The sequence below is a fragment of the Micromonospora sp. MGP-C2 genome (assembly GCF_057766525.1).
The window spans coordinates 5,162,569-5,620,526 of sequence record NZ_JBYMEN010000002.1; the positions used below are offsets into that span (position 1 = coordinate 5,162,569).

406 protein-coding genes, 9 tRNA genes, 1 other RNA gene and 4 pseudogenes (2 of these 420 only partly in view) are annotated in these 457,958 nt (G+C 71.2%); 256 read left to right on the forward strand and 164 right to left on the reverse strand.

All coding sequences use genetic code 11. The features are described 5' to 3' along the window. On the forward strand, window positions 1–25 hold the end of the coding sequence (locus AC3CF1_RS23810) for a nucleoside triphosphate pyrophosphohydrolase (RefSeq protein WP_488451288.1). The gene continues 953 nt to the left of window position 1, outside the view; the window shows 25 of its 978 coding nt (coding positions 954–978); its start codon lies beyond the left edge, outside the window; it ends in the stop codon at window positions 23–25. 147 nt (window positions 26–172) lie between these two features. Then, the gene (locus AC3CF1_RS23815; RefSeq protein ID WP_328532900.1) at window positions 173–1,792 is read left to right on the forward strand and encodes a DUF885 domain-containing protein; all 1,620 of its coding nucleotides are present in this window, start codon (window positions 173–175) and stop codon (window positions 1,790–1,792) included. Window positions 1,793–1,928: 136 nt separating this feature from the next. Here the strand turns inward: AC3CF1_RS23815 and AC3CF1_RS23820 are convergent, their stop codons facing one another. Beyond that, the gene (locus AC3CF1_RS23820) at window positions 1,929–2,621 is read right to left on the reverse strand and encodes a hypothetical protein (RefSeq protein WP_488451289.1); all 693 of its coding nucleotides are present in this window, start codon (window positions 2,619–2,621) and stop codon (window positions 1,929–1,931) included. Window positions 2,622–2,834: 213 nt separating this feature from the next. On the opposite strand from AC3CF1_RS23820, the gene eno reads away from it, so the two are divergent. From eno to AC3CF1_RS23840, 4 genes are read left to right on the forward strand one after another with little or no spacing between them, the layout of a single operon-like run. Beyond that, window positions 2,835–4,118 (forward strand): phosphopyruvate hydratase, encoded by a 1,284-nt coding sequence (gene eno, locus AC3CF1_RS23825; RefSeq protein WP_088946234.1) that lies wholly within the window; start codon window positions 2,835–2,837, stop codon window positions 4,116–4,118. A gap of 32 nt (window positions 4,119–4,150) precedes the next feature. After that, a complete protein-coding gene (locus AC3CF1_RS23830) occupies window positions 4,151–4,789 on the forward strand; it encodes an FtsB family cell division protein (RefSeq protein WP_354983480.1) in 639 nt (212 codons plus the stop codon). Between the two features lie 28 nt (window positions 4,790–4,817). Then, window positions 4,818–5,375 (forward strand): DUF501 domain-containing protein, encoded by a 558-nt coding sequence (locus tag AC3CF1_RS23835; RefSeq protein WP_354983481.1) that lies wholly within the window; start codon window positions 4,818–4,820, stop codon window positions 5,373–5,375. Then, window positions 5,372–5,908, forward strand: a complete 537-nt coding sequence (locus AC3CF1_RS23840; protein ID WP_354983482.1) for an amino-acid N-acetyltransferase — start codon at window positions 5,372–5,374, stop codon at window positions 5,906–5,908. Before AC3CF1_RS23835 ends, AC3CF1_RS23840 begins: the two co-directional genes overlap by 4 nt. A 1-nt stretch (window position 5,909) precedes the next feature. Here the strand turns inward: AC3CF1_RS23840 and AC3CF1_RS23845 are convergent, their stop codons facing one another. Continuing rightward, window positions 5,910–6,800, reverse strand: a complete 891-nt coding sequence (locus tag AC3CF1_RS23845) for a CE1 family esterase (protein ID WP_355160257.1) — start codon at window positions 6,798–6,800, stop codon at window positions 5,910–5,912. Window positions 6,801–7,149: 349 nt separating this feature from the next. Between AC3CF1_RS23845 and AC3CF1_RS23850 the strand changes: the two genes are divergently transcribed. The 13 genes from AC3CF1_RS23850 (at window position 7,150) to AC3CF1_RS23910 (ending at window position 18,797) form a co-directional block, all read left to right on the forward strand. After that, a complete protein-coding gene (locus tag AC3CF1_RS23850) occupies window positions 7,150–7,938 on the forward strand; it encodes an ArsR/SmtB family transcription factor (RefSeq protein WP_488451290.1) in 789 nt (262 codons plus the stop codon). A 22-nt stretch (window positions 7,939–7,960) separates the two neighbouring features. Then, window positions 7,961–8,893, forward strand: a complete 933-nt coding sequence (locus AC3CF1_RS23855; RefSeq protein ID WP_354983510.1) for a Ppx/GppA phosphatase family protein — start codon at window positions 7,961–7,963, stop codon at window positions 8,891–8,893. A 160-nt stretch (window positions 8,894–9,053) separates the two neighbouring features. Then, complete coding sequence (locus tag AC3CF1_RS23860; RefSeq protein WP_074316865.1) at window positions 9,054–9,386, forward strand: PadR family transcriptional regulator; 333 nt, start codon at window positions 9,054–9,056, stop codon at window positions 9,384–9,386. After that, window positions 9,383–10,420, forward strand: a complete 1,038-nt coding sequence (locus AC3CF1_RS23865) for an HAAS signaling domain-containing protein (protein WP_488451291.1) — start codon at window positions 9,383–9,385, stop codon at window positions 10,418–10,420. Before AC3CF1_RS23860 ends, AC3CF1_RS23865 begins: the two co-directional genes overlap by 4 nt. Window positions 10,421–10,550: 130 nt before the next feature. Then, complete coding sequence (locus AC3CF1_RS23870) at window positions 10,551–11,249, forward strand: LppU/SCO3897 family protein (RefSeq protein ID WP_488451292.1); 699 nt, start codon at window positions 10,551–10,553, stop codon at window positions 11,247–11,249. Between the two features lie 199 nt (window positions 11,250–11,448). Continuing rightward, window positions 11,449–12,135 (forward strand): dienelactone hydrolase family protein, encoded by a 687-nt coding sequence (locus tag AC3CF1_RS23875; protein ID WP_354983486.1) that lies wholly within the window; start codon window positions 11,449–11,451, stop codon window positions 12,133–12,135. After that, window positions 12,128–12,868, forward strand: coding sequence for a uracil-DNA glycosylase (locus tag AC3CF1_RS23880; protein WP_355161100.1), 741 nt, complete (start codon window positions 12,128–12,130; stop codon window positions 12,866–12,868). Before AC3CF1_RS23875 ends, AC3CF1_RS23880 begins: the two co-directional genes overlap by 8 nt. A 19-nt stretch (window positions 12,869–12,887) precedes the next feature. Continuing rightward, the gene (locus AC3CF1_RS23885; RefSeq protein ID WP_355161102.1) at window positions 12,888–13,673 is read left to right on the forward strand and encodes a DUF4129 domain-containing protein; all 786 of its coding nucleotides are present in this window, start codon (window positions 12,888–12,890) and stop codon (window positions 13,671–13,673) included. A 49-nt stretch (window positions 13,674–13,722) separates the two neighbouring features. Then, complete coding sequence (locus AC3CF1_RS23890) at window positions 13,723–14,307, forward strand: hypothetical protein (RefSeq protein ID WP_330464217.1); 585 nt, start codon at window positions 13,723–13,725, stop codon at window positions 14,305–14,307. Further along, window positions 14,307–15,314 (forward strand): AAA family ATPase, encoded by a 1,008-nt coding sequence (locus AC3CF1_RS23895; protein ID WP_354983489.1) that lies wholly within the window; start codon window positions 14,307–14,309, stop codon window positions 15,312–15,314. Before AC3CF1_RS23890 ends, AC3CF1_RS23895 begins: the two co-directional genes overlap by 1 nt. Then, window positions 15,314–16,756, forward strand: a complete 1,443-nt coding sequence (locus tag AC3CF1_RS23900; protein WP_354983490.1) for a DUF58 domain-containing protein — start codon at window positions 15,314–15,316, stop codon at window positions 16,754–16,756. Before AC3CF1_RS23895 ends, AC3CF1_RS23900 begins: the two co-directional genes overlap by 1 nt. 46 nt (window positions 16,757–16,802) lie before the next feature. Next, window positions 16,803–17,363, forward strand: coding sequence for a hypothetical protein (locus AC3CF1_RS23905; RefSeq protein WP_374223639.1), 561 nt, complete (start codon window positions 16,803–16,805; stop codon window positions 17,361–17,363). Between the two features lie 102 nt (window positions 17,364–17,465). Continuing rightward, window positions 17,466–18,797, forward strand: a complete 1,332-nt coding sequence (locus tag AC3CF1_RS23910; RefSeq protein WP_088946248.1) for an NAD(P)/FAD-dependent oxidoreductase — start codon at window positions 17,466–17,468, stop codon at window positions 18,795–18,797. A gap of 128 nt (window positions 18,798–18,925) precedes the next feature. Here the strand turns inward: AC3CF1_RS23910 and AC3CF1_RS23915 are convergent, their stop codons facing one another. Then, window positions 18,926–20,785, reverse strand: coding sequence for a hypothetical protein (locus AC3CF1_RS23915; RefSeq protein ID WP_488451293.1), 1,860 nt, complete (start codon window positions 20,783–20,785; stop codon window positions 18,926–18,928). 101 nt (window positions 20,786–20,886) lie between these two features. On the opposite strand from AC3CF1_RS23915, the gene AC3CF1_RS23920 reads away from it, so the two are divergent. From AC3CF1_RS23920 to AC3CF1_RS23935, 4 genes are all read left to right on the forward strand, one after another. Continuing rightward, window positions 20,887–20,967: transfer RNA gene (locus AC3CF1_RS23920), tRNA-Leu, on the forward strand. A 108-nt stretch (window positions 20,968–21,075) separates the two neighbouring features. Continuing rightward, window positions 21,076–21,891: a Bax inhibitor-1/YccA family protein gene (locus tag AC3CF1_RS23925; RefSeq protein ID WP_141907921.1), complete on the forward strand. Its 816-nt coding sequence runs from the start codon at window positions 21,076–21,078 to the stop codon at window positions 21,889–21,891. Window positions 21,892–22,201: 310 nt separating this feature from the next. Then, window positions 22,202–22,960 carry a Bax inhibitor-1/YccA family protein gene (locus AC3CF1_RS23930; protein ID WP_355161107.1) on the forward strand — a complete coding sequence of 253 codons (759 nt, stop codon included), beginning with the start codon at window positions 22,202–22,204 and terminating at the stop codon, window positions 22,958–22,960. A 46-nt stretch (window positions 22,961–23,006) separates the two neighbouring features. Continuing rightward, on the forward strand, window positions 23,007–23,327 hold the full coding sequence (locus AC3CF1_RS23935) for a hypothetical protein (RefSeq protein WP_488451294.1): 321 nt from the start codon (window positions 23,007–23,009) through the stop codon (window positions 23,325–23,327). 2 nt (window positions 23,328–23,329) lie between these two features. On the opposite strand, the gene AC3CF1_RS23940 is transcribed toward AC3CF1_RS23935, so the two are convergent. The 3 genes and pseudogenes from AC3CF1_RS23940 to AC3CF1_RS23950 form a co-directional block, all read right to left on the reverse strand. Next, a complete protein-coding gene (locus AC3CF1_RS23940) occupies window positions 23,330–24,592 on the reverse strand; it encodes an acetyl-CoA C-acetyltransferase (RefSeq protein WP_088946252.1) in 1,263 nt (420 codons plus the stop codon). A gap of 77 nt (window positions 24,593–24,669) precedes the next feature. Then, window positions 24,670–25,458, reverse strand: a complete 789-nt coding sequence (locus AC3CF1_RS23945) for an SGNH/GDSL hydrolase family protein (protein ID WP_370453071.1) — start codon at window positions 25,456–25,458, stop codon at window positions 24,670–24,672. Next, window positions 25,450–26,528, reverse strand: a pseudogene (locus tag AC3CF1_RS23950) (SGNH/GDSL hydrolase family protein); the annotation flags it as partial. The pseudogene AC3CF1_RS23950 and the gene AC3CF1_RS23945, both read right to left, overlap by 9 nt. Window positions 26,529–26,678: 150 nt before the next feature. On the opposite strand from AC3CF1_RS23950, the gene AC3CF1_RS23955 reads away from it, so the two are divergent. Both AC3CF1_RS23955 and AC3CF1_RS23960 read left to right on the forward strand, forming a co-directional pair. Continuing rightward, complete coding sequence (locus AC3CF1_RS23955; RefSeq protein WP_088946255.1) at window positions 26,679–27,035, forward strand: YkvA family protein; 357 nt, start codon at window positions 26,679–26,681, stop codon at window positions 27,033–27,035. A 71-nt stretch (window positions 27,036–27,106) separates the two neighbouring features. Further along, entirely contained in the window at window positions 27,107–28,477 is a 1,371-nt protein-coding gene (locus AC3CF1_RS23960; RefSeq protein WP_088946256.1) for a cystathionine beta-synthase, read from the forward strand. 150 nt (window positions 28,478–28,627) lie between these two features. Here AC3CF1_RS23960 and AC3CF1_RS23965 read toward each other — a convergent pair whose 3' ends face one another. The 4 genes from AC3CF1_RS23965 to AC3CF1_RS23980 form a co-directional block, all read right to left on the reverse strand. Further along, window positions 28,628–29,137 carry a GNAT family N-acetyltransferase gene (locus tag AC3CF1_RS23965; protein WP_488451295.1) on the reverse strand — a complete coding sequence of 170 codons (510 nt, stop codon included), beginning with the start codon at window positions 29,135–29,137 and terminating at the stop codon, window positions 28,628–28,630. Continuing rightward, window positions 29,134–30,063 (reverse strand): ribonuclease Z, encoded by a 930-nt coding sequence (locus AC3CF1_RS23970; RefSeq protein ID WP_354983496.1) that lies wholly within the window; start codon window positions 30,061–30,063, stop codon window positions 29,134–29,136. The genes AC3CF1_RS23965 and AC3CF1_RS23970 overlap by 4 nt, the downstream gene beginning before the upstream one ends. 386 nt (window positions 30,064–30,449) lie before the next feature. Beyond that, a complete protein-coding gene (gene msrA / locus AC3CF1_RS23975; protein ID WP_488451296.1) occupies window positions 30,450–31,112 on the reverse strand; it encodes a peptide-methionine (S)-S-oxide reductase MsrA in 663 nt (220 codons plus the stop codon). 75 nt (window positions 31,113–31,187) lie between these two features. After that, window positions 31,188–31,610, reverse strand: a complete 423-nt coding sequence (locus AC3CF1_RS23980) for an HIT family protein (protein ID WP_354983497.1) — start codon at window positions 31,608–31,610, stop codon at window positions 31,188–31,190. 119 nt (window positions 31,611–31,729) lie between these two features. Between AC3CF1_RS23980 and AC3CF1_RS23985 the strand changes: the two genes are divergently transcribed. The 4 genes from AC3CF1_RS23985 to ilvA all read left to right on the forward strand — a co-directional run bounded on the left by AC3CF1_RS23985 (window position 31,730) and on the right by ilvA (window position 36,895). After that, window positions 31,730–32,776 carry a YncE family protein gene (locus AC3CF1_RS23985; RefSeq protein ID WP_488451297.1) on the forward strand — a complete coding sequence of 349 codons (1,047 nt, stop codon included), beginning with the start codon at window positions 31,730–31,732 and terminating at the stop codon, window positions 32,774–32,776. Between the two features lie 102 nt (window positions 32,777–32,878). Continuing rightward, window positions 32,879–34,021 carry a cystathionine gamma-synthase gene (locus AC3CF1_RS23990; protein WP_099850618.1) on the forward strand — a complete coding sequence of 381 codons (1,143 nt, stop codon included), beginning with the start codon at window positions 32,879–32,881 and terminating at the stop codon, window positions 34,019–34,021. 12 nt (window positions 34,022–34,033) lie between these two features. After that, the gene (locus tag AC3CF1_RS23995) at window positions 34,034–35,443 is read left to right on the forward strand and encodes an amidase (protein WP_355160748.1); all 1,410 of its coding nucleotides are present in this window, start codon (window positions 34,034–34,036) and stop codon (window positions 35,441–35,443) included. 231 nt (window positions 35,444–35,674) lie between these two features. Further along, the gene (gene ilvA, locus AC3CF1_RS24000) at window positions 35,675–36,895 is read left to right on the forward strand and encodes a threonine ammonia-lyase (RefSeq protein ID WP_354983499.1); all 1,221 of its coding nucleotides are present in this window, start codon (window positions 35,675–35,677) and stop codon (window positions 36,893–36,895) included. A gap of 61 nt (window positions 36,896–36,956) precedes the next feature. On the opposite strand, the gene greA is transcribed toward ilvA, so the two are convergent. After that, a complete protein-coding gene (greA, locus tag AC3CF1_RS24005; protein WP_099850624.1) occupies window positions 36,957–37,454 on the reverse strand; it encodes a transcription elongation factor GreA in 498 nt (165 codons plus the stop codon). Window positions 37,455–37,611: 157 nt separating this feature from the next. Next, window positions 37,612–38,052, reverse strand: a complete 441-nt coding sequence (locus AC3CF1_RS24010; protein ID WP_088946267.1) for a DUF4307 domain-containing protein — start codon at window positions 38,050–38,052, stop codon at window positions 37,612–37,614. Window positions 38,053–38,255: 203 nt separating this feature from the next. Between AC3CF1_RS24010 and mca the strand changes: the two genes are divergently transcribed. From mca to purE, 6 genes are all read left to right on the forward strand, one after another. Further along, complete coding sequence (gene mca / locus AC3CF1_RS24015) at window positions 38,256–39,137, forward strand: mycothiol conjugate amidase Mca (RefSeq protein ID WP_141907931.1); 882 nt, start codon at window positions 38,256–38,258, stop codon at window positions 39,135–39,137. A 48-nt stretch (window positions 39,138–39,185) separates the two neighbouring features. Continuing rightward, window positions 39,186–39,479 (forward strand): hypothetical protein, encoded by a 294-nt coding sequence (locus AC3CF1_RS24020; RefSeq protein WP_354983500.1) that lies wholly within the window; start codon window positions 39,186–39,188, stop codon window positions 39,477–39,479. 179 nt (window positions 39,480–39,658) lie between these two features. Beyond that, on the forward strand, window positions 39,659–42,190 hold the full coding sequence (locus AC3CF1_RS24025) for a putative bifunctional diguanylate cyclase/phosphodiesterase (RefSeq protein WP_354983501.1): 2,532 nt from the start codon (window positions 39,659–39,661) through the stop codon (window positions 42,188–42,190). 167 nt (window positions 42,191–42,357) lie between these two features. Next, window positions 42,358–44,451 (forward strand): thioredoxin domain-containing protein, encoded by a 2,094-nt coding sequence (locus tag AC3CF1_RS24030; protein ID WP_355160747.1) that lies wholly within the window; start codon window positions 42,358–42,360, stop codon window positions 44,449–44,451. 122 nt (window positions 44,452–44,573) lie between these two features. Further along, window positions 44,574–45,749 (forward strand): 5-(carboxyamino)imidazole ribonucleotide synthase, encoded by a 1,176-nt coding sequence (locus tag AC3CF1_RS24035; RefSeq protein ID WP_355160746.1) that lies wholly within the window; start codon window positions 44,574–44,576, stop codon window positions 45,747–45,749. Between the two features lie 26 nt (window positions 45,750–45,775). Continuing rightward, window positions 45,776–46,267: a 5-(carboxyamino)imidazole ribonucleotide mutase gene (gene purE, locus AC3CF1_RS24040; RefSeq protein WP_488451298.1), complete on the forward strand. Its 492-nt coding sequence runs from the start codon at window positions 45,776–45,778 to the stop codon at window positions 46,265–46,267. Between the two features lie 74 nt (window positions 46,268–46,341). Here purE and AC3CF1_RS24045 read toward each other — a convergent pair whose 3' ends face one another. Both AC3CF1_RS24045 and AC3CF1_RS24050 read right to left on the reverse strand, forming a co-directional pair. Continuing rightward, window positions 46,342–51,237, reverse strand: a complete 4,896-nt coding sequence (locus tag AC3CF1_RS24045; protein ID WP_488451299.1) for an SCO7613 C-terminal domain-containing membrane protein — start codon at window positions 51,235–51,237, stop codon at window positions 46,342–46,344. A gap of 150 nt (window positions 51,238–51,387) precedes the next feature. Continuing rightward, window positions 51,388–52,815, reverse strand: coding sequence for a UDP-glucose dehydrogenase family protein (locus AC3CF1_RS24050; RefSeq protein ID WP_354983505.1), 1,428 nt, complete (start codon window positions 52,813–52,815; stop codon window positions 51,388–51,390). Between the two features lie 250 nt (window positions 52,816–53,065). On the opposite strand from AC3CF1_RS24050, the gene AC3CF1_RS24055 reads away from it, so the two are divergent. Then, window positions 53,066–54,235: an acyl-CoA dehydrogenase family protein gene (locus AC3CF1_RS24055; RefSeq protein WP_088946274.1), complete on the forward strand. Its 1,170-nt coding sequence runs from the start codon at window positions 53,066–53,068 to the stop codon at window positions 54,233–54,235. 88 nt (window positions 54,236–54,323) lie between these two features. Here the strand turns inward: AC3CF1_RS24055 and AC3CF1_RS24060 are convergent, their stop codons facing one another. Both AC3CF1_RS24060 and AC3CF1_RS24065 read right to left on the reverse strand, forming a co-directional pair. After that, entirely contained in the window at window positions 54,324–54,917 is a 594-nt protein-coding gene (locus AC3CF1_RS24060) for a DoxX family membrane protein (protein ID WP_088946275.1), read from the reverse strand. A 161-nt stretch (window positions 54,918–55,078) separates the two neighbouring features. Next, window positions 55,079–56,047 (reverse strand): Acg family FMN-binding oxidoreductase, encoded by a 969-nt coding sequence (locus AC3CF1_RS24065; protein WP_435794558.1) that lies wholly within the window; start codon window positions 56,045–56,047, stop codon window positions 55,079–55,081. A gap of 201 nt (window positions 56,048–56,248) precedes the next feature. Here AC3CF1_RS24065 and AC3CF1_RS24070 point away from each other — a divergent pair, with 201 nt between their 5' ends. After that, window positions 56,249–56,887: a response regulator gene (locus tag AC3CF1_RS24070; RefSeq protein ID WP_088946276.1), complete on the forward strand. Its 639-nt coding sequence runs from the start codon at window positions 56,249–56,251 to the stop codon at window positions 56,885–56,887. Between the two features lie 3 nt (window positions 56,888–56,890). On the opposite strand, the gene AC3CF1_RS24075 is transcribed toward AC3CF1_RS24070, so the two are convergent. The 6 genes from AC3CF1_RS24075 to AC3CF1_RS24100 form a co-directional block, all read right to left on the reverse strand. Beyond that, a complete protein-coding gene (locus AC3CF1_RS24075; RefSeq protein ID WP_354983512.1) occupies window positions 56,891–58,519 on the reverse strand; it encodes a GAF domain-containing sensor histidine kinase in 1,629 nt (542 codons plus the stop codon). A gap of 234 nt (window positions 58,520–58,753) precedes the next feature. After that, complete coding sequence (locus AC3CF1_RS24080; protein WP_488451300.1) at window positions 58,754–59,368, reverse strand: hypothetical protein; 615 nt, start codon at window positions 59,366–59,368, stop codon at window positions 58,754–58,756. Next, on the reverse strand, window positions 59,365–60,750 hold the full coding sequence (locus tag AC3CF1_RS24085) for a hypothetical protein (RefSeq protein WP_354981416.1): 1,386 nt from the start codon (window positions 60,748–60,750) through the stop codon (window positions 59,365–59,367). The genes AC3CF1_RS24080 and AC3CF1_RS24085 overlap by 4 nt, the downstream gene beginning before the upstream one ends. Next, window positions 60,747–61,547, reverse strand: a complete 801-nt coding sequence (locus tag AC3CF1_RS24090; protein WP_354981434.1) for an ABC transporter ATP-binding protein — start codon at window positions 61,545–61,547, stop codon at window positions 60,747–60,749. The genes AC3CF1_RS24085 and AC3CF1_RS24090 overlap by 4 nt, the downstream gene beginning before the upstream one ends. 34 nt (window positions 61,548–61,581) lie before the next feature. After that, on the reverse strand, window positions 61,582–62,379 hold the full coding sequence (locus tag AC3CF1_RS24095; protein WP_354981415.1) for a zf-HC2 domain-containing protein: 798 nt from the start codon (window positions 62,377–62,379) through the stop codon (window positions 61,582–61,584). Then, entirely contained in the window at window positions 62,376–62,930 is a 555-nt protein-coding gene (locus AC3CF1_RS24100; RefSeq protein WP_197699583.1) for an RNA polymerase sigma factor, read from the reverse strand. Before AC3CF1_RS24100 ends, AC3CF1_RS24095 begins: the two co-directional genes overlap by 4 nt. Window positions 62,931–63,251: 321 nt before the next feature. Here AC3CF1_RS24100 and AC3CF1_RS24105 point away from each other — a divergent pair, with 321 nt between their 5' ends. After that, complete coding sequence (locus AC3CF1_RS24105) at window positions 63,252–64,550, forward strand: multidrug effflux MFS transporter (protein ID WP_370453072.1); 1,299 nt, start codon at window positions 63,252–63,254, stop codon at window positions 64,548–64,550. A 42-nt stretch (window positions 64,551–64,592) separates the two neighbouring features. On the opposite strand, the gene AC3CF1_RS24110 is transcribed toward AC3CF1_RS24105, so the two are convergent. Next, entirely contained in the window at window positions 64,593–65,264 is a 672-nt protein-coding gene (locus AC3CF1_RS24110) for a hypothetical protein (RefSeq protein WP_488451301.1), read from the reverse strand. 23 nt (window positions 65,265–65,287) lie between these two features. Here AC3CF1_RS24110 and AC3CF1_RS24115 point away from each other — a divergent pair, with 23 nt between their 5' ends. Together AC3CF1_RS24115 and AC3CF1_RS24120 are read left to right on the forward strand one after the other, a co-directional pair. Beyond that, on the forward strand, window positions 65,288–65,806 hold the full coding sequence (locus tag AC3CF1_RS24115) for an acyl-CoA thioesterase (protein WP_088946282.1): 519 nt from the start codon (window positions 65,288–65,290) through the stop codon (window positions 65,804–65,806). 142 nt (window positions 65,807–65,948) lie between these two features. Next, complete coding sequence (locus AC3CF1_RS24120; protein WP_488451302.1) at window positions 65,949–67,958, forward strand: acetoacetate--CoA ligase; 2,010 nt, start codon at window positions 65,949–65,951, stop codon at window positions 67,956–67,958. A 144-nt stretch (window positions 67,959–68,102) separates the two neighbouring features. On the opposite strand, the gene AC3CF1_RS24125 is transcribed toward AC3CF1_RS24120, so the two are convergent. Continuing rightward, window positions 68,103–68,792, reverse strand: coding sequence for a TIGR03089 family protein (locus AC3CF1_RS24125; RefSeq protein ID WP_210793215.1), 690 nt, complete (start codon window positions 68,790–68,792; stop codon window positions 68,103–68,105). A gap of 152 nt (window positions 68,793–68,944) precedes the next feature. Between AC3CF1_RS24125 and AC3CF1_RS24130 the strand changes: the two genes are divergently transcribed. Then, complete coding sequence (locus AC3CF1_RS24130) at window positions 68,945–70,090, forward strand: glycosyltransferase family 4 protein (RefSeq protein WP_328532887.1); 1,146 nt, start codon at window positions 68,945–68,947, stop codon at window positions 70,088–70,090. Window positions 70,091–70,153: 63 nt separating this feature from the next. Further along, window positions 70,154–71,245: a mannose-1-phosphate guanylyltransferase gene (locus tag AC3CF1_RS24135; RefSeq protein WP_355162311.1), complete on the forward strand. Its 1,092-nt coding sequence runs from the start codon at window positions 70,154–70,156 to the stop codon at window positions 71,243–71,245. On the opposite strand, the gene AC3CF1_RS24140 is transcribed toward AC3CF1_RS24135, so the two are convergent. After that, window positions 71,214–71,816: an NUDIX hydrolase gene (locus AC3CF1_RS24140; protein WP_488452124.1), complete on the reverse strand. Its 603-nt coding sequence runs from the start codon at window positions 71,814–71,816 to the stop codon at window positions 71,214–71,216. The genes AC3CF1_RS24135 and AC3CF1_RS24140 overlap by 32 nt on opposite strands. Before the next feature lie 54 nt (window positions 71,817–71,870). Between AC3CF1_RS24140 and AC3CF1_RS24145 the strand changes: the two genes are divergently transcribed. Both AC3CF1_RS24145 and AC3CF1_RS24150 read left to right on the forward strand, forming a co-directional pair. Continuing rightward, window positions 71,871–72,917, forward strand: a complete 1,047-nt coding sequence (locus AC3CF1_RS24145; protein ID WP_355162310.1) for a hypothetical protein — start codon at window positions 71,871–71,873, stop codon at window positions 72,915–72,917. 271 nt (window positions 72,918–73,188) lie between these two features. Then, complete coding sequence (locus AC3CF1_RS24150) at window positions 73,189–74,187, forward strand: ArsR/SmtB family transcription factor (RefSeq protein WP_354981409.1); 999 nt, start codon at window positions 73,189–73,191, stop codon at window positions 74,185–74,187. Window positions 74,188–74,199: 12 nt separating this feature from the next. Here AC3CF1_RS24150 and AC3CF1_RS24155 read toward each other — a convergent pair whose 3' ends face one another. Further along, entirely contained in the window at window positions 74,200–75,285 is a 1,086-nt protein-coding gene (locus tag AC3CF1_RS24155; RefSeq protein WP_488451303.1) for a coenzyme F420-0:L-glutamate ligase, read from the reverse strand. Beyond that, window positions 75,282–76,229 (reverse strand): 2-phospho-L-lactate transferase, encoded by a 948-nt coding sequence (gene cofD / locus AC3CF1_RS24160; RefSeq protein ID WP_088951473.1) that lies wholly within the window; start codon window positions 76,227–76,229, stop codon window positions 75,282–75,284. Before cofD ends, AC3CF1_RS24155 begins: the two co-directional genes overlap by 4 nt. Window positions 76,230–76,327: 98 nt before the next feature. On the opposite strand from cofD, the gene AC3CF1_RS24165 reads away from it, so the two are divergent. The 6 genes from AC3CF1_RS24165 to AC3CF1_RS24190 all read left to right on the forward strand — a co-directional run bounded on the left by AC3CF1_RS24165 (window position 76,328) and on the right by AC3CF1_RS24190 (window position 82,881). Continuing rightward, window positions 76,328–77,254, forward strand: coding sequence for a hypothetical protein (locus AC3CF1_RS24165; RefSeq protein WP_488451304.1), 927 nt, complete (start codon window positions 76,328–76,330; stop codon window positions 77,252–77,254). A gap of 161 nt (window positions 77,255–77,415) precedes the next feature. After that, complete coding sequence (locus AC3CF1_RS24170) at window positions 77,416–79,926, forward strand: bifunctional FO biosynthesis protein CofGH (RefSeq protein ID WP_488451305.1); 2,511 nt, start codon at window positions 77,416–77,418, stop codon at window positions 79,924–79,926. A gap of 161 nt (window positions 79,927–80,087) precedes the next feature. Continuing rightward, on the forward strand, window positions 80,088–80,366 hold the full coding sequence (locus tag AC3CF1_RS24175) for a hypothetical protein (protein ID WP_099850668.1): 279 nt from the start codon (window positions 80,088–80,090) through the stop codon (window positions 80,364–80,366). A 51-nt stretch (window positions 80,367–80,417) separates the two neighbouring features. Beyond that, window positions 80,418–81,815 carry a DUF4331 domain-containing protein gene (locus AC3CF1_RS24180; protein WP_396689504.1) on the forward strand — a complete coding sequence of 466 codons (1,398 nt, stop codon included), beginning with the start codon at window positions 80,418–80,420 and terminating at the stop codon, window positions 81,813–81,815. A 20-nt stretch (window positions 81,816–81,835) separates the two neighbouring features. Next, window positions 81,836–82,165, forward strand: coding sequence for a phospholipase (locus tag AC3CF1_RS24185; RefSeq protein WP_488451306.1), 330 nt, complete (start codon window positions 81,836–81,838; stop codon window positions 82,163–82,165). Window positions 82,166–82,623: 458 nt separating this feature from the next. Then, window positions 82,624–82,881: a WhiB family transcriptional regulator gene (locus AC3CF1_RS24190; RefSeq protein ID WP_007455784.1), complete on the forward strand. Its 258-nt coding sequence runs from the start codon at window positions 82,624–82,626 to the stop codon at window positions 82,879–82,881. A 158-nt stretch (window positions 82,882–83,039) separates the two neighbouring features. Here AC3CF1_RS24190 and AC3CF1_RS24195 read toward each other — a convergent pair whose 3' ends face one another. Then, window positions 83,040–83,489: a metallopeptidase family protein gene (locus AC3CF1_RS24195; RefSeq protein ID WP_074316962.1), complete on the reverse strand. Its 450-nt coding sequence runs from the start codon at window positions 83,487–83,489 to the stop codon at window positions 83,040–83,042. 153 nt (window positions 83,490–83,642) lie between these two features. Here AC3CF1_RS24195 and AC3CF1_RS24200 point away from each other — a divergent pair, with 153 nt between their 5' ends. From AC3CF1_RS24200 to AC3CF1_RS24235, 8 genes are all read left to right on the forward strand, one after another. After that, window positions 83,643–84,014, forward strand: a complete 372-nt coding sequence (locus AC3CF1_RS24200; protein WP_088946295.1) for a DUF3499 domain-containing protein — start codon at window positions 83,643–83,645, stop codon at window positions 84,012–84,014. 350 nt (window positions 84,015–84,364) lie between these two features. Beyond that, window positions 84,365–85,108, forward strand: coding sequence for a Scr1 family TA system antitoxin-like transcriptional regulator (locus tag AC3CF1_RS24205; protein ID WP_488452125.1), 744 nt, complete (start codon window positions 84,365–84,367; stop codon window positions 85,106–85,108). Next, window positions 85,099–85,293 carry a DUF397 domain-containing protein gene (locus AC3CF1_RS24210; protein ID WP_358195537.1) on the forward strand — a complete coding sequence of 65 codons (195 nt, stop codon included), beginning with the start codon at window positions 85,099–85,101 and terminating at the stop codon, window positions 85,291–85,293. Before AC3CF1_RS24205 ends, AC3CF1_RS24210 begins: the two co-directional genes overlap by 10 nt. Before the next feature lie 231 nt (window positions 85,294–85,524). Continuing rightward, window positions 85,525–86,709 (forward strand): polyamine ABC transporter substrate-binding protein, encoded by a 1,185-nt coding sequence (locus tag AC3CF1_RS24215; RefSeq protein ID WP_354981403.1) that lies wholly within the window; start codon window positions 85,525–85,527, stop codon window positions 86,707–86,709. 5 nt (window positions 86,710–86,714) lie between these two features. Continuing rightward, window positions 86,715–87,869, forward strand: coding sequence for an ABC transporter ATP-binding protein (locus AC3CF1_RS24220; RefSeq protein WP_488451307.1), 1,155 nt, complete (start codon window positions 86,715–86,717; stop codon window positions 87,867–87,869). After that, window positions 87,866–88,774 (forward strand): ABC transporter permease, encoded by a 909-nt coding sequence (locus AC3CF1_RS24225; RefSeq protein WP_088946299.1) that lies wholly within the window; start codon window positions 87,866–87,868, stop codon window positions 88,772–88,774. Before AC3CF1_RS24220 ends, AC3CF1_RS24225 begins: the two co-directional genes overlap by 4 nt. Beyond that, window positions 88,771–89,580 carry an ABC transporter permease gene (locus AC3CF1_RS24230; protein WP_488451308.1) on the forward strand — a complete coding sequence of 270 codons (810 nt, stop codon included), beginning with the start codon at window positions 88,771–88,773 and terminating at the stop codon, window positions 89,578–89,580. The genes AC3CF1_RS24225 and AC3CF1_RS24230 overlap by 4 nt, the downstream gene beginning before the upstream one ends. A gap of 257 nt (window positions 89,581–89,837) precedes the next feature. Next, a complete protein-coding gene (locus AC3CF1_RS24235) occupies window positions 89,838–90,629 on the forward strand; it encodes a G5 domain-containing protein (protein WP_488452126.1) in 792 nt (263 codons plus the stop codon). Between the two features lie 161 nt (window positions 90,630–90,790). Here the strand turns inward: AC3CF1_RS24235 and AC3CF1_RS24240 are convergent, their stop codons facing one another. The 3 genes from AC3CF1_RS24240 to AC3CF1_RS24250 are packed head-to-tail and all read right to left on the reverse strand — an operon-like array spanning window position 90,791 to window position 93,963. Next, complete coding sequence (locus tag AC3CF1_RS24240; protein WP_374223637.1) at window positions 90,791–91,135, reverse strand: DUF779 domain-containing protein; 345 nt, start codon at window positions 91,133–91,135, stop codon at window positions 90,791–90,793. Then, entirely contained in the window at window positions 91,135–92,640 is a 1,506-nt protein-coding gene (gene adh, locus AC3CF1_RS24245) for an aldehyde dehydrogenase (RefSeq protein WP_488451309.1), read from the reverse strand. Before adh ends, AC3CF1_RS24240 begins: the two co-directional genes overlap by 1 nt. 39 nt (window positions 92,641–92,679) lie before the next feature. Next, window positions 92,680–93,963: a GAF domain-containing protein gene (locus tag AC3CF1_RS24250; RefSeq protein WP_488451310.1), complete on the reverse strand. Its 1,284-nt coding sequence runs from the start codon at window positions 93,961–93,963 to the stop codon at window positions 92,680–92,682. Between the two features lie 236 nt (window positions 93,964–94,199). Between AC3CF1_RS24250 and AC3CF1_RS24255 the strand changes: the two genes are divergently transcribed. The 6 genes from AC3CF1_RS24255 (at window position 94,200) to AC3CF1_RS24280 (ending at window position 99,555) form a co-directional block, all read left to right on the forward strand. After that, the gene (locus AC3CF1_RS24255; RefSeq protein ID WP_088946301.1) at window positions 94,200–94,865 is read left to right on the forward strand and encodes a response regulator transcription factor; all 666 of its coding nucleotides are present in this window, start codon (window positions 94,200–94,202) and stop codon (window positions 94,863–94,865) included. Then, window positions 94,862–95,926: a sensor histidine kinase gene (locus tag AC3CF1_RS24260; RefSeq protein WP_488451311.1), complete on the forward strand. Its 1,065-nt coding sequence runs from the start codon at window positions 94,862–94,864 to the stop codon at window positions 95,924–95,926. Before AC3CF1_RS24255 ends, AC3CF1_RS24260 begins: the two co-directional genes overlap by 4 nt. A 72-nt stretch (window positions 95,927–95,998) precedes the next feature. After that, window positions 95,999–97,024, forward strand: a complete 1,026-nt coding sequence (locus AC3CF1_RS24265; protein ID WP_488451312.1) for a threonine ammonia-lyase — start codon at window positions 95,999–96,001, stop codon at window positions 97,022–97,024. After that, window positions 97,021–98,151: a D-alanine--D-alanine ligase family protein gene (locus AC3CF1_RS24270; protein ID WP_355161052.1), complete on the forward strand. Its 1,131-nt coding sequence runs from the start codon at window positions 97,021–97,023 to the stop codon at window positions 98,149–98,151. The genes AC3CF1_RS24265 and AC3CF1_RS24270 overlap by 4 nt, the downstream gene beginning before the upstream one ends. Further along, on the forward strand, window positions 98,148–98,825 hold the full coding sequence (locus AC3CF1_RS24275; protein WP_354981394.1) for a M15 family metallopeptidase: 678 nt from the start codon (window positions 98,148–98,150) through the stop codon (window positions 98,823–98,825). The genes AC3CF1_RS24270 and AC3CF1_RS24275 overlap by 4 nt, the downstream gene beginning before the upstream one ends. Before the next feature lie 58 nt (window positions 98,826–98,883). Beyond that, entirely contained in the window at window positions 98,884–99,555 is a 672-nt protein-coding gene (locus AC3CF1_RS24280; protein WP_488451313.1) for an RlpA-like double-psi beta-barrel domain-containing protein, read from the forward strand. A 10-nt stretch (window positions 99,556–99,565) separates the two neighbouring features. Here AC3CF1_RS24280 and AC3CF1_RS24285 read toward each other — a convergent pair whose 3' ends face one another. Further along, complete coding sequence (locus AC3CF1_RS24285) at window positions 99,566–100,807, reverse strand: SUKH-3 domain-containing protein (protein WP_488451314.1); 1,242 nt, start codon at window positions 100,805–100,807, stop codon at window positions 99,566–99,568. Between the two features lie 79 nt (window positions 100,808–100,886). Between AC3CF1_RS24285 and AC3CF1_RS24290 the strand changes: the two genes are divergently transcribed. From AC3CF1_RS24290 to ahcY, 14 genes are all read left to right on the forward strand, one after another. Next, window positions 100,887–101,309 carry a YbaB/EbfC family nucleoid-associated protein gene (locus tag AC3CF1_RS24290; RefSeq protein ID WP_488451315.1) on the forward strand — a complete coding sequence of 141 codons (423 nt, stop codon included), beginning with the start codon at window positions 100,887–100,889 and terminating at the stop codon, window positions 101,307–101,309. Beyond that, window positions 101,306–101,638 carry a hypothetical protein gene (locus AC3CF1_RS24295; RefSeq protein ID WP_354981390.1) on the forward strand — a complete coding sequence of 111 codons (333 nt, stop codon included), beginning with the start codon at window positions 101,306–101,308 and terminating at the stop codon, window positions 101,636–101,638. Before AC3CF1_RS24290 ends, AC3CF1_RS24295 begins: the two co-directional genes overlap by 4 nt. Before the next feature lie 15 nt (window positions 101,639–101,653). Beyond that, window positions 101,654–105,751, forward strand: a complete 4,098-nt coding sequence (locus AC3CF1_RS24300) for a toxin glutamine deamidase domain-containing protein (protein ID WP_488451316.1) — start codon at window positions 101,654–101,656, stop codon at window positions 105,749–105,751. Beyond that, window positions 105,720–106,013 (forward strand): hypothetical protein, encoded by a 294-nt coding sequence (locus AC3CF1_RS24305; RefSeq protein ID WP_355161966.1) that lies wholly within the window; start codon window positions 105,720–105,722, stop codon window positions 106,011–106,013. Before AC3CF1_RS24300 ends, AC3CF1_RS24305 begins: the two co-directional genes overlap by 32 nt. A 59-nt stretch (window positions 106,014–106,072) precedes the next feature. After that, complete coding sequence (locus AC3CF1_RS24310; protein ID WP_354981387.1) at window positions 106,073–106,732, forward strand: tetratricopeptide repeat protein; 660 nt, start codon at window positions 106,073–106,075, stop codon at window positions 106,730–106,732. A gap of 76 nt (window positions 106,733–106,808) precedes the next feature. After that, complete coding sequence (locus AC3CF1_RS24315) at window positions 106,809–107,102, forward strand: hypothetical protein (protein WP_355161970.1); 294 nt, start codon at window positions 106,809–106,811, stop codon at window positions 107,100–107,102. A 137-nt stretch (window positions 107,103–107,239) separates the two neighbouring features. Further along, entirely contained in the window at window positions 107,240–107,905 is a 666-nt protein-coding gene (nfi, locus tag AC3CF1_RS24320) for a deoxyribonuclease V (protein ID WP_354981430.1), read from the forward strand. A gap of 276 nt (window positions 107,906–108,181) precedes the next feature. Then, window positions 108,182–109,240, forward strand: coding sequence for a hypothetical protein (locus AC3CF1_RS24325; RefSeq protein ID WP_488451317.1), 1,059 nt, complete (start codon window positions 108,182–108,184; stop codon window positions 109,238–109,240). A 70-nt stretch (window positions 109,241–109,310) separates the two neighbouring features. Beyond that, on the forward strand, window positions 109,311–110,696 hold the full coding sequence (locus AC3CF1_RS24330) for a phosphomannomutase/phosphoglucomutase (RefSeq protein WP_354981384.1): 1,386 nt from the start codon (window positions 109,311–109,313) through the stop codon (window positions 110,694–110,696). Window positions 110,697–110,757: 61 nt separating this feature from the next. Continuing rightward, on the forward strand, window positions 110,758–110,943 hold the full coding sequence (locus tag AC3CF1_RS24335; protein WP_030490836.1) for a Trm112 family protein: 186 nt from the start codon (window positions 110,758–110,760) through the stop codon (window positions 110,941–110,943). Beyond that, window positions 110,940–112,136: an SIS domain-containing protein gene (locus AC3CF1_RS24340; RefSeq protein WP_088946313.1), complete on the forward strand. Its 1,197-nt coding sequence runs from the start codon at window positions 110,940–110,942 to the stop codon at window positions 112,134–112,136. The genes AC3CF1_RS24335 and AC3CF1_RS24340 overlap by 4 nt, the downstream gene beginning before the upstream one ends. A gap of 67 nt (window positions 112,137–112,203) precedes the next feature. Then, a complete protein-coding gene (locus AC3CF1_RS24345; protein ID WP_355162066.1) occupies window positions 112,204–113,193 on the forward strand; it encodes a cation diffusion facilitator family transporter in 990 nt (329 codons plus the stop codon). 3 nt (window positions 113,194–113,196) lie between these two features. Further along, the gene (gene manA / locus AC3CF1_RS24350) at window positions 113,197–114,360 is read left to right on the forward strand and encodes a mannose-6-phosphate isomerase, class I (protein ID WP_488451318.1); all 1,164 of its coding nucleotides are present in this window, start codon (window positions 113,197–113,199) and stop codon (window positions 114,358–114,360) included. A 278-nt stretch (window positions 114,361–114,638) separates the two neighbouring features. Next, entirely contained in the window at window positions 114,639–116,138 is a 1,500-nt protein-coding gene (gene ahcY / locus AC3CF1_RS24355; RefSeq protein ID WP_488451319.1) for an adenosylhomocysteinase, read from the forward strand. Between the two features lie 74 nt (window positions 116,139–116,212). Here the strand turns inward: ahcY and AC3CF1_RS24360 are convergent, their stop codons facing one another. Further along, on the reverse strand, window positions 116,213–116,371 hold the full coding sequence (locus AC3CF1_RS24360; protein WP_172861943.1) for a hypothetical protein: 159 nt from the start codon (window positions 116,369–116,371) through the stop codon (window positions 116,213–116,215). Between the two features lie 170 nt (window positions 116,372–116,541). Here AC3CF1_RS24360 and efeU point away from each other — a divergent pair, with 170 nt between their 5' ends. From efeU to hpf, 8 genes and pseudogenes are all read left to right on the forward strand, one after another. Then, window positions 116,542–117,450, forward strand: a complete 909-nt coding sequence (gene efeU / locus AC3CF1_RS24365) for an iron uptake transporter permease EfeU (RefSeq protein ID WP_358195555.1) — start codon at window positions 116,542–116,544, stop codon at window positions 117,448–117,450. Between the two features lie 23 nt (window positions 117,451–117,473). After that, entirely contained in the window at window positions 117,474–118,607 is a 1,134-nt protein-coding gene (gene efeO, locus AC3CF1_RS24370; RefSeq protein ID WP_488451320.1) for an iron uptake system protein EfeO, read from the forward strand. Between the two features lie 25 nt (window positions 118,608–118,632). Next, on the forward strand, window positions 118,633–119,910 hold the full coding sequence (gene efeB, locus AC3CF1_RS24375) for an iron uptake transporter deferrochelatase/peroxidase subunit (protein WP_210793185.1): 1,278 nt from the start codon (window positions 118,633–118,635) through the stop codon (window positions 119,908–119,910). A gap of 183 nt (window positions 119,911–120,093) precedes the next feature. Continuing rightward, a complete protein-coding gene (gene mtrA, locus AC3CF1_RS24380; protein ID WP_030331519.1) occupies window positions 120,094–120,783 on the forward strand; it encodes an MtrAB system response regulator MtrA in 690 nt (229 codons plus the stop codon). An 87-nt stretch (window positions 120,784–120,870) separates the two neighbouring features. After that, window positions 120,871–122,692, forward strand: a pseudogene (mtrB, locus tag AC3CF1_RS24385) (MtrAB system histidine kinase MtrB). Next, entirely contained in the window at window positions 122,586–124,364 is a 1,779-nt protein-coding gene (locus tag AC3CF1_RS24390) for an LpqB family beta-propeller domain-containing protein (RefSeq protein WP_488451321.1), read from the forward strand. The pseudogene mtrB and the gene AC3CF1_RS24390 overlap by 107 nt, the downstream one beginning before the upstream one ends. A gap of 36 nt (window positions 124,365–124,400) precedes the next feature. Further along, window positions 124,401–125,075 carry a ComF family protein gene (locus AC3CF1_RS24395; protein ID WP_488452127.1) on the forward strand — a complete coding sequence of 225 codons (675 nt, stop codon included), beginning with the start codon at window positions 124,401–124,403 and terminating at the stop codon, window positions 125,073–125,075. Between the two features lie 247 nt (window positions 125,076–125,322). Beyond that, window positions 125,323–125,967 (forward strand): ribosome hibernation-promoting factor, HPF/YfiA family, encoded by a 645-nt coding sequence (gene hpf / locus AC3CF1_RS24400; RefSeq protein WP_354981378.1) that lies wholly within the window; start codon window positions 125,323–125,325, stop codon window positions 125,965–125,967. A 58-nt stretch (window positions 125,968–126,025) separates the two neighbouring features. On the opposite strand, the pseudogene AC3CF1_RS24405 reads toward hpf, so the two are convergent. Both AC3CF1_RS24405 and AC3CF1_RS24410 read right to left on the reverse strand, forming a co-directional pair. After that, window positions 126,026–127,137, reverse strand: a pseudogene (locus AC3CF1_RS24405) (GNAT family N-acetyltransferase). Continuing rightward, window positions 127,134–128,285, reverse strand: a complete 1,152-nt coding sequence (locus tag AC3CF1_RS24410) for a GNAT family N-acetyltransferase (RefSeq protein ID WP_488451322.1) — start codon at window positions 128,283–128,285, stop codon at window positions 127,134–127,136. Before AC3CF1_RS24410 ends, AC3CF1_RS24405 begins: the two are co-directional and overlap by 4 nt. 168 nt (window positions 128,286–128,453) lie before the next feature. Between AC3CF1_RS24410 and secA the strand changes: the two genes are divergently transcribed. Beyond that, the gene (gene secA / locus AC3CF1_RS24415; protein WP_354981375.1) at window positions 128,454–131,381 is read left to right on the forward strand and encodes a preprotein translocase subunit SecA; all 2,928 of its coding nucleotides are present in this window, start codon (window positions 128,454–128,456) and stop codon (window positions 131,379–131,381) included. 241 nt (window positions 131,382–131,622) lie between these two features. On the opposite strand, the gene AC3CF1_RS24420 is transcribed toward secA, so the two are convergent. Together AC3CF1_RS24420 and AC3CF1_RS24425 are read right to left on the reverse strand one after the other, a co-directional pair. Then, on the reverse strand, window positions 131,623–132,216 hold the full coding sequence (locus AC3CF1_RS24420) for an Rv3235 family protein (RefSeq protein WP_488451323.1): 594 nt from the start codon (window positions 132,214–132,216) through the stop codon (window positions 131,623–131,625). Between the two features lie 235 nt (window positions 132,217–132,451). Beyond that, window positions 132,452–132,679 carry a helix-turn-helix domain-containing protein gene (locus AC3CF1_RS24425; protein ID WP_099850727.1) on the reverse strand — a complete coding sequence of 76 codons (228 nt, stop codon included), beginning with the start codon at window positions 132,677–132,679 and terminating at the stop codon, window positions 132,452–132,454. Between the two features lie 206 nt (window positions 132,680–132,885). On the opposite strand from AC3CF1_RS24425, the gene AC3CF1_RS24430 reads away from it, so the two are divergent. Continuing rightward, complete coding sequence (locus AC3CF1_RS24430; RefSeq protein ID WP_088946327.1) at window positions 132,886–133,395, forward strand: DUF6912 family protein; 510 nt, start codon at window positions 132,886–132,888, stop codon at window positions 133,393–133,395. Between the two features lie 18 nt (window positions 133,396–133,413). Here the strand turns inward: AC3CF1_RS24430 and AC3CF1_RS24435 are convergent, their stop codons facing one another. After that, entirely contained in the window at window positions 133,414–134,505 is a 1,092-nt protein-coding gene (locus tag AC3CF1_RS24435) for a hypothetical protein (RefSeq protein WP_354981373.1), read from the reverse strand. Window positions 134,506–134,888: 383 nt separating this feature from the next. Here AC3CF1_RS24435 and pruA point away from each other — a divergent pair, with 383 nt between their 5' ends. The 10 genes from pruA to AC3CF1_RS24485 all read left to right on the forward strand — a co-directional run bounded on the left by pruA (window position 134,889) and on the right by AC3CF1_RS24485 (window position 143,772). Then, a complete protein-coding gene (gene pruA / locus AC3CF1_RS24440) occupies window positions 134,889–136,517 on the forward strand; it encodes an L-glutamate gamma-semialdehyde dehydrogenase (protein ID WP_210793176.1) in 1,629 nt (542 codons plus the stop codon). 177 nt (window positions 136,518–136,694) lie between these two features. Further along, entirely contained in the window at window positions 136,695–137,210 is a 516-nt protein-coding gene (locus tag AC3CF1_RS24445; RefSeq protein ID WP_099850731.1) for a PadR family transcriptional regulator, read from the forward strand. A gap of 121 nt (window positions 137,211–137,331) precedes the next feature. Continuing rightward, window positions 137,332–138,453 carry a peptide chain release factor 2 gene (gene prfB, locus AC3CF1_RS24450; protein ID WP_099850733.1) on the forward strand — a complete coding sequence of 374 codons (1,122 nt, stop codon included), beginning with the start codon at window positions 137,332–137,334 and terminating at the stop codon, window positions 138,451–138,453. A gap of 118 nt (window positions 138,454–138,571) precedes the next feature. Beyond that, the gene (gene ftsE / locus AC3CF1_RS24455) at window positions 138,572–139,252 is read left to right on the forward strand and encodes a cell division ATP-binding protein FtsE (RefSeq protein WP_030331491.1); all 681 of its coding nucleotides are present in this window, start codon (window positions 138,572–138,574) and stop codon (window positions 139,250–139,252) included. A gap of 67 nt (window positions 139,253–139,319) precedes the next feature. Continuing rightward, the gene (gene ftsX, locus AC3CF1_RS24460) at window positions 139,320–140,195 is read left to right on the forward strand and encodes a permease-like cell division protein FtsX (protein ID WP_099850736.1); all 876 of its coding nucleotides are present in this window, start codon (window positions 139,320–139,322) and stop codon (window positions 140,193–140,195) included. A 151-nt stretch (window positions 140,196–140,346) separates the two neighbouring features. Next, window positions 140,347–140,826: an SsrA-binding protein SmpB gene (gene smpB, locus AC3CF1_RS24465; RefSeq protein ID WP_007455863.1), complete on the forward strand. Its 480-nt coding sequence runs from the start codon at window positions 140,347–140,349 to the stop codon at window positions 140,824–140,826. A gap of 104 nt (window positions 140,827–140,930) precedes the next feature. Next, window positions 140,931–141,306, forward strand: a transfer-messenger RNA (tmRNA) gene (gene ssrA / locus AC3CF1_RS24470). A gap of 73 nt (window positions 141,307–141,379) precedes the next feature. Next, window positions 141,380–142,057, forward strand: coding sequence for a hypothetical protein (locus AC3CF1_RS24475; protein WP_488451324.1), 678 nt, complete (start codon window positions 141,380–141,382; stop codon window positions 142,055–142,057). Between the two features lie 173 nt (window positions 142,058–142,230). After that, the gene (locus tag AC3CF1_RS24480) at window positions 142,231–142,776 is read left to right on the forward strand and encodes a hypothetical protein (RefSeq protein WP_488451325.1); all 546 of its coding nucleotides are present in this window, start codon (window positions 142,231–142,233) and stop codon (window positions 142,774–142,776) included. Between the two features lie 39 nt (window positions 142,777–142,815). Next, a complete protein-coding gene (locus tag AC3CF1_RS24485) occupies window positions 142,816–143,772 on the forward strand; it encodes a hypothetical protein (protein ID WP_488451326.1) in 957 nt (318 codons plus the stop codon). A 9-nt stretch (window positions 143,773–143,781) separates the two neighbouring features. Here AC3CF1_RS24485 and mdlC read toward each other — a convergent pair whose 3' ends face one another. Continuing rightward, window positions 143,782–145,377: a benzoylformate decarboxylase gene (mdlC, locus tag AC3CF1_RS24490; protein ID WP_354981369.1), complete on the reverse strand. Its 1,596-nt coding sequence runs from the start codon at window positions 145,375–145,377 to the stop codon at window positions 143,782–143,784. Between the two features lie 321 nt (window positions 145,378–145,698). Between mdlC and AC3CF1_RS24495 the strand changes: the two genes are divergently transcribed. Further along, window positions 145,699–146,289 (forward strand): YqgE/AlgH family protein, encoded by a 591-nt coding sequence (locus AC3CF1_RS24495; protein ID WP_088946335.1) that lies wholly within the window; start codon window positions 145,699–145,701, stop codon window positions 146,287–146,289. An 86-nt stretch (window positions 146,290–146,375) separates the two neighbouring features. Further along, window positions 146,376–146,448 (forward strand) — tRNA-Ala (locus AC3CF1_RS24500). Between the two features lie 73 nt (window positions 146,449–146,521). On the opposite strand, the gene AC3CF1_RS24505 is transcribed toward AC3CF1_RS24500, so the two are convergent. Beyond that, the gene (locus AC3CF1_RS24505; protein ID WP_488451327.1) at window positions 146,522–146,782 is read right to left on the reverse strand and encodes a YciI family protein; all 261 of its coding nucleotides are present in this window, start codon (window positions 146,780–146,782) and stop codon (window positions 146,522–146,524) included. Between the two features lie 134 nt (window positions 146,783–146,916). After that, window positions 146,917–147,039: a 50S ribosomal protein L36 gene (locus AC3CF1_RS24510; protein WP_030490864.1), complete on the reverse strand. Its 123-nt coding sequence runs from the start codon at window positions 147,037–147,039 to the stop codon at window positions 146,917–146,919. Between the two features lie 124 nt (window positions 147,040–147,163). Here AC3CF1_RS24510 and AC3CF1_RS24515 point away from each other — a divergent pair, with 124 nt between their 5' ends. Further along, a complete protein-coding gene (locus AC3CF1_RS24515; RefSeq protein ID WP_488451328.1) occupies window positions 147,164–148,087 on the forward strand; it encodes a lytic polysaccharide monooxygenase auxiliary activity family 9 protein in 924 nt (307 codons plus the stop codon). Between the two features lie 63 nt (window positions 148,088–148,150). On the opposite strand, the gene AC3CF1_RS24520 is transcribed toward AC3CF1_RS24515, so the two are convergent. Together AC3CF1_RS24520 and AC3CF1_RS24525 are read right to left on the reverse strand one after the other, a co-directional pair. Beyond that, entirely contained in the window at window positions 148,151–149,062 is a 912-nt protein-coding gene (locus AC3CF1_RS24520; RefSeq protein WP_488451329.1) for a Kelch repeat-containing protein, read from the reverse strand. 194 nt (window positions 149,063–149,256) lie between these two features. After that, window positions 149,257–149,685: a DoxX family protein gene (locus tag AC3CF1_RS24525; RefSeq protein ID WP_141907984.1), complete on the reverse strand. Its 429-nt coding sequence runs from the start codon at window positions 149,683–149,685 to the stop codon at window positions 149,257–149,259. A 111-nt stretch (window positions 149,686–149,796) separates the two neighbouring features. Here AC3CF1_RS24525 and AC3CF1_RS24530 point away from each other — a divergent pair, with 111 nt between their 5' ends. Then, a complete protein-coding gene (locus AC3CF1_RS24530; protein ID WP_488451330.1) occupies window positions 149,797–150,372 on the forward strand; it encodes a TetR/AcrR family transcriptional regulator in 576 nt (191 codons plus the stop codon). A 96-nt stretch (window positions 150,373–150,468) separates the two neighbouring features. On the opposite strand, the gene mgrA is transcribed toward AC3CF1_RS24530, so the two are convergent. After that, the gene (gene mgrA, locus AC3CF1_RS24535) at window positions 150,469–151,464 is read right to left on the reverse strand and encodes an L-glyceraldehyde 3-phosphate reductase (protein WP_488451331.1); all 996 of its coding nucleotides are present in this window, start codon (window positions 151,462–151,464) and stop codon (window positions 150,469–150,471) included. A 70-nt stretch (window positions 151,465–151,534) separates the two neighbouring features. On the opposite strand from mgrA, the gene AC3CF1_RS24540 reads away from it, so the two are divergent. From AC3CF1_RS24540 to AC3CF1_RS24575, 8 genes are all read left to right on the forward strand, one after another. Next, window positions 151,535–152,515 (forward strand): aldo/keto reductase, encoded by a 981-nt coding sequence (locus AC3CF1_RS24540; RefSeq protein WP_099850749.1) that lies wholly within the window; start codon window positions 151,535–151,537, stop codon window positions 152,513–152,515. Beyond that, complete coding sequence (locus tag AC3CF1_RS24545) at window positions 152,512–153,018, forward strand: hemerythrin domain-containing protein (RefSeq protein ID WP_088946339.1); 507 nt, start codon at window positions 152,512–152,514, stop codon at window positions 153,016–153,018. The genes AC3CF1_RS24540 and AC3CF1_RS24545 overlap by 4 nt, the downstream gene beginning before the upstream one ends. 55 nt (window positions 153,019–153,073) lie before the next feature. Next, window positions 153,074–154,321 carry a histidine kinase gene (locus AC3CF1_RS24550; RefSeq protein ID WP_488451332.1) on the forward strand — a complete coding sequence of 416 codons (1,248 nt, stop codon included), beginning with the start codon at window positions 153,074–153,076 and terminating at the stop codon, window positions 154,319–154,321. Continuing rightward, window positions 154,318–154,968, forward strand: coding sequence for a response regulator transcription factor (locus tag AC3CF1_RS24555; protein ID WP_355160408.1), 651 nt, complete (start codon window positions 154,318–154,320; stop codon window positions 154,966–154,968). Before AC3CF1_RS24550 ends, AC3CF1_RS24555 begins: the two co-directional genes overlap by 4 nt. A 97-nt stretch (window positions 154,969–155,065) precedes the next feature. Further along, a complete protein-coding gene (locus tag AC3CF1_RS24560; protein ID WP_488451333.1) occupies window positions 155,066–156,142 on the forward strand; it encodes a hypothetical protein in 1,077 nt (358 codons plus the stop codon). Between the two features lie 274 nt (window positions 156,143–156,416). After that, the gene (fxsA, locus tag AC3CF1_RS24565) at window positions 156,417–156,590 is read left to right on the forward strand and encodes an FxSxx-COOH cyclophane-containing RiPP peptide (RefSeq protein WP_088946343.1); all 174 of its coding nucleotides are present in this window, start codon (window positions 156,417–156,419) and stop codon (window positions 156,588–156,590) included. Between the two features lie 23 nt (window positions 156,591–156,613). Further along, window positions 156,614–157,789: an FxsB family cyclophane-forming radical SAM/SPASM peptide maturase gene (locus tag AC3CF1_RS24570; protein WP_488451334.1), complete on the forward strand. Its 1,176-nt coding sequence runs from the start codon at window positions 156,614–156,616 to the stop codon at window positions 157,787–157,789. Next, window positions 157,786–159,696: an HEXXH motif domain-containing protein gene (locus AC3CF1_RS24575; protein ID WP_488451335.1), complete on the forward strand. Its 1,911-nt coding sequence runs from the start codon at window positions 157,786–157,788 to the stop codon at window positions 159,694–159,696. The genes AC3CF1_RS24570 and AC3CF1_RS24575 overlap by 4 nt, the downstream gene beginning before the upstream one ends. On the opposite strand, the gene fxsT is transcribed toward AC3CF1_RS24575, so the two are convergent. Continuing rightward, entirely contained in the window at window positions 159,665–163,717 is a 4,053-nt protein-coding gene (gene fxsT / locus AC3CF1_RS24580; protein ID WP_488451336.1) for an FxSxx-COOH system tetratricopeptide repeat protein, read from the reverse strand. The genes AC3CF1_RS24575 and fxsT overlap by 32 nt on opposite strands. Next, window positions 163,701–164,975, reverse strand: a complete 1,275-nt coding sequence (locus tag AC3CF1_RS24585; protein WP_488451337.1) for a TIR-like protein FxsC — start codon at window positions 164,973–164,975, stop codon at window positions 163,701–163,703. Before AC3CF1_RS24585 ends, fxsT begins: the two co-directional genes overlap by 17 nt. Before the next feature lie 209 nt (window positions 164,976–165,184). Here AC3CF1_RS24585 and AC3CF1_RS24590 point away from each other — a divergent pair, with 209 nt between their 5' ends. From AC3CF1_RS24590 to AC3CF1_RS24600, 3 genes are read left to right on the forward strand one after another with little or no spacing between them, the layout of a single operon-like run. After that, complete coding sequence (locus AC3CF1_RS24590; RefSeq protein WP_488451338.1) at window positions 165,185–166,645, forward strand: magnesium chelatase ATPase subunit I; 1,461 nt, start codon at window positions 165,185–165,187, stop codon at window positions 166,643–166,645. A 2-nt stretch (window positions 166,646–166,647) separates the two neighbouring features. After that, complete coding sequence (locus AC3CF1_RS24595) at window positions 166,648–168,600, forward strand: vWA domain-containing protein (protein ID WP_488451339.1); 1,953 nt, start codon at window positions 166,648–166,650, stop codon at window positions 168,598–168,600. Window positions 168,601–168,628: 28 nt separating this feature from the next. Next, the gene (locus tag AC3CF1_RS24600) at window positions 168,629–169,096 is read left to right on the forward strand and encodes a hypothetical protein (protein WP_488451340.1); all 468 of its coding nucleotides are present in this window, start codon (window positions 168,629–168,631) and stop codon (window positions 169,094–169,096) included. Window positions 169,097–169,347: 251 nt separating this feature from the next. Here the strand turns inward: AC3CF1_RS24600 and AC3CF1_RS24605 are convergent, their stop codons facing one another. Then, window positions 169,348–170,355 carry a GlxA family transcriptional regulator gene (locus AC3CF1_RS24605; RefSeq protein WP_354981356.1) on the reverse strand — a complete coding sequence of 336 codons (1,008 nt, stop codon included), beginning with the start codon at window positions 170,353–170,355 and terminating at the stop codon, window positions 169,348–169,350. A gap of 1 nt (window position 170,356) precedes the next feature. Between AC3CF1_RS24605 and AC3CF1_RS24610 the strand changes: the two genes are divergently transcribed. Then, window positions 170,357–171,712, forward strand: a complete 1,356-nt coding sequence (locus AC3CF1_RS24610; RefSeq protein ID WP_488451341.1) for an MFS transporter — start codon at window positions 170,357–170,359, stop codon at window positions 171,710–171,712. Window positions 171,713–171,746: 34 nt separating this feature from the next. On the opposite strand, the gene AC3CF1_RS24615 is transcribed toward AC3CF1_RS24610, so the two are convergent. The 3 genes from AC3CF1_RS24615 to AC3CF1_RS24625 are packed head-to-tail and all read right to left on the reverse strand — an operon-like array spanning window position 171,747 to window position 173,292. After that, the gene (locus AC3CF1_RS24615; protein ID WP_488451342.1) at window positions 171,747–172,451 is read right to left on the reverse strand and encodes an RICIN domain-containing protein; all 705 of its coding nucleotides are present in this window, start codon (window positions 172,449–172,451) and stop codon (window positions 171,747–171,749) included. A 46-nt stretch (window positions 172,452–172,497) separates the two neighbouring features. After that, window positions 172,498–172,782 (reverse strand): DUF427 domain-containing protein, encoded by a 285-nt coding sequence (locus AC3CF1_RS24620; RefSeq protein WP_074317101.1) that lies wholly within the window; start codon window positions 172,780–172,782, stop codon window positions 172,498–172,500. Between the two features lie 39 nt (window positions 172,783–172,821). Next, complete coding sequence (locus tag AC3CF1_RS24625) at window positions 172,822–173,292, reverse strand: aminoacyl-tRNA deacylase (protein ID WP_088946353.1); 471 nt, start codon at window positions 173,290–173,292, stop codon at window positions 172,822–172,824. Between the two features lie 93 nt (window positions 173,293–173,385). Between AC3CF1_RS24625 and AC3CF1_RS24630 the strand changes: the two genes are divergently transcribed. The 6 genes from AC3CF1_RS24630 (at window position 173,386) to AC3CF1_RS24655 (ending at window position 180,489) form a co-directional block, all read left to right on the forward strand. Next, window positions 173,386–174,783: an FAD-binding oxidoreductase gene (locus AC3CF1_RS24630; RefSeq protein WP_488451343.1), complete on the forward strand. Its 1,398-nt coding sequence runs from the start codon at window positions 173,386–173,388 to the stop codon at window positions 174,781–174,783. Continuing rightward, on the forward strand, window positions 174,780–176,123 hold the full coding sequence (locus AC3CF1_RS24635) for a class I SAM-dependent methyltransferase (RefSeq protein WP_488451344.1): 1,344 nt from the start codon (window positions 174,780–174,782) through the stop codon (window positions 176,121–176,123). The genes AC3CF1_RS24630 and AC3CF1_RS24635 overlap by 4 nt, the downstream gene beginning before the upstream one ends. 100 nt (window positions 176,124–176,223) lie before the next feature. After that, entirely contained in the window at window positions 176,224–176,781 is a 558-nt protein-coding gene (locus AC3CF1_RS24640) for a winged helix-turn-helix domain-containing protein (protein WP_141907998.1), read from the forward strand. Continuing rightward, the gene (locus AC3CF1_RS24645) at window positions 176,774–177,643 is read left to right on the forward strand and encodes an SRPBCC domain-containing protein (RefSeq protein WP_488451345.1); all 870 of its coding nucleotides are present in this window, start codon (window positions 176,774–176,776) and stop codon (window positions 177,641–177,643) included. The genes AC3CF1_RS24640 and AC3CF1_RS24645 overlap by 8 nt, the downstream gene beginning before the upstream one ends. Window positions 177,644–177,687: 44 nt before the next feature. Beyond that, a complete protein-coding gene (locus AC3CF1_RS24650) occupies window positions 177,688–177,993 on the forward strand; it encodes a zinc-ribbon domain-containing protein (protein ID WP_354981352.1) in 306 nt (101 codons plus the stop codon). Between the two features lie 282 nt (window positions 177,994–178,275). Next, window positions 178,276–180,489 carry a S1 family peptidase gene (locus tag AC3CF1_RS24655; protein ID WP_488451346.1) on the forward strand — a complete coding sequence of 738 codons (2,214 nt, stop codon included), beginning with the start codon at window positions 178,276–178,278 and terminating at the stop codon, window positions 180,487–180,489. Between the two features lie 983 nt (window positions 180,490–181,472). On the opposite strand, the gene AC3CF1_RS24660 is transcribed toward AC3CF1_RS24655, so the two are convergent. Further along, window positions 181,473–182,654, reverse strand: coding sequence for a zinc metalloprotease (locus AC3CF1_RS24660; protein WP_488451347.1), 1,182 nt, complete (start codon window positions 182,652–182,654; stop codon window positions 181,473–181,475). A 175-nt stretch (window positions 182,655–182,829) separates the two neighbouring features. On the opposite strand from AC3CF1_RS24660, the gene AC3CF1_RS24665 reads away from it, so the two are divergent. From AC3CF1_RS24665 to AC3CF1_RS24675, 3 genes are all read left to right on the forward strand, one after another. Further along, window positions 182,830–185,085, forward strand: a complete 2,256-nt coding sequence (locus AC3CF1_RS24665) for a putative bifunctional diguanylate cyclase/phosphodiesterase (protein WP_488451348.1) — start codon at window positions 182,830–182,832, stop codon at window positions 185,083–185,085. A gap of 50 nt (window positions 185,086–185,135) precedes the next feature. Then, on the forward strand, window positions 185,136–185,894 hold the full coding sequence (locus AC3CF1_RS24670; RefSeq protein WP_088946361.1) for a MerR family transcriptional regulator: 759 nt from the start codon (window positions 185,136–185,138) through the stop codon (window positions 185,892–185,894). Between the two features lie 91 nt (window positions 185,895–185,985). Then, window positions 185,986–186,756 carry a hypothetical protein gene (locus tag AC3CF1_RS24675; protein WP_488451349.1) on the forward strand — a complete coding sequence of 257 codons (771 nt, stop codon included), beginning with the start codon at window positions 185,986–185,988 and terminating at the stop codon, window positions 186,754–186,756. A 4-nt stretch (window positions 186,757–186,760) separates the two neighbouring features. Here the strand turns inward: AC3CF1_RS24675 and AC3CF1_RS24680 are convergent, their stop codons facing one another. Continuing rightward, the gene (locus tag AC3CF1_RS24680; protein WP_488451350.1) at window positions 186,761–187,873 is read right to left on the reverse strand and encodes a serine hydrolase; all 1,113 of its coding nucleotides are present in this window, start codon (window positions 187,871–187,873) and stop codon (window positions 186,761–186,763) included. Between the two features lie 153 nt (window positions 187,874–188,026). Between AC3CF1_RS24680 and AC3CF1_RS24685 the strand changes: the two genes are divergently transcribed. Beyond that, window positions 188,027–188,311, forward strand: coding sequence for a putative quinol monooxygenase (locus tag AC3CF1_RS24685; RefSeq protein ID WP_488451351.1), 285 nt, complete (start codon window positions 188,027–188,029; stop codon window positions 188,309–188,311). A 24-nt stretch (window positions 188,312–188,335) separates the two neighbouring features. Here AC3CF1_RS24685 and AC3CF1_RS24690 read toward each other — a convergent pair whose 3' ends face one another. Beyond that, complete coding sequence (locus AC3CF1_RS24690) at window positions 188,336–189,922, reverse strand: gluconokinase (RefSeq protein WP_488451352.1); 1,587 nt, start codon at window positions 189,920–189,922, stop codon at window positions 188,336–188,338. A gap of 133 nt (window positions 189,923–190,055) precedes the next feature. Between AC3CF1_RS24690 and AC3CF1_RS24695 the strand changes: the two genes are divergently transcribed. From AC3CF1_RS24695 to AC3CF1_RS24705, 3 genes are all read left to right on the forward strand, one after another. After that, on the forward strand, window positions 190,056–191,198 hold the full coding sequence (locus AC3CF1_RS24695; protein ID WP_488451353.1) for a hypothetical protein: 1,143 nt from the start codon (window positions 190,056–190,058) through the stop codon (window positions 191,196–191,198). A 45-nt stretch (window positions 191,199–191,243) separates the two neighbouring features. Beyond that, window positions 191,244–191,771 carry a WapI family immunity protein gene (locus AC3CF1_RS24700; RefSeq protein WP_488451354.1) on the forward strand — a complete coding sequence of 176 codons (528 nt, stop codon included), beginning with the start codon at window positions 191,244–191,246 and terminating at the stop codon, window positions 191,769–191,771. Between the two features lie 129 nt (window positions 191,772–191,900). Next, window positions 191,901–193,031: an epoxide hydrolase family protein gene (locus tag AC3CF1_RS24705; protein ID WP_488451355.1), complete on the forward strand. Its 1,131-nt coding sequence runs from the start codon at window positions 191,901–191,903 to the stop codon at window positions 193,029–193,031. Between the two features lie 83 nt (window positions 193,032–193,114). On the opposite strand, the gene AC3CF1_RS24710 is transcribed toward AC3CF1_RS24705, so the two are convergent. Together AC3CF1_RS24710 and AC3CF1_RS24715 are read right to left on the reverse strand one after the other, a co-directional pair. Next, window positions 193,115–193,807, reverse strand: coding sequence for a hypothetical protein (locus AC3CF1_RS24710; RefSeq protein WP_099850802.1), 693 nt, complete (start codon window positions 193,805–193,807; stop codon window positions 193,115–193,117). Between the two features lie 15 nt (window positions 193,808–193,822). Further along, complete coding sequence (locus AC3CF1_RS24715) at window positions 193,823–196,186, reverse strand: fibronectin type III domain-containing protein (protein WP_488451356.1); 2,364 nt, start codon at window positions 196,184–196,186, stop codon at window positions 193,823–193,825. Between the two features lie 219 nt (window positions 196,187–196,405). Between AC3CF1_RS24715 and AC3CF1_RS24720 the strand changes: the two genes are divergently transcribed. Continuing rightward, window positions 196,406–197,638: a hypothetical protein gene (locus AC3CF1_RS24720; RefSeq protein WP_488451357.1), complete on the forward strand. Its 1,233-nt coding sequence runs from the start codon at window positions 196,406–196,408 to the stop codon at window positions 197,636–197,638. Between the two features lie 35 nt (window positions 197,639–197,673). Here the strand turns inward: AC3CF1_RS24720 and AC3CF1_RS24725 are convergent, their stop codons facing one another. The 9 genes from AC3CF1_RS24725 to AC3CF1_RS24765 all read right to left on the reverse strand — a co-directional run bounded on the left by AC3CF1_RS24725 (window position 197,674) and on the right by AC3CF1_RS24765 (window position 213,086). Continuing rightward, complete coding sequence (locus tag AC3CF1_RS24725) at window positions 197,674–198,102, reverse strand: VOC family protein (protein WP_488451358.1); 429 nt, start codon at window positions 198,100–198,102, stop codon at window positions 197,674–197,676. A 29-nt stretch (window positions 198,103–198,131) separates the two neighbouring features. Beyond that, entirely contained in the window at window positions 198,132–198,470 is a 339-nt protein-coding gene (locus AC3CF1_RS24730; protein ID WP_488451359.1) for an HNH endonuclease, read from the reverse strand. Then, a complete protein-coding gene (locus tag AC3CF1_RS24735) occupies window positions 198,448–199,149 on the reverse strand; it encodes a hypothetical protein (RefSeq protein ID WP_488451360.1) in 702 nt (233 codons plus the stop codon). Before AC3CF1_RS24735 ends, AC3CF1_RS24730 begins: the two co-directional genes overlap by 23 nt. Window positions 199,150–199,472: 323 nt before the next feature. Next, complete coding sequence (locus AC3CF1_RS24740; protein ID WP_488451361.1) at window positions 199,473–200,375, reverse strand: protein NO VEIN domain-containing protein; 903 nt, start codon at window positions 200,373–200,375, stop codon at window positions 199,473–199,475. After that, entirely contained in the window at window positions 200,365–202,254 is a 1,890-nt protein-coding gene (locus tag AC3CF1_RS24745) for a DEAD/DEAH box helicase (RefSeq protein ID WP_488451362.1), read from the reverse strand. The genes AC3CF1_RS24740 and AC3CF1_RS24745 overlap by 11 nt, the downstream gene beginning before the upstream one ends. Beyond that, window positions 202,251–203,540: a hypothetical protein gene (locus AC3CF1_RS24750; protein WP_488451363.1), complete on the reverse strand. Its 1,290-nt coding sequence runs from the start codon at window positions 203,538–203,540 to the stop codon at window positions 202,251–202,253. Before AC3CF1_RS24750 ends, AC3CF1_RS24745 begins: the two co-directional genes overlap by 4 nt. Window positions 203,541–203,575: 35 nt before the next feature. Beyond that, window positions 203,576–204,361, reverse strand: coding sequence for a hypothetical protein (locus AC3CF1_RS24755; RefSeq protein ID WP_488451364.1), 786 nt, complete (start codon window positions 204,359–204,361; stop codon window positions 203,576–203,578). Window positions 204,362–204,450: 89 nt separating this feature from the next. Next, complete coding sequence (locus AC3CF1_RS24760; RefSeq protein WP_488451365.1) at window positions 204,451–209,919, reverse strand: DEAD/DEAH box helicase; 5,469 nt, start codon at window positions 209,917–209,919, stop codon at window positions 204,451–204,453. A 32-nt stretch (window positions 209,920–209,951) separates the two neighbouring features. Continuing rightward, window positions 209,952–213,086, reverse strand: coding sequence for a hypothetical protein (locus AC3CF1_RS24765; RefSeq protein ID WP_488451366.1), 3,135 nt, complete (start codon window positions 213,084–213,086; stop codon window positions 209,952–209,954). Between the two features lie 312 nt (window positions 213,087–213,398). On the opposite strand from AC3CF1_RS24765, the gene AC3CF1_RS24770 reads away from it, so the two are divergent. Together AC3CF1_RS24770 and AC3CF1_RS24775 are read left to right on the forward strand one after the other, a co-directional pair. Then, on the forward strand, window positions 213,399–214,529 hold the full coding sequence (locus AC3CF1_RS24770; RefSeq protein ID WP_488451367.1) for a DNA cytosine methyltransferase: 1,131 nt from the start codon (window positions 213,399–213,401) through the stop codon (window positions 214,527–214,529). 52 nt (window positions 214,530–214,581) lie between these two features. After that, the gene (locus AC3CF1_RS24775; RefSeq protein ID WP_488451368.1) at window positions 214,582–214,965 is read left to right on the forward strand and encodes a very short patch repair endonuclease; all 384 of its coding nucleotides are present in this window, start codon (window positions 214,582–214,584) and stop codon (window positions 214,963–214,965) included. Window positions 214,966–215,052: 87 nt separating this feature from the next. Here the strand turns inward: AC3CF1_RS24775 and AC3CF1_RS24780 are convergent, their stop codons facing one another. Both AC3CF1_RS24780 and AC3CF1_RS24785 read right to left on the reverse strand, forming a co-directional pair. Then, window positions 215,053–215,994: a phosphotransferase gene (locus AC3CF1_RS24780; RefSeq protein WP_488451369.1), complete on the reverse strand. Its 942-nt coding sequence runs from the start codon at window positions 215,992–215,994 to the stop codon at window positions 215,053–215,055. Between the two features lie 149 nt (window positions 215,995–216,143). Further along, on the reverse strand, window positions 216,144–216,662 hold the full coding sequence (locus AC3CF1_RS24785; protein ID WP_210922698.1) for a flavoprotein: 519 nt from the start codon (window positions 216,660–216,662) through the stop codon (window positions 216,144–216,146). Between the two features lie 219 nt (window positions 216,663–216,881). Between AC3CF1_RS24785 and AC3CF1_RS24790 the strand changes: the two genes are divergently transcribed. Then, the gene (locus tag AC3CF1_RS24790; protein WP_488451370.1) at window positions 216,882–217,988 is read left to right on the forward strand and encodes an FAD-binding oxidoreductase; all 1,107 of its coding nucleotides are present in this window, start codon (window positions 216,882–216,884) and stop codon (window positions 217,986–217,988) included. Window positions 217,989–218,084: 96 nt separating this feature from the next. Further along, complete coding sequence (locus AC3CF1_RS24795) at window positions 218,085–218,729, forward strand: hypothetical protein (protein ID WP_210922699.1); 645 nt, start codon at window positions 218,085–218,087, stop codon at window positions 218,727–218,729. 154 nt (window positions 218,730–218,883) lie between these two features. Here AC3CF1_RS24795 and AC3CF1_RS24800 read toward each other — a convergent pair whose 3' ends face one another. Next, a complete protein-coding gene (locus AC3CF1_RS24800) occupies window positions 218,884–219,765 on the reverse strand; it encodes a cellulose binding domain-containing protein (protein WP_488451371.1) in 882 nt (293 codons plus the stop codon). Window positions 219,766–220,168: 403 nt separating this feature from the next. Further along, window positions 220,169–221,029, reverse strand: a complete 861-nt coding sequence (locus tag AC3CF1_RS24805; protein ID WP_488451372.1) for a YwqG family protein — start codon at window positions 221,027–221,029, stop codon at window positions 220,169–220,171. 404 nt (window positions 221,030–221,433) lie between these two features. On the opposite strand from AC3CF1_RS24805, the gene AC3CF1_RS24810 reads away from it, so the two are divergent. Then, complete coding sequence (locus AC3CF1_RS24810; RefSeq protein WP_488451373.1) at window positions 221,434–222,057, forward strand: 8-oxoguanine DNA glycosylase OGG fold protein; 624 nt, start codon at window positions 221,434–221,436, stop codon at window positions 222,055–222,057. A 6-nt stretch (window positions 222,058–222,063) separates the two neighbouring features. Here AC3CF1_RS24810 and AC3CF1_RS24815 read toward each other — a convergent pair whose 3' ends face one another. Together AC3CF1_RS24815 and AC3CF1_RS24820 are read right to left on the reverse strand one after the other, a co-directional pair. After that, window positions 222,064–222,432 carry a DUF4180 domain-containing protein gene (locus tag AC3CF1_RS24815; protein ID WP_099850832.1) on the reverse strand — a complete coding sequence of 123 codons (369 nt, stop codon included), beginning with the start codon at window positions 222,430–222,432 and terminating at the stop codon, window positions 222,064–222,066. After that, window positions 222,425–222,877, reverse strand: coding sequence for a helix-turn-helix domain-containing protein (locus AC3CF1_RS24820; protein WP_355163028.1), 453 nt, complete (start codon window positions 222,875–222,877; stop codon window positions 222,425–222,427). The genes AC3CF1_RS24815 and AC3CF1_RS24820 overlap by 8 nt, the downstream gene beginning before the upstream one ends. Before the next feature lie 123 nt (window positions 222,878–223,000). Here AC3CF1_RS24820 and AC3CF1_RS24825 point away from each other — a divergent pair. Continuing rightward, window positions 223,001–226,374 (forward strand): annotated as a pseudogene (locus tag AC3CF1_RS24825) (ATP-binding protein). A 50-nt stretch (window positions 226,375–226,424) separates the two neighbouring features. On the opposite strand, the gene AC3CF1_RS24830 reads toward AC3CF1_RS24825, so the two are convergent. Both AC3CF1_RS24830 and AC3CF1_RS24835 read right to left on the reverse strand, forming a co-directional pair. Further along, window positions 226,425–227,393, reverse strand: coding sequence for an alpha/beta hydrolase (locus tag AC3CF1_RS24830; RefSeq protein ID WP_488451374.1), 969 nt, complete (start codon window positions 227,391–227,393; stop codon window positions 226,425–226,427). Between the two features lie 50 nt (window positions 227,394–227,443). Further along, window positions 227,444–227,749, reverse strand: a complete 306-nt coding sequence (locus AC3CF1_RS24835) for a putative quinol monooxygenase (protein WP_141908034.1) — start codon at window positions 227,747–227,749, stop codon at window positions 227,444–227,446. A 157-nt stretch (window positions 227,750–227,906) separates the two neighbouring features. On the opposite strand from AC3CF1_RS24835, the gene AC3CF1_RS24840 reads away from it, so the two are divergent. Then, window positions 227,907–228,812 carry an AraC family transcriptional regulator gene (locus tag AC3CF1_RS24840; RefSeq protein ID WP_488451375.1) on the forward strand — a complete coding sequence of 302 codons (906 nt, stop codon included), beginning with the start codon at window positions 227,907–227,909 and terminating at the stop codon, window positions 228,810–228,812. A gap of 87 nt (window positions 228,813–228,899) precedes the next feature. Here the strand turns inward: AC3CF1_RS24840 and AC3CF1_RS24845 are convergent, their stop codons facing one another. From AC3CF1_RS24845 to AC3CF1_RS24855, 3 genes are read right to left on the reverse strand one after another with little or no spacing between them, the layout of a single operon-like run. After that, a complete protein-coding gene (locus tag AC3CF1_RS24845) occupies window positions 228,900–229,757 on the reverse strand; it encodes an ABC transporter permease (protein ID WP_328366888.1) in 858 nt (285 codons plus the stop codon). Further along, window positions 229,754–230,767 carry an ATP-binding cassette domain-containing protein gene (locus AC3CF1_RS24850; protein WP_357856660.1) on the reverse strand — a complete coding sequence of 338 codons (1,014 nt, stop codon included), beginning with the start codon at window positions 230,765–230,767 and terminating at the stop codon, window positions 229,754–229,756. The genes AC3CF1_RS24845 and AC3CF1_RS24850 overlap by 4 nt, the downstream gene beginning before the upstream one ends. Window positions 230,768–230,811: 44 nt before the next feature. After that, window positions 230,812–231,369, reverse strand: a complete 558-nt coding sequence (locus AC3CF1_RS24855) for an NADPH-dependent FMN reductase (protein WP_488451376.1) — start codon at window positions 231,367–231,369, stop codon at window positions 230,812–230,814. 142 nt (window positions 231,370–231,511) lie between these two features. Here AC3CF1_RS24855 and AC3CF1_RS24860 point away from each other — a divergent pair, with 142 nt between their 5' ends. Next, window positions 231,512–232,027, forward strand: a complete 516-nt coding sequence (locus AC3CF1_RS24860; RefSeq protein WP_088946390.1) for a GNAT family N-acetyltransferase — start codon at window positions 231,512–231,514, stop codon at window positions 232,025–232,027. A gap of 25 nt (window positions 232,028–232,052) precedes the next feature. On the opposite strand, the gene AC3CF1_RS24865 is transcribed toward AC3CF1_RS24860, so the two are convergent. Both AC3CF1_RS24865 and AC3CF1_RS24870 read right to left on the reverse strand, forming a co-directional pair. Next, complete coding sequence (locus tag AC3CF1_RS24865) at window positions 232,053–233,039, reverse strand: aldo/keto reductase (RefSeq protein ID WP_354981320.1); 987 nt, start codon at window positions 233,037–233,039, stop codon at window positions 232,053–232,055. A gap of 83 nt (window positions 233,040–233,122) precedes the next feature. Beyond that, the gene (locus AC3CF1_RS24870; RefSeq protein ID WP_488451377.1) at window positions 233,123–233,875 is read right to left on the reverse strand and encodes an SDR family oxidoreductase; all 753 of its coding nucleotides are present in this window, start codon (window positions 233,873–233,875) and stop codon (window positions 233,123–233,125) included. 102 nt (window positions 233,876–233,977) lie between these two features. Here AC3CF1_RS24870 and AC3CF1_RS24875 point away from each other — a divergent pair, with 102 nt between their 5' ends. Continuing rightward, complete coding sequence (locus tag AC3CF1_RS24875) at window positions 233,978–234,820, forward strand: helix-turn-helix transcriptional regulator (protein ID WP_488451378.1); 843 nt, start codon at window positions 233,978–233,980, stop codon at window positions 234,818–234,820. 115 nt (window positions 234,821–234,935) lie between these two features. Here AC3CF1_RS24875 and AC3CF1_RS24880 read toward each other — a convergent pair whose 3' ends face one another. Together AC3CF1_RS24880 and AC3CF1_RS24885 are read right to left on the reverse strand one after the other, a co-directional pair. Next, entirely contained in the window at window positions 234,936–235,787 is an 852-nt protein-coding gene (locus AC3CF1_RS24880; RefSeq protein ID WP_488451379.1) for an aldo/keto reductase, read from the reverse strand. A gap of 100 nt (window positions 235,788–235,887) precedes the next feature. Next, on the reverse strand, window positions 235,888–236,853 hold the full coding sequence (locus AC3CF1_RS24885) for a LysR family transcriptional regulator (RefSeq protein WP_488451380.1): 966 nt from the start codon (window positions 236,851–236,853) through the stop codon (window positions 235,888–235,890). 51 nt (window positions 236,854–236,904) lie between these two features. Here AC3CF1_RS24885 and AC3CF1_RS24890 point away from each other — a divergent pair, with 51 nt between their 5' ends. Both AC3CF1_RS24890 and AC3CF1_RS24895 read left to right on the forward strand, forming a co-directional pair. Continuing rightward, complete coding sequence (locus AC3CF1_RS24890; RefSeq protein WP_488451381.1) at window positions 236,905–237,819, forward strand: serine hydrolase; 915 nt, start codon at window positions 236,905–236,907, stop codon at window positions 237,817–237,819. Between the two features lie 154 nt (window positions 237,820–237,973). Continuing rightward, the gene (locus AC3CF1_RS24895; RefSeq protein ID WP_488451382.1) at window positions 237,974–238,951 is read left to right on the forward strand and encodes an MBL fold metallo-hydrolase; all 978 of its coding nucleotides are present in this window, start codon (window positions 237,974–237,976) and stop codon (window positions 238,949–238,951) included. A gap of 42 nt (window positions 238,952–238,993) precedes the next feature. Here the strand turns inward: AC3CF1_RS24895 and AC3CF1_RS24900 are convergent, their stop codons facing one another. Then, window positions 238,994–239,533: a DUF1697 domain-containing protein gene (locus AC3CF1_RS24900; RefSeq protein ID WP_488451383.1), complete on the reverse strand. Its 540-nt coding sequence runs from the start codon at window positions 239,531–239,533 to the stop codon at window positions 238,994–238,996. Window positions 239,534–239,623: 90 nt separating this feature from the next. On the opposite strand from AC3CF1_RS24900, the gene AC3CF1_RS24905 reads away from it, so the two are divergent. Both AC3CF1_RS24905 and AC3CF1_RS24910 read left to right on the forward strand, forming a co-directional pair. Beyond that, window positions 239,624–239,755, forward strand: coding sequence for a hypothetical protein (locus AC3CF1_RS24905; RefSeq protein ID WP_354981313.1), 132 nt, complete (start codon window positions 239,624–239,626; stop codon window positions 239,753–239,755). Between the two features lie 42 nt (window positions 239,756–239,797). Then, on the forward strand, window positions 239,798–240,808 hold the full coding sequence (locus tag AC3CF1_RS24910) for a hypothetical protein (RefSeq protein WP_488451384.1): 1,011 nt from the start codon (window positions 239,798–239,800) through the stop codon (window positions 240,806–240,808). Window position 240,809: 1 nt separating this feature from the next. Here the strand turns inward: AC3CF1_RS24910 and AC3CF1_RS24915 are convergent, their stop codons facing one another. The 4 genes from AC3CF1_RS24915 to AC3CF1_RS24930 are packed head-to-tail and all read right to left on the reverse strand — an operon-like array spanning window position 240,810 to window position 243,845. After that, window positions 240,810–241,373, reverse strand: coding sequence for an SOUL family heme-binding protein (locus tag AC3CF1_RS24915; RefSeq protein ID WP_488451385.1), 564 nt, complete (start codon window positions 241,371–241,373; stop codon window positions 240,810–240,812). A gap of 32 nt (window positions 241,374–241,405) precedes the next feature. Beyond that, window positions 241,406–242,155 (reverse strand): YqeB family protein, encoded by a 750-nt coding sequence (locus tag AC3CF1_RS24920; protein ID WP_488451386.1) that lies wholly within the window; start codon window positions 242,153–242,155, stop codon window positions 241,406–241,408. Between the two features lie 2 nt (window positions 242,156–242,157). Next, window positions 242,158–242,952 carry an ABC-2 transporter permease gene (locus AC3CF1_RS24925; RefSeq protein ID WP_354981309.1) on the reverse strand — a complete coding sequence of 265 codons (795 nt, stop codon included), beginning with the start codon at window positions 242,950–242,952 and terminating at the stop codon, window positions 242,158–242,160. Beyond that, window positions 242,949–243,845, reverse strand: coding sequence for an ABC transporter ATP-binding protein (locus AC3CF1_RS24930; protein WP_355161833.1), 897 nt, complete (start codon window positions 243,843–243,845; stop codon window positions 242,949–242,951). The genes AC3CF1_RS24925 and AC3CF1_RS24930 overlap by 4 nt, the downstream gene beginning before the upstream one ends. A gap of 132 nt (window positions 243,846–243,977) precedes the next feature. Between AC3CF1_RS24930 and AC3CF1_RS24935 the strand changes: the two genes are divergently transcribed. From AC3CF1_RS24935 to AC3CF1_RS24950, 4 genes are all read left to right on the forward strand, one after another. Then, a complete protein-coding gene (locus tag AC3CF1_RS24935; RefSeq protein ID WP_488451387.1) occupies window positions 243,978–245,234 on the forward strand; it encodes a sensor histidine kinase in 1,257 nt (418 codons plus the stop codon). Continuing rightward, the gene (locus AC3CF1_RS24940) at window positions 245,213–245,995 is read left to right on the forward strand and encodes a response regulator (RefSeq protein ID WP_488452128.1); all 783 of its coding nucleotides are present in this window, start codon (window positions 245,213–245,215) and stop codon (window positions 245,993–245,995) included. Before AC3CF1_RS24935 ends, AC3CF1_RS24940 begins: the two co-directional genes overlap by 22 nt. A gap of 200 nt (window positions 245,996–246,195) precedes the next feature. Further along, entirely contained in the window at window positions 246,196–247,515 is a 1,320-nt protein-coding gene (locus tag AC3CF1_RS24945) for an ATP-binding protein (protein WP_354981306.1), read from the forward strand. A gap of 145 nt (window positions 247,516–247,660) precedes the next feature. Further along, a complete protein-coding gene (locus tag AC3CF1_RS24950) occupies window positions 247,661–248,092 on the forward strand; it encodes a hypothetical protein (protein ID WP_231927230.1) in 432 nt (143 codons plus the stop codon). A gap of 112 nt (window positions 248,093–248,204) precedes the next feature. Here the strand turns inward: AC3CF1_RS24950 and AC3CF1_RS24955 are convergent, their stop codons facing one another. Further along, entirely contained in the window at window positions 248,205–248,978 is a 774-nt protein-coding gene (locus AC3CF1_RS24955; protein ID WP_488451388.1) for a D-Ala-D-Ala carboxypeptidase family metallohydrolase, read from the reverse strand. Window positions 248,979–249,282: 304 nt separating this feature from the next. Here AC3CF1_RS24955 and AC3CF1_RS24960 point away from each other — a divergent pair, with 304 nt between their 5' ends. Together AC3CF1_RS24960 and AC3CF1_RS24965 are read left to right on the forward strand one after the other, a co-directional pair. Further along, complete coding sequence (locus AC3CF1_RS24960) at window positions 249,283–249,921, forward strand: DUF6642 family protein (protein WP_088951490.1); 639 nt, start codon at window positions 249,283–249,285, stop codon at window positions 249,919–249,921. A 42-nt stretch (window positions 249,922–249,963) separates the two neighbouring features. Beyond that, entirely contained in the window at window positions 249,964–250,428 is a 465-nt protein-coding gene (locus tag AC3CF1_RS24965; RefSeq protein ID WP_488451389.1) for a PPOX class F420-dependent oxidoreductase, read from the forward strand. 334 nt (window positions 250,429–250,762) lie between these two features. Here AC3CF1_RS24965 and AC3CF1_RS24970 read toward each other — a convergent pair whose 3' ends face one another. Next, window positions 250,763–251,995 (reverse strand): serine hydrolase domain-containing protein, encoded by a 1,233-nt coding sequence (locus tag AC3CF1_RS24970; protein WP_488451390.1) that lies wholly within the window; start codon window positions 251,993–251,995, stop codon window positions 250,763–250,765. 98 nt (window positions 251,996–252,093) lie between these two features. Here AC3CF1_RS24970 and AC3CF1_RS24975 point away from each other — a divergent pair, with 98 nt between their 5' ends. From AC3CF1_RS24975 to AC3CF1_RS24985, 3 genes are all read left to right on the forward strand, one after another. Beyond that, window positions 252,094–252,687: a pentapeptide repeat-containing protein gene (locus AC3CF1_RS24975; protein ID WP_088946411.1), complete on the forward strand. Its 594-nt coding sequence runs from the start codon at window positions 252,094–252,096 to the stop codon at window positions 252,685–252,687. 998 nt (window positions 252,688–253,685) lie between these two features. Continuing rightward, a complete protein-coding gene (locus AC3CF1_RS24980; RefSeq protein ID WP_488451391.1) occupies window positions 253,686–253,838 on the forward strand; it encodes a hypothetical protein in 153 nt (50 codons plus the stop codon). Window positions 253,839–253,951: 113 nt separating this feature from the next. Further along, window positions 253,952–254,281 (forward strand): hypothetical protein, encoded by a 330-nt coding sequence (locus AC3CF1_RS24985; RefSeq protein WP_172861950.1) that lies wholly within the window; start codon window positions 253,952–253,954, stop codon window positions 254,279–254,281. Window positions 254,282–254,326: 45 nt separating this feature from the next. On the opposite strand, the gene dacB is transcribed toward AC3CF1_RS24985, so the two are convergent. Next, window positions 254,327–255,910, reverse strand: coding sequence for a D-alanyl-D-alanine carboxypeptidase/D-alanyl-D-alanine endopeptidase (gene dacB, locus AC3CF1_RS24990; RefSeq protein ID WP_488451392.1), 1,584 nt, complete (start codon window positions 255,908–255,910; stop codon window positions 254,327–254,329). Between the two features lie 66 nt (window positions 255,911–255,976). Then, window positions 255,977–256,693 carry an MIP/aquaporin family protein gene (locus tag AC3CF1_RS24995; RefSeq protein WP_088946413.1) on the reverse strand — a complete coding sequence of 239 codons (717 nt, stop codon included), beginning with the start codon at window positions 256,691–256,693 and terminating at the stop codon, window positions 255,977–255,979. A gap of 109 nt (window positions 256,694–256,802) precedes the next feature. On the opposite strand from AC3CF1_RS24995, the gene AC3CF1_RS25000 reads away from it, so the two are divergent. Together AC3CF1_RS25000 and AC3CF1_RS25005 are read left to right on the forward strand one after the other, a co-directional pair. After that, entirely contained in the window at window positions 256,803–257,876 is a 1,074-nt protein-coding gene (locus tag AC3CF1_RS25000; RefSeq protein WP_488451393.1) for an NAD(P)-binding domain-containing protein, read from the forward strand. 193 nt (window positions 257,877–258,069) lie between these two features. Next, window positions 258,070–258,351, forward strand: a complete 282-nt coding sequence (locus AC3CF1_RS25005) for an adhesin (RefSeq protein ID WP_088946415.1) — start codon at window positions 258,070–258,072, stop codon at window positions 258,349–258,351. Window positions 258,352–258,359: 8 nt separating this feature from the next. Here AC3CF1_RS25005 and AC3CF1_RS25010 read toward each other — a convergent pair whose 3' ends face one another. Then, window positions 258,360–259,475 carry a beta family protein gene (locus tag AC3CF1_RS25010; protein WP_488451394.1) on the reverse strand — a complete coding sequence of 372 codons (1,116 nt, stop codon included), beginning with the start codon at window positions 259,473–259,475 and terminating at the stop codon, window positions 258,360–258,362. A gap of 91 nt (window positions 259,476–259,566) precedes the next feature. Here AC3CF1_RS25010 and AC3CF1_RS25015 point away from each other — a divergent pair, with 91 nt between their 5' ends. The 4 genes from AC3CF1_RS25015 to AC3CF1_RS25030 all read left to right on the forward strand — a co-directional run bounded on the left by AC3CF1_RS25015 (window position 259,567) and on the right by AC3CF1_RS25030 (window position 264,564). Further along, window positions 259,567–260,454, forward strand: coding sequence for a sulfotransferase domain-containing protein (locus tag AC3CF1_RS25015; RefSeq protein WP_488451395.1), 888 nt, complete (start codon window positions 259,567–259,569; stop codon window positions 260,452–260,454). A gap of 276 nt (window positions 260,455–260,730) precedes the next feature. Then, on the forward strand, window positions 260,731–261,123 hold the full coding sequence (locus tag AC3CF1_RS25020) for a cupin domain-containing protein (RefSeq protein WP_099850894.1): 393 nt from the start codon (window positions 260,731–260,733) through the stop codon (window positions 261,121–261,123). A 48-nt stretch (window positions 261,124–261,171) separates the two neighbouring features. Continuing rightward, window positions 261,172–262,971 (forward strand): glycoside hydrolase family 15 protein, encoded by a 1,800-nt coding sequence (locus tag AC3CF1_RS25025; RefSeq protein ID WP_488451396.1) that lies wholly within the window; start codon window positions 261,172–261,174, stop codon window positions 262,969–262,971. A gap of 240 nt (window positions 262,972–263,211) precedes the next feature. Then, the gene (locus AC3CF1_RS25030) at window positions 263,212–264,564 is read left to right on the forward strand and encodes a pectate lyase (RefSeq protein WP_488451397.1); all 1,353 of its coding nucleotides are present in this window, start codon (window positions 263,212–263,214) and stop codon (window positions 264,562–264,564) included. 52 nt (window positions 264,565–264,616) lie between these two features. On the opposite strand, the gene AC3CF1_RS25035 is transcribed toward AC3CF1_RS25030, so the two are convergent. Further along, window positions 264,617–265,807, reverse strand: a complete 1,191-nt coding sequence (locus AC3CF1_RS25035) for a threonine synthase (RefSeq protein ID WP_488451398.1) — start codon at window positions 265,805–265,807, stop codon at window positions 264,617–264,619. Window positions 265,808–265,821: 14 nt separating this feature from the next. Then, window positions 265,822–266,871, reverse strand: a complete 1,050-nt coding sequence (locus AC3CF1_RS25040) for a DNA polymerase ligase N-terminal domain-containing protein (RefSeq protein ID WP_354981296.1) — start codon at window positions 266,869–266,871, stop codon at window positions 265,822–265,824. Between the two features lie 94 nt (window positions 266,872–266,965). On the opposite strand from AC3CF1_RS25040, the gene AC3CF1_RS25045 reads away from it, so the two are divergent. From AC3CF1_RS25045 to AC3CF1_RS25060, 4 genes are all read left to right on the forward strand, one after another. Next, window positions 266,966–267,754, forward strand: coding sequence for an aldo/keto reductase (locus AC3CF1_RS25045; protein WP_488451399.1), 789 nt, complete (start codon window positions 266,966–266,968; stop codon window positions 267,752–267,754). Between the two features lie 126 nt (window positions 267,755–267,880). Further along, window positions 267,881–268,033 (forward strand): hypothetical protein, encoded by a 153-nt coding sequence (locus tag AC3CF1_RS25050; protein ID WP_172861953.1) that lies wholly within the window; start codon window positions 267,881–267,883, stop codon window positions 268,031–268,033. Continuing rightward, window positions 268,033–269,004, forward strand: coding sequence for a golvesin C-terminal-like domain-containing protein (locus tag AC3CF1_RS25055; RefSeq protein ID WP_088946423.1), 972 nt, complete (start codon window positions 268,033–268,035; stop codon window positions 269,002–269,004). The genes AC3CF1_RS25050 and AC3CF1_RS25055 overlap by 1 nt, the downstream gene beginning before the upstream one ends. A gap of 159 nt (window positions 269,005–269,163) precedes the next feature. Continuing rightward, complete coding sequence (locus tag AC3CF1_RS25060) at window positions 269,164–269,757, forward strand: hypothetical protein (RefSeq protein WP_488451401.1); 594 nt, start codon at window positions 269,164–269,166, stop codon at window positions 269,755–269,757. 73 nt (window positions 269,758–269,830) lie between these two features. Here AC3CF1_RS25060 and AC3CF1_RS25065 read toward each other — a convergent pair whose 3' ends face one another. Next, entirely contained in the window at window positions 269,831–270,952 is a 1,122-nt protein-coding gene (locus AC3CF1_RS25065; RefSeq protein WP_488451403.1) for a glycoside hydrolase family 12 protein, read from the reverse strand. A gap of 300 nt (window positions 270,953–271,252) precedes the next feature. Between AC3CF1_RS25065 and AC3CF1_RS25070 the strand changes: the two genes are divergently transcribed. Both AC3CF1_RS25070 and ctaD read left to right on the forward strand, forming a co-directional pair. Continuing rightward, window positions 271,253–272,359, forward strand: a complete 1,107-nt coding sequence (locus tag AC3CF1_RS25070) for an FAD-dependent monooxygenase (protein ID WP_488451404.1) — start codon at window positions 271,253–271,255, stop codon at window positions 272,357–272,359. A 130-nt stretch (window positions 272,360–272,489) separates the two neighbouring features. Further along, window positions 272,490–274,250 (forward strand): aa3-type cytochrome oxidase subunit I, encoded by a 1,761-nt coding sequence (ctaD, locus tag AC3CF1_RS25075; RefSeq protein ID WP_088946427.1) that lies wholly within the window; start codon window positions 272,490–272,492, stop codon window positions 274,248–274,250. 286 nt (window positions 274,251–274,536) lie between these two features. Here ctaD and AC3CF1_RS25080 read toward each other — a convergent pair whose 3' ends face one another. The 4 genes from AC3CF1_RS25080 to AC3CF1_RS25095 are packed head-to-tail and all read right to left on the reverse strand — an operon-like array spanning window position 274,537 to window position 280,440. Further along, window positions 274,537–275,787: an MFS transporter gene (locus AC3CF1_RS25080; RefSeq protein WP_355162306.1), complete on the reverse strand. Its 1,251-nt coding sequence runs from the start codon at window positions 275,785–275,787 to the stop codon at window positions 274,537–274,539. Window positions 275,788–275,827: 40 nt separating this feature from the next. Beyond that, the gene (locus AC3CF1_RS25085; RefSeq protein ID WP_088946429.1) at window positions 275,828–276,409 is read right to left on the reverse strand and encodes an isochorismatase family protein; all 582 of its coding nucleotides are present in this window, start codon (window positions 276,407–276,409) and stop codon (window positions 275,828–275,830) included. A gap of 49 nt (window positions 276,410–276,458) precedes the next feature. After that, on the reverse strand, window positions 276,459–277,745 hold the full coding sequence (locus AC3CF1_RS25090; protein WP_088946430.1) for a nicotinate phosphoribosyltransferase: 1,287 nt from the start codon (window positions 277,743–277,745) through the stop codon (window positions 276,459–276,461). A 16-nt stretch (window positions 277,746–277,761) separates the two neighbouring features. Further along, entirely contained in the window at window positions 277,762–280,440 is a 2,679-nt protein-coding gene (locus tag AC3CF1_RS25095) for a LuxR C-terminal-related transcriptional regulator (RefSeq protein ID WP_488451405.1), read from the reverse strand. 196 nt (window positions 280,441–280,636) lie between these two features. Between AC3CF1_RS25095 and AC3CF1_RS25100 the strand changes: the two genes are divergently transcribed. From AC3CF1_RS25100 to rdgB, 9 genes are all read left to right on the forward strand, one after another. Beyond that, entirely contained in the window at window positions 280,637–282,187 is a 1,551-nt protein-coding gene (locus AC3CF1_RS25100) for a P-loop NTPase family protein (RefSeq protein ID WP_354981288.1), read from the forward strand. Between the two features lie 148 nt (window positions 282,188–282,335). Next, complete coding sequence (gene clpS, locus AC3CF1_RS25105; RefSeq protein WP_088946433.1) at window positions 282,336–282,626, forward strand: ATP-dependent Clp protease adapter ClpS; 291 nt, start codon at window positions 282,336–282,338, stop codon at window positions 282,624–282,626. After that, window positions 282,623–283,123: a DUF2017 domain-containing protein gene (locus AC3CF1_RS25110; protein WP_354981287.1), complete on the forward strand. Its 501-nt coding sequence runs from the start codon at window positions 282,623–282,625 to the stop codon at window positions 283,121–283,123. Before clpS ends, AC3CF1_RS25110 begins: the two co-directional genes overlap by 4 nt. 52 nt (window positions 283,124–283,175) lie before the next feature. Further along, on the forward strand, window positions 283,176–283,664 hold the full coding sequence (locus tag AC3CF1_RS25115) for a M67 family metallopeptidase (protein ID WP_088951494.1): 489 nt from the start codon (window positions 283,176–283,178) through the stop codon (window positions 283,662–283,664). Between the two features lie 65 nt (window positions 283,665–283,729). Beyond that, window positions 283,730–284,092, forward strand: coding sequence for a MoaD family protein (locus AC3CF1_RS25120; protein WP_354981286.1), 363 nt, complete (start codon window positions 283,730–283,732; stop codon window positions 284,090–284,092). 11 nt (window positions 284,093–284,103) lie between these two features. Further along, window positions 284,104–285,069 (forward strand): PLP-dependent cysteine synthase family protein, encoded by a 966-nt coding sequence (locus tag AC3CF1_RS25125; protein WP_488451406.1) that lies wholly within the window; start codon window positions 284,104–284,106, stop codon window positions 285,067–285,069. Between the two features lie 224 nt (window positions 285,070–285,293). Then, complete coding sequence (locus tag AC3CF1_RS25130) at window positions 285,294–286,037, forward strand: MBL fold metallo-hydrolase (RefSeq protein WP_488451407.1); 744 nt, start codon at window positions 285,294–285,296, stop codon at window positions 286,035–286,037. Window positions 286,038–286,103: 66 nt separating this feature from the next. Beyond that, window positions 286,104–286,829: a ribonuclease PH gene (gene rph, locus AC3CF1_RS25135; RefSeq protein ID WP_099850933.1), complete on the forward strand. Its 726-nt coding sequence runs from the start codon at window positions 286,104–286,106 to the stop codon at window positions 286,827–286,829. 52 nt (window positions 286,830–286,881) lie between these two features. Next, window positions 286,882–287,499, forward strand: a complete 618-nt coding sequence (gene rdgB / locus AC3CF1_RS25140) for an RdgB/HAM1 family non-canonical purine NTP pyrophosphatase (RefSeq protein WP_088946439.1) — start codon at window positions 286,882–286,884, stop codon at window positions 287,497–287,499. Window positions 287,500–287,592: 93 nt separating this feature from the next. Here rdgB and hutH read toward each other — a convergent pair whose 3' ends face one another. Genes hutH through AC3CF1_RS25170 form a run of 6 tightly spaced genes read right to left on the reverse strand, consistent with a single transcriptional unit; the run spans window position 287,593 to window position 295,401 of the window. Beyond that, window positions 287,593–289,131, reverse strand: a complete 1,539-nt coding sequence (hutH, locus tag AC3CF1_RS25145; RefSeq protein WP_354981285.1) for a histidine ammonia-lyase — start codon at window positions 289,129–289,131, stop codon at window positions 287,593–287,595. Continuing rightward, complete coding sequence (hutI, locus tag AC3CF1_RS25150) at window positions 289,128–290,324, reverse strand: imidazolonepropionase (RefSeq protein WP_488451408.1); 1,197 nt, start codon at window positions 290,322–290,324, stop codon at window positions 289,128–289,130. Before hutI ends, hutH begins: the two co-directional genes overlap by 4 nt. Then, window positions 290,321–291,688, reverse strand: coding sequence for a formimidoylglutamate deiminase (locus AC3CF1_RS25155; RefSeq protein ID WP_488451409.1), 1,368 nt, complete (start codon window positions 291,686–291,688; stop codon window positions 290,321–290,323). The genes hutI and AC3CF1_RS25155 overlap by 4 nt, the downstream gene beginning before the upstream one ends. After that, the gene (locus AC3CF1_RS25160; RefSeq protein ID WP_354981282.1) at window positions 291,679–292,881 is read right to left on the reverse strand and encodes an allantoate amidohydrolase; all 1,203 of its coding nucleotides are present in this window, start codon (window positions 292,879–292,881) and stop codon (window positions 291,679–291,681) included. Before AC3CF1_RS25160 ends, AC3CF1_RS25155 begins: the two co-directional genes overlap by 10 nt. Further along, entirely contained in the window at window positions 292,878–294,536 is a 1,659-nt protein-coding gene (hutU, locus tag AC3CF1_RS25165; protein ID WP_488451410.1) for a urocanate hydratase, read from the reverse strand. The genes AC3CF1_RS25160 and hutU overlap by 4 nt, the downstream gene beginning before the upstream one ends. A gap of 16 nt (window positions 294,537–294,552) precedes the next feature. Further along, the gene (locus AC3CF1_RS25170) at window positions 294,553–295,401 is read right to left on the reverse strand and encodes a MurR/RpiR family transcriptional regulator (RefSeq protein ID WP_488451411.1); all 849 of its coding nucleotides are present in this window, start codon (window positions 295,399–295,401) and stop codon (window positions 294,553–294,555) included. A 122-nt stretch (window positions 295,402–295,523) separates the two neighbouring features. Here AC3CF1_RS25170 and AC3CF1_RS25175 point away from each other — a divergent pair, with 122 nt between their 5' ends. Then, window positions 295,524–296,993, forward strand: a complete 1,470-nt coding sequence (locus tag AC3CF1_RS25175) for a hypothetical protein (protein WP_355160717.1) — start codon at window positions 295,524–295,526, stop codon at window positions 296,991–296,993. A gap of 233 nt (window positions 296,994–297,226) precedes the next feature. Beyond that, window positions 297,227–298,381: a hypothetical protein gene (locus AC3CF1_RS25180; RefSeq protein WP_488451412.1), complete on the forward strand. Its 1,155-nt coding sequence runs from the start codon at window positions 297,227–297,229 to the stop codon at window positions 298,379–298,381. A gap of 98 nt (window positions 298,382–298,479) precedes the next feature. On the opposite strand, the gene AC3CF1_RS25185 is transcribed toward AC3CF1_RS25180, so the two are convergent. The 9 genes from AC3CF1_RS25185 to AC3CF1_RS25225 form a co-directional block, all read right to left on the reverse strand. Continuing rightward, a complete protein-coding gene (locus tag AC3CF1_RS25185) occupies window positions 298,480–300,447 on the reverse strand; it encodes a hypothetical protein (protein ID WP_355160718.1) in 1,968 nt (655 codons plus the stop codon). 100 nt (window positions 300,448–300,547) lie between these two features. Next, complete coding sequence (locus AC3CF1_RS25190) at window positions 300,548–302,161, reverse strand: hypothetical protein (protein ID WP_355160719.1); 1,614 nt, start codon at window positions 302,159–302,161, stop codon at window positions 300,548–300,550. A 37-nt stretch (window positions 302,162–302,198) separates the two neighbouring features. Further along, complete coding sequence (locus AC3CF1_RS25195; protein WP_355160720.1) at window positions 302,199–303,413, reverse strand: acyltransferase family protein; 1,215 nt, start codon at window positions 303,411–303,413, stop codon at window positions 302,199–302,201. A 51-nt stretch (window positions 303,414–303,464) separates the two neighbouring features. Next, window positions 303,465–304,331 (reverse strand): glycosyltransferase family 2 protein, encoded by an 867-nt coding sequence (locus tag AC3CF1_RS25200; RefSeq protein WP_355160721.1) that lies wholly within the window; start codon window positions 304,329–304,331, stop codon window positions 303,465–303,467. Continuing rightward, window positions 304,328–305,245 (reverse strand): glycosyltransferase family 2 protein, encoded by a 918-nt coding sequence (locus AC3CF1_RS25205; protein ID WP_355160722.1) that lies wholly within the window; start codon window positions 305,243–305,245, stop codon window positions 304,328–304,330. The genes AC3CF1_RS25200 and AC3CF1_RS25205 overlap by 4 nt, the downstream gene beginning before the upstream one ends. Further along, window positions 305,230–306,693: a hypothetical protein gene (locus AC3CF1_RS25210; RefSeq protein ID WP_488451413.1), complete on the reverse strand. Its 1,464-nt coding sequence runs from the start codon at window positions 306,691–306,693 to the stop codon at window positions 305,230–305,232. The genes AC3CF1_RS25205 and AC3CF1_RS25210 overlap by 16 nt, the downstream gene beginning before the upstream one ends. Window positions 306,694–306,704: 11 nt before the next feature. Then, entirely contained in the window at window positions 306,705–307,781 is a 1,077-nt protein-coding gene (locus tag AC3CF1_RS25215) for a glycosyltransferase family 4 protein (RefSeq protein WP_355160724.1), read from the reverse strand. Beyond that, window positions 307,781–308,629: a glycosyltransferase gene (locus AC3CF1_RS25220; protein ID WP_488451414.1), complete on the reverse strand. Its 849-nt coding sequence runs from the start codon at window positions 308,627–308,629 to the stop codon at window positions 307,781–307,783. The genes AC3CF1_RS25215 and AC3CF1_RS25220 overlap by 1 nt, the downstream gene beginning before the upstream one ends. A gap of 1 nt (window position 308,630) precedes the next feature. Beyond that, on the reverse strand, window positions 308,631–309,779 hold the full coding sequence (locus tag AC3CF1_RS25225; RefSeq protein ID WP_355160726.1) for a polysaccharide biosynthesis protein: 1,149 nt from the start codon (window positions 309,777–309,779) through the stop codon (window positions 308,631–308,633). A 277-nt stretch (window positions 309,780–310,056) separates the two neighbouring features. On the opposite strand from AC3CF1_RS25225, the gene rfbB reads away from it, so the two are divergent. Further along, window positions 310,057–311,058, forward strand: coding sequence for a dTDP-glucose 4,6-dehydratase (rfbB, locus tag AC3CF1_RS25230; protein ID WP_355163811.1), 1,002 nt, complete (start codon window positions 310,057–310,059; stop codon window positions 311,056–311,058). A gap of 75 nt (window positions 311,059–311,133) precedes the next feature. On the opposite strand, the gene AC3CF1_RS25235 is transcribed toward rfbB, so the two are convergent. Both AC3CF1_RS25235 and AC3CF1_RS25240 read right to left on the reverse strand, forming a co-directional pair. Further along, window positions 311,134–312,519, reverse strand: coding sequence for a sugar transferase (locus AC3CF1_RS25235; protein WP_488452129.1), 1,386 nt, complete (start codon window positions 312,517–312,519; stop codon window positions 311,134–311,136). A gap of 260 nt (window positions 312,520–312,779) precedes the next feature. Further along, entirely contained in the window at window positions 312,780–313,847 is a 1,068-nt protein-coding gene (locus AC3CF1_RS25240) for an LCP family protein (protein WP_355159524.1), read from the reverse strand. Window positions 313,848–313,966: 119 nt separating this feature from the next. Between AC3CF1_RS25240 and AC3CF1_RS25245 the strand changes: the two genes are divergently transcribed. The 3 genes from AC3CF1_RS25245 to AC3CF1_RS25255 all read left to right on the forward strand — a co-directional run bounded on the left by AC3CF1_RS25245 (window position 313,967) and on the right by AC3CF1_RS25255 (window position 316,724). Further along, entirely contained in the window at window positions 313,967–314,800 is an 834-nt protein-coding gene (locus AC3CF1_RS25245; protein ID WP_355159526.1) for a class I SAM-dependent methyltransferase, read from the forward strand. A 4-nt stretch (window positions 314,801–314,804) separates the two neighbouring features. Continuing rightward, entirely contained in the window at window positions 314,805–315,623 is an 819-nt protein-coding gene (locus AC3CF1_RS25250; protein WP_354981266.1) for an MOSC domain-containing protein, read from the forward strand. Window positions 315,624–315,734: 111 nt separating this feature from the next. After that, window positions 315,735–316,724 carry an expansin EXLX1 family cellulose-binding protein gene (locus AC3CF1_RS25255; RefSeq protein WP_488451415.1) on the forward strand — a complete coding sequence of 330 codons (990 nt, stop codon included), beginning with the start codon at window positions 315,735–315,737 and terminating at the stop codon, window positions 316,722–316,724. Window positions 316,725–316,728: 4 nt separating this feature from the next. Here AC3CF1_RS25255 and AC3CF1_RS25260 read toward each other — a convergent pair whose 3' ends face one another. From AC3CF1_RS25260 to bcp, 4 genes are all read right to left on the reverse strand, one after another. Next, window positions 316,729–317,256: a GNAT family N-acetyltransferase gene (locus tag AC3CF1_RS25260; protein ID WP_088951496.1), complete on the reverse strand. Its 528-nt coding sequence runs from the start codon at window positions 317,254–317,256 to the stop codon at window positions 316,729–316,731. Between the two features lie 103 nt (window positions 317,257–317,359). Then, a tRNA-Leu gene (locus AC3CF1_RS25265) sits at window positions 317,360–317,433 on the reverse strand. Further along, a complete protein-coding gene (locus AC3CF1_RS25270; protein ID WP_354981264.1) occupies window positions 317,424–318,020 on the reverse strand; it encodes an HNH endonuclease signature motif containing protein in 597 nt (198 codons plus the stop codon). Before AC3CF1_RS25270 ends, AC3CF1_RS25265 begins: the two co-directional genes overlap by 10 nt. Window positions 318,021–318,050: 30 nt before the next feature. Beyond that, complete coding sequence (bcp, locus tag AC3CF1_RS25275) at window positions 318,051–318,527, reverse strand: thioredoxin-dependent thiol peroxidase (protein WP_088946464.1); 477 nt, start codon at window positions 318,525–318,527, stop codon at window positions 318,051–318,053. 326 nt (window positions 318,528–318,853) lie between these two features. Here bcp and AC3CF1_RS25280 point away from each other — a divergent pair, with 326 nt between their 5' ends. Genes AC3CF1_RS25280 through AC3CF1_RS25295 form a run of 4 tightly spaced genes read left to right on the forward strand, consistent with a single transcriptional unit; the run spans window position 318,854 to window position 321,591 of the window. Further along, complete coding sequence (locus AC3CF1_RS25280; protein WP_099850968.1) at window positions 318,854–319,579, forward strand: energy-coupling factor ABC transporter permease; 726 nt, start codon at window positions 318,854–318,856, stop codon at window positions 319,577–319,579. Then, a complete protein-coding gene (locus tag AC3CF1_RS25285) occupies window positions 319,576–320,049 on the forward strand; it encodes a PDGLE domain-containing protein (protein WP_488451416.1) in 474 nt (157 codons plus the stop codon). The genes AC3CF1_RS25280 and AC3CF1_RS25285 overlap by 4 nt, the downstream gene beginning before the upstream one ends. 16 nt (window positions 320,050–320,065) lie before the next feature. Continuing rightward, window positions 320,066–320,836, forward strand: coding sequence for a cobalt ECF transporter T component CbiQ (cbiQ, locus tag AC3CF1_RS25290; protein ID WP_088951497.1), 771 nt, complete (start codon window positions 320,066–320,068; stop codon window positions 320,834–320,836). Continuing rightward, the gene (locus AC3CF1_RS25295) at window positions 320,833–321,591 is read left to right on the forward strand and encodes an energy-coupling factor ABC transporter ATP-binding protein (RefSeq protein ID WP_210922961.1); all 759 of its coding nucleotides are present in this window, start codon (window positions 320,833–320,835) and stop codon (window positions 321,589–321,591) included. The genes cbiQ and AC3CF1_RS25295 overlap by 4 nt, the downstream gene beginning before the upstream one ends. Here the strand turns inward: AC3CF1_RS25295 and AC3CF1_RS25300 are convergent. The 4 genes from AC3CF1_RS25300 to AC3CF1_RS25315 are packed head-to-tail and all read right to left on the reverse strand — an operon-like array spanning window position 321,575 to window position 324,540. After that, window positions 321,575–322,687: a hypothetical protein gene (locus AC3CF1_RS25300; protein ID WP_488451417.1), complete on the reverse strand. Its 1,113-nt coding sequence runs from the start codon at window positions 322,685–322,687 to the stop codon at window positions 321,575–321,577. The two genes, AC3CF1_RS25295 and AC3CF1_RS25300, sit on opposite strands and share 17 nt — an antisense overlap. Then, window positions 322,684–323,400 (reverse strand): DsbA family protein, encoded by a 717-nt coding sequence (locus AC3CF1_RS25305; protein ID WP_088946468.1) that lies wholly within the window; start codon window positions 323,398–323,400, stop codon window positions 322,684–322,686. Before AC3CF1_RS25305 ends, AC3CF1_RS25300 begins: the two co-directional genes overlap by 4 nt. Beyond that, window positions 323,393–323,917: a MauE/DoxX family redox-associated membrane protein gene (locus tag AC3CF1_RS25310; protein ID WP_425738169.1), complete on the reverse strand. Its 525-nt coding sequence runs from the start codon at window positions 323,915–323,917 to the stop codon at window positions 323,393–323,395. The genes AC3CF1_RS25305 and AC3CF1_RS25310 overlap by 8 nt, the downstream gene beginning before the upstream one ends. A 32-nt stretch (window positions 323,918–323,949) precedes the next feature. After that, a complete protein-coding gene (locus tag AC3CF1_RS25315; protein WP_488451418.1) occupies window positions 323,950–324,540 on the reverse strand; it encodes a sigma-70 family RNA polymerase sigma factor in 591 nt (196 codons plus the stop codon). Between the two features lie 202 nt (window positions 324,541–324,742). Here AC3CF1_RS25315 and AC3CF1_RS25320 point away from each other — a divergent pair, with 202 nt between their 5' ends. From AC3CF1_RS25320 to AC3CF1_RS25330, 3 genes are all read left to right on the forward strand, one after another. Further along, on the forward strand, window positions 324,743–326,407 hold the full coding sequence (locus tag AC3CF1_RS25320) for a copper resistance CopC/CopD family protein (RefSeq protein WP_354981261.1): 1,665 nt from the start codon (window positions 324,743–324,745) through the stop codon (window positions 326,405–326,407). 17 nt (window positions 326,408–326,424) lie between these two features. After that, window positions 326,425–327,165, forward strand: a complete 741-nt coding sequence (locus tag AC3CF1_RS25325) for a YcnI family copper-binding membrane protein (protein ID WP_488451419.1) — start codon at window positions 326,425–326,427, stop codon at window positions 327,163–327,165. 149 nt (window positions 327,166–327,314) lie between these two features. Continuing rightward, on the forward strand, window positions 327,315–328,340 hold the full coding sequence (locus tag AC3CF1_RS25330) for a hypothetical protein (RefSeq protein WP_488452130.1): 1,026 nt from the start codon (window positions 327,315–327,317) through the stop codon (window positions 328,338–328,340). A 161-nt stretch (window positions 328,341–328,501) separates the two neighbouring features. Here AC3CF1_RS25330 and AC3CF1_RS25335 read toward each other — a convergent pair whose 3' ends face one another. Further along, entirely contained in the window at window positions 328,502–329,791 is a 1,290-nt protein-coding gene (locus AC3CF1_RS25335; protein WP_488451420.1) for a glycosyltransferase 87 family protein, read from the reverse strand. A 72-nt stretch (window positions 329,792–329,863) separates the two neighbouring features. On the opposite strand from AC3CF1_RS25335, the gene orn reads away from it, so the two are divergent. Both orn and AC3CF1_RS25345 read left to right on the forward strand, forming a co-directional pair. Then, the gene (orn, locus tag AC3CF1_RS25340; protein ID WP_088946475.1) at window positions 329,864–330,454 is read left to right on the forward strand and encodes an oligoribonuclease; all 591 of its coding nucleotides are present in this window, start codon (window positions 329,864–329,866) and stop codon (window positions 330,452–330,454) included. A gap of 112 nt (window positions 330,455–330,566) precedes the next feature. After that, window positions 330,567–330,639: transfer RNA gene (locus AC3CF1_RS25345), tRNA-His, on the forward strand. A gap of 118 nt (window positions 330,640–330,757) precedes the next feature. Here AC3CF1_RS25345 and AC3CF1_RS25350 read toward each other — a convergent pair. Both AC3CF1_RS25350 and AC3CF1_RS25355 read right to left on the reverse strand, forming a co-directional pair. Then, window positions 330,758–332,047, reverse strand: a complete 1,290-nt coding sequence (locus tag AC3CF1_RS25350) for a L,D-transpeptidase (RefSeq protein WP_488451421.1) — start codon at window positions 332,045–332,047, stop codon at window positions 330,758–330,760. A 250-nt stretch (window positions 332,048–332,297) separates the two neighbouring features. Continuing rightward, entirely contained in the window at window positions 332,298–333,569 is a 1,272-nt protein-coding gene (locus tag AC3CF1_RS25355) for a L,D-transpeptidase (protein ID WP_488451422.1), read from the reverse strand. A 188-nt stretch (window positions 333,570–333,757) separates the two neighbouring features. Between AC3CF1_RS25355 and AC3CF1_RS25360 the strand changes: the two genes are divergently transcribed. After that, a tRNA-Lys gene (locus tag AC3CF1_RS25360) sits at window positions 333,758–333,833 on the forward strand. Window positions 333,834–333,917: 84 nt separating this feature from the next. Here the strand turns inward: AC3CF1_RS25360 and AC3CF1_RS25365 are convergent. Next, on the reverse strand, window positions 333,918–334,766 hold the full coding sequence (locus AC3CF1_RS25365) for a LysR family transcriptional regulator (protein WP_355159545.1): 849 nt from the start codon (window positions 334,764–334,766) through the stop codon (window positions 333,918–333,920). 103 nt (window positions 334,767–334,869) lie between these two features. Here AC3CF1_RS25365 and AC3CF1_RS25370 point away from each other — a divergent pair, with 103 nt between their 5' ends. After that, window positions 334,870–335,601: an SDR family oxidoreductase gene (locus AC3CF1_RS25370; protein WP_488451423.1), complete on the forward strand. Its 732-nt coding sequence runs from the start codon at window positions 334,870–334,872 to the stop codon at window positions 335,599–335,601. Between the two features lie 90 nt (window positions 335,602–335,691). On the opposite strand, the gene AC3CF1_RS25375 is transcribed toward AC3CF1_RS25370, so the two are convergent. Then, window positions 335,692–337,290, reverse strand: coding sequence for a sigma-70 family RNA polymerase sigma factor (locus AC3CF1_RS25375; RefSeq protein ID WP_488451424.1), 1,599 nt, complete (start codon window positions 337,288–337,290; stop codon window positions 335,692–335,694). Window positions 337,291–337,499: 209 nt separating this feature from the next. Between AC3CF1_RS25375 and AC3CF1_RS25380 the strand changes: the two genes are divergently transcribed. Continuing rightward, entirely contained in the window at window positions 337,500–337,808 is a 309-nt protein-coding gene (locus tag AC3CF1_RS25380; protein WP_199177216.1) for a hypothetical protein, read from the forward strand. Beyond that, entirely contained in the window at window positions 337,808–340,471 is a 2,664-nt protein-coding gene (locus AC3CF1_RS25385) for a DUF4132 domain-containing protein (RefSeq protein WP_488451425.1), read from the forward strand. Before AC3CF1_RS25380 ends, AC3CF1_RS25385 begins: the two co-directional genes overlap by 1 nt. Window positions 340,472–340,521: 50 nt before the next feature. Here AC3CF1_RS25385 and AC3CF1_RS25390 read toward each other — a convergent pair whose 3' ends face one another. Further along, window positions 340,522–342,183, reverse strand: coding sequence for a Na+/H+ antiporter (locus tag AC3CF1_RS25390; protein WP_488452131.1), 1,662 nt, complete (start codon window positions 342,181–342,183; stop codon window positions 340,522–340,524). Between the two features lie 700 nt (window positions 342,184–342,883). Here AC3CF1_RS25390 and AC3CF1_RS25395 point away from each other — a divergent pair. The 7 genes from AC3CF1_RS25395 to AC3CF1_RS25425 all read left to right on the forward strand — a co-directional run bounded on the left by AC3CF1_RS25395 (window position 342,884) and on the right by AC3CF1_RS25425 (window position 349,983). Continuing rightward, complete coding sequence (locus AC3CF1_RS25395) at window positions 342,884–345,523, forward strand: VWD domain-containing protein (RefSeq protein ID WP_488451426.1); 2,640 nt, start codon at window positions 342,884–342,886, stop codon at window positions 345,521–345,523. Window positions 345,524–345,588: 65 nt separating this feature from the next. After that, window positions 345,589–345,664, forward strand: a tRNA-Lys gene (locus tag AC3CF1_RS25400). A gap of 90 nt (window positions 345,665–345,754) precedes the next feature. After that, window positions 345,755–346,135 carry a hypothetical protein gene (locus AC3CF1_RS25405; protein WP_488451427.1) on the forward strand — a complete coding sequence of 127 codons (381 nt, stop codon included), beginning with the start codon at window positions 345,755–345,757 and terminating at the stop codon, window positions 346,133–346,135. 176 nt (window positions 346,136–346,311) lie between these two features. Then, window positions 346,312–346,773: a helix-turn-helix transcriptional regulator gene (locus AC3CF1_RS25410; protein WP_488451428.1), complete on the forward strand. Its 462-nt coding sequence runs from the start codon at window positions 346,312–346,314 to the stop codon at window positions 346,771–346,773. Window positions 346,774–346,955: 182 nt separating this feature from the next. Further along, window positions 346,956–348,221, forward strand: a complete 1,266-nt coding sequence (locus tag AC3CF1_RS25415; protein ID WP_488451429.1) for a serine hydrolase domain-containing protein — start codon at window positions 346,956–346,958, stop codon at window positions 348,219–348,221. Window positions 348,222–348,288: 67 nt separating this feature from the next. After that, on the forward strand, window positions 348,289–349,200 hold the full coding sequence (locus AC3CF1_RS25420) for a GAF and ANTAR domain-containing protein (RefSeq protein ID WP_488451430.1): 912 nt from the start codon (window positions 348,289–348,291) through the stop codon (window positions 349,198–349,200). Window positions 349,201–349,413: 213 nt separating this feature from the next. After that, window positions 349,414–349,983: a kinase gene (locus AC3CF1_RS25425; protein WP_488451431.1), complete on the forward strand. Its 570-nt coding sequence runs from the start codon at window positions 349,414–349,416 to the stop codon at window positions 349,981–349,983. A gap of 72 nt (window positions 349,984–350,055) precedes the next feature. Here AC3CF1_RS25425 and AC3CF1_RS25430 read toward each other — a convergent pair whose 3' ends face one another. After that, window positions 350,056–353,175: a hypothetical protein gene (locus AC3CF1_RS25430; RefSeq protein ID WP_488451432.1), complete on the reverse strand. Its 3,120-nt coding sequence runs from the start codon at window positions 353,173–353,175 to the stop codon at window positions 350,056–350,058. Between the two features lie 302 nt (window positions 353,176–353,477). Between AC3CF1_RS25430 and AC3CF1_RS25435 the strand changes: the two genes are divergently transcribed. The 4 genes from AC3CF1_RS25435 to AC3CF1_RS25450 all read left to right on the forward strand — a co-directional run bounded on the left by AC3CF1_RS25435 (window position 353,478) and on the right by AC3CF1_RS25450 (window position 361,232). Next, window positions 353,478–356,462 carry a glycoside hydrolase family 3 protein gene (locus tag AC3CF1_RS25435; RefSeq protein ID WP_488451433.1) on the forward strand — a complete coding sequence of 995 codons (2,985 nt, stop codon included), beginning with the start codon at window positions 353,478–353,480 and terminating at the stop codon, window positions 356,460–356,462. Between the two features lie 364 nt (window positions 356,463–356,826). Then, on the forward strand, window positions 356,827–359,529 hold the full coding sequence (locus tag AC3CF1_RS25440) for an RICIN domain-containing protein (protein WP_488451434.1): 2,703 nt from the start codon (window positions 356,827–356,829) through the stop codon (window positions 359,527–359,529). Between the two features lie 124 nt (window positions 359,530–359,653). Beyond that, window positions 359,654–359,950 carry a DUF6582 domain-containing protein gene (locus tag AC3CF1_RS25445; RefSeq protein WP_088946488.1) on the forward strand — a complete coding sequence of 99 codons (297 nt, stop codon included), beginning with the start codon at window positions 359,654–359,656 and terminating at the stop codon, window positions 359,948–359,950. Between the two features lie 64 nt (window positions 359,951–360,014). Next, window positions 360,015–361,232 (forward strand): FUSC family protein, encoded by a 1,218-nt coding sequence (locus tag AC3CF1_RS25450; RefSeq protein WP_488451435.1) that lies wholly within the window; start codon window positions 360,015–360,017, stop codon window positions 361,230–361,232. Window positions 361,233–361,284: 52 nt separating this feature from the next. Here AC3CF1_RS25450 and AC3CF1_RS25455 read toward each other — a convergent pair whose 3' ends face one another. Further along, a complete protein-coding gene (locus AC3CF1_RS25455) occupies window positions 361,285–361,710 on the reverse strand; it encodes a VOC family protein (protein ID WP_488451436.1) in 426 nt (141 codons plus the stop codon). Window positions 361,711–361,867: 157 nt separating this feature from the next. Between AC3CF1_RS25455 and AC3CF1_RS25460 the strand changes: the two genes are divergently transcribed. Further along, window positions 361,868–363,703, forward strand: a complete 1,836-nt coding sequence (locus tag AC3CF1_RS25460) for a glycoside hydrolase family 15 protein (RefSeq protein WP_488451437.1) — start codon at window positions 361,868–361,870, stop codon at window positions 363,701–363,703. 9 nt (window positions 363,704–363,712) lie between these two features. Here AC3CF1_RS25460 and AC3CF1_RS25465 read toward each other — a convergent pair whose 3' ends face one another. Further along, the gene (locus AC3CF1_RS25465) at window positions 363,713–364,552 is read right to left on the reverse strand and encodes a DUF72 domain-containing protein (protein ID WP_488451438.1); all 840 of its coding nucleotides are present in this window, start codon (window positions 364,550–364,552) and stop codon (window positions 363,713–363,715) included. A 93-nt stretch (window positions 364,553–364,645) separates the two neighbouring features. Here AC3CF1_RS25465 and AC3CF1_RS25470 point away from each other — a divergent pair, with 93 nt between their 5' ends. The 3 genes from AC3CF1_RS25470 (at window position 364,646) to AC3CF1_RS25480 (ending at window position 367,341) form a co-directional block, all read left to right on the forward strand. Beyond that, window positions 364,646–365,665 (forward strand): glycosyltransferase, encoded by a 1,020-nt coding sequence (locus AC3CF1_RS25470; RefSeq protein ID WP_488451439.1) that lies wholly within the window; start codon window positions 364,646–364,648, stop codon window positions 365,663–365,665. 63 nt (window positions 365,666–365,728) lie between these two features. After that, a complete protein-coding gene (locus tag AC3CF1_RS25475; protein WP_210922921.1) occupies window positions 365,729–366,478 on the forward strand; it encodes a Clp protease N-terminal domain-containing protein in 750 nt (249 codons plus the stop codon). A gap of 401 nt (window positions 366,479–366,879) precedes the next feature. Next, window positions 366,880–367,341, forward strand: a complete 462-nt coding sequence (locus tag AC3CF1_RS25480) for a hypothetical protein (protein ID WP_488451440.1) — start codon at window positions 366,880–366,882, stop codon at window positions 367,339–367,341. A gap of 9 nt (window positions 367,342–367,350) precedes the next feature. On the opposite strand, the gene AC3CF1_RS25485 is transcribed toward AC3CF1_RS25480, so the two are convergent. Both AC3CF1_RS25485 and AC3CF1_RS25490 read right to left on the reverse strand, forming a co-directional pair. Further along, a complete protein-coding gene (locus tag AC3CF1_RS25485) occupies window positions 367,351–367,869 on the reverse strand; it encodes a hypothetical protein (protein ID WP_488451441.1) in 519 nt (172 codons plus the stop codon). Between the two features lie 133 nt (window positions 367,870–368,002). After that, a complete protein-coding gene (locus AC3CF1_RS25490) occupies window positions 368,003–368,197 on the reverse strand; it encodes a DNA repair protein (protein ID WP_330464079.1) in 195 nt (64 codons plus the stop codon). 171 nt (window positions 368,198–368,368) lie between these two features. On the opposite strand from AC3CF1_RS25490, the gene AC3CF1_RS25495 reads away from it, so the two are divergent. After that, a complete protein-coding gene (locus tag AC3CF1_RS25495) occupies window positions 368,369–369,031 on the forward strand; it encodes a GNAT family N-acetyltransferase (protein WP_354981233.1) in 663 nt (220 codons plus the stop codon). A gap of 220 nt (window positions 369,032–369,251) precedes the next feature. Here the strand turns inward: AC3CF1_RS25495 and AC3CF1_RS25500 are convergent, their stop codons facing one another. The 4 genes from AC3CF1_RS25500 to AC3CF1_RS25515 form a co-directional block, all read right to left on the reverse strand. Further along, the gene (locus AC3CF1_RS25500) at window positions 369,252–369,950 is read right to left on the reverse strand and encodes a TetR family transcriptional regulator (RefSeq protein WP_210792086.1); all 699 of its coding nucleotides are present in this window, start codon (window positions 369,948–369,950) and stop codon (window positions 369,252–369,254) included. Further along, a complete protein-coding gene (locus AC3CF1_RS25505) occupies window positions 369,913–370,407 on the reverse strand; it encodes a thiol-disulfide oxidoreductase DCC family protein (RefSeq protein ID WP_488451442.1) in 495 nt (164 codons plus the stop codon). The genes AC3CF1_RS25500 and AC3CF1_RS25505 overlap by 38 nt, the downstream gene beginning before the upstream one ends. Continuing rightward, window positions 370,404–371,003, reverse strand: coding sequence for a hypothetical protein (locus tag AC3CF1_RS25510; RefSeq protein WP_354981230.1), 600 nt, complete (start codon window positions 371,001–371,003; stop codon window positions 370,404–370,406). Before AC3CF1_RS25510 ends, AC3CF1_RS25505 begins: the two co-directional genes overlap by 4 nt. A 134-nt stretch (window positions 371,004–371,137) precedes the next feature. Then, window positions 371,138–372,592, reverse strand: coding sequence for a glycoside hydrolase family 3 N-terminal domain-containing protein (locus AC3CF1_RS25515; protein ID WP_488451443.1), 1,455 nt, complete (start codon window positions 372,590–372,592; stop codon window positions 371,138–371,140). A 169-nt stretch (window positions 372,593–372,761) separates the two neighbouring features. Between AC3CF1_RS25515 and AC3CF1_RS25520 the strand changes: the two genes are divergently transcribed. Beyond that, complete coding sequence (locus AC3CF1_RS25520) at window positions 372,762–373,937, forward strand: ROK family transcriptional regulator (protein WP_088946501.1); 1,176 nt, start codon at window positions 372,762–372,764, stop codon at window positions 373,935–373,937. 121 nt (window positions 373,938–374,058) lie between these two features. Here the strand turns inward: AC3CF1_RS25520 and AC3CF1_RS25525 are convergent, their stop codons facing one another. Together AC3CF1_RS25525 and AC3CF1_RS25530 are read right to left on the reverse strand one after the other, a co-directional pair. Continuing rightward, a complete protein-coding gene (locus AC3CF1_RS25525; protein ID WP_354981228.1) occupies window positions 374,059–375,072 on the reverse strand; it encodes an ABC transporter permease subunit in 1,014 nt (337 codons plus the stop codon). After that, window positions 375,069–376,070, reverse strand: coding sequence for an ABC transporter ATP-binding protein (locus AC3CF1_RS25530; RefSeq protein WP_488451444.1), 1,002 nt, complete (start codon window positions 376,068–376,070; stop codon window positions 375,069–375,071). Before AC3CF1_RS25530 ends, AC3CF1_RS25525 begins: the two co-directional genes overlap by 4 nt. A 131-nt stretch (window positions 376,071–376,201) precedes the next feature. Between AC3CF1_RS25530 and AC3CF1_RS25535 the strand changes: the two genes are divergently transcribed. Beyond that, on the forward strand, window positions 376,202–377,041 hold the full coding sequence (locus AC3CF1_RS25535; protein WP_488451445.1) for an ABC transporter ATP-binding protein: 840 nt from the start codon (window positions 376,202–376,204) through the stop codon (window positions 377,039–377,041). A 24-nt stretch (window positions 377,042–377,065) separates the two neighbouring features. Then, window positions 377,066–377,962, forward strand: a complete 897-nt coding sequence (locus tag AC3CF1_RS25540) for a ribokinase (RefSeq protein ID WP_488451446.1) — start codon at window positions 377,066–377,068, stop codon at window positions 377,960–377,962. A gap of 10 nt (window positions 377,963–377,972) precedes the next feature. Here AC3CF1_RS25540 and ftrA read toward each other — a convergent pair whose 3' ends face one another. Continuing rightward, on the reverse strand, window positions 377,973–378,998 hold the full coding sequence (gene ftrA / locus AC3CF1_RS25545; RefSeq protein ID WP_488452132.1) for a transcriptional regulator FtrA: 1,026 nt from the start codon (window positions 378,996–378,998) through the stop codon (window positions 377,973–377,975). A 76-nt stretch (window positions 378,999–379,074) separates the two neighbouring features. On the opposite strand from ftrA, the gene AC3CF1_RS25550 reads away from it, so the two are divergent. Continuing rightward, the gene (locus AC3CF1_RS25550; RefSeq protein ID WP_488451447.1) at window positions 379,075–379,533 is read left to right on the forward strand and encodes a rhodanese-like domain-containing protein; all 459 of its coding nucleotides are present in this window, start codon (window positions 379,075–379,077) and stop codon (window positions 379,531–379,533) included. Window positions 379,534–379,557: 24 nt separating this feature from the next. On the opposite strand, the gene AC3CF1_RS25555 is transcribed toward AC3CF1_RS25550, so the two are convergent. Continuing rightward, complete coding sequence (locus tag AC3CF1_RS25555) at window positions 379,558–380,286, reverse strand: hypothetical protein (protein ID WP_088946507.1); 729 nt, start codon at window positions 380,284–380,286, stop codon at window positions 379,558–379,560. A 90-nt stretch (window positions 380,287–380,376) separates the two neighbouring features. Between AC3CF1_RS25555 and AC3CF1_RS25560 the strand changes: the two genes are divergently transcribed. Continuing rightward, window positions 380,377–381,975: a dienelactone hydrolase family protein gene (locus tag AC3CF1_RS25560; RefSeq protein ID WP_488451448.1), complete on the forward strand. Its 1,599-nt coding sequence runs from the start codon at window positions 380,377–380,379 to the stop codon at window positions 381,973–381,975. A 32-nt stretch (window positions 381,976–382,007) separates the two neighbouring features. On the opposite strand, the gene AC3CF1_RS25565 is transcribed toward AC3CF1_RS25560, so the two are convergent. From AC3CF1_RS25565 to AC3CF1_RS25575, 3 genes are read right to left on the reverse strand one after another with little or no spacing between them, the layout of a single operon-like run. Continuing rightward, window positions 382,008–382,376 (reverse strand): DoxX family protein, encoded by a 369-nt coding sequence (locus tag AC3CF1_RS25565; protein ID WP_488451449.1) that lies wholly within the window; start codon window positions 382,374–382,376, stop codon window positions 382,008–382,010. Next, window positions 382,376–382,855, reverse strand: a complete 480-nt coding sequence (locus AC3CF1_RS25570; protein WP_088946510.1) for a DUF6232 family protein — start codon at window positions 382,853–382,855, stop codon at window positions 382,376–382,378. Before AC3CF1_RS25570 ends, AC3CF1_RS25565 begins: the two co-directional genes overlap by 1 nt. A gap of 8 nt (window positions 382,856–382,863) precedes the next feature. After that, the gene (locus tag AC3CF1_RS25575; protein WP_488451450.1) at window positions 382,864–383,454 is read right to left on the reverse strand and encodes a DUF6232 family protein; all 591 of its coding nucleotides are present in this window, start codon (window positions 383,452–383,454) and stop codon (window positions 382,864–382,866) included. 98 nt (window positions 383,455–383,552) lie between these two features. Between AC3CF1_RS25575 and AC3CF1_RS25580 the strand changes: the two genes are divergently transcribed. Both AC3CF1_RS25580 and AC3CF1_RS25585 read left to right on the forward strand, forming a co-directional pair. Further along, window positions 383,553–384,326: an enoyl-CoA hydratase/isomerase family protein gene (locus AC3CF1_RS25580; protein WP_088946512.1), complete on the forward strand. Its 774-nt coding sequence runs from the start codon at window positions 383,553–383,555 to the stop codon at window positions 384,324–384,326. Window positions 384,327–384,443: 117 nt separating this feature from the next. Further along, window positions 384,444–386,066, forward strand: coding sequence for an acetolactate synthase (locus AC3CF1_RS25585; RefSeq protein ID WP_488451451.1), 1,623 nt, complete (start codon window positions 384,444–384,446; stop codon window positions 386,064–386,066). A 45-nt stretch (window positions 386,067–386,111) separates the two neighbouring features. On the opposite strand, the gene AC3CF1_RS25590 is transcribed toward AC3CF1_RS25585, so the two are convergent. The 3 genes from AC3CF1_RS25590 to AC3CF1_RS25600 are packed head-to-tail and all read right to left on the reverse strand — an operon-like array spanning window position 386,112 to window position 387,250. Continuing rightward, entirely contained in the window at window positions 386,112–386,528 is a 417-nt protein-coding gene (locus AC3CF1_RS25590; protein WP_210922889.1) for a PLD nuclease N-terminal domain-containing protein, read from the reverse strand. Between the two features lie 27 nt (window positions 386,529–386,555). Continuing rightward, complete coding sequence (locus AC3CF1_RS25595; RefSeq protein ID WP_328380834.1) at window positions 386,556–386,861, reverse strand: DUF202 domain-containing protein; 306 nt, start codon at window positions 386,859–386,861, stop codon at window positions 386,556–386,558. After that, on the reverse strand, window positions 386,858–387,250 hold the full coding sequence (locus AC3CF1_RS25600) for a YidH family protein (RefSeq protein WP_210792103.1): 393 nt from the start codon (window positions 387,248–387,250) through the stop codon (window positions 386,858–386,860). The genes AC3CF1_RS25595 and AC3CF1_RS25600 overlap by 4 nt, the downstream gene beginning before the upstream one ends. Before the next feature lie 41 nt (window positions 387,251–387,291). On the opposite strand from AC3CF1_RS25600, the gene AC3CF1_RS25605 reads away from it, so the two are divergent. The 4 genes from AC3CF1_RS25605 to AC3CF1_RS25620 all read left to right on the forward strand — a co-directional run bounded on the left by AC3CF1_RS25605 (window position 387,292) and on the right by AC3CF1_RS25620 (window position 390,441). Beyond that, window positions 387,292–388,089, forward strand: coding sequence for a GNAT family N-acetyltransferase (locus AC3CF1_RS25605; protein WP_354981222.1), 798 nt, complete (start codon window positions 387,292–387,294; stop codon window positions 388,087–388,089). Window positions 388,090–388,091: 2 nt separating this feature from the next. Then, the gene (locus AC3CF1_RS25610; RefSeq protein WP_088951504.1) at window positions 388,092–388,499 is read left to right on the forward strand and encodes a hypothetical protein; all 408 of its coding nucleotides are present in this window, start codon (window positions 388,092–388,094) and stop codon (window positions 388,497–388,499) included. Window positions 388,500–388,686: 187 nt separating this feature from the next. Beyond that, entirely contained in the window at window positions 388,687–389,466 is a 780-nt protein-coding gene (locus tag AC3CF1_RS25615; protein WP_088946518.1) for an electron transfer flavoprotein subunit beta/FixA family protein, read from the forward strand. 15 nt (window positions 389,467–389,481) lie between these two features. Further along, a complete protein-coding gene (locus AC3CF1_RS25620) occupies window positions 389,482–390,441 on the forward strand; it encodes an electron transfer flavoprotein subunit alpha/FixB family protein (protein ID WP_088946519.1) in 960 nt (319 codons plus the stop codon). 95 nt (window positions 390,442–390,536) lie between these two features. Here AC3CF1_RS25620 and AC3CF1_RS25625 read toward each other — a convergent pair whose 3' ends face one another. Both AC3CF1_RS25625 and AC3CF1_RS25630 read right to left on the reverse strand, forming a co-directional pair. Next, window positions 390,537–391,442 carry an anti-sigma factor gene (locus tag AC3CF1_RS25625; protein ID WP_488451452.1) on the reverse strand — a complete coding sequence of 302 codons (906 nt, stop codon included), beginning with the start codon at window positions 391,440–391,442 and terminating at the stop codon, window positions 390,537–390,539. Next, window positions 391,396–391,998 carry an RNA polymerase sigma factor gene (locus tag AC3CF1_RS25630; protein WP_088946521.1) on the reverse strand — a complete coding sequence of 201 codons (603 nt, stop codon included), beginning with the start codon at window positions 391,996–391,998 and terminating at the stop codon, window positions 391,396–391,398. Before AC3CF1_RS25630 ends, AC3CF1_RS25625 begins: the two co-directional genes overlap by 47 nt. A gap of 230 nt (window positions 391,999–392,228) precedes the next feature. Between AC3CF1_RS25630 and AC3CF1_RS25635 the strand changes: the two genes are divergently transcribed. The 7 genes from AC3CF1_RS25635 to AC3CF1_RS25665 all read left to right on the forward strand — a co-directional run bounded on the left by AC3CF1_RS25635 (window position 392,229) and on the right by AC3CF1_RS25665 (window position 398,613). Further along, the gene (locus AC3CF1_RS25635; protein ID WP_488451453.1) at window positions 392,229–393,059 is read left to right on the forward strand and encodes a DUF4397 domain-containing protein; all 831 of its coding nucleotides are present in this window, start codon (window positions 392,229–392,231) and stop codon (window positions 393,057–393,059) included. Beyond that, complete coding sequence (locus tag AC3CF1_RS25640; RefSeq protein WP_088946523.1) at window positions 393,056–393,709, forward strand: class F sortase; 654 nt, start codon at window positions 393,056–393,058, stop codon at window positions 393,707–393,709. Before AC3CF1_RS25635 ends, AC3CF1_RS25640 begins: the two co-directional genes overlap by 4 nt. Before the next feature lie 101 nt (window positions 393,710–393,810). Next, on the forward strand, window positions 393,811–394,986 hold the full coding sequence (locus AC3CF1_RS25645; RefSeq protein WP_488451454.1) for a cysteine desulfurase family protein: 1,176 nt from the start codon (window positions 393,811–393,813) through the stop codon (window positions 394,984–394,986). A gap of 68 nt (window positions 394,987–395,054) precedes the next feature. Further along, window positions 395,055–396,128: a tRNA 2-thiouridine(34) synthase MnmA gene (mnmA, locus tag AC3CF1_RS25650; protein WP_354981217.1), complete on the forward strand. Its 1,074-nt coding sequence runs from the start codon at window positions 395,055–395,057 to the stop codon at window positions 396,126–396,128. A gap of 37 nt (window positions 396,129–396,165) precedes the next feature. Next, on the forward strand, window positions 396,166–397,170 hold the full coding sequence (locus AC3CF1_RS25655; protein WP_330464062.1) for a methionine synthase: 1,005 nt from the start codon (window positions 396,166–396,168) through the stop codon (window positions 397,168–397,170). Between the two features lie 36 nt (window positions 397,171–397,206). Continuing rightward, the gene (locus AC3CF1_RS25660) at window positions 397,207–397,572 is read left to right on the forward strand and encodes a VOC family protein (RefSeq protein ID WP_172861962.1); all 366 of its coding nucleotides are present in this window, start codon (window positions 397,207–397,209) and stop codon (window positions 397,570–397,572) included. 30 nt (window positions 397,573–397,602) lie between these two features. Then, complete coding sequence (locus AC3CF1_RS25665; protein ID WP_488451455.1) at window positions 397,603–398,613, forward strand: ADP-ribosylglycohydrolase family protein; 1,011 nt, start codon at window positions 397,603–397,605, stop codon at window positions 398,611–398,613. Window positions 398,614–398,771: 158 nt separating this feature from the next. Here the strand turns inward: AC3CF1_RS25665 and AC3CF1_RS25670 are convergent, their stop codons facing one another. Continuing rightward, the gene (locus AC3CF1_RS25670; RefSeq protein ID WP_231927239.1) at window positions 398,772–399,335 is read right to left on the reverse strand and encodes a type II toxin-antitoxin system PemK/MazF family toxin; all 564 of its coding nucleotides are present in this window, start codon (window positions 399,333–399,335) and stop codon (window positions 398,772–398,774) included. 148 nt (window positions 399,336–399,483) lie between these two features. Here AC3CF1_RS25670 and ligA point away from each other — a divergent pair, with 148 nt between their 5' ends. From ligA to AC3CF1_RS25700, 6 genes are all read left to right on the forward strand, one after another. Further along, window positions 399,484–401,619 carry an NAD-dependent DNA ligase LigA gene (gene ligA, locus AC3CF1_RS25675; protein ID WP_488451456.1) on the forward strand — a complete coding sequence of 712 codons (2,136 nt, stop codon included), beginning with the start codon at window positions 399,484–399,486 and terminating at the stop codon, window positions 401,617–401,619. 158 nt (window positions 401,620–401,777) lie between these two features. Next, the gene (locus AC3CF1_RS25680) at window positions 401,778–404,360 is read left to right on the forward strand and encodes a putative bifunctional diguanylate cyclase/phosphodiesterase (protein WP_488451457.1); all 2,583 of its coding nucleotides are present in this window, start codon (window positions 401,778–401,780) and stop codon (window positions 404,358–404,360) included. A gap of 157 nt (window positions 404,361–404,517) precedes the next feature. Continuing rightward, complete coding sequence (gene gatC / locus AC3CF1_RS25685) at window positions 404,518–404,823, forward strand: Asp-tRNA(Asn)/Glu-tRNA(Gln) amidotransferase subunit GatC (RefSeq protein WP_099851058.1); 306 nt, start codon at window positions 404,518–404,520, stop codon at window positions 404,821–404,823. Window positions 404,824–404,899: 76 nt separating this feature from the next. After that, window positions 404,900–406,375: an Asp-tRNA(Asn)/Glu-tRNA(Gln) amidotransferase subunit GatA gene (gene gatA / locus AC3CF1_RS25690; protein WP_088946530.1), complete on the forward strand. Its 1,476-nt coding sequence runs from the start codon at window positions 404,900–404,902 to the stop codon at window positions 406,373–406,375. 13 nt (window positions 406,376–406,388) lie between these two features. Then, on the forward strand, window positions 406,389–407,888 hold the full coding sequence (gatB, locus tag AC3CF1_RS25695; protein ID WP_354981210.1) for an Asp-tRNA(Asn)/Glu-tRNA(Gln) amidotransferase subunit GatB: 1,500 nt from the start codon (window positions 406,389–406,391) through the stop codon (window positions 407,886–407,888). An 85-nt stretch (window positions 407,889–407,973) separates the two neighbouring features. After that, window positions 407,974–410,331: a transketolase-like TK C-terminal-containing protein gene (locus tag AC3CF1_RS25700; protein WP_088946532.1), complete on the forward strand. Its 2,358-nt coding sequence runs from the start codon at window positions 407,974–407,976 to the stop codon at window positions 410,329–410,331. Between the two features lie 312 nt (window positions 410,332–410,643). Here the strand turns inward: AC3CF1_RS25700 and AC3CF1_RS25705 are convergent, their stop codons facing one another. The 3 genes from AC3CF1_RS25705 to AC3CF1_RS25715 all read right to left on the reverse strand — a co-directional run bounded on the left by AC3CF1_RS25705 (window position 410,644) and on the right by AC3CF1_RS25715 (window position 415,353). After that, the gene (locus AC3CF1_RS25705) at window positions 410,644–412,209 is read right to left on the reverse strand and encodes a metallophosphoesterase (protein WP_354981209.1); all 1,566 of its coding nucleotides are present in this window, start codon (window positions 412,207–412,209) and stop codon (window positions 410,644–410,646) included. Window positions 412,210–412,270: 61 nt separating this feature from the next. Then, window positions 412,271–413,443 carry a PQQ-dependent sugar dehydrogenase gene (locus tag AC3CF1_RS25710; protein WP_488451458.1) on the reverse strand — a complete coding sequence of 391 codons (1,173 nt, stop codon included), beginning with the start codon at window positions 413,441–413,443 and terminating at the stop codon, window positions 412,271–412,273. 92 nt (window positions 413,444–413,535) lie between these two features. Beyond that, on the reverse strand, window positions 413,536–415,353 hold the full coding sequence (locus tag AC3CF1_RS25715; RefSeq protein ID WP_488451459.1) for a SpoIIE family protein phosphatase: 1,818 nt from the start codon (window positions 415,351–415,353) through the stop codon (window positions 413,536–413,538). 186 nt (window positions 415,354–415,539) lie between these two features. Here AC3CF1_RS25715 and AC3CF1_RS25720 point away from each other — a divergent pair, with 186 nt between their 5' ends. Next, on the forward strand, window positions 415,540–416,466 hold the full coding sequence (locus AC3CF1_RS25720) for a 2-hydroxyacid dehydrogenase (RefSeq protein ID WP_210792120.1): 927 nt from the start codon (window positions 415,540–415,542) through the stop codon (window positions 416,464–416,466). Here the strand turns inward: AC3CF1_RS25720 and AC3CF1_RS25725 are convergent. Next, window positions 416,460–416,852, reverse strand: coding sequence for a PH domain-containing protein (locus AC3CF1_RS25725; protein ID WP_210792121.1), 393 nt, complete (start codon window positions 416,850–416,852; stop codon window positions 416,460–416,462). The two genes, AC3CF1_RS25720 and AC3CF1_RS25725, sit on opposite strands and share 7 nt — an antisense overlap. 218 nt (window positions 416,853–417,070) lie before the next feature. Between AC3CF1_RS25725 and AC3CF1_RS25730 the strand changes: the two genes are divergently transcribed. Then, the gene (locus tag AC3CF1_RS25730) at window positions 417,071–419,461 is read left to right on the forward strand and encodes an EAL domain-containing protein (RefSeq protein WP_488451460.1); all 2,391 of its coding nucleotides are present in this window, start codon (window positions 417,071–417,073) and stop codon (window positions 419,459–419,461) included. 20 nt (window positions 419,462–419,481) lie between these two features. Here the strand turns inward: AC3CF1_RS25730 and AC3CF1_RS25735 are convergent, their stop codons facing one another. After that, window positions 419,482–420,501 carry a LacI family DNA-binding transcriptional regulator gene (locus AC3CF1_RS25735; protein WP_354981206.1) on the reverse strand — a complete coding sequence of 340 codons (1,020 nt, stop codon included), beginning with the start codon at window positions 420,499–420,501 and terminating at the stop codon, window positions 419,482–419,484. Window positions 420,502–420,620: 119 nt separating this feature from the next. Between AC3CF1_RS25735 and AC3CF1_RS25740 the strand changes: the two genes are divergently transcribed. Continuing rightward, window positions 420,621–423,074, forward strand: a complete 2,454-nt coding sequence (locus AC3CF1_RS25740) for a glycoside hydrolase family 2 protein (protein ID WP_488451461.1) — start codon at window positions 420,621–420,623, stop codon at window positions 423,072–423,074. Window positions 423,075–423,221: 147 nt separating this feature from the next. Here the strand turns inward: AC3CF1_RS25740 and AC3CF1_RS25745 are convergent, their stop codons facing one another. Both AC3CF1_RS25745 and ilvD read right to left on the reverse strand, forming a co-directional pair. Further along, entirely contained in the window at window positions 423,222–424,064 is an 843-nt protein-coding gene (locus tag AC3CF1_RS25745) for an SCO4651 family lipoprotein (RefSeq protein WP_488451462.1), read from the reverse strand. 163 nt (window positions 424,065–424,227) lie between these two features. Continuing rightward, window positions 424,228–426,075, reverse strand: coding sequence for a dihydroxy-acid dehydratase (gene ilvD, locus AC3CF1_RS25750; RefSeq protein ID WP_141908172.1), 1,848 nt, complete (start codon window positions 426,073–426,075; stop codon window positions 424,228–424,230). 129 nt (window positions 426,076–426,204) lie between these two features. On the opposite strand from ilvD, the gene AC3CF1_RS25755 reads away from it, so the two are divergent. The 5 genes from AC3CF1_RS25755 to serA all read left to right on the forward strand — a co-directional run bounded on the left by AC3CF1_RS25755 (window position 426,205) and on the right by serA (window position 434,398). After that, the gene (locus tag AC3CF1_RS25755) at window positions 426,205–428,559 is read left to right on the forward strand and encodes a putative bifunctional diguanylate cyclase/phosphodiesterase (protein ID WP_435794559.1); all 2,355 of its coding nucleotides are present in this window, start codon (window positions 426,205–426,207) and stop codon (window positions 428,557–428,559) included. A 187-nt stretch (window positions 428,560–428,746) separates the two neighbouring features. Continuing rightward, entirely contained in the window at window positions 428,747–430,630 is a 1,884-nt protein-coding gene (locus AC3CF1_RS25760; protein WP_141908174.1) for an acetolactate synthase large subunit, read from the forward strand. Between the two features lie 82 nt (window positions 430,631–430,712). Continuing rightward, window positions 430,713–431,228: an acetolactate synthase small subunit gene (ilvN, locus tag AC3CF1_RS25765; protein WP_354981191.1), complete on the forward strand. Its 516-nt coding sequence runs from the start codon at window positions 430,713–430,715 to the stop codon at window positions 431,226–431,228. Window positions 431,229–431,321: 93 nt separating this feature from the next. Beyond that, window positions 431,322–432,335 carry a ketol-acid reductoisomerase gene (ilvC, locus tag AC3CF1_RS25770; RefSeq protein ID WP_088946550.1) on the forward strand — a complete coding sequence of 338 codons (1,014 nt, stop codon included), beginning with the start codon at window positions 431,322–431,324 and terminating at the stop codon, window positions 432,333–432,335. Between the two features lie 464 nt (window positions 432,336–432,799). Beyond that, complete coding sequence (gene serA, locus AC3CF1_RS25775) at window positions 432,800–434,398, forward strand: phosphoglycerate dehydrogenase (protein WP_488451463.1); 1,599 nt, start codon at window positions 432,800–432,802, stop codon at window positions 434,396–434,398. Between the two features lie 75 nt (window positions 434,399–434,473). On the opposite strand, the gene AC3CF1_RS25780 is transcribed toward serA, so the two are convergent. Beyond that, the gene (locus AC3CF1_RS25780) at window positions 434,474–434,830 is read right to left on the reverse strand and encodes a hypothetical protein (RefSeq protein ID WP_141908177.1); all 357 of its coding nucleotides are present in this window, start codon (window positions 434,828–434,830) and stop codon (window positions 434,474–434,476) included. Window positions 434,831–435,244: 414 nt separating this feature from the next. Further along, entirely contained in the window at window positions 435,245–436,087 is an 843-nt protein-coding gene (locus AC3CF1_RS25785; RefSeq protein ID WP_328849466.1) for an FAD:protein FMN transferase, read from the reverse strand. A gap of 231 nt (window positions 436,088–436,318) precedes the next feature. Here AC3CF1_RS25785 and AC3CF1_RS25790 point away from each other — a divergent pair, with 231 nt between their 5' ends. Both AC3CF1_RS25790 and AC3CF1_RS25795 read left to right on the forward strand, forming a co-directional pair. After that, the gene (locus AC3CF1_RS25790) at window positions 436,319–437,350 is read left to right on the forward strand and encodes a 3-isopropylmalate dehydrogenase (RefSeq protein ID WP_088946554.1); all 1,032 of its coding nucleotides are present in this window, start codon (window positions 436,319–436,321) and stop codon (window positions 437,348–437,350) included. Window positions 437,351–437,513: 163 nt separating this feature from the next. Next, the gene (locus AC3CF1_RS25795; RefSeq protein WP_088946555.1) at window positions 437,514–438,611 is read left to right on the forward strand and encodes a branched-chain amino acid aminotransferase; all 1,098 of its coding nucleotides are present in this window, start codon (window positions 437,514–437,516) and stop codon (window positions 438,609–438,611) included. A gap of 80 nt (window positions 438,612–438,691) precedes the next feature. Here the strand turns inward: AC3CF1_RS25795 and AC3CF1_RS25800 are convergent, their stop codons facing one another. Together AC3CF1_RS25800 and AC3CF1_RS25805 are read right to left on the reverse strand one after the other, a co-directional pair. Next, window positions 438,692–439,447 carry a tyrosine-protein phosphatase gene (locus tag AC3CF1_RS25800; protein ID WP_328849467.1) on the reverse strand — a complete coding sequence of 252 codons (756 nt, stop codon included), beginning with the start codon at window positions 439,445–439,447 and terminating at the stop codon, window positions 438,692–438,694. Between the two features lie 56 nt (window positions 439,448–439,503). Then, on the reverse strand, window positions 439,504–439,962 hold the full coding sequence (locus AC3CF1_RS25805) for a PRC-barrel domain containing protein (RefSeq protein ID WP_141908179.1): 459 nt from the start codon (window positions 439,960–439,962) through the stop codon (window positions 439,504–439,506). A gap of 367 nt (window positions 439,963–440,329) precedes the next feature. On the opposite strand from AC3CF1_RS25805, the gene cimA reads away from it, so the two are divergent. Further along, entirely contained in the window at window positions 440,330–441,913 is a 1,584-nt protein-coding gene (gene cimA, locus AC3CF1_RS25810) for a citramalate synthase (RefSeq protein WP_328849468.1), read from the forward strand. Window positions 441,914–442,053: 140 nt separating this feature from the next. Here the strand turns inward: cimA and AC3CF1_RS25815 are convergent, their stop codons facing one another. Next, window positions 442,054–443,061, reverse strand: a complete 1,008-nt coding sequence (locus AC3CF1_RS25815) for an endonuclease/exonuclease/phosphatase family protein (RefSeq protein WP_488451464.1) — start codon at window positions 443,059–443,061, stop codon at window positions 442,054–442,056. A 340-nt stretch (window positions 443,062–443,401) separates the two neighbouring features. Between AC3CF1_RS25815 and AC3CF1_RS25820 the strand changes: the two genes are divergently transcribed. From AC3CF1_RS25820 to arfB, 7 genes are all read left to right on the forward strand, one after another. Next, window positions 443,402–443,911, forward strand: a complete 510-nt coding sequence (locus AC3CF1_RS25820) for a hypothetical protein (protein WP_088946561.1) — start codon at window positions 443,402–443,404, stop codon at window positions 443,909–443,911. Window positions 443,912–444,187: 276 nt separating this feature from the next. Beyond that, entirely contained in the window at window positions 444,188–445,231 is a 1,044-nt protein-coding gene (locus tag AC3CF1_RS25825) for an AAA family ATPase (protein ID WP_088946562.1), read from the forward strand. Further along, window positions 445,228–446,247 (forward strand): DUF58 domain-containing protein, encoded by a 1,020-nt coding sequence (locus tag AC3CF1_RS25830; RefSeq protein WP_354981186.1) that lies wholly within the window; start codon window positions 445,228–445,230, stop codon window positions 446,245–446,247. The genes AC3CF1_RS25825 and AC3CF1_RS25830 overlap by 4 nt, the downstream gene beginning before the upstream one ends. Then, entirely contained in the window at window positions 446,244–447,203 is a 960-nt protein-coding gene (locus AC3CF1_RS25835; RefSeq protein WP_088946564.1) for a VWA domain-containing protein, read from the forward strand. The genes AC3CF1_RS25830 and AC3CF1_RS25835 overlap by 4 nt, the downstream gene beginning before the upstream one ends. A 38-nt stretch (window positions 447,204–447,241) precedes the next feature. Beyond that, a complete protein-coding gene (locus AC3CF1_RS25840; protein ID WP_354981185.1) occupies window positions 447,242–448,114 on the forward strand; it encodes a S1C family serine protease in 873 nt (290 codons plus the stop codon). Between the two features lie 110 nt (window positions 448,115–448,224). Continuing rightward, entirely contained in the window at window positions 448,225–448,521 is a 297-nt protein-coding gene (locus tag AC3CF1_RS25845) for a hypothetical protein (protein ID WP_088946566.1), read from the forward strand. A gap of 34 nt (window positions 448,522–448,555) precedes the next feature. Next, window positions 448,556–448,981, forward strand: coding sequence for an alternative ribosome rescue aminoacyl-tRNA hydrolase ArfB (gene arfB, locus AC3CF1_RS25850; protein WP_099851126.1), 426 nt, complete (start codon window positions 448,556–448,558; stop codon window positions 448,979–448,981). Window positions 448,982–448,994: 13 nt separating this feature from the next. On the opposite strand, the gene AC3CF1_RS25855 is transcribed toward arfB, so the two are convergent. After that, window positions 448,995–449,861 carry a 3-methyladenine DNA glycosylase gene (locus AC3CF1_RS25855; RefSeq protein ID WP_488451465.1) on the reverse strand — a complete coding sequence of 289 codons (867 nt, stop codon included), beginning with the start codon at window positions 449,859–449,861 and terminating at the stop codon, window positions 448,995–448,997. A 33-nt stretch (window positions 449,862–449,894) separates the two neighbouring features. Further along, a complete protein-coding gene (locus tag AC3CF1_RS25860; protein ID WP_488451466.1) occupies window positions 449,895–451,370 on the reverse strand; it encodes a hypothetical protein in 1,476 nt (491 codons plus the stop codon). Window positions 451,371–451,542: 172 nt separating this feature from the next. On the opposite strand from AC3CF1_RS25860, the gene AC3CF1_RS25865 reads away from it, so the two are divergent. The 4 genes from AC3CF1_RS25865 (at window position 451,543) to AC3CF1_RS25880 (ending at window position 452,993) form a co-directional block, all read left to right on the forward strand. Then, window positions 451,543–452,346 (forward strand): fumarylacetoacetate hydrolase family protein, encoded by an 804-nt coding sequence (locus tag AC3CF1_RS25865; RefSeq protein ID WP_488451467.1) that lies wholly within the window; start codon window positions 451,543–451,545, stop codon window positions 452,344–452,346. A 108-nt stretch (window positions 452,347–452,454) separates the two neighbouring features. After that, window positions 452,455–452,526: transfer RNA gene (locus AC3CF1_RS25870), tRNA-Gln, on the forward strand. 136 nt (window positions 452,527–452,662) lie between these two features. After that, a tRNA-Glu gene (locus AC3CF1_RS25875) sits at window positions 452,663–452,735 on the forward strand. Between the two features lie 185 nt (window positions 452,736–452,920). Next, window positions 452,921–452,993: transfer RNA gene (locus tag AC3CF1_RS25880), tRNA-Glu, on the forward strand. Between the two features lie 169 nt (window positions 452,994–453,162). Here AC3CF1_RS25880 and AC3CF1_RS25885 read toward each other — a convergent pair. Beyond that, on the reverse strand, window positions 453,163–453,849 hold the full coding sequence (locus tag AC3CF1_RS25885) for an IclR family transcriptional regulator (RefSeq protein WP_007456408.1): 687 nt from the start codon (window positions 453,847–453,849) through the stop codon (window positions 453,163–453,165). Between the two features lie 49 nt (window positions 453,850–453,898). Between AC3CF1_RS25885 and leuC the strand changes: the two genes are divergently transcribed. The 4 genes from leuC to AC3CF1_RS25905 all read left to right on the forward strand — a co-directional run. Continuing rightward, entirely contained in the window at window positions 453,899–455,344 is a 1,446-nt protein-coding gene (gene leuC / locus AC3CF1_RS25890; protein WP_210922837.1) for a 3-isopropylmalate dehydratase large subunit, read from the forward strand. A 14-nt stretch (window positions 455,345–455,358) separates the two neighbouring features. After that, entirely contained in the window at window positions 455,359–455,946 is a 588-nt protein-coding gene (gene leuD, locus AC3CF1_RS25895) for a 3-isopropylmalate dehydratase small subunit (protein ID WP_088946572.1), read from the forward strand. A 172-nt stretch (window positions 455,947–456,118) separates the two neighbouring features. Further along, window positions 456,119–456,823 (forward strand): HU family DNA-binding protein, encoded by a 705-nt coding sequence (locus tag AC3CF1_RS25900; protein ID WP_488451468.1) that lies wholly within the window; start codon window positions 456,119–456,121, stop codon window positions 456,821–456,823. Between the two features lie 141 nt (window positions 456,824–456,964). Beyond that, a protein-coding gene (locus AC3CF1_RS25905; RefSeq protein ID WP_488451469.1) for an endonuclease/exonuclease/phosphatase family protein crosses the window boundary here: on the forward strand, window positions 456,965–457,958 show its 5' portion. Its footprint extends 935 nt past the window's final position; only the first 994 of its 1,929 coding nucleotides appear in the window; it begins with the start codon at window positions 456,965–456,967; its stop codon lies off the right edge, out of view.

The following is a 457,958-nucleotide window of genomic DNA, read 5'->3' on the forward strand; positions in this document are numbered from 1 at the left end:
AACCGCCGAAAGCCCACCCGCCTAAACCCCCACCCCCGAACCCCCCACCCACGAACCCCCAGACCCGCGTTGATCATGAAGTTGTTGCCACGACACGCCGAGGTCGACGGCAATAACTTCATGATCGACGTAACAGGTGGCAGTGGGTGGGCCGGTCGGTAGGGTGGGCCGGGTGGAGGCGTTTGGGGTACTAGCTGAGCGGGTTGTCGAGGCACTGCTGGAGTCACGGCCGGGGGTTGCCACCGCTGCCGGGGACCACCGGTTCGACGACCGGCTGCCGGACCTGTCCGTCGACGCGCTGGCCGCCGACCGGGCGATGCTCTCCGACGCGGCCAACGCCCTGTCCGAACTGGACCCGGACTCGCTCGACGTGGAAGAGCAGGTCGACCACGCGCTGCTCAGCTCATTCGTGGACCGGGAGCTGTTCGAGCTGACCGAGATCCGGTCGCACGAGTGGGATCCGCTGCGCCACAACCCCGGCGCGCTCCTGCACCCGCTGCTGGCCCGCCCGTACGCCCCGGCGGAGGTGCGGCTGACCCAGCTGGCCGGCCGGCTCGCCGCCGTACCGGACGCCCTCGCCACCGCCCGCGCGACGCTGCGGGACATGCCCCGGATCCACGCGGAGACGGCGGTCGGCCAGTTTGCCGGTACGGCCGCGCTGATCCGCGACGAGCTGCCGCCGCTGCTCGCCCAGGCCCCGAGCGCCCTCGACCGGGTCGAGCCGGCGGCCACGGCGGCGATCGCCGCGCTGGAGGAGTTCGTCGCGTGGCTGCGCGCCGGCCTGGCCGCCGACGCCGGCCCGGGGCGGGACCCTCGGCTGGGCCGCCGCCGCTGGGAGGCCCGGCTCTGGCACACCCTCGACACCGAGCTGGGCGCCGCCGAGATCCAGCGCCGCGCCTGGGCCAATCTGGACCGGGTCACCGCGGAGATCCGCGAGGCGGCCGTCGAGCTGGTCGGCGGCCCGGCCGACGACGCGGCCGTCCGCCGGGCGCTGGACGTGCTCGCCGCCGAACACCCGGACGACGCGACGATCGTCGACCTGGCTGGGGTGACCCTGGACGAGGCGACCGACTTCGTCCGCGCGCACGACCTGGTCACCCTGGTCGACGACCGGTGCGTGATCCAGGAGATGCCGGAGTTCGCCAGGGGTGTCGCGGTGGCCTACTGCGACGCGCCCGGCCCGTTGGAGACCGCGGCCGTGCCCACCTTCTACTGCATCGCGCCCACCCCGTCGGACTGGCCGGCGCAGCGGGTGGAGTCGTTCTACCGCGAGTACAACGACCACATGATCCGCAACCTGACCGTGCACGAGGCGATGCCGGGGCACTTCCTCCAGCTCGCCCACGCCCGCCGCTACGTCGGTGGCACCCGCGTCCGGGCGCTGGCCGAGTCCGGCCCGTTCATCGAGGGCTGGGCGGTTTACACCGAGGAGCTGATGACCGGCCTCGGCTACGGGGGTCTGCCGGTGCGGTTGCAGCAGCTCAAGATGCAGCTCCGGATGACCATCAACGCCCTGCTCGACCAGTTGGTGCACGCCGACGACCTGCCAGAGGCCGAGGCGATGGCGTTGATGACCGGGCGCGGCTTCCAGGAGGAGGGCGAGGCGGCCGGCAAGTGGCGCCGGTCGTTGCTCACCTCCACCCAGCTCTCCACCTACTTCGTCGGGTACAGCGAGATGGCCGAGATCGCCGCCGCCCGCCCGGACGGCGTGTCGGTGCGCGACTGGCACGACGCGATGCTCGCCCACGACTGCCCGCCCCCGCGCCACCTGCGCACCCTGCTCGGGGTCTGAGCAACACCGGCGCCCGCGCCGGTCACCGCGTCCCGCCTCAAGATCCGCACAACTTCTCGGGTGTTGCTGCCTCCAGCGCCCCGGAGGCAGCAACTTCCCCGAAACTTGTGCGGACCCTGAGAGCTGCGGACCGCTGTCACGATCCGGCTGGGCGGCGGTCCACGACGCCGGCGCCGGCCGGCGGGTCGAACGCGCCCTTGTCCACGGTCGCGGAGTAGCGGCTCAGCGCCAGCTCCATCGGCTTGCCGTCGACCGGCCCGGTGAAGCTGCCCAGCACGCCCTCCGTGGTCACGCAGGCGGTGAAGTCGCCGGACGAGCCCTGCACCTCGACGCAGGCAGCGTGGTGCCCGGCGACGGTGGTGTCGCTCTGCTTGATGACCGCCTGCGGGTCCAGCGCGGCGGCGGTCAGCAGCCCGATCACCACCGGCGGCGTGACCAGACCCTGCTGGTTGGCCTCACCGAAGAGGGTCACTGTGGGTTTGCCACCCGGGGTGGGCGGGGCGACAAGCGTGCACTGCGGGCGGGCGCCGGTCGTCGTACACCGGGTGACGGCCTCGGGGGTGACGGTGAGTCGCCCTCCGGGGTAGGTGTACGCGGAGCGGGCCGGGTCCTGCGCCTGCACGATCGCGGCGCTCTGGCCGCCGGGCAACTGGTAGTCGGCCGAGTAGGTCAGCTCCAGCGCGCGGTCGAGGCGGGCGGCGAGGTCGTTGACGAGTTCCGAGCGGCCCATGGCGACTCCGGCGTCCTCGAATGTCTGACAGCCGGTGACCGTGAGCGACGCGATGACCGACACGGCGAGCATGCGGAGGGTGGTCGAGGCGGCGGACATGGCGACCAGCCTGGTGGATACGGTCCGCGCAGCGCAAACCCGTTGCCGGTTGACGCCCGGAAATCCGGGAATGTCCGTCAGTGCGGGCCGACTCGGGTGCGCGGGCGACGCCGTGCCCGTTCGCGCCGCCCGATACGCTGCGTTCAACACCTGCCTCAGCCGCACCGTCGCGGCCCACCCACGGACCGGATCACAACAACGAGGAGCGACTCAGTGGCAACCATCGAGGGAATCGTCGCCCGGGAGATTCTCGACTCGCGGGGCAACCCGACGGTCGAGGTCGAGGTCGGCCTGGACGACGGCACGGTGGCCCGCGCGGCCGTGCCCTCCGGCGCCTCCACCGGCGCCTTCGAGGCGATCGAGCTGCGCGACGGTGACGCCGACCGCTACCAGGGCAAGGGCGTGGAGAAGGCGGTCTCCAACGTCGAGGACAAGATCGTCGACCAGATCATCGGGTACGAGGCCAGCGAGCAGCGGCTCATCGACCAGAAGATGCTCGACATCGACGGCACCGACAGCAAGTCGGAGCTGGGCGCGAACGCCATCCTCGGGGTTTCCCTCGCGGTGGCGAAGGCCGCTGCCGGCAGCGCCGAGCTGAGCCTCTTCCGTTACCTGGGCGGCCCGAACGCGCACCTCCTGCCGGTGCCGATGATGAACATCCTCAACGGTGGCGCGCACGCCGACTCGAACGTCGACATCCAGGAATTCATGGTCGCCCCGATCGGCGCCCCGACCTTCCGTGAGGCGCTGCGCTCCGGCGCGGAGGTCTACCACGCCCTCAAGTCGGTGCTGAAGAAGAAGGGCCTGTCCACCGGGCTCGGCGACGAGGGTGGCTTCGCCCCGAACCTGCCGACCAACGCGGCTGCCCTGGACCTGATCGCCGAGGCGGTCGAGAAGGCCGGTTACCGGCTGGGCACCGACATCGTGTTCGCGCTCGACGTGGCAGCCACGGAGTTCTTCGACAACGGCACCTACACCTTCGAGGGTTCCGCGAAGTCCGCCGAGGAGATGAGCAACTACTACACCAAGCTGGCCGGTGACTACCCGATCGTGTCGATCGAGGACCCGCTGGCCGAGGACGACTGGAGCGGCTGGCAGACGCTGACCGCCTCGATCGGCGACCGGGTGCAGATCGTCGGCGACGACCTGTTCGTGACCAACCCGCAGCGCATCGCCCGCGGCATCGCGGAGAAGTCGGCGAACGCGGTCCTGGTCAAGGTCAACCAGATCGGCTCGCTGACCGAGACGCTGGACGCGGTGGACCTGGCCCACCGGGCCGGCTTCAAGTGCATGATGAGCCACCGTTCCGGCGAGACCGAGGACACCACCATCGCCGACCTGGCGGTGGCCACCGGCTGCGGCCAGATCAAGACCGGCGCGCCGGCCCGCTCGGACCGCGTCGCGAAGTACAACCAGCTGCTCCGGATCGAGGAGGAGTTGGCCGACGCGGCGCGCTACGCCGGCGCCGGCGCCTTCCCGCGCTACCGTTCGGCCTGAGACGCGCGAAGCCTCGGGGGAGGGGTGTGACGATGCAGCAGCGCCGCACACCGGGTGGTCAGCGTCCCGCCCGCCGACCGGGTCAGTCCGGTCGGCCGGGTGGTGGCCGCGCCACGCGGGGATCGGTCCGGGAGGCCGGCGTACGCGCCGACCCCCGCGCCGCTGGTCGGGCGCCGGGTGCTGCCCGGGGCGCCGAGGGCGTTCGCTCGGCGAATCGTCCGGCCGCCGCTCGGCGTACCGGCGCCGGCGCAGGCGTGAAGCGGCTCGCCGCGCCCCACCCCCGTCGCTTCACCGGCCGGGCCACAGTGCTGTTCGCGGTCCTGATCGCGCTCGCGCTGGCCTACACGTACCCGGTCCGGGTCTACCTGGACCAGCAGGCCGACATCGAGCGGATGGAGGCGGCCCAGGCGGTGCAGGCGGCGGAGATCGCCAAGCTCGAGGCCGAGGCTGCCAACTGGAACGACCCGGCGTACATCAAGACGCAGGCTCGGGAGCGGTTCTTCATGGGCGAGCCGGGCGAGAAGATGATGGTGGTGCTGCACGACCCGGAGGGCGCCGCCCGGGACGCCGGGAAGTCGGCCGGTTCGGCCGCCCCGGCGGGGCCGTCGACCTGGTACGACACGCTCTGGTCGAGCGTGCAGGCAGCCGACAGCCAGCAGCCCGGCAAGTGATCCACCGATCGACGCACCAGGAGAGACCGTGACTGTCGTACCACCGTCGGAGCCGGCGGCGGATTCCGTACCTCTGCCGCAGCGGGAGCCGGCCACGGAGGCCGACCTGGCCGCGGTGGCCGCGCAGCTCGGCCGGACGCCCCGGGGCACCCAGGCGGTCGCCCACCGATGCCCCTGCGGCCTCCCGGACGTGGTGGAGACGACCCCCCGCCTCGCCGACGGCACCCCGTTTCCGACGCTTTTCTACCTGACCTGCCCCCGAGCCACGGCGGCGTGCAGCCGGCTGGAGTCGGCGGGGCTGATGAAGGAGATGGCGGACCGCCTGACGACGGATCCCGAGCTGGCCGCGCACTACCGTGCCGCGCACGAGGACTACCTCGCCCGCCGGGAGGCGGTCGGTGAGGTGCCGGAGATCGCCGGAATCTCGGCCGGTGGGATGCCGGGCCGGGTGAAGTGCCTGCACGTGCACCTGGGGCACGCCCTGGGCGCCGGCCCGGGCGTGAACCCGTTCGGCGACGAGACGTTGGCGCTGGTCGAGCCGTGGTGGTCGGCCGGTCCTTGCGTGGACGTCCCGGCGGGCGAATGAGCGCGCCGGCCGGGTCCTCGGCGTCCGAGAGCCAGATCGTGGTGCGGCGGGCCCGCACCGGGGACGTACGGGGCATCCGGCGGCTGGTGGACACCTACACCGACGACCGTCGGCTGCTGAGCAAGGCCACCGTCACCCTCTATGAGGACGTGCAGGAGTTCCGGGTGGCGGTCCGCGCCGACGACGGCGTCGTGGTGGGCTGCGGCGCGCTGCACGTGATGTGGGAGGACCTGGCCGAGATCCGCACGGTCGCTGTGGACCCGTCCTGCCGGGGCCAGCGGATCGGGCACCGGCTGGTGGGAGAGCTGATCGACGCGGCCCGGGAGCTGGGCGTGGCCCGGATCTTCGCGCTCACCTTCGAGACGCGGTTCTTCGGCGCGTTCGGCTTCCAGGAAATCGACGGCGCACCGGTGCCCCGCCAGGTGTACGAGCAGTTGCTGCGCTCGTACGACGAGGGTGTCGCGCAGTTCCTGGACCTGGAGCGGGTCAAGCCGAACACGCTGGGCAACACCCGGATGCTGCTGCGCCTGTAGGTCAGGCCTTGCGGGGGTGCGTCGCGAAGAACTCCCACATCAGGTCGGTGGCCGACAGCCCGGCGGAGGACGCGGCGAGCTGACCGGCTGTCGCCCCCGGCCAACTGTGACCCATCTCGGGCAGGGTCCAGACGCTGACCTCGCTGCCGTCCGCGCAGCTCGCCACCGTGTGCGTCACACCCGGCACCCCGGACGCCTTCGGGCTCGGCCGGCAGGAGAGCCGCTGCTGCCAGGTCTGCATGCCGGTCTGGAAGGTCGACGCGTACCGGTCCTGGCCGCCGATGAAGGTGATCACGGAGACGGGGCTCTTCGGCACGTAGCTGTCGGCCGTGGTCAGCTTCCCGCTGTAACCGCCGCTGACCACCCCGATCGCGGCGTACGTGCCGGTGCTCTCCACCGCCGCCCGGAAGCTCATGTCGCCGCCGTTGGAGATGCCGGTGAGGAAGACCTGGTTCGGGTCCGCGTGCCAGGTCTGCACCAGGTGACCGGTGAGAGCGGTGAGGAACCCGACGTCGTCCTGGTTGCCGCAGCAGACCAGCGCGTTGAAGCCTCCGCCCACGCCGTCGGGGTACGCGACCAGCACGTTGTCCTTGTCAGCCTTGGCCTCCAGGCCCGCCAGCTCCCGCATCGCAGAGCCGGTCCCGGGATAGAAGTGCAGCGCGATGACCAGCGCGGGCGGCCTGCCCGGGTCGTAGCCGGGCGGTGCGTGCAGCAGGTAGGTGCGCTCGACCCCGTTGTGCGTCAGGGTGAGCTCGTGGTCGCCCGCCGCCGGGCGTTCGGTCGACGCGGAGGGAGCGGCGGTCGGGGCCGACGAGGGTTGCCCCCGCTCACCACAAGCCGCGGCCACGACCACGAGGCAGAGCCCCGTCAACACTGCCACCGTCCGCCGCACGCCGGCCACCCCCCGTCGACCCCGGCGTCCACCCTGGAGGGCGTCGGATTGTGGATCAACCCTTTCGGTCCTGGGCGAAGGACGGCAGGCTGTTTCCCATGCTTCGCCTCCATCTCGGGCCGGCGGATCTCTGCCGGGTGCGGTTCGGTGCCCGGCTGCACCCGGTTGGCACCGCGCTGCTGGCCGGCCAGTGGCTGCGGGATCCGACGGTGGCGGCGATGGCCCCGACGCTGGCCGAGCGGGCGGCAGCGCTGGAGAGCACGGGAGCCGCCCAGGCCGCCACCGCGGTCCTGCGGCACCTGCTGCCGGCACGGGGCGCCTGCCGGACTTCGTCACCCCCTTCGCCGGTGTGGAGTCGGTCGCCGCCGGTCTGGAGGCGATTCAGGCGACCCCGGCACGACGGGTACGCGCCGAGGTCGGCGCGGCGTACGCGGATGTGGCCGCCACCCCGCTGCGGCGACGGTTCGCCGCGGCCGATCCGGAGATGCTCGACCTGTTCGGCGGGGCCGTCCGCACCTGGTTCGACGCCGTCCTCGCGCCGCACTGGCCCGATCTGGTGTCCGCGTACCGCCAGCAGGTGACCTGCGCGAGTCAACGGCTGGCGCAGCACGGCCTGGCCAGCCTCTTCGCGGGCCTGCACCCGGCCATCCGGTGGCGGGAGCCGGTGCTGGAGGTGCGGACGTGGTGGGACGGCGAACTGCCCGGCACCGGCCACGGGCTCATCCTGCTGCCCTCCCCGCTGGCCGGCCCCCGGCCCCGGGTGCTGGTCGAGCCGGATCGCCCGATCCTGCTCGTCTACCCGGTGCTGATGCCTCCGCGCGCGGCCACCGCCGAGGGCGATCCTCTCGGCCGGTTGCTCGGCGCCACCCGGGCGCTGGTCCTGCGCCAACTCGCGGCCGACGGCGGGATGACCACCACGGTGCTGGCGCGGGCCGTCGGGATCAGCCTCTCCTCGGCCTCGGAGCACGCCACCGCGCTGAGGGCGACCGGCCTGGTGGCCAGCGAGCGGGAGGGCGGGTCCGTGCGACACCACCTGACGGCGCTCGGCGCGAACCTGCTGCGAGGGCTGCCGGGCGACTCGTCCGAGGCGGGTCCGTCGGCCGCCCAGGCAGCCGGGTGGTCGCCCGCCCTGCCGTAAGGTTGCTGCCGTGACGACGCGAGTGGCGGCCATCGACTGCGGGACCAACTCGATCCGACTGCTGGTCGCCGACCTGCCCGGGGAGTCGGCCGGGCCGCAGGCGCCGCTGGTCGACCTGACCCGCCGGATGGAGATCGTCCGGCTCGGCCAGGGTGTGGACCGCACCGGTCGGCTGGCACCGGAGGCGATCGAACGGACCCGGGTGGCGCTCGCGTCGTACGCCGCCGACATCGAGAAGTTGGGCGCCGAGCGGGTCCGCATGTGTGCCACCTCCGCCTCCCGCGACGCCGCCAACGCCGCCGACTTCACCGGGATGGTGCAGCGCACCCTCGGCGTCGCGCCCGAGGTGGTCACCGGCGACGAGGAGGCCCGACTGTCGTTCACCGGCGCGGTGCGCGGGCTCCCGGCCGACGCGAAGGCGCCGTTCCTGGTCGTCGACATCGGCGGAGGCTCCACCGAGTTCGTGGTCGGTGACCGGGCCGCCGGCGTGCACGCGGCCATCTCGGTGGACATCGGCTGCGTCCGGATGACCGAGCGGCACCTGCCCGGTGACCCGCCGACGCCCGAGCAGGTCGCCGCCGCGCAGGCCGACATCGCGGCCGCCGTCGACCGGGCGCTCGCCGTGGTGCCCGGCCGCGAGGCGGCAACCCTGGTCGGTCTCGCCGGGTCGGTCACCACAGTGGTCGCCCTCGCGCAGGGCCTGCGGGAGTACGACCCGGAGCGCATCCACCACGCCCGGGTGTCGTACGAGGCGGTCACCCAGGTGACAGCGGACCTGCTGAGTCAGACCCGTGAGCAGCGGTTGGCGAACCCGGTGATGCACCCGGGCCGGGCCGACGTGATCGGCGCCGGCGCGCTGGTGCTTCGCGTGATCATGGAGCGGGCCGGGATGCCGTCGGTGGTCGCCTCCGAGCACGACATCCTCGACGGCATCGCCTGGAGCCTGGCCATTTGATCGACTCGGTTCCCTGAAAGTCGCGGTGTCCCAGCAGGGCGGATACCCCGATTTCCAGGAAGTCCAGTCGATCAAGGTTTCGGTAGGGCCGTGCCCCCTCGCCTGCGTGTCGGGGCGGAATCGTTGACGCTACTCCGCATTGCGCACTAGTCTGCAATGCGTGGACACCACACAGTTGCTGAAGGGCGTGCTCGATCTGGCCGTCCTGGCCGTGCTCCGAGAGGAGGACGGCTACGGTTACGACATTCTGCGCCGGTTGCGCGAGGCCGGCCTGGAGGAGGTCGGCGACGCCTCGGTCTACGGGACGCTGCGCCGCCTCTTCGCCGCAGGCCTGCTCACCACGTACGTCGTGCCGAGCGAATCCGGGCCGCACCGCAAGTACTACTCACTCAACGCCGCGGGGCGTGACCAGTTGACCCGCTCCGGCAAGCTCTGGCGCTCGTTCGCCACCACCATGGACAGTCTGCTCGACGATCGGGGGATGGCGGCATGACCGTCACGGAGCAGGAGATCACCGACTACGTGGCGCGGGTCCGGGCCGCTCTGGCCGACCTGCCACCCACCCAACGCGACGAGCTGACCGAGGATCTCGCCGACCACCTCACCGAGGTCGCGGCCGAGGCGGAGGGCACTCTCGTCGAGCGGCTGGGCGAGCCCGAGACGTACGCTGCCGAGCTGCGCGCCGCGGCCGGCGCCGCCGCCGGGGGCGGTGGGCGCAATCTCGACCAGCGGGTCGCCGCCGCGCTGGTCGGGGTCCGCAGCCGCCTGCGCGCTGTCGACACCCGACTGGGCCCACCCCTGGGGTACGACACGGCGAGCGACTTCCTCCGGTTGTTGCGCCCGGGCTGGTGGGTGCTGCGCGGCTACCTGGCGGCGATGCTGGTCACGGTCATCTCCAACGGCGGCAACTATTACAACCTGTTGCCCCGGTTCGGTGGGGAGTTGCTCGCCGGCCTGATCATGCTGGTCGGCTTCGTGCTCGCCTCCATCTGGATTGGCCGCCGCTCCGCCCGGCTGACGCGTTGGCCGCGCTCGGCGGTGCAGGTCGGCAGCGCGGTGCTGGCGGTCTTCGCGTTGGCCGCACTGGTCAACACCGAGGACCGGCTCGGCCGTGACTACTACTACGACCAGACCTCGGTCGACAGCCAGTACGGCCAGATCCGGGACGTCTTCGTCTACGACAGCGAGGGCCGGCTGGTGGAGAACGCCCGGCTCTTCGACCAGAACGGCAACCCGATCAGGCTGGGCTACCCGGACTGCGGCGGCCGCATCGACGAGTACGGCAACCCGCTGCTGCGGCCGTACCCGTACTGCCCGGAGCAGGCGCCGTTCGGGCCCCGGGCCCCGGGCGCGCCCCTCGCTCCCACGCCGCCCACCACCACGCCGGACCCCAGCAGCCCGCCGGACCCGAGCAGCACGCCCGGTCCGACCGGGACGCCGACGGCGACCGGTACGCCCACCGGCCAGCCCACGGCCGGCAGAATCGTGACGCCGAGCGACGCACCGACTCCGACTCCGACGAACTGAGTCGCGGTGTGAACTGGATCATGCTGCCGAAGCTGGGAAATAACTGAACGGACGAGGCGAGCGGGACGGCACCGTAAATCAATGATCGTTACGGTGTCGTCTGCTCATCAACCCCTCGGAAGGACCCCCCGTGCCAGACCAGGTCGCACCGCCCTCCGCGCCCGACGCCGCAGCACCCCAGCCGGCCGTCGAGACGCCGCAGCCGACGCCGGCCCAGCCGCAGGCGGCCACGTCAGATGCGGCCGATCCGCTGGCGGCGAAGCCGGGAACCGCCGACCCGCAGTCCGCCAAGCCGGAGGCAGTGGACCCGCAGGCGGCCACGTCGGGTGCGGCGGACCCGCAGGCCGCCAAGCCGGAGGCAGCCGACCCGCAGGCGGCCACGTCGGATGCGGCCGTGCCGCCCGCGACCGCCACGGCGACGGCCGAGCCGGAGGCGAAGAAGTCCGGTGCGAAGAAGGCTCTGGGCATCGTCGGCGCGATCCTCGCGATCGTCGTCGTCGCCGGCCTGAAGTTCGGCCTCGCGTCGGCGATTGGCGGCTACTTCAACAAGGACGAGACCGCCGACGCCAAGGCCGGCGACTGCATCGCCGAGCTGCCGGAGATCACGGGGACCGGGCAGGAGGAGGTCGACGGCGCCAAGGTCGTCGAGTGCACCTCGACCGACGCGGCGTACACCGTGGTTGGTCGGGTGAACGACCAGAGCGAGGCCCAGGCCAAGGCCGGCACCTCCTGCGACCAGTTCTTCCAGAATGACCAGGAGGGCTACATCTTCTCCAGCATCGAGCCGGGCAAGTCGGGCTACGTGCTCTGTCTGACCAAGAAGGCCTGACCGGCGCGCCAGGCCAGCATCGACGGCGGCGGGAGGAGACCCCGCCGCCGTCGGCGTACCCGCAGTCACCGGCCGGCCAACAGGAGGTGAATGCCACTGTTCCGGCGTCTTCCGGACGGCCGCGTGGCGTGGCAGGCTACCGGCACGTAGGACCACTGGGCGACCAGCCAACGATGACTGACCGCTAGGAGGACGGCCCATGGGCGAAATGGTGAGCTACCGCAGCAACGGGGGCATGAGCGAGGGGTATCTCGCGATACCCGCCAGCGGCATGGCCAGCCCTGCCGTCATCGTCATCCAGGAGTGGTGGGGCCTCGTCCCGCACATCCGGTCGGTGGCGGACCGGTTCGCCGAGGCTGGTTTCGTCGCCCTCGCGCCCGACTTCTACCACGGTGAGACGACCAGCGAGCCGGACGAGGCGCAGCGGTTGCTGATGGCGATGCGGATGGACGAGGCGGCGAAGGACATCGCCGGTGCGGCCGACTATCTCGCGGGGCGTCCGGAGGTGACCGGTAAGGTCGGTGCCGTGGGCTTCTGCGCCGGTGGCAGCCTCGCCCTCTGGTCAGCCACCATCTCCGAGCGGATCGTCGCGACCGCCGGCTTCTATCCCGTGCTGCCGTGGGAGTCGATGCGCCCCGACTGGGCCGACTATGCCGGCAAGGCCGCGGTCATCCACTGCTCCGAAGAGGACGGCACCTCGTCCGCCGAAGGCGTACAGACCGCCCGTCGGGCCATCGAGGAGGCCGGCGGTGACTGCCACCTCTACGACTACCCGGGCACCTCGCACGCCTTCTTCAACGACGACCGGCCGGAGGCGTTCGACCAGCGCGCCGCAGCCAGCGCCTTCGCCCGCACCCTGGAACTCTTCCGGGCCAAGCTTGGCTGAGTCGCGTACCCCCGAGGAGGTGGTCGCCCGCGCAGCGCGGGCGACCGACCTGGCGGACCTCGACGCGGGTGTCAGCGACTGTTTTGCCTGCCCCCGGCTGGTCCGGTGGCGGGAGGAGGTGGCCCGCACCCGCCGGGCCGCCTTCCGCGACCAGGAATACTGGGGCCGGCCGGTGCCGGGTTTCGGCACCGCCGACGCGCGGATCGCCATCCTCGGGCTGGCGCCCGCCGCGCACGGCGGCAACCGCACCGGCCGGATCTTCACCGGTGACCGGTCCGGCGACGTGCTGTTCGCCGCGCTGCACCGGGCCGGGCTGGCCAACCAGCCGACCAGCGTCGCCGCCGACGACGGGCTCGCCCTGCGGGACATCCGGATCTTCTCGGCCGTCCGATGTGCGCCGCCGGACAACAAGCCGACACCGCAGGAGCGGGACACCTGCGCACCCTGGCTGCACCGGGAGGTCACGCTCATCCGGCCCACGCTGCGCGTCGTGGTTGCGCTCGGCGCGTTCGCCTGGGCCGCGTGGTGGCCGGTGCTCCGTCAGGTGTACGGGCTGCGCCCGCCCAGCCCGCGACCGGCGTTCGGTCATGGGGCACACTGGTCCGGCACGGACGCGCCGGACCTGTTGGGCTGCTACCACGTCAGCCAGCAGAACACCTTCACCGGGCGGCTGACACCAGAGATGCTGGACGATGTCTTCGGCCAGGCTAAACAGCTGGCCGGGGTGGACTGAGACGCGTGGGGCGGTGGCGATGACAGACGGAACACGCCCGCCCACGCCGTCCCCTGCCGCCGAGCAGGGGGTGTTGCGCCCGGCCCTCGGGTTGCTTCGCCGGTGGTGGCCGGTCGGCGCGGTCGCCGCGTTGCTCGTCGGTGCGGCGCTGGCGTCCGCCAACTCGTCGATCGGGGCCAGTCGGATCCCGCCAGCCGCGGAGAACGTCCCCTGGGTGCCCGAGTACCCGACCGCCGAGCCGCCGCCGTCGATTCCGGTCGAGCCGCGCGACGCCGGTGAGGCCACCCAGGCGCACATACCGCAGTGGATCGCCACCGTCGCGATGGTCCTGCTCGGGCTGGCCATCTTCGCCGCCCTCGGTTACCTGACCTGGATCCTGATCCGGGGTGCGTTGCGCCGCACCACCCGGACGCTGCCCACGCAGCGGGCCCGGCGTAGCGCGGAGGGCACCGCCCGGGAGGTGGTCGCGGCCCTCGACGCCGGCCTGGTGGAACTCGACGACCGCGACACCGACCCCCGGGTGGCGGTGATCGCCTGCTGGGTACGCCTGGAGGAGGCCGCCGCCGCGGCCGGTGTGCCACGGCTCGCCGGGGACACCCCCACCGACCTGGTCAGCCGGCTGCTGCACGGTGACCCGGCGGCCGGCGTGCCGGCGATCGTCAGCACCGATGTGCTGAACGAGTTGGCACACGTCTACCGGGAGGCCCGGTACGCGACCCGTCCGGTCGACGAACGCACCCGCGACCAGGCGCGCGCCGCGCTGCGCCGACTGCGCGGCGAACTCACCGCGGTGGTGACCCCGTGAGCGCGAGGAGTGAGCTGGGTCTGCGAGCCCCTCACCGCGGTGGTGGCGCATGAGTAGCACCAGCATCGACGACCTGCTCGCGTTCGAGGAGGAGGCGGCGCCGGCGGGCCCCCAGGCGCGCCGTTCCCGGATCCGCCCGGTGCTGCGCTCGCTCGCGTGGGCCGCCGCGGTGGTCGCGGTGCTGCTCGTCGGCCTGCGAGCTGTCGGCCTCCAGGTCTCGCTGCCCGTGCTGATCGCCGGGGTGCTGGCCGTGCTGGCCGTCCGCCGGGTCACCGCCCTGCTCGCGCCGCCACCCCCGCCGCCAGCCGGTTCCCGGAACGTCTCGGGTGAGGAGGACGGCAGTTACAACTGGGGTGCCCGGGACGCGCTGCGCAGCGCGATCAATCGCTGGGAATGGCCGTTGGACTGGTCCAACACCCGACCCGAACGTTTCAGCGAGGTGGTCCTGCCCCGCATCGGTGAACTGGCCGACGAGCGGATGCGCCTGAAGCACGGCGTCACCCGCGAGTCGGATCCGGCCCGCGCCCGCGCCCTGCTGGGCGACCGGCTCTGGACGTTCCTGGAGACCCCGCCTCGCCGCACTCCGTCGCCGCGCGACCTCGCGGTGATCGTCGCCGAACTGGAGAAGATCTGATGAACGACGTGGACCGGACCATTGCCCCCGCCGAGGTCGGCCATCTGGCTCGGGCGGTCCTGGACGCGGTCGGCACCGTCGTGGTCGGTAAGCGGGACGCGTTGGAGCTGGTCCTCGCCGGCATCCTCGCGGGCGGGCACGTGCTCCTGGAAGACCTGCCGGGGCTGGGCAAGACGCTGACCGCGCGCTCGTTCGCCCAGGCGCTCGGGTTGGACTTCCGCCGGTTGCAGTTCACCCCCGACCTGCTGCCCGCCGACGTCACCGGCTCGTTCCTGTACGACCAGCGCAACGGGGACTTCACCTTCCGGGCCGGCCCGGTCTTCACCAACCTGCTCCTCGCCGACGAGATCAACCGGACGCCGCCGAAGACGCAGTCCGCGCTGCTGGAGGCGATGCAGGAGAAGCAGGTCTCGGTGGAAGGTGTGACCTACAAGCTGGACGAACCGTTCCACGTGCTGGCCACGGCCAACCCGATCGAGTACGAGGGCACGTACCCGCTGCCCGAGGCCCAGCTCGACCGGTTCCTGCTGCGGGTCTCCTTCGGTTACCCCCAGCACGAAGAGGAGTGGGAGGTGCTGCGCCGTCGGATGAGCCGTCGCCGCGAGGAGGCGGACATCAAGGCGGTCGTCGACGCGGCAACGCTGCGGGCCATGCAGGCCGCCCTGGAGGACGTGGTGGTGGAGGACTCCATCGGCCACTACATCGTGGCCCTCACCGCAGCGACCCGGGAGCACCCGTCGGTGCTGGTCGGCGCCTCGCCTCGCGGATCGTTGGCGCTGCTGCTGCTGGCCCGGGTTCGCGCGGTGTTCGGCGGACGCGACTACGTGGTGCCGGAGGACGTCAAGGATGTCGCGGCACCCGCCCTGGCCCACCGGATCACCCTGCGCCCGGAGATGTGGTTGCGCCGGGTCGACCCGGCGTTCGTGGTCGGCGAGGTGCTGGAAGCGACCCCCGCCCCGGCCAGCGGCGCCCTGCCCAGCTACGCCGCCGGCGGGCCCCGGAACTGATGACCGGACCGACCGTGCCGAGATCCACCGAGCCGGAACCGGCTGCCGGCTGGGCACCCACCCCGGCGCTCGGCCGGGCGGTCCTGCTCGCCGGCCTGCTGCTTGTGGCGGGGGTGCTGCTGGGGCGGGTCGACCTGATCGTGCTGGCTGCCCCGTTCGCGCTGGGCACCGCGTACGCGCTGCGCCGACGCCCCACGGCGCTGCCGCAGGTGTGGATCACCCCGGGCGACGACGGGCCGCTGGTCGAGGGCGGCGACGTGACGGCGGCGGTGAGCGTCGGCAACCCGGACACTGTCGACTACGACCTGGTCGTGCTGCGTACCCGCGTGTCGCCGTGGCTGCGGATCTTCCGGGCCGGTTTCGCCCGGGACGGGGACACCGCCGACGTGCCACCTGCGGCGACGACGCCGACCGGCAGCCAGGGTCCGGCCAGCGGCGCGAGTCGTTCCGCCGCCGATCGGCCGTTCGTCACGTCGGTGCCCACCGGGTCGGCGGTGGACCTGGAACTGGTCGGCCGTGCCCTGCGGTGGGGCCGGCATCCGGTCGGCCCGGCCGGTGCCCGGGTCGCGACGGCGGGCGGGCTGCTGGTCTCCCGCGCGGTGATCATCGAGCCGGTCCGCGTGCGGGTGTACCCGCGTACCGAACCGTTCGAGGCGGTGGAGGCGATGCCCCGCGCCGCCGGACTCGTCGGGGCGCACCACTCGCGGCGGCCGGGTGAGGGCGGCGAGCTGGCCGGCGTACGCAGATTCGCTCCCGGGGACCGGTTGCGCCGTATCGACTGGCGGGTGTCGTTGCGGGCTCGGCAGTTGCACGTGGCGGCCACCCTCTCCGACCGTGACGCGGAGGTGGTGGTGCTGCTCGACGTGCTCGCCGAGGCCGGCCGTTCCGGTGGGGTGGACGGCGCCGCCTCGGTGCTGGACACAACCGTCCGCGCCACCGCCGCGATCGCCGAGCACTACCTGCACCGTGGCGACCGGGTCTCCCTGCTGGAGTACGGCCCGTCAGCCCGTCGGCTGCGACCGGCAGCCGGGCGACGGCAGTACCTGACCGTGCTGGAGTGGCTGCTCGACGTACGCGTGACGTCGTCCTCCCATGAGCCGTACGACCAGGTGTTCGGCCCGCAACTGCTCTCCTCGGACGCGTTGGTGGTGGTGCTCACCCCGCTGCTGGACGAACGGTCGGCGCAGATGCTCGCCCGGCTGACTCGGGCCGGCCGGTTCGTGGTGGCGGTCGACACGTTGCCGACCGACCTGTCGTCACCGAAGGACCGGGGCTGGGCCGAGGTGGCGTACCGGCTGTGGCGTCTGGACCGGGAGATCATGATCGGGCAGCTCCGGGAGCACGGCGTCCCCGTGGTGCGCTGGGCCGGTGCCGGCAGCCTGGACCAGGTGCTGCGGGACGTGGCCCGGCTGGCGACGGCCCCGAGGGTGGGTAACCGGTGAGTGAGCTTGCGAGCCCCGCGGTCGCGAGCGAGCGGAGGCGCAGATGATCGACGGTGTCGCCGGGCGGGTCCGGTCCTTTCAGAATGCGGTCAGCCGGATCAGCGCCGCTCCACTGCTGGTTCGGGCGGCGATCTTCGTCACCGTGCTTGCCGGGTTCGTCCTCGCCTTCCCCGCTGAGGTGTTGTCCGGTCGGCCGATCCTGTTCCTGACGGTCGCCGCACTGTTGCCGGCTTTCGGCCCGCGCCGGGTCTGGGCGACGTTCACGGCGTTGGTCACGATTGGTGGCTGGTTGGTCGCCACCGACGGGTACGGCCGCCCGGTCGCCCTCTGGCGTCTTCTCGCCCTCGCGGCCCTGCTCTATCTGGCGCACACCCTCTGCGCGCTGGCCGCGCTGTTGCCCTACGACGCGGTGGTGGACCCGGAGATGATCACCCGTTGGTTGCTGCGGACGGCGGCCGTCCTGCTGGGCACCGCCGTGCTGGGGGTGCTGTTGTTGCAGGCCGGGGACACCGGTGGGGAGGCCGGATACCAGTGGGTCACGGTGCTGGGCCTGCTGCTGGCGGTGGGTACGGCAGCGTTGCTGGGCTGGCTCCTGCGACGGCGGTGACCGCTGCGACCTGAGGGTTACGCAGGTCACATGGGTTGTGCTCCGTCACAGATGGGGGCCGCGAGCGGGATTACCTGAGCCGGCCGGGGAAAGATAGACAACGTGAATCCGAAGCGGATCCTTGTGGTGGGTGCCGGGCACGTCGGTCTGTACGCGGCGCTGCGCCTGTCGAAGAAGCTCAGCTCCCGTGAGGCTGAGGTCATGGTGGTGGATCCCCAGCCGCACATGACCTACCAGCCGTTCCTGCCGGAGGCGGCGGCGGGCAACATCTCCCCGCGGCACTCAGTGGTGCCCCTGCGGCGGGAGTTGCGTCGCTGCAAGATGGTGGCCGGCACTGTCACGCGGATCGAGCACGGCCGCAAGGTGGCCACCGTGCAGCCGATCAGCGGCCCGGCCCGGGAGATCACCTACGACCACGTGATCGTGGCGCCGGGTTCGGTCTCCCGCACTCTGCCGATCCCCGGCCTGCACGAGCAGGGCATCGGATTCAAGACCATCGGCGAGGCGATCTACCTGCGCAACCACGTCCTGGACCGGCTCGACGTGGCTGCGGCCACGCCGGATCCGGACGTCCGTCGTGCGGCGCTGACCTTCACCTTCGTGGGCGGTGGGTACGCCGGCATCGAGGCGCTCGCCGAGATGGAGGACATGGCTCGCGACGCCCTGCGTTACTACCCGGAGCTCAAGCAGGACGAGGTTCGCTGGGTGCTGGTCGAGGCCACCCAGCGGGTGCTGCCCGAGGTCGACCGGGACATGGGCGCCTACACCGTCCAGCAGTTGATGAAGCGGAACATGGACATCCGGCTGGACACCCGGCTCGAGTCCTGCGTCGACGGGGTGGTCAAGCTCTCCGACGGTGACAGCTTCCGGTCCGACACGATCGTGTGGACGGCCGGCGTGAAGCCGTCGCCGATGCTGGACTCGACCGACTTCCCGCGCGACGACCGTCGGCGGATCACCTGCCTGCCCACTCTCCAGGTGGTCGACGGCGACCAGGTGGTCGAGGGCGCGTGGAGCGCCGGCGACTGCGCCGCCGTGCCGGACCTCACCAAGGAGCCGGGCAACTTCTGCTCGCCGAGCGCCCAGCACGCGGTGCGCCAGGCCGCCCGGATGGCCGACAACATCACGGCCGTGATCCGGGGCCGCGAGCCGGTCAACTACAAGCACAAGCACGTCGGCAGCGTCGCGAGCCTCGGCCTGCACAAGGGCGTCGCCCAGGTGTACGGGATCAAGATGACCGGCTGGCCGGCGTGGGTCATGCACCGGACGTACCACATGAGCCGGATCCCGTCGTTCAACCGCAAGGTCCGGGTGGTCGTGGACTGGTCGTTGGCGTTCTTCCTCAAGCGTGAGGTGGTGGCCCTCGGGCAGCTGCACGACCCGCGCGAGGAGTTCGTCGAGGCGTCCCAGCCGGTCGGCGCGCCGCGCGTCTGATCTCAGGTCTCCGAAAGGGCCCCTCCCGGTCGGGAGGGGCCCTTTCGGACGTCCGGCCGCAGCACGTCCGGCCGCAGCACGTCCGGCCGCAGCACGTCCGGCCGCAGCACGTCCGGCCGCGGGTGGCGTCAGACGCGCCAGATCCAGGCGTCGGCGATCCGGGTGGCGGGGCCGTACAGCTGCTCCAGGGTCGCGCGCAGACTCTCGGCGTGCGGGGCGTCGTCGGCCAGCGCGATGCAGGAGGCACCCCAGAACTGGGCGTCCCGTGCGGCCTGGCGGCGCTGCTCGTCGCCGATGGCCGGTTGGTCACCGCGCCGCGCGACGTCCGCCAGCAGCGCGGAGGTGGGTTGCTTGAAGGTGCCCATCGCCGCGGTGCCGCCCCGCCCGTACGGGCCGATGAAGAACCCTTCCGGCAGACCGAAGGCGGCGTCGGCAGCGGTCGCCCAGCGCATCGGCCAGGGCTCCTTCGGCGTCGGAAGCGGCACCGGGACGAGCACCCCGCCGGGGCGTACGCACTGCCGCCAGTGGCCGCCGCTGACGAATTCCGGCACGGCGGGCCGCTCGGCGGTCGGCAGCGGGGTCGGGAAGATCGGCAGCAGTGCCGCGCCGACGGCCAGGGGCACGAGCCGTCGTGCCCGGCCGGTGCCGCGTAGAGCCCGGTCGACCGCCAGCACCACCAGCGTCGCGATGATCGGCAGCAACGCCAGCGCGAACCGCATCGGCAACGCGCCGTCCACCACCGGCAGCCCGCCAATCAGGGCGTACGGGCCGGGCAGCGCTGTCCTGGTGCCGCCGAGCACCACCTCCGGGCCGAGCGAGAGTGCACCCATCACGAGGCCCGCCACCACGCAGGCGAGGACCAGTCGGCGTCGCCCGGCCCAGATCGCGCAGACCGCGGCGACCAGCAGCAGGGGCCAGCCGAGGAAGGTGTTGTACTCGGCCGGGCCGGTGGTCAGCCGGGCGGACTGGTCGCTGCCGGCCACCGACAGGGGGGAGATCGTCCACCAGCTGCTCAGGTCGGCGGAGAAGTAGGCCGGCGTGAACATCCCGTCGGCGACCCCCTGGGGGCCGGCGAACTGGAACCACAGCGGGTAGCCGAGCACCAGCAGGGCGAGCCCGGCGGCGACCGCCAGCCCGCCGGCGAAGCCGGGCAGCGCCCGCCGGGCCAGGTCCCGGTCCGCCACGGCGTAGCTGATGGCCATCACCAGCAGCGTGACGGCGGCGAGGAAGAGCACCTCCTCGCCGATGAAGACCTGCGCGGTGACCGCGGCGGCCAGTCCCGCCGCCGAGGTGAACATCCGCCGGCGATCCGGCCCGGGGAGCCGGTCGCGACCGGTCCCGTCGAGAGTCGTGGGCCCCGGGTCGGACGCCCGCAGCAGTCGGGCCACCAGCCAGACGATCACCGGCACCAGCCACTGGGCGGTCATGTGCAGGTGGCTGTTGGTCTGCGAGATCATGCCCGGGCCGAACCCGCAGAGCCCTCCGCCGAGCGCGGCCGCGAGCCGGCGGGCGCGCAGCGTCCGGTGGAACAGCAGGTACCAGGCGAAGGCCGTACCAGCGAGGTTGGCGGCGGCGAGCAGCGCGAAGGTGACCGGCGCGCCCAGCAGCAGGGTGACCGGCGCGAAGACGATGCCCAGCGCGATCACCGTGGTGTTGGCCATCAGGTTGACGCCGTCGGGGGCGTTGAGACGGTCGGTGAGCAGGCCGAAGTCGCCGAGCAGCGCGCGGGCGTCGACGGCCAGGAACCACTCGTAGAGGGCCTGGTCCTCCGGATTGAGGGCCAGCGTGCGGCCAGCCGGGTCGGGCCACAACCCGTGGGTGACCCAGCCGGCCAGCACCGCGCAGACCAGAGCGGCCAGCAGATCCAGCCGGTGCCGACGGACGGCGGCCAGGAGCCGAACGGCCCGGGGCCGGCGGTTGACCTGATCGGCGAGGCGGAAGGCCTGCTCAGGGGCGGCGTCGGGGGCCGTGGGGGCTGCGCTGCTCACGGCATCGACCCTAATGTGACCGGCCCCACGGGGTACGTCGGGTCGCCGCAGACCCGCTACGGTGACATTGCATCGTGCGTGTCGGCGCGCCGGTGCCACCCGCCCGGGTGGTGGAAAGGCAGACACGGCCGCCTTAAAAGCGGCTGCCGAAAGGCGTGCGGGTTCGACCCCCGCCCCGGGCACCGGTCGGCTCCCACGCATTCTCATTCGTGATCACCAGGACTTGGCTGCGCCGTTTACTCTTGGAGGGCACGTTCACGTGCAAACGACCCCCTGAGGGAGGCCAGACAGTGAAGACCTCGAACCCGGTGCTCGCCCGGCTCGGCCAAGCGGCCGAGCGGGAGCGCTCCGCCGGGTACGCCCCGGCCGGGCCGTACGGACAGCCCGGCATTCCCCAGCAGTACCCGTCCCAGGCCGGTTACCCGGCTGCGCCGCCCACCGTGGCGCCCATGACCGTCGACGACGTGGTCGTCAAGACGGTCGCTCTGCTCGGCATCCTCGGCATCACCGCCGCGGCCGCCTGGGTGCTCGTGCCCGACTCGCTGGTCAGCACCGCCTGGATCGGCGCGGCGGTGGTCGGCCTGGTCCTTGGCCTGATCATCTCGTTCTCCCGGATGGCCAACCCGGCACTCGTCATCGCGTACGCGCTCGTCGAGGGCGTTTTCGTCGGCATGGTGAGCAAGGCGTTCGAGACGCGCTACGACGGCATCGTGCTCCAGGCCGCGGTGGCCAGCTTCGGCATCTTCTTCCTGATGGCGATGCTCTACAAGGCGAAGGTCATCCGGGCCACCCCGGCCTTCGTCAAGGGCATGATCGCGGTGATGGTCGGCCTCTTCGCCGTCATGCTGATCAACTTTGTGCTGGCCATGTTCGACGTCAACACGGGCCTGCGTGACGGCAGCCCGCTGGCGATCGGTTTCAGCCTGGTCTGCATCGTGGTCGCCTCGTTGAGCTTCGTGCTCAGCTTCAAGGAGATCGAGGACGGCGTCCGGATGGGCCTGCCGCAGCGCTACTCCTGGGTGGCCGCGTTCGGCATCCTGGTCAGCCTGGTCTGGCTCTACATCGAGATCCTGCGCCTGCTGAGCTACTTCCAGGGCGACGACTGATCTCGTCTGCTCTGCCGAACGGCGCCCGCTCCCGCTCTGGCGGGGGCGGGCGCCGTCGTTCGCACCGGGCACGCCGTTTCGCCGCCAGCGCCGGGCCGCCCGGGGCAGAGTGACTGCAAGGGCGTGTGTCAAAGCCTCGGTCGAGCCGAGGCGGAGTCCAGGCGGCGGTCCGGCAAAGCGGGAATTGGCCCGGATACCGGTGTTGTATCCGGGCCAATTCCCAACGCGGCCGGTCGTCGTCTGGGCCCGTCGCAGGCCGGCCAGGGGCTTTGACACACGCCCTGGGGGTACGCGGGCGAAGGAGGCGGCGGTGCGCAGCAACAACCCGGTGCTCAACCGACTGGACGAGACCGGCCGGGTGGAGACCCGGGTGCTCGGCTCCCGCGACGTCGAGCCGATGACTGTCGACGACGTGGTGGTCCGTACCGTCGGGCTGCTGGTCGTCACCGGCGCGACCGCGGCGGTGTCCTGGGTGGTGATCCCCGACGTGACCTGGTTGGGTGCCGCACTGGCCGGCAGCGCCCTCGCCTCGATCGCGCTGGTCCTGGTCATCTCGCTGCGGGGGATCACCAACCCGGTGCCGATCGTCGGCTACGCCCTGCTCCAGGGCCTGCTGCTGGGGGTGGCGAGCCGCGCGTTCGAGCAGGTCTATCCGGGCATCGTGGTGCAGGCGGTGGCCGGCACCTTCGGCGTCTTCCTCGGCATGGCGGCGCTCTACCGGGCCCGGGTGATCCGGGCGACGCCCCGGCTGGCCCGCCTGGTGATCGGCACGTTGCTCGGCATCGCCGTGCTCAGTGTCGTCAACCTGGTGTCGTACCTGATCTCCGGGCGACCGGGGCTGGAGGTCTACAGCGTCAGCGGGGAGGTCGGCTGGCTGCCGTACGCCTTCTCGGTGGTGGCCATCATCGCCGGGGCGTTCAGCTTCATCCTCGACTTCGACCTCGTCGAGCGTTCGGTGCGCGACGGTCGACCCCGCCGGTACGCGTGGCTGAGCGCGTTCGGCCTGCTCACCGGGTTGGTGTTTCTCTACTGGCAGCTGCTGCGGCTGCTCAGTTACCTGCGCCGTTGACCGGCCCGAACAGGCGCGGCAGGTGTCGGCCGTAGACTCGGCGGCGATGAGCGCAGCGGAGTTGGACAAGGCCATGCAGTTGCTGGTCCGTCAGATTGTGCACTGGCAGCAGCCGCGCTGGTCGGCCATCGCGACCGCCGGCAACGTGTCCCGCGCCGACCTGGTGCACCGTCTGGTGCAGGAGATCGCCAACCTGGCCGCCGACGCCGAGGGAGAGCCGCGTCGGGTCGTGCCCCGGCTCGACAACGACCTTGCCCTGCCCGATCAGCTACGGGTGGTGACAGCGGACCTGCTGGCCGCCGACCCGGGGGCCGAGGCGTTGGCCCGGGCCTCCGCCGAGGTGGCGGCGACCCGCAGCGCGCTCTGAGGTCAGTTCAACCGTTCGAGCACCATGGCCATGCCCTGGCCGCCGCCGACGCACATGGTCTCCAGACCGATGGTCTTGTCGTGCCACTCGAGGGCGTTGAGCAGGGTGCCGGTGATCCGTGCGCCGGTCATGCCGAACGGGTGACCGACCGCGATCGCGCCGCCCATCACGTTCAGCTTCTCCTCCGGGATGCCCAACTGGCGGTAGGAGGGGATGACCTGCGCGGCGAACGCTTCGTTGATCTCCACGAGGTCGACGTCGTCGATGGTCATGCCGGCCCGCTTCAGGGCCTGCCGGGACGCCTCGACGGGGCCGAGGCCCATGATCTCCGGCGACAGGGCGGTCACACCGGTGGAGACGATCCGGGCCAGCGGAGTGAGCCCGAGCTCCTCGGCCCGCTGGGCGCTCATCACCACCACGGCGGCCGCGCCGTCGTTGAGCGGGCAGCAGTTGCCCGCGGTGATCCGGCCGTCCGGGCGGAACACCGGCTTGAGACCGGAGACCGCGTCGAGCGTGACGCCGGCACGGGGACCGTCGTCGGTGCTCACCACGGTGCCGTTCGGCGTGGTGACCGGGGTGATCTCCCGGGCCCAGAAGCCGTCGGCGATGGCCTTCTCGGCGAGGTTCTGGCTGCGTACGCCGAACTCGTCCATGTCGGCGCGGCTCACGTCGTGCACCTGGGCCAGGTTTTCCGCGGTCTGCCCCATGGTCAGGTAGATGTCGGGCAGCTCACCGGCCTCACGCGGGTCGGTCCACACCTCGGCGCCGCCCTGTGCGCGGCGCTTCGAGCGCTCGGCCGCCGCGCCGAAGCGCGGGTTTTCCCAGCCGCCGCCGACGAGGGCCTGCGCCTCGGGAGGCAGCCCGTCGGAGCTGCCCCGGGCGTAGCTGGAGACCATCTCCACGCCGGCGGAAACGAACACGTCGCCCTCGCCGGCCCGGATCGCGTGCATCGCCATCCGGGTGGTCTGCAACGACGAGGCGCAGTAGCGGGTCAGTGTGGCGCCGGGCACAGTGTCCAGACCGAGCAGTGTGGACACCACCCGGGCCATGTTGAAGCCCTGCTCGCCACCGGGCAGGCCACACCCGAGGTAGAGGTCGTCGATCGTGGTCGGGTCGAGCTGGGGGATCTTGTCCAGGGCGGCCTGGACGATGGTCGCGGCGAGGTCGTCGGAACGGACGTCGCGCAGGGACCCCTTGTGCGCCCGGCCGATGGGGGAGCGGGCGGTGGCGACGATGACGGCGTCGCGGGACGACTCAATCGGCATGGACCAACGTTAACCCGCCGGTAACATGCGCGGAAGAAGCCGACGCGGCGGGAAATGTCACCCTGACCGGGAACGATCTAGCGCCGGGTGGCGACCGTCGCGGCGGCGGCGACGGCGGGCAGCAGCGCGTGCGCCCACACCCGGTAACCGTCGGCGGAGGGGTGGAAGCCGTCGTGGCAGAGCGTCCCCGCATCGGCCCGGAACACCGGCCCGGTCTCGGTGCCCAGGTCGACCACCGAGCCGCCAGCGTCCAGCACGGCCGTGGTCTGCGCACGGGCCATCCGCCGCCCGGACCAGCCGACCACCTGGCGCAGCGGAGGCGCGATGGCACGCACCGCGCCGAGATCGGGGCACGTGCCCACCACCACCTCGACCCGCGCCTCCCGCAGGCGGTGCACCGCGGCAGCGAGATAGGCCGCGGAGTCGACCGGCCGGCGCAGCCCGGTGGCGTCGTTCGCGCCGATCAGGATCAGCGCCACGTCGGGCCGCTCACCGAGCAGGGCCCGGGCCACCTGGGTGGCCAGGTCGGTCGAGCGGGACCCGGAGACGCCGACGCTGGACAGGTGCACCCGCCGGCCCGTCGGGCCCTCGGCGAGCAGGTTGGCCAGCTGCCCGCCGATGGTGTCCTCAAGCCGGTCGACGCCCACGCCCAGCGCTGACGAGTCACCGAGCAGCACCAGCCGCAACGGCGGAGCGCCAGCCCGGCCGATCGTGGCCCGCAGGGCCAGGCCCAGCTCTGGTTGGGCGTACCGCCGGTGTCGGGCCACGAACGCCTCGCCGGCCAGGACGGCGGCACCGCCCACGGTGCCGGTGAGCAGCGAGAACGCCGCCGCCCGACCCAGTCGGCCGGCGAGGCCGGAGATCACGCCCCGCTCGCTGCGCTCGTTCATGCCAGTCCCTCCACTGTCGAGGTGTCCGAGGCGGACCCGTGCGGCACCGCACCGACACCGAAGAACGCCCGCCGGCGCAACTGCGCCCACCGGCCCGCCGGCCCTCGGTCGCGGCCCCGGACCTGGGTGCCGCTGACCTCCGTGCCGGCGTGCCGGGCCGCCTGCTGCGCGGCCTCCGGCAGCGACCGTACGCCCTCGCCCCGGGTCGGTGTGGCCCGTCGTTCCTGCCCAGCGCCGAGCGCGGAGAGCATCGTCGGCAGGAGCGCGGCAGCGGCCATCGCGTACCCCTCGGCGGAGGGATGGAACCGGTCCCAGGCGAACATCCGGGTCGGCTCGGCGGTGAACCGGGGGCCGAGCAGGTCACCGAGGGAGACCGTCCAACCGCCGGCCTCGACCACCGCGACCGTCTGGGCCGCGGCGAGTTGGCGGCTCCACCGGTGCGCCAGCCACCGCAGCGGCGGTTGGATCGGGCGGATCGCGCCCAGGTCGGGGCAGGTGCCGACGACCACCTCGCAGCCGGCGTCGCGCAGCGTGTGCACCGCCTCGACGAGGTAGCGCACCGCCAGCCCACGGGGGGTGCGGTTGGTGATGTCGTTGCCGCCGATGAGGATCACCGCGATGTCGGGCCGGCACTCCAGCGCCGCCTCCACCTGGTGCCGCAGCGCCGAGGAGATGGCACCGACCACCGCGAAGCGGTGCAGTCGCACCGGTCGGTGCAGCCGACGGGACAGGCCGGTGGCGAGCAGTGCGCCAGGCGTCTCCCGGCGACGGTGCACCCCGTAGCCGGCCGCCGAGGAGTCACCGAGCACGACCATGGTGAGCGCAGGGCCAGGGAACTTCGCGCCGTACGTCCCGTCGCAGCGTGGCGGCGGTGCCTCGGCCATGGGGATGGTGCGTCGGGCCTGCCGGGCCTGGCCGAGCAGCACGCCGCCGGTCGCCACCGCGGCCGCCGCGGTGGCGCCCGTCCCGATGGCCGCCAGGCGGGCGAACCGCCGGGCCTGCCGCCAGTGCTCTCCGCCGGGTACGACGGAATCAGCCACCCCCATACCACGACATTATCGCGCCGGTCCGACACGCCGCTGTCGTCGCGACGCCACTCAGGTGCCTGGAAACCGACCCGACGGGGTATCTGTCCAGGAGAGGCCGGCCGACTTGCGCCGACCCGCCACGCTGATCCGGCGGAGAGGAGTGCGACGATGGGGAAGACACTGAAGCGCAGCGCGGCGTTCACGGCCCTCGCGCGGGCACTGGCGGCTGGGGCCCGTGGTGGGCCGTCATTGGGCACGCGGTTGGCCGCGCTGCCCCGGATGATCCGGGCCACCACCAAGGGGGAGTACGACGGCGGCCTGCGACTGGCCCTGATGACCGCCGCCACGGCGTACATCGTCTCGCCGATCGACCTGCTGCCGGAGATCCCGCTGGCGATCTTCGGGCTCGCCGACGACGCGGTCATGATCACCTGGCTGGCTGGCAGCGTGCTCGCCGAGACCGATCGCTTCCTGGAGTGGGAAGCCCGCCGCAGCTCGGTCATCCCCGGGGGGCTGGTGCCCTGACGGCACGTACGCTGGACGCGAGGAAACGTCTGCCCGGCCGCGGTCGCCGGCGCCGCAACGAAGGGCACACCGTGCAGTACTACGACAACGTCGTCGACATGATCGGCAACACCCCGCTGGTACGTCTGCGTAACGTCACCGAGGGCATCCAGGCCACCGTGCTGGCCAAGGTGGAGTACGTCAACCCGGGCGGCTCGGTGAAGGACCGGATCGCGCTGCGGATGGTGGAGGATGCCGAGGCCGCCGGCCTGCTCAAGCCCGGCGGCACCATCGTCGAGCCGACCAGCGGCAACACCGGCGTCGGGCTGGCCCTGGTGGCCCAGCTCAAGGGCTACAAGTGCGTCTTCGTCTGCCCCGACAAGGTCAGCCAGGACAAGCAGGACGTGCTCCGGGCATACGGCGCCGAGGTGGTGGTCTGCCCGACCGCTGTCGCTCCGGAGGACCCGCGCTCGTACTACAACGTCTCCGACCGGCTGACCCGGGAGATCCCCGGCGCCTGGAAGCCCAACCAGTACAGCAACCCGGCCAACCCGCGCTCGCACTACGAGACCACCGGCCCGGAGCTGTGGAAGCAGACCGAGGGCGGGCTCACCCACTTCGTGACCGGCGTGGGCACCGGCGGCACGATCTCCGGCATCGGGCGCTACCTCAAGGAGGCCTCCGAGGGTCGGGTGCGCATCATCGGAGCCGATCCGGAAGGTTCGGTCTACTCCGGGGGCACCGGCCGTCCGTACCTGGTGGAGGGCGTCGGCGAGGACTTCTGGCCGGAGACGTACGACCAGGGTGTCGCCGACGAGATCGTCGAGGTGTCCGACAAGGCGTCCTTCGAGATGACCCGGCGGTTGGCCCGCGAGGAAGGGCTGCTGGTCGGTGGCTCCTGCGGGATGGCGGTGGTCGCCGCGCTGGAGGTCGCCCGCAAGGCCGGCCCGGACGACGTGGTGGTGGTGCTGCTGCCGGACGGCGGCCGGGGCTACCTCTCGAAGATCTTCAACGACTCGTGGATGGCCCGGTACGGCTTCCTCGACAACTCCGGCGCCGAGCCGACAGTGGCCGACGCGCTGGCCAGCAAGCCGGGCGGGCTGCCCGAGCTGGTGCACGTGCACCCGACCGAGACGGTCCGTGACGCGATCGACTACATGCGGGAGTACGGCGTCTCGCAGCTGCCGGTGCTCAAGGCCGAGCCGCCGGTGGTGACCGGTGAGGTCGCCGGCTCGATCGCCGAGCGGGACCTGCTCGACGCGCTCTTCACCGGCCAGGCCCACCTGCACGACACCATCGAACGGCACATGGGCGACCCGCTGCCGATGATCGGTGGCGGTCAGCCGGTCAGCGAGGCCGTCGGCCTGCTGGAGAAGTCCGACGCCGCGCTGGTCCTGGTGGACGGCAAGCCCAAGGGCGTCCTCACCCGCCAGGACCTCCTGGCCCACCTCGGCGCCCACTGAGTCCCGTCCCGGTGCCCCGCCTGCGGGCGGGGCGCCGGGCACCCTGTCGCGCCCTTTGCTCTGCATACGCATATGCACCACCCACGGCCACGGCCACGGTCACCGCTGGTGCTTATTGGTAAGCAGAGCAAAGGCGCGGGCGAGGACTGCTCAGAGAGGGCGGGCGTAGCGCAGTTGGAGTGTGGGGGCAAGGCCGATCTGCTCCTCACGCTCCGCTCCGGTCGGGGTCCAGCCGCCGCGCTCGTAGAAGGCGCGGGCGTGGGCGTTGTCCCGGAGCACCCAGAGCACCGCCCGCTGCCATCCTCGCGCCCGCATGGCGTCCAGGGCGTCCATCATCAGCGCGCGGCCGACGCCCCGGCCCTGCTCGCCCGGGTCGAGATGGATCGCGTTGAGCAGCCCGGTGGCCGGGTCGTCCTCGTCGTCCGGGCCCAGGTAGCTGAACCCGGCCAGCGTCCCGGCCCGTTCGGCCACGAACATCCGGTGGGTGTCCCGCTCCCATTGCCACCGCTCGACCCAGTAGCGCCCCATCGCCTCCGGCGTCGGGTCGGCCAGCGCCTCGGCCGGCAGGAACGAGGAGTACGTGGCGACCCGGGAGCGTTGGTGCAGGGCGCCCACCGCCATCAGGTCGTCACCGGTTGCTGGGCGGAGCGTGACGGTCATCCGGCCGAGGCTACCCGGCGGGGTGGGAGCTGCACCACGGTCAGGTCCTCGGCGATGATCAGGTCACCGTCGAAGTGCGCGCGTGCCTCGTCGTGGAACCGGCGCGGGTCGGAGTAGCGCTGGGAGAAGTGGGTGAGCACGAGCCGGCGTACACCGGACTCGGTCGCCACCTGGGCGGCCTGCGCCGCGGTCAGGTGGCCGACCTCGGCGGCGAGCGCGGCCTCCGACTCCAGGAAGGTCGACTCGATGACCAGCAGGTCGGCGTGCTCGGCGAGGGCGTACACCCCGTCGCAGAGGCCGGTGTCCATCACGAACGCGAACCGCTGCCCCGGCCGGGGCTCGCTCACCTCGTCGCGGGTGACGCGACGTCCGTCGAGGTCCAGGTGCCCGACGCGGATCAGCTCGCCGACAGCCGGCCCGGCGATGCCGTACGCGGTCAGCTTCTCCGGCAGCATCCGGTGGCCGTCCGGCTCGACCAGCCGGTAGCCGTACGTCTCGATGGGGTGCCGCAGTCGGCGTGCCTCCAACGTGCCGCAGCTCAGCGCGATCCGTTGCCCGTCCGTCTCGATCGGGGTGACCTGGAGTTCGGCGGTCTCGTAGAAGGAGGTCGCGTGCCGGAGACGGGCGAAGTATTCGGCCCCGCCGGCCGGGAAGTGCACGGCGACCGGGTGTGGCACCCGGTCCAGGGAGAGTCGCTGGATGGTGCCGGGCAGGCCGAGGCAGTGGTCGCCGTGGAAGTGGGTGACGCAGATCCGGGTCAGGTCGGTGGCGGTGACACTGGTGTGCAGGAGCTGACGCTGGCTGCCCTCACCCGGGTCGAAGAGGATCACCTCGTCGTCCCAGCGCAACACGTACCCGTTGTGGTTGCGCTGACGGGTCGGCGCCTGGCTGGCCGTCCCGAGCACCACCAGCTCGCGCATGGACATCGCCGGTCCTCCGGATATATCGCCGGTCCTCCGGATATGGAGCGACCCCCGGGGCGCTCCGCGCTGTTGCGCGGGCCGGCTGGACTTGGCCGGCACCCCGGGGGTCGGGTGGCTGTCGTGGATTCGCCGCACCGCTGCCACACGGTCTCGACGATGGTGCTGTTGCCCACCTTGCGGCGGGCCGATCACTGTCGAGGACAGCGGCTAGCTGACAGCCACCTCACGAGTCCGATTGCTATACAAGTCTGGACCACCTCCCTTCACGTGTACGGCCACGTTATCGAGTTCCCGGCGGGCTCGGCAACGGATTTCGATCACACGGTCGGATGGGAATGCCCGGCCGCCTCATCGGCGGCCGGGCATCACGCTGGTGCGGGTGGCGGTGGTCAGCCGGCGACTCGGGCTACGCCGACCGGGCAGCTCAGCCCGTTCGGGCCGTGGTTGCAGTAGCCGTTCGGGTTCTTGGTCGGCGCCAGATACTGCTGGTGGTAGTCCTCGGCGAAGTAGTAGCTGCCGAGCGGGGCGACCTCGGTGGTGATCTCACCCTTGCCGGCGCGCGTCACGATCGGCTGGAACGCGTCCCGGGACGACTCCGCGATGGCCCGCTGCTCGTCGGTGGTCGTGTAGATCGCCGACCGGTACTGGGTGCCCACGTCGTTGCCCTGGCGCATGCCCTGGGTCGGGTCGTGGTTCTCCCAGAAGACCTTCAGCAGGTCCTCATAAGTGATCTTGCTGGGGTCGTACACCACCTGGACGACCTCGGCGTGCCCGGTCCGGCCGGAACACGTCTCCTCGTACGTCGGGTTCTTGGTGACGCCACCCGCGTAGCCGGCGGAGGTGGTGTAGACACCGGGCAGCGTCCAGAACAGCCGCTCGGCGCCCCAGAAACAGCCCATGCCGAAGACCGCGACCTGCAGGCCCTCCGGGAACGGGCCCTTCAGTGGGGTGCCCAGCACCTCGTGGCGGTCGGCGACCGGCATGGCGATCGGACGGCCCGGCAGGGCCTGGTCGGGCGAAACCATCTCGGCGTTCATACGGCGCAAAAACACGTGGGGATCTCCTCTCGTACCTCTCCCAGCGTGTAACACCGGTGGGTCCACCTTCCTTACCCGCGCCGGTGTGAGTCAGGCCCCGCCCGGGAGTGCGGCGGCGACCCGGTCCGCGTGCGTCCGGGCGTCGGCGTCGTCCTCGTAGCGGGTACGCGGCCAGAAGAAGCCCCGCAGCCCATCGCCCTTGGTCCGTGGAACCACGTGGGTGTGCAGGTGTGGGACGGACTGGGACACCTTGTTGTTCATTGCCACGAACGTCCCACCGGCCCCCAGACCGGTCTCCACTGCCACCGCCAGGCGCTGGACCAGCGCGAAGTAGCCGGGCAGCAGGTCGAACGGCAACTCGGCCAGGGTCACCAGGTGAACCCGGGGCACCACCAGCACATGCCCCTTGAACACCGGTCGAGTGTCCAGGAACGCCACCCCGTCCGGGGTGTCGGCGACCTTGAAGGCCGGCACCTCACCCGCCACGATCCCGCAGAACACGCACCCGCTCATCCGCCCAGGCTAGGCGGCGGCCCGGAGGGACGCGGGCCCCCCACGCCCGCACCGACTGTGATACTCATCTACCGATATGAATCAGTGCAGGTGTGGCCTGTGCTCCGAAAGGACGAATCTTGCAGATCAGAAGAGGCGCCACCGTGGCCCTGGCGGCACTGACCGCCGGGCTGCTCACCGGCGCGTTCCCGGGCCCCGCCGTGGCGGCTGCCACGCAGACCGCCACCCCGCTGCCGCTGACCCAGGTGGCCGACGTGGTGTCGGCCGGTGACCGGGTCTTCGTCAGCGGTGGCCGATCCTCCACCGACGTCGTGGTGACCGGCGCGACCGGCGCTCTCGTCGGCACCCTGGCCAACCTGCCCGGCCCCACCGACCTGCTGCTCAGCGCCGACCGGCAGACCCTCTACGTGGCGCTGCCCAGCGCCAACGCCATCGCCGCCTTCGACACCGGCTCGCTGATCGAGTCGGCCCGCTACGACACCGGCGTGGGCGAGTGCCCGTCGTCGCTGGCGTTGACCGGCCGGTACCTGTGGTTCGGCTACGGCTGCGACCAGTGGGGTGGCAACATCGGCCGGATCGACCTGGGTCGCCAGCCGGCCCGGCTCAGCACCGGCGCGGCCAGCGAGGACTTCTACTACGCTCCGCTGCTGGCCGCCGCCAGTCAGAACCGGACGGTGCTGCTCGCCGGGCAGCCGGGCTTGAGCCCCGCCTCGGTGTACGCCTACGGGATCGGCGCCGGGGGAATGCTGACCACGCTGCGAACCAACGAGTTCTCGGCCGTCGGCAGCAACCTCCGTGACGTCGCCCTCGACCCGACCGGCACCACCCTCTACACGGCCGCCGGTTCACCGCCCCTGGTGCAGGCGTTCCCGTTCGCCGACATCTCCACCCCCAGCGCGACGTACGCCACCGGTCCGTACCCGCGCGCCGTCGAGTTGTCGCGTACCGGCACCCGGATCGCCGCCGGCGCTGACGCCGCCTACAACCCGGACGTCTTCGTGTTCGCCGCGGATGGCAGCGAGCAGGCCCGCTTCGAACTGGGCGACGAGCTCAGCCCCGGAGGACTGGCCTGGTCACCGAACGAAGCCCGGGTCTACGCGGTCACCTCGGACTGGACCGGCGCCCGTCCGGCAACCCTGCACGTCCTGCCCGTCCCGGCCACCTGACCGGGCCTCGGAAGCACGGGGGCCGGGCCGGTTGGTCCGGCCCCCGGCCTGGGAGCGCGGGTTCCGTTCCAGTCCTCGGGACGGGGGATTAGCCTCACCAGCATGAACCACGGCTTCGAGACGCTCGCCATCCATGCCGGCCAGGACCCTGAGGCCCGTACCGGCGCGGTGATCCCACCGATCTACCAGACCAGCACGTACGCGCAGGACGCCGTCGGCGCGCCCCGGCTCGGCTACGAGTACAGCCGCTCGGGCAACCCGACCCGCGACGCGCTCCAGGAGTGCCTGGCAGCGCTGGAGGGCGGACCGGTCGGCCTCGCCTTCGCCAGCGGCCTGGCTGCGGAGGACACCCTGCTGCGCGCCGTGTGCCAGCCGGGCGACCACGTGGTGATCCCGGACGACGCGTACGGCGGCACGTACCGGCTCTTCGCCCGGGTCGCCCAGCGCTGGGGCCTGGAGTTCACCCCGGCCAAGGTCTCCGACCCGGACGCGATCCGGGCGGCGGTGCAACCCGGCCGCACGAAGATCGTCTGGCTGGAGACGCCGACCAACCCGCTGCTCGGCATCGCCGACATCGCCGCCCTGGCCGGTGTCGCGCACGACGCGGGTGCGCTGCTGGTGGTCGACAACACCTTCGCCTCGCCGTACCTCCAGCAGCCGATCGCGCACGGCGCGGACGTGGTGGTGCACTCCACCACCAAATACATCGGCGGGCACTCCGACGTCGTCGGTGGCGCGCTCGTCGTCGCCGACGCCGCACTCGGTGAGGAGCTGCGCTACCACCAGAACGCGATGGGCGCGATCAATGGCCCGTTCGACGCCTGGCTCACGCTGCGCGGCATCAAGACCCTCGGGGTACGGATGGACCGGCACTGCGACAACGCCGAGCGGCTCGCCGCGTACCTCGACGGGCACGCCAAGGTGGCCCAGGTGATCTACCCGGGGCTGCCCTCGCACCCTGGTCACGAGGTGGCCGCGAAGCAGATGCGCCGGTTCGGCGGCATGATCTCGTTCCGCGCCGCCGGCGGTGAGGACCACGCCGTCGAGATCTGCAACCGCACCAAGCTCTTCGTGCTCGCCGAGTCGCTGGGCGGCGTGGAGTCCCTGATCGAGCACCCGGGTCGGATGACACACGCAAGTGCTGCCGGCTCGCCGCTTGAAGTTCCCGGCGATCTCGTGCGACTGTCTGTCGGCATCGAGACGGTCGACGACCTGCTCGCCGATCTGGAGCAGGCGCTGGGCTGACCGCTGGGGAGGATGGCCGTGCAGGACATCAAGGCGACCTGGGTCGGGACGACCGCCAAGCAGATCGCCCGGGGCGTACGCCGGGGTGACGTCTCTGCCACCCAGGTCGTCGCCGACCACCTCGAGTACATCTCCCGAGCCGACCGCGAACTGGCCGCGTTCCGCGCCGTTCGCGGCGGCGAGGCGATCACCGAGGCGGAGAAGGTCGACGAGCAGGAGGACCTGGCCAACCTGCCGCTGGCCGGGGTGCCGGTGGCGGTCAAGGAGAACACTCCGGTCGCCGGCCTGCCCACCTGGAACGGGTCGGCGGCTGCCCGCAGCGATGTCGCCGAGGCCGACCACGAGGTGGTGCGTCGGCTGCGTGGGGCCGGCGCGGTCATCCTCGGCGTGACCCGCATGCCGGAGCTGGGGCTGTGGGCACTCACCGACGACGACAGCGCGGTGACCCGTAACCCGTGGGACAGCACGCGTACCCCCGGCGGGTCCTCCGGTGGCGCGGCCGCCGCGGTGGCGGCCGGGCTGGTGCCGATCGCGCACGGCAACGACGGCCTCGGTTCGATCCGGATCCCCGCGGCCTGTTGCGGCCTGGTCGGGCTCAAGCCCGGTCGCGGCGTGGTCCCCTGCCAGCTCGGCGCGGACGACTGGTTCGGTCTCACCGAGCACGGCATGCTGACCAGCACCGTCGCCGACGCGGCGGTCGGCTTCTCGGTGCTCGCCGGCCGGCGTCCCGAGAAGCTGGTCCCGCCGCAGCGGCTGCGGGTGGGCGTCTCGCTGCGCTCACCGGTGCGCGGTGTCGCACCCGACGCGCCGAACCGGGACGCGGTCGCCGCCGCCGGCCGGCTTCTCGCCGCCGCCGGGCACGACACGGTCCCCGCCGACCCGGTCTACCCCACCGCGCTCGGCCTTCAGGGCATCGCCACCTGGTTCGCCGCCGCCGCCACCGACGTCCGGGCCTCCGGGCTGGACCGGCGTGGCCTGCAACGGCGTACCCGGAGGCACGTCGCCCTGGGTGAGTGGGCGCAGCGCCGCGGCTACGTGCGGGAGGCCGACCGTGCCGCGTGGCGGCAACGGTCGGTCGACTTCTTCACCGACCACTCGGTCGACCTGCTGCTCACCCCGGCGCTGGCCACCGCGCCGCCCGAGGCGGCCCGCTGGTCGGAGAGGTCCTGGCGGGCGAACATGACAGCCAACATCCGGTACGCCCCGTACGCCGCTCCGTGGAACATCGCCGGCCTGCCGGCGGTCGTGGTGCCGGTGGGTCGGCGCCCGGACGGCCTGCCGGTCGCTGTGCAACTGGTCGGTCCGCCCGGCTCGGAGCTGCTGCTGCTCGGTGTGGCCGGCCAGTTCGAGATGGCCGCCCCGTGGGCGCGCCACGCCCCCGGCTATCCCCGCGTCGGAACGGGGACGCCGGCCACCGCATGATCGTCTGCGGCGTGCGCGCATCAACGCGCGGACCCGGGGGCCCGGGGACGGGGCCGGGGGCACAGGCCGGGACATGATCCACTCGGGCTTCCGGATATCGCGCCATCACGGCGTGGTTGATACCGCGATATCAGGGATGTCGAGTGGATCAGCGCGCCGGGCCGGGGCGGGGCACCAGTCGAGGCCGGTGTCGCCGCAAAGGACTCCGGAGGCGGGTGGCACGATCGGGGCATGACGGAACTGGTCAGTCTCGACGACGTGCGGGCCGCACGGGAGTTGCTCGCCGGCGTCATCCGGACCACTCCGCTGGAGCCCTCCCGTCCGCTCAGCGCGGCGCTGGGCGGGCCGACCTGGCTCAAGTGCGAGAACGTGCAGCGTGCCGGCTCGTACAAGGTGCGGGGCGCGTACGTGCGGATCTCCCGGCTGTCGGCCGAGGAGCGGGAGCGGGGCGTGGTCGCGGCGAGCGCTGGCAACCACGCGCAGGGCGTGGCCCTCGCCGCCGGCCTGGTCGGCACGCACGCCACCGTCTTCATGCCGGTCAACGCGCCGCTGCCGAAGGTGGCGGCCACCAAGGGGTACGGCGCGCAGGTCGAGTTGGCCGGCAACACCGTCGACGAGTCGCTGGTCGCCGCGCACACGTACGCCGAGCGCACCGGCGCGGTGCTGATCCACCCGTTCGACCACGTCGACGTGATCGCCGGTCAGGGGACGGTGGCGCTGGAGATCCTCGAACAGTGCCCGGAGGTGAAGACGATCATCACCGGGGTGGGTGGTGGCGGGCTGATCTCGGGCATGGCGGTGGCCGCGAAGGCGTTGCGACCGGACGTCCGGATCATCGGCGTCCAGGCCGCCGGTGCGGCGGCGTTCCCGCCCTCGCTGGTGGCCGGGGAGCCGGTCCGGCTGCCCACCTTCTCCACCATCGCCGACGGCATCGCGGTCGGTCGGCCGGGGGAGATCACCTTCAACCACGTGCGCAAACTGGTCGACGAGATCGTCACGGTCTCCGAGGAGGACATCTCCCGGGCCCTGTTGATGCTGCTGGAGCGCGGTAAGCAGGTCGTCGAGCCGGCCGGGGCGGTCGGCGTCGCCGCGTTGCTGGCGGGCGTGGTCGAGGTGGAGACGCCGGTGGTCGCGGTGCTGTCCGGCGGCAACATCGACCCGTTGCTGATGCTGCGGGTGATCGAGCACGGGTTGGCCGCCGCGGGTCGCTACCTGCGGGTGACAGTGCGCTGCTCGGACCGGCCGGGACAACTCGCGTCGCTGCTCAGCCAGATCGCCGAGCACCGGGCCAACGTCGTGGACGTGGAGCACCAGCGGGCCAACCCACACCTCGGCCTCGGCGAGGTGGAGGTGGCGCTGTCGGTCGAGACCCGGGGCGTGGAGCACTCGGACACGCTGATCAGCGCCCTGCGGGCCAGCGGCTACCAGGTGGTTTTCGCCGCCGAGGCGTGACACCGGTGGGTGCCACGCCTCGGAAGCGGTGCTGGGGAGCGGCTCGTAGGGCCGCCGCCGATCAGCCGGAGAACGGCTCGAAGCTGACCACGGTCACCTTGATGTCGGCGCCGCTCGGCGCCGTGTAGGTGCAGGTCTGCCCGGGCCGACCGCCCAGGATGGCCTTGCCGAGCGCCGACTCAGGGCTGTAGACGGTCAGGTCGGTGGTGGCCGCGATCTCCCGCGAACCGAGCAGGAAGGTCTCGGTGTCGTCGGCGTCGTCATCGAAGTAGATCGTTACGACCATGCCGGGCGAGACCGCGTCCGCCGTCGGCGCCTCGCCGACCTTCGCAGTGCGCAGCAGCTCCTGGAGGTAGCGGATGCGACCTTCGGCCTTGCCCTGCTCCTCGCGGGCGGCGTGGTAGCCGCCGTTCTCCCGCAGGTCGCCCTCCTCGCGTCGAGCGTTGATCTCGGCTGCGATGGCCGGGCGGTTGGCGATGTGCTCGTCGAGCTCGGCCTGGAGGCGGTCGTGCGCGTCCTGCGACAGCCAGGTGGCGGGCGCCTCGTTGCCAGTGGACACAGGCGTTCTCCTCAGTTGTGCGTGGCTGGCTGACAGGTGAACTACCAAGTTACCAGTGCAGTACGACACAGGGTGTCGGCCATCACCGCCGGTGCCCGGATCCGACACCGCGCGTAGGTGCTTCCCGGCCGTCGTGGCCGGGGCTGTTATGGCCAGGTCAGGACACCGGTCGGCAGCGCATGACCTCGCCGATGAACGGTCGTGCGGTGGTGGCCAGGCGGTGCCGGGTCGTCACGTGCCGGCTGCCGGGCTCCGCGGTCACCGTGACCTGTTCGCGAGCCACCTCGGCGCCCGCGCGGTCCCGAGCACGCAGCAGGCAGACCGCCGATCCGCCCGACGGCACTGTCACCCGAAAGTCGACCAGCACCTGATTGTCCGTGATGTCGGTGTAGGTGATCACCTGGGCGTCATAGACCGGGTCACCGTACTGGCGGTAGAGCCGGACGGAGATCACGGTCAGCGTGGCCACGAGTGCCAGCAGCACCACCGCCGCCAGCAACGTGCGTCGCCGCCGTCCGCCCGGTGCGCGGCGGCGGCCGTAGCGCCCGGCCGGGAAAACCGGAGCACCTCGTGAAATTGTGGCGTGCGTCTCGGTCACCGGCGGGTATCTCCTGGCGTTGTTGTCGGCGGCATCAGCAAGAATGACAGAGTCCCATCCTCCCACCCGGTCCAGCGGCAGGAATGGCAGGTCATGCCCGCGCTGCTGACCGACGACTGGGGTGCGGTGAGGAAAGATCCCGGCAGGTCAGCCGGTCGAGCCCGGTCGGGTCCACCGTCCGGCACAGACGAGGAGCGCCGAAGTTGGCAGAGCAACTGCGTCTCATGGCCGTGCACGCGCACCCGGACGACGAGTCGAGCAAGGGCGCAGCGACGATGGCGAAGTACGTCGCAGAGGGGGTGGACGTCCTGGTCGTGACGTGCACGGGCGGCGAGCGCGGGAGTGTGCTCAACCCCAAGCTCGACCGGCCGGACGTGTGGGCCAACATCGCCGAGATCCGGCGTGCCGAGATGGACGCCGCACGGGCGATCCTCGGCGTCGACCAGGCGTGGCTCGGCTTCGTCGACTCCGGCCTGCCCGAGGGTGACCCGCTGCCGCCGCTGCCCGAGGGTTGTTTCGCCCTGCAGGACGTCGAGGTGGCCGCCGGGCCGCTGGTGCGGCTGATGCGCGAGTTCCGTCCGCACGTCGTCACCACGTACGACGAAGAGGGCGGCTACCCGCACCCGGACCACATCATGTGCCACAAGGTGAGCATGGCCGCGTTCGAGGCCGCCGGTGACCCGGAGCGCTACCCGGAGCTGGGCGCGCCCTGGCAGCCGTTGAAGCTCTACTACGACATCGGCTTCTCCAAGGGCAAAATCATGGCCCTGCACGAGGGCATGCTGGCCGCCGGTCTGGAGTCGCCCTACGAGGAGTGGCTCAAGCGGTGGGAGGACCGGCCCGACAAGGGCCCCCGGATCACCACGCGGGTTGAGTGCGCCGACTACTTCACGGTTCGCGCCGATGCGCTGCGCGCCCACGCCACCCAGGTCGACCCGGACGGCTTCTGGTTCCAGGTTCCGATGGAGCTGCAGCAGCGCGCCTGGCCGACCGAGGACTACGAGCTGGCCCGCTCGATGGTCGACAGCCCACTGCCCGAGTCGGATCTCTTCGCCGGGGTGCGGGAGACGGCCCACGCACGCTGATTTCCGTCGGGTCTACCCTGGTTACCAACCGCACATCGGAGGAACGCCATGCTGACCGCTGCCCAGGTGCTCGCGGAGAACAACTTCGGGGACACCCGCACGGGTGGTCTGGCCGGGCCGATGGGCCTGTTCCTCATCCTGCTGCTGGCCACCGCGACCATCCTGCTGATCCGCAACATGAACGCTCGGCTGCGCCGCCTGCCCGACCGGTTTCCGCAACAGGCGGGGCCGACCGACCCGACCAGGGCCGATGCGGCAGTCGTCGATCCGACAGACGGGACCGGGGGGCGTGATTCATCCACGCCCGCTCCCAATGGGCACGAGCAGCAGCGGAACGGGTAGTCCGCGCATGAATCACGCCGAACCGGTTGGTCGCCCCCTGTTGCGGCCACCCGGTTTGGCTTAGCCTTCCGCCGGGGGGACCAAAAGTCCCCGAGCCGTGTGCGGGAGGGGGCGCCGATGACCAGCACAGCAGCGGCCGCCCACCGTAACCTCGGTCGGTCGGCTGACGGGGGAGGTCGATGACCTCCGGTCCAGCCGGTGACTCGTTCGACCGGCTCGGGGTGCGGGGCACACCGGTCCGGTTGCTCGTGCTCACCGCCGCCGTCGCGCTGACCGCCGTGGCCGCCGCCGCAGTCGGGCTGACCCTGCCGGTCAGGCTGCCGGTCGACGACCCCCTCGGCGGTCCGGCCCGGTTCGGCATCGCCGTCGCCGTCCTCGCTCTCGCCCAGCTCGCCCGACTGCGGTTCCGTTCGTCCGCGGGCATGGTCAGCATCACCTGGGGCGAGGCCGCGCTGATCGTCTGCCTCTACCTGGCTCCCGCCGGCTGGCTCCCGTCCGCCACGCTGCTGGGCACCGGGCTGGCCTGGACGATGCTCTCGCTGCACAACGACCGCCGCCCGGCCCTGGAGCTCGTCCGGATCGCCGCGTCGCTGGCCGCCGCGTCGGCACTGGCCGTCTCCGTGACCACCGCACTCGGGCGACCGCTGCTCGCCCCGCCCACCCCGAAGCTCGCGCTGGCCCTGATCGCCGGGTCGGTGACCTATCTCCTGGTGACCGCCTGGCTGGGCGGGGTGACGCTGGGCCTGCGGCACGGCCTGCCGATCGGGCCGCCGCTGCTCGCCGCGCTGCGCGGCAAGCTGTTGATGTTCGTCGGCAACGTGGCGGTCGGCCTCGTCGTGGTCGCCCTCCTGGAACTCGACCCGCGCTGGTTGTTGTTGCTGCCGCCGCTGCTCTGGCTGCTGCAACAGACCTACGGTTACCGGCTGCGCTCCGATCAGGAGCGCCGCACCTGGAGAGCGTTCGCCGAGGCCACCGCGGCCCTCAACCAGCTCGACGAGCGCGGCGTGGCCACCGCGGCGGTCACCGGAGGGCTGACGCTGTTCAACGCCGAGCTGGTGGACGTCGACGTGGCGCGGGCCGACGGCCGGTGGCACCGGTACCGGGGCGACGCCGGCGGTCAACTGGTCGACCGCGAGACGGACCCACCGGACCAGTCGGAGCCCGACGAGCACGAGCTGAGCCGGGCGCTGTCGGTCGGCTCCGCACCGGTCGGTCGGCTGCGGGTGCGGTTCCCCCGCTCGGCCCCACCCACCGCGCGGGAGCGCGACGCGGTGGCCGCGTTCGGCGACGCGCTCGCCGCCGCGCTGCACGACGCCGCGACCCACCGCGAGCTGCGGCTGGTGACCGCCCGTTCGTCGTACGAGGCGGTGCACGACCCGCTCACCGGGCTGGCCAACCGGGCGGCGATGCTCGGCAAGGGCGACCAGTCGCTGCGGCAGCTCGCGCACGATCACCCGGTGGCGCTGCTCCTGCTGGACATCAACCAGTTCAAGGAAGTCAACGACACCCTCGGTCACGCCGCGGGCGACCAGTTGCTGCGGCTGACCGCGAACCGGCTCGACGCGCTGGTCCGCCCCGGTGACCTGCTCGGTCGGCTCGGTGGCGACGAGTTCGCCATGCTGCTCACGGCGGTGCCGGTGCTCGGTGACCGGGCCGCGCCGATGGCCCATGCACTGCGCCAGGCCCGCGAGATCGCCGAACGGCTGGCCGCGCCGACCGAGGTGGCCGGCGTACGGATGTCGATCGAGGTTTCCGTCGGGGTGGTGGTGGCCGACGCCGGCACCGCCGACCTGACCGAGCTGCTGCGTCGGGCCGACATCGCGATGTACCAGGCCAAGGAGGGCGGCGGCAACGTCGCCGTGTACGACGGCACCCGGGACGCGGCCAGCACCGACCAGCTCGCCCTGCTGGCCGAGCTTCGCGAGGCGCTCCTGGTCGACGACCAGCTGGTGTTGGCGTTGCAACCGGCGGTCGACCTGGCCACGGGTGCGCCCACCGGCGTGGAGGCGCTGATCCGCTGGCAGCATCCCCGGCGCGGATGGCTGAGCCCGGCCGACTTCATCCGGCCGGTGGAAAACAGCGAGCAGCTCGGCACCTTCACCCGGTACGTGCTGGACAAGGCGCTCAGCGTGGCCGCCAGTTGGGCGCGTGAGGGGCTGGACGTCCCGATCTCGGTCAACCTGTCGGCCCGCAGCCTGCTCGACCCCCGGCTGCCGGCGGAGATCGCCGACGCGCTGCGCCGCCACCAGGTGCCGCCGCACCGGCTCGTTCTGGAGATCACCGAGACGGTCGTGATGAGTGAGCTGGAGGTCATCGACGAGGTGCTGGCCACGCTCCGGTCGATGGGCGTGCAGCTCGCGGTCGACGACTTCGGCACCGGCTTCTCGTCGCTGACCTTCCTCACCCGGATCGCCGTGGACGAGTTGAAGGTGGACCGCTCGTTTGTGATCCGGATGACGGACTCACCGGAGGCGGCGGCGATCGTACGGACGACAGTGGGGCTCGCCCACGAGTTGGGCCTGCGGGTGGTCGCCGAAGGGGTGGAGACCGCCGAGCAGCGGATGGCCCTGGCCGAGCTGGGATGCACCTCCGCGCAGGGCTACCACTTCTTCAAGCCGATGCCAGCCGACAAGATCGGCGCGGTGCTCGGGTCGTTGCGCGACTCGGCGGAGTCGAACGTGTTCCGGCTGCGCGCCGACGGCGCCTCCTGACCGTCCCGCGCTCGTCGGTCCCGACGCCGACACCGCGGTCGTTCGGTTGAGGAAGGGCTGACCCGCCTCCGGCCCGGGCCGCCGTGGGCCGGGCCGGACGCTCCGGCCGCCGGACCATCCGGGTGGAGCCCGCGCGGTCCGCGCCGGGGCTGGTTATGGTCGTGTGCGTGAACCGACTCGTCGACGCCACCAGCCCGTACCTGCTCCAGCACGCGGACAACCCGGTCGACTGGTGGCCCTGGTCGGACGAGGCGTTCGCCGAGGCGAAACGGCGGGACGTCCCGGTGCTCATCTCGGTCGGCTACGCGGCCTGCCACTGGTGTCACGTCATGGCGCACGAGTCGTTCGAGAACGAGCAGGTCGGCGCCCTGATGAACGACAACTTCGTGTCGATCAAGGTGGATCGTGAGGAGCGCCCGGACGTGGACGCGGTCTACATGACCGCGACGCAGGCGATGACGGGCCAGGGTGGCTGGCCGATGACTGTCTTCGCCACCCCGGACGGCACCCCGTTCTTCTGCGGCACCTACTTCCCGCGGCCCAACTTCGTCCAGTTGCTCCAGTCGGTCACCACCGCCTGGCGGGAGCAGCGCGAGGAGGTCGTGCGCCAGGGCGCCGCGGTCGTCGAGGCGATCGGCGGCGCGCAGGCCGTGGGCGGCCCCACCGCCCCGCTGGACGCGCCGCTGCTCGACGCCGCGGCCGGCAGGCTTGCCAGCGAGTACGACGCCACGAACGGCGGCTTCGGGGGCGCCCCGAAGTTCCCACCGCACATGAACCTGCTCTTCCTGCTGCGCCACCACCAGCGCACCGGCGACCCGCGCAGCCTGGAGATCACCCGGCACACGGCCGAGGCGATGGCCCGTGGCGGCATCTACGACCAGCTCGCCAGCGGCTTCGCCCGATACTCGGTGGACGCGCACTGGACGGTTCCGCACTTCGAGAAGATGCTCTACGACAACGCGTTGCTGCTGCGGCTCTACACCCAGCTGTGGCGGCTCACCGGTGACCCGCTGGCCCGGCGGGTGGCGCGCGACACCGCCCGTTTCCTCGCCGACGAGTTGCACCGGCCGGGCGAGGGCTTCGCGTCCGCGCTGGACGCCGACACCGAGGGCGTCGAGGGGCTCACCTACGCGTGGACACCCGCGCAACTCGTCGAGGCGCTGGGTGAGGAGGACGGCCGCTGGGCCGCCGACCTCTTCGCCGTCACCGACGAGGGGACCTTCGCCCCTCATTCCGCCTCCGCGCCGCAAGACGGCACTCCGGACGGAAAGAAGGGCGTCGAACACGGCATGAGCGTGCTCAAGCTCGCCCGGGACGTCGACGACGCCGCACCCGAGGTGCGGGCCCGCTGGCAGCAGGTCGTCGGGCGGTTGCTCAGTGCCCGGGACACCCGGCCGCAGCCGGCCCGCGACGACAAGGTGGTGGCCGCCTGGAACGGCCTGGCGATCACCGCCATCGTCGAGTTCCTCCAGGTGGCCGCGTTGTACGCGTCTCCGCAGGACGAGGACGCCAACCTGATGGACGGCGTGACGATCGTCGCCGACGGCGCAATGCGCGACGCCGCCGAGCACCTGGCCACCGTGCACCTGGTGGACGGCCGGCTGCGCCGGGTCTCCCGGGACGGCAGGGTCGGCGAGCCGGCCGGCGTCCTGGAGGACTACGGCTGCGTGGCCGAGGCCTTCTGCTCGCTGCACCAGCTCACCGGCGAGGGCCGTTGGCTCACGCTGGCAGGCGAGCTGCTGGACACCGCGTTGGCGCACTTCGCCGCGCCCGGTGGTGCCTTCTACGACACCGCCGACGACGCGGAACGGCTGGTGGCCCGGCCCGCTGACCCGACCGACAACGCCACCCCGTCCGGCCGGTCGGCGTTGATCGCCGGGCTGGTCGCGTACTCGGCGCTGACCGGGGAGACGCGCTACCGGGAGGCCGCCGAGGCGGCGCTCGCCACTGTCGCGCCGATCGTCGGTAAGCACCCCCGATTCACCGGCTACGCCGCCATGGTCGGTGAGGCGTTGCTCTCCGGGCCGTACGAGATCGCCGTGGTGACCGACGACCCGGCTGGCGATCCCCTGGTGGCCGCGGCTCGACGGCACGCCCCGCCCGGGGCCGTGGTGGTCGCCGGGCAACCGGACCAGCCCGGCGTGCCGCTGCTCGCCGACCGTCCGCTGGTCGACGGGCGGTCCGCCGCGTACGTCTGCCGGGGGTTCGTCTGCCAGCGGCCGGTGACCTCGGTCGAGGAGCTGGTCGCCGAGCTCAGCTGAGCGCACCGCCACGCCCTGTAGTGCCCGCGCTCCCGGCACCGCCCGTCCCCGGACCGGGCCGGCGGCGCGGGTGCCGGCCCTCCGGGTGGGCGTGCCGATGGCCCGGATAGGCTGGCCGCGCTATGGATTCCCGTACCGGTCTGCCTGTTGTCGGCATGGTGGGTGGCGGCCAGTTGGCCCGGATGACCCACCAGGCCGCGATCGCCCTCGGCCAGTCACTGCGTGTGCTCGCGGCCGCCCCCGACGACGGCGCGGCGCTGGTCGCCGCCGACGTCCAGTACGGCGACCACACCGACCTGGCCGCCCTGCGCACCTTCGCCAAGGGCTGCGACGTCGTCACCTTCGACCACGAACACGTGCCCTCGGAGCACATCCGCACGCTGGCGGCGGAAGGGGTGACCCTCTACCCGCCGGCGGACGCGCTGCTGCACGCCCAGGACAAGCAGGTCATGCGGGAACGCCTGACCGAGCTGGGCGCCCCCAACCCGCTGTGGCGGCCGGTCGGCGAGCCCGCCGACCTGGTCGACTTCGGTGAGCAGGTCGGCTGGCCGGTGGTGCTCAAGGCGGCGCGCGGCGGCTACGACGGCCGGGGCGTGTGGATGGTCGACGACGCGACCCAGGCCGGCGAGCTGGCAGCAACGCTGCTCGCCGGCGGCACCCGGCTGATCGTCGAGGAGCGGGTGCCGCTGCGTCGGGAGCTGGCCGTGCAGGTCGCCCGGTCGCCGTTCGGTCAGGTGGCCGCGTACCCGGTGGTCGAGACGGTGCAGCGGGACGGCATCAACGTGGAGGTGCTGGCCCCGGCGCCCGGCCTGGACGAGGAGCTGGCGGTCTCCGCCCAGCAGCTCGCCATCGACCTGGCCACCGCGCTCGGCGTGATCGGCCTGCTGGCCGTGGAGCTGTTCGAGGTGCGCGACGAGGCCGGCCGCCCCGCGATCGTGGTCAACGAGCTGGCCATGCGGCCGCACAACTCCGGGCACTGGACCATCGAGGGCTCCCGCACCTCGCAGTTCGAGCAGCACCTGCGGGCGGTGCTGGACTACCCGATGGGCGACACCTCGCTGACCGCGCCGGTCGTGGTGATGGCGAACGTGCTCGGCGGAGAGCCCGGCGGAATGTCGATCGACGAGCGGCTGCACCACCTCTTCGCCGCCGAGCCGGGCGCCAAGGTGCACCTGTACGGCAAGCAGGTGCGACCCGGCCGGAAGGTCGGGCACGTCACGGTGCTCGGCGACGACCTGGATGACGTACGGGCACGCGCGGCGCGGGCCGCGCGCTGGCTGCGTGAGGGGCACGAGTGACCACCTCGGTCGAGAAGGAGACCCCAGTGACCACGGTCGGGCTGATCATGGGCAGCGACTCGGACTGGCCGACCATGCGGGCCGCAGCGGAGGTGCTGGACGACTTCGGCGTGGCGTACGAGGTGCGGGTGATCTCGGCGCACCGGACTCCGGTCGCGATGATCGAGTACGGGCGGGACGCCGCCGGCCGGGGCCTGAAGGTGATCATCGCCGGGGCTGGAGGTGCCGCCGCGCTGCCGGGCATGGTCGCCTCGGTGACGCCACTGCCGGTGATCGGCGTGCCGGTGCCGCTGAAGCACCTGGACGGCATGGACTCGCTGCTGTCCATCGTGCAGATGCCGGCCGGGATCCCGGTGGCCACCGTGTCGATCGGCAATGCCCGCAACGCCGGCCTGCTCGCCGTACGGATCCTCGGCGCGAGCGACGACGGCCTGCGCGCCAGGATGACGACCTACCAGGAGGACCTGGAGAAGCTGGTGGCGACCAAGGAAGCCGCCCTCCAGGCAACCCTCCCGTAGCTCGCGTCAGACACCAGCCGCGAACCCGGCCCACTCACCGCGCCCACTCACCCACGCCGCCGTGGCCCTCCGATTCACCTCATGCCGCGTAGCGCGGTCTGGAGGCGTTCCTGGGCGCGGCGGCGGCGCTCGTTGCTCGCGCCGAGCACGAGCAGCAGGATGCCGACCGGGATGAGCGCGAGCCACGGGCCGAGGCTGAACAGGGCGTGGATCGCGGTGATCGCGGTCACCGACGCGCCGACGATCACCGGTGCCTGCTGTTGGGTGGACGAGCCGAAGATCAGTACCGCGACCGCGCCGAGCAACAACAGCATCTGCCGCAGCGTGCTGGACTCGGTGGCCAGCACGATGGCCAGCGTCGGTACGAAGGCGGCGACCAGCGCCGGCCCGTATGCCACCCAGCTGCTCAGGTCCGCTCGGTGGCGCAGCTCCAACACCCCGACGAGCAGGGCCAGGGCAGCGAACGGCAGCGTGTACGCCTCGGGCAGCGCCACGTCGGCGACCCGCATCAGGATCCACCACGCGGTGATCTCGCAGACCACCACGGCCCAGAACAGGATGCGGCGTTCCACCGGCCGGCGACCGGGTCGGGTCGCCGCCACCCCGAGGACCGCACCCCAGGCCGCCAGCAGGGCGGCGATGTGTCGGGGCGAGTCGAAGGCGAGGGCCAGGGCGATCAGCGCGGCAGCGTAGCCGCTCCATTCGACTGTGGAGGCCTCGCGCTGCGCCTCGGGGCGACGCAGCCGGGGCAGGGTCGCGGCGAGCACCTGCAGGACCGCTCCGACGGCGAGCACCCCGAACGCGGACCAGACCGCGGCCAGCCCGGCGACCAGGCCGGCGGTGAGCACGAAGAGCTGCGCCATGAGTGAGGCGAAGAGCCATCCGAGGATGCGTGCCCGCTGGGTGATGCCGAAGAACGCACCGACCGCGCCCACCCCGACGGCGCTGCCGAGGGTGAACAGGGTCAACTGCCGGTCGGCCAGGCTGCCGGCGAGCCCGGCGCTGCCACCGGCCAGACCGATGGCGAACACCAGCACCCGGGCCAGCCGCAGTGAGCGGGCTCGCTCGACCAGCGGCGGCGGTGGGGTCAGCGCGAGACCGAGCATCGCGATGGTGAAGACGGAGAGCGCGGCGACGCTGCTGGCCGGCCAGCCCCGGCCCAGCGCGGTGGGCGCGATCAGCAGGGTGACGGCTGCTCCGGGCAGCACCACCGGGACGGCCCGGGAACGACGCCCACCGCTGAACCCGGTGGCCGCCAGCGCGGCGGTCGCGGTGAGCAGCAGGGCCGTCAGCACGTGGGTCGGGTTGACCACGTCCGGCGGTGGGGTGAGCAGCTCCGGTGGCGGGCCCTGCCAGATCCTGGTCAATGTGCGGTGCGGCTCGACCAGTGCGGTGACCAGCGCGGGCGTGATCGAGGCGAGTGCCAGGGCGGTCGGAAGGGCCGCAGCGGCCAACGCGCCGGCGGCCGGGTTGAACCGCCACCGCCGTCGCTCCGGGTCGTCCGGCAGTCGACGGAGTGCCCCGTCGAGCCGTACCGCCCAACGCCGGACCGGCTGGGCGGCGCCGGTGGGCGGCACGGTGGCCGCGCGGATCAGCTCGGCCAGCACGCCGAGCAGGGCGGCGGCGGCCGCGTAGACGCCCGCGGCGAGGCCGGTGGGGATGGCGGCGAGGGCGCTGATGCTGGCACCGCCGACCACGGCCGCGCTGACCCAGGGCAGATATTGCGGGACCTCCCGGCGGACCGCGGCCACAGCGGCCAGGCCGAGGCTGGACGCGGCCAGCGCGGCGGTCAGCACCACCTCCGCCGAGTGGTCGAACTCTGCGGCCAGCGCCGCCACCGAGCCGGGGAGGGCCAGCAACGCGGCGCCGATCGCCGCACCGCCGATCTGTGCCAGGTGCGGTGGCATCCCCTCGGTCTCGATGTCGGTCACCTGCGGGCCGGCCAGCACACGGGCCAGCGCGGCCACCACCACGCCGATCAGCGCGATGCTGCCCAGGGCCAACGCTGTGGTCCAGGGTCGGACCAGGCCGGCTCCGGCGGCGTGCAGTGCGACCACCCCGGCGACGGTGGCCCGGGACAGGGCCGCGCGGGCCTCCTCGGTGGCGACCGCGGCGATGCCGTACACGGTGGCGACCATCCCGCCGATCAGGACCGGCGACCACCAGGCCAGGTCGAACGCGGCCGGCGCGCCGATCGTGGCGAGCACCGCCGCCACGCCGGACACGTCCCACCGCCAGGGCGGCGGGAGCAGGATGCCTGCCGCGACGGCCAACAGCGCCAGCGCGACCGGCGCCTGCCAGGTGTGGCCACCGACCGGCGCGGCGGGCCAGTCGATCAGGTCGCCCTTCCAGATCGGGCCGGGTGTGGCGAGCACACCGACGCCACCGCGCACCGCGGACCAGCCGGCGAGTACGCCGATGAGGGCACCGCCGACGGCGAGGCCGAGAATCGGCCCGCGTCGCCACTCCTCCGGCATGGTGCGTGCACCCACGGCGACCACCAGGACCAGCGCGGCGGCCACCGCCAACTGCCCACCCGGGGCGAGCACCGCCCCGATCCGCACCAGGGTGGCGATCAGGGCGGTGGTGACCGCGGCGGCGGCCAGGTCCGAGCCGTCCAGGGTGAGGTCGGCGCGTCGGCCGGCGTCGATCGACGGGGCCAGGAAGAGCAACACCGCCGCGACCAGCAGCAGCGCGCCGACCCAGGCGTCGGCGACGGTCGCACCGGCTGCGCCGAACGCGGCGGCGGTGACCACCAGGGCGCCCAGCCCGGTGCCTACCGAGAGCGGCGCGGGGATGCGGCGCTGGGAGACCTGCACGACGGCGGCGTAGCCGAGGGTCACGCAGACCGCCAGGAAGCTGGCGGCCAGGACGGGGACGGTCACCTCCCGGAGGCTGGCCGGGGTGGGGGTCGGGTCGGTCGGCATGGTGGCGGCCACGAACGCGGCCACGGCCCCGGGTAGCGCGAACGCGGCGCCTCCGGCCGCCCAGGCGGTGACGGTGTCGGAGGCGGCCGAGGCGATCCGGACCCGGGGTGCCAGGGCGACCAGCGTGCCGGCCGCGAACAGGGTGAGCAGGACCGCTGCGGTGAGGGTGGGGCTGGCGAGGCTGGCGCCGGCGCCGAACAGGCCCACCACGGCCGCCCCGACGGCGTGTGCCACCGCGGCTCGGTCGGTGCGGGCGGAAAGCCCGATGACGCCGATGCCGATCGAGGTGATCACCATCGGCCAGGGTGCCGCCGCCCAGCCGAGACCGAACGAGGCGGGAACGGCGAGTGCGGTCAGCGCCGCGCCGGCGACCGCGAACTCGCGGCGGATCTCCGGGGGCAGCGCCAGCACCGCCGCGATGGTGAGCAGGAATGCGGCGCCCGCTAGCTGCCAGGTGTTCGGCCCGACAGCGGCGGCCAGCTCGGCCGGGTATCGGCTGAGGTCGGCGCCCCAGGCGGGCAGCGCCGCCCGGACCGGCGCCACCCCGGCGCGTAGCGCGCCTCCGGCGACCACCACACCGCTGACGGTCAGTGCCACCGCCGAGGCGATCTGTGGGCCACGCCGGGCGGTCTCGGGGACGGCGCGCACCGCCAGCCCGGTCACCGTGATGACCAGCGCGATCAGCAGCAACGCCCGGTCGGGCAGCGCCACCGAGGCGATGCGGCTGAGTGCGCCGATCACGGCCAGGGTGACGATGCCGGCCGCGACGTCGGGCAGCGGTGGTCGACGCAGCACCAGCGCGCCGGCCAGCCCGACCGCGGCGGCCAGCAGCAGCACCATCCCGGCGCCGGTCGCGGTCGGCACGGTCTGCGCCCGCAGCAGGGCGGTGACCGCGTACGCCAGGGCGACGGCAACCGCCACCGCGTGCAGCAACCACGTCAGCTCGCGCAGCCCGGGCACCGGGCGCAGCGGCCGGGTTTCAGTGGAACCCGCGCTGGCGTCGATCAGCTCGCCGGCCTCCTCCGGGTCGCCCTCCGGTCGGCTCTCAGCGCTGCGCTGGCGGGGCGCCGACGGGGTGCCCGGCACCGGCAGGTCCTGCCGGACGGGGCGTTCCAGAGCCACGCCGGAGCGGGCCAGCCAGAGGTCGACGAGGGCGACCAGAGTCAGCACCAGCGCCCAGCCGCCCGGCCCGCTGATCTGGTCGTACGCCAGCAGCGGCAGCACCGGCTGCGCGGCGAGAACGGTGGCGAAACGGGGTGCCCGCAGGCCCGTCAAACGGGCGTAGCCGAATGCGACGGCTGCCGTGACCGCGAAGATCACCCCGCTGAAGACCGTGGCGGAGCCGCCGCCGGTGCCGATCCGGTCCACCGCCCAGAGGGCGTTGCCGGCGAGTGGCACCAGCAGCAGGCCGACCGCGGCGATGGTCTCGGCGGTCGAGGTGAGCCCGCGCCGGGCCAGTGCCGGCGGGGCGAGCAGCATCAGCACGGTGGCCAGGAGCAGGATGCCGAGCCGCGCCACCGCGTCCATCGAGCTGGTCGCCACCGCGGCGAAGACCACCGCGGCCACCCCGAGCAGCAGCGCGCCCAGCCCGAGGGGGATGTTCTGCACCTCGCGCGACGAGGCCTCCGGCGGGTGCTCCGGGTCGTCCGCGTCCAGCCACCTCGCCCGGGGCGGGGGCGGCGGCGGGTCCTCCGGGGTGGGCGGGGTGTTCTGCCGGGGCACCCGGGGTGGCGCTCCGTTGGTGGCGGTCGGTGGCCGCCGGCCGGCACGGCGGCGCAGCACCCGACGTGGCCGGGTGGCCTGCTTGAGTCGCTCCTCGCCGGCGTGGGCGAGGATGTCGCGCTGGAAGAGCGCGGCCTGCATCTTGGCGGCGATCTGCCGTTGCTCGCGGGCGATGGCGGCGTCGCGGGCCTTCATCTCCGCGATCGAACGCTCGATGTCCGCCAGGTGCTCGACCCACTGCGGCTGATCAGCCCCACAGTGCGGGCATCGGACGGCCGGCTTGATCTCCCGGCCGCACGAGGAGCATTGAAAGGTCGCCACGACACACCCCTCCACCCGCACTGTGGACTTCCACTGTCGCAGCATGCCCAAAGCTGGCGCGGATTTCGACTCTTGTCGGCGGGTCCGGGGCAAACAACGACACCGGCCGGCCACCGAATGCTCGGTGGCCGGCCGGTTGGGGTCGTGCGGTCAGGGGCGGCCCATGCCCCGGTACTCCCAGCCGGCCTGGGTCCACAGTGCCGAATCGAGACAGTTCCGGCCGTCGACCACCTTGCGGCCGTTGACCAGCTCGCCAAGGGCGACCGGGTCGGCGTTGCGGAAGTCGGCCCACTCGGTGAGGACGCAGACCAGGTCGGCGCCGGCGACCGCCTCGTTGATGCCGGCCTCGTAGGTCAGCTCGGGGACCGCGCGGCGGGCATTCTCGGTGCCCTGCGGGTCGTACACGTGCACTTCCGCGCCGGCCTTGTGCAGCAGCGCGGCGACGGCGAGCGCCGGGGCGTCCCGGACGTCGTCGGTGTTGGGCTTGAACGTGGCACCGAGCACGGCGATCCGGGTGCCGGAGAAGTCCGGGCCGGCAGGCCCGGAGCGGCGGCCGAGCAGATCGGCGGCGAGGTTGAGCACCCGGGTACGGCGGCGGAGGTTGATCAGGTCGACCTCGTGCAGGAAGCGCAGCGCCTCGCCGGCGCCCAACTCCTGGGCCCGGGCCTGGAAGGCGCGGATGTCCTTGGGCAGGCAGGCGCCGCCGAAGCCGAGGCCGGCCTGGAGGAACCGGTTGCCGATCCGCGGGTCGTACCCGATCGCGCGGGCCAGTTGGGTGACGTCGCCACCGGACGCTTCGCAGACCTCGGCCATCGCGTTGATGAAGGAGATCTTGGTGGCCAGGAAGGCGTTCGCGGCGACCTTGACCAGCTCGGCGGTGGCGAAGTCGGTGACCACCAGGGGCACCTCGCGGTCCTCCGTGGCGGCCAGGTCGAACACGCCCTTGTGCGCGGCGTAGAGCATGCCGTTGGCCCACTCGCTCTTCACGCCGACGACGATGCGGTTGGGGCGCAGGACGTCGTCGACGGCGAAGCCCTCCTGGAGGAACTCGGGGCTCCACGCCACCTCGACGTCAAGGTCGCCGGGGGTGTGCTTGCCGACGAGCTGCTCCACCCAGTCCGCGGTGCCGACCGGCACGGTGGACTTGCCGACGATCAGTGCCTTGCGGGTCAGGTGCTGCGCGAGGCTGGTGACCGACGCCTCGACGTACGACAGGTCGGCGCCCATCCCGTCGGCCCGCTGGGGGGTGCCCACGCAGATGAAGTGCACGTCACCGAACTCGGCGGTCTCGGCGATGTCGGTGCTGAACCGGAGGCGTCCGGCGGCGAGGTTGCGCCGCAGCAGCTCGTCCAGGCCCGGTTCGTGGATGGGCACCTGACCGGCGTTCAACATCGCGATCTTGTCCGCGTCGACGTCGAAACCGAGCACGTCGTAGCCCAGCTCGGCGTAGCAGATGGCGTACGTCGCACCGAGGTAGCCAGTCCCCAGGAACGTCACCCGCGGCCGAGGAGCGCCCGAGGGCGGTGTCACCGCGGCGATGGCGGGGGTCGGCTGGATGGTGGGATAGGGGATCGTCACGCCTGTTTCTCCGCTCGCACTGGCGGCGCGTCGTCGCGTCGCATTCTGCTGGGGCGCCTAAGCGGGGCACCGGAGGGGTGGCTCACTGTCTGTCCTCCATCATCGCCCAGCGGCGTGGGTGCACCCGAATGCCCATGCCTACGCGCCGGTAACATCACCTGAACTGCAGTCGCTAGTCTTCAGTCTGCGCGGTCGGCGGTCAGGAGTCGTCACAGACTGCGCATGATAGCGGTGAAGGGGAGGGGCCGACATGGCCGCAGGCGAGTCGTTCGACGTCTACCGGTTGCCCGAGGAGCACGTGGCGATCCGGGACGCGGTCCGGGAGGTCTGCACGGCGAAGGTGGCGCCGCACGCCGCCGAGGCCGACGAGACCGGAGAGTTCCCCAAGGCGTCCTACGACGCGCTGAGGGGGGCCGACTTCCACGCACCGCACATTCCCGAGGAGTACGGGGGCGCGGGCGCCGACGCGCTGGCCACCGCCATCGTGATCGAGGAGGTCGCCCGGGCGTGCGCGTCCTCCTCGCTGATCCCGGCGGTGAACAAACTTGGCACGATGCCACTGTTGTTGTCCGGTTCCGAGGAGCTCAAGCGCCGCTACCTGACGCCGGTGGCGGCGGGTGAGGCCATGTTCTCGTACTGCCTCTCCGAGCCGGAGGCGGGCAGCGACGCGGTGTCGATGACCACCCGGGCGGTGCGTGACGGGGATCACTGGGTGCTCAACGGGGTGAAGCGCTGGATCACGAACGCCGGCGTGTCGGAGTTCTACACCGTCTTCGCCGTCACCGACCCGTCCGCGCGGTCCCGGGGCATCTCGGCCTTCGTGGTCGAGAAGTCCGATGCCGGGGTGAGCTTCGGCGCGCCGGAGAAGAAGCTCGGCATCAAGGGCTCGCCGACCCGCGAGGTCTACCTCGACAACGTGCGGATCCCCGCCGACCGGATGATCGGCGCGGAGGGCACCGGCTTTGCGACCGCGATGAAGACCCTGGACCACACCCGGGTCACCATCGCCGCGCAGGCCGTCGGGATCGCGCAGGGCGCGCTCGACTACGCCAAGGGGTACGTGGCTGAGCGCCGGCAGTTCGGCAAGGCCGTCGCCGAGTTCCAGGGCATCCAGTTCATGCTCGCCGACATGGGCATGAAGCTGGAGGCTGCCCGGCAGCTCACGTACGCGGCGGCCGGCAAGTCGGAGCGTGGCGACGCGGATCTGACCTACTTCGGCGCGGCAGCCAAGTGCTTCGCCTCGGACGCCGCCATGGAGATCACCACCGACGCGGTGCAACTGCTCGGCGGCTACGGCTACACGCGGGACTACCCGGTCGAGCGGATGATGCGCGACGCCAAGATCACGCAGATCTACGAGGGCACCAACCAGGTGCAGCGCATCGTCATGGCTCGGCAGCTGCTCAACGGTCTCGTCTAGGTTCTTCTCCCGTCTGGCTCCGACCAGACTGACGTGACATGACGAAGGCCGGCACCGCCGTGGCGGTGCCGGCCTTCGTCCGTGGCGACTACGTGAGCCAGGGCAGTCTCCGGACCAGGGGAGTGTTGGCCCACCAGCGGCCGAGGCCGAAGGTGGCACCGGCTCCGGCGGCGGCGATCCCGATGAGCAGGGCGGCCAGGATGAGGTGGTCGTCGATGATCGGGTTGGTCTTGGGAGGCAGCACGACGGTGTACATCATGATGAGCATCAGCGCGCCGGCTCCGGCGGCGATTCGCATCCCGATGCCCAGCAGCAGGGCGACGCCGATGGCGGCCAGGCCGACCATGAAGGCGATGTCGGCGAACGTGGTGCCGGCGAGGTTGTGGTAGAAGCCGGCGAAGGGCCCTTCCGCTCCAGCGAGGAAGCCCTTCGTGGGGTGGCCGCCGTCGACCCAGCCCTTACCGTCCGGGGTCGCGTAGCCCAGGCCGAACAGCTTGTCGACGAATGCCCACAGGAAGGTGAAGCCCATCCCGATCCGGGCGGCGAACCAGGCGTACCTGGCCACTGTCCGGGCGGTGGTGCCGCCACCGGTGGCCGGCGTGTCGGTGGTGCCTGCCGCCGGCTCGGTCCCCGACGCGCTGCGGGGAGTCCGGTCGAGACGCGGGGGGACGATGGCGTTCATGGCATCCTCCATCTTTGCCGCCAGCCTGGTCGGCCGGCGCTCAACTACAGTTCACGGCAACCGGCGCGGTGCCAGTAGGACCACAGGGCATCGATGCGACGGGACCAAATCCCTGTCCGGTGGGACCTCTGTCCTGCTCCCACGAGATCGGGGTCCTGCGGTCAGGCGAGGTCGATCGTCTCGTCGACGTCGCGGCGAGGGGCGGAAGGCCCACCTGGTTGCCCGTACCCGATCCGCATGACCATCTGAGGCGTGCCGTACCTGCCGAGGGCCAGTCGCAGCTGCTCGCGGGCTCGGGGTACCTCGATGGGCTGGGACAGCATGGAGACGGCGAGGCGGCTGTCGGTGGCGGTGAGGAGCACGCGTTGCAGCGCCTGGCCGGCGGTGATCTGGTCGGTTGCGCTGTCGCCCTGGACACCGAGCACAGCGACGAGTGGTTCAGGTTCGAAGTCCCGGCCGGGCGCGCGGGTGCGTACCCCGAAGGCCCGTTGGGGTAGCAGGTCCTGCGGTTCGGGGACCGGCCCGCCGGCCTCGACGGGGATACCGTCGTCGGCGGGCGAGGTGCGGATCCACCGCGTCAGCTCAGCCCGGTAGGCACAGTCGCGTTCCAGCACCCGGTTGGCGCTGCGGGCGATCTCGGCGACCGTCTGGACCGCGCCCGCTCCAATGACCATCTCCAGCCATGCGCCCTCGGCCCGGGCGGCCTCGATCAGACGCCACCGTGCGTCCGCCGCCACCGGGTTCGGCCAGAACGGCCTGCGGTTGCTGTGCCGCCGGGAGATCGCGGAATACAGGTCCTGCTCGGCCGGAGTCGCGGGCCGTGGTCGGGCGGGGACCAGCAGGGCCACGGTATCCAGATCATGTGGATGCGGACGGAGCCGCACCTCAGCCGGAGTGCCCGCGACGGCGAGCGCCAGGCGAAGGTTGAACACGGCGGCGCCGCAACTGAGCCGTGCCGCCCAGCGGTTGGGGTCAGCGACCTGCGGCAGCCGGTCCGGATCGATCCGCACCTCGATGCCATCGTCGGAGAGCCGGAAACGCCAGGGCTGACTGTTGTGCAGCGACGGCGCCCGAATCGCTGCGGCCACCGCAGCGCGAAGCCCGGCAGGTGTGAACGTGGTGCTGATCATCGCGGCACATCCTTCACGGCGCAGAGATGCAGGTCAGCCTGGCCAGGTCCTGGTGTGGACCCAGCCCCCACCATCGCGTCAGCCGGGCCGGACCGGCAGGGCCGGACGTCCCAAGGGTGCGGGCCCCCGGTCCCTGTCCACCCGCGGGTGACGGGACCTTCGGCCCTGTGTCCACCCGAGCCGCACCTGTAGAAAGGGGAGATGATCCGTGTGTTCCTCCTCGACGACCACGAGGTCGTCCGCCGTGGTCTGACCGACCTGCTGCACGCCGCCGGCGACATCGAGGTGGTGGGTGAGTCAGGGTCGGCACGGGAGGCCACGGCGCGCATCCCGGCACTGCGGCCGGACGTGGCGATCCTCGACGCACGCTTGCCCGACGGCAGTGGCATCGACGTGTGCCGGGACGTACGCACCGTCGACTCGTCGATCCGGGGGCTGATCCTCACCTCGTACGAAGACGACGAGGCGCTGTTCGCGGCGATCATGGCGGGAGCTGACGGATATGTGCTCAAGCAGATCCGCGGCACCGACCTCGTCGACGGGGTCCGCCGGGTGGCGGCCGGCCAGTCGCTGCTCGACCCGGCGGTGACCCAGCGGGTGCTGGAGCGCATCCGCAACGGCGTCGAGCAGCCGCGCGAGCTGGAGATGTTGACCGAGCAGGAGCGCCGGATCCTGGGGTACGTCGCCGAGGGGCTGACCAACCGGGAAATCGCCGGAAAGATGTTCCTCGCTGAGAAGACCGTCAAGAACTACGTGTCGAGCCTGCTGGCGAAGCTGGGGCTGGAACGGCGTACGCAGGCTGCGGTGTTGGCCACCCGGCTCCTCCGCCCGCACCCCTGACCGTCAGTCGCCGAGCGGGACGCTCCAACACAGGCGCGTCCCGCGGGGTTCCGCTGGTTCCACAGCGAATTCACCACCCAGGCCGGCGGCACGCTCGCGCAGGTTGACCAGGCCACCGCGAGCGGCGTCGGGGCTCGTGCCGACCCCGTCGTCGTCGACGGTGAGGGTGAGCCGTGGCCCGCTGACCTCGACCAGCACCTTGACCTGGCTCGCGTGCGCGTGTCGGATCGTGTTGGACAACGCTTCCCTCAGCACCGCGAGCAGGTCCGGGCGTACGGCGTCCGGTACGGCACTGTCGATCGGTCCGGAGATCTCGAGTGCCGGGCGGAACCTCAGTGACCTGGCGGCGGTGTCCACGGCGTCGCGGATCTCGGTCCGCAGGGCCGCGCTCATCGGGGTCCGTAGTTCGAAGATGGCTCGCCGGATGTCCCGGATCGTGGAGTCGAGCTCGTCGACTGCGGCGTTGATCCGCTGGCTGACCTCGGGCCGGGCGATCAGCGGCGCGCTGCTCTGCAACTGCAGCCCGGTGGCGAACAGCCGCTGGATCACCACGTCGTGCAGGTCACGGGCGATCCGCTCACGGTCCTCCAGGACGACGAGGAGTTCCCGTTCCTCCTGCGCGCGGGCGCGCTCCATGGCGAGCGCCGCCTGCGCGGCAAAGCTGGCCAGCAGTGGCACGTCGTCGTCGCTCTGTCGCACCTGACCGGCCGGGTACGCCACGACCAGGACGCCGTGCAGGGTCTCGCCCGCCGACAGCGGGGACACGACGGCCGGGCCGTCGGTGACCGGTGCGAGCCAGGGTGCCGCCTTGGCCAGACTCTCGACGACAGTGTGCCGTCGGTCCGTCACCGAGGCGGCGAAGGTGGTCTCGGCGGCCGGCAGCACCGTGCCGACCAGCGGGGGAGCCGCGCCGTCGATCGAGTCGACGACCTCGACGGTGAACTGGCCGACCTCCTCGTCGTAGAGCAGGACCAGCACCAGTTCGGCGTCCGCGACCTCGCGGGCGTGGCGGGCGACGAGGCCCAGCGCGTCGGTGCGGCGGACCTCGCCCAGCAGCACACTGGTGATTTCGGCGGTGGCGGCCAGCCAACGCTCACGACGGTTGGCGACGGCGTACAGCCGGGCGTTCTCGATCGCGACGCCGGCGGCGGCCGCCAACGCGACGGCGATCTCTTCGTCATCCTCGGTGAACTCGGCGGCTCCCCGCTTCTCCGCGAGGTAGAGGTTGCCGAAGACCTGATCCCGGATGCGGATCGGAGCACCGAGGAAACTGTGCATCGGAGGATGGTTCGGTGGAAAACCGTAGGACTGGGGATGCTTCGTGATGTCCGGCATCCGCACCGGCCGCGGGTCGGCGATCAGCAGGCCGAGCACACCCCGACCGTGCGGCAGGTCGCCGATCTGGGCGTGCAGTTCGGCGTCGATGCCGTGCGTGATGAACTCCGTCAGGAGCCGGTCCGGGCCGATCACACCGAGCGCGCCGTAGCGGGCGTCGAGCAGCTCACACGCGGCCTCGACGATGCGGCGCAAGGTGGTGCGAAGATCGAGGTCGGAGCCGATCGCCACCACCGCGTCGAGCAGAGCACGCAGCCGCTCACGACTGGTGACGACCTCGCCGACCCGTACGAGCATCTCCTGCAACAACTCGTCCAGACGCACCCGGGACAGCGGACTCAACCCCAGCAGAGGGACGTCGCGCTGGTCGTCCTCGGACCTGTGGCGCCCGTCGTCAGCAACGTGCGAGGCATCCATCCCCTGATGCTACGGGCAGCCGAGGGACGCGATGTGCCGCAGGTCAGGGGTTCCGTGTCCGCACCGGCCCACAGCCGTCGGTGGTCCGGCGTGCCGGACCACCGACGGCTTCGTTCACCGGTCGGGCGCTGTCTCGGTGACGGGTCGCAGCGGGCCGCCCCGCAGCGCGTACGCCAGCAGGCCCGTCACCGCCAGCACTGTGGCGCAGACGGTGGCGGCGGTGGTGCTGGCGGGCTGGATGAGCCAACTGGCGACCTGCGTCCGCACGTCCCTGCTGGGGCCCATGACGGGCAGGACCGCGATGAGGGTCCAGATCAGCGGGGCGATCCACGACAGCGCCGCACCGACCAGGGCGGCGCCGAGGGCGGTCAGCCCGAGAAGGCCGGCGGTGTTGCGCAGCACGAGGGCGAGCGGCTCGTAACGCGCGTCGGTGAGCGTGCTGAGTGACAGCAGGGCGATGACCGCGGCACCGGCGAGGAACAGGTGAACGGCACGTCGCAGCGGCCAGTTGACCGACGCGGTGTGGTCGAGGGCGTCGTCCGCGCCGCTGAGGGTGGCGCCGAACGCGACCACCGCCAACATGATGGCGAGGCTCGCGGTCCGGGCGTTGATGGTGGTCGAGTCCGTGTAGACCAGCGACAACACCCAGGCCAGCGTGATCAGCGCCGTCGCGCTGCCGAGCGCGAGAGGGACGCGGCGCGACCGCAGGTGGAGCCGGAACCATCTCATGGCTTCTTCTCCGCCAGGATCGCCAGGAGGCCGTCGCTGCGACAGTCCATCGCCGCCGCGCGGGCCGCCGCCATCCGATCTCGCTGCTCGGCCTGCGGCAGGCTCACCAGCGCCTGGTAGGCGCTCCGCACCCGCTCGATGTCCGCCGGTTCCCACCAGCGCTGCGGGGTTGGCGGCTGACCGCTCACCCAGGCCGTGGCGACCGTCCGGGCCAGGGATTCGTCGGTCTCCGGCTGGTCGCCGCAGTCCTGCCGCCAGGCGGCCTCGAGCAGTGACGGCAGGAAGTAGCCGTCGGACAGGTCGGCGCCGCCGGCGGGGTCGATCGCGGGAGTGTCGAAGACGATCGTGTCGTCGGCGTGCCGGGTCGGTGCCGTGCTCACGCCCAGTCGCCCCCAGTAGGCGATCTGTCGGGACTGCACCGCCCGGCCGGGTGCGTTGGGCAGCTTCGCCGCCATCATTCCGAGTGCCTGGCGGGCGGGGCCGACGACGTCGGGCAGCAACGCGGCGTGCGCCCGTGCCACGCAGACCTGCGGGCCGTCGTCGTCACAGACCAGCTCGATGGCGACCGGGTCGACGACCGCCGCCCCGCGGGTTCCGCCGACGGGCAGGAGCGGTACGGCGACCGCGCCGCCGAGCACCGCCGGAAGCACGGCGAACGCGATGGCGCGGCGGCGGACCGCGCCGAGCAGCAGCAGCCCGGTCGCGGCGAGGGACACCAGCCACAGCGTCTGGAGCACGCTGACCCGGGTCGCGATCGTCTGGAAGTCGTCCAGGCCGTTGAAGGTCGGTACGAGCAGCAGCGCCGACGGCTCCGGCCGGACCCTGGTGAAACTCGCGTCGGTGTGGGCCATCGTGACGAGGTCCGGGACCAACCCCACCAGGACGAAGCCGACCACGGCGAGGATGGGTGCGGTGACCACCCGGGGCACGGCGCGGCCGGCGGCCATGCCGAGCCAACCAGCGGCGACCAGCGCCGGGACGCCGACCGCAGCGACGACGATCGCGCTGGCCGGGAAGTATCCCGCCGTCGGCACCACCCATCCGGCCGCGATGAGGAACACCAGGACGTACGCGGTCGCCACCGCGACGGCCAGCGCGCTGGCGGTCGGGACGACGCGCTGCCAGCGCGGCCGGACGGTGCTGGCGAACAACTCGTTGACCCGGTAACGCGCGTCACGCTGACCCAGCCACGCTCCGCCGGCCAGCGCGAAGGGCAGCGACACCATGAGCATCGACCGCGAGAAGATCGCCAGTTGCATCCACCGCCCGACGAAGAACTGGGTGGACGTGAGCAGCAGCACCGTGCCGGCCACCAACGACAGCAGGCCGATGCTCAGCGCCGCCGAACGGCGCAGCTCGATGCGAAGGATGCGCCCGGTCATGCCGACACCCGGCCGCGGTGGGCGCGCAGCAGCGACGAGTAGCCGCGTTCGGTGGCGCTGTCACCGGCGTCGTCGGTGCCGCCCTGCTGGGCCAGTTCGCCGGCGCTGCCCTGCCACACCAGTCGACCCTCGCTGACCAGCACCACGTCGGTGCAGGCCACGGCGACGTCCTCGACCAGGTGGGTGGAGACGAGCACGCAGCTGTCAAGACCGATGTCGCGCAGCAGCTCGCGGAAGTCGAGGCGCTGCTCGGGGTCCAGGCCGACCGTCGGCTCGTCGAGCAGCAGCATCTCCGGGTCGTTGACGATCGCCTGGGCGATGCCGGCGCGGCGCAGCATCCCGCCGGACAGCGTCTTCATCCGGGAATCGGCGCGGTCGGCCAGGCCGACCCGTTCGATGGCCCGCTGCACCGCAGCGGGGATGACCGTCTTCGGCATCTCCTTGAGCCAGGCCAGATATTCGACGAACTCCCGGACCGTGAAGCGCGGGTAGAAACCGAAGTGCTGCGGCAGGTAACCCAGGCCACGTCGGACCCGGCGCAGGTCCGCGCCGGCGGTGACGTCCTCGCCGAGCAGGGTCAGTCGCCCGGCGGACGGTTTGACCACCGTGGCCAGGGCGCGCATCAACGTCGTCTTGCCGGCGCCGTTGGGGCCGAGCAGCCCGTGCACACCGGTGCCCAACGTCAGGTCCAGCTCGTTGACCGCCAGGTGTCGGCCGGCCCGGACCTGCAACTTCTCGGCGTGCACCGCCCACGGATGGGTCGACGGCCTGGTCTCCGCCACGCTGACCGTACGCATCATGAGGTCTCCATTCGGTCCTGGCTCGGTGTCGTCATCGGAAGGTCCTGGTGAGTTCCCGTGGCCGTCGTCGGGCCCGGACGAGCAGCACGGCCGTCAACACCACGGTGGTGACCGCCCACCCAGGCAGGCTGTTGCCCGTGAGGACGGTCGGGAGCTGCCCGCCGGCCAGGCTCGGCGCCACCACACCCGCGGACCAGGTGACCGCCAGCGCGAGCGCGGCCCGGTCGACGCCCACCACGGTGCCCAGGGCCAACGTCCCGGCGGTGAAGCCCAGCGCCGGCAGCAACCAGAGGCCGACGGAGTGCCCGGTGCCCCAGCCGGCCACCGCCAGCACCGGTACGACCGCGATCAAAACCCCCAACGTGCGGCGCATCAGCAGCGGCAGGCCGGTGCGCGGAGTGGTGGCCGTCAGCTCCCAGGCCGGGTCGAGTCGCCGGCTCCAGACGGCGGCCACCGGCACCAGCGGCGCGACCGGCGCGAGCAGCAGCACCAGCGACGGCAGGCTGGCGAAGGTCTTCTCGAACAGCACCGCGGCCAGCATCAGCCCGGCGGCCGTGGCCAGCCAGGGCAGGGCCCGTGCGGCGACCCCGGTACGCCTGCGCCGCCGACGACGCACCGGGCCGGGGCCGGCGGTGATCCCGGCGGCGAGCTCGTCGGCCACCCGGTCCAGCAGGTCCCGGGTGCCCGGGTCGACGGCGCCGGTCAGCACCGTCCGGCACTCGGCGCAGACCTCCAGGTGTGCCTCCACCGCCCAGACGGTCGCCTCGTCGACGCCGACGCCGCCCGACGCGTACCGGGAGATGAGAGCGGGCGTGGGATGAGTGGTCATGACAGCGCCTCCCGGAGTGCGATGCGGGCTCGTCGCGCGCGGGTCTTCACGGTCCCCTCCGGCATGCCGAGCAGCAGCGACGTCTCCCGGGCGGTCAACCCGTCGAGGACCATCGCGCGGAGCACCTGGCGTAGCTCCGGGGGTAGCGCGTGCAGGGCCCGTTCGAGGTTGGCGTCCATCCCGCCGGCCAGTGCCTCGTCCTCGGCGGCCGGGGCCACGGTCTCGAAGGTCTGCACCGACGGGATCCGCTCGCGTCGGGCCCGGTGGCGGAACGCGTCGATCAGCCGGTGTGCGGCGATCGTCCACAGCCAGCCGACGGCGCTGCCGGAGGTGGAGGACGACTGCGCCTGACTGCCGGCCGAGCGCCAGACCGCCAGGTACGTCTCCTGCAACACCTCGGCCACCATGTCCTCGTCCGCGCAGCGCCGACGCAGTCGGGTGGTCAGCCAGGGGGAGGTACGCCGGTACAGGGCGTCGAACGCGCGCCGGTCACCCCGGGCGACCCGGCGGAGCAGCTCGCCCTCGTCGAGTCCGTCCAGACTTCGTCTCACGTCAGGCAAGACGACGCGAACCCTCGCTCCGGTTCTGTCCTGGCTGTGGCCGTCGTCACAGTTCCGCCGTGTCCGTGCCTGACCGGCGCGGCGTGACACCCCACACACCGGGAACGTCGTTCGCCTGCGGGGCGTTGGCGAGCGAGAGAATCACCTTCGGGTGATCGCCGCACCCGGCCACCCCCACCACGACCCCTGCCTCGTCACTTCCTCGCCTCCATGGGCGGGCACACCGCACCGCGCCCGCCGAGATCTGTGGACGCGGTGACGCCCCAGCACCGCACGTGACGACGCACCCGCTTCCGCAGAGAGACCGAGATGATGAAGCAGTTGGTGGACAAGACCGGCCCCGGCACCAAGGTGGGAGACCCCACCGAGGAGGTCCTGCCCGGTGACCTGATGACCAACCGTCAACGGGCACAACTCGTCCTCGTGCTCGGGGCGTTGATCGCGATCGGGCCGTTGACCATCGACATGTACCTGCCCGCGCTGCCCGCCATCACCACCGGGTTGCAGACCACCGAGACCGCTGTGCAGTTGACCCTGACCGGCACGCTGGTCGGCCTCGCGCTGGGCCAGTTGCTGATCGGGCCGCTCTCCGACGTGGTCGGACGACGGGTGCCGCTGCTGGCCGGGCTGGTCGCGCACATCGTGGCCTCCGTGCTGTGCGTCTTCGCGCCCAACATCGAAGTGCTCGGCGCGCTGCGCGTACTCCAGGGTCTTGGCGTGGCGGCCGCCACAGTGGTCGCGACGGCCGTCGTCCGTGACCTGTTCAGCGGAGCCTCCTTCGCCCGGATCTTCTCCCGGCTGATGCTCGTCATGGGTCTGGCGCCCATCCTCGCGCCGACCCTGGGCAGCGGCCTGTTGAGCTGGACCGACTGGCGGGGCGTCTTCGCGGCGCTGGCGGTGCTGGGCGCGTTGCTGATCGTCGTGGCCGCGCTGAAGCTCCCGGAGACCCTTCCGGTGGCGCGTCGGCGACACGGAGGGATCGGTGCCACCATGCGCGACTACCGGGGGCTGCTCAACGACCGGGCGTTCGTCGGCCTGGTGCTGGTCGCCGGGCTGGCGATGGCGGCCCTGTTCGCGTACGTCTCCGGGTCGTCGTTCGTTCTCCAGCGGGAGTACGGCCTCGACGAGCAGGAGTTCGGCCTGGCCTTCGGGGCCGGCGCGGTGGGCCTGATCGCGGCCACCCAGTTCAACGTCCGGCTGCTGCGCCGCTTCACCCCGCAGCAGATCCTGGTCAGCGCCCTGATCGCCGGCACAGCGGCGGGGCTGCTGCTGGTCATGTTCGCCGCGACCGGCTTCGGTGGTCTGGGCACCCTGCTTGCGTCGCTGTGGCTCGTCCTGGCCGCCACCGGCCTGGCAATGCCGAACGCCCCGGCGCTGGCCATGAGCCGGCACAGCGAGGCCGCGGGCACCGCCGCTGCGCTGCTCGGCGCCGTGCAGTTCGGTATCGGTGCGTTGTCGGCGCCACTGGCGGGCCTGTTCGGCACCGGGAGCGTGCCGATGGCGGTCGTCATCGCGGGCGGCATGGCCGCCTCGCTGCTGGTCATGCTTTTCGTCGTGCCCCGCGCCAGCCTGGGCACTGTCGACCCGGACCTCGCGGTCGCGCTGCACTAGGCAGACAGTGGGCGGGCCGGTCACCCGGCCCGCCCGACGATTTCAGCGGATCTCGGTGGTGTCCTCGGGGCGCGACTGACCGCGCGGCGGGGCGGACCAGGGCGACTCGCCGCCCACCCGGCGCGGCAGCGGCTCGGTTGGTGTCGAATCGCCCGGGTAACCGAGAGTGAGGGGCGCGGTGTCGCGCTCAGCGGGCGTGGGAGACGGCCAGTCGGTCAATGTGAAGTCGTCGTTGCGGGGGCCTCCGTCGTGCACGGGGGTCGGCGTCGCGGCCGGCTCGGTCGCCGCGCGTGGCCACTGCCGCCACCGCTGCCCGCTGAAGGTCGCCATCATCAGCAGCAGACCGATCACGAACAGCGTGCCGTTCTCCACCGGCAGCCGCAGCGGCAACGGATCGCCGAGCATCTTCCACTCGTGCGGGATCGCGTCCCGCACCGCGAAGGGTGCCACGAACATTCCGACGTACGGCGTGACCAGCAGCGACCCGGCCGCCAGCGGGCCCAGCGGCGAGAAGCGCAGCGTGCCGACCAGGCCCAGCAGGACTCCGCCGACGGCGAGGTACACGGCCGGCTCGATCAGGTTCGCGGTGTTGAACGTGCCGGTCTCCACCCAGCGGTCGACTGTCCGGCTCGACCCGTCCTGCCCCAGTGTGACCAGCACCCAGGTGATGGGCGCCACCACCAGCCCGGCGAGGAAGCTCCAGAGATGTCGCATCCGCGCACCGTACCGTTTTCGACATGACTGAGCACCTCTCCGCCGCTCCGATCGGCAAGCCGACGTCGTACTCGCGCGTCACGCTGAGCAAGATCATGACTGCCGTGGACGTGAACCTGTACGGCACCGTGCACGGTGGGGTTCTGATGAAGTTCGTCGACGACGTGGCGGGTGCCGCCGCGGCCCGGCACAGCGGCGGAACGGCGGTCACCGCGGCGATCGACGAGATCGTCTTCTCCGAGGCGGTCCGGGTCGGCGACCTCGTGCACGCCCACGCGCAGGTGAACTGGACCGGCCAGACCTCGATGGAGGTGGGCGTACGGGTGGTCGCCGAACGGTGGGACTCGGCCGAGGACGCGGCGGTCCGGGTGGCCACCGCGTACCTGGTGTTCGTCGGTGTGGACGTGGGCGGGGCGCCGCGGGTGGTCCGCCCGGTGCTGCCGGAGACGGCGGAGGACGAGCGCCGGTACAAGGAGGCGGAGATCCGCCGGGCCCACCGCCTCGCCCGCCGTCGCGCCATCCAGGCACACCGGGCGGGCTGACCCACATGAGGTGGGTGGGTGCAGTGTGGGGCGGGCACGCGTCGGTTGGCGCACCCGGTGCGCAGAATGGCGCTTCGAGGTAGGGCAAGATGGCGCCACGGCCCATTCACAATGTCGTGCCGGGCCAGGGGAGGGTGAAGCAGTGGGTGACATGCTGTGGGCGCCGCCGGCGGACGTACGCGAGCATTCCCGGATCGGCGGCTACCTGCGCTGGTTGCGGGAGCACCGCGGGTTGGACTTCGCCGACTACGACGCGTTGTGGCGCTGGTCGACCACCGATCTGGACGCGTTCTGGCGTTCGATCTGGGACCACTTCGAGGTGGTCGCGCACACCCCGCCGACCGCGACCCTGGCCGAGCGGGGGATGCCCGGCGCCCGCTGGTTCCCCGGCGCCACGCTCAACTACGCCGAGAACGTGTTGCGGATGCCGGGGCGGCTCGACGACGACCCGGTGGTGATCGCGCACGGGCAGACCCGAGCGCCCGTCACGCTGACCGCCGGGGAGTTGCGCGAGCAGGTCCGCCGGGTGTCGGCCGGGCTGCGCCGGCTCGGCGTCACCGCCGGTGACCGGGTGGCGGCGTACGCCCCGAACATTCCTGAGACGTACGTCCTGCTGCTGGCCACCGCCAGCCTGGGCGCGATCTTCTCGTCCTGCGCGCCCGAGTTCGGCACCCGCAGTGTCACCGACCGGTGGCAGCAGATCGAGCCGACGGTGCTGGTCGCCGTGGACGGCTACCGCTACGGCGACAAGCCGGTGGACCGTCGCGCAGAGTTCGCCGCGATCCGGGCGGCCCTGCCGTCGCTGCGGCACACCGTCAGCATCGGTTACCTCGACCCGACCAGCCCCGTGCCCGAGGGCGTGCTGGGCTGGGCCGAGCTGGCCGCGCCCACCGACGAGCCGTCGACGTTCACGCCGGTGCCGTTCGACCACCCGCTGTACGTGCTCTACTCCTCGGGCACCACCGGGTTGCCCAAGCCGATCGTGCACGGTCATGGCGGCATCCTGCTGGAACACCTGAAGATGCTCGCCCTGCATCACGACCTGGGCCCGGCCGACCGGTTCTTCTGGTTCACCACCACCGGTTGGATGATGTGGAACTTCCTGGTCTCCGGGCCGGCGGTGGGCGCGACCATCGTGCTCTTCGACGGCAACCCGGCGGTCCGGGCGGAGCCCGGCCGGCCGGCCGAGCCCGACCTGGGTGGGCTGTGGCGGCTGGCGGCGGAGACCGGCACCACGTACTTCGGCACCTCCGCGCCGTTCCTGCTGGCCTGCCGCAAGGCCGGGCTGGTGCCCCGGGACGTCGCCGACCTGTCGGCGCTGCGCGGGGTGGGTTCCACCGGTGCGCCGCTGCCCGCCGAGGGCTTCGAATGGGTGTACGAGACGGTCGGCGACCGCCTCCAGCTCCAGTCGCTCTCCGGCGGCACCGACGTGTGCACCGGCTTCGTCGGCGGTGTGCCGCTGCTGCCGGTCTACGCCGGCGAGATCGCCTGCCGCGCGCTGGGCGCCAAGGTGGAGGCCCGTTCCGCCGACGGCACCCCGGTCATCGGCGAGCTGGGCGAGCTGGTCATCACCGAGCCGATGCCGAGCATGCCGGTGGGCTTCTGGAACGACCCGGACGGCGCCCGCTACCGCGAGGCGTACTTCGACGTCTACCCGGGCGTCTGGCGGCACGGCGACTGGATCACCATCAACGAGCGGGGCGGCTGCGTGATCACCGGCCGCTCCGACGCCACGCTCAACCGCGGTGGGGTGCGGCTGGGCACCGCCGAGTTCTACTCGGTGGTCGAGGGGCTCGACGAGGTGCTCGACTCGGTCGTCGTACACCTGGAGGACGACGAGGGTGGCGCCGGTGAGCTGCTGCTCTTCGTGGTGCTGGCCGAGGGCCTGGAGCTGGACGACCCGATGCGCGCGAGGATCTGCCGCGAACTGCGGACCGCGCTCTCACCCCGGCACGTGCCCGACGAGATCCACCAGGTGCGCTCGGTGCCCCGCACCCTGTCGGCGAAGAAGCTGGAGGTGCCGGTCAAGAAGATCCTCACCGGCGTCCCGGTCGACCAGGCCGCGGCCAAGGGCGCTCTGGCCAACCCCGAGTCCCTGACGGCCTTCGCCGCCCTGGCCCAACGCCGAGCAGTAGACAACACGAACGCCTGACAGCCCCCGGTCCCGTCCGCTCGCGGCCCCCTCCGCTCGCGTCGATCATGGAGTTGTGGTGCACCGTAGAACGGGCATCGGCGCATCATTCGCCCACCACAACTCCATGATCGACCCCAAGTCGACCCGGACGGGGCGGGCTGCTTACGGGAGGGTCTGGGTGACCTTTTCGGTGGCCTCGCGGCTGGTCAGCCGGGCCGGGTCCAGGTTGGCGCAGAGGACCACGGTGGCCGCCCGGGTCAGGGGGGCCAGCAGCCAGTCGACCGGGTCGGGGTGGCGGCTGGCGTCGACCAGGACCCGCGCGCCGGGCTCGATGCCCAACTCCGCGGCACGGGCCTCGGCGCGGGTCAGCAGCCGCGCGTCGGCGGGGCCCGGACCGGGCTGCGGGGTGAAGTGGTCGCCGTGTCGGCGGACCTCCACGACGTAGTCGGCGAACCCGGGCGGCACCTGCCGCAGCGGGGCGGCGAGCGGGGCCAGCGCGAGGGCGTACCGCTCGTCGGCGGACCAGGACTGCGCCTCGTCGAGCTGATCGGCGGCGGCGAAGAGCACGTCCACGTCACCCGGTGTGTCCACCACGTTCAACTTGGCAGACCAGCAACCCAGCAGCACCGCCGCGGTCTGCCAGTGCGGCGGCAGCAGCACGCCGGCCGGGGTGCCCGCAGCGAGGCCGACCTCGTCGACGAGGAGATTGGCGGTCTTCGCCACCCAGTTCGCCAGTGTGGTGCCGGAAAGTTCGGTGCGGTCACCACTGGCATCGTCGTACCAGGTGAGCAGCGGTCTGGTCGGGTCGGTCGCGATCGCGTCGGCGAACACCCGGGCAATGTTGTCGGCCATCGGCGCGAACGATACGCCCCCGCCGGCCGTACTCGTTGACGATGACAAGTCGGCGTACCGTCGGGTCGCAGTCAGCGCCGCTGCCGCGCCCCGGCGTAGGCTTGACCCCCGGAGTGTTGTTCCCCACAGACGCCAGTGCAAGGAGTCGCCCCGTGACCGCCGGTCGCCCGCCCCGCGTGCTCATCGACGCCACGAGTGTCCCCGCCGACCGTGGTGGTGTCGGTCGATACGTCGACGGTCTGCTCGGAGCCCTCGGCAAGGTGTGCGGGTCGGGGGTGGAGCTGGCGGTGGTCAGTCTTCGCACCGACCTGGAGCGTTACACCCGGATGCTGCCCGGCGCGGAGATCATCCCCGCTCCGGCCGCCGTGGCGCACCGCCCGGCCCGGCTCGCGTGGGAGCAGACCGGCCTGCCGCTGCTCGCGCAGCAGGTGGGCGCGCACGTGCTGCACTCGCCCTTCTACACCTGCCCGCTGCGGGCCGGGTGCCCGGTCACGGTCACCGTGCACGACGCGACGTTCTTCACCGAGCCGGAGCATTACGACAAGTCCCGCCGCACGTTCTTCCGCAGTGCCATCAAGACCTCGCTGCGTCGCGCCAACCGGGTGATCGTGCCCAGCAAGGCCACGCGGGACGAGCTGATCCGGCTGCTCGACGCCGACCCGACACGCATCGACGTGGCCTACCACGGTGTCGACCAGGCTGCCTTCCACGCGCCCACCGAGGAGGAGAAGGCCCGTGTGCGGGCCCGGCTGGGGCTGGGCAACAGCAGCTACGTCGCCTTCCTCGGGGCCAAGGAGCCACGGAAGAACGTCCCCAACCTGATCCGTGGTTGGGCGCACGCGGTGGCAGACCGTGTCGACCCACCGGCCCTGGTGATCGCCGGTGGTCAGGGGCACGACGACGACATCGACCGCGCTGTCGCCGAGGTCCCCTCGCACCTGCGCCTGCTGCGCCCCGGCTACCTGCGCTACGGCGACCTGCCCGGCTTCCTCGGTGGCGCGTTGGTCGCCGCCTACCCGTCCTACGGCGAGGGTTTCGGGCTGCCGATCCTGGAGGCGATGGCGTGCGCCGCCCCGGTGCTGACCACGCCTCGGCTCTCGCTGCCCGAGGTGGGTGGCGACGCGGTCGCCTACACCTCCGAGGACCCGGAGCAGATCGCCACCGACCTGGCCGCGCTTCTCGACGACGAGCAGCGGCGGCTGTCGCTGGCGAAGGCGGGGTTCGACCGGGCGAAGGAGTTCACCTGGGAGTCCAGCGCCGAGGTGCACATCGCCGCCTGGAGTCGCGCCAGTTCCTGACCCTCCGGGGCCCGGCTGGTGACCCATGCCACTTCCGGCAGGCACGTCGGGCATGATGTGCGGATGCTTTATGCGGTCATTCCAGCAGGTGGCAGCGGCACGCGGTTGTGGCCGTTGTCTCGCGCCGGCCATCCCAAGTTCCTCCACCCGCTCACCGGCACCAGCGCCTCGCTGCTCCAGGCGACAGTGGAACGGCTCGCCCCGCTGACCACACCGGACCGGACCCTTGTGGTCACCGGTGCCGCGCACGTCGCGGCGGTGGCTCGGCAACTGACCGGTCTGCCGGAGGAGAACATCCTGGTCGAGCCCTCCCCCCGGGATTCCTGCGCGGCGATCGCGTTGGCCGCTGCGGTGATCGCGATACGCGACCCGGACGCGGTGATGGGCAGCTTCGCGGCCGACCACCTGATCCGCGACCCGGAGAGCTGGGTCCGCACGGTCCAGGAGGCGGTTCGCGGGGCCGAACAGGGCATGCTGATGACCGTCGGGATCACCCCCACGCGGGCGGAGACCGGCTACGGCTACCTGGAGACCGGCGACCCGACCGAGGGCACGCCGTGGCGGCCGGTGGCCGAGTTCAAGGAGAAGCCGGGCGCCGAGGTCGCCGAGGCGTACGTCCGTTCGGGCCGGTACCTGTGGAACGCGAGCATGTTCGTGTGGCGGGTGGACGTCTTCCTCGCCGAGCTGGCCCGCCAGCAGCCGGCGCTGCACGCCGGTGTGGCAGCGATCGCCGCCGCCTGGGGCACCCCGGAGCAGGACGAGGTCCTCGGTGCGATCTGGCCGACCCTGCCGAAGATCTCCGTGGACTATGCGGTGATGGAGGGCGCGGCCACGGCGGGTCGCGTCGCGACAGTGCCGGGCGACTTCGGCTGGAACGACGTCGGCGACTTCCACACCCTGGGCGAGGTGCTGCCGACCGACGACGCGGGCAACGTGGTGCTCGGCACCGACGCCAAGCCGGGTGTGCTGCTGCGCGACAGCGCCAACATGGTGGTCGTGCCGCAGTCGGGGCGGTTGGTGGCCGTCCTCGGGTTGCGCGACCTCATCGTCGTGGACACCCCGGACGCGGTCATGGTCTGCCCCCGCGACCGGGCCCAGGACGTCAAGGCCCTGGTCGACGAGCTCAAGGAGCGAGGCGAAGAGGGCTACGTCTGAGGGCTGCGAGGGCCGGCGCGACCATTTGCACGGTCCCGCCGGCCAGTGGCTCGGGCAGCTGGTCCAGCGGGAACCAGCCCAGCTCCTCGGCCTCGTCGCTGACCTGCTCCACCGCGGCGGGCGGGGCCAGCACGGCGAACCGGACGTCGTGGTGCAGTGACCCGCCCTGACACTGCACCTGGTGCACGTCCACGTCGATCGGCACCGGGTCGATGCGCAGGCCGGCGATCCCGGACTCCTCGGTGGCCTCGCGGAGCGCGGCGGCGACCAGGGTCTGGTCGGTCGGCTCACAGTGCCCGCCGAGCTGCACCCAAAGCCCGAACTTGACGTGCAGGCAGAGCAGCACCTGCGAGCCGGTGGCGTCCAGGACCAGGGCGCTCGCGGTGACGTGCCCCGGTCGGTGCTGCCGACTCATTGCGATCGGGCCGGTGCCGAGCAGGCGGAGGGTCCGGTCCCGCGCTACGGCCGCGTCCGGGCTGGTGGGCTGCCAGCCTTCGAGAAGCGCGGTGGCGTCGGCGTGCAGCGTCGCGTACGTCTCGGGGTCGGTCGGGTGGGCGGTCGGTCCGGTGATCGCGGTGTCGGGCACCCCGTCACTGTACGAGCGGGTGCTTCGTACGCTGGCCTGGTGACCCTGCGACTCGTCGAATTCGTGGTGGCCGGCAACGAGGCCAGTGATCTCCTGCCGGTGCGGTCGGCGGCCCTGCTGCGCGCGTACGGCGCCCGGCGGGGCTTCTGGACCGTGCTGGACGAGGGGCCGGTGGAGCGCTGCCTCGCCCTGCTGCTGGAGCTGGACGACGGCGAGTGGACGGCCCGGCACGTGCTGGCGGACGCCGGTGCGGAGAACGGGCGGACCGAGGACGGTGAGGCGCTCGCCCACCACGACGGCTGGGTGTACGTCTTCGGCTCCCACTTCGGCTCGAAGGGTGGCCCGCTGCGCCCCCGACGTGCCTTCGTGGCCCGGTTCCGCGAGGACGACGCTGCGGCCGCGCCGATCCCGGTGCACGTGGTGCGCAACTCGTTCCGGCTGCACCGGGCGGTGAACGACGCCCTGGCCGAGTCGCCGCTGGTCCTGTTGCCTCCGGGAGAACGGGTGCGGGCCCGGTTCATCGTGGAAACCCTGGCCAGGGGGACCGCCCGGGAGAAGAGCTGGGTGAGTCGCGTCACCCCGGACGACCTGCCGTTGAACGTGGAGGCGGCGGCCTTCACCCCGGCCGGCACGGTGCTGCTCGGTCTGCGTTTCCCGGTCACCGAGGACGGTGAGCCGATCCTGGTCGAGGTGGCCGACGTGCCGGGCATGTTCACGACCGAGCCTTCGTGGCCACGGGCGTTGCGCACGTACGTGTTGACCGGGGTCACCCCGACCGGGGAGCTGACCGGCTTCCGGGCGATCACCCCGACGGCGGACGGCGCGTACGCGGCCGTGATCGGCTCGATCGACGCGCTGGGCAAGGGATCGGTGCTGCTCGACGACCACCCTGGTGGGGGTGACGTCACCTCCCGACACGTCCGCTTCCGTCTCCCGGACGGTGGGTCGGACGACGCGTGCCGGCTCGGCGGGGAGCTGGTGGCGGACCTGGCGCCGTTCCACCACGTCGAGGGGGTGGCCGAGCTGGACGGGCGGCCGTTCTACGTCACGGACGAGGACCACCGGGTCGCGCTCTGGGTCGGCTGAGGGGGCGGGATGACCGGACGGCACCTCTGCGGAGCAAGGGCCGCAGACCCTCGTGGTGCCGCCCGATCACCGGGGCCTCCCCATGGCCCGGCGCCCTGGCGCCGGGAGCGTCGAGGACGCGCCGGCACCTGTTCGGGCACTGAGAGCATGCCGAACCCGCCCCGTTGGCGTCGAGGTTTTTCAGCCCAGGCTTAAAGATGGAGATTAGTGCCGTCCAGGTAGAGTCGAACGGTCATCTGGCATCCCCCTGCCGGGGACTCAGGAGTGCTCCATGCTGAAGATCCACTTTTCTGGGGAGGACATCCTCCGGACCCGGTTGGCGCCGGCTGCGGACCCGATCTGGGAGCTGGTCCTCAGCCTGCACGTGCTGCAGGGCCGCAACCGCGACCCGTTGACGGCCAACTGGCGGCGCACCGTGTCCCAGGCGTTGCGTCAGGACGTCGCCTCCGAGCAGCTTCGGTTGCTGTTCGCGCTGAACCCGCCACGCGGCTATTTCCCGGACTTCCTCACCCCGTACGACAGCGTCGACGGCTTCGAGGCCGGGCTGGACGCGCTCCGCCGCACCCCCACCGAGCTGCTGCACCGGGACCTGAGCGTGCTGGCCGCCGAGACCCAGCTGCCCTCCTCTGCCGCCGCGCTGGCCCGGGGCGAGGTGGCGGTGCTGCACCACCTCGCCGAGTCGATGGAGCAGTACCGATCGCTGGCGATCAACCCGTACTGGAGCAGGATCCAGGCCGCAGTGGCGGCGGACCGGGCCCGCCGCGCCCGGGCACTGCTCGACGGCGGCGTCGAGGGCCTGCTCACCAGCCTCCGGCCGGCCATGCGCTGGGAGGACAGGGTGCTCGAGGTCCGCCACTACCCGCACAGCCGGGAGATGCACCTCGACGGCCGAGGGCTTCTGCTGGTGCCGTCGTTCTTCTGCGCGAGCACGCCGGTCGCACTGCTCGACCCGGCGCTGCCACCGGTGCTGGTCTACCCGGTCGACCGGCTGGGCGGGCTGGCACCGGCTGACCGCGTCGCGGCGATCCCGTCGGGTGCTCCCCGCGACTCGCTCGCCGCGCTGCTCGGCCGCACCAGGGCGGCGGTGTTGCAGGCCACCGACGAGGGCTCCACCACCGGCGAGGTCGCCCGTCAGCTCAACATCTCAGCGGCGGCAGCGAGCCAGCACGCCACTGTGCTGCGCAACGCTGGACTGCTGGTCAGTCACCGGGAGCGCAACAGCGTGCTGCACACGCTCACGCCGCTCGGCCGGGCCATGCTGGACGCCTGACCCGGCCGTCTCTCACAGCGCGAGCGCGGCGCTCGCCGGGCTGCCCGGCGGTGGCGGCAACAGGGTCGACCCGACGCCCTCGGCGGCCAGGGCGACGCGCAGTCGGTGCAGGTCGGCGCCGAAGCGGACCAGACCCATCGGCTCGACGGGCGTCGGGGCCGAGCCCAGCACCAGGGCGGCGCCCTCCGGCCAGCCCGGCATCTCGGCGACCAGACCGGCGCGTACCTCCGCCTCGTCGACCAGGGTGAAGACCGTGCCGGGGGCGACGACCTCGGCGACCGCGTCGATCGCCCGCCGCACCGCGGTCAGGTCGGCCTGCGTCGAGCCGAGAGCGTCGGTCAGGGTGGCGGCGTCGGTGAGCCCGGCGGCACGGGCCTCGGCGGTGCCGAGTGAGAAGAGGTCCTGCGCGGCGTCGCGGATCAGCGCCCGCGCACCACCGGCGTCATCCGATCCGGTCGTGGAGAGATAGCCCCGGACCACCGCGACCGGCACCTGGTCACACTTGCCCTTGATCAGCTCGCCGGCGCCCGCCAGCTCGTCCACCACGGCCATCTGGGTCAACTGCAACTCGTTGCCGTACGGGTCCACCTCGCCACGGTGGTCCCGGATGGCCGGCATTCCGGCGACGCCGAGCGCCACGTCGGTGAGCCCGTTGCGCCAGGGCCGGCCCATGGTGTCGCTGATGATCACGGCCAGATCCAGGTCGTAGCGCTCCCGCAGCGCCTCGCGCAGAGCCCGCGCCGACGCGTCCGGATCGACAGGCAGCAGCACCAGTTGGGTCTTGTCCACGTTCGACGCGTCGATCCCCGCGGACGCCATCACGAAGCCGTGATGGGTCTGCACGATCCGGGTCGGCCCCCGGCTGGCGACCACCCGGGCGGTCTCACCGGCCAGGACCTCGTCCCGGGCGGCCAGCCGCTCCGGACCGTCGGCCGGCACGTCCACCAGCCGCCCCTCCGCCTTGGAGACGATCTTGCTGGTCACCACCAGGACGTCGCCGTTGCGCAGCCACGGCGCCGCTGTCGCGATCACCGCCGCCAGATCGTCACCCTCGGTCACGTGGCCGATGCCGAGCACCGGCAGGATTTCCAGCCTCACGTCAACTCCACCGCGGCGCGGACCATGGCCGCAGTCGCCGCCTCGTCGGTCATCCGCAGCGGCACCGCGCGGACCGTCACCCCGGGCACCACCGCGCCGGCGTCCTCCTCGGCCACCAGCCACCCGTCCAGCAGGCCGCCGTCCGGCCGGCCCCCGTACAGGCGGCCCACTCCGGCGGCGCTGCACTCGACGCCGAGGACGGCGAGGCAGCGGTCGGCCATGCCCCGCACCGGAGCGCCGCCGATGATCGGTGAGACACCCACCACCGGCGCCGGGCTGTCGGCCACCGCCGCACGCAGCCCCGGCACGGCCAGCACCGGCGCGACGCTCACCACAGGGTTGCTGGGCGCGACCAGCACCAGATCGGCCGAGCCGATCGCCTCCAACACGCCGGGTGCCGGCTTCGCCGTCTCCGCGCCGACGAACACGAAGCGCTGAGTGTCGATGTCGGCGCGGTACCGCACCCACCACTCCTGGAAGTGGATCGCCCGTTGGCCCTGCTCGTCCTCGACCACCGCGTGGGTCTCCAGACGGTCGTCCGTCGCCGGCAGCAGACGTACGCCCGGCTCCCAACGGGTGGACAGCGCCTCGGTGACCGCGCTCAACGGGTAGCCGCCGTTGAGCATGCTGGAACGCACCAGGTGGGTGGCGATGTCCTTGTCGCCGAGGCCGAACCACGTCGGCTGCGCCCCGTACGCGGCCAGCTCCTCCTTGACCGTCCAGCTCTCGCCGACCCGACCCCAGCCCCGCTCCGGGTCGGCGCCGCCGCCGAGCGTGTACATGACGCTGTCCAGGTCGGGACAGATCTTCAACCCGTGCAGCCACAGGTCGTCGCCGACGTTGACCACGGCGGTCACCTCCGCGCCGACCTCTCGGGCGTACGCCCGGACGCCGAGCAGGAACCGGGCGCCGCCAATGCCGCCGGCCAGAACCACGATGCGCATGTCGACCATCCTCGCGCACGTGACGCCTCCGGTCCGCCGGTGGCCCTAGAGACTAGGCTCACGTGCGCCCTGTCCGTTCATGCCCCGAGGGGGACCTCGTGACCAGCCCCGCCGAGCCCGCGTCCACCGACGCGACGAAGGCCCGTCAGCTGACCAAGCCACTACGCGAACTCGCTGCGCTCGCGTTGCTCGGCGCCAACGCGGTGTTCCTCTTCGTGGGCCTGCTCCGGCTGATCGCCCCGAACGACTACAGCTCCTTCACCGACCGCGCGGGCAGCGCCTTCTACGCGTTCATCGGGGTGGAGGCGGTGGTCCTCCCACTGCTGGCCGTGCTGTTGGCCACGCACGTCTCACCGGTGCTGCCGAAGGCGAAGCTGATCACTCAGGTGGCCCTCGCCGAGTACGCGGTCAGCGCGCTCTTCGGCACGCTGACCATGCTGATCTGGACGGTCGGCCGCCTGGCCGACGCCGAGGTCCTGGACGCGCTCCTCGGTGTGCTCACCCGGTTCGCCTGGATGGTGATCTTCGCGGTCGCCGCGTGGGTGGTCTACACCGTCTGGCGCGCCCACTACTACGTGCCGCGGCCCAAGGCCCAGCCCGGTGTCTACGGCCAGGCGCAGCCAGGTTGGCCGCAGCAGCAGGGTGGTTGGCCGGGCCAGGGGCAGCCCGGTGGCCAGCCGCAGGGCGGTTGGCCCGCCCCCGGCCAGCCGGGTGGCTATCCGCAGCCGGGCCAGCCGGGTGGTTACCCGCAGGCCGGCCAGTACGGTCAGCCGTCGCCGCCGTTCCAGGCACCGCAGTCCGCGCCGTCGTTCCCGCAGTCCGCGCCCCCGGCGAACCCGGCCTCCCAGTCCGCGCCGCCAGCGCCCGCCGCGCCGCCGTTCGGGCAGCCGCCGTCGGCCGACCCCACCCAGACCATCCCGCGCCAGTCCGCCGACCCGACCGAGGCCATCTCCCGCCCCGGCGACACGGACAACGACCGCACCCAGCAGCTGAAGCCAGGCGACAACCCCGACCACCCCCGCTGACCGGGGCCCGGCGGGTTCTTTGATCACTTGATGCTCAGTAGTCGTCAGCGAGTCTGCTGAACTGCTGAGCATCAAGTGATCAAGAGGGCGAACGCGTGCCGTTTCCCACGGTGCGGGCCGGGACTGGTGGGCCGGGCTCGCGCTGCGCATAGGCTGAGCGGATGGTTGATCGCACCCACTCCGGTCCGAGCGACGCGAGCGTGCGGCGGGCCCTGGGCCGGGCCGCGACCGGGCGTGCGCTGGATGTCGACGAGGCGACCGCGCTGCTGTCCGCTCGTGGTGACGCGCTCGACGAGCTGCTCCGGGTCGCCGGGGGGATCCGGGACGCCGGTCTGCGTGAGGCCGGGCGGCCGGGCGTGGTCACGTACTCCAAGAAGGTCTTCATCCCGCTGACCCGGCTCTGCCGGGACCGCTGCCACTACTGCACGTTCGCGACGGTGCCGCACCGGCTGCCGGCGCCGTTCCTGGACCGCGACGAGGTCCTCGCGATCGCACGGGCGGGTGCCGCGCAGGGCTGCAAGGAGGCCCTGTTCACCCTGGGTGACCGGCCGGAGGAGCGCTGGCCGGCGGCCCGCAGCTGGTTGGACGAGCGCGGTTACGACTCCACGGTGGACTACCTGCGTGCCTGCGCGGTCGCCGTGCTGGAGGAGACCGGCCTGCTGCCGCACCTCAACCCCGGGGTGCTGTCCTGGTCGGAGCTGCAACGGCTCAAGCCGGTCGCGCCGAGCATGGGCATGATGCTGGAGACGACCGCGACCCGGCTCTGGTCCGAGCCGGGCGGCCCGCACTTCGGCTCGCCGGACAAGGAGCCCGCGGTCCGGCTGCGGGTGCTCGACGACGCCGGCCGGGTTGGCGTGCCGTTCACCACGGGCATCCTGATCGGCATCGGGGAGACCCCCGCGGAGCGGGTCGACGCGATCTTCGCGATCCGCCGCGCCCACCGGGAGTACGGCCACCTCCAGGAGGTGATCGTGCAGAACTTCCGCGCCAAGCCGGACACGGCGATGCGCGGCATGCCGGACGCGGAGCTGCACGACCTCGCCGCCACGGTGGCGGTGGCCCGGCTGCTGCTCGGCCCGAAGGCCCGGATCCAGGCCCCACCGAACCTCATCGCCGGCGAGTACGACCTGCTGCTGCGCGCCGGCATCGACGACTGGGGTGGCGTCTCCCCGCTCACCCCGGACCACGTCAACCCGGAACGCCCGTGGCCGCAGATCGAGGAGCTGGCCCGGCACACCGAGCTGGCCGGGTTCACGCTGCGGGAGCGGCTGACCATCTACCCGGAGTACGTGCGCGCCGGCGACCCGTGGCTCGACCCTCGGCTGCTGCCGCACCTGAACGCGCTGGCCGATCCGACGTCCGGCATGGCGGTGGAGTCGGCCATGCCGCAGGGCCACCCCTGGCAGGAGCCGGAGGAGGTGTTCGGCGGGCGGACCGACCTGCACACCACCATCGACACCACCGGTCGGACCGACGACCGGCGGGGCGACTTCGACAGCGTCTACGGTGACTGGGCGGAGGTCGCCACCAAGGTGACGGCCGGCCCGGCCGCGGCCGCCGGCGACCACGATCTGCGGGCCGGGCTGCGGCTCGCCGCCGACGACCCCGCCGCGCTGCTGGAGCCCGCGCACACCGACGCCGCTCTGGCGCTGTTCGGCGCGGACGGTCCGGCACTCGACGAGTTGTGTCGGCTCGCCGACGACGTGCGCCGGGACGCGGTCGGCGACGACGTCACCTACGTGGTCAACCGCAACATCAACTTCAGCAACGTCTGCTACGTGGGCTGCCGCTTCTGTGCCTTCGCGCAGCGTGAACGCGACGCCGACGCGTACCGGCTCTCCGTCGACCAGGTCGCCGACCGGGCCGAGGAGGCGTGGACCCTCGGTGCCAGCGAGGTCTGCCTCCAGGGCGGCATCGACCCGAAGATGCCGGTCACCGGGTACGCCGACATCGTGCGCGCGATCAAGGCCCGGGTGCCGGAGATGCACGTGCACGCGTTCTCGCCCATGGAGATCGTCACCGCCGCCGCGAAGGCCGGCGTGCCGGTCCGCGACTGGCTGACCCAGCTGCGCGAGGCCGGGCTGGACACCATCCCGGGCACCGCCGCCGAGATCCTCGACGACGACGTGCGCTGGGTGTTGACCAAGGGCAAACTCCCGGCCGCCGCCTGGGTCGACGTGGTCAGCACCGCCCATGAGCTGGGCATCCGGTCCAGCTCCACAATGATGTACGGCCACGTCGACCATCCCGGGCAGTGGCTGGCGCACTTCCGGGTGCTGGCCGGGGTGCAGGACCGCACCGGTGGCTTCACGGAGTTCGTGGCGCTGCCGTTCGTGCACACCAACGCCCCGATCTACCTGGCGGGGATCGCCCGACCCGGGCCGACCTGGCGGGAGAACCGGGTGGTGCACGCGATGTCCCGGTTGCTGCTGCACGGCCGGATCGACAACATCCAGTGCTCCTGGGTGAAGCTGGGCGACGAGGGCACTGTGGCGATGCTCCAGGGTGGCTGCAACGACCTGGGCGGCACGCTGATGGAGGAGACCATCTCCCGGATGGCCGGTTCCGGCAACGGGTCGGCGCGTACCGAGGAGCAGTTGCGGGCCATCGCGACGGCGGCCGGGCGGCCGGCGCGCAAGCGCTCGACTGCGTACGGTCACGCCCGGCCCTGACGTCGAACCTTTCCCCGCCGCCGGCCGTACCACGCGGTGCCGGCGGCGGTCGCGGCGAGGACCGCCGCCGGTGTCCCCACGGGGCCCGGCGGCGTCGGTAGACGGCACCGGACCCGTCCGTCTCCGCGGGCGCGTTCGCGCCGCCGCCGGAAAGGTTGCCCATGACCAGTGATCAGCGGAAGCGGCAGTGGCCGCGACTGACCCGCCGGCAGACGTTGACCGCCGCGGCCAGCGCCACCCTCGGCGCCGCCGCGCTCACCGTGCCGGGCCTGTCGGCCGCGCAGAACGCTCCCGGCGCTGCCGGGCGAGCCGACGAGCCGATCGTCGTGCACCTGCGGGACGCCGATTCCGGAACGATGGACATCTTCGTCGGCGAGGCCCGGGTCGAGGTACGCGACCGTGGCCTGGCGGACCGGCTGCGGCGCGCCGCCCGGCGCTGACCCGGCACCCCGCCCTGCCACCCTGTCCCCGCCCAGTGAGGTTGGTCCGCCATGTCTTCCCACCGCGAGGCCCCGGAGATAGCCAAGGATCCGGTCGCCGACAGCTCCGACCTGTACGCGTTCGTCAGCCCCGACAAGCGCGACACGGTCACGTTGATCGCCAACTACGTACCGTTGCAGCTCCCCTCCGGGGGCCCGAACTTCTTCGAGTTCGGCGACGACGTGCGCTATGAGATCCATATCGACAACGACGGCGACGGCCGTCCGGATGTCACCTACCGGTTCGAATTCACCACCGAGATCACCAATCCGAACAGTTTTCTCTACAACACCGGTCCGATCGATTCGCTGGACAGCAGGAACTGGAACCGGCGGCAGTTCTACAGCCTGACCCGGGTGGCCGACGGCCGGGAGCACCGGCTGGCCCACAAGCTGCCCTGCCCGCCGTGCAATGTCGGCCCGCTGTCCACCCCGAAGTACGCCGAGCTGGTGCGGCAGGCCACCTACTCGCTCTCCACCGGGGAGCGGGTCTTCGCCGGGCAGCGTGCGGACGGCTTCTTCGTCGACCTGGGGGCGATCTTCGACCTGGGCACGTTGCGGCCGTTCCAGCAGCTGCACGTCGCCGGCAAGAAGATCTTCAAGGCCGAGGGGGAGCCGGTCAACGCCACCGACCGGATGAACGTGCACAGCATCGCCGTGCAGGTGCCGTTGGACCGGGTCCGCCGGAGTGCCAACCGTTACGGCGCGGGTGACCGGGCCTCGGTGATCGGGGTGTGGACGTCGGCGTCGCGCCGGCAGGTGCGGGTGCTCGGCGACCGGGGCGCTGCGGACACCGCCACCGGCCCGTTCACCCAGGTCTCCCGGTTGGGCAATCCACTGTTCAACGAGGTCATCGTGCCGATGTCCAAGAAGGACCTGTGGAACTCGCTGCCGCCGTCGGAGGACAAGCGGTTCGCTCAGTTCGTCGAGCAGCCGGAGCTGGCGGCGTTGCTGCCGGCGCTCTACCCGGACGTCTTCCCCAACCTGGACAAGCTCACCAAGGCCAGGAAGGCGCGCGCCGACCTGGTGGCGATCCTGCTCACCGGCATACCGGCCGGGTTGATCGACGGCTTCACCAACACCACCGGCGACGTGCAGGCCGACATGCTGCGGCTGAACACCGCGATCCCGCCGACCCGGCAGCCGGACCGGTTCGGGGTGCTCGGTGGCGACCTGGCCGGCTTCCCGAACGGTCGGCGTGTCGGCGACGACGTGGTGAGCATCGCGTTGCGGGCGATCGCCGGGGTGACCGTCCCGCTGGTGGACAGGACGTTCCGCCCGGACGCGGCGGCCGCCGCTGTCACCCCGGGGCTGAGCGCCGCCGACGTGACAGCGCCGTTCCTCGGAAACTTCCCCTACCTCGGTACGCCGTACGACGGGTTCAACAACCCGTCGGCGGCGGCGTCCTGACCGGCGTGGGGGAGCGGAGCATGCACGAGCACGCGTACGGGCCGTCGGAGACCGGGAGCGTCGTCCTCGATCTGGGTGGCGACACCGGTGCCCTGATCGTCTACACGAGCCCGGATCTGCACGGTCGGGAGATCGAGATCAGCCGCGAGGGTGAGCGGCGGGTCCACTCGGCGGTGCGTGAGCGCCGGGTGCGGGACGGCTCGTTCCACACAGCGGTCTATCCCGATCTGCCGTCCGGAATTTATACCGTCTGGTGGGACGACAAGACGTCCGCCGGCACGGTTTCTGTCCATGGTGGAGGGATAACCGAGTTCATGTGGCCCAGCAGCGGTTTCGGGGTCGCCAGCTGACCTCGCCGCACCGGTTTTTCCACAGCGCCCCGTCCACATCGTGGACGGGGCGCATGTGCTGCCCGCAGCTCGACGGGCAGTCTGCGCCGTGTCGCGTTAACCTGTCCCCCACCAAGATCAGCTTGGCGGTGATGGCGGCTGGCGCCGTCCTGGCGGTGACTCGTCAGGGAAGCGCCACGGCAGAAAAGTCGGGCAACTCGCCGGAGAGGGCGTTACTCGGCCGGGGTCTGAATCGATAGGGCAGGTTGCGAGGCTGGACGGCCCGAGTGGCCGTCCGGGGGTGTCGGGAGGGCGACTCCATTATCAAGTTTGGCTTGACGGCGCACGCATTACACGCGTGTAATTTGAATGGGGTTGTTCGCACGGAACGCAACAAAACGGGACCGGACGGACAAGCACGCCTTTCGCGTGGGGGGTTGCAGCGGCGATGACGCCGGTGCGCGACAAGGAGGCATTTGATGGACGGCCAGCTTGAGGTGGCCGACCTGCTCGGAAACGCGCCGGAGTGGCAGGAGCGAGCGCTGTGCTCGCAGACCGACCCCGAGGCGTTCTTTCCCGAGAAGGGCGGCTCGACCCGCGAGGCGAAGAGGATCTGTTCGCGCTGCGAGGTCAAGACGGAATGCCTTGAATACGCTCTCGGTCACGACGAGCGGTTCGGCATCTGGGGTGGGCTCTCCGAGCGGGAGCGGCGCAAGTTGAAGCGGCGGGCCGCCTGAGCGGTGCGAGGTCGGGGCGGTGGGGGCCGCCCGACTCGCCCGGCAGGTTGCCTGATCGGGTCACGGTCCGGCGCGCGGGGGCGCGCTCGGCCTGACTCGCGGGGAGCCCCTTGGCCTGACTCGCGGGGAGCGCTCGGCCTGACTCGCGGGGGGACCGCTCAGGCCAGCTCGTCGGGGTCGACCCCGAGAAGGTTCGCCACCTGCTCGATGATCACGTCATGCACGAGATCGGCGAGGTCCTCACGGTCCATCGCCCGGAACTCCAGGGGCCGCCGGTACAGCACGATCCGCGGCGGCACCTCCTGCCGGCCCGGGCGGCCGGGCAGCAGCCGGGCCAGCGGGACCTCGCCGTCCTCCAGCACATCGGAGTCGTACACGTTCAGGTCCGGCGGGACGTCCTCGACGGCGAACTCGACCCCGGCCAGCTCCTTGGCGAACCGACGCTCCAGCGTCTCCACGGTGTCCAGGACCAGGTCGTCGAAGACCTCGGCCTTGGTCCGCGCCAGCGGCACGGTGGCCGGCACCAGCCGCCCGCGCAGGCCGCGCCCGTGCCGGTCACGGTGCGCACGCCGGCCGGAGCCGGGGCGGCGGTGTTCCGGGCTCGTCATGAGGCAAAGGGTAGCGCCCGCGCCGGGCTCGCCAGCGGCAGCGCCGCTCGCCTGGCGCGGCGCGCCCAGGACGGGCAACTGTGATCACCACGACGGGCGTGTCGCAACGCGAAGCGATGCGCCGGACCCGGTAATGGAGATACCCTGCCGCCTGTGAGGTCACCACGGCGCTGCTCCCGTAACGGCTGCCCCCGGCAAGCGGTCGCCACATTGACCTATGTCTACAACGAGTCGACAGCGGTGGTGGGGCCGCTGGCGGCGTTCGCCGAGCCGCACACGTACGACCTGTGTGAGCCGCACGCCCGCAGCCTGACCGCACCGCGTGGCTGGGACGTGGTCCGGCACGAGGGTGAGTTCGAGCCGCCGCCGCCCACCACTGACGATCTGGTGGCGCTGGCCGAGGCGGTCCGCGAAGCCGCCCGCCCGGCCCCCGCCCCTCGCCCCCCGGACCCGGGCCAGCACCACGAGAACCCGAACCAGACCGGCCGGCGAGGCCACCTCCGCGTAATCCCGCCCAACCACTAACTGCCGGGCTCCGCCCGGCCGCCCGCCCGGCCCCGCCACCCTCGTTGATCAAGAGGTTTGCGTCAAAAACGCGCCGTTTGGTGACCGAAACCTCTTGATCAACCAGTGCGGGCGGGGTGGGGTGGGTGGGGGCGTGGGGCGCGGGGTGGGGTGGGACCTTGCGGGACGCCTTGGGGGCGTTCGGGGGCGCCGGGGAAGCGTTCCAACACGTCCGACCGCCACACGCCGGTAGGCCGCAGACATCGGCACTCAGCGTGGTTAGCATGCGCCGCAGCGTGCACCAAGCCAAGTCACCGTGTACGCCTGGCGGGCAGGAGGGTCCGGTGGCGAACGAGGCGTTGCGGGTGGCGATGGCCGAGGCGGGGGAGACTGTCGAATCGCTGGCGGAGAAGGTTCGCGTCGACCCCAAGACGGCCGCGCGGTGGCTTGCCGCAGGGCGCATTCCGCACTCGCGTACCCGGGTCGCGGTGGCCCAGGTGCTGCGTCGGAACGCGGCCGACCTCTGGCCGGAGCCGTTCCGCCGCCGTGACCTGCCGTGGTTTCGACCGTGGGCCGAGCTTGAACAGGACGCCACCGGCATTCGGTGGTACGAGCCGCTGCTCGTGCCGGGCCTGCTCCAGACCGAGGGGTACGCCCGCGCGGTGCTGGGCACCGGTGGCCTGCTCCCACCGTCCGAGGTGGATCTGATCGTGGCGAGCCGCCTCGAACGGCAGGCGGTCCTCGGCCGCGATTCGCCGCCACAGCTCGTGACGGTGATCGACGAGGTGGTGCTGCGCCGGCTGGTCGGCGACCGTGCCGTGATGTCCGGGCAGTTGACCCACCTGGCGGCGGTCGCCGAGTGGGAGCACGTGCAGGTCCGGGTCATCCCGGCCGAGAGCCCGTGGCACACCGGCCTGGCGGGTCCCTTCGTGCTGGGCCGCCTGCCCGACGGGACGGAATTGGCGTATCTCGACAACCAACTCCGCGGTCAGGTCGTGACCGATCCCGTCGACATCGCTAGCCTGGGTCGGAGGTGGGAGAGCGTCACCGGTGAGGCGTTACCCCAACGCCGGTCGATCGAGCTGATCAGGGAAGTGGCCACGACATGGACATGACCGACGCCCGCTGGCGCACGGCGACCCGCAGCAGCAACAACGGCGGTGCCTGCGTCGAGGTGGCCGACAACCTGCCCGGTCGGGTGCTGGTGCGCGACAGCAAGGACCGCGACGGCGGCACCCTGGCCTTCGCGCCGGCCGCCTGGTCGTCCTTCGTCGACGTTGTCCGTCGGTCCGACCGCTGACCCCCTGGCCGCTGATCCCCGACCGCTGACCCCAGCCGCTGATCCACTCGGCTTCTTGGAAAACGCGGTGTCGCGGCGCTGGGACACCCCGACTTCCTGGAACGCGAGTGGATCAAGCTGAGCGTGGCCGACTCCTGCACGGGCAGTCACGCATTGGCCCCGATGCTCTTCCGGTGCTGCCTGTTTGTCATCGTGTCAGTCGTCCACGGCGCCGACCCCTGAGGAAAAGTGATGCGTACTCCCCTCCGGCCCCTCTCCCGGCGTGGACTACTCAGCGGCACTCTCGGTTCGGCTGCCCTGCTGGCCCTGGGCGGCGGCCTTGCCGGCTGCGGCACCAAGGGCGCGCAGCAGACCGATGCCGGCTGCGTCAGCGAGGACCTGTCCGGCACCGAGCGCAAGCTCGTCTTCTCCAACTGGCCGCAGTACCTGGACGTGGATGAGAAGGACGAGTCCAAGCGGCCCAGCCTTGACGAGTTCGTCCGGAAGACCGGCATCACGGTCACCTACACCGAGGACATCAACGACAACAACGAGTTCTTCGGCAAGGTGCAGCACCAGCTCGCCGCCTGCCAGAGCACCGACCGGGACATCATCGTGCTGAGCGACTGGATGGCGGCCCGGATGAGCCGGCTCGGCTGGATCCAGAAGCTCGACCCGGCGAACATCCCGAACGTGCGGGCCAACCTGCTGTCGTCACTGCTCGACCGGTCCTTCGACACCGAGAACCGGCTCTCCATCCCGTGGCAGTCCGGCCTCGCCGGGTTGGCGTACAACGGCAACGTCACCAAAGAGCTGCGGACCGTCGACGAGCTGCTCACCCGCCCCGACCTCAAGGGCCGGGTGACCGCGCTCAGCGAGATGCGCGACACGATGGGCCTGCTGCTCGGTGCGGCGGGGCACGACCCGGCCAACTTCACGAGCGCGCAGTTCGACGACGCGCTCAGCACGCTCAAGAAGGCCGTCGACTCCGGGCAGATCCGCAGGTTCACCGGCAACGACTACGCACCCGACCTGGCCAAGGGCGACATCGCCGCCTGCATCGGCTGGTCCGGCGATGTCGTCCAGCTCTCCGGCGCGGACGAGAAGATCAGGTTCGTCGCGCCCGACTCCGGGGTGATGCTCTACAGCGACAACATGATGGTGCCCAACAAGGCCACCCACAAGGCGAACGCCGAGCAGCTCATCAACTACTACTACGAGCCGGCGGTCGCCGCGAGGCTCGCCGCGTACGTCAACTACATCTGCCCGGTCAAGGGCGCACAGGCCGAGATGGAGAAGATCGACCCCGAGCTGGCGGCCAACCCGCTGATCTTCCCCGACGAGGCCCTGCTGTCGAAGTCCACGCTGTTCATGGCCCTGGACGAGAAGCAGGAGAAGGAGTACGAGGGCAAGTTCCAGCAGGTCATCGGGGCGTGACGAGGATGGCGCGTGAAACACCCGCCGGCGATCTGCGCCTGGCCAACCTGACCAGACGGTTCGGCACCCTCACCGCGGTCGACGACCTCAGCCTGACGATCGCCCAGGGCTCGTTCTTCGCGTTGCTCGGCGCGTCCGGCTGCGGCAAGACCACCACCCTGCGGATGGTCGCCGGTCTGGACGAGCCGACCAGCGGTCAGGTGCTGCTCGGTGACCGGGACATCGGCCGGCTGCGTCCGCACCAGCGACCGGTCAACACCGTCTTCCAGAGCTACGCGCTCTTCCCGCACCTCACCGTCTTCGAGAACGTGGCGTTCGGGCTGCGCCGACGCGGCATCCGCCCGGTCGACGCCGAGGTCAACCGGATGCTGTCGCTGGTGCGGCTCGACGGCTACGGCAGCCGCCGCCCGGCACAGCTCTCCGGCGGCCAGCAGCAACGGGTCGCGCTGATCCGTGCGCTGGTCAACCGGCCGCAGGTGCTGCTGCTCGACGAGCCGTTGGGTGCCCTCGACCTGACGCTGCGCCGACAGATGCAGATCGAGCTGAAGCGCATCCAGACCGAGGTCGGCATCACCTTCGTGCACGTCACGCACGACCAGGAGGAGGCCATGACCATGGCGGACACGGTCGCGGTGATGAACGCCGGCCGGATCGAGCAACTCGGCGCACCCGCCGACATCTACGAGTTTCCCGCCACCGCGTTCGTCGCGAACTTCCTGGGCCGGTCCAACCTGCTGGCCGGCGAGGCCGGCGGTGCCAGCGGCGGCGACGTCGTGGTGACGGCGCACGGCGCGCGCTTCTCGGTGCCCGCCGGCCGGTCCCGGGCCGACCACGGCCCGGTCCACCTGGGGGTACGCCCGGAGAAGCTGCACCTGGTCGGCTCCGCCGACCAGGTGCCAGTGGGTCATCAGCACGTCACCGGTGTGGTCACCGACGCCTCCTATCTGGGGGTCAGCACGCAGTACCTGCTGCGCACCGGCTCGGGCAGCGAGTTGTCGGTGTTCGCGGCCAACACGGGGACGTCGACGCGGATCGCGGTCGGCAGTGCGGCCGTGGCGTGCTGGGATCCACGGCACGCGTTCCTGCTGCCCCGGGACGCCGCCGACACCGAACTGCCGGTCCCGGTGGTGCCGGACCAGCCGGTGGGCGCGTCGTCGTGACCCTGCTGGCTCCCACCGGACCGGGGCAGCCGCCGCCCGCGCCACCGGCAGCCCGGTCCGGGCGGCGCCGGCTCCTGCCGTACCTGCTGGTGTTGCCCGGTGTGGCCTGGCTGTTGATCTTCTTTGGTGTGCCGCTGGGGCAGCTCGCCGCGGCCAGCCTCTACGACCCCGGCGGCTCGCTCTCCACCGGGTATGCGATGACCTGGGCAGTCGGCAACTACCCGGACGTGTTGCAGGCGTACTGGCCGCAGTTCCTGCGCTCGTTCGGCTACGCCGCGCTGGCGTTGCTGCTGGCGCTGCTGCTGGGCTACCCGCTGGCGTACGCGATCGCGCAGAAGGCCGGTCGTTGGAAGAACCTGCTGCTGGTGTGCGTGGTCGCGCCGATGTTCACCAGCTTCCTGGTCCGCACGCTGGCGTGGAAGACGATCCTGTCGGACAACGGGGTGCTCGTCGGCCTGCTGCGCGACGTGCACCTGCTCGCCCCGGACGGTCGGCTGCTGGCCACCCCGTTCGCGGTGGTGCTCGGCCTGACGTACACCTTCCTGCCGTTTCTGGTGCTGCCGCTGTACGCGAGCCTGGAGCGGTTGGACCGTCGGCTGCTGGAGGCGGCCGGCGACCTGTACGCGAGCCCCGTGCAGGCGTTCCGCCGGGTCACCCTGCCGCTGTCCATGCCCGGCCTGGTCGCCGGCGCGCTGCTGTTCTTCATCCCGGCCAGCGGGGACTACATCAACGCGGAGCTGCTCGGCACACCGAACGAGTACATGGTCGGCAACGTCGTCGACTCGGCGTTCCTGGTCCGGCTGGACTACCCGCAGGGTGCCGCGCTGTCGGTCCTGCTGATGGCGGCGATCCTCGCGATGGTCTTCGGGTGGCTGCGCAGGGCCGGCACCGAGGCGGTGCGGTGAGACTCTGGCGATGGCTGGCCGACCGCTGGGTGATGATCGTGGCACTGCTGGTCCTCGGCTACCTGGCGCTGCCGATCCTGGTGGTGGCCGCCCTGTCGTTCAACCGCCCGTCGAGCCGGCTGTCGTACGACTTCAACGAGTTCACAGTGGACAACTGGCGTCGGCCGTGCGCCACCTCGGACATGTGCGACGCGGTGGTCCGCAGCGTGCAGATCGGTTTCCTCGCCACCGTGGTCGCGACAGTGCTCGGCACCCTGATGGCGTTCGCGCTGGTGCGGCACCGCTTCCGGGGCCGGTCCGCGATCAACGTGCTGGTCTTCGTGTCGATGGCCACCCCGGAGTTGGTGATGGGCACGTCGCTGCTCGCCCTCTTCGTGTCCGCCGGGGTGCCGCAGGGCTTCTGGACCGTCGTGGTCTCGCACGTCATGTTCTGTGTGTCGTTCGTGGTGGTCACCGTGAAGGCACGGCTGGCCGGGATGGACCGGCGGTTGGAGGAGGCCGCCATGGACCTCTACGCCAGCGAGTGGCAGACCTTCCGGCGGATCACCCTGCCGCTGGTGCTGCCCGGCATCGTGGCCGCCGCGCTGCTGGCCTTCTCGCTGAGTTTCGACGACTTCATCGTCACGAACTTCAACGCCGGCACCACTGTCACGTTCCCGATGTACGTGTGGGGCGCCGCCCAGCGGGGCATCCCACCACAGGTCAACGTCATCGGTACCGCGATGTTCGCGGTCGCGCTGCTGCTGGTCGGGCTCAGCTCGCTGCGCGGTCGACGGGCCCGTCGCACCTCCGAGCCCGCCCGCTGACGGCATTTCGACACATCCACTGCCGCCCGCCGGTGACCGACCGTGCGACGGCACGGTGGCTGGGGATTTGCGACGTTTGTTGGCAAATGTAGCCGCACGATCGGCCCCGGCCGACAGACCTGGAGGGTTGTCCCAGGTGTCGTCTCGTCGCCCGAGGAAGCGCCCATGGATCACCGGTGCGCGGCGAACGGCGCAGGTGACCAACGCGACGGATGATATTGCGCGCAGTGTTTGCGACGACACTCATCGCCGTGACGATGCAACCACCGCCGAATCCTGGCCCGCCGTACGCGCCGTCGTCCGGTCCGGCGCCCCGACCGAACTGGTTCCGCCGGGCCAGCCCCGCCCGCCGGGCCGCCGTGATCCTCGGCTCGGTGACCCTGTCGGTCCTGCTGCTCTGCTGCACCGGCACCGCCATCATCAGCGCGCTGGCCGGCGAGCCGGAGCCGACCAGGACCGGCACGGCCGCCGAGGCGCAGCAGCCCATCGTGGCGGCGCCCGCCGAGCCGACCGAGGGTGCTGACGCCCAGGCCGCGTCGCCGCTCGCCGCCCCATCCGCCACGCCGGACCCCAGCGACGCGGTGCCGGCCCCGCCGACCCCGGCCGATGCCGTGTCCCCGTCTCGCGCTGCGTCCACGCCGGTCGTCCGGGTGACGACCGAGACGGAGCGAGCCGCCGTGCGCTACACCGAGCGGACCGTCAAGGACGCGACCCTCGCCGAGGGCAAGCGCGTCGTCCGAACCAAGGGCGTGAACGGCGTACGGACCCTGACGTATGAGGTGACCACCACGGACGGGGTGCGCACGGCCAGGAAGCTGGTCAAGTCCACAGTGACGAAGCAGCCGGTCACGCAGGTCGTAGCCGTCGGCACCAAGAAGGCGCAGTCGAAGTGCGACCCGAACTACAGCGGCTGCGTCCCGATCGCTAGCGACGTCGACTGCGCGGGCGGCAGCGGTAACGGCCCCGCCTTCGTCCGCGGGCCCATCAGGGTGACCGGCAGCGACATCTACGACCTGGACCGAGACGGCGACGGCACAGCCTGCGACTGATCCTGCATGGCCTGCGATCACGCATTGTCATCTCGCGCGACCGAGACGCGGTGTGGAGCGTGATGCCTGTGAGTCATCTTGATGCCTCACAGGCATCACGGTCTCCAGTGCGAGCTATCCCCGAAGCTCGTCCCGCCCGGGAACGGCGCTCAGGTCAGGGGTCAGGCGGCCAGGCGGGAGCGGATGAGGAAGCGGACTCCGTCGGGTGCTTCCAGGGAGAAGCCGCTGCCTCTGCCCGGGACCACGTCGACGGTCAGCGTCGTGTGTTTCCACAGCTCCCACTGGGATTTCGACATCCAGAACTCGACCGGTTCCGGCACCCCGTCGACGGCCAGCGAGGCGAGCAGGACGTCGGACGAGCCGGTCCGGAACTCGCCCGCCGGGTAACACATCGGGGCGCTGCCGTCGCAGCAGCCGCCGGACTGGTGGAACATCAGTGGGCCGTGTCGCCCCCGCAGCGACCGGATCAGCTCGGCCGCGGCGGGGGTGACGGAGACGACCGGCATCAGAAGAAGCCGAGCTTCTTGGTGGAGTAACTGACCAGCAGGTTCTTCGTCTGCTGGTAGTGCTCCAGCATCATCTTGTGGTTCTCCCGGCCGATGCCGGACTGCTTGTACCCGCCGAACGCGGCATGCGCCGGGTACGCGTGGTAGCAGTTCGTCCACACCCGGCCGGCCTGGATGGCCCGCCCGGCCCGGTACGCCGTGTTCATGTCCCGGGTCCAGACGCCGGCACCCAACCCGTACAGGGTGTCGTTGGCGATCTTCACGGCGTCGTCGAGGTCGGCGAAGGAGGTCACCGAGACCACCGGGCCGAAGATCTCCTCCTGGAAGATCCGCATCGAGTTGTCGCCCTCGAAGATTGTCGGTTGAACGTAGTACCCGCCCGACAGGTCTCCGCCCAGGTCTGCGCGGGAGCCGCCGGTCAACACGCGAGCACCCTCCTGGCGGCCGATGTCCAGGTAGGACAGGATCTTTTCGAGCTGGTCGTTGGAGGCCTGCGCCCCGATCATCGTGTCGGTGTCCAGGGGGTGCCCCTGCACGATCTGCTCGGTGCGAGAGACCGCCGCCGCGAGGAAGTCGCTGTAGTGGCTCTGCTGGATCAGCGCCCGGGACGGGCAGGTGCAGACCTCACCCTGGTTGAGCGCGAACATGGTGAAGCCTTCCAGGGCCTTGTCCAGGAAGTCGTCGTTTGCGGCGCTGACGTCGTCGAAGAAGATGTTCGGGCTCTTACCGCCCAGCTCCAGGGTGACCGGTTTGATGTTCTCACTGGCGTACTGCATGATCAGCCGCCCGGTGGTGGTCTCACCGGTGAAGGCCACCTTCGCGACCCTGGCCGAGGAGGCCAGCGGCTTACCGGCCTCCACGCCGAAGCCGTTGACGATGTTGAGCACGCCCGGCGGCAGCAGGTCCGCCACCAGCGACAGCCAGTAGTGGATGGACGCCGGGGTCTGCTCGGCCGGCTTGAGCACCACGGCGTTGCCGGCGGCCAGCGCGGGCGCCAGCTTCCACGTCGCCATCAGGATCGGGAAGTTCCACGGGATGATCTGCCCGACCACGCCGAGCGGCTCGTGGAAGTGGTACGCGACGGTGTCGTCGTCGATCTCGCCGAGCGAGCCCTCCTGGGCCCGGATCGCCCCGGCGAAGTAGCGGAAGTGGTCGATGGCGAGCGGGATGTCGGCGGCGAGGGTCTCCCGGACCGGTTTGCCGTTCTCCCAGCTCTCGGCGATGGCCAGCGACTCCAGGTTCTCCTGCATGCGGTCGGCGATCCGGTTGAGGATCAACGCCCGTTCGCCCACCGAGGTGCGCCCCCACGCGTCGGCGGCGCCGTGCGCGGCGTCCAGGGCCCTCTCCACGTCGGGGGCGGTGCCGCGGGCGACCTCGGTGAAGGTCTGCCCGGTGACCGGGGTGGGGTTCTCGAAGTAGGCGCCGCCGTGCGGCTTGACGTACTCGCCGCCGATGTAGTGGTCGTAACGGGACTGCCAGTGGGTGGGCGCGTCGTAGCGCGTCATGGTGACCTCCGCCGTCGATGGGGGATGACGGCGGGAAGGCTAGTTTCGCGGACGTTGCAGGAACGTTGCGCGCTCCAACGCGTACTCCCTGGCGAGCTGGTCGATGCGCGCGAGGGCGAGGGGCCGACGCGGCGCGCCCAGCGGCAAGGCCCGCGCCAGGGCCTGCCACGCGACCAGGTCGTCGGCGCCGGCGGGCGTCGCGGTCCAGGCCGCGAGCAGCGCCGGGTCCGCGGTGGCCAGCACGGCCGCGCGGAGGTGACCGTCGATCAGCCGGCGCAGTCGCGTCACTCCCGGCGCGTCCGAGCCGGGCAGCAACGGCCCGGGGTACGCGTCGAGCGCGCCCGCCGCATCGCCCTGGTTAAGCCGGTGGGCGAGGGTGGTGAAGTCGGCGCGGACGGTGCCGCGTAGCCGGTAGGGGCGGGAGTCGAGCAGCTCGGGGCCGAGCACCCGACGCAACCGGGACAGCTCGGCGCGCAGGGTGACCGGGTGCAGTCGGTCGTCGCCGTACAGGTCGAGGCCGAGCTGAACGCCTGTGCGTCCCTCCGGGTGGTGCAGCAGCAGGACCAGCAACTCGCTGTGCCGGCGACCGAGTCGGATCCGCCGGCCGTCGACCCGCAGTTCCGCCTCGTCGCGACCGAGCGCGGTCACCGTGGCGACGCCGGGCTCCACCGGTTGGCCGGCGGCGAGCTGCGCCTCGGCGGCCCGGGCCGTGGCACGGACGAGGGCCAGACTGTGCGGATTGGCCAGGTGGTCCCCGCCGGTGATGTCGATCGCGCCGAGCAGTCGGCCGGTTGCGGGGTCGTGGATCGGCGCAGCCGCGCACGTCCAGCGTTGCACCGGGCGGCTGAAGTGCTCGGTGGCGAAGATCTGCACGCTGTGGTCGACGGCCAGCGCGGTGCCGGGCGCGTTGGTGCCGGCGTGCGTCTCGTCCCAGCGGGCGCCGGGCACGAAGTTCATCCGCTCCGCGTGCCGGAGCACGCCCGGATGCCCCTCGACCCAGAGCAGCCGCCCGTCCGCGTCGCAGACCGCCATCAGGTGCGCGCCGTCCTGGGCGATGCCGCCGAGCAGGTCCCGGAACAGCGGCAGCACCCGGGCCAACGGGTGAACGGCCCGGTACGCGGCCAGGACGTCGTCGGCCAGGTCGACCGGTGGGGTGGCCTCGGGGTCGAGTCGTGCCGAGCGTTCCCAGGAGCGGCGCACCACGTCCCGCACCCGGTGTGGCGCGGCGCCGGCGGTGAGGAAGGCTTCGTGGGCGGCGCCGACCTGCGCGATCCGTTCCGCCGGATCGACGCCGAACTCCAGGGCGAGCCACGGGTCAGCCATCAGGGCGACCTCCTCGGCCCCCATCGTGACGCAGCTCACCCTCGATCGCCAACCCCCGTGGCCACCGGACCCCTGGGCGCAGACGACGCGGCCCGGGACGAAGCCGGCACGGCGAGGGTTGCAATGGTTTGTCCGCTGGTCGCTGCCGTGGAGGATGGCTTTCGCGGGTCCTTACAGAACCCTTAACCCGGGCCTGCGACGGTATGCCGGGCAAGCGGAACTCGGGGAGCAGACACGTGCGGGTGCTGGTGGCGGACGACGAGCGGTTGTTGGCGGACACGGTGGCCCAAGGGCTGCGCCGCCTCTCGATGGCCGTCGACGTCTGCTACGACGGTGACGGCGCGCTGGAGCGGATCGGGGTCAACCGGTACGACGTCGCGGTGCTCGACCGGGACATGCCGGGACACACCGGTGACGAGGTCTGCCGCAGCATCACCGACTCACAGGTCGGCACCCGGGTGCTGCTGCTCACCGCCGCGGCCGGCATCCGGGACCGGGTGGAGGGTCTCGGTCTCGGCGCCGACGACTACCTGACCAAGCCGTTCGCCTTCGCCGAGCTGGTCGCCCGGGTGCAGGCCCTCGGTCGACGGTCCGCGCCGGCACTGCCACCGGTGCTCGCCCAGGACGGCCTGGTGCTGGACGTGGGCCGACACGTGGCCACCCGGGACGGCCGCCCGCTCGCGCTGAGCCCGAAGGAGTTCGCGGTGCTGCACGTGCTGCTGCGCGCGGACGGGCAGGTGGTCAGCGCCGAGGAGTTGTTAGAGCAGGCCTGGGACGAGTTCGCCGACCCGTTCACCAACGCCGTACGGGTCACCGTGATGACGTTGCGCAGGAAGCTCGGCGACCCGGCGGTCATCCACACCGTGCCGAAGGCCGGCTACCGCATCGGTGGGACGGCGTGACCTGGACGCCCCGACGTCGGGTGCTGCTCGTGGGCCTGCTGGCACTGCTGGCCGGGCCGCTGCTGCCGACCATGGGCAGGTGGGTGTCGGGGGTGACCTGGACCTGGGGACAGCAGTTCTGCGACCTGCCGGTGCCCGGTCTGATCTCGACCTGCGCCGACGTACGCCCGGGGGCGTTCGTGCTGCCCCTGCTGTCCGTGCTGCTCGTCACCGTGACCGCCCTGGTGGCGCTCTGGTTCGGTGCGGCCTGGTGCCTGCGCCCGCTCCGTGACCTCGTCGGCCCGATCGGGCACCTCGGCCCGCAGAACCTCGGTCACCGGATCCGGCCCCGCGGCGGGGACGAGCTGGCCCAGCTCTCCCGCGCGATCGACGAGATGATGGAACGCGTCTCCGCCGGATACGAGGGGCAGCGACGGTTTGCCGCGAACGCCTCGCACGAGCTGCGTACGCCGCTGGCGGTGCAGCGGACGCTGATCGAGGTCGGCATGGCCCAGGCGCTCACCAGTGAGCAGTTGGAGCTGTTGACCAGCCAACTGCTGGAGACCAACGAGCGCAACGAGCGGCTGATCGAGGGACTGCTCGCACTCAGCGAGAGCGACCAGGGCCTGCGCTCGCGGATCCCGCAGCGGCTGGACACGATCGTCGAGGCGGTGCTCGCCGGGTATCAGGACCGCGCCCGGGAGGCCGGCGTCACCATCGACACCCATCTCGCGCCCCGGGTCGTCGTCGGCGAGCGGGTGCTGCTGGAACGCCTGGTCACCAACCTGGTGGAGAACGGGATCAAGTACAACCGGCGCGGCGGCTCGCTGACCGTCGCGGTGAGCGGCGCGCCCGCGCTGACCGTGGTCAACACCGGTCAGCCGGTGCCGGCCGAGGCGGTGGCCGGTCTCTTCGAGCCGTTCCGACGGCTCGCCCGGGACCGCACCTCGCAGGGCGGAGGCGCCGGCCTGGGGCTGGCCATCGCCCGCTCGATCACCCAGGCGCACGACGGCATCATCGCGGCCCGGCCCGCCGAGCACGGCGGTCTGCGGGTCGACGTCCAACTACCCAATGTGACCTAGCGCTCCACCCACCTCCCGGGGTCCCGCGTACCGCTGGATCCCGCCTGTGGTGTGCCCGAAAGGAGAAAGACGATGTCACACACCGTTGGCCAGGTTCGGGCCGATGTCGAGGAGGCCGCCCGGTGGCTGGCCGGCCGGGTGGTCCGCACACCCGTGCTGCGGTCCCCGGTGATCGACGGTCTGGCCGGGGCTCGAATCCTGCTCAAGGCCGAGAACCTCCAGAACGGCGGCTCGTACAAGATGCGGGGCGCGCTGCGGGCGGTCGGCCGGCTCGCCGCCTCCGGCCACACCGGGGTGATCGCGCAGAGCACCGGCAACCACGCGATAGCGGTGGCGTTGGCGGCCCGGAAGCACGGGCTCACGGCGACCGTGGTGCTGCCGGTCGACGCCGCGTCGACGAAGGTCGACCGGGCCCGCGCGGCAGGGGCGCGGGTGGTGCTCGCCGGCACCGACGTCGCGGAGCGGGTGGCGGTGGTCGACGGGCTCAGCGACGAGAGCGGTCACCCGGTCGTCGACGCGTACGACCACCCGGACGTCATCGCCGGGCAGGGCACGGCCAGCCTGGAGCTGATCGAGGAGGCCGAGCGCGCTGGCACACCGCTGGGCGCGCTGGTCGTACCGGTCGGTGGTGGTGGCGGGGTGGCCGGCGCGTGCCTGGCCGCCGCCGGCAGAGGCATCGAGGTCTACGGCGTGGAACCGGTCGGTTGTGACTCGCTCGCCCGCAGCCTGGCGGCAGGTGTTCGCGTCCCGGTCGCGCCGGCGCCCACGATCGCGGACGGGCTGCGGCCGTCCTGTGTGGGTGAGCTGCCGTTCGCCATCGTGCGCGACGTGCTGCGCGGGGTCGTCCGGGTCGACGACGACGAGATCGGGGCGGCATTCCGGCTGATCCTGATGGAGCTCAAGGTGCTCGCCGAGCCGTCCGGTGCGGCCGGCCTGGCCGGCGCGCTCCGGCTGGCCGGTGACGAGCGCGTGGGTCCCGGTCGGCGGCGGACGGTCGGCGTGGTGCTGACCGGCGGGAACGTGGAGGCATCAGTGGTGGCCCGGTTGTCCACCCAGCGGTCCGCCACGGTGACGACTGTCGAGGGGATGGCGGCGTGAGCGCGCCTGTTCGGATCGGAATCCTGTTCGGTGGACCGTCGGCGGAGCACGAGGTGTCCTGCGCGTCCGCGCTCGGCGTGGCCCGGGCGCTCGCCGGCGGCGGGTACCGCACTGTCGCCATCGGTGTCACCCGCAGCGGCGGGTTTCGGCTGCTGCCCGACGCGCTGCTGGCCGAGCTGCGCGACCGGCCGGCCGGTGCGCGGGCCATCGACGACCGCCTGGTGGTGTCCGGACCGTCGGTCGAGCTGCGGGCCGGTCCGCGTCCCGGCGTCGTGCAGGTGTGCGCCGGCAACGCCCCCGGCGCGGTGCACGCCGAGCTGGACGTTGTCTTCCCGGTGCTGCACGGCCCGTTCGGTGAGGACGGTGTGGTGCAGGGGCTGTTGGAGGCGCTGAACGTGCCGTACGTGGGGTGCGGCATCCTCGCCTCGGCAGTCGGCATGAACAAGGTGGCGATGAAGCGGGCGTTGCGCGCCGAGGGCGTTCCGGTCACCCCGTACGTCGCGTTCGACGCGCACACCTACCGGGCCGTCGACGACCCGGAGAAGCTGGTCGTCGGGCTGCGCCGGCCGCTCTTCGTGAAGCCGGCCAGCATGGGTTCGTCGATCGGCATCTCCCGCGTCGGCGAGGGTGACGACCTGGCCGCCGCCGTGGAGGAGGCGCTGCGCCACGACCAGCTCGTCATGGTCGAGCAGGGGGTCACCGGCAGGGAGCTGGAGTGCGCGGTCCTCGGTGGCTGGCGCCCCGAGGCGTCGGCGGTGGGCGAGGTACGCGTCGCCGGCGGATGGTTCGACTACCAGCAGAAGTACTTCGGCGACAGCGATCCGATGATCGTCCCCGCCTCGCTGCCGGACGAGGTGACCGCGCGGGTTCGGGAGCTGTCGCTGCGCGCGTTCGCCGCGATCGGCGGTTGGGGCCTGGCCCGGGTGGACTTCTTCTACGACGAGACGACCGGTGAGGTGTACGTCAACGAACTGAACACCATGCCCGGCTTCACCGCGCACTCGATGTACCCGAAGGTGTGGGCGGCCGTCGGCGTCGCCTACCGGGAGGTGGTGGACCGCCTCGTCGAGCTGGCCCGTGTCCGGCACGCCGAACGGCCGGCGACCCCGGTGGGGAACGCCCGATGATCCTGCTCTCCGATCCCCGGGTGGCGGCCGTGCCCAGCTCCGACGACGGCGACCCGCTGGTGGACCTGCGTGCGATGCCGGAGCTGCGCCTCGACGGCCGCGCGGCCGACCCCGCCGGGGCGTACGCCAGGCTGCGCGCGGGAGTCGTGGACCGCCTGCTGGCCGCGCAGCGTGACCTGCCCGCCGGCATGCGCCTGCTGGTCGTCGAGGGTTACCGCCCGTACCAGACGCAGTTGGCCATCTTCACCGGCTACCGGGACGAGCTGCGCCGACGGCACCCGGACTGGCCCCCGCAGCGACTGCACCGGGAGACCACCAAGTTCGTCTCGCCGGTCGACGTGGCCCCGCACAGCACCGGCGGGGCGGTCGACGTGACACTGTGCACCGACGACGGGGTGGAGCTGGACCTGGGCACGGCCATCGACGCGACCCCGGAGGACAGTGCAGACGCCTGCTTCACCGACGCGCCCACGATCGGTCGCACCGCCCGCCGACACCGGCGGATCCTGGTGGACGCTCTCGGCGGCGCGGGGATGGTGAACTACCCGACCGAGTGGTGGCACTGGTCGTACGGGGACCGTTACTGGGCGCTGGTCGCCGGTGCGCCGCGCACCCGGTACGGGCCGGTGGACCTGACCGCCGCACGATCGATGCCCGTCCCGGCTGAACGGTAGGGCGCTCCCGTCCGTACCAGGTGAGTGAAGGACACCACCGAGGACGGGAGTGACGGCGATGAGGGTGCAGCGCAGGCACGTGCTGGCGGCGACCGTGGCGGTCGTCGCCGCGGCGGGTGTGGCGGTGGGGACCAGCTTCGGGTTCGCCGGCACCACCCCGGCACGGTCGTCCGTCTGCTCCGGCTCGGTCACGTTCTCGGCGGAGGGCGGTGCGCCGGCGGCCACCAGCGACCGTTTCCCGGTGGGTACCCGGTTGCGGGTGACCAACCTGGACAACAACCAGGCTGCCACGGTGACGGTGACCGGCCCGTCGGGTAGCTGTGTGCTGCTCAACGCCGCCGCCATGGAGCTGGTCCGCGAGCCGGGCAAGAACGTGATCCGCCGCAACGTGGTGGAGCGGCTGGACGGAGCGGCGCCGGTCGGGCGGCCACCTGCCGGCACGGTCCGTCCCGGCGTCGCGTCTCCCGGCGCGCCCGGCCCGGCACCCAGCTCGGCCTGCTCGGGGCCGATCACCTTCTTCGCCGAGGTCGGGGCGCCAGCGGCGACCAGTGGACAGTTCCCGGTGGGCACCCGGCTGCGCGTGACCAACCTGGACAACAACCGGGTGACGACGGTGACGGTGACCGGCCCGTCGGGCAGTTGTGTGCTGCTCAACGACGCCGCGATGGCGCAGATCCGTGAGCCGGGCAAGAACCTCATCCGCCGCAACACGGTCGAGGTGGTCCGCTGACGCGCCAGCCTCAGTCGGCCTGCCAGGTGCCGTCGTCGCGGACCCGGGCCGGTGCGCGGCCCAGCAGCAGAGTCGTCAACGCGCTGTCGATGGAGTCGCCGAGAAACCACTCGCCGGCCTGATCGAGCGCGAAGACCCGGCCACGTTCGTCCACCGCGAGGATGCTGTCCTGCTGCTCGGTGCCGATCGGAAAGAGGCGTACGCCGAGGACAGCGCCGAAGTCCGCGAGGGTGTCGGCGGTGTGGGCGATGGTGTGCGGGCGGATGTCGAAACGGGAGATCCACACCTGCTCGCCCCGCCCGCGCCGCGCGCCGACCAGGCTGGGAAACGCGGTCAGCGCCTCCACGGCCGCGGGAAAGACCGTGTGCTGATGGGTCACCCCCGACACGGCGGTGACGTCCCGCACGGCCGCGGCGGCCATGATCTGGTCCCCGATGTGCGGTCGCCACCCGGCCGCGACCAGCGCGTTGGCGACCTCCGCCGGGAAGCGCCCGGGATCGGGGTCGGTTGCCGCCGGCGCACGCCAGGGGTCGGTGTATGCCCGAGCCGACTCCGGCAGGACGTTGGCGCGCACCAGGAAGGTGATGCACGAGTCGCAGGGCAGCTCGGCGGGGCCACCAGCCGGATCACCCGGCTCCCGGATCCGGAAGATCTCGAACCGGGCGCCCTCCAGCAGCGCCGCCGCCTCGGCCCGACCCATCGGCGCGATGCCCTCGGCGGCCCGGCGGTGGTCGTACTCGTGCAGGACGTCGGAGACCACGATCAGCTCGGCGTGCGACTCCCCGCCCCGGACCAGGTCGCCAGGGGGTAGCTGGTCCAGGTAGTCGCGGACCAGCGGGTGATGGTTGAGCGGGACGTCGGCCCTGGTGCCCTGGGCGGTCCAGATCCGCCCGTCGAGCGCCAGATGGGCGGCGGTGTTCGGGGTGGCTGCCCGGTGGATCTCCCGGGCCAGCAGACTCGACGGGTCGACGGTGCGGGGAGAGGCTGGCCCGGTGGGACGGCTGCGTCGGTACAGATCCGCCACCACGTCGCTCGACACCCGCGGCCAGGTGGTGACAGTGCCGGTCTGCTTGTCGATGACCGTCGTCGGCAGGTCCCCCGGGACCGTACGCACCTCGGTGGGCACGACCGACGTGATGACGAAGCCGAGGTCGAACTCGTCGACCATCGCTGTGCACTCGTGCCCGAGGCGCTGCGAGTCGCGGCGGGCCCAGGTGGCCGCGAGCTGCTCGGCCTGTTGACGGTCGATCACGCACTGAAACTACCGGACTACACGGATCGATGGCAGCCGGTATGGTGCTGCTCTACCGACGGTGACGGGAGGGGCGGCGGTGAGCGAACATGTGGACCGGCACGCCAACCGCGAGCTACGGGCCCGGTTCGACGACGTGTACGGGCAATATCAGCAGCTCAGGTCCGGTTTGGACACCCTGCAGGCGAGGCTCGCCGAGCTGCGGGTGACCCGCCGGTCGGCCGACGGGCAGGTCACCGCCACCGTGGGTGCCCGGGGCGAGGTGATCGAGGTCGAGTTGACGCCGGCCGTCTACCGCGAGCGGGACGCCGGGGCGCTCGGCCGAAAAATCACCGAAACGATCCGGGCCGCCGCGACCGCCGCCGCCGACGTCACCCGCGACCTCGTCGCCGAGACCGTGCCGGCCAACTCCGGCTCGATGGACTTTTTGCGCACCGGCGACTACGCGGCCCTGCTCGGCCGGGCCGACGCCGTGCTCGGCAGGCGTGAGGGGACGGCATGACCGACGGGCAGCTCTGGCTCGATCCGTCCCGGGCGCGTCGGGCCGGTGCCGACCTGGCCCTCGCAGGCGAGGCGGTCACGGCCCGTCGAGCAGCGGAAGGCGGTGCGATCGAGGCCGCCAGCGGTGCCCGGCCCTGGGGCCGCGACGACATCGGCGCCGCGTTCGAGCGCAACTACCGCGCGATCGAGCAGACAGTGCTGCGGGCCTGGGCGGGCGTCGGGCATCAGCTCACCGAGTTGGGCGGCGACGTGGTCCGCGCGGTCGACGCGAGCGTCCAGACCGACGGGGCCAGCGCCGCCCGGTTCGGTCGGGTCACCGACCAGCGCTGACGGCCGACGATCCCGATGAGCGTGCTGCCGAGCCCGATCCCGCACCCCCTCGACCACGCACCCTGGGACGTTCCGGGCTGGATCTACGAGGCCCTCGACTGGGTGGTCGGGGTGCAGTGGCCGGAGGGCAACGAGCGGGCCGTCTGGGACGTCGCCGACCAGTGGTACGAGGTCGCCACAGTGCTCGCCGGCCCGCACACCGACGCCGCCACGGCCGCTGCCGAGGTGCACAACGGGTATGGCGGGGTCGGGGCCGTCGACGCGGCGTTCGTGGCGGCCTGGCGGGGGATCGCCGAGGGTGCCGACGCCCCGCTGCCCGTGCTGCTCGCGGTCACCGCCGACCTGGGCCGGCTGGTCGAGGAGTGCGGCTGCGACATCGAGGGCGCCAAGCTGGAAGTCTGGATCGAGCTGGGCATCCTGGTCATCGAGTTGCTCTCGGTGGCGGTCGCGGCGGTGCTGACCGCCGGTGCCGCAACCCCCGCCGCCGGCGCGGCGATGACCGCTACCCGGCTGCTGATCCAGCAGATCTTCAAGCGGCTGATGGGTCAACTGGCCAGCAAGTCCCTCAGACACGGGCTCAAGGAGGCCGGCGAACGGGCCGCCACGGAGATCACCCGGGGTGGCGTGCGAGGGCTCGCCAAGCGGGCCACCCGTGGAGGGTTGGAGGAGGCCGCCGAGGAGAGCGGCGTCACCCTGGCCACCCAGGCGTACCAGAACTCCACCGGGCGGGCGCACGGCCTGGACATGACCGACCTCGGCGCATCGGCGGTCGGCGGGCTCGCCGGCGGGGCCGTGGCTCCGCTTGCCGGCCTGGGCCGGCACGCCACCGGGCGGGCGGCCCGGGTCGGGGAGCACCTGGGGCGGGAGATGACCGGCGAGGTGCTCGCCGACAGCGCTGCCAGCCTGGCCACCGGCCAGGGCCTCACCTCGGTTGAGGACGTGGCACGCGCTGCCGCGTCCGGGGCCACCGGCTCGGCGACCGGCCAGACCGACCACGCGTTACGGGCACGACTCGACGCGCAGACCAACGCCCTCGCCGGGACGTCATTCGCCAGCCCGTCGCTTCCGTCCGTGGGGGTGTCGGGGGATTCGGCTCTCTCGGGGGCGGCGTCTTCTTCGGGCGGGGCTGCTTCTTCAGGTGGGGCGTCTTTCGTGGGTGCGGCGTCTTCTTCGGGCGCGGCCTCGTCTTCAGGCGGGGCGTCTTTCGTTGGTGCGGCGTCTTCCGGGGGCGTGCCTTCTGCGGCGGGTGCTGTGCCTTCGGGGGAGATCTCGTCGCCGGTGGTTCCGGTGCAGGCGACGGCAGTCGCCGCGACGTCGCCTGACCAGCTGACTCCGATACGCGCCGAGATGCCGACGGAGCCGGGCGTTCAGCCGTCGCGGGTGACCGATCTGCCGCCCGTCGCCGCCTCCGACCTGCCCGCGGTTGCCGCCGAGCTGCACGTGTCGTCACCATCCTCGGTGGGCGTGATGTCCGACGTGGACGCCGCCGACCGCTCGCCGCGCCCGTCCGAGCCGACGCCGTCGACGGATGGGCCTCTGTCGAAGGTGGCGGGCGCGGCACACCCCATCGCGGCCGACCCGACGTTCTCGTCGGTGGCTGCTGATCCGACGCTCTCGTCGGTGGGCACCGATTCTCGGCTTTCTTCGGTGGCCGCACCTGCGGCCGGGACCTTTGAGCCGAGCAGCGGACCGGCCACCGGTGTCACGCCCGGCAGTTCGCCGCACACCCCCACCGCTGGCCCGGTCACGTGGTCTCCGTCGACCGGCGCGCCACCACCGACGACCACCGCCGGCCCGACAACGCCGGTCACCCTCGGTGCCCCAAGCACGACGAACCGCCAGTCGGTCACACCGACGGTGGTGGGCCGATCCGCCGTGCCATCGCGCGCCCCGACACGGGAGGCGCGCCCACCCGACCATCCCGCCCGGGGCAGGGCGTCGATCCCCGTCGAGGTGGTGTTCGGCGATCCGGTCGTGCCAGCGATCGACCCCGACGACTGGTACGCGGCGCAGTGGGCCGCCGAGGCGGAAGCCGCCGAGCGGCGGCGCTACCAGGGCCACTACGAGTCGCAACGGACCGGCTTCGAGAACAACCGCCGGCAGTCGGAGGCCACCCGACTGCGCGCCCGGGCCGCGGAGCACGATCGCCGGGCGGTCGAGTACGCCACCTACGCCCGACAGTTGCACCAAGCAGGTCACCGACAGTGGGCCGACGGCTGGCAGCGGGCCGCGAACGACGAGACACGCGCGTACGCCCAATGGCGTGACCTCGCGGATGCGGTGCTGGCCGGCACCACGGCGCCGCCGGTCGTGGATCTCGGCGCCGGCACCTTCGAGCACGCGAACAGGGACGTCGGCGCGCTCGCGCTCGGCGCGGTGGAGACTGCCGGGCCGTCCCGGCTCACCGGCGACGACGTGCCCCCGCCGATCGACGATTCCCGGCCGTACGGGCGGCCCGGGGGGCTGCGCCCACCGCTCGCCCTGCACCAGGTCGACGTCGAACGGCAGATGCCCCGCGAGTGGGACGGCAGCATCACCCGCACCGCCGACCCCCGACGGGGCGGCTGGTTCCGACTGCTGAACGACGGAGGTCCCGCAGCCGACGCCACCCGCGGCATCAACTGCCTGGACTGCACACTGTCGTTGTTCGAGACCTGGGTGCACGGGCGGCCACGAGTGTCGGCGCCGCGTACCTTCGACGGCTACCTGGACGGGGACATCCGGCGCCCGATCCGCGGCGAGGCAGGCGGCCCGGGCCGGGTGGAGGACGTCACCGGCGGGCGCTTCCAGCAACTCCTCGCCCCGCCGTCCGGCCAGCGTCCGTACGCCGAGCAGGCACGGCAGGCCGCCGACCGGGGCTACCGCAACCTGCGCGACCAACTGCTGCTGGGAGGCCACGGCAGCTACGCGTTCCTGGTCACCGAGTGGCCGCACGGCGGTTCCCACGCCTGGGTGGCGCTCAACCAGAACGGCACCGTGCTCTACGTCGACCCGCAGAACGGGGTGGTCCAGGACCATCCCCTGTATCCCGACGTGGTGGGCATCGACGCGCTGGTGCTGAGCGGGGACGGGCGACCGATGCCGCTCGCCGGGCTGCCCCGGGGCCGGTTCAGTGAGCGGCCCGACCTGCCGGACCATCCGTCGACGGACGACGACGGCGGCCACGGTGACCCGTACATCAACCGGATGTACCTGCTGCTGGACGGCCCGGGCTCGGCAGATGTGGGGGACGCCGGGGCGAACGCAGGCGATCCGCGTCCGCCGACTTCCAATCTCACACAGCTAACGAGCTACGAATTGGCCACCCTGGCGGAGGCTCGCGAGCGTGCACTGGATGCCGCTGACCTGGTTGAGGAAGCCTTGACCCAGGTCGGGCAGAGCGTGACCGACGGGCTCGGCCTCAGTGACCCGATCCGGCTACGGGATCGCGAGTTTCGCGTCAAAGGGCTGGAATCGCTGGCCCGGAAGTACCTCGACGAGGTTCGTGTCGCTGAGATCGACGCAGCAGACTTTGTGTCGAGCGTGAACGACGTGCTGAGGTTCTGCTTTGAGATGCCGTCAGGTCAGCACTACGCCAGAGCCGCCGATCTGGTACTTGCTGGCCTGGCCGAAGCGGGCTTCTCCGTGCCGACTTCAACGTGCAAGAACTTCTGGCGGCAGGGCAATCGATTCTACGGATTGAACTGCACCCTCATTTCGCCCGACGGGATGCTGATCGAGCTACAACTGCACACCTCGGCCTCGCGTGAAGCATGGCTGGCCACTCATGAAGAATATGAGGTCGTGCGGCGGCCGACGAACAGTCCTGAACAGCGTGTCGGTGCCTTCATGCGGATGCTTGCCGCAAACCGCGAGCACGGCCTGCCGGAGTCCTTGCCGGGCGGGCTGGATCTCCTTTTCGACCCCAAGGACGCCACCTTCGCCAAGTGGATCAGCCAGAACCCCGACGCGTGGCGGGAGTACCGCGCCTGGTTGGCCCGGCAGGGGACGAGTCTCACGCAAGTTGTGCAGGATCTTGGGCTAGGGTCTCGTGACTTCCCGGTAGCGCCGCAGATCGCCGAAGAGTTGGAGCGGGAGATTGTTGAGCTACTACGTGATCTACCGGACCGATGAGCAGGGCGAGCCGGCGGGGCTCTTTGTCATGGATGCGGGGCTCGGTCAGGCCATTCTTTGGGATCATCGCGCTCGGGCATGGGCTTGTGACCCTGGGCTCGTTGTGCGGTTCCTCGATGACTACCGGAATGTGGACCGCTACAAGAATGTCGGCCGCGCCGCCGCCGAGGCAGTGGCAGAGGCAGTCACCGGTGGTGAGAAATTGCCGGACGAGAGATCGATTCGTGCCATGTTCAAGGCTGACAGCAGCGGCGATAGGTGACGTCCAGCTCTGGCTTCCGTAGCAGTGCGACCAACTGAGGTTGATTGAAGGGTGGGTCGGTGACGACCGTAGGGCTGGACGCTCGGTTGGTGCGGGCGCAGGAACGTTACGAACAGGCGGTGTTCGGTGGCGACCCGAAGCCGCTGGACGAGGCCGAGCGGGATCTCGCGGCGCTGGACGCTGATGTGGCTCTGACCCGTGGCCGGATCCTGCACGCCCGCTTCATCGACACCGGTTCGGAGGACCCTGCGGAGCTGCCGCTCTTCGAACGGGCAGCCGGCATCTACCGCGAGCTGGGCGACGCCCGTGGTGAGGGCGAGTCTCTCTTCTGGGTGGGCGCGGTCCACCAGGTGATCCGGCAGGACCAGGCGACCGCTGCCCCTGCCTTCGCCCGGGCTCGGGAGTTGGCTACCGCGGCGGGGGACGAGCTGACTCTGTCGTACGTGCTGCGGCACCTCTGCTTCGCCGAGCAGGCCGCCGGTCGCGTCGACGCGGCGCGGCAGTTGCTGACGGAGTCGACCCGGCTACGCCGGAAGTTGTCCTTCACTTCGGGGGTGGCGGCGAACCTGATCGGTCTGGCGGACCTGGCGGCGAACGACGGCGATCGGGAAGCCGCCCGTGAGCTGCTCGACGAGGCCGCTGGGCTGGCGGCCGGCAGTGGCGCCCATGGGGTCGGCCGGTGGGTCGAGCAGGCCCGCGACCGGTTGGGCCTTGCCTGACCGAACGTAGGTCGCCGCTGTCGCGGAAGACAGACGACGCGGGCGGGAAAGTGGCAGAGCCGAATAACATCGACGCATGGCGAGACCCGGTACGGAGAACACCAAGTCCAGTCTCTGGGCATGGCCGGTCGGCATCATGATCGGTCTGGCTGTCGGCATTCCCGTTTTCGGTTCGAAGGGCGGGGTGGCCTTCGGTGTCGCCCTCGGGGTTGTCTTCGCGGTCGCCTTCGGTACGACCAGGCGTCGGAGCGGCGGCGACCCCGTCGACGGGGCGGCGGGGCGAGATGTCAGTTCCACGGACGCGGGTCAGGGCAGCATCTCGACTGACGACGCCACCGTGGCTCCCGCCGATGGCTCACGCCGAGGGTGATCGACTCCGGTTTGGTGAAATCGGGGCATCTGGGTCCTTCGGATAGCCCGATTTTCATGAATTCGAGTGGATCACGGCCGGACGCGGCGGCGGGGCGAGCGGCGGCGCCGGGGCTAGCTGCGCTGAGCCGTGTGGTGGTGCCGGGCAGTGTGGCGGAGGCGGTGGCCGTACAGGAGGAGTTGCGGCCATTGGTCGACCTGGTCGGGCCGGGGCCCAGCGCGCCCGCGACGGTGGCCGGCCTGGACGTCGCGTACGGCCAGGGTGGTGACCTCCTGGCGGCGGCCGTGACGGTGCTGGACGCCGCGACGTTGGAGGTGGTGGATTCCGCGGTCAGCGTGGGAGAGCCCGCGTTCGACTACGTGCCGGGGTTGTTCGCCTTTCGTGAGTTGCCCGCGCTGCTCACCGCGTTGGACCGCCTGAGCGTCAGGCCCGACCTGCTGGTCTGCGACGGGCACGGTCTGGCCCATCCGCGACGGTTCGGGCTGGCCTGCCACCTTGGCGTGGTCACCGGCTTGCCGGCGATCGGGGTGGGGAAGACGCCGCTGGTCGGGACGTGGGATCCGCCGGCCGCCGAGCGGGGTGCGTGGTCGCCGCTGCGCGACGGCGGTGATGTCGTCGGCCGGGTGTTGCGCACCCAGGACGGGGTGAAGCCGGTCTTCGTCAGCGTCGGGCATCGGATGAGCCTGGAGAACGCGACAGCGCAGGTGCTCGCGCTGACCCCGCGCTACCGGCTGCCGGAGACCACCCGCACCGCCGACCGACTCAGCCGCGACGCCCTCGCCAGCGCCGAACAGACCGACTGACCGCGCCGAGCGCGCCGACCCGATCCCACCGCGCCCGCCGACCCGACCCCACCGACCGCGCCGACCCGACCCCACCGCGCACGCCGACTGATCGCGCCCGGCGGGCCGGTCCGAACGCGCTCCGGTCGGAGCCCGGCCGGCCTTCTTCGCAGGTCGGCGGGCCGGGCCGTAAACCGTAACGCCGCACACATCCGGGCCGCTCTATGACCGATGGGGTAGGTGGGCCGGTAGTAGCCTGACCCGCGGACCCCACCCGGGGAGAACGGCGAGGTGATCATGACGGTGCGTCGACGCGCGGCACAGCTCGCGGCGGTCTGCGGTCTGGTGGGCGGCCTGGTGATGCTCGGTGCGTCACCGGCGCTGGCCGACGAGGACTCGGTCCGGGTGGGTGCGGCCAGCAGCTTCGCCGCCGGCGGTTCCCCGCAGGGGGTGAACGTCGCGGTGCGCAAGCGCACCAACGGGTGCGTGCTGCTGCGTACCGCGCTGGGTCTGCGTCTTGAGGGTCTTGAGCCAAGCCAGGTGAAGGTCGAGGTCAACGCGGGCGGGCGCTGGTTGCCGGTGGGTGTCTCGGGTGGTGGCGGCACGGTGGCCACCGCGCCGACGTCGCCGACGAAGCCGACCCTGTGCAAGGGCAAGGGCATCACCGTGCGGTACCGGGTGGCGTTCGCCGCGGGTGTCCCGGGTGGTCAACTCGTCGTCAGCGGCGCGGGTGTCAGCGCCATCGGTCAGGAGCTGGGTCGGGGCAGCGACACGGCGAAGGTGACCGGCGCGCGGGTCACTCCGTCGCCGACGCCGTCGAAGAAGCCGACGCCCACCCCGAGCCCGTCCGAGGTCGCGGCCGTCGACGAGGCGGTGAACCCGGCCGCCGCGGGCATTGTGTCGAGTGCCCCGAACACCACGGCCACTGCCGCGGAGTCGTCCGGAGGAGGTTCAAAGGTGATGTTCTTCGGCATCGTGATGGTGGCGGTCGGTCTGCTGCTCATCGTGCTGCTGGTGCGTCGCTCGCGGCAGGACCGCAAGCCGTCCGACCAGTCGCCCGAGATGCTGCCGGGCAACCCCGGTGGCACCACCTACCGCGCCGGCGGTGGGTCGCCGGCCGCGCCCGGTCGCCCCGGCCAGGTGTACGGCCAGCAGCCACCGGCCGCCGGCTGGGGTGCCGTGCCGTCCCCGCGCCCCGCCACCGGTGGGGTCTACGGTGCGCGCCCCGGCGGTGCGGGTGCGGTCCCGGAGGCGACGCAGCCGATGCCGGGGACACCCGGAACTCGACCGCTGCCCGGGGACCCGCCGACGGATGAGGGCGGCCACACCGCTTTCATCCCCCGGCTGCCGGGCTGAGCGGGGCGAGACACGAACCCTCCGTTAGGCTCAGGATCGGTGTCCAACTTGCGGCCAAGGAGCGGAACACGTGTCTGATCTGTCCCAGATTGTGAAGGCGTATGACGTCCGAGGGACGGTGCCGGACCAGTGGGACGAGCGGGCCGCCGAGGCACTGGGCGCCGCATTCACCCAGCTGCTCAAGTCCACCGACGAGCCGGGCGACGCGGTTGTCGTCGGGTACGACATGCGGGCCACCTCGCCCGGGCTGGCCGCCGCGTTCGCCGCCGGCGTACGGGCCGAGGGGCGCTCGGTGATCGAGATCGGGCTCGCCTCCACCGACCTGCTCTACTTCGCCTCCGGCTCGCTCGACCTGCCCGGTGCGATGTTCACCGCCAGTCACAACCCCGCGCAGTACAACGGCATCAAGATGTGCCGCTCCGGTGCCCGGCCGATCGGCCAGGAGAGCGGCCTGACGGAGATCCGGGATCGGGCCCAGGCCCTCCTTGACTCGGGCGAGGCCCGTCCGGCCGGTGAGCCGACCCAGCCGGTCGAGCGACGTGACATGCTCCCCGACTACGCCGCCTACCTGCGCAAGCTGGTCGACCTCTCGGGCATCCGGCCGCTGAAGGTCGTCGTCGACGCCGGTAACGGGATGGGCGGTTTCACCGTCCCCACCGTGCTGGGCGACGCCGCCCTGTCGCCGCTGCCGCTGGAGATCGTGCCGCTCTACTTCGAGCTGGACGGCAGCTTCCCCAACCACGAGGCCAACCCCCTGGACCCGGCCAACCTGGTCGACCTCCAGCGTGCGGTGGTCGAGCACGGTGCCGACATCGGGCTGGCCTTCGACGGTGACGCCGACCGGTGCTTCGTGGTGGACGAGCGCGGCGAGCCGGTCTCGCCGTCGGCGATCACCGCCCTCGTCGCCGTACGTGAGCTGGCCAAGCACCCGGGCTCCACCGTGATCCACGGTCTGATCACCTCCAGCGCGGTCGCGGAGATCATCCGTGAGCACGGGGGGCAGCCGCTCGTCGCCCGGGTCGGGCACTCCTTCATCAAGGCGGAGATGGCCCGCACCAATGCCGTCTTCGGCGGCGAACACTCCGCGCACTACTACTTCCGTGACTTCTGGTTCGCCGACACCGGAATGCTCGCGGCGATGCACACGCTGGCCGCGTTGGGTGAGCAGTCGCTGCCACTGTCCGTGATGGCCGGCGAGTTCGAGCGTTACGTCGCCTCGGGCGAGATCAACTCGACGGTGGCCGACCAGGCGGCGGCGGTGGCCGAGGTGCGGGCCGCGTACCCGGACGCGGTGGCCGACGAGATGGACGGTCTCACCCTGCGATTCCCCGACGGCGCGTGGTTCAACCTGCGCGCCTCCAACACCGAGCCGCTGCTGCGGCTCAACGTCGAGGCGCCCACCCGGGATCGGATGGTCTCGCTCCGGGACGACGTGCTGGACCGCGTTCGCCGATAAGATCGCCTGCGCCGGTCGGCACCGCCGCCGGTGAAGCCGCACACGTGGAAGGAGCCGTGCCATGGCCCTGGATCCGCAGTTGCTCGAGATTCTCGCCTGTCCGGACACGCACCACGCCCCGCTCACCTACGACGCCGAGGCGCAGACGTTGACCTGCACGGAGTGCGGTCGCATCTTCGAGGTCCGCGACGACGTGCCGGTGCTGTTGCTGGACGAGGCGCGCGGCGGCCCCGGGCAGCCGTCGTGATCGACGGTACGGCCGGGGTCAGCGGACGTCGCGATGCCGATGAAGCCCTACTCGACAACCCGGAGGCGCTGGCCGAGCACGACCCGGGCGGCATGCTCCGGCACACGGCGTCGGCCGGTGCGCAGGTCCGCGAGAGCGCTGCACTGGCTGCCGAGGCGAACCTGGCGGTGCTCGCCGACGACGGGCGGCCCCGAGCCGTGGTCATCGCCGGCATCGGCACGGCGGGGCGTACCGGAGACGTGCTGGCCACGGTCGCCGGGCCGCGCTGCCCGGTCCCGATCATCGGGCACCGCAGCGCCGGCGTACCCGGTTGGGTGGGCGCGGCCGACGTGGTGATCGCGGTGAGCGCGTCCGGTCGTAGCCCGGAGGCGCTCGGCGCGGCCGAGGCGGCGCACCGGCGCGGTGCCCGGCTGGTCGCCGTGGGTGCCCCCGACTCGCAGTTGCAGTCGATCGCCGAGCAGGCCCGGGCGCCGTTCATTCCGGTGCCCCGGCGTGCTCCGGCCCGGGCCAGCCTCTGGGCGCTCACCGTGCCGGTGCTGCTCGCGGCCCGTTCCCTCGGGCTCGTGAAGGTCAACGAGGCGGACCTGGCGGAGACCGCGGCCCGGCTCGACGCGGATGCCGACCGCTGCCGGTCCGCCGCCGAGTCCTTCGTCAACCCGGCGAAGTCGCTGGCCCTGGCCCTGGCCGGCTCGATCCCGATCGTCTGGGGCTCGTCCCCACTGGCCACCGTGGCCGCTCGCCGGTTCGGCGACACCCTGTCGGCCAACGCCCGCTACCCGGTGGTCACCGGGGCGCTCGGTGAGGCCGGTCGGGGTCGGGTCGGGCTGCTCGACGGCGTCTTCGGCGGTCTGGCCGAGGGGGAGCGGGACATCTTCGCCGACCCGGCCGAGGACGACGGCGAGGGCACCCGACTGCGGTTGGTGCTGTTGCGCGACGGCGGGCTCAACGCCGAGGACGACACCGACGAGCCCTTCGCCGTCGAGGAGCGCCGCGCGGACGCGGTGCAGACCCTCGCCGAGCGCCGTGGCGTGCGGTGCGACGTGGTGACCGCCGAGGGTGGCTCCGCGCTGGAGCGGCTGGCCTCGCTGATCGCGGTCCCGGATTTTGCCTCGATCTACCTTGCCCTGGCCCATGGGCTGGACCCGATGGCCGTGCCGGCCATCACCGAAATGAAGGAGCTGTCGAACCAGTGAACGAACGCAATGGGCGGCGCATCATGCGCGGACCGGTTGGCTTCGTACGGCGAAGCGGAGCGGTGGCATGAGCGCCAACGGTGGGACGAAGGCGATTGTCGCCGCCCTGCTGGCAAACGTCGGCATCGCCATCACCAAGTTCGTCGCGTTCCTGCTGACCAGCTCGTCGTCGATGTTGGCCGAGTCGGTCCACTCGGTCGCCGACTCCGGCAACCAGGCACTTCTGCTGCTCGGCGGCAAGCGGGCCAAGCGGGCGGCCACCCCGGAGCACCCGTTCGGGTACGGCCGGGAGCGCTACATCTACGCGTTCATCGTGTCCATCGTGCTGTTCAGCATCGGTGGCCTGTTCGCCCTGTACGAGGCGTACCACAAGTGGTCGGATCCGCACGGGATCACCGAGTGGCAATGGGTGCCGATCGTCGTGCTGGTGGCGGCGATCATCATGGAGTCGTTCTCCTTCCGGACCGCCATCAAGGAGTCCAACCACGTCCGGGGCAACCAGTCCTGGGTGCGCTTCATCCGCCGGGCCAAGGCGCCCGAGCTGCCGGTGGTGCTGCTGGAGGACTTCGGTGCCCTGGTCGGTCTGGTGTTCGCGCTCTTCGGCGTGACCATGACGCTGATCACCGGCAACGGTAAGTGGGACGCCGCCGGCACCGCGATGATCGGCGTGCTGCTGGTGCTCATCGCCATCGTGCTGGCAATCGAGACGAAGAGTCTGCTGCTCGGTGAGGGTGCCGAGGCATCCGACGTCGCCGCCATCGAGCGAGCCGTCACCGAAGGCCCCGAGGTGGAGCGGATCATCCACATGAAGACGCTCTACCTGGGCCCGGAAGAGCTGATGGTGGCCGCGAAGATCGGCGTGCCGGCGTGCGAGAGTGCCCAGGACCTGGCCCGTGGCATCAACGCCGTGGAGGCGCGGATCCGCGCCGCGGTGCCGACCGCCCGGGTGATCTACCTGGAGCCGGACATCTACAGCGTCGCCGCCGCCGAAGCCGGCACCGGCACCGCCGCTGACACCGCCGTGCCGCAGCCAGAGGCCGAGCGGTCCGGGGGCTGACTGGTGGAGCCACTGTACGGACCGATCCGCGACTACGCGTGGGGGTCTCGTTCGGCCATCGCTCTCCTCCAGGGGAGGTCGGTGCCGAGCGAGGGTCCGGAGGCGGAGCTGTGGTTGGGCGCCCACCCGGGCGCCCCGGCCAGCGTGGTCCGTTCCGGCCTCCGGGTGAGCCTCTGTGACCTGGTGCGGGACGAGCCGGGGCAGTGGCTCGGCCAGCGGGTGTCCGAGCGGTTCGGCAGTCGCCTGCCGTTCCTGCTCAAGGTCCTCGCGGCTGACGCTCCGCTGAGCCTCCAGGCTCATCCGGACGCCGAGCAGGCCCGGGCTGGCTTCGCGGCGCAGGCCGGACGCCCCGAGGGGGAGCGCAACTACTCCGACCCGCACCACAAACCGGAGTTGCTGGTCGCGCTCACGCCGTTCGAGGCGCTGTGCGGTTTCCGGGACCCAGCGGAGTCGGCGGAGGCGCTCGCCGCGTTCGGCGTACCGGAGTTGGCGCCGGTGGTCGGGGCGTTGCGGGCCGGGCCGGCGGGGCTGCGGACGGCGGTACGAACGCTGCTCGGCTGGCCGGTCGAGCAGCGCGACGAGTTGTTGGGCGCCGTGCTGGCGTCGTCGGCCGACGGCCCGGACGCGGACCTGGTCCGCCGGCTGGCCAAGGCATACCCGGCCGATCCGGGCGCACTGGTGGCACTGCTGCTGCACCACCTACGTCTGGTCGCGGGCGAGGGGATCTGGATGCCGGCCGGCAACCTGCACGCCTACCTGAGCGGCTGCGGGGTGGAGATCATGGCGGCCAGCGACAACGTGCTGCGCGGTGGTCTGACCCCGAAGCGGGTGGACGTCGACGAGTTGCTGCGGGTGCTGCGTTTCGAGGTGCTCGACGATCCGGTGCGGGCCGCCCAGCCGGTGGGCCCGGGTGTGGACTGCTGGCCCGTGCCGGTGGACGACTTCGCGCTGCACCGGGTACGCGTCGGTGCGGAGGTGCCCTCGGTCACGCTGACGCTGCCCGGTCCCCGGGTGGTCCTCTGCGGTGGCGGTTCGATCACCGTGGACGATGGCGCCGGAGCGGTGACGCTCGTGTCCGGCGAGGCGGCGATCGGCACGGCGGCCGGCGAGCCGTTGCGGGTCAGCGGTGCCGGTGAGGCGTACGTGGCGACCTCTGGGTTGCGCTGACAGGCTCGTCCGGCAACGACACAAGTCCGACTTTCCCGGAATAGCTTGACGCCGTCCTGGCTGAGTGTGACTCTATGAGTACGCAGCGTTATCGCGACGACGGTCCGAGAACGTGCGGGGGAACCAAACCGGGGGGATGCACGGGGCGGGCGGGACGTGGGCGGTTATCCGTCCATCACCGACCGCCCCGTGCGCTGTCCGCAGCCCGTCCCCGGATGCCCGTCGCTGGCGCGCGTAAGGTGGAAGGTCGGCGCAGACATCGTTCGACAGGAGCTTTCATGACCAGCACCCTCCCGGCGTCCGCCAGCGGTACGCCGTCCGAGGCCCGGCCGAGCACGCTCGCCGAAGGCGACTTCAAGGTGGCGGATCTGTCGCTCGCCGAGTTCGGGCGTAAGGAGATCCAGCTCGCCGAGCACGAGATGCCCGGCCTGATGGCGATTCGCCGGGAGTTCGCCGAGGCGCAGCCCCTCGCCGGCGCGCGGATCACCGGCTCGCTGCACATGACCATCCAGACCGCCGTCCTGATCGAGACGCTGGTCGCGCTCGGCGCGCAGGTGCGCTGGGCGTCCTGCAACATCTTCTCCACCCAGGACCACGCCGCCGCGGCGATCGTCGTCGGCCCGGAGGGCACCCCTGAGGCTCCGGCCGGCGTGCCGGTGTACGCGTGGAAGGGCGAGACCCTCCCGGAATACTGGTGGTGCACCGAGCAGGTGCTCGCCTGGCCGGACGGTCAGGGCCCGAACATGATCCTCGACGACGGCGGCGACGCCACCCTGCTCGTGCACAAGGGTGCGGAGTTCGAGAAGGCCGGGGCGGTTCCGCCGGTCGAGTCCGCCGACTCCGAGGAGTACGGCGTCATCCTCGAGGTGCTGCACCGCTCGCTCGGCGAGGACAACCAGCGCTGGACCCGGATCTCCGCCGGCATCAAGGGCGTGACCGAGGAGACCACCACCGGCGTGCACCGGCTCTACGAGATGCACCGCGCGGGCACCCTGCTCTTCCCGGCCATCAACGTCAACGACTCGGTGACCAAGAGCAAGTTCGACAACAAGTACGGCTGCCGGCACTCGCTGATCGACGGCCTCAACCGGGCCACCGACGTGCTGATCGGCGGCAAGATGGCCGTGGTGATGGGCTACGGCGACGTGGGCAAGGGGTGTGCCGAGTCGCTGCGCGGCCAGGGCGCCCGGGTCGTGGTGACCGAGGTCGACCCGATCTGCGCGTTGCAGGCCGCGATGGACGGCTACCAGGTCGCCACCCTGGACGACGTGGTCGAGCAGGCGGACATCTTCATCACCGCGACCGGCTGCTTCGACGTCATCACCAACGAGCACATGGCCCGGATGAAGCACCAGGCCATCGTCGGCAACATCGGCCACTTCGACAACGAGATCGACATGGCCGGCCTGGCCAAGCGTTCCGACGTCGAGCGGGTCAACATCAAGCCGCAGGTCGACCTGTGGCGCTTCGCCGACGGGCACGCGATCATCGTGCTCTCCGAGGGCCGCCTGCTGAACCTGGGCAACGCCACCGGTCACCCGAGCTTCGTGATGTCGAACTCGTTCGCGAACCAGACGATCGCCCAGATCGAGCTGTTCACCAAGACCGAGGAATACCCGATCGGCGTCTACGTGCTGCCCAAGCACCTGGACGAGAAGGTGGCCCGGCTGCACCTGGGCGCGCTCGGCGCCAAGCTGAGCACGCTGACCAAGGAGCAGGCCACGTACCTGGGTGTCTCCACGGAGGGTCCGTTCAAGCCGGATCACTACCGCTACTGATCGACGATTCGGGACCGGGTCGGCTGTTCGCAGCCGGCCCGGTTTCGTCGTTTCCGGCATCAGGGCCGGCGGGTTCAGCCTGACCGAGGGCCGCGGCGGGTGGGGCGGAACCACGTCCAGACGCACCAGGCCAGCCAGCCGACCGACACCACGGTGGCCAGGGCCCGCAGGCGCAACGCGCTGAGCAGCAGCACAACGGCCAGCACCGTCAGCCACGGCAGGAATGCCTTCACGGCGGGGATCCTCCCACAGTCGACCGGGGTGGCCCGCCCTCCCGAGGCCGAAGAGGCTGGTCAACAGGGCGAGTGAGCTTGTCGCGATCGACTTGACGCCAGCCCCGAGCGGGAGGAAGGTATGCCTGCCCTAAGTCAGTTGAGCCGTGCCTAACCAACTCGGAGCCCGGATGTTCGCCACCTACCTGATCGGCCTTCGGGAAGGCCTGGAGGCCACCCTGGTGGTCAGCATCCTGGTCGCCTTCCTGGTGAAGTCGCAGCGTCGGGACCGGTTGCCCCAGGTCTGGGCGGGCGTCGGTCTGGCCGTCGTGCTCTCGGTGCTCTTCGGCTGGCTGATCGAGTACACGTCGACCTCGCTGCTGGCCCGTTCCGAGGACCGGGAGCTGTTCGAGGCGATCACCTCCGTCGCCGCCGTCGTCTTCGTCACCTGGATGATCTTCTGGATGCGCCGGGCCGCCCGGACCATCGCCGGCGAGCTGCGGGGCAAGCTCACCGAGGCGCTGGCCGTCGGGTCCCTCGCGGTCGCCGGCATGGCCTTCCTCGCGGTGATCCGCGAGGGCCTGGAGACGGCACTGATCTTCTACTCGGCCGCCCAGGGCGCGGCCGGCGACAGCCGACCGCTGCTCGCGTTGATCGGCGGCATCGTCACCGCCGTGGTGCTCGGCGTGCTGCTCTACGCCAGCGCCCTGCGGATCAACCTCAGCAAGTTCTTCACCTGGACCGGCGCGCTGCTGATCCTGGTCGCCGCCGGCATCCTCAAGTACGGCGTGCACGACTTCCAGGAGGCCGGCGTCCTGCCCGGCCTGAACGACCTGGCCTTCGACATCACCAGCACGCTCGACCCGAGCACCTGGTACGCCGCCCTGCTCGCCGGCATGTTCAACGTGACTCCCGCGCCCACCGTGCTGGAGACCATCGCCTGGGTCGGGTACGCCGTACCGGTTCTCCTGCTCTTCCTGCGGCCTGCCCGGCGTACGCCGGCACCCGCCGCGACCACCACCGTCACCGAGCGCGGGGCCGACACCGGCACCGAGGCCGAGGCCGAGGCCGAGGCGGCGTCCACGCCGCAGCGTGCCTGACTCCACGAGGAGAGACAGCTCAGATGCGTACCACCCAGTTCTTCGCGCTGGCCGCCGCCGGCGTGCTGGCGACGGCCGGTCTGGCCGCCTGCTCCGACTCCGACAAGGGTGACTCGGCCGCGACCGGCGGACCGATCGTGGTCAAGGCCAGCGACACCGCCTGCGAGGTCGGCACGACCGATCTGGGCGCCGGCACCGCCACCTTCAAGATCACCAACTCCGGCGCGAAGGTGACCGAGTTCTACGTGTACGCCGAGGGCGACCGCGTGCTCGGCGAGGTGGAGAACATCGCCCCCGGGCTCAGCCGTGAGCTGCACGTGGAGCTGCCGGCCGGCACGTACCAGACGGCCTGCAAGCCCGGGATGAGCGGCAAGGGCATCCGGGGCGCGCTCAAGGTCAGCGGGTCGGCGCAGCCGCTCACCGCCGACGCCGCGCTGGGCGACGCCACCGAGAACTACCAGCGCTACGTCAAGAGCCAGACCGCCGCGCTCCTCGACAAGACCGAGGAGTTCGTCGGCGCGGTCAAGGCCGGCGACGTCGCGAAGGCCAAGGCGCTCTACCCGGTCGCCCGCACCTACTGGGAGCGGATCGAGCCGGTGGCCGAGATCTTCGGTGACCTCGACCCCAAGATCGACGGCCGCGAGGAGGTCATCGAGGAGGGGATGGAGTTCACCGGCTTCCACCGGATCGAGAAGGACCTCTGGCAGTCCGGCGACATCAGCAAGGACGGCCCGATCGCCGACCGGCTGCTGGTCGACGTCAAGGAGATCGTGGCCAAGGCCAACGCCGAGAAGCTCTCCCCGCTCCAGCTAGCCAACGGCGCGAAGGAACTGCTCGACGAGGTGGCCAGCGGAAAGATCACCGGCGAGGAGGACCGCTACTCGCACACCGACCTGTGGGACTTCGCCGCCAACCTGGAGGGTTCGAAGGCCGCCGTGTCCGCCCTCCGCCCGGCGCTCCAGCAGCGCGCACCGGAGCTGGTCACGCAGCTGGACACCGAGTTCGCCAACGTGGAGGCGCTGCTCGGCAAGCACCGCGACGGCGACGGGTGGAAGCTGCACACCGCGTTGAGCAAGGCCGAGCTCAAGGAGCTCTCCGACGGGATCAACGCGCTCGCCGAGCCGATCAGCAAGGTCGCCGCGGCCGTCGCGAAGTGACCGGATGGCAGAGGGAGTCGAGTCGATGAGCGGAAGCAGGTTCACCCGACGCCGGGCGATCACCCTGGCCGGCGCCGGGGTGGCGGGGGTTGCCGGAGTGGCGGCCGGCGCGGGGGCACTGCTGAACGGCTCCCATGGCCCGGCCGCGGCGAGCGACCACCCGGCCGGGGCGGTGCCGTTCCACGGTGAGCACCAGGCCGGCATCGTCACCCCGGCACAGGACCGGCTGCACTTCGTCGCCTTCGACGTGATCACCAAGGACCGGGCCCGGCTGGTCGAGCTGCTCGAGGAATGGACGGCCGCCGCCGCCCGGATGACTGCGGGGCGGGACGCAGGGATCCTCGGCGCGGTCGGCGGGATGCCGGAGGCCCCACCGGACGACACCGGCGAGGCGCTCGGGCTGCCCCCCTCGCAGCTCACCCTGACGATCGGCTTCGGGCCGACGCTGTTTCGCGACTCCGACGGTCGGGATCGCTTCGGCATCGCCGACCGGCGGCCGGCGGCCCTGGCCGAGCTGCCGAAGTTCCCGGGTGACGCGTTGCAGCCGCAGCTCTCCGGTGGCGACCTCTGCGTGCAGGCGTGCGCCAACGATCCGCAGGTGGCGGTGCACGCGATCCGTAACCTGGCTCGGCTCGGCATGGGCGTGGTGAGCGTCCGCTGGTCGCAGCTCGGCTTCGGGCGTACCTCGTCGACCTCCCGCGACCAGGCCACCGCGCGCAACCTGTTCGGCTTCAAGGACGGCACGGCCAACCTCAAGGCCGAGGACACCGACCTGCTGCGCGACCAGTTGTGGGTGCAGCCGGGCGACGGGCCGGACTGGATGGCCGGGGGCTCGTACCTGGTCACCCGCAAGATCCGGATGCTCGTGGAGACCTGGGACCGCACCTCCCTCGCCGAGCAGGAGGAGATCGTCGGCCGGAGCAAGGGCAGCGGTGCTCCACTCGGTCGGGCCGACGAGTTCGACGAGCCGGACTTCGCGGCGCGCGGCACGGACGGCAAGCCGGTGATCGCCGAGCATGCCCACGTCACGCTGGCCCACCCGAGCCGGAACAGCGGCGCTCAGTTGCTCCGCCGGGGCTACAACTTCGTCGACGGCTCGGACGGCCTCGGCCGGCTCGACGCGGGCCTCTTCTTCATCGCCTACCAGCGCGATCCGCGCCGCCAGTTCGTGCCGATCCAGACCCAGTTGGCCCGGCACGACGTGATGAACGAATACCTGCGGCACGTCTCCAGCGGTGTGTTCGCCTGCCCACCCGGGGTACGCGACGGCGGCGACCACTGGGGGCGCGCCCTCTTCGGGTGACCCTCGTCGAGATGGCGACAGCGGAATCGGTCCGGGCTGCGGTGGCGCCGGGCGGCGCCGAAGGGGGGATCATGGTGGCAGCCAGGCCCGGGACCCACCCGTGCGCCCGGCGCCGCAGCACGTGGCGCATCTACCGGCAGACGCCGGTCCCACCGAACTGAATGAGGATGCAATATTAATCCCATGAGAGCCCGCGTACTGGTGGTCGACGACGACCCCGCGCTCGCCGAGATGCTCGGCATCGTGCTGCGTAGTGAGGGTTTCCTGCCCTCGTTCGTGGCGGACGGCGAGCGGGCGTTGGCCGCATTTCGTGACAGTCGTCCCGACATCGTGCTGCTTGACCTGATGCTTCCCGGCATGAGCGGTATCGACGTCGCCCGGTCCATCCGGGCGGAGTCCGGCGTGCCGATTGTCATGCTGACCGCGAAGAGCGACACCGTGGATGTCGTGCTGGGCCTGGAGTCCGGTGCCGACGACTACGTGGTCAAGCCGTTCAAGCCCAAGGAGCTGGTGGCCCGGATGCGGGCCCGACTGCGCCGAGGCGAGGACGTGGCCCCCGAGATGCTGACCATCGGGCCGCCCGACAACCAGATCACCATCGACGTGCCCGCGCACACCGTCAGTCGTAACGATGAGGAGGTGAAGCTGACTCCGCTGGAGTTCGACCTGCTGGTCGCGCTTGCCCGCAAGCCACGTCAGGTCTTCACCCGTGAGGTGCTGCTGGAGCAGGTCTGGGGTTACCGGCACGCGGCCGACACCCGCCTGGTCAACGTGCACGTCCAGCGGTTGCGGGCCAAGATCGAGCCGGATCCGGAGCGACCGGAAATCATCCTCACCGTGCGGGGCGTGGGTTACAAGGCGGGGACCGGATAGCCTGGTCGCACTGTGTCGACCACGCCCCCACCCTCCCCGAGTACGCCTGCCCGCCGGCCCAGCGCCGGCGGGGAGGTCTGGCGTGCGGTGAGCGGCCGGGTCGCCCGCGTGGTGGCCCGGGTGCACCAGACCTGGCGCCGCTCGCTCCAGGTGCGGGTCGTGACCATCACGCTGGTGGCGTCCAGTCTGCTGGTCGGCGGTTTCGCGTTCCTGATCGCTGACAAGATCACCACCATCCTGCTCGACAGCGCCCGCAGCGACGTCCGGCAGAGGGTGACCAGCGGCGCCAGCTATGCCGCCAAGCAGGTCTCGCTCTACGGCCAGCCGCAGGAGGCGCAGCTCCAGGAGACCATCGACGGCACTGTCAACTACCTCGCCGGTGGCGACCCTCAGCAGACCAGCGGGGTGGTGGTGGCGATCACGGCCAACGACTATCCCAGCGAGATCCAGACGCGCACCGCGCCCTCCGCGAACGTCCAACAGCTGATCAGCCCGGAGCTGCGGGCCGCGGTCGCCGACGGCAAGGTCGCCAGCCAGATCCGCACCGGCCGGCTCACGGGGAAGTCCACCAAATACCTCGTGTACGGGTCTCCGGTGCCCACCAGCTTCGGCCAGATCGAGCTCTACTATCTGGTGCCGCTGACCCGGCAGGACGTCACCGCCGCCGACGCCCGAGCCACAGTGGTGGCCACCGGGGTCGCCCTGGTGATCCTGCTCGGGCTGCTCGCGGCGCTGGTGACCCGCCTGGTGGTCAACCCGGTCCGGGTCGCCGCGCGCACCGCCCAGCGGCTCTCCGCGGGGCTGCTCGACCAGCGGATGGTGGTCAACGGCGAGGACGACCTCGCCCTGCTGGCCGCCTCGTTCAACCAGATGGCCACCAACCTGCAACGGCAGATCCTGCGCCTGGAGGAGATGTCCCGGCTGCAGCGCCGCTTCACCTCGGACGTCTCGCACGAGCTGCGTACCCCGCTGACCACGGTCCGGATGGCCGCTGACCTGATCTTCGCCGAGCGCGACGAGTTCGACCCGGCGGTGGCCCGCAGCGCCGAGCTGCTCCAAGCCGAGCTGGACCGGTTCGAGGAGCTGCTCACCGACCTGTTGGAGATCAGCCGGTTCGATGCCGGTTTCGCCATGCTGGATTCCAGAGCCGACCGACCTGGTGCCGGTGGTGCACCGGGTGGTCGACCGGCTGGCCGGCCTGGCCGAGCGGGTGGGCGTCCCGATCGAGCTCGACCTGCCGGGGGCGCCGGTGATCGCCGAGGTCGACCCACGCCGGGTCGAGCGGATCCTGCGCAACCTGGTCGGCAACGCCGTCGAGCACGGCGAGGCCCGCCCGGTGCTGATCACCCTCGGCGCCGACGAGACCGCAGTGGCGATCACCGTCCGCGACCGGGGTGTGGGGCTCAAGGTGGGCGAGGAGAAGCTGGTGTTCAACCGGTTCTGGCGGGCGGACCCGTCCCGGGCTCGGCAGACCGGTGGCACCGGCCTTGGCCTGTCGATCAGCCTGGAGGACGCCCGTCTGCACGGCGGCTGGCTGGAGGCGTGGGGTGCTCCCGGGCAGGGCGCGCAGTTCCGGCTCACTCTGCCGGCCCGCGCCGGCGATCGGCTGACCACCTCGCCGCTGCGGCTGGTGCCGGCCGACGCCGCGCTGCCCTTCGGTGGCCCTCGCGACGGTGGCCCGCTGGCCATCGGCCCGGGCACCGGCGGGGCGGTGGCGATCGGCCCGGCGCCGACCGGGGACGGACAGCGGGCGGAGGTGCGCTCATCGACGGCCCTCTCTGCTCGGGGCACTCGGTGTGGTGGTGCTGCTCGGTGCCGGCTGCGGCATCCCGGCCGGGTCCGACGTGCGGGTGGACGGCAAGGGCGGGGCTGTGACCGGGGCCGGCGGGTTCGACGTCCGGCGCAGTGAGCCGCCGACGCGGACCGCCGGCGGCAGCGACAACGAGGTGTTCCTGCGCAACTTCCTGTCCGCCGCCGCCGGCGAGCCGGACCGGGCGTACGAGCGGGTCAAGGCGTTCGTCGCCCCGGAGGACAAGTCCCGTCTGCAGGACAAGAAGGGCAGCGAGGTCGCGCTGAACGTGGTCCGGCTGCGCGAGGCGGTCTACACCCTCAACAGCGACTCGACCACCACCGTGAAGATCACGGTGCAGCAGCTCGGTGTGCTGCGGGCCAACGGCACCCTCGCCCCGCCCGTGGCGACCGAGTCGGAATACGAGTTCGGGCTTCGCAGCGCGGCGTTGGACGGCGGCGCCAACGACGAGCGTGCCGGCCTCTACGTCCTCGACCCGCCGAACGTGCTGCTGCTCAGCGACGTCGCCCTCAAGCAGTACTACCAGGAGGAGACGATCTACTTCTGGAGTTCCGACCGCAGCCGGCTGGTGCCCGACCAGCGCTACCGGCCGGTGGCGGTGCCCAACGAGCGCCGGGTCAACGAGGTCGTGAAGTGGCTGGTCGGCGGCCCTTCCGACTGGCTGCGCCCGGGTGTCGTCGGGCTGCCCGACCGCACCGAGCTGATCAACAATGCCACCGGCGCGAACAACCGGTGGGAGGTCAACCTGGACATGTCCGGTGACGACCAGAACGGCATCGACCAGCTGATCACCCAGCTCGCCTGGTCCCTGGGCGACCTGACGGGCGAGCTGGAGTTGAAGATCCGCAACAACTCGCAGCCCGTGCAGGACCTGAACGAACGACGCAACTCCCAGCAGCTCTACCCGAACGCCCAGAGCCCACAGCGGTTCGGCGTGTACGAGGGCGCCATCCACCCGCTCGACTTCGACGGCGAACTCAGCGGAATGGTGCCGCTGGCGCCCGAGGTCAACCGCAACATCGTCTCCGCCGGCCTGGCGTTGGCCCGGGATCAGCGGGTCCTCGCCGGGATGGTGGTCAACGGCAGCAGCAGTGGCCGGTACCGCCTCGCCGTGGGCACGGGTGTCGCGCCGGTGTCGGTCATCAACCGCAGTGGCACCGAATACTCCTCGATGAGCCGACCGGTCTGGCTGCGTACCGTCGACTCCCGTGCCGATCGCGGCCTGGTCGTGGCCGACGGGCAGCTCTACCGGTTCGACGAGGCGGCGCGGATGTACCCGGTGCCGCTCAACCTGCCCACCGCTGACGTCACAGCGGTGGCCGCCGCGCTGGACGGTCAGCGGGTCGCCGTGATCGCCGGTGGAAAGCTCTACGTCGCCGCGGTCAACCTGGACGGCGGCGGGGTCTCCATCGGGCCGCCGAGGCAACTGGCCACCTCGCTGACCGGCCTCACGGCGGTCGACTGGGGCAGGGAGGACCGGCTGGTGGTGGCGGGGTCCGCAGGCCAACAGGCGATCTACGAGATCAGCGTGGACGGCGCCGTGGAGACGCCCCTGCGGACCGACGTGGGCGCCAAGGTCAACCACCTGACGGCGTACCCGACCAACCGCGTCGTGCGGGTCCCCAGCGGGGCCTACATGTACGAGGCGAACGGGGTGGCCTACCGCAGCAGCCCGTTCGAGCGGATCGAGCCGGACCGCGTGCGGGACATCGCCCCGGTGCCGGCCGGCGTCCGACCGAGCAACCCGTCGGCACCGTTCTTCCTCTACTGACACGTGAGCGGGCTCTGGGCGGACCTCACCGACCTGGTGCTGCCCGCCACCTGCGCGGGTTGTCGGGAGCGCCGGGCCGGCCTGCGGCACGGGGTCTGCCCGGCCTGCGTCGAGGCACTGGACGCGCTGCGTCCACGATCGGTCCGCCCGACACCCGCCCCGCCGGGCCTGCCGTCCTGCGTCGCCCTCGGCCCGTACGCGGGCCCGCTGCGCGAGGCGCTGCTGGCGTACAAGGAACACGGCCGGCACGGTCTGGCCCGCCCACTCGGGGCCCTGCTCGCCGAGGTCGTCGCGGCGGCCGTCGGCGTGGCCCGTCCGGTGGCGCTGGTCCCGGTCCCGGACACGGCGGCGGCAGCCCGCTCCCGGTACGGGGATCACCTGGACCGGCTCGCCCGGCACTGCGCGGCCCGGCTCAACCGGGGCGGCTGGGCGGCGCAGGTGCATCGTCCGCTGCGGGCGTTGCCCCGCCCGGACTCGGTGACCCTGGACAGCACCGGGCGGGCGGCCGCGGCCGAGGCCGCGTTCCAGCCCCGCTCCGCCGCGCCTGGCTGGCCCCCTGCCGCAGCCGCGGCCCCGGTCGTGGTGCTGCTCGACGACATCGTCACCACCGGCGTCACACTGGCCGCCGCGACCAGGGTGCTGACCGCGACCGGGTGGGCACCGAGTGTCGCCGCGGTGCTCGCGGCGACCGAGAAAAGACACCAGTCGTAACCGATCGTGTTTCCGTTTCACCCGTTGGTGTATGAGCTGCGAAAAATCCTGGGCCGTCTCGGCAACATGGGGTGACTGTCGAGCGAACAGGAGTTAGCGTTTCGATGTCGGGGGTAGGAGGTTCGTTCCACCCCGCCCCCGGCGGTGAGAGGAGGCGTAGCCGTACCAACCGGTCGACGCCAGCGGGTCTCCCCACGGCGCGCGACCGGGTAACCGGATCGAAGACCGTCCGAACAAGGGAGGTCACGTGGACATCGTGGTCAAGGGCCGAAACGTCGAAGTGCCGGACCATTACCGGGTGCACGTAGCCGAGAAACTCGCAAAGATCGAACGCTACGACCACAAACTTATTCGTGTCGATGTCGAGCTTTTTCACGAGCGCAATCCGCGCCAAGCCGACCACTGCCAGCGGGTGGAGATCACCTGCATTTCCCGGGGCCCCGTCATTCGGGCCGAGGCGTGCACCAACGACTTCTACAGCGCGCTCGACGCGGCCATCGCGAAGCTCGACACCCGGCTGCGCCGCGCGGCCGACCGTCGCCGCGTACACCGGGGTCGGCAGACGCCGATCTCCGTCGCCGAGGCCACCGCGGGCCTGCCGGTCGCGGACCTGGTGGCCCCCGCCCTGAGCGCGCCGGCTGACGGCGCCCGCGCCGGCACCGCCGTCGCGGAGCGGGTCGAGGAGGAGCACGACGACCAGCAGCCGTGGCACATCGCCCGGGAGAAGGTGCACCCGGCGGAGCCGATGACGATCGACGACGCGCTGTTCGAGATGGAACTGGTCGGGCACGACTTCTACCTGTTCCAGGACAAGGAGTCCGGCCGCCCGAGCGTCGTCTACCGGCGCCACGCGTACGACTACGGCATCATCTCCCTCGCCACCGACCGGTAACGAGACGCGTTGATCAGGGAGTTGTGGTGGGGAGGCCCCGCCACAACTCCCTGATCCGTCAACGGAGGTCGGTGGGCAGCAGCGCGAAGGTCAGGTCGTCCAGGCGGGTGCCGGCCAGCCCGGGCAGACGGCCCCGTTGCAGGGCCTCGCGCTCGAACCCGACCCGCTCCAGCACGCGATGCGACGCGGTGTTGTCCGGCACCGTGCCGGCGGTCAGCCGCGCCATCCCGGCCGGGCCGAACGCCCAGCCGGCGAGCAGTCGGATCGCCCGCGTCGCGTACCCCCGGCCGCGCCAGTCCGGCAGCAGCGCATAGCCGACCGACGCCTCGCCACTGGCCACGTCGGTGTACGACAGCCCGCAACTGCCCGCCGGCTCCCCGCTGGCCACGTCCGTGATCAGCAGTCTGGCGATGTCGCCGGTCAGCCATCCGCTCTCCGCGAGACGGCAGCGCCGTTCGATCGCCTCCCGCGTCGGCGGTACGGGCGGCGCCTGGTTCGCCACCACCTCGGGTCGACTGTGCAGCCGGTACATCAGCTCCGCATCGCCGGGCGCGAGCCGGCGCAGCGCCACCACCTGATCGGTGAGCACACCGTCGGGCAGATCGGGCAGCAGTCGGGCGGTCGGGCCGGGCGGATCCCCGGCGAGGCGTACCCAGGCCAGCAGATCGTGCCGCCCCGTGTTCCGGTTGCAACCGGCCGACCGCCGCGAACCCTCGTAGCGGAAGCCGGCAGCCAGCGCGACCCGCTGGCTCGGCCCGTTCTCCGCCTCGGTGAGCAGTTCCAGTCGGGCCGTCCCGGCGGCGAACGCGTGCTCGCTCAGCGCGCGGATCGCCGCCGCGGCCACCCCGCGCCCGCGCGCCTCCGCCCGCACCCAGTAGCCGATCTCGGCCTGGCCCCGGGTGGGCACCGGATTGCTCAGTCCCACCGTGCCGAGCAGCCGGTCGGTGGCCGGGTCCGCGATGGCGTACGCGGCGCCGCCGCCGGCCCAGGCCGCGGGGCGCCGGCGTCGATCCACCAGCGGGCGTCGGTCTCGGTGTACGGCGACGGCAGTCCCGAGATGAACCGCTGGGTCAGCGGATCCCCGCAGCCGTCGACCACGTCGGCGATGTCCTCGGCGCGGAATGGCCGCAGCCGCACCCCGTGCGCCTCGACGACCTGCTCAAGGCTCATGTCAGGTCCTTGCTGAGCAACGAGGCCACCCAGACGTCGACCCGCTCGCCGCGGTGCTGCACCCCGCCCCGGGCCGTTCCCTCGAACGTGAAGCCCGCCTTCTCGGCCACCCGGCGGGAGGCGGTGTTGCCCACGTTCGCCTTCCACTCGATCCGGGCCAGGCCCAGCGTCGTGAAACCCCAGGCGCTGAGCGCGACCAGCGCGGCCGGCATGTACCCGCGGCCACGGGCCGCCGGGGCGGTCATGAAGCCCACGTCGGCCAGCAGCGCGTCGGCGGGGGAGAGCCGCAGGTCGAGCGAGCCCGCATACCGGTCGTCCGCGTCGGCGATCACGAAGTGGGCGGCGTCCCCCCGGGCCCAGGCGTCCTGGCCGTGGATCCGGTAACCCTGCGCGTCGGCGCGGTCGTACGGGTCCGGCACCGTCGTCCAGCGGACGGTCTCCGGGTCCTGACAGGTCTGCACCACGGCGTCCAGGTCCTGCTCCTCCATGGGGCGCAGGCGTATCTCGCCGGCGCCGGCCGTGGCGAACAGCACGGGCTGCGGGCGGCCGAAGACGGCGGCCCGCCGGGCGGCGAGGGTGCCCGGGCCGGCCGGCCCGGTCGACCCGGGTGCAGGCACCTCGCCGGGCAGCAGCGATCCGATCCAGGTGTCCGCGCCACGGTGCGGCGTCGGGTGGGCCATCCGCAGCCGGCCGTCGACCCGGAAGCCGGCCCGTAGTGCGACCAGCCGGGAGGCGTGGTTGCCCACCTCGGCGTGCCAGACCAGCCGGCGTAGCCCGAGGCTGTCGAAGGACCAGCGGGCCAGCGCCCGGGTGGCCCGGACCATCACTCCCCGGCCGCGCGCCCAGGGGGCGGTCCAGTAGCCCACCTCACCGGTGCCGGCCTGGTCGATCGAGATCAACCCGCACGAGCCGAGCAGGTCGCCGGTGGCCGGGTCGCAGACCGCGAAGGGGGCTCCGGTGCCTTCCGCCCAGGCCCGCCCGCTCATCTCGGTGACGAAACCGTGAGCGTGTTCCGGGCGATATGGGCGGGGTACGGTTGTCCAGCGCTGAATGTCCGGGTCCTGACAGGCTCGGTGCACGGCCTCGGCGTCCGCCTCCCGCCAGGGCCGCAGCAGCACGCCGTCCTCGATGATCTCCACGGGCTCCACTCGTGCATCCTGCCGTAGCGTTCGCCGACGGCGTAACCGGATAACGTTTGGAGCGTGCGCAGGACGCGAGTTATGTCGGGTTCGGCGGGGTCGCGCACCGCCACCAGTGACCATCGGGCCGATGCAGCGCCTACGATGGTTCGAGACTGTCTAGGGGAGCGTTGATCCGTGTCGATTCTGGAAAAGGTCCTTAACGCGGGCGAGGGCCGCATGGTGCGGCGGCTCAAGGCCATCGCCAATGCCGTCAGCTCGATCGAGGACGACTACGTCAACCTCACCGACGAGGAACTGGCCGGCATGACCGAACAGTTCCGGGAGCGGCTCGACGAGGGTGAGACCCTCGACGACCTGCTGCCGGAGGCGTTCGCGGTGGCCCGTGAGGCGGCCGCCCGGGTGCTCGGCCAGCGCCCGTACGACGTCCAGGTGATGGGCGGCGCGGCGCTGCACTTCGGCAACATCGCCGAGATGAAGACCGGTGAGGGCAAGACGCTGACCTCGGTCATGGCCGTCTACCTCAACGCGCTCTCCGGCAAGGGCGTCCACGTGATCACGGTCAACGACTACCTCGCCCAGCGCGACGCGGCGTGGATGGGCCGGGTGCACGAGTTCCTCGGGCTGACCGTCGGCGTGGTGCTGCCCAACCGGCCGGCCACCGAGCACAAGGCCGCCTACGAGTGCGACATCACCTACGGCACCAACAACGAGTTCGGCTTCGACTACCTGCGCGACAACATGGCCTGGTCGAAGGAAGAGCTGGTCCAGCGCGGCCACAACTTCGCAGTGGTCGACGAGGTCGACTCCATCCTGATCGACGAGGCACGCACCCCGCTGATCATCTCCGGCCCGGCCGAGCACTCGGCCCGCTGGTACGGCGAGTTCGCCGGCGTGGTGGCCCGGCTCCAGCCCGGCACCGACGGTGAGGGCGACTACGAGGTCGACCACTCCAAGCGCACCATCGCCGTGACCGAGCGGGGTGTCGCCAAGGTCGAGGACCGGCTGGGCATCGACAACCTGTACGAGTCGGTGAACACCCCGCTGGTCGGCTACCTCAACAACGCCATCAAGGCCAAGGAGCTCTACAAGCGCGACAAGGACTACATCGTCAGCGACGGCGAGGTCCTGATCGTCGACGAGTTCACCGGTCGCATCCTGCACGGCCGTCGCTACAACGAGGGCATGCACCAGGCGATCGAGGCCAAGGAGGGGGTGGAGATCAAGCAGGAGAACCAGACCCTGGCCACGATCACCCTCCAGAACTACTTCCGCCTCTACGAGAAGCTGTCCGGGATGACCGGTACGGCGCAGACCGAGGCGAGCGAGTTCAACAAGGTCTACAAGGTCGGCGTCGTGACGATCCCGACCCACCGCCCGATGGTTCGCGAAGACCGGCCGGACGTCATCTACAAGACGGAAAAGGCCAAGTTCAACGCGGTCATCGAGGACATCGCCGAGCGGCACCAGATGGGCCAGCCGGTGCTGGTCGGCACCGTCTCGGTGGAAAACTCCGAGATCCTCTCCCAGCTCCTGCGCCGACGCGGCATCCCGCACAACGTGCTGAACGCCAAGTTCCACGCCCGGGAAGCCGAGATCGTCGCCCAGGCCGGGCGTAAGGGCGCGGTCACCGTGGCCACCAACATGGCCGGCCGCGGCACCGACATCCTCCTCGGCGGCAACCCCGAGTTCCTCGCCGCGAACGAGCTGCGCCAGCGCGGCCTCGACCCGCTGGAAAACGAGGAAGAGTACGCCAAGGCGATGGAGGAGGTCCTTCCCACGTGGAAGCAGGCCTGCGACGCCGAGGCCGACGAGGTCTCCGCCGCCGGTGGCCTCTACGTGCTGGGCACCGAGCGGCACGAGTCCCGGCGGATCGACAACCAGCTGCGCGGTCGCGCCGGCCGGCAGGGTGACCCGGGCGAGTCCCGGTTCTACCTGTCGCTGCAGGACGAGCTGATGCGGCGCTTCCGGGCCGGAGCGGTCGAAGCCGTGATGGAGCGCTTCAACATCCCGGAAGACGTGCCCATCGAGTCGAAGATGGTCACCCGGCAGATCAAGAGCGCCCAGGCCCAGATCGAGGGCCAGAACGCCGAGATCCGCAAGAACGTGCTCAAGTACGACGAGGTGCTCAACAAGCAGCGCCAGGTCGTCTACGCCGAGCGGCTCCGGGTGCTCAACGGTGAAGACCTCTCCGACCAGGTCCGCAACATGATCGACGACACCGTCGAGGCGTACGTGCGTGGCGCCACCTCCGAGGGCTACGGCGAGGACTGGGACCTTGAGCAGCTCTGGTCCAGCCTGAAGCAGCTCTACCCGGTCGGCGTGACGATCGAGGAGCTGGAGGAGGAGGCTGGCGGCTCGCGCGCCGGCATGGACGCCGACTTCCTGGTCTCCCGCCTCAAGGACGACGCGAACGCCGCGTACGACCGGCGCGAGGAAGAGGTCGGCACCGAGGGGGTGCGCCAGCTCGAGCGGATGGTGCTGCTCCAGGTCATCGACCGCAAGTGGCGCGAGCACCTCTACGAGATGGACTACCTCCAGGAGGGCATCAACCTCCGGGCGTACGCCCAGCGCGACCCGGTGGTGGAATACCAGCGCGAGGGCTTCGACATGTTCGCCACCATGATGGAAGGCATCAAGGAGGAGACGGTCGGCTTCCTCTACAACGTCGACGTCCAGGTGACCGAACCGGAGCCGGAAGAGGGCTCCGAAGAGGTCGCGCTGCTCGACAAGCCGGTGGAGATCCGGGCCAAGGGCCTCAACCGCGCTCCGCAGCGGCAGGGCCTGCAATACTCCGCTCCCACCATCGACGGTGAGGCCAGCCCCGGCGCGGTCGCCGTCGAACAGGCCGAGCAGCAGGCTCCGGCGCTCGGCGTGGGTCGACCGGCCCCGGGTGCTCCGGCGGCGCCGGGGCAGACCGCGCCGTCCGCCCCGCAGCGGCCCGCCTCCGGGCTTCGCGGCCCGGCGGTTCCGTCCGCCGCTTCCCGCCGGCCGGCACCGAACCAGGCCGAGGCGAGCAACGGCCCGTCCCGCAACGCGCCGTGCCCGTGTGGCTCGGGCCGCAAGTACAAGCGCTGCCACGGCGCCCCCAACGGCGGCAACTGACCGACAGCACTGACGAACGGGTCCCGGCCATCAGGCCGGGACCCGTTCGTCGTCTCCCGGCCGCACGCCCCCGTCCGCGTGGCGATGATCATCTCGGTTTTCAGGAAGTCGGGGTGTCAGCGTCAGATTGATGGCCCGATTTCCTGAAACCCGAGTCGATCAAGCCAATCCGTCCTGGTTTTGTCCGGCTTGGCCTGGCTGGCGCGGTCCGATCCGGCTCAGCGCAATCCTGCTGGTGCGGTCAGAGGACGTGCAGGGCGGTGCAGAGCCAGCGGCCCCGACGATGCTCCAGGCGGAGCGCCATTGCCCAGCTTCGGCCGCCCGCACCGGTGAGGACGGCAGCCGCCTCCACTGCCGCCTCGCGGGGTTCGCAGACGCGTAGGCGCAGCAGCCGGACGACCGGTCGGTTGGCGCGACGGCGAGGTGCGCCGGTCCGCCCGGACGCGCGGGCCAACTCGGTCAGCAGGTCACTCGCTCGGGGTGGGTCGAGAAGTGCCCGCACCTGCGCCGGGGACCGGTAGCCGTTGATCACCTCCAGGCAGGTGCCGACGAAGCGATGCGCGGCTCGGGTGGCTTCCGGGGCGGTCGCCGGTGGCAGCGGCGTTACCGGGTGGGTGGTGGACCGGCTCGGCACCGGGCGGAGTGCGCCCCGGCGCTCGGGTGGTCGGACCGGGTCTGGCCGGGTCGAGGCGAACAGGTCAAGGGCGAGTTGGCCGTGGACGGGTGCCGGCCAGTACGACCCGTCGGCCTCGTCGACGTATGGCGGGTCGATGGGTGGGACTGGGCGCAGCCGGACGGGTGGTCGGTGAGGGCCGGGTTGCGCCTGGCTCATCATGGCCCCCTTGATCTTGCGTTTGCGTTCGTTTGCCTCCGACGAGCCCAATTCTCAGGGATAAAGAGCCCTCGGTCAATGGCTGAGCGACGACCCTGCCGAGCGCACGGCTTGATCCACTCGGGTTTGCCGAAGTCGCGGTATCCGCACGGCCCGGACACCGCGCATTCCTTGAAACGGAGTGGATCAAGCGCCGGCGGGTGAGTCGGCGGCGCTGAGACGGGGACACCAGCCGCTGCTACTCCGGGTCGCGATCGATCAGCGGATTGCTCTGGACCCACTCCGCAGTCTCGTCGTACTTGCGCGCTATGTACTCCTCCAGGCGCGCGCGCTCGACGCGCCACTGGCCGCGTCCACCGATCTTGATCGCGGGCAGTTCACCGCTGCGCACCATGTGGTAGACCTGCGAGTCCGACACGTTCAGCTCGGTGGCTACGTCGGACAGCAGCAGGAACCTCGGCTCCACAGGAACTCCCGGGGTTGATGTCGTTTGGCTCAGTTTGCCACCGACAGCCCGTGCCGCCCAGCGCCGGGCCGTCAGAGTGGCCAGCCGGACACACCGGCCGGGAACTTCCACCGACCGGAGGCGGGGTGTATGACGGTCACGGCGTGCGGCATGATCTGCGCCCGTGCCGGCGGCCGCCGGTGGTGGACGAAGCGGGGAGACGACCGGTGACCGAGGAGCTTGTCCGGGTGTATGTGCCGGCGACCGTACCGATGCTGACCCGGCTGCGTGAGGAGGGGCTGGCTGCCGACGATGCGCATGCCGTGACCCCGGCGCTGCGTGAGTGGTACGCCGAGGGCGACGAGGAGGAGTTGGAGTACGTCGCGTTCACGCGGGCCGCCCAGGACGCGCTGCACCTGCTCCGGGAGGACCCGACGGCGCCCCGCCGCCGCGTCGTCGTCTCGGTCGACCTGCCGGCCGGCGCGGTCGGGCGGGGCGACGGTGAGCTGGGTTCCAGCATGGTGGCGCTGGCCGACGCCGTGCCGGTTGGTGCCATCGCTGCCATCCACGTGGATGGAGCGGACGCGGTCGAGGACGTCACGGCGGCGGCCGACGTGGTGACCGAGGCCGCCGCTGGCGACCCCGATGCCCAGTTCGCCGTCGACGGCGCTGAGGACCACGAGCTGGAGTGGTACGACGTGACGGAGCTGGACCTGCTGCTGCGCGCAGTCAGCTGAGCCGGACGCCGGCCGACGTCAGCGGGACGGGTCGGCCTTGGCCGGGTCCGCGTCGAACGTGCCGAACGTCTCGGCCGGGCTGGCCTCGTCGTCCTCGGGGTCGATCCGGTCCGTGACGGGCTCGGGGCTGTCGTCGGGTTCGTCGTCGGTGTGCGCCGGGCCGAGGGTGCGGCCGAACGCGATGAGCGCGGTCAGCGCCCCCACGAAGAGCACCCAGATGCCGTTGTCCACCCGCGACGTGCCCAGCGAGGTCTGCGCCACCGCGTCCGCTTCGCTGAGCGCGCTGGCCAGGTCGAGCAGCGACCGGCCACCGACCCGGATGATCATCTCGGCGAGCAGCAGGAGCAGGCCGGGGCCAGCGCCGGCGAGCAGGTACGCCGGCCAGCGCAGCGCCGGGGCCGCGGGATCGTGGCGGAGGGCCCGACGCCGCGCCCAGGTCAGGTAGCCGAAGGCGAGGAGCCCGGCGAGGAGCCCCGCGACGAGTGACTCGGTGCGGGACACCCACTTGGCCGCGTTGACCACCGACTCCTGGCTGTCGCCGGCCCCGAAGAGGTCGAACAGCGGGTCCCGGGCGCGGCTGAACGCGACCACGAAGATCAGGGTGCCCAGCGCGGCGGTCACCACAGCGCCGACCGCCGGGGCGGAACGTGCGCCGGCCACCGCGCCACCGATGATCGCCGCAGCCGCCGTGGTGCCCGCGATCACGTTGGTGGTCGAGGTGTCGAAGTAGGTGAGGTTGATCGCCAGCGCGGCAGCCAGGCCGACGAGCATCCCGCCGCCGATCGCCCCGGCGAAGCGCAGGGTGGCCCAGTCGCCGTACCGGCGGGACAGCAGGTTGCCCGCGGCCAGCGCGACGGCCGCGCCGGCCACCAGCGCGGCCGAGATCACGCCGGGCAGGGCGAACGCGGAGAGGCTGATCGCGGTGACCCCGGCGGCCGCCGAGGTGGTGGCCTCCCGGGTGGACCAGAGCATGGCGGTCAGCCACCCGAGCGCCAGCAGCGCGAGGATCGCCGCGCCGGGGGCGGGCAGCGGCCGGCTGCTGGGGCTGGCCGCGTCGGCCGACGGGTCGTCCGACTCCGCGGCCGGGACGCGGCCGGGCTGCTTGGTCATCGTCTCCCCTTCGAGGCGGCAGGTCACCGACCATTCAGGGTACGCGGACCCGCCGGGTCACCCGCCGCCCCGGGACGACCGCGAGGGGGTACGCCGGGGTGGGGCTCCCCGGGCGTGCAGGCGACGCGGTCACTCGACCGGTGTGTGAAGGGCTGCCGGCATACGGGCGGGTCGTCGGATCGAGCTCGATCGGTAAGGGGAGGAGGGGTGGGTCGGTCCTTGGCGAGGGCGGTGGCGGAAGTGGGACGTGCAGCCCTTCGTGGGAGAATCACGGGAGGTCCCGCCGCTGCTCGGCCCTCCCGGGTAGCGTCCGGTGTCCGGCCGTCCGGTCGGTGCCTGCGGGTCCGGTTTCGCCACTGCTGTCGAGATCGCCAGGAGCCTTGATGGATGCCGTGTTCTCCGTTCCCGAGCCGCGCAACGAGCCGGTTCGCAACTACGAGCCGGGCAGCCCCGACCGGGACCGGCTCCAGCGGCGGCTGACCGAGCTCGCCGCCGAGCGCATCGACCTGCCGATGACCATCGGTGGCGAGCAGCGGATGGCTGCCGGTGACTCGATCGACGTGGTGCAGCCGCACCGGCACGCGCACGTGCTGGGCGTGACCGGGCACGCCACCCACGACGACGCCCACGCCGCGATCAAGGCGGCCAAGGACGCCGCCCCGATGTGGCGGGCGCTGCCGTTCGAGGAGCGCGCCGCGATCTTCCTGCGCGCCGCCGAGCTGCTCGCCGGGCCGTGGCGCGACACGCTCAACGCCGCCACCATGCTGGGCCAGTCGAAGACCGCGATCCAGGCGGAGATCGACGCCGCCTGCGAGTTCATCGACTTCCTCCGGTTCAACGTGCACTTCGCCCGCCGTCTGCTGGAAGAGCAGCCCGCGTCCTCGCCGGGGGTCTGGAACCGGTTCGACCACCGCCCGCTCGAGGGCTTCGTCTACGCGGTCACCCCGTTCAACTTCACCGCCATCGCGGGCAACCTGCCGTCGGCGCCCGCCCTGCTGGGCAACACGGTGATCTGGAAGCCGGGCCCGACCCAGCAGTTCGCCGCGCACTTCACCATGCGGCTGTTCGAGGCCGCCGGCCTGCCGCCCGGCGTGATCAACATGGTCACCGGTCGGGGCGAGGAGGTGTCCGACGTCGTGCTCGCCGACCCGGACCTGGCCGGCATCCACTTCACCGGCTCGACCAAGGTCTTCCAGCAGTTGTGGCGGACCGTCGGCGACAACATCGCCCGTTACCGGGGCTATCCGCGCCTCGTCGGCGAGACCGGCGGCAAGGACTTCGTGGTCGCGCACACCAGTGCCGACGTGGACGCCCTGCACACCGCGCTGATCCGCGGCGCCTACGAATACCAGGGTCAGAAGTGCTCGGCGGCCTCGCGGGCGTACGTGCCGCGTTCGATCTGGGAGGGTGGCCTGCGTGACCGGCTGGCCGCCACCACCGACTCGCTGACGTACGGCGACGTGGCCGACTTCAGCAACTTCGGCGGCGCGGTGATCGACGACAAGGCCTTCGCCCGGCACACCGCGGCGCTGGAGCTGATCGCCGGTGACGACTCCTGCCGGGTGCTGGCCGGTGGCACCGCCGACGACTCGGTCGGCTACTTCGTCCGGCCGACGCTCTTCGAGTGCGGCGACGCCGCCCACGAAACCTTCACCACCGAATACTTCGGGCCGATCCTGGGCGTGCACGTGTTCGACGACGCCCGCTTCGACGACGTGGTGGCGCAGGCCGAGTCGATCGCCCCGTACGCGCTGACCGGCTCGGTGTTCGCCACCGACCGCCGGGTGGTCGACGCGGTCGCCGAGCGCATGCGGTACGCGGCCGGCAACTTCTACATCAACGACAAGCCGACCGGCGCGGTGGTCGGGCAGCAGCCCTTCGGCGGCGCCCGGGCCAGCGGCACCAACGACAAGGCGGGCTCCTGGCTCAACCTGGTCCGCTGGGTGTCGCCGCGGACGATCAAGGAGACCTTCGTGCCGCCGACCGACCACACGTACCCCCACATGGGCTGACCCGCGGCGACGACCCGCCGGCGGTGCGCGGAGCCGCCGGTGGGTCGGCCGAGGGTCCTGATCCATCGAAAGTCCTCAACGGACAGTCTGCCGCCGACAGTGCACTTAGGAAGTCCTGTTGGGTGGCAAACTGGCAAATCCTGGACGCCGCGTGCGCAAAGTGGCAGCGTAGTGGGCATGGCGGATTCCGGAGTCAACCCTACGGCGGCGGCCCTGCTCGGGCTCCTCCACGAGGGCCCGATGACAGGCGGTCAGTTGATGGCCGCCGCTGAGCGCCGTCTGGCGCCGTACTGGTCGATGACCCGCAGCCAGGTCTACCGCGAATTGCCGGTGCTGGCCGAGCGGGGTTTCGTGCGTCTCGGTAAGCCGGGGCCGCGGATGAGCCAGCCGTACGCACTCACCGCCAGTGGGAAACGGACGTTTTCCCGCTGGCTGGCGGAGAACCCGGGGCGGGACACCATCCGCAACCCGATCGCGCTGCGGATGGCGTTCGGCAACCTGCACTCGGCCAGCCAACTGAAGGGCCTGTACGCCTCGGCCAATGAATATCACACCGAGGCCCTCGCCCAGGTCCGGGAACAGGTCAAGAACGCCAAACGGGACGGCGAGACGTACGACGCCAGCGCGCTGGAGTTCGCCGTCGCCTACCACCGGGCCGCCCTGTCGTGGTTGAAGACCGCCCCAGTCGGGTGACCTCCGGCCAGTTCGCGCATCCAGAACGAGCTGGGCGGCCTGCAATGGCGCAGCGTCAATTTGGCGTCGGCCTGCGGGGCTCGCAAGCTCACTCCTCGCCCGCGCAGTACGCTTATCTGTCGTGACCGCTGCCGATTACGCCGAACAGCTCAAGGAACTCGACGCGACCCTGCGAAACATCGAGGCCGTCCTCAACCTCGACCGCCTCCACGAGGACAAGGCCCGCCTTGAGCAGGAGGCGTCCGCCCCCGACCTCTGGGACGACCAGGCCAAGGCTCAGCAGGTGACCTCACAGCTGTCGTACGTCAACGGCGAGATCAGCAAGCTGGGCAGTCTGCGTTCCCAGCTCGACGACGCCCGGGTGCTGCTGGAGCTGGCCGAGGCCGAATCCGACCCGGGTGTGCTCACCGAGGTCGAGGGTGAGATCACCGGGCTGACCAAGGCCATCCAGGAGATGGAGGTCCGCACCCTGCTCTCCGGCGAGTACGACTCCCGGGAGGCGCTGGTCGCCATCCGGGCCGGCGCCGGTGGCGTGGACGCGGCGGACTTCGCCGAGATGCTGCTGCGGATGTACCTGCGCTGGGCGGAGCGGCACGGCTACCCGACCGAGGTCTACGAAACCTCGTACGCCGAGGAGGCGGGCCTGAAGTCGGCCACCTTCGCGGTGAAGGTGCCGTACGCCTACGGCACGCTCAGCGTCGAGTCGGGCACCCACCGGCTGGTCCGGATCAGCCCGTTCGACAACCAGGGCCGTCGGCAGACCAGCTTCGCGGGCGTCGAGGTCCTGCCGGTCACCGAGCAGACCGACCACATCGACATCCCGGAGAACGAGGTACGCGTCGACGTCTACCGCTCCTCCGGCCCCGGTGGGCAGAGCGTCAACACCACCGACTCGGCGGTCCGGCTGACCCACATCCCGACCGGCATCGTGGTGACCTGCCAGAACGAGAAGTCCCAGTTGCAGAACAAGGCCTCCGCGCTGCGGGTGCTCCAGGCCCGGCTCCTGGAGCGCAAGCGCCAGGAGGAGGAAGAGAAGATGGCCGGCCTCAAGAGCGGCGGCACCAGCTCGTGGGGCGACCAGATGCGCTCCTACGTCCTGCACCCGTATCAGATGGTGAAGGATCTCCGAACCGAGCAGGAGACCGGCAATCCGAGCGGGGTCTTCGACGGCGACCTCGACGATTTCATCGAGGCCGGCATCCGTTGGCGCAAGCAGCGTCAGCTCGCCAACGACGGTGCGTGACGGCTCGCGGGCGGAGCGCGTCATCGATCTCCAGGTAGAGGCCTGATTCGACGACTCGTGGCGGATCGGCGGGGCGTGGGGCTTGGCTCAGTTGTTACACCGCGTAGACTCACCACCCGTGATTCAGCTTGAGCAAGTGACGAAGACGTACCCGAAGGCGTCCCGGCCTTCGCTCGACAACGTGTCCGTCTCGATCGAGAAGGGCGAGTTCGTCTTCTTCATCGGTCCATCCGGCTCCGGCAAGTCCACAATCATCAAGATGCTGCTGCACGAGGTGGCCCCCAACAAGGGCCGCGTCGTGGTCAACGGCAAGGACGTCACGTCGATGCGTTCCTGGAAGCGACCCCACTTCCGACGCTCGATCGGCTGTGTCTTCCAGGACTTCCGGCTACTGCCGAACCGCACCGCGTACGAGAACGTGGCGTTCGCCCTCGAGGTGATCGGCAAGACGAAGGCGGTTGCCCGCCGGGTCGTGCCGGAGGTGCTGGAGCTGGTCGGGCTCGGTGGCAAGGAGCACCGCTACCCGCACGAGCTCTCCGGTGGTGAGCAGCAGCGGGTCGCCGTCGCCCGGGCGTTCGTGAACCGTCCGCTGATCCTGCTGGCGGACGAGCCCACCGGAAACCTGGACCCGGACACCTCGATCGAGATCATGCGTCTGCTGGACCGGATCAACCGCACCGGCACGACCGTCGTGATGGTCACCCACGACTCCAACATCGTGAATCAGATGCGCCGCCGCGTCGTCGAGATCGAGAGCGGTCGCATCGTCCGTGACCAGGCCCGCGGCGTTTACGGGTGAGCCGGCGCTCCACCCCTGCGCAGCCTGACGACGAACACCTCATGCCGGAGACCCGGAGGAACCCCCGATGCGCGTGAAATACGTCCTGTCCGAGGTATTGGTCGGACTGTGGCGCAACGTGACCATGTCCATCGCGATGATCATCACGATGGCGGTCTCGCTGACCATGCTCGGCGCCAGCGGTCTGATGTACCGCCAGGTCGACGACATGAAGGACCTCTACTTCAAGAACATCCAGGTCGCGATCTTCCTGAACCAGGAGGTGAGCGAGCCGCAGCGCACCGAGCTGAAGGGCAAGTTGGAGGGCGACCCCCTGGTCAAGGAGGTCATCTACGTCGACAAGGCCCAGGCGTACGAGCGCTTCAAGACGATGTACCAGGACGCGCCGGACCTGGTGAACGCGGTCAAGCCGGACCAACTGCCCGAGTCCTTCCGGATCACGCTGAACAACCCGGAGCAGTACCGCGACATCTACGACCAGTACAAGGAGACCGACGGCGTCGACGAGATCGTCGACCAGAGCAAACTCCTCGACAAGATCTTCAACATCCTCACGTCGATCCAGAACATCGCGCTGGCCGCCGCCATCGTGATGGCGATCGCCGCCCTGCTGCTGGTCGCGAACACCATTCAGGTGGCGGCGTACAGCAAGCGACGTGAGGTCGCGGTCATGAAGCTTGTTGGTGCGTCCAACTGGTTCATCCAGGCGCCGTTCGTGCTGGAGGCGGTGGTGGCCGGCCTGATCGGCTCGCTGCTCGGTCTGGTCGCCCTGGTCGCGGCGAAGTATCTGCTCTTCGACGGGTCGTTGAGCGCGTTGCAGGGTCTGCTCTCGCCGATCAGCTGGGGCGACATCCTGTTCATCTTCCCGCTGATGGCCGGCGTCGGTGGTCTGGTCAGCGCGGGCACCGCCTGGATCACCCTGCGCTTCTACCTGCGGGTCTAGGCACCGGACGGGTCGTCCCGTCGTCTCCCGAGGACCCTCCCGCAGCCGGAAATAAACGGCGCGGGAGGGTCCTTGTGATTCGGGTAGCATGATCGGTTGTCCGGCCGGGGTGAGCCCGGCAACGGGCGACGGAGGAGAGGGGGTGGCACCGATGCCACGGGAAAAGGGGCGCAAGGTGGTCGCCTCCAACAAGAAGGCGCGCCACGACTACGCGATCCTCGACACGTACGAGGCGGGCATGGCGCTGACCGGCACCGAGGTCAAGTCGCTGCGGGCCGGGCGCGCGTCGCTGGTCGACGCGTTCGCACAGGAGCGCGACAACGAGTTGTTCCTGCACTCCATGCACATCCCGGAATACACCCAGGGCACGTGGACCAACCACGAGCCCCGGCGTACGCGCAAGCTGCTGCTCAACCGGGGCGAGCTCGACAAGCTTCTCGGCAAGACCCGCGAGGGCGGTCTGACGATCGTTCCGTTGCAGGTCTACTTCTCCGACGGCTGGGCCAAGGTCGAGATTGCGCTGGCCAAGGGCAAGAAGTCGTACGACAAGCGTCAGGACCTCGCCAAGCGGGACGCGGACCGGGAGATCGCCCGGGTGTCCGGTCGGCGGGGTAAGGGGATGGACGACTGATTCGTCCCGTTTGTCCTGGCTGGCGCGCCGGCCCGGGCCTCGGGATGAAAGCGGTTGCGGCAGGCGTTAGTCTTGTCAGTGCCGCCACATCGGCGGCCTGTCGAGGGGGTGACTGGTTTCGACTTCGTACGCAGCGACAGGGGAAGCGAGCCGAGGAAGCCGACGTCGTCTCGAGAATCGGTCGTCGGAAACTTATAAGCGCCAAGCAAAATCGCGCTGACTTCGCTCTCGCCGCCTGAGGCGAGTAGCTAAGTCTGTCGGCCTGGGAACGCCTTCGTCCCAGTAGCCGGCATCAGCTAGGAGGCTGGCCAATCGGACCCGGTCGCGGGGTCCGTGCGGCGAGATTAATCAGCGACTGGGCCCGTCACACCAACTTGCTCGCGTGAGCGGTGGGGCCGAGTAGAGGCACAGCGAGCTGCGCTCGGAGAAGCCCTGACAAACCGGCGAAGGACCCGGGTTCGATTCCCGGCACCTCCACCACCTCGAAGCGAAGCGCCCCGGCCCACCGGCAGGGGCGCTTCGTTGTGTCCAGGGGCGTTCTACGCTGCCTCCTGTGACCAACCAGGAGCTGCGCCTGTCGGTCGGCGCGTCACCGGGTCAGCGCACCGTGGCGGTGCTGTCCGGCGTCTTCGTCGCGACCATCGGTGCCGCGTTCGTGGCGCTGCCCCTGATCGCGGGCGGGCTGCTGCGTCGGTTGACCGGTCCAGGGGACGCGTTCGCCTCCTACGAGGAGGCCCGCGATCTCCCGCCGGGACTGCTGCCGCCCGCGCTGCGGGACTCCGGTGCCGGCGCGGAGTCCAGCTCCGTACCGGTCGTCGGGCTGTGCGGCCTGCCGTTCCTGCTGCTCGGCGTCTACCTCGTGCTGCGGGTGCTCCGCACGGCCGCCTGGTTGGAGGGCAGCCGGGCCCGGGTGCGGGGGGCGTTCACCACCCGCACCGTCGACCTCGCCACCGCACGGATCGACACCGCGAAGCTGTCGTATCGCGGGACGGGGGAGGACGACACCCCGATGATCGGACAGCGGCTGCGGGCCATCGTCGCCACCGACCGGGCGAGCAACCGACGGGTCACCATCCCGCTGCGCGGCATGGGCCTGGGCAGCCTGCCCCCGCCCGAGCTGCGGGCGTTGGCGGACGCGATCACGACGGGCCGTCCGGTCGACGGGCGCGACGACGCGTACACCGTCGCCGACCAACTGCGCCGCCTCGCCGCGCACCCGCTGGCTGAGTAGCTGGCCTGTCCCCTCCCAGGCACTCCCTGTGGAGTCTCGGAGCCCCACCAGTGGTGCCGGTGAGGCCGATGGGGTGAAAGGGGCAGATGAGCCGTTCTGCGGCCCTGGACACGGTGGGCCGGGCAGGCTCACCATCGCGGTATGGGATAGCAGCGCGCCGCGCGGGAGGTGCCATGGTCACCGGTCCGGTCCAGCAGCCGTCACTCGTCGTCCGGCCGCGCGCCGGTCACCCCGCCGAGCCAGATCCCGCCGGTCACCCCGTCGAGCCACCCACCGTCGGGCTGCCGGGTGAGCCACCTTCTGTCGGGCTGCCCGGTGAGCCACGCCCGGCCGGGCTCGCCGGAGACGTGCACGCGCTGGGTCGGGCCGTCGCCGCCACCGGTCCTTGCTGGCGCGACGAGGTCCTGCTGCGCCTGCGTCCGGTGGGGCAGGGCTTCGCCGAGCACGTCCGGATCACCGAAGGCCCCGCCGGGCTCTACCGGGAGTTGCTCACCCAGTCGCCGCGGCTTCACCACGGGGTGCGGCTGCTGATCCGGGAGCACGCGGCGATCGTCGCCGCGATCCTGGCGGTCCAGCGGAGCGCCGAGCAGCCCGAGACGCACCCGGACGAGCTGCGGCACTGGGCCGGGCACCTGCTGCGGAGGTTGGCCCGGCATCGGCGTCGCGGCGCCAATCTGCTCTGGGAGGCGTACCAGACGGATCTGGGTGGCGAGACCTGAGCCGGGAACCGGAGAGTCGACGGGCGCGTCGAACCGGGCATGCGTCGACCGACCCTGCTGCTCGTACTCCCGTTGTTGCTCGTGGCGGGCTGCGCCCGGACCGGCGCCGGCCCGGCCGACGGGCCCAGCGACCCGACGCCGCACCGTGCCGAAGCCTTCGACCAGCGGGCCGCCCGGGTCGCCGAGGCGTGGCAGCCCGGCCCCGACTGGCGCACGGGGTACGTCCCCCTGGAGGGGCCGACAGTGCTCACCGGTGACCCGCGCTTCACACCGGACACCGAGGCGGCCTTCCGAGCCGGGTGGTACCGCGCGCAGGTCCCGATTCCGCCGACCCGGGTCGGCGGTGAGATCCGGTTCCCGGACGGCCGGCTGACGTTGCCGTTGGTCAGCGCCGCCGAGGCGTACCGGGAGCTTGACCAGGGTGACCCACTGCCCTGCCCGGGTCGACCGAAGCGGCCGGGCCTGCCCACCCCGGGCGGGCCCACCGTCGAACCGGGGCCGGATGGTTGGGCCACCAGCACGGCGCAGACCGCCTGCCTCCCGCTCACCGTCACCGGGGTCACCCTGGGTACCGTGCCGGTCCGGACGAGCCGGGGTGAGGCGCAGGTCCCGGCCTGGCTGTTCGCCGTCGAGGAGCTGGCCACGCCGGTGGCCCGGCTCGCCGTCGCACCCACGGCGGTCAAGCGGGTGCCCGAGCCCGCAGCGCCCGCCGGGCCGTTGCCGGACGGGCTGGTGTCCGCTCAGGACCTCGCGGCGGTCGATGGTGCCCGGTTGACAGTGCGGCTCGGCGTCGGTGCCTGCGACACCGCGATCACTCCGCTGGTGTGGGAACGGCCGGACGTCGTGGTGGTCGGCGGCAGTGTCACCCGGAGCACCGGCGAGTGCATCGCCATCCTCAAGATGGAACCGGTCACCGTCACCCTCGCGGCACCGCTGGGTGCCCGGCCGGTGCTGGACGTGTCCACCGGCGCCCCGCTGTCGATCGCCTCGCGCTGACCGCCCGGCTCAGAGGATGCTGGGCACGTCGGTGCTGATCGGCACGGCCAGCACCGTGGGTCGGTCCGCGCGCAGCCCGGCGCCGAGTGCCGTGCCGAGATGGTCGGGGGTCTCCACCACCTCGGTGGCGCACCCGTAGCCGGCCGCGATCGCGATGATGTCCAACCCCGGTAGGTCCAGACCGGGCACCCCGGGAGTGTCCTTCAGCTCGGCGAACGCCTTGAGGATCGCGTACTGCTGGTTGACCGGGACGACCACCACCACCGGCAGGGCGAGGCGCGCGGCCGTCCACAGAGCCTGCACCGAGTAGTGGAACGAGCCGTCGCCGATCACCGCCACCACCGGTCGGCCGCGCCCGGTGTCCCGCTCGGCGAGTGCCACCCCGATCGCGGCGGGCAGGCCGTAGCCGAGGCCCCCGCTGGCCATCGTGAAGTACGACGCCGGGCGTCTGATCTTGAGCTGGCGGCGCAGCGCGGACAGATTGGATGGTGACTCCTGGACCAGCACGCCGTCCGCCGGCCAGTGCGCGGCCAGCGCCGCGAACAGGGCGTCGGCGCTCAGGGGAGCGGTGACCTCGGGCGGTGCCGGCGCGTCCCGCCGTGGCGGCGGCTGCCGGTCGGCCGTCGGCACCCGTTCGACCAGCGCGGCCAGGGTCAGCCCCGGATCGCCGAGCAGGCTGTCCCCGACCGGGGCGCGGGCGGCCTCGTCGGGGTCGTCGGTGACGTGCAGCAGCCGGGCGCCGTCGGGCAGGTGCTCGCCCGGCACGTACGGGTAGTAGCGGAACACCGGGGCACCGACGACCAGCACCGTGTCGTGCCCGCGCAGTGCCTCGGCCAGCGGACCGATCGCGTACGGCAGCACCCCGCGAAAGTGGGGGTGGTCCTCGGGGAACACGGCCCGCTCGGTGGCCGGGGCCGACCAGACCGGTGCGGCCAGCCGCTCGGCCAGCGCGACCGCCGTCGACCAACTCCCGGAGCGGTCCACCCCCGGCCCGTACACGAGCACCGGGTTGTGGCTGCCGGCGAGGATCCGGGCGAACTCGTCCAACCGCTCGGGGTCCGGCGCGAACCGGGTGGCCACCGAGCGCGGGGCGGGCGGCGGGTCGGCGGTCTGGGCCCAGTCGTCCATCGGCAGCGAGAGGAAGACCGGCCCGGCGGGGGGCTGCACCGCCGTCGCGTACGCCCGCAGCACCGCCGCGGGGATGTCCTGCGCCCTGGCGGGCTCGTAGGCCCACTTGACGTACGGCTGGGGAAGCTCGGTGGGTCGACGGTTGGCCAGGCGGGGTTCGAGCAGCAGCATCTCCCGGGTCTGCTGGCCGGCGCTGACGATCAGCGGGGTCTTGTTGTGCCAGGCGGTGACCAGGTTGCCCATGCCGTTGCCGGTGCCCGGTGCGGTGTGCAGGTTGACGTGGGCGGGTTGCCCGGTCGCCTGGGCGTACCCGTCGGCCATCGCCACCGCTGTCGCCTCGTGCAGCGCGTGGACGTAGTGGAAGTCGGCGGGGAAGTCCCGCAGGAAGGGCTCCTCGGTGGAGCCGGGGTTGCCGAAGACCGTGGTCATGCCGAGGGTGCGGAGCACGTCGTACGTCGCGTCCCGGACCGTTGCCATCGCCACCCGCCTCCGTGTCGCGGGCAGGGACGATCACGGTCGCCCTCCCGATCAGCCGAATCTATCGGGATGTGACGGACCTTTCGGTCGTTTCCCCGCCGTGGGTGGTCCGGATCCTTCGATCACCAGGAGGTTCACCGTCGGGTCATCGACAGTCCGTCTCAACTGTCCGATCACCCGCCGTTCAGACCTTAGCCAGCACCCGGGACGCAGGCTATGGTGCCAGGCATGGCGTTGACAGCGCGGCTGATCCCGGCGCACCGGGCGGATCCGGCAGATGACCGATCCCCGGCGCGGGCTCACGGTTGACGGGTGTGTGGGATGCAGGGAGAGGGCCAGGCGATCGGCGGACGAGCCATGGAGTCGATGACCGGGCGGCTGCTGGTCGCGACTCCGGCGCTCAAGGACCCGAACTTCGACCGTACGGTGGTGCTGCTGGTCGCCCACGAGCCGGGCGGTGCTCTCGGCGTGGTGTTGAACCGCGCCACCGAGGTGCCGGTGGCCGAGGTGCTCGGCGACTGGAGTGACCTGGCCCGCCACCCGGCGGTGCTCTTCGAGGGCGGCCCGGTGCAGCCCGACTCGGCCATCTGCCTGGCCCGCATGCGGCACCCGATGCGTCGGCTGAAGGGCTTCCACCAGGTCTCCGGGGCGGTCGGCACGATCGACCTCTCGGTCGACCCGGAGCGGCTGCGGGAGAGCATCGGCGGCATCCGCGTCTTCGCCGGCTATTCCGGCTGGGGCAGCGGCCAGCTGGAGCAGGAGATCGCCGACGGGTCGTGGTTTCTGCTGGACGCGTTGCCCGGTGACGCCTTCGTCGACCGGCCCGACGACCTGTGGCCGATGGTGCTGCGCCGGCAGGGCGGGATGATGGCCGCGGTCGCGCACTTCCCGCCGGACGTCGCGCTCAACTGACCCGCTCGGCGGGGACCCCGCGAGATGACCATGCGGGCCGGTCTGTGTATAGTTTCCCAGTGCCCGGGCGACCGGGACAACAGCAAGGGGCCGTGGCGCAGCTGGTAGCGCACCACACTGGCAGTGTGGGGGTCAGGGGTTCGAGTCCCCTCGGCTCCACCCTTGTGAAACGCCCTGACCGGGGACCAACCGGTCAGGGCGTTTTCCGTTGCGGTCGGTCTGGGTGCGCGCCTTAGCGCACGATCGGTGACCACTCGCGCTGGCTGACGATCGTCACACCGGGCGTGCCGTAATAAGCGTCCTCGGCGAGGGTCGCGGCGAGCGCCTCGGCATCCGGGACGTCGAAGATCAGGACCGCGCCGGAGTCGTCGGGGAACGGCCCGGCCATGACCAACCGGCCCTCCTGGCGCAGAGCCTGGAGACGCTCCCGGTGCGCCGGCCGGGCCGCGAGCCGGTCGGGTTCCTCGCCGAAGGACAGCTCCACGATGAACACGGTTCCTCCTCCTGCGGCCTGATCTTTCGGAAAGCACCCTAGTCGATGCGCCGCCGCCGCACCGACACGCGAAACGCCCTGACCGGATGACCCGGTCAGGGCGTTTGTCGACTGTTTGTCCGGTGCGGGCTGGATCAGCCCTGGCGGCTCTTCCACTGCGGGTTGGCGCGGTTCACCACGACCACCCGGCCGCGACGGCGGACCACCACCGAACCCGGCTTCTGCTTCAGTGCACGCAACGAGCTACGTACCTTCATGTCTGCCTCCTCGGTGCAAGCGGTTCCGAGTATCGAAACGCCGCACCCACCCGCCGGATTCCCGCCGGCCGGCCGTCGAACCTTTGCCGCCCGCTGGCCGTACCAGTGGGTGGAGGTCATCCTCATGCCCGTACGCCGGCTCTTCGCCATGGTGCTGGTCGCTGCCGCGACAGTGCCGCTGGCAGCCACGCCCGCCGCCGCACACGGCGCCCCGACCAACCCGGTCAGTCGGGCGGCCGCCTGCGGGCCCGAGGGCCGGTACGCGGCCACCAGCGCCTGCCGGGCGGCGGTCCAGGCGGGTGCGGCGGTACGCGAATGGGACAACGTGCGCGTCGCGGCGATCAACGGTCGGGACCGGGAACGGATCCCGGACGGTGAGTTGTGCAGCGGTGGGCTGTCCGCGTACCGGGGGCTGGATCTGCCCCGGACCGACTGGCCGAGCACCGAGTTGACCACCGGCGCGAAGTTCACCTTCACGTACCGGACCACGATCGAGCACCGGGGCACCTTCCGGCTCTACGTCACCAAGCCCGATTACGACCCGCGTGCACCGTTGACCTGGGCGGATCTGGAAGCGCGCCCGTTTCTGACGATGAAGGACCCGCCGGTGCGGGCCGGGGCGTACCAGTTGGCGGGTCGGCTGCCGGCGGGCCGCGACGGCCGGCACCTGATCTACACGATCTGGCAGAACTCCAGCACCCCGGACACCTACTACTCCTGCTCGGACGTGGTGTTCCGTGGTGCCAGGGCCACCGCGTCGAAGGCCACTTCGTCGAAGGCCACCGCGCCGAAGAGCGCGCCGCGTACCGCTGCTAGTGAGTCGGCGCCGAGCGGCACGGCGGTGGCGGCGGCGGCCGACCCCGGCGTGCCGGTGGCGTCGGTGACGAACCTCGGTGGCCGGTGGCCGGTGCTGGGCGGCGCCGCCGTCGTGCTGGTCCTGCTGTTGTTGCTGATCGGCGCGAGCCGGCGACGTCGCGGCGCCGCCGCACCCGTGGGCCGGCAGTGCGAGGTACGCAACCACCGGGCCGGGCGGCGCCGGATCTGGTGACCGACGCCGCCCGTGCCCGGCAGTGTTCAGCCCAGGTGCCGATCGAACGGCACCTGGCCGGTCTCACCTGAGGTTCAGCTCCAACGTGTCGGCGCTTGCCCCGCCGCCGCAGGTGAGCGCCCCCGCCACGAAGTAGCCGCGATCGCCGACCCAGGCGGCGCCCAATCCGTGCCGGCCCTGCGGCAACGGCGACAGCGTGGTCCAGCGGTCTTTGCGGGGGTCGTACGCCGTCACGTCGTCGTAGGTGGTCTCGTCCGGCCTGCACTCGCCGCCGGCGTACACGATCCGGCCGTTGAGCACGACTGCGGCTCCGGCAGAGCGGGGCGTCGGCAAGGGGGCTGCTCTGCTCCACCGTCGGGTCCGGGTGTCGTAGACGTCATGGCGTGCGAGGCTGTCCTTCCCGTCGGCGACCCGGCCGCCGAACACGTGTACGCGATCGCCGATCACGGCGACTCCCGCGTGGTCGCGCGGCTCGACCGGCAGTGGCTCGGCCGTGGACCAGCTGCGCCGCGCCGGGTCGTACGTCAGGTGGGTCCGGACGGTGCCGTACCCCATGGAGATCGGCGGATCCGGCAGGGTCACGACGGTGTGGGAGTCCCGTCCGCCGAGCAGGTGCAGCTTTCCGTTCACCGCCGCGACGCCGACCGAGCCCAGCTTCTGGGGCATGTCCGGCAGCCGGCTCCAGGCGTCGCGCAGCGGGTCGTAGGCGTAGGCCACCTGCTGCGGGTGCATGTGCACGATGTCGGTGAAGCCGCCGAAGGCGTACAACTTTCCGTTCAGCCCGGCCACACCGACGTGCGTGAGGGGGCGCGGCAGGGGCGCGTGCTGCCGCCACCGGTCCGTACGCGGGTCGTAGCTGGTCACCAGGGTCGTCGCCCACGTTGGCTGCTCGTCGCCGTTCTGCACGGTGCCACCGACGACATAGACGCGGCCGTCGAGCGCGGCCACCCCTACCTCTGCCCGTGCCGTGTTCATTGGCGCCCTGTCGCTCCACACAGCTCGATCGTGGCTGGCGGGTGATTTTGCCGACGCGCTGCTGGCCGACGGCACCTGCCCGATGCCGGCGACGGACAACGCAGCTGCCGCCAACGTCGCCGCGACGATGCGATAGTTCCTCTTCAACTCTGCTCCAAGGTGGGTAGTGGTCGACGGCTCGGTGGTGCGGTGTGTCATGCCCGAGGCGCGATCGGGGCCTTCGAGTGGCGACCCCAGGCGACGAAGAGCGCGAGCACGATGAACAGGACGTTGACGGGCGTGTCCGCGGCCTCTCCCCGGGAGAGGTGGAAGACGATCGCGGAGGCTTGCAGCGCGACGCACCCGAGAGCCGCGAGCACTGTCACTTCGGGCCTGATCCGGGTGAGCGAGGGCAGGAGCACGCCGATCCCGCCGAGGATGTCGAGTGCGGCGGTCGCGTAGAACAGGCCCGGTGGGACCTCGCCTGCCCAGGCGAACGCCTCGGCGACCCGCTCGATGGGCGTGACGATTTTCCAGACGCCACCGCCCGCGAAGATCAGCGCGAGGGCTCCCTGGGCGACCCACAGGCCGATTGTGAGTGCGCTGACGGGTGGTGTCCGCAGCGTTTGTGCAGGGTCGGTCATCACGAGTTCCTCTCGGGTAAGCATGCCTCCGAACCTAGCCTAGGCGTTCAGTAATAGACAAGGCGTTCAGAAGTTGTCGGATGGTTTGGCTGTTCGGTAGGGTTGGTGGTCGTGGAGCAGGAAGCCGACAACGTGGATCCGAGGGTTCAGCGGACCCGACGGGATGTCGTCGACGCGGCCACGGCGCTGTTCCTGGAGCAGGGTTGGGCGGCGGTGACCCACGCCGAGGTCGCGCACCGGGCGGGCTACTCCAAGGCGACCCTCTATGCACACTGGCCAACGCGCCTGGACCTGGTTCGGGCGTCAGTCGATCAGATGTGTGCCGCGGTCGGGCACCCCCAGTTGACCGGCGACCTACGCCACGACCTGATAGCGGGCTTGCTCGACTTCGGGCAGGACCTCGCCGGCGGGCACCTCGTCAGGGTTTTCGGCGGGCTCCTTGAGCGGGCCGGTAGTGACCCCATCGTCGATGAGCTGCGCGAGCGGCTCTACGCGGCCGGGACCCGGTCGCTGGACTCGGCCCTCCGCTCTCACCTGCGGGCCGAGGATGTCGAGCCTTCGCTGGCGCTCCTGGTGGGCGGGGTGCTCGTGCGCGCGGGTTTCCAGGCTCAACCGGCGGATCGGCCCTTCGTCGAAGACCTTGTCGATCGGGTCCTGGCCGCGGCGAGGCGGGACGACGCGCGATAACCGTCCGGCCGTTGCCGGCACACCCTGCCAACAACCGCGTTGGCCGGCACCCCGGGAAGGGTGCCGGCCAACGTCGTATCGCGGTATCGCGGGCGCTCAGCCCAGCAGTCGGTCGATCTCACCCAGCTCGTCGGCGGTGAAGTCGAGGTTGTCGAGCGCGGCGATGTTGGTCTCCAGCTGCTCGACGCTGCTCGCCCCGATGATCAGGCTGGTCATCCGCGGGTCGCGCAGGGCCCAGGCCAGCGCCAGCTGCGCGAGGGACTGACCGCGCCGCTCGGCGACCGCGCCGAGCCCTCGGATGGTGGCCATCTTCTCCTCGCTGAGGTCGCTCTCGTTGAGGAAGACGCTGGTGCGCACCCGGGAGTCCGCCGGGATGCCACCCAGATAGCGATCGGTCAGCAGGCCCTGGGCGAGCGGGCTGTACGCGATGCAACCCGCGCCGACCTGCTCCAGCGTGTCGAGCAGGCCGTCGGCCTCGGTCCAGCGGTTGAGCATCGAGTACGACGGCTGGTTGATCAGCAGCGGCGTACCCAGGTCGCGCAGGATCGCGGCGGCACGTGCGGTCTGCTCGGAGTTGTAGTTCGAGATGCCGACGTAGAGCGCCTTGCCGGAGCGGACGACCGCGTCCAGCGCGCCCATCGTCTCCTCCAGCGGGGTGTCCGGGTCGAACCGGTGGGAGTAGAAGACGTCGACGTAGTCCAGCCCCATCCGGCCCAGCGACTGGTCCAGCGAGGAGATCAGGTTCTTGCGGGAGCCCCACTCGCCGTACGGGCCGGGCCACATCAGGTACCCAGCCTTGCTGGAGATGATCAGCTCGTCCCGGTAGGTCCTCAGGTCGGTGGCGAGCATCCGGCCGAAGTTCTCCTCCGCCGAACCGGGCGGTGGACCGTAGTTGTTGGCCAGGTCGAAGTGGGTGACGCCCAGGTCGAAGGCGCGCCGGACGATGTCGCGCTGCCGCTCGAAGGGGCGGTCCGGGCCGAAGTTGTGCCAGAGCCCGAGGGAGACGGCGGGCAGCCGCAGGCCACTGCGCCCGCTGCGCCGGTAGGTCATGGAGTCGTAGCGGTCATCCGCGGCGAGGTAGGTCACGATCATGAGCGTAGCTCTGGCCCGCGCTGGCGGGGATCGCGCGTGTGAACCAGGACATCGGGGTAGTTTCGACGCCATGCGTTTCATTGCTCTCGACACCCCCAAACCGCTGTCCAAGATCGGGCTGGGCACCTGGCAGTTCGGCTCCCGGGAATGGGGCTACGGCCCGGCCTTCGAGAAGCAGGCGGCGCAGATCGTCCGGCGGGCCGTGGAGCTGGGCGTGACGGTGTTCGACAGCGCGGAGATCTACGGCTTCGGGCGCAGCGAACGGATCCTCGGCGCCGCCCTCGGCGACGACCGGCCCAAGATGGTGGTCGCCACCAAGATCTTCCCGGTCCTGCCGGTGGCCGCCGTGGTGCAGCAGCGGGCGGTCGCCTCGGCGGCCCGGCTCGGCGTCACCAGCATCGACCTCTACCAGGTGCACCAGCCCAACCCGCTGGTCGCCGACCACACCACCATGCGCGGCATGCGGGCGTTGCAGGACGTGGGGCTGGTCAGCGAGGTCGGGGTCAGCAACTACGGGCTGCGCCGCTGGCAGGTCGCCGAGGCGGCGCTCGGCCGGCGGGTGCTCAGCAACCAGGTCCGCTACAGCATGCTGGACCGCGCACCCGAGCAGGACCTGCTGCCGTACGCGCGGCAGGCCGGTCGGGTGGTCATCGCGTACAGCCCGCTGGCGCAGGGCTTCCTCTCCGGCCGGTACGACGCGAAGAACCCGCCGAGCGGCGCGGTCCGGCGGGCCAACCCGTACTTTCTGCCGCAAAACCTGGAACGTGGCGCGGTCCTGATCGACACCCTGCGCCAGGTGGCCGACGCGCACGACGCCACCCCCAGTCAGATCGCGCTGGCCTACCTGCTGCGCCACCCGAACGTGCTCGCCATTCCCGGGGCCTCCGGGGTGGAACAGATGGAACGCAACGCCGCCGCCGCGGACATCGACCTCGCCGACGACGAGTACGCGGCACTGGCCGAGACCGCGAAACGCTTCCGCCCGGTCACCGGCCTCGCCGCGATGCCGGCGATGGTGCGTGCCCGGTTCGCCAGCCCAACGGAGAAGTGAGCACAGTGGACGACATCACCGCACTGATCCTGGACGACCACGCTGCCTTCCGGCGCGGCTTCGCCCGCCTCGACGACGCCCGCGACGAGCAGGAGATGCTCGCCATCTGGGACGCTCTCGCCCTGCACCTGGACATCCACGCCGAGGCGGAGGAGGCGATCCTCTACCCGCACCTGGTCAAACACGGCGACGACGGCGAGGACGAGACCGCCGACGCGATCGGCGACCACAACAAGATCCGGGACGCCATCGCCGAGGCGAAACTGCACCCGGTCGGTTCGGAGCAGTGGTGGGAGGCGGTCGGCACCGCCCGCCGGGAGAACAGCGAGCACCTCGCCGAGGAGGAGGACGAGGCGCTGCCCGACTTCCGCCGGCACGCCAGCACCGAACTCCGCGCCGAGCTGGGCCAACGCTGGCTGACCTTCTACGGTGAACACAAGAACGGCCGCAACCTGCCGTTCCGCGACAAGGACCCCCAGCAGTACGTGGCCGACCACCGCTGAGATCTCCCCGGCACGGGGGAGTCGCCGAGCCTGGTTCCGGCATGAGAATGACGAGGTGACCCTCCGAGCGGTGCTGACCCCGCTGGTCGCCGGCACCACCTGGCGACGCGGCGTGTTCCTGCTGCTCGGCGGCGTGCTGGCCCTGCCGTACGGGGTCCTCGCCGTGACCTTCGCCCAACTGCTCGCCGACTCGGAGATCCCCCGCCCACTGGTCTACGCGCTGCTGGTGATCGCGGCGCTGATCGCCGTGGTGCCGCTGCTGCTGGACGGCAGCCGGGCTCTGGAGATCGCCGCCGTACGGGCGTTGCTCGGCATCGACCTGCCCGAACCGGCGCCGGGGCACACGGCCGACCGGGAGACCCGGCTGCGCAGCGCGCTCTGGATCGCCACCCACCTCATCGTCGGCGCGCTGGTGATGGTCGCGCTGTTCAGCGCCCTGCCGATGGCGCTGGCGTTCATCGCCCAGCAGTTCGGCATCGGCACCGAGCTGACCAGCCGAGAACGATTCGGGCCGCTGGACGGGCGGGACAGCGGCTGGCTGACAGTGAGCGGGGTGGCCCTGCTGGTCGGCCTCGGCTACGCCGTCGCCGGGCTCGGCGCGCTCGCCGGCTCGATGGCGCCGGTGCTGCTCGGCCCCGCCCCGGCGGAGCGCATCGCCGCCCTGGAGGCGCAGGCCATCCGGCTCGCCGAACGCAACCGACTGGCCCGGGAGCTGCACGACTCGATCGGTCACGCCCTGACCGTGGCCACCCTCCAGGCCGGTGCCGCCCGCGAGGTCCTCGACACCGACACGGAGTTCGTCCGGCGGGCGCTCACCGCCATCGAGGAGACCGGACGGACCGCGATGGACGAACTGGACCACGTGCTCGGGCTGCTCCGGGAAGGCGGCAACGAGCGACCCGTGGTGGCGCCGCAGCGTACCCTCGCCGACCTGGACCGGTTGGTCACCGACGCCCGCGCGGCCGGGCTGGCCGTGCACGCGCATCGCGTCGGCGACCCGGCGCGAGTGCCCGCGGCGGTCTCCCGGGAGGGCTACCGGATCGTCCAGGAAGGACTGACCAACGCCGCCCGGTACGGCGAGGGGCCGGTGACGCTGCGACTGGACCTGCACCCGGGGGCGCTGGAGTTGGAGCTGGTCAACGGGGTGCGCCGTCGCCCCGAGCGGGCTCATCCGGGGCGCGGCGGTCGGGGCCTGGACGGCATGCGGGAACGGGTGCTGCTGCTCGGCGGCGGCATCACCGTGGGGCCGGACGGTGACCGCTGGCTGATCCGGGCCCGCCTGCCCTACGAGGAGACGCGATGACCACCGGCGTGCTCATCGTCGACGATGACGAGCTGATCCGGATCGGGCTGCGGGCCATCATCGACGCCCAACCCGACCTGAGCGTGCTCGCCGAGGCCGCCGACGGCGCCGAGGTGCCGCCGCTGGTCGCCCGGCACCGACCCGACGTGGTGCTGATGGACGTACGGATGCCCGGCATCGACGGCATCCAGGCCACCCGACACCTGCTGGCCACCTCCGCCGACCCACCCCGGGTGCTGGTCGTCACCACGTTCGCCAACGACGAGTACGTCTACGAGGCGCTGCGCGCCGGGGCCTCCGGCTTCCTGCTCAAACGGGCCCGGCCCGCCGAGGTGGTGGAGGCCGTCCGGGTGGTCGCGGCGGGGGAGTCGCTGCTCTTCCCGGCCGCCATCCGCCAGCTCGTCGGGGCGTACGGGCCGACCGGCGGCGACCAGCTGCGCGCCGCCCGACTCACCGACCGGGAGGCCGAGGTGCTGCGGTTGATGACCACCGGCCGGTCCAACCCGGAGATCGCCGCGCACCTGGTGGTCGGCGTGGAGACGGTCAAGACGCACGTCGGCAACGTGCTGGCCAAGCTGGGTGTCCGCGACCGTACGCAGGCGGTCATCGCCGCCTACGAGTCCGGCTTCGTCACCCCGTCCGGCTGAACGGTCCCTCCGTCGTTCTGAACGGTCCCTCCTCCGGGGGAGCGGGTTCACCGCCGGCCGGGAGGGAATCCGGCTGTCGTTTGTCGAGGCTGTGAGCATGACAACGATCACTGCCTCCCCGCCTCGATCCGACTCCCGCTGGCCCGATCGGCTGGCCCCACTGGCCGCCGGCTGGCTCGGCCTGTGGGGTGTGCTCGCCCTGGTCGGCACCCTCACCGGCGCCGGCTACCCGTTCGGCGCCAACGACAGCAACGGCGGCGACGTCAACCTGCTGCGCCTGGTGCCGGTGGACCTGGCCACCCCGCTCTTCGCCGGCGTACTGCTGACCGCCGCGGTGGCCGCACTGGCCATGAGTCGCCCCGCCGTACGCCCCGCCGGCCCGCTGCGGGCGCTGCTCGCCGGCTACGGCTGGGCGGTGGCGTTCGTCCTCGCCGTGGTCGTGCCGGACGTCCGGGTGCTGGTGATCCTCGGCTACCTGCCGATACTGATCGTCGGTGCGCCGTTCGGCTGGCCGCCGGTCGACTACGCCGACATCTTCAACTGGGCGCTGTTCGCCCGGTTCGCCGCGCTGGCCGGCGGGCTGCTGCTGGCCGGGGCGGTGCTCGCCTGGCAGCGCCGCACCGCCGCGGCCTGCGTGGGCTGCGGTCGCGACCACACCGACCGAGGGTGGACCACCCCGGCCGCCGCCGCCCGCTGGGGCCGGTGGGCCGCCGGCACCGCCGCCGTCATCCCGTTCACGTACGCGCTGACCCGGTTCGCCTGGGCGGCCGGCATCCCGCTCGGCATCTCCCGGGAGTTCCTCACCGAGATGCAGGACAGCGGGCTGGTGTGGGCCGGGTTCGGGCTGGGCGCGTTCGCCACCGTCGGCGCGATCCTCACCCTCGGGCTGGTGCAGCGCTGGGGCGAGCGGTTCCCCCGCTGGATGCTCGGCCTGGCCGGTCGTCGGGTGCCGGTGACGCTGGCCGTGGTGCCGGCCACCCTCGTCGCCATCGCGGTGACAGCGGCCTCGTTCGGACTGCTCAGCAACCCGAAATTCTGGGAACTCACCGGCGGGCTCAGCCTGACCGGGGCGCCGATGCTGCTCTGGCCGCTATGGGGCGTGGCGCTCGGCGTTGCCACGTACGCGTACCACCTGCGCCGCCGCGGAGCCTGCCGGCGCTGCGGTCGGGGTTGATCCGACATGTCGCCGCGGCCGGTCACCGGATCGATGGTCCTTCCCGCCCGGACGCCGGATTTTGGATGGCCGGATGGCCGAGAACAATGTCTGCGGACCGCACTGTGGCGTTGAACCGGATGACCCGCCCGACCCACCGCGCAATCAGCGTGAGGCCGCTAGGATGACCCGGTTCGTCGGCGGGGTCGGCGTTACGTGACGGGTCTCGGCCCGACGGTTTCCGCACAATTCATTGCTCACTCGGGCGCGAGTCCTTTTCGCGGGTGGACGGATCATGATGGATACGACCGATGGCGCACCGCAGGGCACCCTCGTGGACCTCAGTGACGTGAGCCTGGCTGATCTTCAGGAGTTGGACCAGTCGGTGTTCGCCCACTCGCTACGCCGAATCCTCGACGAGATCGACCGCCCCCAGGAGGCGGTCGCCGGGTGGAACTCGGCGATGTGAGGATGCCGGGCGGCGGGCGCGGCATGACGGGGACCGTCACGGCAGCCGAGGGCGGCGTCGCCGCCCGCCCGCGGCCCGTCCCGTTCTCGGAGTTCATCCTCAAGGTCCACAGCAGGTGCAACCTGGCCTGCGACTACTGCTACATGTACGAACTGGCGGACCGCAGCGCCCTCTCCGACCCCCTGCTGATGGCCCCGGCGATCTTCGACCACGCCTGCCAGCGGATACGTGAACACGTCCGCGCCCACGACCAGACCGATGTGCGGATCGTCCTGCACGGCGGTGAACCGCTCCTGGTCGGCGCTCCCAACCTGGTCCGAATGGCGGACCGGCTCCGGGAGGCGGTCGCGCCGTCGCAGGCCCAGATCAGCGTGCAGACCAACGGCACCCTCCTGACTCCACACGCTCTCTCCCTGCTGGCCGACGCCCGGGTGCGGGTGGGCGTGAGTCTGGACGGAGACCGGACGTCGAACGACAGGCACCGGCGGTACGCGTCGGGCCGCAGCAGCTACGACGAGGTCGACCGGGCCCTGCGCCTGCTCGCCGAGCGGCCCGACTCGTACGCGGGTGTGCTCTGCGTCGTGGACCTCGCCGCCGATCCGCGACAGACCTACGAGACGCTGGTGTCGTACCGGCCGCCGATGGTGGACTTCCTGCTCCCGCACGCCAACTGGGAGGCGCCGCCGCGGCGGGGTGACGGCCCGAGCCCTTACGGCACCTGGTTGGCTGCCGCCTTCGATGCCTGGTACGACACCTCGCCCCGGCTGACCCGGGTGCGTCTCTTCGAAGAACTCATCAATCTGCTGTTCGGAGGGCGGAGCCGGACCGAGTCCCTCGGGCTGAGCCCGGTGGCCGCAGTGGTGATCAACACCGACGGGGCGTACGAGCAGGTCGACACCCTGCGCTCCACCTACCCGGGCGCGGTCGGCACCGACCTGACCGTCTTCACCGACTCCCTCGACGATGTGCTGCGGCACCCCGCCGTCATTGCCCGCCAGGTGGGAGTTGAGGCCCTCGCCGCCTCCTGCCGAGCGTGCCCCGTGCACCGGGTCTGCGGTGCCGGCAACTATCCGCATCGGTACCGGGAGGGAAGCTTCACCAACCCGTCCGTCTACTGCCCCGATCTTCTGCTGCTCATCGCCCATGTGGAACGACGCCTGCGAGCGGACCTGGCAGCCATGCCCCGGGAGCTGTCGTGACGGGATACCACCGGCTCGCCCCCGACGACCTCGCGGCGCTCGCGGCTGGCCTCGGTGACCGGAGGACGATCCGTCTGCTGCGTGACGGTCAGGTCAGCAAACGCATGCTTCAGCTGCGCGCCCTCCTCGACACCGTCGATTCGGAGGAGACCGCCCGACACTTCGCGCTGTGGGCCACGGCGGCGGACCGGTCGCCCGAGGCGGGGCCGGCGGTGCTGGCCCTGCCGCACACCGGTGCCTGGTTGGCCACCGCGCTGCGGCGACTGCGTACGCCGATGCCGTCCGGTTCGGCGTCCGCCGCGGCAGTCGGCCGGACGACCGGCGGGTTGGTGGTGGAGGCCGCACCCGAGTGGCCCGTCGAAGCCGAGCTGACCCCGCTCGGGTCGATCGCCGCGGTGGCGGCCCTCCGGGCCGGAATGGACTTCGAGCTCAGCGTCACGCCGCGCGACAGGGTCGTCTACCTGCCCACGCTCGGGCTCGCGCGGGTGGGGGACGCGCAGCGGGTGACCATCAAACGGGCGGGGTCGCAGCTCCTGGTCGGGCCGGTCACGGTGTCGCTGGTTCCTCCGCCGGACGCCGGGCCGGGTGCGGAGACCGACGGCTGGTCCGGCCTGCACCGACTGTGCAGCACCGCAGACGGGTTGACGCTGCGGATCACTCTCGACGATCTCGACCCGTACCGGGACCGGCACCAGCTGTGCGCCGCGGACCGACTCACACCCGCCGAGGTTTCCGAGTGGCAACGGCTGCTCGACGAGGCCTGGCCGATGCTGGTGCGTCACCACCGTCGGCACGCCGAGGCGATCGCCGAGGGCCTGCGCTGCCTCGTGCCGCTGCTGGCCGATTCGGTCAGCGCCGGGGTCAACGTCACCAGCATGGACGCCTTCGGGTCGGTCTCGATGACCCGTCCGATCGACGGGGAGGCGTTCGCGCTCGGCCTGCTGCACGAGTTCCAGCACGCCAAGCTCGGAGCGACGATCGACGTCGAGCCCCTCTACGACCGCGACGACCGTCGCTACTACTACGCCCCCTGGCGCGACGATCCGCGTCCTCTCGGCGCCGTCCTCCAGGGTGTCTACGCCTTCATCGCGGTGACCGAGTTCTGGCGGGGGCGTCGTGCGTTACGCAGTGGTGGCCCAGCCCGGTTGGCCGAGGTGGAATTCGCTCGCTGGCGCGACCGCGTGTCCCGCACCTGCGCGGACATCGAGTCGTTCGGCCGTCTGACCGCGGCCGGCCGCGAATTCGTCACCGGTCTGCGGCGGGTCATCGACGACTGGCGGGACCCGGTGGACCCGGGGGCGGCCGAGCTCGCCAGGGAGGCCGCCGAGGACCACTGGACGGTCTGGCGACTGCGGAACCGCCGGCCGGACCCGGCCGCCGTCCACCAGCTCGCCGCCGCCCGCGCGACCGGCCTACCGTGCCCCGCCGCCATCGTCACGCTGCGGGTGGAACCGGCCGACGGCCGATGGCTGAGCCTCAGCCCACGGCTCGACCTGGTGCGGCTGCGGTTGAGCGATCCGGAGCGGTTCATGCGGCTGCGCACCGGCGCGGAACGCCTCGTCGACGCACTGCCCATGGCGTCCGACGGTGACCTGGCCCTCGCCGCCGGGGATGACCTCGCCGCCCGCGAGAGCTACCGCGGGCAGGTGTGCGCCGATCCGGAGCAGCTCTCCGCCTGGGTCGGCCTGGCCCTCGCCGAGCAGCGCCTGACGGCGGCGCAGAAGACCGGCGGCGCCGACCCGGAGCTGTGCCGTGCGGTGTACCTGCGGCTGCACGCCGCCGGGCATCCGGAGGATCCACTCGAACTGGCCCGCTGGCTTGCTCCGGTCACCTGCGTGCCGGCAGCGGGCATCGATCACGACGGCGCGTCGTCGGCTACGCCGGTGGCGGTTCCAGATCGCAGTTGAGGCGGTTCGCCTCGACCAGGGCGATGGTGTTCGGGTGGCTGTCACCCAGGACGCGGCGGAAGAGGGGCATCACCGCGTCACGCAGAGCGCGGGCACCTCGGTGGTCTCCGGCGACACTCAGACTGGTGGCCAGGTTGTTCGCCACCGCGAGGGTGTCCGGGTGTGACGGCCCGAGGATGCGCTGCGCCCGCTCGTAACAGTCCTGGTCGGCGGCGAGGGCCGCCGCGAACTCCCGACGCACGTACCAACAGTTGGCGAGGTTGATGTTCGCGGCCAGCGTGTACGGATGGTCCGCGCCGACCCGTTCGGTGAAACGGTTGACGACCTCGTCGGACAGCGTGAAGGCCGCCTCCAGATCCCCGGCCTTCCGGAGGAAGATCGCCAGGTTGTTGCCGTACGCCAGGGTGAACAGGTGGTCCTCGCCCATCGCGTCCCGATACCACCGGTACACCGGGCGCGCCCGGCGAAGCGCGCCCGCGTCGTCCTCCCGAGCGGACTCGTCACAGGCCAGATTCATCGCGGCGGCCTGCACGTCCGGATGATCGGCGCCGTGCCGACGGCGGGAACGGACCAGCACGTCCCTGCTCAACCGGTGGGCCCGCTCGAACTCGCCCAACTTGCGGAGGGTCACCGCGTAGTTCTTGGTCACCCGTAGCGTCTCGCCGTCCTCCTCGCCGAGCACCTCCCGGTCCGCCTCCACCGCTGCCTCCAGAACCCGGCGGGACTCGGTGAGGTCGCCCGTGTCGCGCAGGTCGCGGCCGTACTGCCCCTCGGAGAAGAGGGTGTACGGGTGCATCGGACCGAGGGTGTCGCGGCGGCGGGCCAGGGTGCGTTCGTTGAGCCGCAACGCCCCACGCAGATCGCCGACCAGCCGGAGCGACAGGGCCAGGTTGTGCGCGGCGATCAACGCCCGTGGGTGTTCCTCGCCGAACACCTCACGGGCCAACTCCTCCGTGCGGGTGTCCAACTCGCGCGCCCGTTCGAAGAACCCGAGCGCGCGCAGGTCCGCGGCGAGGCTGCCCGCCACGATCACCGTGTATTCGTGGTCCTCGCCGAGCGTGCCGGCGAGCCGCTGGTACACGTCCTGATCGATGTCGTACGCGGCCTGGTACTGCGCCTCGAGGCGCAGCGCGTTGGCGAGGTGGAAGCGCATCATCTGGGTCGGCGGGTCGTCAGCGCCGTGCTCCGCCCGCCACGCCTCGATCGCCTTCTCGGCCAGCTCGGAGCAGGTGGCGAAGTCGACCCGTGTCCACATGTAGCGGGCCACGTCGAGCAACAGCTGCCGGACCTCCGGCTGGGGCGAGTTGAGGGTCTTCGACGGCAGCAGGTGTGGCCAGAGATCCGCGTAGATCGGCCAGTTGCGGGGCTGGTCGGGGTCCTTCGGGTTGGCGGCGGCGAGGATCGCGTGCACGTGACGTCGGTTCTCCGCCTTGGCCTCGTCGGACATGGACTCCCGGATCAGCTCCTGCACCAGTGGGTGCATGCGGAGGCTGGTCTGGTTGCCGTCGTCACCGCGGTCCGGAGTGCGCCCGCGCCCGCCGCGCACGCTGTCGATCCGCGCCAGCGCGTACCGGCCGACATCCCGCAGCGCGCGCCCCATGAGCAGGGGATCCCGTACCGACGGATCGTAGGGGAGAAGCACGTTGATGAAACTGTCGTCGTAGAGCAGCGACATCGGGATCGGCTCGGCGGCGAAGAAGGCGCAGACCTCCAGCAGCTTCGCCGCCGCCGGATTGCGCTCCCGCAGGCTCTCCAGTGAGACGAGCCATGGCTCCGCGCCGGTCTGTTGATAGTCGGTGGGGAGCTCGTCGGAGAGCATGCCTGGCAGATAACGGCGCAGTCGCTGCAGATACTGGACGGCCGACTCGCCAGTGGTGGCGAGCCATGCTCCCGCCTGCTCGACGGCGAGCGGCAGGTCGCCCAGGCGGTCAGCGACCATCTCGGCATCAGCCAGGGGCAGGCGGGGGATCCGCCGACGCAACAACGCGGTGCTCTCCGCGCGGTCGAAGGCACCCACCTCGAAATTGCGGGCATGCCGCGCCCAGACGTGGTTGCGGGTGGTGACGAGCACGTGGCCAGGCCCCTGCGGCATCAGGTCGTGCAACTCGGCGGGGTCGTCGGCGTTGTCGAGCACCAACAGCCACCGCCGGAAGGGGTCACCCCGGCGCAGGGCGTCCAGCACCCACTGGACCCGCTCGGCGACGTTGCCCCCGAGTGGTGTGTCCGCCTTGTCCGCCAGCCGGTCGGCGAGCGAGGCCAGAGCGAGCCGCATGACGCTCGGTTGCTGCGCGGAGATCCACCAGACGACGTCGTACTCGGCGCGGAAGCGGTAGGCGTATTCCAGGGCGATCTGGCTCTTGCCGACGCCACCAAGGCCGTGCAGTGCGAGCGGGGTGTGCCGGGCCTCGGCCGACGAGAGCCAGTCGCGCATCTCCTCCAGGAGTCGGCTGCGGCCGACGAACTGGACGTTACGCGGCAACGGCACCCGCCAGACCGGTGGCTCGTTGCCGGGGAACCGCCGTCGCTGCCCGGCACCCTCCGGGTCGGTCGCCGGGCGGGCGGGATGGTCCAGGGCCTCAAGCAGACGGCTGGCGGCCTCCTCCTGCGTGGCGCCCACCAGGTCCACCGGAACCCGTTCCAGGAACACCGCCGGCGCCCGGGAATTGTCCAGCCGGACGGGCACCAGGAAGTTGCCGCCGCTGCCCGACTCGTAGCTGGTGGCCTGGGACCACAACTCGCTGGCGTTCGCCGACTGCATGTATTCCTGGGACAGCAGCACCACCAGCCGGGCCGCGTCCTTGAAACCGACGGCCGTCGACGTCCCCTCGACAGGGCTGGCCGGAAAGTCGACCTCTCGCATCACCGTACGCAGCCCGGCCGAACGGAGCTCGTCGCGGACCCATTCGGCCCAGGACCGGTCGAGGGAGACGTAGCTGACGAAGACGTCCGGTGCGGCACCGGAGATGCGTTGCCTCTCGAACTTGGCCAACCACTGACGGCGCAGCCGATCCTCCATGGCTGGCAGGCTGTCGACCGCGTCCTCGGTGATCGCCTTGGTCAGTCGCTCGTAGGCGGCGAGCAGCGTGCCCTCATGGTGGGCCCGGTCGCCGAACCCCGCCAGGATCTCCTCGTACGCGTAGTAGGGCTGGTAGGGGATCTCGATCTCACCCCAGTACCGGTCGCTCTCCTCTACGGAAGTCCGGGGCAGCAGGGGCGCGAAGCGGCGGCGCGCGTGGTCCCGGCCCGCCTCCAACTTGAGCTGCTCGGCGTTGTCCACCCGCATCGGGACCGGCAGGATCCGGACCGGTCGGTCGCCGCGCTGCCGGATGATGGAGCGGGTGACGCCGGCAGCTCCGTCGATGCTCTGGTCGTTGAGCGTGAAGGAGGTGACCACGGCGTCGGGCAGCCGCACGGTGCAGATGCCCGCACCGTCGCTGACGCCGGTCCGGCTGTCGATCAGCACGTAGTCGTAGTTGTCCCGCATGCTGGCGGCCAGTGCGTCGAGGAAGCTGTTGCCGCCCAGCTTCTCGAAGAACGCCTGCCAGTCGAAGGTGCTCACGGCCTTGGTGTATGCCGTGTCCTGTCGGCCGGCGGGTAACAGGTCCAGGCTGCCCTTTGGAGTCGGACCCGCAGAAGGCCGGACGGCCGAGTTGGGAGCGGGGAAGTCCCAGTGCAGCGAGACGGCGTGGTGCAGCACGTCGGCGGCGCTGCCGAGCCAGTCCTCGTCCTCCGTCTCCTCCAACGGTCGAACGACCGCTTCGGCGTAGTCGCGGACCATGTCGATGATCCCGGTCGACGTCCGCAGATCCTTGTCGAGGAGGAACGGGTGGAAATACTTGTGCAGACCGGGGGATTCCAGGTCCCAGTCGACAGCGAGCACCCGGTAGCCGTTGGCCGCCAGGATCCAGGCGACGTTGGCGAGCGCCATGGTGCGGCCGGTGCCACCCTTGTACGAGTAGAACGTGATGATTCGACCCTCGACACCATCGCCGGTGATGCCCGGGTCAGCGCTCGTTGTCACGGCCGTCCTCCGGTGTGGTGTCGTCGCTCTCCGCGCCCCAGGGCCCGTCGATGCGTGGTGGTCGGGTGTCCGTGGCGAGGCTGGGGGGCCGGTGCACCGCTCCTCGGCTGAAAACCCGGTTACGAGCGACCTCCAGGACCTCCGGCAGCTCCTCCTGGAAGGCGCGGTGGGTGAGGATGTTGGACCGGTAGAGCTCGTCGTCCGAGGCCAGGTCGTTGAAGATCTCCCGACACGCGCGCGACAGTGACTGCCAGTGCTCCCGGGTCTCCGTGTCGTCGCGGCTGCTCGGGATCAGCACCGCCGTGGTGCCACCGTCGCGCAGGGCGGCAGTGGCGTGGGCGGCCAGCGACTGTCGTTGCTCGGGCAGGCGGGTCAGCCAGGCGTCGACGATCAGCACCATGATCTGGTTGTAGCGGGCGGCCTGCTCGGCGCGCCGGGCCAGCTCCGTCAGGTCCACCACCGTTGACCGGTAGCTGTGGTCGGCCGCGATCTCACGGGCGTAGTCGACGACCGGGTCGGGCAGCGGCGGCCCGTACGGTGCCCAGTCCAACGCACGGTTGCCGTACGTGGTCACGTGTTGGCGTACCGTGCTCATCTCGTCCCGGTGTGACGCCGCGACGATGAAGTGCACCAGCATCGGCGCGAACTGGTCGACGTCCGCCGCGAGCTGCCCGGGCGCCTGGTGGAAGGCGCTGGGTGTGGCGCGCAGGTCGATCGTGCGCTGGCCCTCCGGCAGCGGATGCTCCTCCACACTGGACACGATCTGGTTGGCCAGTTCGAAGAGGAACGTGCGGTAGTCGTCGCTGTGCCGTTGCAGTCGCATCAGCTGCCGGACCCCCAACCGCTGATAGAGGTCGCCCAGGCTGTGGGAGGAATATTGCAGCGGGGAGGCGACCGGATGGATGCGGCCGGGTCGGGCCGGGATCCACATCAGCGGTTTGAGGAGCGAGCTGTCCACCCCGTTCTGCTGGTCGTAGCGGGCAGTGCGGTCGGCGAAGATCCGCCATTCCTGGCCGCAGGGCTCGCTCTGGAAATATCTCGGCGTCATCAGAGCGAGAAAGGATCGGCACGTGCTCAGCGCCTCGACCAGCCGCTGCGGCCACCGCTCGCCCAGCAGGATGGTGCGATCGACGAAACCCACCCGCTCGTCGCGGGGCAGACCCGCGATCAGCCGTACCTCTGCGCTGAGATCCTCGTAAAGACGTTGGACCAGTGCGTCCTCGTCGCCCCTCGCGTAACTGAGGAAGAAGTACAGCACCGCACCTCCGCGCCGGGAGAGGTTGACCATCGGATGGCCGGGCCGTGACCCCGTCGGCCACGGCCATTTTTCGGCGGCCGTAAACGGCGGAGCTAACCGTGAGTATAGGGGCGGAGACGGCGTGCCACAGCCCGCCGATCGGCGCATCAAGAGGGCGTCTCGGATATCACTTTCCGTATTGGCGTAGGTCGACTCCGGGGTGAGCTAGCGTGGGTCGGGTGACTGCGCCTACCCCGGTAATCCCGGTTCCACCGGCCGACCTGCCCGGCACGCTCGGCGCGCTTCGGGCGGCCGGTCACCAGTACCGCACCGTCAAGCAGGAACTCCGCGACAACCTCCTCGCCCGGATGCGCTCCGGCGAGACCCGTTTCCCCGGCATCGTCGGCTACGACGACAGCGTGCTGCCCGAGGTCGAGCGGGCACTGCTCGCCGGGCACGACATGGTGCTGCTCGGTGAGCGCGGCCAGGGCAAGACCCGACTGATCCGCGCACTCGGCGCGCTGCTCGACGAGTGGACCCCGGTCATCCCCGGCTCGGTGCTCAACGAGCACCCCATGCACCCGCTCACCCCGGCTTCCCGTGCCCAGGTCGCCGAGGCCGGCGACGACCAGCCGGTCGGCTGGCTGCACCGCTCGATGCGCTACGGCGAGAAGCTCGCCACCCCGGACACCAGCGTCGGCGACCTGATCGGTGACGTGGACCCGATACGGATCGCCCAGGGCCGCACCCTCGGCGACCCGGAGACCATCCACTTCGGGTTGGTGCCGCGCACCAACCGCGGCATCTTCGCCGTCAACGAGTTGCCCGACCTGGCCGAACGGATCCAGGTGGCGCTGCTCAACGTGCTGGAGGAGCGGGACATCCAGGTCCGTGGCTACCAGCTGCGGCTTCCGCTGGACCTGCTCCTGGTCGCCAGCGCCAACCCGGAGGACTACACCAACCGGGGCCGGATCATCACGCCGCTCAAGGACCGGTTCGGCGCGGAGATCCGCACCCACTACCCGGTCGACCTGGACCTGGAGCTGGACCTCATCCGGCAGGAGGCCGATCTGGTCGCCGCCGTGCCGGAGCACGTCCTGGAGGTGCTGGCCCGCTTCGCCCGCGCGGTACGGGAGTCGCCGTCGGTGGACCCGCGCTCCGGGGTCTCCGCCCGGTTCGCCATCGCCGCCGCCGAGACGGTCGCCGGCGCCGCGCTGCGCCGCGCCGGTCTGCTCGCCGCCACCACCACCCCGGAGGGGCGGCCCGAGGCGGCGGTGGCCCGGGTCGGCGACGCCGTGTCGGTGACCAGCACCCTGCGCGGCAAGGTCGAGTTCGAGAGCGGCGAGGAGGGGCGGGAAATTGAGATCCTCGCCCACCTGCTGCGGACCGCGACCGCCGAGACGTTCCGCGCGCACCTGGCCGGGCTGGACCTGTCCGGCTTCACGGCGCTCGTCGAGGACGGCGCGGCGATCGAGACCGGAGAGCTGGTCAGCGCCTCCGAGCTGCTGCGCCAGGTCGGCACCGTGCCCGGCCTGGCGAAGGTCCTCGACCGGCTCGGCCTGGGCGACGCGCCCACCCCGGAGGAGGCGGCGGCTGCCGTCGAGTTCGTGCTGGAAGGGCTGCACCTGACCCGCCGGCTCGGCAAGGACGTCACCGACTCCGGGCGCACCGTCTACGGCGGCCGGGGCTGACCGTGGCCGGCAACCGGTTCCGGTACGGGCAGTGGAACGGCGGGCCCGACCCGCTCGCACCCCCGTACGACGTGCGTGAGGCGGTGGACGCGGTCGGCGCCGAGGTGCTGGCCGGCGGAAGCCTGCGGGAGGCGTTGCGCGACCTGCTGCGCCGTGGTCCCCAGGGGCGGGGTGGGCTGGACGACCTGGCTGCCCGGGCTCGGCGGCTGCGCCGGGAGGCGCTGCGTCGCGGTGACCTAGACGGCGCGGTGACCAGGGCCCAGGCTCTGCTCGACCAGGCTCTCGCCGCCGAGCGGGACGAGCTGCGCGGGCGCGACGACGACGCCGCTCGGTTCGCCGAGTCGGTGCTGGACAACCTGCCCCGTTCCACCGCACGGGCGGTGGAGGAACTGTCCGGCTACCAGTGGGCCAGCGACGACGCCCGCCGCTCGTACCAGCAGATCCTCGACCAACTTCGCGACGACGTGCTCGGTCAGCGGTTCGCCGGGCTGCGCGACGCCGTGCGCGCGTCCGCCGACCCGGCCGCCCAGCAGCGGCTCGCCGAGATGATGGGCGACCTGAACGACCTGCTGGCCCGGCACGGTCGCGCGGAGGACACCACCGACGCGTTCGCCGAGTTCATGCGCAGACACGGCGACTTCTTCCCGGAGAAGCCGGAGACGGTCGACGAGCTGATCGACGTGCTGGCCCGCCGCTCGGCGGCCGGTGAGCGACTGATGAACTCGCTCTCCGACCGGCAGCGCGCCGAGCTGGCCGGTCTGATGCAGCAGTCGCTCGGCGACCGCCTCTCCGGGGAGTTGTCAGCGCTCGACGCGAACCTGCGGGCCCTGCGCCCCGACCTGCGCTGGGGGCGTGGCGAACGGGTCCGGGGCGACCAGCCACTGGACTACGCGGACGCGGCCGGCGCGTTGGGTGAGATCGGCGACCTGGACGACCTGCTGGACCAGCTCGACCAGGAACACCCGGGGGCGACCCTGGACGACGTGGACGTCGACGCGGTGGCCCGGACGCTGGGACGGGACGCCGCCGACGACGTCCGCCGACTGCGCGATCTGGAGCGGGAGCTTCGCCGGCAGGGCTGGGTGAGCCGGGACGCCGAAGGGCTCACGCTGAGCCCGAAGGCGCTGCGCCGGCTCGGCGGGACCGCGCTGCGACGGGTCTTCTCCGACCTGACCGCCGGGCCGCGCGGCCAGCACGACCTGCGCTCGGCGGGGGCCGCCGGCGAGGTCAGCGGTGCGTCACGACCCTGGGAGTACGGCGACGAGCAGCCGTTGGACGTGGTCCGGACGTTGACCCGGGCGGTCAGCCGGGCCGGGCCGACCGTCCCGGTGCAGCTCGCGGTGGACGACTTCGAGGTGGTGGAGACCGAGAAGCGGGCGTCGGCGGCGGTGGTGCTCTGCGTCGACCTGTCGTACTCGATGATCTCTCAGGGTCGTTGGGGGCCGATGAAGCAGACGGCGCTGGCGCTGGCGCACCTCATGGAGACGCGTTTCCCGCAGGACGCCCTGCAGATCGTGGGCTTCGGCCGGGAGGCGACGACGCTCACCCAGCAGGAGCTGGCCGCCGTCGAGCCGGACGGGGAACAGGGCACCAACCTCCAGCACGCGCTGCGGTTGGCCGGTCGGCACCTGCGCCGACACCCGGGCGCCGAGCCGGTGGTCCTGGTCGTCACCGACGGCGAGCCGACCGCCCACCTCGACCCGGACGACGGGGAGGCGCTGTTCCACTGGCCGCCGCTGCCGGAGACGATCGAGGCGACGGTTCGCGAGGTGGACCGGCTGAGTCGCTACGGCGCCACGCTCAACCTGTTCATGCTCGGCGACGACCCGGGCCTGCGGCGTTTCGTGGACGCGGTGGCCCGCCGCAGTCGGGGCCGGATGTTCACGCCAGACACCGACGACCTCGGCGAGTACGTGGTCTCCGACTACCTCCGCTCCCGCCAATCCCGCCGCTAACTCCCGGCGGGGCGGGTTGACTGGGGGAATGGAGAGCGGGGGAATGCGGCGGGCTTACGGTGCCCTGTTCGCGGAGGTCGACGCTGGCGGGTTCGGTCCGGCTCCGGAGGGGCAGCTCAGCGCCGAGCAGATCGTCGCGCATCTGGTCGCCAACGATGAGCTGATGATCCAGGCCACCGAGGCGCTGCTGGCCGGGTCGCCGTTCGCCTACTACGAGATGGAGGAGGACTTCCACCGTCCGCAGCTCGACGCGCTGGCCGCCGAGCAGGGTGGTCTGCGGGGTCTCACGGCTCTGCTGCACGGCACCAGCGACCGGTTGTGCGGGCTGGTCGACCAGCTCGGCCTGGCGGCGGAGACCCCGGTCGAGACTCACCTGCGCGAGGGCTTCGACCTCATCGTCGAGGAGTCGCTGCCGTGGTCCCGCACCCTCGACCTGCACACCCGGGTCCACCTGCCCAAACACCAGGCCCAACTCCACATGCTGCGCCGCCTCTGAGACGTGTCGTCCGCGCGCGGTCGTTCGGGCCTCGCGCGGCTTGGACGACCGGTCTGTCGAGCGTGATACCTGTGAGTCATCAAAATGACTCACAGGTATCACGCTCGCTGGGATGACGGGCGCGGCCAGGGGCCTCGTCACGCCGGTGAGGGATGGCTGCGCCGAGCGAGCGCATGGGGCGGCCGTTTCCGCCAGGCAGCCGGCAGCCGGCGGCGGTAGGCGGCGGGCGGCCGCGGCGAGCAGCCGGGGGATCAGGTGTCGATCAGCTCGCTTCGCGGGTGGAAGGTGCGGCGGTAGGTCGAGGGCGCTACGCCGATGCGCTGGTGGAGCTGCTGGCGCAGGGCGGCGGTGGTGCCGAAACCCGAGCGGTGGGCGATCTGGTCGACGGTGAGGTCGGTCGTCTCCAGCAGCAGTCGCGCGTGGTCGGTGCGCTGTTGCAGCAACCACTGGGCCGGGCTCAGGCCGGTCTCCGACCGGAAGCGCCGGGTGAAGGTGCGCACGCTCATCCGCGCCTGCTCGGCCAGGTCGCGCAGCGCGATCGGCTCGTGCAGCCGCTGCCGCGCCCACTCCCGCGCGCTCGCGGTGCTGGTGTCGGTGGCCTTCGGCACCGGCCGCTCGATGTACTGCGCCTGGCCACCGTCGCGCCACGGCGGCATCACGCAGCGCCGCGCCGCCCGGTTGGCCACCTCACTGCCGTGGTCGAGGCGGATGACGTGCAGGCAGAGGTCGATGCCGGCGGCGACCCCGGCCGAGGTGAGCACCTGGTCGTCGGCGATGAAGAGCACGCCCGGGTCGAGGTCCACTCGGCCGTGCAGGCTGCGGAACCGCTCGGCGTACGCCCAGTGGGTCGTTGCCCGACGCCCGTCGAGCAGCCCGGCGGCGGCCAGCACGAACGCTCCCGTGCAGATCGACATGATCCGGACACCCCGCTCGTGTGCCCCACGCAGCGCCTCGGCGACCTCCGGCTCGACGGTGCCCGAGATCAACGCGGTGCCGTCGTGGATGCCCGGGACGATCACCGTGTCGGCGGTGTCGAGCAGTTCCAGACCATGGTCGGGGACCACCTGGAAGCCGGCGGTGCTACGCACCGGTCGCCCGCCCGGGGTGCACACCCGCACGTCGTAAAAGGGCGTCTGGTCGGCGGCCCGGGCGGTGCTGAAGACCTGCGCGGGGGTGCCGAGGTCCAGGCCGACCACGTGCTCCAGGGCGAGTACGGCGATCCGGTGCGGGCGAACGGTCATGGCCCGATTATTGCGCATGATGGCTTTCCGGCCACTCGTCGTGCCGTACGGCTCCGCCCAGACTGGTGCCGTGTCAAAGAACCGCCGTCTGCATCCCGCCTGGCTGGTCGCCGCCGTCGCCTTCGTGGCGCTGGTCGGTGCTGCCGGCTTCCGCGCCACCCCGTCGGTGCTGCTGCACCCGTTGCACGAGGAGTTCGGCTGGCCACTGGCCACGATCTCCGCGGCCGTCTCGGTCAACCTGCTGCTCTACGGGCTGACCGCGCCGTTCGCCGCCGCACTGATGGACCGGTTCGGCATCCGCCGGGTGGTCTCGGTGGCGCTGCTGCTGGTCGCCGCGGGCAGCGGGCTGACTGTCTTCATGAGCGCCAGCTGGCAGCTCCTGCTCTGCTGGGGTGTGCTGGTCGGCCTGGGCACCGGGTCGATGGCGCTGGCGTTCGTGGCCACCATCACCGGGCGCTGGTTCGTCCGGCGAAGGGGCCTGGTCACCGGGGTGCTGACCGCCGGCGGGGCCGCCGGACAACTGGTGTTCCTGCCACTGATCGCCATCCTGGTGCGCGACCACGGCTGGCGTACGGCGGCACTCGTCGTGGCCGGAGCCGCGCTGGCGGTCGTACCCCTGGTGGTGTGGTTCCTGCGCGAGCACCCGGCGGATCTCGGTCTGCCCGCCTACGGGGCGGACGAGGTCGTCGCGGCACCCCCGGCGACCGGCGGCGCGGCGGCCCGGGCGCTGGGCGCGCTGGGGACCGCGGCCCGGACCCGCCCGTTCTGGCTGCTGGCCGGGGGGTTCGCGATCTGCGGCGCGACGACCAACGGCCTGGTCGGCACCCACTTCGTGCCGGCGGCGCACGACCACGGCATGGCCCAGACCACGGCGGCCGGGCTGCTCGCCCTGGTTGGGCTCTTCGACATCGTCGGCACTATCGCCTCCGGCTGGCTCACCGACCGGGTGGACAGTCGGTTGCTGCTCGGCATGTACTACGCGCTGCGTGGGGCGTCCCTGCTGGTGCTGCCGAGCCTGTTCTCCGGCACCGCCGAGCCGACCATGCTGGTGTTCATCGTCTTCTACGGCCTGGACTGGGTGGCCACCGTGCCGCCGACAGTGGCGTTGTGCCGGGAGTATTTCGGTGGCGCCGGAGCGGTGGTGTTCGGCTGGGTGTTCGCCGCGCACCAACTCGGCGCGGCGGTCGCGGCGACCGGTGCGGGGCTGGTCCGCGACCGGCTCGGCGACTACGCGATGGCCTGGTACGTGGCGGGCGCGCTGTCGATCGGCGCGGCCGGACTGTCGTTGCTGCTGCGTCGGCGACCGGGCCGGCCGGTGCCGGAGGCCGTGCTGGCCGCCGCGACCGCCCCGAAGGCGTGGAGCTTCCGGGGCTGAGGCCGGGCGGGCGGCAGCGACTGCGGCCGGTCGGTCAACTCAGGGTCCACTGCTGGGCCGGCCGGCCGTCGCAGGGCCGCTGCCGGACCTCGTCGCCCGCCTCGACGCCGTCGTCGTCGGCCTGCGCGCACTTGCCGCTGTGCGCCGCGACCAGCAGCACCGGGCCGGTGCCGATCGCGGTGAGCCGCCACTGCTGGTTGGCCTCGCCGTGGCAGGGCCACTGCACCACCCGTGCGCCGTCGTCCCGGCTGCCACCCTCGACGTCCAGGCACTGCCCGTGGGCCGCGTTGGTCAACGTCAGCACGTCCGCGCCGACCGGGTTGACCACCCACTGCTGCTCCGGGCCGCCGCTGCACGCGGCCAACCGGGCGCCGGCCTTCTCGCCGTCGCCGTCGAGCCCGAGGCAGAGCCCGGAGGCAACCCGGAGCACCCGGGGCCCGGTGGGTGGCCCGGCCGGGGTCGCCGACGGGGTCGGTGACGGCTCGGCCGGTGCGCTCGGGTCGGCCGCCGGGTCGGTCGGCGCCGCGGCGCTGGACGACGCGCCGACAGTCGCCGGCACGGGCTGCTCGTCCTGCCCGTCGAGCAGCCCGGTGGCGAAGACCACCCCGAGGAGCGCGCCGACGACCCCGACAGCCACCGCGACCCGCAGCAGCGGGTCGGCCAGCGGCCCGGGGCGGCGTGCCTGTCGCCCGCCGTAGACGGTGCCGGCGGGGTCGGGGCGTTCGTGGGGCGCGGACATACGCGTCATCCTCGCCCACGGCGGCGCGCCGGAGCCAGCCCGGCGGTCAGTCGACGACCCGGACGTCCTTCCAGAACGCCACCCGGTCACGCACCATCTCGGCGTCCGGCTTGGGCTCCGGGTAATACCAGACGGCGTCCGCGCTGGTGCTGCCCTCGTGCTCAAGGGTGTAGTACGAGGCGGTGCCCTTCCACGGGCAGACGGTGTGCGTCGCGGACTCCCGGATCAGGTCGTCGCGCAGGGCGGAGCGGGGGAAGTAGTGGTTGCCCTCCACCAGCACGGTGTCGTCGCTCTCGGCGACGACCAGGTCGTTCCACACGGCTTTTGGCATGTCTCCAACACTAGGCCGTGGCAGTGACGCCGGCAGCACTCAGCGGGTCGGCTGCGGGTCGGTGACGTCGGCCACTGTGGCGTCGAGGGCGGCGATCACGGCATCGGCGTCGGCGGCGATGGCGAGGCCGCGTTCACCGGCGCCGAGACTGATCTCCCGGCCGCGCAGTCGCTCGTCGGCGATCACCGGCCAGGCCGTGCTCGCGCCGAACGGGGTGATGGTGCCGCGTTCGTAACCGGTGGCGGCCAGTGCGCCCGCCGCGTCGGGCATGGACAGCCGCTGCACCCCGAGCAGGGCGCGCAGCTTGGGCCACGAGACGACCCGGTCCCCGGGGGTGAGCACGAACAGGTGATCGTCCGCACTCCGGCGGACCACGATCGTCTTCACCACATCGGCGACGGCCACACCCTGGGCCGCGGCAGCCTCCGCGAGGCTGCCGGCCTCACCGCGGCTGACCAGCCGATATGGCAGTTGGGCTGCTTCCAGGGCGGCGATCGCGGGCGATGGCATGCCCGCCACGGTAACGGCCGAGCCGGTCAGCGGACGGGAAACTCCCATCGTCGACGTCCCACGGATTTTGGAACGCGAGCGTAAGGTGATCACATGCGCGCTGAGCGTGTGGATCACCCCATTGACCATGATCAAGCGGTGGACACGCTGCGACGGTCGTACGCCGCGGTGCCCACGGGCGAGCCTGTCCGGCTGGCCAAACGCACTTCCAACCTGTTCCGCCCCCGGTCCGCTCCCCGGACTCCGGGGCTCGACGTGAGTGGCCTGAACGGCGTGCTGTCGGTCGACCCGACCGGCCGCACCGCCGACGTGCAGGGCATGTGCACGTACGAGGACCTGGTCGACGCGACCCTGCCACACGGGCTGATGCCGCTGGTGGTGCCACAGTTGCGCACCATCACGTTGGGCGGTGCGGTGACCGGCCTCGGGATCGAGTCGACCTCGTTCCGCAACGGCCTGCCGCACGAGTCGGTCCGGGAGCTGGACGTGCTCACCGGCTCCGGCGAGGTCGTCACCGCCCGACCCGACGGGGAGCACGCCGACCTGTTCGCCGCGTTCCCCAACTCGCTGGGCAGCCTCGGCTACGCCACCCGGCTGCGCATCGAGCTGCAACCGGTCGGCCGGTACGTGGCGTTGCGCAACGTCCGGTTCACCCAGCTGGAGGCGCTCACCGACGCGATCGCGGAGGTGACCGCGACCCGATCCTGGGCCGGCGAGCCGGTCGACGCGATGGACGGGGTGATGTTCAGCCCCGGTGAGGCGTACCTGGTGCTCGCCACGTTCACCGACGCGGCCGGCCCGCCCAGCGACTACACCGGCCAGGCGATCTACTACCGGTCGCTGCGCCAGCGCACCCGCGACGTGCTCACCGCGCACGACTATCTCTGGCGCTGGGACACCGACTGGTTCTGGTGCTCGGCGGCGTTCGGTGCGCAGCACCCGGTCATGCGCAGGTTCTGGCCGGCGCGTTACCGGCGCAGCGACTTCTACCACCGGCTGGTCCGTCTTGAGCACCGACACCAGGTGGCGGCCCGGATCGACCGGTTGCGCGGGCAACCGGCCCGGGAGCGGGTCGTGCAGGACGTGGAGATCCCGCTGGGTGAGACGGCGGACTTCCTGCGTTGGTTTGCCAGCGCAGTGGGGATGAACCCGGTGTGGCTGTGTCCGTTGCGACTGCGTGAGCCGGCGGGGCCCGGCTCGGCACGGTCCTGGCCGCTGTATCCACTCCGGCCGGGGCAGGACTACGTCAACATCGGGTTCTGGGGGAGCGTGCCGATCGCGCCGGGCGCCGCCGACGGCGACGTCAACCGCACGATCGAACGCAGGGTGTCGGAGTCGGGCGGGCACAAGTCGCTCTACTCCGACGCGTACTACGACCGGGACGCCTTCGATCGCCTCTACGGCGGCGACACGTGGCGCGCGGTGAAAGACCGCTACGACCCGGACCACCGGCTGACGGGACTGTACGAAAAGGCGGTAGCACGAGCATGAGCCTGACCGACAGAGATCAGGGGGCGGCGAGCGTCCCCGCCACCCCACCGGCGGGGGGCCGGCAAACGGGTCCGACCGTGGCGGATGTCATCCGCGCGGTCACCTCGGGGCCGTTGCCGGTGCGGATCACCGGGTACGACGGCAGCTCCGTCGGCCCGTCCGACGCGGGCATCACCCTGGCGATCCAATCCGAGCGGGGTTTGTCCTATCTGCTCACCGCGCCCGGTGACCTGGGCATGGCCCGGGCCTACGTCAGTGGCGACCTGGCGTTGCAGGGTGTGCACCCGGGCGACCCGTACGAGGCGTTGCGGGTGCTCAAGGACGAGCTGCGGTTGCGCCCACCGTCGCTGGCCGAGGGGCTGGCGCTGGTGCGTGGGCTGGGCTGGGAGCGGCTGATGCCGCCGCCGGCACCGCCGCAGGAGGCGTTGCCGCGCTGGAAGCGGGTGATGAACGGGATGCGGCACTCCCGGGTGCGCGACAGCACCGCGATCTCCCACCACTACGACGTCTCCAACGCCTTCTACGAGAAGGTGCTCGGCCCGTCGATGACGTACACCTGCGCGGTCTACCGGTCTCCGGACGACACGCTGGAGCAGGCCCAGGCCGCGAAGTACGACCTGGTCGCCGGCAAGCTGGGGCTCAAGAAGGGCATGCGGCTGCTGGATGTGGGCTGCGGCTGGGGTGGCATGGTGCAGCACGCCGCGCGTGAGTACGGCGTCAAGGCGCTCGGGGTGACCCTGTCGCAGGCACAGGCGCAGTGGGCGCAGGCCGCGATCGAGCGGGAGGGGCTGACCGGGCTGGCCGAGGTGCGACACCTGGACTACCGGGACGCGCCGCCGGAGCAGTTCGACGCCATCTCCTCGATCGGGCTGACCGAGCACATCGGGGTGCGCAACTACCCGGCCTACTTCGGGGCGTTGCGCAGTCGGCTGCGGCAGGGCGGCCGCCTGCTCAACCACTGCATCACCCGCGCGGACAATCGGGCGCCGCACCGCTCCGGCGCGTTCATCGACCGGTACGTCTTCCCGGACGGCGAGTTGGCCGGTCCGGGCCGGTTGATCAGCGAGGTGCACGACGCCGGCTTCGAGGTGCACCACGAGGAGAACCTGCGCCAGCACTACGCGCTGACGCTGGCTGCCTGGTGTCGCAACCTGGTCGAGCACTGGGACTTCTGTGTGTCCGAGGTGGGTGCGGGCACCGCCCGGGTGTGGGGGCTGTACATGGCCGGGTCGCGGATGGCGTTCGAGCGCAACGGCATCCAGCTGCACCAGGTGCTGGCCACGCACAACGGCCCGGACGGTGTGAACGGCTATCCGCTGCGACCGGACTGGTTGCCCTGATCACCTGCTGACAGTTGCCTGAAGCCGCGTCGAGAAAGTCGGCGCGGCTTCTCGCGAACCGATTGACAAACAAGTTTTGTACGTACAAACTGATTTTGCTATGAGAGACGTCCTGTACCTGGAGCAGATCGAGCAGGCCGAAGTCCTGCTCAAGCCGCAGCGCGTCGAGGTGCTGCGACAACTGGCCGAACCGCGCACCTGCACCGAGGTCGCGGCCCGACTCGACCAGACGCCACAGCGCGTCTACTACCACGTCAAGCAGCTCGTCGCGGCCGGCCTGGTCGAGCTGGTCAACGAGCGCAAGGTCCGCGGGATCACCGAGGGCATCTACCAGGCCGCCGCCCGGTCCTACTGGCTGTCGCCCCGGCTCGTCGGCCGGATCGGGCTGCGCCGGGCCCGCGACGAGCTGAGCCTGGGCTATCTGCTCGACCTGATGGAAGAGGTCCAGGCCGACGTGGCGGCCCTGGACCGGGCCGCCCCCGAGCTGCCCTCGATCGGCGTCTCCGGCGAGATCCGGGTGCCGGCCGAGCTTCGCCCACAGTTCCTGCACGACCTGCAAACCGCACTTCAGGACCTGTTCGCCCGTTACGGCGGCAGTGAAGGAGACGCCTTCAAGCTCGCCGTCGCCTGCTATCCGAAAGGAAATGACAATGAGTGACCCGTTGAAGGTCCAGGCCCGTCTCTCCGCGCCGGTCGGGCGCGTCCGCGAGGCCCTGACCGACCCGGCCGAGCTGCGTCTCTGGCTGGCCGAGCACGCCGAGGTCGAGCTGCCCCAGCGGTACGAGTTCTGGGGCCGCTACACGCCCGAGGGTGACGCCCCGCATCAGCGGCTGCTGCACGCCGACGACGACACCCTGCGCTTCAGTTGGCTGCTCGACGGGGTGGAGACCACCACCGAGTTCCAGTTGACCGCCGAGGGCACGGGCAGCACCGTGCTGACGCTGACCCAGAGCCACTTCGACTTCGCCGAGGCGATGAGCGGCTCCAGCATCCGGGGCGTGCTCCAGACGTACTGGTCGCTGTGCATCGCCAACCTGGCGGCCCACCTGGAGGGCCGGCCGTTGCTGCCCCGCACCGACTTCACCTCCGCCGACCTGCGCGGTGAGCTGGTCATCGCGGCCCCGGCCGACAAGGTGTGGGAGTCGCTTACCGACTCCGAGCAGGCCAGCGCCTGGTTCGGCTACCCGATCGGCATCGAGCCCTGGGTCGGTGGCCGGTACGCCATGGGCGGGTTCGACGCCGGTTACGCGGCCAAGGTGGTCGACCTGGAGCCGGGCCGGAAGATGTCCGTCGACTGGGGCCCGGTCGGCGTCACCAGCTGGGAGCTGGCCGAGTCCGGTGGCCGGACCACGCTGACGTTCGTGCAGAGCGGCTTCGACGAGACCAACCCGCCGTACGCGGCCTGGACTGGGTCGGTTTCCGGGCTGGCCGAGCTGCGCCGCTTCCACGAGGTGCCGGACTGGCAGCCGATCTGGCTCCCCGCCGAGATCCCCGGCCTGGAGCCCCAGCCGGCCAGCTGAGACCCGCCGGCGCCCGGCCCCCTGCTCGTGCTCGATGTGAGCCGGTGGGGCCGGGTTCCGGTGATCCGCTGGCCGGATCGGGTGACTTTCTGCGTCTGAGTGGGTATTGGCGGGCGATGTTCTTCATCTTTGGTCTGCGTACCAAGGTCGACCGGTCCGGTGTCGTGCAGCAGGTCTGCCGTCACTGCGGCAACCAGGCCGCGCAGGTGATCACCCGCCGCTCGACGAAATTCACCCTGTTCTTCATACCGCTCATTCCGATCCGCACCCGGTATGCGCAGCAGTGCACGTTCTGCGGGGCGCAGTACGACATCTCCAGGTCCGACGCTGAGCGCCTCCCGGTCGGCTGATCTCCCGATGGAACGTTTCCTCTGCTGGCTGATCGGCCGACCGACGCCGCCGGTCGACGTGGCAGTGCACACCGTTGCCCGCCCGCCCTGCACCCCCGGCCGGCGCAGACGCCGCCGCGCACGCCGCCCAGTGGCCGGCACCGCCCTGCCCCGATCTCCCTGGAACCGCTCCGCCGGCCGCTGACGGGGTTTACCGCATTCCCCGCTATCGATTACCGTCAGTCCGGTCGATCTGCTGATCGCCCACCCGAGGGCGATCACGCCACGGACGCGGGGGTCCACTTGTCAGCACACCGAAGGCGTCGGTGGGGCGCAGCCCTGCTCGGCGCCACAGTCCTTGCCAGCCTGCTGGGCGGCGGCTCAGCTCACGCCGTCGCCGGCGCCCAGCCGGTCCCGGACGGCACCTACCGCTTCAACGTCAAAATCAGCTTCGGCGCCGAGCTCGCCTGCTCCGGCGCGCTCATCAACGAGAACTGGGTGGTGACGGCGAAGAGCTGCTTCACCACGGGCTCAACGGCCGTGGGGTCCGGCCCGCCGAGTCAGCCGAGCACCGTGCTGGTCGGCCGCACCGACCTGAGCGGCACGACCGGTCAGCAGCGTGGCGTGGCGTCGCTCACACCGCACCCGGATCGCGACCTCGTGCTGGCCCGCCTCTCCACGCCGGTCACCGACGTCGGCCCGGTCACGCTGACCGGCACCGCGCCGGCCGCCGCCGAGACGCTCACCGCGACCGGGTACGGCCGGACGTCGACCGAGTGGGTTCCCGACCGGCTGCACCAGGGCAGTTTTACTGTGGACAACGTCGCCGCAACCACGGTGGGTCTTAGCGGAGCGTCCAGCGGCGCCACCCTGTGCCGGGGTGACGCCGGTGCCCCGGTGTTCCGCGAGAACGGCGGCGTCGCCACGCTGGTGGCTGTCGTCGCGTCGTCCTGGCAGAAGGGCTGCCTCGGCGAGGTCGAGACACGTGACGGTGCGACCGCCACCCGGGTCGACGACCTCGCCGCCTGGATCGGTGAGGCGACAGCGGACGTCCAGATCTTCGGGGTGCAGGCCGACCGGAGGCTGACCTACAGCGTCATCGACTCGGCGACCGGCGACCTGCGGGCCAACCGCACCTCCGCCGCCGCCCTCGGGTTCGCTCCGAAGGCGATGGCCACGTTGAACGAGAACACCATCCTGATCACCGACACCGGCGGCAACATGCACCGCGTGGACGTCACCGGGTTCGACCCGCTGACCTTCACCGCCACGAACATCGTCGGCGGCTTCTCACCGTACGACCGGCTGACCTACGACGGTTACGGCTCGCTCTACATGATCAACGGCAATACGAACGAGCTGTACCGCCGGACGCTGACCAAGGCCAGGCCGACCGGCGGCGCCGACATCAGCTGGCCCACCCTCGTCTCCTCCGGCTTCGCGCAGAAGACCATCACCTCGCCCGGGGCCGGCCGCATCATGGGCACGCTCGCGGACGGGCGGCTGCTGTCGTACCGCATCTACGGCAACGGCAACGGCAACGGTTCGATTGCCTGGACGCTCGGCGAACTGGCCAAGACCGGTTGGGCCGCGCCGACGCACCTGCTCTCGCCCGGCGGCGGTGTCTACTATGCCCGCACCTCGGCCGGTCGGCTGGACCGCTACCGCGACGCCAACCCGTTCGACGACAGCGGGTCCGACATCACGGCCTTCCCGAACGACCCGGTCAGCACCAGCGGGTGGAACCAGGTCCTGCTCTCCGCCCGCCCCTGGACCGGCCTGGTGTCGGTCTTCGGCGCAAAGCCGGACGGACGGCTGTCGTACACCGCTTTCGACCCGGTGACCGGCGAGAAGCGGGTCACCACGGTGTCGGCGCAGACCCTCGGGTTCGCTCCGAAGGCGATGGCGACGCTCAACTCGGACACGCTGCTGGTGACCAACAACGGCAATCTGTACCGGGTGGACATCACCGGCACCGACCCGCTGACCTTCACTCGTACGGCCGAGCGCATCGGCGGCGGGTGGACCCACGATCGCCTGGTCTACGACGGCTTCGGCTCGCTGTTCGGTCAGGCCGGCGGTGTCCTGCACCGTTACACGGTGACGAAGGCCAAGCCGGCCAACACGACGACCGACATCACCACGAACACGACCGTCATCGACAGCGGTTTCGGTGTGCCCTCGCTCGCCGCCACCGGCAAGGGGCGGCTGCTCGCCACGACGAACGCGGGCGCCCTCGCCACGTACACCATCCCGGCGACGGGTCCGTGGAGCCGCGTGGATCCGGCCAGCAGCGGCTGGGGCGGCGTCACGTCGCTCTTCTCGCCCGGCGGCGGGCATTACTACCGCCGCGACGCGAACGGGGTGGTGACCGGCTGGTTGGATGCCAGCCCGTACAACGGCAGCGGCACCGACCTCACGGCCTACGTTCCCGCCGGCAGCACGAGCACCGGTTGGGATCCGCTGCTCTCGGCGCTGCCGTACGACTCGTGGCCGGACAGCACCCGCCGATGGTGACGTGCTGACCACCCAACCGCAGTGACGGTGCGGGCCGCCCGGTGACGGGTGGCCCGCACCTTTTGTCAATGGCGGGCCTGCCGTTCGGCTCTGGCGGGTCATCCGGCCGCTGGCTAGGCTTTCCAGGTTTGCTGGGACCGGTCCTCGGTGTCGAGGGTGCACCACGAGAGAGAGCCGGAGCGTTCGCCGTGTCACCGCAGGACGTGAGCCAGGCCGTCGCGGTGTCCACCGCGTCGGCACCGCCCACGCGTCCCGACCACGCTGACCGGCCGACGTTCGCGACGTCCCGGACGGCCCGTGGTGGCCTGATCGCCGTAGGTGCGGTTCTGGCCGTGGAGGCGTGCTGGCTGGTGGCCGCGCTGCCCGGTGCCGCGCTGGTCAGTGATCTCGGCGGGATGCTGGTCGCCGGCTGGGCGACGTTCGCATGCGTCGGGGTGGCCCGCCGGCATCCGGCGCCGCTGCGGCGGTTCTGGACGCTGCTCGCCGTCACCATGGCGCTCGCGGCGCTCGGCCGGGCGATCTGGACGACGCAGCGGCTCGTCGGCGGCGACCTGCCGCACACACCGTTGGTGGGGGTGGTCTTCACCGCCGGCATCCTCACCGGTACGGCGGCGCTGCTCAGCTCGCCGTCGGCGCCCCGGTCGGCGGTGGGGCGGGCCCGCACGTTGCTGGACGGGATGATCGTCGCGCTGGCCCTGGTGCCGATCGGCTGGGTGCTGGTGTTCCGCGGGGTGGCCGCCGCCGAGTTGGCCGACTCGGCGCGCACGCTGGGGCTGCCCCGGTCACCCGATCGACCTGTGCTGGCCGCTGAGCTACCTGCTGATCGGCCTGGCCACCCGGAACCCGCCACCACCGGACTGCGACGGCACCGACGACGCCGCCGAGTCGCCGCTCCCGATCGCCGTGGAACCGCTCCGCCGGCCGCTGACACACTCGTCGCAGACCCACCCCACCGCCCGTACCTGGGGCTGGCGGCACACCGGTCAGATGCCAGCCATCGGTGCCGGGGCGGACAACGGCAGCACCGGATCGGCCGCCCGGATCGTGGCAACGATCTGTGTCAGTTGCCGGTAGCCGCCGCCGGCCGCCCTGATGTGGGTGTCCGCATCGGCGTGGTTGCCCAGGTGGCACTCGGCGATGGCCCGCAGGAGAAACGCGACGCTGCACAGATCCGGCGGGTCGACACCGGCCCGAACGTCGAGAAGCAGCGACCGCGCCTGCTCCGGCCGCTGGTTGAGCAGGTACGCCAGGCTCATCGCGACACGGGCGGCCAACCTGTGTGGCTGCACCTGAAAGCCGAGCTGTGCCAGTTCCCAGATCTCCACCACCTCGCGGTGGTCGACAGGTGATCTGGTCACCACCGCGGCGTACAGGTACCACAACCCGAACTGGATGCTGAGCGCCTGCCCGATGGCGGCGGCCGTCACGGGATCGGTGCTGTCGGCGCGAGCCAGCGCCGCGAGTCGCTCGGCGTCGGCGACGAAGTCCGTCGCCGACCGCGCGTGTCCCGTGCTCCAGCGGCGTTGAAAGGCGGCGAGCGCGAGCCGCGTGTCGTTACCGTCGCGAACCGGATCTCCGAGGTGGCCGTCGTCCGCCTCTCCATGGCTGATCGTCCGCAGCGTCCGGTTTATCTCCTCCTGGTAGTAGGCCGCCCGCAGCGCCGCGCTGGTGGCGGTCGGCGCCGAGAGCCAGGGGAGCAGGTTGCGGCCGTCACTGTGGGGCGAGGGAACGAGGTTGGCCAGCCCCAGAAGCGCCGCGAGTAGTGCTGCGCTGAGCAGCGCGAAGCGTGGCACCGGTGTGCTTGTCAACGCCGTCGCGGCACCCAGCACCGTCGCGGTGCACAGGTTGACCACTGGGCCACTGAGGTAGAACAGCACCATCCGCAGCGGCAACGCAGTCGACGACGGCGCAGGTCGGACCGACACGTGGTTGCGCCACCCGGTGAACGGCGCGATACGGACGGCGACCACCTCCAGGCGCAGCAGCTTCGCCGCGACGAGGTGTCCGCACTCGTGCAGGACGAGGTGCGCCCAGAACGACAGGCAGGTGATGCCAGCGGCGACGATGGCACCCGCCAGGGACTCGGTGACGAGGAGTGCGAACAGCACCGCTTCCACCAACAGAAGGATGGAGGCGGCCACCAGCCGCCGGCGGGTAGAGGTCACCGGGGAGATGGTACGGCCGAACAGGTAACGGCGCGGCCGTCCTACGTGGCCGAACCGGGTCGAATCGCGCGGCCGTCCGGACCTTGGCGGGCACCCGGGGCGCTGGCTAGGCTTTCGGGGTTTGCCGTGGACAGGTCCGCCGAGGGTGCACGTACGACGAAGAGCCGGAGCAACCGTGTCCCGACAGGACGGAAAGCAGGCTGCGGGGCTTCTCAGCCCCGCCGGTGCTGCCGTCGCGGCCGCAGTCATCCTGCTGGAGGCATGCTGGCTTGTCGCGGCGCTGCCCGGTGCCGCGTTGGTCAGTGATCTCGGCGGGATGCTGGTCGCAGGCTGGGCGACGTTCGCGTGCGTAGGGGCGGCCCGCCGGCATCCGGTGCCACTGCGCCGGTTCTGGAGGCTGCTCGCCGTCACCATGGCGCTCGCCGCGCTCGGCCGGGCGATCTGGACGACGCAGCGGCTCGTCGGCGGCGACCTGCCGCACACACCGTTGGTGGGGGTGGTCTTCACCGCCGGCATCCTCACCGGTACGGCGGCGCTGCTCAGCTCGCCGTCGGCGCCCCGGTCGGCGGTGGGGCGGGCCCGTACGTTGCTGGACGGGATGATCGTCGCGCTGGCCCTGGTGCCGATCGGCTGGGTGCTGGTGTTCCGCGGGGTGGCCGCCGCCGAGTTGGCCGACCCGGCGCGCACGCTGGGGCTGCTCTACCCGATGTTCGACCTGATGCAGCTCACCATCCTGGTCGCCGTCGCAGGCCCGGCCCGGCCGATGTGGCGGCCGATGAGCGTGCTCGCGGTGAGCCTCACCCTGCGGGTCGTCGCCGACGTCGTCTACGTGTCGTTGGTCGTCCGTGCCGACTACGCCCCCGGTCACCCGATCGACCTGTGTTGGCCGCTGAGCTACCTGCTGATCGGCCTGGCCACCCGGAATCCGCCACCACCGGACTGCGACGGCACCGACGACGCCGCCGTGTCGCCGCTGCCGCCCTGGTGGCGGGTGGCGCTGCCGTACCTGCCGGTGGGTGGGGCGATCATCGCGGTGGTGCTGACCCGTCGGCCCACCGGGCAGGCCCCGCAGCTGGTCTTCGTCACCATGATGGCGTTGCTCGCGGCCCTCGCCGTACGGCAGGGGCTGGCCGCCAACGAGAACCTGCGGCTGGTGGCCCGGCTGCGCCGGCTCGCGTACGGCGACCAGCTCACCGGGCTGCCCAACCGGCTGCTGTTCAACCGGCGGCTGCGCCTGGCCCTGCGCGACGGGCGACCGGTGGCCGTGCTGCTGCTCGACCTGGACGGGTTCAAGCAGGTCAACGACCGGTTCGGGCACGCCACCGGCGACACTCTGCTGACCGGGTTGGCGGCCCGGATGCGGGCTGCCGTGAGCGACGACGGCACCATCGCCCGGCTCGGTGGCGACGAGTTCGCGGTGCTGGTCGACGGCGAGCGACCGGTCTCACCGGAGCGGCTCGCCGAGCGGCTGCTGGACGCGCTGCGGCCCTCCGGCGACGAGGAGGACGTCGGGGTGCACCCGTCGGCGAGCATCGGCATCGCCGAGTACGGCCCGCAGCACGCCTCGCACACCGACCTGCTGCGCGACGCCGACATCGCCATGTACGCGGCGAAGGCGGCTGGGAAGTCCGCGTACCGGACGTGCACCCCGGCGCTGCGCGAGTCGGCCGTCTCCCGCGCCGAGTTGATCGCCGATCTGCGCCGCGCGGTCGACGAGGAGCAGCTGCACCTGGAGTTCCAACCGATCGTCGACCTGTGCACCGGCGCGGTTCGCAGCGCCGAGGCGTTGGTGCGCTGGCGGCACCCGCGTCTGGGGATGCTGCCACCGGCGAGGTTCCTGCCGCTGGCCGAGGAGACCGGGTTGATCCTGCCGATCGACCGCTGGGTGATCCACGAGGCGTGCCGGGCCGCCGCGACCTGGCGGGGCCGGGTGCCGGAGGCGACAGTCGCGGTGAACATCGCCGCGGCGCACCTGCGCCGGCCGGACCTGATCGCCACTGTCACCGCGGCCACCAGTGCCGCCGGGCTGGCGCCGCGGGCGTTGACCCTGGAGCTGACCGAGTCGGCGCTGATCGAGGGCACCGACGCGGTGCTGGAGCGGCTGCACCAGATCCGGGAGCTGGGCATCAGGATCGCCATCGACGACTTCGGCACCGGTTACTCGTCGCTGAGCTACCTGCACCGCATCCCGGCCACCGAGCTGAAGATCGACCGCTCGTTCGTGGCCCGGCTGGGTGCCGACGACCGGGCGTACGCCACGGTGGAGATGATCACCCGGCTGGCTGGCGCGTTCGACCTCACTGTGGTCGCCGAGGGCGTGGAGACCGAGCGCCAGCACGAGGCGGTCGCCGCAATCGGTTGCCCGCGCGGTCAGGGCTATCTGTACGGGCGGCCGGACGGCCCGGCCATGGTGGGCCAGAATCGGGCTTGACCCTCACGTAGCGGCAGGCGGGAGCCTGGTTCCCGGAAGGGAGGGGAACCATGGCGTACACGGTGGGTCAGGTGGCGAAGCTGGCTGGCGTGACGATCCGGACGTTGCACCACTACGACGAGATCGGGTTGCTCTCGCCGAGCGGACGGACCTCTGCTGGTTACCGCCGCTACGACGAGGCGGACCTGCAACGGCTGCAACTCGTCCTGTACTACCGGGAGCTGGGTTTCCCGCTTGAGGAGATCACCGCGATCATCGACGACCCGGCGGCCGACCCGGCCGCCCACCTGCGCCGACAGCACGAGCTGCTGACGGTACGGATGAAGCGGTTGCAGGAGATGGTCACGGCGATCGAGTTCGCGATGGAGGCGAGCAAGTTGAACATCCAACTCACTCCGGAAGAGCGGTTCGAGGTCTTCGGTGACGTCGACCCGGAGGAGCACCAGGCCGAGGCGGAGCAGCGCTGGGGTGACACCGACGCGTACCGGGAGTCGAACCGGCGGGCCTCCCGCTACAGCAAGGAGGACTGGCTACGGATCAAGGCGGAGAACGAGGACTGGGGTCGACGGATCGTCGCGGTGATGGCCTCGGGCGCCCCGGCCGACGGCCCGGAGGCGATGGAGTTGGCCGAGGAGCACCGGCAGATCATCAGCCGCTGGTTCTACGAGTGCTCGTACGAGATGCAGACCGGGTTGGCCGACATGTACCTGGCCGACGAGCGGTTCACCGCGCACTACGAGAGCATCGCCCCGGGGCTGGCCGCGTACCTGAACGAGGCGATCCACGCCAACGCGATCAGCCGCGCGTGACGTCGGGCGGTCCGGCTAGTCTGGCCGGACCGCACCGCGGTGAGCGTCGATCGGCGACCGGCCGGCGGCGTGCCGCTCGGGGGAGATGACCGTGCAGAAGCCGAAGCTGATCGCTGCTGTCGCCGTGCTCGTGGTGGCGGTGGGCGCCGGGGCGTACGCCCTGGTGGCTGGCGGCGACGAGCCGGACGCGGGTCGCCCGGCGGCGTCGGCCGGCCCGACGGACCCGGTCGCCGTGTTGAAGGCCGCCGCCGCGAAGGCCGACGAGCAGACGTACAAGCTGACAGTGGGCACCGGCGGCGCGGACGGCGACGCCACGGTGCTGCTGTGGGACCCGAAGACGAAGCGTGGTCTGGAGACCACCTCGCTGAAGGTGCCCACCGGTGAGGTGAAGATCGAGCGGTTGACGACCGGGCCGGACGTCTACGTGCGGGTGACCGCCCCGGACCGCCGAGTGCCGGTCTGGGACGGCAAGACCTGGTGGCACGTCGGCGCCGCGGGAAAGCCGGCGGCCAAGCAGGGCCTGGACAACACCCGGCTGGCCAGCACGTTGGCCGCGCCGGCCGGGGTCCGGCAGACCGCCACGCGGGAGTTCGCCGGCACGTTGGACCTGCGCGAGAGCGGCGCGGTGCTGGGCAGCGGGGTCAGCAAGGTGCTCGGTGACCGGGCCGGGGCGGTGCCGTTCACGGCGGCCGTCGACGAGCAGGGGCGGTTGGTGCGTTACCGCATCGAGTTGGCCAGCGAGCAGTCGCAGACCGCACAGCTCGACCTGACGTACTCGGACTTCGGATCGCCGGTGTCGGCCGACCCGCCGGCGGCCGACCTGGTTGGCGAAAACCCGCCGGCGAACATCCCCGGCGCCTGACGGCTCACTCCTCGACCGCCCCCTCGCTGGGGGTGACGAGAAAGTCGTAGACGGTACGGGCCATCCGACGGACCGTCTCGTCGCCGGTGGCCATCGGCCCGGCGGTGAGGAACGCGACGGCGGTCTCGGTGCCCGGGATCAGGTAGTAGCCGACGTCGTGGGAGGCGTCCGGCAGGTCACCGGTCTTGTGGGCCACCGGCACCCCGGGCGGCAACGCCGCCGGGATCTTGGTGTTCAGGGTCTGCTCCCGCATGAACCCGATCATCAGGTCACGGGACGCGGGGGTGAGGATCTCGCCGTCCCAGACGGCGCCGAGCAGGGACACCACGTCGTCCGGGCTGGTGTAGTTCTCCTCGCCACGCTGGGCGGCCGCACTGTCGAGCATCCGGCGGGCCAGGATGGTGGACCGCTGGTTCATCGAGTCGATCAGCACGACCTGTCCACAGTCGACCCGGCGGAGCAGCTCGACGAGGATCCACAGTTTGATCACGCTGGCGGCCTTAGGGCGCAGCGAGCCGTTGACCGCGATCTGCTGGTCGCCGTACCGGCCGGACAGGTCGCGGACGGTGGCCCCGGCCGGGTTGAGGCTCGCGTCGGCGACCACCCGGGCGAGCTGCCCGCTGAGCGGAAACAGCCGGGCTCCGGCGATCGGGTCGGTGGGCGGTTGCGGGCTGGTGACCACCACGCCGGTCAGCGTCGTCGGCGACCGGTGCCGTTGGATCACCTCAAGCGTGCCCTCGGCGCGTCCGACCAGCGGCACCCGGTAGCGGTAGGCCGTGCCCCCGACGACGACAGCGCCGCTGGCCACCCCGGCGGCGACCCGCATGCCCGGGTCGGCGATCCGGCCGGTGTCGCCGTCGCAGGCGCGGTAGCGCACGGTGTGCCCGAGTGAGTCCACAGCGAACACCCCGCCGGGGAACGACAACCAGGACACCTCGCTGGTCGCCGCCCGCTCCGGCGTCGGCTCCACACCGGGCTCGTGGCCCTGCCCGTCCGCGGTGGCCGGCCCGGTCGTCGCGACCACGGCAAGCGCGACCGTCGTCGCCAGCCACTTCAGGGGTACGCGGACAGGGGCCCCCAGTAGGGAAGATGAGCGCTTCTTGTCGCTTTTTCTCACGTTTGCACGATATGAAGCGCCGGTGGCTGGTGAGGCCAGCGGGACCGGCGTCACCCGTCCGGGCGGCGATGTCCGCACGAGCGTGATGACTCACAGGTATAAAAATGACTCACAGGCATCAGCCTCATCAGCGGCACCGACCCGGAGGTCCCCATGTTGATCATTGCAGGCAGTCTGCAGGTCGCACCGGCCGCACGTGAGGCCTACCTGGCCGACTGCGAACAGGTCATCGCGCAGGCGCGCGCCACCGCCGGCTGCCTCGACTTCCTGCTCGCGGCCGACCCGTTGGAGCCGGGACGGATCCACGTCTACGAACGCTGGGAGTCCGCGGAGCAGTTGGCCGCGTTCCGGGGCTCAGGGCCGAGTGACACGCAGGAAGTGGAGATCCTCGACGCCGACGTGCAGCGCTACCTGATCTCCGGCGTCGAGGCACCCTGACCCGGGTCACCCACGGCCGGAGGGTCACATCGGCGGTCCCGCCGAGGGCTCGGGTTCCGCGGGCAGGCTGGGCGCCAGCCGGCGCATCGAGGTGAACGCGGGCACCAGCGCGTCGTACAGCTCGGCGAAGAGCGGCAGCAGCGCCGCGTAGGTGGCGGCGGCGGCCGGGTCGGGGCGTACCGTCTCCTCGATCCGCACCAGGTCGGCGGCGACGTCGATGCTGGGGATCAGCCCCAGCGCCTGCATGCCGAGCAGCGCCGCGCCGAAGCTCGACCCCTCGTGCGCGGCTGGAAAACTCACCGGCAGGCCGAGCACGTCGGCGAGCATCTGCCGCCACAGGCCGCTGCGGGCGAAACCGCCACCGGCCCGGATCTCGCGGACCTCGTTGCCGGCCGAGCGCACCGAGCTGAGCACCAGCGCGAGCTGCTGGCAGACCCCCTCCAGCGCCGCCCGGATCAGATGCTCGCGGCGGTGCCCGTGGGTCAACCCCACGTACGCGCCGCGCGGCAGCGCGCTCCAGTGCGGCGCGCGTTCGCTGTGCAGGTACGGCAGCATGATGAGCCCACCCGAGCCGACCGGCGCGCGGGCGGCGAGGGCGACCAGCTCCTCCTCGGCGTGCTCGCCCAGGTCCGGGGCGAGCGCCGCGCCGGCCCACTTGAGGACGATGCCGCCGTTGTTGATCGCGCCGCCGACCGTCCAGCGGTGCTCGGTCAGCGCGTAGCAGAACACCCCACCGAGCGGGTCCACGCCCGGCCGCTCCACCATCACGCGCATCGCGCCGCTGGTGCCGATCGAGCAGGCCACCATGCCCGGGTGCACCGCGCCCAGGCCCAGGTTCGCCAGTGGCCCGTCACCGGCGCCGACCACCACCGGGGTGCGCTCCGGCAGACCGGTCACGGCCGCGACCTGCGGGGTGAGGCTGGGCAGCACGGCGGTGGTGGCGACGAGCTGGGGGAGTTGCTCCTCGGTGATGCCGGCGATGGTCAGCGCCTCGCTGTCCCACTCCAGTGTGTGGATGTCCATCAGGCCGGTGGCCGAGGCGATGGAGTGGTCGATGACCAGCGCGTCGCAGAGCCGCAGCAGCACCCAGTCCTTGATGCCCACCCAGTGCGCGACGCTCTCGAAGAGCTTCGGCTCCTGCTCGGCGAACCAGAGCAGCTTGGGCAGCGGCGACATGGGATGGACCGGCGTGCCGGTGCGACGGTGCAGGGCCAGCCCGGACGGCACCGCCCGCAGCCGCTCCGCCTGCCGGGTCGCCCGCGAGTCGGCCCAGGTGACCGACGGGGTGAGCGGGTTGCCGGCCGCGTCCAGGCCGATCAGGCTGTGCATTGCGGAGCTGAACGAGAGCCCGGCCACCGGGTCGACCAGCTCGGCCACCACCATGCTGATCGACTTCAGCACGGCGTCGAGGATGAGTTGCGGCTCCTGCTCGGCGTACCCGGGTTGGGGGTCGTCCAGCGGGTAGCCGACCGAGTGGCTGGCGAGCTGCCGCCCGTCGGTGTCGTACGCGACGGCCTTGGTGCTGGTGGTGCCGATGTCCACGCCGACGACCACGGCGGGCCTGTCCTGCGGCACGACCCGCACCCCCTCGGTAAAGATGAACGTCGGCACCAGTATCGCCCTATCGTGTTGGTTCCTCCGCCGATCGGACAGTTCACCCGTTTCGGCGTTTCCGAGCGCCGCGCCGCGCCTGTTAATCCCCATGACACCCCAGATTGGTGGCCTGCGCGGCGAAGGAGTCGGCGTGGCAAAGACTGAATCGACGGGTTCCACCTGGCGGTACCGGTGGGCGCACCGGCAGAACGTGCGGCGGGTCAGCACCTACCGCGGCGCCGAAGCGGCGTGGCGGCGACGCGACGACGAGTTACGGCGGCTGCGCGTCCTGGCCGCCGACTTCCAGGGCTCGGCGGCGGCCGGTGCGGGACTGCCGCTGGAGTTGGCCGCCGACGAGGTGGTGCTCTGGGCACTGCCCGCGGCGCAACTGGTCGAGGTGCGGCACACCACAGTGCTGCCCGCGCCCGACCTGACTGTCGCCCCGCAGACCGGGCCGCTGCGCCCACGCCGCCCCGACGGCGTACGCGTCACCGACGCCGGCATGGCCGTGATCACCAGCCGTCGGCTGGTGCTGCTCGGTGGGCGAGGCCGGCGCGAGTGGGCGTACGGCCGGATCACCGGGCTGGCCCACGACCCGGCGGCCCCGGTCACCCTGATCCAGGCGCTGGACCGGCGGCTCACCTCCGGGTTGCTGCTGCCCACCGACGCTGCGCCGGACTTCCGGTTCAAGCTGACGCTGGCCTTCGCCGACGCGATCGAACAACGCGCCGCGGTGCTCGGCCAGCTCGACGAGCTGATCGCCGAGCACGCCCAGCTCAAGCCGTTCCGGCCGGCAGTGAACACCCCCGCGCAGGCCCGGTTCACCGCGCGGGTGCCGGGTGGTCGGCGGACCCTCGCGGTGGCCGCCGCCATCGCGCTGCTGGTGCCGGCGGCGCTGATCGAGTCGGACCCGTCCGACCCGACCGGTAGCCCGGAGGAGGCCGTCGCCGCCACCCCGGCTCCCACCCACAGCGTGGCGCCCGCGCTGATCCGCCCGTCGCCGGTGCGGGTCACCCCGCCGTCGAAGCCGACGAGGTCACCACGGCCGTCACCGAGCGCGTCTCAGGGCCCGCGCTGTGGGGCGCCGGAAAACCCGCTGGGGTACGACTATTGCGGCGGGACGCGGATCCGCAAGCCGGCCGCCGAGGTGTGCGACTGGTTCGACTGCGTTCCGCAGTTCTGGTCCGGCCGGGGTTACCTGGTGCAGTGTCGGGACGGTTCGGTCAGCCTGACCGGCGGCCGGCCCAATGCCTGCGCGGAGCACGGTGGCGTGCGGCGAACCGTCGCCAAGTGACCGATTTGGGGGCGAAAGTCTGCTTCGGTCGGCCAGAATGATCGAGTGGAGATCCGGTCTGACGATGGCGCTCGGGTGCGGATACGTCCCGTCGGCTACCAGCCCGGCATCGACCCGCCCGACGACCCCGAGGGGCCCACGCCCGGCTGGCACGACTGGCTGCTCATCGAGGTGGACGCCCGCACTGCCGACGGTCAGACCTGGTCACACCACTACCCGAGCCTCATGGTCGAGGAGGCCCGCGCCCTCGGCGGCTGGCTGCACGGGCAGGCCACCGCCGCCCTCGGGCTGAGCGCGCCGCCGGCGCTGGTCCGCTTCACCGAACCCAACCTGGTCCTGCGCAGCCGGGTGCTGCGCCGCCGCCGGCTGGAGCTGATCGTGGAGTTCTCCGCCGAGTCGCTGCCACCGTGGATGCGCCGCCCGTCCACAGCGATCTACCCGCTGGTCCTCACCGTGTCCGCCGACGCCCTCGCCACCGCCGCCCAGCACTGGGCCGAACACTGCGAGGCGTACCCGCCACGGACCCCGTCGCGGTTTCCAGCCCGGGGCCGGCTCCCCGACCCACTCGGCTAGAGTGATCTTCGTCAGCCACGAGAGGAGGTGAGCCCGGTGACCACCCATCGCCATTCCTGGGCGCTCCTCTCGGCCGTCCCCCTCAGCTGACTTTCCGCGTCGGGGAGCGCCCTCCTTATCGGAGGACCAATGTCTGTCTCTTCCTTCCGCATCGACGTGCCCGATGCGGTCCTCGACGACCTGCGGGCCCGACTGGCCCGTACCCGATTCACCGACCGCAGCGGCAACCAGCCGTGGCAGGGCGGCGTCGATGCCGACTACCTGCGGGACCTGGTGTCCTACTGGCACGACGGATTCGACTGGCGAGCCCGCGAGGCCGAGCTCAACGCGTACCCCCAGCACCTGGCCGTCGTCGGCGGCCGGAAGCTGCACTTCCTGCACGTCCGGGCCGCGCGCCCGGCGGGTACGCCCGCGTCGTTGCCGTTGATCCTCAGCCACGGCTGGCCCAGCAGCTTCGTGGAGATGCTGCCGTTGGTCGACCGGCTGACCAGCCCTGCCGGCGGCGGTTTCGACGTGGTGGTGCCCTCGCTGCCCGGCTTCGGTTTCTCGGAGGTCCCGGACGAGCCGGTCACCCGGGCGTTGCTGGCCCGGACGCTGCACGAGCTGATGACCGACGTGCTCGGCTACGAGCGGTACGGCGCCTTCGGCGGTGACGTCGGGGGAGTGGTCACCGGTTGGCTCGGTGCCCTCCATCCGGAGCAGGTGGCCGGCATCCACATGATCCATCCACCGTTCCCGGCCAGCTTCGACGCCCGTCCGCTGTCGGCGGCCGAGCAGGCGTACCTGGACGCCGAAGCCGAATACGACGAGACCGACGGCGGCTACAGCGCCATCATGGGCACCCGCCCGGACACCCTCGCGGCGGCTCTCGCCGACTCACCCGCCGGGCTGGCAGCCTGGATCGTCGACAAGTACCGCGACTGGAGCGACAACCACGGGGACCTGGCGAACAGCATCGACACCGACACCCTGCTCACCATCATCACGCTCTACTGGGTCACCGGCACGATCGGCTCGTCGTTCCGGCAGTACGCCGACTTCGACCACAACACGCCACGACCCGACATCACAGTGCCGGCCGCGTTCACGGTGAGCACCGAACCCTCGATGGCCAACTTCCCCCGGGAGATCGCCGAGCGGGCCTGCACCGACATCCGGCACTGGAGCGAGCCGGGCCGGGGCGGGCACTTCATGCCGCTGGAGGAACCGGATCTGCTCGCCGTCGAGTTGAGGGAGTTCTTCACCTCGCTGCGCGCGTAGTCGCGGTGCTTGCTCGCTGACCAGCGCCCGGGGTGGCCGGCGGCTGTTGCGGCAGTCACCGCAACAGCCGCCTGCACCCGTGGCTACCCGCCGAGCGACGCCTTGACGGCGCCGATGGCGTCGAACAACTCCTCGCTGTGCTCGAAGCCGTCCTCGACGACAGCCATGTCAACCCCGCATTCGCGCTGCCGCGCCCGCAGCAGCGTTTCCTCCACGGGACTCACCGGGAAGGCCAGCGGGTCGAGGCCGGGAGCCTGGGCCACGTCGTCGACCAGGAGCCACTTGCTGTGCTCGTCGTAGACGACCACACCGGCGGCTATTCCCCTGGTCCACTGCTCGAAGAGCGTGGCCAGGCTGGTGGCGGCACGGACCGACTCCCAGGAGTCCTCTGAGACCGGGTAGCGCCAGATCTCACCCTCGTGCTCGCCCGCGAGGACGAACGTGTAGAGGACGGCATCGAAGTGGAACAGAGGCATCTGCTGCCGCCACGGGAACGGCGTGCCGATCGACAGCCCCAGGTAGTCCAGCGCGTCCCCACCCTCCGGCCAGGGCATCCGCCATCCGACGTTGGGCAGCAACTGCCGGTCGGGCCAGCGCTGCGACTGCAACCACGTCAGCTGCTCGGCGATGTGATCCACCCCGAAGATCCGGTGGACCACGTCCGGCGGCTGCCCGGCCGGCGACTCGCCCTGGTCGGGCCAGTCGAGGCCGGCAGCCCTCGCCGCGACGCGGTACTCCCGCACCGCGTCGCGCAGCACGCGCATGTCATCAAGCATCAGGAAGCTCCTCGGCTACGGGGCCTTGGGGGTCATGCAGAGGCTAGCCCCGCCCCCGCTGACCTTGAAGGCGAAGCTCGGGCCGCCTGCCTCGACCCACGGCTTCACCGGCAGCACGACGAACTTGGTGTTGTTCGTCACCTTGCACTTGCCGTAGAGCGAGTTGATGTCCCTGGCCTGCGGCAGCGACTCCGCCGTCGACACCAGCTTGAGGCTGGCGACCTGGCCGGTCAGGTTGACCGCCTGGGTCGTCGACCAGAACGGGAATTCGTCGCAGGTCTGCCCGGGCACCCGCACATCGCACGCGTTCGGTTTGAACGCCAGGGTGTTGAACCAGCCGCGGGAGTGGCCCTGGGCGCGTGCCGCCTGCCCTCCCACGCTGCGCGCGGGATAGAACCACACCGCCCGGGTCGCCGGCTGCGGGAACCCGCCGTCGCCCATGGCGGCCACGATGTGCTTGCCGGTCTCGGTCATGTCGTCGCCCTGGTAGTTCTTGGCACCGGGGACGTAGACGATGACGTTGTCGTCACACCCGGCCTTGCCCTGGGTGCCGCGCTGGGCCGTGCACGCCGCGTCGATGATCCGCTTGAGACGCGAATCCTCCGTGGAGTCCCACGCGAAGGGGAGATTGCGCTGACCGGCCACCAACTTCGTGGTCTTGATGACCTCGGCGTAGACCTTCAGGCTGTTGTACCACTCGCCCTCGTCCAGGCCCCAGTTGTCGAACGTGTCGAAGTCGACGTCGTGCTCGATCGGGTATTCGATGATGCCGTTCACACCGATCGTGCCGGGGAACAGGATGGCGAGCAGGACGCCCAGCACGACACCGATGCCGATGCCGGCGGCACCGACGACGATCCACGAGGTGCCGGCGGCGGCGACCTGAGCGGCCGCGACGACCTCGACCGTCTCCGCGATGGGAGCCAGCAGCGTCGCGCAGGCTCCGCTCGCACACCAGGCAATCGGCGCCACCGGGCCCGGCACCAGCAGGCGGGCCTGCGTGACGTCCACCGAGGAGATCACCGGGCCGCGGCCGGACGGGGCCACCGCGAAGAGCATGTCGGTGATGTTGTCCGCGCAGTCGAGCAGTTTCTCGCCCGACGGCGGCAGGAAGGCGTCGAGGCAGCTGCTGTTCGCCGCCCGGTAGCAGCCGAGGAAGACCTCCGTGCTGCCGGCGGGCACCGGCACCGTGGAGCGTGAGCTGGCCGCGATGTAGAAGTCGCCACCGGCGCCAGCGCACTGCGACGTTTCACTGGCAGTCGTCTGCGTGGTCGCCGGCGACACCTCATCCACGTGGACCATGGTGGTGAAGTCACCGGAGAGCTCCCGCGCCACCGTGCCGTCGGCGCGCAGCGCCTCGACCCGGAACTCGTACGGGGTGTACTCCTCAAGCGGTTCGATGGGGAGCTTGATGACGCTGTCCGCCGTGCACGGGTTGGCCGCGTTGCCGTTGCCGTCCACGCAGAGCTGCACCAGCGTGAACTGGTCGTAGATCTGGCCGTCCAGGTAGACGCGGTAGCTCGCCTCGTTGGCGGGCTCGGGGTGCCAGCTGGCCATGGCGCCCCCCTCATCCGGATCCAGGGTCAGACCGGCGTCGACGTCCGGCGGCGGCGGCAACGCGTCCGTCGTAAAGGACGTCGTGGCGGGCGTAGCAGACCGGTTGCCGGCCAGGTCGATGGCGACCACGGAGACGGTGTGGTTGCTGGACGGCGCCAGGCCCGTGATCGAGTACGAGCGGGTGCCGACAGTGGTCCGTTGCGCCGCACCGCCGTCGACCTTGACCTCGTATCCGGCCAGGCCGTAGTTGTCGGTCGCCGCGCCCCAGCTCACCCTGGCGCTGGTCGCCGTGATCGTGCCGACCGCCAGGTTGGGGACGTTGCTCGGCGGGATCAGGTCCTTCACGGTGATGCCGCGCAAAATCTTCGCGTACCGGCCGGGCTCACGCTCGGCGCGGGAGCAGACCTGGACCGGGCCCAGGTGCGGCGGGCGCATGCTGGTGGTCCAGGACGCGGACCAGTTCGTGACGCCGGGCGGCGGCGGCCCGAAGGTGAAGCTCGACGAGGTCGTCTTCTCGATCGAGACGTCCACCATCGTGGCCTGCTTGTGCAGGTAGCCGTTGATGGCGATCTTGCCGTTGGCGTCGACCGCGACCTCCGACCCGGCTGTCGGTCCCTCAAGCCGGATGGAGGCGTGGTTGACGTCCTCCGGTACGGACGGGTCGGCGCAGGCCGGAAGCTGCTCCGCGGGCACCGCCTGGGTGACCGCCGCCGCCTGGGCCGGCGGGGCGCTGATCAGGGTGACTGGCAGGACAAGCGCGACGGCGAGTGCCGTCGCGCGGAGTGATTTGCTGAAATATCGAGTACGTCGATGGTCGGCCATGCGGCTCCGCTCCCCGTAATTGATCAATGACGGAGTAAAGCCTTCCACCTGCATCTATATTTAGTCCAGCCAATATTGAGCCCGAGGGCACGCCCCCGACGCGGCCACGGCCTGGGCGTCCGTCAAATCTCTCCTTTCGGGCGCAACGGGATGCATCGATCTCGCCCGCGTTGCCTGTCACGTACGTGAGCGGTTGTACCGCGTGTGACCGTGACCTCTGTGGCCTGCACTCCCTGGCGGATCGCCTGGGCCGAGCGTGAGAACGAGCGCAGGCAGCGCGCGTACCGCGACGCCACCGACGCCTGGCTGCGCCGCGACGACCACCTGGCCCGGCTCCGCATCGAAGCCGCCAGCTTCCTCGGGTGTACGCAGCCACGCACCGGCCTCCCCGTGCAGCTCGACGACGACGAACTCGTCTTCCGCGTCCTCCCCGTCGCCGAGCTCGTCGAGGCCGAGGCCCGGCACATCCCTGGGCTGCCCACCCCGGGCGGCTCCTGTGCCTTCGCCGAGGTGTCGGGCGAAGCGCTGCCGGCGGGCCTGCGGGTCGTCGACACCGGCATGGCCGTCGTGACCAGCCGCCGAGTGGCCTTCGCCGGCCGAGAGCGCCTACGCGAGTGGCGGTACGCCGACCTGGTCGGCCCCGCGCACCACCCCGACGTGCCGGTCACCCTGCTGCCCGACCACAGTCGACTCGCCGGGCTGCTCGTTCCAGCCAACGCCGTGGTGAACTTCCGCTTCTACCTCACCCTCGCCGTCGCTGCGGCTGCCGGCGATCGTGCCGTCGTCATCGCGCAGCTCGACGCACTGCTGTCCGCCCATCAGGGTGCCCGGCCCACACCGTTGCCCTTGGTAGGACCGGACGAGGCTCCGCTCAGCGCGGTACGGCCGGACCGCCGGGCGCTCGGTGCCGCCGCCGTCGCGACCGTGGTGTTCGCGACGATAAGTCCCGGCGCTCTGGGTCCTCACGCGTTGGGGTCAGAGCAGGCCAGTCCTGTGCAGCGGGCGCAGATCGTCGCGATGGACGTTCCGAGGGCCGGGGCGATCCTGGTCCCGGTCCGTCCCGTCGGGCCGGTGGCACCCAAAGTCAGCTTCGGAGCGGTCGGCCCCGCCACGCAGAGCCAGCCGGATGCCCCGTCTCGCGCAGTGGTGCCTGTTCGGCCTGTGGTGCCGTCGGCTGTTCCCACTATTGTGGAAACGTCGGCCGCTGTGGCTCCGGCGCCGTCCGTCGCCCCGGCCCCGTCGGCCAGTACGGTGCCGACGCCTGGTCCGGTCCCCACCACGGGCCCGCCCACGTCAGCCCCTCCGACGCCGCCCACCGCGTCGGCCTCGCCGACCCCGACTGCGACGCCTTCGTCGGATGCCGCGCTGCTGATGGCCTGCCTGGACCCGTTGCAGCTCCCGTTACTGGACCAGCTGCTCTGCCCGTCTCCGGCACCCTCACCAGCGGGTTGATGGGTGCCCTTAAATCGTTGGTGGGCCTCTTTGGCTCAGTCCATGCCGGTGAAGTCGGGGACGGTCAGGGTGCCGTCCTCGGCGAGGTGGAAGCCTGGGTTCCAGGCGATCTCCCAGACGTGACCGTCCGGGTCGGCGAAATAGCCGGCGTAGCCGCCGTAGAACGTCTCCCGCGCCGGCTTGGTCACCTCGCCGCCGGCTTTGGTCGCCGTGGCGATCAGCTCGTCGACCTCCGCGCGGGAGCGGACGTTCTGGGCCAGGGTCATCGCGCCCGTGCCCGGATCGTGGATGCCGGCGTCGTCGGCGAGCTTGTCCCGGCCCCAGAGGACGAGGGCCAGGCCGCCGGCCTGGAAGAAGACTGTCTCCTCGACCTCCTGGCCCTGCCAACCGAGCTGCTCGTAGAACGCCTTCGCGCGCGCTACGTCCGTGACTCCCAGGGTGACGAGGCTGATCCGCTGCTCCATGCCCTCAACCTAACGTCCGGGGCCGACAACTACGGCGCAGAAGGCACCGCGATCCTGTCCCCTATCTGCCGGTATACGTGGCTGTAGTGCCAGTCGAGGTAGTGCCTACTCGGTGGAACGGAATTAGATGGAAGGAGCAGGTGCTGTGACAGCGGCGGGCACCCGAAGGATGACCGTATCGCTAAGTCGACCTCTGCGGCTTTCTGGACTTCAGGATGGACATGGATACGGAGGTGGTTATCCACGGTCAGTAGGCCTGTATCGAAGGCGACATCATGGGTGGGGCAAGCCGCGATTCCGTTTCGTGGGTCTAGTCGCTCACTCGCGCTGCTCACCCGCCAGGGCTTAATGTGGCTTGCTATCAGCATCCGCTGGGCACTCAACTCTGTCAGTTCGAACACTCAGGCCGCAGAAGGTGCAATGGTGGCCGTTGTTCTGCAATACGCTACGCGCGAATCGGTGTTGGCCGACCCGGGCAGCGGCAGTGAGAAGCCGTTCCGTCACCGGCTCGGCGATGTCAGGGTGCTTCTGTGCCCACCTAGCGACCTGGTCGTGGACGGCCGCTTCCAGGTCCGACTGCGCCAGCTCCTCCTGACCCAAGAGCATGAGCTCGTCGTCGCCCTCGATTTCGAGGAAGTCGGGCAACTGGTTCGGCCCGATCCCCACCCGGCGTGCTGCTTCAAGGATCAGCCGGTAGCTTGCGCCGAGTTGGGCGGGCGAGGAAAGGAGCTGCGCGGCGACGCGAACCTCGTGCTTGGCGCCGTGAGCGAGGCCGCCATCCAGATTGGACATTTTGGCGATCAAGCTGCCGTTGGGCCGCTTGAAGAGTCTGGCCAGGGTGGGGACCGGTTCCGAAGCAAGATGGCTCGTCGAGCCGCCATACTTCCGGCGGTCGAAGACGAGGCTAGCCGCAAGGCAGAGCAACGTCTCCACCGGCGTGAAGGGGACCTGCTTGCTCCCAGGCCGTGGCTTCCTGGTCAGAATGGCCTGAAATTGGCTCATGGCCTGAGCCATGGTAAGACTGAGGTAATCCTGCTCGGACAGCATTAACGCCTGCCTTGAGCAGGGTGCTGGCCAGGTCGACACCGCCATGCAGCCATCAGTCCAGCTCCTCTCGCTACTTACCTCTGGCGGTGGCAGTCGACAGCGGCCAAGTCGGATGCCAGAACAGCCAGCCTATACGTGGATAACGTTCGCGTTAACCCCCTGGTTGGCTGAGCAGCGTAAGAAGGCGCCTAGCCTGCGGTTACGCGCGTGTGTTGTAAGGTGCGATCGAGGCACGCGTTGAGGTGCGGTCGCTGGTTTCCAATCGAGAACAAGAACACGCAGGTTGGTGCCGAATGAAATGGACCAGGCTGCATCCGGGCGGGCTAGCGAGATAGGCCCGGGAGGATGACGTCGGCGACGGCATACGGGGCGGGCCGCCAGGCTTCGGGCGGCAGAGTGAGCACCGCCGAATCTGTCCAGGAAAACTCCGTCGTGTCTGGCGGTACGGCCGACGCGATATCGCCGGCGCTGAGCTCGAAGATGCCGACTATGTGCGCTGGCTCGAGGCAAGGCGCGACGAAGGCCCTGTTTGCGAAGACAACCTGGGTCAGTAGCCATTCGTCATCGTGAAACCGGCTCTTGTCGTACTCGTTGCGACTTAGGTGGAAGGTGCCGCGGTTGTTCGCGCTGCACCCCTTGACCTCAATGCGGAGCCGAGGGGGGCCGGCTAGCTCGATGTCGTAGCCAAACGCGTCGGAGATTGACGCGACATGGGTCGGATGCTGGCCGTCGGCTCGCAGTGCCGCCAGTACCACCGCCTCGGCGGCGTCGCCAATTCGTTTCCGGACTTCGGTGTCGCGGGGGCGGCTCACCGCGCGGCACACGTCGACGAGCATGTCATCCAGCTCAGGGTCGAGCCATTCTAGTGCGCGCAGATCGGCCGTAGGAATGTACTGGCGGGCAACCCCCTGGGGCGACACCGCGATGCGTAGCCAGGCGGGTGGGTCGGCGGTTAACAGCACCCGAGCGATGTGGCGCAGTGTCGCGCCATCGGCGATGGGGGCAATCCCGGCCAGTGGGGGTGACAACACGATGGCCTCGGCCTGCTCGGCGAGCCCGGCGGCCAGCAGGTGCTCGGCGGGGGTGGTCAGGTCGGTGGCGGCCGCGACGAAGGCGCCGTGGGCGCGCGCGGCGCGGACCCAGTCGGCGACGTCGTGACGCGCCGCAAGCCGGACGGCATAGCAGAGCAGCAGTACTGCGTACGCCGTGCCGCGTTTAGGCAGCATCGAGCCGTGCCTTGATATGCGACACGACAGCCTGCATATCGTCCGACACCGCCGGTTGTTCGGGCGTGCCTTCGTCTGGCTCAGGAAGAGCGACGCGCACCAAACCTCGATCGTTCATCAGCGCGGACAACGCGACGATTTTCTCGCGCAGCCGGGCGTTGACGGTCTCGTCGATGCTCTCCTCGCTAAGCAACAGCGTGAAGCGTGTCATCACTTCGTCCCCGAGCCCGAGCCGGTGGATGCGGTCTTGGCTTTGTAGGAAGTGGCCGGCGTTGAAGGTCCGGTCGAGATAGATGGCGTGGTGGCACCAATGGTGCAAGCTGATGCCCTCGCCGCAAGCAGCTGGGTTGGCGAGCAGAATGTGACAGTCCGGGTCGTGTCGGAAGCGATCCAGCTCGGCCTCGCGCGTCGTCGCTCCGGTCGGCGCGCTGTCCCGTGTCGGCACTCCTCCATGCACGATGGCCGGCCGGAAGCCGTTCAGGTAGGTGGCGAGCGACCGGATGTTGCGCACAAAGGTGGACCAGACGATGACTTTCTCGCCGCAGTCGCGCGCCTGCTCGGCCATCGCCTTGACGTGCTCGTACTTCCATGGAGTCTCGTAGTCGCGGTAGCGGGTCAGCAGCTCGGCGAGCGGCTCGCTGCCGTCCAGGGCGAGCGGGGGGTGCATGAAACCGCGCTCGTCGGCGTCGTCGGAGCCGGCGACCAGCAGCATGGGGTTGGTCGCAGCCTCCAGCAGATACATGACGACCCGGCCGAGCCGATCGAACTGCCGGCGGGCCGGACGGTCCAACTCAAAGTCGCCGCGGTAGCGGCCCAGCAGAGCGTCGTAAATGGCCTGCTGGATCGGGCTCATCGCTCGGGTGACCACGTCGAAGGTAGTGCCGGGCAGGCCGAGGCGAGACTTGGGTGTCCGGACGAAGTAGCGCTGGATCGCCGTGCTGGTCTCGCTAAGCACATCGTCGTCGCGGCCAGCGCGCTCGTTGTAGGCGCTGGTCGGCAGGATCTTTTGGTCCTGTCCTGGGTAGAGGAATCGCATCAGGGCGATCAGATCGAAGGCACCCTGAGGCGCGGGGGTGCCGGTCAGGATGTCGCGGCGCCGGGCGGCGTAAGCGAGGTCGAGCACCGCGCGGCCGTGCACGCCCTGCGCGCCGCGTTTGACCCGGTGCGCCTCGTCGAGGATGACGTGGGTGCGGCGACGGCCAACGTACTCTCGGATGCGGTCGTAATCGGACGCAACGCGGTTGTAGTTGGTGAGCAGCACGTCGACGTCGCTGTAGATTGACGCGGCACCGGCGTGGACGGTGATGGCCGGCGGGCGCTCAAAGCAGGCAGCGGCGTCCTCCCGCCATGCCTCGAACGCGGCGAGGGGCGCGATGACGAGAAGCTGCTCAACCTCCCCGCGGGCGCGGGCCAGGGTGTGATTGGCCAGCGCGACCGTGGTCTTGCCGGCACCTGGCACTGAGAAGTCGGCACCATGTGGCAGCTGCTGGATAAGCGCGAGGTTCTCCAGCTGGAAATCACGTAACTCGCGCCGGAAGCCGGCGGCGACGAGCTCGGCCGCGAGCGCTTCGGAGCTCGTAGGCCGGACCCCTGCGGCGACGTGCTCGCGGCGTTTCTGGTCACCAATCAGCGAGCGGACCTGCTCCTGAAGCGCCGGGCCGAGCCGGAGCTGTTCGTGGAAGATCGTCCGGACCTCGCGCAGCGCCGGCAGCTCGGCGAGGAATACGTCGACGCGTACGTCTATGCGGTCGGGAGAGCCGCCAACGATGCCACGAGACATGGCGGCCTGCAGGCGGGCCCAGGCACCGGCGACGGCCGGAGCCTGGCGGGTGACGACGACGAGCGGGCGGCCTTGCTGGTAGAGCTCGGCGACGATCACGTCCGGCGGCCCGCGGTCTCGCCCAGCAGCCCCTCAATCTCGACGATCTTGAGGGCGAAGGCGTGCTCGTCCCACTCGGCCTGGGCCCGGGCCTTCGGCAGATCCTTGCGGATCCGCTTCAAGCCGTTGATTACCTTATCGGCCTGGACGAGCGGTGCCTTTGCTGCCGACTGGTCCGCGGCCTCGTCCGCGGCCTCGTCGGCGACGGCGCTGATCGCGCTGCGCAGCGAGCTGAGCACCTGGCGGGCGGAGACTTTGTCGCCGTCGTCGAGCGGTAGGCTCTCGTCGGGCTTCCGGGCGGCGACCAGGCCCAGCAGCTCGTTCAGTGGTTGCGCGGGCGAGGCCTCGCCGAGCAGGTCGTCCAGCAGGTCGCCGTCGGGACCAGGGCCTGGGACGGACTGGGCGGCTTGAAGCACCGGCTTGAGTGCCGGGTCGCGCTCGATCTCCCGCTGGATGAGCTCGGCCGCGTCGCCGCGTTGCAGGTGCCGCAGCTTGCGATACTCGACGTTCGCCAAGGTGCCGAGGAAGTACGCCGACCGCACGCTGTCCGCCTCCGCCGGCGGCTTGTTCCGGATGTGCCGGGCGAGCTCGGTGAAGGCCGATTCGTTGTCGGTGAAGTCGACGTGCAAGCGCGCTCCCTTTGCCAGGTCGACCAGCTGGTGCACCTGCTGGAGCTTCTCGTGCAGGTCCCGCACCTTTGCGACGTCGCTGTGCATGCGCTTGGCAACGCGTCCGAAGTCCTTGCCCTCGCGGTCGTAGAGCTCCTCGATGAGGAACGCCTCGTTAATCCAGGAATACTCCTGTTTGAAGTCGCGCGCGATCTGCAGCTCCGCCTCAAGGTCGACCAGCTCGCCGGGCTGAGCGTCGTCTGGCAGGACCAAGCACTGGACGTAGCGCGCCTTGAGCCAATCGTCTTGCTGGTAGAGCGAGCGCAGGGCGGCGGTGCGCCGGTTGCCGTTAATGAGGACGCCTTCGGCGGTGATGATGGCGGGGTCCTGTTGGCCGCGGTCCCTCAGGTCCTCCTTGAGTTCCTTAAAGCCCTCCTGGCCGATGAGGATGCGGTACTGCGCGTTCTGGGCGGCCGGACCCAGCGGGTCGGCGGTGAACAGGTCGGGCTGACGGGCCAGGTGTATCTCGCGGCGCTGCTCGGCCTGAGTGCGGTGGTTGAGCGTGGAAAAGCGAACCCAAGTGACCTCGACCTCGACCTGCGGGAGCTCCTTTTGCTCGCGTGGCCAGGCCGGAACCAGCACGTGCCGGACGGGCTTGCGGGCCTGCAGCATGGTCACGCGGTCCTGGTCCAGTATCAGGTTGGGCAAGCGGATCATCTCCTGTACGTGGTGGAACGGCCGAAGCCGAATCTAGCCGAAATGATGGTGCGGACTTCGCCGCTCTTCCGCTGGAATCCGACGTGTCCGACGTACGCAGGCAGTGCCTGCTCGCCGATGCCGAAGAGGCTAAACAGGATGCCGGGGAAGACGCGCTGCTGCCCGCCGTCCCAGTTCAGGTCGGTCGCCTGGGCGTCGCTGTCGGGTGTGACGTAGACGCAGGGCGGTGGCACCAGCTGTCCGCCGATCCGGATGGCTCGGTCCTGTTTCGGACAGAGGCGCTTGGGGGTGCCACAGAGGTGGTTGTGGAAAATGACGCCGTCCACCGTCCGGTCGGCTGGGTCGAGGAAGCGCTTGCGCATGCGCTGGACGCCCTTGGCGACGTGCTCGCCGGGTTCGGCCTTCATGCTGTCGCACAGCCACCAGAGGTACGTCTCCCGCGCCCAATCTGGCACTGACCAGCGGGTGCTGCTGTGCGTCCCATCCGGGCAGCCCTTCTGAATGATTGCTACGCTGCCGAACCCAGAGATCGCGAGCCGGTACACAGTGTGGTTGCCATACTGAGGCTTGGTGACACTGTCCACCAGACCCGCCTGCTGCAGCGCCTCCAGGATGTCGAGCAGGAATCGACGTCGGCCCGCGTTGCTCGCGCTCATGCGTCCGCGCGCCGCTTCGATCGCTGCCGGCAGGGCGTCGCGGTACTCCTCGGTAGTTAACCCGTACCGGCTAAGGATGTCGGTCTCCGTGACTAGCTTCTGTATGAGGTCGTCGACTTTGAACACGACCTCCGGCAGGGGCGCCCCGCGTGCCGACATGGCGCAGCGTCGTCAGGTAACACCGTTTTCAGCCCTCTCCCTCGTGTTCAGTCCGGTCAGTCCATTAGGAGCCGCTGCGCGATCCGCATCGGATTACGATCCAGTTCAAACAGGTCCCCCTGTTCAATCCGGTAACCGAGCTCATGGTTGACCCATATCGCAACGCGCTCGTGACGGTCTGTGCGCAGTTCCGGCTCCGGACGCCACAGCGGGTGCCCTAAAATGACGGCCTTGCGGCTGCCAGAGTGGGCAAGCACAGAGATCCCCTCGATCTCGTGGTGCTGAATGCCCACGGGGGTGAAAGAACTCATGAAGCCGGCGACCAGCGACTCGCTGCGGCTTAGCCAGCGTTCCCAGTTGACCGGCCGGCCCAGACCCAACTCCGCCATGTCGAGGGCCAGCCGCCAGTCCAGGGCAGCATGGATGCGCTGGTTGTCGAAGGAGCGCAGGCAGTCTGGGCAGGACGCGGTGCATTCCTCGGCGTGGCGCCGGCCGCGCCACATTGCGCCCAGGTCGTCGAGGGTGCCCTCCAGCACCTTGGCGAAGAACTGAGGGTCGCCGAGCAGGGTTGCATACCCGGCACCGTTCTCGAGCGTGTCGGCCAGGAACACCCGGTGCACCTGGTCGTCGCCGATCCGGGCAGAGTGCAAGCCCGCCGAGAGTTCGTTCGGATCGATATCCAACTCGGCCTGGACGCCACGGCGCAGCACCTCGGCGAATGACCACATCGCCGGCAGGCCGGCGGGCAGCACGGTCGCCTCGGTCGGCACCACGCCGCCCGGGATATCTAGATGGTCGGCGGTCACGACCAGCACGTCGGTCTTGCGGACCTCGCCGATCGCGGCGTCGATGCGGTGGCCCAGAGTATTAGGCAGCTTGACGTCGTTGCCGTACAGCGAGCTGTCCCGGACGACAACCGAGCGGCCGGCCGCTTCCTCCATCGCGAACAGCCGGCCCAGGTTGTCGTTGACGCGCAGGATGTCAGCCAGCTCGTACACGTCGACGCGTAGACCCTCGACCCTCCCGGACTGGCTAGGATTCGAGGCAACGCCCAGTTCCGGGAAGCCCATGACGGCTACTGTCTCGCCGTCGACGTCGTAGTCGCGGGCCTGGTAGTCGGTGCGGAATCCGAGCGGCTGGAACATCACGAATGTGGTGAGCTCGCCTTGGCACGCGGGGCACGCTCCGGTTTCCACCCCGACCGACGTTCGGCCGCAGGTCGGGCACTTGGTGATGTCGATGGGATTGCCGAGCGGGTCGACGGGCAGCACTCGCGGGCCCTTGACCTCGTACGCGGCGAAGCCCACGGCGGTGTGGATCTCGCCGTCGCGAACGACCTCCGCGCCGGGCACGAAGCTGGCTACCGCCATGTCCAGGGATCTGTCGGACACAATCAGGTCGTTGAGATCGCGCTTGTCCCTGGGGTAGTCCTTGTAAAGGTTCCGGACGCGGGTGGGGAAGCCGAACATCGGCAAAACGCCCGCGTTGGCGAGCACTTCGCTCAGTTCGTTCTGTTGGTAGAACGGGTTGTCGAGGGCGGCGTCGATGTCGGTGACGAGGTCGCGACTAGCCCAGCGCTTCAGTTCCGCTCGCTCCCGCGCCGTCGTGCCAGTTCGCACGGTCAGCGCGGCGATCACCTCGGGTACGTCGGGCGCTTGGTCGAGCCACAGCTCGATTTGTGGCCGATAGGTGTCGGCCCATTGGCCGCGGACGCCAAAGATGCCGTGGATGCTTTCACGGGTACGTGCCGGCTTGGGCAGGCATACTGCGAAGGCTCGTCGTAGTAGCTCGGCGGCCACCACGCGGCGGGCGATGCGGGTCCGTTCCAGGTCGAGGAACGGCTGCGGCGGGATATCCCCGGTCATCCGCTCGGTTGCGTTGAAGTAGTAATCGTCATGGGTGCGGGAGCGGGCGACGGTTAGGGCATAGGAGTACGGCTGCCCTTGACGTCCGGCCCGGCCGACGCGCTGCTGGTAGTTGAACCGCTGTGGCGGCACGTTAGCCATGACTGTCGAGCGCAGCGAGCCGATGTCGACGCCGACCTCCATTGTGGTCGTCACGCTGAGCACGTCTAGCGGCGTCGTCAGGTAATTCTCCAGCGGCTCCTTTAGCAGCGCCTCTTTGAACCAGCGCTGGCGCTGCCGCTGAACCGCAAGCGGCTTGGTCTGGCCGGTGAGCTCCGCGACGGCCATCCGGCGCGGCTCGAGCTTTGCGAGCCAGGCGTAGTAGTCCTGCTCCTGCTTGCCGGCCTCCCGTCGGTCCAGGTCGGGGTGGTGGCAGCCTCGGGCGGCGCAAACGCCGGCCGAGGCGTGCAGGTGCCGGTAGTTGCACCGGCGGCAGACCCAGACCTCCGAGCCGGCCTTGGTCAGCAAAAACGGTGCCTCCACGCTGTCTACGCGCAGCCCCCATTCCGGGGCTACCCGTCCCCCGATCTCGCGACTCACCCAGGTCTCCAGTACGCCCGAGCCAGCCAGCCCGTGCTGTTCGGCGACCGCCCTCAGATAAGCCTTCACCGAGGCCGGGATGTCGAACGCGGGCGAGAAGTACCTGTTGCCGGCGTATCGCCCTTGGATGCCGAGAATCCGGATCACCGAGCGGAGGATCTGCAGCGCAATGTCCTCGGCGACGCCAGCGTCATCCAGCCGCGGGTTGCGCGGGTCGACCACTACCAGGCCGGTGGACTCCAGGTCGCGGGCGGCGCGGTCGAACACTGCCTCGGCCATCGTCGTGGCCAGCTCCCGGCGGTAGCGCTCGTAGCCTTTCATCTGGATCTCGGGGTGCAGCGGCGTCCAGAGGCCTGGTTGCGGGGGGTTGTACACCCGGTACCAGGGCTCGCCCTGCCACCTCTGCATCGAGGCGCTGGGGCCAGCGGGGTGGATGCCCCGCTGCACCATGGCCTTCTCAAGCCGGGCGGCCGCGACTGACCACGGCAGCTGGGCCGCCACTTTGCTCGCCCGGTACGCCGCGATCAGCGCTTCCGTATCGGGCGGGGCAATGCCGAGGGCCGCCTTCTTCATCAGCGCCTGGAACAGCTCGGGATGTCCGCTTTGAATGACGACGAACGCCGCCTGGCCCTCTGGCGTCGGCGCTCCGTTGAGCAGCCCTAGTACGGCGTCAACTGCGTCGGTCTCGGGTTGCTCCAGCTCGTGCCGGATGAGCTGGCGCACGAGGTCGCGGTGGTGGTTTTTGGCGACGCCGGCCGCGGTCCGAGCGGCGTCGTCGCGGCTGTCGGTGAACAAAATGGTGCGTGACTCAGCGGCGGTCGTGCCCATGCTGCGGAACAGTTGGGCGAGGTAAAGCTGAATTGACTGCGACTGCCCGGAGCGATGTCCCCGAATCGGCGATCGAACGATGCCGCGCCAGAACTTTTGTAGGTCGTTATTGACGTTCTGGGCACCGCAACGCGGGCATTTCTCCGGCAGCGCGGGTGCCTTGGCCCTGGTCTCTCCGGTCGGACTGACGCGCAGGACGTAGCCGGTCGGGTCCTGAGAATCCTCGACGATCAATCCAGATGTCGGATCCAGCCGCGCCTGCGCGAACGAGAAGCTGATTTGGCGTCCCTTGGAGCCTGGTCCCTCGAGCTTGTGGTTCCAGGGCTTACCCTCGGCCATCTTGTCCGGCTCGGGCCAATACCAGACGTACTCGCCGTGCGCCCGGCGATTGACCGGGCGGGTCTGGTCCGAGGGGATTTTGCCGGCCAGTGAACCGAGGGCGAGCATCGGCGGAACGCTGTCGGGGACGCGGTCGATGACGTATCCGCCCAGGCTGACCTCGCCGCAGTCAAAGCAATACAGCATCTCGAGTACCCGCCCTCCGCACGGGCACGTCGTGGCCGGCCGGCTGTACAACCGGCCAATCTTCCGCTCCGCATACGCGTGCTCCGCCCGCACCTCGGTGCAGTCCCGGTTAGCGCAGGCCCACAGCCCGCTCGCCGTGCGAACGAACATGTGCGCGCGCAGCGGGATCGTGGCCGGGTCGTTCCAAGCTTCCGCTCCGGCTTCCAGCACGAGGTCAAACGCCTCGCTGGTGACGCCGTCGGCGGTGGCTGGTGGCTCGTCGAAGAGCCGCCGCTCAATGTCTGGCAGCCGGGTCGCGCGCATCGGCGCGCCGATGTCGGCGCGACACGCGGCGGCGACCGCTTCCGAGAGCCGGTGCTCGGCGGCAAGGGCGCTGAGCGCGGCCGCACGGTCGCTATCCTCGGCGGGCAGCGTCTTGGCGTGAGCCTCGAACGCGGCGCGCGACAGACGCTTGCGCTCGGCGATTGTGCGGGGCGTGCCGGCGGTGACAAAGAAGCTGGACCGGTCAACGCCGAAGAACTCCTCCAGGTAGGCGCGGCCCTTGTCGTCGTCGGTGAGCGAAGCACTGGTGGCCAGGCAGCGCAGCTGCGGGGAATCCGCGTCCAGGCCGAGCCGCGACAGGAGGTTGCGGACCACCATCGCGACCTCGCTGCCCTGGGTGCCCCGGTAGAGGTGCATCTCGTCGATGACGATTGTGAAGCTGTTGTTCTGGTCGGCGGCGAGCCAGTTCGCAGTGGCGGTGAACATCGGTTGCTCGATGTCGCGCATCAGCATCGCGTTCAGCATCGAGTAGTTGGTGACCATCAGGTCAGGCGGCGACGCGACCATGTCCCAGCGGGTCGTCATCTCTGCCTGGCGAGGATCGGAGAACTGCGCAAGCATCTGCTCCGCGACGCGGCCGTCCGGGTGGTCCTCGTAGGCCTTAGCCAGCTGCAGGAAATCATGGGCAGTGCTGTTGATCTCGGCGGCGGCTTCGCGCACCTTGTCCTTGTCCTTGGGGCCGGGCAAGTCGCCGGATCCCGGTGTCGCTCCGGTGTAGCGGCCGAACCACAGTGGCGGCACCTCGCCGGTCTCCGCAATCCGACGTAGCGCACGGCGAAGCCGGGAAACTTGGTCCTCGACCAGCGCGTTGGTGGGGTACAGAACGACGGTGCGTAGCGCCGCCGGCCGGGTCTCCGGTGCACGCAGCGGCCGCCAATGAAGGGTGCTGCCGGCGGCTTCCCACCAGCGGTCGGGACCAGGCTGCTTGGTCCAGGCGAGCGCCTCCTGAACCAGCCGAGCAAGCACGGGCAGCAGGAAGGACTCGGTCTTACCTGAGCCGGTGCCGGAGGTGACGACTACGTTGCGGGGCTCGCCTTCGGCGTTGCTCAACGACCGGATGAGCGCATCGGCCTGGTGGCGGCGCAGCATCATTTGCTGTCCCGGCTTGATGAAGTCGCCGAACAACGAATCGCCAACGATGCGTGCGGCGACCGGGTCCAGTCCGGCCTGCTGCGCCGCCTCCGCTAGTGGATATTCGGCGTCGTAGGGAACGACTGGTTCGAGCAGCACGTCGGTGAACAGCAGCCCTGGCGCCTCCAGAAGCTCCCGGCGCTCATCGCGTAGCGGCTTGTCGCGCAGCCAGTACGCCGTGTCGAAGTATCGCAGGTACGCGTCCTGCAGCTCCCGGTAGACCTGCGTTGGCATCGGGAAACGCGGCCTCGGCGTGGCGGCGCCGTTCTGCGACATGACGGTCCCTCATCTCGATGCGGTTCGGTGGATCAGCTGGTGAGGCGGGCGGTCAGCATCTCGGCGATCTCGGCGGGAACGCCGTAGTAGCGCACCACTCTCAGGTGAGGGAGTCCGCGGGGTGGACGGCCGGCACAGAGCACCGCAGCACGGCCGTACAGCCCTGGAAGCTCGGCGCCGAGCGGCACATCGAGGGCGCGTTCGTCCACGTGGTAGGCGAGCAGCGGGCGACCGGCCTGCAGGGCAGCGAGGTGCTTGACTAGGTTGGCGGAACCGATGCGTGCGGTGCCGGCGGCCACGTCCTCGGCGTCGCGGAATACGTAGGTCTTGCCGAAGGATTCCAGCGCGTACGCGCCGGGCTGGTCTGGCCGGGACTGTGTCACCCAGGCTGCCGAACCGAGGTGGAACTGCTGCACGCCGCGTGCCCCCGGCATGCTTACCCGGGGCAGCGCGGCAAGCACCTCGCTGAGTCCGGGCGTCGCGCCCAGGACCGCCGCCGCAGGTCGGACCGCGACCGCGCCCCCGAGCCGGGCGGCCAACTCGTGAGCCTGGTCGACGGTTAGCCCACGTAGGACCCGCCGGCTCGGGCCTTCCGGATCGGGCTGCACGCTGAGGCGACCCGGCGTGCCAGCGATCGCATCCTCTACCTCGGCGACGTGCCCGGCGGGCCAGTAGCCGACCAGCAGGTACGAGCCATCGACGAGCTCGGCCAACGCGGACGGGGCGATCTCCCAGTCTTGCGGCTCGAGGGTTCGCGAATCGCGTCGGATCTGTACGTGGCCGAGGGATTCCAGCGTACGAGCAAAGATGTGGGCAAACAGCAGTGAGCCCTCAATCTGCAAGGCGATTCGCTCGAAGGACGAGTATCCGCCGCCGCCCGCGTGCATCAGCGCATCCAAGCCGATGTCCCAGGTCAGTTTGTTCGGCTGCACCGGAGCGATCTGGTGGACATCCACGTGGTAGCGAGATTCGAGTTGGTCGCGCGCCTTCTTCTTAGCCTCGGCCGCCAGCGGGGTGTTCAGGAAGCGCTTAACCAAGCCGCAGTGACGGCAGGTGCCCTCGACGGCCAGCACCTTGTCCCCGGCGTACGGCAAGTCCCAGTGGTGCGCCCGGGTGACCAGGCAGGAGTTCGGGTCGGGCGCGGTCAACGTCGTCGCGGGCAGAGCCGCGCCGGCCTGGGGACGTGGCTCCGTCCACCAGACGACCTGCGGTGCCGGCCGGCGCGGCGCTGTGTCCTTACCGAGGACAATGACGCCGTCGACCACGCCCGCCGGCTCCTCGTTGTACGCGTCGGCGCTCAGCACGCCCCGCCCGTGATGGACGCCAGGCAGGTAGGCGAGCCGGGTCGCCCGCGCCCATAGCGCTAGGTCGACGTAGTCGCCGGAGCGTAGAAAGAAGGGTAGCCGCTGAGTGGCGTCCTTTGACCGGTTGACGAAGAGCAAGGCTTCGTAGTCGCCCTCGCCGAGGTCGGCGTCGGCGAGCGGGAACACCAGGGCTGCGTCGTCCGACTCGCGGGCCGCGATCACCTGGTCGAGCGCGATCGGCGTCGCATCGTCGAGGGCGTCGAGCGCCCCGGTGTCCTTGCGAATGATCTCTAGCTTGATGTGCTCCGCGCCCACAGCCACGGCGCGGAGCTCCGGGGGCACCCGGACGGCGTACTTGCGCATCCGTCCGGGCAGCTTCATGCCTTCGGCGAGGGCGAGTTGGGATGAGACCGAGGGTTGCAGAACGTTGAGGTCGTCACGCAGCTTGGCGCGGGCTTCTGGCGGAAGTACCCCCAGCACCTGAACGTCGGCAAACAACGTCCAATTCTGAGGCACGCCATCCTGGCCTCCAGGGACCCGCCGGTAGCCGGGGCGGGCGACCTTAGCGAGCACCTCGTCAACTTCGTCCGCCAGCCCGTCGAAGGCGAAGACGATGCCGTCGCCGGCGAGTTGCAGCCGTTCGGCTTCGAGAAATTGCCCCAGCGCCTCGTCTTTCCGCATCGGCAGTACCTGGCGCGGACGGCGCACGACCGCCGTTCCGCCGTCGATGTCGGTCAGGCGCAGGACACCGTCGAGGATGGACGTCTGGGTCAGGTCCGCTGGGCGGTGCAGGCGGTACCAGCCGTTGACGCCGGGCATGAAGTCGAGAACCGGTTGCTGGTCACCGACCGCGCTGGCAATCTGCAGACGCCGCGGCTCGTCGTGGCCGGGCAGCTTCGCCACTACGCTGAACTCGACCCTGCGGCCGAACAGGTTGGAGCGGATGAGCGCAACCAGCCGGGCTTCGCCAGCGCGTGCACCGGCCGTCTGCGATCGGGGGGCGGCGTCCCGGTCGTTGCCGTCCCAGTTCTGTAGCTCAAGCGCGACGACGCTCGCGATCCGTTCGCGGGCGGCGGGCTGCCGGGCCCAGAGGGTAGCTAGATTCCGGCTGATCGGTGGCGGCGTGCGCTTCATCCAGTCGTCTAGGTACGGCTCAATCTCGCGCGGCGTGACCTCCCGACCGGGGTCTAGGCCGTAAGCGGCGAAGAACCGGGGCAGCTTACCGCGGTCGTGTTCGCGGACCAGTGCCTGCGAAATCGACAACCCGACGTAGCGGTGCGACAGGGCCACCGCGGAGGGCAGCCCGAGCATGCCGTCCAAGCCGGTTAACCACAGCCCGAGCACGTTCCAGAATAGCTCCACGTGCTGCCGGTACTGGGTGGCCAGGCGCTCCTTCTGCACAGGGTCCTCCAGCCCCAACAGCTGGGAGAGGGGGCCGAAGTAGTTGCTCGCCGCCATGGTGGCGTTGCTGCCCATGCGCTCCGCGGCCATGCTGAAGACCGCGAGCAGGGTCAACACAGGCGGGGCCGGCAGATCCATTCGCTCGTCGCGTGGGGTCTGCTGCCACTGGCGCAGCCATTCGCGGGTGCGCTGCAGGGGCACGTCGAAGATTTCGCTCTGGCGCGTACGCAGCGACAACACACCGATGACCGAGCGCGTCAGGTAGTCCCACACCTTGTCGTTGGGCAGCTTCAGCCGACGCCCGATGCGAGCGAGGGTGTCCTCGTCGAAATCCAGGTAGACCGGGAGGCCTGCCATGTCCTGCGTGAAGAACACATCTGCGATGGATCGATTGAAGGCGCTGTAGATCTTCCATCGATCTACCGGCTTACGTTGCATACGCTGACCAGCTGTCGCTTCCATGTCGGTGGAATCAAGTCTCGAAGGGTAAGGGAAAGGCCATGCTCTGAACAGTGGCGGTTTGCGAGCACCTGTTCTGGTGAAGGGTAGCGATATTGCGCGTGTTCCTCAGCTGCAGAACCGGTCTGTTTTCTCCTCCGTTTCGGAGGAGTTGTCAGGGGGCCCATGGGCTGGTTCCATATGCCGATTCGGGTGGCCACCTCCATCGCCTAGACGGCCCGGCTCGGTAGAACGGATGATCGAACCCGGGGTGTCGCGCATCGTCAGCGCTGCGCCCCTATAGGCTGCCGTGCGACGATCGACCGAGGAGGACGCGTGGAAGGAACGGCCATCCGGGCGGCGGAGTTCTTCGCTGGCATCGGGCTGGTGCGGACCGCCCTCGAGCCGCTGGGCGTCCAGGTCGTTTGGGCGAACGACATCAAGCAGGCCAAGTTCAACGCCTACCGCGAGAACTACCCGGATGCTGACAAGCACTTCAAGGTCGGTGACATCCGTAAGGTCCAAGCGATGGATCTGCCGAGCGGAATTGACTTGGCAACAAGCAGCTTTCCATGTATAGACCTGTCACTGGCGGGCAATAGGCTTGGCCTGGACGGTGCCCAGTCGGGGATGTTCTTTGAGTTCGCGCGAATCTTAGAAGGTATGCCGCAGCGACCATCGGTCGTTCTCCTGGAGAACGTGCGCGGCTTCGCCACCAGTCACAATGGCAAAGATATCGAACGCGCTTTCGAAAAGCTTTCCAACTTGGACTACTCCCTCGACGTGCTCGCGATCGACGCCAAGCACTTCGTCCCGCAGTCGCGGCCTCGCATGTTCATCGTGGGCATTTCCAGGGACAAGCTGCCGAAGAACTGCCACGTCGGCGTCCCGGCGCCTAGCGAGGTGCGCCCGACTTGGGTGACCGCCCTACACGAGCGGCATAGCAGCATCTATGATATGCACTATCTGGATCTGCCGCCGCTTCCAAAAGGCCCCAAGGACCTCAGCGGGGTGGTGGACCATGACGTTCCGGCGGACACGTGGTGGGACGCGAAGCGGGTGGAAGCCTTTGTCGACTCGCTCAGCCCTAGTCAACGCGCCCGATTCGAGGCACTGCGAGATGGGAACGTCATTTCCTACCGGTCTGCCTACCGCCGTACCCGGCAGGGCATCTCGATGTGGGAGCTGCGCCGCGACGCCATCGCGGGATGCCTGCGCACGACGGGCGGAGGCTCCAGCAAGCAGGCGCTCGTCGAGGTCGGCATGCGTCGGGAGCCCCGGGTGCGCTGGATGACGCCTAACGAGTACGCGCGGCTCATGGGTGCAGGCGATTACAAATTAGTGGCGGGCACCCCTAATCAGCAGCTGTTTGGCTTCGGCGACGCGGTGGTGGTCGATGTCGTGCGATGGATTGGGCAGCACTACCTTATTCCCGTCCTCACCCCCGAGACGACCGCAGAGAGCTAGCCTTCCGGTGCCGCTACCGCCCACCCCACCGCCTTCGTCAGCGACCAAGACAATGAAGGCCAATCGCAGCACCGGAACGAAGCCCGAGCTCGCGCTGCGGCGGGCGCTGTTTAGGGCTGGCCTGCGTTATCGCGTGAATCTTAAGGTGAGAATCCCTGGCCGGACTGTCCGTCCCGACGTCGTCTTCACCCGGAAGCGCGTGGCCGTGTTTGTCGACGGTTGTTTCTGGCATGGATGCCCCGGGCACGGGCGCATGCCGAGCGATCCGAGCGGCTACTGGCATCAAAAGATCGCCCGGAATCAAGAGCGCGACCGTGCGGTTGACCAGGCATTGCACGAGGCCGGCTGGCAGGTGGTCCGGGTCTGGGAGCACGCTGCCACCGAGGAGGCAGCGGAGCTGGTACGGGCCGCTATCGCCGAGCGATCCGGCGTGTAGGGACGATTTACCCCGCCTGGCGGCTCACACGGCGGGCCTCCCCGTCCTGGGCCAACCTGCGGCCGGTTCGAGGGCAGTTCGCGTGTCTCACCGGCGGTGCTGTCGATCTCGGATCGATGTCCTTGACGGAACATTAATGTCCTTGAGCGGCCTCCAGCGGCCTAGCAGATCCTTCTGTCGCACGGACTGGAGCCGGTTCGCGAACTCGGCCGCAACGTTCCGCGAGGTATCTAGGAGCGGCGCGGCCGCTACGATCATCTTCAACTCGCGAGCCTCCCGCAAGACTGCCCATGATGGGTCAGAGGTCACGTCGTAACCGTAGGAGGTGGCCAATGCGCGGTGCGCCCCGGTGCCTCCGAATCGAGCCTCGCCCACCGCTACCGCTGCCAGGTCTACCTGCCAAGGGCCGCCGCAAGTTGCATCGAAGTCACAAAGAACTGCCCCGCGCGGCGACTCTCTCAGCAGGTTGCCAACGTGGGCGTCGCCATGAATGAGTTTCGGCTCGGCCCGCTGGTTTAGGGCGATGACCTTCGGCTCCAAGCGGTCGCACCACCTGATGAGGAAATCTCGGTCATCCGTAGCGAGACGTTCGGCGTCGGCCAGGCGCTGCCGTGCGTCGCTAATCGGATCCCAGACCGGGAGTACAAAGGGGGGCCCGTCGAGGGCATGGAACTTGCGCAGCACCACACCAAGGTCTTCAACCGTCGGAGTAGGTGCTCGCGGCACGACGTAGGTCCAGACTGAGGCAACCAGGTCGCCGACGTGAACCGGCTGATCAACCTCCGGCGCTAACCGGATCGTCGGCGCGTCAACCTGGGCGAACCAGCGCCCAAGCTGAACGACCTTGATTACTCGGTCCAAAAGCTGATAGGTCCGTGCGATCCGGATGACGATCCCCGCCTGAGGCAGGGCGAAGACGGCGTTGTTGGTCAACTGCAGCAGTTGGGCATCCTCGGGGGAAACGTTCAAGGTGGCGGCGATGTCCCGCATGTCCGCCGTCATCGCCTCCTCGGAGAACCGACCACTCATGGTGCCGCCCGCACCGAGGGCAGTTCGCGTGGGTCACCGGCGGCTCCGTCCGTCTCGCCTCATCGAGCGTATCCATTGAACACGCTGCGTGGAGCGCTGGTATACGCACGACGCATATCTCAAGGACGGGCCGAACAAGGAGCAGATGCTCAGGCCGGGCGGAGCAGCCGCAGCGCCTCGATGACCATGGCCCAACGATCCTTCTCGTCCGTCGGGTTGAGCACCTTCCCCTTGGCGACGACAACGCCGGCAGCGCGCAGCACCGCCAGGTGACCGGCGTACGCCGGATGGGCGTCCAACTCCGCCTTGACGTGCGGGAAGGCAAGGATCGGTAGTCCCGCGCCCAGCGACTCGTTGAGGACGCCGAGCGCCAGGGTGTCGTTGATGCCCAGCGCCCACTTCGTCACCGTGTTGAACGTGAGCGGGGCGGCCACGACCACATCGGCCGGCGGGTGCGGCTCCGGGTCGCCGGGCATGCGCCACTCCACGCGTACGAGATAGCCGGTCTTGTCTTGCAACGCCTCCCGGTCGAGCCACGGAGCGGCGGTAGGGCTGACGATCATGCACACCCGCCACCCGTCGGCGATCAGCACATCGACCAGCTCGTCGATGTATTCCGCCGGACCCGCGGCGCAGACGACCAGATACAGCACCGGGTGTTCCATCATGCCCGCAGTCTGCCCGACCAGGGTGGCGCCTGGTTGACCGCATACGGGCCGCGCATGCCGTCGACGATCACTGTGACATGCCGTATTGCCTGGTCAAGCGCGAGAGTCGACCCATGGCCCGGGGCGGGTGCTGGTTTCGGAGTTGCGCCGGCCCTCAACGGCGCAGCTGCGTCCCGCCCGCCCCGGTGCCTCTTGATCCGTCAACGTCTCGGAGCCGGCATGCCCACCCTGATCGACGACGACCACCCGGCTCGCGTGGGCCTGGCCGCCGCCTGGGCGTCGGTCGACGTGCGGGCCGCCGGCGACTTCTGGTGCACAGTCGAAGACCGCCGACCCGGCCTGCTCCCACACCGCGACGCGCCGCTGTTCTTCACCGCGCTGGGCCGCCTCATGGTCGGCGGGGACGACCCGGCGAGCCGGGCGGCGCTGCTCCTGGTCCTCGGCCGCGCGTACCGTCATTTCGACCTGCTCCCGCACTCCACCACCATCGGCGACGCGTTGCTCGCCACCGTGGCCCGCCACGCCCGACCACTGTGGACGCCGCAGCTCGCCCTGGCCGCGGAGCGCGCCCTGTGCCGCGCCACGCACACCGTGCGCCGCGCCGCCGCACAGGCCGGCGACGGCCCGGCCTGGTGGCACGTCCAGGTGATCGGCCACGACCGACCGTCGCCCGACATCGCCATCCTGACGGTACGTCCCTGGCGGCGACTGCCCTTCCAACCAGGTCAGGCCGTGCCGGTGTGCACGCCGCGCCTACCCGGGCACTGGCGCTGGCTCTCGCCAGCCAACGCCCCACGCGCCGACGGCACCGTCGAGCTGCACGTCCGCGCCGTACCCGCCGGCACCGTCTCCCACCGCCTGGTCCATGAGGTACGCCCCGGCGAGCCGCTCTGGCTCGGCCCACCCGTCGACACCGGTCTGCGCCTCGACCCGGCGAGCACGAGCGATCTGCTGCTCGTCGCCGGTGGCACCGGCCTGGCGCCGCTGCGCTCCCTGGTCGAGCAGGTCGCCGCCGCACCGGACGGCCGGCGGGTGACGCTGCTCGTCGGCGCGCGCACGTTCACCGACCTGTACGACTCGGTCAGCCTCGACAAACTGCAGTGCGCCCACGACTGGCTGACCATCGTGCCGGCCTTCTCCGACGACCCCTGCGCGGAGCCGGCCGAGCAGGGTGACGCCTTGACCATCGCCCTCGACCACCACCAGCCGGATCAGGAGATCTACCTCTGTGGCCCACCCGCGATGCTGACCGGTGCGCGGCCACGGCTGCTCGCCCTCGGTGTCCTCGCGGCAAGCATTCACCTGCCCGCGAGCTTCACCCGCTGATGGCTGGCTGCTGCTCTGGAGTTGTTGTCCGGCCTTCTCATCCAGTGACCATCATGGGAGTCTTGCTGTCTGTGAGTGCGTGACTCGACACGGGGAGTGAGCCGCATGGGTGATGCTGACGGTCCATCCCAGTGGTCGATTGAGAAGTTCGGGCTGGATCTGGCAACCGCTCTGCGTACTGCTGTGCCGGCGGCGTTGGGCCGCGCGGTCGAGCTGGCCCAGGATGCGCGCGAAGCATCGGAGTTGGACACCGATCATGCCTTCGGCCCGGTCCGGTGGAAGCAGCAGTACGAGGTGCTGCACGAGTATCTGCACGACTTTCCCGATGTGGTGGACGTCCATCCGCCGGGCGCCCAGGTGCGGGTCACCATCTGCCGAGGTCATCTGCTGCTGCCCTGGCGGTATGCGACCCGGAGCGACCTGGACATGCGCGACGCCCGCCCCGGGCGTGACCTCAACCGGCTGATCCGAGACCTGCTGATTCTCTTCGGGCCTGAGCCGAGCCATGAGGAGGTCACTCTGCCGCTGATGCCGCTCACGCCAGAGGAGGCCCGCGACCGCTCAGCTCTTCGGGATGCCGTGGAGCAGTTGACCGACGAGCCGAAGGTGCTGCTCGTCGGGTTTGCCTGCAACTCCGACGAAGGTCTACTCCGGGTCTCCTGGGGTGAGGCGGCTCTGGTTGGCGGCACCGAACTCAAGTGGGGCCACGTCGAAGACCTGCCAGTCGATCGCACAAGATGATGGTCGACCGTCGAGACGGATGGCTCGACGGTCTGGACTCCTGGTTCGTGCCCTGAAGCGGTTGATGCCTGTGAGTCATTTTGATGACTCACAGGCATCACGCTCGTCAGGACATCGCCGGCCGGACACCGCTCATGCCGGTCGCCGGACGCGGTCAGGAGGAGAGGTCGCCGAACTCGCGTACCCCGTCGACGTCCAGCGTGATCTTGTCGTTCTCGGTCCACTGGCTGGTGGCGGCGAGCCAGCTCGGGTCGTCGCGTTCTTCGATGTCACTCCAACTGTGCCGGTGGTGCCGTAGCTGGATCGGCCCGGTCGACGCGCCAGGTTCGAGCATCCCGCCGGTGAAGGTCAGCTCCACCCAGCCGGGGGCCGCGGTGCCCGGGATCGGATAGCCAGGCCCGGGTGTCGTCAACGGGGACGGCCCGCCCGGCGGGATGAAGAACTGCACGGTTTGCCGGATCCGGTCGCAGCCCAGCGCGGCCCAGTCGCAGTTCGGCACCAGCGACGTGTTGCCGCCCTCGAAGCGCAGGTGGTAGCGCACCCGCACCGCGCTCAGATCGAGCGGCCCGCTGCCGGTGTTGGTGACCTTGAGGAGGTGCTGGATCTGGTTGTTCGTCGGGGACCAGTCGAGATTGAGGTAGCTGACCGTCGCGCGGCCGCTGGCGGTGCGCACGGTGATGCCGGGCGAGCTGTCGGAATAGCCGCCGAGCGCACGGGCGCCAATCGCGATCCAGTACGTCGTGCCGGGCGCGAGGTCGGTCAGCGTGATCGTGGTGTCGAGCGTGGTGCCGAGCCAGCGGTACGTGTTGGGGCCCAGCAGTGCCTGCACCTCGTAGTTGATCGGCTGCTCCGCCGCCGGATCGCCGATCCAGGTCGAGGGCGCCCAACTGAGGGTGAGCTGGTGCGGCTCGTTGGCTACCACCACCGGGTTGCCGGGGGTGCTGATGGCCGGGCCGTCCGCGCTCGCGGCGTTGACGGCGAGCAGGCTCGCCAGCGCGGCGAGGGCGACGACGGCGGTGACGCGGCGAGCGGACATGCTGCGAACGCTAGGGCGACTTCCTCGAAAAGGATAGGAAGGTGTCAATATGTGGGCTAGGATTCGCCACCGCGTAGTCGATCACCCGGTGTTGCCGCCCCGCGAACACGGGGCGGCAACACCGCTTGACTGGTCAGCTCACGAGCCGCCCTGACGTTGAATTCGCCCGTCGCCGGAAACCTTGGCTCGACCCAGGTCGCGCTCGGTGCCAGCGGAGCCGGTCGCGGTGCGGCGGTGACGTTGGTCAGGCGAGTGCTCCACGGGCGAACCCTGGCGGCCCCGAGCGCCGCTGCCCGGATGCCGCCGACCTCGCGCCGACTCGCCACCGCTGTCGTGTTTGTTCTGCTTGTGGCTACCCATGCACTGCGCGTACCCGGTCGCCGGGCGGCTAGTCCGCCCGGCCTCACGGATTCCAGTAGACGAGGACTCTGGCCTGGTCGAAGCGTCGTTCCTTCAGGTCGGCACGCTGGATCACCCAGTGGATGCTCGCGCCGCCTTGTCTCCCGCCATGGAACTCGGCAAGCACAACCCAGTCACCATGGTCGGCTGGCCCGTCAACCCCTCGCACCGACCCGTCCTGGCCCGACCCGCCCGAGCCGGTGGCCGCCAACCACGCGGGGTTGAAACCGTTGCATTCAGTGCCGTAGCCGCCCAACAGCAGCGGCGACTCCCAGCCTCCAGAGGAGGAGAACGGGCCGTCCGGCGCGTTGTCCAGGACTTCCTTCCACACCTCGGTCAGCTCTTCGAACGGGGGATCTCCCGGTAGTGGCGGAGACCACGGGGGCCCCGGGATCGTCTTGACGTACGGCAGAGAGATGTCGACAGTGAGGTGCAGATCGCCCTGCCCGATCTCCGTGTAGACCTCGGCGGACTCCTCGTCGTCCGGAGGGAAGTCAGCCGGATACCGCTCTCGCTCCTCGACCGCCACGCCTGCCGGCACGTACCTGACCTCGCCCCAGCCGCTTTCTTCGGGCCAGCCGAACAGCAGCAGTTGGCCGTCGGACGGTAGTGGAAGGTCGGTCACGTCTGCCGGAAGAGCAGCGCAGTCGATGGTGGCGATCAAGGGATACGCGGGATCCTTGGCGTCGGCCGGAAGCATCAAGGGTCCACGGATGGCGCCCACGACGGGCCCGTCACCCCGCTGTGCCATGAAGGCGGACGGGCGGGCGAGCTCCAGCCAGCGCTCCACGTCGGCGGCGGGGATGCCGCGGCGGAGCGCCTCGGCGCGGACCTGATCGATGATTTTCACGTTTCGGGGAAGCACGGGAGCACCGTAGATCAACCGTGCGACATTCTCCGCCCTCACGGGTTCCTGTCGGACTGATTACGCGTCCACAAACCACAGTGGAACGCGCGGTACGGTGCGGCGACCGCACCCGGGCCGGCGCAGAGTTCTACAAGGCCCGCATCTGGACGCCGAACTTCGAGTGACCACACCCGGGCGCAGAAGGCTGATGCCTGTGAGTCATTTTGATGACTCACAGGCATCACGCTCGTCAGGACAAGCCCTGCTCCGAACGCCTCAGACCGCCGGCCGACAGGCCGCTCACGGCACGATTGGGCAAGGCGGTGGCTTGATACCGCGATATGGCGTTCTCGGGCAGTCGGGTCTGCAGGCTCGGCCATAGCGTTCGGCTTTCGAGCTGTTCGCGATTTGGGGGAGACGCCATGCAGGAACCGTTACCAGGTGAGCAGGCTCCGGTCAGCGTCAACATCGGCCGCTGGCGGGCCGGGCTACCACCGGACGCGTGGCCCGACCCCCTGCCGGCGAGCGGGGAGATTTGGCGGCGCGACGTCTTCGCGGTCGCCGAGGCATACCGGGCCGGCGCCGCGAGCCCACGGCAACTGCTGACCGCCGTGCTGATCTGGGCTTACGGACCCATCGGGTACGGCCCGTGGCGCGCCACCAGGTCACTCGACGCCGACCCGGAGGGCAAACGCCTGGCGTACGCGCTGGAAGAGATGTCCGCGCCAGCGCCCGACGAGGACGCGCTGTGCACGGCGTACCGCCGCTTCGGCGACCCCGACCACGCTCGCCTGCCCTGGTTGGGGCCTGGCCTGTTCACGAAGGTCCTCTACTTCGTCGGCTACCGGCGTGGGGTGGGCGGTGTGCAGCCCCTGATCCTCGACCGGGTCGTGGCCGGCCTGCTCCCCGCCGAGGCGGGTGTCGGCCGGCGCAACGGCTGGTCGTCTGAGGAGTGGCTGGCCTACCTGCGGTGGGCGGCCGGGCAGGCCCAGGTGAGGGCGGTCGAGGCCGACGAGGTGGAGATGTCGGTTGCCGGCGGCGGGTGAGAGGGGCTATCGCGCCGCGCGGAGGCGGGCGTCGAGCGCGTCGAGGTCGGGGAGAAACCAGATGTGTCCACCCTGGTTCGACTCGTGCACCAGGGCGCGCAACGCGGAACTCTCCGCGAGCTGCGCCGAGATGTCGCCGACGACGGCCAGCCGCAGCCGGTAGTTGACGAACTTCTGCATCACGTCGCCGGCGAAGCGGGTGCCCAGCGAGAAGAAGCGTGCGTCGAGTCGGTTGGCCGGCACGGCGACCACCTGGGCGCCGAGGAACGCCGCCCCGATCAGGTCCAGCGCGTCCTGCTCGGTGGTCAGTGGCGGGCCGTCGGGGTCACAGACCAGCACCGGCACTCCGGCGCGTTCCTGGATCTCGTCAGGCATCGTGGACCTCCCGGTCGAGCAGGCCGTTGTCGGCGTTGAGCACGGCGTCGAGCAGGTGCAGCAACTCGGCGGTGGAGGCCGGGTCACCCAGGACGATGATCTTCATGCGGTGGCGTTGCTCGTCGTACACGGTCTGCACCCGCAGCGGGTTGGCCTGGTCGTGGCCGGTGTTGGCGCTGGTGAGCACGAGCGTGCCGAGCCGGTCGGCGGCGGCTCTGTCGACACCGTCGATCTGGACGATGCTCGACACCTCCGCCTGCCGGGCGACGCTCGGCGCGACCGGAGCCTGACCGGTGAGCGCGCCGAGATCACTGGCGGCGATCCGGTACTGCTTGCCGATCCGCACCGCGCGCAACCGGCCCGACCGGATATAGCTGCGCACCGTCCGCACGTGCAGCCCAAGCCGGTCGGCGACCTGCTCAACTGAGTACATGTCTTCCGTCATCGTTCCCTATCCTACCCACATAGGGAAGTTTAGGGACGGGTGGGTATGTTCCCAAGGTCGAGAGGGAGGTCGACGGGCTAACTCGCTCGCGCTGTCGGACGGTTCCAGTACCGTCTGGAAACCATGGACGCGCGGCGCGGCGACGCCATCATCGGGCGGGATCACCCCGCAGGTCTGCTGCGCGCCGAATTTGACCGCGCCGCCACCAGCCACGGCGGTCTGGTCCTGGTCACCGGTGAGCCGGGCATCGGCAAGACGACCCTCGTCACGTCGGCCGCCCGGGAGGCCCGGCAACGCGGCGCACTGGTGCTCGGCGCCGCCTGCTGGGATTCCGACAGCGCACCCGGCTACTGGCCGTGGGTGCAGGTGCTGCGCGGCCTGCGGCGCTCCGCCGACGACTGGGCGGTGGCACGGCCGGACGCCGAGCCGGCCCTCGCGGCACTGCTCGGCGAGGCGGACCCCAGCAAGCAGCAGGCCGACCGGCTCACCAGCTGGGCCGGCGTCGACACGGACAGCGCCGACCAGGAAGAGTTCGCGCTGTACGACGCGGTGACCGCCGCGCTGGTCGCGGTCTCCCAGCAGCGGCCGGTCGTGGTCGTCCTCGACGACCTGCACTGGGCCGACCCGGCCTCACTGCGGTTGCTGAGCTTCGCCGCCCAGCACACCTGGTTCGAGCGGCTGCTGCTGGTCGGCACCTACCGCGACGCGGAGGTCGAGTCGGGCGAGCACCCGCTGCGCCCTCTGCTGATGCCGCTGGTTGCGAAGGCCACCACGATCACCCTCACCGGCCTCGCCCGCGACGAGGTGGCCGCGCTGATGGCACGCACCGCCGGGCGGGAACCCGACGCCGACCTCGTGGACGAGGTGCACCGGCGCACCGGTGGCAACCCGTTCTTCATCGAGCAGACCGCCCGGCTGTGGCACGCCGACGACGCGGCCGGCACGATCGCACCCGGCGTACGGGAAGCGGTGCGCCGCCGCCTGGCCCAGTTGCCGCCGGCCGTGGTCGAGGCGCTCACAGTCGCGGCCGTGTTGGGGCGTGAGTTCCACCGTCAGGTCCTGGCGGCCTGCGGCGCCGCCCCGGTGGCGCAGGTCGATCGGCTGCTCGACCGTGCGGTGACCGCCCGGCTGGTGGTCGCCAGGGGCGGCGGACGGTTCGTCTTTGCCCATGACCTGGTCCGGGAGACCATCTACGACGGGCTGTCCCCCGACGAGCGGCAGGCGCGGCACGGCGCGGTCGTCCGGGCGGTCGACGACCTGCGGGAGCTCACCGATCAGTTGGTCCCGGCCGACCTCGCCCGCCACGCCTACCTCGCCGGCCCCGCACTCGACCGCGCCCGGGTGGCCACGCTGCTGGTCGCCGCCGGGCGGGACGCGTTCGTCCGGCTGGCCGCCGACGAGGCGGCTGTGCACTTCCGCCGGGCGCTGGAGGTCGTCGAGGACCCGGAGCAACGCGTACGGATCCTCATCGAGTTCGGCGAGGCGCAATATCACCACGCCGACCGGGAGGAGTCCGCCGCGCTCCTCGCTGAGGCCGGGGCGGTGGCTCGCACACTCGACGCCCCGGTGCTGCTGGCCCGCGTCGCCCTCATCGTGAACCGGGCCCGCCAGGTGGAGACGACCGCTCAGTCGATCGACGCGGCGGAGTTGGTGCGCGACGCGTACCGGAAGCTGATCGGCGAACCGGACACCGGCGCGTCGGTCGGCACGCTGGTCGCCGACCTGATCACCGCCACCGAGACGATCGCCCGTCGAGGGCAGGACGACGAGGCCCTGACGTTCAGCCTCTGGGCCCGCCACGACACCACCTGGGGGTTGGGCACCGCGGCGGCCCGCGCCGCGCTGACCGCCGAGATCCGGGACGTGGCCCGCCGCACGGGAGACCGGGAGACCGAGCTGTGGGCCACCTCGCTGCGCTGGGTGGCGCTACTGGAGTTGGGCGACCCGCATTTCAACGAGGAGCTCACCACCTTCGTCGGCGCGGACCGGCACGGCGACCTCAGCCGGCACCAGATTTCGGCGGCCATCGACAGCGGGATCATCGCGGCTTTCCGGGGTGACTTCGCCGAGGCCGACGAGCGGTTCGCCGTCCTCAGCGACTTCTCCGACCCGGGCCATGCCGAGTTCGGGTTCATGGGCCATCACCTGCGCTGGTCCCGGGCGCTGCTCCAGGGTCGGTTCGCCGAGGCCGACACCCTGCTGGACGCGCTGGCCCCGATCGACTACCCCTACCAGGAGTTGCTGCGGGCGATCACCGCCGCGGAGCGGGGCGACGGCGAGACGGCGGTCCGGCTGACCGCCGGCATCGAGGCCGCCGCCATCCGCTATCCGCGTCCGGTGTCGCCGATCTGGCTACGGTTGCGCGCGCAGGCCGCCGCCGCGTCCGCCGACCCGCAGCGCTGCGACGACGCACGGGCCGCGCTCGCCCCGCACCGGGGAGAGTGGATGGTGGCGCTCTTCGGCTGCGACGTCAGCGGCCCGGTCGACCACTGGCTGGCACTGGTCGACGCCGCCCAGCAACGCTGGGACGACGCCATCGCCGGCTTCACGGCCGCCCGTGAGTCCGCCGACCGGCTGGGCGCGCGTACCTGGTCGCTCATCGCCCGGGCCGGCCTCGTGAACGCCCTCGCCGCCCGGGGCACCCGGGCGACGCCGCGACGCTGGCCGCGCTGCGCGCCACCACCGTCCAACAGGCAACGGCTCTGGGTATGACGCAGGTGCTGCATCGGCTCGCCGAACCGGCCCCCACCGAAGCGGCCGAGCAGACCGCCACCGCACGCCAGGCCGTCGCGCCGGGCCAGGCCGTCGGGCCAAGCCACCTCACCGGGCCAGGCCAGCTTGCCGCGTCGGGCCAGCTTGCGGCGGCGGGCCAGGGTGTCGGGCTGGCCAACGCCGGGCCAGGCCAGGCTTTCGCGCCCGGTCAGGCCACCGCGGTCGCGCCAGCCGGCGAGGGGTATGAGTTTCGGCGCGACGGGCCGGTCTGGCAACTCGCGTACGCCGGTGTCGTGGTGCACCTGCCCGACGCCAAGGGTCTGCACGACCTGCACCTGCTGCTCAGCCGGCCGGGCAGCGACGTGCCCGCCGTGGAGTTGCTCGACCCGGCTGCCGGGCCGGAGTTGGTCGCCGCCCGGCGGATGGGCGCCGACCCGGTCCTCGACGACGAGGCGAAGGCCCGCTACCGGCGGCACCTGGCACGCCTCGACGAGGAGATCGACCGGGCCGCCGCCCGCGACGACGACCGGAAGGTGGCCGCGTTGGACGCCGAGCGGGGTGCGTTGCTCGACGAGCTACGTGCCGCGGCGGGGCTGGCCGGTCGGAGCCGCCGCCTGGGCGACGAGGCCGAGCGGGCCCGTAAGACGGTGACCGCGCGAATCAGGGACTCACTGCGCAAGCTCGACGAGCGGCACCCGGCCCTCGCCGGCCATCTGCGTGAGGCCGTCTCCACCGGCAGCACCTGCCGCTACCTGCCGCCCGAGCCGCTGCGCTGGCGGCTCTGAACCCGTGGCCGGCGCGTCGGTTGGTCAGCGCCGACCACGGGCCCCGCGGCTCAGTCCTTGAGATCTGGGCTGGGGTCCAGGACCCGGGCGAGCCAGTCGGTCTGGGCGCGCCGTGCCGCGGCCGACACGCGGACCTCGGGGAACAGCGCCGAGAATCCGTGGAAGCCCCCGGCCCACAGGTGCAATTCGGCCTGGCCACCGGCGGCCCAGATCCGGGTCGCGTAGCTGACGTCCTCGTCGCGAAAGACCTCGGCGGTCCCGGCGTCGATGTAGGTGGTCGGCAGACCGGACAGGTCGTCCGCCAGCGCGGGTGAGACGTACGCGGAGACGTTCTGGTCGGTGTGCCCGCCGAGGACACTGCGCCACCCGAACTCGTTCATCTCCCGGGTCCACACGCCGTCCAGCCCGCTGTACTGACGGCTGGAGGTGGTGTCGTTGCGGTGGTCGAGCATGGGGCACGACAGCAACTGCGCGGCGATGGTCGGGGTGTTGCGGTCGCGAGCCATCAGCGTGACTCCTGCCGCCAGGCCACCCCCGGCGCTGGCGCCGGCCACGACGATGCGAGCCGGGTCGATGCCGAGGTCCACGGCGTTCTCAGCGACCCAGAGCAGGCCCTGGTAGCAGTCGTCGACCAGCGTCGTACCGGTTGCCTCCGGCGCCAGCCGGTAGTCCACAGTGATCACGACGGCGCCGAACCGGTCGAGCCATTCCAGCGGGACATCTATGTTCGAGAAGCGGTCGCCCCACATCATTCCGCCGCCGTGGATCCAGTAGACGCAGGGAGCGCCGGCGGCGCGATCGGTGGGACTGAGAATGGACAGCGGGATCGGCGTTCCGTCACTGGCGGGAACGGTGACCTCGCGCCGCTCGACCGCACGGCCTTCCAGCTGGCTTTCGATCGACGGTTGGGGGAAGTGGCGCAGCTGCTCGATCACCTCGGGGCCGAGGGGTGGCATCGGCGGCAGTTCGGCCAGGGGTACGAGCAACTCGGGGTCGATGCCCGGTCGGGGGAGGTTCATCACGGATCCTTTCGCTGGAACGATCAGGGGCGGTGGGTGCGGTCGCCGGTTCAGAAGGTCGCCTTGCCGCCGACCGGCACCGCGTCGGTGTATGCCGAGTCGCCGGCCAGCAGCGGCTGAAGCTTCGCGACGAGGGCCTGCGCCTGCTCGCCGGCGAAGAACGCGCTGTGCGCCTCGGCGCTGGTCCAGCCTTCGATGACGTGGACGACGTCGCGGTCGGACGCCGAGCGGGACACCAGGAAGACGAGGCAGTCGTCGTGCGGCAGGGACGGTGCGTCCAGCAACAACTGGATCAGCTCGTCCGCCTTGCCCGGCTGAGCGGTCATGGTGGCCTGGAACCCGTGGTGGACGGACATTGTGGAGACTCCTAATCGTTGAGCTGTGCTGCGCTCCTCGGGAAACTGACACTCCTATGGAAGCGCATTTACCAGCGGAAACGTTAGAAGGATGCTCGCTAACACTTGCCTGATCCTCTCGTTGTGGCGAGGATTGGTCCTGTGCTTCAATCGGGTCGTGGACCTCGACGAGCTGCGGGCACTGCTGGCCAGGCATGCCCGACCGGACATGAGCACCACCATCGAGGGGGTGCTGATCTCCAAGGTCGAGCAGCAGACGGCACCGACCACGTCGATGTCGGGCACCGTGCTGGCACTCATCGCTCAAGGCGCCAAACAGATGGCGCTGGGCGACCGCGTGTACGAGTACCGGGCCGGCCAGTACCTCGTCGCGTCGGTCGACCTGCCGGTCACCGGCCGTTTCACGCAGGCAAGTGCCGACGCGCCGGCTCTGGGGTTCGGGCTGGTGCTACACCCGGCCATGGTCGCGGAGCTGCTGCTGCTGGCGGCGCCGGGCGACCTCCCGCCCCTGGCCGGGCCGACGCCGTCGGGGCTGCTGGTCAGCGACGCTCCCGACGAGCTCGGCGACGCGGTGATCCGACTGCTTCGGCTGCTGGACCGACCCCGGGACGTCACGGTGCTCGCACCCCTGATCAAGCGGGAGATCCTGTGGCGGCTGCTCACCGGGGAGCAGGGTGCGGCCGTCCGGCAGCTCGGTCTGGCCGACAGCAGCCTCAGCCACATCGCCCGGGCGGTCCGGTGGATCCGTGACCACTATGCGCAGCCGTTCCGGGTGGAGGATCTGGCGCGGCTGACCGGAATGAGCGTGTCGGCGTTCTATCGCAACTTCCAGGCAGTGACCGCGATGAGTCCGATCCAGTTCCAGAAGCAGATCCGATTGCAGGAGGCGCGGCTCCTGCTCGCCACGCACCCCAACGACGTCACCGGGGTGGGCATCCGAGTCGGCTACGAGAGCCCGTCGCAGTTCAGCCGCGAATATCGTCGCCAGTTCGGCGCGCCTCCCAGCCAGGACGCCACCCGCCTGCGGGGCACCATCCGAGCCGAGGTGCCAGCGGTCGTCTGACCGTCAGCGTTCACCCGGGCGCCCAGACGACAGCCGACGGGCGCCGCCACAGTCGTGGCGGCGCCCGTCGAACGGGTTGGGGCCGGGTCAGCGGCGGTTGTACCGGTGCATGGTCAGGGTGCCGAAGACGACCAGGAAGCCGGCGCTCCAGACCAGCAACCACATCGTGGCCGACGGGTCCGAATCACCGCTCATCGCCCCGCGGATCGCCGCGACCAGCTGCGTCACCGGGTTGACCTTCACGAACGCCTGGAGCCAGCCGGGCATGGTGCTCGGGTCGACGAAGACGTTGCTCAGGAACGTCAGCGGGAACAGCACCATCATGCTGACCCCCATCACCGACTTCTCGCTGCGCAGGATCAGCCCGAAGAACGTCCACACCCAGGAGAAGGCGAACGAGAAGACCACCAGCAGCCCGATCCCGATGGCCACGCCGACGACCCCGCCGGCGGGCCGGAAGCCGAGCGCCAGCCCGAGGCCCAGGATCACCAGGGCGGCGAGGATGTAGCGCAGCACGTCGCCGAAGATCATGCCGACCAGGGCGGACGGACGCCAGACGGGCAGTGTCCGGAACCGGTCGAAGATGCCCTTCTCGATGTCGGTGTTGAGGCCGACGCCGGTGTACATGGTGATCATCACGACGCTGGTCACCATGATGCCGGGCAGGAAGAACTGCAGATATTCGCGCGGGCTGCCGGCGAGGGCGCCACCGAACAGGTACGTGAACATCAGCACCATGATGATCGGGAACGCGGTGACGTCGAAGAGTTGCTCCGGCACGTGTTTGATCTTCAGCATGGCCCGCCAGCCGAAGGTGAGCGACGCGCCCAGCGCGCTGGGTCGGGGCGGTCGGGTGCCGGGCGCGAGCACTGTCGCCAGCGCGTCGGCGGACGGGACGTAGACGGACGGCGCCCGTTCGGTCGTGGTGGTCGTGGTGTCGCTCATCGGGCTGCCTCCAGCTCGTTGTCGGGCTCGCCGGCCGGCACGGCGGGGTGATCGGTCAGGGCCAGGAAGACCTCGTCGAGGCTCGGCTGGCCGAGGGAGAAGTTGTCCACGACGATGCCGGCACGGGCCAGCTCGCCGAGTGCGCGCGAGGCCTGGGCGCTGGCATCGAGGTCGGTGCCGGCCTCACCGACGCGGGCGGTCAACGCCACCGGGTCGGCGGCGAGCTGCACCGGCACGCCGAGCGCCTCCCGGAGCACCCTCTCCGCCTCGGGTCGCTGGCCGGGATCGCGCAGTCGCAGGTGGACGGTGCCGGAGCCGACTGACGACTTCAACTCACCCGGGGTGCCCTCCGCGATCACCCGGCCGTGGTCGACGACCGCGATCCGCCCGGCGAGCTGGTCGGCCTCGTCGAGGTACTGGGTGGTCAGCAGCACCGTGGTGCCGTGCGACACCACCGCCCGGACGATCTCCCACACCTGGTTGCGGCTGCGCGGGTCGAGGCCGGTGGTCGGCTCGTCGAGGAAGAGCAGGTCGGGCGTGTTCAGGATGCTGGCGGCGATGTCGATGCGCCGCCGCATCCCACCCGAGTACTTCTTCACCTGGCGGTCGCTCGCCTCGGTCAGTCCGAACGCGGCGAGCAGGGCCGCCGCGCGCTCCCGGGCGGCCGGCTTGCGCAGACCGAGCAGGCGGGCGAGGAGCACCAGGTTCTCCGTACCGGTCAGGTCCTCGTCGACCGAGGCGTACTGGCCGGTGAGACTGACCCGGGACCGGACCTTGTCGGCCTCGGTGACCACGTCGTGGCCGAAGACCCGGGCCGAACCGCCGTCGGGGCGCAGCAATGTCGCCAGCACCCGGACCGCTGTGGTCTTGCCCGCCCCGTTGGGACCGAGCAGACCGTAGACGGTGCCGGCGGGCACCTGAAGGTCGATCCCGGCCAGCGCCCGGGTGTCCCCGAACGAGCGGGTGAGCCCCTCGGCCTCGATGGCCAGGCCGGTGGTGCGTCTACTCATGATCCTTACCCTTCAATCTGGACGTGTCAGCGTCGTGGACGTGTTCAGGAGACGTACGGTCGAGCCGCCCGGGCGGCTCGCAGGGCCAGGCCCCACCAGCGGAGCTGGTCGAGCAGGACGCTGGCGTCCCGGCGTAGCTCGTCGGTGCACTGCGGTGTCGGCTCGCCGGCGAGCAGGTCGATCCCGACGACGTCACGCACCGTCATCGCGTGCAGCGCCGTGAAGACGGTGCGGAGCTGGTCGACCGCGTACCGGCCGGTGGACCGACAGCCGTACGACACGAAGCCGACCGGTTTGGCCTGCCACTCGTCGTACGCGTAGTCGATGGCTTGTTTCAGCGGTGCGGGGAAGCTGTGGTTGTACTCGGGGGTGACCACGACGAACGCGTCCGCTCGACCCACCTCGCGGACGAACGCCCGGATCGACGCGGTCGGTTCGGCGGGGTAGCTGGCCGGGAAGTCGTACTCGGTCAGGTCAACGACGGTCACCGCCAGGTCGTCGTGCCGCGCGGCCTGTTCGGTGAACCAGTTGGTGACCCGGTCGCCGGCCCGCCCCTCCCGGGTGCTGCCGATGATCACGGCGATCCTGAGCGGTGTCATCATCCCCCCTCCCGAGTTGTCGGTTCCACCTCTTCGGCGCGAGAAAGCAGCACGCCGCCCGCTAGATCGGATCTAGCGGGCGGCGTTTCGGGGCGCAATGTCGGTGGCGTCGGCTTGACTGTGGTCGACGGACAGGGGAGTGGGCATGGCACAGGTACGCATCGCACCGTGGGACGAGGACGACCTCGACCTGCTGCGGGAGCTCAACTCACCGGACACCCGCAAGCACACCGGGGGCCCGGAGACCGACGAGCAGGTGCTCGCCCGGCACGACCGGTACGTGCACTTCGCCGGGACCGGGCAGGGCGCGATGTTCACGCTGGTGCTGCCGGACGGCGTGCGGGCCGGCAGTGTCGGCTACTGGGGCCGCGACTGGCACGACCGACCGGTCTACGAGCTGGGCTGGGCGGTGCTGCCCTCTCACCGGGGGCAGGGGCTGGCGACCGTCGCGGTGCGGGCGGTCATCGACGTGTTGCGCGCTCGGCAGGACCGGCGCTACGCCCACGCCTACCCCTCGGTCGACAATCCCGCCTCGAACGCGGTCTGCCGCAAGGCCGGTTTCACACTGCTCGGCGAGACGGACTTCGAATACCCGCCGGGGCAGCTGATGCGCGCCAACGACTGGCAGCTCGACCTCACCGCCCCACCGACCGCAAGCTGAGGTCGGCGGGGCGGCCGGTGGCCGGTCACCAGGTGGTGTCGAGGCGGTGCCGTTGCTCGGCGGTCAGCTCCAGCTCGACCGCTGCCAGGCTCTCCTCCAGTTGCGCCACCGACGAGGCGCCCACCAGCGGGATGGACGGCAGCTCACCGCCCAGCAGCCAGGCGAGCACCACCTGGTTGACCGTCGCGCCGCTCTGCCCGGCCACCTCCCGCAGCGCGGCCAGTCGCCGGGGCGCGCTCGGCAGGTCGTACGCCGAGCTGAGCGGCTTGTCCGCCCGGGTGAACGCCCCCTTGAGCAGCGGCGAGTACGCCACCAGGGTCAAGTCGGGCTCGGCACGCAGGTAGCTGAGCAGGTCACCGCTCACGCCGCCCGGCTCGCCGTCCGGGTCCAACTCGCTGACCAGGTCGGTGCGGTTCGGCAGGTAACTGCGCTGGTACTGGAGCACCTCGTACCCCGGCAGGCCTGCGGCGGCGGCCAACGCCCGGGCCCGCTCCACCCGCCAGGCCCGGTGGTTGCTGGCACCCAGCAGACCCACCGTGCCCTCGGCGACCAGTTCGGCGAAGCCCTCCACGGTCTCCTGGAGCGGCACGGTCCGGTCCTCGATGTGTGCGTAGAGCAGGTCCAGTCGCTCCACCCCGAGCCGTTCCCGGCTGCGCTCCGCGGACTCGCGGATCACCTTGGCGGAAAGCCCCTCGGCGTTGTCCAGGTAGCTGGTCCCCGGGGCCAGCGGTCGAGCGCCGAGCTTGGTGGCGATGACGATCTCGGCACCGACGCCCCGGCTGCGCCGCCACCGGCCGAGCAGTTCCTCGCTCTGCCCGCCCTGCCCGCCGTCCACCCAGAACGCGTAGTTGTCCGACGTGTCGATGAACGTGCCACCAGCCTCGACGTACCGGTCGAGGATCGCGTACGAGGTGGCCTCGTCGGTGGCGCTGCCGAAGAGCATCGCGCCGAGGCTGAGCACGCTGACCTCGCGCCGGGTCGCCGGGTCAGCGCCGATCGTGCGGTACCGCATGGGGATCTCCTCTCGTGCGCCCTACCGGTGGGCGCACGGGTCACCCTGCCGGCTGGAGCGCACTCCAGGTCAAGCCTTCACCGTCACCAGGGCAGCACGCCGTACCCACCGCCGGCGTCCATCTGGAAGCCCCAGAGCAGCCCGCTCGGCCCGTCGACCGGCAGCGTCGCCAGGTGCACGCTCACCTCGGCGCCCTGCTCGGCGGTGCGGAAGCCGCTGTTGCTGTTCAGGTCGGTGGCGCAGTAGCCCGGGTTCGCCGCGTTCACCTTGATCGGGGTGTCCCGCAGCTCCTTGGCGTACATCGCGGTGAGCATGTTCAGCGCCGCCTTCGACGACGGGTACGGCACTGAGGTCAGCGCGAACAGCGCGCCCGCCGGGTCGGTCATGACCGCGATCGAGCCGACCTCGCTGGAAACGTTGACGATCCGGGCCGCCGGCGCGCGGCGCAGCAGCGGCAGCAGCGCGTTGGTCACCGTCGCCACCCCGAACACGTTCGTCTCGTAGACGCGGCGCAGCGTCGCCACTGTCGTCTCGCTGGGCAGCCCCTGAGCGCCGTCGGCGAGGACGATGCCGGCGTTGTTGACCAGCACGTCCAGTTGCCCGTGTTCCGCCTGGACCTGTTTCGCCGCGGCTGTCACCGATTCGGCGTCGGTCACGTCGATCGGCACGAACCGGGCGTCCGTGCCGCCGGCGCGCAGCTCCCGCTCGGCTGCCCGGCCGCGCTCGGCGTCGCGGGCGCCGACCAGCACTGTCATCCCGAGGGCGCCGAGCTGGCGGGCGGTGGCGAAGCCGATCCCCTTGTTGGCCCCGGTGATCAGGGCGATCATGTTCGTCATGCCGTCGAGCCTGTCCCCGCCGGCGGCGTCCGGGGAGAGACGGCCCGAGGCTGGGACCAGCGGTACCACCTTCGCCGGCCCGGACCGGGGCATGCTGGAGGCATGACGGGCAGCGGGTTGAGGCGCGACGAACTGGCGGCGTTCCTTCGTACCCGCCGCGCCCGGCTGCGCCCCGCCGAGGTCGGGCTCCCCGAGGGCGAACGCCGACGTACCCCCGGGCTGCGCCGGCAGGAGGTCGCCCAGCTCGCCGGGATGTCGATCGACTACTACATCCGGCTGGAGCAGGGCCGCGGACCGCACCCGTCCCGGCAGGTGCTCGCCTCGATGGCCCGAGCGCTGCTGCTCAGTCGGGACGAGCGCGAGTACCTGTTCCGGATCGCCGGGGAAAATCCGCCACCGGTCGGCGGGCCGAGCCGGAAGGTGCCCTCCGGGTTGCGGCACCTACTCGACGCCATGACCGAGACCCCGGCGTACCTCGTCGACGCCGCGTACCACGTGCTGGCCTGGAACCGCCTGGCCACGTACTTCGTGGGGGATCTCGCGGCCGTGCCCGACGCGGACCGCAACATGATCCGCTGGACGTTCCGGCAGCCGGCGACCAGCGCCCACTGGACCGATGCCGAGGTGATCCGATTCGTGCGAAGCACTGTCGCGGACCTGCGGGCCGCCTACGGGCGCTACCCGGCCGACCCGGCGATCCGCGAGCTGGTCACCGAGCTGCTCGGCACTTCACCCCGGTTCGCCCGGCTCTGGGCCGAGCACGACGTCGAGGAACGCCGACCGATCGTCAAGCGGGTGCCGCACCCCGAGCTGGGGCCGTTGGAGTTCGAGTGCCGCGTCCTGCTGGTGCCGGAGACCGACCAACGGATGATCGTCTACGTCCCCGAGCCCGGATCGCCGACCCACGCGGTGTTCCGCCGGATCGCCGAGCGCGTCGGCTCCTGAGCGCCGGGAACAGCGTGATTGACCCGCCGGGAACAGCGTGATGCCTCAGGGTCATCAAGATGACTCTGAGGCATCACGCATTCAGGAGACCCGCCCGCCGAGCGGCGGGCTCAGGTCAGCGGGGGACGTAGGCGAAGGTGTCCGGGTTGGGGCCCTGCCGTCCGGCCTCGCTCCGGTCCAGCGCGGTGATCCGCTCCATCGCCGTGTCGTCCAGCTCGAAGTCGAAGATCCGGGTGTTCTCCTCGATCCGCTTCGGGGTGGTCGACTTCGGGAAGATGATGTCGCCGCGCTGCACGTGCCAGCGGAGCACCACCTGCGCCGGGGTCCGGTCGAGCTGCCCGGCGATGTCGAGCACCGTCGGGTCGTCCAGCACCTTGCCCTGCGCGATGGGCGACCACGCCTCGGTGAGGATGTTGTGCTCGCGGCCGTAGGCGCGGACCTCGTCGTTGGTGAAGTACGGGTGTGCCTCGATCTGGTTGACCGCCGGCACGACGTCCGCCTCGGCGGCCAGCCGCTCCAGGTGCGCCACCTGGAAGTTCGACACGCCGATCGAGCGGGCGCGGCCGTCGCGCTGGAACTCCTCCAGCACCTTCCAGGTCGAGACGTAGTCGCCGTCGTACAGGGTCGGCAACGGCCAGTGGATCAGGAACAGGTCGATGTAGTCCATCTTCAGCGCCGCGAGCGTCGAGTCGAACGCCCTGCGGGCGTCGTCGGGGCGGTGGAAGCCGTTGTTCAGCTTGCTGGTCACGTACACCGAACCCCGGTCGAGGCCGGACATCCGGACCGCCTCGCCGACCTCGGCCTCGTTGCCGTACATCTCGGCGGTGTCGATGTGCCGGTAGCCCGTCTCAAGGGCCGTGGTCACCGCCGAGACGGTGTCCTTCGGCTCGATCTGGAACACCCCGAAGCCGAGCTGCGGAATGGTGGTGCCGTCGTTCAGGCTGATGTCGGGAATGGTGATTGCCACTGCGGCTCCTTCGCGTCATCTTCGTTGCCTGTCATCCATACCCGGGTGGGCTGCCGGTGCACCGCCCAAACCGAGGTGACGAGCGCAACGCCGGGACGGTTCACCCGGTCGTGTCGAAGAGCACAGGCCAGGGCCGTGCCGCTGGCGGCGAGGTTCCGGCCGACGCGGGTGGCGCGGGCTCGGAGTCGGCCAGCACCTCGGCGGCGAGCTGCCCGAACATCGACGCCGCCGGGTGCGCCGACCGGTCCGGCCAGGCCGCCGACGTCCGCTTGGCCAGCGGCGCGCCAGCGATCGGCCGCCAGGCGACGCGGGGTTCCCGTCGCGCCACCGTCGCCGGTTCCAAGGCCACACCGCCGCCGGCCAGCACCAGGCCGAAGAGGAACTCCGGGTTGCGGGCGGGGCGCACCCGGGCCGGTCGCCAACCCTGCTGTCGGCACACCGCCAGCAGGTGGTCGTGCCAGCCGGGAGCGGTGGCCCGGGGCGCGGCCACCAGATCCAGACCGGCCAGCGACGCGAGCGCCACCTCCCGGTCGCGGGCCAGCGGCGAGGTGCGGGGCAGCAACACCCCCAGGGGTACGTCCACCGGGGCGCCGAAGCGCAGCCCGTCCGCCGACACCGGGTGGTGCACGAGCCCCACGTCCAGGGTCCGCTCGGCGAGCATCCGCACCTGCTCGGCGGTCGTCAGCTCGTGCAGCTCGACGTCCAGGCCGGCTGCCCGGGTGGTGAGCCCGTCCAGCAGCGCGCGCAGCGTCACCGCGGGCGTCTCCGGTGGCACCCCGGCCCGGAGTACGCCCAGCTCACCGGCCCGGACCTGCCCCATCAGGTTGCGGAGCCGACCCTCACCCGCGAGCAGTTCCTCCGCCTCGCCGAGCAGCAGCTCACCGGCGGTGGTGAGGCGTACCTGGCGGCGGGACCGGTCGAACAACTCGACGGTCAGCTCCCGTTCCAGCCGCTGGATGGACTGGCTCAGGGGCGGCTGGGCCATCCCGAGCAGCTCCGCGGCCCGCCCGAAGTGCAGCTCGTGCGCGACCACCACGAAGTGCCGCAGGTGCCGGAGCAGATCCACGGCCGGACCCTACGCCAGCGCTGGCGTAGGGCCGCTGGATACCGTGCTGGCGTGGACGTCAGCGCGCGTATCGAGGCCATCTTCGCCGCCGTGGGGGTGACGGCCAGCCTGCACGTGGTGGACGTGGACGCCACCGACCCGACCCCCGGCGGCACCGCCGACGGCGTTCCGGAGATCGGGGTGCGGGCCGACGACCAGGTGGTGATCGCCTCGATCTTCAAGGTCCTGCTGGTGCTGGAGTTCGCCCGGCAGGTCGAGGCCGGTCAACTGGACCCGACCGAACGGGTCCTGGTCACCGCCGACGACCGGCTCGGTGGGTGGGGTCTGGCCGGCTGCACCGACGACGCCGAGGTGTCGCTGCGCGACCTCGCGTACTTCGCCATGTCGGTTACCGACAACACCGCCGCCGACCTGCTGCTGCGCCGGGTCGGCCCGGACCTGCTGCCGATGCTCGCCGCCGAGCTGGGGCTGAGCCGTACCCGCGTCCTCGGCGGCCCTCGGGACCTGGTCGAGTTGATGCTCGCCGACGTGGGCGCACCCACGGAGGCGGAGTTCGCACGGATCTTCCCCACGTTGCCGGAGGAACGGGTCCGGGCGATGCGGGTCTTCGACCCCGAGCACACCACCTCCAGCACCGCCCGGGAGATCACCCGGTTGCTCACGCTGATCTGGCGGGACGAGGCCGGGCCGCCTGCCGCCTGCGCGATGGTCCGCACCTGGATGGCCCGGCAGATCTTCTGGACCCGGCTGGCCGCCGGGTTCCCGCCGGGCGTCCGGGTCTCCGGAAAGACCGGCACCCTGCCCGGTCTGCACCTGGAGGCCGGGGTTGCCGAATATCCCGACGGCGGCCGGTACGCGATCGCCGTCTTCGCCCGTGCCGACCGGTTGGCCTCGCGGCGGATCGACGTGGACCTGGCGATGGGGCAGGCCGCCCGGACGGCCGTCGAGGCGCTGCGCGGCGACTGATTCCGTACCCGCCGCAGTCTCGGCGTGCCGCACCTGAGCTGGCCCGATATCCGCTGATGTATCGGAGCCGGTCGTCTTCGATCTTGGACCGGAGCCCGGCGGCGCTGGTTGGCTCGTGGTCGACCAACCGCCCGACCACGGGGAGTAGAACCGCATGCCCAGTCTCGACCGCCGACGTTTCCTGCGCGACACCGCCGCCACCACCGCCCTGGTCACCACCGGCGGGCTCGCCGCCGGCGCCGCCACCCCGGCCCACGCCGCGACGCCGGCCGCCGCACCCACCCCCACCGCCCGGCGCAAGGGTGCGGTCAGCTTCCGCTGGTGGGGTACGGCCGGCTGGCGCGTCGACATCGCCGACCGCACCGTTCTCGTCGACCCGTTCCTCAGCCGGATCGACACCGGGCTGTTCACCGGCGCTTTCAAGACGGACACCAAGCTGACCGTGCGCGCCGACGTGATCGACCCGCGCGTCGAGAAGGCCACGACGGTGCTGGTCACGCACACCCACTGGGACCACTTCATGGACGTGCCCCACATCGCCAAGCGCACCGGCGCGCGGGTGTTCGGCACGCTGACCGCGTACCACCTGGGGTTGGCCTACGGGGTGCCCTCGACGCAGCTCAGCCCGGTCAAGGGTGGGGAGGTGCTGGACTTCGGGGACCACACCGTCGAGGTCGTCGGCTCGCTGCACAGCCGCAACCCGTCGTACTCCCTGGCCTTTCCGGGGGTGCGGGTGAGCCAGCCCGCGCAGCCGGCGACCATCGCGGACCTGCCGGAGGGCGACACGCTGGGCTACCTGCTGCGGGTCGACGGCGGCCCGTCGGTGTACTTCACCGGGGCCAGCGACGTCGCCGAGCGGAACCTCACCGGCCTGTCGCCCGACGTGGCGATGGTGGCCCTGCAGAACGCCACCACCACCGGCGACTACCTGCCACGTCTGCTGGCCGGCCTCGACTATCCGAAGGTCGTGGTGCCGGTGCACTTCGACAACTTCGAGACGGCGCTTCAGAACCCGCCGCCGGTCGCCCCGACCGACCGCACCCGGTTGAACGACATGATCGCGGCCGTCCGCCGGATCTCGCCGCGCAGCCGGGTGCTGGTGCCCGAGTACGAGACCGCGTACCACTTCTGAGCAGCGTCGGTGGGGGTCGCCGAGCTGCGGCCCCCACCCGGGTCAGGCGGCGGTCATCTCCGCCAGGGCCCGCACCGACTTCCAGTTGCGGCTGGTCGACACCACGCCGAGCTTCTTCTCCAGGTACGCGTTGGTGAACTTCGACCGCCCGGAACCGCCGTCGACGAAGTGCAGGAAGACCTCCCGGCCGGTCACCGTGAACGACACGTTCTCCCCACCGGGCACGGTCAGCGCGTCCACCGTGGACTTCTTCGGCGGGGTGGCGAGGAAGGCCACCAGCAGCCTCGTCGGGTCGTCCTCCCGGTCGGCGTACGGGTTGCCGCCGGCCACCGCCGCCAGCTCCCGGCCACTGCGCACCAGCACCGGCACCTTCAACGCCAGCTCGTCGGCGAGGGCCCGCTCGATGCCGGCGGCCAGCTTCTCCGCGTCGCGCACGGTGCTGCCGAAGGCCACGTTGCCGCTCTGCAGGTACGTCTTGACGTCCTCGTGCCCGAGGTCGGTGACGATCCGACGCAGGTCGGCCATCGCCAGCCTGGTGGTGCCGACGTTGACCCCGCGCAGCAGGGCGACGTACCGGGTCATGGCTCCTCCTGGGGGTTCGCGGCCGACCGGCTCAGCGTAGGCCGCCCGCGCGCCGGCCTCGCCGAGCAGGTCGGTGCCCCCGTCGACCTGGTGGTGCCGTGGTCGGTGGTCACCGGGGTGGTGGGGCTGTGCCTGCTGCTCGCGGCGCTGGCGAGCGTGCTGCCGACGTGGCGGTCGCTGCGGCACCGTCCCGCGCGGTCGTCGGTCGGCGTCGTCGGCTGACGCGCCCCCCAAACCGGGCGAGCGGCCCGCTACCGTCCACGGATGCGATCCGCACGCCCGGTCGGGCTGATCCTCTCCACCGCTGCCGTTCTGCTCTGGGCGTTCGGCGTGACCGTGCTGCAACCGCTTACCGAGCCGATCGGTCCGTGGTCGGAAAGTCTGCCGGGCAACAACGCCTACTGGGCGCGCGACCTGCGCTTCCTAGCGATCATGGCAGTGGCGATCGGGCTGGTGCTGGCCGGCCGGGGGCACCTGCGCTGGAGTCAACCGGCGGTGGCGCTCGGCGGTCTGTGGGTCGCCGCCGACGTGGCGATCGACCGGGCCGACCCAGCCGGCGTCGAGGCGACGGTGCTGCTCGCCGTCAGCGGTTGCGCCGTGCTCGCGGCGCTCGTGGCGGTGCTGCATTGGCGGGAGCGTGCCACGCCGCCAGCCCGGGAGCGTGGCACGCCCTCAGCGGTGGAGCGGAAGGCGTTGACCGGCGCGGCGTGTGTGGCCGGGGTTCTGGCGCTTGTGGCGGCCGGCATCGAGTCACCGACCGACCGGGAGCCGGAGCTGAACCAGGGCGCCCTGGCCACCGCGGCGTTGCTTGTCGTGCTGGCCGTCGGTGCCGCCCTGGCGGCGGCCCCGGCACGAACCCAGGCTCGCGTCGGGCTGGCGGCCGGTCTCGTCGTGGCGGCCCTGCTCGGCGTCGGGCTGGCGCGTGCCGCCCCGCCCGGCTCACGCCTCCTGCCGGAGGTCGCCCTCGGGGCGGTGCTGCTCACCGGGATCACGGTGCTGGCCTGGGACTGGCCGGGCGGTCGGCCGATCTGGTGGCACCACGCACTCGCCGCTCTCGTCGCGGTGGTTGGCCCGACGGTGTTCCTGCTGGCCACGGCAATTCCCATCATGATCCTGCTGCCGATCGGCGCGACGTTCACCAGGCTGGCCGGCAACAGCCCGATCAACGGCGCCGACTCCGACGTGCTGATTTCGCTGTTCGGGCTGCTCTCCGGGCTCGCGATGTCCCTGCTGCTGGCGCGACCGAGCGTCGAGGACCGTCGGCGGCTCCGGTAGCTCACTCGACGACCGGCAGCACGACCTCGTTGCGGCGCAGGAACCACGGTTTCCACGGCGGGTCGAAGCGTGCGTACCGGATCGCGCCCGTGGGTTGCAGCCCGGCGGCGGTGACCGACCGGCCGAGCATGGTTGCCCGCTGGCTGAACGCCTGCTCCGTCCACCGGCCGGAGAAGCGCATGGCCGCGGCCAGTTGCGCCGGAATCTCGCGGATCCGCACCCGGGCGTCCACCGGCTCGGGCACTGTGGCGGCGGTGAAGGTGGCCGGTATGACGAACTGGAGCAGGTACGCGCCCGGCCACTCACCCTCCACCTGCACCATCGGCACCGTCATGGCGATCTTCTCCGAGCCGTCGGACGCGGACGTCGCCGGCATGTTCGACCCGATCGGGTGCCGAGCCCGGTTGGCACCCCCGAGGTACGCGGCCAGCGGCCGGAACGCCTCGATCGGCGCCCTGGTGAACGACGCCTGGATCTGCATCTCGGCCACCACATGGGCCGGGTACCGACGCAGCTCGAAGCCGGGGTGTCGGGACACCACCCGGTACGGCTGCTGTTCGGTCATCGCGCGGCTCCCAGGGTCTGCTGGGACAGACGCTACCGCCCGTCCGGCTCCCGCTCGGCCGAAGTCGACTGCTCCGGCCATGGGGCGACAGCTCGCGCGGTCAGCCGCCAGTACTGCCGCTTGCTGTCGTCGCGCAGCACCACACCGATCAGCCCCAGCTCCCGGCGCAGCTCCCGGGCGTCGTCGCGGCGGTCCCGCCCGATCGCCCGAACGCGCGCGCGCAGCAGTGCGTCCGCGCCGGCGGGCAGGCCGGGCAGGTCGGGCACCCACAGCCGGTACGCCGAGCGGTGCGGGTCGTCGTCCGCCCAACCCCAGCCGTGCGTCCGGAAGGCTGCAGCTAGTTGGCTGGCCGGCAGGTCCGTCGGCTCCCGGACGAGTTCCGCGCCGTCGGCGTCGAGCAGCACCAAATGCCCGTCGGTGAGGAAAACCACCCGGGCGTCGGCCCGTGCGACGGTCCGGTCCTGGTCGGAGCGGCGCAGCCGGACCTGTGTCGGGTCGACGGTGACGATCAGCCGCTCGGCGGTGCCGATCCCGGCGATGACCAGACCGCCCAGGACGCCCACCGCGATCGTGCCGGCGGTGGCCTGCGGCTCGGGCAGCCGGTCCAGCCACTCGATCAGATCGCCGAACGGCACCCAGGGCAGCCGGGCGAGCCAACCCGTCGTGGCCGCGAGGAGCCATCCCACGCCCGCGCCGAGCAGCGGAAAGCCGCCCCACATGACCGCCAGCTCCACCGGGCCACCGCTGACCACGGTGCGTGGTCGGTAGCCGGCCATGTCCATGGTCAGGACACCTCGCGGCGGAGCGTCCGGAACAGCCCGGCGGCCAGTGGCAGGACCAGCCAGACCAGCAGGGACACCACGATCCGTCCCCACTGCTCCCCGGTGAGGGCGTCACTGCTGAACAGCGGTTCCATCGTCTTGCTGGTGTCGAGCCATTCGGAGGGGCCGCGCAGGGGCCGGACCATCTCGCCCAGCACTCCCCAGATGGTGGGCAGCAGGAAGTAGCCGACGATGGCCACCGGCGGGTTGAGCAGCAGCAGACCGAAGGCGGCGCCCATCAGCACGCTGGTGACCTGGAGGATCACCGCGTTCACGATCAGCGATCCGTCGAGCTGCCAGGTGCCGGCGCCGCCGATGGCGGAGGCCACCAGCGTCCCGACGGCGGCGAGGGCGAGGCTGGCCAGCACCGAAGCGAGCGCCGCCACCATGACCGCGACCAGCTTGGCGGTCACCACCCGCTCCCGGCGGGGCACCAGGGCGTACGTGGTGAGGGCGGTCCGTTGCGACCACTCGCTGGTGATCGAGAGGATGCCGAGCACGGGCAACAGCACCCCCACCGGCAGCAGCGAGGGGACGAAGAAGTTGGAGAACGTCTGGTCGGCGTCGTCCGCGTAGATCAACTGGAGGGTGACGACCACTGCGGCGATCAGGCCGATGGTGATCAGCAGCCAGCGGCCGGCCCGGGTGTCGACGAGTTTGCGCAGCTCCACGACGGTGAGCCGAAGCAGCGACGGTCGGCGTACCGGAGTGTGCTGCTGGGGCGCGACGGCGCTCGCGGCGGGCGCGGTGGTGGTCATCGGACGGCCTCCTTGGTGGATTCGCCGGCGGTCAGGGTGAGGAAGAGTTGTTCGAGGCCACCGCCGCTGGCGGGGCGCAGCTCGGCCAGCGCGACGCCGGCATCGGCGGCGGCCTGGCCGACCGCCTCGGCGTCGGCCTGCACGAGCAGTCCTTCCGAGCTGTCGGCGGCGCTCAGCCCGGCCACCCCCAGCGCCCGGCGCAACGCCGCGCCGTCGCGGGCCCGGACCACAGTGCCGCCGCCGGCCAGCAGTTCGTTCTTGTTGCCCTGGGCCACGATCCGGCCACCCCCGATCACCACCAGCCGGTCCGCGACCGCCTCCACCTCGCGCAGCAGGTGGGAGGAGAGCAGCACCGTGCCGCCCCGGTCGGCGAAGTCGCGCAGCAGGCCGCGCATCCAGAAGATCCCCTCCGGGTCCAGGCCGTTCGCCGGCTCGTCGAGGATCAGCACCCGGGGGTCACCGAGCAGCGCATGCGCCAGGCCCAGGCGCTGGCGCATGCCCAACGAGTACGCCCGGACCCGGCGCTTCGCGGCCACCGCGTTCAACCCGACCAGGTCGAGCTTCGCGGCGACCTCGCGCCGGTCCAAACCCATGGTGTACGCGGACAGCGTCAACGCCTCGCGGCCGGTCCGCCCGGCGTGCTGGGCGGAGGCGTCCAGCAGCACCCCGACCTCCCGCCCCGGGTTGGGCAGCTCCCGGTAGGGGCGCCCGGAGACGGTGGCGCGGCCGGCGGTCGGCGCGGTGAGCCCGCAGATCATGCGCATGGTGGTCGACTTGCCGGCGCCGTTGGGGCCGAGGAAGCCGGTGACGGTCCCCGGCTCGCAGTGGAACGAGACGTCGTCCACCGCCGGGTGTGGCCCGTATCGCTTGGTGAGGTTCTCCACGGTGATCATGTGGTCGAGCCTGCCCGCGCCGCCCGGCCATCCGCTGCGGCCGCCGGTCGATGCCGTACCGACCTTGGTCGACCGGCGGGTCTCGACTTTGGTAGCTGGTCGTGGCGCCCTTCGGCTGCCTAGCATGGTGCCGTGACCAGCCTCGCCGTGCCGGAACACCCCTGGCTGCTGCCCGGGGCGCTGGCCGGCGCGGCCAGCCCGGAGACGGCGACCCGCCGGCCCCGGCGGACCACCCGGGACTGGGCGGTCGACACCCTGGCCTTCCTGATCAGCCTGCTCTGGGTGCTGTACGCCACGGCGGACGCCCTGTCGCCCAACCCGGAGACGGCGGTCGCGCTGCCGCACGACTGGATGGTCGGCGTGGACGCGCTGATCGGGCTGGTCTGCTGCGGGCTGCTCTGGCTGCGGAGGCGGTGGCCGCTCGGGTTGATGGTGGCGACCCTGCCGTTGAACCTGTTCTCGATGGCCGCCTCCATCCCGCTGTTGATCTTCTACTTCACCGTGGTGGTGCACCGGCGGACCGCAGTCTCGGTGGCGGTGACCGGCGTCGGTCTCATCACCAACCTGGTCTACAGCTGGACTCGTCCGGATCCGGTCATGCCCTACTGGGCCACCGTCGCCTGGGGTGTGGTGATCACTCTCACCGTGCTGGCCTGGGGGATGTTCGTCCGGGCCCGACGGCAGTTGATCGTGTCGCTGCGGGATCGGGCCGAGCGGGCCGAAGCCGAGCAGCAGCTCCGGGTCGCCCAGGCCCGCCACCTCGAACGCACCCGGATCGCCAGGGAGATGCACGACGTGCTGGCTCACCGGATCTCGCTGCTGAGCCTGCACGCCGGGGCGTTGGAGTTCCGCCCGGACGCTCCCGCGGACGAGGTGGCCCGGGCCGCCGGGGTGATCCGGGGCAGTGCGCACGCCGCCCTTCAGGACCTGCGGGAGGTGATCGGGGTGCTCCGGGCCGAGAGCGACGACGGCGACTCCCCGGAGCCGCCGCAACCCACACTCGCCGACCTGCCAGCCCTGATCGCCGAATCGCGGGCAGCCGGGGTGCGCGTCAACGTCAGCGACAGCGTCGCCAGTCCGGGGGAGGTGCCGGCCGCGCTGGGCCGGGCCGCGTACCGGATCGTGCAGGAGGGGCTGACAAATGCCCGCAAGCACGCAGCCGGCGCGGCGGTCACCGTGGACGTCGCGGGCGGCCCGGGCAGCGCCCTGACCGTGGCGATCGGCAACCGCTGGCCGGTCGGCGCACCGGCCGGCGACGCTCTGCCGGGCGCCGGCACCGGCCTGGTCGGCATCAGCGAACGGGTCACCCTCGCCGGTGGCCGGCTCGCCTACGGTCGCGACGACGCCGGCGACTTCCGGCTGGCCGCCTGGCTGCCGTGGCCGGCGTGACCGGCCCTTCCGCAGCAGCGGGCCCTTCCGGCGCCGCCAACGCCTCCGGTGTGGCCGGCCCTTCCGGTGCGGCGGGGCCGCAGTCGGCAGTGTCGCCGGTGCGCGTGCTGATCGTGGACGACGACGCGCTGGTCCGGGCCGGGCTCTCGATGATCCTCGGCGGTCTGCCGGACCTGACCGTGGTCGGCGAGGCCGCCGATGGCGGTGAGGTCCCCGCCGCCGTCGCCGCGTACGCCCCGGACGTGGTGCTGATGGACATCCGGATGCCCCGGGTGGACGGGCTGACCGCCACCGAGGCCCTGCGTGCCCAGCCGCACCCGCCGGAGGTGCTGGTGCTGACCACCTTCGACGCCGACGAGCAGGTGCTGCGGGCGTTGCGCGCCGGGGCGGCCGGCTTCCTGCTCAAGGACACCCCGCCGGCGGAGATCGTGCACGCCGTGCGCCGGGTGGCGGCCGGTGAGGCGACGCTGTCCCCGACGGTGACCCGCACACTGATCGCCCACGTGACCGCCGCCACCCCCGGCCCGGCCGGCCCCGACCCGCGGCGGGAGCGGGCGCTGCGGTTGCTCACCGGGCTCAGTGAGCGGGAGCGGCAGGTGGCGGTCGCCCTGGGCCGCGGGCACACCAATGCGGAGATCGCGGGGGAGCTGTTCATGAGCGTGGCGACGGTGAAGGCGTACGTCTCCCGGCTGCTGACCCGGCTCGACCTCAACAACCGGGTCCAGGTGGCCCTGCTCGTGCACGACGCCGGCCTGGTCTGACGAGCCGTTCGCTGGGCCAGATGGCCAGGCATACCAACAGGATGAGGTTACACTCATTCTTGGTTGTTCCATTGTTGGTTGTGTCAGGAGTGATCGTGGCTGGCTTTGTCGGACGGGACCGTGAACTCCACCTCCTCGGCGGAATGCTTTCTCGGGTGCAACGAGGTGGTCGTGCTGGTCGGCCTGGGCGGGCCCTTCTCATGCGCGGTCGCCGGCGGGTAGGCAAGTCCCGACTGGTGGAGGAGTTCGTCGAGCGGGCCGACGTGCCGCATCTCTTCTTCACCGCCTCCGCGCAGCCGACCGTCGCAGCCGACCTCGCACTCTTCGTGGAAACGGCGGCCGCCTCGACGCTGCCGGGGGCGCAGATCCTTCGTGAGCAGCAACCGCAGACGTGGGACGCCGCTCTGACCCTGCTCGCCGCCGCGCTGCCGTCCGACCGACCGAGCGTCGTCGTCCTGGACGAAATGCCGTACCTCATCGCGAGTGACCCGGGCTTCGAGGGAACGTTGCAGAAGGTCTTCGATCGCGAGTTGTCCCGGCGGCCCGTCCTGCTGATCTGCGTCGGCTCGGATCTGGCGATGATGGAGGCCCTGAACGACTACGGCCGGCCGTTCCACCAGCGAGCCACCGAGATGGTCATTCCGCCGCTGAGCCCAGCCGACGTCCGCGACATGCTCGACCTGTCCGCCGCCGACGCGTTCGACGCCTACCTGGTGTCCGGCGGTCTGCCGCTGATCCTCGACGAGTGGCCGAACGGCGCATCCGTCCACGACTATCTGAGCGAGGCGGTACGGGATCCGACCTCCGCTCTGCTGGTCAGCGGCGAGCGAGCACTGGCGGCGGAGTTTCCGCCCCAGTCCCAGGCAGGGCTGGTGCTGCGGGCCATCGGCAGCGGTGAGCGGACCTTCTCGCTGATCTCCCGCGCTGCGGGGGATCTTCCACAGGCGTCCCTGAACCGCGCCCTGCGCCTGCTGGCCCAGAAGCGGGCCGTGGAGGTCGCCGTTCCGCTGTCGACCAAGCCGTCGCGGGAAACCCGCTATGCGGTGGCCGACCCGTACCTGCGCTTCTGGCTGTCATTCCTGGGATCTCACCTGTCCGAGATCGAGCGCGGGCGAGGCGACCTGACCCTGGACCGGATCGTCCGGTCGTGGGCGTCCTGGCGGGGACGGGCCATTGAACCTGTCGTCCGAGAGGCACTGCGCCGGCTGAGCGGCGACCACCTGCCGGCGGAGGCAGCGGTGATCGGCAGCTACTGGACCCGGACCAACGACCCGGAGATCGACCTGGTTGGCGCCGACCGGGGGCCCGTCGCTCAGCGCATCAGTTTCGTCGGTTCGATCAAATGGCAGGAGAGCCGGCCCTTCGACGCGCATGACCTGGGTCGGCTGCTGCTGCATCGGTCCCGGCTGCCCGGTGCCGACGACGCGGTGCCGGCCGTTGCCGTGTCGCGCAGCGGCACCGTCGTCGAGGGGATCCGAGTGCTGTCGCCGGAGGATCTGCTTACCGCGTACCAGAATTGAACTTTCGTCCGGTGCCGGCCGTACCCATGGCCGAGGATGTCGGTGCGGTGGGTCCGCCGTACCGCTGCCGAACTGCGGGAGGCCTGCCGTGCGAGTTGGTGAGCAGTCGACGGATCCCATCGATCAGGTACTGGGTGAGGTGCCGATGCCGGCATCGCTGACCCCGGAAGATGTCCGGCTGGCGGTGCGGGCGGTGGTCGTGCACACCGCCGAGGAGTGGCCCACCGGGCCGCTGTGCCGCAATGACGGCGCCTCCTACCCGTGCCGCCTGCACCGCTGGGGGCGACGGGTGTTGGAGACACACGGGCTCAACGAGCGCCAGATCGAGGCGTTGATCCGGCACGGCAATCCGTTCGTGCACGTACCGTTCCCGTTCACGGCGACGGGGCCGTCTCCCGCACGTCCCGCCGGTAGCCGGCCGGCGACGACCGGCTACCAGGCGCCGGCCGGGCGTACCGGTGGGTTGCCGGCGCGGCAGCAGGCCGCGCGGGTCGTCCCACCGGGTGTACGGCCCACCGCTGCTGGCCGGCCGGTGACTCCCCCCGTCACCGCGCCGCGCTGGCCCCGGGCGAGCTGAGCGCACCCCTCCGCCCACCCGACCGGGGGCGACACCACGTCGGCCCGACGCGGAGATCCCCCTCCGCGTCGGGCCGACGTCGCGCCCAACAGATGAGTCGGTCGTCGCCGGCTCAGATCCCGCAGTCCGGCGCGGACCAGTTCGTCGTGTTCGAGCTGTTGTCCCTGTTGTTCTCCCGACGCGAGTCGACGTGCACGTGGTCGTCGTGGTCCGGGTAACCCGGCCCGTAGATCCCGCTGAAGCCGTTGCTACGGGCGCCGCGGGCGACCTGGCACAGCGACGACGTCCGTGAGGTGACGTCGGCCGCGTTGCCGTACAGGTGCTGGCTGTCCGACGCGCCGCCGACCTGGTTGTTGCAGGCGCGGCTGCGGTATCCGCTGGACACGTTGAGCGGCTTGTCGCCGAGGCTCTTGCGCAGCGCCTCCAGCTTCCACATGGTGCGCAGCGCGTTCTGCTTGGTCTGGGCCGCCGACAGCGGACCGCCGCTCCACCCACTTCCGCCGCACCCGTTGTCGAGTTCGTTGTAGCTGAAGTGCGCGGGTGTGCAGTCGTTGTCCTGGAGCTGGTACAGCTTCGCGTAGGTCTGCGGACCGGCGACACCGTCGGCGCGCAGCCCGTACGCCTGTTGGAACCGCTTGACCGCGGCGGCCGTCTTCGGTCCGTAGCGGCCGTCGTTCTCCACGATGTTCCGGTTGCCGGCCCAGCCGGCGACCCGGATCTGCAGCTGTCGGACGTCGTCGCCGGAGCGCCCCTGGGCCAGGGTGCGGTTCCACGTGTAGCAGCCGTCCGCATACGCCGCTGGCGCGGCGACCACCGCAGCGATCGCTGCCCCGGGCAACGCCAGGGCGAATGCGATGGCAGCACGCTTCAAGGTGTTTACGCGCACAGAAGTCCTCCCGATAGGAGAGCGAATGGGGTGGCCACGGGACATCGACCGAGAAGTCCCGCGATCTCCACCCTGACACTGATCGGTGTGGTTGGAGGCGATTAACGAGAATCGTCCTCACAATCTGCGGTCCCTGGGTATTGGCTGGGAATTAGGCTGATTTGCGAAACAGCCATTGATCGCCGATCAGCCCTTGCAGGATCAAGCGCACCGAACGTCGCAATCCGCCACACCGAGGGTGATGTTCCCTGGCTGCTGGCGGCCGGTAACGTCAGCCTCGGGCTGCGGACTGGCGGAGGTGCACGTGGCACGCGGTGGCGTCTTCTGTGTCGAGGGTCAGTGGCACCGCGACCTCAACGAGCGGGGCTCCGTCCTGCCCACCCTTGAGCTGCTGGAGCGGCTCGGCAAGATCCGTTTCATCCACAAGGACGCGGCCACCCGCGACGAGTTGTTCTACTTCCTGGACCGCTGGCTGCTCAAGCAGTACGCCGACCACCGGGTCGGTTTCTTCGCGATGCACGGCGAACCGAGCCGGCTCTGCCTGACCGACTGGCAGTCCGTGGAGTTGAACGAGGTGGCCGACCTGATGGCCGGCCGGGCCGAGGGGCGACGACTCTATTTCGGCAGTTGCTCCGTCCTGCGGGCCTCCGACGCGGTGCTGCGCGAGTTCCTGGAGGTCACCGGAGCCGCTCTTATCTGCGGTTTTACCCGAGAAGTCGACTGGGTCGAATCGGCGGCTTTCGAAACCGTCCTCCTCGACGTGCTCGCCAACGGCCAGCGGCACAATGCCGCCGAGCTGCGAATGGGTTCGGCCCACTGGGCGCCGCTGGCGTCGTACCTCGGCTTTCGGGTGATCTACGCCAACGGCCGGGCCTGGCGCCCGTCCAGCCGCCCCCGGGTGCCCACCCAGGCGGTGCACCGCTCCACGGCCCGGCCCCGCTGACCCGCTGCCGCCGCCCCGCCCGCACCCTGGTAGGAACGAGGAATGGCGCGCAGCATCGCACGGAACACCCGGGTCGACCGGGACAGCCTGCTCGACTTCCTCCGGCCGCGACACCGCGTGCTGCTGATGACCACCCGGGCCGACGGTCGCCCGCAGTCCTCCCCGGTCTCGGCGGGGATCGACGGGCAGGGCCGGCTCGTCGTCTCGACCTATCCCGAGCGGGCCAAGGTGACAAACATCCGCCGCGATCCGCGGGTCTCGGCGTGCGTGCTCAGCGACGAATGGAACGGCCCCTGGGTGCAGATCGACGGCACCGCCGAGGTGCTCGACCTGCCCGAGGCGCTGGAGCCGCTTGTCGAATACTTCCGCAGCATCTCCGGCGAACACCCGGACTGGGACGACTACCGGGCGGCGATGGTGCGCCAGGGCAAGTCGCTGATCCGGGTCACCATCGACGCCTGGGGCCCGATCGCCACCGGTGGCTTCCCCGCCCGCCTCGCCGACTGAGGTCGATCGCGCCCGGTAGGCCAGCGCGGCGACCCGACCACCTCGACCACCTCGACCACCGACGACCGCGGACACCCGAGGTGGAGGTCATGGGGTGTGGCCGCCGTGCTGTAGAGCTGCCCCAGATTCGGGGCGGCAGGTCGCTGGCCGTGCTTGGGGTGCGGCGTGCTCGGGTGCGGCGGGCTTGCCGGGACAGCTGGCGCCGCGTGCCCCACATCTGGGGCAGCTCTACAGCGGCGGCGACACACGGGTCGGGTCGGCGGCCTGACCTCCCGGCGTCGCTGCCGCCGGGTCCGCGGAGGTCAGCGCCGAGCGGCTCGGCGGTCGTACCGCCTCAGTCGAGCAGGGCGGCGTAGACGAGTTGGCGCAGCTGGGAGCGCAGCGGGTAGGTGCTCGACGGCATCAGCTGGGTGAACAGCAGCGCGGTGATCTCCTCGGTCGGGTCCACCCAGAACGCGGTGCTGGCCACTCCACCCCAGTAGTACTCGCCGACGCTGCTCGGCACCCGGCTGGGGATCGGGTCGTCGGTCACCGCGAAGCCCAGGCCGAAGCCGATCCCGTCCAGGGTCGACTCCGCGAAGCCGCCGGTGGACAGGGTGCCCAGGTCCTGCCCGCCGGGCAGGTGGTTGCGGGTCATGAACCGCACCGTGCGCGGCCCGAGCAGCCGAACCCCGTCCAGCTCGCCGCCGCGCAGCAACATCTGGGTGAAGCGGTGGTAGTCGGCGGCGCTGGAGATCAGGCCACCACCGCCGGACAGCAGGGCCGGCCTGTTGAACGCGAGCGAGCCGAGGCTGTCGTAGCGGACGGCCCGCCCGTTGCGCGGGTCCGGGACGTAGAGCGCGGCCAGGCGGTCCGCCTCTTCGCCCTCCACCCACCAGCGGGTGTCGGTCATGCCCAGCGGGCCGAAGATCCGGTCGGCGAAGAACGCGTCGAGGCTCTGCCCGGAGATCACCTCGACGAGCCGACCGAGCACGTCGGTGGCGACCGAGTAGCCCCAGGCCGAACCGGGCTGGAACAGCAGCGGCAGCTTCCCGAAGACCGCGCAGGCGCCGGCCAGGTCGACGTCCGCCGGCGGGTACAGGTCGTAGCCGGCGGCCCGGTAGATTCCGTCGACCACCGAGGTCTGCATGAAGCCGTACGTCAGGCCGGCGGTGTGGGTGAGCAGGTGCCAGACCCGGATCGGCTCGGTCGCCGGCACGGTGTACGGCTTGAGCACCGACCCCTTGGAGTAGACCCGTAGGTCGGCGAACTCCGGAAGCCAGCGGCTGATCTCGTCGGTCAGCTCGAACCGGCCCTCCTCCCACAGCATCATCGCCGCGACCGAGGTGACCGGCTTGGTCATCGAGTAGATCCGCCAGAGCGTGTCGGCCTCGACCGGTGCGCCCGACTCCCGGTCCCGCAGCCCGTACGTCGAGGAGTGCGCCACCTCGCCGCGACGGGTGACCACCACCTGCCAGCCGGCCAGCCGGCCGTCGTCGACGTACCGGCCGAAGTGCTCGTCGATCCGCGCCAACCGCGCCGGGTCGAAACCGATCTGATCCGGGTCCTTGCTCCGAGCCACACTCACGTCGCCGAACCTACTCGCCGGTTCGCCCGTACCGGAAGGGGGTCACAGCGGGCCACGTCGGCTGCGCGGCTGTCGGTGCTGGCCACTAGCCTGGCCGGATGCCGGAGCTGACCGAGGACGTGACCTACCGTAACGAGGACTGGTATGGCGAGGAGCTGACCGACCGACACTTCGTGGGTTGTGAGTTCTTCGACGTGGACCTGACCGAGGCGGTGAGCCGTGGAGCGGTCTTCACCGGGTGCACGTTCGGCAACGTGCGGTTCAACGCGTCCCGGCACGTCGACTCGGCCTTCACCCGTTGCGTGTTCCGGCGGTGCAACTTCTTCGAGGCCGAGTTCACCGGCTGCAAGCTGGTCGGCAGCACCTTCTTCGAGTGCGACCTGCGACCGTTGACCGTCGACGGCGGTGACTGGTCCTTCGTCGCCCTGCCCGGCGCCGACCTGCGGGGTGTTCGGCTGACCGGGGTGCGGATGCGCGAGGTGGACCTGACCCGGGCCAATCTCACCGGGGCCACCGTGGCTGGCGTCGATCTGTCCGGCGCGCAGCTGCTCAACGTCAAGCTGGGCGGCGCCGACCTGCGCGGCAGCGATCTCACCGCGCTCGACCCGACGGCCGTCGAGCGGGCCGGAGCCGTCATCGACGTCGGGCAGGCCGTGGTCATCGCGCAACTCCTCGGCTTCCGGATCGGCTGACGCGAGCGGTGCTCGTGGCCTGCCGAAGTGCCGGTTCCCGCGGGCGGGTTGTCCGGCAGCGTCCGGTTGCGGGCTGGACACGTCAGGCAGTCCGGATCTAGCGTGTCGTCCACGCCGGTACGAACGCGAAACGGCCCACAGTGGACGGTATGACGCGCGGCGGTCGACGGCGGCCGGGTGGTGGAGTTGGAGGGGTCGGTGTCGGACGAAGACCGCATGCGGGCGGATCCGGGTGCCGGGGACGCGCCGCCGAAGCACCGCTCGGGCGCCGGCACCTTCGGGCAGACCCTCGCCGTGCTGCGCCGTGTCGCCCGTGTCCGGCGGCGGCGACGTTGGGCGGTGGAGGGTGCGGCCGTACTCGCGTGTCTGGTGGTGCTGGTCGCCTACCTCGGCAGCCGGTCGGACCCGGAGCCCGGCGACGGCCAGGGTGGTCGCTCCGGCGATGTGACCGCGGGTGCCGCCCGTTCCCCCGGTCTCCCGGCCACCGACGGGCGCACCGGTGAGGCGGGGCCGGCGATGCCGGGCCTGCGTCCGCGCCAGCGTCCACCCTCGCCCGAGCCGACACCGTCGGCCAGCGCACCGGCCCCACCGCCGCCATCACCTGAGGCGTCGGCGCTGTCGGTCACCCAGGCAGAGATGCCCGCCGAGGTCGACCTCACCGCCGTGGGCGCCCGGGACTGGATGCACTGGGGGAGCGCGGCGGCACCTCGACGGTCCGCAAGCGCGCCGGCTCCGGGGAGATCGCCGACGAGGGCGGTGCCGGCAGGCGGGTCGGCTGGGACGGCAACCAGGAGCACGTCCGCTGGTCCGACGGATCGTCCCAGCGGTCGGCGAGCGACAGCTCCAACGGCGTCTACACCTGCGGCGCCGGCAACGGTTTCCGCCTCGCCGTCGTTGGCAGCGGTGAGTCGCGCACGGTCCAGCTCTACGCCGGCACGTGGATGGCCCGGGGGCGCCTGGACGCGCGACTATCCACCGGCGGACCTGTCAGGACCGCCGTGCTGGAGGACCCGTACACCGGTAAGAGCGCTCAGTTCACCGTCCGGTTCACGGTGCCGAAGGGTGCCAAACTGCTCCTGACCTGGACCGTCGAGAAGGTCTTCACCTCACACTGCGGCAACGTCGGCCTCCAGGCCGTGGCGGTGCGCTGACCAGCCGACCGCTGCGCGATGGCACAGCGGGACAGTTTGTCCGTCGCGGACCGTCGATATGGCCGTAACTTTCTGCTGTTCCCACCCGACCATCCAGTGTGGAGGCAGCGGAGATGAGCAGTAGCACCGCCCACCGCGTCCGTGGCGCCGCTTCGTCCGGTGCCGGTGAAGCGTCCGGGGAGGTGCTCCGCGACATCCCCCTGCCGCCGTACGTGACGGGCGAGGACACCCAGTTCGCGGTGCGGGCGGTGGTGGTGCACGCCCCCCGGCGGTGGTCCGGGGGAGTGGTCTGCCGCAACGATGCCAGCCCGCACCCGTGCCGCCTGCACCGCTGGGGCACCCGGGTGCTGGCGCTGCGCGGGTTGCGGGCCGCCGAGATCGACGCGCTCATCGAGCGTGGCGACCCCACGGCGGTGGTCCCCCCACCGGACCGACCGGCCTGAGCGCGCGCCCGGCCGGGAGGCACACCGGTGCCTCCCGGCCACAGCTCAACAGGTGATCGGCTTGACCCAGGAGCACTCGACGCCCTCCGGGGTCCGAGGCGTCTCGGGCACCGCTGGCGGTGCCATCCGCGCCGCCGTCGCAGCATCCTCGCGGAACCCGGCCAGGGCAACGGCGATCTGGTCCTCCAGCGACTTGACCGACGCCGTCAGGTAGTTGTTCAGCAGGATCGAGAACGCCAACAGACGGCCGTCGGCGCTGGTGACATAGCCGGAGAGCCCGGAGACACCGGTCAGGCTTCCGGTCTTGGCGTGCACGTTGCCCGCCGCCGCGGTGCCGGCCATCCGGCTGCGCAGGGTGCCGCCGACGAACCGCTCGGGTTGCCCGGCGATCGGCAGGGCCGCGTACCAGGTCTCGAACCATGGTTCGGCGCGCACGGCGCTCAGCAGGTCGACGAACTCCGTAGCCGGCACCAGGTTGCGCCGGGACAGCCCCGAGCCGTCGCGCTGACGCAGCCGACCGGTGTCCATTCCGGTGTCGGCGACGTACTCGCTGATTGCGGTCAACCCGGCCGCCCAGGTGCCCTCGCCGGACAGCACCCGGCCGATCTCCTTGGTCAGCACCTCGGCGTGCCCGTTGTTGGAGAGCTTGAGGAACGGCGTCATCAGCTCGCCCAGGCTCATCGAGTCGTGCCGGGCCACCGGGTGGGCCGTCTCCGGTGTGAGCTGGCCGAGCACGGTCCGGCCGAGCACCCGCACACCGTGCCGGTGCAACGCCGACCGGAACACGTCGGCCGCGTAGCCGGCGGGCTCCCAGACGGTCACCCAGTCGCTGGCAGGCTCGTCACCGACGGCGATCTGGCCGGTCACCACGACGGTGTTGCTGCCGTGTTCGCGTTCGATCGAGATCGAGGTCTCGCCCTCGGCGACCGTCTCGGCCCGGTTGTCGACGCGGATGTAGCCGGTGGCCGGGGTGGTGCTGACCACCGGCGGGGCACCGGCCCGACCGGCCGGGGCGGCCTGCACGATCACGGTGCCGGCGTCGTAGTCGGTGTCCGGGGCCACGGTCAGCGCGGAGACCTGCGCGGCGTAGTAATAGGGCTCGTCGTCCCAGGTCCAGTCGGGGCCGAGCCGGGTGCGGTCGTAGCGGGTGTCGTCGGCGACCAGGTTGCCGGTGACCACCCGTACGCCGTCGGCGGCGACCTGCGCGGCGAGCGCGTCGTAATCGGCGGCGAGCATGGTCGGGTCACCGCCACCGCGCAGGTAGAGGTTGCCGGAGAGCAGGCCGGCCCGGCGCTTGCCGCTGGTACGCACGTCGGTGGTGAAGCGGTGCCCCGGGCCGAGCAGCTCCAGGGCCGCCGTCGAGGTCATCAGCTTGGTGTTGGAGGCCGGGACCAGCCTGCGGTCACCGCTGCGGTCGTAGAGTGTCTGTCCCGTGCCGGTGTCGACCACGACCACCGACGCCTGAGCGCCGGCGAGTCGGGTGTCGGCCAGGATCGTGTCGATGGTGGCGTGCAGTCGGGTCGTCGCGGGGGTGGGCGACTCGGCCGTGGCACCGGGCGCGCCGACGGTGGCCACGGTGGCGACCAGCGTGAGCAGCGCGAGGGCCCGGGGAAAGTGACGGCGATGCATGCGCTGATGCTGCCACGAAGATATTCGCCGGAGAAGAGCCACGCGCGAAAGTTACTGCCACGTGAGCTACGTCGGCCGGCCGACCGACTTCTCGTGCCCACCCCAGTAGTGCCGCTGAGCCCCCATCACCATTGGAGCGACCAGGGCGGCGAGCGCACCGCCGAGCAGCGGGAAGACGATGAACACCCAGAGCTGCCGCAGGGCCACACCGCCCTCGAAGACCGCCGGGCCGAACGCTCGGGCCGGGTTGACCGCGGCGCCGGTGAGCGTCACGCCCACGAGTTGGGTGGCGGCGAGGGCCAGCCCGATGGCCGCCCCGGCGGTCCCCGGATTTTCGCTCCGGCTGGTCACCACCAGGACGACCAGGACGAAGAGGAAGGTCAGCACGATCTCCAGCACCGCCGCGCCGCCCCGGTTGATGTGCGCGCCGTACCCGTTCGAGCCCAGCGCACCGGTCTGGTCCGCGACGTCGCCCCAGCGGGTCAGCCCCCAGAGCAGGAAGGCGGCCACCGTCGCGCCGACGAACTGCGCGATCCAGTAGGCGATCGCACCGACCACCGAGATCTTGCCGGACAGCAGCACACCGAGCGTCACCGCCGGGTTGACGTGACTGCCGGAGAGCGGGCCGATCGTGTAGACGAGGGCGAGCATCACGAAGCCGAAGGCCAACGCGACCACCACCACGCCGCCCTGAACCCGCGCGGCCACCGCGCTGCCCACTCCGAAGAAGACCAGCAGCAGGGTGCCGAGAAACTCTGCCGCGTACCGACGGAAGTCGCTCATTCGCTCAGCGTAAGCGCAGGTCAGGTGACAGTCGCCGGAATGGCGGTCTGTGATCGGCGCGACGGTCGAAAGCGGGCACAGCGGTGCCGGGCGCAGCGTTGTACACCGCGTGGACACCCACTCCGCGGACGTCGTGGTGATCGGCGCCGGTCAGGCCGGCCTGAGCGCCGGCTACCACCTGCGCCGGACCGGCTTCCCGCCCGGCAGCGGCTTCGTCATCCTCGACGGCGACGACGGGCCGGGCGGGGCCTGGCAGCACCGCTGGCCCACACTGGTCTTCGACCGGGTGCACGGCTTCCACGACCTGCCCGGGCTGCCGCTCCCGCCCGCCGAGCCCAAGCGCCCGGCGGCCGAGCAGGTGAGCGCCTACTTCGCCGCGTACGAGAGGGCATTCGAGCTGCCGGTGCGACGGCCGGTGCGGGTACGTGCGGTGCGCTCCCGGCCGGACGGCCGGCTGGACGTGGAGACCGACCAGGACCGGTGGATCGCCCGGGCACTGATCAACGCGACCGGCACGTGGACCCGGCCGTTCTGGCCGCACTACCCGGGTCGGTCCTCGTTTCGCGGCCGGCAGTTGCACACCGCCGACTACCGGGGCCCGGCGGAGTTCGCCGGCCTGCGGGTCGTGGTCGTCGGTGGCGGGACCTCCGCCGTGCAACTGCTCGGCGAGGTGTCCACCGTCGCCGCGGCCACCACCTGGGTCACCCGCCGGCCGCCGGAGTTCCGGGACGAGGAGTTCGGCGCGGAGCTGGGCCGTGCCGCTGTCGCCCGGGTGGACGAGGCGGTCCGGGCCGGCCGCCCGCCGGGCAGCGTGGTGGGCGTGACCGGGCTGCCGGTCACCCCGGAGGTACGCCGGTTGCGTGAGCGGGGCGTCCTCGACCGGCTACCCGTGTTCGACCGGATCACACCCGACGGGGTGGCCTGGGCGGACGGGCGACACGTGTCGGCGGACGTGATCCTCTGGTGCACCGGCTTCCGCGCCGCCATCGACCATCTCGCTCCGCTGGGCCTGCGCGCGCCGGGCGGCGGTATCACGATGGACGGCACCCGGGTGGTCGCCGACGAGCGCGTTCACCTGGTCGGGTACGGCCCCTCGGCCAGCACGATCGGCGCCAACCGAGCTGGCCGCGCGGCGGTCAACGAGATTCGCGCCCTGCTGGCCCCGGCCCCCGCTCTCGACTGACCTGGCTCTATTTGACGGATCGCCGGCCAGCGGGCACGGTGGAGGTGACGGGGCCGTCAGCTGCCCCGATCCGATGCGACGGCGATGACCGCTCGCCCCTCCTGTCGCCTCCCACGTGTGCTCGTACGCGGGCCGACTGTCCGGTCTGCCCGTCATCCGACCGCGAGCCGAGAATCCACGAGGAGTTCCGCTCATGCTCACCATGACCGATAACGCTGTGCTCGTCATCCGTGACCTCGCCAACCAGCAGGACGTCGCCCAGGACGGCGGGGTCCGCATCGCCGCCGACACCGAGGCGGGTTCGCTCACCGTGGAGTTGGTGCCCGAGCCGGCGCAGGGCGACCGTGTGGTCGACAACCAGGGCGCCCGGATCTTCCTGGACGAGGATGCCGCCGAGCTGCTCGGCGACGCGTCGGTGGACGCCACCGTCGACGACGAGGGCATCATCCAGTTCGGCTTCACCGAGAGGCAGTAACAGGGGCCTCACCGAGGCGTTCGCCCCCGCTGCGGCGGACCCGGCCGGGGACGCCAGCTCGGCGCGATGTCGTCGTCCGGGCGGAGGGCGTCTTCGTCGGCTCCGGCATCTTCAAGGCCGGCAACCCGGCGCGACAGCGTCGCGAGCACGTACGCCAGGTGGTGGGAGGTGCTCCACGCCGCCCAGTTGGCGGCCGAGCCGGCGCCGGCGCCCCGACGGGCCCGGCGCAGCAGCTCGTGGTCGCCCCAGGAGAAGGCCGCGCCGGTGCTCGGCCAGTGCGGCGCGGACACCAGCGTGCGGCACAGGTCGGCGAGCCGTTCCTCGCTGCGGCCACCTCGCCGCGCCCAGCGGTAGACCCACCAGCTGCCGTCGTCGGTGTATCGCACCGTCGGCAGCCGGTCACCGGGGTCGCCGGTGCCGGGGACGGCCGGGTGGACCCCGTAGTCGCCGTAGTCGACACCGACGTCGGCCAGCCGTTGCCAGAGCTGCCAGTCCCAGCGGTCGAGCCGGATCGGCTCGTCGGTGGGCAGCCGCGACAACGTCGGTGGCATCCCGCCCGCCGCCACCGTCACGGACCGCCAGGCGTGCCGGCGCGCCCAGTCCAGCAGGCGACGCACCCGAGGCTCGGCTGACCGCACATCCGCCGGGCAGCACACGTCCCCCGCGTCCACTAGCAGGTCGCACTCCTCGGGGGCGAGGGCGGTGCACCGCCAGACCCGTTCCACGGCGGTCGTGCTCCCGTCCGGCCCGGCCCGGTCCTGACCGGCCCGCAGGCGGACCAGCGCCCGCCGGCCGTGCGTCCGCGCCGCCGCGCCGTGCGCGGCCAGCCGGTGGTCGCTCTCCGCGAGCCCGATCACCGGCATCAGCGGTACGTCCCAACGGCCCAGTTCTGTCGCGGGGGTGTCGGGCAGCGCGCTGACGTCGACGGCCGGCAGGAGTCCGGGCGGTAGCCGGCGGAGAGTGTCCATGGTGGACCTGTCGATCGTGCCGATCTCCAGGATCGGGGCGACCAGTGCGGCGGCTGTGGACTCGAGGTGGCTCAGAGCGTCCAGCTCGCCTCGTCGGCAGGCGAGAATGGGGCGGTAGACCGGTTCCGCCGCCCGGCTCCCGTGGGCGGGCACCATACTTCAATCTAGCCAGGCATGCGCATGTCTCACAGGTCGTGGAGTCGTAATTCGGCTGCTCCGCTGTCGGCTGCGCGACTACGATTTCCCGATGCCCATGCCAGCCCACCGTTACCGATCCGACGACGAGGACAGCGCCCGGTGGGTCGGATTTCCCTTCCGCGACGGCGACATCGTGATCAGCACCCGCTCCAAGAGCGGCACGACCTGGATGCAGATGATCTGCGCGCTGCTGGTGCTGGGCACCCCGGAGCTGCCGGCGCCGCTGAACGTGCTGTCGCCGTGGCTGGACTGGTTGGCCGAGCCGCAGGACGCGGTGTACGACCGGTTGGCCGCGCAGCCGCACCGGCGGTTCATCAAGACGCACACCCCCCTGGACGGGGTGCCACTCGACCCCCGGGTGCACTACGTGGTGGTGGCCCGGCATCCGCTGGACATGGCGGTCTCCCTCTACCACCAGGCCGGCAACCTCGACCGGTTCCGCCTCGCCGAGCTGACCGGCCAGCCCGCCCCGACCGGGCCGCCGAGAAAGCGCCTCCCGGTGGAGCAGTGGTTGCCGAGCTGGGTCGACCGGGAGGTGGATCCGCGTACCGACCTGGACTCGTTGCCCGGGGTGATGCTGCACCTGCGTGACGCCTGGGCCCGTCGACACGAGCCGAACGTCGAGTTGGTGCACTACGACGATCTGCTGGCCGACCTGGGTGGTGAGATGCGGCGGCTCGCCGATCGGTGGGGCATCCCGGTCGCCGCCGGGCGTTGGCCGGAGCTGGTCGAGGCGGCCACCTTCGGGCGGATGCGGGAGCGCGCCGACCGGCTCGCCCCGGACACGCTCGGCGTGCTGCGCGACCGCCGTGCCTTCTTCCGCCAGGGCGGCTCGGGCCAGGGGCGCGACCTGCTGGACGCGGCCGCGCGGGCCCGCTACCAGGAGCGGGTCTCGGCGCTGGCCCCACCCGACCTGCTCACCTGGCTGCACCGCTAGCCCCAGTGCCCGGCCCTCGTCGATCGTGGAGGCGGCGCGGCTCACAAGAGCGCGCGGCGCCGCTCGACCGTGGTCGAGCGTCGCCGCGCTCTGGCCGTCTCCCACCACCGCAGCCGTTCGGCGGTACGCCGGCGGGGACCTGGCTCGACCGGCTGTTCGTGCCGGTCCGCGTTGTCGATCCCCGGTCCGCCCGGATCCAAACCTGCCGACCGTGGGGAATTCCACCATTCGCGAGTCCCGGCGTGGCGCGCCGCAGAACGGGGTATGAGCGTGGGCATGGAACATTTCACGATCGCAACCGTCGCCGAGAAGAGCCCGGATTTCCGGCGGGTGCTGTGGACCGGTGAGCACACCCAGTTGGTCATCATGACCATCCCCGCCGGTGGGGAGATCGGCGAGGAGGTGCACGAGGACATCGACCAGATCCTGACCTTCGTCAGTGGCATCGGTGAGGCTCGCGTTGCCGGCGCCAAGCGGAAGGTCGTCGCGGGGGACCTGGTTGTCGTGCCGGCGGGCACCAAGCACAACTTCGTCAACACCGGCCCCAACCCGCTGGTGCTGTACACGGTCTACGGTCCGCCGGAGCACGCCGACCAGGCCGTGCACAAGACCAAGGAGGAGGCCGACGCGGCCGAGGCTGCGGGCGAGGACGAGCCACCGACCGAGTGACGGCCCCGGCGGGGGCCTGATCCGGGCCGCCACGGGTAACCGCGGCGGGTGGAGCAGCAGCCGGCGATCTCCGACTACGGGTTCCTCTCGGACTCCCGTTCGGGTGCCCTGGTCGGCAAGGACGGCTCGATCGACTGGTGGTGCCCGCACCGCTTCGACGGGGCTTCCGTGTTCGGGCGGCTGCTCGACCCGCGCGCCGGGCACTTCAAGCTGGCGCCGGTCGGCGTCGGCGGCCCGGGGTTCCGGGTGGAACGCGCGTACCGGCCGGACACGTTGGTGCTGCGGACGGTGCACCACACGCCGCACGGCAGCGTGGCGGTCACCGATGCCCTGGCAGCCGAGATCGGCGCCCGCGCCCACGAGCTGGGCAGAAACTCACCCGCCGTGCTGATCCGGGTGGTGCAGGGCCTGTCCGGCCGCGTCCGGATGGGCCTGGACTTCGCGCCCCGCCCGGAGTACGGCCTGCTCACGCCGTACCTGCATGAGCAGGCCGGCGGTGGGGTGCTGGCCCGCGCGGGCCCTGTGGTGCTGGTGTTGCGCGCCAACGGGCTGCAGCTGCGGGCGGGCCGCGACCGGGTGACCCACGAGTTCGAGGTGTCCGCCGGCCAGGTGGTCGGGATGGACGTGGCCTTCGGCGAGGCCTACGGCGATCCACCGGTCCGGATGGACCCGGTGGCGATGCTCGCCGAGACCACGCGGGCGTGGGAGGCGTACCGGGAGACGCACGGGTACTCCGGTCGGTATCCCGAGCTGGTGCGGCGCAGCGCGACAGTGCTGACCGGCCTCACGTACGCCCGCAGTGGCGCGGTCGCCGCCGCGCTGACCACGTCGTTGCCGGAGCAGATCGGCGGCGACCGGAACTACGACTACCGCTACTCCTGGCTGCGGGACTTTTCGTTGACGATGCGCGCCCTCTGGGTGGCGGCCTGTCCCGACGAGGCGTCCCGGCTGTTCGCCTGGGCGACCCGCTCGATCGGCCGGATCGGCGACGAACCGGTGCCGGTGCTCTTCGGCGTGGAGGGCGAGCGCGACCTTTCCGAGCACCACTGTCACCAGCTGGGCGGATACCGCGACAGCAGGCCGGTCCGCATCGGCAACGACGCCTGGCGGCAGCGGCAGCTGGACGTGCCGGGGGAGGTCGTGTCGGCGGTGTGGCGGCTGCGCGACTATCTCGGCGCGACGTTCGAGGAGGAGTTGCGGGAGATGGTGCTCGGGCTGACCGAGCAGGTGGCGGCGACGTGGCACCTGCCGGACCGGGGCATCTGGGAGACCCGGGACGAGGAGCGGCACTACCTGTCGTCGAAGGTGTCCTGCTGGCTGACGATGGACCGGGCGGTGGGGCTCGCCGACCGGCTCGGAGATCGGGCCGATCCTGGTCGTTGGGCCCGTGTGCGCGACGAGATCCACGACACCGTGCTGCGCGAGGGGTGGAACGACCGGATCGGGGCGTTCACCGGCGCGTTCGGGTCGGCGGAGTTGGACGCCTCGGTGCTCGCCCTGCCGGTGACGCACTTTCTGCCGGCCACCGACCCGCGGATGCGCTCGACCATCGCGATGGTCGAGCGGGAGCTGGGCACCGAGGAGGGCCTGCTGCGCCGGTGGACGACGGACCCGGCTGGGTTCCTGTTGTGCTCGTTCTGGCTGGTGGAGTGTCTGGTGATGGCGGGTGAGTCGAAGCGGGCCGAGGCGCTGTTCGAGCGGGTGGTCGGGTACGCCAACGACGTGGGCCTGTTCAGCGAGCAGATCGACCTGGCCACCGGTGCGCAGCTCGGCAACATCCCGCAGGCGCTCTCGCACATCGGGCTGATCAATGCGGCGTGGCGGTTGACCAAGCCGGACAGTTACTGATCATCCCGAAATCCTGCAACAGACCTGCAAACGCCAGGCATTGACGTCGATGTGTGCGCAGTCCTAGCCTCGAAGGAGCTGGAAAGCCCTTTCCCAGGGCCTTTGATCCCGCTTCACCCCGCTTCGGGCCGGGCATCCGACGGGGCGCGCACCGATCCCAGGCAATGGCCTAATGCCGTGCCGACACGTCCCCGAGTGGGCGCCGAGGGATCGCCACCACATGCGTCAAGGAGGACAACTGTGCAGAAGAGACGACTCTCCGGCCGCCGACCACTACTCCTGGCGGTGAGCGCCGGCGTGACCGCGGCAGCCCTCACCGCCGGCATGACCTCGGCCTTCGCGGCCACCGTGTTCAGTGACGACTTCAACGACGGCAACACCTCCGGCTGGTCCAAGTCGGGCGGCACCTGGACGGTCGACGGCTCAGGCGTGCTCAACCAGTCCAACGCCGGCAGTGAGCTGGCCCGGCAGTTCGCCGGCCAGACCAGTTGGACCGACTACTCCGTACAGGCCCGGGTCAGGCCGGCGAGCTTCGGCTCCTCCAGTGCCCTGGTCGGGCTGGCCGCGCGGTCCACCAGCAGCACCAAGATGTACCGGCTGGCCCTGCTCGGCTCCGGTCGGGCCGAGCTCCAGGCGGTCAACGGCAGCAGTGTCACCGCGATCGGCTCGGCGGCGCTGGGCGTCGGCACCGGCACCTGGTACACCCTGCGCATCGAGACCAGCGGCAGCACCATCCGGGGCTTCGTCAACGGCACGCAGATCGCCTCCGGCAGCAACAGCCTGGCCGGCGCGGGCCGCATCGGCCTGGTCACCGCGTACGCCAGCGGCGGCTTCGACGACGTGGCTGTCGACTCGTCCGGCGGCGGCACCCCGACCACGCCGCCACCGACCACCACGCCGCCGCCGACCACCACTCCGCCGCCGGCTGGCTGGCCGACGCCGACCGGCAGCCAGAAGGTCGACGCCACGATCGCCGTCTCCGGCACGTTCGACGGCGGGCTCAAGCGCTACTACGGCATCGGCGACGGCGGGCAGAGCGAGAGCCAGGACCCGATGTTCGAGCTGGCCGCCGGCGCCACCCTCCGCAACGTGATCATCGGTGCGCCCGCCGGCGACGGCGTGCACTGCGAGGGCAACTGCACCCTGATCAACGTCTGGTGGGAGGACGTCGGCGAGGACGCGGCCACCTTCCGGGGCGGCACCACCTACACGGTCGACGGCGGCGGCGCCCGCTCGGCCAGCGACAAGGTCTTCCAGCACAACGGCTCGGGCACCGTCTACATCAAGAACTTCCGGGTGGAGAACGCCGGGAAGCTCTACCGGGCCTGCGGCAACTGCTCGACGTCGTACCAGCGGCACGTGGTGATCGACAACGTGATCGTCCGGGACACCGACGCGATCGCCGGCATCAACACCAACTGGGGTGACACCGCCCGGTTCAGCCGGATCACCATCATCGGCGACCCGGACCGGGAGACCTCCATCTGCGTCAAGTACAAGGGTGTGCCGAAGGGCAGCGAGCCGACCGAGATCGGCGAGGGCGCCGACGGCGTCAACTGCCTCTACTCACCCTCGGACATCACCTACCAGTAGATCGCCACGTCGGCACCCCGCGGACCACCAGGTCCGCGGGGTGCCCGCGCGTTCAACCCATCAGGGGTACGCCGGACACGTCCACGGTGTCCGGATACTTCAACCCGGCGCCGGTGTTGAGCACCACCACCCGTTCGCCGGCCCGGATCCACCCGCCGGCGCGCAGGTGCCGGGCCGCGGTCAGACAGGCCGCCCCCTCCGGGCAGAGCAGCAGCCCCTCCCGAGCGGCGAACTCCCGAAGGTCGGCAAGGATCTCCGCGTCGTCGACGGCGACGGCCGTGCCGGAAGACTCCCGCAGCGCCGCCAGGATCAGCTCGTCACCCAGCGGCGTCGGCACGGTGATGCCGAACGCCACAGTGTGCGCGTCCACCCACGGCTGCGCCCGATCCTCACCGGAGGCGAACGCCCGCACGATCGGCGCGCAGCCGGTCGACTGCACCGCCACCAGCCGGGGCAGCTTGTCGCCGATCCAGCCCAGCTCGCGCAGCTCGTGCAGCGCCTTGTGGATGCCGATCAGGCCGACACCGCCGCCCGTCGGGTAGATGATCACGTCCGGCGCCTGCCAGCCGAGCTGCTCGACGATCTCGTACCCCATCGTCTTCTTGCCCTCGAGCCGGTAGGGCTCACGCAGCGTGCCGGCGTCGAAGATCGACCCGTTGGACGCGGCGATCAGCTCGGCGACCCGCCGACCGGCGTCGCTGATCAGCCCGTCCACCAGGCGCAGGTCGGCGCCGGCGGCGACGCACTCGCGCCGGCAGATGCTCGGCGCGTCCAGCGGCATGACGATGGTCGCGCCCATTCCGGCCCGCGCGGCGTACGTGGCCCAGGCCGACCCGGCGTTGCCGTTGGTGGGCATCGCGATCCGCTCGACGCCCAGCTCACGGGCCCGGCTCACCCCGACCGCCGCCCCGCGCGCCTTGAACGAGCCGGTCGGGATCAACCCCTCGTCCTTGACCATCAGGTCCGTGATGCCGATCTCGGCGCCGTACGCCGGGGTGCGCAGCAGCGGCGTCCAGCCCTCGCCGAGCGTCGTGACGTGCCGCGGGTCGGCGACCGGCAGCAGCTCCCGGTAGCGCCACAGGTCGGCCGGGCGCAGCGGAAAACGTTCCGGGGTGACCGCCTTCGCCACCGCCGGCAGGTCGTAGCGGGCGAGCAGCGGGGAACCGCACTCGCAGAGGTTCTGCAACACCTCGGCGGCGTGCTCCTTGCCGCAGCGCGGGCAGTCCAGGTGGGTCAGGTACACGTCGCTCCTCGCCGTCACACCGCGTCGACGCTCAGCCAGCGTCGACTGCGCCGCCCCGGCTCGTAGACCGAGTCCAGCCGCTTGGCGACCACGCCCGGCAGCTCCTGCTCCTGCCCGGCGCGCAGGGCCTCGTCGCCCGCGCCGGGGAACCACGGCGGAGTCTGCCAGTGCGCACCGGCCAGGGCCAGCCCATCGAGCAGCTCCCGGCGTTGCGCGTACGGCACGTCGACGCTGCTGACGCCCTCCAGCCAGAGCAGGTCGACGATCAGGTACTGCGCGCCGGCGGGAACCCGGCTGCCCGTGCTCTGGCGGACCGGACGCACCCGGCCGGCACCGTCGATGCGCACCAGCACACCATCGAGCACCGCCTCGGTGGGCGCGAGCGCCTCGGCCATCGCCCGCAGCCACGGATAGCCGCCGGTGATGTCCTCGTCGGTCTCGGAGAGCAACCGCAACCGCCCGCCGGAGACGTACGCCATCGCCCGGACCCCGTCCCAGCGCAGCTCGTACCCCCAGGCGGCGCGGTCGCGGGGGAGCCTGGCGGCCGGCGTGGCGTGCATCGGGCGGACCAGGTCGGGCATCGGTGTCCAACCCGGCGGCGCCGCGTCGGTGCGTCGGACCATCCAGTCCCGGCCGCCGGTGGCGAACAGGACGTAGCGGCCGGCGGTCCGGTCACCGGCGAGCGTCACGATCACCTCGTCGTCGCGCCACTTCTCGCACCGGTAGGTGCCCCGGTCGTGGATCAGCATCCGGCCTCCGCCGTACTCGCCAGCGGGGATCTCGCCGGAGAAATCGAGGTATTCCATCGGGTGGTCCTCGGTGTGCACGGCGAGGTGGTTGCGGCCCGGGTCGCGGGGGAGGCCACGCGGCACCGCCCAGGAGGCCAGCACCCCCTCGTGCTCCAGGCGCAGGTCCCAGTGCAGGCTGCGGGCGTGGTGCTGCTGGATGACGAAGCGGCCGGCGTCGGTGTCGGTGCCCGCCGCCGTCGGGCTCTGCTCCGGCACCGGCTCCGGCGTACGGGCCGCGTCCCGTCGTCGCCGGTACTCCTCCAGCCGGTCGCTCACACCCGCATTCTCCGGTAAACCGGACCAGCGCGTTGGATGCCGGAGTGTCCGGTTCGCTCGGCGGCCGGGGGCGCGGCGGGGTAGAACGGACCTCATGGACCACACCGACCAGCCCACCGCCCTGCTCCCCGGTGACGTGCGGATGCCCCTGCTCGGCTTCGGCACCTGGCAGGCCACCGGCCAGGCGGGCTACGACGCCGTGCTGGCCGCGCTCGACACCGGCTACCGGCACCTCGACACCGCCACCATGTACGGCAACGAGCGCGAGGTCGGCCGGGCGGTGCGCGAGAGCGGGCTGCGCCGGGAGGACGTCTTCATCACCACCAAACTCCCGCCGGACCGGGTGGGCCGGGAGCGCGCGACGTTGGAGGCCAGCCTGGAGGCGCTCGGGATCGACCAGGTGGACCTCTGGTTGATCCACTGGCCGCCGTCGTCGGCCGCGGACAGCATTCCGCTGTGGCGGGAGCTGCTCGCCGCCCGGGACGAGAACCTCGTCCGGGCGGTCGGGGTGAGCAACTACAGCACCGGGGAGATCGACGAGCTGATCCAGTCCACCGAGGAGAACCCGGCGGTCAACCAGATCCGGTGGAGCCCTTCGCTGTACGACCGGCAGCGGCACGCGGAGCACCGGGACCGGGGCGTGGTGCTGGAGGGCTACAGCCCGTTCAAGACCAGCGACCTGAGCGACCCGGTGCTGACCAGGATCGCCGGCGCGCACGGTGTCTCCCCGGCGCAGGTGGTGCTGCGCTGGCACATCGACCACGAGATCGTGGTGATCCCGAAGTCGGTGACCCCGGAGCGGATCACCGCGAACTTCGACGTCTTCCACTTTTCGCTGACGGCGGAGGAGATGCGCGACATCGACGCGCTTGGCGAGGTCTGAACCGGCGGTTTCCTTCACTCCGTGACTCGGCAATGAAGGGTATCGACATCGACGTACGTGACGGTATAGCGTCCCGTCATCACGATCGTCGATCCGTTCGTGTCCCCCTGTCGCTGGAGGATCGCCATGGCCCGCACACCGTCCATCCGTCTGCACCGCCGAGGGGTGCTCGGCATCCCCGCCCTGGTGGTCGCCGCACTGACAGTCGTCGCACGACCCGCCCCGGCCAGCGCCGCGCCGAAGGCCGAGTGCCTCGCCGACCTGCTCCAGGACGCCTGATGGCCACCATTCCCTGGCTCGTGGACGTGCTGCGCGGTGCCGGGGTCCAGGTCGTTGTCGAGGGCGACTGGCTCAACCGGATGCGGCCCGGCTCCTTCGACCCGATCGGGGTGCTCTGGCACCACACCGCCGCGACCTCCAGCGCCAGCAACCCGCACCCGGCGCTCGGCATCTGCATCAACGGCCGGTCGGATCTGGCCGGCCCGCTCTGCCAGGCCCTCGTCGACTACAACGGTGTCTTCCACGTCATCTCCGCGGGCCGCTGCAACCACGCCGGGACCAGCGGCGGCAGCGGGCCGATCCCGGCCGGGGACGGCAACACCCTGATGATCGGGTGGGAGATCGACTACAACGGCGTCAACCAGGAGATGACCGCCGCGCAGTACAACGCGTCGATCGCCGCCACCGCCGCCGTGCTCACCCGGCTGGGCCGGGACAGCAGCTATGCCCGAGGGCACCGGGAGACCAGCACCAGCGGCAAGATCGACCCGTCCTTCATCGACCTGAACGTCATGCGCGCCGACGTGGCGGCGAAGATGTCGGGCGGCGGGAACCCCCCGGCGTGGTCCTCCATCGTGGACAACACCACCTCCGGTCGGTTCACCGCCAGCGCCAACTGGGGTGTGTCGACGTACTCCGGGCAGCGGTACGGTGCCGACTACCGCTACGCGGAACCCGTCGCGGCCAGCGACGTCGCCTGGTACAGGTTCAACGTCCCGGCGACGGCCAACTATCGCGTCGATGCGTGGTGGCCGGCGACCTCCGGCTACAACGGTGCAACCCCGTACGTCGTCTCCACCACTACCGGCAACCGGACGATCATCGTCGACCAGCGGGCCACCGGTGGGCAGTGGCGGTCCCTCGGCACGTTCACGCTGCCGGCCGGCGACGCCAACCGGGTGGGCGTGAGCCGGTGGAGCAGCGCGACGGGCCTCATTGTCGCCGACGCCGTTCGCCTCACCCGGGTCTGACCTCGGCCGTCCGCGCTTGATCGACTCGACTTCCCGGAAGTCGGGGTGTCCGGCTGCGAGGATGCCCCGATTTCCGGGAACTCCGAGTGGATCAGAACCGTGTGCCGGACGTCGGTGGATTGATCTAAGGTCATCACTCCACCTCAGTAAGGGAGCGCAGTGATTCGCTTTCGCACCGTCCTGGCCGTCGGCATCACCGCCGCCGCCACTGTCACGCTGGTCGCCGGCCCGGCGCAGGCCGACACCGTCAACAGGACCGCGCACGCCCACTTCGACGGCGGCGATGGCAGGATGTTCGTCGACGTGACCCGGCCAGCGATCGGCGACACCGTCGTCGACGTCGAGTGGGGGAAGAGCGTCTGCGTTGTCACCGACGGCGTACGCGGCTGCGACAACGTCACCCGCCGCGCGTACGACGTGCCGGTCACCCGCTTCTCGTTCTCATTGGCGGGTGCGAACCTCACCGCGACGGTGCCCTATCAGGAGTCTCAGCAGCACTGCGACTTCGTCGACGGGGACGAGATCTGCAGTGAGTGGCAGGAGAGCACGGGCAGCACCACCCTCAAGGTCACCTGGGTGGCCCTCGACGAGCCGCTCCGGCGCGAGCGGTGGACGGGTGAGGACGGCAGCGTGCACATCAGCACGTCCGCGTGGACGACCGTCTCCGGCAGCGGCTTCGGCAGCACCTACGACGATCCAGCTACCAGCTTCGGCCAACTGTCCCGGACGCGGACCATCCCGCCGGCCGCCTGAGCAGGTCCGGCACTGACAGACGCCGCGGGGGCGTGACCGTTCAGGTCACGCCCCCGCAGCCTGCTGATGCCCCTCAGTTCCTTGAGCAGGTCGCGCCGTTGAGCGAGAAGCTGGTCGGGGACGAGTACGACCCGCTCAGCGTCCCCTGATAGCCGAAGCTGGCCGTGCCGCCCGGTGCGACGGACCCGTTGTGGCCGGTGTTGCGGGCGGTCACCGTGGAGCCGCTCTGGCTCACCGTGGCGTTCCAGGCGTTGGTGACCTGCTGCCCGCTGGGCAGGCTGTAGGTGAGCGTCCACCCGTTGATCGCGCTGGACCCGGTGTTGGTGATCTGCACGTCGGCCGTGAACCCGTTGTTCCACGAGTTCGCCGTGTACTTCACCGCGCAGGCCGCATTGCCCGGCGGCGGGGTGGTCGGCGGCGGGGTGGTGGGGTTGCCGCCGCCGTTGACCGAGGCCGAGAACGACGTCACGGCCAGGCCGACGCCGCCCTGCCAGGGCTCGAAGCCGGCCTGGATGCTGGTCAGGTACCAGGAGTTGGTGATCGCGCCCCGGTTACGGACGTCGTTGATGAAGTCCAGCACGCTGAAGTTGAGGCTGGAGATCGCCGACGGCGCGACGTACGAGATGACGTTGTTGGAGCCGTTGCTGCCCCGCCAGACCTCCCAGGTCCGACCGGCCAGATTCGTGGTGCCGACCACCGAGCCGATGGGCTGGATCGGGCCCTGCCGGTTGAGCCAGATCATGATCTCCATCTGGTTCACCCCGTCCCGCTTGGGCGACGGGTCCAGCCAGATGTCGTACGACGCGTTGTAGGTGGCGCCACTGACGTACCGGTAGGAGATGCTGCTGGTGGCACTGCTGATCTGACTCACCTGGATCGGCAGGTTCGTGCCGGGGGAGCAGTTGGTGTAGTGACAACCGAAGAACACCGAGGGGTACGCCGTCGGTGCGCCGTTGGTGGGGCTGCTGCCGTTGAGGGTGGTGATCTCGAAGCCGCTGCCGGTGACGTTGATGCACTGCTGGGCGGTGGTGCCCCAGCGGTTGTTCTGCACCACGTACCGGCTCTGGATGACGGCTGAGCCGTACTGTTCGCAGATCTGGGTGTCGGCGGAGGCGCTGCCGCCGAGGGCCACGGCGACGAGCGAGCTGCCGAGCAGCAGACCGGCGGCGGCCAGGGCTCGAAGTTGACGTTTCATGACGCTCCTTGACTCGGCGCGTGCCGGGCGCCGGATGTGGTGGGGCTGTGCGGGAGCGCTCCCACGCTCAATGACACATTCACATGTCTGAAACTCATCCGCAACTGCGCGCGTCAAACTGGTGAATTGTGAGGATTGCCACCACCCCCCGGACGGCTGCCGCTCGACGGCCAGCTAAGCGACGCGCGCCTCCGACGAGCGCCGCCGAGCCGGCCGATTGGGGCCTGGTGTGGGCGAATAGCTCCGAGTAGCGTGTTGCCTCCAACGCGTGCCGCTCCCCCTCCGGAGGCGTACACCACCATGGGTGGCTCCCCCCTGCGCATCCTCGTCGTCGGCGCGGGCATCGCCGGCCTGGCCGTGGCCCGGGCGCTACGCCTGGCGGGCTTCCGGCCGGACGTCACCGACAGGCTGCCGCCCGGGGAGTCCACCGAGACCGGCCTCTACCTGCCCGGCAACGCCGCCCGCGCGCTGCACCGTCTCGATCTGCACGACCCGGTCCGTCCACTCGGGCAGGTGATCCACCGGCAGCACTTCTTCGATGCCGCTGGTGCGAAGCTCTGCGACGTCGACCTCGACACCCTCTGGGCCGGGGTCGGCGAATGCCGGGCACTGCCGCGGGCCGACCTGCACCGGGTGCTGCTCAGCGGGGCCGGCGGCGCCGTTCGCCACGGCGCCGAGGTGCGCACCCTGGACCTGCTCCCGGGTGCCGTCGGCGTCACCTTCACCGACGGCACCACCACCGAGTACGACCTGGTCATCGGCGCCGACGGGCCGCGCTCCTCGGTGCGGGCCCTCGCCGCGCTCGGTGGGCCGCCGCGCCCCGTCGGGCAGGTGGTCTACCGGGCCGTGCTCCGCGACGGCCCGCCGGTCGCCGAGTGGACCGCCCTGCTCGGCCAGCGCTCCGGGTTCCTGATGGTGCCGATCGGTGCCGGGCGACTGCACCTGTACGCCGACGAGGCCGGCACCGAGAAGCCGGCCGAGCCACTGGCCCGGCTGCGCGAACTCTTCGCCGACTACCGCGGCCCGGTGCCCGAGGTGTTGGCGGCGCTCGACGAGGTGCACGTCGGGATCACCGACGAGGTGGAGCTGGGCCGCTGGTACCGGGGTCGCGTCCTGCTGATCGGTGACGCAGCGCACGCCACCGCGCCGACCCTGTCGCAAGGCGCGGCGATGGCACTGGAGGACGCCGTGGTGCTGGCCGAGTCGCTGCGCGCCGCCGGCAGCGTGGACGCGGCCCTGGTGGCGTACGAGAGTCGTCGCCGGCCGCGTACGCGCTGGGTGCGCGATCGGACCCGGGACCGCAACCGCACCAGGGACGTGCCGCCGGCGCTGCGCGACCCCCTGCTGCGCGGACGCGGCGGCCGCATCTTCGAGGAGCACTACCGGCTCTTGCTCGGCCCGCTGTAGACCCGTAGTAGATCGTGTCACGCCACCCCACGCGGCGCTGCGACCTGCCGGGGACTATCCTCCTTGCGGATGACGGCCCGCCGATAACCAGCGTGTGCCGAGCGGGACAACCGAGAACCGGAGGCCACTCGTGACCACCGTCGCACCCAAGCCGGTCGTGACCCGGCCCTGGCCGGTCCGGGAGCCGGTCAAGGGGTCGGCCATCGCGCGGCTGCTGCGAACCACGGACGCGAAGCAAATCGGGATCATGTATATGGTCACCGCGTTCGCGTTCTTCATGATCGGCGGCCTGATGGCCCTGATCATGCGGGCTGAGCTGGCCCGACCCGGGCTGCAGTTCCTGTCGCCCGAGCAGTACAACCAGCTCTTCACGATGCACGGCACGATCATGTTGCTGTTCTTCGCGACGCCGATCGTGTTCGCGTTCGCGAACTACATCGTGCCGATCCAGATCGGCGCACCCGACGTCTCCTTCCCCCGACTGAACAGCTTCGCCTACTGGCTGTTCCTGTTCGGCGGCACGATGGCGACGGCCGGTTTCATCACCCCGGGTGGTGCCGCTGACTTCGGCTGGTTCGCGTACGCGCCGCTGAGCAGCGTCGAGCACTCGCCCGGCGTCGGGGCCAACATGTGGGTCATGGGTCTGGCCATCTCCGGCCTGGGCACCATCCTCGGCGCGGTGAACATGATCACCACGGTCCTGACCCTGCGCGCGCCCGGCATGACCATGTTCCGGATGCCGATCTTCACGTGGAACATCCTGGTCACCAGCCTCCTGGTGATCCTGGTCTTCCCGCTGCTGGCCGCCGCGCTGTTCGCGCTCGCCGCGGACCGCATCCTCGGCGCCCACGTGTATGACCCCGCAACCGGCGGGCCGATGCTCTGGCAGCACCTGTTCTGGTTCTTCGGGCACCCCGAGGTCTACATCGTCGCGCTGCCGTTCTTCGGCATCATCAGCGAGGTCATCCCGGTCTTCTCCCGCAAGCCGATCTTCGGCTACAAGGGTCTGGTTGCCGCGACCGTCGCGATCGCCGCGCTCTCGATGAGCGTCTGGGCGCACCACATGTTCGCCACCGGTCAGGTGCTGCTGCCGTTCTTCAGCTTCCTGAGCTACCTGATCGCCGTGCCGACCGGTATGAAGTTCTTCAACTGGATCGGCACCATGTGGCGGGGCCAGATCAGCTTCGAGACGCCCATGCTCTGGGCGGTCGGCTTCCTGGTCACCTTCCTCTTCGGTGGTCTCACCGGTGTGCTGCTGGCCAGCCCGCCGATCGACTTCCACGTGTCGGACTCGTACTTCGTGGTGGCGCACTTCCACTACGTGCTCTTCGGCACGATCGTGTTCGCGGTGTTCGCCGGCATCTACTTCTGGTTCCCGAAGATGTTCGGCCGGATGCTCGACGAGCGGCTGGGCAAGATTCACTTCTGGCTCACCATGATCGGCTTCCACACCACGTTCCTGGTGCAGCACTGGCTCGGCAACGAGGGCATGCCCCGTCGGTACGCCGACTACCTGCCCAGCGACGGCTTCACCACGCTGAACATGATCTCCACGATCGGTGCGTTCATCACCGGTATCTCCACGCTGCCCTTCATCTACAACTGCTGGAAGTCGTACAAGACCGGCCCGGTGGTCGAGGTGAACGACCCCTGGGGTCACGGCAACTCGCTGGAGTGGGCGACCAGCAGCCCGCCGCCGCTGCGCAACTTCGACCGGATGCCCCGCATCCGTTCCGAGCGGCCGGCGTTCGACGAGAAGTTCCCGGAGCTGGCCGCTGGCGGCCAGAGCCTGGCCGGCCCGCCGGAGGGCGGCTCCAAGCCGCTCACCAGCGAGTCGGACGGCGGTGCCAGCTACCGCGAGGACACCGGCAGCGACATCGACCGGCACTGACGCTCAACCCAGCTGTACGACGGGCGCCGCCCCCCGGGACCACCGGGAGCGGCGCCCGTCGCCATGGCCGGCCGGGCTCGGCTCGACCGGTCTGGCGCCGACGGGGCTGTGTGCCTGAAGTGCCTGATGCCTGTGAGTCATCAAGATGACTCACAGGCATCACGCTCTTCAGCATGCATGCATGCATGCCGGTCGGAAGCCCGGCGGGCACCCGGCTGGCCCGCTGCCGCGGCACGCCCGGCCAGCCCGACCGCCGACCCCGCCGTCGACGGCGTGGGTGCAGCCGTCAGCGGGCGGTGGGGGCGAGGTCTGCCTCGACGGGCTGCGCGGGGTTGGCCGCGTCAGCGGTGCGGCGGCGGCGTAGCTCGATCGGGAGCACCACGAGGGTGACCAGCGCGCCGAGCGCTCCGGTGACCACGAAGCCCCAGAGTGGCGAGCTGGCGTCGATCACCGCGCCTGCGAGCGGCGCGCCGATCGCGATGCCGACGGTGACCGCCGACCCGTGCAGGCCCATCGCCTCACCGCGTACCTCGGCTGGGACCAGGCGGCTGACCGCGTCGGAGCCGGCCGCGATGGTCGGCGCGCAGAGCGCGCCGGCCGGGATCAGCGCCAGGCACAACAGCCACCAGTGCGCGCCGCCCAGCCCGACCGGGATGGTGCACAGGGCGAGTGCGGCGGTCAGCGCCAACGGGGAGAACGAGCGGTGCACGGCTCCATAGGCGAACCCGCCGAACAGCGAGGCGACCGCCCAGATGGCCAGCACCGCGCCGGTCCAGCCGACCTCGCCGCTGGCGCGCAGCACGGCGACCACCGCCACGTCGGTGCCGCCGAGCACCAGGGTCGCGGCGGCGCTGAGCGCCAGCACGGCGAGCAGTCGGGGGGTCAGCCACTCCCGGCGAGGCACCCGCCGCGGTGGGCCGCTGGGCTCGGCGGCTCCCCGGATCGGTGGGTTGACCACCCACAGGGCGATCCCGGCGGCGACGATGCCGCCGCCGACCAGGTACATGGTGGTCTGCGCGGAGATCGCGGTGACCAGGGCCACCGCCAGCGCCGGCCCGATCATGAAGGACAGCTCGACCGACATGGAGTCCAGCGCGTACGCCGGGCGGCGCTGAGCCTCCGGGACCAGCGCGGCGATGGACTGACGGACCACGGAGAAGATGGGCAGGGCCAGGGAGCCGGCCACGAAGGCGGCCGGCAGCAGCAGGGGGTACGGCAGCGTGGGCGCGGTGGACCAGAAGATCGCCTCGGCGATGCCGGTGACCACCAGGACCGGGCGCAGGCCGCGACGGTCCACCAGTCGGCCGAGCAGTGGCCCACCGATCGCCGCGCCCACTGTGACGGCCGCGCCCACCAGACCGGCGGCCCCGTAACCGCGATGAAGATCGAACACCACGTGGAAGGTCAGCGTCACCCCGGTCGCGGTGAGCGGGATGCGGGCAAGGACGGCGACCAGCAGCAGCGACCGCAGGCCGGGCAGGGCGAGCGCTTGCCGGTAAGGCTTCATGTTCACGTGGGTCCGTACCTCCGGCGACATCCTCGACCGGAGGCGGACCGTTGGCCAACCAATTACGCCCTCATGCGGCCCTGATCACAGGCTCGCCGTGCAAGGTCACCCCGGCACCGTCCATCGCGCGCAGCGCCACGTCGGTGGTCGCCGGAGCGACGGCGGCGGTCAACTCGAGCAGCACGGTGGTGGCGAAGCCCTCCCGGGCGGCGTCCAGCGCGGTCGCCCGGACGCAGTGGTCGGTCGCGATGCCGACCACGTCGACCTGATCGACGTCGTGCCGGCGCAGCCAGTCGGCCAGGCACTCGCCGTCGTCGGCGTGCCCCTCGAAACCGGAGTACGCCGCCGCGTGCTCGCCCTTGTGGAAGATCGCCTCGACCCGGCCGGTGTCCAGCTCGGGGTGGAACTCGGAGCCGCTGGTGCCGACCACACAGTGCCGGGGCCAGGACTCCACGAAGTCCGGCGGATCGCCGAAGTGCGCACCCGGGTCGACGTGGTAGTCCTTGGTGGCGACCACGTGGGACCACCGGTCCGGCTCGGAGGCCAGCAGCCGGGAGATGCCCGAGGCCACCCCCGCGCCGCCCGCGACGGCCAGTGAGCCGCCCTCGCAGAAGTCGTTCTGCACGTCCACGATGATCAGAGCGTTGGCCATTCGGGGGTTCCTCTCGTGATCCGGCCTGCGCGGCCGATCTGGGTCGAGGTCAGTCGGAGGGTACGACGGTGACCGGCACCGCCGGGTCGCCGGCGGAGAGCTTCAGCCCCTCCCACGGGATGGAGATCAGGCACTCGCGCAGGTGCTCCCGTGACTCGTCGAGAGAGGGTAGCGAGACCGGCTCGCCCCCCACCACGTACGAGCGCTGGAGCATCCGGTCGTTGGGCTTCCGGTCCGGCACACCCTGCGGGACGATGATCTCCTCGGTGGCGGTGCCGGTCGGCTTGTGACGGCGGACCGCGACCTTCCGGCCGCCGATGGTGGCCTTGTGCTCGGAGCGCTTCACCACCGGGCGTCCCTCGACCTCGACGAGCTTGTAGACCAGCCCGGCGGTCGGCGCACCGGAGCCGGTGACCACGGCCGTGCCGGCGCCGTACATGTCCACCGGTTCGGCGGCCAGCGCGGCGATCGAGTACTCGTCGAGGTCACCGGAAACAATGATCTTGGTTTCGGTGGCGCCCAGCGAGTCGAGCAGTTCCCGGGACTGCTGGGCGATCACCGCCAGGTCACCCGAGTCGATCCGTACCGCCCGCAGCTCCGGGCCGGCCACCGCGATCGCGTTGCGGATGCCCTGGCTGATGTCGTACGTGTCGACCAGCAGCGTGGTGTCCTTGCCCAGCGTGGCGACCTGCGAGGCGAACGCCGCCCGCTCGTCGTCGTGCAGCAGGGTGAACGCGTGCGCCGCCGTGCCCGCCGTCGGGATGCCGTAGCGCTCACCGGCGGCGAGGTTGGAGGTGAACCGGAACCCGGCCAGGTACGCGGCCCGCGCAGCGGCCACCGCCGCCTCCTCGTGTGCCCTACGCGACCCCATTTCGATCAGCGCCCGGCCCCGCGCCGCGGTCACCATCCGCGCCGCCGCTGCCGCCACGGCGCAGTCGTGGTTGAGCACGGAGAGCGCCACCGTCTCCAGCACCACGCACTCGGCGAAGCCGCCGGAGACGGTGAGGATCGGCGAGCCCGGGAAGAACAGCTCACCCTCGGCGTACCCGTCGATGTCGCCGGTGAAGCGGTAGTCGGTGAGCCAGGCCGCGGCCGCGTCGTCGACCACCCCGGTCCGCAGCAGGAAGTCGACCTCGGTGGGGTCGAACCGGAAGTCGCGGATCAGCTCGATGAGCCGGGCGGTGCCGGCGACCACGCCGTAGCGGCGGCCACTCGGCAGCCGGCGACTGAACACCTCGAAGACACACCGGCGGTCGGCGGTGCCGTCCTTCAGTGCCGCGCTGACCATCGTCAGCTCGTAGTGGTCGGTCAGCAGCGCGGGGCGGTGGGTGCTCACCGCCCCAGCCTAAGGTTCAGCCCGCGTCGCCGCCGTCGTGGCCCGGGATCGAGCGCAGCGCGGCCCACAGCTCGGCGCGACCGGTCACGCCGAGCTTGGCGTAGATGCGCTGAAGGTGATTTTCCACGGTGCGCGCCGAGAGGTAGAGCCGCTCGGCGATGGCCCGGCTGGGTGCGCCGTGCGCGGCGAGGCGCGCCACCTGCCACTCCCGCTCGGTGAGCACCGGCGCGCCCGCCTGCAGTGCCGGTGTGCGGATCAGGTCACAACGCCCGAGCAGCCCGGCCAGGCGCTCCCGGGCGTCGTTGGCCGCGGGCGAGTGCTGCCGGCGCAACCGCTGCACGGCCTGGGAGGTGGCCTCCGCCGCGAACACGGTCAGCTCCAACGCGGCATAGTCGTCGGCGACCGCGAGCAGGTCGGTGGCGGAGTCGGTCACCGCCGCGTGGGCGTGCCGGGCCAGCAGCGGCGGAAGCGCCCCGTCGACCCGTTCGGACAGCTCGGCTAGGCGCTGTGCGACGGTGCGGCGGCCACCGTCGGAGCAGGTGGGACCGACCGGCATGCCCGCCTGGTCCAGCCGCACCAGGTCGTGCAGGACGTGCACCTCGTGCCCGGCGAAACCATCCGATCGCAGGCGGTCGACCAGGTCGCCGAGGTGCTTGACCGCGCCCGGCAGGTCGCCCGACGCGGCGAGCGCCGCACCCCGGGCCTGCTCCAGCCACGGGTAGAGCACCGCCATGCCCGGCGCGTGGGTGCGGTCCGCTTCGGCCATCGCCGCGGTGGCCTGCGCCGAGTCGCCGCGCAGTGCCGCCGACTGTGCGCGCTCGGCCTGGGCCAGACCGGCGTAGACCCGGCTGGTGGCCAGCACCGCGCAGGCGCCCAGGGAGGTCCGCATGGCCGCGTCGCTCTGCCCACGCATGCGGGCCGCGTACGCCTGGAGGATGGCCAGGTAGCCGGTGCCGAGCCGGAAGTCGCCGGCACCGGCGAGGTCGGCGAACTCGTCGGCGACGATCGCGTCGATCCCTGCCAAATCACCGGTGAGCATGAGCCTGGTGCCCCGGGCCAGTTCCAGTGCCAACTGCAGGTACGGCATGTCGGTGCGCCAACTGCCCGCTGCGGAGTGCACCTGGGCGATCGCCGTACCGCTGCGGTTGAGCTGGCCCTGTGCGGCCTGGACGTACGCGATGGTGGATCGGGCCAGCTCGCGGGCGGCGACGCCGGCCGCCGGCCGGTCCAGTACGCGTTGGCTGAGCCGCACCGCCCTCGTCGTGTCGAGCCCGTGCAGGCGCATGATCGCCTCGAAGGCGTGCACCCGGGACTGGTCCGCGGAGTCACCGAGCTGCTTGACCCGGCTGGCGAGCTCCTCCACCGTGGACTGGCGGCTCAACCCCCAGTAGCTCACCATCCCGCGCACTGTCAGCCAGCGGCAGAGTCGCCGTTCGTCGCCGGGCTCGGGTGGCACCGCGTCGAGGACGCCGATCGCCTCCTCCGGCCGATCTCCGAACATCAGGATGGTGGCCAGCAGCTCTGCCGCGTCGGAGCCGCCATCGGCGTTGAGCGCGGCGCGCGCCAGGCGTGTGGCCAGCGGCACGTCGTAGCGGGTGAAGGCCTGCACCGCGGCATCGAGCAGCATGGCCGGGTCCTGTGCGGTGCCCGAGTCGAGTCGCCAGACCGCCACCCGCAGCAGGTCGTCGCGTCGGCGCTTGCCGACCTGCTCCAGCAGCTCCGCAAGGTGCGCCTGAAGGCGGCGCGTGCGGCTGACCGGGCAGCGGCGACGCATCACCTCGCCGTAGAGCGGGTGGGCCAGCCGGACGTTGGTCCGCCGGTCGTGCTGGATCACGCTGATCAGACCGCGTTCCTCGGCGGTCTCCACGTCTGCCTGGTCGGCGGCCTGCTTGAGCAGGTGCAGACCGAGTGGTTCGCCGAACGCCACCAGCTCGACGACCGCGCGGACGCCGTCGGTGAGCTTGCCGACCCGGGTGTCGATCAGGTCGGTCAGGCTCGGCGCCAGCTCCAGTCGGCCGGTCCACTTCCAGATGCCGTAGGTGCGCTTCAGCTCCGCGCTGCCGGTGGCGGCGTGCACCAGCTCGCGCAGCAGCAGCGGGTTGCCGGCCGACAGCTGGCCGAGCCGGTCGGCGGAGCCGGCGTCGACCGGGCCCTCCAGGATGGCCGCCAGCAGGCCTGCGGTCTCCTCCGGTGGCATCGGGGTCAGCTCGACGTGCTCGACCAGATCGTCGGTCCAGAGTGCACGGATCGGCAATGGGATCTGCTCGCCGTCGCGCAGGGTGCCGAGCACTGTGGCGTTCTCCGCGCGGGCGACGAGGTGCACCAGCGCCGCCGAGGGCGGATCGAGAAGGTGGGCGTCGTCGATGGCGAGCACGATGCGTCGGCCGGCCGCCTGCTGTTGCAGCAGGTTGAGCGCCCAGCGCAGGATGCCGGCGGGGGAGAGGCCCTGGGGTTGCTCGGCGGGGAGCACCTGCACCAGCCCGCCGAACGGCAGCGCGGCCGTGGTGGCACTGGCCGCGATGGACCAGATCGCGAACCGGTCGGTGGGCAACGCGTTCACGCCCTCACGCAGCAACCGGCTCTTGCCGATGCCAGCGCTGCCGCTGAAGAAGAGCCCCCGGCCGGCCTCACCGGTCACCGCCGCGAGCAGGCGGTTGAGCTCATCTGTTCGGCCGACGAACTCCCATCGACTCATCCGGGCAGCATATCGATGAATTCCGTGCGCGCCCGCACCGTCACCGAACGAAGTTGAGTAGCGGCACAATTACCGGTGAGTATCGGAGGTGTTCCGCCCGGTCGTCGGCTCGCCCGTAGTCTTCGACATCCGGGGGTTGCTCCACTGGAATGTTCACGCGACCGGGCAACCGGTCACCTGCAACGGGAGGCACCTGATGAAGCAGGGCCCTCTCCCCTCGGTCGATTCGCCGGACGACATGACCGGCCCGACCGACCTGCCCAGTTGCGGCCCGCTGCCCACGCGGGTCGGCGTCACCGGTCCCGCACCGGAGGAGCCGCTCGGCGTGGTCGCCGTCGGCCCGGCCGGTGCCGAGCGGCGTGCCGTGCTCGCCACCCTGCTCAACCTCGACCCGGTGATGCTCACCGTGCCGGCGGGCAGCTGGTTGGTGGTGCGCAACGCCAAGGTGCCCACCCGGGCGGCGTTCGTGCCCGGTTACCGTCAACCGCACTCGTACGGCGCGGACCGGGACGCCGCCGGTCCGGCGTTGGCCCGTCCGCCCCGACGGGTCGAGCTGAGCGTGCCCGAGCCGCTGCTGCGGCACTTCACCCTGATCGACGTTCCGGACACCGCCACGCTCGGCGCGGCCGGCAACCGGGTGCTGCTCGAAGCGGTGGGCCGTGCCGGTGCGCTGCTCTTCGTTATCGCCGCCGACCAGGCGTTCACCGCCACGGAGCTGAACCTGCTCGCCGAGGTCGCTCCGACCTCGGTGGAGGTCGTCTTCGCGGTCACCCCCGGCGCGGCGGGCTGGGCCCCGCTGGCCGACGGCGCGGCGACTACGGAGGACGCGGGGGCGTCCGTCCCGCCAGCCGGGAGCGGAGCGACGGAGGCCACCGCGGCTGCGGTGACCGTCGCGGCACACCGGGCGGCGCTGCTGGCGGCGGTGCCGGCGCTGGCCGGCGCGCGGTGGTTCCCGGTCGACGACGCCGACTCCGCCGCCGATCTGCGGCGGGCCCTGGTGGGCTGGTCGTCGCGGGAAGGGTTGCAACGGGCCAGTGTCAACCCGCCGGTGCTGCCGGGTCAGCACGACCGGATCGCGGTGGCTGCCGACCCCGGCGACTGGTCTGAGCGGCTCGACCGGCAGACCCGCTCGTGCGCCCAGCGGATCCGCCAGCACCTCGCGCTGGAGCTGGCGAACATCCACCTGCGGGCGGTCCAGGAGATCGTGTTCGGGGTCGGCTGCGCCGGCCTCCCGGATCTCCTCGACCGGGAGATGGCGGCGTTGTCGTTGTTGGCCACGGCGCAGTGCGACCAGGCCGTGCGCGGCATCATCACCGACGCCGCGAGCCGGGTGCTCGGCGCGCCACCGACCGAAGGCGTGCACCGGCGGATCGCCACCGCCGTGCAGTACGGCCTGGTCGACGACCGGCCCGGCCAGGACCTGGACAAGGTGCTGCTGATCACCAGCACAGCCGGGGTCGCCGGGCTGACCGGCCCGGAGGCGATCGACGCCCTGTCCAGCTACCCGGCGGCGGCCCGTTCCGAGGTGCTCCCGCCGGTCGCCGTGGCGCTCTCCGGCGGTTGCTGGCAGCAGTGGCGTACGCCCGGCAACAACGACCACAGCGCGGCGCGGGCCTGGTCCCAGCGGGCGGTGCGGGAGGTCGAGCTGGGGTTGTCCCGGGAGATCTCCCGACGGTTCGAGGTGATCCGCCTCTCGCTGGGCACGGTGCTCTCCGATGCAGTCGATCACGGCATCCTGCTCGCCTGACGGCGTGGCGACCCTTCGGTTGGGGTCCGTCTCGCACCGCGCGCCCGACGGCGTTCGGGGCGAGTCAGGGGTGCCCGGGCTGGGCGATCCACGCCGGGCCGGCGTTCCGGTTCCTCGGTTCCGGGAAACCGGTGGCACGATGGGGGGCATGGCGGCTCCGCAGGTTGCACCGGTCGAGACGCCGGACACTGACGAGGTGCCGGCGTCCGACCGGCAGTGGGTGACGATCGTGTGGGACGACCCGGTCAATCTGATGACGTACGTGACCTGGGTCTTCCAGAAGCTTTTCGGCTACAGCCGGGAGAGGGCCGAGCAGCTGATGCTGGACGTGCACCACAAGGGCCGGGCCGTGGTCTCCACCGGTGCCCGGGAGCGGATGGAGCACGACGCGTCGCAGCTGCACGCGTACGGGCTGTGGGCGACGGTGGACAGATCATGAGCATGTTCCGTCGCCAGTCCGGCCGCTATGTCGCCACCTTCGCCGTCGACGAGGTGCGGGTGTTGCGCAAGGTCGCCTCCGAGGTGGTCGGCCTGCTGACCGATGGCTTCGACCACACCGACCCGGTCGTCGGTCGGCTCTTCCCGGCGGTCTATCCCAAGGACGCCCCCGGCACCGCCGAGTTCCGCCGCTACACCGAGGGCGACCTGAAGACCGCGAAGATCGATCAGGCCGGGGCGATCCTCGCCGCGCTTTCCGACGAGGCCGGCGGTGAGGTGCGGCTGGACGCCGAGGCGGCCGAGGCGTGGCTGCGGGCGTTGAACGACGCCCGGCTCGCGATGGGCGTCCGGCTGGAGATCAAGGACGGCACGGACCTGGGCGAGGAGCTGGACGACGCGGTCGCCGACGATCCGGGCTCCAGCAGGGTGTTCCAACTGTCGGTCTACGCGTACCTCGGATATTTGCAGGAGTCGCTGCTCAACGCCTTGATCGACTGAGCGTGACCGGCACCACTTCGGCCCGTGCTCATCAGGCGTTAGGCTGGTGCTCGTGCTGAGCATCGACCGGTCGATCATCGACGCGATCGTCGCCCACGCGCGGCGGGACCACCCCGACGAGGCGTGCGGCGTCGTCGCTGGTCCCGTCGGCAGCGACACCCCCACCCGGCACATCCCGATGGACAATGCCGCGCGGTCGATGACCTTCTACGAGTTCGACTCGATGGAGCACCTGCGGGTGTGGCGGGAGATGGACGACCGGGACGAGGAGCCCGTGATCATCTACCACTCGCACACCGCCACCGAGGCATACCCGTCACGGACGGATGTCTCCTTCGCAGGCGAGCCGGGCGCGCACTACCTGCTCGTCTCGACCCGTGAGCCCGACTCGGAGGAGATCCGGTCCTTCCGGATCGTCGACGGTGTGGTGGCCGAGGAGCCGGTCCAGGTCGTGGAGGCGGGCGTCGACCCGCATGCGGTCCAGTCCTACATGTTCGGGCAGAGCCCGGCGACGGTCGACTACGAGTGTTCCGACCGCTGACCCGTCAGCGCCCGCACCCGTTCGTCCCGTCACCGTAGGCACACCCGATCGAGGAGCTCGACATCATGGCCATTGAGGTTCGCATCCCCACCATCCTGCGCAGCTACACCGGCGGCGCCAAGGTCGTCGACGGCAGCGGCGACACCCTCGCCGATCTGCTCACCGACCTGGACTCCCGCCACGGCGGTCTGCGCGGCCGGCTGATCACCGAGACCGGCACGTTGCACCGCTTCGTCAACGTCTACGTCAACGACGAGGACGTCCGCTTCCTCGGTGCGCTGGACGCCAAGCTCTCCGACGGCGACAGCGTGACCATCCTGCCGGCCGTGGCCGGCGGCGCGTTCGGCTTCGCCGCCGCTGCGGCGATCAGCTCGCACAGCGCCGCCGCTGCGGCGATCAGTTCGCACAGCGCCGTCGCGGCTCGCTGAGGTCGTCCGCCATGGCGCGGTACGACAGTCTGCTGGACGCCTGCGGGGGTACGCCGCTCGTCGGCTTGCCCCGGCTCTCGCCGACGGTGCCCGACGGGGCGCCGCCGGTGCGGCTCTGGGCCAAGCTGGAGGATCGGAACCCGACCGGCAGCATCAAGGATCGCGCGGCGCTGTTCATGGTCCGTGCGGCGGAGGAGGCCGGCCGGCTCCGGACGGGTGACACCATCCTCGAACCGACCAGTGGCAACACCGGCATCTCGTTGGCGATGGTGGCCAAGCTGCGCGGTTACCGACTCGTCTGCGTGATGCCCGAGAACGTCTCCACGGAGCGGGTCCAACTGCTCCGGATGTACGGCGCCGAGATCATCTTCTCGCCGGCGGCGGGTGGTTCCAACCAGGCGGTCGCCACCGCCAAGCAGGTCGCCGCCGAGCACCCCGACTGGGTGATGCTCTACCAGTACGGCAATGAGGCCAACGCTCGGGCGCACTACGAGACGACCGGGCCGGAGCTGCTGCACGACCTGCCCACCATCACGCACTTCGTGGCTGGGCTGGGCACCACCGGCACGCTGATGGGCACCGGGCGCTACCTGCGGGAGAAGGTCGACGGCATTCAGGTCGTGGCCGCCGAGCCGAGGTACGGCGAGCTGGTCTACGGCCTGCGCAACATCGACGAGGGGTACGTGCCGGAGCTGTACGACGCCTCGGTGCTCTCCCGGCGGTTCTCGGTCGGCACCCGGGACGCGGTGCTGCGTACCCGGCAGCTCGTGGAGGTCGAGGGCATCTTCGCCGGGTTCTCCACCGGGGCCATCCTGCACGCCGCGCTCGCGGTGGCGCACGAGGCGGTCCGCGACGGCCGGCGCGCCGACGTGGCTTTCGTGGTCTGCGACGGCGGATGGAAGTACCTGTCCACCGGCGCGTACGGGGGCACGCTGTCGGATGCCGAGGACGCCCTGGAGGGGCAGCTCTGGGCCTGACCGACGTGGTCTTCCCGGGCACGGGCCGCCGATTCGCGTCGGCGGCCCGTGCCTTGTCCACGGCACCGTGAGCAGGTGTCACGTTCGTGACAACTTCGGTTGGATCATTCTTGCCGCCGGGCACCCCGGCGTAGGCTGCGCAGCGTGACGCACGCGTCGGTAGAGATCATGGCTGGGGCGACGGCCGCCACGGATGCTACTGACAGTGACAGCGAGACAACTCGATGCGACTGACCGTCCTCGGCTGCGCCGGCAGCTTTCCCGGCCCGGAGTCACCGTGCTCGGCCTACCTCGTCGAGGCCGACGGTTTCCGGCTCCTGGTCGACTTCGGCTCCGGGTCGCTGTCCAGCCTCCAGCGATACGCCGGGCTGCACGCCCCGGACGCGATCCTGCTGACCCACCTGCACTGTGACCACATCCTCGACGCCGTGACGTACGTGGTGGTCCGCCGGTACGCCCCGGACGGCCCCTACCCGGCGCTTCCGGTGTACGCGCCCTCCGGCGCACCGGACCGGCTCAGTGCCGCCTACGGCGACGAGGGCACCGTGGAGGACGTGTACCAGTTCTACGCCCTTCAGCCGGGCACCTTCCCGATCGGCCCGTTCACTGTCACCGTCGACCGGGTCAACCACCCGGTGGAGACGTACGGGGTGCGGCTGGAGCACGACGGTCGGTCCCTGTGCTACTCGTCGGACACGGCGTCCTGCGACGCGTTGCTGCGGCTGGCCCAGAACGCCGACGTCTTCCTCTGTGAGGCCAGCTATCTCGACGGGGTGGACAACCCACCGGATCTGCACCTGACCGGCCGGGAGGCCGGCGAGACGGCGGCCAAGGCCGCTGTGGGTCGGCTGCTGCTCACCCACCTGGTTGCGGCCTGGGGCAGCGAGGCGCACACGTTGGAGTCGGCCGCCGCCGCGTACACCGGACCGATCGACGTGGTCCGGCCCGGCGCGAGTTACGACGTCTGACCTCCCGCGCCTTGCCGGCGGGACACCCCGGCGGAGGTGGACCGTCGCACCGCATAGGGTGCAGGTATGGCGCGACCTGACGGGCGAGGGCCCTCTCAACTCCGACCGGTGACCCTGACCCGAGGCTGGAGCACCCATCCGGAGGGCTCGGTGCTCGTCGAGTTCGGTGGCACCCGGGTGCTCTGCACGGCGAGCGTCACCGAGGGGGTGCCCCGCTGGCGCAAGGGCTCCGGGCTCGGCTGGGTGACCGCCGAGTACGCGATGCTGCCGCGGGCCACCAACACCCGCTCCGACCGGGAGAGCGTCAAGGGCCGGGTCGGTGGTCGCACCCACGAGATCTCCCGGCTGATCGGCCGCAGCCTGCGGGCCAGCATCGACCTCAAGGCTCTCGGCGAGAACTCGATCGTGCTGGACTGCGACGTGCTCCAGGCCGACGGCGGCACCCGCACGGCGGCGATCACCGGCGCGTACGTCGCGCTGCACGACGCGGTGGGCTGGCTGGCCGCCCGGAAGTCGTTGGCGGGTAAGCCGGAGAAGGTGATGCACCGGTCGGTGGCTGCGGTCAGCGTGGGCATCATCGCCGGCGAGGCGCGGCTCGACCTCTGCTACGAGGAGGACGTCGCCGCCGAGGTGGACATGAACGTGGTGTGCACCGGCGCGGGCGACTTCGTCGAGGTGCAGGGCACCGGTGAGGCGGGCGTGTTCGCCCGCGACCAGCTCGACAGCCTGCTCGACCTGGCCGTCGCCGGCTGCGCCGAGTTGGCCGAAGCCCAGCGGAAGGCACTCGGGTGAGCGTGAGGAGTGAGCTTGCGAGCCCCGCAGTCGCGAACAGAGGTGTCTCAGCATGAACAAGGTCCTGCTCGCCACCCGTAACCGCAAGAAGCTGGTGGAGCTTCAGCGGATCCTGGACGGCGCGCTCGGCGCGCACCGGATCGCCCTGCTCGGGCTGGACGACGTCGAGCAGTACGCGGAGCTGCCGGAGACCGGTCTTACCTTCGGCGAGAACGCGCTGATCAAGGCGCGGGAGGGGTGCCGGCAGACCGGACTCCCGACGATCGCCGACGACTCCGGCCTCGCGGTCGACGCGCTCAACGGGATGCCGGGGGTGTTCAGCGCCCGCTGGTCCGGCCGACACGGCGACGACCAGGCCAACCTTCAGCTGGTGCTGGACCAGATCGGCGATGTGCCGGACGAGCAGCGGGCGGCGTCGTTCGTCTGCACCGTGGCGTTGGTGCTGCCCGGCGGCAAGGAGCACCTGGTCGACGGCCGGCAGTCCGGGCGGGTGCTGCGTGCCCCGCGCGGTGATGGTGGGTTCGGCTACGACCCGATCTTCCTGGGCGACGGACAGGACCGGACCAACGCGGAGCTGACCCCGGCGGAGAAGGACGCGATCAGCCACCGCGGCAAGGCGCTGCGCGAGCTGGCCAAGCTGATCGCGAAGGTCCTGCCGCCCGCCAACTGACGGGCGCGAGGTCCTGCCGCCCGCCGCCTGACGGGCGCGAGGTGCTGCCGTCCGCCGCCTGACCCGCGGCGGACGACAGCGACCCGGCGGAGGTCAGCCCAGCGGGCCGACCTCCCGTTCGATGGCGGCGCGCAACTCCGGCCCGGCGACGACGGCGCGGGCCGCCTCCATCACCGGGGCGAGGAACACGTCCGGGCCGGGCTCGCCGGCAGCCGGGCCGAGCGCCGCGACGGCCGCCCGCCCGGCCGCTGACGGCTCCAGCGGGGCGCGCAGTTGCAGGCCGCGTACGCCGGCCAGCAGCTCCACCGCGAGCAGGCTGGTGAGATTGTCCAGCACGGTGCGCAGCTTCTTGGCCGCGGCCCAGCCCATCGAGACGTGGTCCTCCTGCATGCCGCTGGTGGGCAGGGAGTCCACCGAGGCAGGGGCGGCCAGCCGACGGTTCTCGGCGACGATCCCCGCCGCCGTGTACTGGGCGATCATCAGCCCGGAGTTGACCCCGGCGTCGGGGGAGAGGAACGCCGGCAGTTCCCGGGAACGGGTGACGTCGAGCAGCCGGTCCACCCGACGCTCGGCGATCGCGCCCACCTCGGCCGCGGCGATGGCCAGGAAGTCCGCGGCGAAGCCGAGCGGCGCGCCGTGGAAGTTACCTGTCGACTCGACCCGCCCGTCCGGCAGCACCACCGGGTTGTCCACAACGGACACCAGCTCCCGACCCGCGACAGTGCGGACGAAGTCCAGGGTGTCGCGGGCCGCGCCGGCCACCTGCGGGGCACACCGCATCGAGTACGCGTCCTGCACGGCGTGCGCCAGGTCGTCGCGGTGCGAGTCCATCACCCGGGAGTCCTGCAACAGTCGGTGGATGTTCGCCGCCGACGCGGCCTGGCCGGGGTGCGGCCGGATGGCGTGCAGCTCGGGCAGGAACGGTCGCTCGGAGCCGAGCATCGCCTCGATGGCCAGCGCGGCCGTCACGTCGGCCATGGCGAACAGGTGCGCCGCGTCGTGGATGGCCAGCAGCAACATGCCGAGCATGCCGTCGGTGCCGTTGATCAGCGCCAGCCCCTCCTTCGCTGCCAGCTCGATCGGCTTGAGCCCGGCGGCGGTCAGCGCGTCGGCCGCGTCCTGCCGCTCGCCGGACGGGCCGAGGACCCAGCCCTCACCGAGCAGCACCAGCGCGCAGTGCGCCAGCGGCGCCAGGTCACCGGAGGCGCCCAGCGAGCCGTGCTCCGGCACCCACGGGGTGATGTCGTGGTTGAGCAGGTCGACCAGGGCCTCGGCGACCAGCGGCCGGACCCCGGAGCGGCCGAGGGCGAGCGACCGGACCCGCAGCACCATCATGGCCCGGACCACCTCGCGCGGCATCGGGGCACCCACCCCGGCGGCGTGCGACCGGATCAGCGCGTGTTGCAGCTCGGCCCGCCGCTCGGGGGCGATGAAGGTGTTGGCCAGCGCCCCGAACCCGGTGGAGACCCCGTAGACGGGACGGCCGGACGACTCGATTCCGTCCACGATGGCCCGACTGGTCGCCATGGCGTCGATGGTTGCCGGGTCGAGGACGATCGTGGCGCTGCCGCGGGCCACCGCGAGAACGTCGTCGGCGGAGATTCCAGTGGGTTGGATGGTCACGGTCGTCATGGCGTTACTCCGTTGCGCATTACCTGGCGGATCAGGGGGACACCGGGCCGGTAGGCCAGGTGCAGGTAGGACGGCGCGTCCAGGACCACGAGGTCGGCCCGCGCGCCGGGGGTGAGGACACCGATGTCGTCGCGGCGCAGCGCCCGCGCACCACCGGCGGTCGCGGCCCAGACCGCCTCCGCCGGGGTCATCCGCATCTCGCGGACCGCCAGGGCCACACAGAACGCCATCGACGAGGTGTACGAGGAGCCGGGGTTGCAGTCCGTCGCCAGCGCCACTGTGACACCGGCGTCGAGCAGCCGGCGGGCGTCCGGGTACGGCGAGCGGGTGGAGAACTCCGCGCCGGGAAGCAGGGTCGCGACGGTGCTGGTGTGCGGACCCTCATGGCACATGCAGTCGACCAGGGAGGACGCGAGCGCGTCTACGTCGGCGTCGGACAGGTAGGTGCAGTGGTCCACGCTGGCCGCGCCCAGCTCCACGCCGAGCTGCACGCCCGGTCCGGGGCCGAGCTGGTTGGCGTGCACCCGCACACCGAGCCCGACGGCCTGCCCGCAGGCCAGGATCGCCCGGGCGTGGTCCACGTCGAAGGCACCCCGCTCGCAGAACACGTCGATCCACTTGGCGTGCGGCGCGGCGGCGGCCAGCATCGGCCCGCAGACCAGCCCCACGTAGTCGTCCGGGCGGCCGGCGTACTCGGCGGGGACCACGTGCGCGCCGAGATAGGTGGTGTCCTCGGTGAACTCGGCGGCGATCCGCAACGAGCGGGCCTCGTCGGCGACGGTCAGCCCGTACCCACTCTTGATCTCCATGGTCGTGGTGCCCTGGCGCAGCGCCTCCCCGCGCAGCCGGCGCACGGTGGCCCGCAGCTCGTCGTCGGTGGCGGCCCGGGTCGCTCCGACAGTGGTCCGGATGCCGCCGCCGGTGTAGGGCTCACCGGCCATCCGGGCGGCGAACTCGGCAGCGCGATCCCCGGCGAAGACCAGGTGGGCGTGGCTGTCCACGAAGCCGGGCAGCACGGCCGCCCCGCCGGCGTCGAGTCGCCGGTCAGCCGCCGGTGCGTACGCGGACGGCCCGACCCAGACCACCCGGCCCTCCTCGACCAGCACTGCCGCGTCCCGGCGAATGCCCAGCGGGCCCTCACCGGCACCGTTGGTGACCAGCTCCCCGATGTTGTCGACCAGCATGCTGCTCATGAGGGCGTGACCGCCTCGATCGACGCCGACAGCTCGGCCGGCACGTCCACGCTCAGGTGCCGGCCGTCGGCCACCACCACCCGACCGTCGACGACGACCTGTTCGACGTCCGCCGCGGAGGCCGCGAAGAACACACCCACCGGCGGCACCCCGGCGGTGCGGGCGGTGTCCAGCCGTACCGTCACCAGGTCGGCGCGGGCGCCGACGGCGATCCTCCCGGCGTCGGCCCAGCCCAGCGCGGCGTGCCCGGCGGACGTGGCGGCCGTCAGCAGGTCGACGGGCGCGAAGTGGCCGCGTCGGCGGGTCCGCAGCCGCTCGTCCAGCTCCACCGCCCGGGCCTCCTCGAACAGGTCGACCACCGCGTGACTGTCGCTGCCCAGGCTCAGCCGGACCCCCGCGTCGGCCATCAGGCGGGCCGGGCCGATGCCGTCGGCGAGGTCCCGCTCGGTGGTCGGGCAGAGGCACACCCCGCTCCGGCTGTCGCCGAGCAGTGTCAGGTCGGCGCTGGTCGGGTGGGTGGCGTGCACGGCGGTGGTGTCCGGCCCGAGCACACCGTGCTCGGCGAGCAGCGCGGTGGGCGAGCGCCCGTGCACGGCTCGGCACTCGTCGTTCTCGGCGGGCTGCTCGGAGAGGTGCACGTGCAGAGGTGCCCGCCGTTCCCGGGCCCAGTCGGCGACCGTGCGGAGCTGGTCGGCCGGGACGGCCCGCACCGAGTGCACGGCCGCGCCGACCCGGACGTGGGAGTCCGTCGGCTGGAACGCCGTTGCCCGTTGCGCCCAGCGGGCCGCGTCGCCGTCGCCGAACCGGCGCTGCGGGCCGGCGAGCGCCTGACCGTCCACGCTGGAGGTCAGGTAGCAGGCGTCCAGCAGGGTCAGCCGGATCCCGGCGTGCGCGGCGGCCTCGACCAGCGCAGCGCCCATCTCGTTCGGGTCGTCGTATGCGCCGCCGTCTGGCCGGTGGTGCAGGTAGTGGAACTCGCCCACACAGGTGATCCCGGCCAGCGCCATCTCGGCGTAGACCGCACGGGCCAGGGCGAGGTAGGTGTCGGGGTCCAGGCGGTCCGCCACCGCGTACATCTGGTCCCGCCAGGTCCAGAAGTCGCCCCGACCGCCGTGGGTGCGCCCGCGCAGCGCCCGGTGGAAGGCGTGCGAGTGCACGTTGGACAGGCCGGGCAGGGTCAGGCCGGGCAGCGGCACCGCGTCGGCGTGCACCTCGACCCCGGCCGGTGGCTGACTCTCGGGCGTCAGTGGCGTCACCGCGCTGATCCGGCCGTCCTCGACCTCGATCAGCACGTCGGGGGTGGGTTCGGCGTGCTCGGGCAGCCAGGCGTACTCAGCGAGCCAGCGGGTCGGTGTCACCGGCATGTCAGCTCCTTCAACACCCGAGCCAGCGCCAGGACCCCGGCGGCACAGTCGTCGTCGGTGGCCGCCTCGGCGGGGGAGTGCGACACCCCGGTCGGGTTGCGCACGAAGAGCATCGCGGTGGGCAGGTGCCCGGCGAGCACACCCGCGTCGTGCCCCGCACCGGTGGGCAGCACCGGCGCGTCGAGCAGCGCGGCCAGCCGTTGCGCCAGCCCGCCGTCGAAGGCGACCAGCGGGGTCGCCGACTCCTCGGTGACCGTCACCGCCGTACCGTCGCGCCGCGCCCGCTCGGCCAGCTTGCCGCGCACCGCCTCCACCAGGCCGGCGAGGGTCTGCGGGTCGGCGGCCCGGGCGTCCAGCCAACCGGTCACCCTCGACGGGATGGCGTTGGTGGCGTTGGGTTCGACGGAGACCCGACCCACTGTTGCGTGCGCGCCCCGCAGCCGGGCCTCCTTGTTGGCCGCCAGCACCGTGAACGCGTACGTCAGCATCGGGTCGCGGCGGTCGACCATCCGGGTGGTGCCCGCGTGGTTGCCCTCGCCGTCGACGTCGAAGCGCCACCGGCCGTGCGGCCAGATCGCGCTGGCCACCGCGACCGGCGCGTCGGTGTCGACGAGCGCGCGGCCCTGCTCGACGTGCAACTCCACGAAGGCGCCGAACCGGCCCAGCAACTCCGGGCGGGCGCCCGCCGGTTTGTCGCCGAGCGCCTCGGCGAAGCTCACCCCGGCCGCGTCGCGCAGGCCGGCCGCGCGCTCTGGCGGCAGCGCCCCGGTGAGCAGCCGCGACCCCAGGCACGGTACGCCGAAGCGCGCACCCTCCTCCTCCACGAACGCCGCCAGCACCAGTGGCCGGTCCGGGGTCACCCCGGCGGCGCGCAGCTCGTCCACTGCGAGGAACGCGCTGACGATGCCGAGCGGCCCGTCGTACGCCCCGCCGTGCGGCACCGAGTCGAAGTGGCTGCCGGTGAGCACGGCATCCTCGCCCTCCGGGTCACCCCAGTGGGCGAAGAGGTTGCCGTTGCCGTCCTCGGTGACCGGCATGGCGCGTTGCTCCGCCTGCGCGCGGAACCAGCCGCGCAGCTCGATCTCCGGGGCGGTCAACGCGTACCGCAGGTAGCCGCCGCTGTCGGCGTCCCGCCCGACCGGCGCGATCTCGTCCCACAACTCCCGGAACCGGGCAGCAAGGTCGTCGCTCATGCCGGTCCGCCTTCCGTCATCGGCACCCGGACCCCGGTGCGGTCGGCGACCTGGCGGGCGCTCTCGTAGCCGGCGTCGACGTGCCGGATGACGCCCATCGCCGGGTCGTTGGTGAGCACCCGCTCGATCTTCTGGCCGGCCAGGGCGGTGCCGTCGGCCACGCAGACCTGCCCGGCGTGGATCGACCGGCCGATGCCCACCCCACCGCCGTGGTGAATCGACACCCACGAGGCGCCGCTGGCGGTGTTGACCAGGGCGTTCAGCAGCGGCCAGTCGGCGATCGCGTCGGAGCCGTCGGCCATGCCCTCGGTCTCCCGGTACGGGCTGGCCACGCTGCCGGTGTCCAGGTGGTCCCGGCCGATCACGACCGGCGCGGACAGCTCGCCGGAGGCGACCATGTCGTTGAACCGCACACCCGCCTTGTCCCGCTCGCCCTGACCGAGCCAGCAGATCCGGGCCGGCAGGCCCTGGAAGGCGACCCGCTCGCCGGCCAGCTTGATCCAACGGGCCAGCGACTCGTTCTCCGGGAACAGCTCCAGGATCGCCCGGTCGGTGGCGGCGATGTCGGCCGGGTCGCCGGAGAGCGCCGCCCACCGGAACGGCCCCTTGCCCTCACAGAACAACGGCCGGATGTACGCGGGCACGAACCCGGGGAAGTCGAAGGCGCGCTGGTAGCCACCGAGCTGTGCCTCACCGCGGATCGAGTTGCCGTAGTCGAACACCTCGGCCCCGGCGTCGAGGAAGCCGACCATCGCCTCGACGTGCTTCGCCATCGACGCCCGGGCCCGGTCGGTGAACTCGGCCGGCTTTTCCGCGGCGTAGTCCCGGGCCTCGGCCAGGTCCACCCCCACCGGCAGGTACGCCAGCGGGTCGTGCGCGCTGGTCTGGTCGGTCACGATGTCGATCTCGACGCCACGGGTGAGCAGCTCCGGGAAGACCTCGGCGGCGTTGCCGACCACGCCGACGCTCAGTGCCCGGCGATCCCGCTTCGCGGCGAGGACCCGCGCGACCGCGTCGTCCAGGGAGTCGGCGACCTCGTCCAGGTAGCGGTCGTGCACCCGACGGTCGAGCCGGGTGCGGTCCACGTCCACGATCAGGCAGACGCCGCCGTTCATGGTGACCGCGAGGGGCTGCGCGCCGCCCATCCCACCGCAGCCGGCGGTCAGCGTCAGCGTCCCCGCGAGAGTGCTGTTGAACCGCTTGGCGGCCACCGCCGAGAACGTCTCGTAGGTGCCCTGGAGGATGCCCTGGGTGCCGATGTAGATCCACGAACCGGCGGTCATCTGCCCGTACATGGTCAAGCCCAACTGCTCCAGCCGGCGGAACTCCGGCCAGGTCGCCCAGTCGCCCACCAGGTTCGAGTTGGCCAGCAGCACCCGGGGTGCCCACTCGTGCGTACGCATCACCCCGACCGGGCGACCCGACTGCACCAGCATCGTCTCGTCCTCACGCAGGTCGGTCAGCGTACGGACCAACGCGTGGTACGACGGCCAGTCCCGCGCCGCCTTGCCGGTGCCGCCGTAGACCACCAGATCGTCGGGGCGTTCGGCCACCTCGGGGTCGAGGTTGTTCATCAACATCCGCAGGGCGCCCTCCTGCTGCCACCCGCGGGTGGTGAGCTGGCTGCCCCGTGCGGCACGAATGGGCTGGGTCATCTCTGATCTCCTCCGGTCAACCGAGGAACAACTGTCGGCGGGCCGCGGAGGCTTCGAACGCCTCCAGTCGGCGCTGGGTGTCGGCCGGCGCGGCGTCGCAGATCGCCTGCAACAGCACCATGGCCAGGGTCATCGGGGCGGTGTGCAGGTCGAACACGAGCTGCGCGCCAACAGCGGCGGGCAGCACCACGTGGGCGTGCTCGGTGGCCGGGCTGACCGGTGAGTCGGTGATCGCCACCACGGTCAACCCGGCGGCGCGGGCATCGCGCAGCGCGTCCAGGGTCTCCCGGGGGTAGCGGGGCAGCACGAAGGCGAGCACGGCGGACGCACCTGCCTCGGCCGCCTGCTCCAGCCGGTCGGTGAGCAGGCTGCCGCCGTCGTCGAGCACCCGTACGTCCGGGTGCACCTTGGCCGCGAAGTAGGCGAAGTACGCGGCAAGTGGCGCCGCGGCGCGTAGGCCGAGCACCGGCAGCGGCCGACTCTCGGCGAGCAGTCGCCCGGTCTCGGCGATCCGGTCCCGGTCGGCGAGCTGAGCGGCCAGCCGGTCCAGGTTTCCCATCTCCGCGCGTACCGCCTGCTGGAGTTCGTTGTCGGCTTCGTCGGTGTGACTGTCGTCGGTGGCCCCCGATGTCCGCAGCCGACGGCGGAGGGCGGGGTAGCCGTCGTAACCGAGCGCCATCGCGAAGCGGGTCACCGACGGCTGGCTGACCCCGGCCAACTCGGCGACTTCCGCCGCGGACAGGTAGGCCGCCGCTCCGGCGTGCTGCACCAGGCAGTGCGCTATGCGGCGCTGGGTCGGTGTAAGTCGTACGCCGTGGAAGAGGTCGAGCAGGTGGTCGGTCGACCCCGCACCGTCTTCATTCACGGCGCGACTCTATGCATGAAAACTTTCAAAGGCAAGGTCTGCGCCGGTCAATTGGCCGGTCCGTCCTATGCAATACTGCCCGTCCGGCGCGGGGGATCAGCGGAGGCAGTGTCGTGACAAGCGTGGAACAGAGCCAGCACTTTGCGACCATCCACGACGACACTTCAGCTCCGGAGTCACCTCCCGAACTCGGCTCCCCGCCGGGGCCTGCGCGGAATGGCTGGCTGAGTGGGCTGGCCTGGCAACGGTGGCTGGCGGACAACGTCTTTCCCCGCACGCTCACACCGCCGGCGACCGACCGCAGGACCGTCCTCGGATACCTCGCGGCCTTCCTGCTCGCGGTGACCTACCTTTTGGTGATTCCGCAGGGCCGAACTCACCTGACCCATGTCTGGGCAGAGGACGGTCGGATATTCCTCGGCGGGGCGGCGACCAAGAATTTCCCGCTGGTGGTCGTCGAGCCGTACGCCGGCTACCTGCACGTGCTTCCCAGACTCTCCGCCGAGTTGGCCGTCCAGCTGCCGATCGGCTGGTGGGCCGCAGGGGTGGCGATTGCGGCAGCGGTGGTGCGTGCGGCGGTTGCGTTGCTGGTCTTCACCGCAGCCGCCGGGCACCTTCCGTCCCGCAAACTGCGAGCTGTCCTGGCCGCTGCGGTCATCCTGCTTCCGTCCGGGAACAGCGAGGGCCTGAACAACCTTGCCAATCTCCACTGGTTCGTCATCTTCGGCGCCTTCTGGGCCCTGCTCTGGCGGCCGACCACGCGCTGGCAGAACGGGCTCAGTGCCGTTGCGCTCCTGCTCGCCGTGACGACGAGCCCCCTGGGCATGCTGCTCGTTCCGTTAGCCGCCGCACGACTTGCCCTGCCTCGGCGACGTGATCGAGTGCCGGCGCTCGCCTTCATTGTCGGCTTGGCGATGCAGATCGTGCCGCTGCTGGGATCGACCACGACGCGAGAGCGTGAACCGTTCGATGTGATGCAGGGTCTGGCTGCCGCCGCGGCCCGCGTGCCACTGGTGATGTTCACCGGGCCAGAATTGACTGCAGACCTCTACCCGGACGCGCTTGAGCTGTATTCGCGCTTCTATGCCTGGCCGGCGGTGCTCGCCGCTGTCATTGCTCTGGCTATCGCCGGGTACGGTCTCCTCTATGGGAGCTGGGCCCGGAGGTTCCTGGGGAGCGCGAGCCTGCTTCTTGCCGCCGCATCCATCGGCGCGCAGCTGTACATGAACTGGGAAGATCTGCTTCGCATCGACCAGCCGAACACCGTCATCTCCGTGCAGCGCTACAGCGTGGCGCCATGTCTGTTCCTGTTCACGGCCGTGCTTGTGGGCCTGGCACGGGCTCCCCGATCTCAGGTGCGGCACGTGCTGACGGCGGTACGCATCGCCGTGGCGGCGATAATTCTCTTCGGCATCAGTTACCAGTGGCAATCCACAATCGGGACGGTGCGACTCGATGGCCCAACGTGGCAGCAGAATCTCGGCGTTGCCGAGCAGGAGTGTGCGACCGGTAAGGCGGAGATTCTCGTCGGCATCAGTCCTTCTTCCTGGGTCGTGCCGCTCACCTGCGAGTACCTGACCCAGAAGGGGTAGAGCGGGTCAGCAGGAAGACCCCGGCCAGCTCGGCAACCTCAGCGGGTTGACTCGGCACTCAGGACCGACGCGTCAACCCAGCTGTCGAACGGACGACCGGCGGGCCGCTCACATGGCACCTGCTCGGTAGGATCCGCACGGCGAATGAGCGGAGGAGTGGCATGCAGCCGGATAGCACGTACAGGTACACCCATTTGTTGGGCGCCTGTCAGGTCGGCAAAGCCTGGGCGGCGGTGGACGGGCAGGGGCAGTTCGCCACCGTGGCCGTGTTGGACGGCGTCGCCGCGTCCGACCAGCGCTGGCGCGAGGCTTTCAGCACCGCCGCCAACGCGCTGGCGCAGGCCGACGGGGGTCACCAGTACGCGGCCGCTGACCTCTCGGCCGCCCACCCCTGGGTGGCCTACGGGGCCGAGCAGGGGAACGCGCCGCAGCGGCTCTTCCAGAGCCTAGGAATGGACTACCAGCCGGTGCCCGACCTGCCGGTTTCAGCGCCGCCCACGTCGGCGCCGCCGGTGTCCGGCGTGCCGCAGCAGGTCAGCGGCCCGCCGACGTCGCTCTCCCAGACACCGCAACCGGTGTCCGGCGTGCCGCAGCTTCCGTGGGCGGTGCAGGTGACGCCGGTCTCGGGGCAGCCCGTGTCGGCGTCACCCCAGCCGGTGTCGGCAACCCCGCAGTCGCCTGCGTCTTCCGCCAGCGCGGCAACGGTCCCTCTCGGCGATCCGTTCCCCACCTCCGGGGGCCGCCGGATCGCCCCGGTGGCTCGGAAACCGAGACGATCCAAGTGGGGCCTGGTCACGGGTGCGGTGGTGCTCACCCTGGTCGCTGGCACCGCTGGGTTTTTTGTGGGCCGCAGCGGCAATGACGCAAAGCCGCAGACGTCGACTGCGGCGACCCTGCCGCCGTACGAGGCGACGCAGTTGTCCGTCAACAAGACCAAGTTCTTCAACAGTGAGTTGGAACCGTTGGCCGATCCCTGGCTGGCGCAGGCCAGCGGCTGCGAGGCCTACGACGAGCCGGGCGCCCCGAAACTGCCGGCCGAGGAGGATCAGCACGTCTTCTGCCGCTACGGCAACGCCTTCCTGCACTTCGTGGTCTATCCAACGAAGAAGGAGAAGGATGCGGCACGCGCTTACCGCCTGCAGCTGAACCTCGCCGCCGGGACGCTGGCACCAGGGCTGCGTCACGCGACTCGCACGAACGGCAACAAGTCCGGAGCCGAGGGCAGCTACGTCGAGTACGCGGTCAACATGGCCGACGGCAAGACGCTGTGCGGTCTCTGGTGGGATCGCGACGACACGAATGGCGTCACCTACATCGAGGCGCTCTGCAAGGAGAGCCTCGCGGGCAACTGGGATGCGCTGCGCGATCTGTGGCGTCGCGGTAGCTGAGCGAGGACCAGGTGGCGCCGTCCGGTAACGGCCGTCATACGACGAAGGCCTCCGGCTGGTGGAGCGGTTTCCACCGGTCGGAGGCCTTCGTCATCCGGTCACTGCACCTTGAGAACCTGGAACTCGATGGTGCCGGCGCGGTTGAAGGTGAGCTGGCGGTAGTGGAAGGCGTCGAAGGGGGCGTGCCAAGCCAGCTCGGCGGGGAGCGAGACCAGCAGCGGGCCGTCGCTCAGCGCCTCGGGCAGTCGGAAGGTCTGGCCGTCGGCGCCGACCTCGATCGGTGACCAGTCCTTCAGACCGAGGTGCACCAGCGACGCCAGCATCGAGCTCGGCTCGGGCCGGTAGCGTGCGACGAGCATCTCGCCCGTCCCGACCTGCGGCACCGGGACGGGCGTGCCCGCCGTCACCGGCTGCGGAACCGTTGTCTCCGGCGCGGAGCAGCGGTTCTGGCCGTGGTGCAGGACCGTCCAACGGTCGGCTTGGGTGCCGACGCGGTAGTTGCAGGCCAGCGCGAGCAGGTAGCGGGGCGTGTCCCAGCGGATGTTGCGGCTGTCGATGCCGACCGTGGCCTCGTGGAGCACGACCTGGTCGTCGGGCGCCTCGATGAGCGCCTCGGCGTTGAGCTCGTCGAGGTACGGCGTGTACGCCGAGAACGTCTGGAAGACCGGGACCGGGCGCCAGTCCAACGAGTAGGTCCAGGGCAACGTCAGTTCCATCGGGTCGACGTGGACTGGTCGACCGCGTAGTTCGCTGACGATGCTCTCGGGCAGTTGATAGGTGTCGCGGGCCCGCGCCCTGCCGGCCTCTACAGAGGTCAGGCGGAAGTCGTTGTTGATGAGCAGCTCAGTGCCCGTCCGCCACTGGTTGCGTGCCAGGAAGGGATCGTAGTTCGCGAGGCTGGAGGGTGCCATGAGGAACGCCGCTCCCGCGGCCGCCAACACAACCGCCGGACGTCCCACCCAGGTGGCGAAGCCGACGAGCAGGAAGCCCGCTGCCAGGAAGAACGAGACTTCGTGGGCCGGGTCGTGGCGGGTGAACCCGTGTTTGAATCCGAACGCGAGCATGACGGCCGAGACCACGACGATTCCAGCTGTTGCGACCGTCCTGTGGCGGACAGCCATGCGCAACGCCAGGAACCCGACGAGGAGTGCGAGGACCCCGGCGGTGAGGTAGCCGAAGGCGAACTCGCCCTGCTCGATGGCGAGGGCTTCCTGGTAGCCACTGGAGATCTCCTGCGAACCGCGCACCCACGGCACGATGTCCGTGATGCGCTGCCCAGCGCCCAGCCAGAGTGCCAGGAACGTCACCACGAACGTTGCCAGAGAAAGTCCGACACCCCTGATGAGGTTCCTCACCGAGGCGACGCTCACCGCAACGAGACCGGCTAGAGCCAGGAGTACCACGCCTTCGGAGAACTTGACCTGAAGCAGGAGGGTCCCCACGGCGGTGAGGACCACAGCGGGCACGGTGTCCCGCCAGGTGTCGATCCGCCTGGTGAACCTGTCGTGAAGCGTCAGCAGGGCCACCAGCAGGCCGGCGTAGACGAGCCTGCCGCCCGGCCCGGCCGGGGCGCTGGCCACGGTCACCGCGAAAGCGATCGCGCCAGCGATTCCGGCAGACCACCGGGGTCGGACGCAGAGGTAGATGACCCAGTAGAGGGCGAGAACCGCTGTCATCCCAAATACGAAACCCAGCGCGGCCTGCGGTCGACTCACATGCTGCGGCCAGTCGAGGAACCCCCACGGCCCATAGTTGAAGACGATGTCTTTCCCGAAGCGCAGGTCGTCCGATACCGCGAAGCCGATGCCCGCCTGCCAACTCGGGTCAAAACCCGGCGAAGGTATCAGGGTTGATGGAACGCCTGCGATCAGGACGGTCAGGCCGAGCCACAGGAACGCGGCGATCCCTGGCAGTCGTGCGGCCAGCTCTTTGCATCGCGTTTCGACCCGAGCCTTGATCGGGGTGGCTGTCTCTGACGTGATCTTCTCATTTGAGGCTTCGCTTGTGACTGAGGTTGGTTCTGTGTCCACCGCGGATCCGCGGCTTTCCCGCTCGGTTTCTTGCATCCGGTCCGTCCGTGTATTGACATTTGTTGGATCACATTTGATCGCGGCTTCAGCGTGGCCGTTTGGCCCGGGCCTTCATGCAGCTCGTCCTGCGGGATTGTCATCCCTCGCTGATCAGGACGACTGGCTCGATGCCGTCGGTGACTTGTTCGACGCGATAGTCGGCGAGCACCGACCGCCAAGCTTCGGCCTCCTCAAGGCCGACGAAGGACCGAATCAGCCAGATGCGTGCACCACCGCGCTGCGCGGCCAACTCGAGTCCGCGCTCGACGCCGAGTCGGATACCTGATGCGTCCAGTCCAGGGACCATGATCACGTCCGACCGGGAAGGCATCGCGACCCACCAGCCGACGGTGTTGTTGTAGGGCGTGATCATGTCGATCGGATCGCGTTTGGAATAGAACGCAAAGCCGTACCACGCCGTAGGGTTGAGAATGACGACGTCATTGCGGGATCGGTGGTTGTTCACGTACTCGGTCGCTGATCGCACATCCATCATGGTGACCGGGGTGCGTTCAAGCCCGGGCTCGTGTCCGTCAAACCGGTACCAAGCGCCGTTGTGAATCGCGAACGCGCCGAGCAGGACCGCGCAGATCGTCGCTGTCACGGCGGTGGGCAGGCTGCGGTGCAGTGCGCGGCTGACGAGCCCCACTGCCAAAGTCGCCGCGCCAACAAGGCCGATGCCCGCCATCGCCACCGCCGTGACGACGAGGAAGTGTGAGGTACGCGGGTCCAGGAGTGGATACACCTCGTTGACTCCCAGAACGATCACCGTCGCCGGCAGCGAACTCACGGCGATGGCGGTTGCGGGGCGACGTGACCATGCGAGGGTCATGATGCCAGCGACGGCAAGGCCGCTGATGAACAGCACTGGCGCGCCGAGGACGGGCGCCAGGTTGTCAAGCCGTTCGGCGAGGTAGCCGGGCAACTCATGCGGCTGTGGAAAGGCGGCTGCCCAGAACTCTCGCATCTCGTCAGACCGGGCCCGTGCCGAGAAGACGACGTAGACGGCCGCCGCGAGCCAGGTCGCGATGAACCCGGCGACGGCCACGTCCAGGAGTCGCGCCCAGCGACGCCGAACGAGGTTGACCAGGAACATCCCGCCGAACACACCCGGGGTGATGATGGCGGTGACGTGGCTGAACAGCATTCCGACGCAGACCGCGGCCACCAGCACCCCGAGTCGCCTGCGTGACCAGGTCCGCTCGGTCCATGCGGTGAGCGCGAGCATGCCCACCGTGACGGCGGCATCGGCGGAGTACTGCTTGAGGTCGTGGCGGACCTGCTGGGCGGGGAGGAGCAGGACCGCCGCTCCAGCGACGGTGCCCGCCACGATCCCCAGTTGACGGGTCGGCCAATGCGGCAGACGACCGAGCGCGTACGCCACGCCGACCGAAAGCACGTGAAACGCGAGCGGAACCACCCGCAGGTCATCGGAGTCCGGGACCAACCGCAGGAGGAGGCTCCAGCCGATCGGAGTCGACGACGTCGCCACCGGCAAATCAGCGAGCGGCATCCGTACGGAGAGCGCCACCCATGCCTCGTCGAGCCAGTACGGCGCAGTGAGCATCGTGCCGATGTCGTGGACAACCGGGACGGCGGCGAGCAGAAGGACGACGACGGTCCAGTCCGTGCGCGTCGGTCGGCGACGTTCCACCGGAGCCGGCACCATGGCGCGATCGCCCACGTTCCTGCTCATGAGCTGTGCGACCACGATGCCTCCCATCCTGGAAGTGCGGACCATACGAGTGCTACGCGTGGTGCCAGGAGCTTGATGCGGTGACGCTCGCCGTCGATACGGTTGCAGGAGCACTGCCGCCTGCCGTCGTCTCATCGGATGGTTCGCGCGGTCTGCGCGGCGTCCAGTTCTTCAGGCGCAGCGCCGGCCTCTCCACCAGATGCCAGGAGACCATCGCGAGTCCCGCGCTGACCAGGGTGCTGGCAACGAAAAAGCCGACCAGGCCGAGCGCCTGCACACCGGCCTTCGCCATGACCTGTTGTACGACGAACGAGTAGATGTAGACCCCGTACGAGTAGTCGTTGGCGGCCCCGACCCGGTGCAGCACCTTCGGCAGCCGTACGGCGAGCCAGAGGACGACGTACGCGTAGGCGAGCAGCGCCGGGCCGAAGAACGACCCATGCACGGCGAGCCAGCCGGAGACCACGATCGCGAGTACACCGAGCAGGTCGTTAATCAGTAGGCGGTCGCTGTACAGCTCGGCGGCCCCGCCGGCGAGGAACATGAAGCCGTACCAGAGCAGGGAGTCTTTCCGGAGCGCGCCGAGCATCGGCAGCGGCCCGATCTCCCCCGTCAGCCAGATGCCCTGTTCCGCGTTGCCGTGACGGAATTGGTTCCAGCAGAGCACACCGAAGACAGCGAGCATCGCGAGCAGCGGAAGCCAGCGGAGTTGCCGGCGCAGGAGGGTCAGGGCGGACAGGGTGGCGACCAGCAGGTAACAGAAGATCTCGTAGGCGAGAGTCCACAATGACCCGTTGATCGTATTTCCGCCCTGCCACCGCCAGTACGGCGTGTCACCCTGCAGCAGGTCGGCGATCCCGAACTGGCGGAGGCCCCCCCACCAGTTCTGTCGCAGATAGTCGAACACGCCGTTGGGGCTCCACCACAGGCCCGTGATGGTGCCGTGCCGCTCGAAGAAGAGCACGGGCGCGACAACCCCGGCGGTGAAGAGGAGACAGACCCACAGGCCGGGCCAGATCCGCAGTGCGCGGTGCCACAGGAAGCGAGGAACCGAGGTGCGCCGAGCGGAACGGGCGATCAGGAACCCGGAGATGGTGAAGAACCCGGCCACCGCGACGGCACCCAGATCGACGCGCTGCATGAGCGGACGACCGAAGCCGAGTGCGGCCGAATGGGACAACACCACGGCGAGCGCGAACGCCAGCCGAAGAGCACCGAAGCTGTTCGCGCGCCTGTCGTAGACCTCGGCGAACGGCTGCGACATCATCGACCGTCGCACCAGGCCTGGGAGGAAGGGAAGCAAGGAAGGCCGCCTGAGTTACCTGGTTCCCGTGGAGCTGGCCGGCGATGGCACTGGCTCGCCCGGAACCCGTTGGGTCGGCACCGACGAGCCGATCAGCCGTGCCGCCTGCCGGTTGCGCCGCGAGGCCAGGGGCAGTCCGATCAGGAACTCGGGGAACATTCCGAAGAACGTCCTGGCGCTCTGCAGTTCGAGCGTGTGAGCGCGGGACCACTGGAACGAATTCGTCGCACGTGCCCAGTGGTGGGTCCAGCGGACGTCACCGAGCAGGGCCACGGGCAGATCGTGCCGCCACGCCCGCAGCCCGAGCTCATGGTCCTCGTAGTAGAGGAAGAACCGCTCGTTCCAACCGCCGAATGCGATGAAATCCGCAGTACGGGCGGCGACAGCCGCGCCCATGACCCAGGCCACATAGACGGCTTCGCCTGGGTTCGCCATCACCCGGTAACCCGCGTGCATCCGGGACAACGGCCAGATCTTCCGGTTGCCCAGCTTGGCCGTGGCGTAGGGGAAGCCCCTGCCGTTGGGCTGGGCGTCCCCGTCGGTGGCGAGTAGTTGAGGAGCGACCAGGCCGCCGTGCGTGTCGAGGTGTTGCTGCAACGCGACGAACCCGTCGGGCTGAATCTCGAGGTCCGGGTTGGCGAACAGGACGTACTCCCCGGCGGCCTCCCGCACCCCGATGTTGTTGGCCCTGGAGAAGCCGACGTTCTCCGGCAGCCGGATCACGCGGGCGCCCAGCTCTTCGGCGACGGCGGCGGAGTCGTCGGCGGAGCAGTTGTCCACCACGATCCACTCGTACGGCTTGGCCGCGCCGGCCCAACACCGGCGCAGGGTGTCTGCGGAGTTGTAGGTGACCGTGACGACGCTCCACTGGTGTGCTGTCATCGGGCTCTCCGAACTGTCAGGTAGCTGTAGAGGGATGCGAAACCGAACCGCCTGCCGTTCCACTGGCGCCGTGCAGCCGGACTCTCCACCAGACCACGTCCGACTCCCCGGAGGAACGGCCACAGCAGGCCTTGGCGGACACGCCGGGCGGCGAGTGCGAGGTGCGCCAGGGCCAGCACCGGCATCGCGACGAGCATCAGCGGCCAGGTGAAGACGCGGGCCGCGACGAGAAGACGGTTGCGGGCCAGGAGGAAGGCCCGGAAGCCCTGGAGCTTGTTGTCGCCCTCGACGCTGTGCCCACCCGCGTGGGGCAGGATGACATCGAGCGCGCGGGTGCGCATTCCCGACGCGTAGAGCCGGTACGCCAGGTCGGCATCCTCGCCCCAGGCGAAGAGGTGCTCGTAGAACCCGCCGAAGCGATGGAACAGTTCGGTCGGGAAGACGGCGGCGCCGCCCGACGGACCGAGCGGCCCCCGCGCCGCGGTGGCGGTCCGGTCGATGAAGAGCGAGACCGGATTGACGTCGATGCCGATGTACTCCCCGCCGTGCATGGCCAGACCGACCGCGATCGGCGTGCCCGGGTCCTCGGCGATGGCGGCGCAGATGCGCGCCAGCGCGTCCTCGGGGAGCCACACGTCGGGGTTGAGCAGCAGCACGTGGCTCGTCCTCGCGGCGGCCACCGCGCGATTGCAGCCCGCCGCGAAGCCCGGGTTCGACGAGTCGGGGAGGTAGTCGTACCGCTCGTCGGCGAGCCAACCGGCGACGACCTTCTCGCAGCCGTCCTCTGGCCAGTTGTCGGCGAAGATGAACCGCACCGGAAGACCCTCCGCGCTGCGGACCCAGGTCGGCAGCGTCTGGGTCAACATGTCGCTCGAACGGTAGAGAACGGTGACGATTGTCAGCGTTTCATCCACGCTGGGATCCACCTCATCGGTTTGCTCAGTAGGTACAGGGCAACGAGGCCCGGAGCCAGCGCCAGCCAGAACGGTTGGACGACGGGATAGAGCTCGTAGACGCCGAAGGTCGCGAAGTAGATGACGAACGCCCGGGTCAGATGATGCGCGGGGCTCCAGGTGGACGCGAGCCGACGGTCGATGACCCCCACGCTGAGGCCCAGCAGCCCGAGGAAGATCACGGCGCCGATCGGCCCGAAATCGAGCAACGGTATGGCTACGAACGTCGCGGTGTTCATGTAGAACGGCTTGCTGAGGCCGGCGGTGATGGCGTACAGGTCTGCAGAGCCGAACAGGCGATCTCCCACCGAGCCGGTGAAGGTCAACGAGTAACGCCCCCAGGTGGGTGGGTGCTGCTCGCGTACCTGCCACAACCGACCGAAGGTCTCGACGGAGCTGCTCAGCGACAGGTCCAGCGACCCGACGCTGGCATACAGCGGGCTGGCGCCGTACTGCGCTCGGAACTGGTCCTCGAACTGGCCGGTGCCGGCCAGCGTCCGTTGGCCACCCAGGAAGACGGCCGCTCCCACCGCGACGGCGCCGATCACGACCACCACGAGCGACACCCGTAGCCGGTTCTTCGGGCTGATGGTCGCCGACCGACGAACCGATAGCGCGGCTACCAGCGGGGGCACGATTCCCAGCAGTACAGAGTTCTTGCTCGCGCCCAGAGCCGCGCCGAAGGCGAAGATGACGACGAAGACGACGTAGGCCCACCGTCCCTCGCTCCTGCCGGTGAGCGCCCGGAGCAGCGAGACCGCCAGGCCGATCCCCCAGAACTCCGAGAACAGCCCGGTGACAATGTTGGAACGCAGTCGCACCGCCTCACGGGCGGCGTCCGGATTGTCGGCGAACAGCGGCGGAACGTCGCCGCGGAACTTCAGCGCAGCGCCGATGAGAGCGAGCAGGAGCAGGAAGAGCACGAAGACCCGGAGCCGACTCTCGGCGGGCCAGCGCAGTTCCGCACGTGTCGACTCGACACCGGCGCGGTCCGTGGGCGGACGGGCCGTCACGGCCGGCATGACGACGGTCGGCGCGTTCGCCGTCGGCATGACGACCGTCTCCGCGTTCGCCGTCGACTGTTCGGAGCGGCTCTTTCTGGCCGCGAGCCGACGGCCGAGATACCAGGCGGCGAGGAACCAGGTCGCATAGATGCCCAGGATCGGCACGGCGGCGCGACCGGCCGGAGAGTCGTATGGCCCCGGAATGGTGAGGACGGCGAGGAAGACGAAGCCCCAGGCGGCCGTGCAGATGGCGAGCCACGTGTGAGCGCGGAAGAGAAGGGCCGCCATTGCGAGGAACGCGGCGGCGACGCCGAACTCGGTGTCCCAGAGGAAGACCCCCACGACGACGGCGACCGCTGCCACCCACGGCACTGCGGCCCAGTAGCGGTTGGATCTGGTGTTCATCGTCGCTGCGGTCACAGGAGCGACCTGTACAGACTCTGCCACCGCTGGACACACCGGTCGAAGGCGTACTCCTGGGCGTACCACTCGGCCACCCGCTGGGCCTCGTCGACGGCTCGGCGGCCGACGGCCTGCCGGATGGCGTCGGCGAGCGCGGCTGGCGCGAGGTCCGCCTGGAACGCCAGGGTGCCGGTCGCGTGCCGGGTGACCTCGGCGAGGCCGCCGGCGCCGGTGTGCACCACGGGTACGCCCAGGGACAACGCCTCCAGCGCGCTAAGGCCGAACGACTCGACCCGGGACGGCACCACGAGGCAGTCGATCCCCTGGAGGAAGTCCGCCGCGACGACCCGGCCGACGAGGTCGAGGTTCGGCTGGGGGGCGATCGGCAGCGTGCCGGCACCGGCGACCTTGAAGTCCAACTCCGGGAGGAGAGCGGCGATCTCGGACAGCAGATCAACCCCCTTCTCCTTCTCCAGCCGGCCGAGATAGCCGACCACCGGCCGGCGGCCCGGCTGTGGGGTGTGCGGCTTCGGGCTGGGCCAGGTGACGGGCAGCGGGTTGGGGATCAGGTGGATGTTCTTGACACCGCCACGCTCGCGCAGTTCGGCGGCCTCGAACTCGGACACCGCCACCGTCGCGTGTGGACGGGCGCGACGCATGGCGAGGTCCAGCGTGATGTTGGACTGGATGAGCGCCTTCTGCTGGAACGACCCGGCCGTGTCCCGGTACTGCCAGAGGCTGTTGTGCAGGGTGACGACGAGTGGGGTCCGCCTGCGTTCCATGCTCAGCGCTGCCCGGGAGTGCATCGCCGCGGACAGCAGATGGGCGCAGACCACGTCCGGCTGCACCTCGTTGACGAGGCGGCGGATCTCCCGGGCATAGCCGAGGTCGACCCGGCTGGTCGCGCTGAGCCCGATCCACGGCACTCCGGCCTCACGCAGCGCATGACCCACCTCGTCGTCCGAGGTGGCGGCGATGACGTCGACGCCCGTGCGCGCGTGAGCCGGGATGATCTCCGTCAGGATGCGTTCGGCGCCACCGAGTTGCCGTCGGCCTGAGCCGCCCGTCGTGCAGACGAACAACACCTTCATCAGGCACGCAGCCCCTCGACAGCGCCGCGCGCGATGGCCCGGCGAACCGCGTTTCGCCCCACCGCCGCGCGCAGGAGCACCCCGCCCACGTACGCCGTCGTGGCGATGCGGCCGCGCCGGCCACCCATCGTCCGGCTCGCCCGGATGAACTCCCGGGTGCGGCGCTGGGAGATCTCCTCCTCGGACCAGCGTCGCTTGGCGGTCGCGTCGTCCTCATGCATGATCACGGCCTCCGGCACGTACGCCAGCCGCAGGCCCTGCTGACGGACGGCCCAGCAGAGCCGCATGTCCTCCGAGTAGAAGAACGAGGTCTCGTCGACCCCGCCGATGGCGTCGAAGGTGCTCCGGCGCATGGCGACGAAGGGTCCGGTCAGCCAGTCCGCCTTCTCCGGCGGCGCGACGATCCGCAGGTTCGGCAGCACGAGGCTCAGCCCGGTGGCGTGCGCGAACCCGACACCCAGGCCCAGGAACCGCCCACCCTCGGTCTGCGACACCCCGGAAGGCGTGACCACGCCCGGGAATGCCGCGCCCACGGTCGGGTCCTGCAGGGCTGTCAGCAGACGGGTCACTGCATCGGCGTGCACGATGATGTCGTTGTTGGAGAGGATCACGTTCGACCGGCTCGTGTGCCGCACGCCGAGGTTCATTCCTCGCGCGTATCCCAGGTTGGAGCCGGACTGGACGTACTGAACGCCCTGCTGGGCGCAGAACTCGCTCAGCGATTCCTGGATGTGCAACGAGCTGCCGTTGTCGACGACAACGATCTCTGCCTCCGCCGGCAGCGACAGGACACAGGCGCGGGTGCGCTCAAAGTCCTCCCAGGCGAGGACAACAATCGAGACATCCATGTCAAACCGTCCCATGATTCGGCGACTGCGCTCGTCGCAGGCTTGCTCTGGAAGCGAAGGCGTGCACGGCGTAGGCGAGCGTCGAGGCGATCGCCGCCCCGAACACCCCCGCCCACGGGATGATCGCAAAGTACGCGGGGATCGCGAACGCCAAGGTGATCATGGCGACCACGGTCGTCGCCCGCTCGCCCCGCCTCTTCAACAGCAGGGCACTCCAGCTCTTGCCGGCGGCGGTCGCCAGTGAGCCGGGCAGGAGGACAAGGCCGAGGATCCACGCGTGTCGGTACTCGGGTTGCAGGTAACCCAGCACGCCGAGCCCGAGGACCGCCGCCAGCGCGACCGGCAGAGCCGCCGTGACCACGGCTCGGGTGGGGTCGGGCCCGTCCGAGCCGTCCCGGCTGGCCAGGATCCGCTGCGCCCGTACGACGGCACCGGCCTGCGCGAACTCCAGGGCGGCCACCGCCAGGGCGTACACGCCGAGTGGGCCCGCCCCGACGAACCGGGCCACCAGGATCTGGTTGAACCGCAGCGTCATCATCTGGGCGAAGATCCCCAGGTGCAGGTTGCCGACGGCGGTCAGGTCGGCGCGGTAGTCCACCCCTGTCGCCTCCGGCTGGGGCGCGCGCCCGATCCGCCGGAGCATCCCCAGCACCAGGCCGCACACGGCCAGGGCGCTGACCCACTGGACGACGAGCCACACCATGCTCCACAGGCCGCCGTCGAGGTAGCCGGCGAAGTACAGGGCGACGTAACCGCCGACCAGGACCGCACCGCTTGCCGCGCGCAACGAGTACACGGCCATGAAGCTCTTCTGCCGCAGCGCGATCGACGAGACCGTGTTGAAGATCGTCAGACCTGCCGCCGACCCCACACCGACCAGGTAACTGCCGATCCCGGCGACCGCGGTGAGTATGGCCGCGGCGACGACGGAGAGCAGGATCGAGGCCACCAGCATCGCAAGCACCCAGGGGCGTCCCCGGGAGAAGACCCAGCCGCCCGGCCGGGACAGCAGGAACGTGTCCAGGGACAGGCCGCCGACGGCCGCGCCCAGTGTCGCGCTCACCATGTTCGCCGAGAGTTCACCGCGTTCCGCCGGCGGCAGAGCCACCGACAGGACTGCCGCCAAGCCGGTCAGGCCAAGCGCCCCCATGTAGAGACGCTCGGGTGCGATGAGTCGCCTGAGCAGGCTAGCGACGCGCCGACCAGGGGGCGGAGTGGTGCCCTTACCCGGCGACGGCCGAGCAGCATTGACCAGCGACACGCCGTTCTCGCCCCCGTTTTTTGACACAGTGCAGTACGACGAGTCGTACGTCGCTGGCACTTTCTACCGGAACGGTGTTGCACCCGCAATCGCCCGGGCGGCCCTAACCGAGCGTGCCGAAACATCTGCCACAGCCGCCGAACGGGCGGCGTAGACTTCCCGACCCGTGAGGATCCTCGTCACCGGCGGAGCCGGATTCATCGGGTCGGAGTACGTTCGCCTGCTGCTGGGCAAGCCCCTCGGCAGTGCCGACGGCGTGCCGCCGCTCGAGCCGGCGGTCGTGACCGTGCTCGACAAGCTGACCTACTCGGGCAACATGGCCAACCTCGACCCCGTCCGCGACGACCCGCGGCTACGGTTCGTCCAAGGCGACATCTGCGACCCCGTCGTGGTCGACGAAGTCGTCGCCGACCACGACGTCATCGTGCACTTCGCCGCCGAATCACACGTCGACCGCTCCATCGCCGGCGCCGCGCCGTTCGTCACCACCAACGTGCTGGGCACCCAGACCCTGCTCGACGCCGCGCTGCGCCACCGCACCGGCCGCTTCGTGCACGTCTCCACCGACGAGGTCTACGGCTCCATCGACGAAGGCTCCTGGACCGAAACCTGGCCCCTCGCGCCGAACTCCCCCTACTCGGCGTCCAAGGCCGGCTCCGACCTGCTCGCCCTGTCCTACCACCGCACCCACGGCATGGACGTCGTCGTCACCCGCTGCTCCAACAACTACGGCCCCTACCAGTTCCCCGAGAAGGTCATCCCGCTGTTCGTCAGCAACCTGCTCGACGGCGCCACCGTCCCCCTCTACGGCGACGGCGCCAACATCCGCGACTGGCTTCACGTCCACGACCACTGCCGCGGCATCGCCATGGTCCAGCACAAGGGCCGCGCCGGCGAGGTCTACAACATCGGCGGCGGCACCGAACTGACCAACAAGGAACTCACCGGCCTGCTCCTGGACGCCTGCGACGCCGGCTGGGACCGCGTCGTCCCCGTCACCGACCGCAAGGGCCACGACCGCCGCTACTCCCTCGACATCACCAAAATCAACCAAGAACTCGGCTACACCCCCAGCATCACCCTCGACCAGGGCCTCGCCGACACCGTCGCCTGGTACCGGGAGAACCGGGCCTGGTGGGAACCGCTGAAGTCGGCACCGACCGCCTGATCTGACAGCGCCGCGGGTGGCGGCGTCGACGTTTCGAGACCGTCGACGCCACCACCCGCGGCGGCTTACGGCTGATCAGCGGCCCCCGGCGCGGAAGACCTCCGAAACGGTGCGGAGCACGACCTTTACGTCCAACCACAGCGACCAGTTCTCGATGTAGTAGTTGTCGAACCGCGCCCGGTCGGAGATCGGGGTGTCGCCTCGAAGACCACTGACCTGCGCGAGCCCGGTGAGCCCGACGGGGACGCGGTGGCGTGCCGCATAGTTCGGGTACTCGGCGGAGAACTTCTCGACGAAGTACGGCCGCTCCGGCCGCGGCCCGACCACACTCATGTCGCCGCGCAGGATGTTCCACAGCTGGGGCAGCTCGTCCAGCGAAGTCCGACGCATGAAACGGCCGATCGGGCCGACCCGGTTGTCGTGCGCGATGGACCAGTTGGTCTGGGACTCCTGCTCGTTCACGGGACGCATCGACCGGAACTTGATGACCTTGAACGGCTTGCCGTACCGGCCGATCCGCTCCTGGTAGAAGAAGATGCCCCGGCCACCGTCGATGAATGTGGCGACGGTGCAGAGCAGCAGCACCGGGCTCAACAGGATGAGAGCGATCGCCGCGAACAGCATGTCGGACGCCCGCTTGATGGCCCATCGCGGGCCGGTCAACGAGATGTCACCGATCTTGACGATCGGGAACGCGCCGATGTGGTCGGGGTAGCCGCTGTGGGAGCGGGAACCCCACAGGCGGGGCACGGCCCAGAGGTCGCAGCGCGAGCTGCGGGGCTGGAGCAGGGTCTCCATGAGGGTGGACTCGTGGCAGTCCGGGTCGGCGATGATCAGGACCTCGCACTCCGCCAACCGGACGAGGTGCTCCAGGTCCGTCAGCGTCCCGCTCAGGGGCAGCGCCGCGTTGTCCTGCCGTGACGGAGCGTCAACGCAGCCCACGTACCGCAGTCCGTACTGCGGGTAGCGGCGCAGCAGCCGTGCGAGTTCGAGACCGATCGGGCCGCCACCCACGATGATCGCGTTGTGCTCCGCCCACCGACGCTTGCGGGACAGGACGGTGAACGCCCTGCTGGCCGCGCGACCGAGGATCACGAGCAACGCGGACAGCGCGACGCCGCGCATGAAACCGCCGACGTACGCCACCGAGGCGTGCCGCTCGGCCGCGATGATGGCCACCACCGAGCCGGCGGCCAGCAGCCGCCCACAGAGGCTCGGCAGCTCGTCGAGGATGCTCACGTGACGACGCGGCCGGTAGAGGCCGCCGACAGCGAAGAGGGTCAGCGTCAGGACGGCGTTGGCGATGGTCCCGCGCCAGTAGCTCTGGCTCAGCAGCAGGGGTGCGAGCAACGCGACCAGGTCCACGGGCGCCACCATCATCCACGCCCGCAGCCACCGGGTCCGGGAGGACGTCCGGGAGCGGGCGTACGGCAGGACGGCCGTCGTGCTCAAGCCGGCCACTTCCGACGGGGCCTTCGCCGGAGTCTCCGGCTCCCTCGAGTGCGGGACGGGTGGGGTGCCGCCGTAGAGACCGCCCCCGTCGCCCGGCACGTCGAGTTGTCCGCCGTACGGCGGTTTGGGCGGATGACTGGTCGCAGACTGGCCTGACACTTGTGGACCTCCCCGTGAAAGCCCTCGATCACGCGTTCGGACCAGAAGGGCGACCGAACTCTACGATCGGCCGAGGCGCGCCACCATGGCCGGCAAGTCAGTTCCTACTCCTACTTTGCGGCGGACAGGATCTCCGGAACGTTGTCGTTGCGGACCGCTCCGAAGACCTTCGCGGCCTTCTCCTTGTCGACCAGAACCACGCTCTCGGTGCCCATCATCCCGGTGCCCTTGGTGGGGCAGGTGAGGAACGTCAGGTTGCCACTGCGCAGATCGCGCATCTGGGAGGCGAGGTCGAGCAGGTTCATGGCCTTGTCCACGGCAACCGCGTCCGCCGTCGCCTTGACGAAGGAGTTCAGCTTGGCCGGGTTGGCGAGCGTTCCGCCGGATGCCGCCTTGTCCAGAATCGCCTTGATGACCTGCTGCTGGTGCCGGATCCGCGCGAAGTCGCCGTCGGCGAAGGCGTGCCGCTCGCGTGCGTAGTCGAGCGCGGCCGCTCCGTCCATCTTCTGCTGGCCAGCCTTGAACGTCCGGCTGCCGTTCAGCGCATACAGGGTGGTGAAACCCTTCTCCACGTCCACGTTGATGCCGCCCAGTGCGTCGACGATCTCCTTGAAGCCTCCGAAGTCGACGATCGCCACGTGGTCGACGCGCACTCCGGTGAACTTCTCCACCGTCTGCACCATCAACGGGACGCCACCCCACGCAAACGACGCGTTGATCTTCGCGTCCTTGCCGCCCCGACCCGTCGACGACTTCGGCACGCTGACCCAGCTGTCCCGGGGGATCGAGATGAGCTGGGCGCTGGAGCGGTCCTTCGGGAGGTGCGCCAGGATGATCGTGTCGGTGCGGGAGCCGGCCTCGCTCTCCGGGTCGCGCGAGTCACTGCCGAGAATCATGATGTTCATGGCGCCCTTGGCGTTCTCGCCCACCTGCGGACGCTCGGCCTCCGGCACACCGTCGAAGGCGTCCACCCGCTCGATGCCAGAGTTGATCGAACGGAAGTAGAGGCCCCCAGCGATCATGCCGCCGCCGCCGAGCAGTGCCAGGACCACGAAGGTGATCAAAGCGACCTTTTGCCACCGGGGACGCTTGGTGCGCGCCTTCTTGGTCGGCTCCGATGGTTGCTGCGCCGCGACGAACTGGGTCTCGGGCTCGGCGTACTCCTGGCGATACTGCATGCCGCGATGCTACTGATTGCGGGTTACGCTCACGTGCCCCCGACTGGGCCGTATGGTTTCACATCCTGACCAAAAAACTTTCCGCCCGGACGTTCGCCCGAACCTGGTATGAAGCAGCGGTGGACGCCACGCAGCTGCGCCGGGCCATCGCCCGTACCCCGCTCGCCCCCGTCGCCGCATTTCCCAAGCGGCTCGCCCGGGTCGCCCGCCACGACGCCAAGGTGCTGCGCATCTCGGCTCGGTGGCTGGTCACCTCCCGGGAACATCACAACTACACGTACGAGCTGACCAAGCTCAGTCGCCACCACCTGACCTGGTTCGTCAGCGTCGTCTGCGACATCCCGGTCAAGCAGGTCCGGGGCTACGTCGCCGAAATCGAGTCCGACGACGTGCTGCGGCACCACATCGAGCATGCCACCGCCACCGCCGCCCGCCGTGGTCTCGCCGACAAGCACGTCCACTACGCCCGACGCGTGGGGTGGTACGCGATCGTCCGCGCCACCCGTCCCGCACACGTGGTGGAGACCGGCGTCGACAAGGGGTTGGGCACCTGCGTCCTGGCGTCCGCCCTGCTCCGCAACGCGCAGGAGGGCCACCCTGGCCGGGTCACGTCGCTGGACATCAACCCCGAGGCCGGCTACCTGGCCGCCAGCCAGCCCTGGTCGGAGGTCGTCGACCTGGTGATCGGCGACTCGATCGCCTCGATCGGCGCACTGGACCGCCCGGTCGACCTTTTCCTGCACGACAGCGACCACAGTCGCGCCCACGAGAAACGCGAGTTCGACGCCGTCGAACCGAAGCTCGCCCCCGGCGCCATCCTCCTCACCGACAACGTCACCAGCACCAATGTGCTCGCCGAGCACGCCGAGCGCACCGGCCGGCGGTTCCTCGCCTACCGGGAGAGCCCCGCCAACCACTGGTACCCGGGAGACGGCATCGGCGTGGCATGGTGACCGGGTGCGGCTGACCTCGATTCACACGTACCCCGTCAAGGGTTGCCACCGGCTCGACCACGACGGCGCGTTCGTGCAGCCGTGGGGCCTGGCCGGCGACCGACGCTGGATGGTCGTGGACGCCGACGGCGTCGGCGTCACCCAACGCGAGACCACCCGGCTGGTCGGCCTGCGCGCCACAGTGCGCCCCGGGGGTCTGGTGCTGAGCGCCGACGGCCAGTCCGACCTCGACGTGCCCGAGCCGGCCGACGGTGCACCGGTCGCGGTGCGCACCTTCCGCAGCCGCAAGCTCCCGGTCCCGGCGCTGCCGGCCGGCGCGGCGGCCGACGACTGGCTCGGCGCGTTGCTCGGCCGACAGGTCCGGCTGGTCTGGCTGGGTCAGCCGACCCGCCACCTGGCCGCCGGGGACCGTGAACACGACACCGGTGACCAGGTCAGCTTCGCCGACGCCTACCCGCTGCTGCTGGCCAACACCGCCTCCCTCGACGCCCTCAACGGCTGGCTCGCCGAGGCGGGGGAGGAACCGGTGCCGATGACCCGGTTCCGGCCCAACCTGGTGGTCGACGGGGCGCCGTCCTGGGCCGAGGATGACTGGGCCGGCCGGTCGCTGCACATCGGTGACCTGCGCTTTCGCGCCGCCGGGCCGTGCGACCGGTGCGTGGTGACCACCACGGACCAGGAAACCGGGGTACGCACGAAGGAACCGCTGCGCACACTCGGCCGACACCGCAACGTCCAGCAGAAGCTCCTCTTCGGACTGCACCTGGTGCCGATCGACAGTGGACCCCTGACCGTGGGAGCCCCGGTCGTTCTCGCGACCTGACGGCCGGCCCGACCCACGACCGGAACGCGGCGATCACCGTCCGTCGATGCTGTCTTAGCTTTGGCTTAGCCGGCTTGTCCGCCCGCGCCCGGGTCCGGCAGCATCGCCGTCGTGACGGACGAGAGCGCTGTCGACATCACCATCGACCTGGACCATGCTCCCGAGGAGCGGCCCGCGTCGTCGCCCCGCTCCGTGCCCTGGCTGGTGGCGACCGGCGTCACCGTCCTCGCGGCGGCGCTCGGCCTCACCCTGACCCTGCGGTCCGGCTCCGCCCCGGCCTGCGCCGCCGCCCTGCCGCTCGCCGCCGCGCCACCCACCGGCAACGCCACACACAGCGGCAAGGCCACCTTCTACGACTCGAAGGGTGCCGGCGGCAACTGCTCGAACCCCGCCGCCCCCGCCAACCGGCTCTACGTGGCGCTCGGCCCGAGCGAATACTCCGCGGCTGCCGCCTGCGGCGGATTCCTCGACGTGACCGGCCCGAAGGGCACCGTTCGAGTGCTGATCATGGACCAGTGCCCGGAGTGCGCGCCCGGTCACCTCGATCTGTCCCGCGAGGCGTTCGCCCGGATCGCCGACCCGGTCCAGGGCCTCGTCCCCGTCACCTACCGCGCCGTGGTCAACCCGCCGCTGCCCGGACCGCTCACCTTCCGGATGAAGGAGGGCGCGTCGCAGTGGTGGTTCGCCCTCCGGGTCGGGAACCACGGCAACCCGCTGCGGTCCGTCGAAGTCCGGCAGGGTGACAGTGGTGCCTGGCAGTCGGCCACCCGGCAGGACTACAACTACTGGCTGATCGACGCCGGCGCCGGGCCCGGCCCGTTCAGCATCCGCGTCAGCGACGTCTACGGAAACCGGGCCACCGTCGGCGGCATCCGCCTGGCACCCGGTCAGGTGCAGAACAGTGTGGTCCGGATGTACGGGCGCGGCGCCGTGGCGGCCACCCCGCGCGCCTCCACATCGGCCCGGCCGCCCGGCAGTCGACCCGCTGTCACGCCGACCCCGGCCCGCCGTCCGGTCGAGGTGGCGAAGGCGAGCGCCCCACCCACCGGTACGCCGACCACCCAGCCGGCCGGAGCGAACGCCCGCTGGTGCGCGGGCTGACCGCTCAGTCGACCGGCGTCAGGTCGAGCCACATCAGGATCTCGTCGCGGTCGTCACCGGGCGCCACCCGCAACGCGCGCGGCAGCCGGCCGATCTCCCGATAACCGAGACGGGCGTAGAACGTGTCCAACCCCAAGCCGTCGCGCACCGTGACGTGCAACGCCTCGTGGCCGAACTCCCGCCCCAACCGGGCCGCCTCGACCATCAGCGCGGCGCCGTAGCCGGCGCCCTGAGTGTCCGGGTGGACCATCACCCGCTTCAACACACACCAGTGCGCCTTGAGCGGGAAACGGTTGTCACTGAAGATCAGTACCGCCACCAGCCGGTCTCCGGAGTAGCCGACCAGCAGCCGGTCCGGACCGTCGGCGATACCGGCGAAGGTCGGGTCGGCGAGGACGTGAACGTCGGCGGCGGTGACCGGCGGCACGAAACCGACGGCGCCGCCGGCGTTGCTGACGTCCGCCCAGAGGTCGACGATCTCGGCGCGCAGCTGCGGGGTCAGGTCGGGGTCGAGGACGAAGTGCAGACTCACGCCCGCCATCCTGACCCGCTGACCAGGCCCGCGACCCACGACAGTGACGCGCCCGACAATCGACGCCGTCGAGCTGCGCCGCCCTGTCAGGCCAGCGATGGGGTGGGGCCGACGGGATTCGAACCCGCACTGGTGCGGACCTAAACCGCATGCCTCCTGCCGTTGGGCTACGGCCCCTTGAAGCTGAACTCGACCAGCGTCCACGGCCATTCTTGTCGACGAGGCAGTCGCCTGCCTATCCGAAAGCCGGTCGGAGTCACCGCATCAGGATCGTAGACCACCTCGGGCTCGACGAGCGCAGGCCGTCGCTGACCAGCGTACGTGGAGGTCTGGCTGTGACAATTGGGGCATAGTAGTCGGAGGTTGTGTGGCCGGTTGTCGAGGAAGTCGCCGTTGATGTGATCGACGTGGAGCGTCAGCTTGGCGCCCTGCCACGTCGAGCCGGTGCCGCACACCTCGCAGTTCTCAGGAAGGCCGATGGTCGCCAGGGCGCGCTTGAGGCGGATGCCCGGGATCCGGCGAGAACCCTCGGGGAGCACCACCAGCAACTCCGTGGGGGACAGTCGCCGCCAACGCACGCCCCGGTTGTGCGCGCTGCCGGTGAAATGCGACGTGTCGATGCCGAATCTCTTGAGCTGCCGACTGATGTGCGCGTGCGAGCCACCACTGACGCGAACGCCGAGCAGCCGCATCACCTCGGTGATGTTGCGCGCGGCGGCGGCAGCGGCGGCCAACGCTTCGGGCGTGTACTTGTATCGAACCACTGACGGAACGTAGCGGCCCGGTACGACAGATCAGTCCAGGCCGAGGTCGCGGCGGAGCTTGGCGACGTGGCCGGTGGCCTTGACGTTGTAGAGCGCCCGTTCGATCTTGCCGTCGGCGTCGATCACGAACGTCGAGCGGATGACGCCGGTGACGGTCTTGCCGTAGAGCTGCTTCTCGCCGTACGCGCCGTAGGCGGTCAGCACCGCCTTGTCCGGGTCGGACACCAGCGGGAAGGTGATCGCGTCGCGCTCGCGGAACTTCGCCAGCTTTTCCGGCTTGTCCGGGGAGATGCCGACGACCTCGTAGCCGGCGGCCTGGAGCGAGGCGAGCGAGTCGCGGAAGTCGCAGGCCTGCTTGGTGCAGCCGGGGGTCATCGCCGACGGGTAGGCGTACAGGACGACCTTGCGGCCTCGCAGGTCGGCGAGGGAGAGCTGGTCGCCGGTGTCGGTGGCGAGGGTGAACTCGGGGGCGGGGTCACCGGCGGAGAGGCGGTCGGGCGCGGTCATGGCCCGACGATACCGCTGGGTTGGCCGGTGCCGTCGTCGGCGAGCCGCGCGGGTCCGCGCCGGCGGGTGAAGATCGACTCGTGGTTCTGGAAACCGGGGCATCCCCGACCCGCGGACACCCCGACATCAAGAAAGGCGAGTCGATCACCAGGCGGATGCCCCGACATTCATGGAAGTCGAGTCGATCAGCCGAAGTGCCGACGCCGCACCTGACCTGGAAGGTGATCAAGCTCATCCGTTGTTGCAAGACTCTGGCAACAACGAGGTTTGGGAAATAGGCTGACCCACGCCGGCCCGGTCGGGCCCGCTGACGCGTGGGAGGTCGCGTGGAAACACTGGCGATGCACATCTCGAACGGGATCATCGACGGTCCGGTTGCAGCCATCTTCGCTGCGCTGGCCCTTGCCGCGCTCACCGTCTGCGTCCTGCGCGGTCGGCGCGACCTGGACGACCGGCTGGCCCCGATGGCGGGCCTGGTGGCGGCGTTCATCTTCGCCGTCCAGATGCTCAACTTCCCGATCTTCACGGCCGGCGTGAGCGGCCACCTGCTCGGTGGCGCGCTCGCCGCCATGCTGGTCGGCCCGTGGGTCGGCGCGCTCTGCGTGGCCGTGGTGCTGGTGGTGCAGGCACTGATCTTCGGTGACGGCGGCGTGGCGATGCTCGGCCTCAACATCACGAACATGGCGCTGCTCGGCACCGCCGCGGCGTACGTGCTGATCGCGGTGCTGCTGCGGGTGCTGCCCCGTACGCGGGCCGGTCTGGCCGTGACCGCGTTCGTCGCCGCCACGCTCAGCGTGGTGGTCGCGTCGCAGGGCTTCGTCCTGCAGTACTGGCTGGGCGGCACCACCGACCTGGGTAACAACCTGACCGGCCTGGCCGGCACGATGGCGGGCGTCCACCTGCTGATCGGCATCGGCGAGGGCCTGATCACCGCGACCACAGTGCTCACCGTCGCGAAGGTGCGCCCCGACCTGGTGTACGCGCTGCGCTCCCTGCGCACGCCCGCCGCCCCTGCCGCCCCCGCTGTCCCGGTCACCGGAGGTGCCCGATGAAGAACCGTTCCTGGGCCTTCCTGGCCGGTGGACTGCTGGTCGCCCTGCTGCTCGCCGGTGTGGTGAGCAACTACGCCTCGTCCCACCCGGACGGGCTGGACTCGTCCCTGCTCAAGGGTTGCTCCGTCGACGCCGACGACAACATCGTCGGCGGCAGTTGCCCCGCCCAGCAGGCCCGTGACCACGAGCTGGCCGACAGCCCGCTGGCCGACTACGGCGTGCGTGGCGTGCGGAACAGCTTCGTCTCCACCGGCCTCTCCGGGGTGCTCGGGGTGCTGGTGACCTTCGCGATCGGCGCTGGTGGCTTCTGGCTGCTGCGCCGCCGGGGCACAACCCCGACCGCCGGCACGACGCCCACCGACGGCACGACCCCGACCGACGGCACGACGCCCACCGACGGCACCAACCCGACCGACGGTGACCCCGCGACGTCCGACGACGTCCGGCGCCGCGCCGACGCGGCCAGCTGAGCAGGGGTACGCGCAGATGGGTGCCGGTCACGGGCACGTGCTGTACCGCGAGTCGGACTCGCCGGTGCACCGGCTCCCGCCCGAGGTGAAGATCGTGGCGATGGTGGTCTTCACCATCGCCGTGGTGGCCACCCCGCGTACGGCGTTCTGGGCCTTCGGCGCGTACGCCCTGCTGGTGGCGGTGGTGGCGGCGCTGGCCCGGGTGGGGCCGCGGTGGTTGCTGAGCCGGGCGCTGATCGAGCTGCCGTTCGTGCTGTTCGCGGTGGCGCTGCCGTTCCTCGGCAGCGGCGACCGGGTCGAGGTGCTGGGCCTGCGGCTGTCCGAGGACGGCCTGCACGGCGCGTGGAACATCGTGGCCAAGGGCACCCTGGGAGTGCTCGCCTCGCTGTTGCTCGCCGCGACCACCACCACCCGGGACCTGATCGTGGGGCTGGACCGGCTGCACTGCCCGCAGGTGTTCACCCAGATCGCCACGTTCATGCTGCGCTACCTCGACGTGCTGATCGGCGAGGCGCGGCGGATGCGGGTGGCCCGGATCTCCCGCGGTGACGACCCGCGTTTCCTGTGGCAGTTGCGCGGCTTCGCCGCCGGGATCGGGGCGCTGTTCCTGCGCGCCTTCGAGCGGGGTGAGCGGGTCTACCTGGCGATGCTGTCGCGGGGTTACACCGGGCGGATGCCCGCCGTGTGGCAGAGCGAGGGCGCGGCGACCACCGGCCAGTGGCTGGTCGCGGCCACAGTGCCGGTGTTGGCGGCCTCCATCGCCGCCACCGCCGTCGTGCTGTCATGATCGGTGTCGTGCAGACCGCTGTCTCGCTGGACGTTCGTGGCGTTCGCTACGCGTACCCGGATGGGCATGTCGCCCTGCACGGGGTGGACCTGAGCGTGCCGCGCGGCGAACGGGTGGCGTTGCTCGGGCCCAACGGGGCTGGCAAGACGACGCTGGTGCTGCATCTCAACGGCATCCTCACCCCGACCGAGGGCAGCGTGAGCGTCGGCGGGCTGACCGTGACGCCGGATCGGGCCACCCTGGGCGAGGTGCGTCGCCGGGTGGGCATCGTCTTCCAGGACCCGGACGACCAGTTGTTCCTGCCCACGGTGGCGGAGGACGTGGCGTTCGGGCCGGCGAACCTGGGCCTGCGCGGGGCGGAGCTGGCCGCCCGGGTGGACGAGGCGCTTGCGGCGGTGGGGATGAGTGAGCACCGGGAGCGGGCTCCGCAGCATCTGTCGTTCGGGCAGCGCCGCCGGGTGGCGGTGGCCACCGTGCTCGCCATGCACCCGGAGATCCTGGTGCTCGACGAGCCGTCGTCGAACCTGGACCCGGCGGCCCGCCGTGAGCTGGCCGAGATCCTGCGCGACCTGCCGGTGACCCTGCTGATGGTCACGCACGACCTGCCGTACGCGGCGGAGCTGTGCGAACGCTCGGTGATCCTGGACGGTGGCCGGATCGTCGCCGACGCCCCCACCGGAGACCTGCTGCGTGACGAGGCCCTGCTGGCCCGCCACCGCCTGGAACTTCCCTACGGTTTCACCCCGCGGCCGTAGCTCCGCGTTCGGCGTCGTCGGCCCGGGGTGCTGCGGTGGCGGCCCGGGAGGCGGCGTGCAGGCGGAGGACTCCTGCGGCCGTCGCGCCGGCACCGGTGATCAACACTATCGCCACCATGACGCGGGCGACCTCGGGCGACCAGGGCACCGGGGCGATGGACCGGGCGAACACGGCGGCGTTCGCCGCGCCGCCGAAGAGCGCCAGGCAGGCCCCGGCCAGCGCCACAGCGAAGTCGGCGGCCGGGCGGCGGGCCAGCGCGTACCAACCGGCGGCGACCCCGCCGAGGCCGGTGAGCAGCGACCAGATCTGCCCGGACAGCAGCCCGACCAGCACTCCGCCGACACCCTGCGCGCCCGCGTCCAGTTCCCGCCCCACCGGGTACACGACGGTCAGTGCGCCGCCGACGACGAGCAACGCGCCGACGGCGGACAGCGCGCGGGCGCCGGCCGGGGCGGCGGCGGCGACCAGGCCGAGCGCGCCCACCGCGAGCAGGCCCACGATGGTCACCGTCCACCAGGTGTACGCGTCCGGCGGCGGCACCCAGTCGAGCGTGCCGCCGATGACCACCGGGTCGGCGCCGTCGCGCAGTGGGACCGTCCAGTCGCGGACCCGGTGCTCCCGGTCCGGTGCGGCGCGTACCGCCTCCGGTGGTGCCGACTCCTGCCACAGTGCGCGCTGGTCGTGCCAGCGCGCCGTCGGCCCGTCGTCGATCCGCCGCCAGGACGGCGGGGCGGCCGGGTCGGCCTCGGCCGGGAGCGCGGTGTCCCCGGTGATGGTGCGGTTCAGGTACGTGGCGGGGGAGCGGCTGTTCTCGAAGATCCCGTCCGGGCCGACCCGCAGGTACGGCTCGCCGGAGTAGCCGATCACCTCGACGGTGCGGCCGGTGCGGTTGGTCAGCTCCAGTCGGGCGCCCGCCTCGACGACGCGTACCTCCAGCCCTGGCCGTGCCGGTGCGACCCCGGTGGTCCGGGTGCGGTAGTCGGTGCCGTCGGGTGCGTCCGCGCCGTGCGCGGCGGCGGGCGCCGCGGTGAGCAGGGTGGCCGCGCAGGCTGCGGTGGCGACCAGGCCGGCCCGGGCCAGCAGGGTACGGATCACTTGCCGGCCGCCGCCACGGCTGCGGTGAGAGCGTCCGGGGTGGGGTTGTCGACCGACTTGCCGTTGACCTTGACGGTCGGCGTGCCGGTGACGTTGCTCCGGCTGGCGTCGTCGGTGACGTGTTCGGTCCACGTCCGGTAGGTCTTGTCCTTCACGCAGGTGCCGAAGGAGCCTCGGTCGAGGCCCACGCCGACACCGATGTCGATCAGCTGGTCGTCGGTGAGCCCGGCGCTGCCCTCCGGCGGCTGCTGGGCGAACAGCGCCTTGGCGTACTCGTGGTACTTGCCGCCCGCCGCGGCGCAGCCGGAGGCGGCCGACGACCGGGTCGAGTATTCGGTGGTCGAGAAGCGGTTCAGGTACGCGACGGGGTGGTAGACCACCTTCGCCTTGTTCTCGGCCACCAACTGTTCGAGCGTCGCCCCGCTGGTCTGCTCGAACTGTTTGCAGGCCGGGCAGAGGAAGTCCTCGTAGACGTCGACGGTGACCGGCCCGCCGCCGGTGACGATGCCGGTGCCGGCCGCGTTGGCGCCGGGCGGGGTGGTGAACTCGTCGGAGCGCTGGCTGGACCAGGCGGCCCAGCCGATGACACCGGCGATGACCAGGACGACGACGGCCGCGGCCGAGACCCAGATCGTGCGCCTGCGTCGCCGCTCTCGGGCGAGTTGCTCGCGGACCACCCGGGCGGCGTCCCGCTGCCCCTTGCGACTACTCATCCTCGTCCTCCACAACGGGCTCGCCGGACAACCATCCGTCCACCGAGACGGGCGTACGTGGCCAGATCAGCAGAAATCCGGCCAGTACCAAGAATCCCAGGTCCCGAAGGATCTCCGGGAGGTAACTGGGGGCCTGTCCCTCGGCCAACTGCCCGCCGCTGCCGAAGCAGCCGCAATCGATGGCCAATCCCCGCGCCCAGGCCGAGGCGATCCCCGCGACGAAGACCACCAGGAGTGCGGCGGACACCCCGGCGACGAGCCGGGTGGCCAGCCCGAGCAGCAACAGCACGCCCAGCGCCAGCTCGACGAAGGGCAGGGCCGCGCCGATCACGCTCGCCACGTCGTACGGCATCACCTGGTACGCGTTGACGGCACGCCCGGAGGCGGCCAGGTCGCCGACCTTCGACGCGCCGGCCACGAGCCAGACGGCGGCGAGGCCGAGCCGGGCCGCCGTGCCGAGCCAGGGCCGGACGACAGGCCAACGGCCAGCCCCGGAGGGAGGTGCAGTCACGCTCATTTGTCGTCCCGTCTCCGCCGGAAGTTCCGCGCTCAGCCGGTCAGCGCGTCGCCGGCCGCCTCGACCAGGTCGTCGCGGGCCCGGGCGACCCGGGAACGGATGGTGCCCACCGGCACCCCTTCAACTGCGGCGGCCTCGGCGTACGACAGGCCGAGCAGTTGGGTGAGCACGAAGGCGGCACGCCGCTCGGCACTGAGCCGGCGGACCAGGTCGGCGGCCCCGAGTTGGCCGGCCGGGTCCGGGTAGGGGCGGTCGGTGTACGCGTTCGCCGCCAGGCGCTCGTCCAGCCGCCGACGGCGGATCACGGTGCGCAGGTGGTCGGCGCAGGCCCGCCGGGCGATGCCGAGCAACCAGGTGCGGGCGCTGGAGCGACCCTCGAACGCGGGCAGCGCCCGAAACGCGCGCAGGTACGTCTCCTGGGTCAGGTCGTCGGCGCTGTCCGGGTCGACCAGGGCGGCGGCGAACCGCCAGACCTCGACCTGGGTCAGCCGGACGAACGCCGCCTGGGCGCTCGGGTCACCGTCGCGGGCGATCAGCGCCCACTCGGTGGCCGGGTCCCGGGCGACTTCGCCGGCCGGCTCTGCCGGACCGGCGGCACCGGTGTCACGCGGGACGGGGATCACGACAAACCAGGTTACGCGGCGCCCGTCGCAGCGTCAGGGTCCTTCGGCCCTTGGATGTTCTGCACCACGTCGGGAACTTTTTCCCAACGCGAGCCGACTACCTGCTCATGACACGCGATCCCTCCCGCGCGGCACTGGCGGCTGAGCAGAGTTGAGCCCTTCGCCCGACTCGGGTCGCCGAGATCCACACCGGTCGGCGACCATGGCTGGCATGACTGTCGCCCCCCGCCGCTGGTTCGCCCGGCTGGCCGCAGCCGCCGGCCTGCTGGTCACCGTCGTCGCCCTGTTGATCGCGCCGGCCACCTCCGCGAGCGCCCACGCGGTGCTGGAGAGCAGCAGCCCGGCCGCCTCCTCCATCGTGCCGAGCGGGCCGTCCGAGGTGGTGCTGACGTTCAGCGAGTCGGTCCGCAAGGTTCCCGGCAAGATCCGGGTCATCGCGCCCGACGGGGCCCGGGCCGACCGGGGTGAGCCGTCCTTCGCCGGCGGTGTCGTGACCATTCCGGTGGACCCGGCCGGGGGCCGAGGCACCTACCTGGTCAGCTTCCGGGTGATCTCCGCCGACAGCCACCCGGTCTCCGGGGCGTTCACCTACTCGGTCGGCGCACCCTCGACGCCACCCGTCGACTCCGGCTCGGACAGCCGCGCCAACCCCGTGGTGGGTGCGGCGGTGAAGGTGGCCCGCTTCCTCGGCTACGCCGGCCTGGTGCTGCTGGTCGGGCCGGCGCTGGTGCTCGCCGCGCTCTGGCCCCGACGGCTCTCCCGCCGGGGGCCGACCCGCCTGGCGTGGACCGGCCTGGGTCTGGTGGCCGTCGCCACCCTCGCCGACCTGTGGTTGCAGGTGCCCTACACCGCCGGCGGCGGCCTCTTCGACGTCACCGGCGAGGGTTTCGGCAGCGTGTTCGGCAGCGCCTTCGGCGCCGCCCACCTGGTCCGACTCGGTCTGCTGGCGGCGTCCGTCTTCCTGCTCCGGCCGCTGCTGGCCCGACCGACCGGCCGCGCCGACGCGATCATCCTGGCCGTGCTCGGCGGCGCCACCCTGCTGACCTGGCCCCTGGCCGGGCACCCGGCCGCCTCCCCGGCGCCGGCGGTCTCCGTGGTGGTCGACGCGGTGCACCTGGGCAGCATGGCCGTCTGGCTGGGCGGTCTGCTCATGCTCGCCGGCTTCCTGCTGCGCCAGGCCGACGAGCGGGAGTTGAGCGCGATCCTGCCGATCTGGTCGCGCTGGGCGGCGCTCGCCGTGTCGGCGCTGCTGCTGGCCGGCACCGTCCAGGCGCTGATCGAGGTGGCCACCCCGCAGGCGCTGTTCGACACCACCTACGGGCGCCTGCTGCTCGCCAAGATCGGGCTGTTCGCGCTGGTGATCGCCGTGGCCGCGTACTCCCGACAGTTGGTCCGCCGCCGTGTCGCCGCGCAGCGACCGGCGCCGGTACGCCGGGCGGTCTGGGTGGAGTTGGCCGTCACCGTGGTGGTGCTGGGCCTGTCCGCCACGCTCGTGCAGACCACGCCCGCCCGCACCGCCGTCGCCGGGCCGTCCAGCACCGAGGCCGGCCTGTTCAGCACCAGGCTGTCCAGCCCGCTCTACGAGATGCAGATCGAGGTGAGCCCGGCCCAGCGGGGCAACAACTCGGTGCACCTGTACGCGTACGGCAAGGACAACCTGCCGCTGCCGGTCGTGGAGTGGAAGGCGACCGCCGCGCTGCCCTCGGCCGGGATCGAACCGATCGACGTCCCGCTGCTGCCGTTGACGGACAACCACGCCTACGGCGACATCAGCCTGCCCGCAGCCGGCGACTGGCAACTGAAGATCACCGCCCGAACGACCGACATCGACCAGGCCACGGTGACCGCCACCGTGCCGATCCGTTAGAGAGGTCCGCGAAACCCATGACCCGAATCCGGCGTACCGCAACCGCCGCTGCCGCACTGGCGTTCACCGCCGCCGCCACCGCTGTGCTCGGCTTCGCCGGACCGGCGTCCGCCCACGTGACGGTGAACCCGAAGGAGGCGACTCAGGGTGGCTACGCCCGGGTGGCGTTCCGGGTGCCGAACGAGAGTGACACCGCCTCCACCACGAAGCTCGAGGTGGTCCTCCCGGAGAACGCCCCGGTCGGCTCGGTGTCGTTCATGCCGGTGCCCGGCTGGACGGTGGCCATGGAGAAGCGCAAGGTCGACCCGCCGATCGAGGTGCACGGCAGCCCGATCACCGAGGCGGTTTCCAAGATCACCTGGACGGCCACCGGTGACGCGGCGGTGAAGCCGGGTCAGTTCCAGGAGTTCCCCGTCTCGATGGGGCCGCTGCCTCAGGTCGACTCGATGGTCTTCAAGGTCCTCCAGACCTACTCGGACGGCAACATCTCGCGCTGGATCGACCCGCCGGCGCCGGGTGCCGAGGAGCCCGAGAGCCCGGCTCCGGTGCTCACCCTGACCGCCGCCGCGCCGGGTGGTTCGGCCGCACCGGCCTCCGCAGCCGCCGTCGCGGCACGCGACGATGACGACGACGACGAGGACGGCAACGGCCTCGCGGTCGGCCTCGGTGTGGCCGGTCTCGTCGCTGGTCTGGCCGGCCTGGTGCTGGGCGGGTTGGCGTTCACGCGGACCCGTCGGGAGCCGGTCGCCAAGTCCTGACCCCCGTCACACCGCTGGCCCGCCGGACCATCCGGCGGGCCAGTGCGCTTTCTGGAGTCGGCACCGCCCGTGCCGTGGATATCCGCTGATCAGACGGTCTGCGTCGGTAAGGTCGGCCGGGTAATTGGCTACGGAGGGGGACGGTGCGGATGCGGTTCGTGCGGATGATCGCCGGAGTGCTGCTGTTGGTCGTGGGGATTCCGGCGTTGTTCGCCGGAGGCGCGCTGTGGCTGGTGACCCGCCACGCCGACCCCGACGGAGCCTTCGCCGCCCGCTTCGAAACGGTCCGCACGCCCGGTCACGCGGTCGTGGTCAGCGACCTCGACCGGTTGCTGCGGCAGGAGGCGCCGTTCGCGCGGACCGCGCAGACCCGGCTGCGACTGGACGCCCGCACCGCGGACGGCCCGGCCTTCGTCGGGCTGGCGCCCACCGCTGAGGTACGCCGCTGGCTGGAGTCGGCACCGCACGCCTCGGTTCGCCGGGTGGCGCTGGCCCAGGGCCCGCTGCCGGTCCGGCTGGACGCGGCCGGTCCGGCCGTGGGCACCCCGACCGCAGCTGAGGCGGTCACGCCGCTGGGGCGGCCCTTCTGGGTACGCGAGGGGATCGGCTCGCTGGAGTGGAGTGTCGGGGACCTGGCCGGTGAGCCGATGAGCCTCGTGGTGATGCGCCCCGACGGCAGGGCGGATCTGGCGCTGGACCTGCGCGCCGAGTTGCGGGCCGGGTGGACCGGGCCGGCCACCTGGGGTCTGCTGGCCGTGGGCGTACTGCTGGTGGTGTGTGCGGTGCTGCTCCTGCTGCGGCCGCTGCGCCCGCGTGAAGTGATCTTCGTGGTCGAGCCGGATCAGGTGCCGGTGCTCGCCGGCCGGCTCGGTGTCACCTCGCTGAGTGGCCTGGGCTCCCGGGAGCCGGGCTCGACCCCGCCGTTGCCGGCCGTCCGGCAGCTCACCCCTGTCGGCTCGGGTGCGGGAGAGCGGCTCCGCTCGGCGATCGGCACCGAACCGTCCCGGCCGGTCACCCTCGCCGACCTGGACGAACCGGCCCGGTTGCCGCGCCCACCGGAGGTGACGCTGAGTCTCGCGTGGCCACCGGCCGGTACGGAGGCCACGGACCAGCCGGTGGAGGTTCCGCCGGTGGCGACCCGGCCGGTGGATGCCCCGCCGGTGGCCGGTCGGTGATTATGCGGCCGGTGGCATCCGCTGGTGGTGGCCTGGCCGGCGGGGGACGAAATGGCGAGTGGCCCTCCGCGCTGCCGACGCGGAGGGCCACCCTCACCGGGGGATCGGTGCTACCTGAGCGACGCTTGAGGTAGATGAGGTCAGATTAGCGCTGATGGCGGCTACTGGGGAGATCTGTCCATTTGGCGCGATTTTTCCTCGCGGTGGCCTGAGTCTTCCTCAGCGCGCCGCGCGGGCACCGGCAGGACCACCAGCAGCAGCACGCTGATCAGCACGTAGGCGTTCTGCACGACGAAGTCCGCCGGGTTCTCGGTGCGGACCGGTTCCACGCCCCAGGCCTGGAACGTCACCACGCCATAGACGACCACAGCGGTGATGCCCAGCGCGAGCCCGGCCAGCCACCGACGCCGGCGTGCCTCGTCCGGCCGGTCGGCACTCAACGCCGCGTCCGCGAGCAGCACCACCGCCGGAACGAACCAGTAGATGTGGTGGGTCCAGGTGATCGGGCTGACCAGCGAGCCGACCAGCCCGGTCAGCGTCAGGCCCGTCAACGCGTCACCGGCCCGCGCAGCGCGGGCGGCCCGCCACAGCCCGTAGACGGCGACCACGGCGACCAACAGCAGCCAGAGCAGCTGGTCCGGCTTCGCCGGCGCGGTGAACCGGCTGAGCAGGCCGAACAGCGACTGGTTGCCGACGTAGTCGGTGCGCCCCACCCGATCGGTGGCCCACAGTTCGTGCGTCCAGAACCGCCACGAGTCGCTCGGGGCGATCGCCGCCGCGAGCAGGGTCGCCGCCGCCGCGGTCGCGCTGGCCACCGCCGCGGCCCGCCACCGCCGGGTGGCCAACAGGTACACGATGAAGATGCCGGGAAAGAGCTTGAGTGCCGTCGCCAGCCCCACGCCCACCCCGGCCCAGCGTCGCGCCTGCGGCACCGCGTACAGCAGATCGGCCAGGATCAGTACGACCAGCAGCATGTTGATCTGACCGAAGGTGATCGTCTCGCGGGTGCTCTCCACCGCCAGCACCAGCAGCACGGCGACGACCAGGGTGAACGTTCGCGGCAGGTGGTGCCGGTCGATGAGCGGCATCACCACCCACCGGGTGGTCAGCACCACGGCCGCCACCGTGAGCACCGTGAAGATCGTCACGGTGGCGCCGAGTCGCAGCAGACCGAACGGCCACAGCAGCAGCGCGCTGAACGGCGGGTACGTGAAGTACAGCTCGCCCTGCACCCGGTCGGGTTGGACGTAGTCGTAGAGCGGGTGGCCGACGCGCCACCAATCCATGGCCGACATGTAAATCTTGAGGTCGAAGAAGTTGTGCACGAGGCCGCGCAGGTAGAGCGCCGGCAGCACGGCGACAAGAGCCACCACCGCGACCAGGCGACGGACCGTACGGCCGCCGGGATCGTCGTCCGTGACGGCGGGCGGTGCGACGGGTTCTGCTGGCACCCCGAAACCCTAGCGGTCCGGTCGGCCGAGAGCGCGCAGCCGCGGGTCGTGGGCTGCGCGTAGGCTGTCCCGGTGGCTGATCTCCTTGTCTGGATCGACTGTGAAATGACCGGGTTGGACCTTGGCAGGGACAAACTGATCGAGGTTGCGGCACTGGTCACCGATCCCGACCTCAATGTGCTGGGTGACGGTGTCGACGTGGTGATCCACGCCGATGAGGCGGCATTGGAGGCGATGCCGGAGATCGTCCAGACGATGCACGCCAAGTCCGGCCTCACCGAGGAGGTCCGCCGCTCGGCGGTCACCCTCGCCGAGGCGGAGGACCTGGTCCTGGACTACGTCCGGACCTTCGTCAAGGATCCGCGTACGGCGCCGTTGTGTGGCAACTCGATCGCCACCGACCGGGGCTTCATCGCCCGGGACATGCCCCGACTCGACGCGCACCTGCACTACCGGCTGATCGACGTGTCGTCGATCAAGGAACTCTGCCGCCGTTGGTACCCGCGGGTGTACTTCGGCCAGCCGCAGAAGGGCCTCGCGCACCGGGCGCTGGCCGACATCCGGGAGAGCATCCGGGAGTTGGAGTACTACCGGCGTACGGTCTTCGTGCCGCTGCCCGGCCCGGACGTCGAGACGGCCAAGGCGATCGCCGCCGAACTCTGACCCGCGGCGGCTCGTACGGGGACCGGGGAACCCGCTGGACGAGGCACGCCGCGATGTGGCTATCATCGGTCCGCACCCCGCCCGGGGCTATCGACCGGGCGACGGCGGCGTGGTGGCTGTAGCTCAGTTGGCAGAGCACCGGGTTGTGGTCCCGGTTGTCGTGGGTTCAATTCCCATCAGTCACCCAGTTGGTTGTGCTGCTCAGGCCCCCTCCTCGGAGGGGGCCTGAGTCGTTCCAGGGGCCCGATAGGGGCATCCACGACGAAGCCCTCTCCGCGTGGGAGAGGGCTTCCGTCGGTCGGGTCAGGCGGTCGGCGTGGGGGTCGGGGTGACCGCGCCGTCCGGCGTCGGCGTGGCGTCCGGGTCCGCGGGAGGCTCGTACGGCAGGGCGCTGCCCTTGACGTACTCGTCCCAGCTCATGTTCCAGTCGGTCCAGCCGTTGCCGTTCTGCAGCTTGCGCTCGGTGCCCTTGACCGTGATCGGGTCACCGATCTGGGTGTTCTTGAACAGCCAGTCGCCGTTGGCCATCGACACGTTCACGCAACCGTGCGAGACGTTCACGCTGCCCTGCTGGCCCTCGGACCAGGGCGCCGCGTGGATGAACTCCCCGCCCCAGGTGAGGCGCTGCGCAAAGTCAATCTTGGTGCGGTAGCCCTCTTCCGGGCCCAGCTCCTCGAACGTGTCGAAGACCGTCTTGCGCAGCTTCTCGATCACGACCATGGTGCCGCTGGACGACGGGGTGCTCTTCTTGCCCAGGCTGACCGGGATGGTCTTGATCACGGAGCCGTTGCGGGTCACCGTCATCCGCTTGGTCTTGTTGTCCACCGTCATGACCGTCGCAGCGCCGATCTTGACGTCCACGCTGAGGTCGGCGCGGCCGTACCAGCCCTCGCCCATCGGCAGACCGCCGGCCTGCACCCGGTAGGAGATCTTGCTGTCGGCCTTCCAGAACTCCTTCGGCCGGTAGCGGATTTCGGTGGGGCTGACCCAGTGCCAGATGCCCTCCTGCGCCGGCGTCGACGTCACCGTCATCCGGCGCTGCACGTCGTCGCGGTAGTCCTCCGGGATGTTCCGGCTGAACTTCACGATCAGCGGCATGCCGACCCCGACCACCTGGTTGTCGCCGAGGAAGCTGGTCACCCGTACCTGGTTGTTCGGCTTGGCCATCGTGGTGAAGGTGCTGGTCGCGGTGGCCGGACGGTCGTCGTCGCCGGTAGCGGTGACGGTCGCCGTGTAGGCCGTGCCGTACTCCAGCGCGCCGGCCGGCAACCACGTCTTGCCATCCGCCGCGAGGGTGCCCTCGACGGCCTTGCCGGCCGCGTCCTTCAGCTCGACAGCGGTCTTCACGGCGTCCTTGGTGGTGAAGGTGATGCCGGTGGACGCTGGCACGTCCTTGGCATCGGCCGCCGGTTCGCTGATGGTCGCCGCCGCCTTCGGTGCCGGCGCCTCGTCGCCGCCCTGCCAGGAGGACGGCTTGCCGCCGTCGCCGTCGGTGCAGGCGGAGGTGAAGGCCAGCGCCACGGCGAGGAGCCCTGCCGCGAACACGCGGCGTCGCCCACCGCGCCTGATCAGCTGGTCCTGGCTAGCTCGCATGATTCCCTCACAGTCGTGGTCGCTGCCCCATCGTCTCCTACTGACGCGCCAGAGCCGGCCCCGGTTGCCGAGGGTGAACCGAAACACGCCGACGATGCTGCCGGATTTTTGCTACTATCCGGCGTTTCGTGAGCCTGACTCGTCTCCGTACCGGGACTGAGGGGTCGCCGCGGCGTCGTCGCAGCGCGGGAATGCAAGGGTACGCGCCGGCCCGGCCATCGGCAGGGCCGGCGCATCGATGCCGGGCGGCTCAGAGCGCCGGGCCGGCCCCACCCTTGGGTACGGGTAGTGCGCTGCCCTTGATGAACGCCGACCAGCTCAGGCTCCACGCCGTCCAGCCGTTGCCGGCGGCGATCTTGCGCTCGGTGCCCTTCACCGTGATCGGGTCACCGATCCGCGTCTTGTCGAACAACCACCGGGCGTTCACCATCGACACGTTCACGCAGCCGTGCGAGACGTTCTGCCGCCCCTGCACGTGCTCCGACCAGGGTGCGGCGTGGATGTACTCGCCACCCCAGGTGAGCCGCTGGGCGAACTGGATGTCGGTGACGTAGCGGTTGGCCGGGTCCGGGTCGTCGCGGGTGTCGAAGGTCGTGGCTTCCTTCTTCTCCATTACGACCATGGTGCCGCTGGACGACGGCGTGCTCTTCTTGCCCAGGCTCACCGGGATGGTGCGCACCAGCGCGCCGTTCTCGTACACCAGCATCTTCTTGTTGGCGTTGTCGACCTTCATCTCGAACGACCGGCCGATCTTCGCGGTCGCCTTACGGTCCATGTCGCCGTACTTGCCGTTGCTCAGCGGCATCCCGGCCAGGGCGATCCGTACGGTGATGGTCGTGCCGGGCTTCCAGTACTCCGGGGCCCGGTAGTAGGCCTGCGTGCCGTTGTCGACCCAGTGCCATGCCCCTGGCTGCGGCGGGTCGGTGCGGACGAACATCCGCTTCTGCACCGCCGCCCGGTCCTTCTTCGGGATGCCCGGGTGGAACTCGGTGACCACCGGCATGGCCACCCCGTAGCTCTTGTCGTCGAAGAGATACAGGCCGGACCCGATGGTCGACTTCGGCTTGGCCATCGTGGTGAAGCTGCTGGTGCCCTGGCTGCTCGTGCCGTCGGACCCGTTCGCCGTCACAGTGGCGGTGTAGCGGGTGCCGAACTTCAGCGGGGCGGACGGCACCCAGGCCGAACCGTCGGTGCGCAGCTTGCCCTCCACCGAGCCCCCACCATCCGCCGTCAGCGTGACCGCGGACACCTTCCCGCCGTTCGGGAGCTTCGCGCTGATCTCCGTGCTCACCGGCCGGTCCTTCGTGCCGTCCGCCGGGCTCAGCGTGAGTGTCGGTCCGCTCGGCGCGCTCGGGGTTGCCGGTGCCGAGGGCGCGGACGAGCCAGCTTCGGCACCCGCGCCCGCCGGCGACGTCCCGCCAACGAATTCCGGCTTCTTCTCGTCGCCGCACCCGGTCAGTGCCAGCGACGCCACCAGAGCCAGAGCGCCCACCACCGCCCCGGCTCGCGTGAACCGTGTCATCCCCACCTCTGTTCTCGCGTACCTGGCGGACATCGTGCCGCATCGACGCCGCAACCCACGCCCCTGCCTTGAGCCGGCTGGGCGGTTTGGTGCTTTTTGCCGGCAAAGCTCGACCGAAGGGGGGAGCCCGGTAACCGGATTGGAGCCCGGGTTTCGGGGGTGCTAATGTTCTCTCCGTTGCCGAACGAGCGCCGCTAGCTCAACTGGCAGAGCAGCGGACTCTTAATCCGCGGGTTCGGGGTTCGAGTCCCTGGCGGCGCACCAACGATGAAGGTCCTGACCTGGCAGATCCCTGCCGGTCAGGGCCTTTTTCGCGTACGCCGGTGCGACGAGGCGTGATGCCGGCGGCTAGAGGCGGAGTGCGGCCCTGACAAGATCGGCGACAGCTCGGGAACGGCTGTGCGGAGGCCAGGCGATGACCGTGGTGACTTCCGGCGCGTCCACGATCGGCACGGCGACGAGATCGTCGTTCAGCTGGGATCGGGCGGACTCGGGCACGACCAGCAAGGTCCGGCCAAGGGCGGTGAGCTGGAAAAGCTGGGAGTGGCTCTGGGCCTCAGGACCGGGGCCGTCGGGATAGGTGCCGTCATGCGCCGGCCAGCGCGGTAGAGGCAGGTCCGGCAGCTCGGTCACCTCGCTCAGCTGCACACTCTCGCGAGTGGTGAGGGGATGGCCGGCCGGGAGGATGGCGACCTGGCCCTCGGTGAGCAGTTCCTCGGTGTCGAGCCCCGTCAGGTCGTCGAACGGGTGGTGAAGGATCGCGACGTCGGCACGGCCGGTCCGCAACAGTCGTTCCTGTTCGCCGGGGCCGCACAGCACCACGTCGACGTCGACCGATCCGGGTTCGGTGGAGTAGGCGTGCAGCAGCTTCGCGAGCAACTCGCTGGATGCTCCGGCCTTGGTCGCCAGGACGACGCTGGGGTGACCGGTGACGGAGAGAGCTGCGCGTCGGGCGCGATGTTCGGCAGCTTCCACAGCGTCCAGCGCTGCTCGTCCCTCGTGCAGCAGGACCGCACCGGCTTCGGTCAGGGTCACCGAGCGACTGTCACGCTTCAGCAGGGCGGCACCCAGACGGCGTTCGAGCTGACTGATCGCCCGCGACAATGGCGGCTGGGCCATGCCCAGGCGTTGCGCCGCGCGGCCGAAGTGCAGTTCCTCGGCCACGGCGACGAAGTACCGCAGCTCTCGTGTCTCCACGTGTCCAGCCTAGCCCGCAACGGAGGCGGCGATACCTTCCGGGTATCGCCCATGACTCAGGTGGTCTTGGACGACTCGCGGGCCGTGACCCACAGTCGAAGACATGAGTGACAAGAAGATTGCCCTGGTCACCGGGGCCAACAAGGGCATCGGGTACGAGATTGCGGCAGGCCTGGGTGCGCTGGGCTGGAGCGTGGGTGTCGGCGCGCGCGACCAGGCCCGGCGGGACACGGCGGTGGCACGACTGCGGGACTCCGGCGTCGACGCCTTCGGTGTCCCGTTGGATGTCACCGACGACCGCAGTGTCGCCGCCGCAGCCGATCTGATCGCCGAACACGCCGGACGCCTCGATGCCCTGGTCAACAACGCCGCGATCACCGGTGGCGGACAGCAGCAGCCGAGCAGTGCCGATCTGGCCGTCCTCCGCACTGTGGTGGAGACCAACGTCATCGGCGTCATCCGGGTGACGAACGCGATGCTGCCGTTGCTCGGCCGCTCGACCTCACCGCGCATCGTGAACATGTCCAGCGGCGTCGGTTCTCTGACCCGGCAGTCTGGCCCCGACGGGGACACCACCACAGGTCCGGTCTCTGTGGCCTACGCGCCCTCAAAGTCGTTCCTGAACGCGGTGACCCTTCAGTACGTCCGGGAACTCGCGGACACGAAGATCCTCATCAACTGCGCCTGCCCGGGCTTCGTCGCCACCGACCTCAACGGCTTCCGTGGCGTTCGTACTCCCCAGGAGGGCGCGGCGACCGCCATCCGCCTGGCCACACTGCCCGACGGGGGCCCCACCGGCGGCTTTTTCGAGGACGCCGGTGTGGTGCCCTGGTGACGGCTCGCGGCTCTCACGCCCGGCCCGACGCCGATCGGCGTCGGGCCGGGCGCGCAGTCGACGCTGCGCCACTCTCACCTGCGGAGAGTTTCAGTAATCGATGTTGATGGCAGCGATCTGACGGGTGCCGTTGAAGACGATGGCGGGGCCGGCGAAACGGGAGCTGGCGTAGGTCAGTGCCTGCTTGTGCCCGGGACTGTTGAACCAGGCGTTGATCATCTGCTCGGGGGATGAGTTGCCCGAGGACGCCCACAGAACCTCATGGCCGCAGTGCTCGAAGGCGCCCGTATCCAGGTTCTGCTTCACGCAGGTTTCCGCGGCGCGTTGCTCCGTTGTGCGCAGCTCGACAGCGGGCAGCCCGAGCGCGCGGCGCCGCTCGTTGAGCAGCACCAGCAGACGCTGTTCCGCGGCAGACACGCCGGTGGACGTGCTGGCAGGCTTGGCCGGCGACCTGGTCGGAGTCGGCGGCCTGGTCGGTGACTTGGTTGGCGCCGGTGACCTGGTGGGGGCGGAGGCCGAGCGCGAGGTGGTCGGGGACGCGTCGAGCGCCGTCGGGGAAGGTGAATCGAGTGCGGACCCGGGGGTCTCGGAGGCGGATTCGGTGATCGCGGTCGAGGGCTGGGCGGCTGTCACGCTCGCCGGCTGCTGGCTCGGCCCGGCCTTGTAACCGGCGACGACGATCCCCGCCCCTCCGACCAGGGCGACGGCCGCGAACGCGCCGACCAGGGCCTTGGGCAGGGACAGGACCGCGACGCGGGCCCGCTGCGGCAACCCGACGATCTTCGCGCGCGCGCCCGCCGACGCGAAGCTCTGTGACGGGCCCGCCGAGGCGACGCCGTGTGACGCGCCCGCCGACGAGATGCCCTGCTGCGCGCCGGTGATGCCGTGCACCTGATGTGTGACGCGGGAGGCGAGGTCGGGCGGGAACGGCGTGAGCGCCATGCCGGCCAGCAGCCGCTCGGCCGGTACCAGATCGAACGTGGCATCCGGGCAGTGCGCGCAGGTCCGAATGTGTCGCGCCAGCCGCTTGCGCCACAGCGGCGCCGGTCGGCCGTCCCAGTCGGACGCCATGTCGAGCAGGCCGCCGCAGCCGGGTCGCGTGGTGAGGGCTCGCACCACCAGCCGAGCGGTGTCCAATTGCGCCTTCATGCGGGCCACGCGGACGGTCACGTGATGTGGGTCCAGTTGCAGGGCCTCGGCCAGGTCGGCGCGGGAGAGGTGACCGGCCTCGGCCAGCCACCACAGGGACAGCAGGTGGCGGTGGTCGTCGTCCAGCCAGCGCGTGGCAAGGGCGACCTCGCGGCGCTGATCGGACAGGCGAAGCTGGGTGAGGGTCAGGTCCTCGAAGTCGGAACCCGGGTCGATCAGGTTGTCGATGTCCTCCGGCGGTGCCGGTGTGGTGTGCCGGAACTGTTGGTGGGCACGGACCTCGTTCATGGTGACGGCCACCAGCCACGACCGGAAGACACCCGGGTCGCGTACGCCCGCCAGCCCTCGCACGACGCTCAACATCGTGTTCTGCACCACGTCGTCGACATCCGCTGATCGGTTCAGTGCCCGACCCACGATGTTGTACACCAGTGGCAGATAGTGCGAGACCAGCTCGTCCATCGCCGCCTGGTCCCCGCGGCGTGCCGCGTCCACCACCGCCGACAGGTCAGTCCTGTTCGGGTACGCGTGATCGGTCACGCTCACAACCTCGCCTTCACGAAAAATCGCCGTACACCGTGGGAGATTGGTTGGCACCCGTCCAGGTCACACAAACTGGCGTCGTCACCGTCGAAACGCCCTGACGGTACGGGGCTCCGACGGTCGGCCAACGACAGGCGTTCCAGGTCGCGGCGCTGATCGCTTCCGCGCCACACAGCATGTCCGGGGTCCACGCTACGGTCTCCGCCATGCCGATGATCACAATCGCCGATGAAGCGACCGGTGGGCCGAGCGTTGCCGAGTGGACAATGGAAATCTTCGACGAGACAGTCCGTCTCGACGAGCTGATCCGCCGGCGAGTGGTCCTGGAAGTCGCCGAGTCCGGCGCGGGCGTCGATCCGGAGGAACGGACCCGGGCGACGCTTGAGGCGTTCGGCCGCAACGGTTTCGTGGTGCTGGTCGACGACCGTCAGGTCACCAGCCTGGACGACAAGGTCCACCTGCACGCGGGCTCCCGCGTCACGTTCCTCAAGCTCGTCCCGCTGGTGGGTGGCTGATGGACACGTTCGATCCGGAGCTGGCACTGCGCGACGTGGTGGACACCGTCAGGGGATGGTGCGAGCGGAGCGAGAACACTCTCAACGCACATGGTCGGCGGGACTTCGTCGATCAGGTGGCCGTGGTGTGCGGCTGGGCGCCGGCCAGCACGAGCCGGACGCTGCTCGCCGCGCTCAGCGATCCAAACGGCCCCTACGATCTTGCTTCGCCGCAGATCGAGTTGTTGCCGGAGGCGACGCGGCAGGCGGGGCTGCTCAGCTCCGCCATCGCGGCCCTGGACGGCGCCGAGGCGGATCACGAGCGTCGTGTCGCCGCGGCGATGACGGTGATCGGAAGCCTGCCGCGCCACCACAACATCACCAGCGAATCCTCATGGGGGGCCGCCTGCCGCGAGGTGTGGGAGCGGGTTGAGCAGATCCTGGCCGCGCAACCGGTGCAGGTCCGGCAGAGGGTGTTCGACGCGTTGGTCGTGCCCGGGCAGGACAGGGATGGGCTGTCCATGTTCATCCGTGTTCTGCTCTCGGGCGGTGGGCTGAACGGCGCCGTCTGGCTGGACCGGCTGGGCGGTCAGGCGTGGCTGGGATTCGGTCGGTGGAGCACGTCGCTGGTGAGCTTCACCCGGGAGTCGCTACAGGCCGAGCACCTCGCCGGGCGTTCGCATCCGGCGGCGCTGGCGACGTGGCGTCGGACGCGGATCGAGCGCGCATACTCCCTCATGGGTGAGGACGACCTGGCGATGTGGCCCCTCGTCAACGTCGGTGAGCAGTGGGCTGACCGCGCCGTCGCGGACATCGAGGCGATGCCGGAGGGGCGCCGATCCGGTTGGCAGGCGTTGCTTGCCCACTGCCTGCTCGGCGCGGACAAGGCGCGGCCGACGGCCGCCTGGCAGAAGAGCGCCCGGGTTCTGCTCGACGCGGTCGGCGTCGACGAGTTCACCGAGCGGCTCGACGACTGGCTTCCGCTGGTGGGTCTGCCGCGCAGTCTGCCGCTGCGCATGACCACGTGCTGCCCCGGTCACGTCGACGATTACCCGCCCCGGTTGGTCGACCGGCACAACGTCGGGGTGCTGTGGGGTCTGCTCTGGGCGCGAGCGATGTGCCCGCCGTCGGAGGAGACCCTGCGCAGTCTCGGCCACATCGCGGAACGGGCCGCCCGCAAGGTTCCCGGGCACGGTCCGTCGAGCCCGAAGCTGGCGAACGTCGCGGTCGCGGTGCTCGTCGACACCGATCACCCCGCCGCCCTCGCGCAGCTGGCCCGGCTGGCATCGCGGCTGACCTACAGGAGCACACTCCGCATCGTCGAGAAGGGCCTGACCAAGCACGCCGAGGCGCTCGGCATCGGCCGTGAGGACGTCGAGGAGATGGCGCTGCCCGGCTTCGGGCTGCCACTCGCGGACAAGCTGGGTGACAGCTCGTACGAGGTCGAGGTGCGCGGCGTCGACGCCACAGTGGTGTGGCGCAACTCCGACGGCAAGGTGGTCAAGGCTCCTCCGGCTCAGGTGCGCAAGGACCACGGCGAGGAGTTGAAGGAGCTGAAGGCGACAGTCGCGGACATCGGCGCGACGCTGATCGGGACCCGCGACCGCCTGGAGGGGCTGCTGCGGCGCGACCGCGCGTGGACCGTCGAGCAGTGGCGGGAACGGTTCCTGGACCACCCGCTGGCCCGGACCCTGGCCCGACGGCTGATCTGGACCGTCGACGGCGTTGCCTGCTGCTGGGGCTCCGACGCCCTGCGGACCGTGGACGGCACGGTGTTCGAGCCCGCTGGCGACGCCACGGTGCGGCTGTGGCACCCGGTCGACGATCCGACCACGGTCCTGGCCTGGCGGGACTTCCTGGCCCGGCACACGATCACCCAGCCGTTCAAGCAGGCGCACCGCGAGCAGTACCTCCTGACCGACGCGGAGCGGGCCACCGGCACGTACTCCAACCGCTTCGCCGCGCACATCGTGCGCCAGCACCGTCTCATCGCGCTGCTGTCCCGGCGCGGCTGGTCGCACGTTCGACACCGCAACGACGGCGCCAGCTACCAGGACCCCTGGCTTGCCCTTCCGGACTGGGAGCTGCGCGCCGTGCTGCACATCGCCGGGATCGAGGATCAGGGCGACGACCTGATCTTCGACACGATGGGGACCGACCAACTGGTGTTCCTCCGGGGGGAACGCACGCCGGTGCCGCTGGAGGAGGTTCCGGCGGTCGTGCTGAGCGAGGTGATGCGCGACGTCGACCTGTTCGTTGCCGCGGCCGGGGTGGGCAACGACCCGAACTGGTACGACGGTGGTCCCCAGGGCCGGTACCGCGACTACTGGTCGCAGAACAGCTTCGGCGACCTCAGCCCGACCGCCCGGACTCGCCGGGAGGTGCTGGCCGAGCTGGTTCCCCGGCTGGCGATCGCCAACCGGTGCACCTTCACTGACCGGTTCCTCGAAGTGCGGGGTGATCTGCACACCTACCGCATCCACTGCGGCTCGGGCAACATCCTGATCGCCCCGGAGGACCGGTATCTGTGCATCATCCCCGACTCGGCGAAGGCGAGGCAGCCGGAGATGTACCTGCCCTTCGAGGGCGACAGCCGGCTCGGCGAAATCATCAGCAAGGCGTTGCTGCTGGCCGCCGACAAGAAGATCAAGGATCCGGTGATCCTGCGCCAGTTGGCGCGGTGAGGTAGCGACCGTTGCCTCGCCAGTGGGGTCCACCGCACTGGCGAGGCAGGTCAGCTGGAGGTCCGCTTCGGGAGCAGCAGCTCCTCGTGGTCGAGTTCACGTTCCAGGACGCGGAGCTCCTCATCCGGCAGCCGGCCGGAGTCGCGCCAGCGCACGAGTTCCTCGCGCTGCGCGTCGATGGTTGTCCGCCGGACACGAAGCGCCGTCTCGTACTCCGGTGAGGTGGGCATCTCGGCGCCGCTCTGCTCCAGCAGGTCCAGCCGCCCGCGGTAGCGCGCCAGTCGGGCCAGCAGCTGCGTACGGATGGTGTTGACGGCCACCGCGCTGTCCGGCTCCGCGGCGGCAACCTCGTCGAGGCGGGCCAGGGCGGCCTCGACCGCCGCCGAGCGGGCCTCGTTGCGTACGCGGGCCTGGTCTGTTTCGTTGGCGCGCAGGCCCAGCATCCGCACGAGCGGTGCGAACGTCATGCCCTGCCCGACGAGTGTCACCAGGACTACCACGAAGGTGCAGAACAGCAGGAGGTCACGGTCGGGAAAGGGTGCGCCGCTGTTGGTGGTCAGCGGCAGGGTGAAGATCGCGGCGAGGCTGATCACGCCACGGGTGCCGGACCAGCTCAGTGCCACCACTTCACGGGAGGTGAGTCGGCGGGCGTTGCGGTCAGCGCGCTCGATCTGCCGGGCAGTCCCGGGTTCGTCGGGGTCGTCCTGCTCGGAGATGCCGCCCAGCCGGGTGTGCAACGACCGGGGGAGGGACTGGGTCATCACCAGCCACGCGGGGCGCAGCAGGAGCACCACGCCGACCGACACCGCGACGGCGATGACGATGGTCGACGTGTCGTACTGACGCAGGCCCTTGACGACTTCGGGAAGCTGCTGGCCGATCAGCAGGAAGACGAAGCCTTCGAGGAGGAAGTCGACCAGCCGCCACACCGCGCTGGTCTGCAGCCGAGCGGCGCCAGAGGTGAGCTGGGGCGTCTTGTGGCCGACGATCAGCCCGGCGATCACCACGGCGAGCACCCCGGAGACGTGCAGTTCCTCGCCCAACAGGTAGGCCACGAACGGTGTCGCGAGCGAGATGGCGTTCGACAACAGTGGGTCCGCGGTGAACGGTCGGGCCATACGTACCAGCCAGGCGACGGCCGCTCCCACGGCGACCCCGCCGACCGCCGCCAGCACGAACTGGCCAACGGCGGACGGGAAGGAGAACTCGCCACCCACGGCGGCGGCCACCGCGACGCTGAGCATCGTCAGCGCGGTGGCGTCGTTGAGCAGCCCCTCGCCCTGAATGATCGTGACCATTTTCGGTGGCAGGTTGACCCGGCGGCCCACCGCCAGGGCGGCCACCGGGTCGGGCGGCGCGATGGCGGCGCCGACCGCGATCCCGGCAGCGAGCGTCGCCCCGGCGACGAACAGGTGGAACCCGATGCCGACCAGCACCCCGGTGAGGAGCACCAGCACCACGGACAGGCTGACCACGATGCGGAGGTTCCGGCGGATGTCCAACAGCGAGGAGTCCAGTGCGGCGCTGTAGAGCAACGGCGGCAGCACGATCATGAGCACAAGGTCGGGATCAAGGCCGACGTTGGGACCGGGGAGCAGCGCGTACGCGATGCCGATGAGCGGCAGAAGCGCCGCGGCCGGCAGACCGGTGCGGGCCGCCACCCACCGCACGACGACGATGACCGCGACAGCGGCGAGCACGAACAACAACATCGAATGGGTGCTCACCTGGTTGCTTCCCCCTGGAGCGGCGCGAGGTTCCTCGGATCCACTGCGGCTCGCGGCCGAGCCGGCCGTTCGGCACCGTTTTGGCGCCGGACAGCGCAGCATGCAGCGGTAACGAGCGTACCCGCTTGATCAACCGGGCCTGGCGGACTGCTGGACACGGCCACCGCGCCCAGCAGCGGCGACGGCTGGGACCGGTCCCCGACAGAGCGTGCGGAGACCGGCCGTCGCGCCCCTACAGTCCGCACCATGAGGTGGACGGTGCGACTCGCGGCCACGTTTCCCGTACTGCTGACCGCCCTGACGGTCGGCGCGGTGAGCGCCGCCGCGGCGCCCGCCGACGGCGGCCTCGGCCTGGCCCTGCGGCCCGGCCAGGCCGACTACCGGGCCGGGGACCACGTCCGTCTCGACCTCACGGTCACGAACACCACCGACGCGGCGTGCGCGCTGCCGACCAGCGCCGTCGGCACCGTCCAGGTGACCGGGGTACGCCTCGACGGGCGCGACCTCACGCCGACGCTGGCCCGCAGCTTCCACGACGACGGCATCGGTGCTGCCGCCACCGCCGGCCTCACCACCGTGGAGCCTGGTGCGACCACGACGGTGAGCCTGACCGGCGTACGCCTGCATGACGGTGACACGCCCGACGCGGTGGTGCTCCGCTCGGTGGCCGCCACCCCGGACGGCGGTGGCCTGGACACGCTCTGGCCGGTCGGCGCCCGGCCGGTACGAGGTGACCGCCGGCTACCTGCCACTGCCGGTGACCGGCGCGACCAGCCTCTGCGTGGGCGGGACCACACTGCGGTCCACCACCTTCACCGTTGGCGACGGCGGTGGCGTGACCGGATGGCGCTGGCTGTGGCTTGCCGGCGGAGGACTGCTGCTGGCACTGCTCGGTGTCGCGCTGGTGGTCCTGCTGCGGACACGCCGCCGCCGGCCGACCGCCGCCGCTGTGGCCCTGCTGCTGGTGTCCGTCGGCGCGCTGGTCGTCGGCGGCTCCCGACCGGCCCGGGCCGACTACGCGGTGGACCCGACCGGCGGCGTGCCGGTCAGCGGCGTCGACTTCCAGGGCGCTGTCGACAACTGCCTGAAGGGGTTCGCCGCGTCCGGCGGGGACCCGTCCGGCGTGCTGCCGCGGTTGCGGGACAAGAAGTCCCCCCGGGTGCGGATCATTCCGACCCCCGGTGGCTCGGGCGCGTTCGAGACCCCGGACAGCCCCGACGGGAAGGGTTCCTCGACGGTCACCTGGAATCCGACCTCCGTCGACCCGTACGGCGACGGCGTGACCCGGGACCCCTGCGCCGCGCTCTACCACGAGCTGAACCACGCCGACGACATCTCCCAGGGCAAGGTTCCGCAGGGCGACTGCGGCGGCACCGGCATCCGTACCGCCGAGGTGAAGGCGACACTCGCGGAGAACCGCTATCGGACGGCGAAGGGCCTGCCGCCGCGCACCGAGTACGACGGGAAGCCGCTGCCGAAGAACCTCGACGAGTGCAAGAAACCGGCGAAGAAGACGCCCCCGCCGAAGGGTCCGGTGAAGCTCTGCGAGGAGGGCGCGAACTGCGGCGGCAGCAACGGCGACCCGCACCTGGTCACATTCGACCGGGTCGCCTACGACTTCCAGGCGGTGGGCGAGTTCACGCTGGTCACCGCCACCGGCAACGACCCGCTGGAGGTGCAGGTCCGGCAGGCGCCGATGGCCGGCACCCGGACCGCCTCGGTCAACTCGGCGGTCGCGTTCCGGGTCGGCGCCCACCGGGTCGCGCTCACGCTCACCGACGGCGGCACCCGGGTGCACGTCGACGGCGCGCCACTGGCCGCGCCGTCGGAACGCACCGACCTGCCCGGCGGCGGCACCCTCACCCGACGCCCCTCCGACACCGGACCCACCGACGGGTACGACGTGACATGGCCGGACGGCTCCGCGGCGGCGGTGGACCAGATCGGCCACTACGGCTACCGGGTGCTGGTCAAACTCGCCGACGGCCGGGCCGGGAAGGTACGCGGCCTGCTCGGCGACTTCGACGGCGACCCGACCGATGACATCGCGCCCTCCTCCGGGACCGCGCTCACCCAACCGGTGCCGTTCGCGCAGCTCTACCCGACATACGCGGACAGTTGGCGGATCACCCCGGACCGCTCGTTGCTGCACTACGACGACGGGCAGGACACTGGCACGTTCACCGACCGCGCCTTCCCCGAACGGGAGGTCACCGTAGGCGACCTCGACCCGGCCCGCCGCGCCACAGCCGAGCAGATCTGCCGGTGGGCCGGCGTCACCGCTCCCGCCCAGCTCGCCGAGTGCGTCTTCGACGTCGCGGTCAGCGGCCGCCCCGAGTTCGCGGTGGCCGGCGCCACCACCGAGCGGGTCGCCCCGCCCGCCACCACGCCGATCACCGCCGTACCCGTGGCGACCGCCAGCCTGACCCCCGGCGGGGCGCCGCTGACATTCCCCGGCCGGGCCGGAGACGTCATCTTCGTCGACGCCACCGCGCCCGGGATCGGCAACCGCTGCTCGCCGTACACGCTCACCGACCCGACCGGCCGGGAGATCGCGAGCGGCTGCGCCATCAACGGCGTCGGCTACATCGACCGCGTCGACCTCACCGCCACCGGCACGTACGCCGTGCGGGTCACCGCCGCTCCCGGCGACACCGGACGAGCCGCCATCCTGGTGTACGCGGCTCGGGACGTCGACGGCACGCTGCAAGCGAACGGCCCGACGGTCATCGCGACACTGGAACAGCCCGGCGCACGCGCCCGGTACGGGTTCACCGGGCGGCAGGGTGAGCGCGTCTTCGTCGAGGTGCCCACGAGCACGCTGACCGACCAGTGCTCCCCACTGGAACTGCGCGACACCGACGGCCGGCTGCTGCACAGCGGCTGCGTGATCAACGGCGTCGGCGAGATCGACGGCACGCTGCTGCCCACTGACGGGACGTACACCGTGGTGGTCGACCCCAGCGGACGCGGCACCGGCGCGACCACACTGCGGCTCGTCAGCAGCCGCGACCGGGCGGCGACGATCACCGTCGGCGGGCCGCAGGTCGTCGCCACCGTCGACCAACCCGGCGCGGTCACCACCTACCGGTTCACCGCCAGCGCCGGCACGGCGGTGAGGCTGACCGCGACCGCCTCGGACCTACCCGACCAGTGCGGCGTGCTGGAGCTACGCGCCCCCGATGGCAGCCCCATCACCAGCGGCTGTGTGGTCAACGGGGCCGGCGACATCGCGCCGACAGTGCTGCCAGCCTCTGGCACGTACTCCCTGGTGGTGGACCCGTCCGGGGTCGCGACCGGGCAGGTCACCCTGACGCTGCGGTAAGGCGGACCCCTGCTCGTTCGGGGTGGCGTCCGGGGCGTGCTACCGTCTCGTCCCGTTGCCGGCGAGCGCCGCTAGCTCAACTGGCAGAGCAGCGGACTCTTAATCCGCGGGTTCGGGGTTCGAGTCCCTGGCGGCGCACCAGCAAGATGCAGGGGCATGGCCAACCGGCCATGCCCCTGAGTCGTCGGGGTTTTGGTGCGCGAGCCTGGGGCATCGTGGACTGAGCAGGCCATGTCGGCCAGCACCAGTCGGAGCCTGCCGGGGGTCATCGTGGGCGACCAGAACGCCGTCAACCAGTCCCATCTTCAGCACTACCGGACCACTGACGTCGAGGAGGCGCACCAGTTCTTCCGCACCGCGCTCGTGGACCTTCAGGTGCGGTTCAGCAAACCAGGACCCGAGGGTGCCCTGCTGGACACCAGTGTGGCCAGTCTTGACGATCTGACGGTGCAGCGACTGCACTACTCGGTGGGCACCCTGGTCCGGACCGAGCCCAGCGCCGACCTGAACATCAACGTGATGCTCGACGGGCACTTCGTCATGGAGGACGGTCGTGACCGCTTTCCCGTCAAGGCCGGTGGAGTCGTGCTCCAACCCCGGACCGCCCGCTGATCGTCACGTTCCGCGGGGTGGACGTCCTGACGGTACGTGTGCCGCGATCGCTGGTCGAGGACGCCGCCCAGGAAGCCGGCCTCGACGCTGCGGGTCTTCGCTTCGGCGACGGCCGACCGAGGACCGACGTGTTGGCCCGTCACTGGTCACAGACCGTGTCGTATGTTTGGCGTTCAATGCGGTCTGTGCCGGAGGCTGCCAGCAACCGCCTGATCGTTGCCCAACTACGCCGACTGCTGGCCACAGCGGCACTGGCCACCTTTTCCAATGCCACGCAGGACGGCGACCAGGCTTCCGGAGCGCGCCCGGTCGCACCGGCGACGCTACGGCGGGCCATGGCGTACGCCGAGGCGCATGCCGACCGCGGCGTCACAGTGACCGACCTGGCTGCCGAGGCCCGTCTGAGCGTCCGTGCCCTACAGAACGCGTTCCGCCGGCACCGTGACATGACCCCGTCGCAGTACGTGCGCCAGGTCCGTCTGGACCGTGCCCACCGGGACCTGCAAGCCGCCGATCCGGGCACCGGTGCGACAGTGGCGGCAGTCGCGGCGCGCTGGGGCTTCACCCATCCAGGACGCTTCAGCACCGACTACCGCCGGGCCTACGGCCACAGCCCAGGCCGGACGCTGCACACCTGAACCGAGCGGCGCACGGTGCTGCGTGATGGGGCAGACCAGGCGGCGCGGGCGTTGATCGGGCAGCACTGGTGGTCAAGAATCGATGCCGTGGAGGACGTGGATCTGTCGCAGGAATGGGCCCTGTTGCTGGGCGAACTTGACCGGCACGTGTCTCCGGGCGGCTCTCGCCGGACACGGCGACGTTGTCCGATCTGATGCACACCTACCAGGTGCCGGGGGTCAGCATCGCCGTCGGGCACGTGAGCGGGCGGCTGTGGGCGAGCGGCTACGGCGTCACGGGTGGTGAGGCGTCGACGCCGTTGACCGCGGGCACCGCGTTCGCGGCCTGTTCGATCAGTAAGCATGTCGCCGCGTTCGGCGCGTTGCTGCTGGTTCAGGACGGCGTGCTGGATCTGGACGCCGACATCAGCGAGTACCTCATCTCGTGGCAACTGCTCGACCGCGCTGGTCAGCGAACCCGGGTGACGGTACGACAGCTGCTGGCGCACACCGCCGGTTTGTCCGACACCTGGTATCGCGGCTACGCCGCGGGTCGCGCCCCGTCGCTGTTGCAGGTCCTGGAGGGCGGCGGCTCCACGACCACCCCACCGGTGCGGTCGACCCTTCTGCCGGGTAGCCGTTTCCGGTACTCGGGCAGCCACTACTCGGTGCTCCAGCAGTTGATGGTGGACGTGACGGGGACCCCGTTCGAGGACCTCATGCGATCGTTGGTGCTGGAGCCGGTGGCCATGGCCGACAGCAGCTTCGACCAGCAGCTTCCGCACCAGCGGCAGCATCCGGTGGCTCGTGGCCATCATGGGGGCGGCACCGGGGTGCCCGGCGGTTGGCGGGTGCAGCCGGAGACGGCGGCAGCTGGGTTGTGGAGCACCCCGACCGACCTGCTTCGGCTCGACCTTGAGATCGCCCGGGCGGCCTCGGGGGACTCGAAGCTGCTCAGCCGCGACCTGGCCACAGAGATGTGGTCACCGCAGATCCCCGGCGGCGTCTACGGGCTCGGCACCGAGCTCGCCGACCGCGCCGGATGCCGACGGTTCGGGCACACCGGGCAGAACGTCGGCTATACCTGCTTCTCCTACGTCTGGCCTGACAGCGGCACCGCGGTCGCGGCGATGGCCAATTCCGAGGATGGGTGGGAGTTGCTGGCGAGCATCCGTGCCGCTGCCGACCGTCACTACGCCACCGATGTCAGCGCCGAGCCACTTGGTGACGTGGCGGGCCGTTACGTCCTGCGCGACGACTACCCGATCGACATCGCGGTCAGCGACGGCCACCTGACCTTCTCCGCCGCCGCCCAGCAGCCGGTCGTCCTGCTGGCGGAGCCGGGCGGCCGCTACCTGCACCCGGGACTCGACCTGGAGGTCCGGTTCGTGCAGACCGACGATCACCATCGCGTCCTGGAGTTGCGGCAGGAAGGAGTCACGCAAACCGCCAGAAATCAGAGCGGCTGAGTGACTGCTGGGGGCGGTTCCTTGACCCAGCGTGCGCAGAGTAACGCGGTAAGTAGCACGTGAGGCCGTGCAGGCGTCATCGGTTTCCGACTATTACAATCCCAGGTCTGTGGTCGACGCAAAAGATTGCGTCGACGAGCCCAGCGTCAAACAAGCGGCGCAGGTCCCGGCTCCCCAACTTCCATGGGAAGCCTACAGCGACCTGCGCATCGGCTTGTCCAGCGGATTCAAGCTGATGTGCCCTCTTCAAGGGACGTCATCCGTGGCCGATCAACAACCCCTGGACCCCACGCACGCCTTCGCCGAGCTCGGCCGGATCAAACTCGACGAGACCGACCTCGAAGGTGTCCTGCAGCAGGTCGCGAACCTCGCCAAACGGACCATCGCCGGGGTCGACGAGGCGTCGGTGACCCTGATCCGGGGCAGGAACGCGCACACCGCGGCGTTCACCGGCGACCTCGCCGCAAACCTTGACGAACGGCAGTACGAACAGGGCGGCGGCCCCTGCCTGGAGGCGGCCGCCACCACCGCTGTCGTGTCGGTGCCCGACCTGACCCGCGAAGAACGCTGGCCGCACTACACGCCAGCGGCCATCGACGCCGGCGTACGCAGCTCGTTGTCGGTCGGCCTGCCCGTCCAGGAGGCGGTCACCGGCGCGCTGAACATGTACTCCACCAGACCCGGCGCGTTCGACGACGAGGCGGTCGTGCTCGCCCAGACCTTCTCCGGCTACGCCGCGGTCGCGCTTGCCAACGCCCACCTGTACGACGCGACGGCCACCCTGGCGCAGCACATGCAGGCAGCCATGGAATCCCGGGCGGTGATCGAACAGGCCAAGGGCATCGTGATAGCCGAGCAACGCTGCAGCCCCGACGAGGCGTTCAGCATCCTGAGCAAGATGTCCCAGGACACCAACCGAAAGCTCCGCGACGTCGCCGCGACTTTGGTCGAGAACAAGTACCGCCAGCCGCAGCCATAGCGGACGGTCGAATCGCGGGTGCCCACGGCCGACTGTTTGACCGTAGGCACCCCCGGACCGCGCGGCAAGGCTGAGCGAGACCGGCACCATGCACACAACCGCATGCGACGCGGGGCTGCTACCGCACCGGACCGTGCTGTGCGTCTGCCGCGAATGTCGTGCGTATCGTGGACAGGCGAGGCCACCGAGCACCCGGCTGAAGGAGGGGGCGCCGTGGCCACTGAATCCGTCCCGACCGGCAGCCTGGGCACGATCCTGGTCTGCGTTCGAGGCAACTCCGGCTCGGGCAAGACCAGCATCGCCAGGGAACTGCGGCGTCGGCACGGCCGGGGCTGTGCCCTGGTCGAGCAGGACTACCTGCGTCGCATCGTGTTGCGTGAGCGGGACCGGCCCGGCGGTGCCGCTCCGGCGCTGATCGGGCAGACCGTGCGGTTCGCGCTCGATCACGGCTACCACGTGGTGTTGGAGGGCATCCTGCACGCCAGCCGCTACCGGAGCATGCTCACGGATCTGCGCGACGGTCACCGGGGGCGGTCGCTGTTCTGCTACCTCGACGTGTCCCTGCCCGAGACCCTGCGCCGGCACCTCACGCGCCCGCAGGTCAACGACTTCACCGCCGAGCAGATGAGCGGCTGGTACGCCCCGCACGACGTGCTGGGCTGGCCCGGGGAGCTTGTCCTCCCGGAGACCACCGGGCTGGAGGAAGCCATCGAGGCCATTGCCGCAGCCTCGGGACTCACCCAGTCCGGGCGTGACGACGACGTGCTCCCCATCGTCCCGTAGCCCGGCACGAGGGGCCTCGCCCAGCGGCGGACGGCACGTTGCCGGCGCCCGGAGGCGCCGGCAACGCCTGGGTCAGTTGGCGTGGGTCAGGCGTGTGGTGATGCGCAGACCGGTGAGGGTGTCGTTCAGCCACGGCACCCGCTCGCGGTGCAGCCCGGCGGTCATCTGGTCCGCCCAGGTCTCGTACCGTTGCGTGAGCGCGTTGGCACGCGACCGCGCGCTGGTGACCAGGCAGTCGCCGAGGGGGTCACCGGGCAGGTTGGACGAGTCGACAGCGGGATCGCAGGGCAGCTTGAGGCTGACCTGGTCGCGCAGCGGGCGGCTGGTGTCGGGCGAGCACGGTGCGGGCCCGCAGAGGGCGTAGTTCCCGCCCGCCTTCGCGTAGGCGTTGCCGATCTTGGCGTCCGTCGGCATGTTCACCGGAATCTGGTACTGCCCGAACAGGTTCGCGGACAACACGTCGTCCGAGTCGAGGGCGTTGGGCAGACCCAACCGGGTGTACGCCTGGAGCAGCCGCGCGGATGTGTTCATCTTCTTCAGCGCGGTGGGCACCGGTCCGCTGACCTGAGTGCTCAGCTCGCGTACCCGGTCGTAGAGGGACTTCTGTCGGGCTTGCAGGAAACCGCGCAGGGTCGGCGTGAGCGAGGTGTCCAGGGCCGTGTTGTTCACGGCCGTGGCGCCGCTCGCGAAGGCGTAACGGCCGGACGGCCACCTCTGGGTCAGGGCCTGCTCGGGGGTGGTCTCGTTGTTGCAGCTGAAGAACTCGCAGTAGACGTGGTAGACCTGCTCGCCGGGCCAGGTGTAGTCGGCGGTCCGTGAGTTCTGCCAGGCCGTGGACGAGTTCAGCCGGAACCGGCTGTGGATCTGCAACCGCAGCTTGCCGTAGGAGCGGATCACGCCTCCGTTGTCCGTCGTCCGGGTGTGGACCCAGCTCGGCGTGTAGCAGTAGCCGACCTCGGGCAACTCCCGTACGCCCGCCGGCGGCTCGCCGAGGCGCGGCGTGTACGCGTACTGGAGGGTTTGCACCATGTTCGACATCAGGTCGTAGCGGACGTTGCTGGGTCGGTCGATCTGCCGGGGGCCGTCACACGCCGGCACCGTCGCCTCGTCGACCTTCGTCGGTGCCGGGGCGAGCGGCTTGTCCGTGTCCCAGAACAGGTCGTAGTTCTTGAGCACCTTGACCTGCACACCATTGGCGTCGGGCTCCCAGCGGGCCTGGATCTCGTTGGTCCGGAAGGCGGCCAGCGCGGTCGACAGCTCGTTGGTGGCGGCGACGTACTCGTCGATCAGCCCCCTGATCAGGCTGTTGGCGTTGCCGTCGACCGGCCGACCGAAGCTGGCCGCGAGATCCGCGATGCGGGTGCCCTCCGCCTCGATCTGCGCCGCGCGGCTGGTGCTGACCTGGGCGGCGTACGTTGGGTTCTGCAGCAACAACATGGAGTACGCCTGCGCGCCGAGGTTCCACACCGTCGGGTTGCCGACCGGCGTCGCCGGTTCGACCATCGAAGGGTCACGCCCGCTGGCCACCCGAGCCAGGTAATTGATCGACCGTGCCTCGCCGAAGCTGTTGAGGACGGTGGTCGGGTCGAGCGCCGGGTTGTCGGCGTCGGTCCTGGGCACCACGAAGGCGCTGCCGCTGGCCAACTGCGTGGCGGTCAGGTGGAACTCGTTCTCCGGGCCGACGAACTCGCCGTACGTCGGGATCGGTTGGCCGAAGTTCTCCAGGTAGCCGATGTACTGGTTGATGTCGGCGCGGGCGTAGTGCAGGGTGGCGTCGCCGATCGCGGCCAGGACGGTGGCGGCGATGTCCTCCAGGCGGAGGCCGAGCTGGGCGACCTGCTGCTGGACGAGGGTGATCTGGGCGGTGTTGCCGGCGATCGCCGCGTTCAGTTTGTCGAACTGGGCCATCATGTTCGCGTACACCGTGTTGATCTGGGCCTCGACCCGCGCGAAGCTGGCGCGCATCTCGTCGCCGAGGGCCCGCACCTCGTCGCGCAGTGCCTTGACCTGGGCGAGGATCTGCGCATCCAGCGACGGGGCGCTGCTGCCGAAGAGCCCGACGATCGACATCACGGCGCCGAAGATGTTGCCGGTCATCGCCAAGGTCGCGGTGCTGAAGATCGACCCCGCCAGCCCGCGGCCCGCGATCGCCGCCGCGTACTTGGAGATGGCGCTGATCGTGGTGAGGACCGCCTCGCCGATCACCTTGGACTTCTTGCCGGCGTCCGGGTCGGCGAACCCGATGATGGTCGACACCATGCCCACCCCGGCCTTGACGTCGGAGATCGTCTGCTGCCGTGCCTTGTCCCGGTCCTCGGCGGCCTTCCTGGCCGCCGCGGTGCACTCGGCGCTCGGCGGCCCCTCCGGCGGACACTTGCGGTTGTTCTCGCCGATCTCGAGACGGATCTCCAAGCTCAGGCCGAGCAGCTGCGCGTGCAGCGAGGCGAGCTGCTGCTTGGCCGCCGCGACGTACGCCACCGGGTCGTCCCGCAGCGCCAGGATCGCGTCGAGGTCCACGTGCGAAAGCCCGGGATCCTGCGTGAGCTCCTCGTAGGTGCTGGTCACGTCCACACCGGCCGGCGCACCGAGCACTGTGTTCCAGGCGGTGGCGACCGGAGCGCTGCCTGCCCCCGCCTGTCGGACCGCGGACCAGACGGCGGCGAGGGCGTCGTCACGGCCGCGCAGCCACTGGGCGGTACGCAGGGCGCCGGAGGCGAGTTCCTCGCGGGTGTCCCACGGTTCGACGGTCTTTCCGATCACGGCCCCGACCAGGCCGGTGATCTCCGGCGAGGTCCGGGTGTCGCCGCCGGGCGCGCCGAGCAGGATGTCGACGGACCTGAGCAGTAGGTCCTGCTCGGGCACCAACACGTCGTACGAGGTCAGCGAGCTGTCGAGCAGCTGCTTGCGCGCCGTGAGTTGGGTCTGTGCCTGTCCGGCCGTGGCGTTCGGGTGCAGCCGGTGCCACTGGACGAACTCGGCCGACAGCACCACGGCCTTGATCCGATCGGCACCCTGGAGGTGGGTCTCGGCGACCTGGCCGAAGGCCCGGTCGGTGAGCGCCGCCTGAGGGACTTCGACGGGGACGGGATCGGCCGACGCGGGTTCGCCGAACAGCACACCTGCCGCGGTGACTGCGATCATCGCCACCACAGCAGTCCCGCGCCTCGTACGCGTGGAACGTTTGATTGTCATGTCGCGAACGTATTGAGCAGCCGGAAAGGGCCCTGAAACCGCGCTGACGCGTGCGGGTCAGCCGCCGATCTCAGACCACTCGTCGGCCAACCGACGTTGCACCTCCCGCCGGGCGACCTTGCCTCGCCAATAGGCGCGCATCTATGGTTGCGGGGATCACCACAATCCTGGCCGTGATGACGCGGCCACATCGTCGAAGCGCTTCGACGACCCGTCGTTCAGGCCCGTCAGCCGGGTGTCGAGCCTGGTCACGTCGGTCTCGGCGCCCCTTGGCGTCGGTCGTACGACATGAGGAGAACCGCATGCGGAAATGGCGCCTCCGGCGCGGAATCACCGCGCTCGCGCTTGCCCTGCTCGCCCTACCGGCCGTTCCCGGCACGGCGTTGGCCGAGCCCACCTATCCCTTCCGTGATCCACACCTGGCGGTGGACGCCCGGGTCGACGATCTGCTCGGCCGGCTCACCCTGGACGAGAAGATCTCCTGGCTGCACCAGTACCAGCCGGCCGTCCCCCGGCTCGGCATCGGCCTGTTCAAGACCGGCACCGAGGCCCTGCACGGAGTGGCGTGGTCGACCGACATCGACAACAACGGCGCCGTGGTGAAGGCCACGGGCACGTCCTTCCCCCAGCCGGTGGGCATGGCGAGCACCTGGAACACCGACCTGATCCGGCAGGTCGGCTCCGCCGTCGGCGACGAGGCGCGCGGCTACCACGCGCAGAACCCCCGGGTCTGGGGGCTCAACCTCTGGGCACCGGTGGTCAACCTGCTGCGCGACCCCCGGTGGGGCCGCAACGAGGAGGGCTACTCCGAGGACCCGACGCTCACCGCCGCGATCTCGACCGCGTACGGCTCGGGGATGACCGGCGGGGACCCGGACCACCTGAAGAGCGCGCCGACCCTCAAGCACTACCTGGCCTACAACAACGAGGTCCGGCGTGACGTGACCTCGTCGAACGTGCCACCACGGGTGCTCAACGAGTACGACCGCGCCGCCTTCAAACCAGCCATCGCCGCCGACGCGGCGACCGGCGTGATGGCGTCGTACAACCTGGTCAACGGTCGTCCGGCCACAGTGGATCCGGACCTGGCCACCGTCATCCGCGGGTGGACCGACCAGCCCTTGCTCAACGTCACTGACGCCTGGGCGCCGAACAACCTCATCGGCTCCCAGGGCTACTACGCGACCCTCCCCGAGGGGAACGCCGCGATCGTCAAGGCCGGCCTGAACAGCTTCATCACCGACGACACCAACGCGCAGCCGACCGTCACCGCCATCAAGCAGGCGCTGGCCACCGGTCTGCTCACCGAGGGGGACATCGACGCCCGGATCCGGGAGACCCTGAACGTGCGGTTCCGGCTGGGTGAGTTCGACCCGGGCGGGGGCCGGTTCGGGGGCATCACCCCGGACGTCATCAACAGCCCCGAACACCAGCGACTCGCCCGGCAGGCCGCCGGTGAGGCAATGGTGTTGCTGAAGAACACGCGCCAGGCGCTTCCACTGGACCCCGCCCGGACCCGCAAGGTGGCAGTGCTCGGGCCGCTGGCCGACACCCTCTACTCCGACTGGTACGGCGGCGATCTGCCGTACGAGGTGACTGCGCTCGACGGCATCCGCGAGCGGCTGGGCGACTCCGCCAGTGTGAGCGGGCTCGACGGGGCGGACCGGATCGCCCTGAAGGACCCGGCGACCGGCCGGTACGTCACGGCCACCGGCACCACCGACGCCGACCCGGTCGCCGCCACCGGTGCCAGCGCAGACCTCGCCGCCCAGTTCGACGTGGTGGACTGGGGCCAGGACGTGGTGACCCTGCGCAACGCCGCCAACGGCCGTTACCTCGGCTACAACTGGGGGCCGTTCGTCACCCGTGACGAGCAGCCGAACGGCTGGTACGTCCAGCAGCAGTTCAAGCTGGAGCCGCAGGCCGACGGCACGGTGGCGCTGCGCTACGTCGGCTACGAGACGAAGGAGAGCTGGTTCGGCGCCGACACGTACGTGACCGTGGGCGACGACGGCGCCCTCAAGCTCGGCGCGTCGACAGCGGCCGACGCGACCCACTTCAGTCGTGAGGTGGTCAGCAGCGGGATCGACCGGGCCGTGGCGGCGGCGAAGGCGGCCGACACCGCCGTGCTGGTGGTCGGCAGCAACCCGTTCATCAACGGCCGCGAGGCGCACGACCGCACCTCGACCGCGTTGAGCGCCGGCCAGGAGGCGCTGGTCAAGGCCGTGACCAAGGCCAATCCACGTACGGTGCTGGTGCTTCAGACCAGCTACCCGGTCACCTTGAATTGGGAGCAGGAGCACGTTCCGGCCATCGTCTGGACCACCCACGCGGGCGCCGAGACCGGGCACGCCGTCGCCGACGTCCTCTTCGGCGACCGCAACCCGTCCGGCCGGCTCACCCAGACCTGGTACCGCTCGGACTCACAACTGCCACCGGACCTGCTGGAGTACGACATCATCTCGTCCGGCCAGACCTACCTGTACAACCGCGCGAAGCCGCTCTACCCGTTCGGCCACGGGCTGTCGTACACCCGTTTCCGGTACGGCCAGCTGCGTACCGGTGCCCACTCGGTCGCGGCCGACGACACGATCGCGGTCAGCGTCGACGTGACCAACGCCGGCAACCGGGCCGGCTCCGAGGTGGTCCAGCTCTACACCCATCAGCGCACCTCGCGGGACAAGACCCCGATCCGCCAGCTCAAGGCGTTCCAGCGGGTGCAACTCGCGCCCGGACAGACCCGGACCGTGACGCTCCGACTGCCCGCCGCCGACCTGGCGCACTGGGACGTCACCCGCAGCCGGTGGGTGGTCGAGTCGTCCACCTACGACCTGATGGTCGGGGCGTCCGCGCAGGACATCCGGGCCCGGGCCGCGGTGCGGGTGCGCGGTGAGACGATCCCGGCCCGGGACCTGTCCCGGCCCACCCGGGCGGAGAACTTCGACCGGTACGCCGGGGTCCGGCTCGTCGACGAGACGAAGGTCCGGGGTACGGCCGTCGGGTCCACCGCCGCCGGTCAGTGGATCTCCTTCGAGGGTTCGGCGTTGCGTCCCGGCGCGCGGACCTTCACCGCGAGTGTCGCCAGGGCCGGTGCGGGAGCGGGCGCCGTCGAGGTCCGGTTGGGATCGCCCACCGGCCGACTGCTCGGCACGGCCACCGTGCCCAGCACCGGCGACGACTACCGGTATGTCAGCACCAGCACCGAGTTGGCCGGGGCCGCCGGCAAGCAGGACGTGTACCTGGTGTTCGACTCCGCGCTGCGCGTGGCGGACTTCTCCATCAGGTGACCGACGACCGGGGGTCGGGTCGATCGTCGACCCGGCCCCCGGTCGGCTCTGACGTGCCCGCCCGCCGCCTGCGCGATGGCGGGCACGTCGTCACCGATTCGTCGGACGATGCGGCAGAAGGTGCGCCGGCCAGCACGCGCGCTCTGCCCGATCCGACATCATTTGCGCATTGACCGCTTCCAATTGCCGGTTGCAATGGTCAGACGTGTGACCTACGCTTTGCGGGAAGATTTCGGAGCGATTGGCAAAGGAGTGCGGTCGGGCGACAGACGTCCCCGCCGGCCCTCAGTGGCGTCGCTGTTTCCGTACTCGTCGCTCGATACGCAGGCAGGTCCATGTCGACGGCAATGGAAAGGAACAGCACGTGAAGTCAACCGCATCCACCGCTCGAACGTCCCTGCTGGCGGTCGCGGCGCTCGTCGCCGCGACGCTGCCGGCCGTGCTCATCCAACAAATGCCGGCCTCGGCCGCAGTCCAGGCGACCTACTATGTCGCCCCGGACGGAAATGACACCAATCCGGGGACCATCCAATCGCCGTTCAAGAGTCTGGAACGCGCACGGGACGTCGTCCGTACGGTGAATGCGAGCATGACCGGCGACATCAACGTGTACCTCCGCGGTGGCAGTTATCCGATCAGCAGCACTGTCGAATTCGGTGCCGGTGACTCCGGCACCAACGGATACCGGGTCATCTACGGCGCCTACCCCAACGAGAAGCCGGTTCTCGACGGGGGTGTCCAGGTGACCGGGTGGACCCAGCACAGCGGCAACGTCTGGAAGGCGCCGCTCGACCGCGCCAACAAGCTGCGGGCGCTCTACGTCAACGACAAGCGCGCGTACATGGCGTCGAAGACGATCAGCTCGGCGGGCTGTTACGGGACGTACAACATCACGGCCAACCAGGCCGCGTGGGCCTGGGAGTCGGGGTCGCAGTGCGACGGCGCCAAATACAGCCTGAACGATTTCCCGGCCATCGCTCGCAACCAGGACGACATCGAGATCGAGACGGGCACGACCTGGACCACGGCCATCGTGGGCGTCCGTCAGGTGACCACGAGTTCCGACGGCGCGAACCGGGTGGCCCTCTTCCAGCAGCCGGGCGCTGCCATCGCCCAGGGCGCGTTCAACGGCAACGCCCAGGTGGGCGGCACCCACAAGCTCATGAACGCCTACGAGTTCCTGGACGCGCCCGGTGAGTTCTACTTCGACAAGGGCACCCGGACGGTCTATTACTACAAGGCCAGTGCCGACAACATGTCGACCGCGACGGTCTACGCGCCGAACAACGTCACCAACCTGCTGCGGGTCGCCGGCACCTCGACCAGCAGCCACGCGCGCAACATCACGTTCTCCGGGCTGACGGTGCAGCACTCCGACTGGAACCTGTTCAACGTCGCTGGCGCGTCCTTCAAGCAGGCGCAGCAGGGCAACCTCGGTGCCCAGGTGTACGCGAAGGGCAACTTCCACGTCTACCACTACCGGAACGTGGATGTGACGCCCGGCATCATCCAGATCCAGAACGCGGACGGGATCCTCCTGCAACGCAACCGGATCCAGCACACCGGCGCTGACGGGATCAACATGATCAACGACGTGCAGGGCACGCAGTTGATCGGCAACCACACGAACGACATCGCCGGGTCCGCCATCACCGTGGGCCATCCGCAGCACGTCTACATCGGAGACGGCACCTCGACCAACCGCGAGAAGTTCTCCGCACAGGTCGAGGGGCTGCCGAAGAACATCGACATCAAGAACAACTATCTGTACGACAGTGCCGTCCTGTTCAACGGCCACAGCCCCATCTCGGCGTACTTCGCCGACACCCTGACCATCCAGCGCAACCGGATCGAGAAGACCCCGTGGTCCGGCATCACGCTCGGCTGGGGCTGGTGGAACTTCGACGGATCGTCGGGCTCGATCGTGCCGAACCGACCGACCACGACGGCGAGAAACAACACCATCAGCTACAACCACATCATCGACACGGTGCAGCGGCTGAGTGACACGGCGCCGATCTACACGTTGGGCAGTCAGCCGGGGACCACCATCACCAACAACTATCTCCAGGGCGTCCCGTCGGGTCACAAGTATGGGCTGCACCCGGACGAGGGGTCGGCGTTCATCACGTTCCGCGACAACGTGCTGAGTATCGACAAGAACGTCACCTGGATGATCAACTCAGACGACTTCGGGCGTAAGCACGATCTGAGCATCACGCAGATCTACGGCCCGATCAACAAGGTCTCGAACAAGTTCCTGCCGAACAGCACGATCGGCGACATCCTCGTCTCCTCCGACTATGTCTGGCCGGCGGCGGCCTACGGCATCGCCGCGAATTCCGGCCTTGAGGACGCGTACCGGGACATCATTCCGGCGAGCACCTTCTCCGCACCGAACTACGTGCTGCCGGCCAGCACGTTCGTTGCCAGTGCCACGGCGTCGATCCCGATCCGGAGCATCGGCGACGCCACCAGGTCGGTCTGGTTGGCCCCGTACGGCACGACCACCTTCACCGCCGGGGCGACGATGACCAGGGCAGCCGGCACCGCCACGTCCATCGCCGTGCCGGCCACGCAGGGCGAGTACCGGCTCTACGTCGTCGACGCACAGGGCAACCGGTCGGCCGAGTCGACATCCATCGTCCGGCAGCAGCAGGGCGGGGGCAGCGGTACGGGCAACGGACAACTCGTGGGTGGCCAGTCCGGTCGCTGTGTCGAGGTGCCCAACGCCTCGACCACCAACGGCACCCAGACGCAACTCTGGGACTGCTCCACCGGCACCAACCAACGCTGGACCCACACCTCCAGCAAGCAGCTGACCGTGTACGGCAACAAGTGCCTGGACGCCTCCGGGGCCGGCACGGCCAACGGCACGGCGGTCATCATCTGGGACTGCCACGGCGGGCTCAACCAGCAGTGGAACGTCAACACCAACGGCACCGTGACGAACGCCCAGTCCGGGCTCTGCCTCGACGCCTTCGGCGCCGCCACCGCCAACGGCACGAAGGTCATCCTCTGGTCCTGCAACGGCGGCGCGAACCAGCAGTGGACGCTGCGTAGCTGACCGACCGGACCGCGGGGCCAGGCCGACACGGGCCTGGCCCCGGGCTACTTGAACCTTCCTTGAAGCGACAGCCTCTCTCCGTGAGCGGAGGTGCTGCCGGACAACGAGTGGGTAATGGTGGGTGATGACCTCAACCTGGAAACCCCACGAGAAGCACGGTGGCCTGTCGAGCAAGGACAAGCGCGAGCTGCCGGAGACCGTCTTCGCGTTCCCCAAGGAGCGCAAGGAACCCATGACCGACGCCGGTCACGTCCGTAACGCCATCGCACGCTTCGACCAGGTGCAGGGCGTCACCGACGCGGACCGGGACCTGGCCTTCCAGAACATCCTCGCCGCCGCCAAGCACTACGGCGTCGACGTCGCGGAGACCGACTGGCGCCAACTCGGTCGACTGCCGCACACGCCGAATCCCGCCCACTGAGGCAACCGCACGCGATATGGCGCTACCGCCGGATAGGTTCGCCTTCGGCGGGTAAGCGGCGCGAATGCCCGCGAATCAGGAGCCGGCACCGCACTCCGACCCGGCATCGGGTGAGGCGTCCCGGACCGACCGGACGGTGGCCGGCCTGCGTGCGCGGCTACGACACGCGGTAAGTGCCCGCGTCTGGCGGTTCCGCCTCTTCGGGCTGCTCGCCGTGCAGGCCGGCGTCGCGGCGACGCTCGCCTGGTTCGTGGGAGCCCAGTTCCTGGACAACCCCTCCCCGGTCCTCGCGCCCACCACCGCGGTCGGCATTGTGGCCGCCTCGATGGGCACACGCCTGCGGCGCACCATCGAGCTGCTGGTCGGGGTGGTCCTGGGCCTCGCCGTCGGCGACGCACTCATGTCGCTGTTCGGCATCGGGCCCTGGCAGACCGGTCTGGTCGTGGTGCTGGCGATCATCGTCGCCGTGCTGCTCAAGGGCGGTGGATCCCTGCTCGCCCAGGCCGGCGGCACCGCGGTGCTCATCGCCACCCTGGAACCGCCCGTGCGTGAGCTGTCCGTCCCTCGCTTCGTCGACTCCGCAGTCGGCGGGCTCATCGGTCTGGCGGTCGGCCTGTTGTTGGTGCCCATCCACCCGCAGCGGACGGTGCGGCGGCTGGCCGAACCGGTCCTCGACCCGACCATCGCCGCCCTGCACAACCTGGCCGCGGCGCTGCGTCGTCGGGACCTTGGCGGCGCCGAGCAGAGTCTGACCGGTCTGCGGATTCTTGGATCACGGATGACCGCGCTGGACGAGGGGCTCGGGGCTGCCCAGGAAGTGGTGCGACTGGCGCCACTACGGTGGCGCCAACGCAAGATTCTGGCCCAATACACCCGGTCCATCCACCATCTCGAGCGCAGCCTGTACGGCTGCCGGGCCGTCGCGAGGAGACTCACCAAGGCTCTCCGGGACGATGAGCCGATACCGGATGAGTTCGCGGCTGCCATCGACCTGTTGGCCACCAGCGTGCAGACGCTGAGACGCGTCACCACCCCCGAGCGTGCGGACCCTCAGGACGCGCGCCGGCAGATCCTCACCGCTGTCGCGCTGGTCGGAAAGGCGCAGGGAAAACCCGCGCGGGATCCCACCCGTCCGCACACCCACCGGTTGGGCTACTCAGGAATGATCGCCGCGGGTGAGTTCCACACGGCCGCCCACGACCTTCTCATGGCCAGCGCGATGGGCACCGACGAGGCGGGAGAGCTGGTACGGCAGGCACTGGATCGGGCCGGTAGGGACTGAGCAGGCGGGGCCTGCGGCGGGCACCGCCGCCGCGTCGGGAGAGCCCAGTGCGTCACGTCGCCTTGAGGGACGCGAGGACGTCGAGGTAGTGCGGGTTCCTCATGACGCCCAGCACGTTGCCGAACGGGTCGACCACCGCTGCCGTGATGAACCCCTCGTCGCCGTGCGGAGTGATCGGTTGGTACTCCGTGGCCCCCAGCGCCAGCAGCCGCTCGACGGTGGCCTCGAGGTCGTCGACACACCAGTGCATGACCGCGCCGCCGGGCCCCGTCGCGGCCCCGGGCGGCGCGTACCCGCGGTCGATGATGCCCAACTCGGCCTGGTAGTCACCGATGCGGAACTCGGTGTAGGCCGGGCGCCCGTCGGGCCCCGGGCGCATGAAGTACGCCTCGACCCCGAGGAAATTCGCGTACCAGGCGGTTGCCACCTTCACGTCGTCGGCCCAGATGTTGAGTGTGGCGAATCCTCGCAGGCTCATCAGGTGTCCCTTCGTCGATGTCGTCGATAGGGACGCTATCGGCGATTGCGGAAGGTTTGCTTCCGCAATGACCAGCGGGTTCGGAGGAGTTCGCGTGTAGCCGGCAACTTCCCCGGGTAGTCGCCGCCGTTGCCATCACGAGCGGCGGGGGACCAACGTGGAAGCGACGTATCCGGCGATCGAGGCGCATGGTCTGATCGGTGACCTGCAGACCGCCGCGCTGATCAGCGCGGACGGCGCGGTCGACTGGTTCTGTGCGCCCCGTTTCGACTCACCGAGCGTCTTCGCTGCGCTGCTCGACCATGACAAGGGCGGCCACTTCCGGCTCACGCCCGACGGCATCGACTACACGAGCAAGCAGCTGTACCTACCCGGTACGCCGATCCTGATCACCCGCTTCCACAGCGCCGACGGCGTGGGGGAGTTGTTGGACTTCATGCCCGTCACCGGCGAACGCGCCACCGACCAGCACCGGTTGATCCGGCTGGTGCGGATGGTCCGGGGGCGCATGCGGTTCCGCTTCGACTGCCGTCCACGGTTCAACTACGGGCGTGACCCGTACGAGCTTGAGGTGCATCCCGAGGGCGACGTTTTCCGGAGCCCGACTCTGACCCTCACCCTCGCCGCGTTCAAGGACTCGTTACGGAAATTCGACGCGAGTGGGATCCGGCGGGACGCGGACGGCGTGTCCGCGTCGTTCACCCTGCACACGGGTGACATCGGCGGGGTCGTCCTGGAGACGGCCTGCCCGCACGCGCCCCGCGCGATGAGCACCGAGGAGGCGTGCGACCTGCTCGCCGAGACCCGCGACTACTGGCGGCGGTGGGTGGGCGGCTCCCGCTACAAGGGCCGCTGGAGGGAGGTGGTCGAGCGGTCGGCGATGACGCTCAAACTGATGACGTACGCGCCGACCGGCGCCCTGGTCGCCGCGCCGACAGCCGGGTTGCCGGAGCAGATCGGCGGGCAGAGGAACTGGGACTACCGCTACACCTGGGTCCGGGACGCGTCCTTCTCCGTGCACGCACTGCTGCGGCTGGGCTTCACCGACGAGGCCCAGAAGTATCTGCTCTGGCTGAACGAGCGCATCCGCGGGGCCCGGGACGGCGGCCTGCCCCTTCAGGTGATGTACCGGATCGACGGTTCACCGGACCTCAACGAGGAGGTGTTGGGTCACCTGGAGGGATACCGGGGCTCGGCGCCGGTGCGGATCGGGAACGGTGCGGCCGGCCAACTGCAACTCGACATCTACGGCGAGGCGCTCCTCTCGTTGGAACTCGCGGACCGGAACGGGCTGATCCCGCCGTACGAGGGGTGGCAGAAGACGGCGGCTCTGGTGGACTGGCTCTGCGAGCACTGGGACCAACCCGAGGACGGCATCTGGGAGACCCGGTCCGGCCGGCAGGACTTCACCTACGGGCGGGTGCTGTCCTGGGTCGCACTCGACCGTGCGATCCGCATCGCGCACCGCCGAGGGCGCCCCGGCGACACGGCCCGGTGGGCCACCGAACGGGACGCCATCTACCAGCAGGTCATGACCCGCGGTTTCAACCAGGAGCGTCGCGCGTTCGTGCAGCACTACGGGTCCGACATCCTGGACGCCTCGCTCCTGGCGATGCCCGGGCTGAACATCATTTCGCCGACCGACCCGATGTGGGAGTCGACGCTGCGGGCGATGGACGCCGAACTGGCCTCCGACAGCCTGGTCTACCGCTACGACCCGAAGGCCTCCCCGGACGGCCTCGCCGGCACCGAGGGCACCTTCAACATGTGCACCTTCTGGTACGTACAGGCGCTCGCCCAGGCCGGTCGGCTCGACGATGCCCGGTTGACCTTCGAGAAGATGCTCACCTACGCCAGCCCGCTGGGTCTCTACTCCGAGGAGATCGCCCCGACCGGTGAGCAGATCGGCAACTTCCCGCAGGCGTTCAGCCATCTCTCGCTGATCAGCACCGCTGCCCACCTCGACGACCTGCTCGACAAGGAGCAGTGCTGACCCGCCCGGTCAGAACAGCGTCAGCGGCTCGACCGGGATCGGCTCGGGCAGCGCGTCCAGCTCGGGTACGCGTGCGCGTACCTCGTCGTGGAACCGGCGGGCGAGCACGGGCGCCTCGGCGTTGTCCGGGGTGTGGACGAACATCGTCGGTGAGCGACCCTCCCGCAGCCAGGCCACCGTGACGTCGACCCAGCGTCGCCACCCCTCGACGGTGCGCGTCGAGTCGTCGCGGCCGAGGTAGCGGACGACCGGCCGGTCCGTCAGCGCCCGCGACCGCAGCGGCACCCGGGGCTTCTTTGTCCAGGCGTCCCGCTCCGCGTCGCTGGTCGGTGGGCTCGCGAAGAAGGCGGTCGTGTCGAAGGGGATCCATTCGGCGGATGCGGCGGTGAGGGTCGCCTCCAGCAGCCGGGTCGCGCGGTCGTCGGTGAAGAACGCGGGGTGGCGCACCTCCACCGCGTACCGGTGTGATCGGGGGAGCTGGGCCAGGAATCGGGTCAGGGTCGCAACGTCGGCGGGACCGAACGAGCCGGGCAACTGGATCCAGAGAGCGTGGGCACGCGAACCGAGCGGCTCGATCGCGTCCAGGAAGGCGCGCAACGGCTCGCCGACGTCGGTGAGCCGACGTTCGTGCGTGATGACCTTCGGAAGCTTGAGGACGAACCGGAATTCGGGTTCGGTCTGCGCGGCCCACGACTCCACGGTGTCCCGGGCCGGGGTCGCGTAGAACGTCGTGTTGCCCTCAACGGCGTCGCACCAGCTGCCGTAGTGCCGCAGGCGCTCCGCGGAGGGCAGCCGGTGACCCGGCCACGACCGGTGGCTCCACATCGCGCACCCCACGTGCAGACGCATGACCGCCCTTTCCGCCAGTGAACCGCGCCCTGACCGCAGCCACCGTATACGCGCCACCGGCCGCGCCCCCCGGGACGGGTAGCGTCCGGCGCCATGCGTGTGCTGTTCGCCAGTCTTGCGTCCGTCGGTCACACCTATCCGCTGATCCCGCTGGCGATCGCCGCCCGGGACGCCGGTCACGAGGTGCACTTCGCCGCCGGCCCGGCGGTGCACGCGCCGCTGGCCGCCAACGGCCTGCGGCCGTTCCGCCCGGGCGACGCCTTCTACGAGGTGTACGCCGAGGATCTCGAACCGGAGCTGGCGCGGCTGAGGCCCGACCTGGTGGTGCACGAGTGGGGGCTGCCCGGGGCGGCTGTCGTCGCTCATCGGGCCGGCATCCCGGGCCTCTGGCACGGCTTCGGTCGGATGTTCCCCGACGGCATCGGCCTCGACCTTCCCACCCGGAACACCGAGGTCGTCGGCCGACCGCACCTCGACATCTGCCCGCCTTCGCTCCAGGACGCGAACTTCCTCGCCACCGAACGTCGGATCGAGCTGCGACCGGTCCCGTTCTCGACACCGACCCCGCTAGCGGCGTGGGTGAGCCGTCGGACGTCCCGGCCGCTGATCTACCTGACCCTAGGTACGGCGTTCGGCACACCGGAGCTGCTCCGCACGGTCATTGCCGGCCTGGCGACGCTGGACGCGCAGGTGGTGGTCGCGGCGGGCCGGGTGCCTCCGGAGCAGCTTGGCGAGCTGCCCGACCACGTCACCGTGCACCCCTGGGTGTCGCAGGCGGAGTTGCTGCCGCTCGTCGACGTGGTGGTGCACCACGGGGGCAGCGGCACCACCCTCGGTGCGCTCGCGGCTGGCGTACCGCAGGTGGTGTTGCCGCAGGGTGCCGACCAGTTCGCCAACGCCGACGTACTCGACGCCGCCGGTGTCGCCGTGCGGCTGCTTCCCGAGGAGGTGAACGCGGACGCCGTCGCCGAGCGGACGCACCGTCTGCTGCCGCAGCACGGCAACGCCGAGCACCGCGACGCGGCCCGGGTGGTCGCCGAGGAGATCGCCCGCATGCCGTCGCCGGCGACGGTGGCCGAGCGACTTCCGGAGTACGCCGGCTCGGGAGCGTGAGCGCAGGAACGAGATCGTCAACTCAGGGTTGACGATGAGGCTGCGTCAACCTATGGTTGACGCATGACGGAACCTACCCAGATGAGCAGTCGGGTCAAGCTCGACGACCTGATCCAGGCGATCAAGACGGCACACACCGACGCGCTCGACCAGCTCACCGACGCGGTCATCGCCGCCGACCACCTCGGCGAGATCGCCGACCACCTGATCGGTCACTTCGTCGACCAGGCTCGGCGCTCGGGCGCCTCCTGGACCGACATCGGCCGCAGCATGGGAGTCAGCAAGCAGGCGGCCCAGAAGCGCTTCGTGTCGAAGGCGACCGACGGGTCGCCGCTCGACCCGAACGACGGCTTCGGCCGGTTCACCCCCCGGGCCCGCAACGTGGTGATCGCCTCGCAGGAGGAGGCCCGGGCCAGCGGAAACGCCGAGATCGGGCCCGAGCACCTGGTGCTGGGTCTGCTGGCGGAGCCGGATGGGCTGGCCGCCAGGGTGATGGCCGGTCGGGGCGCGACCCCCGAGGCGGTGCGGGAGACCGTCGGCGCGGCCCTGCCGCCGCGGGTCGACCAGGTCCCGGACCTCATCCCGTACGACGCGCGCGGCAAGAAGGCGTTGGAGCTGACCTTCCGGGAGGCGCTGCGCCTCGGGCACAACTACATCGGCACCGAGCACATCCTGCTCGCCCTGCTGGAGCAGGAGGACGGCACTGGTGTGCTCACCAACCTCGGCCTGACGAAGCCGTCGGTGGAGGCCGACCTCGCGACTGCCCTGGCCGCAGTGGTCAAGGCCGCCTCCACGGGCGGCGACGCCCAGTAGCGGCACCAGGACCACCATCCCCGCGCCGTCCCGCGAGTGTGAATGTCCTCGCTGGGCGGCGCGGTGTTTCCCGCGCCTCAGGCGGCGTGCGGCGCAGTGCCGGCGTGGGATCGCTTGCCGACGGCGGGATCCGGGTTGTAAGTCCGGAAGGTTGTATATGCCGTCACGGGTCCGCGCGTCGAGCGGCCCTCACCTAGCCTCGGGTGGCCATGCGCACATCAACGTATGGGCATTCGTGAACGGGGGACCGAATTGAGAAATTCCTCAGTCAGTTTGTACGGCGCGCTGTGGCGGCTGCCGTCGTGCTGACCGTGGCGGGCCGAATGTTCGCCGCGCCAGCGCATGCCGACCCACCGACTCCGGCTGGGCGAGAACTGTTGACCAGAGCACAGGTCCGGGCGGTGGGCGTCCTGGTGACGCTCGCCGCCCTGGCGGGGCTGACCGCCTGCTCCCCAGCAGACAAGCCGCTGACTGCGCTACGAGTCGTCAACGGGCAGCCGGTTCTGGTGGTGGTGGAGTGTGCCGTCTTCACGGCGACCAGGATCGCCGTCTTCACCGAAGAGCCCGCGCCGCCCGCGAAATGGGCAATCGAACGTGCAGGCACCGAGCAGCTTGCGGCTGTGACCCTGTTGCAGCCACCGCCAGGCTGGAATGTGGCCGAGCAGTCACTCGCCGCGTTCGAGCCCGACATCGAGTATGCGGTCACCGCCTACGGCGATCAGAACAAAGCCGAGTCCGTTCATTTCACCCTGGCGCAGGTGAGCGAGCTGCCGCCGGATCAGGTTCTCGTCAGCGATGGCGGCACGAAGCGGAAGGCGGTCACCGAGACCGCCTTCCGTGATCGGGCGAAGAAGACCTGCTGACGCCGTAGGTCAGGAAACGTCGGGGAACCCGTAGCGCAGGGCGTGCTCCGGGTCGGCAGGGTCGATCTGGCGCACGCCCACGTCGGCGAGGCGCTTGTTGACCTCGTCGAGCTGCTCGCGAACCAGTCGGGCCTCATCCTCGGTGACCCGTCCCCGGTGCGGCTTGCCGGCGTGCTCCAGCGTGCCGTAGTCGATCTTCTCGGTGCTCTTGCGGGCCTTGGGCGGGCGGACCCGCTCAGCGGTCTTCAACAACTGCGCCATCGGCACGTCGGTGGCCATCGCGTCGAACTCACTGGCGGTCAACACCACCCGGCGGGGCTCGCCGCCGCCGTGCCGGTCGTGGATCTCCACCACCGCCACGTCCAGGGCGGCGTCGTCGAGGTTCTCCACCTCGGTCGGGGTGGCGTCCAACTGCACGGGCCCGGCGACCAGGTCCGGGTGCTCCAGCACGACGACGCGGACCACCTCGTCGTCCTGCTGTAGAACCGTGCCGCTGAAGTCGGAGACGTGGATCGTCTTCTTGCCCATGCGCGGAGCTTCTCCTGTCGTTGGCCGGATGGCGGACCACAAGAAATTACCCGACAGGTGTGCGAAAGCCCTCGCTGGACCTCCCCGGTGTGTCGCCGTCCGGTTGAACTCGTCAGCTGCCCTTCGACCGGTGTCAGTGGCTGTTCAGGCGGTGCCTGCCGGAGCTGCCGACGGACAGCTTGTTCAGCCTGGACCAGGAGAGGGTGCCGCGACCGACCGCCCGGGGGTTCCGGTAGCGCGGCTGGGGCGGGACGCCGCCAACGCTCTCCGCTGCCTGCCAGAGTCGCTCGGGGTCCTGCTGGTAGTGATCGTTCGGCTGAATCGGCATGCGCCTACCGTCCCAAATAAAGGTGTCCAGGTATGGAAATACATATGACGGTCGATAGGTGAGGTTGGTTCCCCGGCGCTCGGCCGGCTCCGGCCCTGAAGTTTCGTCCGCCCGGCCCGGCCGCCCGGCGTACGGTGATCCACGACGGCCGGGGTGACGGGGGAGGTCTGGATGCTCGACCGGCGGCTCCAGCTGCACCTGGCCACCTGGCTCGGCCAGTGGCCGGCCGGGCCGGGGCTGCACGTGGTCGCCTCGCATCGGCGGGCCAGGCCAGCCTGGGACGGCCGACTGCGCCCCGCGCTCGCCGTGGACACCGGGCGGAGCGCAGTGCTCTCCGTGGCACCGGATCGGGTGGCGGCGATCCGTTCGCTGGCCCGGCGTACACCGGATCGGCTGCTCGCCGCGCTGCCGGAGGCGGTCGGGCTGCCCGACTGGTGCGTGCACGACGGCCCCTTCCGGTGGAGCGTGGCCCCCGCGCCGCTTCCCGACGTGGGGGAGTGGACCGAGCCGACGGCTCCCGGGTTGCCACCCTGGCTGCGGCTCTTCGACAGGCAGGTGCTGGTGGTCCGTGACCCGGACGGCAGCTACCTGGCCGGTGCCGGGATCAAACGGCATGACGCGTACGGGCACGAGTTGGCCATCGGCACCGCGCCTGCTGCCCGGGGTCGCGGCCTCGCCCGCCGACTCGTGGCGCAGGCGGCGAGGCGGGTCCTCGACGAGGGGGCGGTGCCGACGTACCTGCACGAGCGGGACAATCAGGCCTCCGCCCGGGTCGCTGACGCGGCCGGTTTCCCGGACCGGGGCTGGCGCGCCTACGGGGTCTATCCGCGCTGAGCTCACAACGGGCGCGGACCGTGGACCCCGGGCCGGATCCACGGTCCGCAACCTCCCCCCAGGCCCCGGTTCCGGGTGTGCCGGTCGTGCTCTGCACGGGCCGGGACATGTCGATCACGCTACGTATCGATCAGGCGCTCGGCAAGGGGTGAGCTGTCGGTTCGGAGTGTCGAAAAGCGGACTTGACCTGCTTCTTCGCGGTCGAGCGGTGCCGGCTGGCTCAGTGACGGAGCGTGCGAATCAGCTCGATCACCTGTCGGGTCACCGGCCGCAGGACCCGGAGCCGGGACAGCGCCACGAGCCGGTCGACCAGTGGTACGGCTCCGTCGATCAGCTGGCGGGTCTTGGTCTGGCCCGGCGATCGGTCGTGCACCCAGTAGAGGATCACGCCCATGTACGCGAGCCAGAGCAGCTCGGGCAGCTGTGGGCGCAGCTCGGCGTCGACCTTGGCCGTCGAGCCCGTCAACACCTCGCCGAAGAGGTCGATGGCCGCCTCTCGGTGGCCGGAGGACTCCGCCGAGAAGGGGCTCAACGGGGAGGTGGGTTCCGCCGCCGTCTTGAAGAAGGTCGCCGCGAATTCGTGCGAGGGCGTCAACACGTCGATCCCCGCGTGCAGCACTCCGGCGAGCCGCGGACCGAACGCCTCCTCCCGGTCGAGCACGGGCTGCGCGGCGGCCCGGTGCTCGACCTGGGACTGGGCGTAGAACTCCTGGATCAGGTGGTCCTTGGAACCGAAGTAGTAGTAGGCGTTGCCGACCGCCACGCCGGCCTCCTGCGCGATCGCCCGCATGGTGGTCTGGGCGTAGCCGCGTTCGCGGAACAGCCGCATCGCGGTGTCCCGGATCAGCTGCCGGGTCTGCTCGCCTCGGGCGGTGGCAGGGTCACCCGCAGTGGTCGTCTGCGCAGGTTGCTCGGTCATCGGGGCCACCGTATCCCGCCGTTTCGTCGGTCGGCTCGACCGACGGGTCGCGGATCCGTTCCCGGATCGCCGAGGCGGCGGCCACCGTCTGCCGGGCGAGGGGCAGCAGGGCCGGCCGGGCCAGCCGCTCGGCCATGGGCCGATGGTCGGCCAGTGCCCAGAGGCAGGCGAACCAGGCGCCGTCGCCCGCGTACACCTCGCCGGTGTCGGCGATCACGGTGAGGTCGCGCAGCGTCGCGTCGTGGTCCAGGCCGGGGAAGCGCCGCCGAGCCTCGGCGGAGCCGGCCGGCACGAACTCCAGGGGTACTAGTTGGGCGCGGGACGACAACCAGCGGCGGGCGGCCCGGCAGAGCGGGCAGGCCGCATCGAACAGGACGGTGAACCCCCGCATCCCACCGCCGACGTGAGCGGTGGGGTCCGGGAGCCGGCCGACGCCATCGGTCGGGGGCATGGTCATCGGGTCGGCGGGTTGCTCGTCGGTCCGGTGCCCGGCTGCGGTCCGGTTGGGTGCGGACCGGTTGGCTGGGGTCCTGCCGAGTACGCGCCGGTCGGGTGGGGTCCTGTCGGGTACGCGCCGGTTGGCTGGGGTCCTGCCGGGTACGCGCCGACCAGCTGCGCCCCGGGTGGGGTGGGCGGCATGGGGAGTCGACCGATCGGGGCCAGCGGGGGGTGGGTGGCGAGCTGGCGGAGTCGGTTCCGGCGGTAGCGGCCGAGTGCGAAGACGTTGAAGAAGTGCAGCGCGCCGAGCACCAGCAGCACCAAGCCGATCTTGAGAGACAACTCCTCCATGGCCTGGCTGGTCGATTCCACCGGGTCGGGGTGCTTCATCGCCACAGTGACGTAGCCGAGGTTGAGCAGATAGAAGCCGACCACCAGGAGACTGTTGACCGCTCGGGCGAGCCGTTCCTCGGCGAACACCTCCTCCAGGAAGACCTGCCCGTTGCGGGACAGTGCTCGAGCCACCCAGATGGTCAGGCCGACGCTGACCGCGAGGTAGATCACGTACATCCAGACCTTGATGTCCATGTGGACGCCCTTCTTGAACGTGTTCAACTACCAACGTCATCAGACTAGGGCACATATTGAACATGTTCAAGAAGGGGCGACCAGTGACTGTGGACACTGAGGCGGACGCTGCGGCGCGCCGACCCGGCCGGGCCTGGAGCCCGGCCGGAAGACGCCGTGGCCTAGCCGGTCAGACCGAGCGCCTCGGCCGCCGCCCGACCGTTGGCGTGGCTCGCGCCGTAGGTGGTGACGAAGGCGCGTACGCCCTGCGGGCGCCACTGTGCCGGCCACCCCATCTCCACCACGGTCACCGGATGCTGGGCGGCCAGGCCGGCGATCAGCTCGGGACCGCCGGGCAGCCGGTGCAGGTGCCGCCCGACCAGCACGATGGGCCGGTCCCCGGCAAGCTCGCCCAGTCTCGACGGGTCGGTCTCGGTGGCGATCACCCGCAGCTCCTGCACCCCGCTCAGGTGTGGACCGAGACCCCACGGCACCCGTCCCTCAGCGATCGTCGACTCGGTGTGCAGTTGCACCACCAGTGCTCGGTCCAGGCCGTTGAGCACGCCGTCCACCCGGACCGCGCGGCGCGCTGCCGCGTACCCCAGCTCGGTGTCGCTGGCTGCCGTCGACCCGACGGCGGCCCGGGTCCAGGCGGCGAGGTCGGCGGCCCGGCCGGCTGCCTCCTCGACCCGTGCGGTCGCCAACCGGCCGTCGGTGAGGGCGTCGACGATCTCGGCGGCGACCCGCTCGACGAGCTTCGCGTCGACCTTCGCGCCGATGCAGAGCAGGTCGGCGCCGGCGGCCAGGGCCCGGACCGCGGCCGGCCCGACGCCGCCGGCAGCCACCGCGGCGCCCTTCATCTCCAGGGCGTCGGTGATGACGGTGCCGGTGAAGCCGTACTCGGTGCGGAGCAGATCGACCAGGACGGCCCGGCTGAAGGTGGCCGGGTCGCTGCCGGTCAGTGCGGGCACCCGGATGTGCGCGGTCATCACGGCGCGGGCTCCGGCGGCGACGACCGCCGCGAACGGCGGCAGGTCCCGCTGCCGCAGCAGAGCCAGCGGGGCGTCCACGGTGGGCAACTCGTGGTGGGAGTCTGTGACGGTGGCACCGTGCCCGGGGAAGTGCTTTGCGCAGGCGGCGACGCCGGCGGCCTGCAACCCGGTCACGGCAGCGGCCGAGTGGGCGGCCACCCGCACCGGGTCCGCCCCGAAGGACCGGGTGCCGATCACCGGGTTGTCGTCGGCGGTGTTGACGTCCACGGTCGGGGCGAGGTTGACGGTGATGCCGAGCGCGGCCAGCTCGGCGCCGATCGACTGGTAGACCCGTCGGGTGAGCGCCACGTCGCCGATCGCGCCGAGGGCGGCGTTGCCGGGGTACGGGCTGCCGGTGGCGTGTGCCAGCCGGGTCACGTCGCCACCCTCCTCGTCGATGGCGATCAGCGCGTCCGGCCGGCCGGCGCGCAGCGCGGCGGTGCTCGCCGCGACCTGCGCGGGGTCGTGCACGTTGGTGCCGAACAGAGTGTGCCCGGCCAGCCCGTCGGCCAGCAGGTCGACCGCCCAGTCCGGCGGGACGGGCCCCGGGTACGCGGCCAGCAGCGTGCCGAGCGCCAGCCGGCGCAGTCCTGGATCCAGCGCCACGTGATCTCCCCCTTCGGTGCCCCGGCGGGTACGAAACGTCGTACCGGTGGGGGTGTTCGCCCTGCCGAGTCGGCCGAGCGCCCCACCTTCGGGTGGCCGTTACGCTACGGCTACCCGTTCGCAGGTCGGTTTACAGTTAGCAAAGTTTACTAAAACTAGAGGACGTGTCATGAGTGCGACCCGGCTACCCGGCACCCCCCGCCTGTTGCGGGCGCTCAACGACCGTGCCGCGCTGGAGCTGCTCCTCGAACGCGGTCCGCTGACCCGGGCCAGGCTCGGCGAGCTGACCGGGCTGTCGAAGGTCACCGCCTCCCAGCTGGTCGAGCGGCTGGAGGAACGCGGCCTCGTCGCCCGGGTCGGCGAGCAGGCCGGCGGGAGGGGGCCGAACGCCCAGCTCTACGCCGTCCGTCCGAGCAGCGCGCACGTGGTCGGCGTCGACGTCGGACCGGATCGGGTGGTTGCCGCCTGCGCCGACATCACCGGCGCGGTCATCGGGCGGGTGGAGCAGTCGACCAGGGACACCGACGACCCGGTGGGCGTCGTGCACAACGCCGTGGTGCAGGCCGCCAGCAGCGCCCAGGCGCAGCTGAGCAGCGTACGGCGCATCGTGCTCGGCACGCCGGGCCTGGTCGATCCCGGCACCGGCGACATCACCTTCGCCTTCAACCTGCCGCGCTGGCACAGCGGGCTGCTCGCCGCGCTGCGCGACGACCTGGACACCCCGGTGGTCTTCGAGAACGACGTCAACCTGGCCGCGGTGGCCGAGGCGCAGTCCGGCGCCGCTCAGGGCCTGGCGGATTTCGTGCTGGTCTGGGTGGGAGCCGGTGTCGGCCTGGCGATCATGCTGGGCGGCCGGCTGCACCACGGCAGCAGCGGCGCGGCCGGTGAGATCGGCTACCTGCCGGTGCCCGGCGCGCCCATTCCGCGCGACGTCTCCCGTCGGGCCAAGCCGGCCTTCCAGCAGTTGGTCGGCGCGGACTCGGTGCGCGCGGTGGCCCGTGAGCACGGGTACCCGGACGCCGACGCCGCCGAGGCGGTCCGCGCGGCCGTCGCGGCCGGCGCCGACGGCGGCCCGATGCTCGACGAGTTGGCCCGCCGGCTCGCGCTCGGTGTGGCCAGCACCTGCGTGGTGCTCGACCCGCCGCTGGTCGTGCTCGCCGGCGAGGTGGGTCAGGCCGGCGGCGCCGCGCTCGCCGACCGGGTGCAGCACGAGGTCGCGGCGATCACCCTGGTGCAACCTCGGGTGGTGCCGACCGGGCTGACCGAGGAGCCGATCCTGCGTGGCGCGCTGCGCACCGCGCTGGACGCCGTGCGCGACGAGGTGTTCGGCTCCACCGTCGGCTGAGCCCGCTGCGGCGGTCACGTGAAGAAATATTTCACCGCCGGTCAGTCTGCTGCAAGCCCTTGCCGTCGACGCCCTGGTTTCACCAGGCCGCCCGTGCGTGGACGGGCGGCCCGGTGAAAACTCAGATCAGGTCGCGTCGGCGGAACACGGCGAACGCCGCCGCGGTCACTCCGCCGGTGATGGCGAGCAGCACCAACAGCGACGGCAACCAGGTCAGCGTGTAGAACCCCTCGCAGGTGCCAACGCTGTTGCCCGTGCAGATCCGCGGATCGTAGAAACGCGCCTCGCCGTTCAGCCACGCGCCGATGTAGCTGGAGAGCATGAACAGGTCCGACTGCGGGGCATCGATGATCTCCAGGACCAGCCGGGCGCCCAACTCCCAGACCACCACGTACGCGGCGAGCGCGCCGAGAGCCGCCGAGGTGTGCCGACCCAGCGTGGCGATCGCGAAGCCCGCCGCGGTGGTCAGCAGCACCAGCACCAGACCACGTCCGTGCAGCGCACCGAGCTCGCGCCAGAACTCACCGCTCAACTGGCTGGGCAGCCCGGCGGTCTGCCCGATCACCCAGAACGTGGCGAGGTAGGCCACCGACGCCAACAGGGCCAGGACCAGCACCGTGCCGAGCAGGGTGCCCAACTTGGACCCGAGCACCGTCAACCGGCGTGGCCGCCAGAGCAGCAGGTTCACCACACCGCCGGAGTTCAGGTCGGCACCGATGTAGGAGGCACCGACCAGGAACCCGAACAGCACCAGGAACGCGATGAGGAAGAAGACCAGCGGCCGCGCCTGCTGGGCGAAGCTGAACACCCCCGGCAGGAAGTCGGCGGCGATCGGCAGCCGGGACTGCCGGATCGGGTCGATCTCCGAACAGTCGGCGGGGAGGTACAACCCGCTGTCCTCCGTCGGCAGCGACCCGCCCTGGCGGGCCAGGCACTCCTGGTACGCGGTCTCCATGCTCTGCCGGGCCTCGGTGGCCTGCGCGCGCGCCGAGTTCAGCTCACTCGCACTCGGCTTGTGGGAACCCGCGAGGGTGGTAGCCGCCGTCACCGCGAACGCAAACGCCAGCAGGACGACCATGAGTTGCACGAAGCGACGGGCGGCCAGTCGCTCCAATTCGGCACGAACCAGGTTCACGCGTCCACTCCCCGATCGAGATCGATCACCGCATCGCCCTGACCGGCGTACGGCAGCGCCGAGTCGTCGACCTGCCGGGGCACCGACGGGTGCGCACCCGTCAGCTCAAGGAAGACGCTCTCCAGATCAGGCCGCAGCGGCGTCAGCTCGCCGACCCACAGCCCCTGCTCGCCGAGCACCCGGCTGATCACCGTCGGGTCGCTCGTCCCACTCACCACCAGTGCCTCACCGTCGACGATCGCCGTCAGCTCGGCCGCGTGCAGCAGCTCAGCGGCGCGCTCCGGGTCGGCCACCCGCACCAGGAACTCGTGCCGGTCGTAGCCCGCCAGCACCTCGTCCACCCGGCCGGTCGCCACCCGACGTCCCTGCGAAATGATCGTGACGTGGTCGCAGATCAGCTGGATCTCACCCAGGATGTGACTGGACACCAGCACTGTCACCCCGCTCGCCGCCAGCGACCGCATCAGGTCCCGCATCTCCCGGATGCCCGCCGGGTCCAACCCGTTCGCCGGCTCGTCCAGGATGAGCAACCGCGGGTCCTTCAGCAGCGCGGACGCCACCGCGAGACGCTGCTTCATGCCCAGCGAGTAGCCCTTCACCCGCTCGTCTCCCCGATCGCGCAGGCCCACCAGCTCCAGCGCCTCGTCCACCCGCGAGACCGGTACGCCACCGGCGCGGGCCAACAACCGCAGGGTGCGGTACCCGGTGAAGTTGCCGAAGAACTGCGGGCTCTCCACGATGGCACCCACCTGGCCCGCCACCCGGGGCAGCAGCTCCGGCGACGGCTCGCCCAGCACGCTCATCCGGCCGCTGTCGGCGCGTACCAGCCCGAGCAGGGCACGCAGGGTGGTGGTCTTGCCGGAGCCGTTGGGGCCGAGGAAGCCGTGAACCTGGCCCGCCTCCACCAGCAGGTCGAACCCGTCCACCGCCACCCGCCGGCCGTTGCGCATGCTGTGGAAGGTCTTGCGCAGACCCTCGATCTCGATGACCGCGCTCATCCGCGCGGCTCCGTACCTCGACGGGGCATGGACCGTCCTCCGGACTTGGTGATCAACGACACGGCGCTTCACCCTATTGCCGAGGCGCCGCCCATGGGGGGCGCCTCGGCGCTGCGTGGTTGGATGGAGCGGTGACTGACCTGATCCCCGGCGCTGCCGGCGCCGCGCCTGCCGCCGCTCCTGTGGACCCGGATCTGGTGGTCAGCCTCGACGGCGTCGGTGTACGCCGCTCTGGCACCGCCCTCCTCCAGGACCTGACCTGGCGGGTCGAGCTGGACGAGCGTTGGGTCGTGCTCGGCTCCAACGGCGCCGGCAAGACCACACTGCTCAACCTCGCCGCCGGCCGGCTGCACCCCACCACCGGTGTGGCGCACGTGCTCGGCGAGCGGATCGGCCGCACCGACGTCAACGAGCTGCGCACCCGCATCGGGCTGACCACCGCCGCGCTGGCCGAGCGACTGCCCGCCGACGAGCAGGTCAGCGACGTGGTGGTGACCGCCGCCTGGTCCGTGGTCGGCCGCTGGCGCGAAAGCTACGAGCGCGGCGACGTGGCGCGGGCGCTGGCCCTGCTCAGCCAACTCGGCGTCGGTGGGCTCGCCGAACGCCGTTACGGCACCCTCTCCGAGGGTGAACGCAAGCGGGTGCAGATCGCCCGTGCCCTGATGCCCGACCCGGAGCTGCTGCTGCTCGACGAGCCGGCCGCCGGCCTCGACCTGGGTGGTCGGGAGGACCTGGTCGCCCGACTGGCCGAGCTGGCGTACGACCCGGACGCCCCGGCGATGGTGCTGGTCACCCACCACGTCGAGGAGATCCCGCCGGGGTTCACCCACGCGCTGCTGCTGCGCGAGGGTGGCGTGGTCGCCCAGGGCCTGCTCGCCGAGACGCTGACCGGCGACAACCTCTCCAAGACCTTCGGCCTGCCGCTGGTGGTCGAACGCCGGGGCGACCGCTACACCGCCCGGGCCGCCTGAGCGTCGGCCAGGGCGGAGACGACAGTGCCGCAGACCCGGGTTGCCGTGGTGGGCAGCGCCAACATGGACCTGGTCGCGATGGCACCCGCGCTGCCGCGACCGGGCGAGACCATGCTCGGCACCGACTTCGTGATGGTGCCCGGCGGTAAGGGCGCCAACCAGGCCGTTGCCGCGGTCAGGGCCGGAGCGTCCTGCGCCTTCATCGGCGCGATCGGCTCGGACGCCTTCGGTGTCACCCTCCGGGCCCGCATCACCGCCGCCGGGGTGGACACCAGCCAGCTGCGCGTGGTCTACGGCACCTCCGGGGTTGCGCTGGTCATGGTCAACGCGCAGGGGGAGAACGCCATCATGGTGACCCCCGGCGCCAACGACGCGCTGGTCGGCCTCACCGAGGAGGAGTTGGCCACGGTGAGCGCGGCGGACGTCCTGGTCGCCCAACTGGAGATTCCGGTGCAGACCGTGACGGCTGCGGCGGTGGCCGCCCGCGCCGCCGGCACCCGGGTCATCCTCAACGCCGCCCCGGCGCGGGACCTCCCGCCCGAACTGCTCGCATCGGTGGACCTGCTGGTCGTCAACGAGGGCGAGGCGCAGGCACTTGCCGGCCGAGGTCGGGAGGAGCCCCGGGCGCTGCTCGACCTGGCCCCCCGGGCCGTGCTCACTCTCGGCGGCGAGGGCGCCTGGTACGTCGACCGCGACGGCGCCGAGGTGCACGTGCCGGCGGTACGCGTCGACGTGGTCGACTCCACCGCCGCCGGTGACGCGTTCACCGCCGCGCTGGCCGTCGGCTGGGGCGAGGGACGTGACCTGGTCGACGCGGTGCGCTGGGCGTCGGCGGCCGGCGCTGCCTGCGTACGCAAGCTCGGTGCGTCGGTGGCGCTCCCGCAACGCGCCGAGATCGACGAGCTGTACGCGCCGGTCTGACCCACCCGCGTCACGCCGGCCGGCCCGCGCCGGTCCGGAAGGCCCTGCGGTACGCCGACGGCGAGGTCAGCATGAGCCGACCGAAGTGGTGCCGGTAGGTGACCGGAGTGTCGAAACCCACCGAGCGGGAGACCTGCTCGACCGGGGCGTCCGTCTCCTCCAGCAGGGTGAGGCTGGCGCGGACCCGCTGGTCGATCAGCCAGCGGATCGGGCTGGTCCCGGTGGCCCGGGCGAAGTGCCGCAGGTAGGTGCGGGGCGACATGTGCGCCTGCCCGGCGAGCTGCAGCACGCTCAGCGGCTCGGCGAGATGGGCGAGCGCCCAGTCGATGCTGCCGGCGATCCGGTCGTCGTCCGGGTCGGTGGGCACCGGCGCCTCGACGAACTGGGCCTGCCCGCCGTCACGGTGTGGCGGGATCACCAGCCGCCGGGCGACCGCGTTGGCGATCGCCGCGCCGTGGTCGCGCCGGACCACGTGGACGCAGAGGTCCAGCCCGGCGGCGCTGCCGGCGCTGGTGAGCAGGTCGCCGTCGTCGAGGTAGAGGACGTCCGGGTCCACCTCGATGAGTGGGTAGCGCCGCGACAGCAGCTCGGCGTACTGCCAGTGGGTGGTGGCCCGCCGGCCGTCGAGCAGCCCGGCGCCGGCCAGCGCGAACGCGCCCGAGCAGATCGACATGATGCGGGCACCGCGTCGGTGCGCCCGGCGCAGCGCGGTCACCAGCTCGGGTGACGGGTCACCGGTCACGTCCGGCACGCCGGGCACGATCACCGTCCGCGCCTCCGCCAGCTCGGCCAGGCCGTACGGGGTGTGCAGGCTCGCCCCGCCGACCACCGGCACCGGCCCCGGCCGCTCGGCGCAGACCACCAGGTCGTACCAGTCGACGTCGAACTCGGGTCGGGGCAGCCCGAACACCTCGGTGACGATGCCGGTCTCGAACACCGACATTCCCGGGTACGCGAGCACTGCCACGCGGTGCGCGGCTGCCGGCCGTCGGGGCGTCGGCAGCAGGCGCGGGCCGGTGGTCGTGGTGGGCCGCATCGGCATGGCGGGATGTTAGCGCAGGACGTCGTCTCCGCCACTCGCTGCGGCCACGGGGACTGGCGAGGATCAGTGCATGACCTTCACCTTCGCCATTCCGCCGGCCGATCCGGCCACCACCGTCGCCCACTTCCGCGCCCGCCTCAGCGTCGAGACCGACGTCAGCGACGTGCACGCCGACCTGTCTGCGCGTACGCCAGCTCTGGTGGTCGTCGACTCCCGGGGTGCGGCCGCCTGGACACAGGGGCACCTGCCGGGCGCGGTGCACCTGCCCACCGCCGAGATCGCGACCCGCGCGGCGGAGCTGATCCCGTCCGGCTCGGCGGTGGTCACCTACTGCTGGGGGCCGGGCTGCAACGGCGCGACCCGCGCGGCGCTGGAGTTCGCCCTGCTCGGCTACCCGGTCAAGGAGATGCTCGGCGGGTTCGAGTACTGGGTACGCGAGGGGCTGCCGGTGGTGACGGAGACCGGGTTGACCCGGCGCCCGGTCGACGACCTGACCGCGCCGACCGCGACGATCACCTGCGACTGCTGATCCCCGTACGCACGCGGGGAGGGCTCAGCCGACGGGCTCGTCGGCGAGCTTCTCGCCGCGTCGGCGCAGCATGCCCAGCCCGGGGATGCCGGCCACGGCGAGCTTGAGGTCGCGGGTCACGTCGAGCAGGTCGTGCAGGTCGGGCCCGACCCGGTCCAGGGTGGCCAGGATCGGCAGGATGTCGGCCGTCAGGTGTTGCTTGAGTTTGGGCAGCTCGTCGATCAGGTGGATCGCCGCGCTGATCTCCTCGTGGCTCAGCTCCTCGACGAACCTCGCCGCCATCGGCGCGGCCCGGCGCAGCGCCGGCTCGTACGCCGCCAGCAGCTCAGCCGCCGTGGCGGCGGCCTCCGTCGCGGTGCCCACGGTGACGGCGGCCCGGCCGGCCACGCCCTCGGCCTTTGCGACGACCGTGGCGGCGGTTCGGGCGACGCGGTCGGCGTCGGCGACCACCACGGCGGCGGCAGTGGCCACCTCGGTGGCGGTGTCGATGGCGGTGGTCGCGGCGGCGCTGATGACGGCCACCTCACGGACCGCCTCCTCGGCGTCGGTGAGCACCTGATCGGTCCGGTCCAGGGTCGTCTCGATGCGGTCGACCACGCCGTTGATCCGGGCCAGCAGCGCCTCCACCCCGTCCAGCACCGCGAACGCGCGGGCGGGCACGGCGGCGAACGAGGCGGCCGAGCCGAGTGCCTGGTCGAGAGCGGATCGGGTCAGGCCGACCACGGCGGTCGGGGTGGGGAGGGGAATCGCCATGGGATCAAGTGTGCGTCGGCCGCACCACAACCGCCCGACGGCCTCGGTCGGCGGGCGCTCGGGAGGAGCGCGCGGCGGTAGGGTGCCGGCATGTCGGCACCCTCGCCGCACCGACCGCCCCGCACCCGCACCGCTGTCCTGTTCGCCGTGTTGGCGGCGGTCGCCGCCGGGCTGGGCACGCTGGTGCTGGTCCGGGCGGACGCCGGCCTCACGGCCCGGCAGGTCACCGTCGGCGGGGTGCCGATGACCGAGGTACGCGCCGGTCCGCCGACGCCCGGCGTCCGGCGACCCGGTGTGGTGATCGCGCACGGCTTCGCCGGCTCGGCCCAGCTGATGCGTCCGATCGCCGACACCGTCGCCCGGCGCGGAGCGGTCGCGCTGCTGTTCGACTTCGCCGGACACGGTGCCAACCCGGCTCGGCTGCCCGGCGCGGGCTCGAACACGTCCGCCGCCACGCTCGACGCCGACCTGGACGCCGCCGTCGGCTACCTACGTTCCCGGCCGGACGTCGACGCGGACGGAATCGTCCTGGTGGGGCACTCGATGGGCGCCGGCGCCGTGACCCGGTACGCCACCGGCCATCCGGAGATCGCCCGGACCGTGGCGATCTCGCTGCCCGAGGCGGGCGAGCTCCCCCCGGGCCGGCCGACGGAGTTGCTGCTGATCGTGGGAGGCGCGGAGTTTCCGGCCTTCCGCAGGGCGGCCAACGACGCCGCCCGACGTGGCGCGTCAACGGGCCGGCGGTCAGCGGTCGTGGTGCCCGGCGTGGAGCACATCTCCGTGTTGTTCGCCGCGCGTACCCACCGGGAGATCGCCGACTGGCTGCCCGGCGGCGACGGCACCACCCGGCCGCGACCGATCGCCCGGCTCGCCGGGGCGGCGTTGCTGATGTTCGCCTTCGGCATCGGCGTGGTCCCGCTGGCGGCCCTGCTCCTGCCGCCCAGGGCGACCGGCCGCCGACCGACCGACCGACCCTCCGGCCGGGAACCCGACGCCCCGGCGCAGACCGACAGCCCAGCGCTGTCGGGGGATCGGGTGCCGTTCGGTGGTCTGTTGCTGTTCGGGTTGGCGGTGCTGGCGGCCGTTGTGGGCGCGGCTGTCGCCGCGGTGCTGCCGACGGCTCGGCTACCGCTGGCGGTCGGCGGTCACGTCGCCGGCTTCCTGCTGGTCACCGGCGTTCTGCTGGTCGCGGGTCAGCGCTGGCTGCCTGGCTGGTTCGGCGTATTTCAACCACCGCCCGGCACGCCCGTGTCGGCGTCCCGGCGGGCAACGGCACGGACCGCCGTCGCGACGCTGGCGTTGACCGGGTACGCCGTCCTCGCCGTCGCCCTGCCGATCCACCTGGGCCTGACCTCGGCGATGCCGGTCGGCGCCCGCTGGTGGCTGCTTCCGCTTGTGGCGGGCGCCTGCCTGCTGTTCCTGCTGGGCGTCGAACTGGTCGCCGCCGGGCGGACGGGGCGACACCTGTTGGTCGTCGCGGTCACCGTGGTCGTGCTGACCGCATCGACGATGGTCGGTCTGGCACCCGGCTTCGTCGTGCTGGTGGTGCCGCTGTTCGCGCTGCTGCTCGGCTGGCAGGCAGCCTGGGCGACAGTGCTGCGCCGGTACGCCGGCCCGCGCTGGCTGCCGGCCGTGTTGGGCGCCGCACTGGTGGGATGGCCGATCGCCACCACCCTGCCGCTGAGCTGACCGGCCTGCACTTGAGCTGACCGGCCCGGGGCCTACCGGTCGGCGCGGGCGACGCGCAGAGCCCACCAGATCAGCGGCACCTGCATCGGCACCCGGCCGTACGCGATGGCCCGCTTCGTCGGGCGGCGGTGCCGCCAGTCCACCGCCATCTTCACGTTGGCGGGCAGCACGGCCACGAAGAGGGCGGCTGCGGCCCGACCGCCGGCCCGTCGGGTGGCCGGGTTGGCCACCGCCGCCGCCACCGCCAGCTCGGCGACCCCGCTGGCGTACGTCCAGAATCGGGCCGGGCCGGGCAGCGCCCTCGGCACGATCGGGTCGTAGAACCCGGGGCGCACCAGGTGGGTGACGCCGGCCACGGCGAGCAGCCCGGCCAGCGCGGCGGCCTCGCGGCGGTTGCTCATCAGTGGTCCCCCTGCTGTTCGACGGCGCGCTGCACGGCCCGGTAGATCTGCCCGAACCGTAGCGCGTCCGGGGTGCGCAGCAGCAGGTCCTCCCGACCGTGGTGCTGCACCCACAGCTCGTGCACATGGCTGCCGCGCTCGTAGGAGCGGTCCAGCCAACCCAACGGGATTTCCAGGAACGGCAGCGACACCAGGGCCCCCACCGCGCAGGCCGCGAGGATGATCAGCGCCAGCTTCCAGTTGCCCCGGTCCTGTGCGGACCAGGCCAGTGACAGCACGCAGACCACAGCGATCAGCGGCGGCAGCGAGAGCAGCAGGACGAGGACACCGCGACCCAGCACCCGGCCGCGTACGGCGAGGGTCTTCTGCCCGCGCGCGTGCCACACGAACGTCACGTCGGACAGGGCGATCACGTGACCACCCGCCCGGATCGACTCGGAGGTCACCTGCACCGCGTCGTCCCGGTAATAGAGGGTCATCACTAAGCCTAACCACCGGCCGGCAACCCGCGCCTCCGGTGCGGGCACGGACCTGTACGGCCTGCTGCGCGGTCTCGGCCTGGTGCCGGACGAGCCGATCCGGTTCTGAGCGTGGGGCCGCTAGCGGCGGGTGACGGGCGGCCCGGTTGGCTGTGCTCGACCGCCCGCTGCACCGCCCGGTAGATCTGCCCGAAGCGCAGCGCGTCGCCGGTGCGCAGCAGTCGCACCGGCTGACCGCGCCAGCGGGCCCAGATCTCCAGTTGGCGGCTGCCCCGGGAGTATGAGCGGTCCAGGTGTTCAAAGAGGAAGTCGGCGACCGGCCCGACGGCCAACCCGACCAGCACCGACGCGCCGACGATCGCGATCGTCACTGTCGGTGAGCGGTGCAGCCAGACGGCCACGCCTATGCCGAGCACCGCCGCGACCAGCGGACCGGCGAGTGCGGCACCGATCGCGCCCCGCCCGACGAGCACGCGCCACGAGCGGGTGCCCCGGCGGTGCCAGATCATGGTGATGTCGGCGAGCGCGTAGGCGCGACCGTCGACGCGGACGGTGGTGGAGGTGACCTGCACCGACCTGTCGTCGTAGTACGTCGTCATGGCTGGACTCCCGCCCACGGGGCTGACACCACACTACTTACCCAAACGAGCCGGGTCGTAAGGTTGGCACGCGACTTCGACGAGGAAGTGAGGGCAGCGTGGGCGAGTTCGTTCGGCTGGAGACCAAGGACGGCATCGGCACGATCCGGTTGGAGCGGCCGCCGATGAACGCGCTCAACACCCAGGTGCAGGAGGAGTTGCGCGCCGCCGCCGCGGCGGCCACCGCCGATCCTGAGGTCCGCGCCGTCATCGTGTACGGCGGGGAGAAGGTCTTCGCCGCCGGCGCGGACATCAAGCAGATGGCCGAGATGTCCTATGTCGACATGGCCGACCGTGCGGCGAATCTGTCCAGCGCGCTCGGTGCGATCGCCCGGATCCCCAAGCCGGTGGTCGCCGCGATCACCGGGTACGCCCTCGGTGGCGGCTGCGAGCTGGCGTTGGCCTGCGACTGGCGGGTCGTCGCCGAGGACGCCAAGCTCGGCCAACCGGAGATCAAGCTGGGCATCATTCCCGGTGCCGGCGGCACGCAGCGGCTGGCCCGCCTGGTCGGCCCGGCCCGCGCCAAGGACCTGATCATGTCCGGCCGGATGGTGGACGCGCAGGAGGCGCTGCGGATCGGTCTGGCCGACCGGGTCGCCCCGGCCGCCGAGGTGTACGACACGGCCGTCGCGCTGATCACCCCGTACCTGACGGGTCCCGTGCAGGCGCTGCGCGCGGCGAAGCTGGCGGTCGACGGCGGCCTGGACATGGACCTGAACTCGGGTCTGGCCTGGGAGAGTCAGCTCTTCGCGGCGCTGTTCGCGACCGACGACCGGCGTGAGGGCATGGCGGCCTTCGTCGAGAAGCGCAAGCCGGACTTCACCGGCCGCTGACCGGGTGGGGCTGGCGGCTCGTGCCGCCAGCCCCGACGGCGAGCCGAGAATTGTTCACATTGTGCCTACCGGCCAGTAGCGTGTGGCTTCGGTCATGAGCGACGAGAAGGAGCGGCGATGACGGAGCGGATCGAGGGTCACGGCGGCGAGTTGGCGCTCGCGGCACTACGCGCGCACGGCGTACGGGAGATGTTCACACTCTCCGGCGGGCACGTCTTCCCGCTCTACGACGCCGCGCACAAGACCGACTTCCCGATCTACGACGTCAGGCACGAGCAGTCCGCGGTCTTCGCCGCCGAGGCGGTGGCCAAGCTGCAGCGCCGGCCCGGTCTCGCCGTGCTCACGGCCGGGCCCGGTGTCACCAACGGCATCTCCGGCATGACCAGCGCCTTCTTCAACGCCTCGCCGGTGCTGGTGCTCGGTGGCCGCGCGCCCGCGTTCCGCTGGGGCTCCGGCAGCCTCCAGGAGATGGACCACGTGCCGCTGGTCGCCCCGGTCACCAAGCACGCCGAGACTGTGTTCAGCACCGACGACATCCCGCGCGCGGTGGGTGCGGCGCTGCACGCCGCGCTCACCCCGCACCGCGGCCCGGCCTTCCTCGACTTTCCGCTGGAGACGGTCTTCTCGGTCGCGGAGGTCGAGATGCCCGCCGTGACGGGCGTCGACCCGGTCGTACCGGACCCGGAGGAGGTCGGCCGCGCCGCGATGCTCATCGCTGCGGCGCAGCGACCGGTCATCATCGCCGGCTCCGACGTGTACGCGGGCGACGCGGTCGCCGCACTGCGCGAGGCGGCCGAGGCACTGCAGGTGCCGGTCTTCACCAACGGCATGGGGCGGGGTTCGCTCCCGCCGGAGCACCCGCTCGCGTTCGCCAAGGCCCGCCGGGCCGCGCTCTCCGGCGCCGACGTGGTCGTGGTGGTGGGCACCCCGCTGGACTTCCGGCTCAGCTTCGGTGACTTCGGCGAGGCCAAGGTGGTGCACATCGTGGACGCGCCGAGCCAGCGGGCGACGCACGTGCAGCCGGCCGTCGCCCCCGCCGGCGACCTGCGTCTGATTCTCTCCGCGCTGGCCGACCACGCCGGCGACCGGACCGACCACTCCGACTGGATCGGCGACCTGCGGGTCGCCGAGGACGCGGCGAAGGCGCGGGACGCCGCGGAGATGGCCGCCGAGACCGACCCGATCCGCCCCGCCCGGATCTACGGCGAGCTGCGTCGGGTGCTGGCCCCCGACGCGATCACCATCGGCGACGGCGGTGACTTCGTGTCGTACGCCGGGCGTTACCTGGAGCCGGCCCAGCCCGGCACCTGGCTGGACCCGGGCCCGTATGGCTGCCTGGGCACCGGCATGGGCTACGCGATGGGTGCCCGGGTCAGTCACCCGGACCGGCAGATCTGCGTGCTGATGGGCGACGGCGCGGCCGGCTTCTCGCTGATGGATGTCGAGTCGCTGACCCGTCAGAAGCTCCCGGTGGTGATCGTCGTCGGCAACAACGGCATCTGGGGGCTGGAGAAGCACCCGATGCGGGCCATGTACGGCTACGACGTGGCCGCCGACCTCCAGCCGGAGCTGCGGTACGACACGGTGGTCAGCGCGCTCGGCGGTGCGGGGGAGACGGTCGCCAAGGCGGCCGACCTGGGTCCGGCCCTGAAGCGGGCGTTCGACGCCGGAGTGCCGTACCTGGTGAACGTGCTCACCGACCCGACAGACGCGTACCCCCGGTCGTCGAACCTGGCCTGAGTCGCACCCGCCGCCGTCGCCCCGCTCGGGGCGGCGGCGGCGCGCTCACACCTCCGGACGGTCGCCCTCGCGGGGCGGGTCACCGTCGCGACGGCGAAGGTCGTCCTCGCGTCGGCGCAGGTCCTCCTCCCAGCGGCGGAAGAGCTCCTGGTCCTGCTGCTTGGCCCGGTCCTGTACGGAGCGCAGGAACTCCGGGTCGTCGTCCGGCGCGACCGGCCGGGGGCGCTGCCGCTCGGGGGACGAGGTGCCACCGGGCCAGCCCTTGCTGGCGCCGGAGCTGGGCTCCCGGCCGACGATGAACCAGGCGATCGAGCCGACCAGCGGGAAGAACAGGATGATCAGCACCCAGGCGATCCGGGGAAGGGCACGGATCTTGCCCTCCTCGGCGGAGAGACAACTGATCAGCGCGCAGACGGCGAGGACAATCTGCACCAGGAAGAGGAGTACGCCAAGCCGGGCCATGCACCCATGATGACTCACCGGATCGCGTCACCCTAGTCCGCGAAGAACCAGCAGCACTCCCAGTAGTGCGAGCCCCACGGTGCCGAGCGCGACCAGGGGCAGTGTCCGGCCGCCGGTGCGGGCCGAACCGGTGCCGGTGCCCCGGGGCCAACAGAGCACCAGCAGAGCGCCCCACAGCAGGACGGTGACGCCGGCGACCAGTGCCCCGACCGGGCCTCCGGCCGACGCCAGCCGGACCGCCAGCGCGGTGACCACGGTCACCGTGAGCAGGGTGCGCCGCCAGGCCAGCCGGGTCCGCTCCGCTTGCAGCCCCGGGTCGCGGCCGGTGCTCACGGCCCGCCGATCGCCCGTGCCAGGACGGCGACCACCAGCAGCACCGCCCCGGCGCCGACGGCGAGGGCGAGGATGGCGGGAAACCGGGACGCGGGCAACTCCTCACCGAGCCGGATGGCCCGTTCGGTACGCGCCCAGTGGTCCACGGCACGGATCGCGACCGCGCCGCCGAGCAGCAGCAGCGCCACCGCGATCACCTCCCGCAGGTGGCCCATCGGCAGGGGCGGCAGGAACTGCGCGGTGGCCAACCCGCCGCCGACCAGCGCCAGCCCGGTGCGCAGCCAGGCGAGGAACGTCCGTTCGTTGGCCAGGGAGAACCGGTAGTCCGGTGGTTCACCGACCGAGCGCAGCTCCGCCGGGTCGAACCATCGCCTGATCGCCTCCCACACGGACCCGATTATCCGCTTCCCATCCCGCTTAGCCTGGGCCGGTGACTGATCTCGACATCCTGACGCTGCGTACCGCCTACGACAACCAGCTCCGCCCGGAGATCCCCGACCCGGTTCCGGCCGGGGTGACGGTGGAGCGGGACGGGCCGCTGGTCCGGATCACCGGGCTCGACGCCGGTGGGTTCATCACCTACCGCGATCTGGGCGGGTTGACCGGCGACGCGCTCGACGAGCTGATCGCCCGGCAGGTGCGGTTGTGCCGTGAGCGGGGCGAGTCGGCGGAGTGGAAGCTCAACGAGCACGACGAACCGGCGGACCTGGCGGACCGTCTGCGCGCCGCCGGCTTCGTCGCGGAGGACCGGGAGACCGTCGTGGTCGGGCCGGTCGCGCCGCTGGCCGCCGCGCTGCCGGTCATCCCCGAGGGGGTACGCCTGCGTGAGGTGAGCTCCCGCGCCGACCTGGAGCGGATCGCCGCCATGGAGGAGGAGGTCTGGCAGGAGGACCGCTCGCACCTGGTCTGGGGGCTGGCGAAGGAGATCGACGCCGACCCGCACTCGATCAACGTGGTGGTGGCCGAGGCGGACGACACGGTGGTGAGCGCCGGCTGGGTGCGCTTCCCGGCGAACACCGGCTTCGCCACCCTCTGGGGTGGGTCCACTCTCCCGCAGTGGCGTCGCAAGGGCATCTACCGGGCGCTGGTCACCTATCGCGCGCGGCTGGCCGACCAGCGGGACCGGACGCTGATGCAGGTCGACTGTTCCGAGGACAGCCGGCCCATCCTGCAGCGGCTCGGCCTCGTCGCGGTCACCACCACCACCCCGTACGTCTACACTCCGTGATCATGGAGCAGCGGTTGACGGACGAGGAGCGGTTGACCATCAAGACCGGTGCCTTCGGCGCCGTCTTCCTGGTCTCCAACGCCGATCCCGGGGTGCTGGGGGTGATCCGGGAGAGCATCGCAGCGTCCGGCGCGCTCGCCGACGCCAGCGGGGCGGTCAAGGAGGCGCTGACCACCGGGCCGCTGCCGTGGCTTCCCCGGGACTCACAGTTGGAGATCGAGTCGGTGGTGCTGCCGGCGTTGCGGCAGGCGGTGCTGATCCTGCGCGACAAGTCACCGGCGGACGTCGAGGCGTACCGCTCGGTGGTGTTGACCGCTGCGGACCGGGTGGCCCGGGCGCACGACGGGATCGCAGCCTCCGAGGCTGCGGCCATCGACCAGATCCGGGTGGCGCTCTCCGAGCCGACCTGAACGACCGCGCGTCGGTGAGCTGTGTCACTCTCGGTGCCTCGGGAGCGCAACCTACTGGCAGGTAACATTGCGCCGTGGGCAACTGCACAGCAGCCCCCGGTTGACCTGGCGTCGACCGACGCGCGACGCTGCGCCCCAGACCGGGCGAGCAAATAGCAACACCACACAGGAGGGTCGTCGAAGCGCGATGAATATCGTCGTACTCGTCAAGCAGGTGCCTGATTCGGGCGCGGACCGCAACCTGCGCAGTGACGACAACACCGTCGACCGCGGTTCGGCGAACAACGTGATCAATGAGATGGACGAGTACGCCATCGAGGAGGCGCTGAAGATCAAGGAGGCGCACGGCGGCGAGGTCACCATCCTGACCATGGGTCCGGACCGGGCGACCGAGTCGATCCGCAAGGCGCTCTCCATGGGCCCGGACAAGGCCGTCCACGTGCTGGACGACGCCCTGCACGGCTCCTGTGCCATCGCCACCTCGAAGGTGCTCGCCGCGGCCCTCGGTCAGCTGAATGCGGACCTGGTCATCTGCGGCGCGGAGTCCACCGACGGTCGGGTCCAGGTCATGCCGCACATGATCGCCGAGCGGCTGGGCGTCGCGGCGCTCACCGGCGCCCGCAAGCTCACCGTCGACGGCGCGACGCTGACCGTCGAGCGGCAGACCGAGGAGGGCTACGAGGTCGTCACCGCCTCCACCCCGGCCGTGGTCTCCGTCTGGGACACGATCAACGAGCCGCGCTACCCCTCCTTCAAGGGCATCATGGCCGCGAAGAAGAAGCCGGTGCAGACGCTCTCGCTGGCCGAGCTCGGTGTCGCTCCCGCCGAGGTGGGCTTCGACGGCGCCACCAGTGCCGTCGTCGAGCACACCAAGCGCCCGCCGCGCTCCGGCGGCGCCAAGATCACCGATGAGGGCGAGGGCGGCGTCAAGCTGGTCGAGTTCCTCGCCACCGAGAAGTTCGTGTGAGAGGGGGGTTCTGACATGTCTGAGGTTCTCGTCGTCGTCGAAGCCACCAAGGAATTCGGCGTCAAGAAGGTCACCCTGGAAATGCTCACCCTCGCGCGTGAGCTGGGCACCCCGAGCGCGGTGGTGCTCGGTGGCGCCGGCGCCGCCGAGGCGCTGAGCGGCAAGCTGGGCGAGTACGGCGCGGAGAAGATCTACGCCGCCGAGGGTGACGAGATCGACGGCTACCTGGTGGCCCCCAAGGCCACCGTGCTGGCCGAACTGGTCAAGCGGGTGCAGCCGGCAGCCGTGCTGCTGGCCTCGGCCCAGGAGGGCAAGGAGATCGCCGCCCGCCTCGCCGTCAAGCTGGACAACGGCATCCTCACCGACGTGGTCGGCCTGGACGCCGACGGCACCGCGACCCAGGTCGCCTTCGCCGGCTCCACCATCGTCAAGGCCAAGGTCACCAAGGGCCTGCCGCTGGTCACCGTGCGACCCAACTCGGTCACCCCGAGCCCGGCCGCCGCCACCCCGGCGATCGAGCAGCTCACCGTGTCGGTCACCGACACCGACAAGCTGGCCAAGGTCGTCGAGCGGGTCGCCGAGCAAAAGGGCTCCCGCCCCGAGCTGACCGAGGCCGGCGTGGTCGTCTCCGGCGGTCGCGGTGTCGGCAATGCCGACAACTTCAAGCTGGTCGAGGAGCTGGCCGACCTGCTCGGCGGCGCCGTCGGCGCGTCCCGCGCGGCCGTCGACTCCGGCTTCTACCCGCACCAGTTCCAGGTGGGCCAGACCGGCAAGACGGTCTCCCCGCAGCTCTACGTCGCGCTCGGCATCTCCGGTGCCATCCAGCACCGGGCCGGCATGCAGACCTCGAAGACCATCGTCGCGGTCAACAAGGACGGCGAGGCGCCGATCTTCGAGCTGGCCGACTTCGGCGTGGTGGGCGACCTGTTCAAGATCGTCCCGCAGGCCGCCGAGGAGATCCGCAAGCGCAAGTGACAGGGCAATGAGACGGTGGCCGCCCCCGATGGGGGCGGCCACTTCTCGTTGGTGGGAGCTGATCGGCGGGCCGGGGAGCTGAGCCGGCCCACCGATCAGCCCGTCAGGGTGCCCCTCAGCAGGCTGTCGCCGGAGTGGCGGGTGTTGTTGTCGTACTGCTCGGCGGAGACGTCGACCACCGAATAACTCGTGATGTCGACATTCGGGGGCAGGGGCAGCAGCGCGTCCGAACCGCCACCCAGGGTGCCCACAGAGAACATCTCCATCGTCGCCGGATTGATGAGCCAGACCTCGTAGTACCCCGGGACGCGCGGGAGATTCGCCACATGCAGATGCAGTTGGCCGTCCCGCAGAACCCGGGCGTCACCCTTGGCCGCCGGTGGCGTCGATCCGTACGCCGCCAGCGGCGCGCTCGCCACCACCACCTGCGTCGGAGCCGGTGTCGGGTCGTCCGGCCGCAGCACGGAGGCCGTGCCCAGCACACCGACCGCCGCGGCGGCTGCCGCGGTCACCGCCGTGGCCGCCCAGCGCGACCAGCCAGAGCCCCGACGGGACCGGCGCGCCGAATCCAACCGGGTGACCGTCGGCCGGGCCGTCGTGCCGGTGGCCTGCTCGCCCGTCGTGCCGGCGGATGGCGTGGCCGTCGTGCCGGTGGATGGTGTGGCCGTCGTGCCGGTGGCCCGTCCGAACGGCGTGTCGTTGGTCTGCCCGGTCAGGGTGCCGACGCCCTGCCCAGGGACCTGCTGCCAACGGGTCTCGGCCTGGGCCTGCTGGGCCTCGGCCGCTCTGACCTGGGCGGCGATGCCCTGCCAGATGTGCTCCGGCGGATCGGGTAGGTCAGCCAGGCCCTGCGTCTCGGTGCCGAGCCCGGCCACCTGCTGAAAGGTCGCCACCTCCGCACGGCAGAGCGCGCAGGTGCCGAGGTGGGTGCTCTCGGCGTTGTCCGCCTCGCTCTCACCGAGTGCCAGAAAGACCAGCCGGTCGTGGTCCAGGTGCTGCACCGTCCACCTCCCATCTGCGTTTCAAGCTCGCCATGCCGCGCCGGATGTGGCTCTTCACGGTGCCCAACGGCACTCCGGTCACCGCGGCTATCTGTTGGTGTGTCAGGTCGTCGTAGAAGGCCAACTCCAGCATGCGTCGCTGGTCGTCCGGGAGACGGGCCAGCTCGTCGGCGATCACCAGCCGATCCACCACGCGATCCGGGTCCGGGCCGGTCGGCGCCGGCTCGGGCAGCTGGCGGACCGTCTCCACCACCCGGGTCTCCCGGGCGGAGGCGCGCATCCGGTCGATCACCTTTCGCCGGCCGATGCCGAGCAGCCAGCCGATCAGCGATCCCTTGGCCGGGTCGAAGGTGTCCCGACCCAGCCAGGCGGCGACGAACGTGGCCTGGGTCACGTCCTCGGCGTCGCTGCGGTTGGCCAGCATGGAGGTGGCCAGATGAAGCACGGCGCGACCGTACCGGTCGTACGCCTCGCGGAGGGCCACGTCGTCGCCCGCTCGAAAGCGGAGATCGAGGTCGTCCACCGGAGGGTCCGGTTCCTGTCGTATGGCCGTCATCGGGCGGCTCGCCTTCGATGGGGCATACCCGACTGTAGCTGCCACAGTCCCCGCCCCACTCTCCCGGTCGATGTCATCTCACCTGCTCTTCGTGTCCCGGGCCCGCTCCGGATGCAATCGAGGCCGGAAAAAGAAAAGTGCGGCCGAGCGCATCCACCCGTCGGAGAGCCGGCGTAACCCCTTCTGCAAGCAAGGCCTGACGAATCAGCAGTAATCAGCAGGAGGCAGACATGCAGCTTTCGTACTTCCGTCGGGTCGCCGCGGGCGGCGCGGTCGCCGCGCTGGCCTTCGCCGGCGTCGGCGCGCTCACCGCCACCCCCGCGTACGCCGCCACGGCGAAGGTCTCCGTCGTGCACGGCATCCCGGACACCCCGGTCGACGTCTACGTCAACGGCAAGAAGACGCTGGACAACTTCAAGCCCGGCGACGTCGCCGGCCCGCTGAACCTGGAGGAGGGCGACTACGACATCGCGCTCACCAAGCCCGGCGAGCCGATCGGCAGCGCGATCCTCAAGGTCGACAACGCGGCCGTCCCGGGCGGGGCGAACATCAGCATCGCGGCCCACCTCGACGCTGGTGGCCAGCCGAAGATCACGCCGTTCGTCAACGACGTCTCGAAGGTCGCCGCCGGCAAGGCCCGGCTCATCGTCCGGCACACCGCCGCCGCCCCCGAGGTGGACGTGCGGGCCGGTGGCACCCCGGTCTTCAAGGGGCTCACCAACCCGAACGAGGCCAAGGGCGACGTCGACGCGGGCAACGTGAAGGCGGACGTGGTGCTGGCCGGCACCGACACCGTGGCCATCGGCCCGGCGGACCTCAACCTCAAGGAGGGCACCGCGACGATCGTCTACGCGATCGGTTCTGCCGAGGGCAAGACGCTCGGCGTGGTGGCGCAGACCATCACCGGCCTGCACTCCGCCCCCGGCGGCGTGCCGAGCGGTGACGGTGGTCAGGCCGGCACGGGCGTGAACACCTGGTGGTACGTGCTCACCGGTGCCGGCGTACTCCTGCTGCTCGGTGGTGGGGTGCGGATGGCGACCGCGCGGACCGGTCGCAAGTGACGGTGCGCAACCGCGGCGCGCTGGCGGCCCTGGCCGCCGGCGTTGCCGCGCTCACCGTCTCCACCCTGGTGGCGTGCGGCTCCCAACCGGCCGAGAACGTGGGCGCCGACGAGGCGAGCACGCTGGCCAGCACTCCGGCGACCGCCACCAGCGCTCCCTCGGTCCCGGTGACCGTCGGTGAGCTGCCGGCCGACGCGGCGATCGTCCCGCCGGTCCGGCTGGTGATCCCGGGGATCGACGTCACCGCCACCGTCAACGCGGTCGGCATCAACGAGCGGACCAACGAGTTCGAGGTGCCGCCGAGCGTCGACCAGATCGGCTGGTACCGCTACGGCCCCGGCCTGGAAACGGACGCCGGCTCGGTGGTCATCGCCGGTCACGTGGACAGCGCCAAGCAGGGCAAGGGCGCGTTCTTCCGCCTGCGGGAACTGGACCAGGGCGACACCCTGACCGCGACCGGCAGCGACGGTGAGGCCCGGCAGTACCGGGTCGTCGCCCGGGAGGAGTACGCCAAGACCAAGATCCCGTTGGACCGGTACTTCGCCCGGGACGGCAAGCCGCGGCTGACCCTGATCACCTGCGGTGGGCCGTTCGACGCCAAGGCCCGCAAGTACCGCGACAACATCGTCGTCACCGCGGTGCCCGCCTGACGAGGACCACGACGTGCCGGGGTGGGGATTCCCACCCCGGCCGTCGGCGGAGTCCCCTCCGGCATTCGGCGCCCGAGGTGTCGGCCGTAGGCTGAACGGTGATGGCTTACCTGGATCACGCGGCGACGACTCCGATGCTCGATGAGGCACTGGAGGCGTACGTCGCTACCGCCCGCGAGGTCGGCAACGCGTCCTCCCTGCACGCGGCGGGTCGCCGTGCCCGTCGCCGGGTCGAAGAGTCGCGCGAACGGGTGGCCGCTGTCCTCGGCGCCCGGCCGTCTGAGGTGATCTTCACCGGTGGTGGCACGGAGAGTGACAACCTCGCGGTCAAGGGCATCTTCTGGGCCCGCCGGGGAGCCGGCTCCGACCGCCGCCGGGTGGTCTCCAGCGCCGTCGAGCACCACGCGGTGCTGGACGCGGTCGACTGGCTGGCCCAGCACGAGGGCGCCGAAATCGGCTGGCTGCCCGTGGACGCCGCCGGTCGGCTCGACCCGGAGGATCTGCGCGCCGAGCTGGCCGCGCACGCCGACCGGGTGGCCGTCGTCACCGCGATGTGGGCGAACAACGAGGTGGGCACCGTTCAGCCCGTCGCCGAGCTGGCCGCCGTCGCCGCCGAGCACGGTGTGCCGTTCCACACCGACGCCATCCAGGCGGTCGGTCAGGTGCCCGTCGACTTCGCCGCCAGTGGCGTCGCCGCGCTGACCGTGACCGGGCACAAGCTGGGCGGCCCGACCGGGGTGGGTGCGCTGCTGCTCGCCCGGGACGTCGCGGCCACGCCGCTGCTGCACGGCGGCGGGCAGGAACGCGACGTACGCTCCGGCACCCTGGACACCGCCGGCATCGTCGCCTTCGCGGTCGCCGTCGAGTCGGCGGTGAAGGGCCAACAGGAGTACGCGGCCCGGGTGGCCGCGCTCCGGGACGACCTGATCGAACGGGTCCGTCGGGCGGTGCCCGAGGTGATCTACAACGGTGACCCGACCGACCGGCTGCCCGGCAACGCGCACTTCTCCTTCCCGGGCTCCGAGGGTGACGCCCTGCTGCTCCTGCTCGACGCGCAGGGGATCGCCTGCTCGACGGGGTCGGCCTGCTCGGCCGGGGTGGCCCAGCCGTCGCACGTGCTGCTGGCGATGGGTGCCGACGACGACCGCGCCCGCTCCTCACTGCGCTTCACCCTGGGTCACACGAGCACCCAGGCCGACATCGACGCCGTGGTGGCGGCCCTCCCGGCGGCGGCGGACCGAGCCCGCCGAGCCGCCGCCCTCCGCACCCCCCGCTGACCCGGCTCCGGGGGGTTTTCCGAGCTGGTGGATAGGGTTGTCGTGGGGACGGGGAAGGGAGTGGGCTGGTGAGGGTTCTGGCGGCTATGTCGGGCGGGGTTGACTCGGCCGTGGCGGCGGCGCGGGCGGTGGCGGCCGGGCACGACGTGACCGGCGTGCACCTGGCCCTGGCCCGCAACCCACAGACCTATCGGACCGGGGCGCGGGGTTGCTGCACCCTGGAGGATTCCCGGGACGCGCGGCGGGCCGCCGACGTGATCGGCATCCCCTTCTACGTGTGGGACATGGCCGACCGCTTCCACGAGGACGTGGTGGACGACTTCGTCGCCGAGTACGCCGCCGGTCGCACGCCGAACCCCTGCCTGCGCTGCAACGAGAAGATCAAGTTCACGGCGGTGCTGGACCGGGCGGTGGCCCTGGGCTTCGACGCGGTGGTCACCGGTCACCACGCCCGGCTCGGCCCGGACGGGCTGCTGCGGCGCAGCGTCGACATCGCCAAGGACCAGTCGTACGTGCTGGCCGTGCTCACCCGCGAGCAGCTGGACCGGTCGATCTTCCCGCTGGGCGACTCGACCAAGGCGCAGGTCCGCGCGGAGGCCGCCGAGCGTGGCCTGGCGGTGGCCGACAAGCCGGACTCGCACGACATCTGCTTCATCGCCGACGGTGACACCCGCGGCTTCCTGGCCGGCCGGCTCGGCGAGGCGCCCGGCGACGTGGTGGACGCGAGCACCGGCGCGGTGGTCGGCAGTCACAGCGGCGCGTACGCGTACACGGTTGGGCAGCGTCGCGGCCTGCACCTGGACCGGCCCGCCCCGGACGGCCGACCGCGCTACGTGCTCTCCATCACCCCGAAGACCAACACGGTGACCGTCGGCCCCGCCGAGGCGCTGGAGGTGTCCGAGGTTCGCGCCGTCCGTCCGGTCTGGACTGGCGGCGCACGCCCGGACGCCCCGGTGGAGTGCGAGGTGCAGCTACGCGCCCACGGCAGCGTGGTGCCGGCGACCGTCGCCCTCGACGGCGACACGATGCACGCCGAGCTGCGCCAGCCGGTACGCGGCGTCGCCGCCGGTCAGGCCGTGGTCGCGTACCGGGCGGACCCGGCCGGCGACGTGGTCCTCGGCTCCGCGACCATCACCGGCTGACCGCACGGCCTGGGTGTTCGCGGGATAGCCTTCGGCCGTGACAGATCAGGCGTGGCCCTGGCCGGCCGGCGCGGCAACCGGAATTGGTTCGCTGCCCGGCACCGACATCGGCGAGGCGCAGCGGGTGATCCTCGGTGAGCTTCCCGAGCTGCCCCACCTGCCCGAGTTGCCGGCCCGTGGTCCCGGCGCGGACATGATCGGCCGGTCCGCCGGGCTGCTCGTCGAGCTGCCCGTCGAGGTCTACGCCGGGCGGTGGCGGGTCGCCCCACGCCCGGGCCGCGACCTGCGCCGGGCCCGTGACCTGATGGAACGCGACCTGGACCAGCTCGCCGAGCAGGCCGAGGAGTACGCCGGGCCGATCAAGGTGCAGGCCGCCGGTCCGCTCACCCTGGCCGCCTCGCTGGAGCTGCCGATCGGTGGCCGTCTGCTGCGCGACCCCGGCGCGGTCCGCGATCTGACCGGCTCCCTCGCCGAAGGGCTGCGCGCGCACGTCGCGGCGGTGGCCCGACGGCTGCCCCAGGCGTCGGTGCTGCTCCAGCTGGACGAACCGTCGCTGCCGACAGTGCTGGCCGGGCGGGTGCCGACCGAGAGTGGGCTTGGCGCGTACCGGGCCGTCGACCCGGTGGACGCTGCCGCTCTGCTGCGCACTGTCGTCGAGGCGGTCGGGGTGCCGACGCTGGTGCACTGCTGCGCCCCGGACGTGCCGCTGGAGCTGATCCGCTCCACCGGCGCCGTCGCGGTCGCCCTCGACCTCGACCTGGTCACCAAACTGGACCCGCTGGGCGAGGCGATCGACGCCGGCCTCGGGTTGCTGGCCGGGGCCGCACCGACCCGGCCGCCGTCGGCCGGTGGCACGCCGACCTCCGCGCAGATCGCCGATCGCGTACGCCAGGTCTGGGACCGCCTCGGCTTCCCTCGTCGGCAGCTGGCCGAGCAGGTGGTGATCACCCCGGCCTGCGGTCTCGCCGACGCCACCCCGGAGTACGCGCGCGCGGTGCTCGCGGCCTGTCGGGAGGCCGGTCGGCGGCTCGCCGAAGACTGAGGTTTCCTGTCGTACCCGGTGGGCAGGATGACGGTCATGATTGGACAGCTGCGTTCAGTGGTGATCGACTGCCCGGACCCGCGGGCGTTGGCGGCGTTCTACTCCGAGCTGCTCGGTGTGCCTTTCGCCGAGGGTGACACGGACGACGACTGGGTGGTGCTGGGCGGGCCACCCGGTCACCAGCCGCGTCTCGCCTTCCAGCAGGCACTCAACCTACGGCCGCCGGCCTGGCCGGACCCGGAGCGTCCTCAGCAGTTCCACCTGGATGTGACGGTGGACGACATCGAGAGTGCGGAGAAGGCCGCGCTCGCGCTCGGTGCTCGGCGGTTGCCCGGTGAGGGCGAGGGCTTCCGGGTCTACGCCGATCCGGCCGGCCACCCGTTCTGCCTCTGCTGGGACTGAGCCTGACGGGGGTTGCGGCGGCCGGGCATCATGGCCGCCGTGATCCCTACCTCTCCGCTGCGCGCCTCCGGCTCACTCTTCGGCCTCGCCTACGGTGACGCGCTCGGCAAGCCGACCGAGTTCCTGACCGTCGCCGAGATCCAGCACCGTTACGGTCCGACCGGTCCACGGGAGCTGTCCGGCGAGCCGGCACTGGTCACCGACGACACCCAGATGGCCCTCGCGGTGGGTTGGGCGCTGCACGAGGCGCCCTCGCTCACCCCGGAGGCGGTGGAGCCACTGCTGCGGCAGCGTTTCCTGGCCTGGGCGGTCAGCCCGGACAACAACCGCGCCCCGGGCATGACCTGCCTGCGCGCCTGCGCCGAGCTGAGCCGTGGGGTGCGCTGGCAGGAGGCGACCATGGCCGGGTCGAAGGGGTGCGGCGCCAACATGCGGGTCACCCCGGTCGGGCTGCTCGACGTCGACCTGGACACGCTCGCCGGCCTGGCCCAGCTGCAGGCCGGGCTGACCCATGGGCACCCGACCGGGCTGGCCGCCAGCGAGCTGACCGCGTACGCGGTCTTCGCGCTGCGCGCGGGCGCCACGCTGCCCGAGCTTCCCGCGCTGCTCACCGAGCGGGCGCTCGCCCAACGCCTGGTCTACCGAGAGCGGTGGCTGGGCGACCTCTGGCAGCGCGCCGACTCGCGTTCCCCGCAGGAGTTCATCGCCCACGGCTGGGACGAGTGCCTGGCGGTGCTGGGCCGACTGACCAACGCCCTGAGTCGGCCGGACGACGGCGGTGACCCGTGCCGGGCGACGGGGGAGGGCTGGATTGCCGAGGAGGCGCTGGCGACCGCGCTGCTCTGCGCCGTACGGCACGCCGACGACCCGGTCGCGGCACTGGCCCGGGGCGCGACCACCGCCGGCGACTCCGACTCGATCGCCGCCCTGGCCGGCGCGTTCGTGGGCGCGGCCGTCGGGATGAGCGCCTGGCCGAGCGGGTGGGCCGACCGCATCGAGTACGCGGACCAACTCGCCACCCTCGCCGAAGCCTGGGACTGATCCGCCCTTGCCCCGGTCCGCCCCTGCCCTGCGGGCGTGATCCACTCGGGTTCCTGGAAGTCGGGGTGTCCCACGGTCTCGGACGCCGCGCTTTTCAGGAACCCGAGTCGATCACTCTCGTGGCCAGTGCGACCAGGCAGCGACGACGCAGCGGCTGGTCAGGGGGTGGGCAGGTGACGCAGGCTGCGGACCTTCTTCCACAGGTCGGCGTCGCAGCGCCCGGCGTGGTCCTCGAAGGCCGCCGAGTTGAGTCGGATCGGCTCGGTCAGGCTCAGGTAGCTGTCGTGCTCCGCGCCGGGGTCCCAGTCGCGGGTGGGAATCCGCACGTGGTCGTCCCGGTCGCTCTTGTCCTGGCTGGTGATCTTCAGGACATCGGCGCCCCGGGAGTCGGCGCGCAGCACCAGACAGGGACGTACCTTCGATCCGGTGCCATCGGCGTACGGCACGTCGGCCCACCAGATGTCGCCCGGTGCCGGAGCACCGGCCGGCCGTCCGGTGTCGCGCGAGCGCGGCTTGGTGGCCGGTCGATCGGCGCCGCGTGGCCTCGGTGCCGTGGAACGTCGGCCGGGGCGGCCGCCCCGACCCGGCCGGGTGCCCGGACGGCGGTTGGCCACCCGGTGTCGCCAACTGTTCCACGCCCAGCCGGCGGCGACCGCCAGCAGGATCGCCACCGCCCAGAGCAGCGCCTCGGGCATTCGTACCTCCGCCTCTCGGCGACCCACCGGGTCGCACCGTCCGGCGATCCTCGCACGCCGCCGCCCGTGCCGCCCGCCAACCCGGCGCGGGTGGGCGACGGATTGTCCCACCGGCCCGATACGGTGCCGGAGTAGCGTGATCAGGGAGGTCGCAGGCGTGTCCGAAGGTGGCGGTGTGTCCGAGGAACAGATCGGTCAGCAGGTCAGCCCGGCTCAGGAGGCGGCGGCCGGGGCCGAGCCCACGCCGCAGGCCCGAGAGCGGCACGCCACGCTCAGCCAGGAGCTGACCGAGCATCAATACCGTTACTACGTGCTGGACGCGCCGATCATCACCGACGCCGAGTTCGACAAGCAGTTGCGCGAGTTGGAGGCACTGGAGGCGGAGTTCCCGGCACTGCGTACGCCGGACTCGCCGACCCAGCGGGTGGGCGGCACGTTCTCCACCGACTTCACCCCGGTCACCCACGCCGAGCGGATGCTCTCCCTCGACAACGCCTTCGCCGACGAGGAGTTGACGGCGTGGGCCGAGCGGGTCGAGCGGGACGCCGGTGGCGCGGTGCCCTACCTGTGCGAGCTGAAGGTCGACGGGCTGGCGATCAACCTGACCTACGAGAACGGCCGGCTGGTCCGCGCGGCCACCCGGGGTGACGGCCGCACCGGTGAGGACGTCACCGCCAACGTCCGCAGCATCCGGGACGTGCCCGGCCAGCTCACCCCGTCCGACGACTTCCCGGACGTGCCCGAGCTGGTGGAGGTCCGGGGGGAGATCTACTTCCCGGTCGCCGCGTTCGCCGACCTCAACGCGGGCCTGGTGGAGCAGGGCAAGGCGCCGTTCGCCAACCCGCGCAACGCGGCGGCGGGCAGCCTGCGGCAGAAGGACCCGCGGGTCACGGCATCCCGGCCGCTGCGACTGGTGGTGCACGGCATCGGTGCCCGCCGTGGGTTCCAGCCCACGGCCCAGTCCGAGTCGTACGCGGCGCTCAGGTCGTGGGGGTTGCCGACCAGCGACCGGTGGCGGGTCGTCCCGGATCTGAGCGGCGTGGCCGAATACATCGCCTACTACGCCGAGCACCGGCACGACGTCGAGCACGAAATCGACGGCGTGGTGGTCAAGGTCGACCCGGTGTCCATCCAGGGCCGGCTCGGCTCGACCAGCCGCGCGCCGCGGTGGGCGATCGCCTTCAAATACCCGCCGGAGGAGGTCACCACCAAGCTGCTCGACATCGACGTCAACGTGGGGCGCACCGGGCGGGTCACCCCGTTCGCCGTCCTCGAGCCGGTGCGGGTGGCCGGCTCGACCGTCGCGCTCGCCACCCTGCACAACGCCCGTGAGGTGGAGCGCAAGGGGGTGTTGATCGGCGACACGGTGGTGCTGCGCAAGGCCGGCGACGTGATCCCCGAGGTCCTCGGCCCGGTGGTCGACCTGCGGCCCGCCGACGCCCGGCCGTTCGTCATGCCCACCACCTGCCCGGCCTGCGGCACCCCGCTCGCACCCTCCAAGGAGGGCGACGTCGACATCCGTTGCCCCAACACCCGGAGCTGCCCGGCCCAGCTGCGCGAGCGGGTGTTCCACCTCGCCGGCCGCGGGGCCTTCGACATCGAGGCGCTCGGTTACAAGGGAGCTGCGGCCCTGCTGGACGCGCAGGTCATCGCGGATGAGGGTGACCTGTTCCAGCTCGACGCCGAGCAGTTGTCCCGGTCCCCGTTCTTCGTCAACAAGGACGGCAGTCTGGGCAGCAACGCGGCCAAGCTGCTGGACAACCTGGCCGTCGCCCGCGAGCGTGACCTGTGGCGGGTGCTGGTGGCGCTCTCCATCCGCCATGTCGGCCCCACCGCCGCGCAGGCGCTCGCCCGGCACTTCCGCTCGATGGAGGCCATCGACGAGGCCAGCGAGGAGGAGCTGTCCTCTGTCGACGGGGTCGGGCCGACCATCGCGGCCAGCATCAGGGAGTGGTTCGCGGTGGGCTGGCACCGCGAGGTCGTCCGCAAGTGGGCCGAGGCGGGCGTACGGATGGCCGAGGAGGCTGTCGACGAGGGGCCGCGCCCGTTGGAGGGCCTGACAGTGGTGGTGACCGGCACGCTCGCCGGCTACTCGCGCGACCAGGCCGCCGAGGCCGTGCAGAGCCGGGGCGGCAAGCTCAGCGGGTCGGTCTCCAAGAAGACGAGCTTCGTGGTCGTCGGGGACAACCCCGGGTCCAAGGCTGACAAGGCGGCCAGCCTCAAGGTGCCGGTGCTGGACGAGGACGGGTTCCGGTTGCTGCTGGACGCGGGCCCGGACGCCGCGCGGGAGGTCGCCCAGCCGGGCGGGTGATCCCGGTCGCGGCCTGCGGCGGCGACTGACCGCGTATACCAACTTAATTACGACTACGACCGATTCGTGACTGTCATACCGGGAAACTGGGGGCCGAGGGCGTTTCATTGGGTCACGGCGTACCGCACCGGCACGCCGACTGTCGGTCGGGAGGTGTGGTGGAGGTCGCGGATCCACGCAACTCACTCCCGCCGGGACGGGCCACACCGTTCGCCACCTTCGTCGTCGGCATCCTGGTGGTCGCGGCGCTGACCGCCGCCGTACCCCTCGCGTCCCTCCCGGACGAGGTGTCCCGGCTGCCGGTGGCGTTCTGGACGATGGCCGTTCTCGCCGTGGTCTGCGACGCTCGGCCGTTCGTCCCGCCGGGGCGTCGGCAGACCTCCGCGGTGTTCCCGTCCACCTGCTTCACCTTCGCGATCCTGCTCGGGTGGGGCCTCGGCCCCGCGGTGGTGGTGCAGGCGATGGGGGTGATCGTCTCGGGCTGGCGGATGCGGCACGCAGCCTGGCGGACGGCGTTCAACGTCGGCCAGTACGTGTGCGCCCTCGCCGCCGCGTACGGGGTGATCCAGCTCGGCTCGGGCACCATCTTCTCCGGCGGGCGGTTGCACTGGCCCGACGTGGTCGCCGTCGGCGGTGCCACGTTGGCGTGGTTCGTCGTCAACTACGGGCTGGTCAGCTGGGCGGTGCGGCTGCGTTTCGGCGACCGGTGGTGGCCCACGCTGCGCCGGGGCCTCGGCTTCGAGTTACTCTCCACCGGTTCACTGCTGCTGCTCGCCCCGGTGCTGGTTGCCGCCGCGCGGGTCAGCGCGGCGCTGATCCCGCTGGTGCTGGTGCCGCTCTTCGCGGTCTACCGGATGGCCCGGCTGACCGTCGAGCAGCAGCACCTCGCCGCCGCCGACCCGTTGACCGGTCTGCCCAACCGCAAGGCGCTGCTGGCCGAGGTGGCGGAGCAGGTGCACCTGCACGCCGAGCGGACGGCCCGCGGCGAACCCGACGGGCAGTTGGCGCTGCTGCTGATCGACCTGGACCGTTTCAAGAACGTCAACGACGCGCTCGGGCACGCCGTGGGCGACCGGCTGCTGGTCGAGGTCAGCGCCCGGCTCACCGACGTGCAGCCCCGACCACAGATGATCGCCCGGCTCGGCGGCGACGAGTTCGCCATCGTGATGACCGGCCTGACCGACGTCGGTCAGGCCAGGGAGTTGGCCGACCAGGTGGTCCAGGCGCTGGCCGAGCCGGTGCCACTCGACGGGCTGCCGTTGGACGTGGGCGGCTCGATCGGGATCGCCCTCTTCCCCGAGCATGGCGAGGACTTCGCCACCCTGATGCGCCACGCCGACGTGGCGATGTACGACGCCAAGCACCGCAACGACACGGTGGCCGTCTACGCCCCCGAGTCCGACCACAATTCCGCCGAGCGCCTCGGCCTCCTCGCCGACCTGCGCCGGGTGTTGGAATCCAGCCCGTCGAGCGAGTTGTTCGACACCGACCCGGCGGACCAGGCCGACGGGGCTGTCGACGTACCCCTTGCGGCGACGGCGGAGGTGCGCGGCGGTGACGGCGCGGCGCTGCCCGTCGGGTCCCCGGCCGAGGCCGCACCCCACGCGGACCCGGCACCGGCGGTCGCCACGGCACCGCCGACCACCAACCGTTGGTGGGTGCGCCGTCGGCGCAACGACGCCGAGCTGGTGCACGCCGACGAGTTGATCAACCGGATCGCGACCGGCGCCGACCCGATCCGGGGCCGTGGCTCCCGTTCCACGGTCACCGGCACCCGCTCGGGCCTGACCCTGGAGCGACGCGCGGGGGCCGGCAACGGCCGCCGGTCACCGAACGGGAGCACGGTCCCCGCGAGGGGCAACGGCGGCCTCGGGCGGCGGCGTGACATCGGGACAGGCGGCCAGGGCCACCCTGTCGAATCGACGGGGTGGGCGCACGCGGACGGTGACACGGCAGAAGACGCCGGGGAAATCACCATGTACTACCAGCCGCAGATCGCCATCGCGACCGGCGAGGTGGTCGGTGTCGAGGCCCTGCTGCGGTGGCGGCATCCCCGGCGGGGCATGGTCGACCCGGAGGAACTCATCCGGGTCGCCGAGCAGAGCGCGGTGATGCGACTGCTCACCCGGCGGGTGGTCGACGACGTGGTGGAGCAACTCGCCAAGTGGTCGGCGGCCGGCATCGGCCTGCGCGCGGCGCTGAACGTGAGCGTGCGAGACCTGCACACCGGCGACGTCGCCGACCAGATCGCCGACCGGCTGGCCCGCTACGGGGTGCCTGCCGACCGGCTGCAGGTGGAGATCACCGAAGGTGCGTTGATGGCCGACCCGCGCCGGGTGCTGGCCACCATCTCCCAACTGCACCGGATCGGGGTGGCCATCTCGTTGGACGACTTCGGCACCGGCTACTCCTCGCTGCAACACCTGCGCCGGTTGCCGTTGTCCGAGGTGAAGGTGGACCGGTCGTTCGTGCTCGGCATGGCCGAGGACGCCGACGACGCGGCGATCGTCCGATCGATGATCGAGTTGGCGGGCGCGCTGGGCCTGCGGGTGGTCGCCGAGGGCGTCGAGGACGAGCGGACCTGGCGGATGCTGCACGCCGCCGGCTGCGACGCCGCCCAGGGCTGGTTCTACGCTCGGCCCATGCCGGCCGAGGAGCTGGTCACCTGGCTGGCCCGGTACCGGCCGGTGCGCCCGAGCGGGCCCCCGCAGTCGGACATCGGCCGCCGCCCCACCCGCTGACCCCTCCGCCGGCATGGCGTTCCGGCTGCCGGAGGGGGAGTCGTGGACGCGGCACCGGAGCGGAACAATAGACTCGCTCCGGTCACCGCGCGTCACGCTCCACCCGTCGCGCGGCCGGCACACCGCCCGACCAGCAGGACATCAGAAGGGGGCACGGATGGCCGCCATCTCCCGCGAGGAGGTCGCGCACCTGGCGCGCCTGTCGCGGCTCGCCGTCACCGAGGAGGAGCTGGACATGTTCGCCGGCCAGCTCGACGTGATCCTCCAGGCAGTCGCTCAGGTCGGCGAGGTCGCCGCCGCGGACATTCCGCCGACCTCGCACTCGGTGCCGCTGACCAACATCTTCCGCGAGGACGTCGTCACGCCGTGCCTGACCCCGCAGGAGGCGCTGTCGGGCGCACCCGACGCCGAGGACCAGCGGTTCCGCGTACCGCGGATCCTGACCGAGGATGTGGCCTCATGAGCGAGCGCCAGCGAGTGAATCATGGTTGCAGCGCGGTGGTGCCTCATGGCGTCATGGAGCGAAGCGGAGTGACGGCATGAGTGACCTGACGAGAATGACCGCGACGGAGATCGCGTCCCTGGTCGCCGGGGGCGAAACCTCCGCCGTCGAGGTGACCCGGGCGCACCTCGACCGGATCGCCGCGGTCGACGACCGGGTGCACGCCTTCCTGCACGTCGACACCGACGGCGCGCTCGCCGCGGCCCGCTCGGTGGACGAGCGCCGGGCCGCCGGCGAGGAGCTGGGCCCCCTCGCGGGTGTGCCGGTCGCGGTCAAGGACGTGCTCGCCACGCGGGGCGTGCCGACCACCGTGGGCTCGAAGATCCTGGAGGGCTGGCGCCCGCCGTACGACGCGACGATCGTGCAGCGGCTGCGCGAGGCCGGCACGGTGATGCTCGGCAAGACCAACATGGACGAGTTCGCGATGGGCTCCTCCACCGAATACTCGGCGTACGGCCCGACGCACAACCCGTGGGACCTGAGCCGGATCCCGGGCGGTTCGGGTGGTGGCAGCGCTGCCGCGCTGGCCGCGTACGAGGCGCCGCTGGCGATCGGCTCGGACACCGGCGGCTCGATCCGCCAGCCCGGCGCGGTCACCGGCACCGTCGGTGCGAAGCCCACCTACGGCGGCACCTCCCGGTACGGGCTGGTGGCCTTCTCCTCGTCGCTGGACACTCCGGGCCCGTGTGCCCGTAACGTGCTCGACGCGGCCCTGCTGCACCAGGTGATCGGCGGGCACGACCCACGTGACTCCACCTCGATCCCGCAGCCGGTGCCGGACGTGGTGGCGGCGGCGAAGCTCGGCGCGACCGGCGACCTGACCGGTGTGCGGCTCGGCATCGTCAGCGAGTTCGTCGGCGAGGGCGCCGAGCCGGGTGTGATGGCCGCGTTCCGCGAGTCGGTCGACGCTCTCGCGAAGCTGGGCGCGGAGATCGTCGAGGTGTCCTGCCCGACGTTCGCGTACGCGCTGCCGGCGTACTACCTGATCGCCCCGAGCGAGTGCTCCTCCAACCTGGCCCGGTTCGACGGCGTCCGGTTCGGCCTGCGGGTCGGCGACGACGGCAACCGGTCGCTGGAGGAGGTCATGTCGCTGACCCGCGAGGCCGGCTTTGGCCCGGAGGTCAAGCGCCGCATCATGATCGGCACGTACGCGCTGTCGTCGGGTTACTACGACGCGTACTACGGGCAGGCGCAGAAGGTCCGGACGCTCATCACCCGGGACTTCACCGCCGCGTTCGAGCGGGTCGACGCGCTGATCTCGCCGACCACCCCGTCGGTGGCGTTCCCGATGGGCGCACGGACCGCCGACCCGTACCAGATGTACCTGGCCGACCTGTACACGATCCCGACGAACCTGTACGGCGGTCCGGGCATCTCGGTGCCCTGCGGCATCTCCGAAGGGCTGCCCGTCGGCCTGCAGGTGATGGCCCCGACGATGGCCGACGACCGGATGTACCGGGTCGCCGCCGCATTGGAGTCCGCAATCGGCACGTTCACGCCACCGGCACTGTGAGGCAGGAGCCCTGATGACGACGACACTGCCCGCGTACGACGAGGTCGTTGCACGCTACGAACCGGTGATCGGCCTGGAGACCCACGTCGAGCTGGGCACGAACACCAAGATGTTCTGTGGTTGCCCGACCGACTTCGGTGGCGAGCCGAACACCCGGGTCTGCCCGGTGTGCCTGGGCCTGCCCGGCTCGCTGCCGGTGGCCAACAAGGCGGCCATCGAGGCGATCATCCGGATCGGCCTGGCGCTGAACTGCTCGATCGCCGAGTGGTGCCGGTTCGCCCGGAAGAACTACTTCTACCCGGACATGCCGAAGAACTTCCAGATCAGCCAGTACGACGAGCCGATCTGCGTCGACGGCTACCTGGACGTCGAGGTGGGCGGCGAGACGGTGCGGATCGAGATCGAGCGGGTGCACCTCGAGGAGGACACCGGCAAGACGCTGCACGTCGGTGGTGCCACCGGCCGCATCCACGGCGCGACCGAGTCGCTGGTCGACTACAACCGGGCCGGCATCCCGCTGGTGGAGATCGTCACCAAGCCCATCCCGGGCACCGGCGCGCTCGCCCCCGACGTGGCCAAGGCGTACGTCACCGAGCTGCGCGACGTGATCCGCACCCTCGGTGTCTCGGACGTGCGGATGGAGGAGGGTTCGCTGCGTTGTGACGTGAACACCTCGCTCAACCTGCCGGGGCAGGAGTGGGGCACCCGCACCGAGACGAAGAACGTCAACTCGCTGCGGTCGGTGGAGCGGGCGGTCCGCTCGGAGATGCTGCGGCAGGCGTCGGTGCTCGACGCGGGCGGCCGGATCACGCAGGAGACCCGGCACTTCCACGAGGACACCGGCGACACCACCCCGGGACGTTCGAAGGAGACGGCCACCGACTACCGGTACTTCCCGGAGCCGGACCTGGTGCCGATCGCCCCGGACCCGGCGTGGGTCGCCGAGCTGAAGGCCGCCCTGCCGGAGCTGCCCCGGGTGCACCGGCGTCGGCTCCAGCAGCAGTGGGGGCTCTCCGACCTGGACATGCAGTCGGTGCTGAACGCCGGCGCGGTGGAGCTGATCGAGGCCACCGTGGCCGCCGGCACCACCCCGGCGGCGGCCCGCAAGTGGTGGCTGGGTGAGCTGTCCCGCCGGGCCAACGAGAGCGGTGTGGAGCTGGCCGAGATCGGTGCCACTCCCGCCCAGGTCGCCGAGTTGCAGGGGCTGGTCGACGCCGGCAAGCTCAACGACAAGATGGCCCGCGCGGTGCTGGAGGGCGTGGTCGACGGTGAGGGCTCACCCGCCGAGATCATGGCCAGCCGGGGCCTGGAGGTCGTGTCGGACACCGGCGCGCTGACCGTCGCCGTGGACGAGGCGATCGCCGCGAACCCCGGCATCGCCGACAAGATTCGCAGTGGCAAGGTCGCCGCGGCCGGCGCGCTGGTCGGCGCGGTCATGAAGACCACCCGGGGTCAGGCCGACGCCGCCGCCGTCCGCACGCTGATCCTGGAGCGCCTCGGCGTCGAAGGCTGACCGGCACGTCACCCTCTGCCGCCCCGCGCGGCGCGATCCACACCCCTCGCAAGGGCGTCAACGGCGACGCCTGGATGGAGCCACCGTGACCCAGCACGACCTCGATGTCCTTGACGAGATCCAGCGGCGGGTGCTGTGGCTCGCCACCCGGATCGTGGACGCCGCCAACCATGACCGGGCCACCGGAGACGGTGTGAAGGTCGGCGGCCACCAGGCGTCCAGCGCCTCCCTGGTCACGGCGATGACCGCGCTCTGGTTCGCGCACCTGGACGCCGAGGACCGGGTCGCGGTGAAGCCGCACGCGTCCCCGGTGTTCCACGCCATCCAGTACCTGCTCGGCAACCTGGACCGCTCGTACCTGCCTCGGCTGCGGGCCCGGGGCGGCCTCCAGTCGTACCCGTCGCGGACCAAGGACCCCGACGAGGTGGACTTCTCCACCGGCTCGGTGGGTCTGGGCGCGGCGGCGCCGCTCTTCGCCGCCGCCACCCGTCGCTACGTCGACGCGCACTTCGGGGCCCGACCGCACTCCCGGTTCGTGGCGCTGATCGGCGATGCCGAGCTGGACGAGGGCAACATCTGGGAGGCGGTGGCCGACCCGGCGACCACCGGGCTGGGCAACGTCATGTGGCTTGTCGACTTCAACCGGCAGTCGCTGGACCGGGTGGTCCCCGGCATCCGGATCAACCAGTGGCGGGGTCAGTTCGAGGCGGCCGGCTGGCACGTCGTGGAGGTCAAGTACGGTCGCCGGCTCGCCGAGGCGTACGCCCGGCCGGGCGGCGAGGCGCTGCGCGACTGGATCGACGCGATGCCCAACGAGCAGTACCAGTCGTTGTTCGGGCTGACCGGCCCGGCGCTGCGCAAGCAGTTCCTGGACGGCGCGCCGGCCGGCATCGACGAGCTGATCGCCCACATCAGCGACGAGGACCTCGGTCCCCTCGTCACCGACCTGGGCGGGCACGACCTGTCCGCGATGCTCGACGCGTACGCCCAGTGCGACGCGGTCACCGACCGGCCCAGCGTCGTCTTCGCGTACACCGTGAAGGGTTGGGGTCTTCCCATCGCCGGCAACCCGCGCAACCATTCCGCGCTGCTCAGCTCAGAGCAGGTCGACACGCTGCGGGCCGCGCAGGGGTTGACCTCCGAGACCGAGTGGGACCGCCTCGACCCGGCGTCACCGGCCGGCATCCGGGCCGGCGCCCGCCGGGAGGCGCTGTCCCGAGCGCCCCGCGAGCGCGCGCTGGGGGTCACCGTTCCGGAAAGCACGGGAGTACGCGCAACCAAGCCCATCTCCACCCAGGAGGTCTTCGGTCGGGTGCTGGTGGACCTGGCGCGGAACCGGGAGGTCGGCCGCTACCTGGTCACCACCGCCCCGGACGTGGCCACCTCCACCAACCTCGCCGGGTTCATCAACAAGACCGGGGTGTTCGCACCCACCGAGCAGCGCTCCTGGACCGAGGACCGGATGCTGCGCTGGACGGAGAGCCCCGCCGGGCAGCACATCGAGCTGGGCATCTCGGAGATGAACCTGTTCCTGCTGCTCGGCCAGCTCGGGCTCTCCTGGGACCTGTCCGGTCAACCGCTGCTGCCGGTGGGCACGGTCTACGACCCCTTCGTCCTGCGCGGCCTCGACGCGTTCCTGTACGGCACGTACTCCGGCTCCCGGTTCGTGGTGGCCGGCACCCCGTCGGGCATCACCCTGGCCCCGGAGGGCGGCGCCCACCAGTCCACCATCACCGCGTCGGTTGGCCTGGAGCTGCCCGGGGTGACCTTCCTGGAGCCGGCGTACGCGGCCAGCCTCGACTGGCTGCTCTGCGACGCGCTGGGGCAGATCGCCGGCGGGTCGGCCCCGGCCGCGACGGCCGCGCCGACCGAGGACGGGGCGTACTACTTCCGGTTGAGCACCCGGCCGCTGGACCAGGCGCCGTTCGAGGCGGCCCGCGCCCGGCTCGGTGACGCGGTCCTGCGTCGGCAGGTGGTCGCCGGGGCGTACCGGCTGGTCGACGCGCACCAGGCGTATCCGCACCTGGTCGACGCCCCGGTGGTGCAACTCGCCGCCTCCGGCGCCGTGCTGCCCGAGGTGCTGGCCGCCGCGGCGGAGCTGGCCGACGAGGGCGTCGCCGCGCACGTGGTGGACGTGACGAGCCTCGACCGGCTCTACCGGGCCTGGCAGCGCACCCTGCGCCAGGGCGTGCGGACGGCCACCGTGCCCAGCGTGCCGGGCGCGCTGCGGTCCGCGTTCGTCGATCGGGTGCCGGTGGTGACAGTGCACGACGCCGCGTCGCACGCGATGGCCTGGCTCGGTTCGGCGGTCGGCGCCCCGGCGGTGCCGCTCGGCGTGGACGAGTTCGGCCAGTCCGGCAGCGTCGCCGAGCTGTACGAGTTGCACGACCTGCTGCCCGGCAGCATCGTCAACGCCGCGCTGGCCGCCATCGCCCTACGCTGACCGCAGCGGGGAGCGTTATCACAGTGAGTGAGTCGCATAGGAAAGAACCCGTTCGCAACTCGCTGTAATCGTCTCTGTCGCTCACACCACGCCGTTTCCTCCCTTTGCTTTGCTGCCGCCGATGCGCCACCCGGTCTGAACAGCGCGAACCGACCGTTGCTCTTTTGGCGTCATGCCGCGCGGGGCGCACCGACAGTGACTGGTGCAGATTGGGCGGCAGAGCAAAGGGGGGAAGCAGGGGTGGGGGAAGCTCGTCTCTGTTTACTCTCTGTCGAACTGAAGGACGGCGGTCGGTCGCCCTTCCACGCCGCGTCAGCGGGTCGGGCTGGTGGTGGGCGAGGGGGACGCCACGGTGGGGTTCTCCACCAGGCGTCGTTCCAGGTTCACCTGGGCCTGCCCGGTGCCTCCGACGGTGATGGTGTCGTACGCCTGGAGCATCTTCAGCTGGTCGAAGTAGAGCACGCTCATCGACAGCGGGGTCGGCTTCTCGCCCTCCAGGCCGCGCAGCCCGGCCCCGCCGGTCGAGCCTTCGACCATCAGCGTGGTGGGCTGCTGCCCGGGCACCTGCGGCAGTTTGGAGACCTGCCGCGCGTGGGCGTGCCCGGCCAGCACCAGCGGGCAGGTGCCGGAGAGCGGCCCGGCCGACGCCGGATCGTGCACCAGCGCGATGTTCACCGGCCGGGGTGAGCGGCGCACCGTGGTCGCGAGCTGCTCGCCGACCCCGGTCACCTGGTCGGCGACCTGCTGGGTCAGGCCGCTGCCGGCGGGTGAGGTGTTCTTGTCCGGGGTGAAACGCGGGTCACCGATGCCGGCGATGGTCAGCCCGGCGACGGTCGTCGTCGTGTTGTTCAACACGATCGCGTTCGGCTGGCGGGCCACCGCGGCGGCGGTCTTGCCGGAGTCGTGGTTGCCCCGGATGAAGACGTACGGCTTCTTGAGCAGGCCGATCGACCCGACGAAGGACGCCTCCGGCTCGCTGCCCCAGTCGGTGATGTCGCCGGTGTCGATCACCACGTCGATGCCGAACTGCTCCACCACCGTGCGGATCAACTGCCAGCCGGTCGGGTTCAGGTGCATGTCGGAAACGTGCAGCACCCGCGTGGTGCCCGGGGTCGGCTCCAACAGCGGAAGCGCCGAGACGGTGGTGTAGAGCTGGCTGACATTGCCGACCAGGCGTTGCAGCTGCTCGGCGTACTTGGTGTAGTCGTTGGCGATCCGGCGGGCGTCGCCGACGATGGCCGGTGCGTTGACCAGCAGCCCTTCGTAGCGTGGTTCCTCGATCGCCTGCGGACGCAGGGTTGCCGCCGCCGTGCCGAGGCTGCCGGCGGTGATCAGCAGTGCGAGCCCGCCCGCCCAGGCGGTCCGCCGAACGTTGCGGAAGATCAGCCCGGCCAGGATCAGGGTGACCAGCACCGACGTGCCGAGGGTCCGCAGGCCGAGCCGCATCACCCCGGAGCGGACGTCCTCGACGGCGCTCTGGCTGGCCCGGCTGATGCTGGCCGGGTCGTCGATCAGCGCCTCGGTGCGGCCCTGGTCGAGTGCGCCCAGGCGGACGGTGAGGTGGGTCGGCCCGTCATGGCTGTCGAGCAGCAGCGCGCCCAGCGGTGGGATGTCGACGGTGGTGCCGCCGTCGCGGGCGGGGGAGATGCTGAGGTTGGCCCGGAACGGGCCGATGTCGGTGTCCACCCGACCGCCGGCCAGCACCCCGAGCACCGCCCCGCCCAGGGCCACGGCGAGGACGGCGACGACCAGCCCGATGCGGCGCAGCAGCTCGGCGGACCCGAGCCGCCGACTGTCCGGGCGCGGCCGGTCGCCGCCGGTCGCCGGGTCGTCCCGGTCGTCGGCGTCGTCGTGCTGCTCGTCGCGTTGCCCGTCCATGCTGAAAGTCTGACCTGCCCGTCCAAAGATCTTGGCAAACCTGACCGGATGGTGACGAACGTCAGCTGCGGCCGCCGTCGCCGCCCGCGAAGACAACCCGCAGGAGCCGGTCGTCGTCGCCGGCCGGGTCACCGCGCCCGTCGTGGTTGGAGGTGCCCACCCAGAGCGACCCGTCCGGTGCCGCGGCCACCGCACGCAGTCGACCGTACCGGTTGGTGAGCAGCTCACTGGGCTGGCCGAGCAGCGTCCCGGTGTCGGTCAGCTCCATCACCCAGAGGCGCTTGCCGCGCAGACAGCCGGTGACCAGCAGGCGGTCCGTGGCGGCCAGACCGGAGCAGGAGGCGTCCGAGGTGGCCCACTGCGTGATCGGGTCGGTGAACCGCTTGTCGCCGGCGCGCCCCTCGACCTCCGGCCAGCCGTAGTTGCCGCCCTTGGTGATCTGGTTGATCTCGTCCCAGGTGTTCTGGCCGAACTCGACGGCGTACATCCGCTTGGCGCCGTCCCAGGTGAACCCCTGGACGTTGCGGTGGCCCAGTGACCAGACGGGGGAGTTGGGGTATGGGTTGCCGGCGGAGGGCTTGCCGTCCGGCGTGATCCGGAGGATCTTGCCGCCGAGGCTCTTCACGTCCTGGGAGGAGGGGCGCTCACCCGCGTCGCCCGTGCTGACGTAGAGCTGCCCGTCCGGCCCGAAGCCCAACCCGCCGCCGTTGTGCACGTTGGCCTTGGGGATGCCGGTGAGGATCGGGGTGGGCTGACCGCCGAGTTGCAGCCGGGCGACCCGGTTGTCCTGGGCGGCGGTGTAGTAGACGAAGACCGTGCGGTCCTGGGCGTAGGCCGGGGAGACGGCGATGCCGAGGAGACCGCCCTCGCCGGCCGCGGCCACCTCGGGGATCGTCTGCACCGGGCGGACGCGCAGCCCGTCCGGCCCGGACTCGGGGCCGACCTGAAGGATCCGGCCGTTGTCGCGTTCGGTGACCAGCGCGCCGCCGTCCGGCAGGAAGGCGATGCCCCACGGCACCCGCAGACCCTTGGCGAGCACTGTCGCCACCGCCTGCTGGCCGGCGTCGCCGGCGCTCGCCGGCGCGGACGGGGTCGGCAGGTTGGGCGGCTCGCCGGCCGGGTCGGGTTCCGGTTCGCCGAAGCTGCAACCGGAGGCGAACAGCAGCGCCGCGCAGGACGCCGCGAGGGCCGCCCTGAGGCGACGGACGCGAGGGTACGGGGGACGGGCTCTCACCCGGCCCAGGGTAGCCCGCTGGACGGCCCGGCCGGGCCCGTCGCGATCCGACGGGTGCCGGTGAACCCGGCCGGTGGTCCCCGGTGGACCGCTCACCGTGCCCGTACGGCCAGCAGCGCGGTGTCGTCCTCGCGGTGGTCGATCGAGGCGAGCAGCAGGTCGCACAGCTCGTCGAGGGGCAGCTTGTCAGTGCCGGACAGTCGGCCTGTCAACTCGGCCAGCCCCTCGTCGATGGAGCGGTCCCGCCGCTCGATCAGCCCGTCGGTGTAGAGCAGCAGGGTGTCACCGGTGGCCAGGTTGGTCGACTGGCTGGTCCGCGTCGACGGCCGGGCCAGCCCGAGCAGCGGCTCCGGGGTCGCCTCCAGGGCCTCGACCGTCCCACCGGCGCGAATCACGAGGGCCGGTGGGTGCCCGGCGTTGGACCAGGTCACCTCGTGGACACCGCCGCGCTGCGGGCAGATCCGGACCAGTGTCGCGGTGGCGGCGATCGGCAGCCGCAGGCCACGGATCGCGCCGTCCAGGTTGCTCATCAGCGACCCGACCGTGTCCGGCCGGCCGAAGGCGTTGCCCCGCACCAGGTTGCGGAGCTGACCCATGGTCGCCGCCGCCTCGATGTCGTGCCCGGCCACGTCGCCGATCGCCGCGATCACGTCACCGTCGGGCTGGACGAAGGCGTCGTACCAGTCGCCGCCGACCTCCACCCGGTCGGCCGCCGGCTGGTAGCGGGCGGCGAGCTCCAGCTCGGTCACGATCGGCAGCTGGGGCAGCATGCTGTGTTGCAGCACCTCTGCGACGTGCCGCTGCTCGCCGTACATCGAGCTGTTGCCCACGGCCTGGCCGGCCCGGCGGCCGATGTCGACAGCGGTGAGCAGGTCGCGGTCGTCGAACTGCTGCCGTTGCGCGCCGTTGACGAGGGTGATCGCGCCCAGCACGGTGCCGCCGACGCCCTGCATCGGAACGCTCAGGTAGGAGGCGATGCCGAGACGGTCGGCGATCGCGCCCATCTCCGGGTGCGTGGTGCCCCTCGTGACGTCGGCCAGGGACGCCACGCTGCCGAGCCGGGGCTGACCGGTCCGCAGGACCGCCCGGATCATCGACTCCGGGCTCAGCCCGGTGCGCAGCAGCTCACCGAAGCGGTCGACGTCCGCCGCCCGGGCCGGGTCGCGGTGCACCGAGACCACCTCGCGGGGCAGGCCGGTCGGCCCGATCAGGGTGAGCAGGCACCAGTCGGCGAGCAGCGGCACCATCGCGGCGGCGAGCCGGCGCAACGCGGTGCCCACGTCCAGGGTGCCGGCCAGCGTCTCGCTCACCCCGGCCACCAGCTCCAACCGCTCGTGCGCCTGCACGATCCGCCGCCCGGCCTCCTGCGCGCTGTCGAGCGCGATCCGCAGTCGCAGCTCCGACGAGCAGGCGGCGGCCAGGTCGGCCAGTGTCCGCAGCTGCGCGGCCGTCCACGCTCGGGGCTTGTTGTCGATGGCACACAGCGAGCCGAGCACCCGACCGGAGAGGTCGGTCAAAGGCATCCCGGCGTACGCGACCACGCCGAGGTCGTCGATCGCCAGATTGTCCCGGACGCGGGGGTAGAGCCGGGCATCCGGCAGCACCATCGGCACCTGGATGTCCACGACGTGCTGACAGAACGAGTGGCTCAGCGGGGTCTGCCGACGCTCCGACCAGGGGTCCGGCAACCCGACCGCGCCGGGGAAGAACTGCCGGTCCGCGGAGACCAGGGAGACCAGCGCCACCGGCACGTCCAGCAGGTCGCTGACCAGCCGGGCGAACCGGTCGAACGCCTCGTCCGGGACGGCGTCGAGCCCGGTGTCAGCGAGCGCGCGCAGCCGCGCCGGTTCGCCGAGCGCCGCAGGCGGGACGATCGGAGGCCGGGCGGTGGCGGGGGAGCCGTCGGTCATCGAGCACCTGTCTGCCGGGGCGGAGGCCGACCGGCCCTCCGACCCTTCGTTATACCTCGTCCAGGGCGGAGTCGAACATCGGTGTGCTGAGTCTCGCCCGCCCCGACCCCACGCGCCATCCCCCGGGACGTCTGTTCGCCGCCGTGCCCGCGCCGGCCGTGGTCAGGGGGACTATCGTCGGCGGACGTGAAGGTATGGATCCCACACCAGGCCGGTCTGAACCTCATGGGCGAGCTGCCCCGGGACGTGACGGTGGAGGTGTTCGAGCACGCCGACCGGCTGCCCTCGGAGGCGACCGACGTCCGCGTCTGGGTGCCACCGTTCCTGGGCGGCTCGGACGCGACGGCGTTGCTGCGTGAGCTGCCCGACCTGGCCGTGGTGCAGTTGCTCTCCGCCGGGGCGGACGCCTGGGCCGGCCGGACACCGCCGGGGGTCACGCTCTGCGACGCGCGGGGCGTGCACGACCCGTCCACCGCCGAGTGGGTCGTCACGGCTGTCCTTGCCCAGCTGCGGGCGTTCCCGACGTTCATCCGGGCGCAGGCCGAGCGGCGTTGGGCGAACGAGGGAAACCTCCCGACCGACGAGCTGACCGGCAAGCGGGTGCTGATCGTCGGGGCCGGCGCGATCGGCACCGCGGTGCGGGACCGGCTCGCCCCCTTCGAGGTGAGCTTCACGCTGGTGGCGAGGACCGCCCGCCCGGAGCAGGGCGTGCACGGCGTCGAGGAACTGCCCCGGCTGCTGCCCGACGCGGACGTGGTGATCGTGATCGTGCCGCTCACCGACCAGACCCGTGGCCTGATCGACAAGGACTTCCTGGCCGCGATGCCGGACGGTGCGTTGCTCGTCAACGCCGCCCGGGGGCCGGTGGCCCACACCGAGGCGCTGGTCGCCGAGCTGGCCACCGGTCGGATCTCGGCCGCCCTGGACGTCACCGATCCGGAGCCGCTGCCCGCCGACTCGCCGCTCTGGACGATGCCGAACGTGCTGCTCACCCCGCATGTGGCCGGGTCGGTGCGAGGTCTGCTGCCGCGTGCCTACCGACTGGTCGGTGACCAGGTGCGCCGGTTCGCCGCCGGGCAGCCGCTGATCAACACGGTGGTCGACGGCTACTGACCAGGCGCCTCGGCCGGGTTGTCGGGCAGCGTCTGGCCGGTGGCCGACACCAGCCGGGGCAGGTCCACGCCGCGTACCGCCGGCAGGGTCACCTGCTGGCCGTCGTCGAGCCGCGCGACCGCCCGTCCGCGCTGATCGGTGACCAGTTCGAGGACCTGGTCCCAGTCGATGCGGCGTTGCCCGGCCAACGCCCGTACGCGCAGCTCCCGGGCGTTGGCGTCGGTGCCGGCCCGCCAGGCCCAGAGCGCGACGGCGAGCGGCAGGAGCAGCACCGGCAGCAGGTAGGTCCGGGCGCTCGCCAGCGGCAGTGCACCGATGAAGGCGATGACCGCGGCGACCAGGATGGCTTGGTTGTACCGGAAGCGGACCGTGTCGGGCTTACTCACCCTCCGATGATCCCACCCCCGGCCGGTCCGGCTCGCGGCGGGCGGTGCCGGCGGGGTGCGGTACGCCGTACAGTGACACAGGTCATTGTCTCCTCCAGGTGACCGACACGTAACCAATCCGGCCGCCGATCGTTTTCGTTTGTTGAGCAGCGGACTCGCAACGTCCGATGCCCCGCACCGTCGTACCGCCCCCGTGCCCCCTCACGAAGGCGACCGCCGTGCTCCTCGCGTACCCGTTCCGTGTTCTCGTCCCTCGCCGGGCGGCACCGGAGGCCGCCACCTCCGCCGCGGTGGCGCTGCTCCTTCTCGCCGGTGCCATCGGCCTGGTCCCGGCCTCGGTGGTGATCGCGCTGGCCGCTGGTGCCGGCGCCACGCTCGCGGGGGTGCGACTCTCCCGGCTGGCCGGACGACGCCGTGCCGATCCGTCACCGCGTACGGCGGGTGTGCTCCTCGACGCGGCGGTGGTGACCGCTGGCCTCACCGCTGTCGTGCTGCCCCTGGCCGACGTCGGGTCGACCGTCGCCGTGCTCATCGGTTCGCTGGTCGTGGCCGCCCTCTCCGGGCTCGGTCTCCACCGCCTTCCCGGCCGGACGCGGGCGTCGGCCGGTGTCCTGCTGCGCCGGTCGGTCGAGTCGAGCGGCCCGGCCGTCGGCCTGGCCCTCGCCGGCTGGCTGCTGCTGCCCCGTGCCGACCTGCCGGCTTCGACCCGGCTGGTCGTCGCGCTGGCGCTCGGTGGGCTGGGGATGGCCGCCCTCAACGCGTTCGCGGGGCCGAGGCGACGCTCGGGTGCGGAGGTCTGCCGGGGCGGTGTCCTGCTCACTCTGGGCGGGTTGGTTCTGCTGGCCACGCTGCCAACCGAGCCGGTCGGGCCGGCGGCCCTGCTGGCCGTACCCCCGTTGGTGTTCGGGATGCTGCTCGTCGCGGTCGGTGCGGCCGACGCAGCGGACGAGGGCGACGCCGAGCCGGCGGAGCCGGTCGCCGCGGCCTGGCCCCGAGCGGTGCTCCCGGCGGCGATGCTGCTGCTGGCGGCGGGTGTGCACCTGGCTGCCGGCCGTGCTCTCGACCGGACGAGCGTGGTGTTGGCCCTGGCGGCGGTGCCGTCCCTGGTGCTGCGTGACCTGTTGCGCGCGGGTGGCACCTCCACCACCGAACGGCGGGCCGCGCACCGCCGACGGGCGGGCGGCGCGGTCCGGCACCGCCATGCGGCGCCGGCACGCTGGCCGGGCAGGTCGGAGCCGCCAGCCACACCGGCCCAGCACCACTCCGGCCGCGCCGTCGACCCGGCCACACCGAGCGGTGTGGGCCCAGCCTGGGCAACCGACGACGGTGCCGCCTGGTCGGCGCTCAACCGACGGCCCGTCCCGGCGGGCGGCGGTGGTCCGGGTGACCGGGCGGCCCTGCTGGACGCCCTCGCCGCGATCGGCGACGTGCCGGCACCGACCGGCGCGCTGCTGCTGGTGGACCTGCACGGCACCGAGGGCGTCGGCCCGACGGCCCGGGAGGACATGCTGGCCGAGGCGGTGCACCGGGCCCGCGCGGTCATCGCCCCCGACGACCTGGTCACCGGGTGCACGGGTGCCGGCTTCGCCGTGGTCACCGCCGCCGGTCCGATGCTGGCGTACGCGCTGGGCACCCGGTTGTTGACCGCGCTCAGCCCGCCCTACCGGCTGGGCGGTGCGGTGCTGCGGGTGCAGACGAGCATCGGGTTGGCCGAGCTCAGCGGTGCCGGGCCGGCGGACGTGCTCCGTCAGGCCGAGCTGGCCCGACGGCGGGCCGTGCAGCTGGGCCGGGACCGGGTCGAGTGGTACGACGCGTTCCTGGAGGAGCAGCTGGTTCGCCGGCTCGACCTGGAACGCGAGCTGCCCGGTGCGGTGGCCCGCGGTGAGTTGGATCTCGTCTACCAGCCGGTGGTCGACCTGGCCGACGGGCAGCCGGTGGGCGCGGAGGCTCTGCTGCGCTGGCGGAGCCCGGTGCTCGGCACTGTGCTCCCGGCCGAGTTGCTGCCGGTCGCCGAGGATCTGGACCTGATCGGCGAGTTGGAGTGGTGGGTTCTGGACCGGGCCTGCCGGCAGTTGTCGGACTGGTCGGTGGGCGTACGGGAGCTGTGGATGGCGGTCAACATCACCACCCGGGAGCTGACCACCCCCGACTTCGTGCAGCGGGCCGCAGCCGTGCTGGCCGCGTACGGGGTGCCGCCGGAGCGGCTGGTGGTGGAGGTGAGCGAGCCGAGGGTCGCCGGTGACCTGTCGACGGTGGTGGCCCGGCTGGCCGGGCTGCGGTCGCTGGGTGTGCGCACCGCGTTGGACGACTTCCGGGCCGAGCACGCCTCGTTGGCGCAGCTTCGCCGGCTGCCGATCGACCTGCTCAAGGTGGGCCCGGAGTTGGTGGGCGCACGGCCGGACGGGCAGCCGCCGCTGATCGACGTGGTGGTCAACGTCGGAGAGCGGCTGGGTGTGGAGATCGTCGCGGAGGAGCTGGAGTCGTCGGCCCAGGTGGAGGGGGCGCGCCGGGGTGGCTGCCGGTACGGGCAGGGGTTCGCGCTGGCCCGCCCGGCGACGGCCGAGCGGGTCGAGGCGTACTTCGAGGAGTTCCCGTCAGCGTCCCGCTGAGCCCTGGTAACTGAACCGGTTCACCTCACCCGGGGTGGTGCGGTGCTGCCGCGCGGGGTGAGGTGCGGCGTCTCGTCCTGCACCCGGCCGGCGGGCTGTCCGGCGATGACCGCGAGCAGTTGGCGGGCGGCGTGCGCGCCGTACGCGGGGATGTCCCTGCCCAGTGCGGTCAACGACGGGTGCACCAGGCGGCACAGCGGCGAGTCGTCCCAGGCCACGATGGACAGATCACCGGGCACGCTGAGCCCCATCTCCTGGGCGACGGAGAGCCCGGCGATGGCCATCACGTCGTTGTCGTAGATGACCGCGGTGGGCCGTTGGGCGGAGCTGAGCAGCCGGCGGGTGGCCCGACCTCCCTCCTCGCCCGTGTAGTCGGACCAGACAGTGGTCGCGTCGACCAGGTCGAGCCGCTGGCAGATCTCCGCGAAGGCCTCGGTGCGGATCTCGGTGTGCCGCAGGTCGGGCAGGCCGCCAACCCGGGCGATGCGTCGGTGCCCGAGCGCGACCAGGTATTCCACCGTCTCGGTCAGCGCTGCGGCGTCGTCGGACCAGAGACTGGACAGCTCACCGGTGCCGCCGGGCCCGCCGATCACCACCGCCGGCAGTTGGAGCTGCTCCAGCGCGGAAATGCGCCGGTCGTCGGTGCGCAGGTCGCACACGAGCACCCCGTCCACCCGGCGTTCGGCCCACCACCGTCGGTAGACCGCGATCTCGGCGTCGTGGTCGGCCACCACCTGGAGGGTCAGCGCGTACGAGCGGGCGGAGAGCTCGGCCTCGACGCCACTGATCAATGCCATGAAGAACGGTTCGATGCCGAGTGTCCGGGCCGGTCGGCACAGGGCCAGGCCGACCGCCCCGGCGGTGGCGGCGGAGAGGGCGCGGGCGGCGCTGCTCGGGCTGAACCCGATCTCCGTGGCGATGGCCAGGATGCGCTGCCGGGTGGTCTCGGAGACGCCGGGCTGCCCGTTGAGCGCGTACGACACGGCGCCCTTGGACACGCCGGCGCGTCGGGCGACGTCGGCGATGGTCGGCCGCTTCACCGGCGTGCTCCTCTTCGCTGCGGGGCGTCAACCGGCCGTTGACAGTCACCAGGGTGGACCGTACGGTTTCTAGCTTATCCGGTTCAGTAAACGTCTTTCGATGCGGAAGGTGCGGTGCAATGGTGAGCCGACAGGCACTCTACGACGGTTGGACCCTGCGGGCGGCACCCGGAGCGCAGGTGCCGGCCGGGATCGCCGGGCGGGCCGTGCCGGCGACAGTGCCGGGTTGCGTGCACACCGACCTGCTCGACGCCGGGCTGATCGAAGACCCGTACCTGGACGACAACGAACTGGCGCTGGCCTGGATCGGGCGCACCGACTGGAGCTACCAGACCACCTTCGTGCACCGGCCGGGCGACGACGAGCGTGTCGACCTGGTCTGCGCCGGCCTGGACACCGTCGCCACGCTCACCCTCAACGGTGTCGAGGTCGGCCGCACCGAGAACATGCACCGCGGTTACCGGTTCGACGTCCGGTCGCTGCTGCGCGACGGCGACAACGACCTGGTCGTGGCGTTCGACTCCGCGTACCGCTACGCCGAGGCGCAGCAGGAGCGGCTCGGCGACCGGCCCAACGCCTACCCGGAGCCGTTCCACTTCATCCGCAAGATGGCCTGCAACTTCGGCTGGGACTGGGGCCCCACCCTGGTCACCGCCGGCATCTGGCAGGAGATCGGCCTGCACGCCTGGTCGACCGCCCGGCTGGCCACCGTCCGCCCACTGGTCACAATGGACGGCCGCGACGGCAGGGTCGAGGTGCACGTCGAGATCGAGCGGGCCTCGGACGTCCCGCTGACCGTCCGCGCCGCCGTCGCCGGCTCCCGCACCGAGGTGATCGTCCCGGCCGGCCAGCGCACGGCCGTGCTCACCCTCACCGTCCGCGAGCCCACGCTCTGGTGGCCCCGGGGGTACGGCGAACAGGCACGCCACCCGATCGAGGTGACAGTGCACGGGCCGGACGACGACACCCTCGACGTCTGGTCGCACCGGGTCGGCTTTCGCAAGGTGCGACTGGACACCACGCCCGACGAACACGGCACCCCGTTCGCGCTGTCGGTCAACGACGTTCCCGTCTTCGTCCGCGGCGTCAACTGGATCCCGGACGACGTGTTCCCCACCCGGATCACCCGCGACCGACTGGCCGAGCGGTTCGACCAGGCCGTCGAAGCCAACATCAACCTGCTGCGCGTCTGGGGCGGTGGCCGCTACGAGTCGGCGGACTTCTACGACCTCGCCGACGAGCGGGGCCTGCTCGTCCAGCAGGACCTCCTCTTCGCCTGCGCGGCCTACCCGGAGGAGGAGCCCTTCGCCACCGAGGTTGCCGCCGAGGCGGCCGAGCAGGTGACGCGGCTGGCGCCGTACCCGTCGCTGGTGCTCTGGACCGGCAACAACGAGAACATCTGGGGCTGGCACGACTGGGACTGGCAGGAGCCGCTGGCCGGGCGCACCTGGGGGCGCGGCTACTACCTCGACGTGCTGCCCCGGATCGTCGGCGAGCTGGACCCGACCCGCCCGTACTGGCCGGGCAGCCCCTGGTCGGGCACCGAGGCGATCCACCCCAACGACCCGGGGCACGGCACCACGCACATCTGGGACGTGTGGAACACCGACGACTACACCAGATACCGGGAGTACGTCCCGCGCTTCGTCGCCGAGTTCGGCTACCAGGCACCGCCGGCGTACGCCACAGTGCGCCGGGCGCTGAGCGACGAGCCCCTGGCGCACGACTCACCGGGCATGGCGCACCACCAGAAGGCAGCAAACGGTGACGCCAAGCTCCAGCGCGGCCTGGACGCGCACCTGCCCGCCCCGGCGGACTTCGACGACTGGCACTACCTGACGCAGCTCAACCAGGCCCGCGCCATCCAGCTCGGGGTGGAGCACTTCCGCTCACACCGGGACGTCTGCGCCGGCACCATCGTCTGGCAGCTCAACGACTGCTGGCCGGTGACCTCCTGGTCGGCCGTCGACGGCGACGGCCGACGCAAACCCCTGTGGTATTCGCTGCGTCACGCGTACGCCGATCGGCTCCTCACCGTGCAGCCCCGCGCCGGCGGCCTGGCCCTGGTCGCGGTCAACGAGAGTGGCACGCCCTGGCGGGCGTCGGCCTCGGTGATGCGGGTTACCCTCGCTGGCGAGCCCCGGGCTAAGACGACGATGCAGCTGGCCGTTCCCGCGTACTCGGCGGTGACGCTGGCGCTGCCGGCGGAGCTGGCCCGGCCGGAGGAGGCCAGGCGCGAGCTGCTCGTCGCGGAGGCGGGGGAGAACACGCGGCGGGCGTTGTGGTTCTTCGCCGAGGACCGCGAGGTGGAGTGGCCTGTGGCGGCCTGGGAGGCGGCTGTCGAGCCGTTCGACGGTGGGCAGCGGGTCCGGGTCACGGCCCGCACGGTGCTGCGCGACCTGACGCTGTTCGCCGACCGGCTCGACCCGACGGCTTCCGTCGACGAGGCACTGGTCACCCTGCTGCCGGGCGAGTCCACGACCTTCACCGTGCGGGCTTCTGGGCCGCTGGACGCTGCTGCGCTGACCGCTCGACCGGTGCTGCGCTGCGTCAACGACATTCAGCGAAGCTAGGCCACCGCGTCCGGGGGTCGACGCGGTCGACCTGCGCGACCTCAGCTGGCCCGGAGTCGGCTGTCAGTCGGGCCGCGACGAGTGGGCGGACACGGCACTGCCCGGCGGGCGCGTCTCCGCGCCGGCCGGGCAGCCTTCCGGTCCTGATCAGTTGCTGGCGGTCAAGCCCTGCAGACCCTTGAGCATCTCGGCGAAGTCGAGGGTCTCCGCCGTCGGCGGCGTCTCGACCGTCACCGCCTTGCCGTAGTCGGTGTAGTCCATCATCAGGTCACCCAACGGGCCCATCTTCAGGGCTGCCCGGCGGGGCCGGTACTGCTCGTCAACCCACAGATCGGTGGTGATCTCCTTGACGCCCATTTTGGTCATCTGCTGCTCGACGCCTGCCCGCAGCTTCGCGTCGACCTGCTCAAGGTGGGTCGCCAGGGGGGTGTTGACCGTGTAGTGGACGGTGGCCGTCCCGTCCACCGTCTCCTGACCGACCACCTTCGTGCCCTCGGTGGCGATCAGCGTCTTGACCTGCTTGGTCGGGTCGATGTCCTCGAACTGCTTGCCGAAGTTCATCCCGGCCTGCTTGCCAGCTTCGCTCAGGTCCATCTTCATCCAGCGCTTGCCGTCCATGCTGGAGCGGTCCTCGGCCGGAATCTCGACGTAGATGACCGCACCGACCATCCGGACGACAGTCGAGTCGCCCTTCGGGTCCGTCGTCGTCATCTCGGCCTTGACCGGGTCGCCGAGGTCCAGGACGCCACGCATCTCGACCTTCTCGCCGCCCGCCGTGCCCGTCATCGACACGGTCACCGAATCGCTCTTGTTGGTGGCCTCGGCCGTCTTCTGCAGCGACCCCTTGAGGTCACTGGCCAGCAGCTCCAGAACGCTGGGCTGCTTGGGCTCATTGGACCCGCCGGACGTCGTGCCACACGCGGAGACAGCGAGCGCGGTGAGCGCCGAGACCGCCACCGCCACGGACTTCTTGCCAAACGACACGTACACGCCTCTTCCCCGCAGGAATCCGGGCTCTCCCCGAATTGATCGACGACACGCTAACCGACGCGTCCGACATCCGCGGACCGGTTCAGCCCCTCGACATCGCCGATGTTGGGGCATCCGGTGGACACCCCAACATCGGCGATCCAGTGCCGTTCGCGAGCGGTGGTTACTCCGGGACGCGGCGGTAGGCGCCGTCGCTGGCCGAGGTGGCCATCGAGGCGTACGCGCGCAGCGCCGCCGACACCGGGCGCTGCCGGTCGGTCGGGGTGTACGGCTTGTCGCGCTTCTCCTCGGCCACCCGTCGCGCCTCCAGCTCCTCGGCGGACACGTTCAGCTCGATCGACCGGTTCGGGATGTCGATGACGACCTCGTCACCGTCACGGACCAGGGCGATCAGCCCACCGGAGGCCGCCTCGGGGGAGACGTGCCCGATGGAGAGCCCGGAGGTGCCGCCGGAGAATCGGCCGTCGGTGAGCAGCGCGCAGGACCGGCCCAGCCCACGTCCCTTGAGGAACGAGGTGGGGTAGAGCATCTCCTGCATGCCGGGGCCGCCCTTGGGTCCCTCGTACCGGATCACCACGACGTCACCCGCGACCACCTGCTTGGCGAGGATCGCGGTCACGGCGTCGTCCTGCGACTCGTAGACCTTCGCCGGGCCGCGGAAGGTCAGGCAGTCGTCCGGCACGCCGGCGGTCTTCACCACGCTGCCCTCCGGTGCCAGGTTGCCGTGCAGGATGGCCAGCCCACCGTCGGCGGAGTAGGCGTGCTCGCGGTCCCGGATGCAGCCACCGGCCGCGTCGGTGTCCAGCGACGACCACCGGTTGGTGGTGGAGAACGGCTCGACGGTACGCACGCCGCCGGGAGCCGCGTGGAACAGCTCGACGGCCGTCGGTGTCGGCGAGCCGCCGCGCACGTCCCAGTCGGTCAGCCACTGCGCCAGCGAGGGGGAGTGCACGGCCCACACATCCCGGTTGAGCTGCCCGGCCCGGTCCAGTTCACCGAGGATCGCGGGGATGCCGCCGGCCCGGTGCACGTCTTCCATGTGGTAGTTCGGGGAGTTGGGCGCGACCTTGGCCAGGCACGGCACCCGCCGGGAGATCGCGTCGATGTCGGCGACGCCGAAGTCCATCTCCGCCTCCCGGGCGGCGGCGAGCAGGTGCAGCACCGTGTTGGTGGACCCGCCCATCGCCACGTCCAGGGCGACCGCGTTCTCGAAGGCGGCCTTGGAGGCGACAGTGCGGGGCAGCACCGAGTCGTCGTCGCCGTCGTACCACCGCTTGGAGATCTCCACGACGGTGCGGCCGGCCTCGACGAAGAGTGACCGGCGGGCGGCGTGGGTGGCCAGCGTCGAGCCGTTGCCCGGCAGGGCCAGCCCGATCGCCTCGGTGAGGCAGTTCATCGAGTTGGCGGTGAACATGCCGGAGCAGGAGCCGCAGGTCGGGCAGGCGGAGCGCTCGATCTCGCCGAGCTGCTCGTCGGTGACCGCCTCGTTCGAGGAGGCGATCATCGCGTCGATCAGGTCGATCTTGCTGTGCACGACGCCCTCGATCGCCATCGTCTTGCCGGCCTCCATCGGGCCACCGGAGACGAAGACGGTCGGGATGTTGAGCCGCAGTGCGGCCAGCAGCATCCCCGGGGTGATCTTGTCGCAGTTGGAGATGCAGACCAGGGCGTCCGCGCAGTGCGCGTTGACCATGTATTCCACCGCGTCGGCGATCAGCTCCCGGCTGGGCAGCGAGTAGAGCATGCCGCCGTGGCCCATGGCGATGCCGTCGTCGACCGCGATGGTGTTGAACTCCCGGCCCACCCCACCGGCCTCGGCGATCGCGTCGCCGACCAGGCCACCCATGTCCTTGAGGTGGACGTGACCAGGCACGAACTGGGTGAAACTGTTGGCGATGGCGACGATCGGCTTACCGAAATCGTCGTCGGTCATCCCGGTGGCCCGCCAGAGGGCCCGGGCGCCGGCCATCGTCCGACCGTGTGTGGAAGTCCTCGACCGCAGCTCAGGCATGCATACCAGCATGACACCGCCGCCACGGGGGCCGGCCCCGGTGGGCGCCGTGTCCCAACAGATGCACACCCAGCCCCCCACGACTCGCGCGCATCCGGCACTCTTGGGAGCGTGCATCTCCCCCCGGGCATGGTCGCTGTGGCGGCGCTCAGCGGGCTCGCCGCCGCCGTGGCCGCCGTGCTGCTGACCGTCGTCGCCTGGCGGCGTACCGGGCCGCGCCGGCCCGCACACGTGCTGCTCGCCGCAGCCGCCGGGGTCGCGCTGCTCAGTCTGCTGGCCGGGGTCGTCGCCGCGCTCAGCGCGAACGACCACTGGGCCCACGAGCAGGGGCAGCGTACGGGTTGGGCGACAGTGGTGGCGATCGGCGCGGCAGTGAGCGGGCTGGCCTTCGCCGCCGGTCTTCTCCGGCTGCCCGGGGTTGCCGCCACCGCGTCGGGAACGGCCCGGCTCGCCCTGGACGGGTTGGTCATGGCCGCCGCGCTGTGGTTCGTCGGCTGGGTGCTCTTCTCCGAGCCCACCCGGCTGCTCGGCGCCGCCACCCCGATGGCCTGCCCGGCGATCCTGGTGGCCACGGTGAGCGCCGCGCTCGGCGCCGGGCTCGCCGTGATCGTGGTCTTCCGGGCCGCGACCCCCCGTCGACGGCTCGCCGCGCTGGGTTCCGGCATCACCGCGGTGACCTGCGGTGGCCTCGGCCTGAGCGCCGGGCTCTGCCAGGCCGGGCCGACGATGGCGCTGACCGGTGCCGCGGTGCTCGCCGCCGGCCTGCTGACCGTCGCGCTCTCGGTGCACCGGGCGGACCGGCCCGGGCAGGTCGATCTGGACCTGATCGGCCGCGACGGCGAGTACGCCATCGCCCCGATGTTGGCGATGGCCGCGTCGGCGATGTACCACCTCGCCCAGGACGGCCGGTTCACGGCGGCGGGCATCGTGGCCGGCAGCGTGGAGGGTTTCGCACTGGTGGCACGGCAATACCTCACCCTCCGCGACGTACGGGGGTACGCGGACCGCCTGGCCGAGCGGGAGGCGCACTTCCGTGAGCTGGCGCACACCGACCCGTTGACGTCGTTGGCCAACCGGCGTGGTCTGCTCCGCGCACTGCACGACAGCGCCGCGACGGGCAACCCCCGCGTCCTGCTCGGCCTCGACCTGGACGGCTTCAAGAACGTCAACGACATGCGCGGTCACGACGTGGGCGACGCCGTGCTGGCCGAGGTGGGCCGGCGACTGCGCGCCAACCTGCGCCCCGGCGACGTGGCCGCCCGGCTGGGCGGCGACGAGTTCGCCGTCCTCATGCAGGGCCGGCCGGCCGAGGCGGACCGGGTCGCCGAACGGTTGCTCGGGGTGGTCAACCGGCCGTACGACGAGCCGGAGGGGCCGGTCTTCCTGTCGGTCAGCATCGGGGTGGCCGGGTCGGCCGGGGAGGGAGACGTGGAGCTGCTGCTGCGCCACGCCGACCTGGCGCTGCGCTACGCCAAGCAGCGCGGCAAGAACCGGATCGAGCGCTACGACGCGGCGTACGACCAGCTGTTGCGTCGGCGGACCGCGGTGGAGCACGAGCTGCGCGGCGCCATCGACCGCGACGAGCTGCGGTTGGCTTTCCAGCCGGTGGCGTCGCTGCCGTCGGTGCGGCCGGTCGGCGCCGAGGCTCTGCTCCGCTGGCACCACCCCGAGCTGGGCAACGTCCGTCCGGACGAGTTCATCCCGCTCGCCGAGGAGTGCGGGATGATCGCTCCGCTCGGCGCCTGGGTGTTGCACCAGGCCTGCTACCAGCTCTCCCGGTGGCTGGCCGACGGGCACGACGTGTGGGTGTCGGTCAACGTCTCCCCGCGTGAGTTGCACGCCCCGGAGTACGTGGTCCAGGTTGCCGAGGCGCTGCGCGCCCACCACGTGCCGCCGCAGCGGCTGGTGCTGGAGGTCACCGAGCACGCGGTCGCCACCGACCTGGACGAGCTGATCCGGCGACTGACCGCGTTGCGGTTGACCGGTGTCCGGATCGCGCTGGACGACTTCGGGGCCGGCTACTCGTCGCTGGGGCAGTTGCGGCGGCTCCCGATCGACATCCTGAAGATCGACCACAGCCTGGTCGCCGAGCATGAGCCGGTCCGCCCGGTCGACCAGGACGGTCCGGCGTTCGCGCCGATGGTCGACATCGTCATGCGACTGGGCCACCAGCTGGGGCTGGAGGTGATCGCCGAGGGGGTGACGACGCCGACCGAGCTGGCCGCCGTGGTGGCCGCCGGATGCCGGTTCGGCCAGGGCGCGCTCTTCGGCTGGGGAGTGCCGGCCGAGCACCTGGAGGCGATGCTGGAGGCGGCCACCTCACCCGGTGCGCGGCCTGCTCCGCTGCCCACGCCACGTCGGCATCCGGGCGGGTCAGGGCAGCTCAACCCGCCTGCCGACAGCGCGTCGCCGACCGACGCGCCGACGTCCGTTAACCAACATGTGGGATCAGTTGACTCATCGCGTGAGATGCGTCAGGCTTAGCCGCATGTCGTCGTACCGGTCGCTGCGAGTACTTACCTGAGCGCACTCTCCCTCCTGAGAGTGCGCTGGCCCCGTGCATCTGCACGAGGGCCGTTTTTATTGCCATCGGAACCTGGCGACGCGAGCCCCGCCCGTGTCGCATCGCTTGACTAGCCACCAGCCACTCCAGCCGAAGGCCAGAACCGTCATGACGAGACCCACGCCCGAGACCCTCGCCCACACCGCCCGCCGGGCCCGCGCCTCCGCCGACCCCGCCGTCGACGTCGACCCGGCCGCCGCACGCAGCGCGGCCACCCCGGCCGTCCCGGCGGTACGACCCACCGCCTCGGCTCAGGTCTCCGGGGCCGGCTCGCTCGTGCGGTCCCTCGAGGCGCTCGACGTCGACGTCGTCTTCGGCATTCCGGGCGGCGCGATCCTGCCGGCGTACGACCCGCTCTACGACTCCACCGTCCGGCACATCCTGGTGCGGCACGAGCAGGGCGCCGGACACGCGGCGACCGGGTACGCGCAGGCCACCGGCAAGGTCGGCGTCTGCATGGCCACCTCCGGCCCGGGCGCGACGAACCTGGTCACCCCGATCGCCGACGCGTACATGGACTCGGTGGCGATCGTCGCGATCACCGGACAGGTGGCCAGCCCGTTGATCGGCACCGACGGCTTCCAGGAGGCCGACATCCAGGGCATCACCCTGCCGATCACCAAGCACAACTTCCTCGTGCAGAACGCCGAGGAGATCCCGCGGGTGCTGGCCGAGGCGTTCCACCTGGCCAGCACCGGGCGACCCGGCCCGGTGCTGGTCGACATCCCCAAGGACGTGCTCCAGGCGCCGACCACCTTCAGTTGGCCGCCGACCCTGGACCTGCCCGGCTACCGCCCCACCCTGCACCCGCACGGCAAGCAGATCCGGGAGGCGGCGCGGCTGATGGCCGGCGCCCGCCGGCCGGTGCTCTACGTGGGCGGCGGCGTGCTCAAGGCCGGTGCCACCGACGGGCTGCGCCGGCTGGCCGAGCTGACCGGCATCCCGGTCGTCACCACGCTGATGGCGCTCGGCGCGTTCCCCGACTCGCATCAGCAGCACCTGGGGATGCCCGGCATGCACGGCACTGTCGCCGCGGTCTACGGCCTGCAGAAGGCGGATCTGATCGTCGCGCTGGGTGCCCGGTTCGACGACCGGGTCACCGGCAAGCTGGACTCGTTCGCCCCGGACGCGACGGTGGTGCACGCGGACATCGACCCCGCCGAGATCGGCAAGAACCGGCACGTGGACGTGCCGATCGTCGGCGACGCCAAGCACGTCATCGACGAGCTGATCGCCGCGGTGACCGTCGAGCGGTCGGCGGGTCACAGCACCGACCTGGGTGACTGGTGGACCCAACTGGACGACCTGCGCAACCGCTACCCGCTGGGCTACGACGAGCCGTCCGACGGCACGCTCTCCCCGCAGTACGTGATCAAGCGCCTGGGCGAGATCGTCGGCTCCGACGCGATCTTCGTGGCCGGGGTGGGCCAGCACCAGATGTGGGCGTCCCAGTTCATCTCCTACGAGAAGCCGTACACCTGGTTGAACTCCGGTGGTCTCGGCACGATGGGCTACGCGGTGCCGGCGGCGATGGGCGCCAAGGTCGGCAAGCCGGACACGGTGGTCTGGGCGGTGGACGGTGACGGCTGCTTCCAGATGACCAACCAGGAGTTGGCCACCTGCGCGTTGGAGGGCATCCCGGTCAAGATCGCCGTCATCAACAACGGCAACCTCGGCATGGTCCGGCAGTGGCAGACGCTGTTCTACAACGAGCGCTACTCCAACACCGAGCTCGGCACCCACAAGCACCGCATCCCCGACTTCGTCAAGCTTGCCGAGGCACTGGGCTGCGTCGGTCTGCGCTGCGAGAACGCGGCCGACGTGGACAAGACCATCGCCGCCGCCATGGAGATCAACGACGCCCCGGTGGTGATCGACTTCGTGGTCGGCAAGGACGCGATGGTCTGGCCGATGGTCGCCGCCGGCACCAGCAACGACGAGATCATGTTCGCCCGCGGCGTCCGCCCGACCTTCGACGAGGATGACATTTAACTATGAGTGAGCGAAGCGAACGAATCATCGAGCTCAGTGATGCGCAGGGGCGTGCCAGGACCGAGCGAAGCGAGGTCGTGGCATGACGATCCACACTCTGTCCGTGCTCGTGGAGAACAAGCCGGGCGTGCTCGCCCGGGTCTCCGGCCTGTTCTCCCGGCGCGGGTTCAACATCGACAGTCTCGCCGTGGGTGAGACCGAGAACCCGGACGTCTCCCGGATCACCATCGTGGTCAACGCGGAGTCGTCCCCGCTGGAGCAGGTCACCAAGCAGCTGAACAAGCTGGTCAACGTACTGAAGATCGTCGAGCTGGATCCCCAGGTCTCGGTTGCCCGCGAGTTGCTGCTGGTGAAGGTCCGCGCTGACAGGTCCGCGAGGTCCCAGGTGCTGGAGACCGTCAACCTGTTCCGCGCCCGGGTCGTCGACGTCGCACCGGACACGCTGACCATCGAGGCCACCGGCACCCCCGACAAGCTCGACGCGCTGCTGCGCGATCTCGAAGCCTTCGGCATCAAGGAGATGGTCCAGTCCGGGCTGGTGGCGATCGGGCGCGGCTCGCGTTCGATCACCGCCGGTCCCGCGCTGCGGGCTGCCTGACCGCCACCCGGTCGGCCCTGGCGGGCTGCCCCGGAACCCATCAACACAGACCACGACGGGCCGCCCCGGCCGTCGTACGAAAGGGAAGTTCTCATGAGCGTTGAGGTGTTCTACGACGACGATGCCGACCTCGGCCTGATCCAGGCCAGGAAGGTCGCGGTGATCGGCTACGGCAGCCAGGGTCACGCCCACGCGCTGTCGCTGCGTGACTCGGGTGTCGACGTGGTGATCGGTCTGCCGGAGGGCTCGAAGAGCCGTCCCAAGGCCGAGGAGCAGGGCTTCCGAGTCCTCACGCCGGCGCAGGCCTCCGCCGAGGCTGACGTGATCATGGTGCTCGCACCGGACACCGCCCAGCGTTCCATCTACTCGGAGTCGATCGCCCCGAACCTCGCCCCGGGCAAGGCCATCTTCTTCGGTCACGGCTTCAACATCCGGTACGGCCTGATCACGCCGCCGGCCGAGGTGGACGTGGCGATGGTCGCGCCGAAGGGCCCCGGCCACCTGGTGCGCCGCCAGTACGCCGACGGCAAGGGTGTGCCCTGCCTCGTCGCCGTCGAGCAGGACGCCAGCGGCAACGCGTTCGCCCTCGCCCTCGCGTACGCCAAGGGCATCGGTGGCACCCGCGCCGGCGCGATCAAGACCACCTTCACCGAGGAGACCGAGACCGACCTCTTCGGCGAGCAGGCGGTGCTCTGCGGCGGTGCCTCCGCACTGGTGCAGACCGGCTTCGAGGTGCTCACCGAGGCGGGTTACGCCCCGGAGGTCGCCTACTTCGAGTGCCTGCACGAGCTGAAGCTGATCGTCGACCTCATGTACGAGGGCGGCATCGCGAAGATGCGCTACAGCATCTCCGACACCGCCGAGTACGGCGACCTCTCCCGCGGCTCGCGCATCATCGACTCCCGGGTCAAGGACGAGATGCGCAAGATCCTGGGCGAGATCCAGTCCGGCGAGTTCGCCCGCGAGTGGGTCGCCGAGGACGAGGCCGGCCGGCCCAACTTCACCAAGTGGCAGGCCGAGGGTGCGGCGCACCCGATCGAGGAGACCGGCAAGAAGCTGCGCGGCATGATGAGCTGGGTCGACCGTCCGATCACCGAGACCGCCTGACGCATCCTGCGACACCGACGGCCCCGGCCGGCGCTCTCCCCAGCGTCGCCCGGGGCCGTCGGCCATGCGCCGCCCCGCCCCTCAACGCGCTCGACGCCCTCCGTGATCCGCGCAACATCAGGGAGATTGCGCCCTCAGGCTGCTTCGAGGCAGCAGTTTCCCTGATGTTGCGGGTCATGGCGCCAGCGTGCGCGGGGGTGCAGGGCCGCGGGGGTGCACCCGGTGTAGGTGGGGCGTCTTGTTTCCCGGACCGTTTCGGCCCGGTGAACGGTCGATGTCCGTCGCCCGACCGGGCGTGTGAGGGCCCTCACCCCGAAGACCGGAACATGCTGGGCAGCAAGGCACCTACGATCGCGGGTAGGTGCAGCAGCCGGCACCTGACGGCCACGGCACGGATCAGCGCAGGGTGCAGTGCGGCGCCCCGCCGCCCGGGCCGATCGCAAACACGACCTCTACGAGGACCGATGAATCCTGTCGTACTGATCGCCGAAGAACTCGCCCCCGCCGCCATCGAGGTGCTCGCCCACGACTTCGACGTCCGTCACGTCGACGGCACCGACCGTCCGGCCCTGCTCGCGGCGCTCTCCGATGCCGACGCCGTGATCGTGCGCAGCGCGACCCAGATCGACGCCGAGGCGGTAGCCGCCGCGCCGCGACTCAAGGTGGTCGCCCGGGCGGGCGTCGGGCTGGACAACGTCGAGGTGCCGGCCGCCACCGCCCGGGGCGTCATGGTCGTCAACGCGCCCACCTCCAACATCGTCTCCGCCGCCGAGCAGGCCGTCGCACTGCTGCTGGCCGTCGCGCGTAACACCGCGAGCGCCAGCTCCGCGCTCAAGGCGGGGGAGTGGAAGCGGTCGAAGTACACAGGCGTCGAGGTGCAGGGCAAGACCGTCGGCGTGGTGGGGCTCGGTCGCATCGGGGTGCTCTTCGCGCAGCGCATCGCCGCGTTCGGCACCCGGCTGATCGCGTACGACCCGTACATCCAGCCGGCCCGCGCGGCGCAGCTCGGCGTACGTCTGGTCGGTCTGGAGGAGCTGCTGCGGGAGAGCGACTTCATCTCCATCCACCTGCCCAAGACGCCGGAGACGGTGGGGCTGATCGGTGAGAAGGAGCTGGCGATCGTCAAGCCCGGCGTTCGCATCGTCAACGCCGCCCGTGGTGGGCTGGTCGACGAGCAGGCGCTCGCGAACGCGATCGCCGAGGGGCGGGTCGCCGGCGCCGGTGTCGACGTGTACAGCAAGGAGCCGTGCACCTCGTCGCCGCTGTTCGCCTTCGACAACGTGGTGGCCACCCCGCACCTGGGCGCCTCCACCCACGAGGCGCAGGACAAGGCGGGTCTCGCCGTGGCCAAGAGCGTCAAGCTGGCGTTGCAGGGCGAGTTCGTCCCGGACGCGGTGAACGTGCAGGCCGGCGGCGTGGTCGCCGAGGACGTCCGGCCGCTGCTGCCGCTGGCGGAGAAGCTGGGTCGGGCGTTCACCGCTGTCGCCGGTGGGGTTGCCGCCAGCGTCACTGTCGAGGTGCGTGGCGAGATCGTCAGCCACGACGTGTCGGTGCTGAAGCTCGCCGCCACCAAGGGCCTGTTCAGCTCGGTGGTCGAGGAGCAGGTCACCTACGTCAACGCCCCGCATCTGGCGGCCGAGCGTGGCGTCGAGGTCACCCTGGCGACCCTGGCCGAGACGGCCGAGCAGCCCACGTTGGTGACGGTGCGTGGCGCGCTGCCAGATGGTCGTACGGTCAGCGTCTCCGGCACTGTCACCCACTCCGGTGCCCGGGACGTCCTCAAGCTGACCGAGGTGGACGGCTTCGACGTGGAGATCGGCGCGGAGGGCATCCTGCTCTTCCTGCGCTACGCCGACCGGCCCGGCGTCGTCGGCACCGTCGGCACCCTGCTCGGCGAGTCCGGCATCAACATCGCCGCCATGCAGGTGGCTCGGCGCGAGGCGGGCGGTGAGACGCTGATGACGCTCACCGTCGACCAGGCGCTCGGCGCGGACCTGCTGACCTCGGCCGCCGACTCGATCGGTGCCACGTCGGCCAGCGCCGCGGACCTGCGCGACGAGTAGCAGACGACAAACACTGCGAGGGGCCTGGCGATTCGCCGGGCCCCTCGTCATTTCCCGTCCGGGCCGCCGGTCAGGTCAGCCGGGCAGCCGGGCCGGGGGCGGGTAGACCGAGCCGTCCTGCGGGTCGAAGAGCATCAGCCCGTGCTCGCCGGCCAGCCGTTCGATGTCCAGCAGCACCTGGTCCGCGCAGGTCGGGTGCAGGTTCAGCTCGACGTGATCGTGCGCGGCGTGCAGTGGCGCCACCGCCCACGGGCTGTTCGGGCCGGGATGGCGGTCCGGATAGGAGGCGGTGATGGCGCGGTAGAAGCTGACCACCCTCGGGTCGGGGTAACGGTCCACGTGTCGCCCCTGTCGGCAACCCTCGACCGCTGTCCGTACGTCCTCGGGCGTCGCCCCGTGCTCCAGGGCCCACACGCTCAGATCGAAACTCACGGCGGACAGCGTGCCATCCGTCGTTCACCATGTCGAAACTGCCTCGCCGCCGGGTCAACCACCGGATACCGCGGTCTCCGGTCACGACGGTCCGCTGTGGAGACTCTTGCGTCGAGTTGCGTCGATTCGCTAGCGTACGTCTGCGGTCACTGGCCGAGTTCGAGGCGCCGGCCCGTCTTCGGGTGGCGCGGTCGACGTCCGGTCCGACCGGTCCGCACCCCTCGATTGTGCGAGCCACGCGCACTCGTCGCTGACCGGCCCCCACTGTCGTTGCCGAGACCGTGGGGGCCGATCGCATTGGCCCGTCCGGCCGACGATCCCCGGGACCGGCCGGGTTCGCCGTCAGTAAGCGGCCGAGGTGCGAATCGGGCCCGAGCGCCGCGGGGAGACGGGCTCGCTGCGACCGCGTTCTTCTCAGCGTCGGTGTGCGAACAGCGCCCGATAGTCGGAGTTGCCACGGAACCACGACAGGCCGGTGGGGCCGGCCGCGTAGAGCGCTGTGGCGTAGGCGTCGGCGATGCTGAGGTCGGGGCCCACGACGGTGGCGGCGACGAGCTGGTCGGCCGGCTCACCGGTGTGCGGGTCCACCACGTGCCCCTGCCGCCCGGTCACCCCGGACGTGCCGACCGCTCCGGCGGTCATCTCCAACACGAGCGGGGCGCGCTCGGGTGCGGTGGGGTGGTGCACCGCGACCCGCCAGGGCCCACCGTGCGGCGCGTGGCCGCGAACGACGAGGTCGGCACCGGTGAGGACGGCGTAGTCGTGGATGCCGGCGGCACGAAGCCGCTCGGCGGCGCGTTCGACAGCCCAGCCGCCGAGCAGGCCACCCGGGTCGAAGCCGCCGGGCACCGCCCAGGCGTCGAACCACCCGTCGGTGGCGGCGCGCATGGCCGTGCAGCGGTCCACCAGGTCGGCGAGTGGCGGGTACGAGTCGGGGCTGATCTCGCCCCTGCGCAGGCGGGAGACGAGGCTCTCCGGTCGGTTGGGACCGTAGGTGAGGTCGATGGCGCGCAGCTCCGCCACGCTGTCCCGCAGTGCCTCGCCGACGCCGCGGCGGCCGAGCCACGCGGGGGCGTTGAGCAGGAGGGTGTATTCGGCGGTCGCGGTGCGAACGGTGTGCTGCACCGCGATCCGGCCATCGGTGGCGGAGGTTGGGTCGATGCGGTGTCGACGGCTGCCGAGTCGGAGGTCCGGCCGGCGGTTGCGGAATGTGGCCGGGTCCGGCCAGCGGGTCCGCGGCTGCTCGTCGATGCGCATCGCATCTACCCCCTCGCGCTTGGCGTCGCGTCGTCGCGACGCCGATGGTCGGCAGGCCCCCGTGACCCGCTGACCACCACCGTATGCAGCGGACATGACCGCCCCATGAGTCTCAGCTGAGAGGGTGCTGTGCATCCGCGCGTCCCGAATATTGGAAGGCTCGTACCGGGAGGCGGGACACCAACGTACCGTTGCCCCGGAGGAGAACCCGTTGAGCAGAGGAGTGCGGTCGTGGCGCGGATCGCGGTGGTTGCCGGGGACGGTATCGGGCCCGAGGTGGTCGCGCAGGCCCGCAAGGTGCTCGACGCGGTGCTGCCCGGCGTGCAGGCCACCGAGTACGACCTCGGCGCCGCCCGCTGGCACCGTACCGGAGAGGTGCTGCCCGACTCCGTGCTGACCGAGCTGGCCGGGCACGACGCGATCCTGCTCGGCGCGGTCGGTGACCCGACGGTTCCGCCGGGTGTGCTCGAGCGAGGCCTGCTGCTCAAGCTCCGGTTCGCCTTCGACCAGTACGTCAACCTGCGCCCGTCCCGGCTCTGGCCCGGGGTTGCCGGCCCGCTGGGCAACGTGAAGCCGGGCGAGGTCGACCTGGTGGTGGTGCGCGAGGGCACCGAGGGTCTCTACGCCGGGGCCGGTGGTTCGCTGCACCGGGACACCCCCGCCGAGGTCGCCACCGAGGAGAGCCTGAACACCCGGCACGGCGTGGAGCGGGTCATCCGCGACGCGTTCGCCCGCGCCGGCCGCCGCGAGCGGCGCAAGGTCACCCTGGTGCACAAGACCAACGTGCTCACCCACGCCGGGTCGCTCTGGTCGCGCACCTTCGACGTGGTCGCCGCCGAGCACCCGGACATCGCCACCGAATACCAGCACGTCGACGCGGCGGCCATGTTCCTGGTCACCCAGCCCCAGCGCTACGACGTCGTGGTCACCGACAACCTCTTCGGCGACATCCTCACCGACATCGCCGCCGCCGTCACCGGCGGGATCGGGTTGGCCGCCAGTGGCTGCATCAACCCCGAGGGGGCGTACCCCTCGATGTTCGAGCCGGTACACGGCTCGGCGCCGGACATCGCCGGGCAGGGCATCGCCGACCCGGTCGCCGCGGTGCTCTCCGCCGCGTTGCTGCTGGAGCAGCTCGGGCACGCCGAGGCCGCGGCCCGGGTCAACGCGTCGGTCGCCGTCGAGCTGGCCAGCCGCACTCCAGGCGTGACGCTGCGTACCGAAGAGGTAGGCGACCGGCTCGCCGCCCACGCCGTAGCCTGACCGACCCGACCCCACCAGCGACCGGCCCGGCCTCGGCCCGGCCGGGCCGCTCTGTCTCGCCCGAGCGGCGCTACCCGCTGAACGACCGTTCGGGGTAAGTTTCTGGCACAGCCAAGTCGGTGTGCGATTCCGCATGCCGTTGTCCCGCAGGGAGGTCAGCGCGATGAGCGGTGGTGACAAGCTCGACTTCGAGATCCGTCCGAATCCCGCACCGGTATCGGCCGCCGACCGGGCCGCCCTGCTGGCCAACCCCGGGTTCGGCCGCGTCTTCACCGACCACATGGTCACGGTCCGTTACGCCGACGGCAAGGGTTGGTACGACGCCCGGGTCGAGGCGCGGGCCCCGATCCCGATGGACCCGGCCAGTGCGGTGCTGCACTACGCGCAGGAGATCTTCGAGGGGTTGAAGGCGTACCGGACGGCCGACGGTGGCGTGACGATGTTCCGGCCGGACGCCAACGCCGCCCGCTTCGCCACGTCGGCGCAGCGGATGGCGATGCCGGTGCTGCCGCCCGAGGTGTTCGTCGACTCGCTGCACAAGCTCATCGAGATCGACCGGGAGTGGATCCCCACCGACGAGCACGGCAGCCTCTACCTGCGGCCGTTCATGTTCGCCAGCGAGGTCTTCCTCGGCGTCCGCCCGGCCAACGAGTACCTCTACATGGTGATCGCCTCACCGGTCGGCGCGTACTTCACCGGTGGCGTCAAGCCGGTCACCGTCTGGGTCTCCCCGGACTACACCCGGGCCGCGCCCGGCGGCACCGGCGCGGCCAAGTGCGGCGGCAACTACGCCGCGTCGCTGGCGGCCCAGGCCGAGGCCATCGAGGCCGGCTGCGACCAGGTCGTCTTCCTGGACGCGGTGGAGCGCCGGTTCGTCGACGAACTGGGAGGCATGAACGTCTTCTTCGTCTACGACGACGGCACGGTGGTGACCCCACCGTTGACCGGCACGATCCTGCCGGGCATCACCCGCGACGCCATTCTTGCGCTGGCCGGGGCGGCCGGGCACCAGGTCGAGGAGCGGCCGGTCAGCTTCGCCGACTGGCAGGCCGACGCCGCCAGCGGACGCCTGAAGGAGGTGTTCGCCTGCGGCACCGCCGCGGTGGTCACCCCGATCGGTGGGGTCCGCTTCCCGGACGGCGAGTTCCTGATCGGTGGCGGCGAGCCCGGCCGGGTCACCATGGCCCTGCGTCAGCAGCTGGTCGAGATCCAGCGTGGCGAGGCCGCCGACCCGCACGGCTGGGTGCAGCGGGTCTTCTGACATCCGTCGCCGCGCCGGCCCGTCCAGAGGGACGGGCTCGGCGCGGTCGGACCGGTACAGGCGTCCGGAACCTCGGCGGTCTACGCCCCGGTGGGCTCGGCGAGCAGGTGGTCGCGGAGGGCGGCGAGCTGCTCGTCGGTCACGCCGGCGTGCCGCAGGTACGCCTCGACCGAACCGTGCCCCTCGCGCAGCTCGTCCAGGAAGATCTGCATCGCCTCGGCGGGTGAGGCCAGGAACGGCGCCGGCAGGTCCCCGCCGTCCGGGTTGATGGAGGCCAGCCACGCGCTGTACCGGGCCGACGCCTCGCTGCTGAGCGCGTAGTCCGCGGTGATGTCCGCGTCGTCGACGCCGAGCACGGCGAGGGTCAGCGCGCAGACGATGCCGGTGCGGTCCTTGCCGGCGACGCAGTGCACCACCACCGGGGCGTTGGCGGAGTCGGCGATCAGACCGACGGCCTCGGCGAGCCCGGCGGTGCCGGTCTGGGCCAGGGCGGCGTACCGGTCCGCGAGGTATCGGGCCAGGCTCGCGCCCTCCTCGTGCGGCACGCCCGCCCAGTCGTCGTGCTCCGGGTGGATGTGCCGGTAGGTCAGCCCCTGGTATGCCGGCACCCGGCCGTCCCGCTCCACCTCGGTGGGGCGGCGCAGGTCGATGACCGTGCGGATGCCGATCGCGACGAACGCGTCCCGGTCCTGTTCGGTGAGGCGGTGCAGCGAGTCGGAGCGGTAGAGCCGACCACGGCGTACGGGTCGGCCACCGTGCCCAAGGTAGCCGCCGGCGTCGCGGAAGTTGAAGGTGGCGGGGAGCGGGATCTGTCGGCTGTCGTCGATGGCGTCCACGCCCTCACGGTAACGGCCGGTGGGTCCGTGCCCCACCGGCCGTCGGGGCCGAACCGTCAGCGTGCCGTGCCGGGTGGAAGCGCACCGTAGGTCTCGTCGTAGTAGCCGCCCAGCTGATCCCGGTAGCTCGGGTCGCTGTGGCTGGTCTCGTCGTACTCCGGGGCGGCCTTGATCTGGTCGCGGGTCCGGTCGACGGAGACGGTGCGCTGGTCGTGGTCGACCTGGTTGACGGTGCCGGCCGGCAGCATCACCTTCTTACCGAAGATCCAGGGGCCGGTGTCCACGACCAGGTAGCTGCCGCCCACCTCGTGGCTGGCGCTGTCGATCTTGCCGATTCCACCGTCGGTGGCCTCGACCTTGTAGCCGACCAGGTCGGCGTCGGCCACCCCGGCCTGGTCCCGGTAGCGCCAGGGGTCGAAAGTGCCGGCCGGCGCGCCGCCGGGCACCGTGCCCTGGTCGCCACCGCGCAGCGGGTCCGGCCCGGCGTGGGTGGCGTGGGGATCGATCCTGTCCATGCCGTTCACTCCTGACTGTCGCCGATCGTCTCGGCATAGGTGGGTGCGTCCCCGCAGGAGCTACCCGTCCGCCGGGGGCCGGAAACGGCGGGAGGCCGAGGCCGCGGTGCGGCGGGAGGCCGAGCCGCGCGGTGTGGCGGCGGCTTGTCGGGGCGTACGTGCTCGGGCCCGGCGCTGGGGGCCACCCAGAGTGACCGTCCCGCTATATGGATTGTTCCTCCCAAAACCACGGGCGGAGTGGCAGAGTGGCCATCGTGACCAGCACCGCCCTGATTATTGCGACCTAGCGCGCCGGCCCCCCTCCGCCGAGCGCGCAGACCTCCCGCATCCGCGGGAGGTCTTTTTGTTGCTCCGAGAAAGGATCCTGATGACGTTCCAGGTCTTCGACACGACGTTGCGCGACGGCGCCCAACGCGAAGGACTCACCTACTCGGTGGTCGACAAGCTGGCCGTGGCCCGGCTGCTCGACGAGTTCGGGGTCGGCTTCATCGAGGGCGGTTGGCCGGGCGCGGTGCCCAAGGACACCGAGTTCTTCCGCCGGGCGCGCACCGAACTGAACCTGCGGCACGCCGTCCTGGTCGCGTTCGGCGCCACCCGCAAGGCCGGTGTCGCGGTCGCCGACGACCCACAGGTGCAGGCCCTGCTGGACGCGCAGACGCCGGCGGTGGCGCTGGTCGCCAAGGCCGACAGCCGGCACGTCGAGCGCGCGTTACGGACCACCGGCGCGGAGAACCTCGCGATGATCCACGACACCGTCAGTCACCTCGTCCACGAGGGCCGACGGGTCTTCGTCGACGGCGAGCACTTCTTCGACGGCTACCGGCACGACCCCGCGTACGGCGCGGCGGTGGTGCAGACCGCGCTGGCCGCCGGCGCCGAGCGGATGGTGCTCTGCGACACCAACGGCGGGATGCTGCCGTCCCAGGTGACCGCCGTGATCGCTGACCTGACCGACAGCCTGGGGATCGACGCCGCGCTGCTCGGCATGCACGCCCAGAACGACACCTCCTGCGCGGTGGCCAACACGATCGCCGCCGTGGAGGCGGGTGTCCGCCACGTCCAGGGCACCGCCAACGGGTACGGCGAACGCCCCGGCAACGCCGACATCTTCGCGGTCGTCGCCAACCTCCAACTCAAGCTGGGCATGCCCGTCCTACCGGAGGGCTGCCTGGCACAGATGGTGCGGGTCTCGCACGCCATCGCCGAGATCGCCAACATCGCCCCCGACACCCACCAGGCGTACGCCGGGGCTGCTGCCTTCGCTCACAAGGCGGGGCTGCACGCGAGTGCGATCAAGGTCGACCCGTTGCTCTACAACCACGTGGACCCGTCGGTGGTGGGCAACGACATGCGGATCCTGATCACCGAGATGGCCGGCCGGGCCAGCGTCGAGCTCAAGAGCCGTGAGCTCGGCCTGGACCTGGCCGGCAGCCCGGAGGCACTGACCCGGGTCACCAATCGGGTCAAGGAGCTGGAGGCGGGTGGCTGGTCCTTCGAGGCCGCGGACGCGTCCTTCGAGTTGCTGGTCCGCTCCGAGTTGCCGGAGGGCAGCCCGGCCCGACCGTTCACTCTGGAGTCGTACCGGGTGCTGGTCGAGCACCGCGAGGACGGCGCGGTGGTCTCCGAGGCGACCGTCAAGATCCGGGTACGCGGTGAGCGGGTGATCGCCACCGCCGAGGGCAACGGCCCGGTCAACGCGCTCGACGAGGCGCTGCGGGTGGGGCTGGCCCGGCACTACCCGCAGCTGCGCGACTTCGAGCTGGCCGACTACAAGGTGCGCATCCTGGAGGGCAGCCACGGCACCGGCGCGGTGACCCGGGTGCTGCTGGAGACCGCCAACGGCACCGGCCGGGACTGGACCACTGTCGGCGTGCACCCCAACGTTGTCGAAGCGAGCTGGCACGCCCTGGTCGACGCCCTCACCTACGGCCTGGCCCCCACCACGGTCTAAACCCCCACCCCACCCACCCCACCCGACCTGGTCGATCATGGAGTTGTGGTGCTCCGTAAAACGGGTTTCCGTTCCCAAAATGCCCACCACAACTCCATGATCGACCGCAGCTGGGGTGGGGCGTGACGACCGCAGGGGGGTTACCGGGTTGGGAGGGTGACGGTGGCTAGGACGGGGCGGTGGTCGCTGCCGGGTAGGGCGAGCACCTTCACCGACCGGACCGCGATGCGCCGGTCGACGAGCACGTGGTCGATGGTGACCGGTGGGATGAGGTCCCCGTCGTACGGGCCCCAGGTGCCGGTCAGGCCCTCTCCGGCGGCGTCGGCTGCGTCGACGTAACCGGTGCTCAGCAGGGCCTGCAGAGGGCTGTGGTCGAGGGTGGCGTTGAAGTCGCCAGCGAGGATCTGCAGGCCGCCGTCCGGGGTGGCCGGTGGTTGACCCTTCAGGTCGGCACGCCAGGCGCCCACCTGGTCCACCGCGTACGGCGCCGAGGGGTGGGCCGACTCCACGCGGACCGGGGGCGCGTCGGGGATGGCTATCGTGCCGTACGCCTGGGTGAAGCCCCAGCCGTCGAGGTTGCGCCGCAGGCCGACGTCGGTGAGCGGCCACCGCGAGTAGAGCCCGGAGCCGGGTGTGCCGATCTCCGGGTTGAGCTGCCGATGCGGCAGCAGCCCGTCGAGGCCGAACCGATCCAGGGCCGCCTGCGCGTCCGGGGTGAACTCCTGCACGGTGAGCACGTCCACCTCGTAGCGCCGGACCAGCTCGACCAGGGTCCGCGCGTCGCCGGCGCCGGCGAGCAGGTTGGCGGTGAGCAGCCGGACGGTCGGCCCGGCCACCGTCGGCTGTGCGGAGGCCAACGCCCGGGGTGCCACGGCACCGAGCAGTGCCACCGCCGCCACTGCCGCGAGGGCCGCCGGCCACCAGCGCCGCAGGGCGAGGGCGAGGGCCAGGGTCAGCACGCTGAAGCCCGCGACGTACGGCGTGAAGGCGAGCGCCTGCACCAGCGGCCCCCGGTCCAGGCCGATCAGTCGGAGGGCGGCCCAGAGGGCTGTCGGGGCGACCACCAGCCAGCAGGCCGCTGTGCGGAGCCGAGCGCTTCGGTGCCACCCCGGCGTGGGAATGGGCGTTGACGGAGCGTCGACGATCATGGCACTGATCCTAGTTCAGAAGACCGAAGCAATTTCGTGAATGGTGACGCGCTCATCTTTCACAATTATCTGACGGCTGATTGACAGCTCGACAAAGTGAGATCAACTATTGACTCCCGGCTTTTTCCGGTGCTACGTTCCATCTGGCTTAAACGACGCAACTCTGAGTAGTAATCCCAGCTCAGACGGGTTGGAGGTCGTTGAGAAATCAACCTCACTGGGTGCAGGAGAAACAACTTGCCCCAAGCCCTGCCGTCGTCGTGTCGCCTATTTGAGGGCAGTCATCCGTCCCGCCCCGCGGGTCGGCCGAATTCGCACGGTCACACAAGGGGGACCTGTCATGAGCACATCTTTCCGACGTAAGGCGGCAGCGGTCACGTTCGCCGTCCTGGCGCTCAGCCTGGCTGGTGGGGGGATCGCTATCGCCCAGCCGTCGGCGAAGGCGCCGCAGGAGGCTGTCCAGCCGGCGGCCCGCGGCACGAACTCCCAGCCGCCGGTCACCGCCGAGTCGGCCCGGATGGCGAAGGCCGCGCTGAAGTCGGGTGCGGCCACCACGCTGGTCGCCAGCACCACCGTGGTCGTCGTCAACTCCAACGGCACCAAGGCACGCGGCGTCGGCACCGTCATCAAGTACGGCGTCGGCCAGTATGAGGTCCAGTTCGGTTACACAGTCACGTCGGGCGTCTTCGTGGCCACCGTCGGCCGCGCTGACGCCTGCTGCATCCCGCCGGCCGGCGAGATCTCGGTCGCGCCCCGGCTCAGCACGCCCAACGGGGTCTTCGTGCAGACCCGCAACTCGGCCGGCACCCCGACCGACCTGGGCTTCCACCTGGTCGTCCACCTCCCCTGATCGACCGACGTCCGGCCCCCGCGCCTCGTGCGCGGGGGCCGCACCGTGTCCGCGGCGAGGCCCGGCCGTCCCAGATCGGGCAGCCCGACTCCGGCTCTGTTCCACCCGGTTTCCTGCAGGGTCCGGTTTCCGTGGTCCCGAGTCGATCGGCCGTCGCCGAGTGCCTCGTGCCGTTCTTCACCCGTTCGCGCGGCTCATCCCCGTTCGGGTCACCCAGGGCCGGTCCGGCCCGCACAATCCGACGTTTGCCGGGCACGTGCCCGGGAAGCAAGCACCGTGACGGACATCTCGGACACCCTGGCCAGCATGCCCAGCTCGGTCGATCCCGAGCCGACGGGCGCCGAGCTGGAACAGACCCTCTTCGAGGTCAAACGCGTGATCGTCGGGCAGGATCGCCTCGTCGAACGCCTGCTCACCGCACTGGTCGCCAACGGGCACTGTCTCCTGGAGGGGGTGCCCGGCGTCGCCAAGACACTGGCCGCCCAGACCCTCGCCACAGTGGTCGGTGGCAGCTTCTCGCGGATCCAGTTCACTCCGGACCTGGTCCCCTCCGACATCGTCGGCACCCGGATCTACCGGGCCTCCAAGGAGACCTTCGACATCGAGCTCGGCCCGATCATGGCCAACCTGGTGCTGGCCGACGAGATCAACCGTGCCCCGGCGAAGGTCCAGTCGGCGCTGCTGGAGGCGATGGCCGAACGGCAGGTCTCGATCGGCGGGCGGAGCTGGCCGGTCCCGGAGCCCTTCCTGGTGCTGGCGACCCAGAACCCGATCGAGTCGGAGGGGGTCTACCAGCTCCCGGAGGCGCAGCGCGACCGGTTCCTGATGAAGGTGGTGGTCGACTACCCCAGCGACGCCGACGAACTGGCCATTCTCTACCGGATGAGCACCGACCGGCCGAGCCCACGGCGGGTGCTCGACGCCCAACGGCTGCGGGACCTCCAGCTCCACGCCGAGAGGGTCTTCGTCCACCACGCGCTGGCCGAGTACGTGGTGCGGCTGATCCTCGCCACCCGGGACCCGGGCCGGTTCGGGCTGCCGGAGATCGCACCACTGCTGGCGTACGGTGCCAGCCCGCGGGCCACCCTGGGCCTGGTCGCGGCCGCCCGGGCGCAGGCCCTGCTGCGGGGACGGGAGTACGTGCTGCCCGAGGACGTCCGTGAACTCGCCGTCGACGTCCTCGCCCACCGGCTGGTGCTCTCCTTCGACGCGGTGGCCGACGGGGTGTCGGCCGAGAGTGTGGTGCGCCGACTGGTCGAGGCGGTGCCACCGCCTCGGCTGGCCAGCCCACAGCAGACGCCGGATCTGGCGGCGGCATGAGACGCGTGCAGGTGGCACCCGCCGCCGCGCCGGCCGACCCCGGCCTGGCCGAGCTGGCACCCGACCAGCGGTTGCGCCGCCTGGAGCTGACCGTCACGCGCCGACTGAACGGCCTGCTGCACGGCCAGTACCGCGGCCTGCTGCCCGGACCGGGCAGTGAACCAGCCGGCAGCCGCGAGTACCGGCCGGGCGAGGACGAGGTGCGCCGGATGGACTGGGCGGTGACGGCCCGTACCGCCGTACCGCACGTCCGGCAGGTCGACGCCGACCGTGAGCTGACCACCTGGCTGTTGGTCGACGGCAGCGCCAGCATGGAGTTCGGCACCGCCGAGCTGGACAAGCGGGAGTTGGCGGTGGCCGCCGTCGCGGCGGTCGGGTTCCTGACCGCGGGCGTCGGCAACCGCCTCGGCGCCCAGGTGCTGCGCGCGGACGGGGTACGCCGCTTCCCCGCCCGCGCCGGACGTACCCATCTGCTTGCTCTGCTCCGTGCGCTGCTCGCCGCCCCTCGTGCCACCGCGCCCGGGTCGGAGGCCGGGGGACAACCCCGCCCGCCGGATCTGGCCGACGGGCTCGACGCGCTGCACCGGATCGCCAACCGGCGGGGACTGGTCGTGGTGGTGTCCGACTTCCTCGACGGGCTGCCCGACGACCCCGACGGGCAGGCGCCCTGGGAACGGACGCTGCGCCGGCTGACCGCCCGGCACCAGGTGCTGGCGATCGAGGTGACCGACCCGCGTGAGCTGGAGTTGCCGGACGTCGGCCTGATCACGCTGATGGACCCGGAGACCGGGCGTTGCCGTGAGGTGTGCACATCGGACCGTCGGTTGCGGGAGCGGTATGCCGAGGCCGCCGCCGCCCAACGCGATCAGGTCCGCCAGGCCTTGCGCCGCAGCGGGGTCACCCACCTGCCGTTGCGCACCGACGGGGACTGGAGCGCGGACATCGTCCGGCACGTCCACGCCCAACGTCGGCTCGCCGCCGCGCCGGCCGGCCACCGACGGGGAGGTGTCGCGTGATCTGGCAGTCGCCACTGCGACTCTGGCTGCTGCTCGGCGTGCTCGCCCTGGTCGTCGCGTATCTGGTGGTGCAGCGCCGACGCAGCCGCTACGCGGTCCGCTTCACCAACCTGCGGTTGCTGGACCGGGTTGCGCCCGAGCGGCCCGCCTGGCGCCGGCACGTGCCGGCCGGGCTCTTCCTGGCCATGCTGGCGCTGCTCGTGGTCGGGTTCGCCCGACCCAGCGCCGAGGTCCGGGTCCCCCGGGAACGCGCCACGGTGATGGTGGCGGTGGACGTGTCCACGTCGATGCTCGCCACCGACGTGGAACCGGACCGGTTGACCGCCGCGAAGCAGGCGGCCCGGCGCTTCGTCGAGGGCCTGCCCGACGAGTTCAACGTGGGGCTCGTCGCCTTCGCGGGCAGCGCCGCCGTGCTGGTGCCGCCCGGCACCGACCGGGGTGCCCTCGACGAGGGGATCGACCGGCTCGCCGAGGGAATCACCGGGGTGCAGGGCACCGCGATCGGCGAGGCCATCAACACCTCGCTCGGCGCGGTCAAGAGCCTGGACAGCGAGGCCGCGAAGGAGACGCCGCCGGCCCGGATCATCCTGCTCTCCGACGGCGCCAACACCTCCGGGATGGACCCGATGGAAGCGGCGGCGGAAGCGGTGACGGCCGAGGTGCCGGTGCACGCCATCTCGTTCGGCACACCGTCCGGGTTCGTGGACCGTGGCGGACGGCCCATCCAGGTGCCTGTCGACGGGCAGACGCTCAAGGCGGTCGCCGAGGAGACCGGCGGCATGTTCCACGAGGCCAGCACCACCGACGAGCTGCGAGCCGTCTACGACGACATCGGCAGCTCGGTCGGATACCGCACCGAGCGGCAGGACGTCTCGGCCCGGTTCATCGGCCTCGGACTGGTGTTCGCGATGGGTGCCGCCGCCGGATCGATGCGCTGGTTCTCCCGGCTGCCCTGATCGCCGCGCACGACCGACGTCGACCGTGAGGAGTACGCATGGCAGTGCAGACCGGACTGGGCGAACCGCGCGGTCCCTGGTTCATCTCACCGGAACTCGACCCGGACGGGCGCGGGTGGTGGGACCCACCCGAGCGGGAACCGGGCGGGCGACAGCCTGGGCGGCTGCTCGCCGTGCTGGCCGTGGTGGCGGTCTCCGCCGTCTCCGGTGCTCTCGCCGGTGGCGTGGTGGCCAGCCGGGACGGGTCTGGGGGCCCGGCTGCGGCGTCCGCCGCCCCGGTGCCGGCCGAGCTGGTCACGGCGGCGGAGCGGACCGTACCCGGGGTGGTGTCGGTGCTGGCCGGCGGCGGCGCGACCGGCGGGTCCACGACCAGCGGGTCCGCGACCGGTTCGGGCTTCGCCGTCGACGACCAGCAGCACCTCATCACCAACGACCACATCCTGGCCAAGGGGGGCGGTGGGCCGGTGACAGTGGAGCTGCCCGACGGCCGCCGGTTCGCCGCCGAGGTGGTCGGACGGGAGCCGCGCAGCGACCTGGCCGTGCTGAAGGTGCCGGCATCGGCCGGGCTCACCCCGTTGCCCCTGGCCAAACCGGGAGCGACCCGGGTCGGTGAGCCGGTCCTCGCCGTCGGTTCGCCGCTCGGCCTGGCCGGCACGGTCACTGCGGGCATCGTCAGCGCGTTGGACCGCGAGGTGCGGCTGGGCAACAACCGGCACACTGCGGTGCAGACCGACGCCTCCATCAACCCCGGCAACTCCGGTGGGCCCCTCGTCAACGCCCGCGGGGAGGTGGTCGGAGTGAACACCGCCATCGCCACCATCGACGGAAACGGGTCGATCGGCATCGGCTTCGCCATCCCCATCGACCAGGTGCAGCAGACCGCCGACACGATCATCGGCAAGGGTGGCTGAGCTGCCCGGACGGCCTCGGGGAGGGCGGTGGCAGCGCGGCCACTGTCAGATATCCGGCGGGACAGCATCGGGCCATGGAAATATTACTGTCGGTATGGATACTGGCGGAGGTGGAGAGTCCCCTTCTTGCGGTCCTCCTGCTGGTGGGCCTGGTCATCGGATGTGCAGTGGGGTCGGCGTACGCCCGGGCACGACGCGGGTGGAACGATTACCAGACCGTCAAGAAATCGGTGCCGGGCGCCCGTCGAGGCGCCTGGACACTCGTCCGTGGGCTCGTCGTCAAGGCCGCGGTGATCGCGCTGCTGCTCTTCGGCGCGGTGGCGTACGCGGCGGTCGGCGCCGACGAGGAAACCGCCGGGCCGACGCCCAGCCAGTCCCCGCCGCAGAGTGAGCGTCCGCACCGATGACCCCCGGCGGGTCGTCGCGGGTTAGCCTCGGGGCGTGGACGACGGACTGCGGGTGACCGACCGGTGGGTCGTCCCCGCCGGGGAGCTGCGGGAGCGCTTCTCCCGCTCGTCCGGGCCGGGTGGGCAGGGAGTGAACACCGCGGACTCCCGGGTCGAGCTGAGCTACGACCTGGCCAACTCGCCGGCCGTGCCCGAGTGGCTGCGGTCGCGGGCCCTGGCCCGGCTGGCCAACCGCCTGGTCGACGGGGTGCTGACGATCGCCGCCAGTGAGCACCGGGCCCAACTGGCCAACCGGGAGGCGGCCCGCGAACGGATGACCGCCCTGCTGCGGGAGGCCGCCGCACCCCCACCGCCGGCCCGCCGAGCGACCCGCCCGTCGCGAGGGGCCAAGGAACGCCGGCTGGCTGAGAAGAAGCGTCAGTCCCAGCGCAAACGCGACCGCCGCGCCGACGACGACTGACCGGTCGACCGGCTCAGGCCGGGACGGCGGCGAGCAACCGGTCGCGCAGCACAGCGGCCCGGTCGGCGAACCCGCGTTGCGCCACCGCGTACTCCGCCCGACCCTCCGGCGTCTCCACCCGCACCGGCGGACAGCCCAGCGCCGCCAGGTCGTACGGGCTGGCCCGCATGTCCAGCGTGCGGATCTCCCGGGCCAGCTCGAACGCGTCGGCCACCAGTTCCGAGGTGACCAGCGGGGACAGCTTGTACGCCCACTTGTAGAGATCCATGTTGGCGTGCAGGCAGCCCGGCTGTTCGAGTGCGTGCTGCGTCTCCCGGGTCGGGGTGAGCAGGTTCAACTGTCGAGCCGGCGGCGTGAAGAACCGGAACGCGTCGAAGTGGCTGCACCGCACGCCGCGCTCCTCGACGACCGCGGCGGTCCGCTCCGGGCTCAGCCGCAGCGGCCAGGCGTTGTGCCGCAGCTCCTCACGCGTCTGCCGGTAGACCATCGCCCACTCGTGCATCCCGAAGCAGCCGAAGTGCGGGGCCCGCCCGGCGGTGGCCGCCAGCAGGGAGCGGATCCAGGTGATCGACTCGCCGCGCCGCGCGCGTACCGCATCGGTGTCGAGGGTGACCCCGGCGGCGGTGGCGCGGTAGTCCCGGCCGAACTCGGCCGGGTCGGCGTCGCGCAGCTCGACCCCGGCCCCCGGGTGCCAGCGACGGAGCTGGGCCGGTCGGTGCGAATAGTAGGTGAACAGGAAGTCGGCCACCGGATGCCGCTCACCACGCCGTCGGCGGGCCAGGTGCGGCGTCAGCCAGACGTCCATGCGCTCCTCGTGGGCCCGTCGGCGGGCCTGCCACTGCGCCACGTCGAGCACGGCGGGGGCGAGGGAGGCGGTCACGCACCCAGGGTACGACCGCCGCCCGCACACCGGTCAGGGCATGTGCACCCGGACGCCGGCGGAGAACACCCCGCTGCGCAGCTCCAGCTGCTGGGGCGGGTCCCGCCCGTCGACGGTGAAGACCAGCGGGAGCACCATCCGGGTGCCCGCAGCCATCGGGTCGGCGAAGATGTCCCGACCCAGGTTGGCCGCCCGGGTGGCCGGCTCGTCGGTGCTCACCCAGCGCCCGCCGGGCAGGTACGCCCGTTGCAGCTGACCGTGCCAGGGCTGGTGGTCCCCGGTGACGTTGCGCACACCCACTGTGGCCTGGCAGCGTCGACCGTTGGCCGGTGCCGCACCGCCGCCGTCGGTCTTCGCGGCAGAGCCGGGCGCACCACACGACATCCGGTACACGGTGAACTCGAACGCCGACTCACGCAGCGGCACACCCACCGGTCCGGTCACACCGCTACCCATCCACGCGCCGCTGGTCGGCTGCTTCTGCGTGTCGATCTCCGAGACCTGCCGGGTCGCCGTCCAGCCGGCGGTGCCGACGACGCCGGCCAGCACCACGACGGCGGCACCCACCAACAACCAGACCGGCGGGGTACGCCGACGACTCGCCGGCCTCGGGGCTGCCGGACGCGGATAGATCGTCCCGCGATCACCCTCCGGCCCGCCGCTGGTGGCCAGTGCGGCAGCCGTCACCCGACGCCCGCGCCGACGTCGCCACACCCACAGCAGCGCGGCGCTGACCAACAGCAGGACCGCCAGGCCGGCGAGCAGCACCGGGTACCGCCGCCAGGGCGGCGCCTCGGTGACCTCGGCCGCCGGTGCTCCCGCCGCCTTCCAGGTGGCCGTCGCGCAGTCGTACGGCCGGCTGCCGTCACTGGTGAACGCGCAGGCCGGCGCGGTCAGCGGCTGGCCCGGCGCGGTCGCGGCGAGGGCGGTGCCCAGCGTGGTGCTGCTGTGCGCCGGCAGCCGCAACCGCCAGGTCACCTCCGTGCTGGACCCGCCAGCGCTGGTGGACCGGCCACCGGCGCTGATCGCGGTCGGCGACGAGCCGGCCGGCAGCTCCTGACGCACAGTGGTGTCCACCGGCGCGTTGCCCACGTTGCGCACCTGGATCCGGTACCTCGGCGCCGAGCTGCTCTCCGGCGCGACCGCCACCGTGACCTGTTGCGGGGGCGCTGACGCCGGCGCCCGGGAGGGTGGTGCCACCGCCGGTGGCGCCGAGGGCGGGGTGGGCTCGGTCAGCCACGCGACCACCGCGACCGGCGGCTGCGTGACGGTCGGCCCGGCGGTCTCCGCCGGTGGCCGCGCGGCGCCCGGTCGTGGCGTCGCGGCGACTGGCGGCGCCGCAGCCGACGACCGTGGCGTCGCGGTCGCTGGTTGTGGCGTGGCGGCCGGTGGTCGTGGCGTGGCCGCCGCCTCCGGGGCCGCCGACGGCAGGGCCGGCACGGCGGCGAGGATGCCGAGGCAGTGTACGAACACTGCGAGGGCTCTGTGGTGTCGTGTCGATGCAGGCATACGAACGAACCTCCGGAGCCGACGGTAGGGGCGAGTTGCCTCCGTGCGGGTACGAAGTCGGGAAGACCGCCCCGCTCACCTCCTGCTCCGATAGGGTGCCGCGCTGACGTGTTGCGCACACCGCACGGCCGGTCCTGGCCGGTGGAGGTGTCGGCGGGGCTAGATTGGCCGGGTGCGTATCGCTCGTTTCGCCCATGCCAAGGGAATGTCGTTCGGTGCCGTCGAAGGCGAAGCGGGGGCCGGGCCGGAAGGCCTGACCATCGCCGAGATCGAGGGCCACCCGTTCGGCAAACTCTCCTTCAGTGGGGCCCGTTGGGCCCTTTCCGACGTTCGGCTGCTCTCGCCGATCCTGCCCAGCAAGGTTGTCTGTGTCGGCCGCAACTACGCCGAACACGCCGCCGAGCTCGGCAACGACGTGCCCAAGGAGCCGCTGCTCTTCCTCAAGCCGTCCACCTCCGTGATCGGCCCCCGCGACGCCATCCGACTGCCGATCTTCTCCAAGCAGGTCGAGCACGAGGCGGAACTCGCGGTAGTGATCGGGGCGCCGGGGGCGCGCCGCGCCGACCGGGCCGCCGCCGAGCGCGCCATCTTCGGCTACACCTGCGCCAACGACGTCACCGCGCGGGACCTCCAGCGCTCGGACGGGCAGTGGACCCGGGCCAAGGGCTTCGACTCGTTCTGCCCGATCGGTCCGTGGATCACCACCGGTCTGGACGTCTCCGACGTGGAGATCCGTTGTGAGGTGGGTCGCAACCCGGAGGAGATGGAGGTACGCCAGCTCGGCCGGACCAAGGACATGGTCTTCGACGTGGCGGGCCTGGTGTCGTACATCTCCCACGTGATGACTCTGCTGCCCGGAGACGTCGTTCTCACCGGCACTCCGGCCGGGGTTAGCCCGCTTGTCGAGGGGGATACGGTCACCGTGCGGATCGAGGGCATCGGCGAGCTCACCAACCCGGTGGTTCCCGTCGCCTGATCCGTCCGATGCCCCTGTTTTCGCAGCTCACGAGTGGTTCGGGGGGATCGGATTTGGCCAGTCGGCACCGGGAGGGTAAAGTTCACTCCCGGCGCCGCAAGGTGCCAATGGGGTATGGGGTAATTGGCAGCCCGACTGATTCTGGTTCAGTTAGTCTAGGTTCGAGTCCTGGTACCCCAGCGCTGCTGGAATTCGCGAGAGTTCCAGACGCTGGATTCTGACGGAGTTCGACTCCGCCCCTTCGGGGGCGGAGAGTGGTCTCCGGCTAGAGTGCAGCTCCTCCGCCCGCACGGGTGGGGGAGCAAAAGCTAGTTCTGGCCCCGTCGTCTAGTGGCCCAGGACGCCGCCCTCTCAAGGCGGTAGCGCCGGTTCGAATCCGGTCGGGGCTACATTGTGCACAGCCCGTCTCACCTGATGAGGCGGGCTGTTTTGTTGTCCGCTTTGTGGTCCGCGTCAGCCCGGTGTGCGCCCTCTGGGCGCCCTCTGTGCGCTCGCACCCCGCGATCACGCCGGCGCGGCGGTGCCGCTAGACTACAGCCGTGCCGCCCGCGAGGGCGGTGAACGGAAAAGTTCTGGCCCCGTCGTCTAGTGGCCCAGGACGCCGCCCTCTCAAGGCGGTAGCGCCGGTTCGAATCCGGTCGGGGCTACAACACCCAAAGCCCGTCCCGCCAATGGCGGGACGGGCTTTCCCGTACCCCACCCCGGCCCCCACCTCGGTGATCAAGAGCTTTGCGTCACCGCTTCCGGCGTGTCATGACGCAAACTTCTTGATCACCCGGGCTGGGTGGGAGGGGGCGGGGACAGGGGTGGGTGGGGTTAGAGGCCGGAGAGGCGTTGGCCGGCTCTCACCACTGCCATGGCGTGGCGTTCGCCGGGGCGGCGGCCGAGGCGCTCTATCGGGCCGGAGATGCTCACCGAGGCGATCACGCGGCCGGTGCGGTCACGGATCGGCGCGGAGACGCTCGCCACACCGGCCTCCCGCTCGGCGACGCTCTGCGCCCAGCCACGACGGCGTACCTCGGCAAGGGTCCGGCCGGTGAACTTGCTGCGCGGCAGCAACGGCATCACCGCCTCCGGCGGCTCCCAGGCGAGCAGGATCTGGGCCGCGGAGCCGGCCGTCATCGGCAGCACCGAGCCGACCGGAACGGTGTCCCGCAGGCCGCTGGCGCGCTCCGCCGCCGCCACGCAGATCCGCTCGTCGGCGCGGCGCAGGTAGAGCTGTGCGCTCTCGCCGGTGGCGTCGCGCAGGGCGGCCAGCAGTGGCTCGGCGGCGGTGAGCAGAACGTCCGGTGCGGCGTTGGCCAGCTCACCCAGGCGGGGGCCCGGTCGCCACCTGCCCTGGGTGTCGCGCACCAGCATCCGGTGAATCTCCAGGGCCTGTGCCAGCCGGTGCGCGGTGGCTCGGGGCAGCTTGGTGCGTTCAACGAGTTCGGCCAGGCTGGCGCCGTCGACGCAGGCGGCCAGGATGACCACCGCCTTGTCGAGAACGCCGACACCGCTCATACTGTGTCCCACAAGCCGAAACTTACCTCCCAGAATTTAGGATGTCCAGATGGTGGGAGTCACTCCTGAGCCGAGGACCCTGGCCGAGAAGGTCTGGGACACGCACGTCGTACGGTCTGCCGCTGGTGAGCCGGACCTGCTCTTCATCGACCTGCACCTCCTGCACGAGGTGACCAGCCCGCAGGCGTTCGACGGGCTGCGGCTCGCCGGGCGCCGGGTGCGTCGTACCGACCTGACCCTCGCGACCGAGGACCACAACACCCCGACCGGGTACGCCGACCCGGCGTTCCGCCTCCGCCGTGGTGACCTGCTCACCATCGAGGACCCCACGTCGCGTACGCAGATCGAGACGCTGCGCCGCAACTGCGCCGAGTTCGGGGTGCGGCTGCACCCGCTCGGTGACGACAACCAGGGCATCGTGCACGTCATCGGCCCGCAGCTCGGTGTCACCCAGCCGGGCATGACGATCGTCTGCGGCGACTCGCACACCGCCACCCACGGCGCGTTCGGCGCGCTCGCCTTCGGCATCGGCACCAGCGAGGTGGAGCACGTGCTGGCCACCCAGACGCTGCCGCAGAGCCGGCCGAAGACGATGGCCGTGAACGTCACCGGCCGCCTCGCCCCCGGCGTCACCGCCAAGGACCTGGTGCTGGCGTTGATCACCCAGGTCGGCACCGGCGGTGGGCGCGGGCACATCGTCGAGTACCGCGGCGAGGCGATCCAGGCCCTCTCCATGGAGGGGCGGATGACCATCGCCAACATGTCCATCGAGTGGGGCGCCAAGGCCGGCATGATCGCGCCGGACGAGACCACCTTCGCGTACCTCAAGGGTCGGCCGAACGCGCCGCAGGGCGCGGACTGGGACGCGGCGCTGGCGTGGTGGCGGACGCTGCCCACCGACGAGGGCGCGCGCTTCGACGCCGAGGTGACCCTGGACGCCAGCCGGGTCACCCCGTTCGTCACCTGGGGCACCAACCCCGGCCAGGGGGCGCCGCTGAGCGCGCCGGTGCCGGATCCGGAGGAGTTCACCACCGACTCGGAGCGCGCCGCCGCGCGTCGCGCCCTGGAATACATGGACCTGCGCCCCGGCACCCCCCTGCGGGACCTGCCCATCGACGTGGTCTTCGTGGGCTCCTGCACCAACGGTCGTCTGGAGGACCTGCGGGCCGCCGCCGACGTGCTGCGGGGGCACCAGGTCGCCGACGGCGTCCGGATGCTCGTGGTGCCCGGTTCCGCCGCAGTGCGGGAGGCCGCCGAGGTCGAGGGGCTGGACAAGGTCTTCACCGACGCCGGGGCCGAGTGGCGGTTCGCCGGCTGCTCCATGTGTCTGGGGATGAACCCCGACACTCTGAAGCCGGGCGAGCGCTCCGCGTCCACCTCGAACCGCAACTTCGAGGGCCGACAGGGCCGGGGTGGGCGTACCCACCTGGTCTCCCCGCCGGTCGCCGCCGCCACCGCCGTGGTCGGCCGGCTGGCCGCCCCCGCCGACCTGTAGAAGGGACCGAGGAGATGGACAAGTTCACCACCCACACCGGCACCGCCGTGCCGCTGCGGCGGTCCAACGTGGACACCGATCAGATCATCCCCGCCGTGTACCTCAAGCGGGTGACCCGGACGGGTTTCGCCGACGGGCTGTTCAACGCGTGGCGGGAAGATCCGGAATTCGTGCTCAACGATGACAGCTATTCCGGGGCGTCGATCCTCATCGCCGGCCCGGAGTTCGGCACCGGCTCCTCCCGGGAGCATGCCGTGTGGGCCCTGCGGGACTGGGGCTTCCGCGCGGTGGTGGCCCCGCGCTTCGGCGACATCTTCCGTGGCAACGCCCTCAAGGAAGGTCTGTTGCCGGTCGAGTTGGAATTGAAAGCCGTCGAAGAGTTGTGGGATCTGGTCGAGTCGGATCCGACCACCCCGGTGACCGTCGACCTGACCGCCCGCCAGCTCCGGGCGGGGGACGCCAGCTGGTCGTTCCCGCTGGACGACTTCAGCCGTTGGCGGCTGCTGGAGGGCCTGGACGACATTGGACTCACCCTTCGGCACGCCGCCGACATCGACTCCTACGAGGCGCGTCGACTGCCGTTCCTGCCCTCCGTGGCATAGCCGTACGCCCGCTCACACAGCGAATTCCACCCCCATCGGTCCAACCGGTGGGGGTGAATCCGTTACGACACAAGGGCTTTTTTCTACCGAATGTTTGTGTCTCGGCAGCACAGGGCATAACGTGCGCGCAGAATGGCTCGCGTCGAGTCAGTTGCACAATCGGGAGGAAGTCGTGAACAAGGCCGAGCTCATCGAGGCGCTCGCTGTTCGCCTGGGGGACCGGAAGATGGCGACGGCCGCGCTCGACGCGGTCCTCACCGAGGTCCAGGCGGCAGTCACCAAGGGCGAGAAGGTGGCGATCACCGGATTCGGAGCATTCGAAAAGCGTGTACGTGGCGCGCGAACAGCGCGCAACCCTCGTACCGGCGAGGCGGTGAAGGTCAAGAAGACGTCAGTCCCGACCTTCCGCGCTGGCGCCGGGTTCAAGGAGATGGTGGCCAGCGGCAAGGTGCCGAAGGCCACGGTGGCGACGAAGAAGGCCGCCACCAGCACCGCCACGGCCAAGGCGGCCGGCACCAAGGCGGCCGGCACCAAGGCGGCTGGCACCAAGGCTGCCGGCACGAAGGCGGTCGGCACCAAGGCGACCGCGGCCAAGACGGCCGCCAGCAAGAAGACCGCCCCGGCCAAGGCGAGCAAGAGCACCACGACGGCCAAGACGGCCGCCAGCAAGAAGACCGCCCCGGCCAAGGCGAGCAAGAGCACCACGGCGACCAAGACGGCCGCCAGCAAGAAGACCACCGCGGCGGCGAAGAAGACCACCGCGGTGACCAAGTCGACCGCGGCGAAGAAGACCACCGCGGCGGCGAGCAAGAGCGCGGCGGCCAAGAAGGCGCCGGCGAAGAAGGCTCCGGCCAAGAAGGCGGCCAGCAAGCGCTGACCGACCTGTTTTGAAAGGGCGTCCACCCGTGGGTGGGCGCCCTTTCGGCGTACGGGGACCGTTGACCCGCTCGCCTCGCTCGCGCAGAATCGCCGTGCCGGTCCCCCCTCCGCCGGCCCGTCGACGCGAAATGGGGCGCCGGTGCGCTACCGCCAGCTCACCACCGGGACGCTCGCGCTGGGCGTCATCCTGCTCATCGACGTGCTGCGGGTCTGGTTGCCCGGCATCATCACCATCTTCGGCCAGGCGGCGTCCACGCCGGCCGAGCTGATGGGCGCGTTCGCCCTCGGCTGGTTCGTGCTCGCGCTGGGCGCACCCGCTGTGGTCCGCCGGGTCGGCGCCCGCCCCGTCACGGTCGTCGCCGCCGTTCTGCTCGCCGTCGCCCGGCTCGCGCTCACCGCAACACCCGGCGGGCGTACGCAGCTCTGGTTGGCCACCGCCGGGCTGCTCGCCGGGCTGGTCTGGCTGGTCGGCGTCGCCGCCGACACCGACCGCCCGGTTCCGGGGCTGGCGTTGGGTTTCGCTGTCAACGCGGCCCTGCACGCGGTGTTGGACACCGTCGACCTGGTGTGGCGGGGCGGCTGGTTGGCCTGGCTGCTCAGCTCCGTCGCGGTCGTGCTGTTCGTGCTTGGGACGGCGCAGCCCGGCACCCGTGCCGATGGCGTGACCGGTACCGGTGGGGTGCGGGCCTGGCTGCTGGCGGGGCCGGCGCTGCTGCTGGCCGGAATGGTGGCGCTCTCCCCGGCGCTGGCCCGGACCGGGATGTCGTACCTGGTGGCCGGGGACGGCGTGGGTCGTTCGCCGCTGTTCGGCCTGGCGCCGGTGTCGGTGGCGGTCGCCGGGTTCCTGTGTACCGCGTTGACCCGACCGCCCCGGGGGTGGAGCCGCGCGTACGGGCCGGTGGCGCTGCTGGCCGGCGCGGTGCTGTTCGCCCTCGACCGGGGTGACCTGCTCCTCCCGGCCATCCTGCTCGCCGCAGTCGGTCTCGGTGCCTGCCTCGCGCTGACCGACGACGCCAGCGGCCCGGACGGCGACACCAGCGACACCGCGAGCGCCAGCGACACCAGTAACGCCAGCGCCAGAGCGGCCCGCCGGGGGTACGCGGTGGCCGCCGGCATGCTCGTCTTCGCGCTGG

What these genes read in the sequence shown, in the direction of transcription:
- AC3CF1_RS23820 (WP_488451289.1), bottom strand. Translation starts at nt 2,621, where the DNA reads ATGTCCGCCGCCTCGACCACCCTCCGCATGCTCGCCGTGTCGGTCATC.
- AC3CF1_RS23830 (WP_354983480.1), top strand. Translation starts at nt 4,151, where the DNA reads ATGCAGCAGCGCCGCACACCGGGTGGTCAGCGTCCCGCCCGCCGACCG.
- AC3CF1_RS23840 (WP_354983482.1), top strand. Translation starts at nt 5,372, where the DNA reads ATGAGCGCGCCGGCCGGGTCCTCGGCGTCCGAGAGCCAGATCGTGGTG.
- AC3CF1_RS23865 (WP_488451291.1), top strand. Translation starts at nt 9,383, where the DNA reads ATGACCGTCACGGAGCAGGAGATCACCGACTACGTGGCGCGGGTCCGG.
- AC3CF1_RS23875 (WP_354983486.1), top strand. Translation starts at nt 11,449, where the DNA reads ATGGGCGAAATGGTGAGCTACCGCAGCAACGGGGGCATGAGCGAGGGG.
- AC3CF1_RS23885 (WP_355161102.1), top strand. Translation starts at nt 12,888, where the DNA reads ATGACAGACGGAACACGCCCGCCCACGCCGTCCCCTGCCGCCGAGCAG.
- AC3CF1_RS23890 (WP_330464217.1), top strand. Translation starts at nt 13,723, where the DNA reads ATGAGTAGCACCAGCATCGACGACCTGCTCGCGTTCGAGGAGGAGGCG.
- AC3CF1_RS23895 (WP_354983489.1), top strand. Translation starts at nt 14,307, where the DNA reads ATGAACGACGTGGACCGGACCATTGCCCCCGCCGAGGTCGGCCATCTG.
- AC3CF1_RS23900 (WP_354983490.1), top strand. Translation starts at nt 15,314, where the DNA reads ATGACCGGACCGACCGTGCCGAGATCCACCGAGCCGGAACCGGCTGCC.
- AC3CF1_RS23935 (WP_488451294.1), top strand. Translation starts at nt 23,007, where the DNA reads ATGAGCGCAGCGGAGTTGGACAAGGCCATGCAGTTGCTGGTCCGTCAG.
- AC3CF1_RS23940 (WP_088946252.1), bottom strand. Translation starts at nt 24,592, where the DNA reads ATGCCGATTGAGTCGTCCCGCGACGCCGTCATCGTCGCCACCGCCCGC.
- AC3CF1_RS23955 (WP_088946255.1), top strand. Translation starts at nt 26,679, where the DNA reads ATGGGGAAGACACTGAAGCGCAGCGCGGCGTTCACGGCCCTCGCGCGG.
- AC3CF1_RS23965 (WP_488451295.1), bottom strand. Translation starts at nt 29,137, where the DNA reads ATGACCGTCACGCTCCGCCCAGCAACCGGTGACGACCTGATGGCGGTG.
- AC3CF1_RS23970 (WP_354983496.1), bottom strand. Translation starts at nt 30,063, where the DNA reads ATGTCCATGCGCGAGCTGGTGGTGCTCGGGACGGCCAGCCAGGCGCCG.
- AC3CF1_RS23980 (WP_354983497.1), bottom strand. Translation starts at nt 31,610, where the DNA reads ATGAGCGGGTGCGTGTTCTGCGGGATCGTGGCGGGTGAGGTGCCGGCC.
- AC3CF1_RS23990 (WP_099850618.1), top strand. Translation starts at nt 32,879, where the DNA reads ATGAACCACGGCTTCGAGACGCTCGCCATCCATGCCGGCCAGGACCCT.
- AC3CF1_RS23995 (WP_355160748.1), top strand. Translation starts at nt 34,034, where the DNA reads ATGGCCGTGCAGGACATCAAGGCGACCTGGGTCGGGACGACCGCCAAG.
- ilvA (WP_354983499.1), top strand. Translation starts at nt 35,675, where the DNA reads ATGACGGAACTGGTCAGTCTCGACGACGTGCGGGCCGCACGGGAGTTG.
- AC3CF1_RS24020 (WP_354983500.1), top strand. Translation starts at nt 39,186, where the DNA reads ATGCTGACCGCTGCCCAGGTGCTCGCGGAGAACAACTTCGGGGACACC.
- AC3CF1_RS24025 (WP_354983501.1), top strand. Translation starts at nt 39,659, where the DNA reads ATGACCTCCGGTCCAGCCGGTGACTCGTTCGACCGGCTCGGGGTGCGG.
- AC3CF1_RS24035 (WP_355160746.1), top strand. Translation starts at nt 44,574, where the DNA reads ATGGATTCCCGTACCGGTCTGCCTGTTGTCGGCATGGTGGGTGGCGGC.
- AC3CF1_RS24055 (WP_088946274.1), top strand. Translation starts at nt 53,066, where the DNA reads ATGGCCGCAGGCGAGTCGTTCGACGTCTACCGGTTGCCCGAGGAGCAC.
- AC3CF1_RS24060 (WP_088946275.1), bottom strand. Translation starts at nt 54,917, where the DNA reads ATGAACGCCATCGTCCCCCCGCGTCTCGACCGGACTCCCCGCAGCGCG.
- AC3CF1_RS24065 (WP_435794558.1), bottom strand. Translation starts at nt 56,047, where the DNA reads ATGATCAGCACCACGTTCACACCTGCCGGGCTTCGCGCTGCGGTGGCC.
- AC3CF1_RS24070 (WP_088946276.1), top strand. Translation starts at nt 56,249, where the DNA reads ATGATCCGTGTGTTCCTCCTCGACGACCACGAGGTCGTCCGCCGTGGT.
- AC3CF1_RS24075 (WP_354983512.1), bottom strand. Translation starts at nt 58,519, where the DNA reads ATGCTCGTACGGGTCGGCGAGGTCGTCACCAGTCGTGAGCGGCTGCGT.
- AC3CF1_RS24080 (WP_488451300.1), bottom strand. Translation starts at nt 59,368, where the DNA reads ATGAGATGGTTCCGGCTCCACCTGCGGTCGCGCCGCGTCCCTCTCGCG.
- AC3CF1_RS24085 (WP_354981416.1), bottom strand. Translation starts at nt 60,750, where the DNA reads ATGACCGGGCGCATCCTTCGCATCGAGCTGCGCCGTTCGGCGGCGCTG.
- AC3CF1_RS24090 (WP_354981434.1), bottom strand. Translation starts at nt 61,547, where the DNA reads ATGCGTACGGTCAGCGTGGCGGAGACCAGGCCGTCGACCCATCCGTGG.
- AC3CF1_RS24095 (WP_354981415.1), bottom strand. Translation starts at nt 62,379, where the DNA reads ATGACCACTCATCCCACGCCCGCTCTCATCTCCCGGTACGCGTCGGGC.
- AC3CF1_RS24105 (WP_370453072.1), top strand. Translation starts at nt 63,252, where the DNA reads ATGAAGCAGTTGGTGGACAAGACCGGCCCCGGCACCAAGGTGGGAGAC.
- AC3CF1_RS24110 (WP_488451301.1), bottom strand. Translation starts at nt 65,264, where the DNA reads ATGCGACATCTCTGGAGCTTCCTCGCCGGGCTGGTGGTGGCGCCCATC.
- AC3CF1_RS24115 (WP_088946282.1), top strand. Translation starts at nt 65,288, where the DNA reads ATGACTGAGCACCTCTCCGCCGCTCCGATCGGCAAGCCGACGTCGTAC.
- AC3CF1_RS24125 (WP_210793215.1), bottom strand. Translation starts at nt 68,792, where the DNA reads ATGGCCGACAACATTGCCCGGGTGTTCGCCGACGCGATCGCGACCGAC.
- AC3CF1_RS24135 (WP_355162311.1), top strand. Translation starts at nt 70,154, where the DNA reads ATGCTTTATGCGGTCATTCCAGCAGGTGGCAGCGGCACGCGGTTGTGG.
- AC3CF1_RS24150 (WP_354981409.1), top strand. Translation starts at nt 73,189, where the DNA reads ATGCTGAAGATCCACTTTTCTGGGGAGGACATCCTCCGGACCCGGTTG.
- cofD (WP_088951473.1), bottom strand. Translation starts at nt 76,229, where the DNA reads ATGCGCATCGTGGTTCTGGCCGGCGGCATTGGCGGCGCCCGGTTCCTG.
- AC3CF1_RS24170 (WP_488451305.1), top strand. Translation starts at nt 77,416, where the DNA reads ATGGTTGATCGCACCCACTCCGGTCCGAGCGACGCGAGCGTGCGGCGG.
- AC3CF1_RS24175 (WP_099850668.1), top strand. Translation starts at nt 80,088, where the DNA reads ATGACCAGTGATCAGCGGAAGCGGCAGTGGCCGCGACTGACCCGCCGG.
- AC3CF1_RS24180 (WP_396689504.1), top strand. Translation starts at nt 80,418, where the DNA reads ATGTCTTCCCACCGCGAGGCCCCGGAGATAGCCAAGGATCCGGTCGCC.
- AC3CF1_RS24185 (WP_488451306.1), top strand. Translation starts at nt 81,836, where the DNA reads ATGCACGAGCACGCGTACGGGCCGTCGGAGACCGGGAGCGTCGTCCTC.
- AC3CF1_RS24190 (WP_007455784.1), top strand. Translation starts at nt 82,624, where the DNA reads ATGGACGGCCAGCTTGAGGTGGCCGACCTGCTCGGAAACGCGCCGGAG.
- AC3CF1_RS24195 (WP_074316962.1), bottom strand. Translation starts at nt 83,489, where the DNA reads ATGACGAGCCCGGAACACCGCCGCCCCGGCTCCGGCCGGCGTGCGCAC.
- AC3CF1_RS24205 (WP_488452125.1), top strand. Translation starts at nt 84,365, where the DNA reads ATGGCCGAGGCGGGGGAGACTGTCGAATCGCTGGCGGAGAAGGTTCGC.
- AC3CF1_RS24210 (WP_358195537.1), top strand. Translation starts at nt 85,099, where the DNA reads ATGGACATGACCGACGCCCGCTGGCGCACGGCGACCCGCAGCAGCAAC.
- AC3CF1_RS24215 (WP_354981403.1), top strand. Translation starts at nt 85,525, where the DNA reads ATGCGTACTCCCCTCCGGCCCCTCTCCCGGCGTGGACTACTCAGCGGC.
- AC3CF1_RS24220 (WP_488451307.1), top strand. Translation starts at nt 86,715, where the DNA reads ATGGCGCGTGAAACACCCGCCGGCGATCTGCGCCTGGCCAACCTGACC.
- AC3CF1_RS24235 (WP_488452126.1), top strand. Translation starts at nt 89,838, where the DNA reads ATGCAACCACCGCCGAATCCTGGCCCGCCGTACGCGCCGTCGTCCGGT.
- AC3CF1_RS24240 (WP_374223637.1), bottom strand. Translation starts at nt 91,135, where the DNA reads ATGCCGGTCGTCTCCGTCACCCCCGCCGCGGCCGAGCTGATCCGGTCG.
- adh (WP_488451309.1), bottom strand. Translation starts at nt 92,640, where the DNA reads ATGACGCGCTACGACGCGCCCACCCACTGGCAGTCCCGTTACGACCAC.
- AC3CF1_RS24250 (WP_488451310.1), bottom strand. Translation starts at nt 93,963, where the DNA reads ATGGCTGACCCGTGGCTCGCCCTGGAGTTCGGCGTCGATCCGGCGGAA.
- AC3CF1_RS24265 (WP_488451312.1), top strand. Translation starts at nt 95,999, where the DNA reads ATGTCACACACCGTTGGCCAGGTTCGGGCCGATGTCGAGGAGGCCGCC.
- AC3CF1_RS24275 (WP_354981394.1), top strand. Translation starts at nt 98,148, where the DNA reads ATGATCCTGCTCTCCGATCCCCGGGTGGCGGCCGTGCCCAGCTCCGAC.
- AC3CF1_RS24280 (WP_488451313.1), top strand. Translation starts at nt 98,884, where the DNA reads ATGAGGGTGCAGCGCAGGCACGTGCTGGCGGCGACCGTGGCGGTCGTC.
- AC3CF1_RS24295 (WP_354981390.1), top strand. Translation starts at nt 101,306, where the DNA reads ATGACCGACGGGCAGCTCTGGCTCGATCCGTCCCGGGCGCGTCGGGCC.
- AC3CF1_RS24300 (WP_488451316.1), top strand. Translation starts at nt 101,654, where the DNA reads ATGAGCGTGCTGCCGAGCCCGATCCCGCACCCCCTCGACCACGCACCC.
- AC3CF1_RS24315 (WP_355161970.1), top strand. Translation starts at nt 106,809, where the DNA reads ATGGCGAGACCCGGTACGGAGAACACCAAGTCCAGTCTCTGGGCATGG.
- AC3CF1_RS24325 (WP_488451317.1), top strand. Translation starts at nt 108,182, where the DNA reads ATGACGGTGCGTCGACGCGCGGCACAGCTCGCGGCGGTCTGCGGTCTG.
- AC3CF1_RS24335 (WP_030490836.1), top strand. Translation starts at nt 110,758, where the DNA reads ATGGCCCTGGATCCGCAGTTGCTCGAGATTCTCGCCTGTCCGGACACG.
- AC3CF1_RS24345 (WP_355162066.1), top strand. Translation starts at nt 112,204, where the DNA reads ATGAGCGCCAACGGTGGGACGAAGGCGATTGTCGCCGCCCTGCTGGCA.
- ahcY (WP_488451319.1), top strand. Translation starts at nt 114,639, where the DNA reads ATGACCAGCACCCTCCCGGCGTCCGCCAGCGGTACGCCGTCCGAGGCC.
- efeU (WP_358195555.1), top strand. Translation starts at nt 116,542, where the DNA reads ATGTTCGCCACCTACCTGATCGGCCTTCGGGAAGGCCTGGAGGCCACC.
- efeO (WP_488451320.1), top strand. Translation starts at nt 117,474, where the DNA reads ATGCGTACCACCCAGTTCTTCGCGCTGGCCGCCGCCGGCGTGCTGGCG.
- efeB (WP_210793185.1), top strand. Translation starts at nt 118,633, where the DNA reads ATGAGCGGAAGCAGGTTCACCCGACGCCGGGCGATCACCCTGGCCGGC.
- mtrA (WP_030331519.1), top strand. Translation starts at nt 120,094, where the DNA reads ATGAGAGCCCGCGTACTGGTGGTCGACGACGACCCCGCGCTCGCCGAG.
- AC3CF1_RS24420 (WP_488451323.1), bottom strand. Translation starts at nt 132,216, where the DNA reads ATGATGAGCCAGGCGCAACCCGGCCCTCACCGACCACCCGTCCGGCTG.
- AC3CF1_RS24435 (WP_354981373.1), bottom strand. Translation starts at nt 134,505, where the DNA reads ATGACCAAGCAGCCCGGCCGCGTCCCGGCCGCGGAGTCGGACGACCCG.
- pruA (WP_210793176.1), top strand. Translation starts at nt 134,889, where the DNA reads ATGGATGCCGTGTTCTCCGTTCCCGAGCCGCGCAACGAGCCGGTTCGC.
- AC3CF1_RS24445 (WP_099850731.1), top strand. Translation starts at nt 136,695, where the DNA reads ATGGCGGATTCCGGAGTCAACCCTACGGCGGCGGCCCTGCTCGGGCTC.
- ftsX (WP_099850736.1), top strand. Translation starts at nt 139,320, where the DNA reads ATGCGCGTGAAATACGTCCTGTCCGAGGTATTGGTCGGACTGTGGCGC.
- smpB (WP_007455863.1), top strand. Translation starts at nt 140,347, where the DNA reads ATGCCACGGGAAAAGGGGCGCAAGGTGGTCGCCTCCAACAAGAAGGCG.
- AC3CF1_RS24480 (WP_488451325.1), top strand. Translation starts at nt 142,231, where the DNA reads ATGGTCACCGGTCCGGTCCAGCAGCCGTCACTCGTCGTCCGGCCGCGC.
- AC3CF1_RS24485 (WP_488451326.1), top strand. Translation starts at nt 142,816, where the DNA reads ATGCGTCGACCGACCCTGCTGCTCGTACTCCCGTTGTTGCTCGTGGCG.
- mdlC (WP_354981369.1), bottom strand. Translation starts at nt 145,377, where the DNA reads ATGGCAACGGTCCGGGACGCGACGTACGACGTGCTCCGCACCCTCGGC.
- AC3CF1_RS24495 (WP_088946335.1), top strand. Translation starts at nt 145,699, where the DNA reads ATGCAGGGAGAGGGCCAGGCGATCGGCGGACGAGCCATGGAGTCGATG.
- AC3CF1_RS24510 (WP_030490864.1), bottom strand. Translation starts at nt 147,039, where the DNA reads ATGAAGGTACGTAGCTCGTTGCGTGCACTGAAGCAGAAGCCGGGTTCG.
- AC3CF1_RS24515 (WP_488451328.1), top strand. Translation starts at nt 147,164, where the DNA reads ATGCCCGTACGCCGGCTCTTCGCCATGGTGCTGGTCGCTGCCGCGACA.
- AC3CF1_RS24520 (WP_488451329.1), bottom strand. Translation starts at nt 149,062, where the DNA reads ATGAACACGGCACGGGCAGAGGTAGGGGTGGCCGCGCTCGACGGCCGC.
- AC3CF1_RS24525 (WP_141907984.1), bottom strand. Translation starts at nt 149,685, where the DNA reads ATGACCGACCCTGCACAAACGCTGCGGACACCACCCGTCAGCGCACTC.
- mgrA (WP_488451331.1), bottom strand. Translation starts at nt 151,464, where the DNA reads ATGATCGTGACCTACCTCGCCGCGGATGACCGCTACGACTCCATGACC.
- AC3CF1_RS24540 (WP_099850749.1), top strand. Translation starts at nt 151,535, where the DNA reads ATGCGTTTCATTGCTCTCGACACCCCCAAACCGCTGTCCAAGATCGGG.
- AC3CF1_RS24555 (WP_355160408.1), top strand. Translation starts at nt 154,318, where the DNA reads ATGACCACCGGCGTGCTCATCGTCGACGATGACGAGCTGATCCGGATC.
- AC3CF1_RS24560 (WP_488451333.1), top strand. Translation starts at nt 155,066, where the DNA reads ATGACAACGATCACTGCCTCCCCGCCTCGATCCGACTCCCGCTGGCCC.
- fxsA (WP_088946343.1), top strand. Translation starts at nt 156,417, where the DNA reads ATGATGGATACGACCGATGGCGCACCGCAGGGCACCCTCGTGGACCTC.
- AC3CF1_RS24570 (WP_488451334.1), top strand. Translation starts at nt 156,614, where the DNA reads ATGACGGGGACCGTCACGGCAGCCGAGGGCGGCGTCGCCGCCCGCCCG.
- AC3CF1_RS24600 (WP_488451340.1), top strand. Translation starts at nt 168,629, where the DNA reads ATGGAGAGCGGGGGAATGCGGCGGGCTTACGGTGCCCTGTTCGCGGAG.
- AC3CF1_RS24605 (WP_354981356.1), bottom strand. Translation starts at nt 170,355, where the DNA reads ATGCGCAATAATCGGGCCATGACCGTTCGCCCGCACCGGATCGCCGTA.
- AC3CF1_RS24610 (WP_488451341.1), top strand. Translation starts at nt 170,357, where the DNA reads ATGGCTTTCCGGCCACTCGTCGTGCCGTACGGCTCCGCCCAGACTGGT.
- AC3CF1_RS24615 (WP_488451342.1), bottom strand. Translation starts at nt 172,451, where the DNA reads ATGTCCGCGCCCCACGAACGCCCCGACCCCGCCGGCACCGTCTACGGC.
- AC3CF1_RS24620 (WP_074317101.1), bottom strand. Translation starts at nt 172,782, where the DNA reads ATGCCAAAAGCCGTGTGGAACGACCTGGTCGTCGCCGAGAGCGACGAC.
- AC3CF1_RS24625 (WP_088946353.1), bottom strand. Translation starts at nt 173,292, where the DNA reads ATGCCATCGCCCGCGATCGCCGCCCTGGAAGCAGCCCAACTGCCATAT.
- AC3CF1_RS24630 (WP_488451343.1), top strand. Translation starts at nt 173,386, where the DNA reads ATGCGCGCTGAGCGTGTGGATCACCCCATTGACCATGATCAAGCGGTG.
- AC3CF1_RS24635 (WP_488451344.1), top strand. Translation starts at nt 174,780, where the DNA reads ATGAGCCTGACCGACAGAGATCAGGGGGCGGCGAGCGTCCCCGCCACC.
- AC3CF1_RS24640 (WP_141907998.1), top strand. Translation starts at nt 176,224, where the DNA reads ATGAGAGACGTCCTGTACCTGGAGCAGATCGAGCAGGCCGAAGTCCTG.
- AC3CF1_RS24645 (WP_488451345.1), top strand. Translation starts at nt 176,774, where the DNA reads ATGAGTGACCCGTTGAAGGTCCAGGCCCGTCTCTCCGCGCCGGTCGGG.
- AC3CF1_RS24670 (WP_088946361.1), top strand. Translation starts at nt 185,136, where the DNA reads ATGGCGTACACGGTGGGTCAGGTGGCGAAGCTGGCTGGCGTGACGATC.
- AC3CF1_RS24685 (WP_488451351.1), top strand. Translation starts at nt 188,027, where the DNA reads ATGTTGATCATTGCAGGCAGTCTGCAGGTCGCACCGGCCGCACGTGAG.
- AC3CF1_RS24705 (WP_488451355.1), top strand. Translation starts at nt 191,901, where the DNA reads ATGTCTGTCTCTTCCTTCCGCATCGACGTGCCCGATGCGGTCCTCGAC.
- AC3CF1_RS24710 (WP_099850802.1), bottom strand. Translation starts at nt 193,807, where the DNA reads ATGCTTGATGACATGCGCGTGCTGCGCGACGCGGTGCGGGAGTACCGC.
- AC3CF1_RS24715 (WP_488451356.1), bottom strand. Translation starts at nt 196,186, where the DNA reads ATGGCCGACCATCGACGTACTCGATATTTCAGCAAATCACTCCGCGCG.
- AC3CF1_RS24725 (WP_488451358.1), bottom strand. Translation starts at nt 198,102, where the DNA reads ATGGAGCAGCGGATCAGCCTCGTCACCCTGGGAGTCACGGACGTAGCG.
- AC3CF1_RS24730 (WP_488451359.1), bottom strand. Translation starts at nt 198,470, where the DNA reads ATGCTGATAGCAAGCCACATTAAGCCCTGGCGGGTGAGCAGCGCGAGT.
- AC3CF1_RS24735 (WP_488451360.1), bottom strand. Translation starts at nt 199,149, where the DNA reads ATGCTGTCCGAGCAGGATTACCTCAGTCTTACCATGGCTCAGGCCATG.
- AC3CF1_RS24740 (WP_488451361.1), bottom strand. Translation starts at nt 200,375, where the DNA reads ATGCTGCCTAAACGCGGCACGGCGTACGCAGTACTGCTGCTCTGCTAT.
- AC3CF1_RS24760 (WP_488451365.1), bottom strand. Translation starts at nt 209,919, where the DNA reads ATGTCGCAGAACGGCGCCGCCACGCCGAGGCCGCGTTTCCCGATGCCA.
- AC3CF1_RS24765 (WP_488451366.1), bottom strand. Translation starts at nt 213,086, where the DNA reads ATGGAAGCGACAGCTGGTCAGCGTATGCAACGTAAGCCGGTAGATCGA.
- AC3CF1_RS24775 (WP_488451368.1), top strand. Translation starts at nt 214,582, where the DNA reads ATGAAGGCCAATCGCAGCACCGGAACGAAGCCCGAGCTCGCGCTGCGG.
- AC3CF1_RS24780 (WP_488451369.1), bottom strand. Translation starts at nt 215,994, where the DNA reads ATGAGTGGTCGGTTCTCCGAGGAGGCGATGACGGCGGACATGCGGGAC.
- AC3CF1_RS24785 (WP_210922698.1), bottom strand. Translation starts at nt 216,662, where the DNA reads ATGATGGAACACCCGGTGCTGTATCTGGTCGTCTGCGCCGCGGGTCCG.
- AC3CF1_RS24790 (WP_488451370.1), top strand. Translation starts at nt 216,882, where the DNA reads ATGCCCACCCTGATCGACGACGACCACCCGGCTCGCGTGGGCCTGGCC.
- AC3CF1_RS24800 (WP_488451371.1), bottom strand. Translation starts at nt 219,765, where the DNA reads ATGTCCGCTCGCCGCGTCACCGCCGTCGTCGCCCTCGCCGCGCTGGCG.
- AC3CF1_RS24810 (WP_488451373.1), top strand. Translation starts at nt 221,434, where the DNA reads ATGCAGGAACCGTTACCAGGTGAGCAGGCTCCGGTCAGCGTCAACATC.
- AC3CF1_RS24815 (WP_099850832.1), bottom strand. Translation starts at nt 222,432, where the DNA reads ATGCCTGACGAGATCCAGGAACGCGCCGGAGTGCCGGTGCTGGTCTGT.
- AC3CF1_RS24820 (WP_355163028.1), bottom strand. Translation starts at nt 222,877, where the DNA reads ATGACGGAAGACATGTACTCAGTTGAGCAGGTCGCCGACCGGCTTGGG.
- AC3CF1_RS24830 (WP_488451374.1), bottom strand. Translation starts at nt 227,393, where the DNA reads ATGAACCTCCCCCGACCGGGCATCGACCCCGAGTTGCTCGTACCCCTG.
- AC3CF1_RS24835 (WP_141908034.1), bottom strand. Translation starts at nt 227,749, where the DNA reads ATGTCCGTCCACCACGGGTTCCAGGCCACCATGACCGCTCAGCCGGGC.
- AC3CF1_RS24845 (WP_328366888.1), bottom strand. Translation starts at nt 229,757, where the DNA reads ATGAGCGACACCACGACCACCACGACCGAACGGGCGCCGTCCGTCTAC.
- AC3CF1_RS24850 (WP_357856660.1), bottom strand. Translation starts at nt 230,767, where the DNA reads ATGAGTAGACGCACCACCGGCCTGGCCATCGAGGCCGAGGGGCTCACC.
- AC3CF1_RS24855 (WP_488451376.1), bottom strand. Translation starts at nt 231,369, where the DNA reads ATGATGACACCGCTCAGGATCGCCGTGATCATCGGCAGCACCCGGGAG.
- AC3CF1_RS24860 (WP_088946390.1), top strand. Translation starts at nt 231,512, where the DNA reads ATGGCACAGGTACGCATCGCACCGTGGGACGAGGACGACCTCGACCTG.
- AC3CF1_RS24865 (WP_354981320.1), bottom strand. Translation starts at nt 233,039, where the DNA reads ATGCGGTACCGCACGATCGGCGCTGACCCGGCGACCCGGCGCGAGGTC.
- AC3CF1_RS24870 (WP_488451377.1), bottom strand. Translation starts at nt 233,875, where the DNA reads ATGACGAACATGATCGCCCTGATCACCGGGGCCAACAAGGGGATCGGC.
- AC3CF1_RS24875 (WP_488451378.1), top strand. Translation starts at nt 233,978, where the DNA reads ATGACGGGCAGCGGGTTGAGGCGCGACGAACTGGCGGCGTTCCTTCGT.
- AC3CF1_RS24895 (WP_488451382.1), top strand. Translation starts at nt 237,974, where the DNA reads ATGCCCAGTCTCGACCGCCGACGTTTCCTGCGCGACACCGCCGCCACC.
- AC3CF1_RS24900 (WP_488451383.1), bottom strand. Translation starts at nt 239,533, where the DNA reads ATGACCCGGTACGTCGCCCTGCTGCGCGGGGTCAACGTCGGCACCACC.
- AC3CF1_RS24910 (WP_488451384.1), top strand. Translation starts at nt 239,798, where the DNA reads ATGCGATCCGCACGCCCGGTCGGGCTGATCCTCTCCACCGCTGCCGTT.
- AC3CF1_RS24915 (WP_488451385.1), bottom strand. Translation starts at nt 241,373, where the DNA reads ATGACCGAACAGCAGCCGTACCGGGTGGTGTCCCGACACCCCGGCTTC.
- AC3CF1_RS24920 (WP_488451386.1), bottom strand. Translation starts at nt 242,155, where the DNA reads ATGGACATGGCCGGCTACCGACCACGCACCGTGGTCAGCGGTGGCCCG.
- AC3CF1_RS24925 (WP_354981309.1), bottom strand. Translation starts at nt 242,952, where the DNA reads ATGACCACCACCGCGCCCGCCGCGAGCGCCGTCGCGCCCCAGCAGCAC.
- AC3CF1_RS24930 (WP_355161833.1), bottom strand. Translation starts at nt 243,845, where the DNA reads ATGATCACCGTGGAGAACCTCACCAAGCGATACGGGCCACACCCGGCG.
- AC3CF1_RS24945 (WP_354981306.1), top strand. Translation starts at nt 246,196, where the DNA reads ATGCGCGGTCGCCGGCGGGTAGGCAAGTCCCGACTGGTGGAGGAGTTC.
- AC3CF1_RS24950 (WP_231927230.1), top strand. Translation starts at nt 247,661, where the DNA reads ATGCCGGCATCGCTGACCCCGGAAGATGTCCGGCTGGCGGTGCGGGCG.
- AC3CF1_RS24965 (WP_488451389.1), top strand. Translation starts at nt 249,964, where the DNA reads ATGGCGCGCAGCATCGCACGGAACACCCGGGTCGACCGGGACAGCCTG.
- AC3CF1_RS24975 (WP_088946411.1), top strand. Translation starts at nt 252,094, where the DNA reads ATGCCGGAGCTGACCGAGGACGTGACCTACCGTAACGAGGACTGGTAT.
- AC3CF1_RS24985 (WP_172861950.1), top strand. Translation starts at nt 253,952, where the DNA reads ATGAGCAGTAGCACCGCCCACCGCGTCCGTGGCGCCGCTTCGTCCGGT.
- dacB (WP_488451392.1), bottom strand. Translation starts at nt 255,910, where the DNA reads ATGCATCGCCGTCACTTTCCCCGGGCCCTCGCGCTGCTCACGCTGGTC.
- AC3CF1_RS24995 (WP_088946413.1), bottom strand. Translation starts at nt 256,693, where the DNA reads ATGAGCGACTTCCGTCGGTACGCGGCAGAGTTTCTCGGCACCCTGCTG.
- AC3CF1_RS25005 (WP_088946415.1), top strand. Translation starts at nt 258,070, where the DNA reads ATGCTCACCATGACCGATAACGCTGTGCTCGTCATCCGTGACCTCGCC.
- AC3CF1_RS25010 (WP_488451394.1), bottom strand. Translation starts at nt 259,475, where the DNA reads ATGGTGCCCGCCCACGGGAGCCGGGCGGCGGAACCGGTCTACCGCCCC.
- AC3CF1_RS25015 (WP_488451395.1), top strand. Translation starts at nt 259,567, where the DNA reads ATGCCCATGCCAGCCCACCGTTACCGATCCGACGACGAGGACAGCGCC.
- AC3CF1_RS25020 (WP_099850894.1), top strand. Translation starts at nt 260,731, where the DNA reads ATGGAACATTTCACGATCGCAACCGTCGCCGAGAAGAGCCCGGATTTC.
- AC3CF1_RS25045 (WP_488451399.1), top strand. Translation starts at nt 266,966, where the DNA reads ATGGACCACACCGACCAGCCCACCGCCCTGCTCCCCGGTGACGTGCGG.
- AC3CF1_RS25050 (WP_172861953.1), top strand. Translation starts at nt 267,881, where the DNA reads ATGGCCCGCACACCGTCCATCCGTCTGCACCGCCGAGGGGTGCTCGGC.
- AC3CF1_RS25055 (WP_088946423.1), top strand. Translation starts at nt 268,033, where the DNA reads ATGGCCACCATTCCCTGGCTCGTGGACGTGCTGCGCGGTGCCGGGGTC.
- AC3CF1_RS25065 (WP_488451403.1), bottom strand. Translation starts at nt 270,952, where the DNA reads ATGAAACGTCAACTTCGAGCCCTGGCCGCCGCCGGTCTGCTGCTCGGC.
- AC3CF1_RS25070 (WP_488451404.1), top strand. Translation starts at nt 271,253, where the DNA reads ATGGGTGGCTCCCCCCTGCGCATCCTCGTCGTCGGCGCGGGCATCGCC.
- AC3CF1_RS25080 (WP_355162306.1), bottom strand. Translation starts at nt 275,787, where the DNA reads ATGTCGCCGGAGGTACGGACCCACGTGAACATGAAGCCTTACCGGCAA.
- AC3CF1_RS25085 (WP_088946429.1), bottom strand. Translation starts at nt 276,409, where the DNA reads ATGGCCAACGCTCTGATCATCGTGGACGTGCAGAACGACTTCTGCGAG.
- AC3CF1_RS25095 (WP_488451405.1), bottom strand. Translation starts at nt 280,440, where the DNA reads ATGAGTCGATGGGAGTTCGTCGGCCGAACAGATGAGCTCAACCGCCTG.
- AC3CF1_RS25100 (WP_354981288.1), top strand. Translation starts at nt 280,637, where the DNA reads ATGAAGCAGGGCCCTCTCCCCTCGGTCGATTCGCCGGACGACATGACC.
- clpS (WP_088946433.1), top strand. Translation starts at nt 282,336, where the DNA reads ATGGCGGCTCCGCAGGTTGCACCGGTCGAGACGCCGGACACTGACGAG.
- AC3CF1_RS25110 (WP_354981287.1), top strand. Translation starts at nt 282,623, where the DNA reads ATGAGCATGTTCCGTCGCCAGTCCGGCCGCTATGTCGCCACCTTCGCC.
- AC3CF1_RS25120 (WP_354981286.1), top strand. Translation starts at nt 283,730, where the DNA reads ATGGCCATTGAGGTTCGCATCCCCACCATCCTGCGCAGCTACACCGGC.
- AC3CF1_RS25125 (WP_488451406.1), top strand. Translation starts at nt 284,104, where the DNA reads ATGGCGCGGTACGACAGTCTGCTGGACGCCTGCGGGGGTACGCCGCTC.
- AC3CF1_RS25130 (WP_488451407.1), top strand. Translation starts at nt 285,294, where the DNA reads ATGCGACTGACCGTCCTCGGCTGCGCCGGCAGCTTTCCCGGCCCGGAG.
- rph (WP_099850933.1), top strand. Translation starts at nt 286,104, where the DNA reads ATGGCGCGACCTGACGGGCGAGGGCCCTCTCAACTCCGACCGGTGACC.
- rdgB (WP_088946439.1), top strand. Translation starts at nt 286,882, where the DNA reads ATGAACAAGGTCCTGCTCGCCACCCGTAACCGCAAGAAGCTGGTGGAG.
- hutH (WP_354981285.1), bottom strand. Translation starts at nt 289,131, where the DNA reads ATGACGACCGTGACCATCCAACCCACTGGAATCTCCGCCGACGACGTT.
- hutI (WP_488451408.1), bottom strand. Translation starts at nt 290,324, where the DNA reads ATGAGCAGCATGCTGGTCGACAACATCGGGGAGCTGGTCACCAACGGT.
- AC3CF1_RS25155 (WP_488451409.1), bottom strand. Translation starts at nt 291,688, where the DNA reads ATGCCGGTGACACCGACCCGCTGGCTCGCTGAGTACGCCTGGCTGCCC.
- AC3CF1_RS25160 (WP_354981282.1), bottom strand. Translation starts at nt 292,881, where the DNA reads ATGAGCGACGACCTTGCTGCCCGGTTCCGGGAGTTGTGGGACGAGATC.
- hutU (WP_488451410.1), bottom strand. Translation starts at nt 294,536, where the DNA reads ATGACCCAGCCCATTCGTGCCGCACGGGGCAGCCAGCTCACCACCCGC.
- AC3CF1_RS25185 (WP_355160718.1), bottom strand. Translation starts at nt 300,447, where the DNA reads ATGCAAGAAACCGAGCGGGAAAGCCGCGGATCCGCGGTGGACACAGAA.
- AC3CF1_RS25195 (WP_355160720.1), bottom strand. Translation starts at nt 303,413, where the DNA reads ATGATGTCGCAGCCGTTCGCCGAGGTCTACGACAGGCGCGCGAACAGC.
- AC3CF1_RS25200 (WP_355160721.1), bottom strand. Translation starts at nt 304,331, where the DNA reads ATGACAGCACACCAGTGGAGCGTCGTCACGGTCACCTACAACTCCGCA.
- AC3CF1_RS25210 (WP_488451413.1), bottom strand. Translation starts at nt 306,693, where the DNA reads ATGAACACCAGATCCAACCGCTACTGGGCCGCAGTGCCGTGGGTGGCA.
- AC3CF1_RS25215 (WP_355160724.1), bottom strand. Translation starts at nt 307,781, where the DNA reads ATGAAGGTGTTGTTCGTCTGCACGACGGGCGGCTCAGGCCGACGGCAA.
- AC3CF1_RS25220 (WP_488451414.1), bottom strand. Translation starts at nt 308,629, where the DNA reads ATGGATGTCTCGATTGTTGTCCTCGCCTGGGAGGACTTTGAGCGCACC.
- AC3CF1_RS25225 (WP_355160726.1), bottom strand. Translation starts at nt 309,779, where the DNA reads ATGGGGGCGCTTGGCCTGACCGGCTTGGCGGCAGTCCTGTCGGTGGCT.
- AC3CF1_RS25240 (WP_355159524.1), bottom strand. Translation starts at nt 313,847, where the DNA reads ATGCAGTATCGCCAGGAGTACGCCGAGCCCGAGACCCAGTTCGTCGCG.
- bcp (WP_088946464.1), bottom strand. Translation starts at nt 318,527, where the DNA reads ATGACCGCGCCCGACCGCCTCTCCGCCGGTGACCCCGCCCCCGAGTTC.
- AC3CF1_RS25285 (WP_488451416.1), top strand. Translation starts at nt 319,576, where the DNA reads ATGAAGAACCGTTCCTGGGCCTTCCTGGCCGGTGGACTGCTGGTCGCC.
- cbiQ (WP_088951497.1), top strand. Translation starts at nt 320,066, where the DNA reads ATGGGTGCCGGTCACGGGCACGTGCTGTACCGCGAGTCGGACTCGCCG.
- AC3CF1_RS25295 (WP_210922961.1), top strand. Translation starts at nt 320,833, where the DNA reads ATGATCGGTGTCGTGCAGACCGCTGTCTCGCTGGACGTTCGTGGCGTT.
- AC3CF1_RS25305 (WP_088946468.1), bottom strand. Translation starts at nt 323,400, where the DNA reads ATGAGTAGTCGCAAGGGGCAGCGGGACGCCGCCCGGGTGGTCCGCGAG.
- AC3CF1_RS25310 (WP_425738169.1), bottom strand. Translation starts at nt 323,917, where the DNA reads ATGAGCGTGACTGCACCTCCCTCCGGGGCTGGCCGTTGGCCTGTCGTC.
- AC3CF1_RS25320 (WP_354981261.1), top strand. Translation starts at nt 324,743, where the DNA reads ATGGCTGGCATGACTGTCGCCCCCCGCCGCTGGTTCGCCCGGCTGGCC.
- AC3CF1_RS25325 (WP_488451419.1), top strand. Translation starts at nt 326,425, where the DNA reads ATGACCCGAATCCGGCGTACCGCAACCGCCGCTGCCGCACTGGCGTTC.
- AC3CF1_RS25330 (WP_488452130.1), top strand. Translation starts at nt 327,315, where the DNA reads ATGCGGTTCGTGCGGATGATCGCCGGAGTGCTGCTGTTGGTCGTGGGG.
- AC3CF1_RS25350 (WP_488451421.1), bottom strand. Translation starts at nt 332,047, where the DNA reads ATGCGAGCTAGCCAGGACCAGCTGATCAGGCGCGGTGGGCGACGCCGC.
- AC3CF1_RS25355 (WP_488451422.1), bottom strand. Translation starts at nt 333,569, where the DNA reads ATGACACGGTTCACGCGAGCCGGGGCGGTGGTGGGCGCTCTGGCTCTG.
- AC3CF1_RS25370 (WP_488451423.1), top strand. Translation starts at nt 334,870, where the DNA reads ATGAGTGACAAGAAGATTGCCCTGGTCACCGGGGCCAACAAGGGCATC.
- AC3CF1_RS25380 (WP_199177216.1), top strand. Translation starts at nt 337,500, where the DNA reads ATGCCGATGATCACAATCGCCGATGAAGCGACCGGTGGGCCGAGCGTT.
- AC3CF1_RS25385 (WP_488451425.1), top strand. Translation starts at nt 337,808, where the DNA reads ATGGACACGTTCGATCCGGAGCTGGCACTGCGCGACGTGGTGGACACC.
- AC3CF1_RS25390 (WP_488452131.1), bottom strand. Translation starts at nt 342,183, where the DNA reads ATGTTGTTGTTCGTGCTCGCCGCTGTCGCGGTCATCGTCGTCGTGCGG.
- AC3CF1_RS25405 (WP_488451427.1), top strand. Translation starts at nt 345,755, where the DNA reads ATGTCGGCCAGCACCAGTCGGAGCCTGCCGGGGGTCATCGTGGGCGAC.
- AC3CF1_RS25410 (WP_488451428.1), top strand. Translation starts at nt 346,312, where the DNA reads ATGCGGTCTGTGCCGGAGGCTGCCAGCAACCGCCTGATCGTTGCCCAA.
- AC3CF1_RS25430 (WP_488451432.1), bottom strand. Translation starts at nt 353,175, where the DNA reads ATGACAATCAAACGTTCCACGCGTACGAGGCGCGGGACTGCTGTGGTG.
- AC3CF1_RS25435 (WP_488451433.1), top strand. Translation starts at nt 353,478, where the DNA reads ATGCGGAAATGGCGCCTCCGGCGCGGAATCACCGCGCTCGCGCTTGCC.
- AC3CF1_RS25445 (WP_088946488.1), top strand. Translation starts at nt 359,654, where the DNA reads ATGACCTCAACCTGGAAACCCCACGAGAAGCACGGTGGCCTGTCGAGC.
- AC3CF1_RS25450 (WP_488451435.1), top strand. Translation starts at nt 360,015, where the DNA reads ATGCCCGCGAATCAGGAGCCGGCACCGCACTCCGACCCGGCATCGGGT.
- AC3CF1_RS25455 (WP_488451436.1), bottom strand. Translation starts at nt 361,710, where the DNA reads ATGAGCCTGCGAGGATTCGCCACACTCAACATCTGGGCCGACGACGTG.
- AC3CF1_RS25465 (WP_488451438.1), bottom strand. Translation starts at nt 364,552, where the DNA reads ATGCGTCTGCACGTGGGGTGCGCGATGTGGAGCCACCGGTCGTGGCCG.
- AC3CF1_RS25470 (WP_488451439.1), top strand. Translation starts at nt 364,646, where the DNA reads ATGCGTGTGCTGTTCGCCAGTCTTGCGTCCGTCGGTCACACCTATCCG.
- AC3CF1_RS25475 (WP_210922921.1), top strand. Translation starts at nt 365,729, where the DNA reads ATGACGGAACCTACCCAGATGAGCAGTCGGGTCAAGCTCGACGACCTG.
- AC3CF1_RS25485 (WP_488451441.1), bottom strand. Translation starts at nt 367,869, where the DNA reads ATGGGCAAGAAGACGATCCACGTCTCCGACTTCAGCGGCACGGTTCTA.
- AC3CF1_RS25490 (WP_330464079.1), bottom strand. Translation starts at nt 368,197, where the DNA reads ATGCCGATTCAGCCGAACGATCACTACCAGCAGGACCCCGAGCGACTC.
- AC3CF1_RS25495 (WP_354981233.1), top strand. Translation starts at nt 368,369, where the DNA reads ATGCTCGACCGGCGGCTCCAGCTGCACCTGGCCACCTGGCTCGGCCAG.
- AC3CF1_RS25500 (WP_210792086.1), bottom strand. Translation starts at nt 369,950, where the DNA reads ATGACCGAGCAACCTGCGCAGACGACCACTGCGGGTGACCCTGCCACC.
- AC3CF1_RS25505 (WP_488451442.1), bottom strand. Translation starts at nt 370,407, where the DNA reads ATGACCATGCCCCCGACCGATGGCGTCGGCCGGCTCCCGGACCCCACC.
- AC3CF1_RS25520 (WP_088946501.1), top strand. Translation starts at nt 372,762, where the DNA reads ATGAGTGCGACCCGGCTACCCGGCACCCCCCGCCTGTTGCGGGCGCTC.
- AC3CF1_RS25530 (WP_488451444.1), bottom strand. Translation starts at nt 376,070, where the DNA reads ATGAGCGCGGTCATCGAGATCGAGGGTCTGCGCAAGACCTTCCACAGC.
- ftrA (WP_488452132.1), bottom strand. Translation starts at nt 378,998, where the DNA reads ATGCGGCCCACCACGACCACCGGCCCGCGCCTGCTGCCGACGCCCCGA.
- AC3CF1_RS25550 (WP_488451447.1), top strand. Translation starts at nt 379,075, where the DNA reads ATGACCTTCACCTTCGCCATTCCGCCGGCCGATCCGGCCACCACCGTC.
- AC3CF1_RS25555 (WP_088946507.1), bottom strand. Translation starts at nt 380,286, where the DNA reads ATGGCGATTCCCCTCCCCACCCCGACCGCCGTGGTCGGCCTGACCCGA.
- AC3CF1_RS25560 (WP_488451448.1), top strand. Translation starts at nt 380,377, where the DNA reads ATGTCGGCACCCTCGCCGCACCGACCGCCCCGCACCCGCACCGCTGTC.
- AC3CF1_RS25565 (WP_488451449.1), bottom strand. Translation starts at nt 382,376, where the DNA reads ATGAGCAACCGCCGCGAGGCCGCCGCGCTGGCCGGGCTGCTCGCCGTG.
- AC3CF1_RS25570 (WP_088946510.1), bottom strand. Translation starts at nt 382,855, where the DNA reads ATGACCCTCTATTACCGGGACGACGCGGTGCAGGTGACCTCCGAGTCG.
- AC3CF1_RS25575 (WP_488451450.1), bottom strand. Translation starts at nt 383,454, where the DNA reads ATGACGACGTACTACGACGACAGGTCGGTGCAGGTCACCTCCACCACC.
- AC3CF1_RS25585 (WP_488451451.1), top strand. Translation starts at nt 384,444, where the DNA reads ATGACGGAGCGGATCGAGGGTCACGGCGGCGAGTTGGCGCTCGCGGCA.
- AC3CF1_RS25590 (WP_210922889.1), bottom strand. Translation starts at nt 386,528, where the DNA reads ATGGCCCGGCTTGGCGTACTCCTCTTCCTGGTGCAGATTGTCCTCGCC.
- AC3CF1_RS25610 (WP_088951504.1), top strand. Translation starts at nt 388,092, where the DNA reads ATGGAGCAGCGGTTGACGGACGAGGAGCGGTTGACCATCAAGACCGGT.
- AC3CF1_RS25615 (WP_088946518.1), top strand. Translation starts at nt 388,687, where the DNA reads ATGAATATCGTCGTACTCGTCAAGCAGGTGCCTGATTCGGGCGCGGAC.
- AC3CF1_RS25620 (WP_088946519.1), top strand. Translation starts at nt 389,482, where the DNA reads ATGTCTGAGGTTCTCGTCGTCGTCGAAGCCACCAAGGAATTCGGCGTC.
- AC3CF1_RS25630 (WP_088946521.1), bottom strand. Translation starts at nt 391,998, where the DNA reads ATGACGGCCATACGACAGGAACCGGACCCTCCGGTGGACGACCTCGAT.
- AC3CF1_RS25635 (WP_488451453.1), top strand. Translation starts at nt 392,229, where the DNA reads ATGCAGCTTTCGTACTTCCGTCGGGTCGCCGCGGGCGGCGCGGTCGCC.
- AC3CF1_RS25645 (WP_488451454.1), top strand. Translation starts at nt 393,811, where the DNA reads ATGGCTTACCTGGATCACGCGGCGACGACTCCGATGCTCGATGAGGCA.
- AC3CF1_RS25660 (WP_172861962.1), top strand. Translation starts at nt 397,207, where the DNA reads ATGATTGGACAGCTGCGTTCAGTGGTGATCGACTGCCCGGACCCGCGG.
- AC3CF1_RS25665 (WP_488451455.1), top strand. Translation starts at nt 397,603, where the DNA reads ATGGCCGCCGTGATCCCTACCTCTCCGCTGCGCGCCTCCGGCTCACTC.
- gatC (WP_099851058.1), top strand. Translation starts at nt 404,518, where the DNA reads ATGGCCGCCATCTCCCGCGAGGAGGTCGCGCACCTGGCGCGCCTGTCG.
- gatA (WP_088946530.1), top strand. Translation starts at nt 404,900, where the DNA reads ATGAGTGACCTGACGAGAATGACCGCGACGGAGATCGCGTCCCTGGTC.
- gatB (WP_354981210.1), top strand. Translation starts at nt 406,389, where the DNA reads ATGACGACGACACTGCCCGCGTACGACGAGGTCGTTGCACGCTACGAA.
- AC3CF1_RS25705 (WP_354981209.1), bottom strand. Translation starts at nt 412,209, where the DNA reads ATGGACGGGCAACGCGACGAGCAGCACGACGACGCCGACGACCGGGAC.
- AC3CF1_RS25715 (WP_488451459.1), bottom strand. Translation starts at nt 415,353, where the DNA reads ATGACCGACGGCTCCCCCGCCACCGCCCGGCCTCCGATCGTCCCGCCT.
- AC3CF1_RS25740 (WP_488451461.1), top strand. Translation starts at nt 420,621, where the DNA reads ATGGTGAGCCGACAGGCACTCTACGACGGTTGGACCCTGCGGGCGGCA.
- ilvD (WP_141908172.1), bottom strand. Translation starts at nt 426,075, where the DNA reads ATGCCTGAGCTGCGGTCGAGGACTTCCACACACGGTCGGACGATGGCC.
- AC3CF1_RS25755 (WP_435794559.1), top strand. Translation starts at nt 426,205, where the DNA reads ATGGTCGCTGTGGCGGCGCTCAGCGGGCTCGCCGCCGCCGTGGCCGCC.
- AC3CF1_RS25760 (WP_141908174.1), top strand. Translation starts at nt 428,747, where the DNA reads ATGACGAGACCCACGCCCGAGACCCTCGCCCACACCGCCCGCCGGGCC.
- ilvN (WP_354981191.1), top strand. Translation starts at nt 430,713, where the DNA reads ATGACGATCCACACTCTGTCCGTGCTCGTGGAGAACAAGCCGGGCGTG.
- ilvC (WP_088946550.1), top strand. Translation starts at nt 431,322, where the DNA reads ATGAGCGTTGAGGTGTTCTACGACGACGATGCCGACCTCGGCCTGATC.
- serA (WP_488451463.1), top strand. Translation starts at nt 432,800, where the DNA reads ATGAATCCTGTCGTACTGATCGCCGAAGAACTCGCCCCCGCCGCCATC.
- AC3CF1_RS25785 (WP_328849466.1), bottom strand. Translation starts at nt 436,087, where the DNA reads ATGCGCATCGACGAGCAGCCGCGGACCCGCTGGCCGGACCCGGCCACA.
- AC3CF1_RS25795 (WP_088946555.1), top strand. Translation starts at nt 437,514, where the DNA reads ATGAGCGGTGGTGACAAGCTCGACTTCGAGATCCGTCCGAATCCCGCA.
- AC3CF1_RS25805 (WP_141908179.1), bottom strand. Translation starts at nt 439,962, where the DNA reads ATGGACAGGATCGATCCCCACGCCACCCACGCCGGGCCGGACCCGCTG.
- cimA (WP_328849468.1), top strand. Translation starts at nt 440,330, where the DNA reads ATGACGTTCCAGGTCTTCGACACGACGTTGCGCGACGGCGCCCAACGC.
- AC3CF1_RS25815 (WP_488451464.1), bottom strand. Translation starts at nt 443,061, where the DNA reads ATGATCGTCGACGCTCCGTCAACGCCCATTCCCACGCCGGGGTGGCAC.
- AC3CF1_RS25820 (WP_088946561.1), top strand. Translation starts at nt 443,402, where the DNA reads ATGAGCACATCTTTCCGACGTAAGGCGGCAGCGGTCACGTTCGCCGTC.
- AC3CF1_RS25830 (WP_354981186.1), top strand. Translation starts at nt 445,228, where the DNA reads ATGAGACGCGTGCAGGTGGCACCCGCCGCCGCGCCGGCCGACCCCGGC.
- AC3CF1_RS25840 (WP_354981185.1), top strand. Translation starts at nt 447,242, where the DNA reads ATGGCAGTGCAGACCGGACTGGGCGAACCGCGCGGTCCCTGGTTCATC.
- AC3CF1_RS25860 (WP_488451466.1), bottom strand. Translation starts at nt 451,370, where the DNA reads ATGCCTGCATCGACACGACACCACAGAGCCCTCGCAGTGTTCGTACAC.
- AC3CF1_RS25885 (WP_007456408.1), bottom strand. Translation starts at nt 453,849, where the DNA reads ATGAGCGGTGTCGGCGTTCTCGACAAGGCGGTGGTCATCCTGGCCGCC.
- leuC (WP_210922837.1), top strand. Translation starts at nt 453,899, where the DNA reads ATGGTGGGAGTCACTCCTGAGCCGAGGACCCTGGCCGAGAAGGTCTGG.
- leuD (WP_088946572.1), top strand. Translation starts at nt 455,359, where the DNA reads ATGGACAAGTTCACCACCCACACCGGCACCGCCGTGCCGCTGCGGCGG.